At 47.8% G+C, this 461,373-nt stretch carries 383 protein-coding genes, 2 tRNA genes, 3 rRNA genes and 3 pseudogenes (1 of these 391 only partly in view); 193 read left to right on the top strand and 198 right to left on the bottom strand.

Annotation, left to right across the window (positions count from 1 at the left end; all coding sequences use genetic code 11):
* Positions 1 to 219: 219 nt before the first annotated feature.
* Positions 220 to 1,122 (bottom strand): LysR substrate-binding domain-containing protein, encoded by a 903-nt coding sequence (locus ACOMG9_RS24605; protein WP_448215074.1) that lies wholly within the window; start codon positions 1,120 to 1,122, stop codon positions 220 to 222.
* 451 nt (positions 1,123 to 1,573) lie between these two features.
* On the opposite strand from ACOMG9_RS24605, the gene ACOMG9_RS24600 reads away from it, so the two are divergent.
* Positions 1,574 to 1,843, top strand: coding sequence for a hypothetical protein (locus tag ACOMG9_RS24600; protein ID WP_448215075.1), 270 nt, complete (start codon positions 1,574 to 1,576; stop codon positions 1,841 to 1,843).
* A 383-nt stretch (positions 1,844 to 2,226) separates the two neighbouring features.
* Here ACOMG9_RS24600 and ACOMG9_RS24595 read toward each other — a convergent pair whose 3' ends face one another.
* The 5 genes from ACOMG9_RS24595 to mnmG all read right to left on the bottom strand — a co-directional run bounded on the left by ACOMG9_RS24595 (position 2,227) and on the right by mnmG (position 7,510).
* On the bottom strand, positions 2,227 to 2,415 hold the full coding sequence (locus ACOMG9_RS24595) for a hypothetical protein (protein ID WP_448215076.1): 189 nt from the start codon (positions 2,413 to 2,415) through the stop codon (positions 2,227 to 2,229).
* A gap of 136 nt (positions 2,416 to 2,551) precedes the next feature.
* Positions 2,552 to 3,454, bottom strand: coding sequence for a ParB/RepB/Spo0J family partition protein (locus tag ACOMG9_RS24590; protein WP_448215077.1), 903 nt, complete (start codon positions 3,452 to 3,454; stop codon positions 2,552 to 2,554).
* Positions 3,454 to 4,260: a ParA family protein gene (locus tag ACOMG9_RS24585; RefSeq protein ID WP_448215078.1), complete on the bottom strand. Its 807-nt coding sequence runs from the start codon at positions 4,258 to 4,260 to the stop codon at positions 3,454 to 3,456. Before ACOMG9_RS24585 ends, ACOMG9_RS24590 begins: the two co-directional genes overlap by 1 nt.
* A gap of 52 nt (positions 4,261 to 4,312) precedes the next feature.
* The gene (rsmG, locus tag ACOMG9_RS24580) at positions 4,313 to 4,957 is read right to left on the bottom strand and encodes a 16S rRNA (guanine(527)-N(7))-methyltransferase RsmG (protein ID WP_422136043.1); all 645 of its coding nucleotides are present in this window, start codon (positions 4,955 to 4,957) and stop codon (positions 4,313 to 4,315) included.
* Positions 4,958 to 5,635: 678 nt separating this feature from the next.
* Complete coding sequence (gene mnmG / locus ACOMG9_RS24575; RefSeq protein WP_448218585.1) at positions 5,636 to 7,510, bottom strand: tRNA uridine-5-carboxymethylaminomethyl(34) synthesis enzyme MnmG; 1,875 nt, start codon at positions 7,508 to 7,510, stop codon at positions 5,636 to 5,638.
* 1,037 nt (positions 7,511 to 8,547) lie between these two features.
* Here mnmG and ACOMG9_RS24570 point away from each other — a divergent pair.
* A complete protein-coding gene (locus ACOMG9_RS24570; RefSeq protein ID WP_422136044.1) occupies positions 8,548 to 9,519 on the top strand; it encodes a Fe(3+) ABC transporter substrate-binding protein in 972 nt (323 codons plus the stop codon).
* Between the two features lie 275 nt (positions 9,520 to 9,794).
* Here the strand turns inward: ACOMG9_RS24570 and ACOMG9_RS24565 are convergent, their stop codons facing one another.
* The 4 genes from ACOMG9_RS24565 to ACOMG9_RS24550 form a co-directional block, all read right to left on the bottom strand.
* Entirely contained in the window at positions 9,795 to 12,311 is a 2,517-nt protein-coding gene (locus ACOMG9_RS24565; protein WP_494529561.1) for an ATP-binding protein, read from the bottom strand.
* 310 nt (positions 12,312 to 12,621) lie between these two features.
* Positions 12,622 to 15,201, bottom strand: coding sequence for an ATP-binding protein (locus tag ACOMG9_RS24560; RefSeq protein WP_494529560.1), 2,580 nt, complete (start codon positions 15,199 to 15,201; stop codon positions 12,622 to 12,624).
* A 557-nt stretch (positions 15,202 to 15,758) separates the two neighbouring features.
* Positions 15,759 to 18,275, bottom strand: coding sequence for an ATP-binding protein (locus tag ACOMG9_RS24555; protein WP_448215080.1), 2,517 nt, complete (start codon positions 18,273 to 18,275; stop codon positions 15,759 to 15,761).
* A 412-nt stretch (positions 18,276 to 18,687) separates the two neighbouring features.
* On the bottom strand, positions 18,688 to 18,960 hold the full coding sequence (locus tag ACOMG9_RS24550) for a type II toxin-antitoxin system Phd/YefM family antitoxin (protein WP_448215081.1): 273 nt from the start codon (positions 18,958 to 18,960) through the stop codon (positions 18,688 to 18,690).
* 184 nt (positions 18,961 to 19,144) lie between these two features.
* On the opposite strand from ACOMG9_RS24550, the gene ACOMG9_RS24545 reads away from it, so the two are divergent.
* The 8 genes from ACOMG9_RS24545 to ACOMG9_RS24510 all read left to right on the top strand — a co-directional run bounded on the left by ACOMG9_RS24545 (position 19,145) and on the right by ACOMG9_RS24510 (position 28,241).
* The gene (locus ACOMG9_RS24545) at positions 19,145 to 20,863 is read left to right on the top strand and encodes an ABC transporter permease (protein ID WP_494529559.1); all 1,719 of its coding nucleotides are present in this window, start codon (positions 19,145 to 19,147) and stop codon (positions 20,861 to 20,863) included.
* Positions 20,860 to 21,918: an ABC transporter ATP-binding protein gene (locus ACOMG9_RS24540; RefSeq protein ID WP_448215083.1), complete on the top strand. Its 1,059-nt coding sequence runs from the start codon at positions 20,860 to 20,862 to the stop codon at positions 21,916 to 21,918. The genes ACOMG9_RS24545 and ACOMG9_RS24540 overlap by 4 nt, the downstream gene beginning before the upstream one ends.
* Before the next feature lie 350 nt (positions 21,919 to 22,268).
* On the top strand, positions 22,269 to 22,808 hold the full coding sequence (locus tag ACOMG9_RS24535; RefSeq protein WP_448215084.1) for a (2Fe-2S)-binding protein: 540 nt from the start codon (positions 22,269 to 22,271) through the stop codon (positions 22,806 to 22,808).
* Positions 22,805 to 25,066, top strand: a complete 2,262-nt coding sequence (locus ACOMG9_RS24530) for a xanthine dehydrogenase family protein molybdopterin-binding subunit (RefSeq protein WP_448215085.1) — start codon at positions 22,805 to 22,807, stop codon at positions 25,064 to 25,066. The genes ACOMG9_RS24535 and ACOMG9_RS24530 overlap by 4 nt, the downstream gene beginning before the upstream one ends.
* Before the next feature lie 71 nt (positions 25,067 to 25,137).
* Positions 25,138 to 26,139: an XdhC family protein gene (locus tag ACOMG9_RS24525; RefSeq protein ID WP_448215086.1), complete on the top strand. Its 1,002-nt coding sequence runs from the start codon at positions 25,138 to 25,140 to the stop codon at positions 26,137 to 26,139.
* Positions 26,126 to 26,725: a nucleotidyltransferase family protein gene (locus ACOMG9_RS24520; RefSeq protein WP_448215087.1), complete on the top strand. Its 600-nt coding sequence runs from the start codon at positions 26,126 to 26,128 to the stop codon at positions 26,723 to 26,725. The genes ACOMG9_RS24525 and ACOMG9_RS24520 overlap by 14 nt, the downstream gene beginning before the upstream one ends.
* Before the next feature lie 104 nt (positions 26,726 to 26,829).
* Entirely contained in the window at positions 26,830 to 27,270 is a 441-nt protein-coding gene (locus ACOMG9_RS24515; RefSeq protein WP_448215088.1) for a DUF1499 domain-containing protein, read from the top strand.
* An 86-nt stretch (positions 27,271 to 27,356) separates the two neighbouring features.
* Positions 27,357 to 28,241, top strand: a complete 885-nt coding sequence (locus ACOMG9_RS24510; RefSeq protein ID WP_448215089.1) for a sterol desaturase family protein — start codon at positions 27,357 to 27,359, stop codon at positions 28,239 to 28,241.
* Positions 28,242 to 28,260: 19 nt separating this feature from the next.
* Here ACOMG9_RS24510 and mnmE read toward each other — a convergent pair whose 3' ends face one another.
* The 5 genes from mnmE to rpmH form a co-directional block, all read right to left on the bottom strand.
* A complete protein-coding gene (gene mnmE, locus ACOMG9_RS24505) occupies positions 28,261 to 29,637 on the bottom strand; it encodes a tRNA uridine-5-carboxymethylaminomethyl(34) synthesis GTPase MnmE (protein ID WP_448215090.1) in 1,377 nt (458 codons plus the stop codon).
* Between the two features lie 124 nt (positions 29,638 to 29,761).
* Positions 29,762 to 31,441, bottom strand: a complete 1,680-nt coding sequence (yidC, locus tag ACOMG9_RS24500) for a membrane protein insertase YidC (protein WP_494529558.1) — start codon at positions 31,439 to 31,441, stop codon at positions 29,762 to 29,764.
* Complete coding sequence (gene yidD / locus ACOMG9_RS24495; protein ID WP_494530404.1) at positions 31,417 to 31,662, bottom strand: membrane protein insertion efficiency factor YidD; 246 nt, start codon at positions 31,660 to 31,662, stop codon at positions 31,417 to 31,419. Before yidD ends, yidC begins: the two co-directional genes overlap by 25 nt.
* Positions 31,663 to 31,912: 250 nt before the next feature.
* Entirely contained in the window at positions 31,913 to 32,281 is a 369-nt protein-coding gene (gene rnpA, locus ACOMG9_RS24490) for a ribonuclease P protein component (protein ID WP_448215092.1), read from the bottom strand.
* A 13-nt stretch (positions 32,282 to 32,294) separates the two neighbouring features.
* Positions 32,295 to 32,429: a 50S ribosomal protein L34 gene (rpmH, locus tag ACOMG9_RS24485; RefSeq protein WP_252177766.1), complete on the bottom strand. Its 135-nt coding sequence runs from the start codon at positions 32,427 to 32,429 to the stop codon at positions 32,295 to 32,297.
* 842 nt (positions 32,430 to 33,271) lie between these two features.
* Here rpmH and dnaA point away from each other — a divergent pair.
* From dnaA to lpcA, 5 genes are all read left to right on the top strand, one after another.
* Positions 33,272 to 34,834, top strand: a complete 1,563-nt coding sequence (gene dnaA / locus ACOMG9_RS24480; RefSeq protein ID WP_494529557.1) for a chromosomal replication initiator protein DnaA — start codon at positions 33,272 to 33,274, stop codon at positions 34,832 to 34,834.
* An 85-nt stretch (positions 34,835 to 34,919) separates the two neighbouring features.
* A complete protein-coding gene (gene dnaN, locus ACOMG9_RS24475; RefSeq protein ID WP_422136074.1) occupies positions 34,920 to 36,023 on the top strand; it encodes a DNA polymerase III subunit beta in 1,104 nt (367 codons plus the stop codon).
* Between the two features lie 121 nt (positions 36,024 to 36,144).
* Entirely contained in the window at positions 36,145 to 37,299 is a 1,155-nt protein-coding gene (gene recF / locus ACOMG9_RS24470) for a DNA replication/repair protein RecF (protein ID WP_422473146.1), read from the top strand.
* A complete protein-coding gene (gyrB, locus tag ACOMG9_RS24465; protein WP_448215094.1) occupies positions 37,292 to 39,706 on the top strand; it encodes a DNA topoisomerase (ATP-hydrolyzing) subunit B in 2,415 nt (804 codons plus the stop codon). The genes recF and gyrB overlap by 8 nt, the downstream gene beginning before the upstream one ends.
* A 143-nt stretch (positions 39,707 to 39,849) precedes the next feature.
* Entirely contained in the window at positions 39,850 to 40,428 is a 579-nt protein-coding gene (gene lpcA, locus ACOMG9_RS24460; RefSeq protein WP_422136077.1) for a D-sedoheptulose 7-phosphate isomerase, read from the top strand.
* A gap of 71 nt (positions 40,429 to 40,499) precedes the next feature.
* On the opposite strand, the gene ACOMG9_RS24455 is transcribed toward lpcA, so the two are convergent.
* The 10 genes from ACOMG9_RS24455 to ACOMG9_RS24410 form a co-directional block, all read right to left on the bottom strand.
* Entirely contained in the window at positions 40,500 to 41,240 is a 741-nt protein-coding gene (locus ACOMG9_RS24455; RefSeq protein WP_494529556.1) for a lysophospholipid acyltransferase family protein, read from the bottom strand.
* A gap of 16 nt (positions 41,241 to 41,256) precedes the next feature.
* Complete coding sequence (gene gmhB / locus ACOMG9_RS24450) at positions 41,257 to 41,817, bottom strand: D-glycero-beta-D-manno-heptose 1,7-bisphosphate 7-phosphatase (protein WP_422136079.1); 561 nt, start codon at positions 41,815 to 41,817, stop codon at positions 41,257 to 41,259.
* 130 nt (positions 41,818 to 41,947) lie between these two features.
* Positions 41,948 to 44,065, bottom strand: a complete 2,118-nt coding sequence (glyS, locus tag ACOMG9_RS24445; RefSeq protein WP_494529555.1) for a glycine--tRNA ligase subunit beta — start codon at positions 44,063 to 44,065, stop codon at positions 41,948 to 41,950.
* On the bottom strand, positions 44,065 to 45,030 hold the full coding sequence (gene glyQ, locus ACOMG9_RS24440) for a glycine--tRNA ligase subunit alpha (RefSeq protein WP_422136081.1): 966 nt from the start codon (positions 45,028 to 45,030) through the stop codon (positions 44,065 to 44,067). The genes glyS and glyQ overlap by 1 nt, the downstream gene beginning before the upstream one ends.
* Positions 45,031 to 45,250: 220 nt before the next feature.
* Positions 45,251 to 46,699 (bottom strand): TrkH family potassium uptake protein, encoded by a 1,449-nt coding sequence (locus tag ACOMG9_RS24435; protein ID WP_422136082.1) that lies wholly within the window; start codon positions 46,697 to 46,699, stop codon positions 45,251 to 45,253.
* Between the two features lie 183 nt (positions 46,700 to 46,882).
* Positions 46,883 to 48,256 carry a Trk system potassium transporter TrkA gene (trkA, locus tag ACOMG9_RS24430; protein ID WP_448215097.1) on the bottom strand — a complete coding sequence of 458 codons (1,374 nt, stop codon included), beginning with the start codon at positions 48,254 to 48,256 and terminating at the stop codon, positions 46,883 to 46,885.
* Entirely contained in the window at positions 48,253 to 49,629 is a 1,377-nt protein-coding gene (gene rsmB / locus ACOMG9_RS24425) for a 16S rRNA (cytosine(967)-C(5))-methyltransferase RsmB (RefSeq protein ID WP_448215098.1), read from the bottom strand. The genes trkA and rsmB overlap by 4 nt, the downstream gene beginning before the upstream one ends.
* Positions 49,629 to 50,576 carry a methionyl-tRNA formyltransferase gene (gene fmt / locus ACOMG9_RS24420; RefSeq protein ID WP_422136085.1) on the bottom strand — a complete coding sequence of 316 codons (948 nt, stop codon included), beginning with the start codon at positions 50,574 to 50,576 and terminating at the stop codon, positions 49,629 to 49,631. Before fmt ends, rsmB begins: the two co-directional genes overlap by 1 nt.
* 126 nt (positions 50,577 to 50,702) lie before the next feature.
* Complete coding sequence (gene def / locus ACOMG9_RS24415; RefSeq protein WP_422136086.1) at positions 50,703 to 51,212, bottom strand: peptide deformylase; 510 nt, start codon at positions 51,210 to 51,212, stop codon at positions 50,703 to 50,705.
* A 280-nt stretch (positions 51,213 to 51,492) separates the two neighbouring features.
* Positions 51,493 to 53,331 (bottom strand): extracellular solute-binding protein, encoded by a 1,839-nt coding sequence (locus ACOMG9_RS24410; RefSeq protein ID WP_448215100.1) that lies wholly within the window; start codon positions 53,329 to 53,331, stop codon positions 51,493 to 51,495.
* Between the two features lie 254 nt (positions 53,332 to 53,585).
* Between ACOMG9_RS24410 and ACOMG9_RS24405 the strand changes: the two genes are divergently transcribed.
* Entirely contained in the window at positions 53,586 to 54,494 is a 909-nt protein-coding gene (locus tag ACOMG9_RS24405) for an SPRY domain-containing protein (RefSeq protein WP_448215101.1), read from the top strand.
* Positions 54,495 to 54,581: 87 nt separating this feature from the next.
* Here the strand turns inward: ACOMG9_RS24405 and ACOMG9_RS24400 are convergent, their stop codons facing one another.
* Positions 54,582 to 55,016 carry a DUF29 domain-containing protein gene (locus ACOMG9_RS24400; protein WP_494529554.1) on the bottom strand — a complete coding sequence of 145 codons (435 nt, stop codon included), beginning with the start codon at positions 55,014 to 55,016 and terminating at the stop codon, positions 54,582 to 54,584.
* A gap of 297 nt (positions 55,017 to 55,313) precedes the next feature.
* Between ACOMG9_RS24400 and ACOMG9_RS24395 the strand changes: the two genes are divergently transcribed.
* From ACOMG9_RS24395 to ACOMG9_RS24385, 3 genes are all read left to right on the top strand, one after another.
* Positions 55,314 to 56,342, top strand: a complete 1,029-nt coding sequence (locus ACOMG9_RS24395; protein WP_448215103.1) for a LysM peptidoglycan-binding domain-containing protein — start codon at positions 55,314 to 55,316, stop codon at positions 56,340 to 56,342.
* 6 nt (positions 56,343 to 56,348) lie between these two features.
* Positions 56,349 to 57,479 carry a DNA-processing protein DprA gene (dprA, locus tag ACOMG9_RS24390; RefSeq protein ID WP_494529553.1) on the top strand — a complete coding sequence of 377 codons (1,131 nt, stop codon included), beginning with the start codon at positions 56,349 to 56,351 and terminating at the stop codon, positions 57,477 to 57,479.
* Positions 57,480 to 57,726: 247 nt separating this feature from the next.
* Entirely contained in the window at positions 57,727 to 58,413 is a 687-nt protein-coding gene (locus ACOMG9_RS24385) for an HNH endonuclease (RefSeq protein ID WP_448215105.1), read from the top strand.
* A 36-nt stretch (positions 58,414 to 58,449) separates the two neighbouring features.
* Here the strand turns inward: ACOMG9_RS24385 and ACOMG9_RS24380 are convergent, their stop codons facing one another.
* The 4 genes from ACOMG9_RS24380 to ACOMG9_RS24365 all read right to left on the bottom strand — a co-directional run bounded on the left by ACOMG9_RS24380 (position 58,450) and on the right by ACOMG9_RS24365 (position 62,075).
* A complete protein-coding gene (locus ACOMG9_RS24380; RefSeq protein WP_448215106.1) occupies positions 58,450 to 59,541 on the bottom strand; it encodes a DNA cytosine methyltransferase in 1,092 nt (363 codons plus the stop codon).
* 59 nt (positions 59,542 to 59,600) lie between these two features.
* Positions 59,601 to 60,641 carry a DUF262 domain-containing protein gene (locus ACOMG9_RS24375; protein ID WP_448215107.1) on the bottom strand — a complete coding sequence of 347 codons (1,041 nt, stop codon included), beginning with the start codon at positions 60,639 to 60,641 and terminating at the stop codon, positions 59,601 to 59,603.
* Positions 60,626 to 61,474, bottom strand: a complete 849-nt coding sequence (locus ACOMG9_RS24370; protein ID WP_448215108.1) for an SIR2 family protein — start codon at positions 61,472 to 61,474, stop codon at positions 60,626 to 60,628. The genes ACOMG9_RS24375 and ACOMG9_RS24370 overlap by 16 nt, the downstream gene beginning before the upstream one ends.
* 271 nt (positions 61,475 to 61,745) lie before the next feature.
* The gene (locus ACOMG9_RS24365; protein WP_448215109.1) at positions 61,746 to 62,075 is read right to left on the bottom strand and encodes a hypothetical protein; all 330 of its coding nucleotides are present in this window, start codon (positions 62,073 to 62,075) and stop codon (positions 61,746 to 61,748) included.
* A gap of 484 nt (positions 62,076 to 62,559) precedes the next feature.
* Here ACOMG9_RS24365 and purE point away from each other — a divergent pair, with 484 nt between their 5' ends.
* The 7 genes from purE to ACOMG9_RS24330 all read left to right on the top strand — a co-directional run bounded on the left by purE (position 62,560) and on the right by ACOMG9_RS24330 (position 67,604).
* Positions 62,560 to 63,045 carry a 5-(carboxyamino)imidazole ribonucleotide mutase gene (purE, locus tag ACOMG9_RS24360; RefSeq protein WP_317144230.1) on the top strand — a complete coding sequence of 162 codons (486 nt, stop codon included), beginning with the start codon at positions 62,560 to 62,562 and terminating at the stop codon, positions 63,043 to 63,045.
* 4 nt (positions 63,046 to 63,049) lie between these two features.
* Positions 63,050 to 64,189: a 5-(carboxyamino)imidazole ribonucleotide synthase gene (locus ACOMG9_RS24355; RefSeq protein WP_448215110.1), complete on the top strand. Its 1,140-nt coding sequence runs from the start codon at positions 63,050 to 63,052 to the stop codon at positions 64,187 to 64,189.
* Between the two features lie 77 nt (positions 64,190 to 64,266).
* Positions 64,267 to 64,812, top strand: a complete 546-nt coding sequence (gene tsaC, locus ACOMG9_RS24350; RefSeq protein WP_422139404.1) for an L-threonylcarbamoyladenylate synthase type 1 TsaC — start codon at positions 64,267 to 64,269, stop codon at positions 64,810 to 64,812.
* A 54-nt stretch (positions 64,813 to 64,866) separates the two neighbouring features.
* Positions 64,867 to 65,835, top strand: a complete 969-nt coding sequence (hemF, locus tag ACOMG9_RS24345) for an oxygen-dependent coproporphyrinogen oxidase (protein WP_494529552.1) — start codon at positions 64,867 to 64,869, stop codon at positions 65,833 to 65,835.
* Between the two features lie 31 nt (positions 65,836 to 65,866).
* Positions 65,867 to 66,703, top strand: a complete 837-nt coding sequence (aroE, locus tag ACOMG9_RS24340; RefSeq protein ID WP_448215113.1) for a shikimate dehydrogenase — start codon at positions 65,867 to 65,869, stop codon at positions 66,701 to 66,703.
* 71 nt (positions 66,704 to 66,774) lie between these two features.
* The gene (locus ACOMG9_RS24335) at positions 66,775 to 66,957 is read left to right on the top strand and encodes a hypothetical protein (protein ID WP_494529551.1); all 183 of its coding nucleotides are present in this window, start codon (positions 66,775 to 66,777) and stop codon (positions 66,955 to 66,957) included.
* 263 nt (positions 66,958 to 67,220) lie between these two features.
* The gene (locus ACOMG9_RS24330) at positions 67,221 to 67,604 is read left to right on the top strand and encodes an RING finger domain-containing protein (RefSeq protein WP_448215114.1); all 384 of its coding nucleotides are present in this window, start codon (positions 67,221 to 67,223) and stop codon (positions 67,602 to 67,604) included.
* Positions 67,605 to 67,710: 106 nt separating this feature from the next.
* Here the strand turns inward: ACOMG9_RS24330 and ACOMG9_RS24325 are convergent, their stop codons facing one another.
* A complete protein-coding gene (locus ACOMG9_RS24325; protein ID WP_494529550.1) occupies positions 67,711 to 67,923 on the bottom strand; it encodes a hypothetical protein in 213 nt (70 codons plus the stop codon).
* A gap of 118 nt (positions 67,924 to 68,041) precedes the next feature.
* Between ACOMG9_RS24325 and ACOMG9_RS24320 the strand changes: the two genes are divergently transcribed.
* Positions 68,042 to 68,383, top strand: coding sequence for a type II toxin-antitoxin system ChpB family toxin (locus ACOMG9_RS24320; protein WP_448215116.1), 342 nt, complete (start codon positions 68,042 to 68,044; stop codon positions 68,381 to 68,383).
* A 159-nt stretch (positions 68,384 to 68,542) separates the two neighbouring features.
* On the top strand, positions 68,543 to 69,208 hold the full coding sequence (locus ACOMG9_RS24315) for a YiiX/YebB-like N1pC/P60 family cysteine hydrolase (protein WP_448215117.1): 666 nt from the start codon (positions 68,543 to 68,545) through the stop codon (positions 69,206 to 69,208).
* Between the two features lie 12 nt (positions 69,209 to 69,220).
* On the opposite strand, the gene speB is transcribed toward ACOMG9_RS24315, so the two are convergent.
* The 4 genes from speB to speE are packed head-to-tail and all read right to left on the bottom strand — an operon-like array spanning position 69,221 to position 73,934.
* Positions 69,221 to 70,147 carry an agmatinase gene (gene speB, locus ACOMG9_RS24310; protein WP_494529549.1) on the bottom strand — a complete coding sequence of 309 codons (927 nt, stop codon included), beginning with the start codon at positions 70,145 to 70,147 and terminating at the stop codon, positions 69,221 to 69,223.
* A 4-nt stretch (positions 70,148 to 70,151) separates the two neighbouring features.
* Positions 70,152 to 71,081, bottom strand: coding sequence for an adenosylmethionine decarboxylase (locus ACOMG9_RS24305; RefSeq protein ID WP_422136102.1), 930 nt, complete (start codon positions 71,079 to 71,081; stop codon positions 70,152 to 70,154).
* On the bottom strand, positions 71,081 to 73,063 hold the full coding sequence (speA, locus tag ACOMG9_RS24300) for a biosynthetic arginine decarboxylase (protein WP_448215119.1): 1,983 nt from the start codon (positions 73,061 to 73,063) through the stop codon (positions 71,081 to 71,083). Before speA ends, ACOMG9_RS24305 begins: the two co-directional genes overlap by 1 nt.
* Positions 73,056 to 73,934 (bottom strand): polyamine aminopropyltransferase, encoded by an 879-nt coding sequence (gene speE, locus ACOMG9_RS24295; RefSeq protein WP_422139410.1) that lies wholly within the window; start codon positions 73,932 to 73,934, stop codon positions 73,056 to 73,058. The genes speA and speE overlap by 8 nt, the downstream gene beginning before the upstream one ends.
* A gap of 466 nt (positions 73,935 to 74,400) precedes the next feature.
* Between speE and ACOMG9_RS24290 the strand changes: the two genes are divergently transcribed.
* Positions 74,401 to 75,666: an ATP-binding protein gene (locus tag ACOMG9_RS24290; RefSeq protein WP_448215120.1), complete on the top strand. Its 1,266-nt coding sequence runs from the start codon at positions 74,401 to 74,403 to the stop codon at positions 75,664 to 75,666.
* 72 nt (positions 75,667 to 75,738) lie between these two features.
* Here the strand turns inward: ACOMG9_RS24290 and ACOMG9_RS24285 are convergent, their stop codons facing one another.
* Positions 75,739 to 75,894: a hypothetical protein gene (locus ACOMG9_RS24285; protein WP_422136106.1), complete on the bottom strand. Its 156-nt coding sequence runs from the start codon at positions 75,892 to 75,894 to the stop codon at positions 75,739 to 75,741.
* Between the two features lie 78 nt (positions 75,895 to 75,972).
* Here ACOMG9_RS24285 and ACOMG9_RS24280 point away from each other — a divergent pair, with 78 nt between their 5' ends.
* Positions 75,973 to 76,455 (top strand): DUF29 domain-containing protein, encoded by a 483-nt coding sequence (locus ACOMG9_RS24280; protein WP_422136107.1) that lies wholly within the window; start codon positions 75,973 to 75,975, stop codon positions 76,453 to 76,455.
* Positions 76,456 to 76,502: 47 nt separating this feature from the next.
* Here the strand turns inward: ACOMG9_RS24280 and oppF are convergent, their stop codons facing one another.
* The 10 genes from oppF to ACOMG9_RS24230 all read right to left on the bottom strand — a co-directional run bounded on the left by oppF (position 76,503) and on the right by ACOMG9_RS24230 (position 85,321).
* Positions 76,503 to 77,528 (bottom strand): murein tripeptide/oligopeptide ABC transporter ATP binding protein OppF, encoded by a 1,026-nt coding sequence (oppF, locus tag ACOMG9_RS24275; protein WP_448215121.1) that lies wholly within the window; start codon positions 77,526 to 77,528, stop codon positions 76,503 to 76,505.
* Positions 77,525 to 78,520, bottom strand: a complete 996-nt coding sequence (locus tag ACOMG9_RS24270) for an ABC transporter ATP-binding protein (protein ID WP_448215122.1) — start codon at positions 78,518 to 78,520, stop codon at positions 77,525 to 77,527. The genes oppF and ACOMG9_RS24270 overlap by 4 nt, the downstream gene beginning before the upstream one ends.
* Position 78,521: 1 nt before the next feature.
* Positions 78,522 to 79,442, bottom strand: a complete 921-nt coding sequence (oppC, locus tag ACOMG9_RS24265; RefSeq protein WP_448218587.1) for an oligopeptide ABC transporter permease OppC — start codon at positions 79,440 to 79,442, stop codon at positions 78,522 to 78,524.
* Positions 79,443 to 79,484: 42 nt separating this feature from the next.
* Complete coding sequence (oppB, locus tag ACOMG9_RS24260; RefSeq protein WP_494529548.1) at positions 79,485 to 80,411, bottom strand: oligopeptide ABC transporter permease OppB; 927 nt, start codon at positions 80,409 to 80,411, stop codon at positions 79,485 to 79,487.
* A gap of 176 nt (positions 80,412 to 80,587) precedes the next feature.
* Positions 80,588 to 82,225 (bottom strand): ABC transporter substrate-binding protein, encoded by a 1,638-nt coding sequence (locus tag ACOMG9_RS24255; RefSeq protein WP_448215124.1) that lies wholly within the window; start codon positions 82,223 to 82,225, stop codon positions 80,588 to 80,590.
* A 662-nt stretch (positions 82,226 to 82,887) separates the two neighbouring features.
* Complete coding sequence (locus tag ACOMG9_RS24250; RefSeq protein ID WP_317144210.1) at positions 82,888 to 83,478, bottom strand: YhgN family NAAT transporter; 591 nt, start codon at positions 83,476 to 83,478, stop codon at positions 82,888 to 82,890.
* A gap of 157 nt (positions 83,479 to 83,635) precedes the next feature.
* Positions 83,636 to 84,088, bottom strand: a complete 453-nt coding sequence (locus ACOMG9_RS24245; protein WP_494529547.1) for a hypothetical protein — start codon at positions 84,086 to 84,088, stop codon at positions 83,636 to 83,638.
* Positions 84,089 to 84,154: 66 nt separating this feature from the next.
* Positions 84,155 to 84,376 carry a hypothetical protein gene (locus ACOMG9_RS24240; protein ID WP_494529546.1) on the bottom strand — a complete coding sequence of 74 codons (222 nt, stop codon included), beginning with the start codon at positions 84,374 to 84,376 and terminating at the stop codon, positions 84,155 to 84,157.
* Positions 84,377 to 84,494: 118 nt separating this feature from the next.
* Positions 84,495 to 85,034 carry a gamma carbonic anhydrase family protein gene (locus ACOMG9_RS24235; RefSeq protein WP_448215127.1) on the bottom strand — a complete coding sequence of 180 codons (540 nt, stop codon included), beginning with the start codon at positions 85,032 to 85,034 and terminating at the stop codon, positions 84,495 to 84,497.
* Entirely contained in the window at positions 85,031 to 85,321 is a 291-nt protein-coding gene (locus ACOMG9_RS24230; protein ID WP_448215128.1) for a DUF2442 domain-containing protein, read from the bottom strand. The genes ACOMG9_RS24235 and ACOMG9_RS24230 overlap by 4 nt, the downstream gene beginning before the upstream one ends.
* A 277-nt stretch (positions 85,322 to 85,598) precedes the next feature.
* On the opposite strand from ACOMG9_RS24230, the gene prlC reads away from it, so the two are divergent.
* Positions 85,599 to 87,647: an oligopeptidase A gene (gene prlC, locus ACOMG9_RS24225; protein WP_448215129.1), complete on the top strand. Its 2,049-nt coding sequence runs from the start codon at positions 85,599 to 85,601 to the stop codon at positions 87,645 to 87,647.
* 116 nt (positions 87,648 to 87,763) lie between these two features.
* Positions 87,764 to 88,021, top strand: coding sequence for a YheV family putative zinc ribbon protein (locus ACOMG9_RS24220; RefSeq protein WP_422136118.1), 258 nt, complete (start codon positions 87,764 to 87,766; stop codon positions 88,019 to 88,021).
* A 135-nt stretch (positions 88,022 to 88,156) separates the two neighbouring features.
* Here ACOMG9_RS24220 and ACOMG9_RS24215 read toward each other — a convergent pair whose 3' ends face one another.
* A complete protein-coding gene (locus ACOMG9_RS24215; protein WP_448215130.1) occupies positions 88,157 to 88,807 on the bottom strand; it encodes a hypothetical protein in 651 nt (216 codons plus the stop codon).
* A gap of 1,263 nt (positions 88,808 to 90,070) precedes the next feature.
* On the opposite strand from ACOMG9_RS24215, the gene coxB reads away from it, so the two are divergent.
* Genes coxB through ACOMG9_RS24195 form a run of 4 tightly spaced genes read left to right on the top strand, consistent with a single transcriptional unit; the run spans position 90,071 to position 94,344 of the window.
* A complete protein-coding gene (gene coxB / locus ACOMG9_RS24210; protein WP_448218588.1) occupies positions 90,071 to 91,255 on the top strand; it encodes a cytochrome c oxidase subunit II in 1,185 nt (394 codons plus the stop codon).
* Between the two features lie 11 nt (positions 91,256 to 91,266).
* Positions 91,267 to 92,868: a cytochrome c oxidase subunit I gene (gene ctaD, locus ACOMG9_RS24205; protein WP_448215131.1), complete on the top strand. Its 1,602-nt coding sequence runs from the start codon at positions 91,267 to 91,269 to the stop codon at positions 92,866 to 92,868.
* Positions 92,868 to 93,437, top strand: coding sequence for a cytochrome c oxidase assembly protein (locus ACOMG9_RS24200; protein WP_448215132.1), 570 nt, complete (start codon positions 92,868 to 92,870; stop codon positions 93,435 to 93,437). Before ctaD ends, ACOMG9_RS24200 begins: the two co-directional genes overlap by 1 nt.
* A gap of 10 nt (positions 93,438 to 93,447) precedes the next feature.
* On the top strand, positions 93,448 to 94,344 hold the full coding sequence (locus ACOMG9_RS24195; RefSeq protein WP_448215133.1) for a cytochrome c oxidase subunit 3: 897 nt from the start codon (positions 93,448 to 93,450) through the stop codon (positions 94,342 to 94,344).
* Between the two features lie 50 nt (positions 94,345 to 94,394).
* Here the strand turns inward: ACOMG9_RS24195 and ACOMG9_RS24190 are convergent, their stop codons facing one another.
* Complete coding sequence (locus ACOMG9_RS24190; protein WP_422136123.1) at positions 94,395 to 94,610, bottom strand: twin transmembrane helix small protein; 216 nt, start codon at positions 94,608 to 94,610, stop codon at positions 94,395 to 94,397.
* A gap of 139 nt (positions 94,611 to 94,749) precedes the next feature.
* Between ACOMG9_RS24190 and ACOMG9_RS24185 the strand changes: the two genes are divergently transcribed.
* From ACOMG9_RS24185 to ACOMG9_RS24145, 9 genes are all read left to right on the top strand, one after another.
* Positions 94,750 to 95,532 carry an SURF1 family protein gene (locus ACOMG9_RS24185; RefSeq protein ID WP_422136124.1) on the top strand — a complete coding sequence of 261 codons (783 nt, stop codon included), beginning with the start codon at positions 94,750 to 94,752 and terminating at the stop codon, positions 95,530 to 95,532.
* A complete protein-coding gene (locus ACOMG9_RS24180) occupies positions 95,529 to 96,689 on the top strand; it encodes a diacylglycerol/lipid kinase family protein (protein ID WP_448215134.1) in 1,161 nt (386 codons plus the stop codon). The genes ACOMG9_RS24185 and ACOMG9_RS24180 overlap by 4 nt, the downstream gene beginning before the upstream one ends.
* A 155-nt stretch (positions 96,690 to 96,844) precedes the next feature.
* Complete coding sequence (locus ACOMG9_RS24175) at positions 96,845 to 98,182, top strand: diacylglycerol/lipid kinase family protein (protein ID WP_494529545.1); 1,338 nt, start codon at positions 96,845 to 96,847, stop codon at positions 98,180 to 98,182.
* A gap of 152 nt (positions 98,183 to 98,334) precedes the next feature.
* Positions 98,335 to 99,513 carry a diacylglycerol/lipid kinase family protein gene (locus tag ACOMG9_RS24170; protein WP_448215136.1) on the top strand — a complete coding sequence of 393 codons (1,179 nt, stop codon included), beginning with the start codon at positions 98,335 to 98,337 and terminating at the stop codon, positions 99,511 to 99,513.
* A 194-nt stretch (positions 99,514 to 99,707) separates the two neighbouring features.
* On the top strand, positions 99,708 to 100,916 hold the full coding sequence (locus ACOMG9_RS24165) for a diacylglycerol/lipid kinase family protein (RefSeq protein WP_494529544.1): 1,209 nt from the start codon (positions 99,708 to 99,710) through the stop codon (positions 100,914 to 100,916).
* A gap of 27 nt (positions 100,917 to 100,943) precedes the next feature.
* Positions 100,944 to 101,549 carry an SCO family protein gene (locus ACOMG9_RS24160; protein ID WP_448215138.1) on the top strand — a complete coding sequence of 202 codons (606 nt, stop codon included), beginning with the start codon at positions 100,944 to 100,946 and terminating at the stop codon, positions 101,547 to 101,549.
* A 16-nt stretch (positions 101,550 to 101,565) separates the two neighbouring features.
* Positions 101,566 to 102,651, top strand: coding sequence for a COX15/CtaA family protein (locus ACOMG9_RS24155; RefSeq protein WP_448215139.1), 1,086 nt, complete (start codon positions 101,566 to 101,568; stop codon positions 102,649 to 102,651).
* Entirely contained in the window at positions 102,648 to 103,565 is a 918-nt protein-coding gene (gene cyoE / locus ACOMG9_RS24150) for a heme o synthase (protein WP_422136131.1), read from the top strand. Before ACOMG9_RS24155 ends, cyoE begins: the two co-directional genes overlap by 4 nt.
* A gap of 92 nt (positions 103,566 to 103,657) precedes the next feature.
* Entirely contained in the window at positions 103,658 to 104,320 is a 663-nt protein-coding gene (locus ACOMG9_RS24145) for an SCO family protein (protein ID WP_422136132.1), read from the top strand.
* A 49-nt stretch (positions 104,321 to 104,369) separates the two neighbouring features.
* Here ACOMG9_RS24145 and znuB read toward each other — a convergent pair whose 3' ends face one another.
* The 5 genes from znuB to ACOMG9_RS24120 all read right to left on the bottom strand — a co-directional run bounded on the left by znuB (position 104,370) and on the right by ACOMG9_RS24120 (position 108,777).
* A complete protein-coding gene (znuB, locus tag ACOMG9_RS24140) occupies positions 104,370 to 105,152 on the bottom strand; it encodes a zinc ABC transporter permease subunit ZnuB (RefSeq protein ID WP_422136133.1) in 783 nt (260 codons plus the stop codon).
* On the bottom strand, positions 105,145 to 106,002 hold the full coding sequence (gene znuC / locus ACOMG9_RS24135) for a zinc ABC transporter ATP-binding protein ZnuC (protein ID WP_448215140.1): 858 nt from the start codon (positions 106,000 to 106,002) through the stop codon (positions 105,145 to 105,147). Before znuC ends, znuB begins: the two co-directional genes overlap by 8 nt.
* A complete protein-coding gene (locus ACOMG9_RS24130) occupies positions 105,999 to 106,484 on the bottom strand; it encodes a Fur family transcriptional regulator (RefSeq protein WP_422136134.1) in 486 nt (161 codons plus the stop codon). Before ACOMG9_RS24130 ends, znuC begins: the two co-directional genes overlap by 4 nt.
* 69 nt (positions 106,485 to 106,553) lie before the next feature.
* The gene (locus ACOMG9_RS24125; RefSeq protein ID WP_494529543.1) at positions 106,554 to 108,098 is read right to left on the bottom strand and encodes a C2H2-type zinc finger protein; all 1,545 of its coding nucleotides are present in this window, start codon (positions 108,096 to 108,098) and stop codon (positions 106,554 to 106,556) included.
* Positions 108,099 to 108,366: 268 nt separating this feature from the next.
* Positions 108,367 to 108,777, bottom strand: coding sequence for a DUF2782 domain-containing protein (locus tag ACOMG9_RS24120; protein WP_422136136.1), 411 nt, complete (start codon positions 108,775 to 108,777; stop codon positions 108,367 to 108,369).
* 158 nt (positions 108,778 to 108,935) lie between these two features.
* Between ACOMG9_RS24120 and polA the strand changes: the two genes are divergently transcribed.
* Entirely contained in the window at positions 108,936 to 111,674 is a 2,739-nt protein-coding gene (polA, locus tag ACOMG9_RS24115) for a DNA polymerase I (protein WP_448215142.1), read from the top strand.
* Between the two features lie 743 nt (positions 111,675 to 112,417).
* Here the strand turns inward: polA and yihA are convergent.
* Positions 112,418 to 113,041 carry a ribosome biogenesis GTP-binding protein YihA/YsxC gene (gene yihA / locus ACOMG9_RS24110; protein ID WP_422136138.1) on the bottom strand — a complete coding sequence of 208 codons (624 nt, stop codon included), beginning with the start codon at positions 113,039 to 113,041 and terminating at the stop codon, positions 112,418 to 112,420.
* A gap of 600 nt (positions 113,042 to 113,641) precedes the next feature.
* Between yihA and ACOMG9_RS24105 the strand changes: the two genes are divergently transcribed.
* From ACOMG9_RS24105 to ACOMG9_RS24075, 7 genes are all read left to right on the top strand, one after another.
* Positions 113,642 to 114,250: a c-type cytochrome gene (locus ACOMG9_RS24105; RefSeq protein ID WP_422136139.1), complete on the top strand. Its 609-nt coding sequence runs from the start codon at positions 113,642 to 113,644 to the stop codon at positions 114,248 to 114,250.
* A 318-nt stretch (positions 114,251 to 114,568) separates the two neighbouring features.
* On the top strand, positions 114,569 to 115,264 hold the full coding sequence (locus ACOMG9_RS24100) for a thiol:disulfide interchange protein DsbA/DsbL (protein WP_448215143.1): 696 nt from the start codon (positions 114,569 to 114,571) through the stop codon (positions 115,262 to 115,264).
* A 65-nt stretch (positions 115,265 to 115,329) separates the two neighbouring features.
* Positions 115,330 to 116,202: an endonuclease/exonuclease/phosphatase family protein gene (locus ACOMG9_RS24095; RefSeq protein ID WP_448215144.1), complete on the top strand. Its 873-nt coding sequence runs from the start codon at positions 115,330 to 115,332 to the stop codon at positions 116,200 to 116,202.
* Complete coding sequence (locus ACOMG9_RS24090) at positions 116,199 to 116,762, top strand: adenylyltransferase/cytidyltransferase family protein (protein ID WP_448215145.1); 564 nt, start codon at positions 116,199 to 116,201, stop codon at positions 116,760 to 116,762. Before ACOMG9_RS24095 ends, ACOMG9_RS24090 begins: the two co-directional genes overlap by 4 nt.
* A gap of 8 nt (positions 116,763 to 116,770) precedes the next feature.
* Positions 116,771 to 117,385 carry an NUDIX domain-containing protein gene (locus tag ACOMG9_RS24085; protein WP_448215146.1) on the top strand — a complete coding sequence of 205 codons (615 nt, stop codon included), beginning with the start codon at positions 116,771 to 116,773 and terminating at the stop codon, positions 117,383 to 117,385.
* Positions 117,357 to 117,956, top strand: coding sequence for a hypothetical protein (locus ACOMG9_RS24080; RefSeq protein ID WP_448215147.1), 600 nt, complete (start codon positions 117,357 to 117,359; stop codon positions 117,954 to 117,956). Before ACOMG9_RS24085 ends, ACOMG9_RS24080 begins: the two co-directional genes overlap by 29 nt.
* Positions 117,957 to 117,966: 10 nt before the next feature.
* On the top strand, positions 117,967 to 118,308 hold the full coding sequence (locus ACOMG9_RS24075; protein WP_448215148.1) for a hypothetical protein: 342 nt from the start codon (positions 117,967 to 117,969) through the stop codon (positions 118,306 to 118,308).
* Between the two features lie 5 nt (positions 118,309 to 118,313).
* Here ACOMG9_RS24075 and def (ACOMG9_RS24070) read toward each other — a convergent pair whose 3' ends face one another.
* Positions 118,314 to 118,922: a peptide deformylase gene (gene def / locus ACOMG9_RS24070; RefSeq protein ID WP_448215149.1), complete on the bottom strand. Its 609-nt coding sequence runs from the start codon at positions 118,920 to 118,922 to the stop codon at positions 118,314 to 118,316.
* Positions 118,923 to 119,082: 160 nt separating this feature from the next.
* Here def (ACOMG9_RS24070) and ACOMG9_RS24065 point away from each other — a divergent pair, with 160 nt between their 5' ends.
* The 3 genes from ACOMG9_RS24065 to ACOMG9_RS24055 all read left to right on the top strand — a co-directional run bounded on the left by ACOMG9_RS24065 (position 119,083) and on the right by ACOMG9_RS24055 (position 122,760).
* Positions 119,083 to 120,672 carry an FGGY-family carbohydrate kinase gene (locus ACOMG9_RS24065; RefSeq protein ID WP_448215150.1) on the top strand — a complete coding sequence of 530 codons (1,590 nt, stop codon included), beginning with the start codon at positions 119,083 to 119,085 and terminating at the stop codon, positions 120,670 to 120,672.
* Positions 120,673 to 120,704: 32 nt separating this feature from the next.
* Positions 120,705 to 122,354 carry a hypothetical protein gene (locus ACOMG9_RS24060; protein WP_494529542.1) on the top strand — a complete coding sequence of 550 codons (1,650 nt, stop codon included), beginning with the start codon at positions 120,705 to 120,707 and terminating at the stop codon, positions 122,352 to 122,354.
* A gap of 136 nt (positions 122,355 to 122,490) precedes the next feature.
* Positions 122,491 to 122,760 (top strand): hypothetical protein, encoded by a 270-nt coding sequence (locus tag ACOMG9_RS24055; RefSeq protein ID WP_422136151.1) that lies wholly within the window; start codon positions 122,491 to 122,493, stop codon positions 122,758 to 122,760.
* A gap of 68 nt (positions 122,761 to 122,828) precedes the next feature.
* On the opposite strand, the gene znuA is transcribed toward ACOMG9_RS24055, so the two are convergent.
* Together znuA and ACOMG9_RS24045 are read right to left on the bottom strand one after the other, a co-directional pair.
* Positions 122,829 to 123,821 (bottom strand): zinc ABC transporter substrate-binding protein ZnuA, encoded by a 993-nt coding sequence (gene znuA, locus ACOMG9_RS24050; protein WP_422139433.1) that lies wholly within the window; start codon positions 123,819 to 123,821, stop codon positions 122,829 to 122,831.
* A 257-nt stretch (positions 123,822 to 124,078) separates the two neighbouring features.
* The gene (locus ACOMG9_RS24045; RefSeq protein ID WP_317144168.1) at positions 124,079 to 124,258 is read right to left on the bottom strand and encodes a hypothetical protein; all 180 of its coding nucleotides are present in this window, start codon (positions 124,256 to 124,258) and stop codon (positions 124,079 to 124,081) included.
* Positions 124,259 to 124,538: 280 nt separating this feature from the next.
* On the opposite strand from ACOMG9_RS24045, the gene uvrD reads away from it, so the two are divergent.
* Positions 124,539 to 126,692, top strand: a complete 2,154-nt coding sequence (gene uvrD, locus ACOMG9_RS24040) for a DNA helicase II (RefSeq protein ID WP_448215152.1) — start codon at positions 124,539 to 124,541, stop codon at positions 126,690 to 126,692.
* A gap of 165 nt (positions 126,693 to 126,857) precedes the next feature.
* Here the strand turns inward: uvrD and ACOMG9_RS24035 are convergent, their stop codons facing one another.
* The 4 genes from ACOMG9_RS24035 to ACOMG9_RS24020 form a co-directional block, all read right to left on the bottom strand.
* Positions 126,858 to 127,289, bottom strand: coding sequence for a hypothetical protein (locus tag ACOMG9_RS24035; protein ID WP_494529541.1), 432 nt, complete (start codon positions 127,287 to 127,289; stop codon positions 126,858 to 126,860).
* A gap of 25 nt (positions 127,290 to 127,314) precedes the next feature.
* On the bottom strand, positions 127,315 to 128,715 hold the full coding sequence (locus ACOMG9_RS24030) for a hypothetical protein (RefSeq protein WP_448215154.1): 1,401 nt from the start codon (positions 128,713 to 128,715) through the stop codon (positions 127,315 to 127,317).
* A 177-nt stretch (positions 128,716 to 128,892) separates the two neighbouring features.
* Entirely contained in the window at positions 128,893 to 129,714 is an 822-nt protein-coding gene (gene murI / locus ACOMG9_RS24025) for a glutamate racemase (protein ID WP_448215155.1), read from the bottom strand.
* A gap of 20 nt (positions 129,715 to 129,734) precedes the next feature.
* Positions 129,735 to 129,923, bottom strand: a complete 189-nt coding sequence (locus ACOMG9_RS24020) for a hypothetical protein (RefSeq protein ID WP_448215156.1) — start codon at positions 129,921 to 129,923, stop codon at positions 129,735 to 129,737.
* A gap of 52 nt (positions 129,924 to 129,975) precedes the next feature.
* Between ACOMG9_RS24020 and ACOMG9_RS24015 the strand changes: the two genes are divergently transcribed.
* Positions 129,976 to 130,473 (top strand): DUF29 domain-containing protein, encoded by a 498-nt coding sequence (locus tag ACOMG9_RS24015; protein WP_448215157.1) that lies wholly within the window; start codon positions 129,976 to 129,978, stop codon positions 130,471 to 130,473.
* Positions 130,466 to 130,954, top strand: coding sequence for a DUF29 domain-containing protein (locus tag ACOMG9_RS24010; RefSeq protein WP_448215158.1), 489 nt, complete (start codon positions 130,466 to 130,468; stop codon positions 130,952 to 130,954). Before ACOMG9_RS24015 ends, ACOMG9_RS24010 begins: the two co-directional genes overlap by 8 nt.
* A 148-nt stretch (positions 130,955 to 131,102) precedes the next feature.
* Here the strand turns inward: ACOMG9_RS24010 and ACOMG9_RS24005 are convergent, their stop codons facing one another.
* Positions 131,103 to 133,094 (bottom strand): hypothetical protein, encoded by a 1,992-nt coding sequence (locus tag ACOMG9_RS24005; protein ID WP_448215159.1) that lies wholly within the window; start codon positions 133,092 to 133,094, stop codon positions 131,103 to 131,105.
* Between the two features lie 369 nt (positions 133,095 to 133,463).
* Between ACOMG9_RS24005 and ACOMG9_RS24000 the strand changes: the two genes are divergently transcribed.
* A complete protein-coding gene (locus tag ACOMG9_RS24000; RefSeq protein WP_448215160.1) occupies positions 133,464 to 133,742 on the top strand; it encodes a hypothetical protein in 279 nt (92 codons plus the stop codon).
* On the opposite strand, the gene ACOMG9_RS23995 is transcribed toward ACOMG9_RS24000, so the two are convergent.
* On the bottom strand, positions 133,739 to 134,998 hold the full coding sequence (locus tag ACOMG9_RS23995) for a hypothetical protein (protein ID WP_448215161.1): 1,260 nt from the start codon (positions 134,996 to 134,998) through the stop codon (positions 133,739 to 133,741). The two genes, ACOMG9_RS24000 and ACOMG9_RS23995, sit on opposite strands and share 4 nt — an antisense overlap.
* Before the next feature lie 433 nt (positions 134,999 to 135,431).
* Between ACOMG9_RS23995 and ACOMG9_RS23990 the strand changes: the two genes are divergently transcribed.
* Complete coding sequence (locus tag ACOMG9_RS23990) at positions 135,432 to 136,691, top strand: FAD-dependent monooxygenase (protein ID WP_448215162.1); 1,260 nt, start codon at positions 135,432 to 135,434, stop codon at positions 136,689 to 136,691.
* Positions 136,692 to 136,772: 81 nt separating this feature from the next.
* Here the strand turns inward: ACOMG9_RS23990 and ACOMG9_RS23985 are convergent, their stop codons facing one another.
* Positions 136,773 to 136,967, bottom strand: coding sequence for a hypothetical protein (locus ACOMG9_RS23985; protein WP_422136167.1), 195 nt, complete (start codon positions 136,965 to 136,967; stop codon positions 136,773 to 136,775).
* A 265-nt stretch (positions 136,968 to 137,232) separates the two neighbouring features.
* On the opposite strand from ACOMG9_RS23985, the gene ACOMG9_RS23980 reads away from it, so the two are divergent.
* Positions 137,233 to 139,077: a Na/Pi cotransporter family protein gene (locus ACOMG9_RS23980; protein ID WP_448215163.1), complete on the top strand. Its 1,845-nt coding sequence runs from the start codon at positions 137,233 to 137,235 to the stop codon at positions 139,075 to 139,077.
* Here the strand turns inward: ACOMG9_RS23980 and ppx are convergent.
* On the bottom strand, positions 139,063 to 140,559 hold the full coding sequence (ppx, locus tag ACOMG9_RS23975) for an exopolyphosphatase (RefSeq protein ID WP_448215164.1): 1,497 nt from the start codon (positions 140,557 to 140,559) through the stop codon (positions 139,063 to 139,065). The genes ACOMG9_RS23980 and ppx overlap by 15 nt on opposite strands.
* Positions 140,560 to 141,049: 490 nt before the next feature.
* On the opposite strand from ppx, the gene trxA reads away from it, so the two are divergent.
* The 5 genes from trxA to ACOMG9_RS23950 all read left to right on the top strand — a co-directional run bounded on the left by trxA (position 141,050) and on the right by ACOMG9_RS23950 (position 146,793).
* Positions 141,050 to 141,373, top strand: coding sequence for a thioredoxin TrxA (gene trxA / locus ACOMG9_RS23970; RefSeq protein ID WP_317144147.1), 324 nt, complete (start codon positions 141,050 to 141,052; stop codon positions 141,371 to 141,373).
* Positions 141,374 to 141,964: 591 nt separating this feature from the next.
* On the top strand, positions 141,965 to 143,224 hold the full coding sequence (gene rho, locus ACOMG9_RS23965) for a transcription termination factor Rho (RefSeq protein WP_257276489.1): 1,260 nt from the start codon (positions 141,965 to 141,967) through the stop codon (positions 143,222 to 143,224).
* A gap of 65 nt (positions 143,225 to 143,289) precedes the next feature.
* Positions 143,290 to 144,756 carry a 4-hydroxy-3-polyprenylbenzoate decarboxylase gene (gene ubiD, locus ACOMG9_RS23960; protein ID WP_448215165.1) on the top strand — a complete coding sequence of 489 codons (1,467 nt, stop codon included), beginning with the start codon at positions 143,290 to 143,292 and terminating at the stop codon, positions 144,754 to 144,756.
* 329 nt (positions 144,757 to 145,085) lie between these two features.
* Positions 145,086 to 145,973, top strand: a complete 888-nt coding sequence (locus tag ACOMG9_RS23955; RefSeq protein ID WP_448215166.1) for an NAD(P)H-flavin reductase — start codon at positions 145,086 to 145,088, stop codon at positions 145,971 to 145,973.
* A 169-nt stretch (positions 145,974 to 146,142) separates the two neighbouring features.
* Positions 146,143 to 146,793, top strand: a complete 651-nt coding sequence (locus ACOMG9_RS23950; RefSeq protein ID WP_448215167.1) for a TetR/AcrR family transcriptional regulator — start codon at positions 146,143 to 146,145, stop codon at positions 146,791 to 146,793.
* Positions 146,794 to 146,886: 93 nt separating this feature from the next.
* Here the strand turns inward: ACOMG9_RS23950 and parC are convergent, their stop codons facing one another.
* Both parC and ACOMG9_RS23940 read right to left on the bottom strand, forming a co-directional pair.
* On the bottom strand, positions 146,887 to 149,160 hold the full coding sequence (gene parC / locus ACOMG9_RS23945; RefSeq protein ID WP_448215168.1) for a DNA topoisomerase IV subunit A: 2,274 nt from the start codon (positions 149,158 to 149,160) through the stop codon (positions 146,887 to 146,889).
* Between the two features lie 87 nt (positions 149,161 to 149,247).
* Positions 149,248 to 149,943, bottom strand: coding sequence for an endonuclease (locus ACOMG9_RS23940; RefSeq protein WP_448215169.1), 696 nt, complete (start codon positions 149,941 to 149,943; stop codon positions 149,248 to 149,250).
* Positions 149,944 to 150,249: 306 nt separating this feature from the next.
* Here ACOMG9_RS23940 and ACOMG9_RS23935 point away from each other — a divergent pair, with 306 nt between their 5' ends.
* On the top strand, positions 150,250 to 151,383 hold the full coding sequence (locus tag ACOMG9_RS23935; protein ID WP_448215170.1) for a glycerate kinase: 1,134 nt from the start codon (positions 150,250 to 150,252) through the stop codon (positions 151,381 to 151,383).
* Between the two features lie 458 nt (positions 151,384 to 151,841).
* On the opposite strand, the gene tnpC (ACOMG9_RS23930) is transcribed toward ACOMG9_RS23935, so the two are convergent.
* Genes tnpC (ACOMG9_RS23930) through tnpA (ACOMG9_RS23920) form a run of 3 tightly spaced genes read right to left on the bottom strand, consistent with a single transcriptional unit; the run spans position 151,842 to position 154,285 of the window.
* Positions 151,842 to 153,557: an IS66 family transposase gene (gene tnpC / locus ACOMG9_RS23930; RefSeq protein ID WP_448215655.1), complete on the bottom strand. Its 1,716-nt coding sequence runs from the start codon at positions 153,555 to 153,557 to the stop codon at positions 151,842 to 151,844.
* A gap of 36 nt (positions 153,558 to 153,593) precedes the next feature.
* The gene (tnpB, locus tag ACOMG9_RS23925) at positions 153,594 to 153,962 is read right to left on the bottom strand and encodes an IS66 family insertion sequence element accessory protein TnpB (protein WP_448215654.1); all 369 of its coding nucleotides are present in this window, start codon (positions 153,960 to 153,962) and stop codon (positions 153,594 to 153,596) included.
* Complete coding sequence (gene tnpA, locus ACOMG9_RS23920) at positions 153,959 to 154,285, bottom strand: IS66 family insertion sequence element accessory protein TnpA (protein WP_448215653.1); 327 nt, start codon at positions 154,283 to 154,285, stop codon at positions 153,959 to 153,961. The genes tnpB (ACOMG9_RS23925) and tnpA (ACOMG9_RS23920) overlap by 4 nt, the downstream gene beginning before the upstream one ends.
* 334 nt (positions 154,286 to 154,619) lie before the next feature.
* On the opposite strand from tnpA (ACOMG9_RS23920), the gene ACOMG9_RS23915 reads away from it, so the two are divergent.
* The 5 genes from ACOMG9_RS23915 to ACOMG9_RS23895 all read left to right on the top strand — a co-directional run bounded on the left by ACOMG9_RS23915 (position 154,620) and on the right by ACOMG9_RS23895 (position 164,479).
* Positions 154,620 to 156,182, top strand: coding sequence for an FAD-dependent oxidoreductase (locus tag ACOMG9_RS23915; protein ID WP_448215171.1), 1,563 nt, complete (start codon positions 154,620 to 154,622; stop codon positions 156,180 to 156,182).
* Between the two features lie 191 nt (positions 156,183 to 156,373).
* Positions 156,374 to 158,224 (top strand): F-box/WD repeat-containing protein, encoded by a 1,851-nt coding sequence (locus ACOMG9_RS23910; RefSeq protein ID WP_494529540.1) that lies wholly within the window; start codon positions 156,374 to 156,376, stop codon positions 158,222 to 158,224.
* A 234-nt stretch (positions 158,225 to 158,458) separates the two neighbouring features.
* Positions 158,459 to 160,291 (top strand): WD40 repeat domain-containing protein, encoded by a 1,833-nt coding sequence (locus tag ACOMG9_RS23905; protein WP_494529539.1) that lies wholly within the window; start codon positions 158,459 to 158,461, stop codon positions 160,289 to 160,291.
* Between the two features lie 272 nt (positions 160,292 to 160,563).
* Positions 160,564 to 162,411: an F-box/WD repeat-containing protein gene (locus tag ACOMG9_RS23900; protein WP_494529538.1), complete on the top strand. Its 1,848-nt coding sequence runs from the start codon at positions 160,564 to 160,566 to the stop codon at positions 162,409 to 162,411.
* A 220-nt stretch (positions 162,412 to 162,631) separates the two neighbouring features.
* Positions 162,632 to 164,479, top strand: a complete 1,848-nt coding sequence (locus tag ACOMG9_RS23895; protein ID WP_494529537.1) for an F-box/WD repeat-containing protein — start codon at positions 162,632 to 162,634, stop codon at positions 164,477 to 164,479.
* A gap of 179 nt (positions 164,480 to 164,658) precedes the next feature.
* Here the strand turns inward: ACOMG9_RS23895 and ACOMG9_RS23890 are convergent, their stop codons facing one another.
* Complete coding sequence (locus ACOMG9_RS23890) at positions 164,659 to 165,936, bottom strand: IS4 family transposase (RefSeq protein ID WP_448218607.1); 1,278 nt, start codon at positions 165,934 to 165,936, stop codon at positions 164,659 to 164,661.
* 256 nt (positions 165,937 to 166,192) lie between these two features.
* Here ACOMG9_RS23890 and ACOMG9_RS23885 point away from each other — a divergent pair, with 256 nt between their 5' ends.
* From ACOMG9_RS23885 to ACOMG9_RS23870, 4 genes are all read left to right on the top strand, one after another.
* Complete coding sequence (locus ACOMG9_RS23885; protein ID WP_494529536.1) at positions 166,193 to 168,040, top strand: F-box/WD repeat-containing protein; 1,848 nt, start codon at positions 166,193 to 166,195, stop codon at positions 168,038 to 168,040.
* Positions 168,041 to 168,277: 237 nt separating this feature from the next.
* Complete coding sequence (locus ACOMG9_RS23880) at positions 168,278 to 170,125, top strand: WD40 repeat domain-containing protein (protein ID WP_494529535.1); 1,848 nt, start codon at positions 168,278 to 168,280, stop codon at positions 170,123 to 170,125.
* Between the two features lie 505 nt (positions 170,126 to 170,630).
* Positions 170,631 to 171,299, top strand: a complete 669-nt coding sequence (locus ACOMG9_RS23875) for an epoxyqueuosine reductase QueH (protein ID WP_448215179.1) — start codon at positions 170,631 to 170,633, stop codon at positions 171,297 to 171,299.
* 48 nt (positions 171,300 to 171,347) lie between these two features.
* Entirely contained in the window at positions 171,348 to 171,779 is a 432-nt protein-coding gene (locus tag ACOMG9_RS23870) for an H-NS family histone-like protein (protein WP_448215180.1), read from the top strand.
* A 38-nt stretch (positions 171,780 to 171,817) separates the two neighbouring features.
* Here the strand turns inward: ACOMG9_RS23870 and ACOMG9_RS23865 are convergent, their stop codons facing one another.
* The 7 genes from ACOMG9_RS23865 to ACOMG9_RS23835 all read right to left on the bottom strand — a co-directional run bounded on the left by ACOMG9_RS23865 (position 171,818) and on the right by ACOMG9_RS23835 (position 178,006).
* The gene (locus tag ACOMG9_RS23865) at positions 171,818 to 172,480 is read right to left on the bottom strand and encodes a hypothetical protein (RefSeq protein ID WP_494529534.1); all 663 of its coding nucleotides are present in this window, start codon (positions 172,478 to 172,480) and stop codon (positions 171,818 to 171,820) included.
* A gap of 283 nt (positions 172,481 to 172,763) precedes the next feature.
* A complete protein-coding gene (locus ACOMG9_RS23860; RefSeq protein WP_494529533.1) occupies positions 172,764 to 173,915 on the bottom strand; it encodes an AAA family ATPase in 1,152 nt (383 codons plus the stop codon).
* 193 nt (positions 173,916 to 174,108) lie between these two features.
* Positions 174,109 to 174,276 carry a 50S ribosomal protein L33 gene (rpmG, locus tag ACOMG9_RS23855; RefSeq protein WP_034834535.1) on the bottom strand — a complete coding sequence of 56 codons (168 nt, stop codon included), beginning with the start codon at positions 174,274 to 174,276 and terminating at the stop codon, positions 174,109 to 174,111.
* A 20-nt stretch (positions 174,277 to 174,296) separates the two neighbouring features.
* Entirely contained in the window at positions 174,297 to 174,533 is a 237-nt protein-coding gene (rpmB, locus tag ACOMG9_RS23850) for a 50S ribosomal protein L28 (RefSeq protein WP_422136193.1), read from the bottom strand.
* A gap of 405 nt (positions 174,534 to 174,938) precedes the next feature.
* A complete protein-coding gene (radC, locus tag ACOMG9_RS23845) occupies positions 174,939 to 175,634 on the bottom strand; it encodes a RadC family protein (RefSeq protein WP_422136194.1) in 696 nt (231 codons plus the stop codon).
* A gap of 377 nt (positions 175,635 to 176,011) precedes the next feature.
* Positions 176,012 to 177,016 (bottom strand): hypothetical protein, encoded by a 1,005-nt coding sequence (locus tag ACOMG9_RS23840; protein WP_448215183.1) that lies wholly within the window; start codon positions 177,014 to 177,016, stop codon positions 176,012 to 176,014.
* A 423-nt stretch (positions 177,017 to 177,439) separates the two neighbouring features.
* Complete coding sequence (locus ACOMG9_RS23835) at positions 177,440 to 178,006, bottom strand: RING finger protein (protein ID WP_448215184.1); 567 nt, start codon at positions 178,004 to 178,006, stop codon at positions 177,440 to 177,442.
* Positions 178,007 to 178,180: 174 nt separating this feature from the next.
* Here ACOMG9_RS23835 and ACOMG9_RS23830 point away from each other — a divergent pair, with 174 nt between their 5' ends.
* The 5 genes from ACOMG9_RS23830 to slmA all read left to right on the top strand — a co-directional run bounded on the left by ACOMG9_RS23830 (position 178,181) and on the right by slmA (position 182,094).
* Positions 178,181 to 178,393 (top strand): hypothetical protein, encoded by a 213-nt coding sequence (locus ACOMG9_RS23830; RefSeq protein ID WP_448215185.1) that lies wholly within the window; start codon positions 178,181 to 178,183, stop codon positions 178,391 to 178,393.
* Between the two features lie 282 nt (positions 178,394 to 178,675).
* Positions 178,676 to 179,920, top strand: a complete 1,245-nt coding sequence (coaBC, locus tag ACOMG9_RS23825; protein WP_448215186.1) for a bifunctional phosphopantothenoylcysteine decarboxylase/phosphopantothenate--cysteine ligase CoaBC — start codon at positions 178,676 to 178,678, stop codon at positions 179,918 to 179,920.
* On the top strand, positions 179,917 to 180,372 hold the full coding sequence (dut, locus tag ACOMG9_RS23820; protein ID WP_317144117.1) for a dUTP diphosphatase: 456 nt from the start codon (positions 179,917 to 179,919) through the stop codon (positions 180,370 to 180,372). Before coaBC ends, dut begins: the two co-directional genes overlap by 4 nt.
* 105 nt (positions 180,373 to 180,477) lie before the next feature.
* On the top strand, positions 180,478 to 181,383 hold the full coding sequence (argB, locus tag ACOMG9_RS23815; RefSeq protein ID WP_448215187.1) for an acetylglutamate kinase: 906 nt from the start codon (positions 180,478 to 180,480) through the stop codon (positions 181,381 to 181,383).
* Between the two features lie 120 nt (positions 181,384 to 181,503).
* Positions 181,504 to 182,094: a nucleoid occlusion factor SlmA gene (gene slmA / locus ACOMG9_RS23810; RefSeq protein ID WP_422136201.1), complete on the top strand. Its 591-nt coding sequence runs from the start codon at positions 181,504 to 181,506 to the stop codon at positions 182,092 to 182,094.
* A gap of 144 nt (positions 182,095 to 182,238) precedes the next feature.
* Here the strand turns inward: slmA and pyrE are convergent, their stop codons facing one another.
* Positions 182,239 to 182,883 (bottom strand): orotate phosphoribosyltransferase, encoded by a 645-nt coding sequence (gene pyrE / locus ACOMG9_RS23805; protein ID WP_494529532.1) that lies wholly within the window; start codon positions 182,881 to 182,883, stop codon positions 182,239 to 182,241.
* A gap of 913 nt (positions 182,884 to 183,796) precedes the next feature.
* On the opposite strand from pyrE, the gene ACOMG9_RS23800 reads away from it, so the two are divergent.
* Positions 183,797 to 184,573: an exodeoxyribonuclease III gene (locus tag ACOMG9_RS23800; RefSeq protein ID WP_448215189.1), complete on the top strand. Its 777-nt coding sequence runs from the start codon at positions 183,797 to 183,799 to the stop codon at positions 184,571 to 184,573.
* A 302-nt stretch (positions 184,574 to 184,875) separates the two neighbouring features.
* Here the strand turns inward: ACOMG9_RS23800 and ACOMG9_RS23795 are convergent, their stop codons facing one another.
* Together ACOMG9_RS23795 and rph are read right to left on the bottom strand one after the other, a co-directional pair.
* A complete protein-coding gene (locus ACOMG9_RS23795) occupies positions 184,876 to 186,828 on the bottom strand; it encodes a hypothetical protein (protein WP_448215190.1) in 1,953 nt (650 codons plus the stop codon).
* A gap of 359 nt (positions 186,829 to 187,187) precedes the next feature.
* A complete protein-coding gene (rph, locus tag ACOMG9_RS23790; RefSeq protein ID WP_448215191.1) occupies positions 187,188 to 187,907 on the bottom strand; it encodes a ribonuclease PH in 720 nt (239 codons plus the stop codon).
* A 318-nt stretch (positions 187,908 to 188,225) separates the two neighbouring features.
* Between rph and ACOMG9_RS23785 the strand changes: the two genes are divergently transcribed.
* Complete coding sequence (locus ACOMG9_RS23785; RefSeq protein WP_494529531.1) at positions 188,226 to 189,089, top strand: YicC/YloC family endoribonuclease; 864 nt, start codon at positions 188,226 to 188,228, stop codon at positions 189,087 to 189,089.
* Between the two features lie 76 nt (positions 189,090 to 189,165).
* Here ACOMG9_RS23785 and ACOMG9_RS23780 read toward each other — a convergent pair whose 3' ends face one another.
* The 3 genes from ACOMG9_RS23780 to epmB all read right to left on the bottom strand — a co-directional run bounded on the left by ACOMG9_RS23780 (position 189,166) and on the right by epmB (position 192,378).
* Positions 189,166 to 189,420: a hypothetical protein gene (locus tag ACOMG9_RS23780; RefSeq protein WP_317144109.1), complete on the bottom strand. Its 255-nt coding sequence runs from the start codon at positions 189,418 to 189,420 to the stop codon at positions 189,166 to 189,168.
* Between the two features lie 132 nt (positions 189,421 to 189,552).
* On the bottom strand, positions 189,553 to 191,229 hold the full coding sequence (locus ACOMG9_RS23775) for a cyclic-di-GMP receptor FimW-related protein (RefSeq protein WP_494529530.1): 1,677 nt from the start codon (positions 191,227 to 191,229) through the stop codon (positions 189,553 to 189,555).
* A gap of 93 nt (positions 191,230 to 191,322) precedes the next feature.
* Entirely contained in the window at positions 191,323 to 192,378 is a 1,056-nt protein-coding gene (gene epmB / locus ACOMG9_RS23770; protein ID WP_448215194.1) for an EF-P beta-lysylation protein EpmB, read from the bottom strand.
* Positions 192,379 to 192,407: 29 nt separating this feature from the next.
* Here epmB and efp point away from each other — a divergent pair, with 29 nt between their 5' ends.
* The 8 genes from efp to ACOMG9_RS23730 all read left to right on the top strand — a co-directional run bounded on the left by efp (position 192,408) and on the right by ACOMG9_RS23730 (position 201,374).
* Complete coding sequence (efp, locus tag ACOMG9_RS23765) at positions 192,408 to 192,977, top strand: elongation factor P (RefSeq protein WP_448215195.1); 570 nt, start codon at positions 192,408 to 192,410, stop codon at positions 192,975 to 192,977.
* A 117-nt stretch (positions 192,978 to 193,094) separates the two neighbouring features.
* Positions 193,095 to 194,084: an EF-P lysine aminoacylase EpmA gene (gene epmA, locus ACOMG9_RS23760; RefSeq protein ID WP_448215196.1), complete on the top strand. Its 990-nt coding sequence runs from the start codon at positions 193,095 to 193,097 to the stop codon at positions 194,082 to 194,084.
* A 591-nt stretch (positions 194,085 to 194,675) separates the two neighbouring features.
* Positions 194,676 to 196,230 (top strand): 16S ribosomal RNA (locus ACOMG9_RS23755).
* A gap of 141 nt (positions 196,231 to 196,371) precedes the next feature.
* A tRNA-Ile gene (locus ACOMG9_RS23750) sits at positions 196,372 to 196,448 on the top strand.
* Positions 196,449 to 196,465: 17 nt separating this feature from the next.
* Positions 196,466 to 196,541 (top strand) — tRNA-Ala (locus ACOMG9_RS23745).
* A gap of 331 nt (positions 196,542 to 196,872) precedes the next feature.
* Positions 196,873 to 199,965, top strand: a 23S ribosomal RNA gene (locus ACOMG9_RS23740).
* 209 nt (positions 199,966 to 200,174) lie between these two features.
* Positions 200,175 to 200,290 (top strand): 5S ribosomal RNA (gene rrf, locus ACOMG9_RS23735).
* Together the 16S, 23S and 5S rRNA genes with 2 tRNA genes alongside form the textbook arrangement of a ribosomal RNA operon.
* Positions 200,291 to 200,561: 271 nt before the next feature.
* Positions 200,562 to 201,374, top strand: a complete 813-nt coding sequence (locus tag ACOMG9_RS23730) for a formate/nitrite transporter family protein (protein ID WP_317144287.1) — start codon at positions 200,562 to 200,564, stop codon at positions 201,372 to 201,374.
* Between the two features lie 100 nt (positions 201,375 to 201,474).
* Here ACOMG9_RS23730 and ACOMG9_RS23725 read toward each other — a convergent pair whose 3' ends face one another.
* The gene (locus tag ACOMG9_RS23725) at positions 201,475 to 201,912 is read right to left on the bottom strand and encodes a hypothetical protein (RefSeq protein ID WP_494529529.1); all 438 of its coding nucleotides are present in this window, start codon (positions 201,910 to 201,912) and stop codon (positions 201,475 to 201,477) included.
* A gap of 387 nt (positions 201,913 to 202,299) precedes the next feature.
* A complete protein-coding gene (locus ACOMG9_RS23720) occupies positions 202,300 to 203,379 on the bottom strand; it encodes an IS4 family transposase (protein WP_494529528.1) in 1,080 nt (359 codons plus the stop codon).
* A gap of 55 nt (positions 203,380 to 203,434) precedes the next feature.
* Here ACOMG9_RS23720 and ACOMG9_RS23715 point away from each other — a divergent pair, with 55 nt between their 5' ends.
* On the top strand, positions 203,435 to 203,644 hold the full coding sequence (locus tag ACOMG9_RS23715; RefSeq protein WP_494529527.1) for a hypothetical protein: 210 nt from the start codon (positions 203,435 to 203,437) through the stop codon (positions 203,642 to 203,644).
* A 43-nt stretch (positions 203,645 to 203,687) separates the two neighbouring features.
* On the opposite strand, the gene tnpC (ACOMG9_RS23710) is transcribed toward ACOMG9_RS23715, so the two are convergent.
* Genes tnpC (ACOMG9_RS23710) through tnpA (ACOMG9_RS23700) form a run of 3 tightly spaced genes read right to left on the bottom strand, consistent with a single transcriptional unit; the run spans position 203,688 to position 206,131 of the window.
* Positions 203,688 to 205,403, bottom strand: coding sequence for an IS66 family transposase (gene tnpC / locus ACOMG9_RS23710; protein WP_448215655.1), 1,716 nt, complete (start codon positions 205,401 to 205,403; stop codon positions 203,688 to 203,690).
* A gap of 36 nt (positions 205,404 to 205,439) precedes the next feature.
* Positions 205,440 to 205,808 carry an IS66 family insertion sequence element accessory protein TnpB gene (gene tnpB, locus ACOMG9_RS23705; protein WP_448215654.1) on the bottom strand — a complete coding sequence of 123 codons (369 nt, stop codon included), beginning with the start codon at positions 205,806 to 205,808 and terminating at the stop codon, positions 205,440 to 205,442.
* Entirely contained in the window at positions 205,805 to 206,131 is a 327-nt protein-coding gene (gene tnpA, locus ACOMG9_RS23700) for an IS66 family insertion sequence element accessory protein TnpA (protein WP_448215653.1), read from the bottom strand. The genes tnpB (ACOMG9_RS23705) and tnpA (ACOMG9_RS23700) overlap by 4 nt, the downstream gene beginning before the upstream one ends.
* 83 nt (positions 206,132 to 206,214) lie before the next feature.
* On the opposite strand from tnpA (ACOMG9_RS23700), the gene ACOMG9_RS23695 reads away from it, so the two are divergent.
* On the top strand, positions 206,215 to 206,997 hold the full coding sequence (locus ACOMG9_RS23695; RefSeq protein WP_494529526.1) for a transposase: 783 nt from the start codon (positions 206,215 to 206,217) through the stop codon (positions 206,995 to 206,997).
* 315 nt (positions 206,998 to 207,312) lie between these two features.
* On the opposite strand, the gene cueR is transcribed toward ACOMG9_RS23695, so the two are convergent.
* From cueR to ACOMG9_RS23680, 3 genes are all read right to left on the bottom strand, one after another.
* The gene (gene cueR, locus ACOMG9_RS23690) at positions 207,313 to 207,726 is read right to left on the bottom strand and encodes a Cu(I)-responsive transcriptional regulator (protein ID WP_422135896.1); all 414 of its coding nucleotides are present in this window, start codon (positions 207,724 to 207,726) and stop codon (positions 207,313 to 207,315) included.
* Complete coding sequence (locus ACOMG9_RS23685) at positions 207,723 to 210,182, bottom strand: heavy metal translocating P-type ATPase (RefSeq protein ID WP_494529525.1); 2,460 nt, start codon at positions 210,180 to 210,182, stop codon at positions 207,723 to 207,725. The genes cueR and ACOMG9_RS23685 overlap by 4 nt, the downstream gene beginning before the upstream one ends.
* Positions 210,183 to 210,528: 346 nt before the next feature.
* The gene (locus ACOMG9_RS23680; protein WP_422135893.1) at positions 210,529 to 211,116 is read right to left on the bottom strand and encodes an acyloxyacyl hydrolase; all 588 of its coding nucleotides are present in this window, start codon (positions 211,114 to 211,116) and stop codon (positions 210,529 to 210,531) included.
* A 557-nt stretch (positions 211,117 to 211,673) separates the two neighbouring features.
* Between ACOMG9_RS23680 and gspC the strand changes: the two genes are divergently transcribed.
* From gspC to ACOMG9_RS23620, 12 genes are all read left to right on the top strand, one after another.
* On the top strand, positions 211,674 to 212,570 hold the full coding sequence (gspC, locus tag ACOMG9_RS23675) for a type II secretion system protein GspC (RefSeq protein WP_494529524.1): 897 nt from the start codon (positions 211,674 to 211,676) through the stop codon (positions 212,568 to 212,570).
* On the top strand, positions 212,567 to 214,768 hold the full coding sequence (gspD, locus tag ACOMG9_RS23670; RefSeq protein WP_422412749.1) for a type II secretion system secretin GspD: 2,202 nt from the start codon (positions 212,567 to 212,569) through the stop codon (positions 214,766 to 214,768). The genes gspC and gspD overlap by 4 nt, the downstream gene beginning before the upstream one ends.
* Positions 214,743 to 216,281, top strand: coding sequence for a type II secretion system ATPase GspE (gene gspE / locus ACOMG9_RS23665; protein ID WP_422135890.1), 1,539 nt, complete (start codon positions 214,743 to 214,745; stop codon positions 216,279 to 216,281). Before gspD ends, gspE begins: the two co-directional genes overlap by 26 nt.
* Entirely contained in the window at positions 216,281 to 217,504 is a 1,224-nt protein-coding gene (gspF, locus tag ACOMG9_RS23660; protein ID WP_448218708.1) for a type II secretion system inner membrane protein GspF, read from the top strand. Before gspE ends, gspF begins: the two co-directional genes overlap by 1 nt.
* 92 nt (positions 217,505 to 217,596) lie before the next feature.
* Positions 217,597 to 218,037 (top strand): type II secretion system major pseudopilin GspG, encoded by a 441-nt coding sequence (gene gspG, locus ACOMG9_RS23655; RefSeq protein ID WP_448218709.1) that lies wholly within the window; start codon positions 217,597 to 217,599, stop codon positions 218,035 to 218,037.
* A complete protein-coding gene (gene gspH / locus ACOMG9_RS23650; protein ID WP_448218710.1) occupies positions 218,037 to 218,621 on the top strand; it encodes a type II secretion system minor pseudopilin GspH in 585 nt (194 codons plus the stop codon). The genes gspG and gspH overlap by 1 nt, the downstream gene beginning before the upstream one ends.
* Before the next feature lie 3 nt (positions 218,622 to 218,624).
* Entirely contained in the window at positions 218,625 to 219,026 is a 402-nt protein-coding gene (gene gspI / locus ACOMG9_RS23645) for a type II secretion system minor pseudopilin GspI (RefSeq protein ID WP_422135886.1), read from the top strand.
* Positions 219,023 to 219,661 (top strand): type II secretion system minor pseudopilin GspJ, encoded by a 639-nt coding sequence (gspJ, locus tag ACOMG9_RS23640; RefSeq protein ID WP_448218711.1) that lies wholly within the window; start codon positions 219,023 to 219,025, stop codon positions 219,659 to 219,661. Before gspI ends, gspJ begins: the two co-directional genes overlap by 4 nt.
* Complete coding sequence (gene gspK, locus ACOMG9_RS23635) at positions 219,658 to 220,665, top strand: type II secretion system minor pseudopilin GspK (protein ID WP_448218712.1); 1,008 nt, start codon at positions 219,658 to 219,660, stop codon at positions 220,663 to 220,665. The genes gspJ and gspK overlap by 4 nt, the downstream gene beginning before the upstream one ends.
* Positions 220,662 to 221,897: a type II secretion system protein GspL gene (gspL, locus tag ACOMG9_RS23630; RefSeq protein WP_494529523.1), complete on the top strand. Its 1,236-nt coding sequence runs from the start codon at positions 220,662 to 220,664 to the stop codon at positions 221,895 to 221,897. The genes gspK and gspL overlap by 4 nt, the downstream gene beginning before the upstream one ends.
* The gene (locus ACOMG9_RS23625; protein ID WP_494529522.1) at positions 221,894 to 222,460 is read left to right on the top strand and encodes a type II secretion system protein M; all 567 of its coding nucleotides are present in this window, start codon (positions 221,894 to 221,896) and stop codon (positions 222,458 to 222,460) included. Before gspL ends, ACOMG9_RS23625 begins: the two co-directional genes overlap by 4 nt.
* Before the next feature lie 5 nt (positions 222,461 to 222,465).
* Positions 222,466 to 223,266 (top strand): type II secretion system protein N, encoded by an 801-nt coding sequence (locus tag ACOMG9_RS23620; protein WP_494529521.1) that lies wholly within the window; start codon positions 222,466 to 222,468, stop codon positions 223,264 to 223,266.
* A gap of 4 nt (positions 223,267 to 223,270) precedes the next feature.
* Here ACOMG9_RS23620 and ACOMG9_RS23615 read toward each other — a convergent pair whose 3' ends face one another.
* On the bottom strand, positions 223,271 to 224,122 hold the full coding sequence (locus ACOMG9_RS23615; RefSeq protein ID WP_494529520.1) for an ankyrin repeat domain-containing protein: 852 nt from the start codon (positions 224,120 to 224,122) through the stop codon (positions 223,271 to 223,273).
* Positions 224,123 to 224,258: 136 nt separating this feature from the next.
* The gene (locus ACOMG9_RS23610; protein WP_494529519.1) at positions 224,259 to 225,857 is read right to left on the bottom strand and encodes an ankyrin repeat domain-containing protein; all 1,599 of its coding nucleotides are present in this window, start codon (positions 225,855 to 225,857) and stop codon (positions 224,259 to 224,261) included.
* A 497-nt stretch (positions 225,858 to 226,354) separates the two neighbouring features.
* On the opposite strand from ACOMG9_RS23610, the gene ACOMG9_RS23605 reads away from it, so the two are divergent.
* Positions 226,355 to 226,651 carry a HigA family addiction module antitoxin gene (locus ACOMG9_RS23605; protein WP_422451616.1) on the top strand — a complete coding sequence of 99 codons (297 nt, stop codon included), beginning with the start codon at positions 226,355 to 226,357 and terminating at the stop codon, positions 226,649 to 226,651.
* Between the two features lie 33 nt (positions 226,652 to 226,684).
* Here the strand turns inward: ACOMG9_RS23605 and ACOMG9_RS23600 are convergent, their stop codons facing one another.
* Positions 226,685 to 227,170, bottom strand: coding sequence for a DUF29 domain-containing protein (locus ACOMG9_RS23600; protein ID WP_448218719.1), 486 nt, complete (start codon positions 227,168 to 227,170; stop codon positions 226,685 to 226,687).
* Positions 227,171 to 227,421: 251 nt separating this feature from the next.
* Between ACOMG9_RS23600 and ACOMG9_RS23595 the strand changes: the two genes are divergently transcribed.
* Entirely contained in the window at positions 227,422 to 228,555 is a 1,134-nt protein-coding gene (locus ACOMG9_RS23595; RefSeq protein WP_448218720.1) for an RNA-guided endonuclease InsQ/TnpB family protein, read from the top strand.
* A gap of 211 nt (positions 228,556 to 228,766) precedes the next feature.
* Positions 228,767 to 229,192 (top strand): hypothetical protein, encoded by a 426-nt coding sequence (locus tag ACOMG9_RS23590; RefSeq protein WP_448218721.1) that lies wholly within the window; start codon positions 228,767 to 228,769, stop codon positions 229,190 to 229,192.
* Positions 229,193 to 229,263: 71 nt separating this feature from the next.
* Here ACOMG9_RS23590 and ACOMG9_RS23585 read toward each other — a convergent pair whose 3' ends face one another.
* The gene (locus ACOMG9_RS23585; protein ID WP_494529518.1) at positions 229,264 to 232,929 is read right to left on the bottom strand and encodes an SbcC/MukB-like Walker B domain-containing protein; all 3,666 of its coding nucleotides are present in this window, start codon (positions 232,927 to 232,929) and stop codon (positions 229,264 to 229,266) included.
* A complete protein-coding gene (sbcD, locus tag ACOMG9_RS23580) occupies positions 232,926 to 234,170 on the bottom strand; it encodes an exonuclease subunit SbcD (RefSeq protein ID WP_448218723.1) in 1,245 nt (414 codons plus the stop codon). The genes ACOMG9_RS23585 and sbcD overlap by 4 nt, the downstream gene beginning before the upstream one ends.
* Before the next feature lie 290 nt (positions 234,171 to 234,460).
* Here sbcD and nagB point away from each other — a divergent pair, with 290 nt between their 5' ends.
* Both nagB and ACOMG9_RS23570 read left to right on the top strand, forming a co-directional pair.
* Positions 234,461 to 235,261, top strand: a complete 801-nt coding sequence (gene nagB, locus ACOMG9_RS23575; protein WP_422135875.1) for a glucosamine-6-phosphate deaminase — start codon at positions 234,461 to 234,463, stop codon at positions 235,259 to 235,261.
* 432 nt (positions 235,262 to 235,693) lie between these two features.
* On the top strand, positions 235,694 to 236,539 hold the full coding sequence (locus ACOMG9_RS23570) for a hypothetical protein (protein ID WP_494529517.1): 846 nt from the start codon (positions 235,694 to 235,696) through the stop codon (positions 236,537 to 236,539).
* A 97-nt stretch (positions 236,540 to 236,636) separates the two neighbouring features.
* Here the strand turns inward: ACOMG9_RS23570 and pntB are convergent, their stop codons facing one another.
* The 3 genes from pntB to ACOMG9_RS23555 form a co-directional block, all read right to left on the bottom strand.
* On the bottom strand, positions 236,637 to 238,037 hold the full coding sequence (gene pntB / locus ACOMG9_RS23565) for a Re/Si-specific NAD(P)(+) transhydrogenase subunit beta (protein WP_448218725.1): 1,401 nt from the start codon (positions 238,035 to 238,037) through the stop codon (positions 236,637 to 236,639).
* A 21-nt stretch (positions 238,038 to 238,058) separates the two neighbouring features.
* Positions 238,059 to 239,591, bottom strand: coding sequence for a Re/Si-specific NAD(P)(+) transhydrogenase subunit alpha (locus ACOMG9_RS23560; protein ID WP_422135872.1), 1,533 nt, complete (start codon positions 239,589 to 239,591; stop codon positions 238,059 to 238,061).
* 669 nt (positions 239,592 to 240,260) lie between these two features.
* Positions 240,261 to 241,856: an isocitrate lyase gene (locus ACOMG9_RS23555; RefSeq protein WP_422135871.1), complete on the bottom strand. Its 1,596-nt coding sequence runs from the start codon at positions 241,854 to 241,856 to the stop codon at positions 240,261 to 240,263.
* 727 nt (positions 241,857 to 242,583) lie between these two features.
* On the opposite strand from ACOMG9_RS23555, the gene ACOMG9_RS23550 reads away from it, so the two are divergent.
* Positions 242,584 to 243,024 (top strand): hypothetical protein, encoded by a 441-nt coding sequence (locus tag ACOMG9_RS23550; RefSeq protein WP_448218726.1) that lies wholly within the window; start codon positions 242,584 to 242,586, stop codon positions 243,022 to 243,024.
* Positions 243,025 to 243,035: 11 nt separating this feature from the next.
* Positions 243,036 to 243,617: a homeobox domain-containing protein gene (locus ACOMG9_RS23545; protein ID WP_448218727.1), complete on the top strand. Its 582-nt coding sequence runs from the start codon at positions 243,036 to 243,038 to the stop codon at positions 243,615 to 243,617.
* 346 nt (positions 243,618 to 243,963) lie between these two features.
* Here ACOMG9_RS23545 and gorA read toward each other — a convergent pair whose 3' ends face one another.
* The 3 genes from gorA to ACOMG9_RS23530 form a co-directional block, all read right to left on the bottom strand.
* Entirely contained in the window at positions 243,964 to 245,331 is a 1,368-nt protein-coding gene (gene gorA, locus ACOMG9_RS23540) for a glutathione-disulfide reductase (RefSeq protein ID WP_448218728.1), read from the bottom strand.
* Between the two features lie 761 nt (positions 245,332 to 246,092).
* Complete coding sequence (locus tag ACOMG9_RS23535; protein WP_448218729.1) at positions 246,093 to 247,412, bottom strand: dicarboxylate/amino acid:cation symporter; 1,320 nt, start codon at positions 247,410 to 247,412, stop codon at positions 246,093 to 246,095.
* Between the two features lie 548 nt (positions 247,413 to 247,960).
* Positions 247,961 to 249,646, bottom strand: coding sequence for an NAD-dependent malic enzyme (locus ACOMG9_RS23530; protein WP_448218730.1), 1,686 nt, complete (start codon positions 249,644 to 249,646; stop codon positions 247,961 to 247,963).
* Positions 249,647 to 249,891: 245 nt separating this feature from the next.
* Between ACOMG9_RS23530 and ACOMG9_RS23525 the strand changes: the two genes are divergently transcribed.
* Together ACOMG9_RS23525 and ACOMG9_RS23520 are read left to right on the top strand one after the other, a co-directional pair.
* Positions 249,892 to 250,314: an ArsR/SmtB family transcription factor gene (locus ACOMG9_RS23525; RefSeq protein WP_448218731.1), complete on the top strand. Its 423-nt coding sequence runs from the start codon at positions 249,892 to 249,894 to the stop codon at positions 250,312 to 250,314.
* A 175-nt stretch (positions 250,315 to 250,489) separates the two neighbouring features.
* Positions 250,490 to 251,635, top strand: a complete 1,146-nt coding sequence (locus tag ACOMG9_RS23520; RefSeq protein WP_422135860.1) for a pentapeptide repeat-containing protein — start codon at positions 250,490 to 250,492, stop codon at positions 251,633 to 251,635.
* Positions 251,636 to 251,643: 8 nt separating this feature from the next.
* Here ACOMG9_RS23520 and ACOMG9_RS23515 read toward each other — a convergent pair whose 3' ends face one another.
* Genes ACOMG9_RS23515 through ACOMG9_RS23505 form a run of 3 tightly spaced genes read right to left on the bottom strand, consistent with a single transcriptional unit; the run spans position 251,644 to position 265,215 of the window.
* Positions 251,644 to 261,423 (bottom strand): VCBS domain-containing protein, encoded by a 9,780-nt coding sequence (locus tag ACOMG9_RS23515; RefSeq protein ID WP_494529516.1) that lies wholly within the window; start codon positions 261,421 to 261,423, stop codon positions 251,644 to 251,646.
* Positions 261,424 to 261,441: 18 nt separating this feature from the next.
* Entirely contained in the window at positions 261,442 to 262,980 is a 1,539-nt protein-coding gene (locus ACOMG9_RS23510) for an HlyD family type I secretion periplasmic adaptor subunit (protein ID WP_448218734.1), read from the bottom strand.
* A gap of 57 nt (positions 262,981 to 263,037) precedes the next feature.
* Positions 263,038 to 265,215 carry a type I secretion system permease/ATPase gene (locus ACOMG9_RS23505; protein WP_448218735.1) on the bottom strand — a complete coding sequence of 726 codons (2,178 nt, stop codon included), beginning with the start codon at positions 265,213 to 265,215 and terminating at the stop codon, positions 263,038 to 263,040.
* Positions 265,216 to 265,418: 203 nt separating this feature from the next.
* On the opposite strand from ACOMG9_RS23505, the gene ACOMG9_RS23500 reads away from it, so the two are divergent.
* Positions 265,419 to 266,237 carry a hypothetical protein gene (locus ACOMG9_RS23500; protein ID WP_494529515.1) on the top strand — a complete coding sequence of 273 codons (819 nt, stop codon included), beginning with the start codon at positions 265,419 to 265,421 and terminating at the stop codon, positions 266,235 to 266,237.
* 95 nt (positions 266,238 to 266,332) lie between these two features.
* On the opposite strand, the pseudogene ACOMG9_RS23495 reads toward ACOMG9_RS23500, so the two are convergent.
* Positions 266,333 to 266,485 (bottom strand): annotated as a pseudogene (locus tag ACOMG9_RS23495) (PhoU domain-containing protein); the annotation flags it as partial.
* A 95-nt stretch (positions 266,486 to 266,580) separates the two neighbouring features.
* Here ACOMG9_RS23495 and ACOMG9_RS23490 point away from each other — a divergent pair.
* Positions 266,581 to 267,777 carry a hypothetical protein gene (locus tag ACOMG9_RS23490; protein ID WP_494529514.1) on the top strand — a complete coding sequence of 399 codons (1,197 nt, stop codon included), beginning with the start codon at positions 266,581 to 266,583 and terminating at the stop codon, positions 267,775 to 267,777.
* Positions 267,778 to 267,935: 158 nt separating this feature from the next.
* Here the strand turns inward: ACOMG9_RS23490 and phoU are convergent, their stop codons facing one another.
* The 4 genes from phoU to ACOMG9_RS23470 form a co-directional block, all read right to left on the bottom strand.
* A complete protein-coding gene (gene phoU, locus ACOMG9_RS23485) occupies positions 267,936 to 268,661 on the bottom strand; it encodes a phosphate signaling complex protein PhoU (RefSeq protein ID WP_422472933.1) in 726 nt (241 codons plus the stop codon).
* 38 nt (positions 268,662 to 268,699) lie between these two features.
* Positions 268,700 to 269,599: a phosphate ABC transporter ATP-binding protein PstB gene (gene pstB, locus ACOMG9_RS23480; protein ID WP_422135854.1), complete on the bottom strand. Its 900-nt coding sequence runs from the start codon at positions 269,597 to 269,599 to the stop codon at positions 268,700 to 268,702.
* Positions 269,600 to 269,662: 63 nt separating this feature from the next.
* Positions 269,663 to 271,327, bottom strand: a complete 1,665-nt coding sequence (pstA, locus tag ACOMG9_RS23475; protein WP_422472929.1) for a phosphate ABC transporter permease PstA — start codon at positions 271,325 to 271,327, stop codon at positions 269,663 to 269,665.
* Positions 271,328 to 271,342: 15 nt separating this feature from the next.
* Positions 271,343 to 273,616, bottom strand: a complete 2,274-nt coding sequence (locus tag ACOMG9_RS23470) for an ABC transporter permease subunit (RefSeq protein ID WP_448218739.1) — start codon at positions 273,614 to 273,616, stop codon at positions 271,343 to 271,345.
* A gap of 453 nt (positions 273,617 to 274,069) precedes the next feature.
* Here ACOMG9_RS23470 and ACOMG9_RS23465 point away from each other — a divergent pair, with 453 nt between their 5' ends.
* A complete protein-coding gene (locus ACOMG9_RS23465) occupies positions 274,070 to 276,115 on the top strand; it encodes an RING finger protein (RefSeq protein ID WP_448218740.1) in 2,046 nt (681 codons plus the stop codon).
* 190 nt (positions 276,116 to 276,305) lie between these two features.
* On the opposite strand, the gene ACOMG9_RS23460 is transcribed toward ACOMG9_RS23465, so the two are convergent.
* Complete coding sequence (locus ACOMG9_RS23460; protein WP_448218741.1) at positions 276,306 to 277,346, bottom strand: hypothetical protein; 1,041 nt, start codon at positions 277,344 to 277,346, stop codon at positions 276,306 to 276,308.
* A gap of 419 nt (positions 277,347 to 277,765) precedes the next feature.
* Between ACOMG9_RS23460 and ACOMG9_RS23455 the strand changes: the two genes are divergently transcribed.
* The 4 genes from ACOMG9_RS23455 (at position 277,766) to ACOMG9_RS23440 (ending at position 285,825) form a co-directional block, all read left to right on the top strand.
* Entirely contained in the window at positions 277,766 to 279,853 is a 2,088-nt protein-coding gene (locus ACOMG9_RS23455) for an RING finger protein (RefSeq protein WP_448218742.1), read from the top strand.
* A gap of 368 nt (positions 279,854 to 280,221) precedes the next feature.
* Positions 280,222 to 282,321: an RING finger protein gene (locus ACOMG9_RS23450; RefSeq protein WP_448218743.1), complete on the top strand. Its 2,100-nt coding sequence runs from the start codon at positions 280,222 to 280,224 to the stop codon at positions 282,319 to 282,321.
* A gap of 62 nt (positions 282,322 to 282,383) precedes the next feature.
* Positions 282,384 to 284,327: an RING finger protein gene (locus ACOMG9_RS23445; protein WP_448218744.1), complete on the top strand. Its 1,944-nt coding sequence runs from the start codon at positions 282,384 to 282,386 to the stop codon at positions 284,325 to 284,327.
* A 175-nt stretch (positions 284,328 to 284,502) separates the two neighbouring features.
* A complete protein-coding gene (locus ACOMG9_RS23440; protein WP_448218745.1) occupies positions 284,503 to 285,825 on the top strand; it encodes a Na+/H+ antiporter family protein in 1,323 nt (440 codons plus the stop codon).
* Positions 285,826 to 285,883: 58 nt separating this feature from the next.
* Here ACOMG9_RS23440 and ACOMG9_RS23435 read toward each other — a convergent pair whose 3' ends face one another.
* Complete coding sequence (locus ACOMG9_RS23435; protein WP_448218746.1) at positions 285,884 to 286,849, bottom strand: PstS family phosphate ABC transporter substrate-binding protein; 966 nt, start codon at positions 286,847 to 286,849, stop codon at positions 285,884 to 285,886.
* Positions 286,850 to 287,262: 413 nt separating this feature from the next.
* On the opposite strand from ACOMG9_RS23435, the gene ACOMG9_RS23430 reads away from it, so the two are divergent.
* On the top strand, positions 287,263 to 287,664 hold the full coding sequence (locus ACOMG9_RS23430) for an acyl-CoA thioesterase (RefSeq protein WP_448218747.1): 402 nt from the start codon (positions 287,263 to 287,265) through the stop codon (positions 287,662 to 287,664).
* Positions 287,665 to 287,678: 14 nt separating this feature from the next.
* On the opposite strand, the gene ACOMG9_RS23425 is transcribed toward ACOMG9_RS23430, so the two are convergent.
* Together ACOMG9_RS23425 and ACOMG9_RS23420 are read right to left on the bottom strand one after the other, a co-directional pair.
* Positions 287,679 to 288,071, bottom strand: a complete 393-nt coding sequence (locus ACOMG9_RS23425; RefSeq protein ID WP_448218748.1) for a response regulator — start codon at positions 288,069 to 288,071, stop codon at positions 287,679 to 287,681.
* A gap of 69 nt (positions 288,072 to 288,140) precedes the next feature.
* Complete coding sequence (locus ACOMG9_RS23420; protein WP_448218749.1) at positions 288,141 to 288,803, bottom strand: fumarylacetoacetate hydrolase family protein; 663 nt, start codon at positions 288,801 to 288,803, stop codon at positions 288,141 to 288,143.
* A 153-nt stretch (positions 288,804 to 288,956) separates the two neighbouring features.
* Between ACOMG9_RS23420 and ACOMG9_RS23415 the strand changes: the two genes are divergently transcribed.
* The gene (locus ACOMG9_RS23415) at positions 288,957 to 289,217 is read left to right on the top strand and encodes a DUF4404 family protein (protein WP_317144543.1); all 261 of its coding nucleotides are present in this window, start codon (positions 288,957 to 288,959) and stop codon (positions 289,215 to 289,217) included.
* A 242-nt stretch (positions 289,218 to 289,459) separates the two neighbouring features.
* The gene (gene serA / locus ACOMG9_RS23410; protein WP_422135841.1) at positions 289,460 to 290,689 is read left to right on the top strand and encodes a phosphoglycerate dehydrogenase; all 1,230 of its coding nucleotides are present in this window, start codon (positions 289,460 to 289,462) and stop codon (positions 290,687 to 290,689) included.
* A gap of 37 nt (positions 290,690 to 290,726) precedes the next feature.
* Here the strand turns inward: serA and ACOMG9_RS23405 are convergent, their stop codons facing one another.
* On the bottom strand, positions 290,727 to 290,924 hold the full coding sequence (locus tag ACOMG9_RS23405; RefSeq protein WP_422139244.1) for a type II toxin-antitoxin system VapB family antitoxin: 198 nt from the start codon (positions 290,922 to 290,924) through the stop codon (positions 290,727 to 290,729).
* A gap of 266 nt (positions 290,925 to 291,190) precedes the next feature.
* On the opposite strand from ACOMG9_RS23405, the gene dsbB reads away from it, so the two are divergent.
* Positions 291,191 to 291,745: a disulfide bond formation protein DsbB gene (gene dsbB / locus ACOMG9_RS23400; protein ID WP_448218750.1), complete on the top strand. Its 555-nt coding sequence runs from the start codon at positions 291,191 to 291,193 to the stop codon at positions 291,743 to 291,745.
* A 420-nt stretch (positions 291,746 to 292,165) separates the two neighbouring features.
* Here the strand turns inward: dsbB and vapB are convergent, their stop codons facing one another.
* From vapB to modA, 4 genes are all read right to left on the bottom strand, one after another.
* Positions 292,166 to 292,405, bottom strand: a complete 240-nt coding sequence (vapB, locus tag ACOMG9_RS23395; protein WP_494529513.1) for a type II toxin-antitoxin system VapB family antitoxin — start codon at positions 292,403 to 292,405, stop codon at positions 292,166 to 292,168.
* A 95-nt stretch (positions 292,406 to 292,500) separates the two neighbouring features.
* Entirely contained in the window at positions 292,501 to 293,472 is a 972-nt protein-coding gene (locus ACOMG9_RS23390) for an alpha/beta hydrolase (RefSeq protein ID WP_494529512.1), read from the bottom strand.
* 64 nt (positions 293,473 to 293,536) lie between these two features.
* Entirely contained in the window at positions 293,537 to 294,181 is a 645-nt protein-coding gene (locus ACOMG9_RS23385; protein WP_448218756.1) for a transcription termination/antitermination NusG family protein, read from the bottom strand.
* Between the two features lie 196 nt (positions 294,182 to 294,377).
* The gene (modA, locus tag ACOMG9_RS23380; RefSeq protein WP_448218757.1) at positions 294,378 to 295,352 is read right to left on the bottom strand and encodes a molybdate ABC transporter substrate-binding protein; all 975 of its coding nucleotides are present in this window, start codon (positions 295,350 to 295,352) and stop codon (positions 294,378 to 294,380) included.
* A 422-nt stretch (positions 295,353 to 295,774) separates the two neighbouring features.
* Between modA and ACOMG9_RS23375 the strand changes: the two genes are divergently transcribed.
* Both ACOMG9_RS23375 and ACOMG9_RS23370 read left to right on the top strand, forming a co-directional pair.
* The gene (locus ACOMG9_RS23375; protein WP_448218880.1) at positions 295,775 to 296,866 is read left to right on the top strand and encodes an AAA family ATPase; all 1,092 of its coding nucleotides are present in this window, start codon (positions 295,775 to 295,777) and stop codon (positions 296,864 to 296,866) included.
* Positions 296,863 to 297,552, top strand: a pseudogene (locus ACOMG9_RS23370) (DUF4276 family protein). The gene ACOMG9_RS23375 and the pseudogene ACOMG9_RS23370 overlap by 4 nt, the downstream one beginning before the upstream one ends.
* Positions 297,553 to 297,753: 201 nt before the next feature.
* Here ACOMG9_RS23370 and ACOMG9_RS23365 read toward each other — a convergent pair.
* The 3 genes from ACOMG9_RS23365 to ACOMG9_RS23355 form a co-directional block, all read right to left on the bottom strand.
* Positions 297,754 to 298,917, bottom strand: coding sequence for a phosphoglycerate kinase (locus ACOMG9_RS23365; RefSeq protein WP_448218758.1), 1,164 nt, complete (start codon positions 298,915 to 298,917; stop codon positions 297,754 to 297,756).
* A 320-nt stretch (positions 298,918 to 299,237) separates the two neighbouring features.
* Positions 299,238 to 300,401, bottom strand: coding sequence for a methionine adenosyltransferase (metK, locus tag ACOMG9_RS23360; protein ID WP_448218759.1), 1,164 nt, complete (start codon positions 300,399 to 300,401; stop codon positions 299,238 to 299,240).
* 22 nt (positions 300,402 to 300,423) lie between these two features.
* Positions 300,424 to 301,395, bottom strand: a complete 972-nt coding sequence (locus tag ACOMG9_RS23355) for an ArsR/SmtB family transcription factor (protein WP_422135829.1) — start codon at positions 301,393 to 301,395, stop codon at positions 300,424 to 300,426.
* A gap of 316 nt (positions 301,396 to 301,711) precedes the next feature.
* Between ACOMG9_RS23355 and ACOMG9_RS23350 the strand changes: the two genes are divergently transcribed.
* Together ACOMG9_RS23350 and tkt are read left to right on the top strand one after the other, a co-directional pair.
* Positions 301,712 to 302,236: a MerR family transcriptional regulator gene (locus ACOMG9_RS23350; RefSeq protein ID WP_448218760.1), complete on the top strand. Its 525-nt coding sequence runs from the start codon at positions 301,712 to 301,714 to the stop codon at positions 302,234 to 302,236.
* Between the two features lie 147 nt (positions 302,237 to 302,383).
* Complete coding sequence (gene tkt / locus ACOMG9_RS23345; RefSeq protein WP_448218761.1) at positions 302,384 to 304,381, top strand: transketolase; 1,998 nt, start codon at positions 302,384 to 302,386, stop codon at positions 304,379 to 304,381.
* 92 nt (positions 304,382 to 304,473) lie between these two features.
* Here tkt and ACOMG9_RS23340 read toward each other — a convergent pair whose 3' ends face one another.
* The 5 genes from ACOMG9_RS23340 to ACOMG9_RS23320 form a co-directional block, all read right to left on the bottom strand.
* Positions 304,474 to 305,832: an SET domain-containing protein gene (locus ACOMG9_RS23340; protein ID WP_448218762.1), complete on the bottom strand. Its 1,359-nt coding sequence runs from the start codon at positions 305,830 to 305,832 to the stop codon at positions 304,474 to 304,476.
* Between the two features lie 578 nt (positions 305,833 to 306,410).
* Entirely contained in the window at positions 306,411 to 306,647 is a 237-nt protein-coding gene (locus tag ACOMG9_RS23335; RefSeq protein ID WP_448218763.1) for a hypothetical protein, read from the bottom strand.
* A 225-nt stretch (positions 306,648 to 306,872) separates the two neighbouring features.
* Complete coding sequence (locus tag ACOMG9_RS23330; RefSeq protein WP_494529511.1) at positions 306,873 to 307,808, bottom strand: ankyrin repeat domain-containing protein; 936 nt, start codon at positions 307,806 to 307,808, stop codon at positions 306,873 to 306,875.
* Between the two features lie 462 nt (positions 307,809 to 308,270).
* On the bottom strand, positions 308,271 to 309,449 hold the full coding sequence (locus ACOMG9_RS23325; RefSeq protein ID WP_448218766.1) for an ankyrin repeat domain-containing protein: 1,179 nt from the start codon (positions 309,447 to 309,449) through the stop codon (positions 308,271 to 308,273).
* A gap of 284 nt (positions 309,450 to 309,733) precedes the next feature.
* A complete protein-coding gene (locus tag ACOMG9_RS23320) occupies positions 309,734 to 310,405 on the bottom strand; it encodes a thiopurine S-methyltransferase (RefSeq protein ID WP_494529510.1) in 672 nt (223 codons plus the stop codon).
* 330 nt (positions 310,406 to 310,735) lie between these two features.
* Between ACOMG9_RS23320 and ACOMG9_RS23315 the strand changes: the two genes are divergently transcribed.
* From ACOMG9_RS23315 to ACOMG9_RS23295, 5 genes are all read left to right on the top strand, one after another.
* Positions 310,736 to 312,052 carry a Bcr/CflA family multidrug efflux MFS transporter gene (locus ACOMG9_RS23315; protein ID WP_448218768.1) on the top strand — a complete coding sequence of 439 codons (1,317 nt, stop codon included), beginning with the start codon at positions 310,736 to 310,738 and terminating at the stop codon, positions 312,050 to 312,052.
* A 118-nt stretch (positions 312,053 to 312,170) separates the two neighbouring features.
* Complete coding sequence (locus ACOMG9_RS23310) at positions 312,171 to 313,181, top strand: type I glyceraldehyde-3-phosphate dehydrogenase (RefSeq protein ID WP_448218769.1); 1,011 nt, start codon at positions 312,171 to 312,173, stop codon at positions 313,179 to 313,181.
* A gap of 135 nt (positions 313,182 to 313,316) precedes the next feature.
* Complete coding sequence (gene ahcY, locus ACOMG9_RS23305) at positions 313,317 to 314,714, top strand: adenosylhomocysteinase (protein ID WP_448218770.1); 1,398 nt, start codon at positions 313,317 to 313,319, stop codon at positions 314,712 to 314,714.
* An 88-nt stretch (positions 314,715 to 314,802) separates the two neighbouring features.
* On the top strand, positions 314,803 to 315,654 hold the full coding sequence (gene metF / locus ACOMG9_RS23300) for a methylenetetrahydrofolate reductase [NAD(P)H] (protein ID WP_448218771.1): 852 nt from the start codon (positions 314,803 to 314,805) through the stop codon (positions 315,652 to 315,654).
* Positions 315,655 to 315,736: 82 nt separating this feature from the next.
* Positions 315,737 to 316,462 carry a 16S rRNA (uracil(1498)-N(3))-methyltransferase gene (locus ACOMG9_RS23295; RefSeq protein WP_448218772.1) on the top strand — a complete coding sequence of 242 codons (726 nt, stop codon included), beginning with the start codon at positions 315,737 to 315,739 and terminating at the stop codon, positions 316,460 to 316,462.
* On the opposite strand, the gene ACOMG9_RS23290 is transcribed toward ACOMG9_RS23295, so the two are convergent.
* The 6 genes from ACOMG9_RS23290 to ACOMG9_RS23265 form a co-directional block, all read right to left on the bottom strand.
* Positions 316,428 to 316,928, bottom strand: coding sequence for a chemotaxis protein CheW (locus ACOMG9_RS23290; RefSeq protein ID WP_448218773.1), 501 nt, complete (start codon positions 316,926 to 316,928; stop codon positions 316,428 to 316,430). The genes ACOMG9_RS23295 and ACOMG9_RS23290 overlap by 35 nt on opposite strands.
* A gap of 12 nt (positions 316,929 to 316,940) precedes the next feature.
* Positions 316,941 to 323,099 (bottom strand): FimL-related protein, encoded by a 6,159-nt coding sequence (locus tag ACOMG9_RS23285; protein ID WP_494529509.1) that lies wholly within the window; start codon positions 323,097 to 323,099, stop codon positions 316,941 to 316,943.
* Positions 323,100 to 323,155: 56 nt separating this feature from the next.
* On the bottom strand, positions 323,156 to 325,243 hold the full coding sequence (locus ACOMG9_RS23280) for a methyl-accepting chemotaxis protein (protein ID WP_494529508.1): 2,088 nt from the start codon (positions 325,241 to 325,243) through the stop codon (positions 323,156 to 323,158).
* 137 nt (positions 325,244 to 325,380) lie between these two features.
* Positions 325,381 to 325,926 carry a chemotaxis protein CheW gene (locus ACOMG9_RS23275; protein WP_494529507.1) on the bottom strand — a complete coding sequence of 182 codons (546 nt, stop codon included), beginning with the start codon at positions 325,924 to 325,926 and terminating at the stop codon, positions 325,381 to 325,383.
* Positions 325,923 to 326,297: a twitching motility response regulator PilH gene (pilH, locus tag ACOMG9_RS23270; protein ID WP_422135812.1), complete on the bottom strand. Its 375-nt coding sequence runs from the start codon at positions 326,295 to 326,297 to the stop codon at positions 325,923 to 325,925. Before pilH ends, ACOMG9_RS23275 begins: the two co-directional genes overlap by 4 nt.
* Before the next feature lie 310 nt (positions 326,298 to 326,607).
* Positions 326,608 to 327,045: a response regulator gene (locus ACOMG9_RS23265; protein ID WP_448218777.1), complete on the bottom strand. Its 438-nt coding sequence runs from the start codon at positions 327,043 to 327,045 to the stop codon at positions 326,608 to 326,610.
* Positions 327,046 to 327,530: 485 nt separating this feature from the next.
* Here ACOMG9_RS23265 and ACOMG9_RS23260 point away from each other — a divergent pair, with 485 nt between their 5' ends.
* On the top strand, positions 327,531 to 328,787 hold the full coding sequence (locus ACOMG9_RS23260) for a TolC family outer membrane protein (RefSeq protein WP_494529506.1): 1,257 nt from the start codon (positions 327,531 to 327,533) through the stop codon (positions 328,785 to 328,787).
* 176 nt (positions 328,788 to 328,963) lie between these two features.
* Entirely contained in the window at positions 328,964 to 329,266 is a 303-nt protein-coding gene (locus ACOMG9_RS23255) for a PTS fructose transporter subunit IIB (RefSeq protein ID WP_422135810.1), read from the top strand.
* A gap of 7 nt (positions 329,267 to 329,273) precedes the next feature.
* On the opposite strand, the gene ACOMG9_RS23250 is transcribed toward ACOMG9_RS23255, so the two are convergent.
* Positions 329,274 to 330,986 carry a hypothetical protein gene (locus tag ACOMG9_RS23250; RefSeq protein ID WP_494529505.1) on the bottom strand — a complete coding sequence of 571 codons (1,713 nt, stop codon included), beginning with the start codon at positions 330,984 to 330,986 and terminating at the stop codon, positions 329,274 to 329,276.
* Positions 330,987 to 331,009: 23 nt separating this feature from the next.
* Positions 331,010 to 332,656 (bottom strand): hypothetical protein, encoded by a 1,647-nt coding sequence (locus tag ACOMG9_RS23245; RefSeq protein WP_494529504.1) that lies wholly within the window; start codon positions 332,654 to 332,656, stop codon positions 331,010 to 331,012.
* Between the two features lie 143 nt (positions 332,657 to 332,799).
* Between ACOMG9_RS23245 and hslO the strand changes: the two genes are divergently transcribed.
* The 6 genes from hslO (at position 332,800) to rsd (ending at position 343,388) form a co-directional block, all read left to right on the top strand.
* Positions 332,800 to 333,837 carry an Hsp33 family molecular chaperone HslO gene (gene hslO, locus ACOMG9_RS23240; protein ID WP_494529503.1) on the top strand — a complete coding sequence of 346 codons (1,038 nt, stop codon included), beginning with the start codon at positions 332,800 to 332,802 and terminating at the stop codon, positions 333,835 to 333,837.
* 219 nt (positions 333,838 to 334,056) lie between these two features.
* A complete protein-coding gene (pckA, locus tag ACOMG9_RS23235) occupies positions 334,057 to 335,685 on the top strand; it encodes a phosphoenolpyruvate carboxykinase (ATP) (protein WP_448218782.1) in 1,629 nt (542 codons plus the stop codon).
* A gap of 584 nt (positions 335,686 to 336,269) precedes the next feature.
* A complete protein-coding gene (locus ACOMG9_RS23230) occupies positions 336,270 to 337,769 on the top strand; it encodes a hypothetical protein (protein ID WP_448218783.1) in 1,500 nt (499 codons plus the stop codon).
* A 313-nt stretch (positions 337,770 to 338,082) separates the two neighbouring features.
* Positions 338,083 to 340,419 carry a Tex family protein gene (locus ACOMG9_RS23225; RefSeq protein ID WP_448218784.1) on the top strand — a complete coding sequence of 779 codons (2,337 nt, stop codon included), beginning with the start codon at positions 338,083 to 338,085 and terminating at the stop codon, positions 340,417 to 340,419.
* 210 nt (positions 340,420 to 340,629) lie between these two features.
* A complete protein-coding gene (gene gshA, locus ACOMG9_RS23220; RefSeq protein WP_422135804.1) occupies positions 340,630 to 342,204 on the top strand; it encodes a glutamate--cysteine ligase in 1,575 nt (524 codons plus the stop codon).
* A gap of 713 nt (positions 342,205 to 342,917) precedes the next feature.
* Positions 342,918 to 343,388 carry a sigma D regulator gene (gene rsd / locus ACOMG9_RS23215; protein ID WP_422135803.1) on the top strand — a complete coding sequence of 157 codons (471 nt, stop codon included), beginning with the start codon at positions 342,918 to 342,920 and terminating at the stop codon, positions 343,386 to 343,388.
* A gap of 69 nt (positions 343,389 to 343,457) precedes the next feature.
* Here the strand turns inward: rsd and bamJ are convergent, their stop codons facing one another.
* Positions 343,458 to 344,165, bottom strand: coding sequence for a BamJ family beta-barrel-assembly machinery protein (bamJ, locus tag ACOMG9_RS23210; protein WP_448218785.1), 708 nt, complete (start codon positions 344,163 to 344,165; stop codon positions 343,458 to 343,460).
* 422 nt (positions 344,166 to 344,587) lie between these two features.
* On the opposite strand from bamJ, the gene ACOMG9_RS23205 reads away from it, so the two are divergent.
* Together ACOMG9_RS23205 and ACOMG9_RS23200 are read left to right on the top strand one after the other, a co-directional pair.
* Complete coding sequence (locus tag ACOMG9_RS23205; RefSeq protein WP_422135801.1) at positions 344,588 to 345,058, top strand: hypothetical protein; 471 nt, start codon at positions 344,588 to 344,590, stop codon at positions 345,056 to 345,058.
* 266 nt (positions 345,059 to 345,324) lie between these two features.
* Positions 345,325 to 347,226 carry an ATP-binding cassette domain-containing protein gene (locus ACOMG9_RS23200; protein WP_494529502.1) on the top strand — a complete coding sequence of 634 codons (1,902 nt, stop codon included), beginning with the start codon at positions 345,325 to 345,327 and terminating at the stop codon, positions 347,224 to 347,226.
* A 173-nt stretch (positions 347,227 to 347,399) separates the two neighbouring features.
* On the opposite strand, the gene ACOMG9_RS23195 is transcribed toward ACOMG9_RS23200, so the two are convergent.
* Complete coding sequence (locus ACOMG9_RS23195) at positions 347,400 to 347,633, bottom strand: cell division protein ZapB (RefSeq protein ID WP_317144590.1); 234 nt, start codon at positions 347,631 to 347,633, stop codon at positions 347,400 to 347,402.
* 533 nt (positions 347,634 to 348,166) lie between these two features.
* On the opposite strand from ACOMG9_RS23195, the gene ACOMG9_RS23190 reads away from it, so the two are divergent.
* The 7 genes from ACOMG9_RS23190 to ACOMG9_RS23160 all read left to right on the top strand — a co-directional run bounded on the left by ACOMG9_RS23190 (position 348,167) and on the right by ACOMG9_RS23160 (position 353,124).
* Positions 348,167 to 348,394: a hypothetical protein gene (locus ACOMG9_RS23190; protein WP_317144591.1), complete on the top strand. Its 228-nt coding sequence runs from the start codon at positions 348,167 to 348,169 to the stop codon at positions 348,392 to 348,394.
* A gap of 253 nt (positions 348,395 to 348,647) precedes the next feature.
* Positions 348,648 to 349,805: a homoserine O-succinyltransferase MetX gene (gene metX, locus ACOMG9_RS23185; protein WP_422135799.1), complete on the top strand. Its 1,158-nt coding sequence runs from the start codon at positions 348,648 to 348,650 to the stop codon at positions 349,803 to 349,805.
* Positions 349,802 to 350,404: a methionine biosynthesis protein MetW gene (gene metW / locus ACOMG9_RS23180; RefSeq protein WP_422135798.1), complete on the top strand. Its 603-nt coding sequence runs from the start codon at positions 349,802 to 349,804 to the stop codon at positions 350,402 to 350,404. Before metX ends, metW begins: the two co-directional genes overlap by 4 nt.
* 4 nt (positions 350,405 to 350,408) lie before the next feature.
* Entirely contained in the window at positions 350,409 to 350,885 is a 477-nt protein-coding gene (locus ACOMG9_RS23175; protein ID WP_448218788.1) for a DUF4426 domain-containing protein, read from the top strand.
* Positions 350,882 to 351,502, top strand: a complete 621-nt coding sequence (locus tag ACOMG9_RS23170; protein ID WP_448218789.1) for an XTP/dITP diphosphatase — start codon at positions 350,882 to 350,884, stop codon at positions 351,500 to 351,502. The genes ACOMG9_RS23175 and ACOMG9_RS23170 overlap by 4 nt, the downstream gene beginning before the upstream one ends.
* A gap of 71 nt (positions 351,503 to 351,573) precedes the next feature.
* Positions 351,574 to 352,713, top strand: coding sequence for a radical SAM family heme chaperone HemW (hemW, locus tag ACOMG9_RS23165; RefSeq protein WP_448218790.1), 1,140 nt, complete (start codon positions 351,574 to 351,576; stop codon positions 352,711 to 352,713).
* 81 nt (positions 352,714 to 352,794) lie between these two features.
* The gene (locus ACOMG9_RS23160; protein WP_422135794.1) at positions 352,795 to 353,124 is read left to right on the top strand and encodes a DUF3392 family protein; all 330 of its coding nucleotides are present in this window, start codon (positions 352,795 to 352,797) and stop codon (positions 353,122 to 353,124) included.
* Positions 353,125 to 353,172: 48 nt separating this feature from the next.
* On the opposite strand, the gene trmB is transcribed toward ACOMG9_RS23160, so the two are convergent.
* The 9 genes from trmB to hemC all read right to left on the bottom strand — a co-directional run bounded on the left by trmB (position 353,173) and on the right by hemC (position 360,228).
* Positions 353,173 to 353,889, bottom strand: coding sequence for a tRNA (guanosine(46)-N7)-methyltransferase TrmB (trmB, locus tag ACOMG9_RS23155; RefSeq protein WP_422409920.1), 717 nt, complete (start codon positions 353,887 to 353,889; stop codon positions 353,173 to 353,175).
* 81 nt (positions 353,890 to 353,970) lie between these two features.
* On the bottom strand, positions 353,971 to 354,483 hold the full coding sequence (locus ACOMG9_RS23150) for a hypothetical protein (protein ID WP_422139219.1): 513 nt from the start codon (positions 354,481 to 354,483) through the stop codon (positions 353,971 to 353,973).
* 6 nt (positions 354,484 to 354,489) lie between these two features.
* Entirely contained in the window at positions 354,490 to 354,948 is a 459-nt protein-coding gene (locus tag ACOMG9_RS23145; protein ID WP_448218791.1) for a hypothetical protein, read from the bottom strand.
* Positions 354,949 to 355,014: 66 nt separating this feature from the next.
* A complete protein-coding gene (locus ACOMG9_RS23140; protein ID WP_448218792.1) occupies positions 355,015 to 355,497 on the bottom strand; it encodes a DUF29 domain-containing protein in 483 nt (160 codons plus the stop codon).
* Positions 355,498 to 355,553: 56 nt separating this feature from the next.
* Positions 355,554 to 355,934 (bottom strand): DUF423 domain-containing protein, encoded by a 381-nt coding sequence (locus ACOMG9_RS23135; protein WP_422135791.1) that lies wholly within the window; start codon positions 355,932 to 355,934, stop codon positions 355,554 to 355,556.
* Positions 355,931 to 357,178: a heme biosynthesis HemY N-terminal domain-containing protein gene (locus ACOMG9_RS23130; RefSeq protein WP_448218793.1), complete on the bottom strand. Its 1,248-nt coding sequence runs from the start codon at positions 357,176 to 357,178 to the stop codon at positions 355,931 to 355,933. The genes ACOMG9_RS23135 and ACOMG9_RS23130 overlap by 4 nt, the downstream gene beginning before the upstream one ends.
* Complete coding sequence (locus ACOMG9_RS23125; protein WP_448218794.1) at positions 357,175 to 358,521, bottom strand: uroporphyrinogen-III C-methyltransferase; 1,347 nt, start codon at positions 358,519 to 358,521, stop codon at positions 357,175 to 357,177. Before ACOMG9_RS23125 ends, ACOMG9_RS23130 begins: the two co-directional genes overlap by 4 nt.
* A complete protein-coding gene (locus ACOMG9_RS23120) occupies positions 358,518 to 359,294 on the bottom strand; it encodes a uroporphyrinogen-III synthase (protein WP_422135788.1) in 777 nt (258 codons plus the stop codon). The genes ACOMG9_RS23125 and ACOMG9_RS23120 overlap by 4 nt, the downstream gene beginning before the upstream one ends.
* Before the next feature lie 13 nt (positions 359,295 to 359,307).
* A complete protein-coding gene (gene hemC / locus ACOMG9_RS23115; protein ID WP_448218795.1) occupies positions 359,308 to 360,228 on the bottom strand; it encodes a hydroxymethylbilane synthase in 921 nt (306 codons plus the stop codon).
* A gap of 176 nt (positions 360,229 to 360,404) precedes the next feature.
* On the opposite strand from hemC, the gene ACOMG9_RS23110 reads away from it, so the two are divergent.
* Positions 360,405 to 360,896: a DUF29 domain-containing protein gene (locus ACOMG9_RS23110; protein WP_448218796.1), complete on the top strand. Its 492-nt coding sequence runs from the start codon at positions 360,405 to 360,407 to the stop codon at positions 360,894 to 360,896.
* Between the two features lie 18 nt (positions 360,897 to 360,914).
* On the opposite strand, the gene ACOMG9_RS23105 is transcribed toward ACOMG9_RS23110, so the two are convergent.
* Positions 360,915 to 361,649 (bottom strand): LytR/AlgR family response regulator transcription factor, encoded by a 735-nt coding sequence (locus ACOMG9_RS23105; protein ID WP_422135785.1) that lies wholly within the window; start codon positions 361,647 to 361,649, stop codon positions 360,915 to 360,917.
* The gene (locus ACOMG9_RS23100) at positions 361,627 to 362,727 is read right to left on the bottom strand and encodes a sensor histidine kinase (protein WP_448218797.1); all 1,101 of its coding nucleotides are present in this window, start codon (positions 362,725 to 362,727) and stop codon (positions 361,627 to 361,629) included. Before ACOMG9_RS23100 ends, ACOMG9_RS23105 begins: the two co-directional genes overlap by 23 nt.
* Before the next feature lie 77 nt (positions 362,728 to 362,804).
* On the opposite strand from ACOMG9_RS23100, the gene ACOMG9_RS23095 reads away from it, so the two are divergent.
* From ACOMG9_RS23095 to ACOMG9_RS23085, 3 genes are all read left to right on the top strand, one after another.
* A complete protein-coding gene (locus ACOMG9_RS23095; RefSeq protein ID WP_494529501.1) occupies positions 362,805 to 362,990 on the top strand; it encodes a hypothetical protein in 186 nt (61 codons plus the stop codon).
* On the top strand, positions 362,983 to 364,362 hold the full coding sequence (argH, locus tag ACOMG9_RS23090; RefSeq protein ID WP_448218798.1) for an argininosuccinate lyase: 1,380 nt from the start codon (positions 362,983 to 362,985) through the stop codon (positions 364,360 to 364,362). Before ACOMG9_RS23095 ends, argH begins: the two co-directional genes overlap by 8 nt.
* A gap of 152 nt (positions 364,363 to 364,514) precedes the next feature.
* Positions 364,515 to 365,600, top strand: coding sequence for a Fic family protein (locus ACOMG9_RS23085; protein ID WP_494529500.1), 1,086 nt, complete (start codon positions 364,515 to 364,517; stop codon positions 365,598 to 365,600).
* Between the two features lie 335 nt (positions 365,601 to 365,935).
* Here ACOMG9_RS23085 and ACOMG9_RS23080 read toward each other — a convergent pair whose 3' ends face one another.
* The 5 genes from ACOMG9_RS23080 to ACOMG9_RS23060 form a co-directional block, all read right to left on the bottom strand.
* Positions 365,936 to 366,979, bottom strand: a complete 1,044-nt coding sequence (locus ACOMG9_RS23080; protein ID WP_494529499.1) for a polysialyltransferase family glycosyltransferase — start codon at positions 366,977 to 366,979, stop codon at positions 365,936 to 365,938.
* Between the two features lie 390 nt (positions 366,980 to 367,369).
* Entirely contained in the window at positions 367,370 to 368,071 is a 702-nt protein-coding gene (locus tag ACOMG9_RS23075; RefSeq protein ID WP_494529498.1) for an acylneuraminate cytidylyltransferase family protein, read from the bottom strand.
* Positions 368,064 to 369,233 carry a UDP-N-acetylglucosamine 2-epimerase gene (gene neuC, locus ACOMG9_RS23070; RefSeq protein WP_494529497.1) on the bottom strand — a complete coding sequence of 390 codons (1,170 nt, stop codon included), beginning with the start codon at positions 369,231 to 369,233 and terminating at the stop codon, positions 368,064 to 368,066. The genes ACOMG9_RS23075 and neuC overlap by 8 nt, the downstream gene beginning before the upstream one ends.
* Before the next feature lie 75 nt (positions 369,234 to 369,308).
* Complete coding sequence (gene neuB, locus ACOMG9_RS23065) at positions 369,309 to 370,346, bottom strand: N-acetylneuraminate synthase (RefSeq protein WP_494529496.1); 1,038 nt, start codon at positions 370,344 to 370,346, stop codon at positions 369,309 to 369,311.
* 484 nt (positions 370,347 to 370,830) lie between these two features.
* Positions 370,831 to 371,562 carry a lipopolysaccharide kinase InaA family protein gene (locus ACOMG9_RS23060; protein WP_494529495.1) on the bottom strand — a complete coding sequence of 244 codons (732 nt, stop codon included), beginning with the start codon at positions 371,560 to 371,562 and terminating at the stop codon, positions 370,831 to 370,833.
* Between the two features lie 312 nt (positions 371,563 to 371,874).
* On the opposite strand from ACOMG9_RS23060, the gene ACOMG9_RS23055 reads away from it, so the two are divergent.
* From ACOMG9_RS23055 to ACOMG9_RS23030, 6 genes are all read left to right on the top strand, one after another.
* A complete protein-coding gene (locus ACOMG9_RS23055) occupies positions 371,875 to 373,554 on the top strand; it encodes an endonuclease/exonuclease/phosphatase family protein (protein WP_448218801.1) in 1,680 nt (559 codons plus the stop codon).
* Positions 373,555 to 373,650: 96 nt separating this feature from the next.
* A complete protein-coding gene (locus ACOMG9_RS23050; RefSeq protein ID WP_448218802.1) occupies positions 373,651 to 375,237 on the top strand; it encodes an acyl-CoA ligase (AMP-forming), exosortase A system-associated in 1,587 nt (528 codons plus the stop codon).
* On the top strand, positions 375,234 to 376,460 hold the full coding sequence (locus tag ACOMG9_RS23045) for a pyridoxal-dependent decarboxylase, exosortase A system-associated (protein WP_494529494.1): 1,227 nt from the start codon (positions 375,234 to 375,236) through the stop codon (positions 376,458 to 376,460). Before ACOMG9_RS23050 ends, ACOMG9_RS23045 begins: the two co-directional genes overlap by 4 nt.
* A 50-nt stretch (positions 376,461 to 376,510) precedes the next feature.
* A complete protein-coding gene (locus ACOMG9_RS23040) occupies positions 376,511 to 376,747 on the top strand; it encodes a type II toxin-antitoxin system Phd/YefM family antitoxin (RefSeq protein ID WP_494529493.1) in 237 nt (78 codons plus the stop codon).
* Entirely contained in the window at positions 376,744 to 376,932 is a 189-nt protein-coding gene (locus tag ACOMG9_RS23035) for a PIN domain-containing protein (protein ID WP_494529492.1), read from the top strand. The genes ACOMG9_RS23040 and ACOMG9_RS23035 overlap by 4 nt, the downstream gene beginning before the upstream one ends.
* Before the next feature lie 219 nt (positions 376,933 to 377,151).
* Positions 377,152 to 377,358, top strand: a complete 207-nt coding sequence (locus tag ACOMG9_RS23030; protein WP_494529491.1) for a type II toxin-antitoxin system RelB/DinJ family antitoxin — start codon at positions 377,152 to 377,154, stop codon at positions 377,356 to 377,358.
* A gap of 169 nt (positions 377,359 to 377,527) precedes the next feature.
* On the opposite strand, the gene ACOMG9_RS23025 is transcribed toward ACOMG9_RS23030, so the two are convergent.
* The 19 genes from ACOMG9_RS23025 to ACOMG9_RS22935 all read right to left on the bottom strand — a co-directional run bounded on the left by ACOMG9_RS23025 (position 377,528) and on the right by ACOMG9_RS22935 (position 395,407).
* Positions 377,528 to 377,731, bottom strand: coding sequence for a BrnA antitoxin family protein (locus ACOMG9_RS23025; protein ID WP_494529490.1), 204 nt, complete (start codon positions 377,729 to 377,731; stop codon positions 377,528 to 377,530).
* On the bottom strand, positions 377,728 to 377,874 hold the full coding sequence (locus tag ACOMG9_RS23020) for a hypothetical protein (protein ID WP_494529489.1): 147 nt from the start codon (positions 377,872 to 377,874) through the stop codon (positions 377,728 to 377,730). The genes ACOMG9_RS23025 and ACOMG9_RS23020 overlap by 4 nt, the downstream gene beginning before the upstream one ends.
* 160 nt (positions 377,875 to 378,034) lie before the next feature.
* Entirely contained in the window at positions 378,035 to 378,274 is a 240-nt protein-coding gene (locus ACOMG9_RS23015) for an acyl carrier protein (protein ID WP_422409947.1), read from the bottom strand.
* Positions 378,275 to 378,367: 93 nt separating this feature from the next.
* A complete protein-coding gene (locus ACOMG9_RS23010; protein WP_494529488.1) occupies positions 378,368 to 379,135 on the bottom strand; it encodes a glycosyltransferase in 768 nt (255 codons plus the stop codon).
* A 15-nt stretch (positions 379,136 to 379,150) separates the two neighbouring features.
* Positions 379,151 to 380,347, bottom strand: coding sequence for a hypothetical protein (locus tag ACOMG9_RS23005; protein ID WP_494529487.1), 1,197 nt, complete (start codon positions 380,345 to 380,347; stop codon positions 379,151 to 379,153).
* A gap of 318 nt (positions 380,348 to 380,665) precedes the next feature.
* Positions 380,666 to 381,631 (bottom strand): glycosyltransferase family protein, encoded by a 966-nt coding sequence (locus tag ACOMG9_RS23000; protein WP_494529486.1) that lies wholly within the window; start codon positions 381,629 to 381,631, stop codon positions 380,666 to 380,668.
* Positions 381,632 to 382,063, bottom strand: a complete 432-nt coding sequence (locus ACOMG9_RS22995) for a hypothetical protein (RefSeq protein ID WP_494529485.1) — start codon at positions 382,061 to 382,063, stop codon at positions 381,632 to 381,634.
* A 346-nt stretch (positions 382,064 to 382,409) separates the two neighbouring features.
* A complete protein-coding gene (locus ACOMG9_RS22990) occupies positions 382,410 to 383,063 on the bottom strand; it encodes a WaaZ-like lipopolysaccharide core biosynthesis protein (protein WP_494530403.1) in 654 nt (217 codons plus the stop codon).
* A 6-nt stretch (positions 383,064 to 383,069) separates the two neighbouring features.
* Entirely contained in the window at positions 383,070 to 384,323 is a 1,254-nt protein-coding gene (locus ACOMG9_RS22985; protein ID WP_448216754.1) for an ISL3 family transposase, read from the bottom strand.
* Between the two features lie 462 nt (positions 384,324 to 384,785).
* Positions 384,786 to 385,880 (bottom strand): glycosyltransferase, encoded by a 1,095-nt coding sequence (locus tag ACOMG9_RS22980; RefSeq protein ID WP_494529484.1) that lies wholly within the window; start codon positions 385,878 to 385,880, stop codon positions 384,786 to 384,788.
* Between the two features lie 12 nt (positions 385,881 to 385,892).
* Entirely contained in the window at positions 385,893 to 387,305 is a 1,413-nt protein-coding gene (locus tag ACOMG9_RS22975; protein WP_494529483.1) for a lipopolysaccharide kinase InaA family protein, read from the bottom strand.
* A complete protein-coding gene (locus tag ACOMG9_RS22970; RefSeq protein ID WP_494529482.1) occupies positions 387,302 to 388,057 on the bottom strand; it encodes a lipopolysaccharide kinase InaA family protein in 756 nt (251 codons plus the stop codon). Before ACOMG9_RS22970 ends, ACOMG9_RS22975 begins: the two co-directional genes overlap by 4 nt.
* A 358-nt stretch (positions 388,058 to 388,415) precedes the next feature.
* Positions 388,416 to 389,504 carry a HigA family addiction module antitoxin gene (locus tag ACOMG9_RS22965; RefSeq protein WP_448218815.1) on the bottom strand — a complete coding sequence of 363 codons (1,089 nt, stop codon included), beginning with the start codon at positions 389,502 to 389,504 and terminating at the stop codon, positions 388,416 to 388,418.
* The gene (locus tag ACOMG9_RS22960) at positions 389,494 to 389,652 is read right to left on the bottom strand and encodes a hypothetical protein (RefSeq protein ID WP_448218816.1); all 159 of its coding nucleotides are present in this window, start codon (positions 389,650 to 389,652) and stop codon (positions 389,494 to 389,496) included. The genes ACOMG9_RS22965 and ACOMG9_RS22960 overlap by 11 nt, the downstream gene beginning before the upstream one ends.
* A 381-nt stretch (positions 389,653 to 390,033) precedes the next feature.
* Positions 390,034 to 390,843, bottom strand: a complete 810-nt coding sequence (rfaP, locus tag ACOMG9_RS22955) for a lipopolysaccharide core heptose(I) kinase RfaP (protein WP_448218817.1) — start codon at positions 390,841 to 390,843, stop codon at positions 390,034 to 390,036.
* Positions 390,843 to 391,985 carry a glycosyltransferase family 4 protein gene (locus tag ACOMG9_RS22950; protein WP_494529481.1) on the bottom strand — a complete coding sequence of 381 codons (1,143 nt, stop codon included), beginning with the start codon at positions 391,983 to 391,985 and terminating at the stop codon, positions 390,843 to 390,845. Before ACOMG9_RS22950 ends, rfaP begins: the two co-directional genes overlap by 1 nt.
* Positions 391,982 to 392,989: a lipopolysaccharide heptosyltransferase I gene (gene waaC, locus ACOMG9_RS22945; RefSeq protein ID WP_494529480.1), complete on the bottom strand. Its 1,008-nt coding sequence runs from the start codon at positions 392,987 to 392,989 to the stop codon at positions 391,982 to 391,984. The genes ACOMG9_RS22950 and waaC overlap by 4 nt, the downstream gene beginning before the upstream one ends.
* The gene (gene waaF / locus ACOMG9_RS22940; protein WP_448218820.1) at positions 392,986 to 394,029 is read right to left on the bottom strand and encodes a lipopolysaccharide heptosyltransferase II; all 1,044 of its coding nucleotides are present in this window, start codon (positions 394,027 to 394,029) and stop codon (positions 392,986 to 392,988) included. Before waaF ends, waaC begins: the two co-directional genes overlap by 4 nt.
* A 451-nt stretch (positions 394,030 to 394,480) precedes the next feature.
* Positions 394,481 to 395,407 (bottom strand): branched-chain amino acid transaminase, encoded by a 927-nt coding sequence (locus ACOMG9_RS22935; protein ID WP_448218821.1) that lies wholly within the window; start codon positions 395,405 to 395,407, stop codon positions 394,481 to 394,483.
* A gap of 13 nt (positions 395,408 to 395,420) precedes the next feature.
* On the opposite strand from ACOMG9_RS22935, the gene ACOMG9_RS22930 reads away from it, so the two are divergent.
* Positions 395,421 to 395,768 (top strand): hypothetical protein, encoded by a 348-nt coding sequence (locus ACOMG9_RS22930; RefSeq protein ID WP_422135756.1) that lies wholly within the window; start codon positions 395,421 to 395,423, stop codon positions 395,766 to 395,768.
* Here the strand turns inward: ACOMG9_RS22930 and glnE are convergent.
* A complete protein-coding gene (glnE, locus tag ACOMG9_RS22925) occupies positions 395,732 to 398,677 on the bottom strand; it encodes a bifunctional [glutamate--ammonia ligase]-adenylyl-L-tyrosine phosphorylase/[glutamate--ammonia-ligase] adenylyltransferase (RefSeq protein WP_494529479.1) in 2,946 nt (981 codons plus the stop codon). The genes ACOMG9_RS22930 and glnE overlap by 37 nt on opposite strands.
* On the bottom strand, positions 398,677 to 399,555 hold the full coding sequence (locus tag ACOMG9_RS22920) for a LysR family transcriptional regulator (RefSeq protein WP_494529478.1): 879 nt from the start codon (positions 399,553 to 399,555) through the stop codon (positions 398,677 to 398,679). Before ACOMG9_RS22920 ends, glnE begins: the two co-directional genes overlap by 1 nt.
* Positions 399,556 to 399,659: 104 nt before the next feature.
* Here ACOMG9_RS22920 and ACOMG9_RS22915 point away from each other — a divergent pair, with 104 nt between their 5' ends.
* On the top strand, positions 399,660 to 400,343 hold the full coding sequence (locus tag ACOMG9_RS22915; RefSeq protein ID WP_494529477.1) for a pirin family protein: 684 nt from the start codon (positions 399,660 to 399,662) through the stop codon (positions 400,341 to 400,343).
* Between the two features lie 26 nt (positions 400,344 to 400,369).
* Entirely contained in the window at positions 400,370 to 400,990 is a 621-nt protein-coding gene (locus ACOMG9_RS22910; protein ID WP_494529476.1) for an isochorismatase family protein, read from the top strand.
* 37 nt (positions 400,991 to 401,027) lie between these two features.
* On the opposite strand, the gene ACOMG9_RS22905 is transcribed toward ACOMG9_RS22910, so the two are convergent.
* From ACOMG9_RS22905 to ACOMG9_RS22860, 10 genes and pseudogenes are all read right to left on the bottom strand, one after another.
* Complete coding sequence (locus ACOMG9_RS22905) at positions 401,028 to 402,644, bottom strand: hypothetical protein (RefSeq protein ID WP_494529475.1); 1,617 nt, start codon at positions 402,642 to 402,644, stop codon at positions 401,028 to 401,030.
* A 154-nt stretch (positions 402,645 to 402,798) separates the two neighbouring features.
* On the bottom strand, positions 402,799 to 404,493 hold the full coding sequence (locus ACOMG9_RS22900; protein WP_494529474.1) for a hypothetical protein: 1,695 nt from the start codon (positions 404,491 to 404,493) through the stop codon (positions 402,799 to 402,801).
* 159 nt (positions 404,494 to 404,652) lie between these two features.
* Positions 404,653 to 406,347, bottom strand: coding sequence for an IS66 family transposase (gene tnpC, locus ACOMG9_RS22895; RefSeq protein WP_494529122.1), 1,695 nt, complete (start codon positions 406,345 to 406,347; stop codon positions 404,653 to 404,655).
* Between the two features lie 36 nt (positions 406,348 to 406,383).
* Complete coding sequence (tnpB, locus tag ACOMG9_RS22890; RefSeq protein ID WP_448215654.1) at positions 406,384 to 406,752, bottom strand: IS66 family insertion sequence element accessory protein TnpB; 369 nt, start codon at positions 406,750 to 406,752, stop codon at positions 406,384 to 406,386.
* Positions 406,749 to 407,075 carry an IS66 family insertion sequence element accessory protein TnpA gene (gene tnpA / locus ACOMG9_RS22885; protein WP_448215653.1) on the bottom strand — a complete coding sequence of 109 codons (327 nt, stop codon included), beginning with the start codon at positions 407,073 to 407,075 and terminating at the stop codon, positions 406,749 to 406,751. Before tnpA (ACOMG9_RS22885) ends, tnpB (ACOMG9_RS22890) begins: the two co-directional genes overlap by 4 nt.
* A 431-nt stretch (positions 407,076 to 407,506) precedes the next feature.
* Entirely contained in the window at positions 407,507 to 409,222 is a 1,716-nt protein-coding gene (locus tag ACOMG9_RS22880) for a DUF2326 domain-containing protein (RefSeq protein WP_494529473.1), read from the bottom strand.
* The gene (locus ACOMG9_RS22875) at positions 409,213 to 409,437 is read right to left on the bottom strand and encodes an ABC-three component system middle component 6 (protein WP_448218829.1); all 225 of its coding nucleotides are present in this window, start codon (positions 409,435 to 409,437) and stop codon (positions 409,213 to 409,215) included. The genes ACOMG9_RS22880 and ACOMG9_RS22875 overlap by 10 nt, the downstream gene beginning before the upstream one ends.
* Positions 409,421 to 410,392, bottom strand: coding sequence for an ABC-three component system protein (locus tag ACOMG9_RS22870; RefSeq protein ID WP_448218830.1), 972 nt, complete (start codon positions 410,390 to 410,392; stop codon positions 409,421 to 409,423). The genes ACOMG9_RS22875 and ACOMG9_RS22870 overlap by 17 nt, the downstream gene beginning before the upstream one ends.
* A 191-nt stretch (positions 410,393 to 410,583) precedes the next feature.
* A pseudogene (locus ACOMG9_RS22865) lies at positions 410,584 to 410,837 on the bottom strand (transposase); the annotation flags it as partial.
* Positions 410,838 to 411,006: 169 nt separating this feature from the next.
* Positions 411,007 to 412,677: a hypothetical protein gene (locus tag ACOMG9_RS22860; RefSeq protein WP_448218831.1), complete on the bottom strand. Its 1,671-nt coding sequence runs from the start codon at positions 412,675 to 412,677 to the stop codon at positions 411,007 to 411,009.
* A 99-nt stretch (positions 412,678 to 412,776) separates the two neighbouring features.
* On the opposite strand from ACOMG9_RS22860, the gene ACOMG9_RS22855 reads away from it, so the two are divergent.
* The 15 genes from ACOMG9_RS22855 (at position 412,777) to ACOMG9_RS22785 (ending at position 435,269) form a co-directional block, all read left to right on the top strand.
* The gene (locus tag ACOMG9_RS22855) at positions 412,777 to 413,166 is read left to right on the top strand and encodes a hypothetical protein (protein ID WP_448218832.1); all 390 of its coding nucleotides are present in this window, start codon (positions 412,777 to 412,779) and stop codon (positions 413,164 to 413,166) included.
* A gap of 792 nt (positions 413,167 to 413,958) precedes the next feature.
* Positions 413,959 to 416,616: a pyruvate dehydrogenase (acetyl-transferring), homodimeric type gene (gene aceE / locus ACOMG9_RS22850; protein ID WP_422139195.1), complete on the top strand. Its 2,658-nt coding sequence runs from the start codon at positions 413,959 to 413,961 to the stop codon at positions 416,614 to 416,616.
* Between the two features lie 19 nt (positions 416,617 to 416,635).
* Complete coding sequence (gene aceF, locus ACOMG9_RS22845) at positions 416,636 to 418,564, top strand: pyruvate dehydrogenase complex dihydrolipoyllysine-residue acetyltransferase (protein ID WP_448218833.1); 1,929 nt, start codon at positions 416,636 to 416,638, stop codon at positions 418,562 to 418,564.
* A 322-nt stretch (positions 418,565 to 418,886) separates the two neighbouring features.
* The gene (locus ACOMG9_RS22840) at positions 418,887 to 419,903 is read left to right on the top strand and encodes a hypothetical protein (protein WP_448218834.1); all 1,017 of its coding nucleotides are present in this window, start codon (positions 418,887 to 418,889) and stop codon (positions 419,901 to 419,903) included.
* A gap of 309 nt (positions 419,904 to 420,212) precedes the next feature.
* On the top strand, positions 420,213 to 421,589 hold the full coding sequence (locus tag ACOMG9_RS22835) for a C2H2-type zinc finger protein (RefSeq protein ID WP_448218835.1): 1,377 nt from the start codon (positions 420,213 to 420,215) through the stop codon (positions 421,587 to 421,589).
* Positions 421,590 to 421,680: 91 nt separating this feature from the next.
* Entirely contained in the window at positions 421,681 to 421,905 is a 225-nt protein-coding gene (locus ACOMG9_RS22830; protein WP_494529472.1) for a hypothetical protein, read from the top strand.
* Positions 421,906 to 422,051: 146 nt separating this feature from the next.
* Positions 422,052 to 423,299, top strand: a complete 1,248-nt coding sequence (locus tag ACOMG9_RS22825) for a hypothetical protein (RefSeq protein WP_448218837.1) — start codon at positions 422,052 to 422,054, stop codon at positions 423,297 to 423,299.
* A gap of 300 nt (positions 423,300 to 423,599) precedes the next feature.
* Positions 423,600 to 424,787: a hypothetical protein gene (locus ACOMG9_RS22820; RefSeq protein WP_448218838.1), complete on the top strand. Its 1,188-nt coding sequence runs from the start codon at positions 423,600 to 423,602 to the stop codon at positions 424,785 to 424,787.
* A 240-nt stretch (positions 424,788 to 425,027) separates the two neighbouring features.
* Positions 425,028 to 425,621, top strand: a complete 594-nt coding sequence (locus ACOMG9_RS22815; protein ID WP_448218839.1) for a hypothetical protein — start codon at positions 425,028 to 425,030, stop codon at positions 425,619 to 425,621.
* 291 nt (positions 425,622 to 425,912) lie between these two features.
* Positions 425,913 to 426,491, top strand: a complete 579-nt coding sequence (locus ACOMG9_RS22810; RefSeq protein ID WP_422135739.1) for a chorismate mutase — start codon at positions 425,913 to 425,915, stop codon at positions 426,489 to 426,491.
* Positions 426,492 to 426,774: 283 nt separating this feature from the next.
* Positions 426,775 to 428,277: a hypothetical protein gene (locus ACOMG9_RS22805; RefSeq protein WP_494529471.1), complete on the top strand. Its 1,503-nt coding sequence runs from the start codon at positions 426,775 to 426,777 to the stop codon at positions 428,275 to 428,277.
* Between the two features lie 231 nt (positions 428,278 to 428,508).
* A complete protein-coding gene (locus ACOMG9_RS22800) occupies positions 428,509 to 430,245 on the top strand; it encodes an ankyrin repeat domain-containing protein (RefSeq protein ID WP_494529470.1) in 1,737 nt (578 codons plus the stop codon).
* Positions 430,246 to 430,562: 317 nt separating this feature from the next.
* Positions 430,563 to 431,780 (top strand): hypothetical protein, encoded by a 1,218-nt coding sequence (locus ACOMG9_RS22795; RefSeq protein WP_494529469.1) that lies wholly within the window; start codon positions 430,563 to 430,565, stop codon positions 431,778 to 431,780.
* 232 nt (positions 431,781 to 432,012) lie between these two features.
* The gene (locus tag ACOMG9_RS22790; protein WP_448218844.1) at positions 432,013 to 432,990 is read left to right on the top strand and encodes a hypothetical protein; all 978 of its coding nucleotides are present in this window, start codon (positions 432,013 to 432,015) and stop codon (positions 432,988 to 432,990) included.
* A 350-nt stretch (positions 432,991 to 433,340) separates the two neighbouring features.
* A complete protein-coding gene (locus tag ACOMG9_RS22785; RefSeq protein WP_448218845.1) occupies positions 433,341 to 435,269 on the top strand; it encodes a hypothetical protein in 1,929 nt (642 codons plus the stop codon).
* A gap of 160 nt (positions 435,270 to 435,429) precedes the next feature.
* On the opposite strand, the gene ACOMG9_RS22780 is transcribed toward ACOMG9_RS22785, so the two are convergent.
* The 3 genes from ACOMG9_RS22780 to ACOMG9_RS22770 form a co-directional block, all read right to left on the bottom strand.
* Positions 435,430 to 435,981 carry a YggT family protein gene (locus ACOMG9_RS22780; RefSeq protein ID WP_422139181.1) on the bottom strand — a complete coding sequence of 184 codons (552 nt, stop codon included), beginning with the start codon at positions 435,979 to 435,981 and terminating at the stop codon, positions 435,430 to 435,432.
* Positions 435,982 to 436,115: 134 nt separating this feature from the next.
* Positions 436,116 to 436,940 (bottom strand): pyrroline-5-carboxylate reductase, encoded by an 825-nt coding sequence (gene proC, locus ACOMG9_RS22775; RefSeq protein ID WP_448218846.1) that lies wholly within the window; start codon positions 436,938 to 436,940, stop codon positions 436,116 to 436,118.
* The gene (locus ACOMG9_RS22770; RefSeq protein ID WP_422135729.1) at positions 436,930 to 437,646 is read right to left on the bottom strand and encodes a YggS family pyridoxal phosphate-dependent enzyme; all 717 of its coding nucleotides are present in this window, start codon (positions 437,644 to 437,646) and stop codon (positions 436,930 to 436,932) included. Before ACOMG9_RS22770 ends, proC begins: the two co-directional genes overlap by 11 nt.
* 105 nt (positions 437,647 to 437,751) lie before the next feature.
* Between ACOMG9_RS22770 and ACOMG9_RS22765 the strand changes: the two genes are divergently transcribed.
* Both ACOMG9_RS22765 and ACOMG9_RS22760 read left to right on the top strand, forming a co-directional pair.
* Positions 437,752 to 438,786, top strand: a complete 1,035-nt coding sequence (locus ACOMG9_RS22765; protein WP_494529468.1) for a type IV pilus twitching motility protein PilT — start codon at positions 437,752 to 437,754, stop codon at positions 438,784 to 438,786.
* Positions 438,787 to 438,788: 2 nt separating this feature from the next.
* Entirely contained in the window at positions 438,789 to 439,916 is a 1,128-nt protein-coding gene (locus ACOMG9_RS22760) for a PilT/PilU family type 4a pilus ATPase (protein WP_448218847.1), read from the top strand.
* A 20-nt stretch (positions 439,917 to 439,936) separates the two neighbouring features.
* Here ACOMG9_RS22760 and ACOMG9_RS22755 read toward each other — a convergent pair whose 3' ends face one another.
* The 4 genes from ACOMG9_RS22755 to ACOMG9_RS22740 are packed head-to-tail and all read right to left on the bottom strand — an operon-like array spanning position 439,937 to position 442,766.
* A complete protein-coding gene (locus tag ACOMG9_RS22755; protein WP_448218848.1) occupies positions 439,937 to 440,797 on the bottom strand; it encodes a hypothetical protein in 861 nt (286 codons plus the stop codon).
* Complete coding sequence (ruvX, locus tag ACOMG9_RS22750) at positions 440,775 to 441,215, bottom strand: Holliday junction resolvase RuvX (protein WP_422135725.1); 441 nt, start codon at positions 441,213 to 441,215, stop codon at positions 440,775 to 440,777. The genes ACOMG9_RS22755 and ruvX overlap by 23 nt, the downstream gene beginning before the upstream one ends.
* Before the next feature lie 43 nt (positions 441,216 to 441,258).
* On the bottom strand, positions 441,259 to 441,879 hold the full coding sequence (locus tag ACOMG9_RS22745) for a YqgE/AlgH family protein (protein WP_448218849.1): 621 nt from the start codon (positions 441,877 to 441,879) through the stop codon (positions 441,259 to 441,261).
* Positions 441,880 to 441,899: 20 nt separating this feature from the next.
* Positions 441,900 to 442,766 carry an energy transducer TonB gene (locus ACOMG9_RS22740; RefSeq protein ID WP_448218850.1) on the bottom strand — a complete coding sequence of 289 codons (867 nt, stop codon included), beginning with the start codon at positions 442,764 to 442,766 and terminating at the stop codon, positions 441,900 to 441,902.
* Positions 442,767 to 443,016: 250 nt separating this feature from the next.
* Between ACOMG9_RS22740 and ACOMG9_RS22735 the strand changes: the two genes are divergently transcribed.
* The 5 genes from ACOMG9_RS22735 to ACOMG9_RS22715 all read left to right on the top strand — a co-directional run bounded on the left by ACOMG9_RS22735 (position 443,017) and on the right by ACOMG9_RS22715 (position 449,639).
* The gene (locus ACOMG9_RS22735; RefSeq protein WP_448218851.1) at positions 443,017 to 444,378 is read left to right on the top strand and encodes an AAA family ATPase; all 1,362 of its coding nucleotides are present in this window, start codon (positions 443,017 to 443,019) and stop codon (positions 444,376 to 444,378) included.
* 18 nt (positions 444,379 to 444,396) lie between these two features.
* On the top strand, positions 444,397 to 444,975 hold the full coding sequence (locus ACOMG9_RS22730) for a hypothetical protein (protein ID WP_448218852.1): 579 nt from the start codon (positions 444,397 to 444,399) through the stop codon (positions 444,973 to 444,975).
* Positions 444,976 to 445,557: 582 nt separating this feature from the next.
* Positions 445,558 to 446,262 (top strand): hypothetical protein, encoded by a 705-nt coding sequence (locus ACOMG9_RS22725; RefSeq protein WP_494529467.1) that lies wholly within the window; start codon positions 445,558 to 445,560, stop codon positions 446,260 to 446,262.
* Positions 446,263 to 446,472: 210 nt separating this feature from the next.
* Positions 446,473 to 447,993: a C2H2-type zinc finger protein gene (locus ACOMG9_RS22720; RefSeq protein ID WP_494529466.1), complete on the top strand. Its 1,521-nt coding sequence runs from the start codon at positions 446,473 to 446,475 to the stop codon at positions 447,991 to 447,993.
* Between the two features lie 170 nt (positions 447,994 to 448,163).
* Positions 448,164 to 449,639, top strand: coding sequence for an RING finger protein (locus tag ACOMG9_RS22715; RefSeq protein ID WP_494529465.1), 1,476 nt, complete (start codon positions 448,164 to 448,166; stop codon positions 449,637 to 449,639).
* Positions 449,640 to 449,679: 40 nt separating this feature from the next.
* On the opposite strand, the gene gshB is transcribed toward ACOMG9_RS22715, so the two are convergent.
* The 4 genes from gshB to rsgA form a co-directional block, all read right to left on the bottom strand.
* On the bottom strand, positions 449,680 to 450,678 hold the full coding sequence (gene gshB / locus ACOMG9_RS22710; RefSeq protein ID WP_448218858.1) for a glutathione synthase: 999 nt from the start codon (positions 450,676 to 450,678) through the stop codon (positions 449,680 to 449,682).
* 53 nt (positions 450,679 to 450,731) lie between these two features.
* On the bottom strand, positions 450,732 to 451,592 hold the full coding sequence (gene asd / locus ACOMG9_RS22705; protein ID WP_448218859.1) for an archaetidylserine decarboxylase: 861 nt from the start codon (positions 451,590 to 451,592) through the stop codon (positions 450,732 to 450,734).
* A gap of 119 nt (positions 451,593 to 451,711) precedes the next feature.
* A complete protein-coding gene (locus tag ACOMG9_RS22700) occupies positions 451,712 to 452,524 on the bottom strand; it encodes a sulfurtransferase (RefSeq protein ID WP_448218860.1) in 813 nt (270 codons plus the stop codon).
* A 60-nt stretch (positions 452,525 to 452,584) separates the two neighbouring features.
* A complete protein-coding gene (gene rsgA / locus ACOMG9_RS22695; RefSeq protein ID WP_448218861.1) occupies positions 452,585 to 453,604 on the bottom strand; it encodes a small ribosomal subunit biogenesis GTPase RsgA in 1,020 nt (339 codons plus the stop codon).
* A 339-nt stretch (positions 453,605 to 453,943) separates the two neighbouring features.
* Here rsgA and orn point away from each other — a divergent pair, with 339 nt between their 5' ends.
* Positions 453,944 to 454,486, top strand: a complete 543-nt coding sequence (gene orn, locus ACOMG9_RS22690) for an oligoribonuclease (protein ID WP_422135713.1) — start codon at positions 453,944 to 453,946, stop codon at positions 454,484 to 454,486.
* A 170-nt stretch (positions 454,487 to 454,656) separates the two neighbouring features.
* Entirely contained in the window at positions 454,657 to 455,976 is a 1,320-nt protein-coding gene (locus ACOMG9_RS22685) for a DEAD/DEAH box helicase (protein WP_422135712.1), read from the top strand.
* Between the two features lie 44 nt (positions 455,977 to 456,020).
* Here the strand turns inward: ACOMG9_RS22685 and ACOMG9_RS22680 are convergent, their stop codons facing one another.
* Together ACOMG9_RS22680 and queG are read right to left on the bottom strand one after the other, a co-directional pair.
* Positions 456,021 to 456,410: a nuclear transport factor 2 family protein gene (locus ACOMG9_RS22680; protein WP_422472844.1), complete on the bottom strand. Its 390-nt coding sequence runs from the start codon at positions 456,408 to 456,410 to the stop codon at positions 456,021 to 456,023.
* A 59-nt stretch (positions 456,411 to 456,469) separates the two neighbouring features.
* Positions 456,470 to 457,561: a tRNA epoxyqueuosine(34) reductase QueG gene (gene queG, locus ACOMG9_RS22675; RefSeq protein WP_448218862.1), complete on the bottom strand. Its 1,092-nt coding sequence runs from the start codon at positions 457,559 to 457,561 to the stop codon at positions 456,470 to 456,472.
* A 176-nt stretch (positions 457,562 to 457,737) separates the two neighbouring features.
* Between queG and ACOMG9_RS22670 the strand changes: the two genes are divergently transcribed.
* The 4 genes from ACOMG9_RS22670 to ACOMG9_RS22655 form a co-directional block, all read left to right on the top strand.
* Positions 457,738 to 459,267: an NAD(P)H-hydrate dehydratase gene (locus tag ACOMG9_RS22670; protein WP_494529464.1), complete on the top strand. Its 1,530-nt coding sequence runs from the start codon at positions 457,738 to 457,740 to the stop codon at positions 459,265 to 459,267.
* Positions 459,268 to 459,351: 84 nt separating this feature from the next.
* Positions 459,352 to 459,843, top strand: coding sequence for a tRNA (adenosine(37)-N6)-threonylcarbamoyltransferase complex ATPase subunit type 1 TsaE (gene tsaE / locus ACOMG9_RS22665; RefSeq protein WP_422135708.1), 492 nt, complete (start codon positions 459,352 to 459,354; stop codon positions 459,841 to 459,843).
* Complete coding sequence (locus tag ACOMG9_RS22660) at positions 459,828 to 461,159, top strand: N-acetylmuramoyl-L-alanine amidase (protein WP_448218864.1); 1,332 nt, start codon at positions 459,828 to 459,830, stop codon at positions 461,157 to 461,159. Before tsaE ends, ACOMG9_RS22660 begins: the two co-directional genes overlap by 16 nt.
* Positions 461,160 to 461,265: 106 nt before the next feature.
* Positions 461,266 to 461,373, top strand: partial view of a hypothetical protein gene (locus ACOMG9_RS22655; RefSeq protein WP_494529463.1) — the 5' end (the start) only. The gene runs 864 nt beyond the window's last position; 108 of the gene's 972 nt are visible here — the first part of the coding sequence; it begins with the start codon at positions 461,266 to 461,268; its stop codon lies off the right edge, out of view.

Raw genomic sequence — 461,373 nt, 5'->3', positions numbered from 1 at the left:
AAATACCAGGGGTTTCAGCCTTTGCGATGTGTGAATACAGTTAAACATCAGATGGCAAAACTTCACACAACTGAAAATCTTAGAACTTTTTTTCACCCCTACGGCGCGCGAAAGTATACTAGTGACATGCACCTGCGTTCAACTAATATCTTAAAGGTTGACACTATACGACTTCGGAAGAATATTATCCCGTGAGTCCCAATGAATGACGTTCAATAGCTAATGGACCAAAAGCTCGTCATCCCATTGCAAAATAAACTCAGAGACTTTCTTGATCACGCCACTTCGATATTTTTTCCTGTTAAGTAACAGATAAAAATGACGATTCAGAGTCAGGTCAGACACGTTGATGGTCGATAGCAGACCGGCATTCCTGGCCCGCCATATAGCCAGGTTGGAAATACAACCAATACCCAACCCTTCCATAACAGCCTGCTTGACGGCTTCGGCCCGGTTAAGACTCATTATAACGTTAGGTGTACATAAACGTGTTGCCAAGACTTCATCAAACAGTTCCCGGGTTCCTGAGCCTGGCTCCCTGAGTATCCACTCTTCGTGTTTCAGGGACTGAAGATCCACGGTCTTCCCGGCCATGGGGTGGTCAGGATGACAAATAATAACAAGCTCATCTTCGCGCCAGGGGATCACTTCTATTTCCGGGTGCAGACAGCTGCCTTCAACGACGCCCAGATCAATCTCCATAGCCAATATTCTCTGCTGAATACTGCGGGTATTTTCAACCGCCAGTTCGGCCCTGATATGGGGAAATTCCTTGAAAAACCTCCCAAGAATACGAGGCATCAGGTTATTACCAATGGTAGAACTTGCATGTATCTTCAGCGTTCCCTCTTTATAGCAGCTGTCCTCTATAAACTGGGTTTCAATCTCGTTGGCCCGATCGATCAGCTCTGCTGCCATGGGTAATAATGATCGACCAGAGTCGTTTAATGCCATGGACGCACCAGCATGTCGGTCAAATAAGGGGCCTAAATGCTTTTCCAGTTCTGACAGTGCCATACTGGCAGCGGGCTGCGAAATAAACAGGGATTCTGCTGCTGCTGTAACTCTGCCGGACTGGGCGACCGCCTTAAAAATTTCAAGCTGCCTCAATGTGATACGCATTTACTGCTCCGATATCCATTGCCAGCTCAAAAAGGACGGTGAAATCCCGGGTGGCATAGATAAAATTAACACCTTAAATTTTAGGAGTTGTTATTAGTGAACAGGACACCAAAACCTGGGTTGGCCTAAAAAAATGACACCCGCAATGAAAGAGGTCCTTCGTTACACGCACATTATAAAATAGAGTACGTCATCCCTCGATAACCTTAACGACTTTTGTAATAAAACCGTCAAGATTTTTAAGTAGATTTAGGTTTTCCTCATTTGTCTATCAATTACTCACTCATAAGTGCTCATTATAAGACTCTCTTGATTTATTGATTATTCAGGGAATAAGCCTACTCCTTATAATGCAGCCACCCTCGCAGATCAATAATAACACTCATCTTAGAGTTGTTTTGAAACCGTACTCAGAAAGATTTTTATGATAATTGTCCAACAAGGAGTGGCTATGTACCAAGTATATAATGATCGAAATGTAAAGCATTGGGTTGATCTTAAAAAACAAACATCCGTTCTTGAAAAGATTGTGTACTGCAAAAAAAAGAGAAAGTATTCATCAACACTTGATAATCCTGGTGCTTTTTTCCGTGAAGCAGATAAACATTTGAAATGTTCAGGTCTTCGAAAAAGTTACCCGGTTTTGTCTGCTCCTGCGACTTATTGCAGGACAAAATTCGAACACTTTTTCAAGGCTAAATCTTGTCTGACCATGCATTGAGCTACTTTTTAATAACCGACAAACTTGCCAGTTTTCAGGAGCCCGGTAACAATAACACACAACCCATAAGTTTGACTTATATGCGCCTGTAATTTTATTGATTATCCAGAAAGACTTTCAGAACTCTATAATTCGTTCACCATCATCAAGCGCTATAAATAGCCGCTACCTTCAACCTCCGACATTGAAAGATAAGCAGCTATAAGAGGGATCAGAATAAAACACAACAAGATAAAATAAATGTACAAAATATCTATTATCAGCAGCTGGTAATGTATTAATCGATGCTGTGAAAATGGTGTCGGATTTTGTTTCTTTAAACCCGTGATCATCAGGACAAAATCCGATAGCTTTTTCCAAGCTGACCAGTGTACGACAAGGTATTAGGCTGCTTTATGCAGCCGTTTTTTTACCTGTAATAACTTCTCTTTTTTGCCGGGAGCCGTTTCAACTGTCACATTCAGGTCTATCTTGCTAGTGATGGGAGCAATGCCCCAATTATTGTTGGCACCGGGAACAGCCTGACCTTTTCCTTCGGCTAATACAATCTGCCAAAATCTGACGGTTTTCATCCGGGGAAGCGAAAGCAACAAACGCCTCTCCGGTACCTGCAATATTATCGCCACAAAACGGGCAGGTTAATTGACAATCACGCTGGTATCAGGGTTTTGCGAACAACCTGCCTAGTGTTTATTGGGTATCGGACACTTATTGAATATGCGCCAGAACCCCGTCCAGTTCATCCAGGCTATTGTAGGAAATCACCAGCTTTCCCTTGCCTTTGGCGTTATGAGTAATGGCAACCCTGGCTCCGACACGATCCGATAAGTCATCTTCCAGACGCTTGATGTCAGGATCTATTTTCATCGAGGTTTTTTTCTTGCCCTGTTCTTTTTCCTGCACCATGCGACGCACCAGAGCTTCTGTCTGGCGAACTGAGAGTCCTTTGGCCACAACCGTTCTTGCGGCTTCCAGCTGCTCCATATCAGACAGGGGCAACAGAGCCCGGGCGTGACCCATCTCCAGGTCACCGTATTCCAGCATTTTCTTCACGTCAGAACTCAAAGACATCAGACGTAAGATGTTGGCTACTGCTGCTCTGGATTTACCCACGGCCTCAGCCACTTCCTGCTGCGTCAGTTCAAACTCTTTCTGCAAGCGGGACAGCGCAATGGCTTCTTCAATGGGATTAAGATCTTCCCGCTGAATGTTCTCAATCAGAGACATCGCTATGGCTGCTTCGTCAGGAACATCCCGAACCAAGGCTGGTACCTCCGCCAGACCAGCCAGCTGTGCGGCTCTCCAGCGACGTTCTCCGGCAATGATTTCATAACGATTCCGGGACAGAGGACGAACCACAATAGGCTGCATGATGCCCTGGGCTTTGATACTTTCAGCCAGTTCTTCCAGCGCATCCGGATGCATATCCCGACGCGGCTGATATTTGCCACGCACCATAAACTCGACAGGAATCTCTTTAAGTTCCTTATTCTGAAGTGTTTCGCCTTCAGGCGTTTCTGTCGGGTTGGTTAGTTCATCGGAAACCGATGATGAGAGGTTAGCGCCTCCCATCAATGCACTTAAATTGGTGCCAAGACGTTTTTTAGCCATCAGGTCCCTGTCTTCCTTTCAGTCTTGAGCCCCTTGTTAAGAGCCTCTTGTCTGCGAACCAGCTCACCCGCCAGCGCCAGGTAAGCTACCGCCCCCCTGGAGGTTCGGTCATAAGCCAGCACTGGTTTGCCATGGCTCGGGGCCTCAGCCAGACGCACATTCCGTGGAATAACGGTACGATAAACCTGATCACCAAAATGACCAATCAGCTGTCTGGATACTTCGTTGGTCAAACCCATTCGGGGGTCGTACATAGTCCTGAGTAGCCCCTCAATATGGAGCTTCGGATTAATGGTCTGTCTGATACCGGTAATGGTTTCCATCAGGGCAGTTAAACCCTCCAGCGCATAATATTCGCACTGCATCGGGATAATAACGCCTTCTGCAGCCACCAGAGCATTCAGCGTCAGCATATTAAGCGACGGAGGGCAATCAATCAGAATATAGTCATAGCGTTCACTGACAGAAGCCAGAGCACTTCTCAGTCGGGTTTCTCTGGCTTCCATCGACATAAGCTCTACTTCAGCGGCAGTGAGGTCAGCGTTAGTGGGAACCACGTCGTAGCCCGCATCTTCAGCGTTCTCAATAGCCTGATCGATGGCGCATCGCCCGGTCAGAACCTGATAGGAGGAATACTCCAGGTCATGTTTATTGATACCACTTCCCGTCGTGGCATTTCCCTGAGGGTCCATATCAACCAGTAACACCTTTCGCTTGGTCGCTACCAGAGAGGCGGACAGGTTGATGCAGGAAGTGGTCTTTCCTACCCCACCTTTTTGGTTCGTTACCGCAAGAATTTTTCCCACTGCCAATTGCTACCGTATCGTCTTTATGTTTGTGAAAAGCTGTCTGTTTAAATTACACGTCAGCCTTCAGGATAACCAGATGCCTCTGTGCTTCACAACCCGGGACGTCAAGGGCATGGCTTTCCAGCAGGGAAATTTCTGGTCTTAGCTGCTTCAGATCGACCAGTTCCTGTTCCGGGAACAGGCCTTTCATTGCCAGAAACTTACCACCTGCCTTGATCAGATGGTGGCTGCCATTCACCATATCAGCCAGAGAACTGAATGCTCTGGACATAATAACGTCAAATGGCTGGATTGCCTCAAAGGATTCTACCCGGCAATTCGCCACTGTGATATTTTCAAGACCCAGCTCTGTTTTGGCCTGAGTCATAAAACGGGTTTTCTTACCATTACTGTCCAACAGGGTGTAGTGCTTTTCTGGATTAAGGATCGCCATAGGTATGCCTGGCAGACCGGGCCCGGAACCTACGTCCATCAGATGATCCCCTTCCATAAAGGGCGCAATACTCAGGCTGTCGTGTATGTGTCGTGACACCATTTCCAGCGGATCCCTGACGGCGGTCAGATTATAAGCTTTGTTCCATTTGGCAAGCAGCTCTACATAACCTGTCAGCAAGTCTGCCTGGCTGTCCGCCAGTATCAGAGATTGCGCAACTGCTCCCTCGCAGATGCGTTCACGTAAGGACAGAAAAGACATCAAGAAACAGTCCAGATAGGGTACATGGATTCACAGCCTCACGGCTTGATGGATAGTGTATTGCAAATAGCAGATTCAGTCGAATTCATAACCTTCTGATTGCACGTTAATTTTCATAGTCTTATTGATAAAAAAACAGTATCGAACCCGATTTGCGACTTTGCAGGCTGAAATTAAACCTTCTCGATGGTGAACAACCGGTTTGGCGGATAGGTTTAAAGAAAAGGTCGGAGTACAAATCGTCGATCAGACAAGAGATGGTGATGATAAACTCTTGGCTGTGCCTCTACTAATTTCTCTGCGAAGTCACACAATGCGTTATCAACAAACTTATGAAAAAAATAATCAAACGACTCTCACAGACTATTCTGAGCAGGCTTAAGTCAGCGGTTGATCTTTTCTCAGGTGATCCGTCAGAAACCAGATTGACTGTTAGAGAGCAGACTCAGTTAATCACTGACTTTTCACCATCGACTCTGAATATCAGGAAACCCACTCTGATCACTCAACCCGTCACGCCCTATTCGGTAAAAAAAGGACGAGTGGCTCCGCGTAATCCTCTAAAAACAAAGCGCCAGTCATACCGTGACTTGGCTCTGAAAAGAAGTAACCGATTCCCGAATCGAAGCAGGCTTGATTTCTCGACCAGAAAGTCAAGCCTGCGTCAGCGGGTCAAAATCAGGCAACCATCGAGCGTTTTTTAAGATGAATCAGTAGCAAGGAAACCGCTGCGGGCGTCATCCCCTGAATTCGGGAAGCCCGTCCCAGAGTTTCAGGCCTGTTATCATTAAGCTTCTGCTTCAGCTCATTAGACAACCCCTCGATCACACTGTAATCCAGAGCCTCAGGAATCTTTGTGCCCTCATAACGGCGCAGACGATCAATCTCTTCCGTCTGGCGATGGATATAACCTTCGTATTTGGTAGCAATTTCAACCTGCTCACAGACTTGGGGATTAGCTTCCGGTTCACCGGAGAGTGCGGCAACATCCGCATAAGTCAGCTCGGGACGACGCAGTAGTTCCTGCAGGCTGTATTCACGACTGATGGGCTTGGAGAGCTTATTGTCGATTTTTGCAGAAGCTTCGGTCTCTGGATGAATGAATGTGGTCCGAAGGCGTTCATGTTCCTTCTCAATTCGCTCTTTTTTGTCGCAGAATGCCGACCAGCGCTCATCGTCCACCAGACCCAGCTCACGACCTTTTTCTGTCAGACGCAAATCGGCATTATCTTCACGCAGAATCAGACGATATTCGGCACGGCTGGTAAACATTCTATAGGGTTCACTGGTGCCATTGGTAATCAGATCGTCCACCAGAACGCCAATGTAGGCTTCGTCCCTGCGAGGACACCAGCTCTCTTTACCCTGCGCTCTCAGTCCAGCATTTAAACCAGCCAACAGTCCCTGGGCCGCAGCTTCTTCATAGCCAGTAGTGCCATTAATTTGCCCGGCAAAGAACAAACCACCGATCGCTTTTGTTTCAAGAGAATATTTCAAACCTCTCGGGTCAAAATAATCGTATTCAATGGCATAACCCGGACGGGTAATATGCGCATTTTCCAGACCAGGGATGGAACGCACCAGATCGACCTGAACGTCGAAGGGAAGACTGGTAGAAATCCCATTGGGGTAGAGCTCATTGGTATTCAGACCTTCTGGCTCAAGGAATACCTGGTGTGAAGACTTGTCGGCAAAGCGGGTGATCTTGTCTTCAATAGAAGGACAGTATCTTGGGCCAATACCTTCAATCACCCCGGTAAACATAGGTGAACGGTCAAGACCACCACGAATGATCTCATGGGTCCGTTCGTTGGTGTGGGTAATATAACAAGACACCTGACGGGGATGCTGTTCGACAGAGCCCAGATAGGACATGACCGGAACCGGAGTATCACCCGGTTGCTCTGCCATCATCGAAAAATCAACAGAACGGGCGTCAATACGGGCAGGCGTCCCTGTTTTCAGACGCTCAACGGCCAGATCAAGATCTCTCAATCGATTGGCCAAGGCTATAGAGGGAGGGTCTCCAGCTCTGCCACCGCTGTGATTTTCCAGACCAATATGAATTCGTCCACCCAGAAAAGTTCCTGCAGTCAGGACCACACTGGTTGCAAGGAAACGAACCCCCATGTTGGTTACCACACCGGTAACCTGACTCTGTTCAACCATCAGGTCATCAGCGGATTGCTGGAATATCCACAGGTTGTCCTGGTTTTCCAGAATGTTTCGGATCGCTTCTTTATAAAGTGCCCGATCAGCCTGGGCACGGGTGGCTCTGACAGCTGGCCCCTTTCGTGCATTCAAAACCCGAAACTGAATACCCGCCAAATCCGTAGCCCGACCCATGGCACCACCCAGGGCATCCACTTCTTTCACCAGGTGACTTTTGCCAATACCACCGATGGCAGGATTGCAGGACATCATCCCCAGAGTTTCGATGTTATGGGTCAACAAGAGTGTTTTAACACCCATACGTGCAGAAGCAAGAGCAGCCTCTGTGCCCGCCTGGCCACCACCAATCACTATCACATCAAACCGGGTTGGAAAGTCCACTGCCAAGGTCACATCACCTTTGTTCGTTTATGGGTCTGGTAAAAAGGAGGCGGATTATACCTCAGCTCTTTTGTCCACAACATGCATCTTTCATGACAAATGCCTTTCCGCCTGTTTTTCCCGCTGAGGACTCGTTCAGTTAAAGGCTCTGTTCCTATTGGCGTAAAGCATAGTGCCTTATCAGCCAGGGGTTCAGTCGTAAAGCCCGAAATCTTGTATGTCGTCTTCCTACTGCTTTTAGAGGTCCTTACCTGTGAGTAACATCAAATACAATAGCCGTCTTTAACGTAGTGTTATTAGATATTTTTATTATAAATAGTGTGAGTATTTTCTGTGGATAAGCAAAAAAAGTATATATATATCAATATTTTAAAAAATGAATAAGTGTGTCAGTCTACTGTTGGAACCTTTCGGTTAAGGTGTAGTTTTCTTGTGGATAAAAGAGCCTTTTTCCACAATCGAAATTTATCAATATCTTATCCCGGTATCTATAAATAGTTTCTCTATGTAGCTTTCCACAAGGCATTTCTAACAGAACCACGCCAATGAAAGGTTGATAAAACCTGCGTTTGAAGCGTATTTAGACTTATAAAGCGGTATTTTTTATCCACAACAGGGTATGAGCGACTTCGAATAGTCGGAAGGTTTTTCGCAGACTGATAATTTCTGAAGGGATGGAGAAAAAGAAGATCAGATAAGACGCAGAGTGTTATGGAAGCTCAAGGACACCTCAACCATAAGGAAGGGCATTCGCTCAACCCAGAACCTGGTCCTGCTCTTTAGTTGGGTGGATTGACAACAATGTTTTGAACTTTCATTCCAAAAACTATTCCAAATCAATGAATGCTATTTGTGAAATATGGTATGCGAATAGAACAAAAAAGTTAGTACTTATGTTCATAAAAACTGGCGATAAGACGAAATTTCTGTAGAATGCGCGAATGATAATGTTTCCTATTTAGATTGATATTATAAAAATACGGTTGTCGTCCATGTTGAAAAATAAAGTCTCTTCAGCACTCTTAGCAGCAGGTCTTATGGCTGCATCTGCTATCTCCCTGGCCGCAGAAGTGGTTAATGTTTACTCCTATCGTCAGCCTTTTCTGGTTGAACCTCTGTTCGCAGAGTTCACCAAAGACACCGGTATTGAAGTCAACATGGTGTTTGCCAAAAAAGGTTTGAGTGAGCGCCTCGAACGTGAAGGCAAACTGAGCCCCGCTGACCTGGTATTGACGACAGACATCAGCCGACTGATGAATCTGGTTGAAAAGGATCTCAGCCAGCCCGTTGACAGCCAATCAATCAATAACGACATTCCTGCCCAGTATAGAGACCCTGAGGGTGAATGGTTTGCCCTGACCAAGCGTGTCAGAAATATCTACAGCACCAAACGTTCAGAGAAGCCGGAAGGCATCACTTACGACGATCTGGCCGATCCAAAGTACAAAGGCAAAATCTGCACACGCAGTGGTAAAAACGCCTATAACGTAGGTCTCGTTGCTGCTTATGTCGCTCACAATGGTGAGGAAGCGACTAAAGAATGGCTTGAAGGTTTCAAGGAAAACCTGGCCCGTCGCCCTCAGGGTAATGACCGTGCCCAGGTAAAAGCTATCACGGAAGGCGTTTGCGACCTCTCTATCGGTAACAGCTATTACTTCGGCAAGATGATGACCAATGAAGAACAGCGTCCATGGGCTGAGTCCGTTTACATCAACTTCCCTGATCAGAAAGGCAATGGCTCTCACGTCAACGTCAGTGGTATGGTTCTGACCAAATACGCTCCCAACAAAGACAATGCCGTTAAGTTAATGGAATTCCTGGCCAGTCAAAAAGCTCAGGCCACCTTCGCTGAAGTCAACATGGAATACCCTGTAAATCCTGATGTACCGGTTTCCAAAATGGTTGCTTCCTGGGGTGAGTTCAAATCCGACGATCTGCCTGTTTACAAGCTGGCAGAGAACTATGCGACCGCTCAGAAACTGTTAGACGAAGTCCGTTTTGATCTGTAATTAAAAGGCCTTTCGACCTTCCGGAGAGTCGGCGGCTGCTTGCTGGCTCTCTGCTTCTGACTCTGGTCTATGAGGCCTTGACGCCTTATCTTTCGATGTAAAAGCAATTCTGCTAGCAGCCTGTCGGACTTAAGCGTCCGTAGCGAGGATTGCAAGAAATTGAGGATAAAAATCTCTGTTTCTGAGGAGAATAGCGAGCTATTTGACGAAGAAACAGAGATTTTTAGACCAATTTATTGCAACCGCAGTAGGACAGTCTTAAGTCCGACAGGCTGCTAGAGTCCGGATTCCGAAAAGTCCCGGAACATATGCTTGAGTCGGTCATCAATACGGAGCCTGTAATTTTTAATATAGGAGTCACCCTCTAAATAATTCAGTACACTTTTTAACAATAATGAGCGGTCTTTGGTTTTAACCACCAGCTTTAAGCCTTCATCGTGTACTCTCTGAACAATATTTGTGAACTGCTCAATTTCAATTTTACCACCAGCAGCATCACACTCCATAAAAACAGCCTGATGCTGTGTTTTGGATAAATCGCTGAGAAAGTAATCTGAACTAAATTTTTGTGGGAGTCCGGGCAAAAGAGGGGAACCCACCTGGCGGATCTGATCTGCCGGAATACTGAGTATTCCGGCCACTTCGTCTATTGATACAGCGCGCTCAGTGATCACTGCTGCCGCCTTGCCACCGTGATACTGAGCCAGTTGCGATATTGCATCAGCAGCATGAACTTCAGTACTGCGCCACCATTGGGAACGGCGACTGGCATTCTGCAAATTGCTCAGGTAAAGAAAGTTATGAGCTTTCCTGGTTAAGGGATCAATAATGCCAGGGGTTGCATCTTTGGCAGGAATATGAACATTTGAACTGACCATGATGGCTTTGTTATGAGTCATCACATGTCTCATTGTTTTTGCCAGAAGTTTTTTGCTAAGTAAGCCGTTGGCATCATCGATGACCACCAATTCCTTTCCGGCAAGCTTTTCGTTGATCTTTTCAGCCCATAGCGTTTCATTACCCTCTGAGTCATTATACAGATTACCTGCTGTTAAATCGTCTATATAAAGGGTGTCAACACCATATTCGGCTGCTTTTTTGGCAACCGCTGTACATAGATGTGTTTTTCCTATTCCCGCTGATCCGCTCAGGAATAGTCCCATGGGTTTTTTATGCGAGGCTTCATACTGATTATTTATCACAGCGTGTGCGAACTTCAGGGCTGTATCTTTCATCAGTTTCTGCTGTTTTGAGTCGGCTTTGAATTGATCAAAATCAGAATCAAGATTTTCAATGGTGAACGGTGAAACCTGATGCACCGGCTTTGGTTCCATAGTCGGTGTGACAGGCAACACTGGTTGACAATGCCAGACTTGATCGCACTGCGACAAAAAATATTTCCAGTAATTATTACTGAAGCGAAGTGCACAAGTGATGCCAACAATGGGGTGGTCATGGGGTACTGTATGGTCTTTCAGCTGGGCATAATGCCTTTCTCCCTTTTCGATTGCACGGATTGTTTCAGGACCCTGTTGTTTATTGTAACCATCAATCAGTATTTTTTTGACTTGGTCGTAGGTTTTCGGTTCATCAAATTTATCCGGACCAAACCCCAGATAGAGATTCTGTCCGCTGCTGTTTTGCCCTGTGCATATCAGATTAAAACCTGTAGCATTACCCAATTTATGTTTCTTCGTGTAGTCACTTACGCCCGAAATGTAGATGATATCACCCTTTTTGAAATCCCGTTTTGACAGTTCCTTGTCACTTGAAGTAATGCCGGTTTCGTCAAGGTGCGAAAGATCGTAAAACAGATTATAGATAGGGTTGCTGATTTCGATCGGTGTTAAATTTTCAGCACCATTCACGAAGTCAGAAGAGCTTTGGCTAATCGTGCAGGAAATTCTAAATTTTGCCACCGGTGAACCAAAGATCCGGTTGAATTCGTCGGTGCCAATGATGGATTCAATGGCTCGATACTGACAGGCCAGCATGGTTGTCGCACAGTCTGCAATGGTAGGGCCATGAAAAAAAGCATTCAGACATTCACTGGGGGTATGCCCGTTATCCATTCCTACAAAGCTGTTTATGTAAGTCCTATCAAAATATTCTGGTAGAGTGTGTTTCACAAGGTTAATACCGATTGACAGCCCGGGAAGTTCATAGTCCATATAATCCTCATCATAAAAAACACCCAGACGTTTAGTTACTTCCAGGACTTTTGGCGAACTGGAAGCATTGTTGGTTGCCGTGACAAAGCTATTGTCCCATTGGGTAGAACTTGCGTCCATAAACGGAACTGGATCATAAAAACTTGTCATGACTGAGCTCCGCTCTTCGTATGATGTGTTAAGTTGCTGGAGCCAATGAATCGTTTTATTGGCAAATTGTTCATCCATGGGCTTATTACTGTGACTTACCGGGAAGGGTTTGTAAGAGGGAGTTATCACGTCTAAAGATTTGAAATGAATTGCCATAATAGCATCATCAGCTTTTGAGACAGAGGCATTAGAGGAGGGACAATATTGTTTTGCAGATATAACAGTACCGCTTGCGGCAGTTTTAGACTCTTCAATGATTCTTTTCCTCAGACTCTGCGTCTGCCCGCTTGAATCCACCCTTTCTTTCGGGTTGTCAGTGACGCTCATCTCACCACCATTTTTTACTGGCGAGGGCTTTACACATCTTGAGGTGGAACCTGAAGAGGTGGAAGTGGGGCTATTTTCTGTTTTTGCGTACTGGAGAGGTACACCTGACTGATGGCCGGTAGTAAAAACATTTACATTATCCATAATTAATCGTCCTTTATTAAGTTGTATCTGCTGTTAATACAGTCCTTAGCTCATTTGCCTGACCAATTTAATTCTTTATGACAGTTCTTCAGGCAATCTAAAAAGAAGGATTAAATTATCCGAATCTTGTGCTATCGCTCTATTTATTTAGACAGAAATGAAATGATTTAGTTCATTGCTAAAGGGGGGCTCAAATCAGGAATTTGAACCCTAATCTACTAAATTTCGTATTTGAAGCCGATTGGTCGAGGCCTCGGCGCCTTAGCTTCCAATCTAAAAGCAATTCTGTGGGCCGAGCCCCGAGTCAACTCTAGAGTCCGGATTCCGAAAAGTCCCGGAACATATGCTTGAGTCGGTCACCAATACGGAGCCTTTTGTTTTCAATACAGGGGTCTTCCTCTAAATAATTCAGTACATTTTTTAACAATAATGAGCGGTCTTCGGTTTTAACCACCAGCTTTAAACCTTCATCGTGTACTCTCTGAACAATATTTATGAGCTGCTCAATATCAGGTGTATCACCAGCAACATCAAACTCCATAAAAACAGCCTGATGCTGTGTTTTGGATAAATCGCTGAGAAAGAAATCGTGGCTTATTTTTTGTGGGAGTCCGGGCAAAAGAGGTGAGTCCACCTGGCGGATCTGTTCTGCCGGAATACTGAGTATTTTGGCCATTTCGTTTATTGACAGCGCGCGCTCAGTAATCACTGCTGCCGCCTTGCAACCTTGATACTGACCCAGTTGCGATATTGCATCAGCAGCCTGAACTTCTGGGCTGCGCCACCATTGGGAACGGCGACTGTCTCCTTGCAAATCGCTCAGATAAAGAAAATTATGGGCTTTGCTGGTTAAGGGATCAATAACGTCAGGGGTTGCATCTTTGACAGGAATATGAGGATTTGAACTGACCATGATGGCTTTGTTATGAGTCATCACATGTTTCATTGTTTTTGCCAGAAGTTGTTTACTAAGATATCCGCCGCTGGCATCATCGATGACCACCAAATCCTTACCGACAAGCATTTCGTCGATCTTTTCAGCCCACAGCGCTTCATTACCCTCTGAGTCATTATAAAGACTAGCTGCCGTAAGTTCGTCTATATATAGGGTGTCGACACCATATTCGGCTGCTTTTTTGGTAACCGCTGCACATAGATATGTTTTTCCTAATCCCGCTGATCCGGTCAGGAAAAGTCCCATGGGCTTTTTATGCGAGGCTTCACACTGATTATTTATCACAGCGTGTGCGAACTTCCGGGCCGCATCTTTCATCCGTTCCTGCTGTTCTGAGTCGGGTTTGAATTGATCTAAATCAGCATCAAGATTTTCAATGGTGAACGATGAAGCCTGATGCACCGGCTTTGATTCCATAGTCGGTGTAACAGACGACAGTGGTTGACGATGCCAGACTTGATCGCACTGCGACAAAAAATATTCCCATCGCTCATTACTGAAGCGAAGCGCACAAGTGATACCAGCAATAGGGTAGTCATGGGGCACGGTATGGTCTTTCAGCTGGGCATACTGCGTTTCCCCCTTTTCGATTGCACGGATTGTTTCAGGACCCTGTTGTTTATTGTAACCATCAATCAGTATTTTTTTGACTTGGTCGTAGGTTTTCGGTTCAACAAATTCATTCGGACCAAACCCCAGATAGAGATTCTGTCCGCTGCTGTTTTGCCCGGTGCATACCAGATTAAAACCTGTAGCATTACCGATTTTATGTTTCTTCGAGTAGCTTATAACACCCATAATGTAGATCAGATCGCCCTTTTTGATATCCCGTTCTAACAGTTCCCTGTCAGCTGAATAAGTGCCGGTTTCGTTAATGTGCATAAGATTGTCAAACAGATCATAGATAGGGTTGCTGACATCGATCGGTTTTAAATATCCGGCACTACTCGTGAAGTTAAAAGGGTTTTTGCTGGTGTGCGACATAATTGTGCGGGAAATTCTGAACTTTGCCACCGGTGCACCAAAGATCCGGTTGAATTCGTCGGTGCCAATGATGGATTCAATGGCTCGATACTGGCAGGCCAGCATGGTTGTCGCACAGTCTGCAATAGTGGGGCCATGAAAAAAAGCATTCAGACACTCACTGGGTGTATGCCCGTTATCCCTTGCTACAAAACTGGATCTATAACTCCTATCAAAATATTCTGGTAGTGAGTGCGGTACGAGGTTAATACCGTTTGACAGCCTGGGAAGTTCATAGTCCATATAATCCTCATCATAAAAAACACCCAGACGTTTTCTTGCTTCCTGCACTTCTGGCGAAGGAGAAGCAACGTGGGTTATCTTGACAAGGCCATTGCTCGAAAAAAGTGTGCTCATAAACGCAGCTCGATCATAAAAATTTGTCCTGACAAAGTTATTGCTCAATTGGGTAAAATCTGCGTTCATTGGCGGAACTGGATCATAAAAACTTGTCATGACTGAGCTCCGCTCTTCGTATGATGTGTTAAGTTGCTGGAGCCAATGAATCGTTTTATTGGCAAATTGTTCATCCATGGGCTTATTACTGTGACTTACCGGGAAGGGTTTGTAAGAGGGAGTTATCACGTCTAAAGATTTGAAATGAATTGCCATAAAAGCATCATCAGCTTTTGAGACAGAGGCATTAGAGGAGGGACGATATTGTTTTGCAGATATAACAGTACCGCTTGCGGCAGTTTTAGACTCTTCAATGATTCTTTTCCTCAGACTCTGCGTCTGCCCGCTTGAATCCACCCTTTCTTTCGGGTTGTCAGTGACGCTCATCTCACCACCATTTTTTACTGGCGAGGGCTTTACACTTCTTGAGGTGGAAGTGGGGCTATTTTCTGTTTTTCCTAATTGGAAAGGTACAGCGGGCTGATCGCCGGTAGAAGTAAAAGTTACACTATCCATAATTAATCGTCCTTTTAAGTTGTATCTACTGTTAATACCGTCCTTGTGGTTAGCTCATTTGCCTGGCAAGTTTAATTCTTTATGACAGTACTTCAGGCAATCTAAAAAGAAGGGGTAAATTATCCGAATCTTGTACTATCGCTCTATCTATTTAGACAGAAAGGAAATGATTTAGTTCACTGCTAAAGGGGGCTCAAATGAATTTGAACCCTAATATACTAAATTGTGTAATTAAAGCTGACTGGTCGTTTCATGGTGTGAGTTCAAATCCGACGATCTGCCTGGCTTCTTAATCTGCTAATGACTGACTTTGGTCGAGGCCTCGGCGTCTTAGCTTCCAATCTAAAAGCAATTCTGCGGGCCGAGCCCCGAGTCAACTCTAGCAGCCTGTCGGACTTAAGACTGTCCTACTGCGGTTGCAATAAATTGGTCTAAAAATCTCTGTTTCTTCGTCAAATAGCTCGCTATTCTCCTCAGAAACAGAGATTTTTATCCTCAATTTCTTGCAATCCTCGCTACGGACGCTTAAGTCCGACAGGCTGCTAGAGTCCGGATTCCTAAAAGTCCTGGAACATATGCTTGAGTCGGTCAGCAATACGGATCCTGTACTTTCGAATACTGAAATCTTTCTCTAAATAATTCAGTACATTTTTTAACAATAATGAGCGGTCTTCAGTTTTAACCACCAGCTTTAAGCCTTCATCGTGTACTCTCTGAACAATATTTATGAACTGCTCATTTTCAATTAAGCCACCAGCAGCATCACACTCCATAAAAACAGCCTGATGCTGTGTTTTGGATAAATCGCTTAGATCGTAATCAGGGCTTGTTTTTTGTGGGAGTCCGGGCAAGAGAGGGGGACCCACCTGGCGGATCTGTTCTGCCGGAATACTGAGTATTCTGGCCATTTCGTCTATCGATATAGCTTTCTCAGTGATGACTGCTGCCGCCCTGGGGCCTTGATACTGACCCAGTTGCGATATTGCATCAGCCGCCTGAACTTCAGGGCTGTGCCACCATTGGGAACGGTGACTGTCTCCCTGCAAATCGCTCAGGTAAAGAAAGTTATGAGCTTTCCTGGTTAAGGGATCAATAATGCCAGGGGTTGCATCTTTGGCAGGAATATGAACATTTGAACTGACCATGATGGCTTTGTTATGAGTCATCACATGTCTCATTGTTTTTGCCAGAAGTTTTTTGCTAATTATGCCGTTGGCATCATCGATGACCACCAATTCCTTTCCGGCAAGCTTTTCGTCGATCTTTTCAGCCCATAGCGTTTCATTACCCTCTAAGTCCTCGTACAGAGTAACTGCTGCAAAATCGTCTATATAAAGGGTGTCAACACCATATTCGGCTGCTTTTTTGGCAACCGCTGTACATAGATGTGTTTTTCCTATACCCGCTGATCCACTCAGGAATAGTCCCATGGGCTTTTTATGCGAGGCTTCACACTGATTATTTATCACAGTGTGTGCGAACTTCAGGGCCGTACCTTTCATCAGTTTCTGCTGTATTGAGTCGGCTTTGAATTGATCAAAATCAGAATCAAGATTTTCAGTGGTGAACGGTGAAACCTGATGCACCGGCTTTGGTTCCATAGTCGATGTGACAGGCAACAGTGGTTGGCAATGCCAGACTTGATCGCACTGCGACAAAAAATCTTCCCATCGCTCATTACTGAAGCGAAGCCCACGAGTGATACCAACAATAGGGAAGTCATAGGGCAGAATACTGTCTTTCAGATCTGCATAATGCGTTTTCCCCCTTTTAATTGCATGGATTGTTTCAGGACTCTGTGGTTTGTTGTAACCATCAATCAGTATTTTTTTGACTTGGTCGTAGGTTTTCGGTTCATCAAATTTATCCGGACCAAACCCCAGATAGAGATTCTGTCCACTGCTGTTTTGCCCGGTGCATATCAGATTAAAACCTATAGCAGTACCGCTTTTATGTTTCTCCGTATAGATCGCTACGCCCTGAATGTAGATGAGATCACCCTTTTTGATATCCAGTTCTGACAGTTCCCTGACAGTTGAATCAGGGCTGGTTTCGTCAATGCGGTTAAGATCGTGAAACAGATTATAGATAGGGTTGCTGAAGTCGATCGGTTCTAATTTTTCAGCAATATTCGCGAGGTTAGAAGAGTTTTTGCTGGTATGCGACATAATCGTGCGGGAAATTCTGAACTTTGAGACCGGTGCACCAAAGATTCGGTTGAATTCGTCGGTGCCAATGATCGATTCAATGGCTCGATACTGACAGGCCAGAATAGTTGTCGCACAGTCTGCAATGGTAGGACCATGAAAAAAAGCATTCAGACACTCACTGGGTGTACGCCCGTTATCCTTTGCTACAAAGCTGGATCTGCAAGTATGATCAAAATATTTTGGTAGTGAGAGCAATCCCAGGCCGCTGGCTTTTGACAGCTCGGGAAGTTCGTAGGCCTTATAATCCTCACCATAATAAACACCCAGACGTTTTCTTTCTTCCAGCAATTCTGGCACACGAGAAGAATCGTACGTAAAGGTTGCACTGGGTATACCACTGCTCGAATAGGTGTAAGTTATGACCAATGTATTAGGTATTTCACGAAATCTTGTCATGACTGAGCTCCGCTCTTCGTATGATGTGTTAAGTTGCTGGAGCCAATGAATCGTTTTATTGGCAAATTGTTCATCCATGGGCTTACTACTGTCACCTACCGGGAAGCGTTCGTAAGAGGGAGTTATCGGACGTAAAGATGCTAAATGATTTGCCACAATATTATCATCAGATCGGAAGTCAGGGTTATCAGAGCAGGGACGATTTTGTTCTGAGCCTGGTGCAGATATGACTGCACCGTCTGCAGCAGTTTTAGAATTTTCAATTTTCCTTTTCATCAGGCTCTGCGTCTGCCCGCTTGAATCCGTCATTTCTTTGGGGTGGTCAGCGACGCTCATCTCACCACCATTTTTTACTGGCGAGGGCTTTACAGCTCTTGAGGTGGGGGAGCTATTTTCAGCAGCTATTACACCGGGCAGATCCCTATAGCTATAGCCGTAGCCGGTAGCAAAAGTTTTTACATTATCCATAATTAATCGTCCTTTATTAAGTTGTAGCTGTTGTTAATACCGTCCTTGTGGTTAGCTCATTTGCCTTGCAAATTTAATGCTTCATGACAGTTCTAAAGGCAATCTCAAGAGAAGGGGTAAATTATCCGTAACTTGTACTATCGCCCTAGTATTTAGACAGAAAGGAAATGATTTAGTTCACTACTTTTATGCGAGAACCAAGCCAGGGCGGCTCCGCTTGTTCCCTGAGCAACGAACTGTGAAACAGGAACCTGCAGCGAAGGCGGGAATCCATCGCCAACGGTGGATCTCTGCCTTCTCGGGGATGACAAGGCCAGGGGGACACCGGGCAGTATGGTTCTGGTGGAGAGTCAGTGTGGATTCCCGCCTTCGCGGGAATGACGAGAATGAAGCCGGGAATGACGGATTACCCTCAAAGACCAATGATCTCACTGATATCCTCCTCACTTGGCTGATAGCCCTCACCCTGGCTATGTGTACTCTGTGAGTCTGCAATCTGCCGCATCAAGCTACTATTCTGCAGCACATAAAGGGTCTCTTGTTCCCGCTCCCAGTCATCAGCACTGAGCACTACAAAGTCTTCTCCACCGCGCCGAGTGACCTTAAGCTGAGTGCTGTTGCCCACAACCTTCTCTACAAAACTTTTCAGGTTATCCCTGAACTGATTAACGCTGACACTTTTCATAAATTACCTCTACCTTTGGTGTGCGGTATTAACGTACACAATTGAGAGCAGGCATTTAAAAGGCAAGTCTACGCCTAATTGCGTTGCTGTTTGAAAGAGAGATGCAAATTTTACTGATATTCATTCCGTTTTCTGTAAAATTGACCGCTTGGCAGAGCTCGGACAGATATTTAAACAGACTTTCATGAAACAGGTGCTTACCGCCTTAGAAACACAGGAAAATGACTTATCACCACTCTCTTTGCAGCGTGGTATTGATAAGTCATATTCAAGACAAGGCCTTTCGATCTTCTGGAGAGCTGGCAGCTGGTTGCTGGCTCTTCTGCTTTTTACTCCGTTTTTGGCTCTGGTCTATGAAGCCTCGGCGCCTAGCGGTGAGATTTTTGCTCATCTGCGAAATACGGTGCTGGGCACTTATATCCTCAACACCGTACTGTTGATCCTGGGTGTCGGTATTCTGGGTTTGATCCTTGCCCTTCCTGCAGCCTGGATCATGGCAAACTGTGAAATTCCCGGTAAACGTTATCTGCAATGGCTTCTGGTACTGCCTCTGGCCATGCCCTCTTACGTGGTCGCCTATATCTATACAGACCTGCTGGAATACGCAGGCCCTGTGCAAAGACTGCTGAGGGATTTAACGGGTTGGCAGAGTGCTGCGGATTATTTTTTCCCGGATATTCGCAGTCTGGGTGGCGCAGTCATCATTCTGGCGCTAGTGCTTTATCCTTACCTTTATCTACTGGCCAGAACCGCATTTCTTGAACATTCCCAGAGTCAGATGCTTGCCAGCCGGTTGCTCGGATGCTCTCCTGTTTCCAGTTTTCTGAGGGTCTCAATCCCCATGGCCAGACCGGCTATCGTCACCGGCCTTGCCCTCATGGGTATCGAAACACTGGGTGATTTTGCCACGGTTGATTACTTTGCTGTACCGACTCTCACGACAGCTGTCTATGATACCTGGCTGGGTTATGGCAGTTTGAATGCCGCTGCCAAACTTTCAGCTATCATGCTGGTTGCAGTGATGCTGCTGATCTCACTGGAAAGCTTCAGTCGCAGGAGACAACAGCTGTACCAGAAAAGCACCGGGCAGGACCACAGGAAAGCCTCCGTTTTGAGGGGTTGGAAAAAGGTCCTGGCCCTGCTCTGGTGCTGGATGCTGGTCATATTGGGCTTCCTTCTGCCTGCTGCTATTTTGCTGGATTACGTTTTCCGATATTTCAGTGATTCCTGGAACCAGGAATGGCTGACTTACAGCCTCAACAGTTTGAAGGTTTCATTAACCGCAGCCACATCTGCAACACTGGTCGCCTTATTTCTGGGACTGTATCAGCGCCTTCAGGGCAGTCGCTTTGCCAATATTCCTTCCCGGTTGGTTTCTAGCGGATATGCCTTTCCCGGAAATGTTCTGGCGATTGCGGTGTTAACCCCATTAACCCTGTCTGACCACGTTTTGAATGATTTGATTATGGCCTTTGAGTTACCGCCCGTTGGCCTTATTTTCAGTGGCTCGATATTTGCGCTTGTTTTCGCCTATACCGTTCGTTTCTCTGCCGTGGCCGTTGGCAGTGTTGAATCCAGCCTGGGAAGAGTTTCCCCGTCTCTGGATATGGCCAGCCGAACACTGGGATGCAAGCCTTCAGAAATGGTGAGACGCGTTCATATTCCCATGATTCGCAAAGGCTTGTTGACCGGATTTCTGCTGGTTTTTATCGAATCCATGAAAGAGCTGCCGGCGACTCTCCTTTTAAGACCTTTTGGCTTTGAGTCACTGGCTACCCGGGTTTTCCAGTTTGTTTCCGATGAAAGACTGGAAGAGGCTGCTCTGGCAGCATTGATAATGGTACTGGCCGGGCTGATACCACTGATACTTCTGAACCGTTCGCTGGAGGCAGAACAAAAATGACCGCCCTGACTATTGCTGGCCTGAGCTGCCGTTATGAACAGACAGAAGTACTCTCTAACCTGAGCCTTGAGGTAGAACAGGGAGAAATTGTTTGCCTGCTGGGTCGAAGCGGCTGCGGTAAAACCACACTTTTAAAAGCCATTTCAGGTCTTCTTCAGCCTTTTTCAGGGACCATTTCCCTGCACGGTCAGGTCGTCACTTCAGTCCATGGAACACTGCCCCCGGAACAGCGTGGAATGGGGATGATCTTTCAGGACTACGCTCTGTTCCCTCATCTGAACGTGTTTCAAAATATTGCTTTTGGTTTGAAAAACCTTTCCCGCAGAGATGCCCGTAAGCGTGTGGAAGCCATGCTGGAGCTGGTCAACCTTTCTGGCCTGGACAAGCGCTATCCACATGAACTTTCTGGCGGCCAGCAGCAACGTGTTGCCATTGCCAGAGCCCTGGCTAACAACCCTTCCTTGTTGTTGCTGGATGAACCTTTTTCCAATATTGACAGTCAGGTAAGACAGAAACTGGTGAGGGAGGTCAGGGATATTCTCAAGCAACAGAAAGTCACTGGACTGTTTGTCACCCATAATCGTGATGAAGGTTTTGCCTTTGCCGATTCCGTTGCCATTATGCACAACGGCAATATTCTGCAACGAGGTCACTCTTTCGACGTCTATAATCGCCCGGCATCTCGTTTTGTGGCAGAGTTTATGGGGTCTGGCAATCTCCTGCCCTGTGAAGTAATAAACAGTCGTACTGTTTCAACACCAGTCGGTGTCGTTGAGTCATCCACTGATATTTCAGCAGACCCCGGTCAGACTGCGGAGCTGTTTATCCGCCCACAAATGTTTTCGATTGAAAGGTGTCGGTGCGAAAAACCGGTGAATCCTGCCCAGATCAAAAGCCAGCAGTTTATGGGAACCCGATTAAGGACCGAGGTTAAGCTGAAAGAAAATGTTCTGGTTGTGGAAAACTCAACCCCGTTCCCGGAAAGCACACCTGTGGATATTTCGGTAAGACCTCACGACCTGCTTCTGTTTGATAAGAAAGGGGATTCAATCTGATGCTTCAGAGTTTATGTTTTACCCGCTGCAGCCAAGCCTGAGTATCCTGAAAACAAAATCAGGTTGTCAGGCTGATCCGAACTGCTTCTATGAACCATTCATGCCCGCTCTCTCTGTCAGGCCATTGTCGTCTTTGAAAATGTGACCAGATTTCCCACTATGTTTGTGGGTAGAGTTCCGTATAATGACCCACAACTGATACCACTTTCGCCGGGCTGCCGAGACAATTGTTTAAGCAGTATAAACGACGGATATAAATTGGTTTCTGTAAACCACAAAGATAATAAATGGCTCAAAGTCTATCAAAACTTATGAGCCAGATAAGAAACTGGCACAGCCGGGTGGGACAAGTGATTAGCTTTAAACTCAATGGACAAACAGTCAATGTAGACGCACCGGGCGATACACCCTTGCTTTGGGTGGTTCGCGAACATTTAAAAATGAAAGGTACAAAATTCGGTTGCGGTATGGGCTTATGTGGTGCCTGCAGCATGTTAATCGATGGTGTGAGTTCCCGAACCTGCATTATGCCCGTTCAGGCCGTGGCCAATAGAAATATAACCACCATTGAAGGCATTGGTAATCCAGAAATGATGTCCACTTTACAGAACGCCTGGGTAGAAGCCGGTGTTCCACAATGTGGCTATTGTCAGAGTGGGCAAATCATCAGTGCTACCGCATTACTAAGCCAGAATAAAAACCCCAGTGACAGTGACATCGACAACGCCATGAGCGGCAACCTATGCCGCTGCGGTACTTATCCTAATGTGAAAAAAGCCATCAAAAATGCAGCAGCAGATTTAAGAAATGGCAAAGGCCGTTTGCACGCCGTGCAACTGTTTGATCCAAGGGCAACTTCTTCACTGGAAACACAGGAAGTGCAATCATGAGTGTCACTGAACAAAACAAATTGCTAACGACAAACGATCAGACATTAGAAAACAGCTCCCGCCGTAGCTTTCTTAAAAAACTGGGCATTATTGGTGGCGGTCTGGTCGTTGGAATTCCCCTGGCTGCCTGTGCCAGCAATAAATCCCCGAATACTATGAACGGTGATCTGCAACCCAATGCTTTGCTGCAAATTACCGGCAATAATGAAATCTATTTTTATCTTCCCCGCTCGGAAATGGGACAGGGCGTATTCACAGGCCTGACCACAGTGCTGGCAGAAGAACTCGACGTTCATCCAGATAAAATCAAGGTTAAACAGGTTGGCGCCTGCGAAGAATATGCAAACCCGGAATATGGGCTGCAACTAACAGGTGGCAGCAACAGTATTCGTACTCATTTCATTCCGCTTCGCCAAATGGCGGCAAATGTTCGTATGGTTATTCGACAAGCTGCAGCAAAGGTACTTCATTTGTCAGTTGATCAAATTCAAACTGATAATGGAATGATTGTAGCCAAAGGTAAAAAGCTACCTTACGGTGCATTCAGCGAAGCGGCTTCTCAATTGAGCCTTCCTGAAGAAACACCCATCAAGAAAAGAGCAGACTTCAAATATATTGGTAAATACTCAAAACGTCTTGATGCTGTAGCAAAAAGCACAGGCTTGGCGGAATTTGGTTTGGATGTAGAATTTGAGGGCCTGCACCGGGCTGTGTTAAAGCGTTGCCCGGTATTTGGTGGCACTGTGAAAAGCTTTGATGACAGCAAAGTGAAAAGCATGCCCGGCGTAAAAGCTGTTGTCAGAATCTTCAACGGTGTAGCAGTGGTTGCTGATCATTACTATCAGGCAAAAGCGGCCTTACCTCTGTTAGACGTGCAGTGGGAATTACCTGAAACCCTTTCAAACTTTTCCAGCGCTGCCACTGAAGCAGGTAACGGTAAACAACTCTTTAAAGAAGCTTTGGATAGCGATGAAGCGGATAATGCACACGAAGAAGGAGAGGGTCGCAATGCCTTAAAAACTTCCGACACCGTTGTATCTGGAGAATACTGGGCCCCTTTCCTGGCTCATGCCACCATGGAACCCATGAATTGCACTGCGAAATTCACGGGTGACAAATTAGACATTTGGACAGGAAGCCAAAACCCCGGAATTGCCGCCAAACTGGGTGCTTTTTATGGTGATGTAGCAAAAGATGATGTCACGATTCATAGTACATTCCTCGGGGGAGGATTCGGACGTCGTATATCAAGCGACTTTGTTGCCGAAGCCGTTTCCATAGCCAAGGCATCAGGCCTGCCAGTGCAACTGATCTGGAGTCGCGAAGATGATACAAAACACGACTATTATCGCCCTGCGACTCTGGCTAAGTTTCAAGTTGGCTTAGATAAAGACGGTAATATTGACAGCTGGAACGTTAAGCGCTCTGGTGCAAACGTCATACCTTATACCATGGATGAACTGGCCGATGCCATGATGCCAGCATTCCTGCCTGACGGTATGGTCGACTGGATCAGTAAAGCCGGTTATGGCCTGTTTGATGGCTGGACGGTAGATCCTACTTCAGTAGAAGGCTTATTCGAAGACTATGATGCCGACCATAAATCCGTTGACCATGTCACGGTTGATCCGGGACTACCCATAGGTTTCTGGCGAAGTGTTGGTCACTCATTCAGTGGTTTCTTTAAAGAAAGCATGATGGATGAAATCGCCATTTTGCAAAAACAGGATCCTGTCGCCTATCGCCTTAAACACCTGAAAAATAATCCTCGATTGGCGAACACTCTAAAAATTGCTGCCGACAAAGCGGGCTGGGGAAAACCTTTACCAGAAGGTCATTATCATGGCGTAGCAGCTCATACTTCGTTCCTGTCATATGTGACAGAAATCGCACAGGTATCTGTGAACAACGGCCAGATCAAAGTTCACAAAGTGACTTGTGTGGTAGATTGCGGTCTGGCGGTTAACCCCGAAATAGTTATCCAACAAATGGAAAGTGGCATCTTATTTGGCTTAACCGCTGCTCTTTACGGAGAGATCACACTCAAAGACGGTGCAGTGGTTCAAAGTAACTTCCATGATTACCCGATACTGCGAATGCATGAATCACCAGAAATTGATGTGGTCATCGTTGACAGTGATGAAGCACCAAGCGGTGTAGGTGAACCAGGCCTGCCGCCAATTGCAGCGGCTGTAGGCAATGCCATCTTTGCAGCAACAGGTAATCGTTTAAGAAGCTTGCCTCTTAAACTCAGTTAATTTGTCGAGCTTGGTCCCTCAACATCACGAGGGACGGAATCCTGCCCGGAATGAATAAGCAAAGGTTCAATATGCAAGGTTCACAATTAGAGGTTCTGAAAGGTTGTTTATCTTGTCTTGAACAGGGTGATGAAATCTCCCTGGTCAGTGTCGCTAAAACCTGGGGCACCTCCCCCCGACCGGTAGGTTCCCTTTTAGCGGTAAGTTCTTCTGGTCGCTTTTTTGGAAGCGTCAGTGGCGGATGTGTTGAAGAAGATTTAATTGCACAGCTAGCCCAAAACCCTGTCAGATTCGTGCAAAAAATCATGTACGGAGAAACTGCTGAAGAACGTCACCGATTCGGATTACCTTGCGGAGGGACCCTGGAACTCATGGCAGAGCCTCTCAATGAAATGGCAGACGTTAAATTGCTTGTTGATCACATTGAAGCGAGAAAAACCTGCTTAAGAAAAGTGAGCCTTGAAACGGGTCAAGTCATTTATACGCCCTGGAAGCAACAGGAACCAGAGTTGTCACAAACCCACTGGCAAAACGTCTTTGGACCAACCTGGCGATTAATGGTGATTGGTGCCGGTGAAACCGGCCGATATCTGGCTGAATTTGCACAAGGCCTTGGATTTGAAGTTTTGGTTAGCGATCCAAGACCTGATTACCGAAGCAACTGGCCCTTAAAAGACTTGCCGTTATTAAAAGGCTTTCCCGATGATGTCATTCAGGATTTAAATGTCGATGTCCGCACTGCCATTGTCGCAGTAACCCACGACCCGAAAGTAGATGACATGGCCTTACTAACGGCATTAAAAAGCGATGCATTCTATGTTGGTGCTCTTGGCTCAAGACTCAACAATCAGGAGCGTCGCAGACGACTCAGGGAGCACTTTGATTTCAGTGATGCTGAGGTTAACCAGCTCCATGGCCCGGTTGGATTAAATATCGGTAGTAAATCCCCCGCAGAAATTGCACTTTCTATTCTTGCTGAAATCACTGCCATTAAAAATGGCATACAGCCTGGTAAGGCGCTGGAAAAGAAAGAAGATCAAATAAGTCAGACGACCGCCTGTGACATCAGCTAACATCGAAAAATTCAACCCTTGCGAGAAAATAACAGCGGTTATCTTAGCTGCAGGCAAAGGCTCGCGATTTAATGGCCATAAAATGATGCATGAGATTAACGGCATCCCAATGGCCATTCTTAGTGCGTTGAATGTCCAGCCCCATGTTAATCAGGTTTTAGTGATCGTCAGGCCTCAGGATGACATTCTTAAACATTCATTAGACAAATACGGTCTTGCTTACACTGAAAACCCTGACTTTGAAAGAGGTATGAGCTCATCCATTGTTATAGCTATTAACAATATTCCTGAAGATCAAAACATCCTTCTCTGCCTGGGAGATATGCCTTACATTGAATTTGACACCTACAGGCAGCTCATAAAAAGCTTTAAAAACAATGAGTACAAGAAAATCATCAGGCCAATCTATCAATCTGAAGATTCAGATCCCGTCCCTGCTCATCCCGTTTTATTTCCGGCTTTTCTGCAATCTGATTTAACATTGCTCAGTGGTGATGAAGGTGCTAAATCTATTCTCAAAATCCACAAACCGATTTTGCTGGAAACTTCTGACGAAGGTGTGATCAGGGATATTGATTATGCTTGAGGCCCTGAAATGAGCTTAGGGAGATTTAACACATACAGGGGCCTTTCAGGCTCCACTCAGATCCGTCATACTGACGCCCTGAAAACTGATTCGGAGAAAATCTGATGTTGGACTTCCTTTTCACAGCGATTGATGACCGGGTCATTGATTTTGAAACATTAAAACTGCACGAAAAGCCTAATCAATATCTGGTTTTGCCAGAAGGCAATTTTTTAGCAGAGCCCCATCAGATCAGCCCTGTTCTGAACGTCAGTGTCACAGAGCTGCAAGAGCGGTTTTCAGACCTTGCCCAAAGTCAGGATAAGTTAGAAGTGTTGCGCACCAGTGATGATGGTCAGCAAGTCGACTATGTCCAGAGAACCCCTTTCATGGGCTATCCGGATACCATTACCGTACGTTTTTATAGTCAGGGGGAAGATACCAGCACACTGGCCATTTACTCTCGCTCACATTATGGTTACTCCGATCTTGGCGCGAACAAGAAAAGAATTACGCTCTGGCTCGACAACCTGAAAGCCTCTCTTAAAGCGCCAAAAGAGCATTAATTTATTTGGCAACGTACCCAGACTAACCAAAGATCATTTTGCCAGATGTTAACCATTATTGACGAAAACAGGAGATGGGATTTCAAATGATTATTGACCATCCCGAATGGTTGCTGATGCTGCTGGCTCCGCTGTTTATCGGTTTAATGTTGGCAGAATATTTCATCGGCCAAAGGGGCGGAATACTACCGGAAAACTCCGCCTATAAACTGCCAGAAGTACTGTGTAATTTCTCATTAGCAGGTATGCATCAGCTGGCAGATATCGTTACAGGTCTGGTGATCGTCAAACTCTATTTCTGGCTTTTTGGCTGGAAGTTACTAGAGATTGAAATGAACGCTGCTACCTTTGTCGCTTTGCTGATCTTACAGGATTTCTGCTACTACTGGTTTCATCGCGCCAGCCACAGGATACGCTGGATGTGGGCAGCCCATGTCGCACATCATAGTTCGCAGAGAATGAATTTCAGCACCGCGTTTCGTCAAAGCCTGATGTACCCAATTGCCGGTATGTGGCTGTTTTGGGTTCCTTTGGTCATCATTGGTTTTGAGCCTAAATGGGTTATCTTTGCAGTGTTGCTTAACTTAGGGCTTCAGTTCTTTGTCCATACCCAGTGGGTTCGCAGTCTTGGCAAGTTCGAGCTTATTTTTAACACACCGTCCCATCATCGGGTTCACCACGGTATCAACTCTCATTACATTGATAAAAACTATGCCGGTGTTCTGATCGTCTGGGATAAGCTATTCGGTACCTTTGAACCAGAAGTAGAAACTGTGCGCTACGGGGTCAGTAAGCCTGTCAACAGCTATAACCCTCTGACTGTTACCTTTTCTGAATGGCGGGATATGTTCAGAGAAGCAAAAGGCAAACACCTGACACCAACACAGCGTCTGAAGATCTTTCTTGCTCCACCAGGTGATAAACCCGCAGAGGCAAAGCCTGAAACTTCAGAGCAAAGGTTAAAAAAGTAAACTGAACCTCTGCATTCACTTACTTGCCAATACAGAACGAGGAGAAAATCCTGCCCAGCAAGTCATCGCTGGAGAACTCGCCGGTGATCTCGCCCAAGGCCTTCTGGGCATGTCGCAAGTCTTCAGCCAGAAGTTCACCTGCCCCCATGTATACAAGCTGCTTCTGACCGTTATCCAGAAACTCCTCTGCTCTTCGCAGCGCATCCAGATGTCTGCGCCGGGCAGAAAAACCACCCTCCATGGCGCCCTCATAGCCCATACAGGCTTTCAGATGCTCTCTGAGAGCGTCCAGGCCGTGTTCTCTCATGGCACAGGCCCTGATCAGGGGGACCCCTTCAACGTCCTCTATGCCTGCCTGTTCGCCTGTCAGGTCAATCTTGTTACGGATCACAGTGAGCTTTTCTCTGGAAGGCAGTCGATCAACAAACTCAGGCCATATGTCGTGAGGATCGGTTGCGTCAGTGGTTGATCCGTCCACCATCAGGAGTACTCTATCAGCGTCTTCTATTTCCCTGAAGGCACGTTCTACACCAATCTGTTCGACTTTATCATCTGTCTCTCGCAGACCGGCGGTATCAATGACATGCAAGGGCATACCATCGATATTGATGTGTTCCCTGAGGACATCACGGGTGGTACCGGCAATGTCCGTTACAATAGCTGACTCCCGTCCTGATAACGCATTCAAAAGGCTGGATTTACCGGCATTGGGACGTCCGGCAATCACTACGGTCATACCTTCACGCTGAATGGCCCCCTGATCCGCTTCTCTCATGACCAGGGCAAGATGGCTGATGATGGTTTTGAGATCGCCTGCCACTTTGCCGTCGGCCAGGAAATCAATCTCTTCTTCTGGAAAGTCGATGGCGGCTTCAACGTAAATTCTCAGTTCAATCAGGGACTCGACCAGTTCGTTGACTCTCCTGGAGAAAGCGCCTTGCAGCGATCTTAATGCCGATCTGGCTGCCTGTTCTGAAGTACTGTCGATCAGATCTGCGATGGCCTCAGCCTGCGCCAGATCCATCTTGTCATTCAGAAAGGCTCTTTCGGAAAACTCTCCGGGATTGGCCAGCCTGACCCCAAGGGCATTAATTCTTTTCAACAGTAAGTCCAAAATGACAGGACCACCATGTCCCTGGAACTCTATGACATCCTCTCCAGTAAATGAATTTGGATTAGGAAAGTAAAGAGCCAGTCCTTCGTCCAGAACCTCATCCTGCTCATCGTAAAAAGGACCGTAATGAGCGTAACGAGGCTTGGGCTCCATTTTCAGAACCTCTCTGGCAACCCACAAAGCTTCAGGGCCTGAGACCCTGATAATCCCCACCCCACCTCTTCCGGGAGCGGTTGCCTGAGCGGCAATAGTGTCTTTATGGAGTGCACTGAGATCGGACATAGCAATTACTGGCTGAGAAATGAGAAAAATGATTAGTCTAATCTAAGGTGGCTGCTGGTGCCATGGCCGTCATGGATCTAAAAAAACGGACCATTGCGGTCCGTTTTTTTTGAGATTTTCAGACTCAGGAGCCTTCTTTCTCGATCTTTTTGGTAATGATGTATTGCTGAATAATCGACAGAATGTTGTTGGTTACCCAGTACAGTACCAGACCTGCCGGGAACCACAGGAAGAATATGGTAAAAATCAGCGGCATCAACTTCATCACTTTAGCCTGAACAGGGTCAGGAGGTGTCGGGTTCAGCATCTGCTGCGCGAACATGGAAGCCCCCATGATCAACGGCAGGATGAAGTAAGGGTCCATCTGGGACAGATCCTGAATCCAGCCAAGCCAGGGTGCCTGACGCAGCTCTACAGCCTCCTGCAACACCCAGTAGAGGGCAATGAATACTGGCATCTGGACAAGAATCGGCAGGCAGCCACCCATTGGATTGACCTTCTCTTTCTTGTACATCTCCATCATGGCCTGAGACATCTTCTGGCGATCGTCGCCGTATCTTTCTTTCAGCTCCTGCATTTTTGGCCCCAGCTTGCGCATTTTAGCCATAGAACGGAAGCTGGCCTGATTCAGTGGATAGAATACCGCTTTCACACAAACTGTCAGCAGGATAATTGCCCAACCCCAGTTGCCTACCAGAGAATGGATAAACTGCAGCAACATGAACAGTGGCTGAGCCAGGAACCACAGTATGCCGAAGTCCATGGTCAGCTGCAGACCATCCGCCAGATTCTTCAGGGCAGGCTGATCTTTAGGACCAGCATAAAGCGTTGCACCGGTGACGACTTTCTCACCAGGATTGACTACCAGAGGGTCGTTGTAGAAACCCACCCTATAGTATTCATTGTTACGGGATTCCTGAGTGTAATAATTGTGAGGCTTGTCCTGAGCGGGTACCCAGGCACTGACAAAGTAGTGCTGAAGAATGGCTGCATAACCACCCTCGACTCTTTCCTTGAAAGGCTCTTTTCGGAAATCATCGAAAGGCAGCTTTCTGTATGGCTCATCAATAGAACGAACAGCCGCCCCCAGGTAGGTATTCATGGGGGCGCTGGAGTTTACTGAGCTTGGGTCTTCTGAACCATCCCGCTTCAGCTGAGCATAGAAAGTGTCACGCCATTCCTTGTCGCTGTTGTTGGCGATTTCGTAAGCCAATACGACTTCATAGGAGCCGGGCTTAAAAGTATAACTTTTGGTTACCTGAACTTCGCCAGTGCTGCGAGTCAGTTTAACCGTCAGCTGGTCCTGACCGGCTGGCAAGGTGTAACTGGTCTGTGCAGTGCTGTAGAGGGGTCTCTGATTCTGATCGTTGGTGGGACCATCAGTAGCAATCAGGCCGCTTTGGGCAGTGTAGACACAGGTCACTTCACCCGGTGTGCAGTTGGGCCTGTTAACCAGTAGCTGGAAAGGCGTAGCTTTCTCGCCTTCTTCAGGCAGCCAGGCTGGGTATTTGGGCAGGCTGAGTCCGACAATGTCACCACCGGCGGGGTCAATCTGAAGGTTCAGTGTGTCTGTTTTAACGTTGATCAGTTGAGCAGAAGTCTGAACCTCGTCATCCAGAATTTCCGGAGAGGAAGATGATGGTGAGATAGTGGGTAAATCAGAACCACTTTGAGAAGTGGAGACATTAGCCACAACAGCATCGCTGGCCGGCCGGGTCTGATTGTAATCTTCATTCCATTGCTGAAGTGTAAACACACCAACAACGGCTATAGCACCTATCAAGAGTGTTCTTTGCAGATCCATGATGTCCGAGCCAAAGAGTCTTGGTGATGAATATGATCGTCTGATGACCGGTGTTGCTTGTCCAAGGGAGCAGGCACCGGATCATAACCTCCTGGATGCCAGGGATGGCAACGCAGCAGTCGTTTCAAGGTCAGAAAACTGCCTTTCAGAAAACCATGATGTTGGAGAGCTTCCTGTGAATAGCTGGAACAGCTGGGGTAAAAGCGACAATGCCTGCCCATGATAGGGCTCAGGCAGAAACGGTACACCTTGATCAATCCCATGGCAGAGCGTCTGGGCAACAACACGAGAAAATTAATCACAGGTCTGGTCATGTCGACTTTACTCTGTCTGTGCCGAATAGACAGGAAACGCATCGGCTGATTTGAGTGGAGACAGTATGACTGGCTTTCTGAAGAGTGACTGGAGGTAGTTTCTACCCCCACTGTCACGCAGCCCCATAGAGTGCCTGTTTCAGGCAATGGTCTCCATTCAGGAAACCTTCTGCTCGTTCCGACGTCTGGCCAGTTTAAACCATTGGTGGGTGAGCAGTTTATTGATATCGCAGCTTTCCAGCTCACCCAGACCTCTTCTGGCCAGAACAACAATGTCCAGATTTCCCAGTTCCCCCTTATGGAGGCGAAAGGTTTCCCGAATGTGTCGTTTGACTCGATTGCGGCCGGTAGCTTTACGGATATTTTTTTTGGCGATCACCAACCCCAGGCGGGGGTGGTCAAGCTCATTCTGGCAAGCCAGTATCAGTAAATGGCGACTACTGACCTTGATATCCGTACGGTCGAAAACCTGCTTAAAATCAGCTGCTGAGCAAAGTCGCAGATCGCGACCAAAAGCGAAGCTCACCTGTCAGTCCAAATCAGGCAGCCAGACGCTTGCGACCTTTGGCACGGCGACGGTTGATTACCGCACGACCGTTCTTGGTAGCCATGCGAGCACGGAAACCGTGAGTGCGCTTGCGCTTAAGATTACTGGGCTGAAATGTTCTTTTCATGACGTTACTCGTTTTATCAATTTACAAAAAGACGGGCATTCTAAGTAATTGAGGGATAAGCGTCAATTTGCATTTGTCAAGAGTTTGCCACCCGGGCTCAGGGCTCAATCCTTAGAGGGCAGCCAGCTCTTTGCGGATATTAAGTAGGGTTATCGTAAAAGTGCATTTTTATAGGGGAAATTACGTCCTTTATATATAGGGAAAAATAACACACCACTAATTTCAAATGATATTTATGAATTAAAAATCTTTTGAGAGTCATTCTGGAAAATTAAGTACATATAATTCATATGTACTTGAGTGATGGTGTTTTGTTTTTTTAATAAATATTAGGCAACACTTTTTATGTGGATAAGTCCTGTAAAGCCTTTTGTACACTGGGTTTGTTCGTGTGTGTGAATGTGTAGAAAATAAGCGACTATACTGTTCTCTGCCTGCTCACAGCCTGTGTATAATTTGGTACCTTATACACAGTACGTCGATGCATCATACTTATTCACAGCTCACTCATCCTTCATCAGCCTTTGTGAACACAGCCTTTTCCACATTATTTTTTCATCACTGATTGCCTCTTTTTTCGTCTCTTTTTGCTTATAGAGTGTTGATAATTAAGTAAAAAGATTATTTTCTGGCCATGCTTTCAACAAATTTAAGGTGTGGATAACTTTTCCCTGAAAGGATACAATTGAAGCTGTTTTTTGGCCTGTTCTTCTTGCGTATCTGCACTGTTCTGCTGTGGAGGAATAGGTGTTTCTGGACAGATTCTGTTTCCTGCCATTAGCGAAGTCTTCCAGCAGGCAGGCTGACCGGCTTCCATTTCACCCATTTTCAGGAGAGCGCCCGTGCCCTTAGAGCTCTGGCAAAAGTGTGTGGACTTGCTTCAAGATGAACTGTCCTCACAGCAGTTCAATACCTGGATTCGCCCATTGAAAGTCATGGGTGATGAACACGATCTTTGCCTGCTGGCTCCTAATCGTTTTGTCGCAGACTGGGTGAAAGAGAAGTTTCTGCCGCGCATCGAAGAGATACTTGATGAACTGACTGATGGACAGGCTCCGGCGGTGGCACTGGCCGTCTCGAACCGTCGCCCCCAGTCTCTCAGCCGAAGGAGTGCTTCGCCTGCCAGCAGTCCTGTACGCCCTGAACAACCCAAGCCTGTCGTAGAAGAAAAGAAGGCGGTGACCCGGGAGCTGGTGTCCAGCCTCAGTGAAGCATCGGGCCTTTCTACTAGTAAACCTGTGTCGTCTGAAAGTGTTGAGCCCCATGCCATACCCAAGAAAGTCAATCCTCTGAAAGCAAAAGAGAACACTGCCAGCAGTCATTCTGCCAGGAAAGAAGAACCTTCTTCCGGACGACAAATAGAAGTCGAGGGTTCAATAAAACATAACAGTTCCCTGAATGCCCACTTCACCTTTGATACCTTTGTTGAAGGTAAATCGAATCAGCTGGCACTTGCAGCAGCCCGTCAGGTGTCTGAAAACCCGGGAGCTGCATACAATCCACTGTTTTTATACGGCGGTGTAGGCCTGGGTAAAACTCACCTTATGCATGCCGTGGGTAATTCTCTGGTTCGTCAAAACCGTAATGCCAGAGTCGTATATTTACATTCCGAACGATTTGTTGCCGACATGGTCAAGGCGCTGCAATTAAATGCCATCAATGACTTTAAACGCTACTATCGCTCCGTTGATGCCCTGCTGATTGATGACATCCAGTTCTTTGCCGGTAAAGAGCGCTCACAGGAAGAATTTTTTCATACCTTCAATGCCCTGCTTGAGGGGGGGCAGCAAATGATTCTGACCTGTGATCGTTACCCCAAGGAAATCAGTGGTGTGGAGGAACGATTAAAGTCCCGATTTGGCTGGGGCCTGACGGTCGCAGTGGAGCCTCCCGAGCTTGAAACCCGAGTAGCCATATTAATGAAGAAGGCAGAGCAGCAAAAAGTTGATTTACCCCATGAAGCGGCTTTCTTTATTGCCCAGCGAATTCGATCCAATGTTCGTGAGCTGGAAGGCGCTCTGAAACGGGTGATTGCCAGTGCTCATTTTATGGGGCGCAAGATTGATATTGATCTCATCAGGGAGTCCCTGAAGGATCTGCTTGCCTTGCAGGATAAGCAGGTCAGTATCGATAATATTCAAAGAACGGTGGCTGAGTATTACAAGATCAAGGTAGCTGATATTCTATCTAAACGTCGTAGTCGTTCTGTGGCCCGGCCCAGACAGATTGCAATGGCTCTTTCCAAGGAGCTGACCAGTCACAGTCTGCCTGAAATTGGTGACGCCTACGGCGGACGAGATCATACCACTGTGCTTCATGCCTGCCGTAAAGTGAAAGAGCTGGTGGATGAAGACGGTGAAATCCGTGATGATTACAAAAATCTTTTGAGATCTCTGACTAGCTGATTTTGATTCAGCCAGCAGATATTTAATGAATTCAGGAAGAAGGTCATTGTGACTTACTTCCAGATAGCCAAGAGAAAGGAAAGCGATGAAATTTACCATTAATCGGGAAGCATTGCTCAAGCCACTTCAACTGGTGGCGGGTGTTGTTGAGCGCAGACAGACTCTACCTGTATTGTCCAACGTCCTGATGGTGGTGGACGGTGATCAACTCTCTCTGACAGGTACTGACCTGGAAGTAGAACTGGTCGGTAGAGTGACACTGGATGAGGTCTCTGAGGGCGGAGAAATTACCGTTCCAGCCAGGAAGCTGATGGATATCTGTAAGTCTCTTCCGGAAAACGCTTTGATTGAGTTTTCTCAGGATGATCAACGAGTCAAACTGAAAGCAGGCCGTTCTCGTTTTACTTTGTCGACTTTGCCCGCCAATGAATTCCCAAGTATTGACGAAGAACCGGGTTCAATGACCTTTACCATTGGTCAGAGCCGTTTGCGCCGATTGATTGATCGTTCTGGCTTTGCCATGGCGCAACAGGACGTTCGTTACTATCTGAATGGTATGCTGATAGAAGTCAGCCAGAATACACTGCGTTTTGTTGCTACTGATGGCCATCGTCTGGCTATGTGTACCGTTGATGCTGATATTAATCAGCAAGACCGTCACCAGGTTATCGTCCCGCGTAAGGGGATTATGGAGATGGCCCGTCTTCTGACAGAAGGAGACGAGATGGTTCATATTACTTTGGGTGCCAACCATATCAGAGCGAAAACCGGAGACTTTATGTTCACCTCCAAGCTGGTGGATGGGAAGTTCCCGGATTATGACCGTGTTATTCCCCGTGGTGGTGACAAGATTATTATTGGAGATCGTCAGGAGCTTCGTCAGGCTTTCCAACGTGCTTCCATTCTTTCCAATGAAAAGTATCGTGGTATTCGCCTGATACTTTCCGATGGCTTGCTAAAGGTGATAGCAAATAACCCTGAGCAGGAAGAAGCGGAAGAAGAAATCAGTCTGGCATACCACGGTGAAACTCTGGAGATGGGCTTCAACGTCAGTTACTTGCTGGATGTGTTGTCTGTTATCTCAGGTGAATCCGTGAAGATTACCCTTTCTGATCCTAATAGCAGTGCCCTGCTGGAAGAGTCTGACGCCAGTGATTCCAGTTATGTTGTTATGCCTATGAGACTTTAATGAAGGTGTTTTTACCATCATTGAAGGCCTTTTTAGTGTTCTGGGTCTTTTCAGAAAAAAAGGTCCTCTTATCATTGAAAGCCGTTGTGAAAAGTCTCATCTCTGAGGTTTGTTCAAGCCGATGACGATTCACAAGCTGATGATTAAGGATGTCAGGAATCTGGCATCCGCTACCTTCTCCCCTTCCCCGGATATCAATATTCTCTACGGTCTTAATGGCAGTGGAAAAACCAGTATTCTCGAGTCTATCCATCTCTTGGGTTTGGCTCGATCTTTTCGAAGTGCCAGACTTAAGCCGGTCATTCGTCATAAAAAGGGTAAGTGCACGGTATTTGCGCAAATTCAATCCAATAATGACCGACTGATACCGGTTGGCGTTTCCCGAGATATGGAAGAAGAGAATTTTCAAATTCGGGTCGCGGGTGAAACGCTTAAGTCAACGTCCGAGTTGGCCAGACTTCTACCTTTACAAATTATTAATCCCGATACTTTCAAACTTTTGGAAGGTTCACCCAAGCAAAGAAGACAGTTTCTTGATTGGGGAGTGTTTCACGTGAAACACCATGAATTCTTACCTCTTTGGAAGCGAACTCAAAAAGTGCTTAAACAGCGGAACAGTTTGCTTCGGCATGGTAAAATAACAGGTTCATCCTACTCATCTCAGCTGTCTGTCTGGGATGAGGAACTGGTAAAAGCGGCTGAGGCTGTGGATCAACTCAGACAGCAATACTTTGATCAACTGACACCCGTTTTTCAGGATGTTCTAAACCAGCTGACCTCGCTGGGTGATATCAAGATAAGTTATTACCGGGGTTGGGACAGAGAACGACGTCTAGCTGAGGTGTTAAAAGAAAATACAGTTCGTGATTTTCAGACCGGATACACACAATCAGGGCCACAACGAGCAGATATAAGGGTGCGTCTGGAAGGAAGTAATGCTGTTGATATTCTTTCTCGTGGTCAGCTGAAATTAGTCGTTTGTGCGTTAAAGCTGGCACAAGGTTATCTCTTTTCAAAAATGACCCGTAGCCAGTGTGTTTTTCTTGTGGATGATTTACCTTCAGAGTTAGACGCTCCCCACAGAAAAGCTATGTGCAAGATATTACAGAATATGCAGAGTCAGGTATTTATTACCTGCGTAGAGCCGGGCGCACTGGTGGATTGCTGGGAGCCTGAAATCAATCTGAAAGTGTTTCACGTGAAACAGGGATCTGTGAACTTGGAATCTGGGCGTGAGATTCGCCAGACTGAATCGCTGGAGAAAGAGTATGAGTGAACAAAATTACGATGCGTCCAATATTAAAGTGCTGAAAGGTCTGGATGCAGTTCGTAAGCGCCCGGGCATGTACATTGGTGATACCGATGATGGTACCGGCCTTCACCACATGGTTTTTGAGGTGGTAGACAACTCGATCGATGAGGCCTTGGCAGGCTTCTGTGATGAAATTGCCGTCATTATCCATCCGGATGAATCCATTACCGTTCGTGATAACGGTCGGGGAATCCCTGTAGATATCCACGAAGAAGAAGGTGTCTCCGCCGCAGAAGTGATCATGACGGTACTCCATGCCGGCGGTAAGTTTGATGACAACACCTATAAGGTCTCTGGTGGTCTGCACGGTGTTGGTGTTTCAGTGGTAAACGCCCTTTCCAAAGAGCTCAAGTTAACCATTCGCAGGAATGGTCAGGTTCATCAGCAGGTCTATTCTCACGGTGTTCCACAGGAATCTATGAAGGTGATAGGAGAGACTGAAAAGAGCGGTACAGAGGTTCATTTTGTACCTTCTGAGGAGACTTTCTCCAATATTCAGTTCAGCTATGACATTCTGGCAAAAAGACTGAGAGAGCTCTCTTTCCTGAACTCTGGTGTTTTTATCCGCTTGATTGATGAGCGTACAGGTAAAGAAGATCAGTTCCGTTATGACGGTGGTCTGAGTGCATTCGTTGAATATCTGAATACCAATAAGACCAATATCAACAAGGTCTTCCACTTCACAAAAACAAGGGAAGATGGCATTGGTGTAGAGGTGGCATTGCAGTGGAATGATGGCTTTCAGGAAAACATTTTTTGCTTCACCAATAACATTCCTCAGCGTGATGGTGGTACCCACCTTGCCGGCTTCAGAGCCGCCCTGACCCGAAACCTGAACAGCTACATTGAGCGCGAAGGTTTTGCTAAAAACCAGAAAGTTTCCACTTCCGGTGATGATGCTCGTGAAGGTCTCACAGCGATTATTTCGGTCAAGGTTCCAGACCCCAAATTCTCATCCCAGACCAAGGACAAGCTGGTTTCTTCTGAAGTGAAAACAGCTGTTGAGCAGGAGATGAGCAGTTATCTTGCGGACTATCTGATGGAAAACCCACAAGAAGCCCGAGCGGTTGTAAACAAGATGCTGGATGCAGCCAGAGCCCGTGAAGCGGCCCGTAAGGCCCGTGAAATGACCCGCAGGAAAGGCGCTCTGGACATAGCTGGACTGCCCGGAAAGTTGGCTGACTGTCAGGAAAAAGACCCTGCTCTCTCCGAACTTTACATAGTGGAGGGTGACTCTGCGGGGGGCTCTGCCAAACAAGGTCGAAACCGGAAAACACAAGCCATCCTGCCACTGAAAGGTAAGATCCTGAACGTTGAAAAAGCACGCTTTGACAAAATGCTTTCCTCCCAGGAGGTTGGTACCCTGATTACCGCAATGGGGTGTGGCATTGGTCGTACAGAGTTCAATATTGAGAAACTGCGCTACCACAACATCATCATCATGACCGATGCTGATGTTGACGGCTCTCACATTCGAACCCTGCTATTGACATTCTTCTTCCGTCAGATGCCAGAATTGATTGAAAATGGCTATGTCTATATTGCTCAGCCGCCTCTCTATAAAGTGAAGAAAGGCAAACAGGAGCAATACCTGAAAGACGATATTGCACTGGATGACTATTTAACCCAGTCTGCACTGGAAAATGCCACACTGCATGTCAATGAAAATGCACCGGGTATTGGTGATGAAGCTCTGGAATCTCTGGTAAAAGAATACAGAAAAGTCATTGCAACCATTGAGCGTCTGTCTCGCATTTACCCTTCTGAAATCATGAAAGAGATGATTTATCTGGATGCAGTTTCCCAGGAAGACTTGAAAGACCAGACAAAAATGCAGTCCTTGCTGGATACCCTGAATACTCGCATTCAGGAGCTGAAGCTGGCTGGTCGTGAGATGAGCTTTGAGCTGTTTGAAGACCGTGAGCATCAGGTGTGGTTGCCCAAGGTCACTATCATTTCTCACGGTGTGCCAACTGAATATATCTGGAATGTCGACTTCTTTGGTTCCGGAGACTACGGCTCTATCAAAGCCCTGGGAGCCAAGCTACAAGGCTTGCTGGAAGAGACCGCATTCATCCAGAAAGGTGAGCGCAAAAAAGCGATAGAAAGCTTTGAGGAAGGTCTGGAATGGCTGATGACTGAATCGACCAAACGCCACAACATTCAGCGCTATAAGGGTCTGGGTGAGATGAATCCCGAACAGCTTTGGGAAACCACCATGGATCCGGAAGTAAGAAGAATGCTGAAGGTGACCATTGAAGATGCTATTGCAGCTGACCAGATCTTCAATACATTGATGGGTGATCAGGTTGAGCCTCGAAGAGACTTTATTGAGTCTAATGCGTTGAACGTGGCTAATCTCGACATTTAATACCTCATCCTCACAGGCTCAGGGGGCCATGAAAAGTGGCTCTGAGCCCAATCTATTAATCCTCTTCCGGGCAAATAAAGTTATGCTGCGCCGTTAATGTATCAGCAGTATACTTTAGGCCTCTGATTCGACAGTTGATAGCCATGAACCATTCAGTAATTCGTGCAGAACTCGAAGAAGCCCAGCAGGTTCTGGAGCGTTTTCTCAATGATGAAACCTGTATTGATGCCATAGACCGCGCAGCGAGCCTGTTGGCGGAATCCTTTAAGCAGGGTGGAAAGGTTATCTCCTGTGGTAACGGAGGCTCCCATTGCGATGCCATGCACTTTGCTGAAGAGTTGACTGGTCGCTATCGTGATAACCGCCCTGCCTACCCGGCCATTGCTATCTCTGATGTCAGTCACTTGTCCTGTGTCTCCAACGATTACGGTTATGACTATGTATTCTCACGTTATCTTGAAGGTGTAGGCTTTGAAGGTGATGTACTGTTCGGGCTCAGTACCAGTGGTAACTCTGGCAATATTTTAAAAGCGATTGAAGCAGCCCGAAAAAAAGGGATGAAAGTGATTCTTCTGACGGGTAAGGATGGTGGGAAAATGGACGGTCTGGCGGATATAGAAATCCGGGTGCCCCACTTTGGTTATGCAGACCGGATTCAGGAAATTCACATCAAAGTCATTCATATCATAATTCAATTGATTGAAAAACACATGGCTGCCTGATACTCATTTGATAAGGCTCTAAATCATTCATCACCTGTTACCCTATACCCGGTGATGAATGATGTTTTTGCTTAAACCTGTTTCGATTTCCCGTTCATGATGTCGAGTGTATTGGCAATCCAGTTCCGAGCCTCATTATTAATCTCCAGCGCCGTCCTGTCTGTGGTTTCTATGACCGTTCCTATATGAAGCTGAATGGTACCGGGCTTTTTCAGAAAGCTGTTCATAGGCCAGCAAGCAGCAGCATTATGGGCAATGGGTAGTACATTAACCCCGGCCTTTCTTGCCAGATTGACACCACCTCTTGAAAATTTGCCTAACTGACCATTAGGGTTACGGGTTCCTTCCGGAAAAATAAGAACCCAACGACCGTTGTGTAAGGCATCAGTACCCTGCTCTACTACATCATTTAATGCGGCCCTGGGGTCATCGCGATTAATAGCGATCGGTTTAATGAGTCTGATTGCCCAGCCAAAGAATGGAATCTTAAATAACTCTTTTTTAAGAACCGGAGCCTGAGGACTGAAAAGCATCTGCAGGAAAAAGGTTTCCCAGGTGCTCTGGTGATTACTGATCATGACACAGGGTGTATCAGGAATATTTTCCTTCCCGTGCACTTCATACTTTATCCCACAGATAAATCTGGCCAGTCCCATAGCCATCATCGCCCAGTACTTCACCAATAATTTGTGGCGTCTATTAACAGGAACAAAAGGAATAGCAAAAAACAGTAAAATGGACCAGAAAACGGTGAAGGTGGCCAGCAGAAAATAAAATAACGCTGTTCTTATATATTGAACGACGAATGTCATTTAAAACCTATCTTGTTTATCCTTGAATACTGACCTGTGACGGTTCGAGAATAAAGCGGGTAAATGCAGCCAGGTCTTCAAATACTGGTACATTATGGAGGCCTTCCCCTTTATTCATCGTTCTGACACCCTTGCCGGTTTTCACCAGAGCTACATTGCACCCCATTGCCTGCCCTGCCTGAAGGTCTCTGAGAGAATCCCCGACCACCCAGGCAGATGATGCGGGTATGTTCAGGGCTTCTTCGATCTGTTCAATCATGCCAGGCAAAGGCTTTCTGCAGCGACATTGATCGTCAGGGCCATGGGGGCAGTATCGAATACAATCTATCTTGCCTCCTTCCAAGGCTAACAGATCCAGCATTTTCTGATGCATGGCCTCAAGGGTTTCTTGAGTAAAGTAACCTCTGGCAAGGCCTGACTGGTTGGTTGCAATGGCAATGGAATACCCTGCCCTGCTCAGTCTGGCGATGGCTTCAATACTGCCTGGTAGAGGAATCCACTCAGCCACCGAACGAATGTAGTGATCGGAGTCTTTATTGATGACTCCGTCGCGGTCAAGAATGATCAGTTTACTCATAATTTCAGTCAGCAGGCTTCATACCTGAAAAACTTTTCCAAAAGATAGAAAAAGTGCGGCATAAATGCCGCACTCCACTTTATCAAGCTTTAGTCAGAATTTCTGCAACAAAGGCAGTCCCGAGTGCAACCTACAGTAATGAAATATCCGCAACGTGTAAGAAAAGGCTGCGTAATTGTTTCAAAAGAGCATAGCGGTTCAAACGAACCTGCTGATCTTCAGCATTGACCAATACTTCATCAAAGAAGCGGTCTACAGAGTCCTTCAGTGGCGCCAGACTTTCCATAGCGACTGTGTATTGTCTCTGTTCCAGAATCGGTGCAGCTTTTTCTTTACTGTCGGCGAGCGCTGTGGCCAGAGCCTTTTCTGCGGCTTCTGTCATCAGTGCAGGGTCAACGGAGTCAGGAATGACCAGATCTCCGGCTTTTGCCAGAATGTTGGAAACACGCTTGTTGGCTGCAGAAAGGGTTTCGGCTTCGACCATCTGACTAAAGCGATGCACTGCCTTGACACGTTGATCAAAGTCGAAGGGGCGTGATGGTTTCAGGGCCTTAACAGAAAGGAAGACTTCAACAGGAATCTGTTCGTCCTGATACCAGGAGCGGAAACGCTCCAGCATGAAATCCAGAACAGTTTCTGCCAGCTCTTCATTATTTGCTAAAGCTTTTCCGCTGGCTGCTGGCAGCTCAACCCCTTGTGATTGATAACCTTCGACAGACTGATTAATGAGATCACGCAGGTCCAGATCCAGCTTCTTCTCAACAATAATTCGCAGGACACCCAGGGTGGCCCTTCTCAGAGCAAACGGATCTTTATTGCCTGAAGGTGGCTGATTGATGCCAAAGATGCCGGTGATGGTATCGATTTTGTCAGCAATCGCTACGGCACAACCTGTCAGGCTAGAGGGTAGCTCATCACCTGCAAAGCGTGGCATGTACTGTTCGTTCAGAGAGAGGCATACCTCTTGTGGTTCACCATCGTTTGCACCGTAGTATTGCCCCATGATGCCCTGCAGCTCCGGGAATTCCAAAACCATTTCTGAAGTCAGATCTGATTTGCAGAGTTCTCCGGCTCGGACAGCCAGCTGTTCCTGCCCACCTTCCTGTTTAGCGATAAAACCCGCCAGTTTTGCAATGCGGTCGCTCTTATCGAACAGCGATCCCAGCTGTGCCTGGAAAACGATGGGTTTCAGGGTCTCCCTGCGTGCTTCAAGCGTGTTTTTTTTGTCTGTATCAAAGAAAAATTTGGCATCTGCGAGGCGAGGTCTTATTACCCGTTCGTTACCGGATACTACGTGTTCAGGCTTCAGGCTCTCGATATTTGCAATGGTTATAAAACGGGGAAGCAATGTTCCTTCCCGAGATGGCTCTTTTGACAGGACGTGGAAATACTTCTGATGCTCCTTCATGGAAGAAATCAGGGCTTCAGCAGGGACTTCCAGAAATTCTTCATCAAAACGACCGGACAGAGCAACAGGCCACTCATTCAAAGCGGTCACTTCATCCAGAAGGTCTTCATCGATAACCGCTTCGCCACCTAATCCGGCAGCCAGCTCCGTTACCTGTGTTTTAATGAGACTGCGTCTTTCTTCAAAGAGAGCCATCACCTTACCCTGCTCTTTCAGAAGGTTCTGATAATCGGCAGGCTGGTTAATGGTCAGAGGCTGGTTCCCATAGAATCGGTGGCCTCGAGTCTGGTTACCTGATTTCAGGCCCAGAATTTCGCAATTGACTACCTCTCCACCCATCAGCATGACTAACCAGTGGACAGGGCGAACAAATTCGGTGCGCTGCGCACCCCAGCGCATTCGCTTGGGAATAGGCAGTTCATTGAGAGACTGACTGACCATGTCTGGCAGCAGTTGAGTGGTGTCGGAACCTTGCTGAACCCCACGATAGACAAGCCAGGCACCTTTATCGGTTTCCAGCCTCTCCAGCTGGTCGACAGACACTCCATTAGAACGGGCAAAACCCTCGGCTGCTTTAGTGGCCTTGCCTTCTGCGTTGAAGGCGGCTTTTATAGCAGGGCCGCGGCGCTCAAGCTGCTGATCAGGCTGAGCCGTTTCCAGCCCTTTTATCAGCAAAGCCAGACGACGAGGTGCGGCAAAGGCTTCATAACTGTCAAAAGACAGCTGAGCACTCTTCAGGCGATCAACAATGCCGCGAGTGAAAGCATTGGAAAGGCTTTTAAGCGCTTTTGGAGGCAGCTCTTCTGTTCCCAGCTCGACCAGGAAATCTTTCTGACTCATTACTTCTTCTCCTGTGTCTTGCTGTCTTTCAGACTGGCCAGAACTTCTGAACGGATATCCTCACTGGCCAGCGGGAAGCCGAGGTTATGGCGAGCGTCAAAGTAGGCTTTGGCTACAGCTCTGGCGAGCGTTCTGACTCGCAGAATAAAGCGTTGACGCTCTGTCACCGAGATGGCGTGGCGGGCGTCCAGAAGGTTGAATGTATGGGAAGCTTTCAAGACGTACTCATAGGCAGGCAGAGGCAGGCCAGCTTCGACCAGACGTCTTGATTCACCTTCATAAAAATCGAACTGATGGAACAGTTCCTGAGTGTCAGCATGTTCAAAGTTGAAAGTAGACATCTCTACTTCCTGCTGATGGAAGACGTCGCCATAAGATACTGTGCCCTGTGGGCCTTCAGTCCAAACCAGATCGTAGACGTTATCAACACCCTGAATGTACATGGCCAGACGCTCAAGACCGTAGGTGATCTCACCAGTCACCGGATAGCACTCAATACCACCCACTTGCTGGAAGTAGGTGAACTGTGTGACTTCCATGCCATTCATCCAAACCTCCCAGCCCAGACCCCAGGCGCCCAGTGTGGGGGATTCCCAGTTGTCCTCTACAAAGCGAAGGTCATGCACCAGTGGATCAATGCCCAGCTCTCTCAGGGAGTCCAGGTAAAGTTCCTGAATGTTATCCGGAGAAGGTTTCATTACCACCTGAAACTGATAGTAGTGCTGAAGACGGTTTGGGTTCTCACCATAACGACCATCTGTTGGACGACGGCTGGGCTGCACATAGGCAGAATTCCAGTTTTCCGGACCGATAGCGCGAAGGAACGTCGCTGGATGGAAGGTGCCTGCACCCACTTCCATGTCCAGCGGCTGCATAATGACACAGCCCTGGCGAGCCCAGAACTGCTGAAGGGCCAAAATAAGGCCCTGGAATGTCTTGATATCAGGCGTGCTTTGAGAAGTCACAGTACTACCTCATGGAGGCTCAAATTAGGCTTTAATTTTCTGGAAACAGCAGCGGATTATAACGTTTTGGCTCTGGAGCGGATACCGTTGTATCCCTCTGGAAATGAGGTCGTTGTGAATAAGAGGGCAATAATATCCGGAAAACTCCACGGGACAGGATCATGGAGTTCTGAAGAAAATGTGGATAAGCTGTTAGCTGTTGTGAATAACTTTTCCCGTCTCAGTATTTCCAGAATGTGGGTGTGAATAGTACCAGCAGTGTGAAGATTTCCAGACGACCCAGCAGCATGGCAAAACAGAGAATCCATTTCGCGGTATCAGGAAGCGTGCTGTAGTTTTCGGCGGCTTCTCCCAGGGCAGGGCCCAGGTTATTCATGCTGGAAGCGACGGTAGAAAAAGCGGTAGTCAAATCAACACCCGTTGCCATCACAGCCAGTATCATAACGGCAAACAGGAATACATAGGCGGCAAAGAACCCCCAGACCGCCTCACCGACTCGGCTGTGAACAGCCTTGCCACCGAGTTTGATGGAGTAAACGGCGTTAGGATGAACCAGACGACGAAGTTCTCTTACACCCTGTTTGAAGATCAGCAGTACACGAATCACCTTAATCCCTCCTGCCGTCGAGCCTGCACATCCCCCGATAAAACTGGTCATAAAGAGAAGAAGTGGCAGGAATGTTGGCCAGGCTGAGAAACCGCTGGTGGCATAACCGGTCGTCGTGGCAGCAGAAACCACCTCAAAAATACCGTAATCGAGGGAGTCTGCCAGATCATAAGTGGCAGAGAAGTAGAGGCCTGCCACTGTAATCAATGAAACCACCAGAAGGATCAGCAGGTAAGTGCGAAACTCAGGGTCTTTCCAGTAATGGTAAGTAGATTTATTGCGCCAGGCGAAAAAGTGGAGGGCAAAGTTAATACCGGCTACCAGCATAAAGAAAGTAGCCGTGGCATTAATCAGTGGTGATTCAAAATAGCCAATACTGGCATCGTGGGTTGAGAATCCACCAATGGCTATGGTCGAAAAGCTATGGCTCACAGCATCAAAAAGGTTCATACCTGCCAGCCAGTAACCCAGGGCACACACTGCCGTTAATGTCACGTAGAGCAGCCAGAGTGCTTTCGCGGTTTCTTTAATTCGGGGCGTCAGCTTGTTGTCCTTTATAGGTCCCGGCGTTTCTGTCCGATAAAGCTGCATCCCTCCGACGCCCAGCATAGGCATGATAGCGACAGCCAGAACAATGATCCCCATGCCTCCCAGCCACTGCAGTTGCTGGCGATAAAAGAGGATCGATTTGGGCAGGTGATCGATGCCCGTCAGTATCGTAGCGCCAGTGGTGGTCAGGCCCGACATGGACTCGAATAGGGCATCAGTGACGCTGAGTCCCGGGTCTGTCATTAATAAAAGTGGCAGGGAACCCATGCCTCCCAGGACCACCCAGAAAAGAACAGTGATAATAAAGCCGTCACGGGGGCGAAGGTCCGATTTAATTTTTCTGAAGGGAAACCAAAATAAGAAACCGATAAGAAAAGTCAGAAAAAAAGTATATAAAAACAGTGAAATTTCAGATTCCCCATAGATCATCGCCACTGCCAGAGGTGGAAGACTGGAGAAGCTGAATAGCATCAAGAGAATACCCAAGACGGGCAAAACGACAGAAAACTGCATAAGACCCTGTTTTTCTAGTTATACAGACAACGGCCATGCCGTCTGATTCAATTATCAATAAGTACACAAGACTGGTACCACCCCATCGGACCCCCCAGATGCGGTAATACCTCCTAGTCATGGGTGTCATTTTTCAAGTCTGGTAAAAAATAAACCGCTGACTCTAATGTCGAAATGTATCGTTTAAAAGAACCCCAGTCCAACCTGAAAGAGTTGTTCTACTTCGTGAATACGTTTCTTGTTGGTCAGGAACAGAATGATATGATCCCCGGACTCTATACGAGTAGTGTCGTGTGCAATCAACACTTCATCGTTTCTGACTATGGCTCCGATGGTTGTTCCGGGGGGCAGCACGACCTGTTGAACCGTTTTACCGACGACTCTGGATGAATTTTCATCGCCATGGGCAATGGCTTCAATGGCTTCTGCTGCACCACGACGAAGTGAGTGAACATTGACAACGTCCCCTCTTCGTACGTGTTTAAGAAGACTGCCGATGGTGGCCTGCTGTGGAGAAATCGCAATATCTATCTCGCCGCCCTGGACCAGATCAACGTAGGCAGGGTTATTGATCAGGGCCATGACTTTTCGGGCGCCCAGTCGTTTAGCCAGCATAGCGGCCATGACGTTGGCTTCATCATCGTTGGTCAGGGCACAAAAGACATCCGTCTCTTCGATGTTTTCAGAAATCAGCAGCTCTTTATCGGATGCATTGCCATTGAAAACCATGGCTTTGATCAGCGTCTCAGACAGGAACTGACAGCGCTCCATATTCTGCTCAATGATTTTTACCTTGAAATCATTTTCAGCCGACTGAGCAAGGCGCAAACCAATGTTACCGCCACCGGCAATGATGATGCGTTTGTAATCATCATCCAGCCTCTGCAGTTCACTCATGACAGCCCGGATATGACAGCGGTCGGCGATGAAGAATACTTCATCGTCGGCCTCGATCACTGTGGTCCCCTTGGGCATGATGGCCTTGCCACGGCGGAAAATTGCAGCCACACGGGTGTCAACGTTGGGCATATGTTCACGCAGGTAGCGCAACTCCTGCCCGACCAATGGACCGCCATAATAGGCTCTCATGGCCACCAGCTGGGCACGGCCATCGGCAAAGTCGAGAACCTGAAGGGCACCGGGACGTTCAAGAAGGCGTCGAATGTAGTTGGTCACCACCTGCTCGGGGCTGATCAATACGTCGATGGGCATAGCATCATCGCCAAACAGATTATCCCTGTTCAGATAAGCCGCCTGACGAATACGGGCAATCTTGGAAGGTGTGTGAAACAGGGTATAGGCAATCTGACAGGCCACCATGTTCACTTCATCGCTATTGGTTACCGCCACCAGCATGTCAGCATCATCAGCACCGGCCTGTTTGAGTACAGAGGGGAAGGAGGCCATACCCTGAATAGTCCGGATATCAATACGATCCTGCAACTCCCTGAGAAGCTCCCCGTTGGCATCCACTACCGTGATGTCGTTCTCTTCACTGGCCAGGTTTTCAGCCAGGGTTCCGCCTACTTGTCCGGCACCGAGAATGATGATTTTCATAGACTTTCCTGATGGCTTTTTATTGGCTGAAGGCTGTTTGTCTGCTCAGAGTGCTCAATGGTTTCGTCAGAATCATGGTCCACTTTTTTCAGCAGGCTGTAGAAAAAACCGTCACCTGAACCGGGCAGAATCTGTCGGCCAAAGCCGGTATCCAGTCCCCATTCTCCTGGAAAGGGTTGCAGTTCGGCGTCTTCCTGATGTTCGAGGAAGGCGGCAATCTGTTTGCTGTTTTCAGCAGGCATGATGGAACAGGTTGCGTAGAGCAGTGTGCCACCGGGCTTGAGCAACGACCACATGGTATTAAGAATCTTGCCTTGAAGCTCAGCCAATGCATCAATGTCTTCGGGTTTGCGAAGCAGTTTAATATCCGGATGGCGGCGGATGACACCGGTTGCCGAGCAGGGGGCGTCCAGCAGAATATGATCGTAACTCTGTCCATCCCACCACTGCTCGGGCTGAGTACCATCACCGGTCATGAGTCGGGCCTTCAGGCCAATACGATCAAGATTTTCCTGCACACGAGCCAGTCGCTTCTCATCTATATCCAGAGCATCGAGTTCAATGCCCGGGAACATTTCCAGCAGCTGGCAGGTTTTGCCTCCCGGAGCACAGCAGGCATCGAGAACCTTGTCACCTTTTTTAACAGGCAACAGGTTTCCGGAAAGCTGAGCAGATTCATCCTGAACACTGACCACACCGTCCGAAAAGCCGGGCAGCTGATCCACCGGGAGAGCCCGCGTCAGGGTTATTGCCTGGGGAGACACCCGAGAAGACGAAGCCTGAATGCAGTCATCCAGTAATTTTTTCAGGTATCGATCACGCTTTAAATGCCGCTCATTGACCCGCAAGGTCATAGGTGGAGACTGATTATTGGCCCGGGTGATATCCTGCCAGTGCCCGGGCCAGGCATTGCGGATTTTGCCGACCAGCCATTGGGGGTGAGCTGTAAGACAAATGTCGTTGGATTCAGCCAGTGCATTGAGCGCTTCTTCCTGACGCTGTGCAGAACGCAGAACACCATTCACAAGACCTCGGGCCCAGGCTTTACCCATCATGCGGGTGACCTGAACGGTCTCCCCAATAGCGGCGTGTGCCGGAATGCGGGTGTAGAACAACTGGTAGAGCCCCACCAGAATCAGACTGTGAATCGTCTGCTCTTTTGCTTTCAGCGGTTTGTCCATCAGGGTGCTGAGCCAGCTATCCAGTCGAAAATAGTAACGCAGTGTGCCGTAAGAGAGCTCTGCCAGAAGCGGTTGGTCTTTCTTGCGCAGGGCTTGCTGATATTCAGGTAATACCTGGCTCAGGGATTCACCGGAAACAACGCGGCTGATTACTTTGGCTGCTGCCAGTCGAACGGAAGATTGCTTGGCCATCAGTTGAATTTTTTCCCGGGTACAAACATATCCCTGCGGCTGTTGAGCAGGTCCTGCACTGGCATGGCACGGCTGCCAGATAACTGCACGTTAGTGAGACGCAGTATGCCTTCTTCAGTGGCAATATCCAGGCCAGATTTGTCAGCCTTGATCAGGGTGCCGGGTGCCAAATCATGGTTTCCTGTAACAGGCTTTGCCTCCCAGACCCGAATGGCATTACCTTCCAGCTCTGTTGTCGCCACTGGCCAGGGGTTGAATGCCCGTATCATACAATCAAGATCAGTTGCTGATCTGTTCCATTGAATACGGGCTTCCTCCTTGCTCATTTTATGGGCGTAACAAGCATTACCATCATCCTGCTTTTCTGCACGGATAGTGCCTTGAGCAATAGCATTGACGGCTTCAATCAGAGCCGGCTGCCCTACTTCGATCAGACGGTCATGCAAATCGGAAGATGTGTCTGTTGTGTGAATCGGACAGCGGGCTTTAACCAGCATATCGCCAGTATCCAGACCTTCATCCATCTGCATGATGGTGACACCGGACTCTTCATCACCCGCAGCAATAGCCCGTTGAATAGGAGCTGCTCCACGCCAGCGTGGCAGAATTGATCCATGCACATTGATGCAACCAAAGGTTGGAATCTCCAGAACACTTTTCGGAAGTATCAAACCATAGGCCACTACAATCATCAGATCAGGTTTGAGCGCAGCGAGTTGTTCCCGGGCGGCGTCATCTTTTTTCAGAGATTGTGGCTGAAACACCGGGATGTCATGTTGCAACGCCAGCGCTTTCACCGGGCTGGGCTTGAGTTTTCTGCCTCGTCCCGCCGGTCTGTCGGGCTGGGTGTATACGGCAATGACTTCATGCTGACTGTCCAGAACCGCCTGAAGGTGGGCGCTGGCAAAATCCGGAGTACCGGCAAAGACAATACGAAGACTTTTCATTAGGTTTTCTAAAGGCTCGACAGAACGATTGGGATGGCGGCGATGATAGATAAAGTAAGGGCCTGAGTAAAATCTGAGTCTCCCGGAGCGGCTTTTCCTGCATTATCCGGGAGATCATCAGAGTCATTAAGCTGTGGCAAGGCGCTTGTTCTTCACCAGCTTTTTGCGAATACGTTCTTGCTTCAGTCGGGACAGATAGTCCACAAACAGTTTGCCATTCAGGTGATCCAGCTCATGCTGTACGCAGACAGCAGCCAGACCATCCAGGTCTTTTGAGTACTCGTTTCCGTCTCTGTCCAGTGCGGTCAGACGAATCTCAGCCGGACGATCCAGCAGCTCGAAAAATCCCGGGATGGACAGACAGCCTTCAGACAGATCCGTCAACTCTTCAGTTAGAGGTTCGAATGTTGGATTGATCAGAACCATTGGTTCGTTGCCATCATCGGAAAAGTCCATCACCACTATGCGCAGATGAATATCGACCTGAGTGGCTGCCAGACCAACGCCTTTGGATTGGTACATAGTTTCCAGCATGTCATCGACGATTTTACGAATATCGTCGTTTACCTCGGCCACGGGCTCAGCAATAGTGCGAAGTCTTTCGTCAGGGTATTGAAGGATTTCCAGAAGCGCCATGGGGATTCTCAAGCTGTTTCATTAAATTAAAAAGTAATTTTAAATTTCTTTTAGGTATATAGGTAGTTTTAAGTGCGAATGTTCCATTTTTTAAGTGCTTATTGACGGATAGGCGATGAACTTAAGGAGGAGCTATCTGTGTTTTGAGCGCCGTTATCAGGAGAAATGATTAGATGACTGCGGGCTTAGCAGGAGTGTGGCATCGGAGTGTGATTTCCATGACCGTGCCAGGAGGCTTGTAATCAGTCAGATATCGGCAAGCAAAGTTAAATTCCGGTGCTCAGGGCTTTTGCCACCAGGTGCTGAAGCTGGTGGTGTATTCCGGCAGTTGCTCAGGCCAGCCAAATTTGTCCCAGTGAGCCACCCTCATGTAAGTGGAGTGCCACTTAGGGATGCCGTAATAGTTCCATAGCAGCACCCGGTCCAGTGAGCGTGTCAGGGTTTGGAGTTCCTGTTGTGAATTCACTTCAGTCAGTTTCTGAAGGAGTTGATCTACGACCGGATGGTCAATGCCGGCAAAATTTCTGGAGCTGTTGTCATGGGCCCGGCTTGAATGGAAATAATCGAACAGTTCCAGGCCCGGCGAGAGTGTCTGCGGCAGTAATTGTGCAATCATATCAAAATCCCGGGATCGCATTCTGGCGTAATACTGGCTGGAGTCCATGACCGTGTATTTCATGGTGATTCCTATGGACTCGAGGTTTTTCTTGAAAGGCAAGAGATAGCGGTCAGTAGCGTGAGTGGTTTCAATAAACTCAAAAACAAAAGGTTGTTGAGTGATGTTGTTGATCAGCTGATTGTTTTTCAAGGTCCAGCCTGCCTCTTTCAATAAGGAAAGGGCTTTCCTCTTTTGTGTTCTTAGCTGTCCATCTCCTGACGTTATGGGAAGGAGAAATGCCTGACTGACAATCGGGTTCGGTAATGAGGGAGTTAATGACGCTAGTAGCTTCTGCTCTGCGGGGGTTGGCTTATCAATAGCTCCCAGAGAACTGTTGGGAAAGTAGCTGTGAGAACGACGGTAGGCATTATGAAAGATCACCCGGTTCGTCCATTCATAATCAAACATCAGGGTAATGGCCTGGCGAACCCGGACATCCCTGAATAATGGACGACGGGTATTGAAAAAGAAAAAGCTGCTGCCATAAGCCATCTGATGGGGAATGGTTCGTTTTTTTATACGTCCGTCGATGACAGCGGGGAAGTCGTAGGCGAATTGCCAGTTCTTGGCGACGACTTCAAGATGCAGATCGTGGCCACCGGATTTGAAAGCTTCCATGGCTACCTGAAAATCGCGGTAGAAGTGAATGGTCACCGTGTCGAAATTATATTTCCCCTTGTTAACGGGTAAGTCCCTGCCCCAGTAATCCTCGACCCTTGAAAACACAATCAGCTTGCCGGGTTCCACATGACTGACTCTGTAGGGGCCGCTGTTTAAAGGTGGAGTGAGGGTTGATTTATCGATGGCCCTGTTCTTCCAGAAGTGGGCTGGCAGAACGGGAAGCTCCGCTGCATGGAATAACTGTTGGCGGGAACCCGGCTGTTTAAAGTTAAAGCGGACTTTTCTCTGACCTAGTGCCTCCACAGAAGCAATGGAGTCCAGTTGCATTTTGTATTGGGGGCTTCCTTTTTCACTGAGGGCTTTGAATGAAAAAATTACATCTTCCGAAGTGATCTCATGCCCATCATGGAAACGAGCTTCGGAGCGAAGGTTGAAGATAATCCATTGATTATCATCAGGGTATTCAACGCTTTCAGCGATCAATCCGTAGGCCGATCTGGGTTCATCTCCCGAAGGCGCATACTGTCCTGATCCCACCATCAATGGCTCGTTCAACTCGGTAAAGCCATAACGCATGTAGGCAAATGAAGGCAGGCCGGAAAGTGTATTGCCCTGGGGAGCGTAAGGGTTCAATGAGTCAAAGGTACCATGGGCAAACAGGCTAACATTTCCTCCCTTGGGCGCTTGGGGATTCACATAGTCAAAGTGTTTGAAACTGGCCGGGTATTTAAGGTCGTGAAAACGCGACAGGCCATGGGACTTGTGAATGGTCACTTCCCCAAAGAGCAGTGAGCTAATCAGTAATAGCCAGCCTGTCAGAAACAGTCCTGTTGTGTTCATTTTTTTATTGAAAAACCTATGAAAGTCTAATCCCACCGCTCCATTATTAAAGGGTACCAAGCACCACCAACTCCACCAATAAGATGCAATCATGTGATTTTCAAATATATATCACATTCGAATTAATGGTTGGCACGACTTATTAACTTTTTGAAATCGGAATGTTATCGATGGAGTGGTGAAAATTGGGGCAAAAAAGGAACTTTTTCAATTTAAAGCTATCTAAATAAATATTAATTAAAGGGAATGTAATTATGGATCCATCAAGCCGTATTTCACAATATTTGTCGTGTTTGCCAATATCGTGTCTAAGTTCCAACTCCCTGACCAGTCGGGCAACCACAGCTGGACATCGCAATACTTTTTGGAAAGGAAGGAAAGTCGATAAAATGGTCCCATTGCCGGAGTGTGGTCATACATCCCTGTCTTTGAAAGCTATGGAACGTCAAAATGGTAGCAATTTCTTCATTCACACCATTTGGGATATAGCCAAAAGCGGCGACTATATTCGCATCTTCGAGGATGAGCCAACAAAATTAGAGCTCCTTGACTCTACTGAGAATAGAACAGAAATTGCCATGTCGGATACCGGCTTTTCAAAAGGCATTCATATTCTGGACATTGAATGGTTGAAATTATGGCGAGGCTCTCATTCGGTAATTGGGGTCGCACTGGCGGGTACCCCTGACCATGGAGAGGGATACACAAACCTTCTAGGTAGCACAGAGTCCTCATGGGGCTGGAATATAAAAAACAACAAACTGCTTCATAATGGCCAAACTATAGGCAATTACCCCAAAGACGAATCAAACAGTACATTTGCAGCGCCGAAAACGATAAGCTGCATAATAGATATGAATGCAGGGACCGTCGGCTTCAGAATCAACGGGAAGTATTTGGGAGATGCGTTTTCGGGGCTAAAGCATAAAACCGTTTTTCTGGCTGTGAGCGTTACTTGTATTGGCGCAAGGATCGCTATCAAATATATCAAAGGCTCAAATACCCCCCTTTCGCTACAAGAACTGTCAAAGTTGTCAGTCAGAAGTCGGGTTCAATTTGAAGAGCAGATTGCCCACCTTCCTACCGCTCCACCATTAAAGAGATTCATTGCTGATAAAGAAATGACAGACGACGTTGAAGGTTACGATAGCAATAGTAGCTAGCAAAGCATATAACCTTTGTTGGCTGTTTTAACAGGTATTTTCTTCACTTTATTCTTGATAGTTACCTGCCGACAGTTTCAAGCCCTGCTATTCCTCAGGCAACCAGCCATCTTTCATCACCTGCTCATAGGTCCATGAGCATTCTTTTGGAAAAGTCCTGGTGGGGAGGCCGGTTTGCTTAACCGCCAGTACAACCGCCCTTTTATAGGCCTTGCTGAAAAGTTCAGGTACTTTCGGCCCCAGACTTGGATTCTCCTCGAGCAGTTCTTCAACATCCTCCCTGTGGAGAATAATGGAGTCCTGCCAGTTTCTTGATCGACGCTCTGGTTGAAACTGCCATTTGAGGAGATGCATAAGTAGTTGCTTCAGGTGGCTGGTGAGTGACCGGGGCTCATGCCTACCCATATCGTCAACTTCCTCAATGAGATGTTCCAGATCAAGCTGGTCAAACTGACGGTTTATCAAAAGTTCTTTTTGTTGTTTGACCCATTGGTAATAATCAGTTTTATAAAGGTTTTCCATATATCACCTCCCTAGCTGCCTTCCAGCCTTCCTAATGTAGGCAAAAATCACTGCTTTGGATAGTTTCCTGATTTGCTCTGAAGTACAGAAAGGCCGTTGCCGGTCGAGAACAATAGTGACTCAGATTTGTCCCTGAGCTTTTGTTTTATCGGCTATGGGTGCAGTGGAATAAAAAAGATAAGTCACAATTTTGTGGGCAGATTTTCTTCATATTGAAGGGTTTGATTGCCCGATGACAGGACCCGTTGATAAACTGCTGGAATAAAACCAACAACAAGTGCAAGGGATCGGTAACCAATGAGAAGCATAGTACTGGGCGTTCTTCTGCTCTGCCTGTCGTCATCAGGGATAGCTTACGAGAGTCCGATCAAGTCAGATTCTCCCCGGGATTACATGGTAAAAAAAGGGGATACGCTGTGGGAAATTTCCAACCGCTTTCTGAAAAGTCCCTGGCTATGGCCTGAAATCTGGCACGCAAACCCCCAGATTCATAACCCTCATCTTATCTTCCCCGGTGATCTGGTGAGCCTGGTTTACATCGATGGTCGTCCAAGGCTGACGATTGTCCGTCGTGGCGAGAGTGGCAGAACCATCAAGCTCAGCCCGAAAGTAAGAACACTGCCTGCTGAATCCGCAATTCCTGCTATCCCGCTCAGCGCAATCGATGCCTTTCTCAAGAGCAGCCGGGTATTTACCTCTAAACGGGCGTTAGAAAGTGCTCCTTATATATTTGCTTCCAGACAGGAACGAATTATAACCGGCGCGGGAGACAAGGTTTATGTCCGGGGACAAATAGGCTCTCTGGACAAGAGTCTCGACATTCTCCGAGCCGGAGACGTTCTGAAAGATCCTGACAGCGGTGAAGTACTGGGTATTATTGGCCATCAAGTGGCCGATGCTTCCCTGCAAAAAGTCGACAATGGCATTGCCAGTCTGAAGATCCAGACAAGCCAGCAGGAGGTTAGGCCTGGTGATAAAGTGTTGCCAGCAGACACCTTCAGCCTTCAAACTACCTTCTTCCCCAGAGCACCTGATGCACCGGTGGAAGGTAAAATTGTTTCTGTGGTTGATGGGGTGAAAAAAGTCGGTCAGTTCAACAGCGTTATTATCAATCGGGGTATCCGGGAAGGTTTGCGTCAGGGCGATATACTCAATGCCTACAAGAATCTGAAGGTTAAGGATCAGATCAGTGGAGAAATGGTCAATCTGCCTCCTGAAAGAGCCGGTATGATCATGATTTATCGTACTTTTGAAAAAGTGAGCTATGGTATTGTGCTGACTGCCTATGAAGAAATAGGTGTAGGAGACACTCTGAAAAGCCCCTGAGGTGCAATGACTCAGCAAATCCATGATTCCATCTGGCAGCCTTTACGCAAATGGCTGCTGCTTTCCTTTCAGCCCGGATTAGGTGCGGTTCGCTTCAATGGTCTGATCCGGGAGTTTGGTTCTGCAGACGCTATTCTGTCAGCCTCTTATCAGACATTGAGAATGGGGCTGCCGGAAAAACTGGCGGCGCAATTATCAGGGAATCCTGAGACCCCCGATATTCTTGAGCGTCTGAACCATTGTCGACTCTGGCTGGAATCCAGCCAGGCTCATCACATAATTACCCTGCAATCGCCTCAATACCCTGTTGCTCTCAAAGAGTTAAGTGACCCGCCTCCCCTGCTTTACGTGATCGGTAATATCGATCTCTTGAATGAGCCTCAGCTCGCCATTGTCGGCAGCCGCAGACCGACTCCCCAGGGGCGTCGACTCGCTCAGGAGCTGGCTAAGGAACTGTCTCGAAAAGGACTGGTTATTACCAGTGGTATGGCATTGGGGATAGATGCAGCTGCGCATCAGGGAGTGCTGGGCAGTTATGGCAGTACCATAGCGGTTCTGGGAACCGGGGTGGATGTGGTTTATCCAAGAAGCCATGGCGACCTGTATCAGGCTATAGCAATCCAGGGCGCTCTCGTGAGCGAATTTCCCCTGGGGACGACACCAAACCCCGGACATTTTCCAAGAAGAAACCGCATCATCAGTGGCTTGTCATCGGGTGTATTGGTGGTTGAGGCAGCACTGAACAGCGGATCCCTGATTTCAGCCAGACTGGCTGCCGAGCAGGGGCGCGAAGTCTTTGCTGTACCGGGTTCTGTGTTAAATCCTCTCAGCCGTGGCTGTCATAAGCTCATAAAGGAAGGGGCTGTTCTGGTTGAATCGGCTGAGGATATCCTGATTGAGTTGCAGAGCTATCTCCGGGCTTTTGTTGAACCCTCTCATAAACCTGAATCCGCCAGCTCTGACTTGTCAGGGTTACAAAGAGTCATTCTGGAAAGCATGAACGGTGAAGCCGTCAGTGTGGATCTGATCTGCCAGATATCAGGGCTCTCGTTTGACCAAATCTCTGTCATTCTGACTGAAATGGAGCTGGAAGGTTTTATTGAGTCGGTGCCTGGTGGTTATATCCGGACGGGGTAGCCACCTCACTTCCTCACTGGCTCTTGCCTCATACCGGTCAATAAGAGCCTCAACCTACATGGCCTCTGCGATATATCGTAAGTGCGTCAGGTCGCAAAGCGGAGTCATCCCCATGCGGGAAGCCCGCAAGCCATCGGGTTATAACTCGCCAGTCCAAGTCGCAAAAACGCTGATATTCACTGATAATTTAAATCTTTCACTTCTGGTACGATATATCACAAACATTAGTACCAGAAATGAAATATCTATGACTTTTGAAGATTATTATCAAAAGCTTCCCATCAAGAAGAAGTTAAGTAACGTAAAACAGATCATCCTGAAGCGTGTATGGGGAAAAAACAGTGCTCCTTTTCCTAAGCCTTGGGTATCTTCTGCTGAACTGCTTGAACTGACAAGACAGAAGTACTTTGATCGTCGAACCAGAGAGTTAAGAGATGCATTGGGTTGTGACCTAGAATCTGCTTATCAGGAAGAATTTGAAGGCCATGCCTGGCGTTTAAGATCAGACATTCTGACTGCTCCACAAGTGAGGGAATATCTTACGAAAGCGCAAAAAGATCTTCTTTTTTTTGAAGCTGAAAATACCTGTGCAACCTGTGGTACTCAGACCGAAGCGGGGGTTAGAGGTTTGCAAGCGGACCACAAAATACCTCTCTCCCGTGGAGGAACTAATGACTTAGAAAACTGGCAGCCTATATGTAACAACTGCAATGTCGAGAAAAGGAGGGCTTGCGAAGGATGCAATTTGAATTGTCAGACCTGCTCATGGGCTTTCCCTGATAAACATGGCGTACCTTCCATGTTGTATCTCAGTGAGCCTGTACTTAAGGTTATTGAGAGTATCAGCAAGACTGAATCCATCAGTCGGGAAGAAGCTATCAGAAAAGCTGTAGAAGCTTATCGAGAAGATATTCTGACCAGAAAGCATGCATAATTGGGAATTACCGCTCATGCAAATGCTTGTTAGTAATTAGCCTACTTGTGCAGCGAGATCTTGATCCTTAAACATATCCATTGTTTCAAAGGCTCGATGTGATGACACCAACTTACGAACCGGTGCTTTCTGAAGAAGCGCCTTCCTGATTTGTCTACCTAAAGCCGCAGCAACAGGAGCAGGAAATGCATTTCCGACTTGTCGATAAGCATGAGTCTTTCCACCAAAAAACTCCCAATAGTCAGGGAAACCCTGAATCCTTGCAGCCATTCGAATATTCAACAACGGCATTCCTTCGCAACCAGGCTGGATCGTTCCATCTCTTTTGAGAACGCCTATGAAACCTTCTCCCGGAATTTCATCGTCATTGGCAACTCGGTGAGCATTTACACCAAGCTCTTGCCACTGTCGTTTGGCTCTCGTAGGCCCCAGATCAGGTCCTCCATGTTTTTTGGATCCACCTACGAGTGTCGGAGCTATTTTATCAGCCTTCTTTTTCCATTTATCAGCGCCTTCCCAACCATTGGATGACATGAGATCACAAAGAGCTTCACCTACAGTTTTAGGTCGCTTATTTAGAGGTTGAGGCCAGTGAAAATGCTTAAAGTAATCCGGCTTCATTGCCACCAGTATAACTCTGGGCCTTAACTGAGGTACACCAAAGTCACTGGCTTGATGCAGCTTCCAATCAGAGAGATAACCCATCTCAAAAAGCTTACTAGATATTTCATCCCGGTAATCTTTGAACTTATCTTCCAGAAGACCCGGAACATTTTCCAGCATCACGGCCTTTGGTTGAACCTTCTGAATAATCTCTAGTGCTGTAGGGAAAAGATCACGTTCATCATTACTACCAAGCTGCATGCCGGCTTTACTGAATGGAGGGCATGGCACTCCCCCTGCAACCAGATCAATTTGCCCCCGGTAATCTTCAGCTTCATGTTTTGCAAAGTGCTTTAGGTCACCCTCAACGATATTGTCCCACCCCAAGCCGTGAGTCTGATTATTGAGGTGCAAGGTCTGACTGGCATGATGATCGATTTCAATGAGCGCCGCATGGGAAAAGCCTGCCTCATGCAAACCTATGGCTTGGCCGCCGGCACCGGCGCACATTTCAATCGTTTTCATCAAAAAGCCTGTCTTGTGCTCAAAATGATAATTATACCAACTTCGCCTGTATGAAAAAATCACTCCAACTCGAGATAATTTATCAGTGCCCTCATTCTACGCTTCCGCTGTCTTTCATCCTTGGTTCTGGACGACATACTTTTGCTGTAGGCTTCGACATTTTCATTATCAGAGTCTCGGGTGCGAAGTTTTGTATAGAATTCAGCAAGCTTTCCCTTAATATCGTCTGGCTTTATACCTTTTCTTTCACAAAAATCGGACAGGCACCAGATACCATAAAGATGTGAAACGCCGCCAACATTGAACTTTTTATACTCAATATCTAAAGATTTCATAAGGTGAGTAACTTGGGAAAATCTAGCTTCAATACCACTCCAGTCCAGGGTTGCTTTATTGTACTTTTCATAAAGCTCATCCAATATATCCTGGTTAGCGTGCAAAGGTCTTCCCTCAATTTGCTGGAACATTATTTCCGAGATAAATTCATAATGCTCCATCCTGGCAACGTCTGTTCCTTTCAGCCGATCTTTCCAAAATGGCATTTCAGACACCCTTTCAATAAGGTTAAGAAGCAGACTTCCATGGTACTTTGATCTTCTCAGCTCCTGCCCCTTCAATGGCTCTCCGTTACGGTTTAGTCTGTCAAATATATTGTCTATTACCTCTTTGTCTGAAGTATCTATGTACTCAATAGGAACAACATATCTCCAAAACCGTTTTTTATACTCAGTCAAATCCTTTTCATCTAAATCCCTGAAGTACACTCCGGCTATTTTTTCATCATAAAAAGGGGTGTTTTCAAACTCATCTGACGCCGGTATTTCATTTTTTAAAAACCGAACTATAGATGTCAAACGCTGTTTTCCGTCAATGACATCATATTTTGTTTTACCGGTATCATCGTCTATCTTTTGATGTAAAAAGATAGGCGGAATAGGGAAGTTTTTAAGTAAACTATCAATAAAAAATGACTGTTTTTCATCGCTCCAGACACTATCTCTTTGATAAGCAGGGTCGAAATTGTATTTCTTCAGCAGATAGCTCTCCCAGAAGTTAGCCACCGTGATCGTGTTAGTTTCTCGCATCAGGCTGACTGACATTTCATTTTCTCCTTGAGAGTTTCAGAACTGGAATATGTAACAAAATTGCTGAATATGCTTGTTAGTACTGCATTGATTGTTCTTTGAGGAGCAGGGTTTACCATAGTCACGTCGAGCAAGGGATCACACCCCATAAACAGTTCGTCAAGCTCAGACCTGTCTACATGCCAGTAGGATAAGCCACAAATAATCATTTCATCATCCTTGCCCAGCCGATCAGCCTTAAGCTTTGCTTCAGCTCTAATGGGGAAAGACCATGTGCGACGAAAACGCTCTGAGTCACCTGCTGGGGGAATCAGGGCTGTGATAAGGTGATTATCATCCAGGTCATCATAACCTACCGAAAATTCCTCAGTAGAACCATCCTGAAGCTCACGGTCGTACTTTATTCCATAAGAGTCCCTGGAAGACTTGCTCTCATGAAGAAAACTAATTGAGCCATGGGGCTTGAGTATTTTTATCCTCGCATTCTCTACTCTGTCGCCTATAAGCCCAACTTTATAGGGTATCTTGAAACGGTCCAGAAGGCGCTCTAGCCAAACATCGTAATTGTATGTAACAACCACTATTTCGCTATAGCTATCTGACTCACTGGCATGCCTTATAAACTCAAGCCAAGGCCAGCTCTGAGCTGAGTCCGGTATTACTGGCACTTGTTTGTTATAAAAAACAAACAAGTGCTTAATGTATTGGATCAATTCCTTGTAGGCGTGGATATAGATATCATTTGGTCGGCCACTCAGGCCAAACTCATCAGGCTTCTTCTTTGATGCATAGACATTTACGCAGGTGATGATATCCTCGATCAGATCCATCGCATCCTTGGCACTCATGTTTGGTCTTGCACCTAGGTTCCATAAGTTCGGACAGTGTTTAAACGACAGAAAACCGGGCATTCCTGTCGCAGGCCAAGGGACCTCGGTACCTCTTCGAAACAAATTGATTACGTCTATGTCATCAAACCGACCAATATGTTTCAGGAAATCTATGGTGAACCCGTTACCCAGAATCAAGAACAAATTCTTACTCAAAAAAAATCCTTGTATTCCTGTTGAATGAATTATGTTTGCAGGCAAAGACGATCTTGTTTGCGAGCATTTACATCTAAACTTCTAACCACTGCTTCAGTTTTGGCTCATCGAAAATGACCTGCTCAAACTCTTCTGGCGACTCTGCCTCAGACCGCACGTCCACAAACTCCTGATAATCATCATCTTGTGACGTTTTCATTTCCATAAGGCAGTAACGCAGGCTGTCGTCAATTTCCCGGTGTCGAGGATCTTCTGGAAGCACGCAGATTTTCAGAATTTTGTGACCCTGAACGTACACGAAGGAAGGGCCGGTATCGTTACGGTAAGACTGGTCTTTAAAGTAGACCGGGATACGGATGCCCAATGGGTAATCCTTGCCAAACTCCTGCTTGTACGTTTCCATTACTACCCCTGAATTAAATAGTCTTAAAGGCGCTTATTTTAAACCTTGCAGCGCACTGTGTTAAAAATATTTTTGTGTTCCAATTTTGCATTACAGACCAAACTTCAAAACAGACACAAAGATCAGAATCTTCACGGTCATTAACCAGAAAAGTGGAGTCTGTAAGTCGATCATTACCGACTAGACTGTGGACTGGCGAAGTCCGGAAACGCATCAAGGGCAGTTTTCCTGCAGCACAGCGAAATGAAACCATGAACAGGTTTCATGCCCATGGTATTAGTTTGTAGAACCCGATTCACATTGGGGGGGCTTATTCTCAATTAGTGTGGGCCTGGGTTTCAATCTGAACAAAAAACAATCATTTTCCCGACCATTGAGATTTTATTGCAAGATTTTCTAATGCTTATTCGCTCAAACGTACAAGTCTTCTTATAATCTACCCCGAATCATCCACCGACCATTACACGGCTTACAGGAGTTTGAGATGGAAGTCGGCATTATCATGGGGTCCAGGTCAGACTGGCCAACGATGAAACTGGCAGCAGAAATGCTGGATCGGTTTGGAGTCCGCTATGAAACCAGAGTGGTTTCAGCACACAGGACTCCCCAGCTGTTGGCTGATTACGCCACTGGTGCCAAAGAGCGCGGCCTCAAAGTCATCATCGCAGGCGCAGGCGGTGCGGCTCACCTGCCCGGTATGGCTGCAGCTTTCACCAGCCTGCCTGTTCTGGGTGTGCCAGTTCAGTCCAAAGCACTGAAGGGTATGGACTCATTACTGTCCATCGCCCAGATGCCCAAAGGGATTGCCGTAGGAACTCTGGCCATTGGCGAGGCAGGTGCAGCCAATGCCGGTATTCTGGCCGCTCAAATCATTGGTACCCACAACGAAGCGGTCATGGCTAAAGTAGAAGCTTTCCGTAAAGAACAAACGGACACGGTTCTGGCTAATCCCAATCCGGCTGAGGATTAATCTGATGCAGGTTTTAGTGCTGGGGGCCGGTCAGCTGGCGCGAATGATGTCATTGGCTGGCGCACCGCTGAACATTCAAATCAGTGCTTATGATGTAAGCAGCGAAACAGTGGTTCACCCACTGACTCAAATGACCACCGGTGATGACCTGGAATCGGCAATCAGGCAGGCTGATGTCGTTACCGCAGAATTTGAGCACATTCCCCTCGATATTCTGGCTATCTGCGAGAAAAGCGGTAAATTCCTGCCATCTACAGAAGCTATTGAGGCCGGTGGCGACCGCCGAATCGAGAAAAAACGGCTGGACGATGCAGGCGTTCAAAATGCCCGATACTTTGTCATTCAGTCATACGAAGACTTCCGGAAAGCCATTGAGCACGTGGGGCTGCCCATGGTGCTCAAGAGTGCTCTGGGCGGCTATGACGGTAAAGGGCAGTGGCGGTTAAAAGAGGCGGATCAGGCTGATGCCATCTGGACAGAAATGGCCGAATGTATTGCAGCTACAGAGCATCAGGCTATTGTTGCCGAAGAGTTTGTCCCTTTTGATCGTGAAGTCTCACTGGTCGGTGCCCGAAGCGCAGATGGAGCGGTTGCGGTCTACCCTCTGGCCGAGAATGTACATACCAACGGGGTGTTGAGTCTTTCTACTGCGATCACTGATCAGGCTTTGCAGGGACAGGCAAAGCAGATGTTCATTGCAGTAGCAGAGAGTCTGGACTACGTCGGAGTGCTGGCTTTGGAGTTCTTTGATGTCAATGGCTCCCTGCTGGTCAATGAAATAGCGCCAAGGGTTCACAACTCCGGGCACTGGACTCAGCAGGGAGCTGAAACCTGTCAGTTTGAAAATCATCTGCGCGCTATTTGTGCAATGCCCTTGGGCAGTACCCGTCTTATCCGTGAAACCACTATGATCAACATTTTGGGTGAAGACACGCTTCCCGATGCTGTGATAGCAATGGAGGGGGCTCATATTCACTGGTACGGCAAAGGAAAACGGCCTGGTCGCAAAATGGGCCACATCAATGTTTGTGGTGGGAGTACCGTCAGTGTGCAAAACAAGCTCTGTGAGCTGACGCAATGGCTCGATCAGGCAGCCTACCCTGCGCTGCATGAACGTGTCGGAAAGTCATTAACAGAAGCCTGAGTCAGTCCTGATCAGCTAGCGGCGTTTTTACAGCCTTGCTAAACTCCGCTACTCGCTGATCAAGTTGATGAAACGCTATGTCTAAAGTTCAGGCTGTTATCGAACAGGGGGGGGTCATAGCCTACCCTACGGAAGCGGTCTGGGGGCTCGGATGCGACCCCTGGAATCGGGAAGCTGTTTACAAGGTGCTGGCTATTAAGCATCGCCCTGTTGAAAAAGGGTTGATACTGGTTGCCTCATCTCAACAACAGATTGCTCCCCTGCTTTCCAACCTGACCGAAGCACAGCTTGAAACCTTATCAGCCAGTTGGCCGGGGCCTTATACCTGGCTACTGCCTGATACTGAGCGATGGACACCGGACTGGGTTCGTGGAAAGTTCGATACGGTCGCTGTCAGGGTCAGTGCTCACCCGGTGGTTAAAAAGCTCTGTGAACAGGCCGGGCAGCCACTGGTATCCACTTCTGCCAACCGGGCAGGAGAATCTCCTCTAATGACTGAGCAGCAGGTTCAGGAACAGATGGGAAACCTGGTATCTCTGATTGTTTCCGGTGAAACGGGCCCACAGACCGAACCTTCTGAAATTCGTGATCTTCAGACAGGACAACTGATTCGGGCCGGTTGATTCCGGCTCTGTTAAACTGCGTCTCTTTTTTATCCAGCCAGCCCAGGGAGTATTATGGTGACCGATGCCCAAACCGGAAAAGCCACAAGTCCGGAAAACAGCAGCGAGCCTCTAGACAGCCATGAACAGGTAGAGAGGGTCAGGCGATACCTGCTGTCATTGCAGGACGCTATCAGTAACGCCCTGGAAAAAGAAGACACTGGTACTGTTTTTCGTGAAGAAACCTGGGATTACCACGGTGGTGGTGGTGGCCGTGCCCGGGTTATTGAAGATGGTTCTCTGTTTGAAAAAGGTGGAGTGAACTTCTCCCACGTAAAAGGCGATAAACTGCCCCCTTCCGCCACCGCAAAAAGACCCGAGCTGGAAGGCCGGAGTTTTCAGGCCATGGGGGTCTCTCTGGTGATTCATCCCAGGAATCCGTTTGTGCCAACGTCTCATGCCAATGTTCGTCTGTTGATTGCCGAAAAAGAGGGGGCTGATCCGGTCTGGTGGTTCGGCGGTGGCTATGACCTGACACCCTATTACGGTTTCGAAGAAGACTGCATACACTGGCATCAGGTGGCCAGATCCGCATGCGAACCTTTTGGCGGAGAGGTCTATCCCCGCTTCAAAAAATGGTGTGACGAATACTTCTTCCTGAAGCATCGGGACGAGCCCCGTGGTGTCGGCGGTCTGTTCTACGATGATCTTAACGAGTGGCCATTTGAACGCTGCTTCGAGTTTATGCAGGCGGTAGGCAACAGTTATATCGACGCTTATCTGCCCATCGTTCAGAGGCGTAAGGACACTGAATACACAGAACAGAACCGTTATTTTCAAGAGTACCGGCGCGGGCGTTATGTTGAGTTTAATCTTGTATACGACCGTGGCACACTGTTTGGTCTGCAATCCGGTGGCCGCACCGAGTCTATCCTGATGTCTCTACCGCCTGTTGTGCGCTGGGATTACAACTGGCACCCTGAAGACGGGACAGAAGAGGCCCGTTTGTACAATGAATTTCTGAAACCCAGAGACTGGGTCTGATATTTAAAGTGACACTCCCCGAGAAAAAACAATGGCCATACCTGTTGATCATTACGCTGTGATGGGAAACCCCATTGAGCACAGCAAGTCGCCCAGAATTCATGCCATGTTTGCAGAGTCTGTGGGGCACAGGCTGAGTTACAACGCCCAACTGGTTCCGGTTGATGGCTTTGAACAGGCCGTTAAACGCTTTTTTGATAACGGTGGTTACCTGGGGCTGAGTGTAACGGTTCCTTTCAAGGAGCAGGCCTGGCAGCTATCAACTGTGCGAACGGCGAGGGCTCAGAAAGCCGGGGCAGTTAATACCCTCTGGCTGGATGAACAAGGTGCTCTCAACGGAGACAATACCGATGGACTCGGTCTGGTTCAGGACCTGACGGTCAACAATGGTGTTTCAATCAAAGGAGCGCGGGTGCTGGTTCTTGGGGCTGGTGGTGCGGTAAGAGGTATCCTTGAGCCGATCCTTGCACAGGAGCTGTCCGAAGTGGTGATTGCCAACCGCACTGTCAGCAAGGCCGAGGCTCTGGCAGACCTGTTTCCGGAGCAACCCGTAAAAGCTTCCGGTTTTTCAGAACTGGAAGGTCATTTTGATATTATCATCAATGGAACCTCTGCCAGTTTGCATGGCGATCTGCCTCCGGTTCCACCATCAGTCATTGCTGCTTCGACCTGTTGTTATGACATGATGTATTCAGCTTCTTATACAGTATTCAACCGTTGGGCATTGGATCAGGGGGCGGGAACCGTGATTGATGGTCTGGGTATGTTGGTAGAACAGGCCGCAGAGCAGTTTGCTATCTGGAGAGGTGTCCGTCCGGAGGCCATTCCTGTTCTGGAAATGCTCAGAAATGAGCTCTCTGGGGGTTAAACGACTGAGCAGCCAAACTCCGAGGCTGGCGAGATCATGAAGGTTACAGGCGATCCGTAAGCTCGAAAGAAATGACCCCCGACGATTTTGCTAACCGTTCTATGGAGCAAGAAGTAAGGGAATTACTGGAAACCCATTACCCGAAAAAGCTGGATACCCTTGAACGCATCAAAAAACCGCTGGAACCAGCTGCCGGAAACTCATCACGAAGAAACGAGCGAGTGGCGAAACGAAGGGCGTCCCTTAAAAACTAATTCACGATAAAAAGCTGCTAAAAAAATACCCTGCTATCGCCATAAAGCCAGAGATGAACATTCGTAGTGCCTGATTATAAGAACCTGCAAAGCATTGCAATTTTTAAGGCAGAATCCTGTGTAGGTTCTTCCACAAGGGGCTTTCAGCCCATAAGTTCATGTCCATGCCGGGCGTACCAAAAAAATAAGCACAGGGAACTAAATGGATAGAAAATGATCTAAGGCTACAGGTTATTTGAAAAACAGAGATAGGAGTAAGAGATATGAACGGAATCACACCACCCAACAGCCCAAATGATCAGTCAGCACGTTATCAAGAGCTGAGCGAAGATTGCCCTATTTGTTATGCACCTTTTGCCGGAAGTGAAGTCAAGGTTTTCGAACCATGCACCCATATGTTTCATGAAAGATGCCTGGCGACCTGGCTAGTGAATAATAGAACCTGTCCTATGTGCAGAAGTCTCGGGGAAAGGGAAGCACAACCAGTGCCCGCCACGCCATTCTCTCAATTTGGGGGCAATAACAATTTGTATGGGGATAGTGTACATGTGGTTACGCATTCAGTTGATGAACGGCAAAGGTTTCGCTTTTATGGTGGGCTTGAGACGTCTCATTTCTCTCCAGATGAGGGAGTTCTCCCCAGATAGGTCTGGCAGTATGTGGCTTGAAGTGCAATCTGGTCAAACATTGTGGATTAACAATGACTAAAAGAAGTCAGTTAGGTATTTCTATGGGGGCACCTGGCCAGGGTTGCTACTTTCTGGTGGATTGAGGTTTCACTGAAATAACATCACCACCCGACCAGTGCTGCTTATATTCAAGTTGCCACCTGAACTCATACCGTCCTTGATCAAGAATGGTATTGTTCAGACCCGATTTGGCCTTGACCTTGACACCAGGGTTTTCAGTCGTACCTTTCGCTGGCCTGGACATATAGGATACCTTTAAATCCTCAATGACAATCATTGCTTGATTCTTGCTGTGAATCCGGTTGATACCTGCTGGATATTTCCGGTTTTTTCGCCGAACAGCTGTTGTTTAAAAGAGGCCAGCTTTTTATCCCGCCTGTTGGGGATGAAGCACTTTGAGCATTTACGATCGTGGCGATATCGTCCGGGTGAATCTAAACCCAGTGTCGGGATCTGAAGTGCAGGGAGAGAGCCGACCTTGTCTTGTACTCTCCGTAAACGCATTTAATCGCTTGGGCTCTATGCTGGTTGCCCCAATTACCCAGGAAGGTAATTATTCCCGTGTGCAGGGTTTTACTGTTCCATTGATGGGAACGGGAACAGAGACTCAGGGAGTGGTGCTCATTAATGGTGTGAGGATGATTGATCTTGGGGCAAGGCAATCAAGGAAGGTTGAGAGCGCCCCTGAAACACTGGTTAATGAAGTCCTGGCAAAGCTTCAAACTGTTATTGAGTAGCGTCCTGTGACAAAACGAATCAGAAATAGAAGGACGGATCATCCAGGGAAATTGTAAGGTTCTGTGTTCTGGAGCTTATGAATCTTTCGGCGGCTGAGGCTGCAGAAAACCTGAATATTTCCAGAAATCTCTCATCAGGTTTCATGAGGATTTTGATAAATGACTGAGCAGCCAAACGCAATTTCCATTCCAGAACTGCAAAAAGGCGACCTTCTGTTTCAACTGCGCAAGGGAGGAGAGCTGGAGTGGGTTATCAGCAGACTGTTTGCCGGTTACAACGGCATGGCTCTGAATCATGTCGCCATTGCTATGGAAGGCGGGGAGCTGGTTGAAGCGGTCATGCCAAAGGTTCAGACAGTAAGTCTGAATCAGTTTATCGACAAATCCGTATGTGATGGACTGGGGCGGCCTTGCATTCTGATGGCTCGTCTCAAGTCTCCATGGCTTGCTTTAGTTGATGAAGCGTTGGCCTTTGCTGATGAGCAATTGCACTCGCCCTATAACAGAAACTTCTCTCCGGAGGGTCATGCTCAATCCGATATCAGTGACCGAGCCTGGTACTGCAGTGCTCTTGTTTTGGAAGCGTTCAGGTCTGCCAACAAGGGAGAGCCGGTATTTCCGGAAACCCCCATGGGGTTCCGTGATCTGGAAACCGGAGAAATATTCCCCTACTGGATAGACTTCTATCAGAAGATGGGACAGCCGATACCTGAAGGAGAGCCAGGCTCACACCCTGCCCTGCTGTCATGTTCCGATAAGCTTGAAGTGGTCAGAGTGGTAGGACAACTCCCTGCCAGGCAGAGCACCAACGGGCAGCTTGCCTGAGCCGGATGGTTGTCAGGTGGCTTTTGATTGGGCTGCCTGAAGATAAAGCATCTCGAGAGCAATCGTAGCACCAGCCAGAGCGGTAATATCGGCGAGATCGTAAGCCGGCGCGACTTCAACCACATCCATGCCCACAATATCCAGACCTTCAAGACCTCTGAGCAGCTGTAAAGCCCGGTCCGAGGTCAGGCCGCCACAAACCGGGGTTCCGGTTCCCGGAGCAAAAGCCGGGTCCAGGCAGTCGATATCAAAGGTCAGGTAAACACGGCGATTACCTGTTCTTTTACGTATATTGTCAATTATCTCTGCCACTGAGGTAATGTTGACGTAACTGGCATCCAGAATATTGAAGGGGGTGTTCTTGTGATCGTAATTGGTTCGAATACCCACCTGGGTCGAAGCCGAGGTATCAATCAACCCTTCAACCTGGGCATGATAAAACATGGTTCCGTGGTCGAACTTACCACCCTGGTCATAGTCGTCGGTATGAGCATCAAAGTGAATCAGTGCCAGAGGTCCATAATGTTTGGCGTGGGCTCTGAGCAAAGGCAGGGTAATAAAGTGATCGCCGCCAAACGTCAGCATACGTTTGCCAACAGACAATAACCGGTCGGCATGTTGGAACAGGGTATCGCTCATATCCTGTGCGTTGCCGCATTCAAAGACCAGATCACCGCAGTCAGCCACAGAAAGATGATCTTTCAGGCTGAAGAACCAGGGCCAGCGTTTGCCCTCCCAGGTCAGGTTGACTGAAGCCTTGCGAATAGCCTCAGGACCAAAGCGAGCGCCGCTGCGCCCTGTAGTCGCCAGATCAAACGGAACACCGGTAATGATCAGGTCTGTACCAGACTGAACAGGGTTGAAATCCATTGGCAGCCGCAGAAAGCCAAAGGCATTAGCGTAAAGGGAGTGGTCTTCCTTCTTTGTCAGCGTAGTCATGATCTTATCCCGTCAGCTCCACGGCCTGCAGTGAGCGCTGCTCTGTGTGCTGGTAATGATTAAAACTCATTTCATAGCCACAGGCCAAAGGCAGAAGGCATTCTGTCAGGCAGCTGAACTCGCCATTTTCCCGCAGGGGAGCTGGTGCATTAAAGCCAATCAGGTCCCAACTGCCCGGGCGCAGGGCTTCCAGCAGACTTTCCAGAATAGCAGCGTCTTCCATATTCAGGTTGGTCTCAAAACTGACATAGGAGCTGTCTTCCTGAGGTGTGATATGGAAAGTGGCGTAACGATCACCTCTGATGGCGTTGAGAGAATAACCAAAAGGTTCAAAAAGCCAGTCACTCAGATCAAAACCGGGCAATATTTCTTCCAGTCTGAGTAGTTTTCGGATACCTTCAATCGTTTGCCCTTCACCGCGCAGATATTGAGCGCTCTCACCTTTGATGTGATACATCAGTAACTCACTGGTCTGGTCATCGGCCCTGGGCTGGTAGGGACGATTCAGATGGAAGATATAGTTGTGATGACTGTCCAGACTGCCAATACGAAAAGCACTACCTTTCAAATCAGATTGAATCCGGTGAATATCCTCTTCAAAAGAGGTTTTCTGCAGATGTGAAAGGTACTCATTTTTGCGCTGAAAGCTGGCAAACAGAATGTGTTCGTCAGCCACATGTTCCAGAAAAAACAGGAAGGCATCGACCAGAGTTGTGGTTCCACAAGTCAGCATCAGGAAGCGGTCTTCCCAGACAAAGAGGCTGGATTCAGACAGCAGGTAAGCGTCGCAGTAGTCATTGCTCAGGGTCGTCAGAATGTCCGCCTGAGCCTTGGCTACCATATCGGACCAGAAGTTTTTGCCCAGCCCACGCAGCGAACCGGCTTCAGTCGCTATAATGACTTCTACTTTTTTTTCAGAGCCTTCGAAGAACATCACAGCTCAATTCCTCCCAGGTGTTCAAGGTAGGTGTAACCCTTCAAGCCCGCTTCCAGCTCTGCCAGCACAGAGGCCCGGCTGGATTCCGGCAGATACTCTTCCACCAGTTTCTTGTAGGTATGCAGGAAGCTTTCCGGCTTCAGATTGACGTACTTAAGAACATCTTCCACTGTGTCTCCGGTCTGGAAATCAAACATCTCGACTAATCCCAGTTCCGTGACACGAACAGATACCGTGTCGGTGTCGCCAAATAAGTTGTGCATATCACCCAGAATTTCCTGATAGGCGCCAATCAGGAAAATACCAATCATATAAGGCTTATCCGGGTGCCACTCAGGTACCGGCAGAGTGGTTTCAATGCCCTGACCATCAACGTACTGGTCGATGGTGCCATCGGAGTCACAGGTAATATCCAGCATAACGGCCCGCTTTTCCGGCGGACGGTTCAAGCCGGAAAGTGGCAGCACCGGGAAAACCTGATCAATCCCCCAGGCATCGGGTAGAGATTGAAACAGTGAAAAGTTGACATAGAATTTGTCAGCCAGTTTTTCACTCAGCTCATCAATCAGAGGTCTGTGAGAGCGGTTTTTATGAGACAGACGTCTGGACAGCTCATAACAAATTCTCAAATTAATACTTTCTGCCCAGGCTCTTTGCTCAAGATCCAGCAGACCGATTCCGAACTGTGTATGAACCTCTGAAAGGTCACTCTGAGTGTCGTGGAACAGCTCAACCAGTGCCCGTTGCTCAACACCTTTCACCAGATCTTGCCAGGAGCGCCACATGTTATGGAGAAGTTGTGGGGCCTCTTTGCCCGGTGCATCAGGTTCTTCCGGCTCGTAGCTTTCAACACCCACTACGTCGGTGATCAGGACGGCATGGTGAGCCGTCAGGTTTCTACCCGACTCGGATATAATCCTGGGTACAGGAATGGCCTGTTCGGCGCAAAGGTCTCCCAGGGTATAAACGATATTGTTCGCATATTCCTGGAGGCTGTAGTTCATGGAGCAGTTACTCTGGCTTCGGGTTCCTTCGTAGTCCACAGCCAGACCGCCACCCACGTCCAGACAATGGATCGGTGCACCCAGGCGATACAGTTCTGCATAAACTCTCGCGCATTCGCTGATGCCCTTGCGTATATCACGAATATTCGACATCTGGGAGCCCAGATGGAAATGCAGCAGCTGCAAAGAGTCCATGTTGCCACTGTCTTTTAGTCGCTTGATGACATTCAGTACCTGGCTGGCAGACAGACCAAACTTGGATTTCTCGCCACCACTGGCCTGCCATTTTCCCTTACCCTGGGAAGCAAGGCGAACACGAAGCCCCAGTCTTGGGGTGACACCGAGTTCTTTGGCTTCTTTCAGAACCATTTCCAGTTCGGTGATTTTTTCCAGAACGATATAGACCTGATGCCCCAGTTTTTCACCAATCAGTGCCAGACGAATGTATTCCCTGTCTTTGTAGCCATTGCAGACAATGACAGAGCTGGCACGCTTGGCCATGGCCAATACCGCCAGCAACTCAGGTTTACTGCCAGACTCAAGACCCAGTTGGCGATCCTGCCTGGCGGCCTGGCTTTCCAGAATCTCTTCAACCACGGCTCGCTGCTGATTCACCTTGATGGGGTAAACCGCAAGGTAATCATTGCGATAGCCATATTCTCCAATGGCCTGGTTAAAGGCGTCACACAGTGTGTTAACCCGATCGTGGAGAATCTCCGGGAAACGTACCAGGATCGGTAATGATGCACCTTTGCGGACCAGTTGGGCGGCAATATTATTGAGACTGACTGCCGGTCTGCCCCTGGGCAGATAAACGACTTCACCATCGTCGTTAATATCGAAGTATCCCTGGCTCCAATAGCGGGCGTTGTACGTGGAGCGTGAGGCTTCAACGCTCCATCCGCTTTCTCTGATCACCGCGTCAGGGTTGTTTATCGGGCCTTCCGGAAAGCCGGGCATCACTGGGTTAGTCATTGACCTTCTGTATCGCCTTTTCTACGTATCCGGGCAGAGCAAAAGCTGCCTTGTGGATAGCGGGAGTGTAATAATGTGTTTCGACACCGCAGGCTTCAAAACGTTCAGTCACCGTTGCCAGAGAAACGTGACGGGCTTCGGGATTGTCGGAGCCCCAGGCAAAGGTCATGATACCACCTACATAAGTGGGTACAGCGGCACTGTAGAAGTAGCAGTCCTTCATATAATGGCCCAGACGACGGCTGGTGGTCTCTACTTCATCCAGTTGCATAAAGCAGACGCCGTTCTGAGCGACAAAGATGCCACCTTCTTTTAGCAGACGTTTGCAGCCAGCATAAAACTCTGTAGAGAACAGCACTTCACCGGGACCGATGGGGTCTGTACAGTCAGAAATGATGACGTCAAAGCTGCCGTCAGGTGTTTTTTCACAGTCACTGACAAAGTTGATGCCATCGTCAATCACCAGTTGGGCCCGTGGGTCTTCGTAAGCGCCAGCGGAGTGATCAGGCAGCCATTTTTTACACATATCGACCACTGCGCCATCAATCTCAACCATAGTGACGTGTTCAATGCTTTTGTGCTTGAGCACTTCACGCAGGATACCACCGTCACCACCACCGATGATCAGAACACGACGGACGTTACCGTGAGTCAGGATCGGCACATGGGTCATCATTTCGTGATAGATAAACTCATCTTTTTCTGTAGTCTGGATAACACCGTCCAGTGCCATCATGCGACCAAACATCTTATTGTTGAATATGACCAGATGCTGGTGTTCGGTTTTTTGTTCGAACAACATCTCATCGACGGAAAAGCTCTGGCCGTAGCCATTATAGAGGGTCTCAAGGTATGTGTTGTCTTTTAGCATGATGCCTTTCCTTTTAAAACCAACCTTCAATAACGGGAAGGTCCAACCAGCCAGTCAGGACAGGGATAGAGAAACTGGAAATTAAGAACCAACAGTGAATGGGAAGCACTTATTAAGCGTTTCACTCTGCCGGAAGGCTCGATCGTTGATCAAGCTCAGGGCTGTTTAGAATGCGCGAATTAAACCCTTGAAATGCCCAGATGACAACCCCTGAAACATAATTAATCAGTACGCTTCAGGGGTGATGTCGGGTTTTCAACCATTCAGTCTGACCGGCTTGCGGAGCCATGGGCTTCGTCCCAAACCAGCTGACAGGCAATATGACTGAGTGATTTAAATTCATTATATCTTTATTGGAAATCCATTTTAGTCTTAACTAAAATCCATAATAGTCTTAAATGAAATCCATTTTAGTCTTAACTAAAATCCATAATAGTCGGGTTTAAAATCCATTTTGGTCGAAAATATGCCCTACATTACCAGAGCTCTTGAACGGTACCTTCAGGAATGTCTGACTGATACACCCGTAGTGGTGATAACCGGCCCAAGACAGTCTGGAAAGACTACTCTGAGCAAGCATCTTCTGGAGCTGCCCGAGCTAATAGAAAAGGGTAGTTATCTAACTTTGGATGACGAGAATATTCTATCCATTGCCCGTGATGATCCTATTGGCTTGCTGCGTCATCAATTACGCCCTGTCATTATTGATGAAGTTCAGAGGGCTCCTGAACTGGTACGTACTATCAAATTGTTAGTAGATGAAGATCGTCAGCCTGGTTCTTTTATTCTGACCGGCTCTGCTGATCTTATGACGCTGCCCACACTGGCAGATTCTCTGGCTGGTCGAGTTGAGTTCGTGACCCTGTATCCGTTCAGTCAACCTGAGCTGCAACAGTCTTTATTCAGCAGTGATGAAAACGATATTATTAAACAACTCTTGTCTCCAGATTTTGTTCCAAAGCCCTTGATTTCTTTTGGATACGATGACGTTATCCCGGCGATTGTCTGCGGCGGTTATCCTGAAGTTCAGCAACGTTCACCAGGACGGAGGGCTCGTTGGCATCTTTCCTATAGCGATGCCATTGTTCGGCGAGATATCAAAGAAGTGTTCCAGCTGCAAAAGCTGGATGAAATGGCTCAACTACTGAAACGGTTAGCCTCTATTTCATCAAATGCTTTGAACTATGCCAGTCTTGGAAAGGCTGTGCAGATGGATATTAAATCGGTACAGAAGTATGTTTCGGCATTGGAAAATCTTTATCTGGTGAAGCGAATTCCCGGTTGGCATCGCAATGAGCTGAAACGAAGTGTCAAGCAGGCCAAAATACATTTTGTGGACACTGGACTGCTTTGTGCGCTGAGAGGTATCAATGAAGATTCGCTTCAGGCTGATAAAAACCTGATGGGTCCAATGATGGAAACCTGGGTTTGCTCAGAATTGCTGAAAGCTATCGTTGTCAGTGATGAGGACTGTCAATTGTTCCATTACCGTGACAAAAACAAGCGAGAGGTGGATTTTATTTTGTCCGGACGTAGCGGACGAGCGACAGGTATTGAAGTGAAAGCAGGCTTAACGATTAAGAAGGAAATGTTTGCGGCTCAGGAAATGCTGATAAAAACAGGATGTATTCAACGAGGTGTTATCGTCTATAACGGAGACAGGGTACTACCCTTCTCGGATCAGCTAGTGGCTGTGCCAGTCAGTTACCTGTTTTGTTCTGCAGGTTTATGAGAAAGGGAGCCATATCTGCGTCAGCAGATATGGCAAGAAGTAAAGATTCAGGCCTTGGGACAGGCACCGCAGTCAGCAGCGCTTTAGTGTAAGGATGACGGGGGCGACATATATCGGCTCGGCTTTGGCGGTCTCTACTTCATTACCCAGGTACATCACCAGTACCCGGTCACTGATGTGCTTGACTACGCCCAGGTCATGGGCAATAAAGATCAGTGACAGCCCCATCTGTAGGAATCTTTCTTCAGTTCGCCTTTGCTCCCCTTTTTGTTTTTGCCTAAAGTGGAAGAGCAATGGAGGTAGCTTATGGAAAACCTGTACGAAACTGACTTTTATCGCTGGAAAGAGCAACAGAAAGATCACTTGATCAACCGGCGCTTTGATCAACTTGATCTGGAGAGAGTCATTGAGGAGTTTGATGATATGGGCAATGATCGAAACACCCTTCGATCCAGGCTAACGACTCTCTTGCTGCACTTGCTCAAATACCAGTACCAGACTCAAGTCATTAATCCGGTGCTTCCAGAGCCTTATAACTGCCGTAGCTGGAAAGGCACTATCCGGGAACAGAGGGAACAGCTGGTCATTCTGCTTCAGGACCGTTCCCACTTGAATCATAAAGTCTGTGAGGTATTTGACGACGCTTACGCCAGTGGTAAGAAACTGGCTATTCAGGCCATGAATGATTACGTCCAGCCCCATCAGAGACTGGATGAGAGCAGTTTTCCAGAGAGCTGTCCCTGGGATTTTGAGCAAATCATGACAGAGAATTGGTTGCCGGAAGGCTAACTGCTCACCTGTCTAATGGCAGGTGAGTCGTCTTGCCGTTCAGTTAATCAGGCTTTGGGACAGGCCGCAAAATGCTGGTTGCCAACATCCATCAGTTTTGGACGATGCTCGGCGCAGCTGGCTTCTGCTATCGGGCAGCGGGTCCTGAAGACACAGCCGCTGGGTGGGTTGATAGGCGATGGCAGTTCACCTTCCAACAGTTCAATCTCCTTCTCTTTTTCCATTTTCGGATCAGGGACAGGCACCGCCGACAACAAAGCTTTGGTGTAAGGATGACGGGGGGCATCATACATCGGCTCGGCCTTGGCGGTCTCTACCTCATTACCCAGGTACATCACCAGTACCCGATCACTGATGTGCTTGACTACGCTCAGGTCGTGGGCAATAAAGATCAGTGACAGTCCCATCTGTTGCTGAAGCTCTTTCAGCAGGTTAACCACCTGTGCCTGGATGGACACGTCCAAAGCACTTACCGGCTCATCACAAATCACCAGTTTCGGCTTGAGAATCAGTGCCCGGGCAATACCAATACGCTGACACTGACCACCAGAGAACTCGTGGGGATAACGGTTAATAACATTAGGCAGCAGGCCCACCCTGGTCATCATTTCACGAACCCGGGAAAGAATCTCATCTTTCGAGAGATCCGGGTAATAGTTGTGAAGAGGCTCGGCAATGATATCGCCTACGGTCATTCTCGGGTTCAGTGACGCCAGAGGGTCCTGAAAAATCATCTGGATATCCTTGCGGATACTTTTCATGGCTTTTTCCGGTAGCCCGGCAATATTGTCGTCCTGCCAGAGAATTTTACCCTCCGTAGCCTTCACCAGACCAATGATCGAGCGGGCCAGTGTTGATTTGCCGCAACCGGACTCACCTACGACACCGAGGGTTTCTCCTTCGAAGAGATCAAAACTGACACCATCAACGGCTTTGAGGACCGGGGATTTCTCCCAGGGCCAGTTTTTGGCTTTATGAATCGGGAAATGAACCTTAACATCCCGAACTTTCAAAATAGGCTGAGGGCTCTCTATAGCTTGCTGAGGGCTTTTTATAGCTGGCTGAAGGCTCATGCTGCCACCCCCCTGCCGGAAGTATTTACGGGGTTGTCGGGTGTCCAGAAACAGGCTTTTTGACGACCTTCGCCAAAGCTCTCCAGTGGCGGCGCTTCCTGCTGGCAACGTGGTATGACGTGGGGGCAACGCTCCTGGAAAGGACAGCCCTGTGGAAGGCTCAACAGGTTCGGAGGATTGCCCGGAATAGTGGGCAGAGTTTCACCCTCTGTATCCAGTCGTGGAATCGCACCCAGCAGGCCTCGGGAGTAAGGATGACGAGGATCATAGAAGACCTCGTTGGTGGTGCCATATTCCATGGTACGGCCGGCGTACATCACCAGTACCTTGTCACAGATGCCGGCCACAACCCCCAGGTCGTGAGTGATCATAATGATGGCGGTGTTAAACTCGGTCTTCAGCTCATTCAACAGCTCCATGATCTGGGCCTGAACGGTGACGTCCAGTGCGGTGGTCGGTTCGTCAGCAATCAACAGTTTGGGACGACACAGCAACGCCATGGCAATCATAACCCGCTGACGCATGCCGCCTGAAAATTCATGGGGATACATATTCATTCGCTTGCGAGCCTCAGGAATTTTTACCGCATCCAGCACTTTTACGGATTCTTCAAAGGCTTCTTTTTTGCTTATGCCTTCGTGAAGTTGTAAAACTTCCATTAATTGAGGCCCTACTTTCATGTAGGGATTCAGTGAGGTCATGGGGTCCTGGAAGATCATGGAGATCTTTTGGGCACGAATACGGTTCAGCTCTGTTTCACTCAGACCGAGAATGTTCTGGCCCTCAAATTTGGCAGAACCCTCAATAATGCCGTTTTTGGCGAGCAGTCCCATGAGGGCAAAAGCGGTCTGACTTTTACCTGACCCGGACTCTCCTACCAGACCCAGTGTTTCGCCGGCGTTCAGAGAAAAGGTCATATTGTTTACGGCTGTGACATCCCCGTCGGGTGTCGTAAATCGAACCCGCAGGTTATCGACATCTAATAGTTGCATATCAACGATCCTTCGGGTCCAGGGCATCACGGAGCCCGTCGCCAATAAAGTTGAAACAGAACAGGGTAATCACCAGAAAAGTGGTCGGGAAGGCCAGCTGCCAGACCGCCACTTCCATAGAGATGGCGCCTTCGTTGACCAGTGCGCCCCAGCTGGTCATGGGTTCCTGTACACCCAGTCCCAGGAAGCTCAGGAAGGATTCAAACAGAATCATTCCGGGCACCAGCAGGGAGGCGTAAACCACCACAATACCGAGCAGGTTAGGAATCAGGTGACGGAAAATAATCTGGCTGGAATTGGCGCCACTGATGATGGCTGCTTCGACAAACTCCTTGCTCTTCAGGCTCAGGGTCTGACCCCTGACGATACGCGCCATATCCAGCCAGGAGACGGCCCCTATGGCAATAAAGATGAGCAGTATGGAGCGTCCGAAGAAGGTGATCATCAGGATAACCAGAAACATAAACGGAAAAGACTGAAGAATTTCCAGGGCCCGCATCATCAGGTTATCAACACGGCCACCCAGGAAGCCCGCCATGGCACCGTAAATGGTTCCGATAATAACGGCCACCAGAGCCCCCAGTGCACCCACCATGAAGGAGATTCGTCCGCCTTCAAGGGTCCGTACGAAAAGGTCCCGGCCGAGGTGGTCGGTACCAAAGAAATGTCCGGTTTCCATAGAGGGTGGTGCAGCCATATTGGCCCAGTCAATTTCTTCATAAGTGAACTGACTGGCCGCAGGGCCAAAGATAATGAGCAAGGTGACCGCTGCCAGAACAATCATACTGGCGACAGCGGCCTTGTTACTCAGAAAGCGTCGGCGGGCATCGGCCCAGAGGCTGCGCCCTTCAATCTCCAACCGCTCGTTGACAAGCTGTTCGGAGAAGTTTTCCACAGCCTTGTGGCTCTCTTTTTTCACCATGTTATTCACAGTGCCGGTTTTCATGGAAATAGACGCCATGGTTTAACCCCCCACCCTGATTTTTGGATCGATCAGCCCATAGAGAATATCGACGATAGCGGTGAACAGGATGGTCAGTGAACCAATGATGATCGTCAGTCCCAATACCAGTGAGTAATCCCGATTCAGTGCTCCGTTGACAAAGTGCTGGCCCATGCCCGGCAGGCCAAACACGGTTTCAATCACCACTGAGCCGGTGATAATGCCGACGAAAGCCGGACCCAGATAAGAAACAACAGGCAGCAATGAGGGTTTCAGGGCATGTTTGAGAATAATGTGATGCTTTGGCAAACCCTTGGCCCTGGCAGTACGAATAAAGTTGCTGTTCAGGGTTTCAATCATGCTGGAACGCATGATTCGGGCTATTGCCGCTACATAAAGAATACCCACGGCGGCGACAGGAAGAATCATGTTCTGCCAGCTACCATCGTTCCAGCCACCCGCAGGCAACCACTTCAGGCTGATGGAGAAGATCAGTACCATCAGTGGCGCAATCACAAAAGAAGGAAGTACGACGCCCACCATGGAGAACGTCATAATGGTGTAGTCGATCCAGGAATTTTGCTTCAGGGATGCCAGAGTTCCCAGTCCAACCCCGACAATAACGGTGAATAAAAACGCCAGTGAGCCAATGGTCAGGGAAACCGGAAAGCTCTGGGCCACCAGTTCGTTAACAGTGTAATCCTTGTACTTGAAAGACGGTCCCAGGTCGCCCTGCAGAAGGTCTTTCAGGTAATAGGCAAACTGTTGCCAGAGCGGCTTGTCGAGGTGGTACTTGGCTTCAAGGTTGGCCAGGATCTCCGGTGGCATATTGAAATCGCCCGTGAAAGGGCTGCCCGGAGCCATCTGCATCAGAAGGAACGACAAAAGAACGAGAATGAACAGTGTCGGAATCGCAACGCCGATGCGTTTCAGAATAAATATAAACATAGGTACACTCTTTGTTAGTCTTAGACGACTATGTGTCCCTGACTGTATGTAAAACTTGTTTCCATGCAGGAGAGGCTGTTACCAAGCCTCCGGTTGACCGGCTTCAGTCCGGCAACCGGAGGTTTTGCGACATCCCTCAAGAGCGTGGGAACCAGGGGTTTTCCACGCCAGAGAGATTAATGCTTCTTGATATACAAATCTCTGGTGTAAACGTTGTCCTCAACATTGCTCATTGGGTAACCACCGACGTATGGCTTAACCAGTCGGCTGGTTACGTATTGGTAGATAGGAGCGACAGGCATCTCATCAGCCAGAACTTTCTCGGCTTCAGTGTAGAGATGGGAGCGCTCTTCGTCGCTGGTCACAACTCTGGATTCCGCCATCAGCTTGTCATACATCTCGTTAACAAACCTGGAGTCATTCTGACCGTGGGTGGAGGTATTCAGATCCAGCATGGTAGAGGCTTCATTGTAGTCGCCGATCCAGCCGCCACGGGCTACTTCGAACTTGCCGTCGTTTCGGGAGTCGAGGAATGTTTTCCACTCCTGATTAACCAATGTTGTTTTCACACCCAGTGGCTTCCACATCTGGGAAATGGCGATAGCGATTTTTTTGTGAGCTTCGTCAGTGTTGTACAGGATTTCCAGTTCCAGCGGCTTGTTTGGGCCGTATCCAGCTTCAGTCATCAGGCGTTTGGCTTCTGCATTACGCTCTGCCTGGGCCATTTTGCTGTATTCAGTGGTTGGTGGTACAAAGCCGCTGATGGTATCAGGGGTGAAGGTGTAAGCAGACTTCTCACCCTGACCTTTCACGTATTGGGTGATCGCATCACGATCGATGGCGTAGGACAGAGCCTTACGAACACGGGCATCGTCAAAAGGTTTACGTTCCGTGTTAAAGCTGTAGTAGTAGGTACCCAGGTATGGAGTTACCTTCACTTCACTGGGTGCCTGCTTTTTCAGGGACTTGAAGTGTTCAATAGGAATCACGTAAGTCATGTCCATTTCGCCGGCCTTGTAGCGGTTCAGCTCTGGAGTGTTCTGGAGAGGCAGGTATGTCACCTTGTTGATAACGGTTTCATTATTGTTCCAGTAGTTATTGTTACGCTCCAGAACGATTTTTTCGTTTACACGCCAGTCAGCCAGTTTGTATGCACCGTTGGATACCATGTTGCCCGGGCGGGTCCAGCTGTCTCCCAGCTTTTCAACAACTTTCTGGGGAACAGGGAAAGTGGTCTGGTGAGCCAACATTTTGATGAAGTAAGGAACAGGCTGTTCCAGAGTGACCTGAAAGGTTTTGTCGTCAATAGCTTTAACGCCCAGACTGTCTGCTGGCTTCTCGCCTTTGACAATAGCAGAAGCGTTAACGATGGTTGGGATTTCCATGAACCAGGCATAACGGGAGGCTGTTTCAGGATCAACCGCGCGCTGGAAAGCAAAGACAAAATCGCCCGCTGTTACCGGGTCACCATTGGACCATTTAGCGGTGTCACGAATTTTAAATGTAAATACTTTATTGTCTTTGGAAACAGTCCAGCTTTCAGCCTGTCCCGGGATAGTGTTGCCTTCAGCATCCTGAGTTACCAGGCCTTCAAACAGATCTTTGGTGATGTTAGAACCTGGAACACCTTCTACTTTCTGAGGATCGATAGAAGCAGGTTCTGAGCCGTTACCGCGGACCAGTTCCTGGGCCTGTGCCAGCTGTGTGCCTGCTGGAACGATAGCGGCGTTGGCACTGGTGACGGCCATGAGGCTGGCGGTCAGAGTCAAAGCCGGAATACCGGCAAGTGTCAGAGCCTTGAACGGCTTCTTCATATTGTTGTCCCCTTCATTCGATGACCGGTCTGATAACGGTCAACGCATAATTCTGATTGGAGTTATGGTAATGGGCGGGTGTTGTTGCTGCTGACGGATGTGTCAGAGCAAGACGAGTAACACACGATCCTGTGTATTGCCGTTTTATAACACCTTGTTCAATGTTCTCAACCTGAGTAAAGAGTCATCTACTGGTGGTTGTTTTTATTTGATGGACTACTGTCGTCAATTCCGCCGGGTGTAGCATTGATCCCGAAAAACAGATCACGGAAATCTTCCCCAGCCCTGGTCATCGTCTCTTCGGATTATGTGTTTTTAATACAGAAAAACCGAATCACAGTGGTCGGGTAACCGAATATAACTAAAAGTTGTAAAAAGGATCAAGAAGGTTTTTGAACGTAAGTGCGTAAAAATTGAATCGTTCAAAAAAGTTAGACTTGTTGAAATTTACAAAAATACAGATGAATAAACTTACTTTTCTTTGATCTATGGTTATAAGTTTTTTTCATAAAGGTAATGAAGTTTTTTTATGCTGGCGAAGTTACACTTTTTTTACAGCGCAGCAGGCGATAAGTATTTTGTATGGAAGATATAAATTAAGAATAATTTCACGGGTTCTGACGTTGGAGGCTGACATGTGACAGCCTCCAAGCGGTTGGGAATCATCCCAGATATTTGGCAATACCATCCATAAACATTTGCACAGAAAGCATCACCAGAATCATCCCCATCAATCGCTCAATAGCGAATACACCACGGTTGCCCAATACTCTCATAAATTGATTTGAGCACATCAGGATGGCTGCGGATGCAGCCCAGGCGATCAGCAATGCCGTCACCAGTTTAGCCTGTTCTCCCGGGTGCTGATTACCCAGCAGAATCAGGGTGGCCAGTATGGAAGGACCGGCAATCAAAGGGATGGCCAGAGGTACGATGAAAGGCTCGCCATCGGGGGTGTCACCCATGATGCCACCCCCTCGGCTGGGAGGGAAAATCATCTTGATGGCGATAATAAAGAGGATAATCGCCCCTGCAATACTGACCGCTTCCTGCCTGAGATGGAGTACCTGCAGCATGGCATCACCGACAAACAGGAAAATCACCAGAATCAACAGGGCGATCAGCATTTCCCGCATCAGAATTTTGACCCGGCGCCTGGGGGGCACAGCTTTTAGAACAGAGATAAAGATTGGCATATTGCCGAGCGGATCCATAATCAGGAACAGCAATATGGCTGTGGAGTAGATTTCCATCGGTTCAGCTTAAACTCAGAATTAGAATAAAAAAATTGAGCGGGCTTATAACATCTGGCCTTTAAAAAAACCAATCCTGATTTGTCGGTTTTACACGACAAAGCCCGGCCATTAAAATCTGGCGGGCTTTTTGTGGAGGGTAAGTTTTCGGAAGTGATTAGTTTTGTGTATTGGGAATTCTCTGACGAATGAGTAACTCGAGCCGATCAAAACGCTCATCGACCTTGTCGAAACGCTCATCGACCTTGTCAAAACGGCGATCGACTTCGTCAAAGCGCTTGTCATGTTCGTCAAAGCGCTTGTCATGTTCGTCAAAGCGCTTGTCATGTTCATCAAAGCGTTGGCGGGTTTCCCTGACGAACTCGTTGTGTTGTTCATCCGCCCTTTTGAACCCTGCGTGGGTAGCTTCTGTCAATGCGGCTATGCAGGCTTTCACACCAGCGAGATCCGTCTTCACCCCGGAAACATCTAACTTCAATCCGGCAATATCATGCTGATTAGTGAGTTCGATGTTTTTTATATCTGCACACACCCTGGCCAGACTGTGCACATCTGCGTCAAGGCTTCTATGCTGGATTTCAAGCTTTTCAAGTCTTACTTCTAGGGACATGAATTATGGAACCTGTTTACGTGAATGGAGCTGACAGCATAGCAGCCCCAGTCAATCTGCATAGGCTCAAATAACAAAATTCTTTTGGCTCAGCAACAATGCCAGTCTGGCCTGTTTATCTTTCATATATCCAGAATGCTGTTCAGCGGTTTGGGCGCTGAGGTTTTCATGAAATTTCTCAGCCTGCTTTTCAGCGTTGTAGATTTCCTGCTTGTCCAGTTGGCTGTCTGCGATCCAGTGGGACTGTTGAGTGGCTGCTGTGTTGATGGGCTTGATGGCTTCGCTCATGGTGAATCTCCCCAAATCATGTATTGATATGGGAAGATTAGGTCTGGATAGTTCAAGCGTCTGTAATACTTTGGGCGAAAATAAATTTTAATTATATTAAATTTATTTTTAATAACCTTTAAAGGCCCAGGTATTCGTTTTTCAACTTCACATAGTTGTCCGCACCGTAAGAGAATAAGGCCTTCTCTTTTTCAGTGATCGGGCGAGCCTTCTGGGCTGGATTGCCTTTGTATACAAACCCGCTTTCCAGTCGCTTTCTCGGTGGCACCAGGCTGCCCGCAGCGACAATCACTTCCTCCTCGACCACAACGCCATCCATCACCACGGCCCCAATGCCAATCAGGCAACGATTGTGGATCGTACAGCCATGCAGGGTGACCTTGTGACCGACCGTCACTTCATCACCAATAATCAACGGATAACCATCAGGGTTAAAAGCGCTGGCATGGGTGATATGCAACACCGAACCGTCCTGAATACTGGTGCGTGAGCCGATGCGGATGCGATGCATATCTCCGCGCACCACCGCCATGGGCCAGACGGAGCTGTCTTCACCAATTTCTACGTCGCCCAGGATCAGAGCGGTTTCGTCAATAAATACCCGGTCACCCAGTGTTGGGGTATGACCTCTGAAGGTTCTGATGGATTGGCTTGTCATAGTGTTTGGCTTCTTTGCTTGCTCTTGGTCTGGGCTTTAAGAGGAAAACGGTCAGGAGATTCAATCATTGTTTCAGTAAGATCAACATCAATATCTGGCCAATAGAAGTGACCTTTTCTGAGTTCTTCAACGTTGATGATTGCGCTAACTGGCTGGTCCTTGAACCATGGAAAATCTTCGTAAGACATGAACAGCTCTTTGCCACTGGTCAATAGCCAGATGCCATGAGATGAGATATTTGTCACTTCAGTTCCGGAAGTGCATATTCCATGCGTTGATGATGGCATAGTGCTTCTCCTTGATCAGTTTCTCAATCTCTCAGAAAAAACGATACCCCTTCTTCTTGAATACAGTTGGACTCATCTCATGCCTCAATAGTTTCTCAGACAGGGAAAGTTAGAACAACAATTGCTCAAACTGAAAGAAAGTTATGCCTTTTAGACAACTATTGTCGCGAAGCAGAACGCTTTCAAGTATTGCATTGTCCTTGAAAACCGATAATCCTGCACCCATAGACATAAAAAGAACGATCAGTTTGGACAATAAACAGCGAGCATCTGAATTATGAGCAACCCACTGCTGGAAAACTGCGAACTGCCTCCTTTTGCCAAGATTAAACCAGAGCATATAAAACCGGCTGTAGAGACCATTATTGCCGAAAGTGAGCAAGCGGTAGACGCACTTCTGGCAGATAAAAATCAAACCTTCAGCTGGAAGACGCTTCAGGAACCCATGGACAGTCTGGGAGACAGGCTTAATCAGACCTGGTCACCGGTGGGTCATATGAATGCTGTCGTCAATACCGATGAGCTAAGAGATGCTTACAATGCCTGTCTTCCCCTGCTTTCCGAATATTCAACATGGCTGGGTCAGAATCAGGATCTCTATCAGGCCTATCTGACGCTGTCTGAGTCAGAGGGGTTCGAGAATCTGGATAAGGCTCAGAAAAAAGTCATTACCGATAATCTGCGGGATTTCAAACTGGCGGGTGTTGCCCTGCCGCAAGAGAAAAAAGCTCGTTATGGCGACATTCAAAAACGTCTTTCTGAACTGACCAGTAAGTTTTCTGACAATGTTCTGGATGCCACCATGGCCTGGTCCAAACTGATTACCGATGAATCAGAGCTGGCCGGCCTGCCTGAATCCGCATTGGCAGGCGCCAGACAGTTGGCTGAGTCCAAAGGTCACAGCGAAGGCTGGATGCTGAATCTGGATTTTCCGAGCTATTTTCCGGTGATCACCTACGCAGACAATCGTGAGTTGCGGGAAGAGGTTTATACAGCGTTCAGTACCCGGGCATCGGACCAGGGTCCGAATGCGGGTGAATTTGATAATTCAGGCAATATTAATGAAATCCTCAAGCTACGTCAGGAGCTGGCCGAACTGCTGGGGTTCAACAACTATGCGGAATACTCACTGGCGACCAAAATGGCTGACTCCACTGACAAGGTCGTTGCGTTTCTGGAAGATCTGGCCAGTAAGAGCAAGCCTCAGGCAGAAAAAGAACTGAATGAACTGAAAGCCTTTGCCAAAGCAGAACACGGTGCTGAAGATTTGCAGGCCTGGGACATTGGCTACTATGGCGAGAAGCTCAGACAGCAGCGCTACGCTATTTCTCAGGAAGAGTTGCGTCCCTGGTTTCCGTCAGAAAAAGTAGTGAATGGCATGTTCTCTGTCGTGGAACGCCTATTTGGAATTACCTTTGACAAGGTCACCGACGTTGAAACCTGGCACAAAGATGTTGGCTTTTTCAATGTTATTCGCGATGGCGAAGTGATTGGTCGTTTCTACCTCGACATCTATGCCCGTGAACACAAGCGCGGTGGTGCCTGGATGGGTGAGTGCCGGGTGCGTCGCAGGATTGGCGACAAAGTTCAGCTGCCAGTGGCTTACCTGACTTGTAACTTCACGCCACCCGTTGGTAATCAGCCAGCCCTGCTGACCCATGATGAAGTTGTGACCCTGTTCCATGAGTTTGGTCACGGTTTGCATCACATGCTGACCCGGGTCGATTATTCTACCGTATCCGGAATCAATGGCGTAGCCTGGGATGCAGTCGAGCTGCCCAGCCAGTTTCTTGAGAATTGGTGCTGGGAAGAAGATGGTCTGGCTTTGATCTCCGGCCATTTTGAAACGGGCGAGCCTCTGCCTGAAGATAAACTGGATAAATTACTGGCCGCTAAAAACTTCCAGTCCGCCATGATGATGGTGCGTCAGCTGGAGTTCTCATTGTTTGATTTCAAACTGCATAAAGACTTTTCAAAAAGCGTGAGTGAAGGGAAAACGGTTCAGGCGGTATTGGATGAAGTTCGCGGTCAGGTCTCTGTGGTTATGCCTCCGGCCTTCAATCGTTTCCAGCATGGCTTCAGCCATATCTTTGCTGGAGGATATGCGGCGGGCTACTACAGCTACAAATGGGCTGAGGTATTGTCTGCGGATGCTTTCTCCCGATTTGAAGAAGAGGGTATATTCAACCGCCAGACCGGTGAGTCTTTCCTGCATGAAATTCTGGAAAAAGGCGGTTCTGCGGAGCCCATGGAGCTGTTTGTAAATTTCCGGGGCCGGGAGCCAGAAGTGGATGCTCTGTTGCGCCATTCGGGTATCTCTGCCTGAAAAGAGAATTTTGAATGAAAGGCTCTGAGATCATGGGATCTCGGGGTCTTGGTATTTCTTTATGTGCTATAGGCATTTATGCGCTGTGGCACCTGTTTGCTGTAGGCCTCAGAGCTATGACAACGAAAAGATTTATTGCCGGAGCCGTCTGTCCATCCTGTGGTCAGCAGGATTCGGTGAGGATGTACACCGAGAACGGTGAAAACTATCGCGAGTGCGTGGAATGCCATTATTCGGATGTGATGGAAAAAGATCCTTCTCTTGCGGGGAAACCACCAGTGACGAGGGTCTCCCCAGAAGACAGGAAGTCGGATGATGATGCTAAAAAGGAAAGCGCTGTTCAGATCGTAAGAATACTGGATCAACAACCCTGAGTTCGAAATCAGATGTTATGATAAACCCTCACAGCTGTGCTGCTTTGCAAATGCGCCATGGCTATTGGAGTTTAACAAGCGATGTTCAAATACAGTCCTCTGCATTAACCTCTACTTCATCGTCAGTGCCCCGGATCAGGCTGCTGACGTAAACTTCAGTTCAATACCCATACGGCTGGACAGGCAATTCCATTTTGACCAGGCCGTTACCCACTGCTCCGGATTGCGGTTGTTGACGAAATCCTTGAACATGCGATCGTTATAAAGCTCCTGCGAACGAATCATGTGCCTGACCGTCTGCTCAACGATTTTGTCCAGCTCATTGCCAAACTCTTCACCCAGAATGGCATGAATGATCAGGTTGGCCCAGGTCATGTTCATCGGGATCAGGGGAGAGCCGATTCGAGATAGGTAACTGTCGTTTACTTCCTCAATCAGTCGATGCGTAAAGTAGGCTTTATCCAGCAGATCAAACAGCCCCACATTATTTTGGGACTGCAAAACCGGTGCCAGAAAGTTCTCTTCGGCAATGCTTAGAAAAGGGGAAATGAAAGCCTCAATGTCCAGTTCCTTTGAAGCCTGATCCAGCGCTTCAAGAAAGTCAGGTACATGATCAATGTATTCAACTGCAAACTTCAGCAGTGTCTCACTGGCCATGTCGTCGGGAAGTTCGATTGTGTGGTGCAACTGCTCCACCTGTTGACAGACAAGCGACTGAAGGTGGCTTGAGCCCTCTTCATGCTTTCGGGCACAATCGATCAGATTATTAATTGCCTCTACGTCCATGATTGTCTCCGTTGCGGTTGCTATTAATTTGGGTACTGCAACGTCACCGTGAAGGTGTTAAAAAGACCATAGTACCAATAAGAACTCAAGCTTTTTTAAATACCTCTTTTTCATAATACAAAGATCTTTTATTCATTAAATTAGAATTTAAAAAAGACTGTAAATTACGACAAAAATGAAAAAGTGCAAGCACTTGTGCAGTCAAAAAAATGACACACTACATATGCTTAAACAGGCTTTAAAAATGGGTTCTGACCTGCCCACTTCGAGGTGTAAAAAAATATATCGTTAAGAAGCTGAATGGATGTTTGTATCCGTAATAGGTGTCACAAAGTTGTGTCGACCCAGTAAGAGTGATCGAAGAAAGTCTAAATAGGTATTTTTTCCATTGAATTCACGTTACCTTATTTTAAACGACAAGTGGCAATTTTTTATTAAAGGTATTTTTTGACAAGACTCTTTTCATTTTGTGCAATCATGTTGTTTAATGAGGTTCTGGGACTATACTTGATGAGCGATCATTGTCAGGTTGAATGAATCACTCAATGCGTCTCACGGGTATTGTTATTTGCAGGGTGTTCCTGTGCAGTAGGTTTTGCAGGTCGGGTCCGAAGTAGTATGACGTTGTCGGTTACTTAGCGCTCTCTTGCGATTGAATATTGGCACTTTGACTTTCCGCAGATAGCCTGAACCGGGTTGTTTTTTTCTCCACAGCGAAAAAGAAATAACAGGTAGACGGTTGGCTGAAATCTCTGTAAATCAGCAGCTCTGGTAGTTAGCTCTGATAGTTAAAGTGTATTGCAGTTTTTCTGGCAAGATGCTGTGTGGCTCCTGTCCGGTAACGACAACTAGTCAAGTCAGTAAGCATTGCTCGGGGATGTCCGGATGCTTGCTGCCCCGTCGCCTCTGAAAGCAAGACTTGGGTCTGCTGAACAATAATAATAAGTCACCGCCTTGTCTGGGCGGACAGTCAGGGGATGTAAGGGAATGATGCAGCACGCACTAGCTCTCTTTCTTTTGATAAAAACTGCCATGAACGGGACGAAAAGCATGAGCGGTAAATATCGCCCATCCCGGATGGTGCCAGTGGCGGGGTTCCGGTATGGTGCCATTTTTCGAATAGTCCGGTCGTTATTGTCGCTCGGATTAGGAAAAGTTCTGGTTTCTTCCACTTGTTTAACTTCCAGAAAACGACCCTCTTCTATTGTTTCCGGGGGAGACGGTCAATACTTTCTGGTTTTTCTGACCACACTATCAGGTTTTATGATGCCCAGCCATCTGTTGGCTGATTGGAAAGTCAATATGACCGAGGGGGTTACGGCAGTCAGTCGTTCGGTTTACGACTTGCACATGACCATATTTATTATCTGTGTGGTCATTGGCATTGTGGTATTCGGTGTTATGTTTTACTCCATTTTCATGCACCGTAAATCAAGAGGCGTTAAGCCCCATCCCTTCCATGAAAGTACGATTGTAGAAATACTGTGGACGACCATCCCACTATTAATTCTGGTGGGCATGGCGATTCCGGCAACAAAGACACTGATTGATATTTACGATACGGATGAAGCTGAAATTGATATCAAAATTACCGGGTATCAATGGAAGTGGCAGTATGAGTATCTGGGAGAAGGAGTGTCCTTCTTCAGTAATCTCAAAACTACACCGGAACAGATTTATAACGTTCGCAGCAAAGACCCCAACTATCTTCTGGAGGTTGACGAACCACTGGTATTACCTGCGGGTAAAAAGATCCGTTTCCTGGTTACTGCCGCAGATGTTATTCATTCATGGTGGGTACCTTCATTCGCCGTTAAACGGGATGCTATTCCGGGTTTTATTAACGAAGCTTGGACCAACGTCGAACGTCCCGGAATTTATCGTGGTCAATGTGCAGAACTGTGTGGGAAGGATCATGGCTTTATGCCCATTGTAGTGGATGTCAGGTCACCGGATGACTATGAAGACTGGTTGTCAGAGAAGAAAACACTGGCCGCTAAAGAGCGTGAGTTAACCAGTAAAAACTGGACTATGGCCGAGCTGATGGAGCGCGGAAAAAACACCTACGAAAGAGTCTGTGCGGCCTGTCACCAGGTCAATGGTGAGGGTATGCCGCCCCTGTTTCCTGCTCTCAAAGGATCAAAAATGGCTGTTGAGAAAGATCAGGTCAAAGCGCATATCGATATTGTCGTGAACGGCAAGAAGGGTACCGCCATGCAGGCCTTTGCTGCCCAGTTGAGCGAAGTCGATCTGGCGGCAGTCATTACCTACGAAAGAAATGCCTGGGGTAATAATACCGGTGATCTGGTCACGCCGAAGCAGATTCTGGAATACAAAAATACCGGGGAGTACAAAGCGACGGATGCTGAAGCTTCAGGCGGGTCTGCTGCCGTCAGTAAGCCAGCGGTGAATGAGCCGAATACTAATACACATCAGGCTGGACTGTGAGGAATGCAACCATGACTGCTGTGACAGACACATGCGCAAATGACAAGCCAAGCGAGCATCATGACCAACACGGTCCTGCCAGGGGATTGATGCGCTGGGTGCTAACCACGAACCATAAAGATATTGGCACCATGTATCTCTGGTTCAGTTTTATTATGTTCCTGACCGGCGGTGCTATGGCGATGGTGATCCGGGCGGAACTGTTTCAACCAGGGATGCAGATCGTAGATCCCGGCTTCTTTAACCAGATGACCACCATGCACGGTCTCATCATGGTATTCGGTGCGGTCATGCCTGCCTTTGTCGGCCTGGCTAACTGGATGATTCCATTGATGATCGGTGCGCCAGACATGGCGCTGCCAAGAATGAATAACTGGAGCTTCTGGATTCTGCCTTTTGCAGCCGTGATGCTGATCAGCACACTGTTTATGGAAGGCGGCGGTCCAAACTTTGGCTGGACATTCTACGCACCGCTGTCAACCACCTATGGACCGCCGTCAACCACCTTCTTTATCTTTGCCATCCACATGCTGGGTATCTCGTCCATCATGGGGGCGATCAATATCATCGCCACCATTCTGAACCTGCGGGCACCCGGCATGACCATGATGAAGATGCCGCTGTTTGTATGGACCTGGTTGATTACTGCGTATCTGCTGATTGCTGTTATGCCGGTACTGGCCGGTGCTGTGACTATGATGCTGATGGACATCCACTTTGGCACCAGTTTCTTTAACGCCGGCGGTGGTGGCGACCCTGTTCTGTTCCAGCATATTTTCTGGTTCTTCGGACATCCGGAGGTGTACATCATGATCCTGCCTTCCTTCGGGATTGTGTCAGCCATTCTGCCAGCATTCGCCAGAAAACCCCTCTTTGGCTATACGTCAATGGTCTATGCCACCGCAAGTATTGCTTTTCTGTCGTTTATTGTCTGGGCGCACCATATGTTTACCGTAGGTATTCCGCTGGTGGGTGAACTGTTCTTTATGTACGCCACCATGTTGATTGCTGTGCCTACCGGAGTGAAGGTCTTTAACTGGGTTACCACTATGTTCAGGGGCGCCATGACCTTTGAAACCCCCATGCTGTTCAGTATTGCTTTTGTGGTGTTGTTTACCATTGGTGGTTTCTCTGGGCTGATGCTGTCTATTGCCCCTGCTGACTTCCAGTATCACGACACCTATTTTGTCGTGGCTCACTTCCACTACGTACTGGTACCCGGTGCAATTTTTGCCATCTTTGCTGCGGTCTATTACTGGTTGCCCAAATGGACAGGTCATATGTATGACGAGACGCTGGGCAAGACGCATTTCTGGCTGTCCTTTATCGGTATGAACCTGACCTTCTTTCCGATGCACTTTATCGGGCTGGCGGGTATGCCTCGCCGTATTCCGGATTATGCCCTGCAATTTGCCGACTTCAACATGATTGCCAGTATCGGTGGCTTTATGTTTGGAACCACGCAGCTGCTGTTCCTGTTTATCGTGATCAAATGCATCAGGGGCGGCGAGAAAGCCAAGGCTCAAAGCTGGGAAGGTGCAGAAGGTCTGGAATGGAGCCTGCCTTCGCCAGCACCTTACCATACCTTCACCACACCACCGGACGTGAAGTAATGAGTGAGAAGGATGATACCCCGGCCGACCTGTCGCGGAGAACTGTCATCAAGACTGGCTTGGTGGCTGGCGGTATGTTTGGTTTCGGCTTTGCCATGGTTCCCATATACGACGTGTTTTGTAAGGTAACGGGACTCAACGGCAAAACCGATCCGAATCCATACCGCTACAATGCCGAAACGGCTGAGGTGGATACCAGCCGGAAGGTGAAAGTGCAGTTTGTGGCAACCAACAATGCTGAGATGAGCTGGGACTTCAAACCCAGCGTCACAGAGGTGGTGGTTCACCCCGGGCAGGTTGGCGAGCTGGAGTTCTTTGCCCGCAACCCGACCAGCGAACGAATGATCGGTCAGGCCATTCCCAGTGTTTCACCGTTTCAGGCTACCAACTATCTGCACAAGGTAGAGTGTTTCTGCTTCACCACCCAGACATTGGAAGCAGGCGAAGAAAAAATCATGCCGCTTAGAATTATTGTGGATCAGGCATTACCCCGGCATATCACCAAACTAACGTTGTCGTACACCTTGTTTGATGTGACGACAATGGGAGAGAGGACACTGCCGTCCTGAGGAGATTCTGATGGCTCAAGAAGGTGAAGGTACCTATTATGTTCCGGCCCAGAGCAAGTGGCCGATCATTGCCTCGATAGGTCTTTTTACCATGCTGTTGGGTGCAGGCATGATGATGAACGACATGTCTGCCGGGGTAAAAGATTCGTTTGCACATTATGTGTTTTTCGGCGGCTCCCTGATCATGGCCTACATGATCTTTGGCTGGTTCAGTAATGTCATCGAAGAGTCCCGCAAAGGTCTTTACAGTGACCAGATGAACCGCAGCTTCCGCTGGAGTATGGGCTGGTTTATCTTCTCCGAAGTCATGTTCTTTGCGGCTTTCTTCGGAACGCTCTTTTATATCCGTTACTTTGCCGTTCCCTGGCTGGCCGGCGAGGGAGACGGTGCTTCCACTCATGAACACCTCTGGCCAGAGTTTGAAGCGGACTGGCCGCTGATGACCAACCCGGATAATGAAACATTCCCGGGAGCCCGTGGGGTCATCGATCCATTCCATCTTCCTCTGCTGAACACCCTGTTACTGGTCGCTTCCAGTATTACCCTGACGATTGCACACCATGCCCTCAGAAAGGCGGAGAGAACCAAGGTGAAGGTATGGATGATTCTCACCCTGATTCTGGGTTTTACTTTCCTTTACTTTCAGGCTGAAGAATACGCTGAAGCCTACAATGAGCTTGGGTTGACCCTGAGCGCGGGTATCTATGGCTCAACGTTCTTTATTTTGACGGGTTTTCACGGGGCACACGTCACCCTGGGTGCCATAATGTTGCTGATCATGCTGATTCGTATCTATAAAGGGCATTTTGAGCCGGATAACCATTTTGCTTTTGAGGCATCCAGCTGGTATTGGCACTTTGTTGATGTGGTCTGGCTCGGCCTGTTTATCTTTGTTTATCTGATATGAGGAGAGCCCGACATTTCCGGGAAGAGGTGGAAACTAACGACTTTCGTCGTTTAGCGGTACAGCCAGGGAGCGTTACTGTGAACATCTCCAAACAGCCAGGCCACCACAATGATCAACATGATCAGGGCGGTCAGGCCAACCCGGGCGGTGAGTGAATTTACCAGTTTGGCGGAACCGCCATCACCTTTAAGTAGAAAGTACATGCCTCTGCCCAGGCAGAAGAGTACGGCAAGAAAAAGAACAACAATAATAATTTTTAACCACATATTACGCTCCCTGCTGATGCCTGAGTTGATGAAAAACGGTTTGCTTAACCGATTGTTAAATCAATCTGTGTCGCACATGTTTTTTCTTACGTTAAAGGCATTCAGATCAGAATAACAGCGGAGTTTGGTAGAGCACCCGATGTTGAAGTATAGCTATCGATCCCTTAAGAGCTATCGCGTTAAGTTGTCGCTATTGGTGTTGCTGCTTTTGCCCCTGCTGATCAAACTGGGGTTCTGGCAGATGTCCCGATACCAGGAGAAGCTTGAGCTTGAGCAGACCCTGGCAGAACGACAGACCATGCCCGCTCTCAGCCTGTCTGATATCAGCCGCTACTCTGATGCCATGTATCTGCCAATAAACGTCCGTGGTCGCTTTATTTTCGGTCGGGCTTTTTTTCTCGATAACCAGATTCACGAAGGTCGTGCCGGTTACGACCTGATCATGCCTTTTCTGGCCAATGATGGTCAGTACTTGTTGGTCAACAGAGGCTGGATACCTGCTCAATCCAGAGACAGTTTGCCGGAAATCAAGACACCTGATGGAGAACTTGAGTTAACGGGCAAACTCTATCGGTTATTGGGGAATCCGTTCACGCTGGGTGAAGATATCTGGCATGAAGAGTGGCCCAAACGTATTCAGGCCATCCACTTTGACCGAATGGGGGAAGCATTGGGGCAGACGCTACCTCTATATATTCTGAAGCTGGAACAGAATCAGCCCGGCGCTTATCTGATACGCCCCCTGACAATGAAAACTACCTCTCAGAAACATCTCGGCTACGCTATTCAATGGTTCCTGATGGCTCTGGTCCTGCTCTTTCTCTATCTCTGGCAGATGCTATGTTCAGGCTTGGGTCAAAGCCAACAAAAGCACCATAAAGAGGTGTCCGCAGCTGATGCAAAAGAGGATGATTCACTGTGATTAGCAGAATTTTTTGTTTATGTGGCCTGCTGTTTTTTATATTCCTTATTCCGGAAAATGGATTTGCAGAAATTCGCCACGCCTGTTTTATTGTTAATCCCACCAGTAATAATGGCCAGGGGGAAAAAGTCTGGGACAGTATTAAGGAAGCCCTCGACCATTACCAATACTATAAAGCAAGCGGCTCTATGGACCAGGCTGCTTCTCTGGTAGGGCCGACATATGAAGTGTCTTTTACGGAGCACCCTGGTCATGCAACGGAACTGGCACTTCGGGCATACCAGAACTGGCAGCAAGGGCAGCACGCTTATGGAGATCAGTTATTGATCGTTGCTGTTGGCGGGGATGGCACTGTCCATGAGGTGGTTCAAGGTTTAGAAAATCGTCAACAGCAAGTCGTTATAGGGGTTATACCGGCGGGTACGGGGAACGATATAGCAAGAACACTTCGTTTGGGTAATCCCATGCATGCCCTTCGGAGTCTGGTTTATGGAAGACCTACACCTTTTGGTGCCTACAAAATTGAAGGTTGTCAAAGAGGAACTTGCGAGAAGAAAACGGTTTTGGCAGTGGATGAGTTTGATCTGGGTGTGACGGCTCAGGCGACAAAAAAGAAAAACGAACACGACAGTGGCGAGCGACCAAGCCGACTGCTGAGATGCTCTCCCAGAAGAATGGTCTATACAATGTCAGCCCTCAGTTCAGCAATGAGATGGCATGCACCTACAGTCGATTGCAGTATTGATGGCGGTAGCAGCTTCAATATCCCCCTGAATCTGCTGGCAGCGGGAACTGGGCCAACGATTGGAGGTGGAGTGAGACTTTTTAATGGTATGCGTCCGAACAGTGACCAGGGACAGATGCTCTACAATCAGCGGAGGGCTCACCCGATTTCGACACTTTTTCAGATGACCATGCAGAGATTATTCAATCGGTCAGCTCTGCAACAGACTTGGTTTACTCAAATGGACATTGGGCACGGTCAGGCACCTCAGAATATTCAGGTTGACGGTGATATTTTGCTGCAAACCCCGGCACAAGTAACCTGGGTGCCAGAAGTATTCCAGTTTATGAGACCCCCTGAACCCGGTGATTTCGGTTATGAGGCAATGCGTCGTGAAGAAGAGCTGACTTTACTTGAATTTTTTAAACGTTAAGCAGGGCTTGAACATTACACGGAAAAACTTCGTCTAAGCTGTCTAATGGTTTTTAATGCTGGGTTCTATGGCAGATGGAGACATCAGTCTTCTGGAAGCTGGCAAAAACCACATAAAAAAAGTCCCGATACTTACAGAAAATAGGATGGCTCAACGTGACTGGCAGAATTTTTTATTTATATGGACTGCTGCTTTTTGTATTTCTTGTTCCGAAAAACGGATTTGCGGTGATTCCGGGAAACCCATATCCAGAGATTCCGAAAAGCATATTGGCAGATATCCGCCACGTCTGCTTTATCGTTAATCCAGCCAGTAATAATGGACAGGGTGCGAGAGTCTGGGAAAGTATTGAACAGGCTGTCAATCATTATTTCACAGCAGTAGGCTCACAGGACGAGGCTGCTGCTCAGGATCGAGCGACATTTGAAGTGTTTTTTACGGAATATGCAGGTCATGCAACGGATCTGGCAACGCAAGCTCATCAGAACTGGCAGCAGGAGCATCAGGAGCAGCGGGAGCAACAGGAGCAGGAGCTGCAGGGGGACGAGCATAAATTATTAAAGAAGAAGTTATTATATTATAAAGAAGCCGGGAGGAAGGCGTTGAAGTCCGCCTCGGCCAGGCAGTTATTAGAGAATCAGTTGTTAATTGTTGCAGTGGGTGGGGACGGCACTGTGCATGAGGTGGTTCAGGGTTTAGAAGCTCATCGACAACAAGTTATTATTGGGGTTATACCGGCGGGTACGGGAAACAATATAGCAAGATCACTTCAATTGCGTGACCCGATGCATGCCCTTCGAACACTGGTTTATGGAGCCGTTCAACCTTTAGGTGCGTATAAAATTGAAGCTTGTGAAAGAGGAAGTTGCCAGAAGAAAACGGTTCTGGCAGTCAATGAGTTTGATCTGGGAGTGACGAATCAGTTAACAAAAAGGAAAAATGATTACGGGAGCGGTGAACGATCGGGTCGACTGATGAGTTACTCACCCGGAAATATGATCTATCCACTCTCAGATCTCGCATCAGCAATGAGATGGAATACACCTATGGTCAAGTGCAGCATTAATGGGGGTAGCAGATTCCATATCCCTCTGAATATACTGGCCGGAGGGGTCACGGGGCCTATAATCGGAGGCGAATTTGGCCTTCAGGATGGTGTCAGAGCAGACAGTTCGCAGGGGGAGCTGCTTTATGGTGAGAAGTGGGATCCCCCCTTTTGGGCACTTGTTCAGGTGGCTATGCAGAGATTATTCAATTGGTCAGGCCTCAAACGGGCTCAGTTTAATCAACTGGACATTGAGCACGTGAAGGAACCACCTCCGGATATTCAGGTTGATGGTGATATTTTACTGCAAACACCGGCACGAATAACCTGGTTGCCGGGAGTGTTCCATTTTATGAGACCTCCCGTATATGGTGATTACGATTATTTTGACATGTACTTTGAAGAAGCCGAGGACGAAAGAGCGAAGAAAAAGCAGGATTCCATGTAAATTTTGAGTATTGCAGTGGGACTATTTCTCAGAAACACCTCGGCTACGTTATTCAATGGCTGGGTCTGTGTCTCCGGTAAATGCCTCTGTCGGGCCCGGACAGAGCCAACAAAAACAGTTACCCGTGACTGACAGAAAGGGGATGGTTTACTGTGAATAGTCGAGTTTATTATTCATATGTTCTGCTGCTTTTTGTATTTCTTATTCCTGTAAACGGATTTGCAGCGATTCGCCATGCCTGCTTTATCGTCAATCCTGCCAGTAATAATGGTAAAGGTTGGAGGGTTTGGGACAGAATTGAAGAAGCGGTCGACCAGCACTACACAGCAGTTGGCTCACAAGACCAGGCTGCAGCTGCGCTACAAGCGACATATAACGTTTTTTTTACAGAACATGCGGGTCATGCAACGGAACTGGCAATGCAGGCATATCTGGACTGGCAGCAGGGGCAACATGATCAGGAAGATCAGTTACTGATTGTTGCTGTTGGTGGCGATGGCACTGTCCATGAGGTGGTTCAGGGTCTTGAAGGTCAACCACAAGTTGTTATTGGTGTTATACCGGCGGGTAAGGGAAACGACATTGCGAAAACACTTCGTTTGGGTAAACCGATGCATGCCCTTCGGACATTGGTTTATGGCACTCCTATGCCTTTTGGTGCCTACAAAATTGAAGGTTGTGAAAGAGGCAGTTGCGAGAAGAAAACGGTTCTGGCAGTGAATGAGTTTGAGCTGGGTGTGATGACCCAGACGAAAAAAAAGAAAGATGAACACGACAGTGGTGAGCGACCAAGCCGACTGCTTAGATATTCACCAAGAAGTATGGCCTATCCAATGTTAGCCTTCAGTTCAGCAATGAGATGGAATACACCCAATGTCAGGTGTCGTTTTGATCGTGGAAGCTATCATGATATCCCCTTGAATTTTCTGGCAGCGGGGACAGGGCCGACGGTAGGAGGCGGACTTACCCTTTGTAACGATATGGGTCCGTCCAGATTCTTTGGAGAGCTGCTTTATAATCAGCACAGGACTCATCCTGTTTGGACACTTATTCAGATTAACATGGAGACAAGCACGCACCTCATTTGGAGACTTATCAAGATGACCATTGGGAGATTATTCCACTGGCCAGGTATGCAGCGGCTTTGCTTTACTCAACTGAATATTGAAAACGAGGTTGAGACACCTCTGTCTATTCAGGTCGATGGTGATATTTTACTGCAAACACCCGCACAAGTGACCTGGCTGAGGGGGTTGTTTCAGTTTATGAGACCTCCCGAACATGGAGAACTCGGTCATGCCCTGATGTATCTTGATGAAGTGGAGGATTAAAGAGCCAGGAAAAAGCAGGGTTCCATTTAAATTTTCAGTGTGGCTATCAGACTATTTCTCAGAAAAACCTCAGCTAAGCTATCCAATGGTTTTTAATGGCTGGGTTTGTATCTATGGCAATTGCCACCGCCAGGCCCGGATCAATGCCAACAAAAACAGGTATCCGTGACTGACAGAAAAGGGGATGGTTTACTGTGAGTAGTCGAGTTTTTTATTTATATGTCCTGCTGCTTTTTGTGTTTCTTATTCCTGTATATGGATTTGCAACGATTCGTCACGCCTGCTTTATCGTCAATCCTGCCAGTAATAATGGTAAAGGTTGGAGGGTCTGGGACAGAATTGAAGAAGCGGTCGACCAGCACTATACAGCAGTTGGCTCACAAGACCAGGCTGCAGCTGCGGTACAAGCGACATATAACGTTTTTTTTACAGAACATGCGGGTCATGCAACGGAACTGGCAATGCAGGCATATCTGGACTGGCAACAGGTGCAACACGATCAGGAAGATCAGTTATTGATTGTTGCTGTTGGTGGCGATGGCACTGTCCATGAGGTGGTTCAGGGTCTTGAAGGTAAACCACAAGTTGTTATCGGTGTTATACCGGCGGGTAAGGGAAACGACATTGCGAATACACTCCGATTGCGTGACCCGATGCATGCCCTTCGGACATTGGTATATGGCGCTCCTATGCCCTTTGGTGCCTATAAAATTGAAGGTTGTGAAGGAGGCAGCTGCGAGAAGAAAACGGTTCTGGCAGTGAGCGAGTTTGATCTGGGTATGGCGACCCAGATGAAAAAAAAGAAAGACGATCACAACAGTGGTAAACGACCAAGCCGACTGCTCAGATACTCACCCGGAAGTATGGCCTCTGCAATGTTAGCCATCAGTTCAGCGATGAGATGGAATACACCCATAGTCAGGTGCACTACTGATAATGGCAGGTTCAATATTCCATTGAATTTTCTGGCCGCGAGTACAGGGCCAACGTTCGGAGGTGGAATTGCTCTTTTTAACTATATGCTCCCGATCTGTACGCGGGGAAAGCTGCTTTACAGTCATCAGAAGACGCATCCCATTTGGACACTTATTCAGATGACTATGGAGAGATTACTCAATTGGTCAGGTCTGACTCGGACGACTATGCAGAGATTACGCAATTGGTCAGGTCAACGGGAGCTTGTTTTTACTCAATTGGGCATTCAACATCAGGATGAGACACCGCTGTCTATTCAGGTCGATGGTGATATTTCACTGCAAACACCGGCACAAATAACCTGGTTGTCGTCAGCGTTCCGGTTTATGAGACCTCCCGAATATGGAGAACTCGGTTATGCCCTCATGGACCTTGACGGAGCCGGGGATGATCCGGATTCCTTTTATATTTTGAGTGCAGAAATGTGACTATCTAATCAACTGGGTATTATAAGAATGAAAAGAGTAAAGAAAGCAAAAAGTCGCTGGCAACTGGCTCTGGTTATTCTCATGCCTTCTCTGGCAATGGGTTTGGCTTGGTACTTTTATTTCTTTGGAACACAGTTTGTGCCGGATGGTCGTACGAACAAAGGTGAACTGTTGTTACCCCCTGCCAGCTTCCAGAGTATGACGCTTGAGAAAAATAATGAAATGTTTGATCTGCAGGGGCTGGAGGGACGTTGGGGGGTTCTGGTGTTTGGTGACGATGCCTGTTCTGATCAGGCCTGTCAGGAAGCGCTCTATCAAACCCGTCAGGCGCATCTGGCGCTGGGTAGAGACAGTGACCGGGTCGTTCGGGTGTTCATTTCTTCCTCATCGAATCCTGAATTAAACAAGCGTTTACTCAGCGAACACCCTGATCTGATCTGGTTAGGCAGTCGTAAAGAATCGGTGTTGAAGGCTCTGGGTAAAAACCCGGGTGAAAAAAGAGAATGGCCAACCAATGGCTTTTACATCGTTGACCCCCTGGGGAATATCATGATGAAGTATCAGCCAGGGCAGTACGGTGGAGATTTATTAAAAGACTTAAGGAAGTTGCTTAAAGCATCAAACATCGGCTGACATTGAAAGGTGTTCTATGACGACAGCGTCTATTAAAAAAACAAGAAGCCAGACAAAACGACAGAGAACGGGTTTTTATCTCTCCCTGTTTGCAACCTTGCTGGCCGCTGTGGTTGTCGGGTTAGGGGCTTATACACGACTGGTTCACGCAGGACTGGGTTGTCCTGACTGGCCAGGTTGTTATGGCTTCCTGACAGTACCTGAAACAGCGCAGGAAATAGCCATAGCGGAAACACTCTTTCCCCATGCCCCGGTAGAGGTCGACAAAGGCTGGGCTGAAATGGTGCATCGGTATGTCGCAGGCTCCCTGCTGCTGCTGGTTTTGATGATCGCCATTCAGGCCGTCCGGAACAGGAAAGAGCCGGGACAGCCATTAAAACTGCCTTTATTGATTCTGGGGCTGATTATTCTGCAGGCGGCTTTCGGCATGTGGACTGTGACATTAAAGCTCTGGCCCCAGGTGGTGACCGCTCATCTTCTGGGTGGCTTTGCTACCTTTAGTTTGTTGTTTTTACTGACCCTTCGTTTATCCGGATTGGTTTGGCCAAAACTCCCCTCCTCTGGCCAGAGAGATCGGCTGCGAGGCTTAGCCGCTGTCGGACTGCTGGTGTTGATTTTACAGATCACACTGGGAGGCTGGACCAGCTCCAACTACGCCGCCCTGGCCTGTCCTGATTTTCCTATGTGTCAGGGGCAATGGCTGCCTGAGGCTGATTTTGCCGACGGTTTGAATGTCAGCCAGTCTATTGGTCCGAATTATCTGGGTGGAAAAATGGACTCTGAAGCCCGGACTGCTATACATCTTTTACACCGATTAGGGGCACTGGTGACTACGGTGTTTCTGCTGTTCCTTTTTGTACAGGTACTTCGATATAGTAATACACAGTTGTCTAATAACCGAAACAGCCTGAGAGTGCTGGCCACTTTGATGCTTCTGGCTCTGCTGCTACAGGTCATTTTGGGGGTCAGTAACATCCTGGGCAGCCTGCCACTTTCAGTGGCAGTGGCCCATAATCTGGGAGGTGCTGTTTTGCTGTTGACACTGGTGGCTCTCAACTTCCGTATGAACATATCTGAAGGATTCAGTGAGGTTCAATCATGAGTAAGGTCATTCAAAAGAGCAGTAGTGCATCCCTGCAGGAATCCGCTCACTGGCGTGATTATCTTGAGCTGACCAAACCCAGGGTGGTCGCCCTGATGGTTCTGACGGTAGTGATTGGTATGTGCCTGGCAACGCCGGGCATGGTGCCCCTGGATATTCTGCTGTTTGGTAATCTGGGCATTGCTCTCTCGGCCGCTTCCGCTGCGGTGATCAATCATGTGGTCGATCGACAGATTGATGCGGTTATGGCCAGAACCCACAAGAGACCGGTAGCCACAGGGCGTGTTGAGCCACTTCAGGCTTTGTTGTTTGCCTTTACTCTGGGTGTGCTGGGCATAGGGATTCTGGTGTTTCTTGTCAACCCTTTGACCGCCTGGCTGACACTGGCCTCACTGATGGGTTATGCCGTGATTTACACTCTGATTTTAAAGCGTGCTACTCCACAGAATATTGTCATTGGCGGGATTGCCGGTGCCTCCCCTCCCCTGCTGGGATGGACGGCAGTGACCGGACACTTTGAAGGACACGCCCTGCTGCTGGTCTTGATTATTTTCGCCTGGACGCCTCCTCACTTCTGGGCTTTGGCTATTCATCGCAAAGCTGAATATGCCAGGGCGGACATTCCCATGTTGCCGGTGACTCATGGAGAGGCATACACCAAACTGCATATTTTGCTGTATACAGTGATCATGATTCTGGTCAGTGTTCTGCCTTTCCTGACCGGCATGAGTGGTACTGTTTATCTGGCGGGTGCATTGATTCTCGGGGGGCGCTTTCTTTACTGGGCTATTGCTCTGTTGCGAGAAAGCAGGCCCCATGCCGCCATCAAGACGTTCAAGTATTCCATTACCTATTTGATGTTGCTCTTCGTGGTATTGCTGGTGGATCATTACACGTTCTATTTGTGGCTTTAACAGGCATAGGCTTGAAAGCAGCCACAGTTTTTTTCGAGCTGTATACGAGCCGAGGGCTTTTTTTATGAGCTTAGGGCTCCAGAGGATTGTCCATGGAATCTGGGATCAGAAACAACGTGAATAAAACAGTATTGATTCTGGTGGCCATTGTTGCGGTCATTATGGGTCTGACGTTCTACAAGTACACAAACAAGCCATCGTTGACACTGGAAGAGTTACAGCGAATGGGTACAGTGGTTTTCGACAAGCCACGCACCTTTGAAATGAAGGGTATGGTGGATAACAAGGGGCAACCTTTTACCCAAGCCAATCTCGAAGGCAAATGGTCCCTGGTGTACTTTGGTTACACCTTCTGTCCGGACATCTGCCCTACTACGCTGGGTCAGTTGAACCAGATGGATAAGCTGTTGAAGAACGATAACCCTGAAATGGCAAAGAAAATGCATTATTTCATGGTGACAGTAGATCCACGCAGGGACACAGTAGAGAAGCTTAATGGCTATGTCCCACATTTTAACCCTGATTTTGTGGGTGTGACGGGCTCCCAGAAAGCTATCCATAACCTGGCCGTGCAAATGAACATCCCCTACACACCGGTCATCGATCCGGAAGATGAATACTATCTGGTGGATCATGGCGCTAACCTGGTCATCATCAATCCAAAGGGGGACTACCACGGCTTTATCCGCCCGCCTCTGGATTCAGAAAAACTGACACGGGTAATGGTGGGTGTTGATGAGCTGTACCAGGAATAACTCTGTTATCGGTTATCAAGCTTCCGGGCCAGGAGGACTGGCCCATCGGTCAGCTGCGTTTGAAACTCAGACCCAAAACAAAAATCAGGAAGCTACAGACGACAACGGAAGGTCCTGACGGTGTATCCAGTTGCCAGGATGCAGTCAGTCCTCCTGCCACGCTCAGCAAGCCTATGATGCCAGCAATAATAGCCATCTGTTCCGGTGTTCGGGAAAACCTCTGGGCTGTTGCGGCCGGGATAATCATCAGTGAAGTGATCAAAAGCACACCAACAATTTTCATGGCCACAGCAATCACAAGGGCCATCAGTAAGGTCAGAATCAGTTTGGTTCTTCGCACCGGAAAACCTTCAACCTGGGCCAACTCTGCATGAATAGTCATGGCCAGAAGAGGTCGCCACAGCAGGGCCAGAGTGATGAGAACCAGTGCGCCGCCGCCGTATATCCAGAACAGGTCTGTGGGCGAGGTCGCCAGAATGTCTCCAAACAGGTAGGACATCATGTCGATCCGGACGTTCTCGGAAAAACTGATCGCAACAAGACCCAGAGAAAGGCTGCTATGGGCAAGAATCCCCAGGAGTGTATCGGACGCCATTTTTTGTTGTTCCTGCAGCGAGACCAGGAGAACCGCAAGAAACAGCGAGCACACTACAATGGCCAGATTAAGATCAACATCGAGCAGCAGCCCCAGGGCTACGCCCAGAAGTGCCGAATGAGAGAGGGTATCGCCAAAGTAGGCCATCTTTCTCCAGACGACAAAACAACCCAGAGGCCCTGCCACTATAGCAACCCCTGATCCTGCCAGCAGTGCGGTAAGGAGCAGTTCAGACATGAGTGCTCCCGGTGTTTTTCTTGTGAATGATATGACCATCAACAGTATGTTCGTGGTCATGGTGGTGGGCGTAAACAGCCAGTTCCTCGGACTCTCCACCAAAAAGTTTCAGATAGGCCGGGTGTTGACGAACCTGATGAGGGTGACCTGAGCAACAGAGGTGCTGGTTAAGGCAAATGACCCGATCTGTTGAGGCCATCACAAGATGAAGGTCATGGGAGACCATTAAGACAGAGCAGCCGTCTTTCAGCTCAGGGTTATTGCCATTTCTGAGTTCGGTGATCAGGTGATAAAGCTCTTTCTGACCATTGACGTCTACTCCCTGAACCGGCTCATCGAGCACCAGAAGATGAGGTTTGTTGAGCAGTGCCCGGGCTAACAATGTTCTCTGAAGCTCTCCGCCTGAAAGCGAATGAACCGGTGAGTTGATGACGTGGGTTACTCCGGTTCTTGCCAGTGCCGAACGAATCTGTTTTCCTGATTGTCCGGTCAGAGAAAGAAAGCGTTTAACGCTCAGGGGCATGCTTTCGTCAACATGTAATTTTTGTGGCATATAGCCGATACGCAGGCCTTCTTTCATGGTCCGGCTACCGGAATCAGGTGTCTGCAGGCCCAGAACAACTCTGACCAGTGTCGTTTTACCGGCCCCGTTCGGTCCTATCAGGGTCACGATTTCACCCGCTTTTACGTCCAGAGAAATATCGGAAACGACTTCTCGTTCCCGAAACGCAACATGGATGTTGTTCAATCTGATTAACGTCTCTTCAGACATAGGTGTATTCAGATCCTTTGTGGTTACTGTTTTATGGCCAGACGTTTTTTTACAGGCAGAGGCTTGGTCTGAACTCATAATGACTCTTGGAATTTCTGGCAGCTTGAGCACAAACCTGTGAGTTCAATCGCAGTGTCAACGATCTTGAATCCCTGATCAGAGGCACAGGAGCTAATCGACTGGTTAATGGCCTGATGATCGATTTCCTGTGTCACGCGGCACTTCTCGCAGATAAGAAAACAGCTGTTATGTTTTATGCCGGGATGCGGGCAGCCAATAAAAGCGTTAAGAGAGGAGAGACGGTGAACCAGGCCCTGCTCCAACAAGAAGTCCAGGGCGCGATAAACCGTGGGGGGTTGAGCTACCCGCTCTTCCTGCTTCGTCAGTTGGGCAAGAATCTCATAGGCTCCAACGGGTTGATGGCTCTGCCAGACCAGTTCCAGTACTTTCTCACGGAGATGGGTCAGCCTGACTCCCCTCTGTTGACAGAGTATACGAGCCTCCTGCAAGGCTTCTGATATACACACATGATGGTCGTGATGCTGGTGGACACTGATCATGATAATGAAAGGTAGCTGGTGAACGATGTTATATTATAACCAAACTTCTATCCATAATCGAAAGAGTATTCATTTCGAACCGGGCGGGAGGTCAATTTCGTCAGAGCTGACGGGCTGATTCTGATTTTCAATTCTCTGGCGTTTGCGTTTTGGCTCCTCGCTATGCATCCTGCGACCGTGGGCATTAAGGCTGGCAGAAGAAGCAAACCGGCGATTACAGTCTGGTTTGTCACAGGCATAGGGCTTTTCCATAGTATGTTTACTGCGAGTGTGGGTATCACGCTCGGTTGCAGTAACGAACTGGCGATCACAGTCTTGCTCGCTACAGGCATAAGGCTTTTCACTGGCATGCACCCTGAAAATGTGGGCATCACGGTCGCAAATAAAAGCGAATCGACGATCACAGCCTGGATCGATGCAGGCATGGGGCTTTTCCCTATTATGCATTCTGCGAAAGTGCATGTTGCAGTCGGAATTGGAAATGAACCGGCGATCACAGTTTGGATTGCTGCAGGCATAGGGTTTTTCCATAGTATGCATCCTGCGAATATGTCTATCACGCTCCGTTGCAGAAGCGAACCGGTGATTACAGTCTGGATAGGTGCAGAGATGAGGCTTTTCCCTGGCATGTATCCTACGAATGTGGGCATTGCGGTCGGAAATAACAGCGAACCGGCGATTACAGTAAGGATCGGTGCAGGCATGAGGCTTTTCCCTGCCATGTATCCTGCGAGCGTGGGCATTTCGGTTGGAAACAGAAGTGAACCGGCGATTGCAGTCTGGAGCGATGCAGGTATGGGGCTTTGCTGTTTCTGAGGCGGCTTCGGGGAAATTGGCTTTTGTAGGGGTATCAAAGTAGAATTCGGGGTGCTCACAAAATGATTCACCACAAGTACGGCAAGGCTCGATATTTTCATGATGGTTTTCTTCTGTCTCCGCGTTTTCTGATGTGTCTTCGCTCGTGCCTTCATCCTCATTTTCCTGATTCTTGGTATTCTCAGGACTTGATTGGCCTTCATTGCCTGTCGCTCCTTCACTGTTTCCATCACCGGGCGAGGCTCTGCTTATTTGGCTTTGATCATCGGAACAGCGCGGCAGGCAGTAGCGGGTATCAGGCTTTAAGGGTGTCTCCTCGTGAGCTGGCTCTTCATATCGAATATTTGCATCATTGGAGTCATCAGGCTCATTCCCACTCTCTTCAAAGACATACCACTCGATAGTTTCATCCTCTCCGTCCTGTTTACCCTCACGTACCTGCCCATCTGTGCATTCCCAATAGCTGCGAAATAACTTCGGCCATCTGCCCTGTTTGTAAGCTTCAGTCCCCGAGTCAAACTCAGGGAATACACTCTGCCCGGCAAGGGACACTGAAGTTGATGATGGGAGTGATGCGTTGAATTTCAGTTGTGAAATACTCTGGGGAGATAGTCCGAGCTTGATGCTTTTGGTGGGCTGGGGCCGGACACGGGCTGGATCCTTGTTCCCGAAACACAGCTGTTCTCCCTGGATTTTCGTAGTTATGCAATGTGTGTCAGGGAATGGAAGGACATTCGCTTCTTTGAGGTATATTGCTTGCGTGGATGTGACCTCAACAAAAAGTTGTTGGGTGGTCAAAAGTGTTCTCCCGTGCGCCATAAAAAAGGCAAGATATTCGTCCATGCTGTAGCAATTTGAGCTGACTTTGCTGAAGGCCGCGATCCAAATCAGCAAGAATTTTTTTACAGCTTGCAATGTTCGAGTTTTCCTTTGAATGTAAGTTGAAAACTCAGGTTAGACAATCTTGGTGATAGTGAGGCGTTTTAAGCAGAAATCATTGCAAAATCGTGAACAGGTAGCAGCCTGACGGGAATCCCGCACCCACTGAGAGTAAAGGCTTAGCCATCTACTCCCATTTAAAAATAGTCCAGGATGGAATCAGCATTTCGGGTTTGGTGGGATCTATAAAGTTACCCATATGATCCGCTGCGACCAGATAGTAAGGTTCGCCAAACTCGGGGGTGACATGGATCCCGTAAAGAAAGCCATTAATTCGGTATTCCTTTATGATTCCTTGGCTGCCGGGACGAATGACTACGGTAGTGTCATCCCTTTGCTCAAGATCTTCCGGACGCAGGTTTTTAGGAATTTTTTCAAAATCTTCCTTGCTGATCGTTGTCGATTCAGGTTGAACGACTTTGGGAGGCTTTTCCAGAGCAGCTTCTGTCGGGTTGGATGACGGTGGAGAGTTGGCGCAGCCGAGAAGAAATAAAGACATGATTGCAGCAAAAGCCATTGAACCTGTTACTGATTTCATAGCATGCCCCAAGTAATAACCATGTGTCCGTTTGCAAAAAGAGATTAAAATAGCAGTCTACTCCAATATTTGGGAGGCTGTAGCCGATGGTGTTCAGTTATATAAATGTCTGAATGCTACTTTTGCGACAGTCTCTTTAACCAGAGATCAATTCAGCAATGTCAGACCAAGCCAATCCGCCCCTTGTGCTCGTAGATGGATCTTCTTACCTCTATCGGGCTTTCCATGCTTCAGAACGAGCGAACCTGAGAACATCAGACGGTCGTCCAACAGGTGCTATCCGTGTGATGACGAACATGCTGAAGAGTCTGCTTAAGGAGTATCCGGGCAGTCCTGTAGCGGTCGTCTTTGATGCCAAGGGGAAAAACTTCCGGCATGATCTGTACGAGGAGTACAAGGCAACCCGCAAGCCTATGCCGGACGATCTGCGCTCACAGGTCCAACCGATTCACGAAATGGTTCGAGCCCTGGGTATGCCGTTGTTGATGATTGAGGGTGTGGAAGCAGACGATGTCATTGGCACTCTGGCAAGAGAAGCCACTGAGAAAAAAATTGCTACCGTCATCTCAACCGGTGACAAGGATATTGCGCAATTGGTTTCTGAGCATGTCACTTTGATCGACACCATGAACGATACCCGTACTGATCTGGATGGCGTTGTGGACAAGTTTGGTATTCCAGCGCACCTGATTATTGATTATCTCGCCCTGATGGGAGACTCCAGTGACAATATTCCCGGCATGCCAGGGGTTGGTCAGAAAACCGCTTTGGCTCTGTTACAGGGGATTGGCAGTATTGACGAGATTGCCAAACGTCTGGATGAAGTCCCTGCCCTGGGCTTCAGGGGCAGCAAAAATTTTGCTCCCAAGTTTGAAGAGCACCAGGATATTGTGCGGCTTTCCCGGGATCTGGCCACTATCAAAACCGATGTCCAGCTGCCTGTTGCAATTGAGGACCTGAAAGCGGAACCGGTAGATAAAAATGCTTTGCTGACTCTCTATAAAGAGTATGAATTCCGTTCCATGATCGCTGAACTGGAAAAAGACATGGACGGAGGCGTAGAAACTGGGTCGGCCAAGCCAGCTGTACACGCTGAATATGAGACGGTTCTCGATCAAGAGACTTTTGGCCGCTGGCAGAAAATATTGAATGACTCGGAGCTGTTTTCTTTTGATACCGAAACCACCAGTCTGAATTATATGGAAGCAGAACTGGTTGGACTCTCTTTTGCTGTAGAAGCGGGTAAGGCCGCCTACGTTCCGGTGGCCCACGACTATGTTGGCGCACCCGGTCAGCTGGATAGAAACTGGGTGCTGGAGCAGCTAAAACCGCTACTGGAGAATCCTGAAAAGAAAAAAGTAGGCCAGAACCTGAAATACGATAAAAGTGTGCTGGCTAACTATGATATCAGTCTGGAAGGTATCCATTGGGATACCATGCTTGAGTCCTATGTGCTGAACTCAACCGCTACCCGCCATGATATGGATAGCCTGGCTCAGAAGTACCTCGACCATCAATGCATCTCTTTTGAAGAGATTGCAGGCAAAGGTAAAAAGCAGCTCACTTTCAACCAGATTGATCTTGAAATAGCGGCGCCCTACGCGGCGGAAGATGCCGACATTACCCTGAGACTGCATGAAACGATTGCCCCTCAACTGGAGCATGAGCCGTCTCTGTACTCTGTATTTCGTGATATAGAAATGCCCCTGGTAGCTGTTATGTCGCGGATGGAAAGGCAGGGAGCCCGAGTTAATGGCCACCTGCTGGCGCAGCAGAGTATGGAGATTGGCGAGCGTCTACATGAGCTTGAAAAGCAGGCTCATGATGCAGCGGGAGAGCCTTTCAACCTGGCGTCTCCCAAACAATTGCAGGCGATTCTGTTTGAGAAGCTGGGTCTGCCGGTCATCAAGAAAACACCGAAGGGGCAAGCTTCCACCGCTGAAGAAGTGCTTCAGGAGCTGGCACTGGATTATCCCCTGCCAAAACTTCTGATTGAACATCGTGGCCTTAGCAAGTTGAAGTCGACTTACACCGACAAGCTGCCCCAGATGATCAATCCGGCCACTGGGCGAATTCATACTTCTTATCATCAGGCGGTGACAGCAACCGGTCGTTTGTCCTCCTCTGATCCTAACCTTCAGAACATTCCTATTCGTACCGAGGAAGGACGCAAGGTTCGCCAGGCCTTTGTCGCTCCTGAAGGCTATCAATTGATTGCTGCTGACTACTCACAGATAGAGCTGAGAATCATGGCTCATCTTTCTGATGACGCCGGTTTGTTGGAAGCCTTTGCGCAGGGTCTGGATATTCACAAAGCCACAGCTGCGGAAGTCTTCGGCGTTGCGCTGGATGAGGTCACTTCAGAGCAGCGCAGAAGTGCCAAGGCGATTAATTTTGGTCTAATCTACGGAATGTCTTCTTTCGGACTGGCCAAACAGTTGGGTATTTCCAGAAAGTCAGCACAAGAGTACATCAACCTTTATTTCGATCGTTACCCTGGTGTGCTTCATTACATGGACCGAACCAGAGAGTCTGCCAAAGAAAAAGGGTATGTTGAGACCTTGTTTGGACGCAGGCTCTACCTTCCCGAAATCAATGCTCGCAATGGTATGCGTCGTCAGGCAGCGGAGCGGACTGCGATCAACGCCCCCATGCAGGGAACAGCGGCAGATATCATAAAAAGAGCGATGGCTCATGTGGATCAGTGGCTTTCAGAGAGTGAATTGGATGCCAGAATGGTTATGCAAGTCCACGATGAGCTGGTGCTGGAAGTAGCAGAGGATCAGCTGGAGATCGTAAAAGCCGGTGTTGTGGAAAAAATGTCCCAGGCTGCAGACCTGAAGGTTCCCCTGGTGGTAGAAGCGGGCTCCGGATACAACTGGGATGAAGCTCACTGATGCATCAATGAGGGTAATGTTTCCACGAAAGATTTGAAGATGTGAAAAAAATATTATTTTTTTTCACATCTTCGGGAACTTTTTTGAATTTTGATTGTCTCAGTATATGTAGGGAGGCGAAAAGCCTTTCTGCAAACTCCTTGTGTGTTTAGTGTTGGCAATAAAAGCAACGCTGTGTTTCCCGACACAGTCTGCGAGGAACCGGTTACCTCCCCCCTTGGTAGCCGGTTTTTTTTTCCTGATGACCTGTCAGAAAAAAAATCAAAAATATTTTCATCTATCGGGAACTTTTTAAAAATTCAGTTGTCAAAAGTTGTATAGCGAGGCAAAACCTTGTTACCAAGTCCTTGTGTGTATGTTGTGTGTGTGTTGTGTGTGTTTTGTGTGTTGTGTGTGTTTTGTGTGTTTTGTGTGTTTTGTGTGTGTTGTGTGTATGTTGTGTATGTTGTGTGTGTTTAGTGTTGGTATTTAAAGCAGTGCTGTGTTCCCCGACTAAGCCTGCAATGAACCAGTTACCGCCCCCCCCTTTGGTAACTGGTTTTTTTTTGCCTCGAAGAGCGTCAGGCATTGGACGAGTCTCGTTTGGAAGCTGGATTTACAACTGTAAGGTTTCTGTTCGGGTCGATAGTCCGATGTGAGAGAAATTCCCCTCCCTTTTCTCTCACTGCAATCTGTGTGTTTGATCTCTCCTTGTCAAGGAGCTTGGCGCTCCAGCCATCTTCCCCCGTTGGCTGGAGCTTTTTTTATTCCAGCGCTTCGTCATCCAACAGCAACCAGGTATCCAGACGTTGTGCCAGTTGATCAACACCGGTTTTCTTAAGGGCAGAAAAAAGTTGTATCGAAATTTGCGGATATTCCGAGAGTTCTCTTTTCAGGTTGTTCAGGGCCTGTTTTGCGACACCGGACTTCAATTTGTCACTTTTGGTTAAAAGAATATGCAGTGGCATTCTGGATTCAATGCTCCACTGGAGCATCATTCGGTCAAATTCCTTCAGAGAGTGGCGGATATCAACCAACAGTACGAGACCCACCAGAGATTCCCGGTTGGTTAAATAATCATCAAGATGTTTTTGCCATTCGATTTTCACAGCTTCCGGTACTTTGGCGTAGCCGTAACCGGGAAGATCAACCAGATGGATGCTCTCTTCGATATTGAAGTAGTTGATCAGTTGGGTGCGCCCGGGAGTTTTACTGGTACGGGCAATTTTTGAGCCCGTCAGGGTATTCAGCGCACTGGATTTACCTGCATTGGAGCGACCAGCAAAGGCAACTTCCCTGCCATTGTCGGGCGGGCACAGTTTCAGCTTGGGAGCGCTGGTCAGAAATTTGGCCTTGCGATAATTTAAACCGGTTCTGGTTTCACTCATGTGTCAGACCTGTCAGGTAGCTCCCCAGGAGCCTGACCGAGAATAGACTGCCCTACTGCGGCGGCAGCAAATTGGTCTGAAAATCCGCTTTTGTTCGTCAAATAGCTCGCTATTCTCCTCACAAAACCGAATTTTCATCCTCAATTTTCTGCCGTCCTCGCTACGGGCGCTAGTCTCGGTCAGGCTCCTGGTCCGGGAGTTTCGCTATAGAAATGAAAAGTTGGCGCAATTTTGCTTGACTTGTGGGGCAAATGGAATAGCCGCGAAGTATTTGCCGACAATTGGCAACCGCTGGTCGCAGGCTAAATGCCCCCAAAAAAAACAGTTTGTCTGAACACTGGCGAATTTACTGGGCTCAACGACCTATCGGAAAATAGCATTAAGGTATATAATGGCCATCGTTTTGAGGCATATGCAGCCATTTTAATCCAGCTTTTTCAGAATAGAGGCCGAGCACAGGTCGAAAAAAGTAGCTGAATAAAGAGGATGTTTGTAAAGACAGAGGGGTCTCCGCCTTTACAATCAGACGCTGAGCAGCTGACTGGAAGGGTTGGGATAATAACAGTCACTCATGGCAAGTGCCGTAGCTGGGTCAGGTTAATGAAAAAAGTTATTTTCGGTCTGGTAGTGTCCTTGGGGGTATCAGGTGTGGCATTTGCGAAGGGGGATGCAAATGCTGGAAAAGCCAAAGTGGCAACCTGTACCGCCTGCCATGGAGCAACAGGTGTAAGCCTGGCGCCCAATTTCCCCAATCTGGCAGGACAGGGCGAACGCTATCTGGTTAAACAGATTTCAGACATTAAAGCCGGTAACCGGAATGTTCCGGAAATGGCGCCTTTTGTAGGGCAGCTTACAGAACAGGATATCGAAGATATTGCTGCTTTCTATGCGAGCCAGCCTGCGCCAAAGGGGATAGCCGATCCTCAACAGGTGGGGCTGGGTGAACAGCTGTACCGCTTTGGTGATCAGAAGAAAGGCATTCCTGCTTGTGCAGCCTGTCATTCTCCAACGGGTCAGGGTAATTCCCTGGCAGGCTTCCCGAAAATCAGTGGTCAACACGCTCAATACACCGCCAAGCAGTTGCGTGATTTCCGAGAAGGTGAGCGTGTTAATGACGGTGATACCAAAGTGATGAGAAGCATCGCTGAAAAACTGAGCAACAAAGAAGTAGACGCTCTGTCGAGTTACATCAGTGGTCTGCGGCAATAGCGGCGGCTGGTTGAGCAGAACTGATGTCTGGCGATTCAGCCGTAAGCACAAAAAACGGTTTGCAATGATAAGTTGTAAACCGTTTTTTTATGATTGGAAGAAAGGTAGAAAAATTTTTCTTTGTATGGGCTTTTTAACGTAAAAAATTTTTTATCAATAGTCCGACATTCAACAAGAATTTGCCTTGAAAATACCTTATCTTTCCTGATCGATACGATAGGATAACAGAGAGGGTTACCTCTGCTTGGACTCACTGCCCAGACTTCTGTTAACTTGTCACTCTGATAGATCATTATAAAAGCCTTGGAGTGTTTTTAGATGCCAAAACAACTGAAATTTTTATGGTTGGCTCTGGTTTTGCCATTAATGGCGCAGGCTGCTGTGCAAGACAAATATAAGGAAGGTCAGGACTATCGGGTACTGCCTGATCCGGTTCAGACTTCAGTGAAGAAAGGCCAGATCGAAGTGGCTGAAGTCTTCTGGTATGGCTGCCCACACTGCTACACTCTGGAACCCATTGTTGAGCGTTGGAAGCCTTCTCTGGAAAAAGACACCCGCGTTCTTCGTACGCCCGGTTTCTTTGGTCCAAACATCTGGAAAACCCATGCCCAGCTTTACTACACCTTGGAAACCATGATACCTGAAGAGAAAAAACTGAACGAGATACACAAAAGTATTTTTGTTGAAATCCAGAATAGAAATAATCGTCTTGGCGACGTAAAAACTATGGGTAATTTTCTTCAGGAGCGCTACGGCATTAATTCCAAGCAGTTTGCAAGCTTCTATAATTCCTTCGGAGTTCTGAACCTGATGAATCAGGGGGGGGCAAAAATCAGAGGTTATCATCTCAATGGTGTTCCAGCTTTGGTAGTCGATGGCCGATATGTAATTGAGCCCAGAGTTGGGTTGGAAAACATGCCCGTTATTGCTGACTTCCTGATCAAGAAAGTGCGTGATGAGCGTGCAGCCCAGCTGAAGCCTAAGGTTAAGGAAGAGTCAAAGGCAAAAAGCTGAACATTTTGACCTCTTCGACAAAATGGATGCCGGGCTGACCAGCATCCAGAATTCAGGTTTAACTGATGCCGATTAGAGCTTTCAAGGGGGCCTTGTCTTCTCGCTTGAAGAGGGACAGAGCTCCGGGATCTGTTCACTGCAGTGAGCTGGTCTATAACCCCCGATCACAAAAGCCCGGACACATTCGTCTACTGAGTTTTAATATCCAGGTAGGCATCAACACCCAGCAATTTCGTCACTATCTGACTCGCAGCTGGCAACATCTGTTGCCTCATTCCAGACGCGCAAGAACACTGGATCAGATTGCTGCCGCCCTCCCTGATTTTGATCTGGTAGCTCTTCAGGAAGCCGATGGTGGCAGCCTCAGAAGTGGCTTTATCAATCAAACCGAATACCTTGCCCTGAAATGCCAGTTTCCCTATTGGTATCACCAGTTGAATCGGAATCTCGGAAAACTGGCGCAGCACAGTAACGGATTGCTGAGCCGATACAAACCCATCATTCTTGAGGATCATAAACTGCCAGGATTGATTCCCGGACGGGGAGCTATCGTTGCCCAGTTTGGTGACCAGGGGGATCCTTTAGTTGTGGCGATGATGCATCTGGCTCTCAGCCAGAGGGCCAGAAATAATCAGCTTTCTTATATCAGGGATCTGGTCAGAACTTACAATCATGTGATCCTGATGGGCGATATGAATACCCACGCTGAACAACTGCTAAACAACTCACCCCTGAAAGATACTGACTTGCAGGCTGTTCACTCAGAACTGAACACTTTTCCCAGCTGGCGTCCCAGTCGTTCACTGGATCATATTCTGGTCAGTCCTTCCCTGACAGTGCATCAGGTCGGTGTACTGAATCTGCCAATTTCAGATCATCTGCCCATCGCAGTCGAAGTGGAAGTACCGAAGAGTGTCATTTTGGAAACAACATCATGACCGCCAGGAAAATAGGAGTTTTGGGTTCTGCTTTTAATCCGCCGACGTTGGGGCATCTGGATGTATTGGAACAGGCCCGACAGCAGTTTGACCTGATATTGCTGGTGCCCAATGCTGCCCACGCTTTTTCCAAGTCGATGTTACCGTTTCATCATCGGGTGGCCATGTGCCAGCAGCTGGTGAATGCGGTACAACTGCCTCAATGTCAGATAGAAGTCTCAGACATTGAGCAGAAAATGCTGGCAGATAATCCCGAAAAACCGGTATATACCTTTGATTTGTTGGAACTCCTGGAGCAGAAATACCCCGGGGATCAGCTGGGTTTTATCAGAGGGCCCGATAATGCCGATCCCCGGATCTGGAAACGCTTCTATCGGTCTGAAGAGATTGAACAACGCTGGCAGGTCTTTACTGCACTGGAACGACAGAATATTCGAAGCACTCAGGTAAGAGAGCTGTTAGTTTCAGGAAGTTCTGACGATAACAACAAGGAAGCCGTGGCTGCTTTGCTCTTGCCTTCGGTTCATGATTACATTCTTCAGCATCATTTATATCAATAAGGTGTGCCATGAAATTATCTGGTCTGGGAGTCGAAGACGCTCATGTTGAAAGTGAAGAGCGAGTCTGGTCTGGATTTCTGAAGCTATGCCGATATAAAGTCAGGCATGCCCTTTTTCAGGGGGGGTGGAGTAAGACTCTGGTTCGGGAAGCGGTTTTGCGAGTGCCATCTGTGGGTGTACTTCTCTATGACCCTTTTCTGGAAAAAGTCGTACTGGTCGAACAGTTTCGCATAGGCCCTCTGATGAGCGATGATGACCCCTGGTTGCTGGAAATTGTTGCGGGCATATCCGAGCCGGGTGAATCTCTGGAATCGGTTGCCATTCGTGAAGTGAAAGAAGAAGCCGATTGTGAAGTGAAGCATCTTTTACCGGTATCCAATTTTTACGTCAGCCCCGGCGCAACCAATGAACGTTTCATGCTCTATTGCGGCATTGTTGATGCCTCATCGGCAGGTGGGGTTTACGGACTGCCGGAAGAAGGCGAAGATATCAGAGTGCATGTGTTGGCAGTAGAAGAAGCCTGGCAGATGGTTGAAGATGGTCGTATTTCCAACGCTCCGGCTATCGTTGCCCTGCAATGGTTAAGGTTGAACCATGGAGAACTTAAAGATTATGTTCAATGAAGCCAGGCCCGGATTTTTAATACTGATTCTAACTGCAGTGCTGGCCCTGACAGGCTGTCAGTATGCAGGTTTTAATGACTCAGGTGGTCTGGGTGGTACGGCCGCTTCTTCAGGTCTGTATCGTGAAGGTCTGCCAGGTACCGCTAATTGGGCCGTCCTGCCTTTTATCAATCACAGCGAAGCCTCCAGTATCACTACTCAGGTAGAAAGAATACTGATGGTTAATTTGCCTTCACGGGGTATTGAAGAAGCCCGCTTGTATCCTGAGTCAGAAGTGACGACTGCCTCAAAATCGCTGGAAGCGGCTCATCGCTATCAGAATGGCAAACAGTGGGCTATGCAAAATGATATCAGCTTTGCAATTGCCGGTGAGATTTTCGAGTGGTACTACGATGACAGTGGCAGGCCCAATGTTTCTATGGGACTGACGGTTATTGATATCCGCAGTGGTGAAGTGATCTGGGATATAAACGGTGCCAGTGAAGGCTTGCAGGGTGACGATCTGTTTGATATCAGCCGGGGTTTGATATCCGATTTGCTAGAGTCTTTACCTATCAACCGGCGTATTTAGGAGCAGCAGGATGCTATACGCACTCAAAGATGAGAAAGGTGAAATTCAGGCGGTTGCTGACCAGCCGCTGACTGACGATTGGGAAATCGTCAATCTTGAAGATGAAGCCGTCCATAACTTCCTGCAACGAAACCCGACCATCGGTGGCAAGGTCATGCAGGCGGCGGATGCCGACTTTATCCGGGTACTTGAAGATTTGATTGACCTGCTCATTGATAAGCAGATCATTCAGTTTACCGAGCTGCCAGATCCGGTTCAGAAGAAGTTATTGAACCGTCGCCGGTATCGTGAAGAGTTACGTGATCAGGATGATACGACCCATCTGATTGATGGCGGCGATGAGATCTTCTAGTTTTATCAGCACCTATTAGAAATCTGGCCGCGCGTCGTCTTGCGGGCATTTTCTGTTGGCCAGCCTTCTGCCCATTCTTCCTGATACTCAATCGACTGATTGGGAATTATCAGACTTTTATCTTCCACCCTCACAGGGAAAAGCTTCCCGTTAAGGTGATCCAGTTCATGCTGCATTATCCGGGCAGTAAAGCCTGAAAGGTTGCTTTCCTGCCGCTCTCCGTGTTCGTTATATCCAACCACTGTGATGCTTTCAGGGCGCTCAATCCAGGCTCTCATGCCCGGAACTGAAAGGCAGCCTTCCCAGGTCCAGCAGGTATTTTTACTGAAATCGGTGATTTGTGGATTGATCCAGAATGCAAAAGGGATGTCCGGAGCCTGTGGATATCTGAACCGGTTAAGTTCTGAAATACCAACACTGAGAACACGGGCGGGCCAACCTATCTGGGGGGCGGCAAGTCCTACTCCAAGGGTACTTAATTGCTTCAGCTTGAGAATCTCAAGGTTGTGCTGAAAGTCATCTGAAGTTATTTCTCTGACGTCGACCTGGGGTTGTTCCTGAAACAGCAGAGGGTGGCCCATGAGTAATACATTTGGATCTTGATTCAGTCTCATCACAATAGATTCCGTAATAAAAATACGCTGTCTGTTTTATAGCCTAATATTGATTCAGCAAAATAGCCCGAGGAGCTGTGTGTCTATGTCAGGAACCTATATACGCGCCAAACATTCATCATCCCCGAAGTCATCTGCGAGGGTTCTCTGACAACAACTTATGCAACATTTCTACATAGGCGTCGATGTCGGCTCCGGCAGTGCCCGGGCGGGATTGTTCAATGCAAAGGGAGAGAAAATTGCCCTGGCCGTCAGTCCAATCAGGCAGTTTCGCCCTGCCGCAGACTTTGTTGAACAATCGTCGTCTGATATCTGGGAACAGGTCTGCAAGGTTGTAAGCACCGTTTTGAAGGATTCAGCTATCAATCCGGAACAGGTAAAGGGCATCGGGTTTGACGCAACCTGTTCCCTGGTCTCTGTTGATGCAAATAATAACCCTGTGACCGTTTCGCCCACAGAACGGGATGATCAGAATATCATCATGTGGATGGATCACCGGGCATTAACCGAGGCAGCCGAAATCAATGCCACCAACAGTGAGGTTCTGAAGTTTGTCGGTGGCGAAGTCAGCCCCGAAATGGGACTGCCTAAACTGAAATGGTTAAAACGTCACCTGCCGAAGCATTATGAACGCACTGCACGTTTTTTCGACCTGTCGGATTACCTGGTTTACCGCTCCAGTGGCAAGGACCTTCGGAGCACTTGTACCAAGGTGTGCAAATGGACTTATCTTGCCCACGACCAACGTTGGGATACCTCTCTGTTTCAGCAGCTGGATCTGGAAGACCTGATTGTCGATGAAAAAATCGGTCAGACAATCATTGATCCCGGTTCGCCTGCTGGACAGCTGACTGATGAAGCAGCAAAAGAGCTGGGGCTGACAACCAGTACCATCGTTTCAGTTGGCATGATTGATGCCCATGCAGGAGGGCTTGGCATTATTGGCGACCAGCCTGAATCAACACTGGCCATTATTGGCGGAACTTCTTCCTGTCATATGGCCGTTAGCAGCAAACCTGTCTTTGTTGATGGTGTCTGGGGACCATATTGGGGTGCTATGGTGCCGGGCCTGTGGCTGAATGAAGGAGGACAGTCGGCCGTCGGCTCTCTGATCGACCACGTTATCCGCGACCATGCTTTTTATCCTGAACTCATGAAACTGGCTGAGCAGCAAAAGCGCAGTACATATGAGATTCTGAACCAAGAGGTGGCCCGCCTTGAGTCTGAAAATCCCCATTTTACCGCCCATTTCCATCTGCTGGGCTACCATCATGGCAACCGTTCACCTCGGGCTAACCCTTATTTAAAAGGCATGGTTTCAGGCTTGTCATTAAATGAGGACCTGACCGAACTGGCTAAAATTTACATGGCTGCTATCCAATCAGTGTCCTACGGCACACGTCATATCATTGAGACAATGAACAATGCCGGGCATCAAATAAATCGCATACATATGTGTGGCGGAGTTACAAAAAATCCCTTGTGGCTTCGTGAACACGCTAATGCGACGGGTTGCGAAATCATCCTGAGTAAAGAGGACGAAGCGGTGATCCTTGGTTCTGCCATGCTGGCGGCAACGGCCTGCGGTGATTTTGCCGGGTTAAAGGATGCCATGTCCGCTATGTCATCCACAGGCAAGGTTATCAAACCCCAAACATCAACCCGGGCTTTTCATGATGCCAAGTACAAGGTTTTTCAAGAAATGTTCGAAGACCAGATGAAGTACAAAAACATTATGAGTGAATTTTAATCAGACAAAGACGGCCTAAGGAGGTTTAAATTGTGACTGCTTTAACCCTGACCCTGCCTGAGAAAAGACAACCTGTTGCCCTGCAAAATAAAGAAGTCTTTGTTATTGCAAATGGCGATCTCAGGGATACTGCGAATCAGACATGCTGGGATGTTCAGCAGTCTTTTGAGAGAAAACTGGAGGCGGTCTTGAAAGAGAAGTTTGATTTCAGTGCCCGCCGCGCCCATCCCGTAAAAGAGGAACAGGGACACGGATTCATCAGCAACCAGCGTGAAGGCTCTGATGTTCTGGCCTCGATTAACCCTGAGGCTCCGGTTATTGTGCTGATGACCGCGTGGCAATACTCGCATCACATAGCACCCTCTCTGGTTCATCACAGGGGCCCTATCCTGTTGCTGGCTAACTTCGATGGCACATGGCCCGGTCTGGTGGGGGCATTGTGTATGGCTGGCACCCTGACCAGTCTTGGCAAAGATTACAGCCGCCTGTGGTCCGAAAACTTTGATGATGATTTCTTTTACATGGGTCTGCAAGCCTGGCTGGAAAGCGGACAGATTGAACACGATACCTCCTACCTGAAAGAGATCACCAAAGAACACCCTGTGACTGGCACTGAAGCCGGTAAAATAGGTCAGCAGGTGGGAGAATACATTCTCGAAAACAAGGAGATTATGGGACTTTACGACATGTTCTGCATGGGCATGATGAACGGCGTATTCCCACATGAATGCCTGGTCAGGATTGGTATGCCCATTGAGGCATTATCCCAGTCCGCGCTTTTGCACGACATGAGTCTTGTTTCAGAAGAGCTGCGTGAGGAGTGTTTGCAATGGTATGTCGATCGCGGTATGGCCTTCAAATTTGGTAGCGATGCTGCCACCGAGCTGACCCGCGAGCAGGTAAAAGAGCAGTGCGCCATGATGATTGCCATGGCTCGTGCGACCAAACGTTTTGGCCTGACAAGCGTTGGGGTTCAGTATCAACAGGGTTTGAAAGACAGTTGTGCTGCCTCGGACTTTGCAGAAGGTGCCATCGGCTCAACCGCCCGCTTTCCGATTAAAGACGACAATGGAGACGTGATTTCCGAAGGCAAGCCCATTCCCTGCATTAACGAGGTAGACATGGGGACCGCTATTCCACAAACCATGCTGTTTCGCCTGCTCGACAGTCTGGGTCTGCCATCGGAGACAACGCTGCACGATATTCGCTGGGGCAGTGAGTTTGAAGGTACATTTTATTGGGATTTCGAAATTTCCGGCTCTGTACCTTTCGAACACATCAAGGGGGGAATCGGCGGTGCTATCGGTCACCGACAGCCTGCCATGTACTTCCCCTTAGGCGGCTCTACGGTGAGCGGCCAGAGTAAAGCAGGCAGGTTTGTGTGGGCTCGAGCGCACTATGAGGGTACAGACGTTCACATGCATATCGGTACCGGTACGGCCTTCGAACTGCCTCAGGAAGAGTTTCAGCGTCGTCTTAATGCAACCTGCAAAGAGTGGCCTTTGATGAACTGTGTACTGGACGGAGTGGGTCGTGACGACCTGATGGCGGGTCACCAGAGCAACCATATTTCTATTGCCTATGTGCCGCAAGAAAATCTGAAACAAGTGATTCAGGCATTTGCCACACAAGCCCTGACTCAAAACATACGTGTTCATTTAGCTGGCGATATTGCCATTTGAAACTCTGGCAGAGGTGTGACATTAGGGCCAGCTAATGAATAAGATAATCCTTGAGTAAAGGTTTTATCTGTGGATAACCTGTTAAAAGATGTGGAAAAAACTGTCATTGATGTGTGCATAAATGCAAGGAGGCGTTATGAAACTGGAAAAGTGTCCCTGTTGTCTGGGCGAAGCAGAGTTGGCCAGCATGATGGTTGGGGACACTGAAATGTGGCAGGTGACCTGTTCAAGCTGCGGGTTATCCACAGAGCTGGATGATGACCAGACCTTTTCGGAAGAACGATGGAATCTGCGTCTGGAGCGTTCAAAGTTGAAAATGTGGGTAACCCTGCTGGCTTCCCTGCTGCCTTTTCTGGCAGTAGCCGCGTTTCTTGGTGGCAGTTTTATGGGGCTCAGGCTTCAGTAAATACCCCGATCACCTGTCAATTGCAGGTTCACGGGGCTCTTTTTAACGGGGCTCTTGTTAAATTGTAATTACTGCTTCAGGCAGCTGACGATGGTGTTGGTCAAACTGTCCATAAACTCGATATAACCATCAGGGCCGACAGCGACATCTGTGGCCAGAGGGTCGAGCACAGCAACATGGGCGTTGGTGTCTTCAATGATCCTGTCAATATAAGCAGGCTGGAACTGCGGTTCACGGAAAACGCAGCTATTACCGGCTTTTTTAAGCTTCTCTTGCAGATGAGTCAGATGTTTCGCACCCGGCTGCTGTTCCGGGTTTGCAGTGAAATGATCGACAATATTCAGCTCGTAATGCTTCTGAAGGTAACCATAAGCATCATGGAAAACGAACATGGGCTGATTATGGTAGTCAGTCAGTTTGCTGATGTTGCGCTTATCTGCTGCCTGTACCGCTTTTTTGAATGCGTTGTAATTATCTGTGTATTGCTTTTTATGCCCAGGGTCCAGCTCACTCAGCTTCTCTGACAGGGTTTTGGCTATCGCTATGGCGTTATCGGGGCTTAGCCAGATGTGGACGTCATACTCGCCGTGGTGATGATGGCTTTCCCCGGCATGGTCATCATGGTTCTCATGATCATCATGATCTTCTCCGGCATGATCATCGTGGTTTTCTCCACCATGATTATCATGGTTCTCTTCTTCGCCTTCATTAATTTTCAGAAGCTTTAACTCACTTTCCTGCATTAAAGGCACGGAGGTCGCTTTTATTGAACCTGACAGGGTTTTATCCAGAAAGACTTCCATATCGGGTCCGACCCAGAAAACAAAATCGGCTTCATAAAGCTTTCTGGCGTCTGAAGGCTTCAGGCTGTAACTGTGGGGAGAAGCACCAGCAGGAAGTAACACGTCAGCAGAAGTAACACCTTCGGTGATGGAAGCCGCAATCAGTTGTAAAGGTTTAATAGAGGTCAGTACTTTGGGCGGTTCATTGCTCCAGACCGACAAAGAGAGAAAAAGGCCAGCCAGCCAGAGTATTATCTTTGGTTTTCTTGAGGAAATCATAGGGAGGCAACTGTATTAGTATCTAAAAAAAACGTTATACTATAACACTTCTGGTAGTAAATGCCCGTGTTTTTCTAACAAATCGATTTGTTGTTTGTTTTCTAGCTCGCAAATAAGATGGTTAATGGCTGCTAAACAGACAACGGCAAGAGAGTCAGATTATATCAGGATTGCGATAGAGAAAGCGGTGGGAAAGTAAAATCTGGAATGGTCAGCAAAATCTCAGCCCCTTGATAAGGGGCTGAAAAAATGAATGGTCAAACATCACCCCAGTAGCTGTCGCCGAAGAACGAGCTGAGTTTTTTGGTTTCTTTTCTGTCTTCCAGGGCCCTTCGAATCTGCAGTGCGCGCTTTGAACCTTTATTAGGTAAATCGTCTCGAACAATTTCTTCTTCCTGAAGATAATCTTTCTTAAGCTGTATATCTTTGTTAGCCATGGCGGCACCTCTTTGTTCTTTTTGATTTTTATTGTTTTTATGATGCTTTCTGACAGTTACGAAATTATGAAAAATGTTTGAGAAGAACAAGAGAAAAATACGACAAAGTGTGTGAGATATGTCTCACGGTAGTGATTTTTAGCAGAATTGTCTTAAACCTTCGTCCAAACGAGAGTTTACGACGATGTTGCTAAAACCTTGTACAATTCCTTAACGGCTCTGGTTGCGCATTGAGCAGCCGGACTGCATGGTTTTTATCTAGCTGGAAAGAATGCTGTCTATGGACGTAACCCCTATCATTGACTCCCTGAACGATGCCCAGCGACAGGCGGTCACAAGTCCTCCGGGTTCACTGCTGGTTCTGGCAGGAGCTGGCAGTGGTAAAACCCGGGTACTGGTGCATCGTATTGCCTGGCTGATTCAGGCTGAAGGCATGTCGCCCTACTCCATTATGGCAGTGACTTTTACCAACAAGGCAGCGGCAGAGATGCGAAGCCGTATCGAAGAACTGCTCGGGATTCCACCTCGTGGCATGTGGGTTGGAACTTTCCACGGGCTGGCTCACCGGTTGTTGAGGGCTCACTTTAAGGATGCAGGCTTGCCTGAGAACTTTCAGATACTCGACAGCGATGATCAGCTGAGGGTGATCAAACGTCTGATGAAGGCCATGAACCTTGATGAACAGAAGTGGCCTCCCCGTCAGGCCCAATGGTACATTAACAGCAAGAAAGATGAAGGGCTCAGACCTGACTATATCGATCCGGGTTATGATCCTTTTGAAAGAACCATGCTGGATGTTTACCGGGCTTATCATGACTATTGCAACCAAACAGGTGTTGTTGATTTTGGTGAGCTGCTGCTACGTTCACATGAGCTCTGGCTGAAAAGACCGGATATTCTTCAGCACTATCAAGAGCGATTCCGTTACCTGCTGGTGGACGAATTTCAAGATACTAACGCCATTCAGTATGCCTGGTTGAGGATCTTGACCGGTGATCAGGACAAAATGATGATCGTCGGTGATGACGATCAGTCGATCTATGGCTGGCGTGGTGCCCGTATTGAAAACATACGACAATTCTCAAAAGACTTTCCGAAAGCCCAAACCATTCGTCTTGAGCAAAATTATCGCTCTACCAGTAACATCCTGCGTGCAGCCAATGCAGTGATTGCCAATAACCCGGACAGGCTGGGTAAAGAGCTCTGGACCAGCGGTTATGAAGGAGAGCCCATCCAGCTTTATGCCGGTTTTAACGAAATGGATGAAGCCCGATTTATCACCGATCGTATTCGTGAGGCTTCTGAACAGGGCATGGCTCGCAGTGGTATAGCGATACTTTATCGCTCCAATGCCCAGTCCCGTATTCTCGAAGAAGCCATGCTCAGGGCTTCCATTCCCTACCGAATTTATGGTGGTCAGCGGTTTTTTGAACGGGCGGAAATCAAGAATGCTCTGGCCTATCTGAGACTGGTCAGCTCACCTGATGACGACACTTCCCTCGAAAGGGTTATCAATATTCCTACTCGTGGCATTGGTGAAAAAACCGTTGAAAAACTCCGTGAAACAGCCCGTTCACAGGGCCTGAGTTTATGGGGTGCCGTCAAAACTGTTGTTGCCGCCAGTGCCATTGGTGGCAAAGCCGGTCGTTCTCTGGGTGAATTTGTTGACTTGATAGAAAGCCTGAGTGCTTCAGGTGATGAGCTGAATCTGGGGGAGTTGGCCGACCATGTAATATCCGTCTCTGGTTTGATTGATCATCATGAGAAAGAGAAAGGGGAAAAAGGTCGTGCCAGGGTAGAAAACCTGGAGGAACTGGTCACCGCCTGCAGCGAATTTGATATTGAAGACTTCGATCAGGATGAAGAGACAGAGCCCATGTCTCCGCTGGCAGCATTTCTGGCCCACGCGGCTCTGGAAGCCGGAGACAATCAAGCTGACCCATTTACAGACAGCGTTCAGATGATGACCCTTCATTCAGCTAAGGGTTTGGAGTTTCCGCTGGTTTTTCTTGCCGGTCTGGAAGAAGGTCTGTTCCCCCATAAGATGTCTCTGGAAGAAGGTAACCTGGAAGAAGAAAGACGACTCTGTTACGTCGGGATTACCCGGGCTATGGAAAAGCTCTATCTTACCTATGCAGAGAATCGCAGACTCTACGGGAGTGACACCATGAATCGCCCTTCCCGCTTTATTCGGGAAATTCCCGGCGAGCTGATGCAGGAAGTGCGTCTGGGTGGATCAATTACTCGTCCGGTTTCTGTTCAAACATCTGACCATGGATTGGCTTTAGGCCAGCGTGTTCATCATGATGTCTTTGGTGAAGGGGTGGTCCTGAATTATGAGGGTGAAGGCGGCCAGGCCCGGGTTCAGGTCAACTTTGATTCGGAAGGTTCAAAATGGTTGATGATGGCTTACGCTAACCTGAGTCCGTTGTAGGTATAAGCATCTGGTCAGCGACCTGGATCTTCCCCCGTCTAAAGAGGGTGTCGCAAAACCCTGGTTCCCAAGTTTTCAGACCCTGTGGGTCCCTGCATGGAAACGAGAGCTTTGCGACAGCCTTAATTCAGGTGAGGAGTGCCGCAATTGATTTTGTAGCGTGATTCACAGTGCGTCGTAGTAATCCCCCCACTTTTGTCTGAAAAACACGTTACAGTACTGTAACTCCAATTCTAATGGCGATTCGTTGGTGACATTGACATAAGGGTTAAGTTCCAATGTGACTACTACTGACTCTCCCGCCAGCAGCTTATCGTACAGTGCTCGTTTTCGCCCTTCATTCTCTGAAGCTGGCATTCGTATAATGATATTTTTTTTGCAGTTTGGTGCAGGTATAGGAAAGTATTTTTTGGGCACCAATATTTCAAATTGACCACCCTGGTTAAAACCATAGTGCTCGTTAACCCTGTACTCGCCAGACTTCAGTTCATATTGCATATGATAATAGTCAGAGTATTTGCCCGGGTTTACTTTTATCCATTCTGCATAAGTTATTGCAGTGAATAGCAGCATGAATAGGGTTAAAATTCTGTTCATAAGTATCTGGCCAGTTACTTAATGATCATTTGGTGTCAAGCATAATTACATCATAACCAGGAATAAACTCGCCCTCAATAAGATGATGGTGATGGTTTTTTCGCAAATTGCGAACATAATAGATAATACCAGCAGCTATAGTAGTTAAAACGAACCCCACGGGGATTCCAACGGCGATTCCTGTCTCTATTCCCTTACTGTAATCTCGTGATAATTTTTTCCAGTCGGGGTTGGGATAAAGACACTCCTGTTGAGGCGGTTCTTGAGATATTGGCTGATGTATAGCGATGGGTGAGTTGAGTCTATTGGCAAGATCTGCTTTTTGGGTTCTGGTATCTCCGGGATAGAAAGTATGCGTTTGCGAAAATGGGCTTTGGGTGGATGCTTCTACCACCTCAGGGTCGGAGAGATTTGCTTTGACAACCAGGTCTGTGGTTAGCGTGTGGAAAGTTTTTAGAGAGCGTGTCACTTCTATATCACAAAGATAACGACCAGCATCAGTTAAATTGACTCCGTGCATAGTCACAGCGAAGGTGTAGTTTCCAAGATTGGAAAGATCCAGTGAAATATTTTTCAGATTGGAAAAACTCAGCGATGTGTTTCCCGGACTGGAAAAATTCATCGGTACTTGTCTTTCGGCATTTTCATAGGAAATACTTTCTGCCTTGTCTTTCTGCCAATAAAGGTAGGTTTCGATACTGCCATTTTTTTGCTGGGGGCCAAAGCGAACCGAATCCAGTGATGGTATCTCATTATCAACAGTGGGGTTGAACCTATACTGGAATCTGGCTTCATTGCCCTCAAGAACAGCAATGTTTGGATTCACTGGCCCATGATGAATGTGTCTTAGTTCAAGATCGCAGCTGAACATAACTGGTGGGAAGGAGTCATAACGGATGCGTGCGCCATAAAATCCGGCCTCTTCTGGCTGTACATCCTTAAAAAAGATTTTCAGATTAGCGCCTGCCGCATCTCCTTTGTAAGAATAAGAAAACCGTCCTTCGTAACCTTTTCTTGTATCCAATGTATGATTTTCTAACTTCATCATAAAAAAATCGACCCACTTATATTGACGATTCCAGAGCCCAAACCAAATCTCCTCTTTTTCATCAAAATTCCCTGTCGGGCAAGGGCCATGATCAATCCTGACAAAAAGAACAACTGTGCCTTTAAAATATTCATGCAACTGTGGCTCAAACTGACAGCTACCTTCGCAAGTTTTAAGATTTTTGGCATCTGCAAAGCCGCTATTTTGATTGTCAGGACGGTTAATAGCGGAGTGGAGAACAAACATGGTTGCCAGAGATTGTAGCCAGGAATTAGAGTTTAAATATGGAGAAGAACGGGCATAAGGTGAAACAAGTGGCAGCATGATGAGCATCAACACCAGACTGTAATTTGAATATCTTAATTTTTGAATAAACATAACATCGCCTTTCAGGTATCAAATGGATTGAAAACTGCTGATTGGTTTTTGACAGATAATGAACTCATGGCATTGAGCGTAGACGAGAATCCGGATCACAGCAGGCAGGCAAAACAGACCCATGTATCCTTTGATGCATGCCACTGAGTATTACAACATTTCTGAGAACTTTGATTGTCAGCCTGACGGGGTAATCCCGGTCAGGCAGTCCAGACAGGTTATTTCCGAAAAATTCATGGCTTCCAGGGCAGGCAGCAATGATGTGACTGATTTGTTTGAGCCCGTATAAAGGAAGCGATGTTCAACAGGCCCTTCATGATGGGAATAATGCACCTCCAGCAAAGAGGCCACTCTGCGGGCGATAGCTTCACCGGAATCAATCCAGGTAACGGGGGCGGGTACGACAGAATCCAGAAGTTCCTGAACCAATGGAAAATGGGTGCAACCCAAAACGATACAGTCTGGCCAGTTAGTGCCATTGAACAGCGGTTCAATAATCTTTTTCAGATCATCAGGGTTTATTTTTTCACCGCGCAGATGTTGTTCAGCAAGGTGCACCAGTTCACTACTGCCTACCCGAATCACCTCACAGTCTCCTGCGAATTCATGGATCAGCTGACTGGTATATTCTCTTCCAACGGTTCCCGGCGTGGCCAGAAGGCCAATGCAGCGTTTTTTTGAAGTCTGGCTGGCAGGTTTGATGGCTGGCACAACGCCAACAACAGGAATTTCGAGCAGCTGGCGGGCCCTGGGCAGAGAAACTGTGCTGGCTGTATTGCAGGCGATGATGGCCAGGGAGGGGTGAAAGTTATTAACCAGCCGTGACAGGCAATGAAGAGTTCGGTCAACCACATCATTTTCAGACTTTGGGCCATAGGGAAAACCTTCACTGTCAGAGCAGTAAATCACGGACAGAGACGGCAGTTTCTCCCTGACTTTCTGGTAGATGCTGAGACCTCCGACTCCGGAGTCAAAAATGACGATAGGCTTCTGTTGCATAAGATGACAGAGGTACCGGTTCAATGAAAATAAACAGCATAGACTAGAGCCTTTGTTTCTCTTTGAAAATAGTTGCTTAAACTTAGTTTCTGCATCCCCATCATTTGTTTTCGATACTGACGGTTCTCCTTGGCATCAATGGCCGAATTGACCAGTCCAAAACCACGGGCAAAGCCCCCGGCAAAGGCATCTGTGCTTTGGTAATTCATTTTGATTCCCTTCTGCTATTTGCCTACAGTGGAAGGGCAATGGAGGTGATTTATGGAAAACCTATACAAAACCGATTACACCCAATGGCTCAGCAAGCAACGGGAGTTACTGGCTCAGCGGCAATTTGACCAGCTCGACATAGACAATCTTCTGGAGGCGATGGAGTACGAGATGGGCAACAGTATCAAGGCTTTTGAGTCTCATTTAACTATCTTGTTGCTGCATCTACTCAAATACGATTATCAGAAACGAGTGTTAAAAGACCCTTGGGTGGAAAGTATGGTAGCCCATTTATGGGTCACTAGTATTGGGCAATCAAGAGTTCAGATCAATCGCCATTTAAAGGGTGACCGCTGTCTGGAATCCAAGGCTGATGAGCTGATAACCGACGTTTATCAAGATAGCAAAAAGCTTGCAGTTAAGGAGATGAATCAACACGCCCGTAGTGAAAGCCAGAAACTTGATAGAAGCAGCTTCCCAGACCAATGCCCGTGGACCTTTGAACAGATCATGACAGAAGACTGGCTACCGGAGACAGACAATGACTGATTTATACAGAACTGACTACCACAAGTGGCTAGGACAGCAACGGGATTTGCTAGCCCAGCGACAATTTGACCAGCTTGACATCGACAATTTGTTGGAGGCTATGGAGCTACGAATGGGGGATTATGCCGATAATCTGGAATCTCATCTTGTTACTCTGGTATTGCACTTACTCAAGTATCATTACCAAACCTTTGTTATTAACCCAAACCTGTATGAACCCAAGACTTTTAGAAGCTGGTTTATCAGTATTTCCAATGCACGTAACGACATTAGTGATTTAATTAAAAAACACCCACACCTACAACCCCGGCAGGACGAGTCTTTATCAAACAGTTACCCTAAAGCTAAAAAAAGAGCTATCGAGCAGATGAACCTATTCATAACCAACAAACGTTATCTTGTGAACAACAACAGCTTTCCAGACCAATGCCCATGGACGTTTGACCAGATTATGACAGAAGACTGGCTCCCCGACGACTAAAACAGCGCAGCAGCCCCAATCCCCGCCACCGTCCCAATGGTGCCAAAGAACCCACCCTGGTTCAGGGCACTTTGCTGATCCGCCACCACCTCCAAAACACATAATCAGTTCTCCTTGCCAAAGTATCCGTCACAAGTGATGCAAGTCACTAATGCTGATCAACTAAGTCCAATTCTTTGTCTGGACTATCTTCCTGGAGCGTTCCTATGTTTGAAGAATCTGGATCGACGTCGGACTGTTCTTGATCGTTCGTCAGCAAGGAGGCCGTGTCAACATCTGTGACAGTTGTTTCTGTTTCAGAAGATCCCTGAGCAGAAGGGACAGGTGCTTCTGTCAAAGCTTTCCCTGAGCCATCTGACATGCTGGTATGGGAATCATCTGGCTGCATCTTTACGTCTTCTAAAATATAACCGCGACCGTACAGCTCGCCATAAGATTTCAGGAACATCCAGTGACGGTAGCCACCACCTGCATCACTTGTAGCCCCGGAGTCCGTGTCAGGAGTGGTGACGGTTGTTTCTGTTTCAGAAGATCCCTGAGCAGAAGGGACAGGTGCTTCTGGCGAAGCTTTCCCTGAGCCATCTGACATGCTGGTGTGGGAATCATCTGGCTGCATCTTTACGTCTTCAAAAATATAACCACAGCCGTACAGCGTGCCATAAGATTTCAGGAACATCCAGTGACGGTAGCCACCACTTGCATCATTTGTAGCCCCGGCGTCCGTGTCAGGAGTGGTGACGGTTGTTTCTGTTTCAGAAGATCCCTGAGCAGAAGTAACAGGTGCTTCTGTCGAAGCTTCTCTTGAATCATCGGATTTGCCAATGAGGTTTTTCAGCTTCTGTATAAGATGTCTTATGCCTATAACTTTAAATTTATCACCAATAGCATCCTGGGCGAGCACTAAAGCGTATCGCAGCTTCTCGAGTTCTTCCTGTGGCATATCTTTCGGAATCTCTGCTCCAGAGTATGCCTCAAAAGAAAATGCATTAAATCTTACGCCTTCAGGTGCATAAATTACTGTAGCTTTTTCCCTGTCAGAGAAGGTCCAGCCTTGTCGCTCGTAGACTTCACTAACCTTGTCTAAAAGCAAAGAGATGTCATTCATTAAAGAGATATAAACATAATCAGACTCGTTTCTGTCTTCTGGAGGAGTACGGGAATAATCGGTTGCTCTTTCCGGTGGATCATTGTCTTCACCGCCTGAGCCAGCCCCAATACCTCCACCACTGCCGATATTACCTGTTCGAAAGTCAGTGAACCCGCCAAGAAGAGGTGCATAGGCAGGCTTTTTCACTTCACCTCCCTCACCTTCTTTTCCAGTATCTGCGTCCATAGGCTCTTCGGAGGAATAAGGATCGCTGATAATGGTTGCTTTACCATGCCCTGAATAGACCAGCCAGGCATATTGGCTCAGGGGAACACAGTAACTGCTGCCCCTGCAGAAGCTTGTGTTGGGATAAGTGGGAAAAAGAGTCATGTCGGGAAAAATAAAATACTCATTTACTTCAGCCTGTTTCAGCACTCCCCCAGGGAAAGCTTCTTTTCCTTCCAAGCCGTCAGGATGTTCATTCAGGTGCTGGATCAGGTTGACAATCAGTTGAAGAACTTCCGGCATTAATAAGATAGCCGGGACCAGGAATGAGTGATAGGGTTCGGAAATCTCAGAATTGCTGAATTCAGAAATAATGAACGTTTTTCCATGAAAAGAAAATCTCATGGTGTTGAACTGAGAATCAAACACCAGCCTTATCTTGTTCAGTCTGAGAATATCCAAATGATTCAGATAGACCTGCTCTAATGCAGATGTTGTTTTGGAAGTTCTATCTGCGACTTTAAATGCAGTGACGAAAACACCTTCATCGGCTTCAGATATCTCAATAGAGGAGGAGCCGAAAGTGGCAACATTTAATGGAAGAAATGTTTTTGTTTTACTCAGAGGGGACGCTTCAGGTTGATAAAAAAAAGTATCAGTCCATTGTGCTTCAGGAAGCTTCAATACTTCTATAGGTGATAGGTATAAGTCCGTTGTTTTGGGTTGGTAGTTATAAGAAATCGAATGATGGACCAGGTCAGACCATTGTCCTGCTTCACTGTAAAATGACACAAGGAGAGGGACTATCGGAAGCAACCGATACTGCATTTGTATACTCCACTTTAGTACCTAACCAGTTGGTTTCGCATATTCTGGACGGCGGCTTTTTCCATCCTTCTGCGTTCCAACTCTGGTTGCGTAGCTATGGCTACGCGCCCGTCGTTGCGCTTTGAAGGATGAAAAAATCCACTCGCCAGAATATGCGAAACCAACTGGCCAGGTACTTAATCAACATTATTTATGCAAAGGTTATTTTTAGCAGTAGTTGATCGATATGCAAAAAAATTGTTTTTTATTTGTCTTCCAGCCATTTGGCAGAACTGCTTTCAAGGTTTGTGACGATTTAGCTGATTACGCTTGGAGGTAAAGATTTTTCAGGATACACTCATTCAATAGGTCAGCAAGGAAGCGCAACTGATGAAAATCAATCCGTCTTCTACTTCCACTGCACTGGACTATGGTGAAAACCCAGACAAAAGCTCAGGCGATCAGGGTGAAGGTTCTCATCAGGCGGGCGATGAGTATCAGCCAAAAGTCCCTCAAAAGGAGCGGGGGCTCAACTCTGCCCGAAATCTGCGATCCCGAAAAGCTTCAAAAAAACGCAATAAGAAGCGTGGGGCCCGAAAACTTTCTGAGCGTCGGGCCCGTCAAAAAGACAAAGACGAGTATCAAAATGACAGCGAGTCTGATGTCTAAATCTCATCAATGTTGATGAGTAACCTCCTTTCTTTGGATGACATACCTTTGCGCAGCTCTCTGTTTTTTGAAGGGCCAGAACTGACTACGGACTCTTCTTCATCCTTCGCTACCAGCAATGGAGCTGTGTCAGGAGGCATGACTGTTGTCTCTGTTTCAGCTGATTCCTGATCAGAAGTTGCAGGTGCTTCAGGTGGTGGTGTGGATGGTTTCTGCGACGCTTCCTTTGATTCATCGAATTGAACGCTTTGGTCATCCGTCAGCTTCTTCCAGCTTCTTTTACCATGATTTATACGATAAAAACGGCCTCTGAAATTTGCGAATTTTTCTATCTGGACAGTTTCGATGCGTCTGCCTTTTTCTGCATTACGATTCAGTCTGGCAATTGTAGATCTTTCCAGATCAGACCTTGATTGAGCATCTCGCTCGTCAGCTTCATCATCTTCAGGTAGCAGGAAAGAAGTTTCGTCATCTTCAAATTCGTTTCTGTCTTCTGGAGGTGTTCTGGAATAATCTGTTGCTCTTTCAGGTGGATCATTTTCTTCACCGCCTGAGCCAAGCCCGACGTATCCATTTCGGACATTACCGACCCGGAAGTTAGTCAATCCGGCAGGTGCTGGTCTATAGACCGTTTTTTTCCCTCTATCGCCATTACCTCTTTTTCCTTTTTTTCCATCCATAGGCTCATCGGAGGAATAAGGATCACTGATAATCGCTGCTTTCCCATGCCCTGAATAGACCAGCCAGGCATATTGACTCAGGGGAACACAGTGACTGCTGCCCCTGCAGAAGCCTGTGTTGGGCTGAGTGGGAAACAGAGTCATGTCGGGAAAAATGAAATACTCATTCTCGTCAGCCTGTTCGAGCATTCCCCCGGGGAAAGCTTCTTCTCCCTCTATACCATAAGGGTGTTCATTCAGGTGCTGGACCAGATTGACAACCAGTTGCAGGACTTCGGGCATTAACAAGATAGCCGGGACCAGGTATGAGTGATAGGGTTCGAAAATTTCAGAATCGCTGAATTCGGAAATAATGAAGGTTTTTCCATGAAAAGAAAATTTCATGGTGTTGACCTGAGAGTCAAAAATAAGACTGATTCTGTTCAGTCTGAGAATATCCAGTTGATTCAGATAGACCTGCTCTAATGCAGGTGTTGTTTTGGAAGTTCCTTCTGCGTCTTTAAATGCACTGACGAAAACACCGCCATCGGCTTCAGAAATCTCAACACAGGAAGCACCAGCTGTAGCAATGTTCAATTGAAAAAGTGTTTTTGTTCCACTCAGGGGGGGGGGTTCGGGATGATAAAATAATTCATCGGTCCATGGTACTTTGGGAGCTTCCGACAATTGAAGTAAATGTGGAAGATTCCGGTCCATTATTATTTTGGGTTGGTTGTAATAATAAGAAGTTGAATACTGGGCTAAGTTAGGCCATTGTCCTGCTTCACTGTAAAATGACACAAGGAGTGGGACTATCGGAAGAAACCGATACTGCATTTGAATACTCACTTAATAAATTTTATTTATGATGACAATGTATTTAGCAGCAGTTGATTGATATGCAAGAAAATTGGTTTTTATTTGTTAGATGCTGCGACATCCTTCCTGATTCGGGTAGTTGAGCATTCAGCGGCCCTGTGGTCATATGGGCCGGTTATCTGCACAGTTTGGGTTAATGGGAAGTGAGGCTATGGTGAAATCAGAAAACTACGATGTACTGGTGGTTGGCGCAGGTATGGTGGGTGCCGCAATTGCTTGTGCTCTGGGTCTCAAAGGTATTCGTATTGCAGTTTTTGACCGGGCCTTACCGTCAGCATTCAAACCTGATCAGTTGCCGGACCTGAGAGTGTCGGCACTGAGCTATGCATCAGAGCAGATTCTGAAAAACCTGGGAGTCTGGCCATACCTGCAAACCATGAGAATGTGCCCATACCGACGCATGGCTGTATGGGAGAAATTGCACTTTCCGCCCGGCAGTGAAACGGATAAGCGTCCTAATCAAACCGTATTCAACGCAGCAGATATCAGGCACGACCAGCTGGGTTTTATTGTCGAGAATCGCATCACTCAGCTGGGTCTTTTAAAAAGGCTCAAAGATATAGAGTCGGTATCCTTGTTCGCCCCGGCAACTATTGAAAGTATGAATCTAAAGGGTGAAAAGCCTGAAATCATGCTGCAGGATGGAAGTGTATTTAAAGCGGATCTGCTTATCGGGGCTGACGGTGCCCAGTCCAGAGTCAGGGAGCAAGCCAATATTCGTCTTGACACTCGTGAATATGAGCAACAGTGTCTGGTGGCTACTGTAGAGATTGAAGGCGGCTTGCAGGACATTACCTGGCAGGCTTTCACGCCTACCGGACCGGAAGCCTTTCTGCCACTGCCCGATATCGACAGCAAAAGTTATGCGTCTATTGTCTGGTATAACTTGCCTGAGAATGTCCAGAAACTCATGAAACTTTCGGACACTGACTTTCTGGAAGAGCTGTCATCGACTTTTCCCAAAGAGTTACCACCGTTGCTTAAGCTGCATGGGAGAGGCTCGTTCCCGCTGGCCCGTCGTCATGCCATGAACTATTTCACTAATGGAGTGGTGTTGGCAGGCGATGCCGCACACACCATCAACCCTCTTGCGGGTCAGGGGGTCAATCTGGGCTTTCAGGATGTTGCCTGGCTGGCAGAAGTACTGACTGATGCCTTTCAAGCGGGTGAGTCGCTGGGTAGCCAGAAAGTACTGTCGCGATACGAAAAAGCTCGTCGCAGAGACAATCAATTGATGATGAGTACTATGGATGCTTTCTACCTTGCTTTCAGCAACAACAGTTTGCCCCTGAAGGTTTTGAGAAACGTTGCATTGAGTCTTGCCGCTAAATCAAAGCCTGCCGTGAAGGAAGTCATGAAATACGCCATGGGCATTTCCGGGCGACAGGCTGAATTAGCAAAATCGTCGTAAATTTTTGACAGGGTAGGAAGTGTCAGAAAAAAGGCCTGAAAAAACAGGCCTTCATTTATTAGTGCACTTCAGTCCATTATGTCACTGCTTCAGACAACGTCTTTTGGAGAGCTCTGCCGCCGGACTGGAGGCCAGTGTAGCCACCAGATCTTTGGCAAAGTACTCTCTGACCTCACCAGTGTCCATCAGTACCTTGATCCGACCATTTCGCAGGCATTGATATAATCGCCCCTGCTCGCAGGTGATTCGATCTTTAACTATCAGATTTCCGGCCATCTTCCTAACCTTGTTACTCAACCATCTGAACGAAGTTCCCTGTTATGAAACTTGCCGTCACAGCTCTTTGAATGTTTCTCATCTCTGTCATCTTTACCCGCGAGGCTATTCCATACTGCTGATCAGGCATTAGAATCTCGGGAACCCATATTATCGGGCCTCAGTCCTGACTCTTTAGTGACAGTTTTGCTACAGATAAATTAATTGAAAAGTCCGAACCAACGCGCCGATAAGGACGGTAATGAAGTCAGCGTTCGGAATGTTTATGAGCTTTCAATCAGGCATGTTAAGCCGACTTTTTTTACCTTCTATCATTGTAATGCTGATCTATGGTTTCTGGGTCAGCCCCGAATTTCGCGAGATAGCGGCTGGTGTTGCTATTTTTTTGTTTGGCATGGTTTATCTGGAGCAGGGCTTCAAGGTCTATACCGGAGGGCTTCTTGAAGCTCTGCTCAAGAAAACTACCGATAAGGTCTGGAAAAGCCTGTCCTTTGGTGTGATTTCCACCGCTTTTTTGCAATCCAGCTCTTTGGTTTCGGTTATCGTCATTTCCTTTCTCAGTGCCGGACTGATAGGCCTGACGGCAGGAATCGGGATTATTTTTGGTGCAAATCTTGGCAGTACAGCCGGTGCCTGGCTGGTGGCTGTTTTTGGCTTGAAGGTTAAATTGTCAACCTATGCCATGCCCCTTTTAGTGATAGGAGTGCTCCTGAAATCCAACAAGTACAAGAATATTAATGGATTAGGTTACATCCTTCTTGGTATAGGCTTTCTGTTCCTCGGTATCCACTACATGAAGGTGGGCTTTGATGCCTTCAAAAGCTCCATTGACCTGGCTGAATTTGCCATGCAGGGCTTTTCGGGGGTGCTGGTGTATACCGGGTTAGGTATGCTGGCCACCATCATTATGCAGTCAACCAACGCAACAATGGTTTTGACATTCTCGGCTCTTGCTGCAGGTCAGCTCAGCTATGAGAATGCCCTGGCCCTGGCCATCGGCTCAAATATTGGCACCACGATTACGGCCATCCTTGGAGCCATCAGTGCCAACGCAGAAGGTAAAAGGCTGGCTGTTGCCCACCTTGCTTTTAATGTCGTCACGGCCACCATTGCTATTGCTGCTCTCAAACCTCTGATGGGGGCAGTGGACTATCTGGCTTCTGTTTATGGTATTGCCGCGAATAATTACACCTTGAAGCTGGCCATCTTTCATAGCCTGTTCAACATCATTGGTATCGTGACCCTTTTGCCCTTCCTCAATAAAATGGTGCATTGGCTACAGATGCTCTTTACCGAGAGCACTCCGCAGGTTCCATTAAATCTTGCGGGGGATGAATCTTTGAAGGTTGAAAGAGCTATTTACCTGAACCCGGTCACTCTCAGTTATCCCGATACCGCATTGAGAGCCATTACCAAGGAGTGTGGACATCTCTATCGCAATACTCTTGAGTTGATCTGTTATGGCATTTATCTCAGCGGTGAAAAGCTTCGTGAGTCTGACAACCTCGAAGAGTTGGTTCAGAGCTGGCGCAGGGATGACCAGCCCTGGACGATCAAGGAACTTTATATTCGCCACATAAAGGGTATCTATGCGGATATTGTCCAGTATTCTGGTGCCCTGGAAGGTAAACTCCCCAGGCAGCAAGCTCAGGAGCTGTTTGCCCTGAAGGTGGCCTGTCGTGATTTTGTTCAGGCCATCAAGCACGTCAAGCATATTTACAAGAACATGGGCAAATACACCCAGTCGGAAAATGAGCAGATTCGGGAACAGTACAATCAATTGAGGCTCTGTCTGGCTTCCGTTCTAAAGCTGGTTGACATTTTGGGCGTTCGTCGCAGTTACAGCCATATCCGTGAACATGCGGAACAACTGAAGAAAGAACTCAGGGAAAGAGACGGGCAAACCAACGAGACTCTGAACGAACTGATTCGCTCCGGACAGGTCGACCCATTTATTGCAAGCTCACTATTGAACGACAGCGCTCATGTTCACGATGCCTGCACAAACCTGATTGACGGTGCCGTCATCATGCTCACAAGGGACAGGGAAGAGTATCAGGAATTTGATATGTCTTCCGAACAGCCCCCCGATCCATCAGTTCACAGTTAATTTGAAGCCGACCTTATTCAGATACATTTTTTCTCGTTCAAAGTCGGCTGCTGTCAGGGGGTGATCTCCTAACCAACCTGATTCAAAGCTAACATTCAGAGTACGGTGACCCGCTTTTAAATCATAATGGGAGAAAGCCCCGTCCCGTATATGATTGAGCACAATCCCCAGACGCAGGAGCACAGTCAGCTTTAACAGCAGGTTGCTGTCTGAATGTTCAAGCAAGCCTTTCGGAATGGCTCTGCGATGCCCATGCACCAGCAGAGCCAGCTTTCTCTGCTGCTCTTTATTGAACCCCATCAGATCCGAGTGCTGGATCAGATAAGCGCCATGACGGTTGTATTGTGCATGTGAAATATCCAGGCCTACCTCGCACACCAGTGAAGCCCAGTTCAATAACTCCCGATCAGAAGCCACCAGTCCCCAGCTCTTTCTGACCTGATCAAAACAGGCCTGTGAGTAACGGTTAATCCCTTCTGCATTGGTCAGGTCAACATGATAGCGTTTCATCAATGCCGACAGGGTCCGGCCCCTGACATCCTCATGACGGTCCCGACCCAGCATGTCGTAAAGAACGCCCTCCCGAAGAGCACCCTCTGAGTATTGCATCCTTTCTATCTCGAAAGCGTCAAAACAGGCCATCAAAATGGCCAGCCCGGCAGGGAAGATAGCCTGCCGATCCGGTTTCAGGCCAGGGAAACGGACTCTGCCAGTGTGACTGAATTCCAGAACCTGACTTTTGAGCATGTCCATTTTTTCATGGGTAATAATTTCACCATGGCCCATGGCTGAGAGAATCGAACTCACTGCCCGAATAGAGCCAGAGGAGCCCACCGCATCCACCCAACCAAGATTTTTGTAGGCTTGTTCAATATTCAGGAGTTCCAGGCGCGCCGCATAATAAGCCGACTGAAAGCGCTCGGGGGACAGCTCTGCGCCGGGAAAAAACCGGTCGGTATAGGCCACACAACCCATATGAAGACTCTCGAGCAGTCTGGGTTCGAAGCGCTCACCTACAATCAGCTCGGTGCTGCCACCACCAATATCGACCACAACTCGACGATCATTGTCGTCTGATTGAGTCTGGGCTACGCCCAAATAGATCAGACGGGCCTCTTCCCGACCGGCAATAATTTCAATAGGATGATTGAGGATTTTTTCAGCTTTTTCGACAAAATCGCTGCTGTTCTTCGCTTTTCTAAGGGCATTGGTGCCAACGACCCTAAGTGCCTGAAAGTGCCTTCCGGACATATACTGGGCAAACTGTGCCAGGCAATTCAGTCCTCTTTTCATGGCCTGCTCAGAAAGACAATCATCCTCACTCAGACCGGCAGCCAACTGTACTTTTTCTCCAAGTCGTTCAATCGGCCTGATTTCCCCCTGTTCCACTCTGGCGACAATCATGTGAAAACTGTTGGAACCCAGATCAATAGCTGCCACGAGAGGCTGGCTGTTGGACTCAATACGACCCTGGTCTGTCATAATGTTCTTCTTCGACACTCCCGCAGCAATCAGTCCGGTTTTTTTCACCCGGGGCCCGTTGAGCTGACGGTTGGTTGAATAATCAGGCCATGACCAGACAATCAGTTTTTGTCATGCAAATCATGGTGCTGGCTAACATAAACCAGCAATATAACAGAAGGCTCTGGTTACAGCACATTTACTGTCAGCCGCACATTGTTGTATACCGGGCTGCTTGCGCTTAAAGCTTCTGTTTACAGGTTTTGGCAGAGATTTCGTGAAAGGAAAAAAGCCATACTTTCAAGTTTCTGATGATGAAAAATAAACATCCCATGAGTCATCAATTACAGGCTGCAAAATCTGATTCATGCTGACAGCCGTATACAAATAATCATAACTCTGTAAACTACCACCCACAATAAAATCAGAGTGATCGAATTTGTTTCCGGGATCATCCCTTTGCTATGATTCGGGCTCTGACATTAAGCAAAATGGCTAGGAGATCCATTCCATGAGCGAAATTGTCAATGTGACAGACGCTACCTTCGAAGAGGACGTGCTGAAGGCAGAATGTCCTGTACTGGTCGACTATTGGGCTGAATGGTGTGGTCCCTGCAAAATGATCGCGCCCGTACTGGACGAAATCGCACTGGACTACGACGGCAAACTGAAAATCTGTAAACTGAACATTGATGACAACGAAGCCACACCTCCAAAGTATGGCGTTCGAGGCATTCCAACACTGATGCTGTTCAAGGGTGGCAATGTTGAAGCGACCAAGGTTGGAGCCCTGTCCAAGTCTCAGCTGACAGCATTTCTTGATAGCAACCTGTAACAGAATCAATCTTACGGCTTTAGAGATTTCAGAAGCTTTCTGATACTCCCGGCCAAGAGATTTCTGGAAAAAATCAGCCGGATGAAGTCGAATCATCCAGCTGGTTTCACAGCATTGTGTGATATCACAAAGCAATGAGTCAGGATAGTCCGGCGCCCATCCATCATCGTCAGAATGAGGCTGATGAAAATCAAAAACACAGATACGAAATAGCTGTTTTCATGCTTGCTCCGAAGGGAAATATTTCTCAACAAAAAGTTTCTGAAAAGTTGACGTAGCAGGAGTTCTTGATTATTTTCCAGAAAAGGATATAGACTGTTAATTCGGGAGTTATTAGATCTGCTTGTTTCAGGTAAGCCTGTTGAATGCTTTTCTGGAGCTTTGAAGGTCCTTCTGAACAGCAGTAGTGGATACTCCGGCCACGTTTGTTTCGAGCTAGCCTTTACGATGTGGTTACAGCTTGAAAGCCGTTTTTATGAGCTTAGGCAGGCATCGATATTAAACGATGCTGAAAATAATAATCTCAATAATATCTGATCTTCCTGCAACTACGACGGCCATTACCTTTCAATTTAACGTTCGCGAACTCTTATGCATCTTACCGAACTGAAAAAAAAATCTGTTCCTGAACTTCTGGCGATCGCTAATGAAATGGGCCTTGAAAATCTGGCCCGTTCCCGGAAGCAGGACGTAATTTTCTCAATCCTGAAGCGCCACGCCCGCAGCGGGGAAGACATCTATGGCGATGGTGTTCTTGAGATCCTGCAGGATGGCTTCGGCTTCCTGCGCTCTTCCGACAGTTCTTATCTGGCGGGTCCTGATGATATTTATGTTTCACCCAGTCAGATTCGTCGATTCAATCTGAGAACCGGTGATAGCATTGCGGGTAAAATTCGACCACCTAAAGAGGGTGAACGCTATTTCGCACTGCTAAAAGTCAATGAAATTAACTTTGACCAGCCAGAAAACGCCCGTAATAAAATTCTATTTGAAAACCTGACCCCGTTGTTTCCACAGGATCGTCTGGTCATGGAGATGGGTAACGGCTCCACCGAGGATTTAACAGGCCGAATTATCGACCTGGTGGCTCCAATCGGTAAAGGTCAGCGTGGTCTGATCGTGTCCCCCCCTAAGGCTGGTAAGACCCTGATGCTGCAGAATATTGCAGCTAATATCACCCGTAACAACCCCGAATGCCACCTGATCGTTCTGTTGATTGATGAGCGTCCGGAGGAAGTGACCGAAATGGCCCGTTCCGTGCGTGGTGAAGTGGTGGCCTCGACCTTTGACGAGCCTCCATCGCGACACGTGCAAGTGGCTGAAATGGTTTTGGAAAAAGCCAAGCGACTGGTTGAGCATAAGAAAGACGTGGTGATCCTGCTGGACTCCATTACCCGCCTGGCTCGTGCCTACAACACAGTTATTCCTTCTTCCGGTAAAGTTCTGACCGGTGGTGTTGATGCCCACGCTCTGGAGCGTCCCAAACGTTTCTTTGGTGCTGCCCGTAACATTGAGGAAGGTGGCAGTCTGACCATTATGGCTACCGCCCTGGTGGACACTGGCTCGAAAATGGACGAAGTGATCTTCGAGGAATTCAAAGGTACTGGTAACATGGAACTGAACCTCGACCGTCGCATCGCTGAAAAGCGTGTTTTCCCTGCCATTAACTTCAACAAGTCCGGTACTCGTCGTGAAGACTACCTGACCACAGAAGAAGAATTGCAGCGCATGTGGATTCTGCGCAAGATCCTGCACCCAATGGACGAAATCGGCGCCATTGAATTCCTGCTGGACCGCATGAAGCACACCAAGACCAATGAAGAATTCTTCCAGTCTATGAAGCGGAAGTAATCCATCATTATCCGGGGACAGGTCAGCCTGTCCCCATCTTCTCTCAGCCTCAGCTTTAACTTCCAATGAAATACAGGGACCTACGGGACTTCATCAAGCTGCTGGAAAAGCAGGGTGAACTCGTCAGAATCAAGACCGAAGTCGATCCGTATCTGGAAATGACCGAAATCAGCGACCGAACGCTTCGCAAGAAAGGGCCGGCACTGCTGTTCGAAAATCCAAAAGGTTATGACATGCCGGTACTGGCCAATCTGTTTGGCACAGAGCGCCGGGTGGCTCTGGGTATGGGGCAGGATAATGTCAGTGCGCTGAAGGAGATAGGTCAGCTCCTGGCATATCTTAAGGAACCCGATCCACCCAAGGGCTTCCGTGATGCTTTGACAAAGCTGCCTGTCTTCAGACAAGTGTTGAACATGGGGCCCAAAGTGGTCAGTAAAGCCCTCTGTCAGGAAGTCGTGCTCAAAGGTGATGAGATAGATCTGAACCGGATTCCTGTTCAAACCTGCTGGCCCGGCGATGCGGGCCCTCTGGTCACCTGGCCTCTGGTCATCACCAAAGGCCCTGGAAAGGATCGACAGAACCTCGGAATTTATCGGCAACAGCTGATTGGTAAAAACAAACTGATCATGCGCTGGCTCTCTCATCGTGGCGGTGCTCTGGACTTCAGGGATTGGCATCAGCAATACCCTGACAAGCCTTTCCCCGTAACGGTAGCTCTGGGTGCTGATCCAGCTACTATCCTGGGGGCAGTAACCCCAGTGCCTGACAGTCTTTCAGAGTATGCCTTTGCAGGCCTGTTAAGAGGCAGTAAAACCGAACTGGTTAAAAGCATCACCAACGATCTTCAGGTACCTGCCAGTGCCGAGATTGTTCTGGAAGGGCATATCTATCCGGGAGAGATGGCAGACGAAGGCCCGTTCGGTGATCACACCGGTTACTACAACGAAGTGGAACGTTTTCCGGTCTTTACCGTAGAGTGTATTACTCACAGAAGAGATCCCATCTATCACAGCACCTACACAGGCAGGCCTCCCGATGAGCCCGCTATCCTGGGAGTGGCCCTGAATGAGGTATTTGTCCCCATTCTGAAAAAGCAGTTTCCGGAAATCGTGGACTTTTATCTGCCTCCGGAAGGCTGTTCTTACCGAATGGCGGTGGTGACCCTGCGTAAGGAATACCCGGGTCATGCCAAGCGAGTCATGCTCGGTGTATGGTCATTCCTCAGACAATTTATGTATACCAAGTTCGTTGTTGTCACCGACGATGATGTCAATGCCAGAGACTGGAACGATGTCATCTGGGCCATGACGACTCGAATGGATCCCAAGCGGGACTGCGTCTTTGTTGAAAACACTCCCATTGATTATCTGGATTTCGCTTCACCCGTTGCAGGTCTTGGTTCCAAGGTGGGTTTTGATGCTACGAATAAATGGCCCGGAGAAACCGATCGGGAATGGGGGCAAACCATAACCATGACGCAGGAAGTCAAGGAACGGGTTGATGCACTCTGGGGTGATTTGGGTATAGACTGAAACAATTACAGCTCTTGATTATCACTCGGTTACCCGAGCTAGCAGCCTGTCGGACTCAAGCGCCCGTAGCGAGGATTGCGAGAAATTGGTCTAAAAATTTCTGCTTCTGAGGAGAACAGGGGGCTATTTGACGAAGAGGCAGGAATTTTTAGACCAATTTATCGCAACCGCACGGATGCAGGAGCTAGAGCAACGCAGGAGCAGTTGCCGAGTAGGGCAGACTTAAGTCCGACAGGCTGCTAGGAGGCTGACCGAGAATAGCGCCCGTAGCGAGGACGGCAGAAAATTGAGGATGAAAATTCGGTTTTGTGAGGAGAATAGCCAGCTATTTGACGAACAAAAGCGGATTTTCAGACCAATTTGCTGCCGCCACAGTAGGGCAGACTATTCTCGGTCAGCCTCCTAGAGAGTTACTTCTTAATACGGTCATCAGGGAAACCCCGGGCATTCCTGCTGGCTGTGATATTCGGGAGGGAGGTATTGTGCAGATAAGCGAGTCTTCCAGGCTGCGGTGCTCAGTTGCCGATACTCAGCTTCTCAGTTCCGACATTTACCGTATCAAACTGACTGCTGAGTCAGACTGCTTTCCTGGCTATTATCCGGGTCAGTATCTTGTTGTTCACCTTCAGAATAATGAAAACAATTGTTTTTCTATTGCTTCAGCGCCGCAAAAAAACCAGCAGCATCTGGAGCTGCATATTCAACAGCTGAAAGGCAGTCCAAACTCTCAACAGCTCTTTCGGGAAATAAAAGAAGGTGTGCTGAACGTCAGTTTGCCTCTAGGGAATTGCCATCTCCCTGACTCAATCGACAAACAGCAGCCCCTGCTTTTCGTTGCCGCCGGCACCGGCTTCTCCCAAATGAAAAGCATGATTGAGTATTGCCTGCGTCACCATCATCACGGTGAGATGCATCTTTACTGGGGAGCCAGAACACCTGCAGACTTCTATCTGCCCAACCTCCCTGTGCAATGGTCTGGCCAGGGCGTTCATTATCATCCGGTAGTTAGTGAAACCCATCATGAAGATGACTGGTGTGGGCGCCATGGGCTGCTGTATGAAGCGATTCTGGTCGATCGCGAAAAGCTGCTCGATTGTCAGACCTATATCAGTGGCTCACCACAAATGGTTTATGCGACATATGACGTAATGATTGGAGACGGATTCCCGGAAAAAAACCTGCACTCTGACGTTTTTGACTACGCACCAAGAAAATAATATCGTCACAAATCTTGCTACCCTTCTGAATTGCAAATATAAACCCTGACCCATTAGCACAGTAATAAAAAACACTGCCGTAATTTATTTGCAACGAATGGTAATTGCGCAACTCTTGTCTATATTCATAGTCGATCGTCATAACACCCAATCAATATACGGAGATTTTATGCAATCTTCCGCTGCCAAAGTTCAGCAGACGGCTGTGAGAAGCAGTCGTGTGCGCCAGAAAAATATTAAGGTCATATTGCAAGCTGCAGAGGACGAATTCGTTCTTAGTGGCTTCAAAGGAGCTTCAATCAGGGATATTGCAACCAGAGCCGGGTTGCCAAAAGCCAATATTCATTATTACTTCAACAGCAAGGTCGATCTGTATGGTGCTGTTCTTGGCCATATTATGGAACTCTGGGAAGCGGTTTTTTCCGGCTTGAACATAGAGGATGATCCGGCTTCAGCCTTTCGTCAGTACATACAGGCAAAAATGCAATACTGTCTGGCTCACGCCAACGCTTCCCGTATATTCAGCAGTGAGATCATTCATGGTGGGCAACATCTTAAAGAACATTTTGAGTACTTCAAGTCATGGATCAAAGAGAAATCACGAGTTATTGAATCTTGGATAGAGCGAGGCAAAATGGACCCTGTCGACCCTTTGCACCTGTTATTTACCATCTGGGCTACCACCCAATATTATGTGGATTACAGCCCACAGGTAGCCTGTGTTATTGGTAAGGAGGCTCTGTCCGATGAGGATTTAGAGGCTGCGACAGAGCATCTTTGCAACCTCATCATCAAGGGGTGTGGGATCAGAAGTTGCTGATCGCAGTCACTGGGTGCAAAGACCGTCATGGGTTTTTAACGGTCGTCAGCGACGGCTGTAAAAACCTGTGACCGGATGACTCAGGCATCGAGCTTAACAATCCTCCTCCTCCTTCTTGTTCGCCCGAATAACCTCAACACTGTCCACTTTCTGGAAGCCTCGGGGCAGCTTATTGCCTCTGCGACCTCTCTCTCCGTGGTAATGCTCAATATCTGCCGGTTTCAGAGTCACATGCCGTTTGCCGGCGTAGAGAACCAGAGCATCGCTCGAGTTCATCACCGCCAGATGAACCATCAATTCGATTCGATCCGATGCCCGTGCCGCAGGAATATTAATGATCTTGTTACCTTTGCCTCTTGCCAGCTTGGGTAATTCAGATAGCGGGAAGATCAGCATACGCCCTTCGTTGGTAATGGCAGCCAGCACCTGGTCTTCGCCCGTTACCGGTATAGGTGACATGACCCGGGAATACTTGGGCAAAGTCAGCAGAGCCTTACCGGCTTTGTTCTTGCTGACCATATCAAAATGCTGAACGACAAAGCCATAACCAGCATCGCTCGCCAGCAAATAACAGTCATCATTGTCACCGACACACAGCCCTTCAAAGGTCGCCCCGGAAGGTGGATTGACACGCCCGGACAGCGGCTCACCCTGGCCTCGCGCAGAGGGAAGAGTATGAGTTAGAATAGAATATGCACGACCAGTAGAGTCTATAAATACCGAAGACTGGTTACTCTTGCCCTTGGCAGACAGTCGATATCTATCCCCTGCCTTGTAGTTGAGACTGGCGGGGTCAACCTCATGTCCTTTGGCACACCGCACCCAGCCTTTTTCAGACAGCACGACAGTCACTGGATCAGATGTCATCAGGTCAGTTTCCGAGAGAGCCTGGGCTTCCTGTCGAACCTTCAAGGGTGAACGACGATCATCACCAAACTCTTCGGCATCGGCCTTGATCTCTTTTTTGACCAGGGTTTTCAGTCGACGCTCGGAACTGAGGGTCAGCTCAAGATTTTTGCGTTCGTTTTCCAGCTCTTCCTGTTCAGCACGAATCTTGATCTCTTCCAGTTTGGCTAACTGGCGCAGCTTGATTTCCAGAATGGCATCCGCCTGAAGCTCAGAGAGGCCAAATCGAGTCATTATGACTTCCCTGGGTTTGTCCTCATTGCGGATAATTTCGATGACTTCATCAATATTCAGGAAGGCTGCCAGTAAACCTTCAAGAATATGAAGTCTGGCCAGTACTTTATCCAGACGGTGCTGCAGGCGACGTCTGACGGTATCGGTTCTCCAGACCAGCCACTCCTTCAGCAGGGTATCCAGAGCCTTGACCTGAGGCTTGCCATCGACACCGATCATGTTCATATTGACCCGGTAGGTCTTCTCAAGATCGGTTGTGGCAAACAGATGGTTCATCAAACCATCGACATCAATACGGTTGGAGCGGGGAACAATCACCAGCCGAGTAGGATTCTCATGGTCTGATTCGTCCCTCAGGTCTGCGACCATTGGCAACTTCTTGGCCTGCATCTGAGCGGCTACCTGCTCCAGAATTTTGGCTCCGGAAGCTTGATAGGGCAGCGCTGTAACAATGATTTCTCCGCCTTCCTGCTGATAGACGGCTCTCATTCTCAGAGAACCTCGTCCCTGCCCGTAAATCTTCAGAATTTCTTCGCGGGGTGTGATGATTTCAGCTTCGGTGGGGAAGTCCGGTCCCTGAACATGCTCAACAAGCTCGGCAGTGGTTGCCCCCGGATGATCCAGCAGATGAATACAGGCGTTTGCCACTTCTCTCAGGTTGTGAGGAGGAATGTCGGTCGCCATACCCACTGCGATACCGGTGGTACCGTTCAACAGCAGATTGGGCAATCTGGCAGGCAAGATGGATGGCTCTTCCAGTGTTCCGTCAAAGTTAGGCACCCAGTCTACCGTGCCCTGTGCCAGCTCACCGAGCAGTACGTCAGAATAACGAGTCAGTCTGGACTCGGTATATCGCATGGCAGCAAAAGACTTGGGGTCATCCGGCGACCCCCAGTTACCCTGACCATCTACCAGCGGATAGCGGTATGAGAAGGGCTGCGCCATCAATACCATGGCTTCGTAACAGGCAGAGTCGCCATGAGGATGAAATTTACCCAGAACATCACCCACAGTACGGGCTGACTTTTTAAACTTGGCGGTATTTTTCAGTCCCAGCTCACTCATCGCATAAACAATACGACGTTGTACTGGCTTCAGGCCGTCGCCAATGTGGGGCAGAGCGCGATCCAGAATGACATACATGGAGTAATTCAGGTATGCGCTTTCTGTATAGGCCCTCAGTGACTGACGTTCTATTCCATCGTCACCTATGAAGGTCTGTTCCATTCTCTATAAACCTTGGGAGCTTTAAAAATGTGCTAATCGGAATATGATAATACCCTGATCGCAGATAGGACAGTGGAATGGGCTCATTCATCCCTCTGAATATCTTGAAACGTATGGATTCTCCCAGCCCTGAACCTCGGCAATACGAGCATTACGCTCAATTTCCCAGTCGGCTGCCGGATAGAGCCGGTCCCAGGCCTCATAGAGCTTTTTCTGACTTTTACTGATTCTGAAGGCGTAACGGCCTGCCATATACAGATAGATACGGGCAATCTGGCCCCGTTGTGTTATCGGTGGTTGTGCTTTTCGCTGCTTGAAATTGACTTTAAAGTCACACTGGCCATACATGTTGGGCGTATCTTGCAGAAAGCCGAAGCGGTAGTTGGATCGATCGCCATTCACCTCTCCTACGGCGGGCACCATATTGTGGAGATCCGATTCCATTTTGCGAAAATCGGGATTCTCGCCACAGCGCTTACGACCCCCTTCCTGCCAGCACTGGAGCTGATGACCAAATTCCCAGGCCGGTACAACATGTTCCCACTCAATCCTTGAAGCACGGTTTGGTTGTTTTCGTACCTCGTAGCCGCAGGATTGCAGGTCAGGCACCAGTTTCTTGCCGCGGACGGTTATATCACAACCGCAATAAAAACTGGTGAGGTGATCGGAATAGATTTTCACCGCTTCCCGCTTGGCCTGAGAAAAACTGGAGGGTGCAGACCAGGCAGAAAAAGGAAGCTGAGCAACGGAAAATACAATCAATAAACGAGAAGCAATGGACACGAATCAGACTCGGACATAAAAGACACAGGTCTTATTTTATTAAAAATTAGCCCTATGATTCCATATATGTTTCAGAATAGCCCTGACGTCTACTAAGTACCTGGCCAGTTGGTTTCGCATATTCTGGCGAGTGGATTTTTTCATCCTTCAAGGCGCAACGACGGGCGCGTAGCCATAGCTACGCAACCAGAGTTGGAACGCAGAAGGATGGAAAAAGCCGCCGTCCAGAATATGCGAAACCAACTGGTTAGGTACTTACGTATTGCGGCATCATAAAGACTGGTTGACACGGAAGAGTAGAAACCGATGAAAATTGTCATTGCCCCCGATTCCTTTAAAGAGTGTCTAACGGCTGCCCAGGTAGCCTCTGCGATCGAAACCGGCTTTAAGGAAATTCTTCCTGATGCGCAGTACGTCAAAGTACCTGTTGCTGACGGTGGCGAAGGAACACTTCAGTCACTGGTTGATGCCACGGGTGGACATTTTATAGAAGTGCCCGTCACAGGCCCTCTGGGTCATCAGATTCAGGCTGAGTTTGGCATACTGGGTGATGGCACAACCGCTGTCATTGAAATGGCCAGGGCGTCCGGACTGGAGTTGGTAAGTCCTGATCAGCGTGACCCGATGATTGCGACCACACAGGGTACCGGTGAGCTGATCCTCAGTGCGCTGGACAGGGGCGTCGACAAAATAATTGTCGGGATCGGTGGCAGTGCAACCAATGATGGTGGTGCCGGTATGGTGCAAGCTCTGGGGGTTCGTTTATTGAACGACCAGGGCAAGGAGTTGCAACGCGGTGGTGGTCAGTTATCAAGCCTGAGCAAGATCGATGCCTCTAACCTGGATCAGCGCCTGCAATCAGTAGAGATTATTGCTGCCTGCGATGTTGATAATCCGCTGACCGGTGACAATGGAGCTTCCGCTATTTTTGGTCCGCAAAAGGGAGCAACACCCGATATGGTCAAAGTTCTGGATCAGTCCCTTGGTCATTATGGCCTGATTATGGAACGCGACCTGGGTGTCTCTGTCTGTGACAGGCCGGGTGCCGGAGCAGCGGGTGGCATGGGGACGGCATTACTGGGTTTTCTCAATGCCCGGCTGGAGCCGGGTATTGAAATCGTCATGGCTGCTGTTGACCTGGCTGAAAAAGTCAAAGGGGCCAATCTGGTCATTACAGGTGAAGGCCGCATTGATGGTCAGACTGCTCAGGGAAAAACCCCAGTGGGTGTGGCCCGTGTTGCCAAATCATTGGATCTTCCGGTAGTGGCATTGGCCGGTTCAGTTGGGCAAGGGGCAGAGGCCGTTTATGCTCAGGGGATCGATGCCTTGTTTCCTGTAGTTCACGGAGCGGTGACTCTTGAGCAGGCACTGATGAAAGGAGAAGAAAACCTGATCAGGGCTGCCAGAAATCTGGCTGTAGCTTTGACAATGAAGCTCTAGAACGCTCAAGAGTGTGGGAGCGAATTGTTAGAGTTTTTTGACAGTCTCATAGTTTAAAACTGTGATTTACAAGACTAGCAGCCTGTCGGACTTGAGCGTCCGTAGCGAGGATTGCGAGAAATTGAGGATAAAAATTTCTGATTCCGAGGAGAATAGCGAGCTATTTGACGAGGGAGCAGGAATTTTTAGACCAATTTATCGCAACCGCAGTAGGACAGTCTTAAGTCCGACAGGCTGCTAGCGCGAGAGTTGCAATCAGGCATCAGGGTTTAACGCGGTCTTTGATTTTTTAATCCTTCAGTCCCTGGCAATAGCGGTAGAAAAATCTGAAATTTTGGAAATTGAATTCACAAACAAATAATTTGATCTATTTTTACCAATTGGCCTGAGTAAGTCGTAAGCTGATCTATTGTAAGCGCCAAATAAACCAGCGTACTGGCTGCCGCCCCCAAGATTTCTTATTCTTTGCCTGTCTTAACATTCCAGGGGAGAAGCTGTTCCAGTTTCTCAACGGTATCGGCGTAAGGCAGCTCTTTTAAAATATGGTTCAGGTAATTGAAAGGCTCCAGACCATTCACCTTTGCGCTTTCAATCAGGCTGTATAAAAGGGCACTGGCTTGCGCCCCTTTTGGCGTGTCTGCAAACATCCAGTTCTTGCGGCCAATAGCGAAGGGGCGGATGGTGTTTTCCGCTGCGGCATTACTGATATCCAGGTGGCCGTTGTCACAGTAAACGACCAGTTTTGGCCATTGGTTCAATGCATAGCTCATGGCTTGGTGCGACAGGCTGCCCGGGTCTAGCCTGGTTATGTTTTTCTCCAGCCATACATGAAAGTCGTCCAGTAGTGGCTTACTCTTTTGCTGACGCAGGATGGCTTTTTCTGATGGAGGAAGATCTCCTATTTCTTTCTCAATGGCGTAAAGCTTACCGATTTTGCCTAAAGCGACATTCGCCTTGCTAACGCGGGTGTTTTTCACCTTTTTGCCCGGTTTGGCTTCGCCCTTCCTGGCATCCAGAAATTTCCTGCGAACGTGGTCGAAGCAACCCGCCTGGGTGATGCCTTCTTGTTTGCATACAGCGTCGTAACTGGCATACCCGTCAGTTTGCAGGTAACCGCTGAACCCTTCGAACAGACGCAGGGGAACCTCCTTGCCTCTTGAGGGATCGTATTCAAACACCACCGATGTTTGTCCGGGTGGCCCACCAAGGCTGACCCACATATATTTGTCAGAGTTGATGGACTTGCTGGTTTCCTTGATCACCTGAATTCGGGTTTCGTCAGCATGGATCACCGAACCGGTCTTTTGATGATCTCTCATCAAATTGATGAGTGGCCGCAGTTCTGTAGACAGCCGAATCAAAGAGTTGGCCATCGTCGTCCGGGTGACAGAGCCACCGTATCGCTTGAGGATATTCTCTTGCCTGTACAAAGGCAGTGCGTCGCAGTACTTGGAGACAATGATCCAGGCCAGTGTGCAAACAGAGAGTGAAGATTTGGGCAGTGGGTGTTTTGGCAGCTCTGCAACTTTAATGACCCGCTTCTCCTGTCCATGCTCATCGACTTCTGGAAAGACTGCTTTCTCTTGCAGAATTTCTTTCACCTGAACCTTGGTCGGAACGATATCAAGCTCTTCACGGACTTTGACAAAGAAGGTATCAATGGCTCCGGCTTTTTCTTCTTCACTGAGTTCAGAGCGTTCCTGCACTCTGGGCAGAGACTCTGAAAATGACTTGCGCCCTGTTTTCTTTTTGCGTGGTTTTGGAGGCTCTTGCTCTGGCTGACCTTCAGCTTCGTCTTGCTCTCCGGTGCAGCCTTCCAGCTCCACCTCGTTGAAAATGTCGACCTGGCTGTTGTTTTTTTCAGTGCTTCTTCCGTACAGGCGGGATCGGGAGAGCCTCAGGTACTCTTCCAGTTGCGCAATGCGTTTTTTTTGAGAATCGATGACCTCTGACTTCTTTTGAATAATGTCGTCTTTTTCAAGAAGGGCATTTTCTTTTTCAAGAAGGGCATTTTCTTTTTCAAGAAGGGCATTTTCTTTTTCAAGAATGACACTTTCCTGCGAATGGATCGCCTCAAACAAGGCGACCATTTCAGGGTTAGTCTCAGCCTGATGAAAGGGCAAATCCAGTGCGGATTTCGGCTGAAAAATCAGAGTGTCGGCGGTCGATTTCATGGTCGCTATTTTACCATAAAACCCTGAAAAACAGGACTAAAAACAGCTCTCATAATGCCTTTTTTTATGGGGTTGCATGGCATTGAGATTGTAGCCGTCCAGCAGCCAGTTTAATTGTTTCCCGGTTAATGTAACCAGCTCTTCGTCCGGTTTGGGCCAGTGGAATTTGTCCTCAGACAGGCTCTTGTAATAAAGCACAAAACCATTATCTTCCCAGAACAGGCACTTGATTTTATTACGCTGCCGGTTGGTAAACGCATATAAATAGCCGTCAAAGGGGTTGTGCCCCAGCTCTTGTTCAACCAACACAGCAAGCCCACGAAATGACTTGCGAAAGTCAATCGGCTCCCGGTAGAGAAACACCTTTGGTAATACCTCTGACGGTCGCATAACCGGGGTGTTCATAGCATATCCCTCACCAGTTGCTCACAAAGCGACAGGTTACTTTCATCAATACCGGACACTGTTACACCACTGGGTAGGGTGATGGAGAGTGGTGTTATCCGAGAAGGCGCACCAGGTTCTGGTTGGGGTGTTACCTGGACAAAGCCAGAGTTGTTCGGGGTCGGTTTTACGCTGGGGGTTGTGTCGAGTTTACGCTTCCAGTATCCGAATTTGGATACCCTTATACCATGCTGTTGGCACCACGCACTCTGAGTCAAACCTGAATCCCGCCACGACTGAACACGCTCTAGCCATTCACTGTCTGCGGGTAATTTCTTTGACATATTGGCCTCCTTATATCGGGAGGCTAATCATTTCAAATGGGGTTTTGATTCTGAAGGGCGTGGGTTTATTTGGCGTTTACGATCTATTTCTCAGGCGTTCCGGAAATCCGACAGCTTGATCGGAATCAGGCCGGTAAAGAACAATAAGAGTTATACCAATCGTATTTTCTAACTCCCGTGATGAGCGTGGAGATTTTAGCCTTAAGACAAGGCGACGATCGCCAACGCAGGATTAAGGCTAAAATCTTCAGCGCAATAGGGAGTTAGACAGTTCGATTGGTATTAAAAGAAAAATACTCTGCAACGAATTGCCTATTGCTGAACACTTTTAAGAATGAAGTCTAAAAATATCATTAAGGTAGGTCTGCTGCTCACCTTATTCCTGAGTCCGACACTCCGGGCATTGACGCCTTCAGTTGTGATCGTAGGTGGTGGGCCTGCAGCCATGACGGCCGCCCAGACGATTGCCAGATACAACCCAATGGTCAGGATACGGGTGATAAAAAGTCATAAGAGTCAGGGGCAGCTTGAAGGGGCGGGTACTATTGAGAACTGGCCAGGTAGCCTGACAATCACGGGGAGAGGCCTGCAACAGTTGATGGAAAACAAGGCAAGGAGCAGTCCTAATGTCCAAATCATTGAAGATCATATCGTTGCCACTCAACTGAAGGGAAAAATGAAGATTTTACAGGGGGAGCGCTCCGTCTATTATGCGCCCCTTGTTATATTGGCATCGGGGGCAAAACCGAACCTGCCGACGATTCTGGAGCCCTACAAAGGCAACGGAGTATTTACCTGTACCGATTGTGATGGTCCCAGGTTTGCGGAAAAAGATGTTCTGGTGGTGGGTGGAGGAGCCTCAGCCATTGAACAGGCCATCAGCCTGCTCAGCCTCAATGCCAAAAAGGTGCATCTGGCCGTTCAAGGCAGTAGCTTCAAGGCAGAAAGCATCTTGATTGATCTTCTCTACAATGCACTGGAGAGAAGGAAGAAGGCTCTTTTTCTCTATTTCGAACATAATCTGGAGTCTGTTTACATCAATCAGGATGGCTTGTTAAATGCCACTACATTGAGTTTTGAGGGTGGCAGGCGCAAGCTGAGTCTTCCCATTTCTGGCGTGTTCTCAGCCATCGGACAGAAACCTCAATCCAGTATGTATCCTGATATTTGTCTGAATAACAAGGACTATATCCAACGCTATGATCTCAACCAAACCCCATGGTCCCAGCCCTTGATGAAGAGCAGCATACTGACACTGGGTTCTGTTGATAGCCCCTTTGTTACTCTCCTGATGGCTGCTGCCAGGGGAACCACCACTGCCCAGTGGCTGAATAAAACGGTGACAAAAAGTATCTGGCCGAAAAGGAGGGTCGCTATTCTTGGCGCAGGAATTGGCGGAAAAACCGCTGCTTTATATGCCAGTCGATCGGGATTTGATGTTGTTCTCATTGATACCCGAAACAGAAAGCCATTGAAAGGCTTCTGGCCAGTCCCCGACAATGAATCCAGCCTGCTCACAAGTCTGGATAAGCAGCTTCTCAAGTTATCCGTTTCTGCAACAACCGTAGATACCATTACCTTGACGCCTTTAGAAAATCTCTACCATGTTCAGGCTGACAGCCGTTCCATCGTGGTGGATGGCATCATTGCAAACACACTGGAATACGCGCCGGAGAGCCTGGGAATTGGCTCAACAGCGCCCGAGAGTCTGGATAACGAATACCGTTGGAGCCATACCTGTCAGAGCGGCGTGCTGACTGCCGGGGATGTTGCTGTCCAGCACGACCTGCCCAGACAAGCAATAACGGCCTCTTATTCTGGCTACCTTGTCGGCTTGCGGGCACTGGAAGAAATCCTGATGATGGAAGCGCAAGAAGCACTTCTCGATAGACCCTGAGCAACAACCGTCCAGCCTGTTCATTATTTGTTGTGGGGAAAGACAAAGAAAATGCATGGGCCGGTGGCATTTTTGTTAGTTGTTCTTAACAAGAAGTTCTTAACTTTTACTCTAAAGCCGACTTTACTTCACAGCGTTAATTTTGAATATTTTCTAATCGAGGACAAATACTCACTTCGAAGACTCCGAGTATGAATAGAACAGATAATAACAACACCGTTGGCGGTTCAGTTCCCCAGAGACCTTTTCAATCTACATTGGCGCAAGCACCAACTGGGGTCAGTGAGGGCAGAAATGTCACTCTATCTGACGAGAGTAAATCTTCACTGCTCAATTTGTCCGTCGACACACATTTGCAAATTATTGGCTGTTTGAGGCTTAGGGATATTGCTCGTTTAAAACAGGTATCTACCTACTTTCGAGAAGTGATTCAAGAAGATAATTCGCTGGCAAAGGCGTGGTATCGGCGTTTTTCTTCAAGGCACCAGTTTCTACTTAGCACGATCGTCACTTCAAAAGACGATGATCAGCTCCGTTGTTGGATGGAGCGGTTTATAAACGATAAAGATTTAATCGAATCACTCATACAACGCCGAAGCAGTCCTCATTTACCTGCTCTGCTTCATTTCACTAATGCTGAACGAAAATCTCAATTTAGAACCTTTAAGTTAGCGACAAAAACCACTATTTCAGATGATGGCCTTGTCAACTCGGCCTGTTTCAGCGCTGATGTTCGCCATATGGTGACTGCCAGTTATAACGGCACGGCGAGAATCTTTGGCCTGGAGTCCGATGGATCATGGAAACCAAAAGTCCTCATTCTTAACTTCCATTCATCATGTTCAGCCAGCTTCAGCGCCCATGGCCGCCATGTAGTAGTCTCCAGTGACAACGGCACAGCACGTATCTATAGTCAAGAGGTCGATGGTTCATGGGAACGAAAAGCCGTTATTGTTCATGAGGACGCTGTCTATTCAGCCACCTTCAGTCCCGATGGTCGCTATTTGGTAACCATCAGTGCAGATGGTGAGGCGAGAATCTACGGTCTGGAAGCTGATGGTGCATGGGTAAAAAAAACCGTCATTTTTCATCAGGATCACTTTGTATCAGCAACCTTTAGCGCCGACGGTCGCTATGTGACGACCGTCGGTAGAGATCACACAGCGCAAATTTTCGGCCTGGAGGACGATGAATCATGGCAACCAAAAGCCATCATTCGGCATAATACTTCAGTCAGGTCAGCCAGCTTTAGCGCCGATAGCCGTCTTGTGGTGACTGTCAGTCGCGATCGCAATGCCAAAGTCCATTGTCGGGAGATAGACGGATTATGGCAAGAACAAGCCACTTTACCCAATGATCTCTCGGTCGCATCAGCCCGCTTCAGCCCCGATAGCCGCCACGTGGTGACTGTCGGTGACGATAACCTTGCGAAAATCTATAGCCAGAAGGATGGTGGATTGTGGGAAGAAAAAAGCATCATTTCCCATAATGGTTCGATTCAATCACTTAACTTCAGTGCTGATAGCTGCCATGTGGTGACTGCCAGTGCTGATGAAACGGCGAAAATCTATAGCCTGAAAGCCGATGGGTCATGGGAGGAAAAACAGACCGTTTTCCATGAAGATTGGGTTAGATTGGCGACCTTTAGCCCTGATAGCTGCCATCTGGTGACTGCCAGTGACGATGGTATGGCGAAGATCTACGGCCTGAAGGACGATGGGTCATGGGAGGAGAAAGCGACCATTCCTCATAGTGGGTGGGTCTATTCAGCGGCCTTCAGTACTGATGGCCGACATGTGGTAACTGCCGGTGACGACGGCGCGGCAAAAATCTGCGGTCAGATGCTCGATGGAACCTGGTTAGTGAAAGCGACCATTTCCCATGATGGTTATGTCCGATCAGCCACCTTCAGCGGCGATGGCGGCTATGTAGTGACCGTCGCTGACAATAATTGGGACCATGATGGTCGTCGAACCATGAAAATTACCGAACTTTGGGTGGAAGATGAACCCCTGTGTGAGGATATATGTCGCCTCTTTTGATTCATGACACTCCTCAATAGACCCTGAGCAACATCCATCCGTTCTGTTTAAGTAACTGTTAGGTACTTATCATTGGTTGCGGAGAAAAACACTGAAAATGCATGGCAGCATTTTTGTTAGTTGTTCTTACCAACATGTTGTGAACTTTTATCCTTAGACCGACTCTACATTGCCTCATTAATTTTGAATTTTCTTTCTAATCGAGAACAAATACTCACTTCGAAGATTCCGAGCATGAATAGAGTAAATAATAACGGCACCCTTGGCAGTCCAGTTCCCCTGAGACCTCATGAATCTATATCGGCGCGAGCATCGAAGGGAGTCAGTAAGGGCAGAAACATCAATGTATCTGACGAGAGTAAACCTTCACTACTCAATTTGTCGGTCGACACGCATTTGAAAATTATTGGCTGTCTGAGGCTTAGAGATATTGCCCGTTTAAAACAGGTATCCAGCTACTTTCGGGAAGTGATTCAAGAAGATAATGCGCTGGCAAAGGCATGGTATCGCCGTTTTCCTTCATCACACCAGCTTCTGCTTAACACAATCGTCACTTCAAAAGATGATAATCAGCTCCGTTGTTGGATGGAGCGGTTTATAAACGATAAAGATTTAATCGAATCACTCATACAACGCCGAAGCAGTCCTCATTTACCTGCTCTGCTTCATTTCACTAACACCGAACGAAAGACAAAATTTAGAATATTTAACTTATCTACAAAAGCCACTATTTCACACGATAGGCCTGTCAACTCAGCAAGTTTCAGCGCGGATGCCAGCCACATGGTGACAGCCGGTCGAGACGGCGCGGCGAGAATCTTTGGCCTGGAGGCCGATGGATCGTGGATACCAAAGGTCCTCACTCTTCAACGCTATTCAGTATGTTCATCCAATTTCAGCGCCAATGGCCGCCATGTGATAATCTTCAGTTTCAACGACGGCACAGCGCGTATATACGCACAAGAGGCCGATGGTTCATGGGAACGAAAAGCCGTTATTGTTGAAGCTGTCCATTCAGTCACCTTCAGTCCTGATGGTTGTTATTTGGTAACAGGCTCTTGGTGTGGCAGGGCGGTAATCTATGGTCTGGAGGCCGATGGTACATGGAAAATAAAAGCCAGTATTTCCGATTGGGAATGCTTACCGACCTTTAGCTCCGACGGTCGCTATCTGGCGATCGTCGGTAACGATCAGACAGCGCGAATCTTCGGCTTGGAAGACGATGGATCATGGCAACCAAAAGTCATCATTCGGCATAATAGTCCAGTCATCTTAGCTTGCTTCAGTCCCGATGGCCGCCTTGTGGTGACTGTCAGTGGCGATCGTAATGTGAAAGTCCATGGCCAGGAGATAGACGGATCATGGCAAGAACAGGCCACCTTACACCATAATCTCCCCGTTGCATCAGCCCGCTTCAGCCCCGATAGTCAGCACGTGGTGATCAGTGGCTATAGGTTTGCGAAAATCTATTGTCAAAAGGACGATGGATTATGGGAAGAAAAAAGCACCATTCCCCATAATGGTTCGCAATCACTTACCTTCAGTGCTGATAGCCGTCATGTGGTGGCTGCCTGCGCTGATAAGACGGCGAAAATCTATGGATTGAAAGCCGATGGGTTATGGAAAAAAAAAGAGACCGTTTTCCATGGATGTTGGGTTAGTTTGGCGACCTTCAGCCCTGATGGCTGCCACTTGGTGACTGCCAGTGACGATGGCAAGGCGAAGATCTACGGCCTGAAGGACGATGGCTCATGGAAGGAGAAAGTGACCATTTCTCATAGTGGCAGGGTCAATTCAGCGACCTTCAGCACTGATGGCCGACATGTGGTGACTGCCAGTGATGACGGCACGGCGAAAATCTGTGGTCAGATGCTCAATGGATCCTGGTTAGTGAAAGCGACCATTTCCCATAATGGTCGCGTCAGATCAGCCACCTTCAGCGCCGATGGCGAGTATGTGATGACCGTCGCTGAAAATGATTGGGACGAAAATGGTAGTCAAACCGTGAAAATCACCGAACTTTCGGTGAAAGATGACATCCTTGAGGATATATGTCGTCTCCTTTGATCTATGACTCTTCAGTTTCCGTGCCGTGCACGGTTATCCATAACTCTGTTCAGGGTAATTGAACAAAAAAATGTCTTCAGTATCTATCATCCGGTCTGTTCATTATTTGTTGCGGAGAAAGGCAAAGAAAATGCATGGGCTGGCGGTATTTTTGTTAGTTGTTCTTACCAACATGTTATGAACTTTTATCCATAAACCGACTCCACATAACCGCATTAATTTTGAATTTTCTTTCTCATCGAGAACAAATACTCACTTCGAAGATTCCGAACATGAATAGACTGGAAAATAACGGCACCGTCGGCGGTTCACCTCCACCAGAATCCTATCAGACTATATTGGCGCAAGCTCCAAAGGGAGTCAGTAAGGGCAGAAACATCAATGTATCTGACGAGAGTAAACCTTCACTACTCAATTTGTCCGTCGACACGCATTTGAAAATTATTGGCTGTCTGAGGCTTAGAGATATTGCCCGTTTAAAACAGGCATGTAGCTACTTTCGAGAAGTCATTCAAGAAGATAATGCGCTGGCAAAGGCGTGGTATCGCCGTTTTCCTTCATCACATCAGTTGCTACTCAGGACAATCGTCACTTCAAAAGATGATGATCAGCTCCGTTGTTGGATGGAGCGGTTTATAAATGATAAGGATTTAATCGATTCACTCATAGGACGCCGAGGCAGTCCTCATTTACCTGCTGTGCTTCATTTCACTAATACCGAACGAAAGTCTAAATTTTGGACATTTGAATTAGCTACAAAAGCCACTATTTCACATAATAGGCCTGTCAACTCAGCCAGTTTCAGTGCTGATGCCAGCCACGTGGTGACTGCCGGTCAAGGCGGCGTGGCGAGAGTCTTTGGCCAGGAGGCCGATGGATCGTGGATACCAAAAGTCCTCACTCATCAAAGCGATTTTGGCTGTTCAGCCAGTTTCAGCGCCAATGGCCGCCATCTGGTAATCTTCGGCTACGACGGCACTGCGCATATCTATGGTCAAGAGGCCGATGGTTCATGGGAACGAAAAGTCATTATCGTTCATGAGGGCGTTGTCTTTTCAGCTACCTTCAGTCCCAATGGTTGTTATTTGGTAACCAGTAGTTTGGATGGAACGGCGATAATCTCCGGTCTGGAGAGTAATGGTTTATGGGTAAAAAAACTCATTATTCTCCGTCATGATCCAGATGCTTTGGTGAATTTCAGTGCCGATGGTCGCTATTTGGCGATCATCGGTGAAGATAACACGGCGCACATCTTCGGTCTGGAGGACGATGGATCATGGCAATGGAAAGCAATTATTTGCCATAATAGTGCAGTCAGGTCAGCCTGCTTTAGCGCCGATTGCCGTCATGTCGTGACTGTCAGTAGAGAGCACAATGCGCAAGTCCATGGCCAGGAGATAGGTGGGCCATGGCAAGGAGAAGCTATTCTACCCCATGCTCCCCCAGTCAAATCAGCCCGCTTCAGCCCCGATAGCCGCCACGTAGTGACTGTCGGTGACGATAATTTTGTGAAAATATTTAGTCTGAAGGAGGGTGGATTATGGGAAGAAAAAGGCATCATTTCCCACAATGGTTCGATTCGATCACTTAACTTCAGCGCTGATAGTTGCCATGTGGTGACTGCCAGTGCTGATAAAACGGCGAAAATCTGTGGCCTGAATGACGATGGGTCATGGGAGGAGGAAGTAACCATTTCTCATAGGAATTGGGTCATTTCAGCGATTTTCAGCCCCGATGGCTGCCATGTGGTGACTGCCAGTGTTGATGGTATGGCGAAGATCTATGGCCTGGACGCCGAAGGGTCATGGGAGGAGAAAGTGACCATTTCTCATAGGATGTGGCTCAGTTCAGCGACCTTCAGCACTGATGGCCGACATGTGGTGACTGCTAGTCGTGACGGTACGGCGAAAATTTGTGGTCAGGTGCTTGATGGAACCTGGTTAGAAAAAGCGACCATTTACCATGCTGGTTGCGTCAGATCAGCCACTTTCAGCGCCGATGGCGACTATGTGATGACCGTCGCTGACAATGATTGGGACGATACTCGTGGTCAAACCGTGAAAATCACCGAACTTTGGGTGGAAGATGATCCCTTTGAGGATATATGTCGACTCTTATGATCCATGACACTTCTCAATAGACCCTGAGTAACATCCATTCGTTCTGTTTATCATTGGTTGCGGAGAAAAACACTGAAAATGCATGGGCTGGCGGTATTTTTGTTAGTTGCTCTTAACAGCATGTTATGAACTTTCATCCTTAAACCGACTCTACATAACCGCATTAATTTTGAATTTTCTTTCTCATCAAGAACAAATACTCACTTCGAAGATACCCAGCATGAATAGTGTAAATAATAACGGCACCGTTGGCAGTCCAGCTCCCCTGAGACCTCATCAATCTATATCGGAGCGAGCACCAGAGGGGGTCAGTGAGGGCAGAAATATCACTGTATCTGACGAGAGTAAACCTTCACTACTCAATTTATCCGTAGACACACATTTGAAAATTATTGGCTGTTTGAGGCTTAGAGATATTGTCCGTTTAAAACAGGTATCTACCTACTTTCGAGAAGTGATTCAAGAAGATAATGCGCTGGCAAAAGCGTGGTACCGCCGTTTTCCTTCATCACACCAGTTTCTGCTTAACACAATCGTCACTTCAAAAAATGATAATCAGCTCCGTTGTTGGATGAAGCGGTTTATAAACGATAAAGATTTAATCGAATCACTCATACAACGCCGAAGCAGTCCTCATTTACCTGCTCTGCTTCATTTCACTAATACCGAACGAAAGTCAAAATTTTGGAGATTTAACTTAGCTACAAAAACCACTATTTCACACGATAGGCCTGTCAACTCAGCCAGTTTCAGTGCTGATGCCAGCCACATGTTGACTGCCGGTCAAGACGGCGTGGCGAGAGTCTTTGGCCTGGAGGCCGATGGATCGTGGATAGCAAAGGTCTTAAATCATAGCCATGAAACATGTTCAGCCAGATTCAGCGCCAATGGCCGCCGTGTGGCAGTCTTCGGTGACGACCGCACAGCGCGTATCTATGATCAAGAGGCCGATGGTTCATGGGAACGAAAAGCCGTTATTGTTCATGAGGCCCCTGTCTATTCAGCTACCTTCAGTCCCGATGGTTGTTATTTGGTAACCAGCTCTTATAGTGGGGCGGGAATCTATGGCCTGGAGGCCGATGGTAAATGGAAAATAAAAGCCAGCATTCCCGATCAGCAAGGTTTGTATTCACCGATCATTAGCTCCGACGGTCGCAATGTGGCGATCATTAGCAACGATCAGACAGCGCGAATCTACGGTCTGGAGGACGATGGATCGTGGGAACCAAAAGCCATCATTCGGCACAATAGTTTAGTCGTGTCAACTAGCTTTAGCCCCAATGGCCGCCTTGTGTTGACTGTCAGTGGCGATCGCAATGCGAAAGTCCATGGCCAGGAGATAGACGGATCATGGCAAGAACAAGCCACCCTATACCATGATCTTTCGTATTCATCAATCCACTTCAGCCCCTTTGGCCGCTTCAGCCCCGATAGCCGCCACCTGGTCACTGCCAGACATAATTTTGCAAAAATCTATAGTCTGAAGGACGATGGATGGGAAGAAAAAGCCACCATTCCTCGTAAAAGTTTTCTATCAGTTATCTTCAGCGCTGATAGCCGCCATCTGGTGAGTGCCAGTGACGATGGTGTGGCGAAAATCTATGGCCTGAAGGCCGATGGGTCATGGGAGAAAAAGGATACTATTTTCCATGAAGATACGATCATATCGGCTACCTTCAGTTCTGATAGCTGCTATTTGATGACTTTCGGTGGCGATAAGGCGAAGATCTATGGCCTGAAGGGCGATGGATCGTGGCAGGAGAAAGTGACCATTTCTCATAAGGGGAGGGTCAATTCAGCGTCCATCAGCACTGATGGCCGACATGTGGTGACTGCCAGTAAAGACGGCACGGCAAAAATCTGTGGTCAGATGCTCGATGGATCCTGGTTCGTAAAAGCGACCATTTCCCATGCTGGTCGCGTCAGATCAGCCACCTTCAGCGCCGATGGCGAGTATGTGATGACCGTCGCTGACAATGATTGGGACAATCGTAATAGTCAAACCGTGAAAATCACCAAACTTTCTATGGAAGATGACATTCTTGAGGATATATGTCGCCTCTTTTGATCTATGACTCTGCGTTTCCCGCGCTGTGCACGGTTATCCCATACCTCTGTTCAGGGTAATTGAACAAAAAATGTCTTCAGTATGTGTCATCCAGTCTGTTAATCATTTGTTGTGGAGAAAGACAAGGAAAATCCATGGGTTGGTAGCATTTTTGTTAGTTGTTCTTCTTAAGGTAGACATTAAGCCCCACCCACAGCACAAAGACCTAATCTTGTACGCCCTGAACAACCATCTCGTGCAGGGTGTTCACGTTTCGCATTATCTGCCCAGAAGTTGAGCAGCTTCCTTGTATGTGAGAGCAGAGACTTTCCTGCATTCATAAGGGATAAAATGACATTACCAAACAGTCGGGTTCCACTTTTCATCGCCTTATGCGTCGAGATTTCTTCAATGGCTCCACTTTCATAGAGGTTCGCCTGTGCAGCATGGGCAAGATACCTTTTCAACGTCACAACCACGAAGGACATCAGAATCAGGCTAAACACCAGTGTCGCTGATTTAGTGTTAAAACGATGCCACCCTGAATAGGACTTGATCTCTTTGAAGATAAGCTCTATTTGCCATCGTAGACGATAGGCCTGAAGTACTTCATTCAGGGTGAACTCAACCCGGTTAAGGTTGCTTACAACGAATACCCATTTCAGTTTCCTGTCATTCCAGCGGACAACCAAACGATATGGCCAGGCTTTGAATCCTGGCCATTCTACATCCAGGTCGAGGCATTGATCTTTAGGGAAGCCAGACAACACTTCCTTAAGTTTTTTCCCTTTGTAGCGATTCAGATTTTTGCCATCCTCCCGTACTGCGCTGAGTATCGTCGGGTTGATACTCTGAGGTGCCTTGCAGATAAAAGAACCTTCCCGATCATCAATGGCAGCAAAGCGTTCCAACTCAAAATAACCGGCATCGATCAGCATCAGGATATTAGCCATGGAGGTTGGCAGTGGTGGCAGACAGTCTCTTTCTGAACGGGTATCTTCAGTGAGCTGCACGCGCACCAGATTGTTGGTAAGAAGATCCATTGTCGTATGAAGTTCTACAGCAGCAGGACTGACCGTTGAGAACCTGCCGGGAAATGTTTCCTTTAGGGCATTGTAGACAGCCTGCGATGAGCCGTCATGAATCAGAATGTGCTCGAACTCTGAAAATGGACTGTCCTCATCAAACGCCATGACTTTGCGGGTAAAGACTTCCAGACACTGCACCCATAGCCAGAGGACAAGAGCAGGCATCGCGTCTTTTTTAGCTTGATTTGCCCAGGAACGATAGGAGACATTCAGCCCCGTCAACTCATTAAATTTACGGTGGAGATCGGCTTGAGTATCGCAGTTTCCATCACCAGCAAGGGCATCAATCAGTGAAAGGATAAAGTCCAAGGGGCGGATATCTCGCTGTCGTATAGTAAAACCAAGCTGTTCCGCCATACTGAGAAGTTCAGACCGGTCGAAACACGTCAGCAGTTTTTTTGAACTAGTCTACTATTTGCGATACTCATCTTGTTCAGCCTTGATACTTTTCGCGAAGCTTTATTTTGGCTGTTCAAGGTGAGTTCTGCCGCTGGAAATGAAGCTTTTTTGAGCTTAATGTCTACCCTAAGAGTTGTTCTTACCAACATGTTATGAACTTTCATCCTTAAACCGACTCTACATTCCTTCATTAATTTTGAATTTTCTTTCTAATCGAGAACAAATACTCACTCTGAAGATTCCAAGCATGAATAGAGTAGATAATAACAGCACCGTTGGCGGCTCAGTTCCCCAGAGACCACATCAATCTATATCGGCGCGAGCACCAGAGGGGGTCAGTGAGGGCAGAAATATCAATGTATCTGACGAGAGTGAACCTTCACTACTCAATTTGTCCGTTGACACACATTTGAAAATTATTGGCTGTTTGAGGCTTAGAGATATTGCCCGTTTAAAACAGGTATCCAGCTACTTTCGAGAAGTCATTCAAGAAGATAATGCGCTGGCAAAGGCATGGTATCGCAGTTTTCCTTCATCACACCAGCTTCTACTTAACACAATCATCACTTCAAAAGATGACGATCAGCTCCGTTGTTGGATGGAGCGGTTTATAAACGATAAAGATTTAATCGAATCACTGATACAACACCGGAGCGATCCTCATTTACCTCCTCTGCTTCATTTCACTAATACCGAACGAAAGTCTCAAACTAGAACCTTCAAATTAGCTACAAAAGCCACTATTTCACATGATAGCCGCGTCAACTCGGCCAGTTTCACCGCTGATGCCAGCCACGCGGTGACTGCCAGTCAGGATGGCACGGCGAGAATCTTTGGCCTGGAGGCCGATGGATCATGGAAACCAAAAGTCGTCATTAATCAGGAGGATACATCATTTGATGCCAGCTTGAGCGCCGATGGCCGCCGTGTGGTTATTTTCGATTACGACGGCAGAGCGCAAATCTATGGTCAAAAGGCCGATGGTTCATGGGAACGAGAAGTCATTACTGTTCATGAGGACGCTGTCCATTCAGCCGCCTTCAGTCCTGATGGTTGCTATTTGGTAACCAACAGTCAAGATGGCATGGCGATAGTCAGCGGTCTGGAAGCCGATGGTACATGGGTAAAAAAAACCATGATTCCCAATCAGAATTTCTTTCATCCAGCGACCTTTAGCGCCCAGGGTCGCCATATGGTGACCATCGGTGGCGATCGTAATCAGACAGCGCAAATCTCCGGCCTGGAGGACGATGGCTCATGGCAACCAAAAGCCATCATTCGGCACAATTATTCAATCAGGTCGGCCAGCTTCAGCGCCGATAGCCGCCTTCTAGTGACTGTCAGTAACGATCCCAATGCGAAAGTCCATGGTCTGGAGATTGACGGATCATGGCAACCACAAGCCTGCATCCGCCACAGGAGGTCAGTCAAGTTAGCCAGCTTCAGCCCCGATGGCCGCCACCTGGTCACTGCTGACGATTTATTTGCGAAAATCTCTAGTCAGAATGACGATGGATTATGGGAAGAAAAAGGCAACATTTCCTATCATGGGATTCAATCACTCATCATCAGCACTGATAGCCGCCATGTGTTGACTGCCAGTCAAGATGGTATGGTGAAGATCTATGGCCTGAAGGACGATGGATCATGGCAGGAGAAAGTGACTATTTCTCATAAGAGTAAGGTCTATTCAGCGACTTTCAGCACTGATGGCCGACATGTGGCGACTGCCAGTGATGACGGCACGGCGAAAATCTATGGCCAGAAGGACGATGGAACATGGCAGGAGAAAATGACCATCTCTCATAAGAGCAGGGTCTATTCAGCGACCTTCAGCACTGATGGCCGACATGTGGTGACTGCCAGTGATGACGGCACGGCGAAAATCTGTGGTCAGATGCTCGATGGATCCTGGTTAGTAAAAGCGATCATTTCCCATCACGGTCAAGTCTTGTCAGCCAGCTTCAGCGCTGATGGCGACTATGTGATTACCGTCTCTGATAATGATCAGGATGTTGGTGGTCAAACCGTGAAAATCACCGAACTTTGGGTGGAAGATGAACCCCTGCGTGAGAATATATGTCGCCTCTTTTGATCCATGACACTCTGGCCTCCACACTGTGCACGGTGGTCCTACGACCCTGAGCAACATCCATCCGTTCTGTTTGTCATTTGTTGTGGAGAAAACACTGAAAATGCATGGCGGCATTTTTGTTAGTTGTTCTTAACAAGATGTTATGAACTTTCATCCTTAAACCGACTCTACGTTACCACATTAATTTTGAGTTTTATTTCTCATCAAGAATAAATACTGACTTTGAGGATTCCGAACATGAATGGACTAGAAAATAACGGCACCACCAGTGGTTCACCTCCACCAGAACTCTATCAGTCTATATTGGCGCAAGCTCCAACGGGTGTCAGTGAGGGCAGAAATATCAGTGTATCTGACGAGAGTAAGCCTTCACTACTCGATTTGTCCGTCGACAAGCATTTGAAAATTATTGGCTGTTTGAGGCTTAGAGATATTGCCCGTTTAAAACAGGTATCTAGCTACTTTCGAGAAGTCATTCAAGAAGATAATGCGCTGGCAAAGGCATGGTATCGCAGTTTTCCTTCATCACACCAGCTTCTACTTAACACAATCATCACTTCAAAAGATGACGATCAGCTCCGTTGTTGGATGGAGCGGTTTATAAACGATAAAGATTTAATCGAATCACTGATACAACACCGGAGCGATCCTCATTTACCTCCTCTGCTTCATTTCACTAATACCGAACGAAAGTCTCAAACTAGAACCTTCAAATTAGCTACAAAAGCCACTATTTCACATGATAGCCGCGTCAACTCGGCCAGTTTCACCGCTGATGCCAGCCACGCGGTGACTGCCAGTCAGGATGGCACGGCGAGAATCTTTGGCCTGGAGGCCGATGGATCATGGAAACCAAAAGTCGTCATTAATCAGGAGGATACATCATTTGATGCCAGCTTGAGCGCCGATGGCCGCCGTGTGGTTATTTTCGATTACGACGGCAGAGCGCAAATCTATGGTCAAAAGGCCGATGGTTCATGGGAACGAGAAGTCATTACTGTTCATGAGGACGCTGTCCATTCAGCCGCCTTCAGTCCTGATGGTTGCTATTTGGTAACCAACAGTCAAGATGGCATGGCGATAGTCAGCGGTCTGGAAGCCGATGGTACATGGGTAAAAAAAACCATGATTCCCAATCAGAATTTCTTTCATTCAGCGACCTTTAGCGCCCAGGGTCGCCATATGGTGACCATCGGTGGCGATCGTAATCAGACAGCGCAAATCTCCGGCCTGGAGGACGATGGCTCATGGCAACCAAAAGCCATCATTCGGCACAATTATTCAATCAGTTCGGCCAGCTTCAGCGCCGATAGCCGCCTTGTGGTGACTGCCAGTAAAGATCAAAATGTGAAAGTCCATGGCCTGGAGATTGACGGATCATGGCAACCAAAAGCCAGCATCCGCCACAGGAGGTCAGACAAGTTAGCCAGCTTCAGCCCCGATAGCCGCCACCTGGTCACTGCTGTCGATAATTTTGCGAAAATCTCTAGTCAGAATGACGATGGGTTATGGGAAGAAAAAGGCACCATTTCCCATGTTCACTCGATTCTATCACTTATCATCAGCACTGATAGCGGCCATGTGTTGACTGCCGGTTATGATGGTATGGCGAAGATCTATGGCCTGAAGGACGATGGAGCATGGCAGGAGAAAATGACCATTTCTCATAAGAGCAGGGTCTATTCAGCGACCTTCAGCGCTGATGGTCGGCATGTGGCGACTGCCAGTGGTGATGGCACGGCGAAAATCTATGGCTTGAAGGACGACGGAACATGGCAGGAGAAATTGACCGTTTCTCATAAGAGCAGGGTCTATTCAGCGACCTTCAGCACTGATGGTCGACATGTGGTGACTGCCAGTGATGACGGCACGGCGAAAATCTGTGGTCAGATGCCCGATGGAACCTGGTTAGTAAAAGCGATCATTTCCCATCACGGTCAAGTCTTGTCAGCCAGCTTCAGCGCTGATGGCGACTATGTGATGACCGTCTCTGATAATGAACAGGATGATGTTGTAGATGTGAAAATCACCGAACTTAGGGTGGAAGATGAACCCCTGCGTGAGGGTATATCCCGCCTCTTTTGATCCGTGGTTCTGGCCCCCACGTTGTGCATGGGTATCCATTCTCCTGTTCAGGCCATTTGAATAAAAATGTCTTTTATTGGACTCCTCAACAAGGCCTGCTGCAGGTCTTCGATCGATGATTGGCCTTGAATCAATAAATGACAAACCTGTTGGTAATGCCTGAACTCCCGAAAGGCACCCTGATGGAAATAGATGATGATGGTCATTATTTCAGTGAGCGACAGTTTTGATATATCACTTTTGCTCTATTGGCGTCGCAGACGAGTTGCTTATGCTGCCCGGTTGCAAAACTCAGGCAGAAATCATCGACATTACAGAATACATTGGCCATAGACACGAAGCCTTTGGTAGTTGTCTATGGTTTGGTATCTTGACGTTAGCTAAGATGTCTGGAGGTTTTCTGCGTTGAACTCATCTTAACTCATGGATATAAGAAAAAAGCATTTCTCAATTGACGCGTTTGCTATTTAACTGATGATTACGACTGGATTCAGGTATCCACATTATGAATTCACCTTACTCTGTAGATAACTATCAAAGGCCTGTCCTGAAGTCTCCCAACGGCTCAAGGAGAATTTTATTGCATTCTTGTTGTGCACCTTGCGCCTGCGAAATCATTAGTGCCATTAAAGCCTCTGGTTTTGAGCAGACGGTATATTTTTATAATCCTAACATTCATCCTCTGGAAGAATATGAGTTAAGGAAAAAAGAGAACAAGCGTTACTGTGAAAAAAATGACATCAACTTTATTGATGCCGACTATGATACTGAAAACTGGTTTGATCGTGTCAAGGGTTACGAGGACGAGCCGGAGCGTGGAGAAAGATGTTCAATATGCTTTTCGATGCGTTTTGAGAGAACAGCGTTGTATGCTTTTGAACATGGGTTTAATCTCATCTCCAGTACATTGGGTATTTCTCGCTGGAAGAACCTTGAGCAAATCAATCGCTGCGGCGTTGAAGCTGCCGGTCGGTATCCGGACCTGACGTACTGGACTGTTAATTGGCGCAAACAGGGTGGCGCTTCAAGAATGATTGAAATTTCCAAAGATGAGCATTTCTATCAACAGGAGTATTGTGGCTGTGTGTATAGCCTGAGAGATACTAATCGTTGGCGAATGAGTCGGGGTCGCCCTAGAATTAAACGACTTATCACGTTTTATGGTGAACGCTGAATGGTGCCTTCACAAGCTGACGGCATTTGTTTGATACACTGAGGTCTGATGATGAATATATTTGATGAACTTCTGCATCGTCTGGGTAGTAAAACCAGAATCCGTTCTCTCTTCAAGGATATGGGTATGGATGAGATGGAGCGCATCATTAACCGGTTGAATGAGGTGCTGGAAGAAAAAAATCAGGAAAAAGAAGCCGCTGATATAAAAAGAAAACAAAAGCTTCAGAGCGTAGAAGAGATCAAGAAAGTCATGGAGGCCAAAGGTCTTTCGATGTCTGATCTGAATCTTTTGCAAGAGGTAGGCAAGGAAGGCAAGCGTAAGAGAAACGTCTCCAAACATAACTTTGAGTTTCAGACAAACTCCGGAGACACGGTGCGTTGGTTCGGTTCAACAACAGGGCGCCTGCCCAAAGATTTTCAGGACTATCTGGATCGTACCGGTAAAAAGCGGATTGAATGTGTTATTGAAAGTGAGTAGTTGTTGATGATGGTAATAGTATCTGCCAGTGGGTTTTATCAGGCTTGCAGATGAGTTATCAGAGAACGCATCCATAAAGACAGATCACTGATGTCGTCCAGAATCAGAAACAGCAGGGCGACATCCACAGGATCTATTTCGCTTTCCGTCAGACAGGTTTGTTCACGAATTTCGTGACAGGCCTTTCTGAGCTCATCGACATCACAGGCCAGACTTTTCCTGTAGCAACCTTGAGATTTGTTGTGCTGCTTTCTGAATCCGCCCTTGCTGAGTTCATTTGATTTGATGGCGGCCTGCTTTAATTGATTCGCCGTCTTACCAAAGTGCCCGGTCAGGTTATTCAGCGGAATAATCATTTCGGCTGGCAATCGAAGGGGGCGGTAGCTTAGTCGTTCTGAAAGTCGAAAGATCTGATGGGCGAGCTGGCTCTGTGCCTGCAGTGTATCTGCGATTACTTCCCTGGGTTGAGCCGTCAGCGATGGTTTTTGCAACCGGGACAGCACCTCTTGCTCCATGGCTTTAAGCTGATGTGGGAGTTCTTTGATCCAGGGCTTGCTGGAAGGGATCGGCGTGTTTTCATACACAAAACCTTGAAGTTCTCGGTTGAGGTGCAAAAGTGCATTCAACACGGCATTACGATGTCGTAACAAGGGTTTGAACGGTGAGCCTGAGAAGAGGCTGGCAAAGGTTTCAAGATCCATAAGGCCGTTATCGGCCAAGAGTCTGACGAACTTAAGTGTCCCCGTTGCGGGCGCTATTCCCGGTTTGGCTCGATTACCGAAGTACATTGAGTTGATATGGCGGTTAGCACCGCCGTCGGGGCAGTGCTCTCTGACATCAGGACAGGTAACGAACCAGCAAAGACATCAAGCTTTCCCTGGCTTGAAAGAGTGCCAACAGGACCTATAGCAAGCAGTTTGGGGAGCTTCGATAAATTTTCCAGAAGAGTCAGACGACTGTGCCCTGTCTCACTATCACGATGACTTATCGTGATAAAAGGCGTCTATCCAATAGTGCTGGATTGTGTGTGGTCACCAGGATATCGATATGACGTTGTTCCCCAATAGACCTCAAAACGCTCAAAAGGACATTGGATCTTGAAGGATGAAGACCATTATCAATTTCTTCTACTACCAGAAGGCTGTGCTCGGGGCGGGTGAGTAAGGCAACCAGTATGGCCAAAAACCTCAATGTACCATCTGACATACCTCTGGCATCAACGGAAACCTTCTTGTCGCCCCAGAACTCATCACAATATAACATGGCATCGGATTTGAAACGGCCAACAGTTTCAGAGTATATCCGACCAATGTCCTTTTCTGGCAATAAACTGACATGCTTCGTCAATGTCTCTTCAATGTGCTGTTTTTGTTGCACATCAAGAGCCGCAATGATTCCGGCCATGTTGGCTGCATCGCTATCCAGATCTTTTGACAAGGGGGCATAATTCCTCATGTGAGATGGGATAGGGTCAAGAATAAAAATACTTGTTAGTGCCCCGATAACGGCTTCAACCCCATCGGTAATATCTTTACTCAGATTTTGAGAGAATGCTTCCGGGTGTAGCTGACTCAAAATAGTGGATTGTCGTGTCGAGGGTCTGGGTTTACCTTGTTTTCTGTTGTAGAGACGGGCTGTAATAGCAGGTGCATCAAGTCCGCAATCATCAGTTCTGAATAAAAATATATCTGAGGAGATGGCTTGGGCTCGTGGTCTGTACTTCACTCGTCTCAAGCTTTCTGAGGCAATTTGTGGTAAGCCCTCAATATTGACTTCGAGCCTGTAAATATAATCAATGAGTTCATTGCTTCCAGAGGCTTTTACTTCCAAGGCAAACTGTTTTGTACCCGAACGACATACCCAGTCTACGCTGCCACGCAATCCCGGGAAATTACTGTCTCCCTGAAGAATAACATTCAAAGGCACACTTGATGCACTGAGGTTCAGAAATAGTAAGGCGTCCAGTACATTGGACTTACCACTGGCATTGGTGCCGATGAGAACTGTGAGAGGGTCTATGTAAAGGGTCGAGCTTTCGAAGCTTTTCCAGTCTTCTACTCGGATTTCTTTTATCATAAAGCTACCGTTTGCTTGATCTGCTGGGAGAAAGGCTTTCTTGTCTTTTTCTTTTGACACTACTCCAGATAGTAAGTATTGGAACGTTTGGAATGTATGGTGGATTGAGGTTTGACCAAACTGGTCCAAAATAGACAACTCGGTTACAGAGTAGTTGCAGGTTATATTAAATCGTAATGTATTTGAACGTAAGAAGAAGCTGTGGAGGAAAAATGGGCCCGACAGAGCATCGGGCCGGAAAGAGCTCAGGATCTTACTTGATCTTGTACTCTTTATATTCAACGTGCTTGCGTACAACAGGGTCGTACTTTTTGAACACCAGCTTGTCTGGAGTGTTACGCTTGTTTTTGGTCGTGGTGTAGTAGTGACCTGTGCCAGCTGATGAAACCAGCTTGATTTTTTCACGAATACCTTTAGCCATGACTTATTGCTCCCGCTATCTTAAACTTTTTGACCGTTAGCACGCATTTCGGACAGAACGGTGTCGATACCTTTCTTGTCGATGATGCGCATGCCTTTAGCGGATATACGCAGGCGAACGAAACGCTTCTCGCTCTCTACCCAGAAACGCTTGTGGTGCAGGTTTGGCACGAAACGACGCTTGGTCTTGTTGTGCGCGTGGGAAACGTTGTTTCCGGTAACCGGGCGCTTGCCGGTAACCTGACAAACTTTGGACATAGTAGTGGCCTCTCAAACCAAAAAAACCCAGCCATGAGGCCGGAGGATTCCGTTATTCTTTTTCGGGCAGGTCTGCCCAATGTTAAGAGTCAGAACTCTCAGCAGCTACCCATATACAAAGACCGCGCTTTATACCAAAGTCAAGGCTTTGGTGCAAGTTGGGCGCTATAGGCGTTTTCCGCCTGTTGGCTCGAAAGCCTTCTCCTTACTGGCTCCTGAAAAACTGAAAGAGTCAGTTCTTCAAGGGGCGCGGTCTGAATTATCCACAGATTTGAACAGAATCTGTAGTGGTAAAAATCGATATTTGCGGTGTCAGGGTATCTGATTATCACGTATCTGTGTTGCAGGAAGTCTATTGGATCTCTTCAGCATTATACCCATCATTATACCCATCGCTTGCCAGATTCACATAAGGCCTTGCTCGGCCAGAGAAGCCGACACACCTTTGCCAATAATAATGTGGTCCAGTAGCCTGATATCCACCAGGGCCAGTGCTTTCTTGAGGGCTTCGGTAATTCTTATATCAGCCTGGCTGGGCTGCGGATCACCTGATGGGTGATTGTGGCTGGCTATAACCGCCGCCGCGTTGAGTTCAAGGGCTCTTTTTACCACCTCTCTGGGGTAGACAGGCGCTGCATCGAGTGTGCCCTGAAAGAGGGTTTCCAAAGCCAGAACCCGGTGACGGGTGTCCAGAAACAGGCAGGCAAACTCTTCTCTCTGACAGCCCCTGAAATGGAGCTGAAGGTATTGACGGGTGGCATCCGGGCAGTTGATCGTGCTCTGCTCAGACATTTTTTCTGAGAGTACTCTCTGGCAGATTTCGAGAATGGCACTGAGTTCAGTCGCCTTCGCTTTCCCAAGTCCTTTTAAAGCTTGTAATTGCGCAGGTGTTGCACAAAGCAAACCATCTAACGACTGAAAGCGCTGAATCAGCTGGTTAGCAAGAGTCAGCACATGAGTGCCTTTGTAGCCGGTACGTAGCAGAATGGCCAGTAGCTCGGCATCACTCAATACGGCAGGCCCCCGGGAGATCAACTTTTCCCTGGGGCGTTCCTCTACCGGAAGTGCTTTAATGGCTGTGTCCTGAGGTTGATGAGTCATAAGGTCAGAAGTATCGACTGTTAAGTTGGTGTTATTTCAGACACAATAAAATCCGAAAAATTCCCTGATTTATCCCGTGATAGCCTCTATCGTTAGCTAAGTGAAGAAGGTAATCCAAATCTAAAAACCCTTTTGGCTGTGTTTAAGGCTCTGGGAGTTTCTATGAATATCGGAAAGCCTTTGCAGATGTAAGCTTATCTCGTTCCCACACTTGGACCCACAGGGCCTAAAAGTATGGGAACGAGCCATTTCCGTTACCGTATCTCTGAAACCAGAGGGCTTTGTGGTCATTGGCTCACTCGCCCGCAAGATCCCACTTGACGGGGACAGCCGCTGCCGGTCAGTTCTGCGGTTATGCATTCAGCGCCATAAAATAATTATTTTTCCAGCTTTAAAGTTCCGTCACCTAATAAAATTCTACCGTTGTAGTACGGAAGAGCATGGTTTGCCCAAGAATAATTTTTTATGAAACTTTCACCTATGACCATATTCATTGAGTTCACATAATGTGCATGTACTTGACTAATTGCGCTTGCAAGATGAGACCTTGCTGAAACAGCCAACACTCTACTATATGGGGAAAAAAGAAATGCAGATGCAATATTGTTCTTATCTGGAAATCCGCCGTGGCAAGAATAAAGATCAATAAAGCTGCTTTTTGAATGGGAATTGTAAAGGATATCTAGAGCTTTAATATGCTGATTATTTACAGAAATTAAATCCCTATTACCATGAACGTTAATTTCAGTTATGGTTGCGTTAGATGCATTCACAGCTTTCCAAAAATCATCCGTACTATAAACAACATTGGGTAAATAACTTCCCAAGGAATATAAAGCATGTGCATAGTAATCAAGTGTATCAAGGTAAGACTCAATTGATGATATTACATTGATATGGTTATTCCAATAATAGTTGCTTTTTCGATATTCATGGTTCCGCTTAAAGTAATTCTTAAGCAGCGCTACGTTATCTAGATTTGTTACCAGGCTAGGATCGATACGGCTCACCCAAAAATCTGGTTTTATCGAGAAAAAAAATGAATTAGCAAAAGTGCACTCACTACAACTGATTAAATGATCATCTTCATATGGGAAATTGCCAATTAAGACTACACCTTTCATTTTTTGCATTGAATGTTGTAAGACTAATTCTTTATGGAATTCGCTATATGAATAATATCTTTTATCTTTAAAAAGAAAATTAACATTCCAACCTTCTGATTCAAGGTCATTTTTGTAAACCTCTAGCTCTTTTTCAAGTGAAGATGCATAACTAGTATCAGTAATAACTAAAACCATATCATTTTGGGCTAATGCAGAGTTCATCGTAATAAAAGTGATGAACAAAAAAAACAAACTTTTCATAATCAAACTATCCATAGTAATTTCCATATAAATACTTAGAGCTTCTTATGTGGAATAAGTTTCTATGATTTGTTAGTCAAGAAAACAGTATTGAAAGAATGCATAACAAAAAATTCCAGCAGATGTCTTCGGTGCTGCTGAATCGAGTCTGGTCAGTCTTCCGTGCAAGTGAGCAGGGTTATTAAATTTCTGTCCCCAAAAAGATCTGGGCTCATCCTTCATCCTGCCCAATTTCATGTAAAAAAACGGGTTCCCATTTATATGTTTATCTAAGAATTCCAGTAACACTCTGCCAGTGTACGTCTCTATGCACATCGCTTTTAACTCAGTGCGAATGCAACATAATAACAGCATTGTCTGGGACTCGCTGACGCTCACCCGACACCACCTTTGACGGCTCGACTTAATCAGGCAGCATACTCTCAATAAAACCAGCTGTTATTGTGTTTCCGTCTTTGGCTCTATCTGAGTCTCTGTTGGCTCATTTAGAAAATCCGTGAGCTCTTCAAGACCTTTTTCAAATTTCGAATGATCGTCTTCGCTTAACTCAGATAAACGCTGAAAAAACAAAGTAGATAATTTTTGGTATAATACTCTGCTGATATCGTCTCTTGCTGGGTAATGTTCTTGTGATTTTACGAATGGAGCTGCAAAAACTAAAAATTTTGGACTTGCCGGACCCCTTTGTAGTGCAACAATCATTGATGCCTGAGACTCTGGTCTGGTAAGTGCCTGTGACAGAGGTTCTTGCTCAATACAAGTTTTATGATCTGCTGAACTTGCACCATGATGTACTCGTGCTCGCCGCCTACAAACCGGGCATAATAGATCCTGATGAGTTGATCGTAATGTATCTATACAATCCTTATGAAAATCATGTCCGCAGCAAAGGCTGGTACTTTGCTGACTACTGTTAATTTCATGCAGACAAATTGGACATACGTCAGCGTATCCTGTGCTGATTGTCAAACTTAAGTTGAAAACTAAAAAAATAAACAAGCGCATAAAGAGCTACACCATTTTGATTTGAATCAAGAGAACAAGCATTAAAAAATTTCTTAAGGAATGCATCTACTTCACAGTCTCTGAAATTATTAAGTGCTACTTTCAGATTTGTGCACTACTTATAGTGGCCAGTGTCATGTTCGTCCAGATCAAGTTTCATAAATGCTGAATCTTATGCTACTTCGGATAGGGCATACCTTTAATGTTCTGGAATTGATTCTGTTGTCGCCCAGAGCTTCAGCTCCCAAACGTTTTTTTCCACTGGCAGCAAAGCATAAGCGGGTCATGGTTCTCATGGGCCCACTTGAGAAACTGACTGGTGCTGTCTACCTGGTCGTCGTTAGGCGACAGAGGGAAGATGGTCAGCTTGATCGCATAGTTCGATAACCAGGGAGTCACTTCCGGTAAAAAAGCATGCCTACTTCAAACAGGCTTGAAAGCTACCGCTGGCGACTCAGCTTGGCCACAAGAACACAAAAATGATCAATGAAGTTTACGCAAAATGGACGCCTTCAAAGTCTAAAGATGAGTCCAGAAGAATCTGGCAGACAATGACTGATCAAGGTCATCTATCTAATGCCTGCCTTATAAATTAAAATAGCCCGAAAATAGACCCAAAGGTTTAAAGGAATTGAGAAATCCCCTTTATTTATCGAACATAGGCCTACTATGCAACGTTTAAGAAATAAACGGATCTTGCTCGGTGTAACAGGTGGCATTGCTGCCTATAAGAGTGCCGAGCTGATTCGCATGCTTCGCAAATGGGATGCGGATGTCCGGGTGGTCATGACCAAAGCTGCCTGTGAATTCATCACGCCTCTGACGCTTCAGGCCCTTTCCCTCAATCCGGTCCACCTGGATCTGCTGGATGCCAGAGCTGAAGCCGGAATGGGCCATATTGAACTGGCCCGCTGGGCTGACGTGGTGCTGGTGGCTCCGGCCACAGCCGACTTCATTGCCCGACTCACAAGCGGTCAGGCCGATGACCTGTTGACCACACTCTGTCTGGCGACCAGCGCTCCTATTTGTCTGGCCCCTGCCATGAATCAGGGCATGTGGCGTGACCAGAGCACACAGCAGAATATAGAACTGTTAAAAGAGCGCAGCGTTAGCATCTTCGGGCCTGACGATGGCAGTCAGGCCTGTGGTGATATTGGTCCGGGCCGAATGCTGGACCCTGAACTGATTGCCCGGCATACCGCTGAAATGTTTCAACATGATGTATTGAGTGGCCTGAATGTTCTGATTACCGCCGGACCTACCCGGGAAGCTCTGGACCCGGTGCGGTTTATTTCCAACTACAGCTCTGGAAAAATGGCATACTCTCTGGCGGTCGCGGCCGTGGAAGCCGGTGCATCGGTCAAACTGGTCAGTGGCCCGGTTGCCCTGGAAACACCCGACCGGGTTGAGCGCATTGATGTCATCAGTGCCAGAGATATGCAACAGGTTGTTCTGGATAACATCGAAGGGGTTGATATCTTTATTGGCTGTGCAGCGGTCTGTGATTATCGTCCAGTTGAAATCGAGAAAGACAAGATCAAGAAGAACCCTGACGATCCTTCTGAAACGCTGGAGATCAGGTTAGTCAAGAATCCGGATATCGTTGCATCGGTGGCCGATCTGGAAGAACCTCCTTTCGTTATCGGGTTTGCGGCAGAAACCCGAAATGTTCTGGGTTATGCAATAGACAAACTGCGTCGCAAGAAACTGAACCTGATTGTTGCCAACGACGTGTCAGATGATGAAATAGGTTTCAGTAGTGACAATAATGAAGTGACTATTCTGGGTGAAGATTTTGAAGAGCCCATACCAAGAGCTTCCAAGACCGTTCTGTCCAGAAAGATTCTGAAAATTGTCGCGCGTCGTTTTGGCAAATGGGAAAGAGAATACAAAAACACGTCAGGTGACCAATGAAAGCACTGAAAACCCGAATTCTTGATACACGACTGGGTTCTGAATTCCCTTTGCCAGCCTATGCAACGGATGGCTCTGCAGGGATTGATCTCAGAGCTATGCTGGAAAAGCCGTTAACACTGGAGCCGGGGCAGACCGAGCTGCTGCCTACCGGTATGGCCATTCATATTGAAGACGCTGCTCTGGCTGCCATGATCCTGCCTCGTTCCGGGCTGGGACATAAGCACGGTATTGTCCTGGGTAATCTGGTGGGCTTGATTGACTCTGATTATCAGGGGCAGCTGATGGTTTCCTGTTGGAACCGGAGTCGTTCGACTTTCACCATCGAGCCCGGTGAGCGCATTGCTCAGCTGGTGCTGGTGCCGGTGGTTCAGGCCAAACTGGATATTGTTGACAGCTTTGATGAAACTGATCGCGGTGTCGGTGGCTTTGGTCATTCTGGAACTCGATAAATCAGTATCGGCAATGCGAGCCAGTGCCTGAGCCGAAAGTGTCATAAAGAGTCGAACTTTTGCTCTGGTATTTTTTCGGCTGATTGTGTTTTGTGAGGAGTATTGATGGATAAAGCAACCCAACTGCCATTGCATGATCGGGCCCGGGTGCTCACAGAGGCTCTGCCTTATTTACAGCGTTTTGCAGGTAAAACCATAGTCATCAAGTACGGTGGCAATGCTATGGAGAGTGAAGAGCTTAAAAATGCCTTCGCCCAGGGTGTCGTCATGCTGAAAGCTGTGGGCATCAATCCTGTTGTTGTTCATGGGGGCGGCCCTCAGATCGGGTCCATGCTGAAACGCCTGAATCTGGAAACCCGCTTCGTGCAGGGAATGAGGGTGACAGACTCCAGTACCATGGATGTTGTCCAGATGGTGCTCGGTGGTTTGGTCAACAAGGAAATAGTCACGCTGATAAATAACAACGGTGGTCGTGCAGTGGGTGTCACCGGTAAGGATGGTCGCTTCATCCGGGCACGTCGTCTGCAAGTGACTCATAAGACACCGGAAATGTCTGCACCGGAAATCATAGATATTGGCCATGTGGGTGAAGTGGAGTCCATCGATACCGGTATTGTTGAGATGCTACAGAACTCGGACTTCATTCCTGTAGTTGCACCTATCGGTGGTGATGATTCGGGTCTGTCTTATAATATCAATGCCGATCTGGTAGCGGGTCATCTTGCAGAAGCTCTGAATGCGGAAAAGCTGTTACTGCTGACTAACACTCCGGGGCTACTCAGTAAAGACGGTGAATTGTTGACCGGACTGGATTCCGTGCAAGTTGAGAAGCTGATTGCTGATGGCACGATTTATGGCGGTATGCTACCAAAAATCCAGTGTGCCCTGAGTGCAGTCAGTAATGGGGTAAACCGGGCTCATATCATTGATGGAAGAGTTCCCCATGCCCTGCTACTGGAACTTCTGACCGATCAGGGTGTGGGTACCCTGATTACTGGCGGTCATGCGTGAACAGCCTCTGAGAAAAGAGACAGTGATCTTTACAGTCAGAGGTCAGCGGCATTTTCGGCTCAAGGCTGTTTGGAGGCTGAAAATTTTTTCACGGACTTAGTAAGAGTGTGTCGAGAAGTAATGGATAAAACCAGAAAGTTTTCCCGAAAGGATCAAATTCTGCAGGCACTGGCTCATATGCTGGAAAATGCCCCCGGGGAGAGGATTACTACCTCGTCTCTGGCCAGAGAAGTGGGGGTGTCTGAAGCAGCGCTTTACCGCCACTTTCCCAGCAAGGCCAAGATGTTTGAAGGACTGATAGAGTTCATAGAAGATACTCTGTTCTCAAGGGTTAATTTGATAATGGAAGAAGAGCAACAGGCTTTGCGACGCTGCGGCATGATGCTGCAACTTCTGCTGGGTTTCTGTGAGAAAAACCCTGGTTTGACTCGTATTCTCACAGGTGATGCTCTGGCTGGAGAGCCTGATCGCCTGAGACAGAGAGTCTTCAAACTGTTTGACCGGTTGGAAACCCAGATCAAGCAGGTCCTGAGAGGTGCTGAATTAAGTGAGGGGCTGAGACCTCAAGCTACTCCGGGTGCTATGGCTAATATGTTGCTCTCCATTGCTGAAGGACGTATTTGCCAGTACGTGCGCAGTGAGTTCAAACGGAAGCCAACTGAGCAGTGGCTCGCACAATGGGAAGTGCTTGCAACTGTCGTCTTCAGATAAGCACGATGTGTCAGTGGGCGACTCAGTGATCGCCCTTGCTGCTTTGACAGCCGTCTGCGTTTAGACTGGCGCAAGAGACTGTCAAAGCAGCGAAACAGGCCGGCATGATCGAAGAGAGCCGCTTATTTCTGATGCCAGAGATTGTTATGAGACTCCGTAACGTCCCCTGTATTCCCTGATGGCAGGGGCATACATCTTTATATCTTTATTCTCTTCGGCATACGACAAAAGGTCATTCAGTGTGACAATGCTGACCACAGGGATGGAAAAATCTCTCTCAACTTCCTGGATGGCTGACAGTTCGCCCTTGCCTTTTTCCTGACGGTCCAGAGCAACCATGACTCCCGCCGGACTGGCAGGGCTCTGATCAATAATTTCCATAACTTCACGAACAGCAGTACCCGCTGTGATCACGTCATCCACAATAATGACACGACCTTCAAGGGGGGCTCCGACGATATTGCCTCCCTCGCCGTGTTCTTTAACTTCCTTGCGGTTGAAACACAGGGGCGTATTGAGGTTGTGATGCTCAGATAATGCTACTGCAGTGGTAGTGGCCAGAGGGATGCCCTTGTAGGCCGGACCAAAAAGAATATCGTACTCAATACCAGAATTGACCAGGGCGTGAGCATAGAACTGCCCCATTTTACTGATGGCTTCGCCAGTGTTGAAAAGGCCGGCATTAAAGAAGTAGGGCGATTTTCTGCCAGATTTGAGGGTAAACTCACCGAAGCGAATCACCTGTTCTTGCAGGGCGAAGTCTAGAAATTCTCTCTGATAATCGAGCATGATCTATCAAGTGCTTATTCGAAAAAAGGTAGCTTTATTTTACCGCGAAAATTCTTCTCATGCAGGCTCTGAAGCGATTTACATGATTCCGGTCAAATAAAGTTTGGGTCACTGGCGCCGCTTGCAGCAGGACGAACCGTCAACCTGTAGGAGGCTTTTATAAAACCCCATAAAATGGATCGGAAATGCTGAACGCTATTCTTACGACAGTGAGTTTGTAATTCTGTGTTTAGCCTTAAGTAAGAAGGTCAGTAAACTGTATGGGAACCCTCAATTTTGAAAATACCTTTGCCAACTATCCATGGGTGCAGCTATTCTCGAAAGTAGTGTCTTTAAATGAAAAAAAGCCAAAGTGATGTTTTGATGCCTGACGACAGTGCACTGCTCTGATATTTTGAGAAGCTGTTGCAGCATTTATGCGGATAAACATATCGGCGACAACCCTGTATCATTCTTCAGTTAAAATTCCCTCTTTTCCTGTACTCTGTGTAGTTGAACTTTTACCTTGGAAATGCAGCACTTTTAACTATTAAGTCATTTCCAGGGTTTAATCAGGGCTGTATAAGGCTGGTCCCGGATCCGGGAAGCAATGCTCTGGTTATGGAGAGAGACCTGTGACTATTCAGGTTATGAGTCGATTCCCAAGTCATTGGAGGCCGTCGCAAAAGTGCTGTGCCTGGCTGATACTGCGTTAAAAGGTGATTCAAAATGCTCATTTACTCCTTGTAAACTTCGCTTTTTGCCACTTTTTTTCCCTGTCTCGGCTTTGTCGCTACTTTTGCAACACCCTCATTGGCGTGAGGCAGATGCAGGATTAAGCCTGTTTTAATGACTGTTGACTCAGGTCGACAGTTCAATCAGGTAGTTTGCTTTATGCCGGGCCAGGTCTGGTTCAGGTAAGGTGTAGTCAATAATGAGAGTTATCAGCTTTAATTGCGAAGGCATAAAAAACGCGCGTGAAAAAGGTCTGTTTGGCTGGTTGATGGACCAGGATGCCGATGTCATCTGTTTGCAGGACATTCGTGAGGATGAGTTTGCAATGGAAGAAGACCAGTATCAGCTCAAAGGACATTTCTGTTATGCATACGGTGGTTATGACAGGAAAGATTGTGGCGGTGTAGCCATTTATACACGTCAGGCGCCCAAAGCTATTATCAGCGGGCTTGGTTTTTCCGAGGCGGACGAAACAGGGCGTTATATTCAGGCTGACTTTGACAAGATCAGTATTGCCAGCATGCATGTGCCTGAAGGTCATGATGCTGCCAGCCAGAACTTCAAGTATCGCTTTCTGGACAATTACTCCCATCATCTGAACAAACAGCGTCGCAAGCGCCGTGAATTCATTATGGCGGGTACCTGGAACATTGCTCATCGCAAGATTGATGTGGCCAACTGGCGCGATTCTGAAGAAGTTTCCGGTTTTCAGCCTGCTGAACGTGGCTGGATGGAAGGTCTGCTGGGTGATATGGGCTTCTTTGATGCTTATCGTGAAGTGGATCGTGAGTCTGGCAAATACAGCTGGTGGCAGGATGAGTTTCTGCGTCATGATAATCTGGGCATGCGTATTGATTATCAGATCATCACGGCCGGGATGCGTCACAGTGTCTTGAATGGTGGTATCTACAAAAACCAGATTTTCTCCAGTCACGCGCCGGTCATCATCGATTTTGACTGGGAGCTGGAGAGCTGATCTGCACCTTCTTTGTAGCTGTTTGTGTCGATAATGTCAGACGGGTTGCCTGACAATGTTTGTCGGCCAGGCTTTATCAAAAAGTTCTGATTTGAAAAATCTGCATTCTGTTCAAGCTCGATAACGAAACGTCTTGTCAAAGGTTTAGACTGGCAGACGACAGACAACGACAGTAACAGCAGTGTCGCAAAGAGTGAGTGTTTAATAATTCTATCCTTGCCTCCTGATCTACAGAGAGGAAGGATAGATCAAGAAAATAAGTGTGTTTTTTTTGTCTTTCCCATTAAAGGGCGGGTATCAGTTCAAGGGATGAGGTCATTATCCTGGTTCACATCAACAGGCTTGCGTTTTCGATGAATTCTTTTGTGATTCGAAAGGGCTTTAGCATTCTGACTGACCCACCCGCATGGCCGTGGCTGGCGATCCATCCCGAATACTGTCAGGTTACAGGTTTTTTGTCCGGTGTGGATTCTTTTGTGATTCCACAGAGCTTGTGCATTCGGAAAGACCATTCCGCACGGTCTTGACGGCCCATCCTCGCTGACTAACATTATGTCACAGGTTTTTTGCCCGGTGTGGTATTTGGTTTTGTGATTCGACAGGGCTAGCGCATGCTTGTTGATCTTCCCGCACAGTCGCTGCTGGCCATCTTCCCCGGTAACGGTTGCATCGCAGATTTGTTGACTGCTGTGGACGCAACTTTTGTGATTCGACAGAGCTTTAGCATTCTTGCAGATCATTCCACATGGCAGCGGCTGGTCATCCTCCCCGACGACTATTACGTCACAGGTTTTTTGCCCGCTGTGATACCGGTTTTTGTGATTCGCCATGGATGGAGCATTCTTGCACACCTTCCCGCATGGGTACAGTTGGCCATTCTCTCCGGCCACGGTCGTGTAACAGGTCTGTTGCCCGCTGTGAACTCTGAATTTGTGAGATGCCAATTTTTTGGCATTATTGCAGACCATTTTGCATGGCCGCAGCTGACCATCTTCCCCGATGACTCTTACGTCACAGGTTTTTTGCCCGGTGTGATATTGGTTTTTGTGATTCGCCATGGCTTGAGCATTTTTGCACACCTTCCCGCATGGGTAAAGCTGGCCATCCTCTCCAACCAGGTTGACATAACAGGTTTGTTGCCCAGTGTGGACGTACCTTTTGTGATTCGACAGGACTTGTGCATTCTGGCAGACCATTCCGCATGGCCGCAGCTGGCCAGCTTCCCCGACGACTCTTACGTCACAGGTTTTTTGCCCGGTGTGATATTGGTTTTTGTGATTCGACAGGACTTGAGCATTCTTGCACACCTTCCCGCATGGGTAAGGCCGACCATCCTCTCCAAACACGTTGACATAACAGGTTTGTTGCCTGGTGTGGACGTACCTTTTGTGACTCGACAGGGCTTTAGCATTCTGGCAGACCATTCCGCATGGCTCAAGCTGACCATCCTCCCCGACTAAAGTTAAGTCGCAGGTTTTTTGCCCGGTGTGGTATTTGCTTTTGTGAGAAAGAAGTGATTTTTTATTCTTGGAAACCCTCCCGCATTGTCGCAGCTGGCCGTCATCTCCTATCAGAATCACGTTGCAGGTTGCTTGTCCGACAGGGGGAGTTGTATCGGCTGCCTCTGAAACCATTGAGTTTGAGGCAACCCCATCTGAGGCGACCCCGTTTACGCTATTGGATGGGTCGGAAGATTGTCGGAATCGACAAACATCGTCACAGGGATAGACAAAACAATTTAAACCCAAGGTATGGAAGGATTGTCCAGGGTCTTCATTACCGCCGCCAGTGTCAGAATACAGTAGGCCGCTGTAATAGCCTGTAATATGAGTAGTGGCCTGTGAGGTATTCTGGCCCGGTGATTGTGATGACTGATATTGTGGTTGGTCCTGTTCAGTGCCAGGCATCATAGTGGTGATCGCAAACGGGGGATTTTGACCCGTCTCCTGTCCTTCAATTGGGTTAAACAGCGATGAGTCGGGGTTCCAATAGTTTTTTAAAAGCCAGCCGACAGTGATAACCGCTTCTAGAAGCAGCCATGAATAAGGGGTTGGGCACTGAGAGGTTTTTTTTATCCAGTAACTGTCAGGTTTGTGTCGTTTTTTATCAGTCTGTGAATCGGGTTCTGTATAGCCGTTTGTGTCGGCAATCTCAGACGGGTTGCCTGACAATGTTCGTCGGTCAAGCTTTATCAAAAAGTTCTGGTTTGAAAAATCTGCATTCCGTTCAAGCTCGATAACAAAATGTTTTGTCAAGGGTTTAGCCTGGCAGATGACAGACAACGTCAGTAACAGCAGTGCCAAAAAGAGTAAGTGTTTAATAATTCTATCCTTACCTTCTGGTTAACAGAGAGGAAGGATAGATCAAGAAAATAAGTGTGTTTTTTGTGTCTTCACTCATGAAAGGGCAGATGTCAGTCGCAGGGCTTGGGAAATCATCCCGGTTCACATCAAAAGGTCTTGCCCTTTCGATGTGCTCTTTTGTGATTCGACAGGATTTTTGCATTCTCGCAGACTGTCTCGCATTTAACAGATAGCTGCCAGGCTGTCGGTTATCAATATCCTTTCGTCCCATCGGGTTGTGCCAGACCGGCAGGCGGTCTGGATCAAGCGGTTTATTCTGCCAGAGCCTCTTTCTGCAGGTTAACCAGGTCATTAATGCCTGCTTTAGCCAGAGCTAACATGGCTGTCATCTCGTTTTGACTGAACGGTGCTGCTTCAGCGGTACCCTGAATTTCAATGAAACCACCCTCTTCTGTCATGACAACGTTCATATCGGTTTCAGCGTTGGAGTCTTCCGGATAATCCAGATCAAGAACCGGGCTGCCTTTGTAAATACCTACAGAAACAGAAGCAATCAACTGAAGGAATGGATCATTCTTGATGATCTTTTTCCTTTGCATATGGCGGATCGCATCAACAAGAGCCACGCAGGCACCGGTAATAGAGGCTGTACGGGTACCACCGTCTGCCTGGATAACATCACAGTCGATGGTGATGGAATTCTCGCCCAGTTTTTTCAGGTCAACAGCAGCACGCAGTGAGCGGCCAATGAGACGCTGAATTTCCAGAGTGCGGCCACCCTGCTTGCCTCTGGCGGCTTCGCGGCCCATGCGATCTGTGGTTGATCGGGGCAGCATACCGTATTCGGCGGTCACCCAGCCTTGTCCGGAACCTTTAAGAAATCGGGGGACTGACCTGTCGACAGACGCTGTGCAGATCACTTTGGTGTTGCCAAACTCAACCAGCACTGATCCTTCAGCGTGCATGGTGTACTCACGAGTGATTTTGATGTTGCGTAACTGATCCGCAGTTCTTCCACTAGGACGCCGCATTGTCTTACCTTCTACCGCCGGGAATATTAAAAGCGGAATTATAACCAACGCCGACGTTGGGCTCTATGTTTGCCATAAAATAACCATTAATGGCCGGAAGTTGATCGAGGCTTGATACTGCTTGCTGTTGATGTATCCTGCAACACCGGACCACAAACTTTCGCTCTGAAAAAATACCGGGTGGTTCCCGTTCTGCTTCCTGATCCGGGTTGATCAGGATTCCGACATCTTCAAAGGCGGCACTCGGGGCGGTTGCTTTTCAGTGCAGTAATTTATGCTCAGCCGATGTGGCTGACGGTTCTTTTTACAGGGATACTTATGACTTCCAGTATGACGGCATTTGCCCGCACTCAGGTCCAGGAGGGCTGGGGCAGTCTGGTGTGGGAAATTCGTTCAGTCAATCATCGCTACCTGGAGCCTCATTTTCGTCTGCCAGAAGCTGTCAGGGAACTAGAACCTGCATTGCGAGAAGCATTGAGAAAGCATCTGCACAGGGGTAAGGTCGAATGTTCATTAAAGCTGCAACTGGCAGAAGGTCAGCAGCAGATGAACGTCAATGAATCGGCCCTGGAAGCTCTGCAGTCAGTGGTCAACAAAGTTGAAACCTACTTCATCAATGCTTCCGGCGTAAATCCTCTGGAGGTCTTGCAATGGCCCGGCATTATGGACAATGAAGAGACCAATATGGCTCCGGTTCATGCGGCGGTTATCAAAGCCTTTGAAGAGGCTCTGATACAGCTGTCGGATTTCCGTCGCAGAGAAGGGGGCGAGTTGGAGAAGTTCATCCGTTTAAGGCTGCAAGGCGTGACCGAAGAAGTAGAGAGCGTGCGTTCTGTTCTCCCTGATTTGTTGGAGTCCCAAAGACAAAAAATCATGGATCGTCTGAAAGAAGCCAAGGCTGAACTGGACCCGGATCGACTGGAACAGGAATTAGTGTTTCTGGCTCAGAAAATGGATGTCGATGAAGAGCTGGATCGTTTGTCGACCCATGTTTCTGAAGTTAAACACACCCTGGGCAAGAAAGGAGCTATCGGGCGCCGACTTGACTTCCTGATGCAGGAACTCAACCGGGAAGCCAATACGCTGTCCTCAAAATCCATCAACGCAGGTCTGACACAAAGTGCCGTTAATCTTAAGGTGTTGATTGAGCAGATGCGGGAACAGGTTCAGAATATCGAGTGAATTGTTCTGGTATCAGTTTTGAACATCGTTAAGTGCTAACCATGGCGCCTCCTGCGTTCTGGCGACGGTGGAAGTGTCACTCAGACGACATCTTTTTAATTTTATCCATCGATATCGATTGCCAGTACGGGCAACCGGTGTATCGCCAGTTTTGAATGACGCCTTTGGAAGAAGTAGTAAACGACTGTCGACAAGTGCTCATCAGGTAGGCTGAGCCCCAGTTAGAGACCCAGCTATAAACTTTATTACCATTCTTCAGTTCCAGCATGGAACTGGGGGCTCCCCAATTACTGATGGCTTCTTCTACGTGGTGGCCGTGCCAGGAATCCATGACCTCCTGAGTGGTGCTACAGCCTGTCAGAAGGAAGATGAATGGTAGTACATATTGCAAAGAATGGTTGCTGAACACTTTATTGCCCCTGCTTCGATCTTCAGGGTTGAATCGAAAAAAGTATAGAAGCGATCAGTACTGATCTTCCAGCAGCCGAAATTTGAACTGTCTATAGCCTGGTGAACTGGAGATGCATTCCAGCAGTTGTCCTTTTCGGATTTTGTCTCCCTGAAGCAGAGTGAATTTCAGTCCACTTTTGAATGAGACCCTGGGCGTTATCAGGGTGGGCATATCATTCACGGCTGGCATGACCGGTAGAAGGAAAGCTCTCTGATAGTGACTGGTGTCCATGTTTTTTTTCAGAGGCGTAAGCGCACAGGGTTTTGTTGAGGCAGACAGAAGTTCCAAACCTATGAGCAGATCTTTTTGATTATTCACCTGAACCCAACGGACTGCGGCCAGTAACCAGTTTTGCTGGCCGGTTTCCCTGACGGCCAGAAGCTCCCCGGTTCGCAGTTGGCGTTCAAGATCACCACTGGTGCTCAGGCAGTAACCCCCTGCGCAGGTATTGATGATCGAGCAATCATAGACGGGATAGAGAGAGCCCTGATTGCCTGAGCGGGTAAATTGAATGGGTGAAGTGCTCGTGGACATCTTTGTATCTTCATCCGTATGGGTGTCATGGGCTTCGGACCAGGCATCACTACTGTCATTGGAAGAGAAGCTACTCATACCGGATTGGTTATGGGCGATATGTCCGGAAACCATTTCATCAAACGACTGCTGGCCGTGCAGGAAATAATGAACAGCGCTGAAGCCAAAGCAGATTTCACAGCTGTCTGAGCTTGTCTGACGTTGGTGTTTTCGTTGCCCGGGAAGGCTCCATGCAGCTGCCAGATGATCAATGACCCGTTTTGTCAGAGCTCCGGGTTTTTCTTCCGAGACCGATTCGCTCAGCTTTTTGAGGTGCGCGGTCAGCAGCCTGGAATCCAGAGCCATAAGGTGATCATTTTTTTCTCCTTCCAATAGAGAGCTGTAGAGCAGCCCTTCATCGGAATCCAGATTGACCACAAAGTGCGACCGGCTATTTTCAACCGGCTCGAGTTTGCTGTGCGGTGCCCAGAGACAGAGGGCCTTGAAAATCTGTCGGATTTCCTGAGGTCTCAGCTGGTTGGATCGGGAGCGACTGAGTAGCAATGCACGCTTATACAGATCTGAAAGAGACAGTTTTCTGGCCTTGGTAGTGATGGCATCCTCTAGGCTGAAAGTGTCCAGATTTTGTGTGCGGGCAGTAAAGTACAGGGTGTGCATTTCCAGCCACACCCGCTCGGGAGCAGGTCGATAATACTCACAGGTAAAGAGCAGAATGGAGGCACTTTCAGTCAGTGAGCGGTGCAATGCGGCGCCCAGAGGGCTGGAAGCATCCTCCTGGTTCTGGCTGCTGCGCACAATCACTTTGTAGACTCTCAGCAGTCTGAGCAGCAGTTTCAGACAATTATCGTATTCTACCTGCTGAGCATCGTTAAAAGTGATGATATCTTTCAGAACCTGATTCTGACTCTGATGAACCAGAAAATAAACGACGGGTCTGAATTGCTCAACCAGAGACCACTGAAGAGAAGGCTGTACTTTGAGGCGAGCCAGCTCTTCCAGTGCCTGCCCTATTGATTTAAACGACAAAGATCTATCAATTTTAGGCAGCTCACTGAGCCATTGATGAACTCCGTGCACATCGGTCTGGCTGAACGATAAAGTGTTCAGGCTCTGAGACGGGAGCTGCAGCGGAATCCTTTCGTTCTGCGCGTCCATGAAATCATCCTGATTGTCTGCCTGTTAAAAATCCTTTAGGACCATTTCTTATATTAAGATCACGGGCTTAAAGAATCCAGCGTGACAGACAGGCTAATTAACCGGTATGGGGGTTTTGCTGGCTTCTCCTGCTACTTCTTTGACCAGCCTGGGGACCAGGTAACCCGGACATTTCTGCATCAGCTCGTTAACGAGCACTTTGGCTCTTTCTTCCGTTACGTCAAAGTGGGCGGCACCCTGAACCCGGTCCAGAAGATGCAGGTAATAGGGTAGAACTCCGGCATTGAACAGGGTGTGACTCAGATCGGCCAGTGATCCGGAGTCATCATTGATGCCTTTAAGCAGCACCGTCTGGTTCAATACTGTTGCACCCGCTTGTCTCAGCTTTTGCAGCGCTCGTTCAACCTGTTCATCGATCTCATTGGCGTGGTTGCAGTGAATCACCATAACGGGTTTCAGCCTTCCGCCACAAAACCAATGAAGCATTTCTTTGGTGACTCTCTGGGGAATAACAATAGGCAGTCGGGTATGAATTCGAAGCGTTTTCACATGGGGTATATCGGACAGTGTCTCTACCATACGAGCAAGGCGACTATCCGTGGTAGCCAGTGGATCTCCGCCACTTAATATGACCTCATGAATACTGTTCTGAGTGCGAATGTATTCTATCGCCTGCATCCAGTTGTCTCCGCCCAGCCGGTTGTCCTCATAAGGGAAATGTCGCCGAAAGCAGAAGCGGCAGTTTATGGCACAGGCTCCGCTGATAATCAGAAGCAGTCTTCCCTGATATTTATGAATAATGCCCTCGGTCGGGTTCTGAGACTGTTCTGCGAGAGGGTCGAGACTGAACCCACTGACTTCCTCACACTCTTCACCCAGAGGCAGAACCTGTCTGAGCAAAGGATCGTACTGGTCACCCCGGGTCATCCGATCTATAAAAGGACGTGGAATCCGCATACGAAAAGACTTGTCGCTTTTGATGGCCCCCGGCAACAAAGTGTCTGGAAGATTCAGAATGTTGAGCAATACTTCAGGGTCGGTGACTGAATCAGCCAGCACTTTTTTCCAGTTGTCTGGTTGCTCTTCAGGAAGCATAAAACGGGTTGATAGCTTGTCAGTATGCACACCGTCCTCGTAACGGGTTATCATAGGGGTTTTCATTTTGCTGGTAGTGTCCGATGGCTAGTTATAGTACCAACGAATTTCGTTCAGGTCTCAAAGTGATGCTGGAAGGTGATCCCTGCGTCATCATTGAAAACGAGTTTGTAAAACCGGGTAAAGGTCAGGCCTTTAACCGCGTCAAGTTCCGCAACCTGATGAGCAACCGTGTCTGGGAGCGTACCTTCAAGTCTGGTGAAAGCATCGAAGCGGCAGACGTGATGGACTATGACATGGAGTACCTCTACACCGACGGTGAATTCTGGCACTTCATGATGACTGACGGTTCTTTCGAGCAGCACGCTGCCAGCAAGGAAGCCGTGGGGGATACTCTCGATTGGCTCAAGGAGCAGGAAGTATACACCGTAACCCTTTACAACGGATCTCCTCTTTCTGTGAGCGCACCTAATTTCGTAGAACTGGAAGTCATTGAAACCGATCCGGGCCTGAAAGGTGATACTGCCCAGGGCGGCTCCAAGCCAGCCAAGCTAAGTACTGGCGCTTCCGTGAAGGTGCCTTTGTTTATCACTGAAGGTGAAGTTCTGAAAATCGATACCCGAACTGGTGAGTATGTGGGTCGTGTGAAGTAATTGACCGTTACCTCCAGCCTTTGGCTGGAGGGCTTCTGCATCGTGCGCCGCTGTAATTGTTTGTGTCCCTCTGACAGCTAGCATGTGACTCATTTCGACCAATGGAGTATGACTTGCATGTCATCCGATAACTGGAAGCCCTCTGCCTCAATCTCGACACTGCAAGAAAGAGCCCGGCTGTTCACCAGAATTCGGCAATACTTCGACGAGCAGCAAGTCATGGAAGTGGATACGCCCATGCTTTCTGCCAGCGCGACTGTGGATCTTCATATCGACAGTTTTGTCACTACCTTTTTACCTATCGGTGAGGGGGGGGAGCAAACCTGCTACCTGCATACATCACCCGAGTTTCCAATGAAAAGGCTTTTGGCTGCGGGAAGTGGTGATATTTATTCTCTGGGTCGAGTGTTTCGTAATGGAGAGGCAGGCGGGCGCCATAATCCTGAATTCACGATGCTTGAATATTACCGACTCGGAATGGATTCGCACCAGTTAATGGATGATATGACCTCACTCCTGTCTTCAGTGACAGCTTTTAAAGAGATAGAGAGAGTCAGTTATGGGGGCATTTTTCACGAAAAACTGGGACTGAATCCTCATGGGGCAACAGATGAGGCGCTTTCTGATCTGGTTAAAAAGCATGTCGATGAGGCACTCTCAGGCCTGGAAAGAAATGATTGTCTTGATCTGTTGTTTTCAAAGAAGATTGAACCGGAGCTCGGTGTCGGTGAGGCCGGTGAGCTTAATGGCGTTTACGTCTACGACTACCCAGCCAGTATGGCTGCTCTGGCGAAGCTTCATACAAATGATCAAGGGGACCGGGTGGCAGCACGATTCGAGCTTTTTGTTAACGGTGTTGAACTGGCCAATGGTTACCACGAACTGACCCATGCTGAAGAGCAGCAGATGCGTTTCAAAACGGAGCAGGCTAATCGTAGAGAACTGCGCAGACCAGTTTACCCTTACGATCATCATCTTGTTGAAGGCTTGAGGTCAGGTATGCCCGATTGCGCTGGTGTCGCTATGGGGCTTGATCGCCTCCTGATGTTAATGCTGAACAAAAAGAAAATTGCAGATGTCGTTGCGTTCGATTTCTTCAGGGCCTGAGCAAACAGATCGTCAAGCCGGTTTTCAAGCGACATTTGTCGTTGGAATGATTGGGTGCCTGAATAGCACTATTGAGTATTAGGTATTAATCCTCTGTTGCCATAGTCGGTTTCAGACGTATAATTCATTCTACTTATCAGGCGCAATATTCCATTACTGGCAGACGGCATTGCAATCAATAAAATATTGGTTGACAGTCTGGTTTGGCGGTGTAGAATGCGCCGCCGCTGAACAGGAAAAACAACACTGATTAATCATAAGTGTTTGTCAGTTTAGCGGTTTGGAAAGCCACTTTGACTCCTTGGCAAAGACAAGGCTTGACAACAAAAACGGTCGCGGTAAGATAGCGGCCTCGCTGAACAGCGCTGACCGCTGAATCAGCCGGTTAAAACCTTCTTGTTTTAATCCAGTTCTTTAACAAATTATCAGACAATTCGTGTGGGCGCTTGTGCGAATGGCATCGGTCAGCAGAGCTTTGCTCTGAAATGATTTAAATGCTGATCAAGCAAGCGAACATACCTGTAATTCATGTACGTTTAATTGCAAATGATTGAGCAGCGGACTGTTTTCGGACAGGAAGCAAAACGATTTAAACTGAAGAGTTTGATCATGGCTCAGATTGAACGCTGGCGGCAGGCCTAACACATGCAAGTCGAGCGGTAACAGAACTAGCTTGCTAGTTGCTGACGAGCGGCGGACGGGTGCGTAACACGTAGGAATCTGCCCGGTAGTGGGGGATAGCCCGGAGAAATCCGGATTAATACCGCATACGCCCTAAGGGGGAAAGCAGGGGCCCCGTTCTTTTTTAAAGAGCGGACCTTGCGCTATCGGATGAGCCTGCGTCGGATTAGCTGGTTGGTGGGGTAAAGGCCTACCAAGGCGACGATCCGTAGCTGGTCTGAGAGGATGATCAGCCACACTGGGACTGAGACACGGCCCAGACTCCTACGGGAGGCAGCAGTGGGGAATATTGCACAATGGGCGCAAGCCTGATGCAGCCATGCCGCGTGTGTGAAGAAGGCCCTAGGGTTGTAAAGCACTTTCAGCGAGGAGGAAAGGTTCAAGGTTAATACCCTTGAGCTGTGACGTTACTCGCAGAAGAAGCACCGGCTAACTCCGTGCCAGCAGCCGCGGTAATACGGAGGGTGCGAGCGTTAATCGGAATTACTGGGCGTAAAGCGTGCGTAGGCGGCTTGTTAAGTTGGATGTGAAAGCCCCGGGCTCAACCTGGGAACGGCACCCAAAACTGGCAAGCTAGAGTGCGGAAGAGGAGTGTGGAATTTCCTGTGTAGCGGTGAAATGCGTAGATATAGGAAGGAACACCAGTGGCGAAGGCGACACTCTGGTCTGACACTGACGCTGAGGTACGAAAGCGTGGGGAGCAAACAGGATTAGATACCCTGGTAGTCCACGCCGTAAACGATGTCTACTAGTCGTCGGGGATCTTGCATTTCTGGTGACGCAGCTAACGCGATAAGTAGACCGCCTGGGGAGTACGGCCGCAAGGTTAAAACTCAAATGAATTGACGGGGGCCCGCACAAGCGGTGGAGCATGTGGTTTAATTCGAAGCAACGCGAAGAACCTTACCTGGCCTTGACATCCTGCGAACCTTTTAGAGATAGAGGGGTGCCTTCGGGAACGCAGTGACAGGTGCTGCATGGCTGTCGTCAGCTCGTGTCGTGAGATGTTGGGTTAAGTCCCGCAACGAGCGCAACCCTTATCCTCAGTTACCAGCACTTCGGGTGGGCACTCTGGGGAGACTGCCGGTGACAAACCGGAGGAAGGTGGGGACGACGTCAAGTCATCATGGCCCTTACGGCCAGGGCTACACACGTGCTACAATGGTGCATACAGACGGTTGCCAAGCCGCGAGGTGGAGCTAATCTGAGAAAGTGCATCGTAGTCCGGATTGGAGTCTGCAACTCGACTCCATGAAGTCGGAATCGCTAGTAATCGTGAATCAGAATGTCACGGTGAATACGTTCCCGGGCCTTGTACACACCGCCCGTCACACCATGGGAGTGGGTTGCTCCAGAAGTAGCTAGCTTAACCTTCGGGAGAGCGGTTACCACGGAGTGATTCATGACTGGGGTGAAGTCGTAACAAGGTAGCCCTAGGGGAACCTGGGGCTGGATCACCTCCTTAAACGACGACCGACCTTCCATAAGCGTTCACACGAATTGTTTGATAACACCAACGACGAAAGTCGTCTGGTGTTGTTTTGTTCTTTAAAAAAGTGTGTTTAATGAATCGGTTGTTTTAGCATTGCGCTGAACCAGCAGGATTGGGTCTGTAGCTCAGTTGGTTAGAGCGCACCCCTGATAAGGGTGAGGTCGGCAGTTCGAGTCTGCCCAGACCCACCAATCATGATTCGGAATATGGGGCTATAGCTCAGCTGGGAGAGCGCCTGCTTTGCACGCAGGAGGTCAGCGGTTCGATCCCGCTTAGCTCCACCATTAATCCGAACGACTCATTCATTAAGCGTATTTTGCTTCATTGTCCCCTTCTTTAACAGAAAGCGGACAATGCGATCTTTAACAATGTGGAATCCAAACTTAAATTAAGCTGAGTTGATTTAAAAGACGTGAGTCTTTTAATGAAATTCTTGCTGAGACACTCTCAAGTGTAGGGCGTTCAGTTGTCAGTGGTCAGTTAACAGTGGCCAGTGATGAACTGAAGATCGTTAAGGTAGTTATTGCCTATAACCATCAGTTGCCACGAATCGACTGACCACTGGTCACCGACAACTGACAACTGAGATCTCGAAGAGATCGCTTTGGGTTATATGGTCAAGTGACTAAGCGTACACGGTGGATGCCTTGGCAGTCAGAGGCGATGAAGGACGTGGTAATCTGCGAAAAGTCTTGGGGAGCCGATAAACAGGCGTTGATCCAGGAATGTCCGAATGGGGAAACCCACTCACACAAGTGAGTATCCTTTACCTGAATACATAGGGTTTAGGAGGCGAACCCGGGGAACTGAAACATCTAAGTACCCGGAGGAAAAGAAATCAACCGAGATTCCCCCAGTAGCGGCGAGCGAACGGGGAGCAGCCCTTAAGCAATTTTTGGTCTAGTGGAAGGCTCTGGAAAGTGCCGCCATAGTGGGTGATAGCCCCGTACGCGAAAAGCCAGTGATTGTGAAATCGAGTAGGACGGCACACGTGAAATGTTGTCTGAACATGGGGGGACCATCCTCCAAGGCTAAATACTCCTGACTGACCGATAGTGAACCAGTACCGTGAGGGAAAGGCGAAAAGAACCCCGTTGAGGGGAGTGAAACAGAACCTGAAACCGTGTACGTACAAGCAGTGGGAGTCAGTGGTCAGTTGTCAGTTGTCAGTTGCCAGTAGGCAAGCGACAGCAGATGACTGATTACCAGGTCGTCAAGTTGGAAAATACGGGCAGATTTGCAGAGGTGTTGAAATTGACGCTGAACAAAACTGACCACCGACAACTGACAACTGGCCACTGATGACTGCGTACCTTTTGTATAATGGGTCAGCGACTTATTTTCTGTGGCAAGGTTAACCGTATAGGGAAGCCGTAGCGAAAGCGAGTCTTAACAGGGCGTCCAGTCGCAGTGAATAGACCCGAAACCGGGCGATCTATCCATGAGCAGGTTGAAGATCAGGTAACACTGATTGGAGGACCGAACCCACTGTCGTTGAAAAGCCAGGGGATGACTTGTGGATAGGAGTGAAAGGCTAATCAAGCCCGGAGATAGCTGGTTCTCCTCGAAAGCTATTTAGGTAGCGCCTCGTGTCTCACCATCGGGGGTAGAGCACTGTTTGGGCTAGGGGGCCATCCCGGCTTACCAACCCCATGCAAACTCCGAATACCGATGAGTGCAATCACGGGAGACACACGGCGGGTGCTAACGTCCGTCGTGGAAAGGGAAACAACCCAGACCGTCAGCTAAGGTCCCAAAGTAATAGTTAAGTGGGAAACGATGTGAGAAGGCCCAGACAGCCAGGAGGTTGGCTTAGAAGCAGCCACCCTTTAAAGAAAGCGTAATAGCTCACTGGTCGAGTCGGCTCGCGCGGAAGATGTAACGGGGCTCAAACTATTCACCGAAGCTACGGGGTTCAGTGGTCAGTTTTCAGTGGTCAGTTGTCAGTATGAGTAGACTGACAACCGACCACTGAAAACTGACCACTGCAACCGGTAGAGGAGCGTTCTGTAAGCCGTAGAAGGTCAACCGGGAGGTGGGCTGGAGGTATCAGAAGTGCGAATGCTGACATGAGTAACGATAAAGGGAGTGAGAGGCTCCCTCGCCGGAAGACCAAGGGTTCCTGCGCAACGCTAATCGGCGCAGGGTGAGTCGGCCCCTAAGGTGAGGTCGAAAGACGTAATCGATGGGAAACAGGTTAATATTCCTGTACCCCTTTTGACTGCGATGGAGTGACGGAGAAGGCTAGGCCAGCAGGGCGATGGTTGTCCCTGTTTAAGGTCGTAGGCTGTGGACTCAGGAAAATCCGGGTCCACAAAGCCGAGAACTGATGACGAACCCACCAAGGTGGGGAAGTGGTTGATGCCAGGCTTCCAGGAAAACCTTCTAAGCATCAGGTCAAAAGGGACCGTACCCGAAACCGACACAGGTGGTCAGGTAGAGAATACCAAGGCGCTTGAGAGAACCTGGGTGAAGGAACTAGGCAAAATGGCACCGTAACTTCGGGAGAAGGTGCGCCCCTTTTGGTGACCGGACTTGCTCCGTAAGCTGAAGGGGGTCGAAGATACCAGGTGGCTGCGACTGTTTATTAAAAACACAGCACTGTGCTAACACGTAAGTGGACGTATACGGTGTGACGCCTGCCCGGTGCCGGAAGGTTAATTGATGCTGTTATCGCAAGAGAAGCGGTTGATCGAAGCCCCGGTAAACGGCGGCCGTAACTATAACGGTCCTAAGGTAGCGAAATTCCTTGTCGGGTAAGTTCCGACCTGCACGAATGGCGTAACGATGGCCACGCTGTCTCCACCCAGGACTCAGTGAAATTGAAATCGCTGTTAAGATGCAGTGTATCCGCGGCTAGACGGAAAGACCCCGTGAACCTTTACTACAGCTTCACAGTGGATCTTGATGTTGCTTGTGTAGGATAGGTGGGAGGCTTTGAAGTGTGGACGCCAGTCTGCATGGAGCCAACCTTGAAATACCACCCTGGCAATATTGAGGTTCTAACCCAGGTCCTTTACCAGGATCGGGGACATTGTGTGGTGGGTAGTTTGACTGGGGCGGTCTCCTCCCAAAGAGTAACGGAGGAGCACGAAGGTTGGCTAAGCACGGTCGGACATCGTGCGGTTAGTGTAATGGTACAAGCCAGCTTGACTGCGAGAGGTACATCTCGAGCAGGTACGAAAGTAGGTCATAGTGATCCGGTGGTTCTGAATGGAAGGGCCATCGCTCAACGGATAAAAGGTACTCCGGGGATAACAGGCTGATACCGCCCAAGAGTTCACATCGACGGCGGTGTTTGGCACCTCGATGTCGGCTCATCACATCCTGGGGCTGAAGCCGGTCCCAAGGGTATGGCTGTTCGCCATTTAAAGTGGTACGCGAGCTGGGTTTAGAACGTCGTGAGACAGTTCGGTCCCTATCTGCCGTGGACGTTGGAAGTTTGAGGAGAGCTGCTCCTAGTACGAGAGGACCGGAGTGGACGAACCACTGGTGTTCGGGTTGTGTCGCCAGACGCATTGCCCGGTAGCTAAGTTCGGACGGGATAACCGCTGAAAGCATCTAAGCGGGAAGCCCCCTTCAAGATGAGACTTCCCTGGCCGCAAGGCCCATAAGAGACGTTGAAGACTACGACGTTGATAGGCGGGATGTGTAAGCGTTGTGAGGCGTTGAGCTAACCCGTACTAATGACTCGAGAGGCTTGACCATATAACGCCAAAGCGATTTGCGCAGTGAAGCTGCCAGCAAAAGCTGGAAGCCTGAAGCTGGAAGCCGTACACAGTGAACGAGAGTGTTGAGCAAGAATAGAGAGATAGCTTAAAAGAGATTTGGATTCCAGAGCCTTAGTTTTCGAGAAACAGCTTCAAGCCTCCAGCTTAAAGCTTCCAGCTCGAGAGCCAACGGCTCGACCAGTTTTGCCTGGTGACCATAGAGTGTTGGAACCACCCGATCCCATCCCGAACTCGGAAGTGAAACGACACATCGCCGATGGTAGTGTGGGGCTTCCCCATGTGAGAGTAGGTCATCGCCAGGCATTGAATAAAGCAGAACCCCGGTTGAGAGATTGACCGGGGTTTTTGTTTAATCGTATCCCATTACTCTCAAAACTTTTTCCTTCTTTGGTGCATGTTCACACAAAATGCACCGATTCACTTCTTTCCCATCAACTATTTTCTTCAGGTACTTGCCATCCTGTAAATAGTTAACTTATTAAAAATCAAATTGTTAAGTGATAAATCAAAAGACAGGCATCTTTTTTGCTGTGCAGGACTCGACGAATAATAAAATTAGCGAGATGGAATTATATGGCTTATATCGAACCCGATCAGTTTGTCAAAAAAATGGTGGACTCCGGTGAGTCAAAGATCTTTATGTCAACCAAAGATACTTTTATTCGAGCCTTCATGGCAGGAGCTATTCTGGGATTGGCGGCTATCTTTGCCATTACAGTGACTATCAATACTGGCTCACCGCTGATCGGAGCTCTGTTGTTCCCGATTGGTTTTATCATGTTGTATCTCATGAAATTTGACTTGTTGACCGGCGTCTTCACCCTGGTTCCTCTGGCGTTAATTGATAAACGACCCGGTGTGGATATGCGAGGGCTTCTCAGGAATTGGGGTCTGGTATTTCTAGGGAATTTTGCCGGAGCACTGACTACTGCTTTCTTTGTGTCGTTTATTTTGACCTATGGCTACAGCATTGATGGTGGAGCCATAGCTGCGAAAGTCTCCGCCATTGGTGAGTCGAGAACATTGGGCTATCAGGAGCATGGTCTTGCAGGTTGGTTAACGATTTTTGTTCGGGGAATGCTCTGTAACTGGATGGTATCAATGGGGGTTGTCGGCGCCATGATCTCAACGTCTGCAGGTGCAAAGATGGTGGCCATGTGGATGCCTATTATGCTGTTTTTCTTCATGGGCTTCGAGCACTCTATTGTCAATATGTTCCTTTTTCCCTTCTCAATGATCATGGGTGGTGAGTTTACTGTGATGGATTACCTGATCTGGAATGAACTGCCTACCGCTCTGGGGAATCTGGTAGGAGGTTTCCTTTTGGTTGGCCTGCCACTTTATTTGACCCATGTAAGAACCAGCCCGGAGCGAGGACTGGCTTAACGTATCAGAGTGACTGCCTCTCTTACATAAAGAGGTAGTCACAAAAGTTGTCTTGAGAAAAAAGAAAAGAACGGAAGGAATTTTACGTGGTGGCTCAGGTTTATTGCCGGGGCTCTGTAACCGCAACGCTCTCAAGAAAATCCATGATAGTCTGAACATCCTCCAGTTCACCCTCCTCATTCCAGAGCACTGCGATGGAACCTGCCCGGAAGCTCACCCTGACAGCGGAAGCAGGTAATTTGGAGAGCTTTTCAGAGTCGACTCTGGTGTTTTCAGACCAGCGTCCATCGGCTTTTTCCAGAACGATAAGGGGATCATTATCTTCAGTCAAAGACACAGTGGAATACTCAAGCCATGGGCTCTGCTCGATAATGGCAGATTTAGGTAAAAGGTCTTTGTCTTTGATTTCCCGACAGGTAAAGCCAGACAAGATGGCTTTGTTTCTAAGCTTCATACGACGCCTGTCTGACTTAGAAGGCAGGAGCCACATGAAGTTACCAATAATAACCAGAGCAATGAGTGCGATTATCCAGATCATGTCATTATTCTACTGTAGCGTTTTTCTTCTAGTTGCCATGAAAAGCATTTGGATTTTTCGGTTACAGGTTTGATAACCCAATACTAATGCCCATAGCAAATGTCTATGGGCAGGGATAGTACCATAAGGAATTAAAATAAGTTACTGACCAGCAGCAGGACTGATTTGCACCTATGATCAGTAAGTCCTAACTGTGTTCTGTATCACTGACTGAGGCGATTAAAGCAGATTCAGGAGCTTGATAATAGATTGATGTCTCTAAAATTACTCCAGCTGTGAGCCCTATCAGCGGATCTGATTCATTATCCGGATTAAAGTAAAAAAAGTAAGGATATCGTTGAACTTTATAAAAAAATAATAATCTAAGGGTTATACTTAAGGTAGACATTAAGCCCCACCCACAGCACAAAGACCTAATCTTGTACGCCCTGAACAACCATCTCGTGCAGGGTGTTCACGTTTCGCATTATCTGCCCAGAAGTTGAGCAGCTTCCTTGTATGTGAGAGCAGAGACTTTCCTGCATTCATAAGGGATAAAATGACATTACCAAACAGTCGGGTTCCACTTTTCATCGCCTTATGCGTCGAGATTTCTTCAATGGCTCCACTTTCATAGAGGTTCGCCTGTGCAGCATGGGCAAGATACCTTTTCAACGTCACAACCACGAAGGACATCAGAATCAGGCTAAACACCAGTGTCGCTGATTTAGTGTTAAAACGATGCCACCCTGAATAGGACTTGATCTCTTTGAAGATAAGCTCTATTTGCCATCGTAGACGATAGGCCTGAAGTACTTCATTCAGGGTGAACTCAACCCGGTTAAGGTTGCTTACAACGAATACCCATTTCAGTTTCCTGTCATTCCAGCGGACAACCAAACGATATGGCCAGGCTTTGAATCCTGGCCATTCTACATCCAGGTCGAGGCATTGATCTTTAGGGAAGCCAGACAACACTTCCTTAAGTTTTTTCCCTTTGTAGCGATTCAGATTTTTGCCATCCTCCCGTACTGCGCTGAGTATCGTCGGGTTGATACTCTGAGGTGCCTTGCAGATAAAAGAACCTTCCCGATCATCAATGGCAGCAAAGCGTTCCAACTCAAAATAACCGGCATCGATCAGCATCAGGATATTAGCCATGGAGGTTGGCAGTGGTGGCAGACAGTCTCTTTCTGAACGGGTATCTTCAGTGAGCTGCACGCGCACCAGATTGTTGGTAAGAAGATCCATTGTCGTATGAAGTTCTACAGCAGCAGGACTGACCGTTGAGAACCTGCCGGGAAATGTTTCCTTTAGGGCATTGTAGACAGCCTGCGATGAGCCGTCATGAATCAGAATGTGCTCGAACTCTGAAAATGGACTGTCCTCATCAAACGCCATGACTTTGCGGGTAAAGACTTCCAGACACTGCACCCATAGCCAGAGGACAAGGCAAAAAAAAAGACACCCATAAATTTGCTTTACCATCCACCTAGTCTACTTTTTCACCCATCACTGATTTTTTACCCAGACAGGTGAGTCCATGGCACAGGCCCGTAATACTCTAGTTGATCCCAGCTCAACGCCTTATTACCACTGCACGGCAAGATGTGTTCGTCAGGCTTACCTCTGTGGAGAGAACCACCTGACTGGCAAGAACTATGAGCATCGCCGCCAATGGGTGGTGGATAAACTCCGGGAACTGGTTTCAGTCTTTGCTATCGAAGTCTGCGCTTACGCTGTCATGTCGTAAGCGCCAAATAAACCAGCGTACTGGCTGCCGCCCCCAAGATTTCTTATTCTTTGCCTGTCTTAACATTCCAGGGGAGAAGCTGTTCCAGTTTCTCAACGGTATCGGCGTAAGGCAGCTCTTTTAAAATATGGTTCAGGTAATTGAAAGGCTCCAGACCATTCACCTTTGCGCTTTCAATCAGGCTGTATAAAAGGGCACTGGCTTGCGCCCCTTTTGGCGTGTCTGCAAACATCCAGTTCTTGCGGCCAATAGCGAAGGGGCGGATGGTGTTTTCCGCTGCGGCATTACTGATATCCAGGTGGCCGTTGTCACAGTAAACGACCAGTTTTGGCCATTGGTTCAATGCATAGCTCATGGCTTGGTGCGACAGGCTGCCCGGGTCTAGCCTGGTTATGTTTTTCTCCAGCCATACATGAAAGTCGTCCAGTAGTGGCTTACTCTTTTGCTGACGCAGGATGGCTTTTTCTGATGGAGGAAGATCTCCTATTTCTTTCTCAATGGCGTAAAGCTTACCGATTTTGCCTAAAGCGACATTCGCCTTGCTAACGCGGGTGTTTTTCACCTTTTTGCCCGGTTTGGCTTCGCCCTTCCTGGCATCCAGAAATTTCCTGCGAACGTGGTCGAAGCAACCCGCCTGGGTGATGCCTTCTTGTTTGCATACAGCGTCGTAACTGGCATACCCGTCAGTTTGCAGGTAACCGCTGAACCCTTCGAACAGACGCAGGGGAACCTCCTTGCCTCTTGAGGGATCGTATTCAAACACCACCGATGTTTGTCCGGGTGGCCCACCAAGGCTGACCCACATATATTTGTCAGAGTTGATGGACTTGCTGGTTTCCTTGATCACCTGAATTCGGGTTTCGTCAGCATGGATCACCGAACCGGTCTTTTGATGATCTCTCATCAAATTGATGAGTGGCCGCAGTTCTGTAGACAGCCGAATCAAAGAGTTGGCCATCGTCGTCCGGGTGACAGAGCCACCGTATCGCTTGAGGATATTCTCTTGCCTGTACAAAGGCAGTGCGTCGCAGTACTTGGAGACAATGATCCAGGCCAGTGTGCAAACAGAGAGTGAAGATTTGGGCAGTGGGTGTTTTGGCAGCTCTGCAACTTTAATGACCCGCTTCTCCTGTCCATGCTCATCGACTTCTGGAAAGACTGCTTTCTCTTGCAGAATTTCTTTCACCTGAACCTTGGTCGGAACGATATCAAGCTCTTCACGGACTTTGACAAAGAAGGTATCAATGGCTCCGGCTTTTTCTTCTTCACTGAGTTCAGAGCGTTCCTGCACTCTGGGCAGAGACTCTGAAAATGACTTGCGCCCTGTTTTCTTTTTGCGTGGTTTTGGAGGCTCTTGCTCTGGCTGACCTTCAGCTTCGTCTTGCTCTCCGGTGCAGCCTTCCAGCTCCACCTCGTTGAAAATGTCGACCTGGCTGTTGTTTTTTTCAGTGCTTCTTCCGTACAGGCGGGATCGGGAGAGCCTCAGGTACTCTTCCAGTTGCGCAATGCGTTTTTTTTGAGAATCGATGACCTCTGACTTCTTTTGAATAATGTCGTCTTTTTCAAGAAGGGCATTTTCTTTTTCAAGAAGGGCATTTTCTTTTTCAAGAAGGGCATTTTCTTTTTCAAGAATGACACTTTCCTGCGAATGGATCGCCTCAAACAAGGCGACCATTTCAGGGTTAGTCTCAGCCTGATGAAAGGGCAAATCCAGTGCGGATTTCGGCTGAAAAATCAGAGTGTCGGCGGTCGATTTCATGGTCGCTATTTTACCATAAAACCCTGAAAAACAGGACTAAAAACAGCTCTCATAATGCCTTTTTTTATGGGGTTGCATGGCATTGAGATTGTAGCCGTCCAGCAGCCAGTTTAATTGTTTCCCGGTTAATGTAACCAGCTCTTCGTCCGGTTTGGGCCAGTGGAATTTGTCCTCAGACAGGCTCTTGTAATAAAGCACAAAACCATTATCTTCCCAGAACAGGCACTTGATTTTATTACGCTGCCGGTTGGTAAACGCATATAAATAGCCGTCAAAGGGGTTGTGCCCCAGCTCTTGTTCAACCAACACAGCAAGCCCACGAAATGACTTGCGAAAGTCAATCGGCTCCCGGTAGAGAAACACCTTTGGTAATACCTCTGACGGTCGCATAACCGGGGTGTTCATAGCATATCCCTCACCAGTTGCTCACAAAGCGACAGGTTACTTTCATCAATACCGGACACTGTTACACCACTGGGTAGGGTGATGGAGAGTGGTGTTATCCGAGAAGGCGCACCAGGTTCTGGTTGGGGTGTTACCTGGACAAAGCCAGAGTTGTTCGGGGTCGGTTTTACGCTGGGGGTTGTGTCGAGTTTACGCTTCCAGTATCCGAATTTGGATACCCTTATACCATGCTGTTGGCACCACGCACTCTGAGTCAAACCTGAATCCCGCCACGACTGAACACGCTCTAGCCATTCACTGTCTGCGGGTAATTTCTTTGACATATTGGCCTCCTTATATCGGGAGGCTAATCATTTCAAATGGGGTTTTGATTCTGAAGGGCGTGGGTTTATTTGGCGTTTACGTCATGTCAAATCATTATCACGTGGTTTTGCACATCAATCAGTCATCTGCCAGAGGCTGGTCACGGGACGAAGTGCTTCACCGTTGGACGACCTTGTTTACAGGCCCACTTCTGGTGCAAAGGCATTTGGCTGCTGACAAACTGGGCAGCGCTGAATTGGCCCGTATTGATGAATATGCTGAGGAATACCGGCGTCGTTTAACGGATATCAGCTGGTTTATGCGTTGTCTGAATGAATACCTTGCTCGTGAGGCCAATAAAGAAGACGAGTGTAAAGGACGCTTTTGGGAAGGTCGCTTTAAAAGCCAGGCACTGCTGGACGAAGCAGCGTTACTGACCTGCATGACCTACGTTGACTTGAATCCGATTCGGGCTGGAAAGGTAGAAACACCGGAAGAATCAGACTACACGTCGATTCAGGAACGCGTAGAGCAGGTTACAGATTCTGAGACTAAAAATCAGCCGCTGACCCTGAAACCTTTTTGTTTGCAGGGCCAGAATACGGACGTTGCCCTTCCCTACCTTCTTCATGACTATCTGGAACTGGTTGACTGGAGCGGTCGCATTGTCAGAACAGACAAGAAAGGTTCCATCCCGTCATGCACCCCTCCTATTCTTGAAAGATTGGAAATTGATCCGGATGAGTGGCTGAAAACCATGCAATGGAATAATCGTTTTTATCGGGCAGTTGGCCGTCTGAAGGCGATGAAGGCTTATGCACTTGAAGCCGGACAGAAGTGGCTTCGAGGTTTAAACGCCTGCAGTCGTTTGTATCTGACAAGTTAGCTTAGAAGTCAGTTAAGAAATTAAACACTTTCTCTTTATCCCTCCTCGACTTTAAGTCGGAATAAGTTTGTGTCGTCTGAATCATGGACTGAGCAGCCTCTGTTCGTCGAACGCTCATGTGTGGCTCGCTGATAGGCTATTCGAAGATAGGTTTTCAGATCCTTTTTTGGGAATGCAGTTTTTAAATGTCTTATTTATTTAATGGGTGCCCTATTTTTTTTTCTATTTTTTTTATGGGTGTCTTATTTTTTTTCTATTTTTTTTTCTATTTTTTTTATGGGTGTCTTATTTTTTTTTTTTTTTTATTTTTTTATCTTATTTTTTATCAGGATCCGATTCCATTCCCCTAGCCAGCCGTTCAATGATAGGGCAGTCCGGCATATTGTCTCCATGACAGCATTGGGCGAGCTGTTGCAGGCTGTCACGAATCACCTGCAGTTGACTGATCTTAGCCTCGACATCGACTAATTTTTTCAGGGCCAGTGATTTTACATCAGCACTTTTACGATGTTTGTCGTTATACAGATCCAGAAGGTCCGAGCACTCTTTCAGAGTAAAGCCCAGCTCTCTGGCGCGGCTAATAAAAGACAGTTCTCGTATGTGTGATTCATTATAATCACGGTAACCGTTATTGAGACGATGGGCAGGTGAAATCAGGTTCAGACTTTCATAGTAACGAATGGTTTTGGCGGTCAGTCCAGTGGCCTGCGCTGCTTTGGAAATATTCATGATTCAGGCTCCCTAGCAGTTGGCTTGAAGCGTCTCAGACGATTGGCGTTGCTGACCACTGTGACCGATGACAGAGCCATGGCTGCTCCTGCAACAACAGGATTAAGCAGCATTCCTGTGAAAGGGTATAGCACTCCGGCAGCAATCGGGATACCGAGAGAATTGTAAACAAAGGCGCCAAACAGATTCTGTTTAATGTTTCCCAGAGTTGCCCTGGACAGCTCGACGGCGTCGGCCAGTCCATGGAGTGAAGAGCGAATCAGGGTGATATCTGCCGATTCAATGGCAACATCAGTCCCTGTGCCTATGGCAAAGCCAACGTCAGCACGGGCAAGGGCCGGGGCGTCGTTTATACCGTCACCTGTCATACCGACCTTGTGCCCTTTTTCCTGCAACTGCCTGACATAGCGCTCCTTGTCTTCAGGCAGAGTTTCGGCTCTAAAGTCATCAATGCCCACCTGTTGAGCAACAGCGGCGGCAGTCAGCTTGTTATCACCGGTCACCATCAAGACCCTGATGCCCAGTTTATGGAGTCTTTCGATAGCTGCTTTGGAGTCTTTTCTTATCGGGTCGGCGACCGCTATCAGTCCCGCCAGTTGATGATCCACAGCCAGATACATGGGGGTTTTACCCTGATTGGCCAGTGACTCTGATGTGGATGCCAGAAGCGTGACATCAATGCCATTGGCAGCCATAAGCTTTTCATTACCCAGCAGCACAGACTTTTCTTGAACACACCCGCTCACTCCTTGCCCTGTGACTGCATGAAAATCGGATACGGGTGAAAGTGACAACGATTGCTGTCTGACAGAATTGACAATAGCGTCAGCCAGGGGATGCTCCGATGCACTCTCAATGCTGGCGGCAATCTGCAGAATTCTGTTTTTTTCTTCCTCAGTGTCTGCCGTGATGCTGATTCGTTCGGTCACTCTGGGATCGCCTTCGGTGATAGTGCCTGTTTTATCCAGCACTATGGTGGTCAATTGACTGGCCTGCTGCAAAGAGTCTCCCTTGCGAATCAGCATTCCCAGCTCAGCGGCCTTGCCAACACCGGCCATGACAGACATAGGAGTAGCCAGACCCAAAGCGCAGGGGCAGGCAATAATCAGAACCGTGGTGACTACCACCAGTGCGTGCGCTAATACCGGCGCAGGCCCGAAAAAGAGCCAGACAGTGGCTGCCAGAACAGCAATGACTATCACAACGGGTACAAATACAGATGAGATCTGATCTGCCATCCGGGCAATGGGGATTTTTGAACTCTGGGCTTTTTTCACCAGGGCAATGATATGGGCCAGAGCGGTTTCACTGCCCACCTTTTCTGCCCTGAACAGCAAGCTGCCATTTTTATTCAGGGTGCCTGCTGAAACTGCGTCGTCTGGTGTTTTTTTCACAGCCAGTGGTTCGCCTGTGAGCATAGACTCGTCCACGAGACTGCTGCCTTCAACGACAATGCCGTCTACCGCGATATTCTCGCCGGGTCTGACTCTGACGATGTCGCCTTTTAAAACCTGGTCTGTGGGGATATCTATTTCCTGTCCATTGCGTACGACTCTGGCCGTTTTGGCCTGAAGCCCCAGCAGACGCTTAATCGCCTGACTGGTTTTGCCTTTGGCTCTTAACTCCAGAGCATGGCCCAGATTGATAAGACCAATGATCATGGCACTGGCTTCAAAGTAAACATGGCGAGCGGCAGACGGTAGAAGGTGAGGAAACAATACGACGACCATAGAGTAAAGCCAGGCTATGCCTGTGCCTATGGCAATCAGGGTATCCATATTGGTGTTGCCATGCTTCAGAGCTTTCCACATGCCGGTAAAGTAGTGTTTACCTGAGAACACCAGAACAAAAAGAGTGGCAAGGCCAACAATCCCCCAGGCGAGTTGCTGAAAGGGCGTGTTTATGCTCATTTCGCCGGTGACGACACCCCAGATCATCAGGGGAATGCCCAGACTCAGAGCAATGGCGGTATGTTTTAGCAGGTGGCGATACTGTTTTTTGTCTTCCTCTTCCTGTTTCAGCTGAAGATCACTGTCAGGTGTCAGCACGGTGCCGGGATAACCGGCATGTTCCAATGCCTGCAGAATGACGCCAATTTCAGATTGCCCCTGAACAGAGCAGGTTTTATCGGCCAGATTGACCGATGCACTCTCAACACCCGGAATCTTTAGAAGAGCCGACTCGATTTTGCTGACGCAGGAGGCACAGTGAATAGTCGGTATAGAAAATTGTCGTTCAGAGTCGCAGGGTATCACTCGCGCTTCAAATCCGGCTTTTTTCAGGGCTGAAATCAGAGAGGACGCTTCAGCACTGCCTTTGACCATAGCCGTTTTGTCTGCAAAGTTAACACTGGCTTCATTCACGCCAGTCACTCCTTTCAGGGCCTTTTCAATTTTGCCGACACAACCGGCACAGTTGACTCCGGAGAGGGCCAGCTGAATCTGTAGAGATTTCATGGTGTTTCTCCACGAGATTGATTTAGAGGGAAACTGTGTACAGGATAACCCTTACCCTGACTGGAAGGTAAAGAGGTGGTAGAGAAGATATGCCATAATCCGCAGCTAACATCTACACAACCGCTTACCGCTACGCCGAGCTCAAAGAGCTGACTGCCCGGGAACTGGATTCATCCTAAATTCTGGTGCTTCTCGAAGTTTTGCAATGATGCTCGCTGGCTCTGCTATGCTGATCAGCGCAACGACAACATGGGGTAAGATTATGTCGGTTGAGTCGAGACTGGAAAAACTGGAAGAGCAACACAGACGGTCAGCAAAACGCCCGACAACTGCCGGGCATTTAATTTCAAAAATGATAAGCAAGCGAAAACTGGACAACATTCAAATCCATATTGGGCCGTTTGATATAGGCATTGGAGTAGTGAAGCAACTTGGCGCCCAGGTCAAAACTTTTTTCGGAACCCAGAAGAACCCCGGCACCCAGCATGGTTTCAAACTGTAAATGAGTGCTTTTTTCTAAAGGCTGGTCGCCTTTGTAACGGATCTGGGTGTCGCTGATCCAGCCAACGCCCAGACCTGCATCGAAGTAATACCGTCCTCTGGGACTCTTGAATTGCCATACCGGAGTCACGAAAATGCCATGGATATCATCGTCACCTTTCGAGCTGTGGGAGGGTCTGGCATCGAGTTTATTGTCCCAATAAGAAACCGAGGTATCGAGAAGAAAGCGATCATTCCATTCTGAATGTTCGAGAAGTCCTTCGTCACTTAAATGCCATCTGAGTGCCAGACGAGTGTCCTTAACCTCTATTTTACTGGAAAGATCCGGCCCGTAGCTGAAATGAATACTTTCGGGTTGTGCGACTACCGACGTTGAAAAAACAGATAGCACCAAAGGTACTGCCGACAGAAAGGCTGTGTTATTGAATTTCATGATCCTTATGCTCTTGTTTTATTTATTGAGCCCGCTACCAGAGTTTGCTGCGCAATATTCTTGACGCCAAGTGGGAGGGGGCTTCCTACTAACTTACACTAAGGAGTCAGCCAATAAGACCAGATTTTTGCAACCTTGTTCTTTTTCAGCAAAGCCAGGTTGATATGCAGGCTGTTATCTCACACAGTTCTGGGCTTTTTATGACTCAAAAAATGAAGGGACCGATGAAGTATCAGATGATGAAGCTGAGTTTGGTTATTACCATTCGAACTAAAAGAGGCGATCTGTTGGCTTCACGAGAGTGTAACAGTGAACCATTACCATCAAATCGGTCGATTTGATCTGGATCAAGATCAGGGCCGTTTTGCTGTAGCCTCTATGCACTGAAGGATGAAGAATAATTCGTTGTTTTTATAAGTATTTACACGTATGGTGAATTTTTTGTACCTATGTACCACTATATGTACCACTGTTAGTGGCAATTGGGAAAACAAGAATTTTAATGCCGACTTAATCTGCATTGGACTGATAAACGAATTAGATGAATAAGTTGTACCATGTCACCAAGCCTGCTCAACAGACTGAAAGCCTTTGGCCCTCTGTCCTCGCCTGACTTGAACATTGCCAGTGTGTTATCACAGACTGGGGTGCGGCGACTGATTATTGGCTGTGAAGTGCTGCTGGTGATTCTTCTGACTCAACAGCTGGCTCGTCTTACCTGGCAACTCATGGAGGGTTCTGGCAGCGCCAGGATTCAGTCGTGGCAACCTCAATCGACAGTGGTAAATCGTCGCCAATCGGAACAGGATGCCTACCCCGCACTGAATGATTTCCATCTGTTTGGTCAGGAGCCTGTCAAGCTGACACAAACGGATAACCCTGGTATTGACCCCAACGCTGTTCCCAAATCCCGCCTCTCTGCAAAAGTCACCGGTATTGTTGCCAGTTCAGTTCCTGCTGATTCCGTTGCGGTGATTCGTTCCAGTGGCCGTGATCGCACTTATCGAATCGGTGAAAAGCTTCAGGGCTCCAATGCGGAAGTGAAAGATATTTATGAGGATCGGGTGATTGTATCGAACCGGGGCAAGCTCGAAGCACTTTTGCTTTACCCCGATGAAGCGGATCGAAAAGTAGAAAAAAGAGACAGTGGTCGTCTGATAGAAATTCGTCAGCAACTGATCTCTGATCCGGACTCTTTTACGGATTTTTTTCATATCACCGAGGCTCAGAAGGATGGTCAGCTGGTCGGGTATCAGATAACCCCTGGCAAGTTTACTGACGTTTTTCGTGAGTCAGGCCTGAAGCCTGATGATATAGCCCTGTCCATTAACGGATATGACCTGAGTGACAGCAACGATACCATGAAGCTGCTGCAGGAAATCAAGCAGCTCACCCAGCTATCGATGACCATTGAACGGGGTGGTCGTCTCTATGAAATAGAAGTCAAACTATGAGTGTTAGAGGAAAGACAGGGTTATTAGTATTACTCCCTGAATTGCTTAGCGGGGCCATTGCCCGGAAATGTGTGAACCAGAATGCCGTGAGACGGCTGCGCAGACAGATCTGCTCAATGATGGCAGGACTCATACTGGTTTCAGCGTCTGCTTTTGCCAGTCAGGCTTCAGCTGACTATCAGCGTTATTCTGCCAGTTTTGAAAAGGCCGATATTGCTGAATTTGCCAGTACGGTCAGTGCCACTCTGAACAAAACCATTATTCTGGACCCCGCTGTTCGTGGCTCTGTAACGGTGCGTTCCTATGACAAGCTCAATGCTGAACAGTACTATCAGCTCTTTTTGAACGTTCTGGAAGTTCATGGTTTTGCCGTTATTGAACAAGAGAATAATGTTCTGAAAATTGTTCAGGACAAGAACGCAAAAATGTCGTCTATTGCGCTGGCCGACCGGCAAAACACGGGTCAGGGTGATGAGTTCGTTACCTGGGTGCTTCCGGTTCAGAATGTGCCGGTGAGAGAACTGTCTCCGTTATTGCGCCAGCTCAATGATACTGCAGGCAATGTGGTTCATTACGATCCCTCCAATATTCTTCTGCTGACTGGCCGTGCAGCTAATGTGAAGCGTCTGGTTGAAATTGTCAGACGAGTAGATATGGCCGGCAACCGAAACTTCTCTGTTATCCAGCTCGAGTACGCTTCTGCTTCAGAAATGCAGCGAATTCTCACTTCCCTGCTGCAGGAAAAAGGTGGTAAGGGCGGCGCGTCCCAGGTGACCGTGGTTGCTGATGATCGTAGCAACCGCCTGATTGTTGCCGGTCAGGCAAGACAACTGCAAAAAGTGAATCGTATTGTCTACCAGCTGGATGCCGAACAGGAATCCTCCGGTAATACCCGTGTCTTCTATTTGAGGTATGCCAAGGCGGAAGAACTGAAAGAAGTCATGGAAGGTGTCGGGCAAACGGTTCAGGCAGAAAAAGACAGCGGTAAAACAGTTGTTCGTAATAACCAGAAATTCAGCATCAACGTTCATGAGCAAACCAACGCTCTGGTGGTCACCGCTCAGCCAGACATTATGAAAAGTCTGGAAAGTGTCATCAAGCAGCTTGATATCCGTCGTGCCCAGGTTCTGGTCGAAGCCATTATCGTTGAGGTAGCCGATGGTGATGGCATTAACCTCTCCTTCCAGCTGGCCAATGCTAACAACGGCAGCATGATGCAGTTTAATGATGGCCGAACGGTACCGATTGGCGAGATCATGGCCGGTTTGAAAGAGGCAGAGGACGTGCCGGGCTCAACGGTCATCGGTGAAAATGGCACCACTATTAACCCTGATCAGCCGGGCGATTACACCAGATTATATGATGCTTTGGCCGGTGTTTCCGGTGCTGCATTCAGTATCACATCCGGCGACTGGACAGCCCTTTTGCAGGCTGTTACCAGCTCAACAAAATCCAATGTTCTGGCGACTCCCAGCCTGATGACGCTGGATAACGAAGAATCTTCTTTCATAGTGGGTGACGAAGTTCCTGTTATCACCGGTTCCGCCTCCAGTTCAAACAACGATAATCCTTTCCAGACTGTAGAGCGTAAGGAAGTAGGTGTGAAGATGACCGTCAAGCCCCAGATCAATGAAGGGGATTCGGTGATGCTGGATATTACTCAGGAAGTGTCTGGTGTTAATGGTACGACTTCCGTCGATGTCACTTTCTCCAAGCGTGAAGTGAAAACATCCATCATGGCCCGCAGTGGTGACACCATTGTTATTGGCGGACTGCTGGACGAAGACGTGCAGGAAAGTGTTTCCAAAGTGCCACTGCTGGGTGACATTCCCTACCTGGGGGCGCTCTTCCGCTCCACCTCCAGCGAGGTGAAAAAGCGTAACCTGATGGTCTTCCTGAGACCTACCATCATTCGTGACGATAACATCCTGACCAGTATCAGCGGTAAGAAATACAGCTATATGCGTGCCCGCCAGCTAGATCGTCGTGATCAGGGCGTTGAGTTGATGCCTGATGCGAGAACTCCGGTCCTGCCTGAATACCCTTCTAACTCCGATCTGATGAACAGAGCGCGCCAGAAACTGGATGAAGCCGATCGGAAAGAAAAAGAGAAAGAAAAAAACGACAGGGAAGACGATGACAAGGTAGCCAGTAAACAGTCGGAGAAGAACGATGCTGAGTCCGGCGATAACAGTTGATCAGGAAACCGAAGTCCTTGCTCAAGGTACTCCTGCGGGTGTTCTTGAACTGCCCTTTGCCTTTGCCCGTAACTTCGGTGTTCTGCTGGAACAAGAGCCGCAGGGCAGCCCCTGCCTGTACGTCAATGGCCAACCATCCAGAGCAGCCATTGCCGAAGTTCGTCGATTTGTTGCGGGTCCGATAGATATTAAATCACTGTCCGAGGGTGAGTTTGAAGCACGACTGTCGGCTTATTATCAAAAAGACTCATCGGCTGCCCGACAGCTGATGAACGATATCGGCAATGATGAAGGTCTTCACTCTCTGGCAGAGGAATTACCCGACAGCGAAGATCTTTTAGATGCCGATGATGGTGCCCCGATCATTCGCATGATCAACGCCATGTTAGGTGAGGCGATCAAGGAAGGGGCTTCCGATATTCATATCGAAACCTTCGAAAACTGCCTGGTCATTCGCTTCCGCGTCGATGGTGTATTGAGAGAAATCCTTCGACCCCAGCGTAAGCTGGCGGCATTGCTGGTATCCCGTATCAAGGTTATGGCCAAACTGGATATTGCTGAGAAGCGGGTGCCTCAGGACGGTCGTATTTCTCTGCGACTGGGTGGCCGTGCCGTTGATGTCCGGGTATCGACACTGCCTTCCCGTCATGGCGAGCGAATCGTATTGCGTTTGCTGGATCGCAACAGTGTCCGTATGGATATGTCCAGCTTAGGCATGACGCCTGATATTCATCAGCACATCCGTGAGGCTTTGCATAAACCTCACGGCATTCTTCTGGTCACAGGTCCGACCGGTTCTGGTAAGAGTACGACACTGTACGCTGGTCTCACAGAAATCAATGACACAGAGCGCAATATTCTCACCGTTGAAGATCCTGTGGAATACGATCTCGAAGGTGTGGGTCAGACACAGGTCAACCCCAAGGTCGATATGACCTTTGCCCGGGGTCTGCGTGCCATCCTGCGTCAGGACCCTGATGTGGTGATGGTGGGTGAGATTCGTGATCTCGAAACCGCAGAAATTTCTATTCAGGCCTCCCTTACCGGTCACCTGGTATTGAGTACCCTGCACACCAATACGGCTATCGGTGCTGTCACACGCCTGAGAGATATGGGCATTGAGCCTTTCCTGCTGTCATCCAGTTTGCTGGGCGTTCTGGCCCAGCGTCTGGTTCGTACCCTCTGTCCTTCCTGCAAAGTAGCCAGAGAGCCAACGCCTCATGAGCGAAAGCTGATAGGAATGGACGACTCTGACAGCAGACCCGTTCACGAAGCCAGCCCTGAAGGTTGTTCCGAGTGTCATGGCGGTGGCTATAAAGGTCGAACCGGCATTCATGAGCTGTTTCTGGTCAGCGATGAAGTTCGTAGAATGATTCATGAGGGTGCCGGTGAACAGGCTCTGGAAGACGTGATTCGCAGGACCAGCCCCAGTATCCAGAAAGATGGCTTCCGTAAAGTTCTTGCGGGTATGACTTCCATTGAAGAAGTACTGCGGGTGACCAGGGAGGAATAATGGGCGTATTTGCTTACGAAGCCCTGGATAAAAAGGGTAAAAAACGCAAAGGGGTACTTGAGGCTGATTCTGCCCGCCAGCTCCGTCAGCAGTTGCGCTCCGAAGGTCTGGCTCCGGTGACCATTAATGAATCTGAGCAAAAGAGCAGTGGTGAACGTGCGTCGTTTACTCTGTTCGAGAAAAAAGCCAGCCCGGCTGAAGTCGCCATGCTGACTCGTCAGCTGGCCACTCTGGTTGCGGCTGCCATTCCTCTGGAAGAGTGTCTTCAGGCCTTGTCTCGTCAGGTTCAGAAATCCCATCTGAAAGCTATGATCACCACCGTCAGAGCCAAGGTACTGGAAGGCCGGACGCTGGCTGAAAGTCTGGCGATTTACCCGAAAACCTTCGACACACTGTATTGCTCAATGGTGGCGGCCGGTGAAAAGTCCGGTCATCTGGATACGGTTCTGGAGCGGCTGGCAGATTATACCGAACAGCGTCAGCTGATCCGGGGTAAGCTGATTCAGGCCATGATCTATCCCGCTATTCTCACCATAGTAGCGGTCTCGGTCATCGCCATTTTGCTGGCAACCGTGGTACCCACCGTGGTGGAACAGTTTGCGGATCTCGGGCAGGACCTGCCAGCCATGACTCGTGCCTTGATTGCCATGAGTGACTTTGTTCGGGATTACGGCTTCGGTGTACTGGCTGGCCTTGTCGTTCTGTTATTCATGCGGCAACGTCTGCTGGTTAATCCCGAGCGGAGACTGACCCACGACCGATGGCTGTTGAAAATGCCCGTTATGGGTGAAGTGGGTGCCGGTGTTGATACTTCCCGTTTTGCCCGGACATTGAGTATTCTCAGCAGCAGTTCAGTGCCCCTTCTGGAGGGTATGAGAATCTCGGCAGAAGTCATGTCCAACTCTTTTATCCGGAAATCACTTGAACAGGCTTCGGAGCGGGTGAGGGAAGGTTCCAGCCTCTGGATGGCGCTGGATCAGACACAACTGTTTCCACCCATGATGCTTCATATCATTGCCAGTGGTGAAAAATCGGGTGCGCTGGAACAGATGCTGGTTCGAGCAGCGGACAGTCAGGATCGACAGTTTGAAAACCAGGTGAATATTGCCTTGGGTGTTTTTGGCCCTTTGCTGATTGTCTCCATGGCGGGCATGGTTCTGTTTATTGTGATGGCGATTCTGACCCCGATGCTGGATCTTAACTCACTGGTATCAGGTGGTTAACAGTCAGTATGGGGTTTTCAGTAAAGAGCTTTTCAGAAGAGAATATGAGCCTGACACAGATCGGGCCATGTGACATTAGGAGTGAATGACCAATGACTACGAAAAAGGCACATCGACAACAACAGCGGGGTTTTACCCTGATCGAGATCATGGTGGTGATCGTGATTCTCGGTGTCCTGGCCAGCATGGTGGCCCCGAATGTTCTGGGTAACAAAGAAAAGGCAGACCAGCAGAAAGCTGTCAGTGACTTAGTGACGCTGGAAAACGCACTGGATATGTACAAGCTGGACAATAATCACTTCCCATCGACTCAGCAGGGTTTGAATGCTCTGGTAGAACAGCCTTCCGGCAGCCCTCAACCCAGGAATTACCGTGACAACGGCTACATCCGTCGTCTACCCCAAGACCCATGGGGTAATGACTATCTGATGCAGTCTCCCGGTGAATTTGGTGATATCGATATCTTCTCTGCCGGTCCTGATGGCCAGGCGGGCTCTGAGGATGACATCGGCAACTGGAACATGAATTCCTGATGAAAAGTGCCGGTTTCACCTTGCTTGAAATCATGCTGGTTCTGGTACTGCTGGGCATTGCTACCGCTGTCGTATTGCCCACTCTGGAACCGGCTGACAGTTCCGCACGTTTAAAAACGGCTGCGGATCGATTTGCTGCTCTGGTGAAAACTGGCCACGAAAAGTCATTGCTCAAAGGTAAAGACCTTGGGGTCAGGTTTACCGACAACGGCTATCAGTTTATGGAGTGGCACGGAGACAAATGGCAGTTAATGCAAAATGACCGATTGCTCACAGAGAAAGAGCTTTCAGAAGCCATCAATCTGGATTTTATGCCGGGTGAGCTGATCTGGCAGGCTGCTCTGGATGCTGAAGAGCAGCAGGATAGTGACTCGTTTTTTACTGACTCAGGGCTGTTTGAAAACGAAGCCAGCAAGAAAAAGCCTGAACTCTATATCTGGTCCAGCGGTGACCTGACCCCGGCGGAAGTGCGGTTCCAGTCAGCCAGCGACATTCGTCGTTTTTTTAGTGTCATAATCACGGAAACCGGAGAAGTAACCGTGGTCAGTGCAGATGAGTACGACAAGACAGGTGGCCGGGGCTGATAAATGAAACGTTATTCAGGTTGTTCCCGATGTTCCCGACAGGTCAGGGGCTTCACTTTGTTAGAAGTGTTGATGGCCATGACTATTCTGGCCATCGCCGGTATCACGGTGCTCAGAACCAGCAGTGAAAGCCTGGATAACAGCCAGTACCTGAAGAACAAAACCATGGCTCGCTGGGTAGCCGACAATGAACTGGTCGATCTCTACCTGAAGGATCAATGGCCATCCCAGACCTGGAAAAAAGAAACCCGTGAGCTGGCTGATCAAACCTGGCATGTTCGATACCGAAGTGTGCGTACGGCGGATGACAATTTTCGGGCCATCCAGGTCGAAGTCCGACTCGACCGTGATGAGAAGAAAGCCGCTCTGGCCAGTCTGCAAACTTACACGGTGAAGCGGTCTTGAAGTCATTGAATGTCATGCAACACTCGACCCAACGCGGTTTTACATTGCTCGAAATGTTGGTGGCCCTGACCATTTTTGCACTGGTCAGTATGAGTGCCTGGCAGATTCTGCAGGGGATTATGGGTGCTCGGGATGTTGCCAGCGATCACCAGAGTCGTATTCGGGAAATTGACTACGCCATGATGGTCATGGAGCAGGACTTTCGGCAAATGATTGATCGGGGTGTGCGGGTCGATGGTGAACTGACGGATCAGAGTCTGTTTGCCGGTAGAGACATGCTGGAATCCGATGACGAGGCGGCGGCCTTTATTCGTCTGGGCTGGCGCAATCCGCAACAGAAACTCCCCCGCTCCGAGTTGCAGAAAGTCAGCTATCGGCTCAAAGCCGGAGTGCTCGAACGTCAGCACTTTTATGTGCTGGACCCGGAGGAGAATGCAGAACCTGTGGTCAGGGATCTGTTAACCGATGTCCGCTCACTTAAATTTCAGTACTTTATTAATGGCCAATGGCTAGAAATGCTCGGCAATACCCTGCCCCAAGGTATGAAGATTACGTTTGAGCTGAATGATCTGGGGGTCATCGAGCGGCGCTACGTGCTTTCCGGGAACTGGGAAGTTCAGGAGCAAGATTCATGACGAGCCTGATTTCAGATAAAAAGAATACAACGTCTTTTCAGCGTCGTCAGTCGGGTGTCGCATTGCTAATTGTTATGTTCGTATTGACGTTGATGGTGCTGATAGCGGCAGAGATGACTTTTGGATTTTCCCTGCAAATGCGCCGGACAGCCTCCCTGCAACAAATGGAACAGGCACGCTGGTATGCATTGTCTGGCGAAGAACTGGCAGTCAAAGTACTTCAGGACGGGTTTGATGAAAGCGAAGAAACCGTGAATCTTGGTCAAACCTGGGCCACGGGGGAAGTGACTTTTCCGATGGATGGCGGAACAATCAGGGGCGAAATTTTCGACGCTCAGGCCTGTTTAAACCTGAATGCTTTGCAGGCTCCGGATAAAGAAGGGCAGACCTCGGTTGAAGTCAAAGTGTTTCAATCCCTGATGGAAGCTTTGGGAATTGAGTCCTATCAGGCCGAGATCATTGCACAATCAACCAGAGACTGGGTAGATAATGACAACACCCAGGGGTCAGGCATGGGCGCGGAAGACAGTTATTACCAGTCTCTGCCAGTGCCCTATCTGGCCAGTAATACCAGTATGAGATCGGTTTCGGAGTTGAGAGCGGTAAAAGGCGTCAATGCCAGAATAATGAGAAGGGTCAAACCTTTTGTCTGTGCATTGCCGGCCACTGAAATGAAGATCAATATCAATACCCTGTCGCCGGACCATGCGCCGGTGCTCAGCGCCCTGTATTGGGGTGAGCTTCCCTTAGAGCAGGCAAAAGAGGTATTGGAACAGAGGCCGGAGAATGGCTGGAGGAGTGTCGATGAATTTATTCAACAACCCTCTCTCTCCAACTTCAGTGCCGAAAACACCCATGAATTGATGTCGGTGGACAGTCAGTATTTTGCAATGACTGCAACCGCTTCTTATGCGGACACCAAAGTCCGAATAAAGAGCCTGTTGCGGCGGGAAGAAGAGAATAAGTTCAGCGTCATTCGCCGAGAGTTTGGAGGGCTTGAGTGAGCCAGTATCTTATCATCAGGCTGCCCGGAGATCCCGGCCAGCCCGTTCACTGGCAATGCTATCCAGTAGAGCAGGAGCCAGTGATTCAGGTAACCGAAGGGGAAAACGCTACCTCTGGTATTCTGCCGTCTGTTGAAGACCTGGGAACACTGATGGAGTCATTCCCGGATACCAAAACCATTGCCCTGGTTCCCACGGAGCTGGTCAGTGTTCACTGCCTTCAGGTTGAAGGCAGACTAAGCAAGGCGGTATTAAAGTCACTGCCTTTTCGTCTGGAAGATGATCTGGCTGAGGATGTGGATGATCTTCATATTTCGGTTATTGCCAGAGAAGGAGCTCAGGTTTATCTGTCAGTGGTCGCTCATTCGAAAATGGCTTTCTGGTACGAAGCACTGAATCAGTCCGGCCTTAAAGTCAAAACCCTGATTCCTGAAGCCCTGGCTCTGCCCTGGACCGAGGGAGAGTGCTCGGCGCTGGCCATGGATGGACGCTGGATACTCCGGGATGGCCGCTGGCACTGGGCTGCCTGTGATCCATCCTGGCTGAGCTTCTGTCTGGCAGAGGACGACTCAGAAGAAACGCCCCTGAAAGTGAACTGTTTCAGCGAACTACCAGAGGACAGGCCGGGTGAATGGCGTCAGGAAGCTTCGGGCTCTGCTCTGGAAGTATTGGCAGCGGGTGCGGTGAGCGCCACCTCACAGAAAAACAGTGCCAACCTCTTGCAGGGCGTCTGGCAGGTAGAGTCATCCGTCATCAAAAGCCTGAAACCCTGGGGGCTGGCTGCCGGACTTCTGGCTTTTACCGTCATTCTGTTTATGGCTCAGGCGGTAGTGAAGTCGGTACAGTTGGAACAACAGGCTGAACAGCTTAATGCACAGGCGCATAAGATCTACAGTGACATGTTCCCCGGTGAGCGGATTGTGCGTCTGCAGTCGCAGATGCGGCAGAAGCTTATGGCCTTGAAAAGTAGCAACAGCGATGACTCGGGTCTGCTGAAACTGCTCGATCAGACTGCCCCGCTGTTTAAACAATATCCGCAACTCAAGCCGGTTACTTTGTCGTACAACCAGTCTCAGCAATCACTGCGGGTGGAAGCTACTGCGAAGGATTTTGATACTTTTACGGCATTTCGGGAAGAGTCGGGTGAGCAACTGGTGATCACGGTTGAAACACTGGAGAAGCGTGGTGATATTGCCAATGGTACGCTGATCATCAAGGCGAGTGATTCATGAATAACATTGCGGAAAGCTTCAATGAGCGTTGGCAACAGGCTCAAAGCTACTGGCGTGGTCTGAGTCGACGCGAGCAGCAACTCTGTATGGTAGCAGGGGCGTTTATTATTGTCTGGAGCATTTGGCAGGGTATTTTAAACCCTTTGTCAGAACGTCAGTTAGCTGCCGAGCGAAAGCTGGTGGCCAGTCAGAAGTTACTGGCTTCTGTAGAGAAACAGGCCAACGAGATCGTCAGTCTGCGTCAGGGTCGGCCTGACAAGAGCCGCTATCTGGTGTTACCTCTGGACCAGTTGGTGAACAGAACCGCAAAAGATTTTGATCTGCGCATCACCGGGGTTCGAACCGTTCGAGATTCATTGCAGGTCGATCTTGATACAGTGGGCTTTGATCGTTTATTGGCATGGCTGGTCAATCTTCAACAGCAGGGTGGGGTTGAGATCAGGGAGCTGGAGGTAGAAGCCGCCGAAAAGCGCGGTCATGTGATCGTTAAGGCTCTGAGATTGGAAAGAGCCTTCAGCGCAGAGACAGCCTTCAGCGCAGAGACAGCCTTCAGCGAGAGTTAAGACATATGAAGAAAATCATTTCTCTGGCTGCACTGGCCGTTGTTTCTTACTCAGTTTTTTTGCTGGCAGGGTTGCCAGCCGCTTTTGTCTGGCGTCACGCACCCAACATGTTGGGGATTGAGCTGGAAGGTCTGTCAGGTTCAGTCTGGTCGGGTTCAGCGCAGGAATTAACCATCAATGGTATCGAGCTTCAGGAAGTCAGTTGGGATTTCCAGCCTTCTGCACTGCTCACCGGAAAGGTCAGCGCGGACCTCGAGGTCGGCGATAACTTGTCTGCTGTTGTGGGTCAGGCGACAGTGACCTACAGTCCTCAGGGTGTGATGGTTGAAGACCTTGAAGCAGACGCCTCGGCAGGCTGGTTACAGCAGCTTGCAGCCATGCCAGTTCCGGCAACAGCCAAAGGTAATATCAATCTGGTGGTAGACTCCCTGGTTTATGAACAGGGTCGGTGTGTCGAGCTGGATGGTCGTATGGAATGGGAAAGAGGGCGAATCAGCAGTCCTCTGGGTAACGTGGAACTGGGTAAAGCAGATGCTGATCTCACCTGTAAGGGAAATACTCTGGAAGGTAAAATTAGCCAGTCATCCGAGTTTCTGACAACAGATGCCGTTTTCAGCTTTAATCTTAACGGCAGTTATTCATTGAACGGGAAAGTGTCTGAAGGTGAAGCTCTGCCGGAAACCATGAAAGATGGAATGAAGTTTCTGGGAAGGCCGGATTCTCAGGGGCGCTTCCCTTTAACATTCAGAGGGGGCATCCAGGGGGTATTCTTATCCAACCGACCGAACAGATCAAAACATCAGTAACTTGCTAGTATTCCCCAGCGTTGATCAGGAGATTCACACAGTCGGTATTGCCCATCTCGATTGCTATGGACAGTGGGGTGGCGCCGTCCGAAGTCCTGGCGGCATTGAGATCCGTCTCGGCGTTGATGAGGATTTCCACGCAGTCGGTATTGCCTTTCGCAGCAGCAACGAACAGCGGGGTGGTGCAATCCTCAATTTGCGCATTGATATCTGCCTTGGCTTCGATCAGGATTTTCAGGCTGTCGTTGTTGTTTTGCTGAGCAGCCATGAACAGCGGGGTGGCGCCATCCGAATTCCTTGCGTTGAGAGCCGCCCCTGCGTTGATCAGGAGTTTCACGGAGTCGGTATTGCCTTTCGCAGCAGCCATGAACAGTGCGGTGGCACCATCCGAACGGGCAGCGTCAAGCTTCGCCCCAGCGTTGATCAGGCGTTCCACGACATCAGTGCGCACGCTGATGGATGCCAACATCAAGGCGGTGAAATCAGCAGTCATAACGGCATTGACATTGACTCCTTCTGCCAGTGTCCTCTCCACCTGATCCAGATGCCCGTTTAAACAGGCATCAAAAAACGTTTGATCGGGGAAAAATGTATCCGGGTGAGATTCACTGGTGTTCTGATTCACCATAGGCATCGGGTTTTGCCGACACATCGCGCACTGGCGTGAGCCGATGGGCTGATCAGCAAAACACTTTGAAACACAGTCCAGATCGAAGCGGTGACCACAACATTGGGTTTTGACGACCACAGGCGCTTGACTTCTGCCGTGGAAGGGAGCCAAACAAATAGGACAGTGATCGGCCTTCAGTGTCCATGGGGAGAGGATAGCGAAAAGTGCCACACATAAGTAGAACATCTGTGTTGGTCAATAAGCCGTGTGGGTTAGATACAGAAAAGCATATTAGTTCATTTATACGGCTATCAAAGTTCGCTGTGGCCAAACAATCACCTGTTTCAAAAACTCAGAAGATGGGAACAGCCGAGAGCCCTGTTTACTGGACAGCATGACACTTTTCTTTTGTTTCCTTCACTGCCATTGTTCCCATCTCTGCCTCAGCGTTGATGAGGAGTTTCACGCAGTCGGTATTGCCCTTCTTGGTTGCGATGGACAGCGGAGTGGCGCCAGTCTTGGTGCGGGCGTTGATATCCGCCTCGGCGTTGATCAGGAGTTTCACGCAGTCGGTATTGCCCTTCAGGGCTGCGGTGAACAGCGGAGTGGCGCCATTCGGCAGGGCAGCGTTGAGATCTGCCCCGGCTTCGATCAGGATTATCAGGCAGTCGGTATTGCCTTTCTGGGCTGCGATGAACGTTGGGCTGGCACCACCCTTAATCCGGGTGTTGAGATCTGCCCCGGCGTTGATCAGAAGTTGCACGCATTCGATGTTATTTTCCTGGGCAGCGACGAATAGCGGGGTGGCACCATTCAGCAGGGCAGCGTTGAGATCCGCCCCGGCGTTGATCAGGAGTTTCACGCAGTTAGTATTGCCTTTCGCAGCAGCAACGAACAGCGGGGTGGCGCCATCCTCAATTTGCGCATTGATATCTGCCTTGGCTTCGATCAGGATTTTCAGGCTGTCGATGTTATCTTGCTGAGCAGCCATGAATAGCGGGGTGGCGCCATCCGAATTCCCTGCGTTGAGAGCCGCCCCGGCGTTGATCAGGAGTTCCACGCAGTCGGTATTGCCTTTCGCAGCAGCAACGAACAGCGGGGTGGTGCCACTCTTAGCCCTGGCGGGGCTGAGTTCCGCCCCGGCCTTGATCAGGAGTTTCACGCAGCCAGTATTGCCTCTCGCAGCAGCAACATACAGCGGGGTGGCGCTAGCCTTAGTCCGGGCGTTGAGATCCGCCCCGGCATTGATCAGGAGTTCCACGCAGTCGGTATTGCCCTTCTCAGCAGCAACGTACAGCGGAGTGACGCCATCCAAAGTCCGGGCGTTGAGATCCGCCCCGGCGTTGATCAGGAGTTTCACGCAGTCGGTATAGCCCTTCAGGGCAGCGATGAACAACGGAGTGGCGCCATCCGAAGTCCGGCAGATGTTGAGATCCGCCCCGGCTTCGATCAGGATTATCAGGCAGTCGGCATTACCGTACACAGCAGCCATGAACAGTGCGGTGGCACCATTTGAGCGGGCAGCGTCAAGGTTCGCCCCAGCGTTGATCAGGCGTTCGACGACATCCGTGTGCCCTCTGCTGGATGCCAACATCAAGGCTGTGGAATCAGCAGTCATAACGGCATTGACATTGACTCCTTCTGCCAGTGTCCTCTCCACCTGATCCAGATCCCCGTTTAAACAGGCAAAATAAAACGTATGATCGGGGAAAAATGTATCTGGGTGAGATTCAGTGGTGTTCTGATTCACCATAGGCATCGGGTCTTGTCGACACATCGCGCACCGGCGTGAGCCCATGGGCTGTTTAACAAAAGACTGCGAAATACATTCCAGATCGAAGCGGTAGCCACAACATTGGGCTTTGACGACCACAGGCACTTCACTTCGGCCATGGAAGGGAGCCAAACAAATAGGACAGTGATCTGCCTTTAGTGTCAAAGGTGAGAGGGTAGCGAACAATGCCGCAAATAAGTGGAACATCTGTGTTGGTCAATAAGCCGTGTGGGTTAGATACAGAAAAGCATATTAGTTTATTTAAACGGCTATCAAAGTTCACTGTGGCGAAACAATCACCTGTTTCAAAAACTCTGAAGATGGGAAGTCTGAAAGCCATGTTCACTGAACAACACAACACTTTTTTTGTTCCCTTCTTTAACCTCTGTTCACTACCTCGCCCCAACGTTGATCAGGCGTTTGACGACGTCTATGTGAGCCTCGATGGATGCCAACATCATACTTCATGCATCAAATGTGTGATCAAGAGCCGTATGACGGGAGACTGTCAGGTATGGTTCCGTAAGAAGCCTGGAGATGAAATTTCCCCTTGCTTACTCGACTCAACCAGCGGCTTGAGCGGCTTCTGTTTTGATTGTTTGACGTTTTAACCCACGATCAAGTCATTCAACGGTAAGCAGACAAAGTCGTTGTTTGAAGGTGGATCGTATTCGCAATAACAAAGAATGGCGCGTCTGCTTTAAATGGCATCTAACCAACTGCGCCCTATACACCCTGGTGAAATCCTCAGGGAAGATTACCTTAATCCTCTGGGTATGAGTGCCAACGCACTCGCTATAGCGCTGAGAATACCAGCCTCGAGGATTAATGATATTGTTTTGGAAAGACGCGCAATAACGCCTGATACTGCCCTGAGGCTGGCAAGATACTTTGGTGGCGACGCACAGAGCTGGCTTAACCTGCAAACGGCCCATGACCTCAAAGTCACCGCAGCTGAACTGGGCAATAGTCTTGAAGCTATTGAGCCGAGAGTTGCCTGACATGACGTAGGAAGGAATACCTCTAAACCTGCCCTAATCTTCTGGTAGCCAGTCTTCCTCGATAATCTGATCGTATGTCCAGGGACACTCTGCCGGAAAGCTGCCATCATCAAGCTGCTGATGCTTCTGGACGTAGCGGTTCATTTGTTTTATGGCCAGACGTTTGGCGTGGGGGTAGACACTGGACAGTGCTTCATCGGTCAAACGTTGCAGGGATGGATTTTTACGAATAAGTATCCATATATCACTTCTGGCCCGATCAATGCTGCCGAACCATTCCCGACAGTTGTAGGGCTTCGGCAATACGGGATTAATTACCTGAGTTTGGTAACGGTATTTCAGCAAGTGCAGAAGCAGGGTTTTCAGGTGTGATTCAAGGGTACTGGATATATCGCCCATTTGCAGAGTCATTGCCTCCAGTAGATTAGGGATGTCCAGATCGTCAAATTGCCTGTTTTTAAGCAGTTCCCGTTGCTGGCTGATCCAACTGTGGTAATCAGTTGTATATTGGTTTTCCATCGTCAACTCTGCACCAGTCAATCCATAATCATCCAATGTAGACCAGAAACCGGAGGTAATGCAAAGCCACTCCGTCAGATGCCATTGACAGAGGCAGGAAGTTGGTTTTTTGATCGTAGGAAAGGTTACCTGAACCTGCGTAAAGCATCGCCCAATCGGGCGGTGATATAAGCAACAAGCCCGTGTAGGGCTTGCAGAACCGGAAGCTTTAATTATTTACAGGCGCTTATCGTTTCTGTAATATTCCTGCCATGAAAACTAAACGCGCCTACAAAGAACGATTCTACCCAACGCCGGAACAGGAAATACTTCTTGCCCAGTCGTTTGGTTGCGCCCGTTTTGTCTATAACAACACCCTCCGTTTTCGCACTGATGCCTACTACAAAGACGGGCAATCTATCTCCCATTCCGAGGCAGAAAAGCGGCTTGTGTCGCTCAAGACAGAGTTCCCATTTCTGGCAGATGTATCCAGTGTCATCCTGCAACAAACACTCAGGGATCAGCAGGAAGCCTTCAAGAACTTTTGGGCTGGCAGGGCGAAATACCCTAAGTTCAAAAAAAGACATTCAAGACAAAGTATGCGGCTGACAAAGGCTGCTTTCAGCGTTAAAAACGGTCACCTGTTTATAGCCAAAAGCAAAGAGCCTCTGAACATCCGCTGGAGCAGAGAACTGTCTTCTGAGCCTTCCAGTGTCACTATCAGCAAAGATCGGGCAGGCCGGTACTTTGTTTCTATGTTGTGCGAATTTGAAGCTAAAGCAATGCCTATTAGAAATAAGACAGTGGGCATTGATTTAGGTTTGAATGATCTGTTCATCACTTCAGACGGTGAAAAATCCGGTAATCCAAGGCACACCAAACGCTACGAGCGAAAGCTCGCCTACCTTCAGCGTCAGTTGTCGAAAAAGCAGAAAGGCAGCAGCAACAGAGCTAAAGCAAAGCTCAAGGTTGCTCGTATCCATGCAAAAATTGCCGATTGCCGGATGGATGCTACTCACAAGGCATCCCGCGAATTTATAGACGAGAACCAAGTTGTTTGCGTAGAGTCTCTGAACGTGAAGGGTATGATTCAAAATCCAAAGCTGGCCAAGCACATAGCCGATGCAAACTGGGGAGAATTTGTCCGACAGTTGCAATACAAGGCGGAGTGGGCAGAAAGAAAGGTTGTTCAGATTGACCGGTTCTTTCCAAGCTCCAAGCGTTGCTCCGGCTGTGGGTTTGTCCATGAAAGCTTGCCGTTGTCTATTCGTGAATGGGAGTGTCCAGAGTGCCGCACTCATCACGACCGGGACATTAACGCAGCAAAGAATATCAAAACCGCCGGGCTGGCGGAGTTAGCCTGTGGAGCGACTGGAACGGGGATGGCTGCGAAAGCAACCATCTAGGGAAGGCGTGACGAAGCAGGAAGGTTCTTGGAGCGATCTAAGAACCCTCGCCCGATAGGGCGGGGAGTGTCAGCATTGTATTCATCGCGCATTGTGTGATGAATATAGCCGAGCATAATTGCGCTCAGTTCAGAGCAACGGTTCTGAGTATGTTCTGTCGTATCAGCCATTCAAACTGACTGTTTTTTTTCTTCCCGTTAATGGAAGCTCCGTGAATAAAATCTTCATAAAAATTCTATTGTTTGTTCTGGTTCTGGCCGGAGCCACTGTCCTGTACCTGAAGTTTAAACCGGTTGAAAAACCGGTCACTCCGGCACCGGAGCTGACTCAACTGTTGGAAAGAGCTCAGCTTCAGGCGGAAGAACTGACCATGCCAAAGGCAGAACCCATTAATCTGGCAGACTGGCAGCTGCTGATGCAGCAGGTGGCTGACCAGAGCGGTTTACAGATTGGTGTCAGAGAGGGCAATGCCCAGCAGGCTGAAATCTATATCAGGGAGGGATCGGTAGCGTCCTTTGTGAACGGGTTTGCGGATATGTATGCCAGAGGGCTCAGAGTTCAGAGCATACGATTGCTGGAAACCGGTGAGCCAGCGCAGGTTAAGGCTGAAACAGTGAAGCTGTTGGTGAGCCCTTAGGAATAATGGCAATACCTCCCACGACTTTTCTCAGGCTAATGTTCTGACTCTTGGCCGAAGGCTAATGCCGTCTATCCGACCACGGCATAATGTTTGTCCAGAGTACTGTATCCCAGCCCTGTCTCTTTCCTCACTTCAATACGTGTGGGAATCCTTTCTTTCAACGATTCAATATGCGAGATGACCCCTACCATCTTTCCTGAAGCGTTCAGGTTATCCAGGGCATCCAGCGCTATTTCCAGTGTCTCCTGGTCCAGTGTGCCGAAGCCCTCGTCCAGAAACAGGGAATCAATGCTGGTTTTGTGACTGACCAGATCGGACAAGGCCAGTGCCAGTGCCAGACTGACCAGAAAGCTCTCTCCTCCCGAAAGAGTTTTGATGTCCCGGGCGGTATCCCCCTGCCAGGTATCAATGACTTCGATGCTGAGGGCTTCGACCGCTTTTCTATGCAGCTGGTAACGACCATGCAGCCTTTGTAAATGCTGGTTGGCCAGATAAATCAGATGATCGAGTGTCAGTCCCTGGGCAAATTTACGAAACTTGTCGCCTTTTGCCGAGCCGATCAGACTATTGAGATGTTCCCATACCGCAAACTGCTCTCTCTGTTTGCTGATTTCATCTACCCAGTCAGACAACTGCTGACGCTTTTTCTGGTCTTCGGTGAGCGCCTGTCGAATTTCACCCAGTCGTTGATTGTTGAGGCTCAGTTCTGCTGTCTGTTGTTTCAGGCAGGTCAGGATTTCTTCAGCGGCTTGTTTAGTCAGGGCCTCTTTCAATAGTTTTTCCAGAGAGGTTTCTGCCAGTTTGAAACGTTCGGTACTGCTGGCAATGGCTCTGTCCAGAGTGCTTTTCAATGCTTCCAGTTCGCTACGTTGTTCAGGAGCAAGCAGAGCCTGCTGAAACTGTTCGCTGGAATCAAAGGGGCTGTCTTCCAGAGTGGTCTGCCAGTGTGCTTCTTTTTGCTCCAGTTCGGACTGGTGAGTTTTCTGGTCATTGAGATGTTGCCCGATAGAGCCGGACAGCTCGCTCTCAGCGCGCATTGTCGTTTGCAACTGCGTTTCTGCGTTTTTAAGGTTTTGTTCGGCGGTGACTATGGCCTGCTCGATCCTGCTGCGTTCCTCTGTCACCTTCAGTTCTCCAAACAACGTGAACCGCACGTCTTTGCGATCAGCCTGCTCTCTGTCGATCTGATCCAGTTGCCGGTTTAATTGATCGGCCTGCTGTCGGGACTGAAGCAGATTCTGCTCAAGCATTTGCATCTCATGATTGAGCGTTTGCAATGCCTGCTGTTGTTCAAGACTCTGCTGATGGCATGTTTGCCAGCGATCTTTCAACGCTTTCTGGCTCATAAGCCAAGTGTCCTGCGTTTCCAGTGCCGGAAGCGCCGTTGCCATTGACTGATTGAGGGCTGCTTCCAGCTGGCCCAGTTCCTGTTCGTGTCGGGATAGCTGCTGCCTTAGTGTTTCGATCTGTTCTGACGCTTGACTCAGCTGTTGATGCAAAAGAGCCAGTTGCGACTGTTTCTGATCAAGCTGCTGCTGTTCCCGGGTAGCCACCTTCTCGGCACTTTGCAGTTGCTGGTTGATTGCGTCCAACTGCTTGACCTGTTCATTAATGGCTATCAGCTGCTCTCTGGTGCTGTCCAGCCAGCTATGAACCGATTCAGAGTCAGAGATATTGAGTTGAATCTGCAGTGACTGACAAAGCTGCTGCCATTCTGTCTGCGTCGATGCCTGTCGGTCCTGTAATTCGAGAATGCGTTTTTCTGAAGTGTTGCACAGCGTTTTCAGTTCTGTTTCCAGCTGCTTTTTCCGGGTTCCCTGTTGTTCCAGTTCTGTCACAAGCCGCTTCTTTTCTTCCTGCCGATGTTGAGTGGAGTCGACGTCTACCTGTTGATAACGCTGCACAGCAGGGTGTGCTGTTGAGCCACAGAGTGGGCAGGGGTCGCCTTCTTTCAGGTGATGACGATGTTCACTGAGACTGGCAATTTTTTGCTCTTGAAGTAGCAGGGTTTCCAGATCTTTCAGATGCTGAGCTTCTTTTCTGTAAAGGTCCCTTTGTTGAGTCAATTCTGTCTGAACAGTGGTGAGTTGCCGTTTGTTTTCGTCCAATGTCGTTTTTTCTGCACGCAGGCTGACCTGGCTTTCCAGATGTTGCTTAAGCAGAGTTTTCAACTGCTGGCATAAGGGTACTTTCTCCATCAGGGCGTGTTGTTGTTGCCTGAGTAAAGGCTCTTCCTGACCCTGAAGCCAGTGTTGACGCTGAGCCTGCTTTTGCTCAAGCAGGTCACGGGACTGGGCTAATTGTTCCTGACTGACTTTTTGCTGTTCCAGCAACTGCTCGTGCCGGGTGCTGTCCTGCTTATTCCGGGTATGGTGTTCTTGCAGCCTGTGTTTAAGCTGATTAATCTGCTCTATCAGAGACTTTCTCTGATCAAACTGCGAATGCCAGAGAGGCAGCTTCTCTGCCAGTTTCTCATGATGAGTATGTTGAGCCAGATATTCAGAAGCCTGTTTCAGAGAATGCTGAAGCTCTTGTCGACTCTGTTGCAGTGTTGAGTGCTTTTCTTGCTGGCTCTGAAGCGCTTTACCGAGTTCTTTCTGTGCTTCATACAGCTCGGCCTGAATGCGTTGGGCCTCGGCTATTTTAAGATCCAGAGGAATGATCTGATCTGCGATCAGTTGCTCGGTTTCCACTTTTTGTTGTTTGACCTGTCTGAGGTTTTCCTGCGCACTTTTGCTGGCCTGTTCTTTTTCTGTCAGGGTTTGCTTGAGTGTTTGCTCTTTCTCCAGCAATTCATCCACCTGTTTCTGACGCTGAGCTGCCGCTGCCTTCAGAGTCGATAACTGATCATAGACAGGCTTTATTTCCAGGGCAGGAATCGATTCGTCCAGCTTTTTCAGCGTTTCACGGTTGGCTTCCTGCTGTTCCAGATTTTGCTGGAGTAACTGCCGGGATGTTTGCTTTTCTTGCTCAAGCTCTGCTTTCTTTTCCAGCCAGATATGTTGTTTGTTCAGTTCATCCGTCTGGCTCTGTATCCTGCGGTTGGATTCCGTCAGGTCGGTCTGTTCTTCAGTGAGCTTTTCCAGAACACTGACGTCCAGTAGTTCAACGCCTTCGGTTCTGGCCTGAAGCAGGTTGAGTGTTTCCTGTTCTGCCCGTGCCCGCTCAAACACCCGGCGGGAAATTTCTCCGTAGATATCCGTGCCTGTCAGCTCTTCCAGAAGCTCGGCCCGGTCATTGGCGCTGGCCTGAAGAAAAGCAGCAAATCCCCCCTGGGCCAGCATCATGGACTTGGTGAAACGACCAAAATCAAGGCCGGTAATGTTACTGACGATCTTTAGTTTGTCCTGGATGCGGCTGGTAATGATGGTGCCATCCAGTTTCGCCAACTCTACCTGTGGGCTTTGTAATTTACCGTCTGCCTTGCCTCTGGCCCGCCGCTGGGACCAGAAAGAACGATAACCCTGTCCCTGAACTTCAAACTCCACTTCCGCCAGTGATTCTGACGTATGACGTGTCATCAATTCGTTATCGCTGGCAGAAACTGTGCTAAGTCGGGGAGTCTGGTGATAAAGAGCCAGGCAGATGGCATCCAGTAGCGTGGTTTTTCCCGCACCTGTAGGACCGGTGATGGCAAAAAGACCGTTGTTGCGGAAGTTGTCTTCCGTGAAATCAATTTTCCACTCACCTTTGAGCGAGTTGATGTTTTTCAAACGTAAACTGAGGATTTTCAAGCTATCAATTCCTTCTCGTCCTCAAATTCAGAGGTTTTGCTGTCATCATCCGTTTCATCCAGAGTGGCAAGGATTTCATTAAACGCCCGGTTGAGACTGGCTGTGCGTTGTTCATCAAGATCTTCGTCGTTCAGTCGCCGGGCAAACACTTCAGCGACATCAAGTTCGTCGAGTGTTTCTTTGCATTCGCTATGTAAAGCCGTGCTGTTGATTTCACGCTTTCGACGGACTCTTAAGACTTCCAGATTTCTGCCCTCCAGCATGATCTGAATAGGCTTTTGCAGATCGGTGAGGTAGTCGTCAGTGCTGACTTCCAATTCCAGCCAGGTGGTGAGTGGAGAGTCGTCATTGATCTTCTCCAGCGACTGTTGAATGGTCTTCAGGCTGCCTTTCAGGCTTTTCAGGGAACGAAAGGTGGGCACTGCCAGTTCATTGATTTCTGGCGCAGTGCCAGGCTCAAGGTCAACCAGCACCACCTGTTTAGGGCAGGACGTTTCATCAAAGCTGAGCGGAATAGGGGAGCCTGAGTAACGGATATGTGCCTGATCCGAAACCTTCTGGGCGCGGTGCAGGTGCCCCAGGGCTATGTAGTCTGCCGGAGGGAAGGCACTGGCCGGAAAAGCCGACAGGGTGCCAATATAAATATCCCGCACCGACTCAGACATTTGTCCACCGACCGTGGTCAGGTGTCCTGTAGCCACGGTTGGCAGGTTTTTGTCAGAGGCCAATTCAAATACTTTTTGGTAGTGCCTGGCAATTGCGTTCTGCAGAGCCTGTTGTTTATCGGTGTCACTGTCACCAGCCTGACTTTCCAGAACATCTCTGGGTCGGATAAACGGTATAGCGCATACCACTGCCCCGGGTTCTCCCTGGTGGTTCTTCAAAACTACTATCTGGTCATCCGGGTTATCTGTAACGCCACCCACCACGTAGGTATTCAGGCAGGCCAACAAATCTCTGGACTCATTCAGGGTTGAGACCGAGTCATGGTTGCCACCGACAATAATCAGCTGCTGACAGCAAGTTTTCTGCAGGTCGACAATGAAACGGTTGTAGAGTGTTCTGGCATAGCTGGGCGGCGTTCCGGTATCAAAAATATCACCGGCAATGATGATGGCATCCACAGAATTCTCTTCAACGGTTGTCAGCAGCCAGCAAATAAATGCCTGATGTTCAGGCTCACGGCTCTTGCCTGTAAAGTGCTGGCCAAGGTGCCAGTCAGACGTGTGGAGAATGCGCATGTATTGAAGACTAACCAGAAAGAGAGGTGGACTGTAAAGAATATACTTTTTGAGTCAGGACTGTCAGTTTTATTAAAGAGGCCGCTGGTGGGTTCGGAAAGTAAAGTATCCAGCTGCTCGAACTGTTTCAGAGAAATTCGTATCTTTTGCACGAAACATTGATCTGTGAGATAGGCCGTTATCTGTAGAAATGATAGTGTAACCGCTTACATCATGCCGAAAACAGGGTGACAAATGTCCATCGTCCGGCTAAACAGAATTCAGAAGGTCCACAACCGGAAGATTAAACCATGCGCTTAATTCCTCTATCCGCAAAATCCGACGTGGGCAAATGGGCCGCCAGGCACATTGTCAGACGGATCAACAAGTTCAAGCCAACGGCAGACAGACCCTTTGTTCTGGGGCTGCCCACAGGCAGTACGCCTCTGGCTACCTACAAGAACCTGATTGAGATGAACCATGCCGACGAGGTGAGCTTTGAGCATGTAGTGACTTTCAATATGGACGAATACGTGGGCATTCCCGCCGATCATCCGGAATCCTACCGTACCTTCATGTTTAAGAATTTCTTTGAACATATTGATATCCGACACGAAAACATCAATCTGCTCAATGGAAATCCGAAAGACCTGGAAGCCGAATGCCAGCGTTATGAAGACAAGATCAAATCCTGTGGCGGCATTGATCTGTTTATGGGTGGAGTTGGTCACGATGGCCATATTGCCTTTAACGAGCCAGGCTCTTCCCTGTCTTCACGTACCCGTATCAAGACCCTGACTGACAAGACCCGTCAGGCCAATTCCCGTTTCTTCGAAAACGATATCAATCAGGTACCCAATCTGGCTCTGACCATTGGTGTAGGCACACTGATGGATGCCCGTGAAGTCATGATTCTGGTCACTGGTGCGGATAAGGCTTATGCCCTCCATGCTGCGGTAGAAGGCTCTGTGAACCATTTGTGGACCATTTCTGCCATGCAGATGCACCCGAAAGCCATGATCGTCTGTGATGAAGATGCCACCATGGAACTGCGAGTCAAGACCCTGAAATACTTTGCCGAGCTGGAAGCTGAAAATATTCGCGGCCTCTGATTTTCGGGCGGGTTCTGTGCCAGTGCAGCGGATTAACAGACTCACTGGATCAGGGCAGAAATGCCGGTATTTGGAAAGTCATTCAGGACGGCCATTTCCAGAATTGATTCTCTTGATCTGTAATGGTGGGGTGGCTTAACAAAATATTTTTTACGGTAAAAAAAGCAGTTATAGAAATGAGTATCTATAATTGAGCGGTGGTCTAATCCGGAAATATCATAAAGTGTCTAGCTTCTCATTCTACCGCTTTGCAAGTGATACATTTTGTTGTTAGACGAAAGTGGGCTGGCAAGAAGTAGGCATGTGACGTTCGTTTATTTTTGTACAGTTCAATAAACGATGGCGCCAGTATCATTGATGCGAAATTGATTCTGGTGAAAGCGACTTAATGATATTTCAGGGTTATCACATCAGAAGAGGCTTTTTTTAATCATGAAAGTTTTACTGGTTGTACCCGTTAGTATACTTCTTTCCGGTTTTGCGTCTGCGGCAGATGTGGTTTTCAGAGATGAAACGGTGGGGCTCGGTTACGGTTTCAGTGCCAAAGCTGATGGCTTTGCGTACAGTGGACTGACACACTTCAGGAAGGTGAATGGCTTGTCGGTCAAACTGGATTTTGTCGAAAAGTCTGGTGTTTACATTCCCGTCAATACCAATATCGGTTTCCAGAATGTAAATGATGATGCTCATCCCACTGATGCCAGGTATCCTCAGGGTAGTGTCGGTTGGTCCTTAGACAGTTCCGATGTGTATAAACCTACTTACACTTTTAGTGTGTTTGCAGGAGGTAGATTTTATTATCCTGATGAACAGCCATACCAGGTTACACTGTCTGTAGATGGTAAAGAATACGGTCCTGTGAAAACAGACAGTCAAAGTAACTGGTCACCCACTTATTTTCATAACGTGCCCTTCGCGGAGAGTAGCAGACTGACTATAGTTCTGTCCCCGCTGCCTTTAATCCAGCTACCTGAAGGTGCAGTACCCGAAGGTTCAGTAGCTGAAGGTGCAGTACCTGAAGGTGCAGTACCCGAAGGCGCAGTACCCGAAGGTGCAGTACCCGGAGCTTCAGTACCCGAAGGCTCAGTAGCTGAAGGTTCATTACCTGAAGGTTCAGTACCCGAAGCCTCAATACCCGAAGCCTCAATACCCGAAGCTTCACCTGAAGCCGTGGTTTCTGAAGCCTCAGCCTCTGAAGCCCCGGTGCCTGAAGCATCAACGCCTGATATCTCATTATCTGAAGCTCCAGTGCAAGGGAGGCAATATGATGAGCATTAAGTGTTGCGGGTCATAATTTCAGGCAGGGTCCCTGTTCTGTCGACATCTGTTTGTTTCTACCCGGATAGAAGAATAGCTTTCTATCCGGGGGGGCAGATCAGAACTGCTTAAGAATACCTTCGACGGTACTGTGGGCATCTCCGAAAAGCATACGAGAATTGTCTTTAAAGAACAGGGGATTCTGGACACCTGCATAGCCTGTAGCCATAGAGCGTTTGAATACCACGACTCTTTCTGCTTCCCAGACACGAAGTACAGGCATGCCTGCAATCGGGCTGCCCGGATCTTCAGACGCCGCCGGGTTTACAGTGTCGTTGGCACCAATCACCAGGACAACATCCGTTTCGGTAAAGTCGTCGTTAATCTCATCCATCTCTTCAACGATATCGTAAGGCACTTTTGCCTCGGCCAGCAAAACGTTCATATGACCTGGCAGACGACCAGCCACCGGATGAATACCAAAGCGTACCTTAATATTCTGGGCCAGCAACTTATTGACCAGTTCTCTCAGGGGGTGCTGAGCCTGGGCGACAGCCATTCCGTATCCGGGAGTGATGATCACGCTGGAAGCGCTTTTGAGCATTTCAGCGACTTCTTCTACATTGACCTCGGTGTATTCACCCTGTTCCTCACCTTCCGCTACAGTACCAGCTTCGGTGCCAAAACCACCGAGAATTACCGATATAAAGGATCTGTTCATGGCTGAACACATCAGGTAGGAGAGAATTGCGCCTGAAGAGCCCACCATGGCACCTGTTATAATCAGCAGGTTGTTGCCCAGCATAAAACCAGTAGCAGCAGCGGCCAGGCCGGAGTATGCATTGAGCATGGAAACCACAACCGGCATGTCAGCACCACCGATGCCCATAACCAGAGTGATACCAAAAATAAAGGCCAGACCTGTCATGATGATCAAAGCCAGAATGCTGTCCTGCTGTACGTAGATAATCCCCATCACAATGGCCAGAACAATCAAAGCCAGGTTGGTCCAGTGGCCACCAGGCAGTGATACGGGACGGCTGTTGATGTTTCCATTCAGTTTCAGGCAGGCAACAACCGAACCACTGAAAGTGATTGCACCGATGATGATGCCAATGAATATTTCAATGCTGTGAATCAGTTGATCAGTAGACGACACCAGCTCGGAAGCCGCCTTGACCAGTGATTCTGAAGATTCAATCGCACTTGAAAAGCCGATCAACACCGCTGCCAGCCCGCCAAAACCATTCAGGATGGCGACCAGCTGGGGCATTTCGGTCATTTCCACTTTCCTGGCCAGGAAGAGGCCTGTGGCTGTTCCGACAATCATCATAATGGTGACAAAGGTAAAGCCTTCGAGGTGTGCATAACCCAGTGTGGCCAGAACGGCGATGACCATACCGACCATGCCATAGAGACTGCCGCTCTTGGCAGACTCCTGACGGCTCAGGCCTGCCAGACTCATGACAAACAGCAGCGCTGCTATCAGGTAGGCGGACGATAATAATCCTTGTGACATTCCTGTTTACTCCCGCTGCGATTAATTATCTCTGATGAACATCTTGAGCATCCGCTGGGTCACAGCGAAACCACCGACAATATTAATCATGGCCACTAACAGGGCGATGCCCGACATAGCCAGAATAATATTGTTGTCACTCCCCATTTGCATCAGGGCACCGATCACAATAATGCCGCTGATGGCGTTGGTCACACTCATCAGAGGTGTGTGCAGGGCAGAAGTAACATTCCAGATGACGTAGTAGCCGATAATGGACGACAGAACGAATACAGTGAAGTGTTCCAGAAAGCTTGCCGGAGCTGAATGGGCAACCCATCCGAAGATGGCGGCACCTGCGGCGATCAGGGCAGGTTTCAGCCAGGGACTTGAAGGCTTCTCTTTCTTGACTTCATCAACCTTTGGCGTCGGTTTAGCTACCGGAGCTGCACTGACTTTAACAGGCGGTGGAGGCCAGGTAATGTTGCCCTCTTTCACGACAGTGAGACCACGGACTACTTCGTCCTCAAAGTCGATGACCAGGTTGCCGTCTTTCTCAGGTGTCATCAGTTTCAGCATATTCACCAGGTTGGTGCCGTATAACTGCGATGACTGGGTTGGCAGTCGGCTGGGCAGGTCGGTGTAGCCGATGACGGTAACACCATGCTTGACCACAACCTTGTCTTTTTCTGTGCATTCACAGTTGCCACCGGTCTGGGCAGCCAGATCGACGATAACACTGCCTGGTTTCATGGCTTTAACCATGTCTTCCAGAATCAGCTTGGGTGCCGGTCGACCGGGAATCAGGGCGGTGGTGATAATGATGTCGACCTCTTTGGCCTGTTCCATGAACAGGGCCATCTCGGCATCAATAAAGGCCTGGCTCATTTCCTTGGCATAGCCGTCGGAAGAGTCTTGCTCTTCCTCGTAATCCAGCTCAAGGAATTCAGCGCCCATGCTTTCTACCTGTTCCTTAACTTCAGGACGAGTGTCGAAAGCCCGAACAATAGCACCCATGCTGCCAGCCGCACCCAGGGCAGCGAGACCTGCAACACCGGCACCAATGACCATGACCTTGGCAGGTGGTATTTTGCCAGCAGCGGTAATCTGACCATTAAAAAAGCGGCCAAAGTGATGGGAAGCCTCAACAACAGCCCGGTAACCGCCAATATTAGCCATGGAGCTCAGTGCATCCAGTGACTGGGAGCGGGACAGACGGGGTACACTGTCCAAAGCCAGCACGTTGATGTTGCGCTGGCTGAGTTTGTTCATAAGCTCTTCATTCTGGCCGGGCCAGATAAAGCTGGCGAGGGTAGCGCCGTCTTTTAATAGAGCTATTTCGTCGTCTGTTGGTGCGTTCACTTTCAGAACGATATCGGAACCCCAGACTTCTGAGCGTTCTGCGATTTGAGCGCCAGCTTCTCTAAAAGCCGCATCATCAAAGCTGGCTTTGATACCAGCTCCACTCTCAACGATGACGTCATAACCGAGCTTTTGCAGCTTGCCTATTGTATCAGGCGTAGCGGCTACCCGGTTTTCGTTTTCCTGAATCTCTCCAGGGATCCCTATCCGCATATCGGTCACCTAGTGTAGCTATAAAAATGTTCTGGCAGACGTGGGCTGCCGATCAGTAGTTGTGCCTTCACCGTCGTTTTTCATCGTACCCGTACTGAGCACGACAATGGATCAAAGCTGTCTGTCTATACGGGAGTCGACGCTTGTCAGAACACTGTGTTTCTTCTGACCCTTCTTTCATAACCTGGGCCTCTGTGATCCGGCTCAATCCGGACTTCATCCATGAGAGGTACTCGGGCATGAGTACTGATCACGTATAGTATGTGATTTTAAGTTAAAAGGGTAATTAACTATATAGGTGGTATGTTTTGTGTGTGGAAATCTTTCGGGTTTTCGGTTTTTACGTGCAGTCATGTTCGAGTCTCTGTGGGTGTGTGGAGGTTGTTATGGATAATTTTGAAATGAGAATTTTTGATAATTTATTCGTAAATAGTGAATAAATTTTCTTGTTAAAAGGGGTGTCGTACGTAATAGTTTGGTAGGTTGTGTTAAGGTTTGATCCCAGTGTCCGGCGTCTACGGACACCGTCCGGGGTGAGCTGATCCTAAGTCTACTCAATGAATCAGGGCTTTGCTCAGTCAAAATAAATCAGGGCAGCGAGAAGCTGCCCTGAATGGTTGCGTGATATTTCACGCGGGGGAGGCGAACTATTTAGCCTGACTGTTCAGCTTAGCCGAACTGGTTCATGGTATTGTCTTCACCGGCCGCTTTCAGTGCAGCATCACCAGAGAAGTATTCTTTGTGATCATCACCCATGTCTGAGCCAGCCATATTTTGGTGTTTAACACAGGCAATACCCTGACGGATTTCTTTGCGCTGAACGTTTGCAACATATCCCAGCATGCCCTGATCACCAAAGTACTCTTTAGCCAGGTTGTCGGTGGACAGCGCGGCAGTGTGGTAAGTTGGCAGAGTGATCAGGTGGTGGAAGATGCCTGCTTCACGGGCAGCGTCTGCCTGGAAGGTACGGATCTTCTCATCAGCCGCCTGGGCCAGTTCTGTTGCGTCGTACTCTGCACTCATCAGTTGAGCACGGTCGTAAGCAGAAACGTCTTTACCTTCTTCGCTCCAGGCATCGAATACCTGCTGGCGGAAATTCAGAGTCCAGTTGAAGGACGGTGAATTGTTGTAAACCAGCTTAGCGTTCGGGCAGGTTTCACGAATCTTGTTAACCATCTCGGCGATCTGGCCAACGTGAGGTTTTTCGGTCTCAATCCACAGCAGGTCAGCGCCGTTCTGCAGAGAAGTGATGCAGTCCAGAACGACACGGTCAACACCGGTACCCTGACGGAATTGGAACAGGTTGCTGGGCAGACGCTTGGGACGAACCAGCTTGCCGTTACGGTTAATGATCACATCACCGTTTTTCATGTTTTCTGGAGTGACTTCTTCAACATCCAGGAAGCTGTTGTACTGGTCACCCAGATCACCAGGCTGGTTAGTTACTGCCAGCTGCTTGGTCAGGCCAGCACCCAGGGAGTCGGTTCGGGCAACGATCACCCCGTCGTCTACACCCAGTTCCAGGAACGCGTAGCGAACAGCGCGAATCTTGGCCAGGAAATCTTCGTGAGGAACGGTTACCTTGCCGTCCTGGTGACCACACTGCTTCTCGTCGGAAACCTGGTTTTCGATCTGGATACAGCAGGCGCCGGCTTCAATCATTTTCTTAGCCAGCAGGTAAGTGGCTTCTTCGTTACCGAAACCAGCGTCGATGTCGGCAATGATGGGCACAACGTGTGTCTGGTGATTATCGATCTGGCTCTGGAGATCTGCTTCTTTAGCGGTATCGCCAGCCTTGCGAGCAGAGTCGAGTTCGCGGAACAGACCGCCCAGTTCACGGGCATCAGCCTGGCGCAGGAAGGTGTAGAGTTCTTCAATCAGGCCAGCTACTGACGTTTTCTCGTGCATGGACTGGTCTGGCAGAGGACCAAACTCGGAGCGCAGTGCAGCAACCATCCAGCCAGACAGGTAAAGGTAGCGACGGTCAGTGTTGTTGAAATGTTTCTTGATAGAAATCATCTTCTGCTGACCAATGAATCCATGCCAGCAGCCCAGGGACTGGGTGTACTTTGCAGTGTCTGCGTCGTAAGCCGCCATGTCTTCGCGCATGATTTTGGCGGTATAGCGGGCAATATCCAGACCGGTTTTGAAACGGTTCTGCGCTTTCATGCGAGCAGCGTATTCGGGATTGATCGCTTCCCAGGAAGAGCCCTGAGTAGCTTTCAGTGAAGCAATTGCGTCAATATCATTCAGGTAGTTTGACATAATCAGTCCTTCCGTTTTCACGACGTTATCAGCGTGTTTTGATGATCGGCGTTTTTAGTCAGAGACATGCCGATCCGGTGACTGCATTCTGTGATTTGTGAACATTTGTGACAATCCTGTTGTTTTTATCTTTGCTATTTATTTTGTGAATAGTGGTGTTTTTTTATACGGCATCAGAGAAGTGTTGACACTGAATAGCATTATTTTTCTGTTTAATTATTACAATAAAAACAGGTGCTTATGTTTTTTTCTTTGGAAAGATGGCGGAATATGCGACCATGGAATTGTATACATTGTGTGTTTGATTATCTTGCAAGGGTTTCTTGATAAAATTCCTTTTTCTGGTTTCGTTTGTGATTTTTTGATAATTGATATTTCAGGCGGGGGGATACTCCTTGAGCAGATATCACAAAGTCACTCAATACCTGCTCTATAAAGCGACGCGGCAAAAGTCTTCTATGGCTGGTGCTTTTATGCACTAATCACAGCCTCGCGAAAGGCTGCGCGAGGAATCGGGGAGTCAAAGCTGCAAGCCGATGGCAGAAATCCCATAAAAGGCTGAGTCCCGAGGGCAATCCTGTCACCTTCCTGCATGGTTTAGCTCGGATGTCTGGAACTTCTCCGGCAAGAGGATCATTCCAGCTATCCATCTGCCCAATCCTGGGGCAAATACCTTGTTAAAGAGGTTTCGCAGGGGCGCGAACAAGACGGCTTAGCCGTCAGAAATATGCCTCATCCTTCTGCCATTAGCGAACATCCTTTGGAATGGTCTTCTGTGCAAGCCTGCCCAGCTTCCACACCTGACTTACCACAAGGCAATCTTGATCATGAATTAAAAGAGTTTCTGAAAAGGTTTGCCGAGTGTATGAGCAATGGGCAACCATTGCCGGTCAGTGACTATAAACCATTCATCAAGTACTTCGGGAAGTTGCCGCCTAATGCTGACCCTGATCAGCTTGATTCTGAAGATTACCTCCTGAAAATTAAAGAAGATCCTTGTTATATAGAGCAGGTACCCCAGGAAAAGTTAACACCAGATTTGTGTGTGCAGGCATGCACGAGACTTAATTATGGGAATTTGCAGTATGTTCCTGAAAGGATTAAGACCGATGAATTCTATCGGGCTCTGGCACTTGAAGAATGTAATGCGCTTAACTGGAGAACCTGAAAAAAGATTGGGTGCCATTGTGGGTCAAGCCGACTGAAGACAAAGCTCCTGGGAATGCAGACATTGTTAACCAGGGAGCTCACTGGTGTAACAACAATATTGATGAGGTGGTTGTAGCAGATCTGTTTATTAAACAGCAATCACAGCCGTCACCGGCACTGACTCTCGACTTGTGGGGAACTAAAGAGCCTTCAGCTTCAAAAGATAAGAGACCAGAGACATATTCTTCTGTCTCTGCCGTAAGCAGTGGAGTCAGGGAAAATCAGGCGAGTCTTCTCGAACAGGAGATAATGCAGGAAGGTATTCAGAAAATCCTTGAAAGTAGTGTCGAAGTTTCACCAAACTCTCAGGATGAAGTCGTTGCAGAGATAGTTCGGACAGAACTTAAAGAGCAACATTTGGAGTCTCTTTATGATTATTTCCTGAAGCACCTGTACCCTTTGTACAGCAACCCCATCGCATCTGATGAAATATCCCAATATCTTGGGTTGCACAAGAGCCAGGTTAAAGAATGGCTGATTCGTGCAGTAGAGGGCGGCGTTTTAGTCAGGAAAACACGACCTGTTCGTTATCAATGGAATAAACCGGTGTAGCTTGTTCCGATGATTCTGAGTTGCGGTACAAATGACCTGTAAACGTCAGTTCTTTATTACCACAGCTTAGTTATCATTCTGCAAATTCGCTGTCATGAGAAGTTGCTTTTGAGCTGAATGTTTGTTGATTTATGAAACCTGTATAGGACCCTGACTCGCTTTCTGCAAGCTACTTTTCGTAAATCAACTTGAGATCAGCAGTTATTGAGACACACCGTACCCTCACAGTAGGAAATTTACACGACTGTGAGGGTATGGATCAGGATAGGCAAAGTTGCCAAATTATTACGATTTGTCGAAATTATTATAAGTTGTCAAAACTTTTGTGGTTCTCCAAGAAAAAGGATCACCTCATAGTGACGAATTCTTCCGCAGAGGTCGGATGGATAGCCACTGTATTATCAAAGTCTGCTTTGGTTGCACCCATTTTCAGTGCCACTGCAAAACCCTGCAGCATTTCGTCGGAGCCATGACCGATGGTGTGAATGCCAACAATTTTCTCTTCTTTACCCAGGGTAACCAGCTTCATGCGGCTTGGCTGACGGTGACTGGTCAGCGCACTATACATGGCGGTAAAGCCGCTGGTGTAAACCTTAACGTTTTCCTCACCATGACGTTCAATGGCTTCGCTTTCGCTCAGACCCACGGTGCCAATCGTAGGGTGACTGAAGACGACAGTCGCAATATTGTCGTAGTTCAGGTGTTCTTCGGGTTTGTTGTTGAAGAGTCTTTCTGACAGACGACGTCCGGCTGCCACTGCAACCGGTGTCAGTTCGATCTTGCCAATGTTGTCACCTACCGCATAAATACCAGGCACATTGGTGTTCTGGAACTTGTCGACAGGAATGTAGCCACGCTCATCGGTTTCGACACCCGCTGCTTCCAGATTGATGGAGTGGGTGTGTGGCTTACGACCTGCAGCCCAGATAACCGTATCAACTGTCAGGCTGTTGCCATTTTCAAGATGGATGGTCAGGCTGCCATCACTTTCTTTGGTGATCTCCTTGGGTACAGAATGTGTGTGCAGGGTCGGGCCTTCCGCTTCCATGATCTCAACCAGAGTATCGGACAGCATGTCGTCGAAGTTGCGCAAGGGTTTGTGCTTGCGAACCAGAAGGTGGGTTTCACTGCCCAGGGCATGGAGGACCCCCGCCAGTTCGACGGCAATGTACCCAGCCCCCAGCACTGCAACACGCTCAGGACGTTCTGTCAGTTCAAAGAAGCCGTCAGAGTCAATGCCGTATTCAGCGCCTGGAATGGATGGGACAGCAGGCTCACCACCGGTGGCGATGGTAATGTGATCAGCCGTGTATTGAACACCGTTCACTTCAACGGTTTTGGCATCCACAAAACGACCGTAACCTTTTATGACGGTTACTTTGTTGTTACCCAGTACCCGGTCATAGGACTGATGAATACGACTGATGTAGGCCTCACGGCTTTCAACCAGCTTGCTCCAGCTAAAGTTTTTCAGGATTTCTTCACGGTTCAGATCAAAACCGTAATCCGGACCATAGTGGATGGCATCGGAAATCTGTCCTGCAAACCACATGGCTTTTTTGGGAACACAGCCAACGTTTACACAGGTGCCGCCGAGGTATTTGGCTTCAATAAGACCAACTTTTTTGCCGTACATGGCAGCCCGATTAGCAGTACCTATGCCGCCGCTACCACCACCAATGACCAGGTAGTCAAAATGAGTATCTGTAGTCATGATTATTTCCGATAAATTCCAAGTGCGATTATAAAGACACTATATGGGCAATCTCTCGAATTTAAATCTCTCAGGGTCAAAATCCCCGTTGCCCGGGGTATTCTCAGTTTATGAAATTCTGTAAGCGTTACGTCAATATCTCACTGTTACGGGACTACTTCCCACAGGTAACACATTCAGGCTGGATAAAAATACCTATTGGGGTAGGGTCTCGCGTCGGATTGTACGTATGCCAAGGGGTGTGGCCAGTTTCCAAAAAATTGGCACGTCGATTGTATACATAGGGTCGAAAGCAAGAAAAACTGCCGAAAATAAAAACAATAATGAGGCAGATGAATCGACTGACAAAAACAATAATAAAAGTCGATGACCGTACAAGCGGATTGGTTTATAGGGTGTTTTTTTGTGGTGTAGCAACCAACAGGGAAACCGGAGCTGAGAAGAATTGCAGAAGCAACGCGAGCATCCGGACATACATGGAAGGATAATAAAGCCATTATCCACACAGCCTGTAAACCAATCCGCTTATTTTTATGTTCAATTACCTTCCGTTAAAACTCTCTATTCCTTCATCTCCTTGTTTCTGACTGACGACTGTCAACGCTCGTTTAACGTTCTGAATTTATGTTGCCGAACAGTGGTTCTGATGAGTCAGGCTTACAGGAGGCTGAATTGCTGAACTGTGCAGCAGGGATGGGTGAGTTTGAGGAGGTGGGAGGAGCGTAGCCTTGGGGCTACGCTCTGCTGTGGTCAGTGATCAATCAGGCAGTCCGGACCTGCTGCTCACCGATGTGGTGGAAGTCGATGTTCTCATCGCTTTCACCGGCTTCAAGATCGTTATAAACCTTCAGATCCATCTCGCCTTCGCTCTTGGCAACGATACAGGTTACAACACTGTCGCCTGTTATATTGACAGCGGTACGTACCATATCCAGCAGGCGATCTACACCCATGATCAGGGCAATACCTTCCAGAGGCAGGCCTACCTGCTGTAGAACCATCGCCAACATAACCAGACCCACTCCGGGTACACCCGCAGTACCGACAGAAGCCAGAGTGGCTGTGACGATCACCATAAGATAGTCACCCATGCTCAGATCTACACCAAAGGCCTGGGCGATAAAGACCGTCGCAGCACCCTGCATGATGGCGGTACCGTCCATGTTGATGGTACTGCCCAGGGGGATGGTGAAAGAGGCCACCTTATTGCTAACACCCATACGACGAGTTACGCCTTCCATAGTGACCGGGATAGTGGCGTTACTGGAGGCTGTGGTAAAGGCAAACATGAAGGCATCCTGCATTTTCTTCAGGAAGATGCGCGGACTCAGACCTGTAGTGATTTTTAACAGACCGCAGTATGTGATGAACAGCTGCAGAGCCAGAGCCCCCAGAACGACCAGGAAATACTGAATCAGGTTACCGATAGCACCCAGGTCAATTGAGTAGAACAGCTTGGCCAGCAGCCCCATCACACCGTAAGGTGCCAGGTTCATGATCAAAGTAGTCAGCTTCATCATGACTTCGTTCAGAGCCACAAAAATCTTGACGATAGGCTCAGCAGGTTTACCCGCAGCAGCAATGGCAATACCGAACAGCAAGGCAAATACGATGATTTGCAGTGTGTTACCGGAGGCCATGGCTTCGATAGGGTTAGCCGGGAACATGCCGATGATGACTTCAGACAGCGAAGGTGCGGTGGAGGCGGCATAAGAAGAAGCGCTTTCCAGGTTGGCACCTTCACCCGGGCTGACAAGCAGAGCCAGACCCATAGCCAGACTGATGGCAATACAGGTCGTAAGCAGGTAAAAAGCGACTGTTTTTCCGCCCAGACGACCCAATACTGTTACGTCTTTGAGGGAGCAGGTGCCGCATACGATGGAGGTGAATACCAGAGGTACTACTATCATTTTCAGAGCGGTCAGAAATATTTGACCTATGACGTTGAATACGCCATTTACCAGGTAATGCTCAATAAAAGTATTACCTGTAAACTGACGCATTATCAGGCCAATAGTCAGGCCTGCCACCATGCCGATCAGCACTTTGGTTGTGAGTGAAAGTCGAATCCACTGCTTCATATTTATTTCCTATGTTACCAAACACGTATCTCTCATTGTTCGCTTGTCTTTGTGTTGCGAGAGAGAATTATGCCGGAGGCATGTCAGATCAGACTTTCTTGGAGGTCTTATTGCTGAGTAACCCAAGCGATTTCTTTGAACGCTTATGGAATTAAACTGACCCGCCGGTTTTTTCGGCAGGGTTGTACCGATCAAAAAATTGAACCGGAGTCCCCGATTTCTCTTACAGCTTAAGTTTGTTTGGTACGAAGCAGGTTTGATATAGATCAATAAAGGGATAAATAGTGATAATAACCCGCTATTTATGACACTATTTCTCGATTTATATTGAATATCTGGTGGATATAACTACTTCTTGGCGGCTTTTTTTAAAATGTTATTCAGTCTGGTCTGATTGGGCCTTGAAATGAGCGCCCAAGCTTTCAGGGGTTCATGATAGCGATAAAAAAGGCAGAGTAATGGGATAAAGAGAGACCAATTACACGTCTTGCGACGTGCAATTGGAGAGTGATGCTGTTATCAGAAGGGCAATCTGGCAGAAGTGCAAGCTAGCAGAAAGACATGCGAATGCGACGATACTCGGGGCTCCAGCGTTTTGTTCTGATCTTTTGTTCCAGATCAGTCAACTCAGTGATCGGGGCCAGACCGTCCTTCTGGGCCTGAAGAGCAACAGCGAGAGCAATATCGTTGGTGACATGCTGAATGCGATTCAACAAAGGCAGAAGAGGTGCTTCTCTGCTCACCAGAGCAGGAGAAGCGAGTGCCAGTGTTTCTACAGCAACGTCGAGCATCTTGTCAGTAATGCGACAGGCGCCGGAAGCCAGCACACCCAGACCCAGACCGGGGAAAATATAGATATTGTTGCACTGGGCAATCGGGTAAGCGCGGTCATCGAGCTGAACCGGCTCAAACGGGCTGCCAGTAGCAATCAGAGCCTTGCCGTTAGTCCATTTGATAATGTTTTCGGGCAGAGCTTCTACCTGACTGATCGGGTTCGAGAGTGGGAAGATAATGGGCTGCTCATGGTTGATCGACATGTTCTCAATAATGTCCTGAGTGAACAGGCCGGTTTGACCGGAAACACCAATGATGGCGTCTGGCTTGGCAATGCGAACGACATCCGCCAGAGACACTGCGCCCTCGGCTGACCAGCCTTCAATATCGGCAAAACGCTGAGTCAGCTTCTGCTGGAATGGACGGAGGCCTTTCATCTGGTCGTGCACCAGGCCGTCACGATCAACCATGTAGATGCGCTTGCGAGCTTCCTCGTCAGACAGTCCGCGGCCCACCATCAGACGGATAATTTGTTCAGCGATCCCACAGCCTGCAGAGCCTCCACCCAGGAAAGCAACGCTCAGATCTTCAATGGATTTGCCAGCAGCCTTGGCTGCAGCCATCAGGGTAGCAGCAGTAACAGCGGCCGTGCCCTGAATATCATCGTTAAAGGTGCAGAGCTGATCACGGTACTTTTCTAGCAGAGGCGTAGCGTGGTTGATCGCGAAGTCTTCAAATTGCAGCAGGGCGTTTGGCCAGCGACGTTTAAGTGTCTGGATAAACATATCGACAAATTCGAAATAATCGTCCTCACCGATGCGCTCATGTCGCCATCCCAGGTAATTGGGGTCTTTCAGCAGCTTTTTGTTGTTAGTGCCACAATCCAGAGTAATGGGCATTGTCAGGTTGGGCGTAATGCCACCCACGGCAGAGTAAAGAGATAGTTTACCGATGCAGATACCCATACCACCAATACCCTGGTCGCCCAGACCCAGGATACGCTCACCATCAGTCACTACGATGACTTCAATGTTGCGCTTGAAGTTTGCCAGCATGGCATCAATCTGAGCGCGCTCAGGGAAAGAGATGTAGAGGCCGCGAGGACGACGATAAAGATCGCTGTATCGCTGACAGGCCTGACCTACCACAGGGGTGTAGATGATAGGCAACATTTCCTGAAGATGACGCTGAACCAGAGCGTAGAAAAGCGTTTCGTTGGTATCTTGCAGTGAGCGCAGGTAAATATGTTTGAGAATAGGAGTGGGCTTGATTGCAAAAGATTTATAGGCGCGGCGACACTGCTCTTCCAGTGTTTCTACACGGGGTGGCAACAGACCATGGAGGTCCAGTTCGCTGCGTTCTTCAAAAGTAAAGGCAGTGCCCTTGTTCAGCAAAGGATTTTCAAGAAGCATACGACCTGAAAGGCCAGTATGAATGCTGTTGGAATCTAGGTCGGTCATTATTCAGTTCCAGTGGTGGTTCTGGAGAGTGCATCAGATGTTAAACCCACAATGAAATTAGCTGCACTTCGTGCAATGTGTGGGCTATGACGGACAAACCCCTGGATTCTGGACTTTATACCAGCTTGCAAGGGTGTCTATCACTGTCAATAACGGCCGCTTAGGATAAATCCTGATCTAAATCTTAAATAGACAGGAAAAGCCGAAGCACCCATGCGTGTTTGTTACAGGATTCGCCTCTGTCGATGGCACTAATTGTATTAATCCGGCATGAGCTGATATTTTTAGCCCATGGCGGCTTGAACTCAATCTACTTTTTACAATGTAACTCTTATATGACTGAACTCCATCAGCCCTGTTGTACTGAATTACCAGAAATGTCTTCAGAGCAGTTGGCCAGGCTGGCCTCACTTTTCAGGCTGCTGGGGGATGAAGGGCGCCTCAAACTGGTTATGGCCTGTATTGATGAACCACAACCGGTCTGCTGCCTGTCAGAAATATCAGGTATGTCTCAACCACTGACCAGCCATCACCTCAAAGGGCTCAGAGAAGCCAGAATTCTCAAATCTTCCCGCCGTGGTAAACAGGTATTCTATGAGCTTGATGACCATCATATACGGCATGTTGTGTTGGATCTTGCCAATCATGTTATGGAGCCCTCCGACTGAGAGTCTAGAGTTTTACTGCACTTGGCGAACAGTATCTTTGGATGGCCGCATTCTAAACTTTACCGTTCATCGGACGACTCTAATAAACAGCCGCAAGCTAAGACAATCATCCCCGCATTCATGGCGATGATGTCCAAATTTGATCGCAAAAAGTATCAGCCAGGGAGGCGCAGTGGTGTCCGATTCAGGGAAAAATAAAGATACCCGTCAGAATGCACGACAAGGATTGGGCAGGTTTGATGTACTGGAAACAGAGGAAATCAGAACCTCAGGTCTTGATGGAAAAAGTACCATTCTGCTGAAAGGCTTGGGTGAATACAGTATTGCTATCGACCCGGCCAGAGAAGCTCGAGTCGTGACCAATACTCCGGCATCTGATGATTTTGCGAGTGAACTTCTCGATCTTTTACATCCCGGTATGAACTTTCCTCCCAGACAGGTACTCAAAGGTGCAGTGCTGGAGGGCAGAGATCTTGAAAGGGTCTGTTTTAATCAAACGGACTTGAAGGGCAGTAACTTCAGAAAGGCACAGTTGCGGGGAGCCCGATTTAAAGGCTGTAATTTGTCCGGGGCTGATTTCAGAGGTGCCGATCTGAGGGGTGCCATCTTCGAAGATTCTTCCCTGGAAGGTGCTGATCTGAGGCATTGCCGGCTGGATGAGGCGCGTTTGGTGGATTGCAATCTGTTTGCTGTTAATTTTGACCAAAGTTGTCTGGATAATGCTGTCATTGATAGCTGCAATATGGGGGCTCAAAGTTTTCATAACAGCTCATGCATGGGTTTAAAGATGCACAACAGCCAGATTATTCACGGATTTCTGGATGATGCGAACTTTACCGGCTCCCAGCTCAGGAATATAGAGTTCAGGGATTGCACACTGACAAGTACTCACTTCAATAACGTTTTAATGGAAGACTGTCAGTTCAGAGGCTGTGACAGTTTTCAGGAAGGGCCGGTGTTTTCGGGTGGCAATTTGAACAAGGTGATTATGACCGACTGCGAATTCAATGTTCCCAAGCTGGTCAGGACCCGGATTTCGAACAGTTATTTTACCCGGGTCGATATGGATTCAGCTTTAATGGAAGGCACCCAGTTTAACGAAGTGATTTTTGAGCAGGGTCAGTTCAGGGAGTGTTACAGTTTGGAAGAAAGCCCATCATTTGTCCACTGTCGTTTGGATCATGTTACTATTGATCAGGCAGAGTTCAATCATGCAAGGTTTGATCGCAGCTCTTTTATTGGTGCCATGATTCGGGATTCTGATTTTGGAGCCTGGACCATGAACCACACAGGTCTGGATGGAGAAACTTTAATCGAATGACTGTCGAATCAATCGATTTGAAGGTTGCCGTCACTAATCAGGTTGTTAAGGATTTGTGCGTCGGTACTGCCTCCCCCGTAGCCTGAGAGATCAACACCTTCCAGCTTAATCTTCTGGGTAATATCACCGTCAGCGTCTGGCATCACCTCGATGGTGGTGTCGCCGTTATCAAAGTTCAGGCTCAGGTACTGGTCCAGGGGCGTTGAATTATCCACCAGGACATCACTTAGATCTATAATGTCCCCGCCGGAGCCTGTGTTAAAGTCCTTGATGACATCCTCGGCAGGAGCAGCGGCTGACCCCAGGTCAGAAGAGAGCCAGACGAAGGTGTCGCTGTCATCGCCCCCCGTGAGAATGTCATCGCCTGCTCCGCCTGTGATGATGTCCTCACCCGCACCACCAAAGATCAGGTCGTCCCCGGCACCACCGAGCAGAGTGTCTGCGCCTCCCTCACCTTTGAGAGTGTCAGACTGCGCTGTACCATCAATAATTTCTCCGGAATCAGTACCCACCAGATCAACATCGCCAATCTTTAACACCACTTCAGAGTCATCAATACTCGCCCCGTGATGACCACTCAGGTTTTCCTGGTCTTTAGCGCCGTGTTCAAAATAAACATAGCGGACACCGGCACCATAATTACTGAAGGTATTAGCAGCCTTCTGCCAGTTGTCAGTTGCGGTTAATGTTCCAGTGTCGTAGGAGGTAATGACGTTATTGCTAGCGTCCCGCAGTTCAACTTTCAGGTAATAATCATCGTTGGCACCGTTATCTTTAAACCAGTCGCTGACACTGATGTCAGGAGCAGAATCCAGATATTGTTCGGTAAAGCCTTTGGCCAGAAGGTCAACTGTTTGTGACTTCTTAGCCCAGGCATTGGATGTAACCCAGCTCTGACCGTCGCCGTCATGACTGCTGTTGTTTGAACCCCAGCCATCTCCACCGTTGGCAATAATATTCCAGCCAGAGGTGCCATTCTCGGCACTGCCATTAGTCAGAAGGTTTTGAGAGTAAGTGCCTCTCACATTAAGGCTGAATGTCTGTGGATCACTGGAAAGGCTGCCGTCACTCAACGTAAAACCAAAGCTGGTGCCAAGATCCGGATCAGTGGCTGGCGCGGTATAGGTCAGATTGCCAAGGTCTGCTGCGGTAATAACCTGATTGGCTGTCACGGCAGCACCATTCAATGTTAGAGCGCCGGAAGCCGGCAGAGAGGTGATGGTAATGGATTGCAGGGTGTCACCGGCATCACCATCGGTGAAGCTGAAATCTTCGGTACTGAATGTGTAACTGTCCGTCTGTTTTAATAAAAGGCTGTTGTCTGATGATACCGGCTTGTCGTCTACCGAGTTGACCCTGATGGACAGGGTTTCACTGACAGACGAACTCTCACCGTTACTTTCTGTCGTGGTGGCAGTGATCGTCAGGTTCATGGTGTCCGTGCTGTTTGGCGGCGGTGTTATCTGCAGATTAGCGAAGTCCCAGCCGGAAATATCGACAGCGGTTCCATCTGCTGTTATCGAGTGGCTGCCATCAGTGAGCACTGCTCCGGCAGGTACGCCATCGGCAGAAACGGTTAGCGTTTCAGAACCATCGGTGTCGACCAGGGTAATGCCGAGATCGGGCAGATTGAAAGCGGTATCCTCATCCGTAGCATGCACTTTGGTGATCCTGACATCGTCCAGACGGAAGAAGCTCATGTCCTGGTCGAATCGGAGTTCTGTGCTGGAATTACCCGAAGCGTGTAACAGGATGGTTTTGGTTGATGTCTGGGTGTGTAAACCAGGGCCTTCTACGTAGTGTCCAACATTATGTCCATTCCATTTTACCCAGATATTTGTGTTTCTAGAGTTGTCTACATGATGATGCAGAGTAAAGGTTAATTCGTAGAACTGAATTGAACTGTCACTGGTATCAATGATTCTGTAGGCATCAGTATTATGCCAGTTGTACAGTTGATTGTTCTGAACCAGTGCGCTGTTGATACCCCAAGGGTTGTAGCGTTGCCAACCATCGGCGTTGTTGCCATCAAAGTTACTATTCAATACTTCAGCGCTGAGATCATTCATGGTGACGCTGTCCGCCACCGCTGCCACATCAAATGTCCGGGTATACTCGCCAGAATAGCTATTACCATCGTGTACTTTAAATCCAATAGATGTGTAGTTATCACCGGCTTCGTTACTGTCTGGCTCAAATACCAGATGACCTGCTTCAATATCCGCTTTGCTGATGACCTGATCTTGCGTCACAGCAACACCATTCAGCTTCAGGGTTCCCTCATCAGGTAAGGTTGATACCTTGATCTGGGTAATGGCAGCCGCTTCCTGATCGCTGTAACTCAGATCGGTCAGAGTGAGGGTATAGCTGGTATCCTCATTGGTAGACAGCGTGCTGCTGTTGACATAAACCGTATAGTCGCGAGTACTGCTGAGCTGGCCATCGCTTACCTGCACCCTGATGGTATGAGATGCGTTGCTGTCATGATTCAACAGTGTGCTGTCAGCCACTGAAATTTCACCGGTTGAACTGTTAATGGTGAAACGGCCACCGGCATCGTTGGTCAATGAGTAAGTCAGCTGATTACTGGCACTATCAACATCCGTTGCCGCTACTGAGCCCAAGACAGTGCTGTTGGGAGTTTGTTCGATGACGTAAAAGGCATCACTAACGAGATTTTCTACGGAATCAGCTTGATAGACGGCTTTGACCTGGTGAGCGCTCAGGTCAGAATTGAAAATAGCAAGATCGCCTATTGAACCGTCCAGATCGCCATCATTCCAGTGACTTTTACCGATATAGTTGCCTGATCTGACAATCTCCGGAGGCGCAGCCCCGTTGAGATTCTCCCCGGCCAGCTCACCGTTTTTATAGACCCGCATTACCCCGTTATCATCAACAGTAGCGGTCACGTGAACCCACTCACCTGCGGTAAAGAAGTTGTTGATATGGAGCTGACCGTCTGCGGGGTAGCCTGCCCCGTCATAGATTTCAAACGCCAGTGTATTACTGGTGCCGACATGGGCAAGGAGAATATTGTTGTTGGCAGAACCATCAGCGAAGTCCACTATCCTCGACCAGTTCTGGCTCAGGCTGTCGTATTTTACCCAGGCAGAAATGGTCATGGCGCCACCCACTTCAAGCCCGGAGATTTCGCCACTGCCGGAAGTACCATCCATTTCAAAGGCCTGACTGCCGTTACGTCCACTGCTCAATGTGGCACTGCCACTGAGGGTCAGGTCGTTACCGTTACCTGATTGGTCCTTGTTATCTGAGAAACTGTAGGCTGCTTCAATTCCGTCGATGAGAGGACTACCCGATAATTCAGGGGCATCGTTGACAGCTGTAACATCGATTGACCAGAAAACATCCGTTGTATCGGAACCATCCGAAACGGAGATTTTGACAGACAGGCTGCCAACATCAGGATCGTCAGGTGTTCCGCTGAAGGTTCGGGTTGCGGCATCGAAAGTCAGCCAGGCAGGCAGAGGATTGCCATTGGCCAGGCTGGCACTGTAAGTCAGTATGTCGCTATCATCATCGGAAAAGGCATTGGCCGGTATGGTGTAACTGAAAGCAGATGCTTCCGCCACAGTCTGATTATTAAGGCTTCCAACCAGTTCCGGAGCATCATTTGTATCGCTGAGCTGTATGGCGTAGTTCTGTTGTGATGTTAGTTGACCGTCACTGACCTGAACGGTAATGGCGTGGCTGCTGGATGTTTCATAATCCAGCAGACTGCCGTCGGCAACAGTAATCTGTCCGGTAGCGCTATTGATAGCAAATCGGCCACCTGCATCATCAGTCAGACTGTAAACCAGGTTGTCACCTTCTACGTCGGTTGCTGTGACAGAGCCTACTACGGTTCCATTTGAGCTGTTTTCAACGGAAGAGAAAGGATCAAGGTTTTTACCCGTAACAGTATCCAGGAATCCGGAGACAGCACTACCACTGTTCACGGCTATATCACTGATGCCATAGCCAGTATCGCTGTTGGACGTCGCTACGGATGTCGCTGTACCGGCTGTTTCAAAGTAGGTGGCTTGCTGTGCGCTACTGAGGCTGTTCCAGGTGGCCAGATCGGTGTATTTGGCTTCAATGGTTTTGAAGTTGAGAGTACCATCCTGATTCTCTGAGATCTGGACTTTGACCCCTTTGCCGTGACTTCCGTCTGTTTTGGTCAACCAGACAGAGTCACCCAGCTCGAAGCCATTCGGCAAATTAAGAGAATCAGCAGACTTGTTGGTAATGGACGCTCCACCCCAGACAAAATCTATTTTTTCGACTTCGGCTACAGGTGCAATGGGTGCATCATTAACCGCCGCAACATTAATCTTGAATTGGTCTGAAACACTGAGGACCCCGTCACTGGCAGTCACTTTAACGATGATTTGTCCAAGATCCGGATCATCGGGTGTTCCGGAAAAAGTGCCACTGGCTGGATCGAATGACAGCCAAACGGGTAACGGACTGCCATCACTCAGTGTGGCGGAATAAGTCAGGTTGTCACCGTCTATGTCGGCAAAAGCGTTTGAAGGGACCTGGTAGCTGAATGCCTGTTCTTCGGTTGCAGACTGATCGGCCATACTCGCATCAATAGCCGGACCGTCATTGGTGCCGTTAATGGTAATAACGATATTGTGGGTGGTGCCGTCCAGAGACCGAACCGTCACAGTCTCGGTCAGGGTGTCACCATCGCCCAGGGCCTGAATGTCGGCATGGCTGTTACTGGCCGAATAGCTCCAGCTACCACTGGCATTAATGTTCAGTGAACCGTAGGTGCCGGTGATGGTCTCTGCAGTGAAACTGGCTTCACCACTGTCCCCATCGGTGACACTCAGGCTGCCTGAGGTGGTCAGGGTGTTGCCGTCGTCCTCAGTGACGCTGCCGCTGTCATCGCCAGTGATTACTGCCGCATCGTTGGTGCCAGTGATGGTGATTGTCACCTGTTGATCGACCGTGCCGCCCTCGCCATCGTCGACGGTGACGGTGTAGGTCTGAGTCAGGGTTTCACCCGCCTTCAGGTAATCAGTGTCGGCATCGGCAACACTGAAGGTCCAGTCGATGCGGCCACTGCCGTCGCCCTGGGTATCATCCGCTACGGTAGCTGTCAGGCTGCCCAGATAACCATTAGCCCCGGCGCTGACGCTGACAGTTTGCTGGTCTGAAAGATCGACATCGGCAATGGTGAAGGAGCCAGTGTCGGTCAGGCTATTGCTGTTCTCACCGGCGCCGCCATCGACGATCTCAGTGACTGCCCCGGCAACATCGGTGGCACTGCTGATAGTCGGTGCGTCGTTGGTACCAGTAATGGTGATCGTTACCTGCTGATCGACCGTGCCGCCCTCGCCATCGTCGACGGTGACGGTGTAGGTCTGGGTCAGGGTTTCTCCCGCCTTCAGGTAATCAATGTCGGCATCGGCAACACTGAAGGTCCAGTCGATGCGACCACTGCCGTCGCCCTGGGTATCATCCGCTACGGTAGCCGTCAGACTGCCCAGATAACCATTAGCTCCGGCACTGACACTGACGTTCTGCTGGTCTGAAAGATCCACATCAGCGATGGTGAAAGAACCTGTATCGGTCAGAGTGTTGCTGTTCTCGCCTGCCCCGCCGTCGACAATCTCGGTGGCGGCACCGGCAACATCGGTGGCACTGCTGATGGTGGGGGCATCGTTTGTGCCGGCGACAGTAATAGCTACATTGTGGTTGTCACCGCCTGCTGTAGTGACTGTGAAGGTTTCACTTAAGGTATCGCCGTCACCCAGTCCCTGGATTGCCAGAAGTGTGTTATTAGCCGTATAAGTCCATTGTCCGCTGGCATTAATGACAAGATCACCATAAATTCCGGTTAGGGTTTCAGCTTGAAACAGGGCTTCACCCTGGTCAGCATCAGTGATGGTGAGAAAGCCTGAGGTTGTCAGGGTGCTGGCATGATTGTCTTCAGTGACGGTTGCCGTATCAAGACCTGTTATCTGTGCGTTGTCGTTTGTACCGGTGATGACCAAAGTGGCTGTTTGGGAAACTGAGCCACCATTGCCGTCCTCGATGTCATAGCTGAAGACAATGGTTTCAGTCACTCCGTCGGGAAGATAGTCGTAGGCGCCGGGGTCAACGGTAAGGGTGTTGCCATTGATGGTGATGCCAGAGTCATCACCGGATGACAGGGTGATCTGGGTCACGGAGAGATTATCACCAGTGTCAACATCTGCAGCAGTCTCAAGCAGGTCTATGTTGAATGAAGCCGAGTCTTCAACAAAATTTTTCGCAATGGCAGAGCTGACTGTTGGGTCATCATTGATCGGTGTAATGCTGAAGTCGAAAGTCGCTGAAGATGAGAAGAGGTGACCATCACTGACTTGAAATTCGAATGAGGCGTACAGGTTGCCATGTGCGTTTTGAGCTGGCTCAAATTTCAATCGGCCTGCTAAAAGTTCGTTCCTTGTCACTTCTTTGCCTGCACTGACAGCCGATCCGTTAAAGAGCAGCTCACCTGCCAGGGGCAGCTGTGTGATTTTGATACTTTGCAGTGTCATTCCGGCATCCGGGTCAGAGAAGGCGAAGTCGGATGTGCTGAAGATATAAGGTGTATCTTCGTCGGAAGTCACCAGTGTACCTGCCGTAACAGGAGCATCATTGACGGCAGTTATCGTGATGGTACTGGTGGCTACATGGCTGCTGTCATGGCCGTCATTAACGCTGAAGTTGATGGTGCGATCAGCAGTAATGGGTGAGTCAGAACTGTTTGAGTAGGTCACCGTTCTCAGTGCTGCCTGATACTGCGCGACCGTTTTGGTTCCAGAGAGCGTCATGGTACCGGTTGATGAGTCCCAGCTTCCGGAAATCCCGTTGTGATCGATGAAAGCCAGACTGTCTTCAGCTGAACTGAAATTGCTGCTGATCGTGATTGTGGCGCTCTCTATTGTGGCAGAGTCAATATCTGTCAGAGTGATATGACTGTCTATTACTTGATCGCCGTCGTTTTCAGTGTAAGCAAGAGTGCCACCTGCAGTGACAACTGGCGCATCGTTAGTACCATGAATAGTGGCAGTGACAATATGCTGTGTACCATCTGCAGTCTGTACCGTGAAACTGTCTGTTATTGAGTTTCCGTCGTCCAATGTCTGAATGGCGCTCTGACTGTTATCAGCACTGTAAGTCCAGCTGCCATCAGCGTTAATGGCTAATTGTCCATGGCTTCCTGAAAGTATTTCAGCCTGAAAAACAGCTTCGTTGGCATCAACATCCGTAACGGTTAGGTTGCCGCTGGTGGTTAAAGTGGCGTTATCGTCTTCCGTGACGGTGCCGGTATCAACTCCGGCAACCACTGCTGCGTCATTGACAGAAATGACGTCAAGAGTCGCTGATGCTGTGGCTTCATCGCCTGAGGTTCCATCAAAAACAGTGAAGTTAAAAGTAACATCGTCAGCGAAGTAATGGGCAGTGGGTGTGTAGCTCCAGGTGCCGTCATGATTGTTCGCCAGACTGCCTGTGGCATGGTCTGCCAGGGTGACGGATTGAATACTAAGGCTATCCCCATCAATATCACTGGCTGAAGCCAGAAGATCAGCAGCAGTGATGACAAAAGAGGTATCTTCCGGAGTTGATCCCAGATCAAGATTCCCCGCAACGGGAGCATCGTCTACCGGATTGACAGTGATCGTGAAAGTCTGGATATCAGAAGACAGGGCACCGTCGTTCACTCGGAAATTAAAGTGGGTGTAGTTGTCTGCACTTTGATTGGCTACAGGAAGGAACGTCAGTAAGCCCGCCGAAATGTCAGCCTGACTGATGGCGTCGCCAACAGATACCAGACTGCCGTTGAGTTCCAGTGAGCCACTGGCTGGAATAGTCTCAATGACGATCGCTTTCAGCGTGTCACCGTCGTCCTGGTCAGTGTAGGGAAAGTCATTCAGGGTGAAACGATAGAGGCTGTCTTCATCGATAGTGGTCGAACTGTCTGTGGCCACAGGTGCTTCGTTGATGTCATTGACTTCAAGGGTAAAATTCTCTGAATAGGCGGCACCATCAACATCGGTGGTTGTTACCTTAACATCAACGGAGTCATCGGTTTCGTGGTCAAGGGCTATGCCTTCTTTCAGCTTGAGATCGCCGTCTACCACTTCAAAGCGATGGTCATCGACGGTGTAGGTGTGAGTATCAGAAAGGTCTTTGTCTGTGGTAGACAAAGTACCCACAACCGCACCATCCTGATTTTCATCAATGCGGGTACCGGAGAGTTCAATATCTTCCGGATTATCATTGATGCCCTCAATGGTAATGGACGCACTCTGACCGACAACACCACCCTGCCCATCCTCTATTTCATAGCTGTACTTGATGGTTTCAGATTCGCCTCCAGCGAGATGCTCATAAGAAGACGCATCCACATCAAGACTATTACCATCGTCGGCGATAGTAATACCTGAAGGATCCCCCGCTGTTATCCTGAGAGAGACGGCATTGAGGTTGTCTGATGAATCCAGATCGAACGCACCTGCCAAGAGGTCAACGTTAAAGTCATCGCTGTTCTTATCGAAAGTCTGAATGACGGCTTCCCTGATCTGTGGCTGATCATTGTCGCCAGAGAGTGTAATAGTGACAGACTCTAAAACGGACTCGCCCTGGGAATTCGTGACCAGGTATTCGTAGGTCAGGGTTTCTGTTTCGCCAGCAGCCAAATATTTATAGGCTTCGGGGTCAATACTGAGACTGTTACCATCCAGGCCAATACTGACACCGGCCTCGTTGCCCTCAGTCAGGCGTAATTGAGTCACCGAGAGGGTGTCTGAAGGGTCCTTGTCAAAAGCCTGAGAGAGCAGATCGATGGTCGTTTCTTCATCACTCTGGACAATCTCGGCCAATACCGGCTTTGCAGTTTCCGAGGTATCCTTGATACTTTCGTTGTTGTCACCTGTGATGGTGATATCGACAGAAGCCTTTGAACTGGCACCGCTGCTGTCTATGGCTTCAAAGATAAAAGTAACAACCGTTTGCTCACCTGCTGCAAGGTAATCGAAGTCACTCCCGGGCAGGAATCGAAAGCTGCCATCGTCATTGAGTATCAACTGTCCAGAGTCAGGAGTTGTGACCAGACCGAACTTTAGAGCTTCTCCGGTGTTGGCGTCGTAGGCCTGAAGCTTGCCTTCAAGCTCTGTCGCGCTCTCACTGCTTCCCATAATCATGTTTTGAGCGGTGGGCGCGTAATTGACAGGAGAGGAGCTGGCTAATTCTTCATTGTTCTTTTCGGCTGCAAGCAGTGGTTGAATGGATTCAGACGGTTGTCTAATTTCTTCTGATGATTCCGATAGCGGCTCAATCTCTCTTTGTTCTTCTAATTCTGTGGCATCTCTCTCCAGAACAACGACTTCACCGGATAAGCCATAGCTTGCTGTCGGGCCGGGGTCTTGAGAGGACCTGTCAGGTTCTTCTGATGAAGAGGGTTTAGACACTTCAACAGGGGCAATTGCGGCAGAATCTGCCCTTTCTGCAATAGCATCCAGTATCTCTTCCGCTTCTGATGAGTCATCAGGATCAGATGATGCAGGCAGAAGCATACTCTGCTGCATAATCAGCTGAGACTGCCCCTCCAGCTCAATGACTTCGCTATTAACAAGAAGAATAGAGACAGGGCTGCCGGACTCAGAGACTACCTTGTCATTGAGATAGAGGGGATCCCCTTCCTGAAGAATACGTTTGCTGCCATCAGGGGCGATGGCGAATACATCACCATCGGTTTTCTGAACGTGGCCGATGACAGGCATGGAACCATCAGAGTTGGGAGGCATATTCCTTTCCTGAAGCGTCTATCGCTCAGTCAGAGCATTCTGTCTGGCCCTGAGAATTGGTTTCATCAAATATTCCATCAGGGTTTTCTCTCCGGTGATAATATCGATGTTAGCCTTCATACCCGGGATGATTTCCAGTGGCTTTTCAGGGTTGCCAAGCTGATTTTCATGGGTTCTGACGCGAACGATGTAGAAACTTTCTCCTTTATCATCCTTTATCGTGTCAGCGCTTATATGCTCTACCAAGCCTTCAAGTCCACCATAGACGGCAAAGTCGTAGGCGGTCAGCTTAACGACAGACTTCATGCCTTCCCTGAGAAAACCTATATCTTTTGGAGCGATCTGGGCTTCAACCAGCAGGGATTCCTCTACCGGGACAATTTCCATGACATCCATTCCGGGCTGTATAACTCCGCCTACGGTTTTAACATTGATCCTTTTAACAATGCCTTCGACCGGCGAGCGAAGCAGTGTCCTGACTACCTGATCTTCCAGACTGGTTTGTGTTTCAGACATCTGGTCCAGTTTGACTTCAACGTCTTTCAGCTCCTGAACCACTTCTTCCCGGAATTTGACAGTCAGTTCTCGCTTACGTGCCAGGGCCTCCTGATAGGCTGCATTCAGCTTGGGAATGGAGAGTTCTGTCATCTTCTTCTCAGAGGCCAGATCGTTGACTCTCTGCCTGAGCTGAATCATTTCTACGTGAGAAATAACGCCTTGATCAGCCAGAGGTTCGGTCAATTCCAGCTCCTCTTCTCCCAGCTCCAGACTGGTGGTTAAAAACTCCAGTTGTGACTCGGAAGCGGTCAGTTCGTGCTTGGCCTGAGAAGCTTGTTTGTTGACAATATCAAGCTCGGCTTTAAGACCGGCATCTCGTCTCTGGTAAATCTGTCTCTCTCGATCCACATAATCCTGGTAATGACTTAATTCGGGAGGAAATTTCAGTGGCTTGCCGGACAGTTCAGCACTGAGCCTGGCGGCTTTGGCCAGCTCACTGTAATACTCAACGGCACCTTCCCTGAAGGTGGACTTGAAGCGGGTGTCGTCCAGTTGCAGCAGCGGCTGCCCTTCCTTGACCAGCTCACCCTCCTGGACAAAAAGCTCTTCCAGTATGCCGCCTTCAAAGTTTTGAATGACCTGCAGATGAGAAGAGGGAACGACCTCTCCCATGCCCCGGGTGATTTCATCCAGTGGTGCCAGACTGGCCCAGGTGATGGCAGAGCCAATAGCCAGCAGCATGGTGTAAATAAGCAGCCTGCCGCCTCTTGGGGCTTTCATTAACATGGCAGCGCTGGTATCAGACATGTACTCCAGATCTTCTGCACTGACATTGTCTTCCAGTGAAGAAGTATTCTTCAGGTTTTCATCTTCTTCACTCTGCCTGTTCCGTTCTTCCAGCTCTTCGAGCACGGCTTCTTCGGTCAGAACTTCATGATCATCAGAACTCACTTCATACTCTGCCTCCCGGGACGGAGTTGTTGATTGAGTATTCGAAGTCTCATGAGGCTGATCTTCTGGTATTTCAGAAGTGTTTTTATCGTCCTTGTACTCGCTCATTGCACGATCCTGTTCAATCCATTCAAGGTCATTGGCAGCTCATTGCTGGCTGCAGGGTTACTCGATTTTGAGTTTGCCTTGCTTAAGGGCTGCGTGAACCTGATCCTTGGGTCCGTCCGCAACAATCTTTCCGTTATCCACCAGGATCAGGCGATCAACCAGCTCCAGCATGGAAGCCTTATGAGTGACCAGAACAATGGTTTTATCCTTGCATTGCTTTTTTAGTTGTTCTTTGACTCGCAATTCGGTGGTGTTATCCATGGAGCTGGACGGTTCATCAAGAACCAGGATTGGTGGGTCCATCAACAGAGCTCTGGCTAATGCGATACTCTGTCGCTGCCCGCCTGAGAGATTTTGTCCTCTTTCGCCCACGATCATATCCATGCCGTTTGGATGTTTGTTGGCGAATTCGGTAACACCGGATATTTCAGCCGCTTTCAGCAGAGCAGCGTCGTCAACGAAGCTGGCGCCGAGGGTGATGTTTTCCTTGATACTGCCATAGAACAGGGTGATGTCCTGAGAGACACAACCAATGCTGCTACGAAGGTCTGAAGGGTTGATCTGCCTCAGGTCAATACCATCGACCCGGATGGCGCCTTCATTGGGCTCATAAAGGCCAAGAATCAGCTTCTCTATCGTGGTTTTGCCAGAACCGATGCGACCGATAATAGCTACTTTTTCACCGGGCTTGATGTGCAGATTGATGTTTCTGAGGGCCTGGATCTCCTGACCCGGGTATGTGAAATCAACACCATCAAATTCAATGCTTCCGGCCAGCTCAGGACGATTGACATAGTCACGGTCTGCCGGACGTTCTACCGGCATGTCCATGATATCGTTAAGTCCATCCAGGGCTGATTTAGCCTGATTGTAACGAGTGGCAAGGCCTGCTACCTGAGCCATGGGGGCGAGGCATCGGCCTGACAACATAACGGTTGCAATCAGGCCACCCATACTGAGGTCACCCTCAGAAATCAGGAAAACACCGTAGCACACCAGCGCAATGTTACACATCTGTTGAACATAAGCGCTGACAGTGGATGCGGAAGAGCTCAATAACTTGGTTTTGATACTCCAAGTGGCTATGTGGCCGACCGCTTTTTCCCACTTGTACTGAATCTCGCTCTCTGCCTGGGCAATTTTCAGGGCTTCCATGCCTGAGAGGCTTTCAATCAAGGTAGCGTTTTTCTGGGAGTTGGAGCGCAGGGTTTTCTCAACGGAACGCTTGAGAGGAGCTTGAATAGCAAAACTGTAAATGGCAATCAGGGCCATACAGAGCAGGGGAATGTAAGCCAGTGGTCCACCCAGAATTAAAATCACCATCAATATGATCAGGGTGAAAGGGAGATCCACCAGGGCAATCACTGTTGATGAGGTGATAAACTCCCGAATGCTCTCAAATTCCTGAAGGCTCTTGGCAAAGGAGCCGACCGAAACCGGTTTGGCCGACATGCTCAAACCCAATACTCTCTCCATAACCCGGGATGAGAGCAATATGTCCGATTTTTTCCCGGCCAGGTCAATAAAATAACTTCGAATCATTTTCAGTACGAAGTCGAAGCTGAAGATAATAATGGCACCCACTGCCAGCACCCAGAGAGTATCAAAAGCCTGGTTAGGTACCACTCTGTCGTAAACATTCATGACAAACAGCGGGCTGGCCACCACAAAAATATTGATCAGTAGGGAAGCCAGCAGGACATCACGATAAATTCTCCAGGAGCCAAGAATCGTCCCCCAAAACCAATGTCGGGAGCGAATATTCAGCGTGGTGGGAGTACGCTTGTCATATCGGTGCTTTTCGCGAACATAGATGGTGTAGCCGGTATAGTACTCTTCCAGATCCGGGAGGTCGATGTTCCTGACACCTTCTCCGGCTTCAGGAATAATCACTCGGGCATTACCTTCTTCATGATCAATATCAATCAGAATGCAGGCTTTACGTTCCTTCAGAAAAAGAACAGCAGGCGTGACCAAAGGAGAGATATCTTTCAATGCTCTTTTGTGAGTTTTCGACGCAAGGCCCGCTCTTTGGGCTGCTCGGGAAAACAGCTCTGCGGTCAGTTTGCCATTTTCCAGAGGTAGTCCGGCACGAAGAGAGTCGTGAGAAAAGGGCTTTCCATAATGCTTGGTTAGAATACTGAGGCATTCCAGTAAAGGATCAAACTCCTTTTGGCCGCTCTCGGGTATGCCCCACTCTTCGTTTGCATCTTCTGCAGCTGCACTGTAATTCATAGTTCATTGCCAATGAAATAAAAAATAAATAACAGAGGTACTGCTTATATCTGTTAAAAGGTTTCTGAATTAATACTAGCGTAGTTTATTGGTCTTAAATGATTAATAAGAAAGTAATTAAAGAGTGTCTTATATCTGACGTTTAATTGTTGTTAATGACATAAAATACTAAATATGATGCTTTTTCGGCATGGAGGCGAGTTGTGAGTCTTGAAGGAATTAAATCTTTTGCTGCAAGTCATTTAAGCCTTTCCGGTTTTAAAAATGATTGTAAAAAATTATATGGGAAAATTTTTGGAAAACTGGTTCACGTTCTTGAAGCGTTAACGACGGCTTTGGATAAAGTCAGAAAATCCTCAAGGACCGGATTGTCATTTAATAAGTCTATTTATAAACGCAAAACCAATCCCCGGAGTTTGGGGGGCAAGCCTCAATACCTCAGCCTTGAAGGAAATGAGCAGAAAGCAAGATGGTTGATGGTTGACTTTCTGGAAAAACTGGTTGAAACAGGTGCTGGGATCGAAGACCTTTCCTCCGATAAGGCTAAAGCATTGACAAGTGAGTTATTGGAGATCCTTCTTGAGCTGGACGCTACTGTTTTTAAAGCAATTTCCATTGCTAAAGGTCGTAAAGTCGGATCAGATGCTATGGGCCGGGCAATGGGCGCTCTTTTTAACGAGGTTGAAGGTTCAATAGTTGGTAACGAAAAATTAAAAGCGCAATTAGGTGAAAAAGGCTTTTTATATCAATTTGTTCGTGCCTGTGCACAGCTGAATGTTATTGAGGTGGATGTGAAATCAGACGATGATGAACTATTCAAGGCTCCTGCAATCAATTGTATGAGCATAAAAGCTTGCAACTTTCTGCATAATACTTTGCTGCTTTACTACGAGATGACGGGCATCGATCTTCATGATGAAAAAGAATCATTACAAAAACAAGTTGATAAAGTGTCTGTCGACGATAAAGATCTTTGGGGCATGAGTGAGGTCATTTTTAACAGACTTCGTTTGGAAGATTGAGTCGGTTTCGATGGGTGCGGTGTTACCTTAAAAAAACCGAGTTCGTAACGCCTCGGTTTTTTTTCAATGGGATTCAGAGATTTTAGCGATGAATTCTTATCAAACACCTCTTCCTGAATTCTTTTAATACCAATATGTCGTACATCTCTGCCTTTCACGAGATAGATAACGTATTCCGCCAGGTTGCGGGCATGATCGCCAATCCGTTCCAGTGATCTTAATACCCACATAATATTCAGAACCCAGGTACTGTTAGAGCTTAAAAAATTGTCATATAAACTGATTGAGCTACTCTTAACTGCCATTCTTTAATATTTGATGAATGTTAAATAGGGAATTGACAATGGAAAAAAACGTCAGATTGATTATTTTATGCCTTCTCTGCTTGCTATCATCTTATTCAAATTCAAAAGATTTACGCTTTACTTGGAAGCTGGAACATAACGGTAATTCACTACTAAGTGGTACAACTGTAACCTCCACCAGAACCATTCATAGCGATTCGCACACAGCAGGCGATCATTCACCGGTGTTAGATGATTACAACCAATCCTGTAATGTTTGTGCAGTGGATGAATATGTCATTTATGACATCATCTCTTCCACTCTGATGGTTATTGATCAGAACAACCTTGGTCATATTATGCCGCCACCTTTTGATACTTTATTGGGGAATGTGCAAACTGGCAGTTATTCTATTCAACATAGCTTTCATACTCAATACACACTGAGAAGTCAAACGGCATCAGCAGCACATGTGGCTGCTAAAGCATTCTGTTGCGCGTTCTGTTTTCCTATATATTTGAAGATCTGGACAAAAAATGCGCCTACTAGATCATACGATGAGTTGGACAGAATCAGAGTAATGAGAGCAGTAATACCAAAAGATTTGCCGGAAGATGTCTCTATCCAAAAATGCTCTTTATCTCATAAGGCTGTTAGCAGTGATAACCAAATATTTTCATCGCCAAACACACTGGTTACAGACAGCAAGACTAAAATATTTGACCTTTTCCTGGATACTCCAGAAACACAAAAATGGATAATAGAGCATCTAAACCCATCGACCAACAAGAGGTTAGAATTGATAATACCTCAGATATCCCGTACAGCTGTACCGGCTGTAATTCTTGTACGAGAGCAAAACACCGCAAATAACAGACGAAACAGACGAAGCCGGAAACCATCACATTTTATAACAGTAAATTTAACGAATGGAATCAAAATAGAATACCACTTTAATCGAGTATCCGACAATGGCATTCCGGTATTGGCGATTGTGATTAGCGCTCATGGTTATACGCTGACACTTGCGGTTGATAATTACGATGTTATCGCTAACCAACCCCCTCCACATTATGAAGAAATAGATGTTGTAGCTAACCAACCCCCTCCACAATATTCAGAGTTAGCAGAATCCTGTCATTGTAACGGCGCATGTAATTGTGCTGGTTCAAGGGAAAATGATACCGAAGATTCAGATGATCAGATTCATATTAGTATTCTGAATCAAGATCTTTTTTTCTCAAACAGCCAATAATGAGCCTGTAAATAAGTATCTGCCGACGATAAAGATCTTCGGTTCATTACTGACCTCATTTACGAGAGATTTCGTTTGCAAGATTGAGTAATACCTTAAAAAACCCGAGTTCGTAAAGCCTCGGGTTTTTATTCAATGGTATTCACAGAGTTCAATGATCAACTCTTATCAAACACCTCTTCCTGAATTCTTTTAATACCAATGTGTCGTACATCTCTGCCTTTCACGAGATAGATAACGTATTCCGCCAGGTTGCGGGCATGATCGCCAATCCGTTCCAGTGATCTTAATACCCACATAATATTCAGCACCCGGGTAATGGATCTTGGGTCTTCCATCATGTAGGTGACCAGTTCCCGTGTGGCACTCTTGTATTCCCGGTCGACGGTTTTATCTTCCTTGGCAACCGCCAGAGCAAGATCGGCATCGAAACGGGCAAAAGCATTCAGTGCATCCTGTACCATCTGTCGTACATGGTTACCAATATGGCGGGTCTCGATATAACCTTTGGGCGCTTCGCCCTGTTCAGTGAGACTGATGGCAAAGCGGGCAATTTTTGCCGCCTCGTCACCAATTCTTTCCAGATCGGTCGCGGCCTTGGAGCAGGCAATCACCAGACGGAGGTCACTGGCTGCTGGCTGGCGTCTGGCCAGAATGCGGGAACATTCTTCATCAATGGCCAGTTCCATGAAGTTAATGTCGGTGTCTTTCTCGCAGACCTCAACAGCCCCTTCGCTGTCAGCATTGATCAGGGCATTGATCGCGTCGGATACTTGCTTTTCAACCTGCCCGCCCATGGACAGGAGGTTGTTTCGTAACTCCTCCAGTTCATGATTGAATTGCTGGGAAATATGATGGCTAAGAAGTTCGCTTTTGGTATCCATGAGTTTTCCAGGTGCTTTCTTGGCAATAGCTATGGCATTTAGCCGTAACGACCGGTTATATAGTCTTCAGTTTGTTTCTTTTGTGGGTTTGTGAACAGCGTGTCCGTATCATCGAATTCAATGAGCTTACCCATATACATAAATGCTGTGTAATCAGAGACGCGAGCAGCCTGTTGCATATTGTGGGTAACGATGGCAATGGTGAATTTGGACTTGAGCTTGTTAATCAGCTCTTCAATTTTTAATGTTGAAATGGGGTCCAGGGCTGAAGCCGGTTCGTCCAGCAGCAGAACCTCAGGCTCCACAGCAATGGTTCGGGCGATCACCAGACGCTGTTGCTGACCACCGGACATGCCCAGGGCGCTTTCATGGAGGCGATCCTTAACTTCATCCCAAAGTGCTGCACTGCGCAGGGCCCACTCTACGACTTCATCCAGAACACGCTTTTTGTTGATGCCCTGAATGCGAAGACCGTAGGCGACATTTTCATAAATACTCTTCGGGAAGGGGTTTGGCTTCTGGAATACCATGCCAACACGACGGCGGAGGTCCGCGACATTGACGCCCTTCTGATAGATATTCTGGTTATCCAGCTGAATTTCACCTTTGACGCGGCAGCCTTCCACCAGATCATTCATTCTGTTCATACTGCGCAACAGCGTGGATTTACCACAGCCTGATGGACCAATAAACGCGGTTACCCTGCGTTTCGGAATGGTCAGGGAAATATCGTGCAGTGCCTGCTTCTCACCGTAAAACAGGTTCAAATTTCTGATATCCAGACATTTTTCTTCCTGCTGCAGGCTGAGCTTGCGACGGCTACGTCCCAGGCTGTCGAGATTAAACGCCGGAGTTGAGCTGGTCTCCTCGGGAGTGGCTCTACTCTTTTGGTTCTCTGTCCGGGTGGGTGTATTCAAGTCCAGTGCCTCATCCAGCATGATGTTACCTTTAATTAAACCTTCCTGGCTCAGTCAGGGAAACTTTTTTGTAGCAAATTAATCTCACGCTTCCAGACTCTTGTATTTTTCACGCAAATGGTTGCGAATAGCTACTGCTGAAAGGTTAAGAACCGCGATGACAATAACCAGCAGCAGAGCGGTGGCGTAAACCAGTGGTCTGGCCGCTTCTACGTTAGGACTCTGGAAGCCGACATCGTAAATATGGAAGCCCAGGTGCATGAATTTCTGATCCAGATGCAGGAAAGGATAATTAGTATCCAGAGGCAAGCTGGGAGCCAGTTTCACCACGCCAACCAGCATCAGAGGTGCAACTTCCCCAGCGGCACGGGCAACAGCCAGGATCAATCCTGTCATCATGGCAGGGCTGGCCATGGGCAGAACGACTCGCCAGAGTGTTTCTGCTTTGGTCGCCCCCAGCGCCAGACTGCCCTCACGGACAGAGCTTGGAATGCGTGATAGCCCCTCCTCGGTGGCAACAATAACAACAGGTAATGTTAATAAGGCCAGAGTAATCGATGCCCAGAGTAATCCCGGTGTACCAAAGGTCGGTGCTGGCAGTGCTTCCTGGAAAAATAACTGGTCAATCTGGCTTCCGGCAAAATAGATGAAGAAACCAAGACCAAATACACCGTACACAATGGAAGGGACGCCCGCCAGATTGTTTACGGCCACGCGAATAGTTCGGGTCAGCCAACCCTGATTGGCGTATTCACGGAGGTAGACCGCCGCTATTACACCAAAAGGGGTCACGATGATCGACATCAGAATCACCATCATGACCGTACCGAAAATGGCCGGGAAAACCCCTCCTTCCGTGTTTGCTTCTCTGGGGTCGTCAGTGATAAATTCGCCGACTTTGTCGAGATAGAAAAGTATCTTCCCGGTCAGGGTCATGGCATTGGGTTTATAGGCCCGGACGATTTTGCCAAAAGATTGCTCAATCTCTGTACCATCAATGGTTGTAACCACCAGACTATCACGATTGAAAGCCACATAAAGATCACCCAGCCTGGCTTCCATCACCTTATATTCAGCCTGAAATACCCTGCGTTGTGCTTCGATATCGGCGAGGGCCTGAGGGGTATCTGTACCATTAAGTTCGAGGGCTCGCTGTTCCAAACGGAGACGCTCCAGCTTGCTGTTGACTGAACCTATTTCGTGCTTTTCGATGGCGTAGATTTCGTCGTAGATAGACAGGGCTCTGTTCAGTCTCTTCTGGAACTCTGGCCAGGCTGCTTCACCTTCTACAACAACTTTGCCATCCTGTTTGATGTTGTTCAGATAACCGTAGAAGTTACCCCACTCCCTGCGTTCCAGAGCAATGATATTTTCAGGGTAACGGCGATTCTCAAGCCAAAGATCAATGACCCAGGCAAAGTCTGAGCCTGAAACATCTCTGTTACCGACTTTCAGCAGATCACGGGTCAGTGTTTCCATTCCCTTTGGTACCGGCAGACCTGCCGCCTCAAGGCGGGTTGCAGAAACAGTTTCAGTGTCTGCTATTTCTCCAGCAATCAAGCGGGCTTCCTGGCCGGGAGGGGCATAGTCTGCCACCAGAATTTGTGCTGGCCAGAAGTGACCCAGACCCCGGATCGCTATCAAACCCAGAAGGCCGACAACAAGAATCACACTGATGGCCACCGCTCCGGCATTAAGCCAAACCCAGGGGGAGCCAGTCTGGTACCACTTGGTTATTTTATTACTCATGTTCCGGCTCCTTCCTTAAAGCGAACTGTACTTCTTGCGCAGTCGATGACGAACCATCTCGGCAGCGGTATTAACGACAAAGGTGAACAGGAAAAGCACCAGTGCAGCAAGGAATAGAATTCGATAGTGGCTGCTGCCGACTTCGGATTCAGGCATTTCAACAGCAATGTTGGCAGCCAGGGTTCTCATGCCTTCGAAGATATTGGCGTCCATGATGGGCGTGTTGCCGGTAGCCATCAGTACGATCATCGTTTCACCCACGGCGCGGCCCATACCAATCATCACGGCAGAGAATATGCCCGGGCTGGCGGTCAGCAATACCACCCGCATCAAGGTCTGCCAAGGCGTCGCACCCAGTGCCAGGGAGCCATAACTCAGATGTTTGGGAACACTGAAAATGGCATCCTCTGCGATAGAAAAAATGGTGGGGATCACTGCAAAGCCCATTGCCAGTCCCACTACCAGAGCATTGCGCTGATCGTAAGGAATGCCCAGATCAGAGGTCAGCCAGGTTCTCAGGTCACCATCAAAGAAGGTTGCTTCAATGGTACCGTTCAGGTTCATGGCAATAGCACCACTGATCAGTACCACAGGGATGAGCAGGGCTGCTTGCCAACCGTCCGGGATGGCGTGGCGGATTTTACCGGGCATGGAGTCCCAGGCAAAAGCAAAGAGCAATATGCCGATTGGAACAATCAACAAGAGTGCAAATATTCCTGCCAGACTGTTTTCGATCAGGGGGGCCAGCCAGAGACCGGCCAGAAAACCCAGAATGACCGTAGGCAGTGCTTCCATCAACTCAATGACAGGCTTTACTTTACGACGCATGGCTGGCGCCATGAAGTAAGCCGTATAGATGGCTCCGGCTATTGCCAGAGGTGTAGCCAGTAACATGGCGTAAAAGGCGGCCTTGAGAGTGCCGAAGGCCAGAGGGGTCAGGCTCAGCTTTGGCTCAAAGTCATTATTCGATGCAGACGACTGCCAGATATATTCAGGTTTCTCATAACCCTCATACCAGACTCTACCCCAGAGAGCCGACAAGGATACTTCCGGATGTTCATTTTCAACACGCCAGAATTCGGTAGAGCCATTGCTACTCACCAGCATATAGTTGCTACGGGGGGCAATAACCAGTTGCTCAACAGGACCGTCGGTCAGCTTCTCAGTCAGCAGGGTTCTGTTGGCTGTGGTGTAGAAGATGCCAACATTACCCTTGTCATCGGCTGCCAGAAAGCCCTTGCGGCGATGCTCAGGCACTATCTGCATAATAGGTTCACCGGCCAGCTCGAACTCGCGAATTCTTTGCAGGTGCCACTGGTTTTGTTCATCTCTGACCATGAACCACTGGCTGACCATGCCGGTGTCATCGCCTATCAGCAGAGAAACTCCACCCAACAGGAATGTCATGGTTGTTACTCTGGCCGAGTCGTTAGTCAGGTCAGTCTCTGACACGACGTGAGGCTGATTGATGTTGCTGATATCGATCAGTGTCAGGCCATCAGCACCGGATTGAACAAAAAGCCAGTGCTGATCCGGAGCAATCAGTACATCGTGAACAGGTCCATCCACTTCGGGCAGAGTGACACTCATTTCTTCAAGCGTGACTTCTTCCGTCAGGAAGTTTTCTTCCTTGCTAAAAGCGGTCATATAGAGGCGCTTGTCACCATAACCGGTGAGTAGCAGCTGATCTTCACTATCACTGATACTCAGGTGTGAAACAGCCTCATTATCCGTTATCAGATCAATCGCTTCCTCACCATATGGGTAGGTGACCCTTGGCGTGATCAGCCTCTTGTCATCAGGCCAGGTAATTTGATAGCCGTGCTTGAAAATGATGACCTGACCATTACTCAGACCCGCAGCCAGGAGGTTGCTATCGGATGGATCATTGTTAATTGTGGTGACTGAGGTCCCGGCAGGAAGGGGCAGGGAATAGCGATATTTCTGCCCTCCGGTTCGGGTGGATGAAAAAGTCAGGGCACCGTCGGCAGTGATGGAAAAAGCCAGTTCAGCCTGTTCTTCCATACTCTGATAGAGAGGGCGCTGCTCCCCTGTGATCGTCTGTGTCCAGGTACTGCTTTGTTCAATTTCTGCACTTTTGAATAAAGGCCCAACTTCGTACAGAAGATAGATGAAGATCAGCAGAATGGCGGCAATAACACCGAGGCCACCGACGGCTACACCCCACCGGGTCAGGTGATCTTTGAGAAAGCGAAGTGACTGATGACGTTTATGAGCCGGGGTGTTGTAATCGACACCAGGGCTGTCTTCTATTATTGGTTGGTACATGGCACTGGTCGCAGAGATTATTGAGCGTACCTTAAAAGGTCTGTGTTACAGAAATATGACAGAATTGAAAAAAATGGGAGTTGAGTACTCAAGCCGCCACTCTGAGTATCTTGGAACAGTATACCTGGTATTGAGCGATAGATAGCCGTGACCGGACACGCTGTCTGAAAAATACCGCAGCCAAACCGCACTCTATTCAGTATCAGCTACACTGAGGCTCCAGCTGAAGAAAAGCGAAAATTTGTGTGCAACTTAAAACCGTTTTCTTTCATATTTACATTCTTGATCTCTCTGGCAGCCAGTGGATTTGCTGCTGACAACTCTCAAGGACTTCTTATTGGTATTCCCGCAACGCAAGAAGGAAAGGCAAAGCAATGGTTTGATGCGCCCTCACAAGCAAGGTCAACTGATGACGTTAAAGTTTCCCTCCTGTCATCTCTGTGGCAGTGGCTAATGTCTTCGGAGAATGTTAGTGAGAAAAGAGAGAAAAATAGCACAGGTTTTACACTGCCGGAATGGCCCACATCAACACCTGAATCCGCCTTGCGATTATCAGGAGGCAGATTTCCACCCGACCCACCACCTCCACCATTTATGCCGGGTATTCCTGGCAAGGGATTGTTTAATAGGCCTGACTGGCAGTTTGACTACCTGTCAGCTCTGTTCAAGATCGGGCAGTGGTTGAAACAATGGTTTTATGATGGATATCGCAGCACTCCCGGTCAATCCGGACAATTCGTCAGTGACAAAGATTTATCTGCGGCTTTGGCAGGGATTACACAGAAGAGGGCGTTCAACAGGTCGTTATTCAGTCAGGTGCCGTTAGATATCTCGGAACTGCTTGCTCAACTATCGGGGAAAGGTTTGTCTGGTCACAGGCAGATGCACCAGCCAGAAACAGTTATGTTATATCCCGTATTTATGCTGCCTCAATCTGATTTGGATGACTTTGAAGAAGCGCAGGGGGTTGAATATGTTGGAGAAACTTGCAAAGTATGCCGGAATAACTTTGAAGAATCTGACGACCTGGTGAAAACGTCGTGTTTGCATTTGTTCCATATGGACTGCCTGAAACGGTGGCTAGCAAAAGAAATTAACCTGAAAGGCAACCATTTATGTCCATATTGTCGGCAGGATCAGAGTGCTCTGGGTGACTTTCTGATCCAGAAAGAAATGCAAGAGGTGGCTCATATTGTGACGGAAATGCTTTTAGAAAGAGGGACCTGGCCTGAAAATGACAGGTATATCTATGAAAGGCTGATCCGTGCGGGAGCCAGCAATGATCCGGCCATCGCTGAGCAGATACAGGCACTTTGGCCATTAGTTAATTTTTACTCAGTGCAACATATGGTGTCCCAAATGCAGTCAGGGAGTGCGACCTGGCCTGACAATGATGGGCATATCTTTTTAGAGTTGAGAATGGCAAAGAGTATCGATGATCCGGAAATTGCTGAGCAGGTGCGGTCACTTTGGCCTTCAGTTTGTTTGTACTCCCTGCAAAATCTGATCTCACAAATAGAAGCAGGGAGAAGGACCTGGCCTGACGATGAGCGTGATATCGCTCTGAGGTTGAAGATGGCACAAGATAGCAAAGATCCGGCCATTGTTGAGCAGGCACGGGCACTTAAGCCGGCAGCTTATTTGTACTCCGTGCAGCATCTGGTGTCACAGGTGCAGGCAGGGACAAGAACCTGGCCAGACGATGACGGTGGTATCTTCAGAATCCTGCATGTGGCGTTATTTGGTACTGATGCAACCAGTATTGAGGCATGGAGGGTATTAAATCCCGATAGTATACCCACTGCCGCGCCAGCAAAGGCACTTTATCCATTTGTGAATTTTTACTCTGCACAGCGTCTGTTGTCACAAGTACAGGCAGGGAGAAGGAGCTGGACTAAAGAAGATTACATCCATGCGGGGGCGTTGAAAAGACTGATAGAAGATAGCCCTGATCCAGCCATTGCTGAGCAGGCACGGGCCTTGTATCCATTAGCCAATTTGTACGCTCTACGGTATCAGGTGTCAGAAATGCAGGCAGGGAGAGATACCTGGCCTGTTTATGACAGGTATTTCCATACCATGTTAAGTATTGCAAGAGATAGCAATGATCCGGCCATTGCTGAGCAGGCACGGGCACTTGAGCCAGCCGTTAATTTTTACTCCGTGCAGAACCTGGTGTCACAAGTGCAGGTGGGGCGAGAGATCTGGCCACTTGAGGACAGTTATATCTATACAAGGTTGAGAAGTGCACAAGGAAGCGATGATCCGGCCATTGCTGAGCAGGCGCGGGCACTTGAGCCTGCCGTTAATTTTTGCTCCGTGCAGGACCTGGTGTCACTAATGCAGAAAGGATTAAGGACCAGCTGGCCTGAAGATGATAATGATGTCTATTTAAGGCTGAGTAGTGCAGGAAAATGCACTGATCCGGCCATTGCTCAGCAAGCGCGGGCACTTAAACCATTAGTTGATCATTATAAGAGTAAGTCGTCAGGGAATTGATTCCAGGCTGCTTTTTCAGCGAGACCTCTCTGCTTCAATCTGGTTATCAGTGGGTAACGATTCTCTACGAGTGTACACAGATTGTACCCATGAGGAAAAGTCGTTGTAACCGAAAGCTTTGAACCTCAGCCTTCTGGCAAGTTCAGTCTGTCTGCTCAGGTCTTAGAGTTTTGTGACGACCAATGTCGTACTACTCTTCATAGGGATCGACATCCATATCGGAATCAACATCCCACCCTGCTCCATAGGTGTCGCTGGAACATTCCAGGGTGCCCGCAGGCTCCGTTGAATGATTATTTATTGGCGAAGATTGCGAAATTGGGAATAACCCGGCTAATAGGGCGTCAAAAAACGAATGTCCACCAGCTTGTGGCTGAAAGGTTTGTGATTCTGTCATCCCGTGATGAGTTTGGTTCGCCGAACTTACTTCGGATTTCAGCGACTCTTCAGTTGATCCACCACCGTCGTATTGTCCGAGTCTGCAAAAGCCATTGCAGGAATCGAAGGAACAATTAAAACTCATAGTATGGTTCCCAAGCTCCCTAAGATAACCATCAATGTCGCTTACCATAACGCCGTATGGCCGAAATCGCTCAAGGGGGAACTTTGTGGCAAGTGAACGTGTCCAGACAATTTTCACCATAGGTTCAGGCCAAGTCGCGGGGTCAGGACCAGCCAAAAGATGGCTGATTGATGCTGAGTTTTCTGGTTCGCGAAATGCAATTCTTGGAATGTGAATACCCAAAGAACGACCGGTTCCCAGCTTATCTCTTTGCGTTTCTGTCGTGTCATGATGAGTGTGGCCCGTCGAACTTCTTTCAAAACCCTGTGACAGGAATCGACAAACACCATGACAGGAATCGACGAAACAATTTAAACCCAAAGTATGTTGGGATTGTTTGGGGTCCTGGTGACCGCCCCCAGAGTCGGAAGACATGAGGCTGGAGAAAGCAGCTGTATGATGGGGAGTTATTCCTGAGGCTTGCGATTGAGATGGCTGGCTTTGTGGCTGACTTTGTGGTTGGTTTTGTTGCCCGTAGTGTCCTCGGCCATACATAAGCAAGCCGAAAGCAGCCATTGCCTCTACTACGGGTATCCATGAATAAGGTTTGGCGCCCAGAGGGGTGTTGCCGAACTCGACAATAAAATGTCTTTCTGATGATTCGGCGTGACAGGTAACAGTCAGCCACGCCAGCAATAACAGCAATGACGAAGAGAGTGTTTTTTTCAAAACTTAATCCTTACGTCTGTTTTGTGTTTTTCCTGAAGGGGGAATTTAGAACAAGAGATTGATAGATCAAGAAAAAAAGCATTTTTCAATATCTCAGGCAGGTGTGCCCGCACTATGAGCTACACTCAGGCTCCGACTGAAGAAAAGCGAAAGTTTGTGTGCGACTTAAAACCATTTTCTTTTGTAAGTTCTTGATCTCTCTGGCAGTCATTGGATTTGCTGCTGACAACTCTCAAGGACTTCTGCTCGTCGTCGTAAATGGGACGTCTGATCAAGAGGCTTATCTGATATCCGATTTTGTCTACTTTGTGCCTGAAGGCGCTCTGCTCTTGCCCTCACCAGTAAGGTCAACTGATGACGTTAAAGGCTCATTTCTCCAGCAGCCCGTTTTACTCTTGTCATCTCTGTGGCAGTGGCTAATGTCTTCGGAGAATGTTAGTGAGAAAAGAGAGAAAAATAGCACAGGTTTTACACTGCCGGAATGGCCCACATCAACACCTGAATCCGCCTTGCGATTATCAGGAGGCAGATTTCCACCCGACCCACCACCTCCACCATTTATGCCGGGTATTCCTGGCAAGGGATTGTTTAATAGGCCTGACTGGCAGTTTGACTACCTGTCAGCTCTGTTCAGGATCGGGCAGTGGTTGAAACAATGGTTTTATGATGGATATCGCAGCACTCCCGGACAATTCGTCACTGACACAGATTTATCTGCGGCTTTGGCAGAGATTTCACAGAAGAGGGTGTTCAGCAGTTCGTTATTCCGTCAGGCGCCGTTAGATGCTTCGGAACTGCTTGCTCAACTATCGGGGAAAGATTTGTCTGGTCACAGGCAGTTGCATCAGCCAGAAACAGTTTTGTTGTATCCCGTTTTTATGCTGCCTCAATCTGATTTGGATGACTTTGAAGAAGCGCAGGGGGTTGAATATGTTGGGGAAACTTGCAGAGCATGCCGGAATAACCTTGAAGAATCTGATGACGCGGTGAAGACGTCATGCTTGCATTTGTTCCATATGGACTGCCTGAAACGGTGTCTAACAGAAGAAATTAACATGAAAGGCTACCGTTTCTGTCCATATTGTCGGCAGGATCAGAGTGCTCTGGGTGACTTTCTGATCCAGAAAGAAATGCAAGAGGTGGCTCATATTGTGAAGGAAATGCTATTAGAGAGAGGAACCTGGCCTGAGAATGACAGGTATATCTATGAAAGGCTGATTCGTGCAGGAGCTAGCAGTGACCCGGCCATCACTGAGCAGATACAGGCACTTTGGCCATTAGTTAACTTTTACTCTGTGCAGCACCTGGTGTCACAAGTGCAGTCAGGAAGAGCGACCTGGCCTGACAATGATGGGCATATCTTTTTAGAATTGAGAATGGCAAAAGGTATCGATGATCCGGAAATTGCTGAGCAGGTGCGGGTACTTTGGCCTTCAGTTTGTTTGTACTCCCTGCAAAATCTGATCTCACAAATAGAAGCAGGGAGAAAGACCTGGCCTGACGATGAGCGTGATATCGCTCTGAGGTTGAGAATGGCACTGGGCAGTAATGTTCCGGCCATTGTTAAGCAGGCACGGGCACTTAAGCCGACCATTTTTCTTTACTCTGTGCAGCAACTGGTTTCACAAATGCAGGCAGGAAAAGGGGTCTGGCCAGACGATGACCGTGGTGTCTTCCAAATGCTGAATGTTGCCTTTTTTGGTACTGATGACCATTTCTTAGCACGCCTGAGTGTTGGGTTAAATCTTGGGTCATATGGTACTGATGGAACCATTAGTAAGGCATGGAGGGAATATGGCGATAATGTTGCCACTTCTGAGCAGGCAAGTGCACTTTATCCATTAGTGAATTTGTACTCTGCGCAGCATCTGATATCACAAATACAGGCTGGGAAAAGAAGCTGGGCTGGAGATGAGAGTCATCTCATGGGGTCGTTGTGGAGATTAGTAAATAACCCTGATCCAGCCATTGCTGAGCAGGCATGGGCTATTTATCCATTAGCTAATTTGTACGCTTTACAATATCAGGTGTCACAAATGCGGGCAGGGAGAGAGACCTGGCCCGATAATGACTGGCATATCCATGAAGAGTTGAGGATTGCAAAAGCTAGCAATGATCTGGCTGTTGCTGAGCAGGCAGAAGCACTTGAGCCATTGGTTAATTTTTACTCTGTCAGGAATCTGTTGTCGCTGAGGCAGGTTTGGGGTGATATCTGGCCTGATGACGACAGTGATATCTATACAAGGTTGAGAAGTGCACAAGGAAGCGATGATCCGGCCATTGCTGAGCAGGCACGGGCACTTGAGCCAGCCGTTAATTTTTACTCCGTGCAGAACCTGGTGTCACGAATGCAGAGAGGATTAAGGATTAGCTGGCCTGAAGATGATAATAGTGTCTATTTAAAGTTGAGTAGTGCAGGAAAATGCACTGATCCGGCCATTGCTCAGCAGGCGAGGGCACTTAAACCATTAGTTGATCAATATAAGAGTAAGTCGTCAGGGAATTGATTCCAGGCTGCTTTTTCAGCGGGACCTCTCTGCTTCAATATCTCAGGCAGGTGTGCCCGCACTATGAGCTACACTCAGGCTCCGACTGAAGAAAAGCGAAAGTTTGTGTGCGACTTAAAACCATTTTCTTTTGTAAGTTCTTGATCTCTCTGGCAGTCATTGGATTTGCTGCTGACAACTCTCAAGGACTTCTGCTCGTCGTCGTAAATGGGACGTCTGATCAAGAGGCTTATCTGATATCCGATTTTGTCTACTTTGTGCCTGAAGGCGCTCTGCTCTTGCCCTCACCAGTAAGGTCAACTGATGACGTTAAAGGCTCATTTCTCCAGCAGCCCGTTTTACTCTTGTCATCTCTGTGGCAGTGGCTAATGTCTTCGGAGATTGTTCCTGAGATAAGAGAGAAAAATAGCACAGGCTTTGCACTGCCAGAATGGCCCACATCAACCCTTGAACCCACCTTGCGATTATCAGGAGGTGGATTTCCACCCGACCCACCACCTCCACCATTTATGCCGGGCCTTCCTGGCAAGGGATTGTTTAATAGGCCTGACTGGCAGCTTGACTACCTGTCAGCTGTGTTGATGATCGGGCAGTGGTTGAAACAATGGTTTTATGATGGATATCGCAGCACTACCGGTCAATCCGGACAATTCGTCAGTGACAAAGATTTATCTGCGGCTTTGGCAGGGATTACACAGAAGAGGGCGTTCAACAGGTCGTTATTCAGTCAGGTGCCGTTAGATGTCTCGGAACTGCTTGCTCAACAATCGGGGAAAGGTTTGTCTGGTCACAGGCAGGTGCATCAGCCAGAAACAGTTATGTTGTATCCCGTTTTTATGCTGCCTCAATCTGATTCGAATGACTTTGAAGAAGCGCAGGGGGTTGAATATGTTGGGGAAACTTGCGGAGCATGCCGGAATAACTTTGAAGAATCTGACGACCTGGTGAAAACGTCATGTTTGCATTTGTTCCATATGGACTGCCTGAAACGGTCGCTAACAAAAGAAATTAACATGAAAGGCTACCATTTCTGTCCATATTGTCTCCAGGATCAGAGTGCTCTGGGTGACTTTCTGATCCAAAAAGGAATGCAAGAGGTGGCTCATATTGTGACGGAAATGCTTTTAGAAAGAGGGGCCTGGCCTGAAAATGACAGGTATATCTATGAAAGGCTGATCCGTGCAGGAGCCAGCAATGATCCGGCCATCGCTGAGCAGATAAGGGCACTTTGGCCATTAGTTAATTTTTACTCTGTGCGGCATCTGGTGTCACAGGTGCAGGCAGAGAGAGCGACCTGGCCTGAAAATGATGGGCATATCTTTTTAGAGATGAGAATTGCAGAAGGTATCGATGATCCAGACATTGCTGAGCAGGCGCGGGTACTTTGGCCGTTAGTTTGTTTGTTCTCCCTGCAACATCTGACGACACAAATACAAGCGGGGAGAAGGGCCTGGCCTGACGATGACCGTCCTATCTATCTACGGTTGAGAATGGCACTGGACAGCAATGATCCGGCCATTGTTGAGCGGGCCCGGGCACTTAAGCCAACAATTTTTTTGTACACCGTGCAGCATCTGGTGTCACAAATGCAGGCAGGAACAGGGGTCTGGCCAGACGAAGAGGATGAGCATGCTGTCTTCGAAATGCTGAATGTTGCCTTATTTGGTACTGATGACCATTTCTTGGCAGGCCTGAGTGTTGGGTTAAATCTTGGGTTATATGGTACTGATGGAACCATCGCTGAAGCATGGAGGGATGGTGATAACCTGGCCACTTTTGAGCAGGCAAGTGCACTTTATCCATTGGTGAATTTGTACTCTGCGCAGCATCTGATGTCACAAGTGCAGGCTGGGAAAAGGAGTTGGCCTGGAGACCGGAGTGAGTTCATGGGGTCGTTGAGTAGATTAGTAAATAGCCCTGATCCGGCCATTGCTGAGCAGGCACGGGCTATTTATTCATTAGCTAATTTGTACGCTTTACAATATCAGGTGTCACAAATGCGGGCAGGGAGAGAGACCTGGCCCGATAATGACTGGCGTATCCATGAAAATTTGAGGATTGCAAAAGCTAGCAATGATCTGGCTGTTGCTGAGCAGGCAGAAGCACTTGAGCCATTGGTTAATTTTTACTCTGTCAGGAATCTGTTGTCACTGAATCAGGCATGGGGAGATATCTGGCCTAATGACGACATTGATATCTATACAAAGTTGAGAAGTGCACAAGGAAGCGATGATCCGGCCATTGCTGAGCAGGCACGGGCACTTGAGCCAGCCGTTAATTTTTACTCCGTGCAGAACCTGGTGTCACGAATGCAGAAAGGATTGAGGGTTAGTTGGCCTGAAGATGATAATAATGTCTATTTAAGGTTGAGTAGCGCAGAAAAATGCACTGATCCGAACATCGCTCAGCAGGCACGGGCACTTAAACCATTAGTTGATCAATATAAGAGTAAGTCGTCAGGGAATTGATTCCAGGCTGCTTTTTCAGCGGGACCTCTCTGCTTCAATATTCAGGCAGGTGTGTCCGCACAATGAGCTACAATCAGGCTTCCACTGAACAAATGCGGAAGTTTGTGTGTGACTTAAAGCCGTTTTCATTCATATGTACACTCTTGATCTTTCTGGCGACCATTGCAGTCGCTTTTGGGGTGCCGATAGCTGAGGCTTCGTTTAACTGTTATTTTCTGAATCGCGATATTTATATTCCCGCAACGGAACAGGGAAGCTTTGTATGTATCAGCCCTGAATGGCAAGTAGACAGAACCGCCAGTAAGGAGAGTGACCGGGCAACAGATAGCAACCAAGTAAAGCAGGCAGAAGGGCAATGGTTTGATCAGCCCTCACCGGTCTGGTCAATTGATGACGGTAAAGGTTCATTTCTCCAGCAGCCTGGTTCTCTCCTGTCAGCTCTGTGGCAGTGGCTGATGTCTTTAGAGAATGTTTTTGAGAAGAGAGAGAAAAATAGCACGGGTTTTGCTCTGCCTGAATGGCCCACATCAACACCTGAATCCGCCTTGCGATTATCAGGAGGCGGATTTCCACCTGACCCACCACCCCCTCCTCTATTTATACCGGGCATTTCCGGCAGGGGATTGTTTAAAATGCCCGACTGGCAGTTTGACTACCTGTCAGTGCTGCTCGGGATCGGCCAGCGGCTGAAACAATGGCTTTATAATGGATATCCGACCACTTCCGGTCAATCCAGACCATTCGTCAGTGACAAAGATTTATCTGCGGCTTTGGCAGGTATTACACAGAAGATGGCATTCAACAGGTCGTTATTCAGACGGGTGCCGTTAGATGCCTCGGAACTGCTTGCTGAACTATCGGGGAAAGATTTGTCTGGTCATGGGCAGATGCATCAGCCAGAAACAGTTATGTTGTATCCGGTATTTATGCTGCCTCAATCTGATTCGAATGATTTTGAAGAAGCGCAGGGGGTTGAATATGTTGGGGAAACTTGCAGCGTATGCCTTCTTAATTTAGAACAATCTGACGACGTGATGAAAACGTCATGTTTGCATTTGTTCCATCTGGAATGCCTGAAACGGTGGCTGACAGGAGAAGTTAACATGGAAGGGAATCGTTTCTGCCCATATTGTCGGCATGATCAGAGCGCTTTGGGTAATTTTCTGATACTGAAAGAGATACAGAAAGAACTGCAAGAGGTGATTCATATTGTGATGGGTATGCTACTAGGGAGAGGGACCTGGCCTAAAAATGACCATAGTATCTTCGTAACGTTGAATGCTGCGCTACTTTGTAATGATTCAGCCATTGTAGAGCAGGCGCGGGCAATTTTTCCATTAGCAAAATTGTACTCTGCGCAGCATCTGGTTTTGCAAGTGCGGGCAGGGAAAAGAACCTGGCCCGCAGATGAGGGTTTTATCCATCTAGGGTCGTTGAGAATGCTGGTAAATATCCCTGATCCGGCCATTGCAAAGCAGGCGCGGGCAATTTATCCATTAGCTAATTTGTACGCTGTACAGCATCAGGTATCTCAAGTGCAGGCAGGGGATGATACCTGGCCTGATAATGACAGTTATATCCGTACACGGTTGGGTATTGCGAGGGATTGTAATGATCTGGTCATTGCTGAGCAGGCAGAAGCACTTGAGCCATTGGTTAATTTTTACTCTGTGCGGCATCTGTTGGCACAAGTGCAGGCGGGGAGAGAGACCTGGCCTGATAATGACAGATATATCTATACAAGGTTGAGTAGTGCACAGCGAAGCAATGATCGGGACCTTGCTGAGCGGGCACGAGCCATTGAGCCAACCGTTCATTTGTTCTCTGTGCAGCATCTGGTATTACAAATGCAGACAGGAAGAAGAACCTGCTGGCCTGAAGATGACAATAATGTCTATGTAAGGTTGAGCAATGCAGAAGATAGCGGTGATCCGACCATTGCTCAGCAGGCACGGGCACTCAGGCCATTAGTTGATCAATATAAGAGCAACTCGCCAGAGAATTGATTCCAGCCTGCGTTTTCAGGGATATTTCTTCACTTTATAGTTATTTGGCCTGCTAATTCTCTATTTGCGCGAAAAATAAACCAATTAACTACAATCTGGTAATGCCGCTATTGTCCATGCTTCACTATAGATAGCCGCTGGCCGTTATAACGATAAAATACAATTTGGAATTAATATGAACGCAGTGATTCTGGCGGTTGCTTTCATGCTCGCGTTGAGCTTGTTGCGCGTTAATGTGGTTCTGGCACTGTTTGTGGGGGCTCTGGCCGGGGGAGTGATCGGTGGTCTGGATATCTTCCAGACTCTGGAGGCATTCTCCAGAGGTTTGGGCGGTGGCGTAGGCATTGCTATCAGTTACGCCATGCTGGGTGCTTTTGCTGTGGCCATCGCCCGCTCCGGCATACCTGAGTGGATGGCTGGAAAGATCATCCGCAAAGTAAAGAACAGCAACAACTCGCACAATAATGTGAAGCTAAAGTACAGCCTGTTTCTGGCGCTTGTGTTGATGGCTTTTTCTTCCCAGAACCTGATACCTATCCACATAGCCTTTATTCCCATACTGATTCCTCCCTTGTTATCGGTATTCAGTGCTATGGCGATTGATCGTCGTCAGGTGGTCTGTCTTCTTACCTTTGGCCTTACCGCGACCTATATGATTTTTCCTGTAGGCTTTGGCAATGTCTATCTGAATCAGATTCTTGGTGGCAATCTTCAGGAGAATGGGCTGGATATTGAACTGAGCCAGATGCCGCTGGCGATGGCGATTCCCGTTTTGGGTATGTTCCTGGGGTTGTTGCTGGCTGTTTTTTTCAGTTACCGAAAGTCCAGAACCTATCGTGTAGAAGAGACCATTTTGATTCATGAACAAGATATTCAGTTAAGCAAGCCTGCCATTATTACCTCTGTCATAGCCATTGTTCTGGTGCTGGTGAGTCAATTGACAACCGGGTCCATGGTTCTCGCTGCTGCACTGGGCTTTATTACCATGGTCATTGGGCGAGTCGTCTGCTGGCGGGAAGCAGATGAGGTATTCAATGAGGGTCTGCGCATGATGGCAGCTTTTGGCTTCATCATGATCTCGGCCGCAGGTTTTGCGGAAGTGCTCCGCTCAACAGGTGATATTCCAGAGCTGGTGAGTCAGGTACAGATGTTTGTGGGAGGCAGTCAGGCTCTTGCGGCCATTCTTATGCTTCTGGTCGGGTTACTGATCACTATGGGTATTGGCTCTTCGTTCTCTACGGTTCCGATTATTGCCACCCTTTATGTGCCACTGGGCATGGAACTTGGATTTACGCCACTGGCGATAGCCTGTCTTGTGGGAGTCGCAGGAGCATTAGGTGATGCAGGCTCCCCGGTTTCAGAATCTACCATTGGTCCCACTGCCGGCTTGAACGTGGATGGTCAGCACGACCACATCCGGGATTCGGTGATTCCCACCTTTTTACACTTCAATATTCCGATGATTATTTTTGGCTGGATTGCCGCCATGATTCTTTGAGTACCCGCCATAAAAACGGGGCCAGATGGCCCCGTGTGGATCACTCATGAATCTGTGATTACAGATCGAGTTCAGACAGATACTTTTCAACCACCTTGGCAGGCAGAGGGATGTAACCGTCTTTAACGACGACTTCCTGACCCTGCTGAGACAGTACCATCTTCAGGAATTCGCCTTCCAGAGGGGACAACTTCTTGTTGGGCTGCTTGTTAACGTACACGTACAGGAAACGAGACAGTGGATAAGAGTTGTTGACAGCGTTAGCGGGCGTTGCCTCAACGAATGGCTGACCGGCTTTCTTGGCCAGAGGTACAGTACGTACGCTGGAAGTCTGGTAACCGATGCCGGAGTAGCCGATGCCGTTTACAGAAGCACTGACAGACTGAACCACAGAAGCAGAACCAGGCTGTTCATTTACGTTGTTACGGAAATCACCTTTGCAGAGGGCTTTCTTCTTGAAGTAACCGTAGGTGCCGGATACAGAGTTACGGCCGTACAGCTGGATTGAGCGGTTTTTCCAGGCTCCGTCCAGACCGGCAGCACCCCAGGTACTGATGTCTTTGTCGTCACCACACTTGCGGGTGGAGGAGAAAATAGCGTCCACTTGAGCCATGGTCAGACCCTTGATTGGGTTGTCCTTGTTGACGAAAACAGCCAGAGCGTCAATGGCAACCGGAACAGCAGTGGGCTTGTAGCCATGCTTCTTCTCAAAAGCTTCCAGTTCCTTGTCTTTCATCTTGCGGCTCATGGGGCCGATGTTGGACGTTCCTTCCGTCAGAGCGGGTGGTGCAGTAGAAGAACCGGCAGCCTGAATCTGTACGTTCACATTAGGATATTCACGCTTGAAATCTTCTGCCCACAGAGTCATCAGGTTAGCCAGAGTGTCAGAGCCGACACTGGACAGATTGCCTGATACACCACTGGCTTTCTTATAAGTGGGGATCTCAGCGTCAATCTGACTGGCAGAGGCAGCCTGGATTCCGGTCGCAAGGGCAATTGTTGTTATTAGAGCTTTAAGCTTCATTCGTATCTCTCCTAAAGGGATTTTTTAGCCTCTCTTATACAGCTACAGGCATTTGTTTACTGGCAAGAACTATAAGATGAAAATGTGACAGTTATATGAACGACAGTGAAGCTTTATATTCGCAATAGTCATAATGTAAAATCACTGACTTTAATTCCAACTTGATTGTAGATTACTGATGAAATGCCAAGACAGGTACGAGCCCGGCTTGCAAAGCATGCCTCCTGTGCCAGTTTCTATTCGCTGAGTGTTTTAGCTACAACGCTAACTGAGAAGAGAAGTAAAATACCTTTAGCTGGAAAAGCTTCACGATCAGGAAGATCCCGGGCGCAAGAAACAACTGACATTATATATAAGGATTTTCAGAGTCGGTTGCGCCAAAAAAATAAAAACATCAAGTGCTAGAGAACAATATGGAACTGAACAATGATCTTGCTCCCGGACCTCAGGGAGAACTGACGCTGAAAGTGCTGGCAGACTACCAATCTGTTAATACGACAGGCGATGTCTTTGGTGGCTGGGTGGCCATGCAGATTGATCAGGCTGGCGCAATCATGGCCAGAAAGATTGCCACAGGACGTGTTGTCACCGTTAGTATCGGCAGTATGAGTTTTATGCGCTCAGTTAAAATGGGTGATATTCTTGCGCTGTTCACCCGGGTGACAGAGGTCGGCAAAACGTCAATTCGGGTGGTCGTTGAAGCCTGGGTGGAAGATAAACGCGGTCGCGCCAAGCTGACTGAAGCCAATATGGTTTTTGTAGCCATTGATACACAGGGCAGAACGTCTCGAATCCAGAGCGCCAAAAGCCCTTAGGATTTGAGGCAGTTTCAGTCTTGGTTCCAAAGAACCAGCTTTTCTGATAAAGATGCAAGTGAAACAGGTTTGTCCAGAAAATCGTCCATACCGGCAGACTTACAGGCAATCTTATCCGATTCCGAGGTGTTGGCTGTGAAAGCGATAACCGGTATTCCGGCATAGTGTTGCCCGGAGGCTCTGATTTTTTCAGTGGCTTCCAGACCACCCATGATGGGCATCATGCAATCCATGAGAATCAGGTTGAAGGCCTCTGAAGTCTCAAGAATGTCCAGTGCTTCCTGACCATTCTGGGCCACTTTGCAGCTGCAGCCCAATTTTTCAAGCAGCTTTTTGACCACCATCTGGTTTACCTGGCTATCTTCCACCACCAGAATATGGAGGCTGTAGGTTTCCCTGACTGACACTGGCTTTCCTTTGCCTGTGGCCTGATTTCTCTACAGTCAATATCTGAAGAAGTGCCGGGTTCTTTAGGATCAGATGCAGGATGTTGCCAGACTAAAGCGGTCAGTAATAGCTAATTCAAGCCGATCTCCCTGCTTCAGAGGACCAACGCCGGCCGGAGTGCCAGTGAGGACAATATCGCCGGGTTCCAGTGTGAAGTGACGGCTTATGTAGCTGATCAGCCCCGGAATTGAGGTCAGCATATGGGCTGAAGTGTCTTCCTGACGTGTCTGCCCATTAATTTTAAGGCTGAAGTGAATGTTATTGAGATCGGGCAGGTGCTCTTTGGCAATAAACCCTGAAACGGGGCAGCTGCCATCAAAGGCTTTGGCCACTTCCCATGGCAGTCCTTTTTCTTTTAGCCGGGACTGAACATCCCGGAGTGTCAGATCCAATGCCAGCCCTATTGCCTTGATGGCATCAATGCTCTCATTCTCGCTGGCATTCTGGAGTCGGGTGTCCATCAGAATTGCTATTTCTGTTTCGTGGTGAACTTCACCGCGATCGACGGGAATGGCAAAGGGTATTTCCAGAGCTGTCAGTGATGTTGAAGGTTTGATAAACAACACGGGATCCTCGGGCAGCGGATTGTTCAACTCCCGAATGTGCTCGGCATAATTTCGGCCGACACACACCACTTTGCCGGCCGGCAGATCAATGCGGTCGCCACTTAGCCAGTGATGCCTGTACTTCATAGGGCGTCCTTCTTGCTTGTTTGTTCTTGTGTTTTTATTTTGCTCATGGCCTGGCACATCGCTAGTATTTATCAGCCGGGTACGACTGCTGAAGCTATCATTCACAGTACAAATATTGTGTTTTCCAGATTAACCTGATCACAGGAGCACGTCATGTCTGAAGAACTCCACCTGAATATCCAGAATCTGCATGACCTGCTTGAAGGACAGCCTGTGGACGAATGTACTGCAGGGGCTCTCAAGCAAATTACCGATGAACTGCAGCTGGCTCTGGCTCAGGCAGAGGGCGATATTCCTCTGCAGGACTACAACGAACAGCTCGAGCAGGAAGCGATCAAGTTTTCCGAACAACATCCTGCATTGTCTCAGGCTATCAGACAGATTCTGACTACGCTATCAAGCATAGGTGTCTGAAACAGAAAACACATAATAACTGCTCTGCACGCGAGGTTTAAGTCCTGTAGTGGTGATTGGACAAGGAACATCTGATTCATACACTCAAGGTAAGGGCTTTTCTCTTTTTTATGCTATTATCCACACCCCGGTCGGTTCTGAAACCAGATGACTCGGGTTGTATTCAGCCATTGACAGTATTTCCCACTCGATTTGGCTGAAGTACTTTTCAAGGTAGATTAAAAGACATCCGAGCTATTGTTATGCCCTCTATTTCCCTGGACAAGAGTAAGATTCGATTCCTTCTTCTGGAGGGGGTTCATCAGTCTGCTGTGGAAGTGCTTGAAGCTTCCGGCTACACCAATATTGATTATGTTTCCAAGTCCTTACCAGACGATGAGCTGAAGCAGCGGATTTCCGAAGCGCACTTTGTAGGCATTCGATCCCGAACCCAGCTGAGTGAAGACGTCTTTGCTGCAGCCCAGAAGCTGATCGCTGTTGGTTGTTTCTGCATCGGTACCAACCAGGTAGAGCTGGATGCTGCTACGTCACGGGGAATCCCGGTCTTTAATGCACCTTATTCCAACACTCGCTCTGTTGCTGAGCTGGTTCTGGCTGAGGCCATTCTTCTGTTGCGGGGTGTGCCTGAAAAGAATGCCGTTGCTCACCGGGGTGGCTGGCAGAAGAGTGCCGCCAATTCCTATGAAATTCGCGGTAAAAAGCTGGGTATTATTGGCTACGGCAGTATCGGAAGCCAACTAAGTGTTTTGGCTGAATCTATGGGCATGGACGTTTATTACTACGATGTGGTGACCAAGCTCTCCATCGGTAATGCCAGTCAGGTCGGCAGTCTCAATGATCTGCTGTCCATGTCTGATGTTGTCAGCCTGCACGTTCCTGAAACACCCGCCACTCAATGGATGTTTGGCGAAGAGCAGTTTGCGGCTATGAAGGAAGGCAGTATTCTGATCAATGCTTCTCGCGGAACTGTTGTCGACATTCAGTCCCTGGCTTCGGCGATTGAAACGGGCAAGTTGCTGGGGGCTGCAATCGATGTTTTCCCGGAAGAACCACGTTCTAACAGTGATGAGTTTGTCAGCCCTCTGCGTGGACTGGATAACGTCATTTTGACACCTCACGTGGGTGGCAGTACTCAGGAAGCGCAGGAAAATATTGGTCGTGAAGTCTCCGAGAAGTTTGTTATGTACAGTGATAATGGTACAACATTGTCGTCTGTTAACTTCCCTGAAGTCTCATTGCCTGGGCATCCGGACAAGCATCGTATCCTGCATATTCACAAGAATATCCCCGGAGTTCTGGTAGCCATCAACAAGGTTTTCTCCCTGAACAATATCAATATCAGCGGTCAGTTCCTGCAAACCAATGAATCCGTGGGTTATGTGGTCATTGACGTAGATGCCGATCACAGTGACATTGCGCTGGAGAAGCTGAAAGAAATCGACGGCACCATTCGTTGCCGGGTTCTTTACTGAGTTTGATTTAGCCGGGCCGCAGGCCCGGTTTCAAGGGTTAGTCATCGTCAACTCTCAGGCAATCCAGATCGCCTTCCCAGTTAAGCTTTCCACGATATTGTCTGATCAATTCTTGCCTGCTCAGCTTGATCAAAAGCCTGAGTCCTTTTTCAATAGCCTCACGCTTCGTTTTTAACCCGGTTATTTCAAGGGCATCACGCATGAGCGTTTCATCAATGACTGTATGGATTCTCATAAAAGCGTCTCGTATAGAGCATATGTTGAGTTGATTCTCTGGATATGTTTTAGACTGTAAATCAGAAGTCGGGAGAGAATTTCTTAATTGCTTTGAAGTCTTCTGAAAATGTCGATAAACAGCTCCTATGGAAACAATTGATCCCGTCAGTTTCTTGTAATGTGTCTTACACTCAACAGGGACATGCAGTATCTTTAGCTGTCGGACTCCAAGTTGAGTCTCCAACCTACTCAGAACAATATACAGGCTTTTGGAGAAGCGCTGTTTTGACGAAACTCTCTCATCTCTGGACTGATTTCAGAACGGATCCTCTTGGGGCTATCCGTGACTGGCAGAATGCCAGAACCACCTGGCTGATCATGCTGCTGACGGCTGTTTTTCTGGAGTCTGTAGCCCTTTATTTTCAGTACGTCATGTATTTGGACCCTTGTGAACTTTGTGTTTATCAGCGTCTGGCTGTATTGCTCATTGGCCTTGCAGCCCTGATCCTGCTGGTGGCGCCACGAAACAAACTGGCAAGAGGTCTCGGATACATCATCTGGATTGCCGGTGCTGCCTATGGGTTGGATGCTTCGATCAAAATGCTGGGCTACTACACGTCTGCAGACTTGTTCATGACCTGCAAGGCTCTGCCTAGCTTCCCATTCGATCTGCCGCTTTATGATTGGTGGCCTCAAATGTTCCTGCCGTCCGGTTTCTGCGGGCAGGATGGCTGGCTATTCCTGGGAATGAATATGGCTCACTGGATGACGTTTATCTTTGGCGTTTATATTGCAGCTTATATGCTTTGTCTGATCAGTCTGTTCAGGAAATCAAAGTAATCGAGTAAGCACACCTTCGGGCGCCCCGGAGTATATGTTCCAGGCGCTCAACCCTTGCCATCCCCTCAAAAAGTTCTGCAAACACTTTTAATTCTGACTGGCAGATTTGAACATTTTCTATTGTTTACTTTGCCGCCGCCGCACGAGTGCACGGATATTCCAGTTCCGTTGACCTGCGTTTTATCACGTAAATCGAGAGTAAGTACTCAACCATACGAAATCATATTTTCTGACTTATTGTTCAGGCACTCGCGGCAACTGCTCCTGCGTTGCTCTAGCTCCTGCATCCATGCAGTCGTGATGCGTTGCAACTCTGGTCACATAGCTTGCTATGTTCCCGTCGTTGCGCCTTGCAGAGCACCTGTCCAATAAGCCAGAAATATTCGATTCCGTATGGCTGAGTACTTAAGAACTTCAACATCAGAATTCCTCTCGATCTCTCTGATCCTGAGAGGCTCGTTCAGCCATAAACTCATCGGTGACGCCTTCTGCAGGGTCTGCATTAAAGAATGAGTCCCAGGTCTTTCCCAAAGGAGAGAGAATTCGATCATTGCCACGAACCCTGACGCTGACTTTTTTGACGCCATCAGGAAATTGGGTTTCTGCGGGGAGTCGAATAGCCTGTGTCCGGTTGTTAACAAAGACAGTACCCTGAGCCATCGTTGCCACCTTTAGGTTGATGATATATGCAAAATTTTTATCTCAATGACTATATGGCAAGTTTTAAAACTTTGGGACTGACAGAAAAACTGACCTCAGGCTGATTGGGCATTCAGTTTGCTGGTCAACCAGTTCAGGTAATCATCAATGGTTTCGTCCAGCTCATTGGGCAAGTGGTGTCGGGCATCTTCTAAATAGTAGACACTGGGCTGGGTATAGAGCTTCTCAAGTACAGGAATATTGTGTTTGGCATCGACCGTACGGTCGAATGTACCCTGCAGAATAAGTGGGCTGACCGATGATTTTATCTTGCTGGACTCAATGCGCCTGATCCAGCGATCCATCGCCAGTACCCATTGTATGGGCAGAATGGTGGCGGACAGAGGATCGTTGTGGGACAGCTCCAGAAACGATTTTTTTCTGGAATTCCGGGTGTAAGTTCGGGGCAACTGGGTAATAAACAGTTTCGCCAGTTGCAGCTGTAATCGTCCCAGTGTCCACTTCCAGGGCCTGACCAGGGGAGCGGATAAAATGACCTGTTGGAAGGGACTGGCCTTATTATCGGCCTCCCGGTTGATCAGGCAGTCTGTCAGGATCGCGCACCCTGTACTCTGGCCAAAAGCGTGCCAGGGTTTGGGCAGGTTGCCTTCACAATACATCAGTATGTCTTCAAGAATCAGAGTGTAAACAGAAAAATCCGGGATAGTGGCGGGCTTGCCGCTGGAGAGCCCATGACCGGGCAGGTCATAGGCCAGAACATTGAAGCCCTGCTCCAGCAGGAAGCGGATGATTCGGGCGAAGAGTCCAACATGGTCGTAGTAACCATGAAGAAGAAAAAAAGTGCCTTTGGCATCGGACTTCTCAAACAGATGGCAGGCCACCTTGTAGTTGCAGCTGTCGATCGAGCCCATCGAGTGGCGAATATCCGCTGATCCGGCTTCAAAATTGATACCATAGAAATCAAGGTATGCTTTGATGTCCGGATTCTGGCCAGCGATTGAATCCCGGGCTCCCGGAGGAAAAACCAGAGGTTTGATCTGTTCCTTAAGGTTTTCAGGATTCAGCATAGGGTGCTTTGTTCCTATGTTGGGCTCAGGGCTATCGTTAATCCTGAACGGGTTGCACCTTTCATCAGGCTTTTTCCAGATCCTCGAGCCTGACTTCTATTTGCTTCTCGGAAACGACTTCACAGACGGTATCGCCTTGTGTATTTCGCTGCATTTTGATGTATTGCACCAGAATCATACCCCGAGCAGAACCGACGTTATTTATAAACGTCATCTCCAGTTTTTGATAGAGAGGATGATTCATAATGACTTTGTCACCTTTTTTAAAGCTGACCCCTCTGCCTGAGCCCGTGCCTTCACTTTCTGCCTGACTATTAAGCGTTTCGACAATTAACCGGATATCCTTGATCACTTCATGGCCATTAGGGATAGGTTTTGGCAGCAGGACTTGCACATCCTGCTCCTGACTTTTGCTCAGGCGACCATCTTTATGGAGCTGGCGGGTAATCCGGTTAAAAGAGACGATCTCGCTGACGCCACGGGTGGAGCGTATCTTATGGAAACGATCCAGATCCTTGAGGTCCAGGTAAAGAAATACATAACCGGGAAAGAGAATCTCTTCCTTCAAAAGGCCCCTGACTCGAACCTTTACTATCGGGCCGTATGCATCAAATCCCTGGGTTTCGAGGTTTTCCTGAGCTCTCTGCTCCTGGCGAGGTCTGGTTTTAAGCAGGTACCATCCCTCTTGCAAGCACTCTTGATTCTGCATACATATTCCCTGAATGCTTTCTGCTATATAAAACGAAAGTGCAAATAACCTGATGCGGAACCATCTGACAGTGACTTTTAACGGTCACGCGCTAACTGTCACATCAGTAACGGCTATTGAACTGATTGCACTTCGATCTGAGCAGCCACATCTCGATGTCTATTAAAAGTGCCTCATTATAATTCCCATGGTCGAACTATGCACCGCTTAACATCCACATTGCTGTATTTAACCAGACGATAACCAGCGCGGCCTTGGGGTAGCGTGAATGGCGTTTGTGGAGAGACACTGCGGGACTGAGTGCACGGCTTGAACCTTCTATTTCGACAGGTGCTCTCTGATAACCATTGGCGGCAATAAACTCTTGAATTTCATCGGACAGCAGGAAATCCACCAGAGTTCTGGCGGCAGCTTCATGCTCTGTGGCCTTGAGAATGACCAGTTCCTGAAGCAATGGCGTATATAGTTTTTGCGGGACCATTGTTATACCTACAGGTAAGTCAATTTTATTGCCATTGCTGTCGGTTTTTGTTACCAGGGAAGCAGCCACGAAACCTGCACGGGTAGTATCTTTTATAAGCTTCCATATCGTTTTGACAAAGCGGCGGATAACCAATTTATTCTGGTCTCTGAGCGTTTGATAAAGACCATATTTCTCAAGGACTGATTTAGCTGCATGCCCGTACGGGGCATAAACCGGCTCTGCAATGTAGATGGCTGGTGGGTCGGTTTCTCTGATGTAGGTTTTTATATCGTCAGGTTCTACCACGACATTCTGGCCGTGCCAGAATGCCAACAACCCCTGTGCATAAATCTTTCTGGAATTTTGTAAAACCTTACCCTGTTGCTCCAGTTCTGCCGTATTTATGTTGTCAGCAGATAGAAACAGATCAATCTTCTCAGAGTCATCACTGACCAGCGTCTTCAGGCCCCCTGAAGATCCATAAAAAGTCAGCTCCAGGGTATGCCCGAACCGTGACTGGAACTGATCTTTCAAGATCTCCAGAACATGATAAAAATTCGATGCGACAGCCACCCTGATGGTATCAGCGTTTGATGGGGGGCTGATGGAAAGCAGGCACCCAACAATGAAAGCGTGAATAGGTAAGCCAGAAATAGCTTTGTATTCAAAGGAAGTTTTAAGGTATTTAACAAAGCAGATATAAAACAAGATTTTTCTCCAGAACTCAGTGAGCGAGCTATAGAGCCTAGTTCAGATTGAGGGAAAGGACAGTCAGAAGATATCTGACTGTTCAAAGACTGTTATTGACAGACTCACTCTGCAAGGTTTTGCGGTACCCTGAATCGGGCGGGTATATGTGAGGTCTCCAAAAAATATTGATATTTCAGTACTAACAGAGGGCGTCCCCATGGCTTTCTGAGCCTCGAGCTCAGTTTAGATAAAGAGATGGGGCTTGCCGAAAAGATACGCCACTGCCAATCTCAAATGGACCAACGACGGTGGTAACGATCTGGCCTTCGCCCCGTGGTATGAGCTGGGCTTGGAGTACGGCGAAAAAGAAGGTGACCGGATAAACGATCATCATGTAAGCTTGGCGGATAAGCGGAACGCGAGGGAGAGTGCGGGTGAGTATGATAGATACGCTGACCATCCGGGGTTTCCAATCTATCCGTCAGCTGGACGATCTCCGACTGACCCGCCTGAATGTGCTTATCGGTGCCAATGGTGTGGGCAAGAGTAACTTTGTCAGTTACTTTCGGATGCTGCATGAACTGGTGGAAGAGCGGTTGCAGGTTTGGGTGAGTAAGCAAGGTGGGGCTGATCGGGTGTTGAGTTATGGGGTGAAGGAGACGGCTCGCCTTCAGACAGCAATTCACTTCAGTCTGAATCGCTATACAGCCGAATTGGAACCCACATCAGACGATGGCCTTACCTTTTGCCGGGAAGAACTCTATTTTAACGGACCACTGTATGGAGTGGCTCGTCCAAATTTAGGTTCTGGTCACAAAGAGTCCAACTTAAAAAAAGAGACTCAAGCGAAATCAACCGTTGCTTCATTTTGTTATGCGGCGATATCCGGCTGGAAAGTTTTTCATTTTCACGACACCAGCGAAACTGCAGCGATTAAACGCCTGGGTGCCGTGCATGACAATGACTATCTGCGTCCAGATGCAGCCAACCTGGCGGCTTATCTATTTAGACTCAAAACGGAAATCCCAGACGTCTACAACCAAATTTGTAAAACAGTCCGCTTGGCTGTGCCGTTCTTTGACGACTTTGTGCTGAAACCAACCCAGTTATCTTCTGGCGAAGAGCAGATTCGCCTGCTTTGGCGGCAAACCGGTAGCGATTACCCGCTGTGGCCTAGCCAACTTTCTGATGGTTCTATTCGCTTTATTTGTCTGGTGACAGCATTACTGCAACCCAATCCGCCCTCCACCATTATTATTGATGAGCCGGAGTTGGGTCTGCACCCTTACGCCATTAATCTGCTGGGCGCCTTATTGCGCTCTGCTTCGAAACGGATGCAGGTGATTATTTCTACCCAATCCGTACCCTTGCTTAATGAGTTTAAGCTGGATGAACTGATTGTGGTGGAACGGGAAAATGGTGCCTCTATCTTTAAGCGTCTGGATGCGGATAAGTTTGAGAGTTGGCTGGAAGATTACTCCGTAGGTGAACTGTGGGAGAAAAACATTCTCGGTGGTAGACCATCAAAATGAGTTCTCAATCTCCAATCAATGTTCATATCATTTGCGAAGGGCAAACCGAAGAAGCGTTTGTTAACGATCTTCTGGTGGAGCCTTTTGCATGCAAGGGTATCTATCTCAGACCCGCTCTGATTGGTAGGCCCGGGCATAAAGGCGGAAATTTCAAGTTTGACCGCCTTTATCCTGATGTACAAAAACGGCTCTCTAGTGACAGGGCCTGCTATTGCACCACGTTCTTCGATTTTTACGGTTTGCCGGAGTTTTTTCCCGGTAAAAACAGCCTTAACGCGCAATCATCGATAGAAGGTAAAGCCCAAAGTTTGCAAACGGAACTCATGGAAAGGCTCACCGAAAAACTGGGAGCTGATGCTATGCGCCGGTTTATTCCTTATGTGCAGATGTATGAGTTTGAGGCACTGCTGTTCAGTGATCCGACAAAAATGGCAGAAGGGATGGATAAACCTGATCTGGCAAACTCTTTCGCTGAAATTGCCCGAGACTTTGCGACACCCTAAGCCATCAATAACAGCCCACAAACCGCCCCCAGTAAGCACATCGAACGCCTTGTACCCGGTTATGAAAAACCATTAATGGGGGTACTGGCTGCATTGGAGATCGGTTTGGGCATAATGCGGGAGCGATGCCAGCTGTTTAATGGCTGGCTCTGCCAAATCGAAGCATTAGCAAAATCGCCGTAAACCCTCGCCCAATCGAGGGTGGGGATATAAGGCGATTTTGCTAAAATCCTATCCTGTTGTTCCAGTTCTGCCGTCTTTACATTATCAGCAGATAGAAACAGATCAAACTTCAGAGCGTCATCACTGACCAGTTGCATCACTTCAGATTCTGGAAAAGCAGTCAGAAGGTGTCTGACTGCCTAAAATTCAGAGAGCATTATTTTACTGACAGGCTTCTTCCAGCATCGCCACTGCCGGGAGCTTCTTGCCTTCTACAAACTCCAGGAAGGCACCGCCGCCCGTAGATATGTAGGATACCCGGTCTTTAATTCCATACTTGTCGATTGCGGCCAGAGTATCACCTCCACCGGCGATAGAGAAAGCGTCAGACTCGGCTATGGCCAGAGACATGGAGCGAGTGCCTTCACCAAACTGGTCAAATTCAAAGACACCCACAGGGCCATTCCAAAGAATGGTTTTAGAGGACTTCAGAACTTCATTGAACAGTTTCTGGGTTTGGGGGCCTACGTCAAAGATCATGTCGTCGTCTTCTACTTCTGATACCTGTTTAACGACAGCGGTTTCATTTTCATCAAATTTCTTACCGCAAATTACATCTACAGGCATAGGTACGTTAACCTTTTCCATCAGTGCCCTGGCATTAGGGATCAGATCTTCTTCGTAAAGGGATTTACCGACATTGTGACCGGCAGCAGCGAGAAAGGTGTTGGCGATACCGCCGCCCACGATCAGCTGGTCGCAGACGTCAGACAGGGATTCCAGTACCGTCAGTTTGGTGGAAACTTTGGAGCCACCCACGATGGCACACATTGGACGCTCAGGGTTTCCCAAGGCTTTACCCAGGGCATCCAGTTCACCCGCCAGCAGGGGGCCTGCACAAGCAATTTCAGCAAATTTACCCACGCCGTGAGTGGATGCCTGAGCACGGTGTGCGGTACCGAATGCATCCATTACATAGACATCGCACAGGGCTGCCATTTTTTTAGACAGTGCTTCATCATCGTTCTTTTCACCCCTGTTGAAACGCACGTTCTCAAGAATGACCAGTTCACCCTCGGCAACGTCAAAACCACCGTCGACCCAGTCTTTGATCAGGCGAACCTCTTTGCCTAGCAGGTTGCCAATGTAGTCTGCAACAGGCTTCAGGGAGAACTGTTTGTCGTACTCACCTTCTGTCGGACGACCCAGATGAGAGGTTGCCATGACTTTGGCACCGGATTCCAGAGCGCGCTTAATGGTGGGCAGAGAAGCAAGGATTCGTGCATCGCTGGTGACTTTGCCATCTTTGACCGGAACGTTGAGGTCTTCACGGATCAGGACTCGTTTGCCAGCCAGATCCAGGTCGGTCATTTTCAATAGGTTCATCAGGGTCTCTCCCTATGCACGGGGTCAATGAAGATTGACTGCTGTCTGGATGAGACAACAGTACTGAAGGGTAGAATTGGCATGGACAATAGCACAAAAATATGGCGCCCGGTACGTACCTTTAGCCTGATATGAACCAAATCAACAGGCTTTCAGGAGTTAACGCGGGACAACAAAAATTCCATTGTAAAATCGTCGGTCAACAGACTCGGAAGGAAGGTTTAACAGAATTGGACAGAATGTGTGATCAGTTGCTGAACCGGCATTTATACAAAAGCTGAAAGGGCTGCACAAAGCAGCCCTTTTATTAAATGTATCGATTACAGACCTGCTGCAGTTCTCAATGCGTCAGCCTTGTCGGTGCGCTCCCAGGAAAATTCTTCCTCTTCACGACCAAAGTGACCGTATGCCGCAGTAGCCTGATAAATTGGACGCTTCAGGTCCAGCATATCGATCAGACCTTTAGGACGCAGATCGAAATGCTCACGAACCAGCTCTTCAATTTTGGTATCAACAATCTTGCCAGTACCGAAAGTATCAATAGAGATAGACGTGGGCTCGGCAACGCCAATCGCATAAGATACCTGGATCTCGCACTTGTCAGCCAGGCCAGCAGCCACAACGTTCTTGGCCACGTAACGACCTGCGTAAGCAGCAGAACGGTCAACCTTTGACGGGTCCTTGCCAGAGAAGGCACCGCCACCGTGACGAGCCATACCACCGTAGGTGTCTACAATGATTTTGCGCCCTGTCAGACCACAATCACCTACCGGGCCTCCAATCACGAAAATACCGGTTGGATTAATGTGGTAACGGGTCTCTTCATGGAGCCATTGCGCAGGCAGAACCGGCTTGATGACTTTTTCCAGAATTTCTTTCTGCAGTTCTTCCTGGGAGATGTCAGGGTGGTGCTGTGTCGACAGCACCACGGCGTCCACACTTTGTATTTTGCCTTCGCTGTCGTAACGCATGGTGACCTGGCTTTTGGCATCCGGGCGCAACCAGGGCAGGGTACCGTTTTTACGCAGCTCGGCCTGACGCTTAACCAACGCGTGAGAATAGTAGATAGGGGCAGGCATCAGTACCGGTGTTTCATTGGTCGCGTAACCAAACATCAGACCCTGGTCACCCGCGCCCTGTTCATGCCCATCTGTTTCATCAACACCGACAGCGATGTCCGGAGACTGTTTGCCAATAGCATTCAGAACGGCCACACAATCACCGTCAAAGCCGAGGTCACCATGGTTGTAACCAATGTCAGTGACCACTTTACGAACCAGTTCTTCGATATCAACGTAAGTGTCGGTACGCACTTCACCCGCTACAATCACCATGCCGGTTTTTACCATGGTTTCAACCGCGACACGGGCTTCCGGATCATCCTTGAGGATGGCGTCCAGAATAGCGTCGGAAATCTGGTCGGCAATCTTGTCCGGATGACCTTCGGAAACCGACTCGGAAGTGAATAGCGTGTAATCTGCCATAGTCGTCTTTCGCCTCTTGAAACTATTCAGCCCAGGGTTTAAAAAACCGCCTGACCTGAATCTGAAAACCATTACGCAGCCCCAGATACTGGGACTCACCTATTGCCAGACCTGCATCCAGTGCCCAACCGTCAAGGTCTTCAACACTGAATCCAAGCCACAAATCGCCACAGGATTCCCGCACCCAATCCTGATTGTGACTGCTGAGTTCACTGACCAGCATACTGCCACCGGGCTTCAACAGTTCTGAAACGCGGGTGAAAATACCAGAAGGGCTGGCTACATGGTGTAACACCATGTTAGCCACTATGCAGTCAAACTGACCTTCCAGCGCATTCAGGGTATCTATTTCCCCATGAATGCACTCAACGTTTTTCAGACCCCGCTCTTTTACCCTCTGTTGACTGATGGCCAGCATTTCTGCGGAATTGTCCACAGCATAGACCCGCTGAAAATTCTCACTCAGCGTTGCCAGGAAATCGCCCTCACCCGGTCCCAGCTCCAACACCCGCTGATGGTCAGGCAGTTCAGTTTTTTCCAGAACGTCGGCCACACATCGGGCGTAGAGATCATGATCAGCAATGAGTTCCTGATGCTGACGAAACTGATCCACATTACGGGCAAAGAACGCCATGGATTGCTCCGCCCTTTGGCCTCTGACTTTTAATAGACGACCGGTCAGGGAAGGCGACAACGACAAAGTGTCGACCGCTGAAAAAAGGGAACGCATGACATCACTACTGATTCCTTCCGGAGGGGGCAGCGCCCGGCGGTAAAAAATGGTATTACCTTCCTTGCGGGTACTCACAAGTCCGGCCTGAGAGAGAACCTTGAGATGGTGGCTCATGGCAGGCTGACGCATATCGAAGAGGCTGCTGAGTTCAAGCACCCCGAAAGAGTCTGTGCTCAGAACTCTCAGGATTTCAAGCCTCAGTACGTCGCCATAGGCTTTTCCCAGAGCGGCAAGCTGTTCGACTGATCCTGATTCCGACACGCAAGGCTCCTCACCGCTGCACCGTTGACTTCTCGCAGACGGCCAGAAGATCCTATTCCGTCTATCCAGGGCGGAAGTCTAGCAAGCAGTACATGGTATATCAAAACTTTTTGATATAGATATTCATACGGGACGGGGTGATTTAACCTATGTCGACCTGCCGAGTGGGTTTATCACCGCGACAATGCAAATTGAGTGTGCAAATTGGATGCAAGCAATAACCTTAGTTGACCCGGATGAATTTGCTTTGATTTTCCGTTGACTCGTCTATTAGTGTAGGGCTGAGAATTGACCGCGAATTCACCGGAGAGGCCAGATGCTTACGGTTACCCAATTGGCCAGAATGTTCGATATATCACGTACTACCATTCTCTACTATGAGCGTGAAGGTCTGTTAATGCCTCACACTCGATCCGGGAATGGCTACCGATGGTATGGGCAATATGAAATCAAGCGCCTTGAAGCGATTATGGCTTATCGTGCTTTCGGAATACCGATCAGCAATATTGTACGGCTTCTCGACGGTGAAGACGAAATGGAGCAGGAACGCATTTTGCGTGGCCAGCTGATGGCTCTTGAGCACGAGATCCAGAAGTTGCGTCAACAGCAAAAGGCTATCGTGTTGCTTCTTAAACAACCTTCATTACTGGAGCAAAATATGGTCAACAAAGATCGTTGGGTAGAGATTATGAAAGCGGCCGGGTTCAGCGAGGAGGATATGAAAAGCTGGCATCAGCAGTTTGAAAAAATGGAGCCGCAGGCACATCAGGAATTCCTGGAGTCCCTGAGCATTGATAAAGAGGAAATCGATAAAATCCGCGTCTGGTCCAGACAGCCTTGAAGACACCCGATATTTTCAGAGTCGAGGGTATCAGTAAAATGTTCAGGTGATTCAGGATAGTCATATATAGCGATTTCAGTTTCCGACTGAAGGCATTAGAATAGCGCCAATTTTAAAACAGACTGGATCTTCGGAGCCCTGATTCCTATGTCCTCACGTCGTGAGCTAGCCAATGCCATCCGCGCCCTGAGTATGGACGCTGTACAGAAAGCCAAGTCCGGACACCCCGGTGCCCCAATGGGTATGGCTGATATTGCTGAAGTATTATGGCGTGATTATCTGAATCACAACCCGGCTAACCCCCAATGGGCTGACCGTGACCGTTTTGTTCTGTCCAACGGTCATGGTTCCATGCTGCTTTACTCTCTGCTGCACCTGAGCGGTTACGATGTGTCTGTTGAAGACCTCAAGAGCTTCCGCCAGTTGCACTCCAAAACCGCAGGCCACCCTGAGTATGGTTACGCTCCGGGCATCGAGACCACTACCGGTCCTCTGGGGCAGGGTATTGCCAATGCTGTGGGTATGGCTGTTGCTGAAAAGACCCTGGCTGCACAGTTCAACCGTGAAGGTCACGAAATTGTTGACCACAACACCTATGTCTTCATGGGCGACGGCTGCATGATGGAAGGTATCTCCCACGAGGTGTGCTCGCTGGCAGGGACTCTGGAACTGGGCAAACTGATCGTTTTCTACGACGACAACGGCATCTCTATTGATGGCGAAGTAGAAGGCTGGTTCACCGACAACACCGTTCAGCGTTTCGAATCCTACAACTGGCACGTTGTTCCAAATGTTGACGGTCACGATCCGGAAGCGATTCGTGCTGCTATTGAGGCCGGTCGTGCTGAAAAAACCAAACCTACCCTGATCTGCTGCAAGACTGTCATCGGTTTTGGTTCTCCCAACAAGGAAGGCAAGGAAGATTGCCATGGTGCACCTCTGGGTGACGAAGAGATCAAACTGACCCGCGAGCGTCTGGGTTGGGAACACCCTGCTTTTGAAATCCCGTCCGACATCTACAGCCAATGGGATGCCAAAGAAGCCGGTGCTGCCAAAGAAAGCGCATGGAACGAAAAGTTTGCTACCTACCAGGCTGCTCACCCGGAACTGGCTGCTGAATACCTTCGTCGTCAAAAAGGCGAACTGCCTGCTGACTTCTCTGCAAAGGCCGATGATTTCATCAAATCCTGTCAGGTAGAAGGTGAGAAAGTGGCCAGTCGTAAAGCTTCCCAGAATACTCTGAATGCTTTTGGTCCTTTGTTGCCTGAACTGCTGGGTGGTTCTGCTGACCTGGCGGGCTCAAACCTGACCTTGTGGAGCGGTTCCAAAGGCGTTAAACCTGCTGACGCCAGCGGCAACTATGTCTTCTACGGTGTGCGTGAATTCGGCATGACCGCGATGATGAATGGTATTGCCCTGCACGGCGGTTTTATCCCTTACGGTGCCACCTTCCTGGTCTTTATGGAATACGCCTGCAATGCTGTGCGTATGGCCGCTCTGATGAAGCAGCGCGCTATTCTGGTTTACACTCACGACTCGATTGGTCTGGGTGAAGACGGCCCTACTCACCAGCCGGTAGAACAGATTGCCAGCCTGCGCATGACACCAGACGTGAATGCCTGGCGACCCTGTGACACCGTTGAGTCGGCGGTGGCCTGGAAACATGCGATCGAGCGTGAAGATGGCCCTACTGCACTGATCTTCTCCCGTCAGGGGCTGCCCTGTATGCACCGTGAAGCTGATCAGGTGGCCGACATTGCCCGTGGTGGTTATGTACTGAAGGATTGCGAAGGCACTCCCGAACTGATCCTGATCGCTACCGGTTCTGAAGTGGAACTGGCCATGAACGCTGAAGCTGCCCTGACTGCCGAGGGTCGCAAGGTTCGCGTGGTATCCATGCCATCTACTGACGTCTTCGATGCTCAGGATGCGCAATACAAGCAGAGTGTTCTGCCTCTGGAAGTCCCTGCCCGTATCGCGATTGAAGCCGCAGCAGCTGATTTCTGGTACAAGTACGTTGGTCTGGACGGACGGATAATCGGCATGACCACTTATGGTGAGTCTGCGCCGGCCGGTGACCTTTTCCCATACTTCGGGTTTACTGTAGAAAATATTGTTGCTGCGGCTGAAGAAATTCTGGACTGATAAGTACTTGGAAATCATTGCTCTGAATGGCTTTTAAAAGTCTTTGAAAAAACGGCAGATGATTGATATCAACTGCCGTTTTTTTTGTTCTGCTATAAGAAGAAGTTTCTCGATTTTAATTGTGAAACGGTAACCCAGGTTTGTTTTCCATTAAAAATTGTATTCGTTAAATGCTTTTTCAATTCTTCAATACTTTTAGGCGTTAATTTATCTATAAAAGTTTTTTTTCGTGGTCCGGTTTTCCCCGAAAATAGATGTGAAGCCAGATCATTTAAAATTGAAGATTTATCAGAAAAAATGATTTTGAGAAGGATCTTCTGAGAGAGAGCTAATTCTGTATCAATGTCAGCAAGAGTTGCGGGTGCATCATTTGCTCTGTGAATCTCATGTAGTGTTTCTATGATCTCATCAATTTCATCAGCAAGTTCTTCTGGCAGTATAATCTCTTTGTTCATCGTTCTTGCTGATCTTTTTTCCCCAGCGTGTAAATCTTTTAGATTCAGCTTTTTAACCCTGTCGATTATCTTGTTTCTTTGTTCTTCGGTTGTTTTTTCCACATCTGACTTGCTGAAGTCTATTTCAGAGTCTTCCTTATTTTTATCGTAATCGAATAAAAGTTCTTCTCCTGGTTTAATATCTTTTGTAGTGACAACTCTCAGTTGAAGACTGTCCTGATCCCCCCATTTTACAGTCATACTGCCTGAATAGCGTATAACGATATTGGGATCCTTGGAGTGATTAAGGAATCGGATATCCTTATTACCGTCACGACCAATTTCAATGGCCGGTCTGCCAGATTTTGCAATAGACGCGCCCGACCATACGACAAAGGAGTCATTTTCCGGGAATTCGACCTTACTGTTCACAGTGTTCATCGTAAAGACATGATATTTGCGGGTACAAGAATTACGGATTCTGTACACCAATGGTCCTTCGTAGTCACATACTTCCTCATCCTTTTTGAAGCTCCGGGTAGCAATGACACCGGTACCGTGAACCACGCCTGCTGTTGAGGTTTTGATACCGGGAGTGGATTCAGTGCCTGGAGATGATGGTGTTGTTGCTCTTTCTGAATCCGGAGATTCAGGGGAATACATCGCTTCTTGTCCATTAGTAAAAGGGTTCCCATTATTCTGAGTAAAACGGAGAAGTTCAGAAGATATCAAGTCGCTGAAAGATGACAGGCTTTTTATGATGTTTGAATAATTTTCTCCGGGCACTACCCTGGTCTTTCTGGCTTTTAAAAGAACCATTGTATGGTTAAATATCGTCTCCGTATCATCAAAACAACCACTATTGCAACTGGATGGCAGAGATTTCCCGGCTGCTGCGTTTCCTTCAACTTGCCGCAAGCATGATTTCTTTGCCGGTGGAGCAGCCGTGTCTTTTTCGTCAAATCGACGTAAGGTTGGCATTTGGCGAAGATCTGATCCAGATCCAGTGGGTTGCATTGATATATCCTCAATGGTTTTCTTGATATTTCACTGTTATTGACCGTAATAATCGTTTTAAGTTCAAAAGCGTCTCAGGTGCTACCTCAAAAATAGTGATCTACCCAATTCATAATTATTTGTATCGCTGTTTCTTTACAAAAGTGGTCAGCCACGTATTCAGCCATCAACCCGTGGTTATGTGCTGCGTCTACCCATGTTCGGATGAGCACAACGGTAGATTGGTCTGAAAAAAACAGCCATCCCAAAAGTGCTTCTAACGCTGGAAACTCTGTTCCCATACAACTATTTCCCATCTGTTGGAAGGGGTATAAGTACTCATCCGTACGGAATCGAATATTTCTGGCTTATTGGGCAGATGCTCTGCAAGGCACAACGACGGGAACATAGGAAGCTATGTGACCAGAGTCGCAACGCAGCAGGACTGCATGGATGCAGGAGTTAGAGCAATCCAGGATCAGTTGCCGCGAGTGCCTGAACAATGAGTCAGTAAATATGATTTCGTATGGTTGAGTACCTAACCGCAGAGCTGACTGGCAGCATAGCTGTCCCCGTCAGGTGATTCGTTAGGTGGCGTGTTACTTTTTGGCCAGGTGGTTTACGATTGTTATGAGCAGTTCTTCAGACTTGTCGAAGCGCTTGTTGACATCTTGTTTGAAGATATATAAATCTCTTTTGTAACCCATCTGTTCTTCAAGTATTAGCGACATTGTGCCTTCCATACCAAGCAAAAGCTTGTCGTATTGCCCAATGCGGTCTTGGAGGGAATGAACTTCATCTTTTAACTCGGCTATCTCTGCCTTTTCTACGGTCATCGGTCAAACCTCATTATTATTGACTGCAGAGCAATCATAGCAGAGATTAACGAGAAGACACCTAAAAAACTAAAACCTGACTGTAATTTGAGGCTCTCTTGATTTGGCAGATCAATGGATTTGACTTAAGGTGTTAATCATTTCATAGCAAGAGCTGTTAGATTCAAGCATTTAAGAAGTTAACTGGAGTAGATGCAAGAAAAGTCATGGGTTATACACCCATGATTATCTCTCTAACATAGCTCTGATAATAAACTGGGCATGAGAAGGAGGTATATTATTATTTATCTCAATATTTGTTACTCCAGAGTCAGGAAGGAAGGCAATTGCAACATCGGGTTCTCTAAAAGGTGGTAAATTCCTTTCATTACGATAGTCTGTGAGTAATTTTTTGATTGCAGAGAATGAAGCGCCATTATCTTTGTGACTAAACGCACTATTAAGAAAGTCAACACAATGGCCCGCTCCATCAACAATTTCAGTGTTGGCTTCCCACCTTAATAATTGCTCCACAACATTTGCATGTCTGCCAATCACTGCAAGCATGAGTGCTGTTCGCCCACTAGTTCCATTGACTACATCAAACGTCTGATCTAATTGTTCCTGATTCACATACAGAGCCTTCACTAAATCCAGTTTTCCGAATCTGCAGGCAAGAGCAAAAGGAGTAATGGCAAAGTAGTAAAGATTATTAACAACAGGAAATGATCTTGTGCACTTGGAAATTTCATCGGCCCCATACTCGGATATCAACCTTTTAGCTTCTGCAATATCAGCGTCGGTACTATCAGCGTTTGTAATGACCGATACGAGTCTATCTACAAACTCTTCGAGCTTGTCACGGCCTGTAGAGGTAGCCATGGCACCACTTTTCATCGTTTTGCACGGTTGAGATTCGGTATCCGGGTCATCAGGGGATGTACTTTTCTGTGCATTGAAATTATTCCCACAGTCGCTTCGATCAGCGTCATATGCCTGAGAAGACAGATCAATGTTTCGATCCGCTAAGGGAGTAGCAGATGCCTGATTATATCCTTGTGAAATCATTTGTGACTGTGGTTCAGTGATTTTGACACCGACACCTAAAAAAATCGCACCATTCTCATCCAGTGTAATTGAAACCTTCACATCAATATGTAGTGGTTGCTGAATGCTAGTCATTGGGATATCCATATCTAAACAACTCCGTAAGTAATTGTGTTTGAAAACGACTGTGAGTTTTGATATCACAATAAGTTAGACAATACTAATTAACTGAAGTTCCTTCTTATATTTCGAAAACGCAAATTTCTCAAAAAGGACGAGTCATTCAGGATAACACACCATGTCTTGGTGCTAAGATATTCCTCGCAGCGTTAATGTTAAAATTCTCCGTATGATCACAAACAAGGCATTTAAAACCTGCCTGTAATTTGAGGCTCTCCTGATTTGGCAGATCAATGGATTTGACTTAAGGTGTTAATCATTTCATAGCAAGGACTGTTATATCCAAGCACCTAAGAAATTGACCGGAACAGATGCAAGGTAAGTCATGGGTTACACACCCATGACTATTCCTTGGATAAAGATTCATCTGTCTTCCGTCGTCTGTCTTCTGTCATCTGAAACTTACACCCCCCACGACTATTCACTGGATAAAGATTCGAGAAGGTTCGGGTTTTCAGAAAAGAGGTGTTCCAGTAGCTCCGGGGCTTCACGACGGAGACGACTGACAAAACCCGGATTTTCAGAAAAGAATTTTTCAAGTGCTTTCGGCTGTGTAGTAAGGAGATATATCAGAAACTCCGGGCTTTCACGACCGATCTGCATGAGACAACCCGGGTTTTCAGAAAGGTATTGTTCAAAAATTTCCGGATGTTCAGAAAGGGCTGCTGGAAAGTTAATAGTAATACCCATTTCCCCAGTATCTTCAATGTAATAACCATCCGCAGCGGGTTCTTTATAAGGTGGTAGATTCTTTTCTTTGCGATAGTCTACTAATAATTCTCTGATTTTAATGTATGTATCTTGCCTGCTTCTGTTAAAAACTGAATTAAGCTCATCAGCACAACGGTTATTTTCATCAAGAATTTGAGGATCAGCCCCCAAGTCTAATAATTGCTTCACTACATCTGCATGGCCATGATTAACTGCAAGCATGAGTGCCGTCCTTCCATTAACCCCATTTTCCATATCAAATGCCTGGTTTAATTGTTGCTGATTCACGTACAGAGCCTTCACTAAATCCAGCTTACCGAATCTGCATGCAAGAGCAAAAAGAGTAATAGCAGGGTAATGTCTAGTGATATTTGTATGATAAGAAAACGGGACTGTTAACTTGGCAAGTTCATCGGCACCGTACTCGGATATCAACCTTGCGGCTTCCGAAGTATCAGCGTCAGTGCTTTCAGGGTCTGTAATCACTTTAACAAGGCTCTCTGCAAAAGGCTCCAGATTGTCGCGCCCGGTAGAGATAGCCATAGCCTCACCTTTCATTGATTTGCAAAGTTGAGATATGGTGCCCGAGTCATCAGTGAATGGCCTTTTTTGTGCTTTGAAACTATCACTACAATCACTTTGAGCCGCTTCATTTGAAGTTGAAGCTTGTGCATACGCTTCAATATCACGATCCACGATGGATCTAGCAGAGTTTTGGGTATCACTTTTTGGTAAATTTACTTGTGTTGGTAGCTCCAAAGTTGAGAAAACGTAAATCGAAGAAACCTTATCATTCTTATCCCGTGTAACTTTAGTAGTCACTTCTTTAGTAGTCGCACCATCATAATTTAATGGACCAATGCCAGCTTTTGATGATATATCCATATTCAAACATCTCCGTAAGTAATTTTATGTAAATAAGTACCTGGCCAGTTGGTTTCGCGTATTCTGGCGAGTGGATTTTTTCATCCTTCAAGGCGCAACGACGGGCGCGTAGCCATAGCTACGCAACCAGAGTTGGAACGCAGAAGGATGGAAAAAGCCGCCGTCCAGAATATGCGAAACCAACTGGTTAGGTACTTAATCTTGGGAATTTCATCCCGTTGTCACGTATAGACAGCGATAATCAACCAAGGTTCCCTCTTAGTTTTGAAAAAAACGCAAATTGCTCAAAAAAGACCGGGAGGCTGAGAACTTAATGTGAGTTTGTAGACCACTTCAATCAGCTCGTTGACGCCCTTCTCTCTCAGGTTGGTTGATGCCGGTGCGCTGTGTGTGTCCAGCTTAATTACTTCAAACTGCGGTGAATAAAGTGCTCTGACTTCATGCTCCTCTACTGAGAAAGGCGGGCCGGGCACCAGGTCCTGATCGTACTCAACAGTGATTAATAGGCCTTCTTGTAAATGGGGCGCAGCGTTTGCCAGATGGTTGACGTACTGCTGTCTCATCTCCTGGGGTAATGCAACCAGAGCAGCACGGTCGTAAAAAACGGTGCTTTGGATGGAACCTTCCGGCAAAGCAAAAAAATCACCTTCGAGGATATGGATATCATCGGCTTGCCAATGTCGGTAACCCTGAGCCTCTTTCACTGCCGGTTGCAGTGCCTGTTCCTGATAGAAGGACTCAACCGCTGTTTTTACCAACTCGGTGCCGATCACTTCCAGCCCCTGCTGCCTGAGCCAGACCATATCCAGGCTTTTGCCACACAATGGCACCAGCACTGACCGGGCTTCTGACAGGTTCAGTTGTGGCCAGTATTTCAATAATGTCGAGTTGAACTCAGATCTGTGGAAACCAATCCGTCCTTCTTTCCAGCGATTAACCCAGTCAGGATTGCTCATTGTGTCCTCTCATGCATTTAAGTCGTGTTTGGTTTGATTTTGGCGATCAGCACCGACGAAACACTGACAACGGCGAAGCTCAAGAGCCTATACCAGAGTGCAACCCTGATATTATAAATTTACCTATCAAATATATTTTTTTATGTCGATAAGATTTAAGATAGCGGTGTAAAATCGCCATCTCTTCTGTATACGACAGCGAACTTATTTTTATTCCTCAATCCTGCGACGGCAGTGTCGCAACCTTTCACTTGTGCAGCTCAAACAGAAGGAATACAGCACAAACATTTAATGATTTCAGCGCCTCATCCGCTTGATCGAAGGAAGTACATGACCATCAATATCGAAAGCAGTCCTGAGCCAAAAGCAACCAGGCAAGAAGATAAAAAGCAGGGCATTTCAATGAGCCATAGCCGTGACAGGCTACTTTTCATATTGACCCTGGGCGCTTTAACCGCACTTGGCCCTATGGCAGTGGATCTCTATCTCCCGGCAATCCCCGCGATAGCAGAAGATATGGGAGAACCCCTGAGCATTATCCAGTATACACTCAGTGCCTACACCGTAGGCTTTGCCCTGGGACAGCTGTTGTACGGACCTCTCTCAGACCGCTTTGGTCGCAGAAAAATCATGTTTCCGGGTCTGGTTGCTTTTCTTGTTACCAGTGTCTTGGCTTCGCTCTGTGAAAACGGCTTGCAACTGATTATTGTCCGGGTTCTGCAAGCTATGGCCGCCTCTGCGGTTATGGTCACTATTCCTGCCATGGTTCGGGATCTGTTCTCAAGGCAGCAAAGCGCAAAGATTATGTCGTCTATTTTAATGGTCATGACAATAGCTCCTCTGATTGCCCCCCTGCTGGGAGGTCAGATGCTTAAATTCATGGGTTGGGAAAGTCTGTTTATTTTTCTGGCTGTCATGTCCGCACTTGCCATGGTGCTGGCCGCTTCAAAAGTTCCGGAAACCCTCCCGGAGGAGAAAAGACTGGTGATTCCTGCCAGTCAGCTGTTCCTGATCTATTTGTCCGTCCTGAAAAACCGGGAAGCTATGGGCTGTATCCTCTGCCATGGGTTTTTCTTTGGCGGTATGTTTGCCTTTATTGCCGGCTCACCCTACGTGTATATCGAGCTGTATGGGGTCAAGCCAGAGCATTACGGCCTGCTGTTTGCTGTCAATATTATGGCCATGATGGTCATGAATATGATCAATATCCGTCTGATAGATCGCCTGCCACTGTTCACTATCCTGAAAACAGGGAGCATTCTAGCCAGCATCAGCGCAGTAGTGATGTTGGTTAATGCAAAGTTTGAGATCGGCGGGCTGGTTGGGTTGATGATTCCTGTCGTGATTTACGTCAGCTGTATTGGTCTGACAGGCCCTAACTCCAACGCTCTGGCCCTGTCTCACTTTCCAAGGTCTGCGGGCACAGCCAATGCTATGTCCGGTGCACTTCGCTTTACCATTGGCGGTGTTTCTTCTGCGGTGGTTGGTCTTTTGCATAATGGAACTGATGTACCTATGACAGCGGTAGTAGCCGTTTGTGGTTTGCTCTCTTTCGTATCCTTGCTAATAGTCAGGAATAAGGGTGTGCCATTGGATGAAGTGATGCCGGAAGACACATCCGATTCTGAAGTCCGGACTTCCGCCTGATCGTCAGGAACAAGCGCCCTGCCCTGGCAACAAGGTAGGGCAAATATTTTTTATCCCTTCACAAGTTGCGCTTATAATACCGCCTCAATTCAGCAGTAATGAGCCTGACAGCAAGACTATGTTTCGAATAGCCATCAACGGGTACGGCCGTGTCGGCCAGTGTGTTCTTCGTGCTCTTTACGAGAATGGTTATCGCAAAGACTTGCAGGTTGTCGCCATTAACGAGTTGTCCGATGAGGACACCCTGACCTATCTGACTCGCTATGACACCACTCACGGTCGCTTTCCAGCCAAGGTAGAATCGGAGGAAAATCAGCTCATAGTGGCAGGCGACCGGATTCAGCTTATTCACGAAGCCCGGCCTGAAAATATTGACTGGAAAAGTCTTGATATTGATCTGTTGCTGGAGTGTTCAGGGTCTTTCAATGACAGGGCAATGGCAGAGCAACACATAGAGAGTGGAGCCAGAAAGCTGCTTTTTTCACAGCCCGCTCAACCGGATGTAGACGCCACTATTGTTTATGGTATCAATGAGCAGGATCTCAGTCGTGATCAGCGCATTGTCTCCAGCGCTTCGTGCACCACCAATTGCATTGTTCCTGTTATCAAGACACTGAATGACGCCCTTGGTATTGAGTACGGTAGTATCACAACTATTCATTCAGCGATGAATGATCAACCGGTGATTGATGCTTATCATCACAGTGATCTCAGGCTGACCCGCAGTGCGTTGCAGTCCATCATCCCTGTAGATACCGGCCTGGCAAAGGGCATCGACAGATTGCTTCCTGACCTTGGGGGGTGCTTCGAAGCCAATTCAATCAGGGTGCCCACCATTAATGTTTCCTGCATGGATCTCTGCGTTCATGTCAATCAGGAGACAACCGGAGAGGAAGTTAACCGGATTCTGGAACAGGCTACCCATGGACATCTGGAGGGGATTCTGGGTTTCTCTAATGAACCCCACGCATCCGTAGACTTCAACCATGATGCCCGCTCATGCGTGGTCGATGGTACCCAGACCAAGGTGACTTCAGGCAAGCTGATCAAGCTGCTTTGCTGGTTTGATAACGAGTGGGGGTTCTCCAACCGTATGCTGGATGTGGCCAACCACTGGCTGAGGCAATAGGAAAAAGCTGGCCGGTTGATTGAATTCCCGACCTGTTGCTTATTTGAAATCTATATCAAAAAAAATTGATATAGGTTGGTGCGACTGTTAGACTTCAACCTGTTTTCGGTAATTACGCATAACAGGATCATACCCATGAGCGCTACTCCTGCAGTTGTTCAGAGCTTTACTGACTATCGAGTTGCCGACATTTCCCTGGCCGAGTGGGGTCGCCGCGAAATTCAGATCGCAGAAGGTGAAATGCCTGCACTGATGACTATCCGCCAGAAGTACCATGATCAGCAGCCTCTGAAAGGCGCGAAGATCATGGGCTGCATTCACATGACCATTCAGACCGCTGTACTGATTGAAACCCTCGTCGATCTGGGGGCTGAGGTCCGCTGGTCTTCCTGCAACATTTTTTCCACCCAGGATCACGCTGCTGCAGCAATAGCTGCTGTGGGTATTCCTGTATTCGCCTGGAAGGGGGAGACGGAAGAAGAATTCTGGTGGTGTATCGAGCAGACCATTCTGACAGAAGAAGGCCAGCCCTGGGATGCCAATATGATTCTGGACGACGGTGGCGACCTGACTCTGATGCTGCACGACAAGTACCCTGAAATTCTGGATAACATCCACGGTATCTCCGAAGAGACCACCACCGGGGTTCATCGTCTGCTGGAAATGCTGGAAAAAGGCACTCTGAAAGTACCAGCGATTAACGTTAACGACGCGGTTACCAAGAGCAAGAACGACAATAAATACGGCTGTCGTCACTCACTGAATGATGCAATCAAGCGGGGTACAGATCACCTGCTGGCGGGCAAAAAAGCCCTGGTTATCGGTTACGGTGATGTTGGTAAAGGTTCTGCGGCTTCCCTGCGCCAGGAAGGCATGATCGTTAAGGTCACCGAGATTGATCCTATCTGTGCCATGCAGGCTTGCATGGACGGCTTTGAAGTGGTTTCTCCTTACATCAACGGTGTCAACGATGGCACTGCTGCCAGCATTAACAAAGACTTGCTGGGTACTACCGACATGCTGGTAACCACCACCGGTAACTTGCATGTTTGTGATCGTGAAATGCTGAAAGCGCTGAAGAGTAGCTGTGTCGTCTGCAACATTGGTCACTTTGATACCGAAATTGATACGGCTTTCATGAGAGAAACATGGGAGTGGGAAGAAGTTAAGCCCCAGGTCCACAAGATTTGGCGTGACAAGGGCAGCAATGATCATCTGATTCTGCTCTCGGAAGGTCGCCTGGTCAATCTGGGTAACGCCACAGGTCATCCATCGCGTATCATGGACGGTTCATTTGCCAACCAGGTCCTGGCCCAGATTCATCTGTATGAAGAAGGCTTTGCCAATCTGCCCGCTGCCGAGAAGGCTGATAACCTGTATGTGAAGGTTCTGCCCAAGAAACTGGACGAAGAGGTGGCAAGCTACATGGTTCAGGGCTTTGGCGGGGTAATTACCCAGCTGACCCAACAGCAGGCAGACTACATTAATGTCGCTGTTGAAGGTCCATTCAAAGCGGATGAGTACAAGTACTGATCTGCACTGAGCCTGCGTCTCTGCGCAGGCTCCTGACGCTTATAGAGAACCGTAAGCGACAGAACAGTGATAAAGGTTTTAATTAACGATGACAACTAACGATAAAAAGCTGACAATCAGCTTTGAATTTTTTCCGACCAAAACGGAAGAGGGTGCTAAAAAGCTCGATCAGACAGCGATTGAGCTCTCCAAATGTCAGCCAGAATTCTTCTCTGTGACCTATGGTGCTGGCGGTTCCACCCGAGACAGAACCCTTGATACCGTCATAAGCGTTCGCAACTGCACTGATATTCCTGCTGCGCCTCACCTCTCTTGTGTGGGCGATAGCAAAGCGCAATTGAAAAGTTTGCTTGAGCAATACCAGAGTCTGGGAATTAATCGTATTGTTGCTTTACGCGGCGATCTGCCATCGGGTATGGGGCGCTCAAACGGTGAGCTGCAGTATGCCAATGAACTGGTGGAATTTATCCGGGCCGAAACCGGTGATCATTTTCATCTGGAGGTTGCTGCTTATCCGGAAGCCCACCCCCAGGCGCAAAACTTTGAAGTGGATCTGATGCACTTCAAACGCAAGGTTGATGCCGGTGCCAGTTCAGCTATTACCCAGTACTTCTTTAACGCTGACAGCTATTTTAACTTTGTTGATCGTGCCACAGGTCTGGGGATTGATCTGCCGATTATCCCGGGTATTATGCCTATCACCAACTACACCCGTCTGGCTCGTTTCTCCGATGCCTGCGGTGCAGAAATTCCACGCTGGATTCGCAAGCAGCTGGAAGCCTACGGTGATGATATCGGCAGCATCAAGCAGTTTGGTGAAGAGGTAGTTACCCGGATGTGTGAAAGGCTCATTGAGCAAGGGGTTCCGGGGTTGCATTTCTACGCCCTGAATCAGGCTGCACCCTCCAGAGTCATCTGTCAGAACCTCAGGCTGGTTTGATCCTGCGGCCAACGCTTCTGGCCGCACGCAGTCCATAGCCTTTCTGTACTCCTGAGAATTACGGCCTCGCCATGAGAACGTCATGAGAAACCCTCGAATCTATACCGATCAGCCTCTGGCAAAAGATCAGGTCGTTGAGCTGAGTGACAGTGCTGCCAATCATGTCGGTAAAGTCCTGCGCATGAGGCCTGAAGAGTCTCTTATCCTGTTTAATGGGCAGGGCGCTTCATGGCAGGGTAGAATCAAGTCTGTGGCAAAAAAAAACGTTGCAGTTGTCCTGGAAGCAGAAATAAGCCTGGTCACGGAATCCCCCTTGAAAGTCCACGTCGGGCAGAGTCTTAGCAGGGGTGAACGAATGGATTACGCTATCCAGAAGGCTACCGAGATGGGCGTGACCGAAATAACGCCGCTCTTTTCCGAGCGCTGTGAAGTCAGGTTGAATGCCGAGCGCCAGGAAAAGCGAGCCAGACACTGGCAACAAATAGCCATCAGTGCCTGTGAGCAGTGTGGCTTGAACAGAGTTCCGGTGATTCACTCGCCAGAGCCTGTTGCGGATTGGATGGCAAAGCAAAACGCTGACCTGAAATTTGTGCTTCACCATCGAACCGATAAAAAACTGGAGGGATTCGTTCCTCCAGAAACGGTTTCTCTTTTGATCGGTCCCGAAGGTGGCTTGACTCAGGAAGAAATTACCAGCGCCGAGTCGTCAGGCTTTCATGCCCTTGCACTGGGCCCGAGAGTCCTGAGAACGGAAACCGCCCCGGTCACTGCAATCAGTGTGATGCAGTATCTCTGGGGCGATCTGTAAACATTGCCGAGAGCTGTTGTTCCACTTTTTCAAGATCAGGAATGGCAGCAGGAATTTCCTTGATAATGACCCTGAATGTTTCTGCTGAACCTGTATCTGCCTCGATAGCGGGTTGAACGTCACCCGCTGTCAGATCTAATGTCCTGGGGATACCCTGTATCACCATGCCATAAAAAGGCAGCTGCTCATTTCCGGTACTGCTGTGCATTACTGCAATCCGTGCCGTTGCAGAGAACTCTGCAAAACGACCACCGTTGATTCGTTCAAAGGAAATCAGGGGTAGTGTTTGTCCCCGCCAGTCAATTTCACCGAGAAACCATGAGTTTTTCTCTCTGTTACCCGATGGACGACTGTAGTCTACAACATCGGCAATACAGGAGGCAGGCAGCAGAAGTGGCTTCTGCTGCATCGGGATCAAACGGGACTTCAGGCTTCTGCTTTCCATAGGTTCAGGACTGCCCGTCATGACGCTACTCCTTTATTCATTGTTGTGAGCTTTGGCACTGATCAATTGCTCGATGGAGGCCAGCATTTCATGTTCCTGGAAAGGTTTACCCAGATATTCATTAACCCCCAGGCTGAAGGCTCTGGCTTTATGTTTCTCACCAGTTCTTGAGGTGATCATGATGATCGGCAAAGACTTCAGGCTGTCATCATTACGCACGGCACTGGCCACCTCATAGCCGTCCATCTTCGGCATTTCGATATCCAGAAGCATGATGTCGTAGCGGTTTTCAGCCAGTTTGGCCAGGGCTTCGATACCATCCCTCGCACTTTCAACCAAATAGCCATTACGTTCTAACAGACGGGTGGTCACTTTACGTACAGTAACCGAGTCGTCTACTACCAGAACACTTTGGATGGTTTCTGCTTCTTCATCCATCTGGCTGGCCAGTTCTACAGAGTGCTGTTCAATCCGATGTCTGCGAAGCAGTGTGACAGGGTCGATAATGATGGCAACACGACCATCACCAAGAATGGTGGCACCGTTGACACCGACCAGACCTGCGAACTGCGGGCCCAGACTTTTGGCAAAGATTTCAGTACCGCCAATGATTTCATCCACATGCAGGGCCAGATTCTTGCCGCCCCGCTCGATGATCACAACCGGGCACTGCCCGGACTGAATTCTGGGGGTTGCATCGCCCAGAATTTCACCCAGGAACATGAGCTGGTGTTCGATACCCCCATAATGCAGAGGGGTGTTGTTCTGGTAGCAGTCGATCAGGACACTGGGGTCCACTACCGTAATACCATCAATGGACTGCATGGGCAGGGCGTAAAGGTTGTCTGCAACCTGGACCATCAGAGCACGGTTTACCGACAGCGTGAAGGGTAGACGGAGCTTGAAAGAGGTTCCCTTGCCAGGCTCGCTGTCAATCTGAATACTACCACCCATCTGACGTATTTCTGTATTGACCACATCCAGACCTACACCCCGACCGGAAATCTGGGTGACAGATTCCGCAGTACTGAAGCCTGGTTCCAGGATCAGCTGAGCAATTTCCTGGTCGGTCAGCTCATCTTCCGGAGTGATCAGATGTTTTTCCAGTGCCTTGGCGTGAACAGCCCGAAGATTGATGCCCCGGCCATCATCGGCCAGTTCAATAACAATATCGGCACCATCCCGGGCAATGGCAAGCGTTAGATTGCCGGTTTCCGGTTTGCCCAGTGTCAGGCGGTCCTTAACGGAGGCTTCAATACCATGATCAATGGCATTTCGCAGCAGGTGTTCCAGTGGTGCGAGGGTCCGCTCCAGCATGGTACGGTCCATCTCACCTTCAGCATTGCTGACATTCAGGTGAATCGGCTTGTCGAGCTCAGTCGACAACTGACGGGTAATTTTTCGCAGGCGTGGCAGTAGACGACTGAATGAAACCATTCGGGCCTGCATCAACTTTTCCTGAAGCTCTATCAGCGTTCTGGACTGTTGAAGCAGCAGGGTTTCTGCATCACGATTTTTTTCCTGGATGTCTTCCTTCAGGTCCTGGAGGTCAGTCGCGGACTCAACCAGAGAGCGGGACAGCTGGGTCAGTTCTGAATACTGGTCCATTTCCAGGGGATCAAACTCAGGATTACTGCCGTACTCTTCTTCAAAGGTGGAAATAATCTGGGCCTGGGTTTCGGTATCCAGACGACGAAGCTGTTCTTTTACCCGGTCGATGGTACTGTTCATCTCCTCAAGAATGTTCCCCATGTCCTGAATCTGCTGCTCGATTCGGCCACGATGAATACTCGACTCACCGGAAAGGTTGATCAGCGATTCCACAAGCTGCGCAGGGACACGAATCATCTCAACACCTTTGAAGGTATTGGCTGCGCTGCTGGTAACCGGTGTGTTTATTCGTGTTGATGCAGGGGCAGTCTCTTGTGCGATCATTTCAGGCGCACTGGTACTACTCTCTATGGATTCAGACACTCTGGTGACGCCTGTGTTCCGATTTTCTTCATCAATAACCAGAGCATCGTCTATTACTATTTCTTCGGGCTGCTCGCAGGTCGTGTCAGACTCTTTTTTGACCTGACCCAGGTAGTCAGGGAGAGCTTCTACGTGCGCTTCAGCCGTTGCAAGAGAGGGTAGTTCTGCTTCATAGTCATGATTGAGAGTCCATTGCTCCAGCTGTTCTACCATCGGGATGACAGTATCGGGTGACTGCTGATTTTTCAGGGCAAGCAACATCTGGTCAACCTGATCATGAGCAGCCTGTAGCAGGTGTATCGGTGCTTTATCTGCAGAACTTCTGCCCGTGGCAATAGCACTGTAGATAGCTTCGATGGCATGACTGAGGTCACCCAGTTCCGGCTGGTCTGCCATTCGGGCACTGCCCTTGAGGGTATGCAGAGAGCGCTGCAGATCGGTCAGAGATGTCAGGTTTTGACGATTATTCAGCCAGTCTTCCAGAGCATGATGGCAATCTTCTGCCAGATCAGAGGCTTCTTCCAGGAACAGTTCCAGCAGTTCAAGGTCATGCTCTTCCACTTCTTCTTCTGTTTCAATGGTGAGAGCAGGTGACATCCCTGAAACTGAGGGCTTCAGAAGCAATTCTTCAACATCTTTGGCATCTTCAGCATCTTCAGCATCTTCAACAACGACAGCAACTTCAGCCTCTGGCTTAACAGCAGGTTGCTCTTCAATGGCAGGTTTTTCTGTCAGCGACTCCAGGATGATTTCTTCAACTTCAGGGTTCTCAACCACTGGCTCTGGAGACGGTGCCTCCTGAACAATCTTGTCAATTTCAATATTTTCAGGGACGGCTCCTGCCTGAATCGGTTCAGCGATGAGCAGAGCTTCCAGAGACTCCCTGAGTTCTGTGAATACTGATTGCGGTGGAACCGGGGTTTGCTGGGCCGCAATCATATTCATCATATCGACCATGGCTTCGAAGCCGTTGGACAGAGGTGCCGCAAGAACCCCGGGTAGATTGTCTTCGTACTTATCCAGATAGTTCATAACATCCAGAAGCACGTCACATAGCTCAGTCAGAGCGGTGAGTCGTGCTTCGGTTGCCCGTTCGGCCAGTGCTGTCAGTTCTTTCTGGAACATTACCAGCTCATCTCTGGGCAGAGCGATGCGCCAGGTAGAGAGGTACTCATCGGCATCCAGCAGTAAACCCAGGTCGCTGTGAGCAAACAGCCGGGTGTCCTGACCGCCAGTGTATTTTCTGTTGGTAGACTGTGCTTTATGCTGTTCGGTGATGAGCTGGGCATGAAGCGCTTCCAGCCAGGACAGGTAATTTTCAGAATCCAGTACCGGTTGTCTGGGTGACAGGGCCAGCTGTTCGAGGCCATCCTGAATGAGCTCAAGACCCTTTTCCAGCATACTGATCACCCGGTCATTGGCCGGAATCAGGTGGGCTCTGAAATCCTTGATGTTCTTTTCAAGGGCAACAATGATGCTGGCCAGCGGCGCTATTTCTGCCATCAGGGCTATGCCCTTCATGGTGTGGAGAGAGCGTTGTACCTGATCACTGATCTGGCGCTTTCCACCCTGGACTTTCACCTGCTCAACAAAGGATTGAACGACTTCCAGATGAGCTCTGGACTCGCCGAGGAATACGTTGAGCAGCTGGATGTCGTAAGCTTCCTGTCCGACAGATTGCGAAACGTCTTTCTCAACATCTACATTTATTTCTGGCTCAGATGATGGCTTGGATAGCGCATCAATAATGGCCCGCTCTGCTGCCTGTGGGACAGGTTCTTCCGCTCGTTCAAAATCGATATCCGGGTCATTGGCGATGGCGTCATCAATGGACTCTTCCTCGTCCTCAATGGTGTATGCTTCACCTCGGGACAAAGCGTCAGCCTGTTCCATGCAAACCAGAACTTCATGGGTCAGAACCTGGCTCTGCTCAGCAAAGTCGGAAATCAATCCTGGCAGCATATGGGTAACGCGGCTAACCAGATTGCTCAATTCAGGGCTGTTGTGAACGCTTCTCTCGATCAGGCGGTTTAACATGTTCTCGATGGACCAGGCCAGTTCACCCACAACGCTCGCACCCACCATACGACCACTGCCTTTCAGAGTATGAAAAGCCCTGCGGATATCTTTCAGGGTGTTCAGATCATCCTGATGATTGATCCAGGTAGTTACGTCTTCGGTCAGCTGCTTCTGAACTTCGCCAGCCTCTTCAATGAAGATGATCAGCAATTCATCGTCGATGATGTTCTCTTGTTGGTCCTCTTTGACTTCGACTTGCGGAGTGAGGGCTTGCGCCTGCTGCGGTCCAGCCAACCGTGAAGCTTCACCCGGAGCCTCTGCCTCAACGCTGCTGTTGCTAGTGAACTTGAACTGAACTACATCGTATGGACTGACTTCGACGGGTCTGTTTCTGTTGGTCAGGGTCAAAGAAGTCTTAACTTTCAGATCAGTGGTTTTTGCAGAACTTTGTTTTTCTTCCGTTGAGGGCTCTTGTACTTTATTTTCGTCCAGAGTGATGGGCATCGAGCCGTCGAGAAAGCTCTGCTCATCAATCAGCAGTTCAAGATCTGTCTCACGCAGGGCAGACAGGCTTTTGTCTGCAACATCCAGAATGGCGTCATGTTCTTTCTGATCTCTGTCACCCAACCTTTCAAGGTAGTATTCAATACTGGTCAATGCATCAGCCAGGTGTTCCAGTTCCATCTTTTCAGGTGTTTTACCGTTTTCTATCCACTCTTTCCTGATGTGATCTGAACAGGCTCCGACCAGAGCAGCGGCCCGGGTCAGAGGTGTCATGGACAAACCGCCTTGCACTTTACGGAGCAGTTCGGGTATCGGGCTCAGGAGATCCGGGTGATGATGACTGTCCACAAAATCGACGATGGCATCTTTGCCCTGCTCAAGATAGTGGCGAGCCTCTTTGACAACCGCCTGATAGACCTCTTCCAGCAGGGGTGCGCCTTCGCCTGCCTCCAGACTTTCACCTGCAGCATACCTGGATAGCGCAGTTTCAAGGTCAAGAATGGTGCCAGCAACGTCCATCAGATGCTCTTCAGCGTTCTGACCGGTATTGATCACACTCTGGATCAGTGCTTTTTTCTGCTTCAGGCGATTTTTCAGATCTTCCATGCCCAGGATGGTCAGGGTATCTGCCACCTGCTGCATGACCGGCAGCTGGTTTTCCAGAACCAGTGGATCAGGATCGGTTGAGAGAAGGTAAAGGTCCAGTGCTTCCTTGATACCTGTCAGCTCGTAGTTCAAAGCTTCAACAACAGGTTTTGTAGCATTCACGCCCGTCAGAACATCGGAAATACCTGCCTGAGCTCGTTTCAGCTCATCTTTCAGGTTATAGCGTGATTTCAGTACTCCAGTGAAACCCCCACGGCCTTCGGAAGTGGCAATGTTGTACAGCAACCCCCGGAACAGTGCATCATTTGGATGACTATTGACAAAGGGAGCGCCCTGTCTGATGAACAGACGGATCTGGCCATCCAGTTCCCTGAGCAGGTTAGCAACATGGATGTTCTGTTCGATCGACTCATTATCCAGCCCTTCAGTCAGCGCAATACTGGCTTCCCAGAGAGGAGAAAGAGGGGTGCCCCAGGAAAGGTCCTGAAGTTTGGCAAACAATTTGGCCAGAATTTTAATCTGCTGAGGTCTGTTCTGATCTCGAAGATAGCCTGCCAGTGTTAGCTGATACTTCTGTCTTATTTTTCTCAGTAACGGTGTCAGTCCGCTCCGTTCAAGGCTTTCCAGTTGTGGTGACGCAATAGGATCGATCAGCGAGCGGGTATCCGGAAAGAAAAAAGTAGCTTCCGGGAGAGGATCTTCACCTCGCAGACGTCTTAGTTCATTGATCAGTGGCAGAAGTGTCAAGGGACGATCAACGCCACTGTTCAGAGTTTGTTGAATGTAACCTGTCAGCTGCAGAGTGGCCTGCATCAGGACTTCCAGAGCCATTCTGACATCAGGCACTCGCTCACTGATCAGGGCCTCGGACAGTTTGCTCATTTCCAGACTCAAGTGGGTTGCGCCTACATGCTGCAACATTTTGAGTGTGCCATGAACCTGACTGAATGCGCTCTGCCCGGCATTGATGTGGGCTGGGTTACCTGGCTCTTGCTGGTAATTTTCCAATGCCTGGCCAGCTTCAATGAGCGTCTGCTCAATCTCTTCCTTAACCCAGTCCAGGCCTGCATAATCCTGTTGTTCAGCCATTGCCGGCCCCCGCTATTCCGTGCCAGCAACCTGGGCTGCTGGAATAAAAATACTCATCAAACGGTGATTTCGTCTTCTTGCGCTCTAGTCACTGCTTCATTTTCTGCTACCGAAGGCAGGCGGAAGCCGGATACAGACTGACGCATTTCCAGAGCCATTTCTGCCAGGTTGCCTACTGAACCGGCTGTTGCTGTGGTACTGGAAGCTGTATGGGTGGTGATGTCCCGGATGGTGGTCATACGCAGGGCTATCTGTTCTGCTGAGCCTGTCTGCTTCTTCGCTGTGTCGGAAATGTTCCGGATCAGGTCGGCGAGGTTACTGGATACTCTCTCAATTTCTTCCAGGGCAACACCCGCATCCTGTGCCAGTCTGGCACCGTTTACCACCTCGGAAGTGGTTTGTTCCATGGAAATAACGGCTTCGTTGGTATCGGTCTGGATGGCCGATACCAGTGCTTCAATCTGCCTGGTCGCGCCGGATACTCGTTCCGCAAGACGCTGTACTTCATCCGCTACCACCGCGAAGCCCCGACCGGCTTCTCCCGCCATGGAGGCCTGGATGGCGGCGTTCAGGGACAGAATGTTGGTCTGGTCTGCGATATCGTTGATCAGGGCAATGATGTCACCGATTTCCTGGGAAGACTCACCCAGCCGCTTGATACGCTTGGAGGTGTCCTGAATCTGTTCGCGGATAGTATCCATGCCCTCGATGGTATTACGAACCACCTGACCACCGCTGGTGGCAATTTCTACTGATTTTTCCGCTACATTGGCTGACTCGGAAGCGTTCTCGGATACCATGGTCATTGATTTGGTCATGTCATTGACCGCCTGACTGGCATAGTTTATTTCCTCTGCCTGATGCCCTGCTGCTTCAGCCAGTTGTTTCGCGGTACTCTGTGTTTCCTGAGCTGAGGTATCTACTTCCACCGCCGTTTCGTTGATGGTTTTAACCAATGCCCGTAGCTGTTCAATAGAGAGGTTAATGGAGTCAGCGATGATACCGGTAAAGTCTTCGGTTACTGTCGCCTGTACTGTCAGGTCACCGTCCGCAAGGCCATCCATTTCATCGAGCAGTCGCTGGATTGCAGCCTGGTTGGCTTCGTTCCGGGCTGCAGTTTCAGCCAGACGCCTGCGGGTGTCTCTTACGATGGCCATGGCGATTATCAGCACAGAGAGCAGGGCAACGACACCGGCAATACTGATGACCGTGTTGTTGATCAGGCGCTGGTCAGTCAGACTCTCGAAAGTGTCCACGAGAATAGAAGTCTGTTGCAGCAGTTGCTGGGAGTCTGTGAAAATCTGGTCAGAAGCGGCACGCACCTGGAACAGTTCCGGGGAGGTCTCCAGAATCTCGTCAACACTGCCTTCTACAAATCCGAACAGGTCGGAGATTTCGGCCAGACGATCAGTGGCTTCTTCATCGGTGACCTGACTGATACGCATGGCCAGGTTACCTTCCAGCATACCGTTCAGTACCCGACCAAACAGCTTGGCGTCACGACCAAAGCTGTCTGCAGCCATGATGGAGTCTTCACCCCCTTCCAGTACTTTTGAGACACTTCGAATAATACGTTCTGCGAGCCATGGCTGACGCTGTGCCAGTGCGATCTGCTCATTGGGAGCATTGCTCTCGAGGAGAATCTCTACCACCTCATCATACTCAACCTGCAGCTGGGGAATAGTTTCACCCAGTGTTTTTGCCACTTCGTGCAAAGCTAACACGGTTTCTTCTGCAGCCAGAATGTTATCTGCCTCTATTTTCAGTTCAGACCAGGCAGCGTCCAGTGTTTCGATCCGTGCTTTAGCGATACTGTCACCGGGGCTGAGAAATGGAGCAACAGAAAGCCTGGTGTCTTTCAGGGAGCTAAAACGTGCATCGAACTCATTGCGTGCTTCACGCAACAGGACGAAAGCTTCTTCTTTACCGGCCGATGCCTCGGTGGCACTGGTCGCAATACGCTGAGAGAGTACCCGGAGCTCACCGGCGTCAGTCAGGTGCTGTTGATCAAGTTCACTTTGCTGGCTGAGATAAATAAATGAGCCGGTGATTACGGAAAGAGAGACTATTAACAGGATAATCGAGGCCAGAATGGCTCGGCTTGCCCCTGCTCCCTGGGCTTTGGTTGCGGTATTGCCTTTCATTATTGTGGTCCCCGGTGACTTCTTCGGAATGCTCGCTTTTTGGATTGTTTTTATTCGAATACTTTTTATCGTTTGACCCCTTTCGTCACCTGTGGTGAAGAAAGACGGTTCCTGTCACTTATCCAGCATGAAGCTGATTACGCTATGGCTGCTTTCAGAAAGCGGGGATCATTCACCAACCGCTGTGTGTTGAATACCATGTAATCTTTTTCTTGCTGGTAATGACCAACGGTAAACGGTTTAACTTCGTCAAACAGATAGTCAGGTACTGCATCAGTGAACTGGCTGGTGGAAAAATGCACCATACCCTGCACCTCATCAACGATGAGACCAACTGATACTTCCCCCTGCTCGACAATCATAATCCGGTTGGCCGATTTACCGCTGTCTCTGGCCTGACCCAGAAACTCTCCCAGATCTATGATCGGAATTAAACGTCCACGTACGTTTGAAATGCCCTTTGCCCAAGGTTGAACTCCCGGCAGGGGTGTAGTGGATGGAACGGGCAGAATGGCCGTTACCTCACCAACCTGCAGTGCAAATTGCTGGTTATTCAGTGTGAAGCCAAGACCACTCCAGGACTCAACCTGTGTTTGCTTTTCAGGAAGCTCAAAAGCATGTTTGCTGATCCTGGCATCCAGCTCTACCAGTGCCTCAAAGGGGCTTGTTTGGGAGGTATTCATGCAAGTTTGGTTTCCAGAACATTACCCAGTGTTTTGAGCAGTGTTGCTTCACGGATAGGCTTGGTCAGATAATCCTTTGCGCCTTGCCTGATTCCCCAGACCCTGTCGGTTTCCTGATCTTTGGTGGTGACAATCACGACCGGAATATGGGAAGTATTGTTATCTTTAGACAGTTGACGTGTAGCCTGAAAACCATTCAGACCAGGCATGACAATATCCATTAACACAGCATCGGGATGTTCGGCCCGGCACAGTGCTACACCGTCGGCACCGTTTTCTGCAGTCAGCACACTGTGTCCGTGTTTTTCGAGCATGGCTTTCAATTGGAACAACTCAGTGGGTGAGTCATCAACAATGAGAATGTTTGCCATTATTTTCCCCTGTTACTGTTTTTGCCCAAATCCTCAGGGCCAAGCTTTTTTCATTGTTATTAGCCGTTCTTTTTTACCATGGAAATACCGAATGTTCTTCGTTGCAATCTGGGTATTTCCCTGTGCTGGCTGCAGACTGTTTCTGTTTCGAAATAATCAGGTTCCTGCCAGAACCAGTGGTTAGAAGGCACAGTACATGTTTATAACAGATTTTTTTAACATTTTTTACTACGAAAATGCAGCTCACGAGGACTTTGTTGCCTTATTAATTCTCTGCACGGAGCCGCATCAAGGCTCAGGGCTGTTTTTATCAATCATTGACTGGACAGAAATGTCTGATAGTACCCAGTAGTTCATCTTTGCTGAAAGGTTTGGTCAGGTAATGATCGGACCCGGCCACACGGCCTTTCGCCCGGTCAAATAGTCCGTCCTTACTCGATAGCATGATGACAGGGGTTTCCCGGTATGAATGATTGTTCTTGATCAGTGTGCAAGTCTGGTAGCCATCCAGGCGTGGCATCATGATATCAACGAAAATAATGTTGGGCTGGTTTTCAGCAATTTTTGCCAGGGCATCAAAACCATCAGTGGCTGTTACCACTTTACAGCCTTCTTTTGTCAACAACGTTTCTGCGGTTCTGCGAATGGTTTTACTGTCGTCTATCACCATGACTTTCAGTTGCTCAAGACTGACATCCCGCTTCTTATGACTTGCCGGTGATGCAGCGTTTGACTCATAGCTGTTCATGCTTCTGTCCATATACACTCTGATCACCCGAACCCTGATCCTTTGGCTTCAGATGCTTTTATTTTTATTTACCATGAAAATGCTGATCGGATGTCAGTCTTTCCGCTCATGGCAGTTTTTTTGCACCCTTCTCAATCCTGATTGAGAAGAAGAGTATTGATGACTCAAAATTTTTGAACTTTTTTATGTCCATTCTGAAAGGAATTTATTTCATTCAGACTTTCCCATCTTTTAACACAATTTGCCGGTGAATAGCCAGACGGCGAGTGGCTTAATAGCCTGACAAACGGGGGGGAATTCACTAAAGCCAACTCCTTACAAGCCGATGTATTGGGACATCGTTCAACTGAACTGTCTGGCGGAGGGGGATGCTTATGAAATTCAGTCCGATATCGTCTTTGAGGCAGGTGCACCTGCTTCGCCTACCCCGTTTATGCCTGTTGGGCATGTCTCTGGCCGGTAGTGTTTTATTCAGCAGTCTTTCAATGGCAGAGACCCTGAGTGAGGTGATCAATAAGGCTCTGGTCAGCCACCCTCAGGCTCAGGCTGGCTTGAGTCGGTACCGGGCCGCTATTGAAAATATTGATGTAGCCTGGGGAGGCTGGTGGCCTTCTGTCGATGTCACCACAGGGATTGGTAAGCAGAAAAAAGATTATCCAAAAGAAATCACTAGCGACCAGGATGGTGTTACCTTCAACAGGCGAGAGGCCTCTTTTTCTATTAGCCAGAATCTGTTTTCCGGATTTAATACCAGCCGCAGTGTTGACCGGGCTCGACATAGTGCTGCTGCAGAATACCTGCGTCTGAGGAATACTCTGCAGGATCTGACTCTGGACATCACCGATGTCTACCTGAAGGTTCTGGAAAGAAGGGATATGGTGCAGCTGGCCGAAGAGAATCTGGAACTCCACAATTCCATTCTCAAGCAGATCGCCCAGCGCAGCCGTCAGGGTGTTGCCAGAAGTTCAGACCTGAACCAGGTTGAGGGAAGGGTAGCAAGAGCGACTGTGAATGTGATAAATGCCCGCAATAATCTCATGGATGCCGAGAGCGAATATTACAGTCTGGTAGGCGCCATGCCAGGCGATCTGAAGCAGCCAGACACCTACGAGCTGGCTGTTTATGAAAGTTTTGATGAGGCTCTTCAGGCCAGCGTCAAAAGGCATCCGGGCATCCTGGCGACGGAGAAGGACATCAAGGCTTCCGAGTCAGAGGAATCTGCGACTGACAGCAGCTTTTTTCCATCATTGGATATCAATATTGATAAGAGCTGGAAACATAATGCAGATGGTCAGCTGGGCACTCACGCAGATACAACGGCTGTACTGAAGCTCAGTTATAACCTTTTTCGTGGCGGTTCTGACAGGGCCCGTTCCAAAGAAAGCGCCTACAGGACCCAAGAGAGCAGGGCCCAACGGGACAGGATGCTGAGGAATGCCGAAGAAACCTTGAGGTTGGCCTGGTCTGCCCGTGAGTTTATTGGCGAGCAGATGGAGCACCTTCGTCTCCATGAAGCATCCAGCAAAAAAACCGTTAAGGCTTACCAGGAGCAGTTCAATATCGGTAAACGAACTCTTTTAGATTTATTGGACAGCGAAAATGAACTTTTCCAGTCCAGCCGCAGTTTGACCAGCGCAGTCTATCAGGAGCTTTTCGCACGATTCCGGATTGTTGCTGCTACCGGTGAGCTTCTCGATAATCTGGAGATTATCCTCCCCGCAGACTGGCAAGAGCAGGATTAACCCTTTCAGTTTGCTGCACCGGAGCGAGCCATTGCTCTGGTGCTGATTTGATCTAATCTCTCCAAGTCGTGATTATACTAATCAAACTTTCCCACTCGTGAAATCTTCTACTAGCCTTACTGGGGAAAATAAACAGGTCTGCTCAACTGGTAAAAGCGGTTCCAGAGGATCATTCAATGAAAATACTTGCTGTAACGGCCTGCCCAACCGGTATTGCTCATACCTATATGGCTGCCGAAAAACTCACCGAAGCTGCACTCAATCAGGGACATGAGATCAAGGTAGAAACCCAGGGGGCTATGGGCATTGAGAACGAAATCACGCCTCAGGATGTAGAAGAGGCTGACGTCGCACTTCTGGCAGTGGATATTACGGTGGATGGTGAGGATCGTTTCAGGGATCTCAGGATCATCAAGGTGCCTGTATCAGAAGCGATCAGGAACCCGGAAGCGGTGATGGCACAATTGGGTCAGGGGTAAAGCGCGGTCAGTACTCGTCCTCAAGGTCATCCTGATTGTCCCAATCATAGAAGTTCTTCAGATGCTCATAATTGAGCATCCACTCCCTCTGTTGCGAGTACTCACCGGCAGCAGTGGGAGCGGCGGGGGGGATGACTTTACCAATAAATTCCAGAGGTTCTCCCTCTTGATAGACCTGAAAATCAGTGACTTCCCCTTGGTCTTTGAGGCCTTGTAACCAGTAATGACAGAGGTCAGCCAGGTCGATTGAGATATCAGTTGCCTGATCCAGCCGATTTTTTTCGAATATCAACTGTTTGAGCATCTGATAAATCTCAAGATCCTCTACTGCTATCTGTTTATTAAACCGGCTCATTTCAAGCCTCTCAATATCCCGGACTATTGAGGCTGGAAGACTGTTGGTGAGCCCTGCTTCGGACTGTTCGAAGCCGATATGAAGACGGGGCTGATGGCTGCCAGTGACGTCCATGGCAACTACTTCGGCAACTTTCGGGTGCACATCTTCAAAATCAGTCAGCAGCTTTTGACAACGTTCTCTCTCTGTATCACTGCCGTTGCCTTTGAGGAGCTTAGTGGTATTTGGCGAGGTAGCAGCGAGTCCCACCTGATAGGCATAGATGGCTTCTGTGGGAAACTCCTGGGCTGCAGGATGCTCATACTTTCGCATCAAATTCATGAGTATGGGGAACAACATCGCTTTTCTTGCTGAATGTGCCAAGCTCTGGCGGTTGTCGTTTTGTCCCGGTAATAAAGCCGGAGTCCCGACAGAAGCTTCTTCCATGAGCGGGTCGTCCACCCTTAACAGAACGGCCATATCTCCCTTTGCGTCAAAATCTCTGGCGGGAGTGCCCTCTTGATAAAGTTCTTCTTGATAGTACTTAAGCGTTGCGATCACCGGGTCATTGATCGGAGTCGCCAGATCCGGCTGTGGGTCTTCTTTCAAAGACGCAAGTTTCAGTTTAGAGGTCAACGGGTCAAACAGAAGTTTCTCACTATGGTCATCTGTCTCCGAAAGATGTTGTGGCACTGCATACATACCAGGCCTGTGGCTATCAGGTCTGGAAAACTCTGGTGATTTCTCCAGCAAGGTTGGTTCAATGCGAATACCTCTTCCTTTCAAATTTGGTTGAGGTAAGGGAAGCCCCATGTCCAGCAAAGTTTGCCCGCTGCTTTCCAGTTCCCTTTTTGCTTCGGCGAGGTCCTTTTGCAGAGCGGCTTTTTTTTCTGAGGTGTAATACTGGCTGACTTCCGTAAACGTCTTTGCCAGTGATTCCCTGATTACTCTTGCAGTCTGAGGATCTCCCATGTTCTCGTCGGCAGGGATAATATTGGTCATCTTGCCATTACTGCCAACGTGAATGATCAGAAGAGGAGTCTCGCTACCGTCAGGGATGCCTGAAGCAATCTGTTGGCTCAAGCTGGCTGCAGATCTGGCCAGCGTTGCGCGGGTTTCAAGAGCTTCTACCCTGAAACTTTGCTGAATGAAATGCTTTTCGGCTTCTTCCGGGGTTGTCGGAGAAGGAGTGGCAGGCCCGGGCCTGGTGTTGGGAACAGGTGCGGTTTTTGCTGTTTTTCGCTGTCCCAGAGACGTTTGCGGCAGATGACTCTCTCCCCTGGGAAGCACAGGCCTGGTTTCATCACCTGGTTGACTGCCCGGCCCATTGGGTGGCTCTGAGCCATGAACGGGAGGCTTATGGGGATGGGAAGGAGGTATGCTCATAGTATGTTTCCGTTGAAAACCGGTCAGAGGCCATATTCGTATTGGACTTCCCTGATCGTATTGCGATCAGGACTGATTACATCAAAGTAATCTCTAATACCCTCTCGAATGGCATCTGCTACTTCCTCCTCACTGGCTTCAGGGTGACGATAAATATCGTCAACAAATACGCCGGTGCGAAGAACAGGTAGGGTGGGGTGACCTTCCCGGGCTGCCCAGTGGTTGTATTTGTCCTGTGTAGTAACAAGATTTTTAGCGGTTAGCCGGACACTTTGGAGAAAGTGATCTTTGTTATCAAAATGGACACTAGAACCGTTCGGAGGCACCACATAAATCATGGCGCGGTTCTTCCTGATACCGACCGGACAGTGCTCATCCTTGAAAACGTTGACAAGGACAGTCCCCTGATTTTCCCGTTCGTCGGTGACGAAACCATACATGGCTGCCAGAGGCGTACCATCAGTGAACTCTTTGTTAGAAAAGACAATTTCCGAGAGTCTTTCGCCGTCTTCAATTTCTGAGCGTCCTTCGCCCTCTTCAATTTCTGGGTGTCCTTTATTCACTTCTCCTTTATTCACTTCACCCTCCGGTTTTGCCAAAAAGCCCTGCTGAGCCTTTCTTATGGCTTTTTGCTGGGCAGAGGTGAAAAATTCTCGAAACCGGGCATTTATTCCGTCGGCTTCTTCTCCAAATAGTGAGTCGATAGAACCTGCGTTCACAGAGGCGATATTCCCTGTTTGCCCGTGATCAGCCTCAGTCTCCCTCGTCAGGTAGATATCTGAAAAGTCACCTCCCAGGTTCACGGGTAGCTGGCGCTCTAAGGGCCTGACAAAAATGCTAAGCGGTTCGTTAGGTCCAGTTGGCCTGATGCGGGTGTCTTCATCAGGAATGTCAAAAGGCATAAACGGTCTGGTTGTGGAAGGGGGCATGCGTTTGGAATCATCTTTTGGAATCAAAAGAAACTGACCTTCAGCCGATTGTTTGCCGTCGGGTTCGCCGGGGTTAATTGGTCTTGTCGGAGCTCGCGCGGTGAACTGGTTTTCGTCAATGACCAGTGTGATTTTTGGGATTGGGGGAGTAGGTGCAGTGCCACCGTTCTCTTCGATGTCTCTGCTGATATGAATCAGTTTTTCTTCGGTGTTTTCTATCTGTTTTCTGAGTGCAAGTTTCTCTTCGGGACCATTCTTCTGGTCAATCACTGTGAGTTTTTTCTGCAGTGACTCCCTGAGTTTGATGGCTTTTTCCGAGTCGGGTGGCAGCTCAGGGTCTGGCGGTAAAACGGAGGTCATTTTGCCATCTTTTACGTAAACAATTTCAAAAGGCAGGTTATCCTGAAACCGTGATGGATCATGAAGGTGATTTTTCAGGTCAGAGATGTAGTCCAGAAAATCGCGCTGGGCCTGAAAGCAAAGAATCTGATTGAACTGTTCATGGTATTCACTCTCCAGCCCGTTTAACAGACTGAGCCGGGGCGTGGCGAACATCGGTAGCATTTTGCGTCTGCTGATCGGGGTATCAGGTGCTTCACTGTGACCACCGGGGAGTGCATTGGGTTTTGTGTGCGGTGTGATCTCTCCTGTGCCTGACGAGGAGGGAATTTGAGACTCGGGCACAAACGGGATAGATCCCGGACGCTGCGAAGGAGGTATATTTCCGCTACCAGTTGACATAGCTTATTCCCGAATTAGTTGACCTTAAAATGCTTTTCTGTACTCACGAGTGTTTAACTTATTGCTTTGTTATCGGTCGGTAGAAGCAACAAATGAGATAGGGAGATGAAATCGCTATAATGTCGGGCTAAATGAACCCGGCAATGCTCGCAGTCTCCTATATCAGAGGCTGGCAGCACAGGCTGGAAAGGCGGTCAGTTATTCCCGATCGGGCACCGGAGCTGACCAGTCAGGAGCGAAAGCAACCGATAGAGCCGTTGATGAGTAAACAAGATACAGCCTTGAACCAGAAAGAAGCCGTGAGCCAAAAAGACTGTGCTCAGCGATTTATATTTGAGAATGCCGACCTTCGCGGAGAGATTGTCTCTCTTGACAGCAGTCTGACAGAGTCTCTGGCAGCCCATGACTACCCGGTAAATGTCAAGGCGTTGCTGGGAGAGCTGGTGGCTGCTGCCGTCCTGCTCAGCTCGACCCTCAAGTTTGAAGGTATTCTGAGCCTGCAGGCCAAGGGTGATGGTCCCCTGTCGTTGTTGATGGTTGAGTGTACCGATCAGAAAACTTTCCGTGCTCTGGCGCGCTGGGACGAAGAGAATACCGACAAGCTGACCGCAAAAGGCCTGTCAGGTCTTCTGGGGAATGGTCAGCTGGTAATGACCATTGATCCTCACAAAGGTAATCGTTATCAGGGCATTGTGCCTCTGCATCATGAAACCCTTGCAGAAGGTCTGAATGCCTATTTCAAACAATCCGAACAACTGCCAACCCGTTTCTGGTTGGCCAGTAATGGTGATCAGGGAGCAGGTATTCTGTTGCAGGCTTTGCCAGCCAGTATTGAGCAGGAAGAAGATGAGCGTCAGGAATCCTGGCGTCGTATGGTCATGCTGGTGGATACGGCAACCGAAGCAGAGATGCTCGAGCTGGAACACGAGACTCTTTTGCTCAGACTGTTTCATGAAGAAGAAGTACGGGTTTTCGATCGTCAAGCGGTGACCTTCAGCTGCAACTGTTCACGTCCTCGCAGTGCAAAAATACTGGCCAGTCTGGGTCAGGAAGAAGCTGAGTCCATGGTAGCGGATCTCGGAAAGATCGAGATGGGTTGCCAGTTCTGTAGTCAGACTTATACTTTTACGGTACAGGATGTGGCTGAGATCTTCCGGGGTAATGAACCCAAGACGCACTGAATGGCCTCGCAGCTTTTGCGAATCCTCGCTTTGGCCGGAGAACTTCCGGCCAAATCCTCACTCCATTGAACTCAGACAATCAAACTTTAACAGAGAAACAGGCTATTTAAGCGTTTATCTGAACCAATATATCCCCTATCATAGGTGCCCCTTCATCGGTTATCATAGAATCACAAATGCAAACATAACAACTTTTTTTGAAGCTTGGGAGAGCTCTTAATGGCAGAAGTTAGCGCAAATGTTGAGCTGAACAAAGAAGCTCTGGCCAGTCTTGGTATCAGAGACGTGGCGGACATTGTTTACAACCCGTCCTACGAGCTTCTATTTGAAGAGGAGACACGTCCTGAGCTGGAAGGTTATGAGAAAGGCGTGGTAACCGAATTGGGGGCTGTTTCTGTGGACACGGGCATTTTTACCGGCCGTTCCCCTAAAGATAAGTACATAGTAAAAGATGATACGACCCGCGATACTCTGTGGTGGTCTGACCAGGGTAAAAATGACAACAAGGCGATCACCCAGAGCGTCTGGACTGATCTGAAAGGCCTTGTGACCCAGCAGTTATCCGGCAAGCGTCTGTTCGTGATCGACGGTTTCTGTGGTGCCAACGAAGAAACCCGCCTGAGTGTCCGTTTCATCACTGAAGTAGCCTGGCAGGCACACTTCGTTAAGAACATGTTTATTCGTCCTTCGCAAGGAGAGCTGGAAGGTTTCGAACCTGACTTCGTGGTCATGAATGGTGCCAGGTGCACCAATCCAAACTGGCAGGAGCAGGGCCTGAACTCTGAGAACTTCGTAGCCTTTAACCTGACTGAGCGGGTTCAGATTATCGGTGGTACCTGGTACGGTGGCGAGATGAAAAAAGGTATGTTCTCCATTATGAACTACCTGCTGCCACTTAAAGGTATGGCTTCCATGCACTGCTCAGCAAATGTTGGTAAAGACGGCGATGTTGCAATATTCTTCGGCCTGTCCGGCACCGGTAAAACCACCCTGTCTGCTGATCCAAAGCGAGCGTTGGTAGGTGATGATGAGCATGGCTGGGATGACGATGGAGTCTTCAATTTTGAAGGTGGTTGCTACGCCAAGACCATCAATCTGAGTAAGGAAAACGAGCCGGACATCTTCAACGCTATTCGTCGTGATGCGCTGCTTGAGAATGTGACGGTCCTTGAAGACGGTACGATTGATTTTGCCGATGGCTCCAAGACGGAAAACACCCGTGTCTCCTATCCGATTGAACACATTGAAAACATTGTTAAACCTGTCTCAAAAGCAGGTCATGCGAGCAAAGTGATCTTCCTGACGGCTGATGCGTTCGGTGTGCTGCCTCCGGTATCCAGACTGACACCAGAGCAGACCAAGTATCATTTCCTGTCTGGTTTTACAGCCAAGCTGGCCGGTACTGAGCGTGGCATTACTGAGCCAACGCCAACCTTTTCTGCGTGCTTTGGGGCAGCTTTTCTAACCCTGCATCCGACCCGATACGCTCAAGAGCTGGTTAAAAAGATGGAAGCTAATGGTGCCAAGGCTTATCTGGTTAACACCGGTTGGAATGGCACTGGCAAACGTATCTCCATCAAGGCTACCCGTGCCATCATCGATGCCATCATTGATGGCAGCATTGATGAAGCAGAAACAGTGACAGTTCCTTACTTTGGTCTGCAAGTTCCAACTCAGGTTGAAGGGGTGGAAGATGGCATCCTGAATCCTCAGGATACCTATGAAAACAAGGCGGATTGGGATAATAAGGCCCGTGATCTTGCTGATCGCTTTATCACCAACTTCAACAAGTTTACTGATACCGACGAGGGCAAGGCTCTGATCGCCGCTGGCCCGTCACTGGACTGATGCAAATAAAAACTGTCGTTCAATAGGTGTTGTAAATGCTATTGTCCGGCAGTTTTTTTATGCGCGCAGTTTTTCCATAAAAAGGAAAACAGCCCGATGCTATCCGTTATTTTACCTTTCGGAATCATCAATTGGCTGACTATTGGTGAAAGACAGTGATAGGGTAGTTAACCTTTCTCAGGCTAATGAGTCTGGCGATAAAGCCATAATAAAAAAACAAGATTCACCCCGATCTTGTAATAATTCCATCCATTTACTGGAAATTTGATGATTTAGTGCCATCCTGTTGATCTGCTTTTAGTGCAATCTGAGAGAAGCGATTTTTTAACATCACTGGTATGAATACATGCTCTTGATGTAGTTTCTCGATGTCTATTGCATGTTGTTTACACAAGTCAGGCTGCAAGTAATATTTGCATTGCTTAGCGAGTTTTACTGAGCTTGTAAAAATTTAATATGGTCATTAACTGATAGAGTTTTGTTTTATGTTAAAAAAAAGAACTTTGTCTAACGTAGTCCATTTTCTTATATTGCTTCTTGTTTTTTTAATATCGGCAGCAGGCCACTGTGATGAGACTTATCACATGTTTTCCCAGCCTTATGCCCCCCCGTTGATCAATGAGCTGAGGCCACTCCCACCCAATGTTTTGAGCATGATGCTTAATTTTCATGGAATACAGGGCAAGAGTGTAGTGTCGGTGGATTTATCTGGCCATGAGCCTTCAATAAGCTATGAAAAGTTCATGCGCTGGGTAGATACATTTTTCTTATCCGGCCGCTTCAAGGATTATTCCTGGATAGTCAGGCCAGTGACTGATGGGGCTGGCACATCAAAAGAGTCATCAGAGACTGTGCCCAGCAATAGTAATGAGGTGGAAAATGGTGGCCATTCAGAAACACAGCAGTCAGCAGCAGATCCAGACACTCAGCAGTCAGCAGCAGATCCAGACACTCAGCAGTCAGCAGCGGATCCAGACACTCAGCAGTCAGCAGCGGATTCGGGCACTCAGCAGATAGCAGCAGATTCAGACACTCAACAGCCAACGACGGAAAATGAGTCTGTTGTAGACGAAGCTCCTGTTGCTAAGAGAAAAAACGTCAGCAAGCGACGTAACAAAAAAGCGGTTAAAAATTCAGCTAACACTCCCGAGGTTGAGTTGAGGCTACAGGCACTCAAAGTTGAGGCAGCTTTTCAGGGAATAACATGGGAAGAGGTTACCACAGATCATATACCTGAAAATTGTCCTTTGATCGTATGGATGATAATGCATGAAGTTGATGATGCACTAAGGTCTATCCCGAGCTCTGACGAAGCCAATGAGGACTTCTCCGAAATGCTGGCAAAGTTCGACCCGGCATTAGAGCTGGTATTGAGAGCAATGTTGGAGGTAACTGAAGGCAGCAGAATAGCAAAACTCGCCAAGCTCTGGATCAAACATGGGCTCATAAAAAACAACAATCATTTGGATGTTGAAAGTTGGCTGCTCAAGGAAAAGGATTTGTCTTATTTTAACTTTGAAATTGAGGATGTATCTCTGTTTTACGAAAATCGTTTAAGATCATGGGGAAAGGACTACATGATTCACAACGGGGTAACATCTAAACAATTGTATGCTAATAAGTTGAACAAAAAAGATTTCCGTTCGCAGGTATTATGGAACCTTCTTTTTCACTTTAGCGAAATAGAAGGATACATAGAGAATAAATCCCTAGCTGAATTTAAAGTGTTCGAGAACACTATCCTGTCTGTTTTAGATGATTTGTTCCGAGAGACCAACAATATGAAGCACACTGAATTGGCTCTGATGGTATTATGGCTCGACATGGAAATTGACAGATGCAATATCGATTTTAATTGGAGGGATAAACTCTGTGAACTCAGGATAGACAGAAGTAGTGCTGCAGGCTTGAAGCGTCGGCAAAAAAAATCACTATCCAGCCATGCTGCCAAAAAGCGTAAATCAGAGGATGATGATAAAGATAAAGGAGAGGTAAAACGCAAGCGTTCTAAAGACACGGATGAAAACCCTGTTTCAACCAAGTCAGGGCGTAAAGTCGTTGTTCCAGTGCGATTCAAGGAATAGATTTGCACAGAAGTTAAGGCTGCCTCTTTCACAAACAGACAAAGAAGGATTAAGATAACGCTGGTCGTTTTATCACTAACTTCAGCAAGTCTACTGATACCAAAGAAGGCAAGGTCCTGTACGCTGAAGACCTGCCGCTGGACTGATGTAAAAAACTGTCGTTCAATAGGTGCTTTGGTGAGCAGTTGTCCGGCAGTTTTTTGCCGGGAGCTTTTGTACAGCAAGGAAGGTCCACAGAAAGGAAGACAACTCGCTGCCATCCGTTATAATTCGCCTTTTCGATAAATTCAAAGCTAACAATTGAGTGGGTTTTATGGAGATCATCTTTCAGCGTATTGCTGAAGAGCTGAACGTTCGTCCTGCGCAGGTCACCAGTGCTGTTGCGCTGCTGGATGATGGCGCTACAGTCCCTTTTATTGCCCGTTACCGTAAAGAGGCTACTGGTGCTCTTGATGATACCCAACTGCGTACGCTGGAAGAGCGTCTGAGGTATCTTCGTGAGCTGGAGGAGCGTCGTGAAACGGTTCTGAACAGTATTCGGGATCAGGAAAAACTGACGCCTGAACTGGAAAAGGATATTCGTGCTGCGGACACTAAAACCCGCCTTGAAGATCTTTATCTTCCTTACAAGCCGAAGCGCCGTACTAAAGGTCAGATCGCCATTGAAGCCGGTCTGGAGCCACTGGCTGATCGATTGTTCAACGAGCCGGATACTGATCCGGAAGCAGCCGCCGCTGATTTCGTAGATGCTGATAAAGGCGTTGCTGACAGCAAGGCGGCACTGGAAGGCGCACGCTACATTCTAATGGAAAGGTTCAGTGAAGACGCCGAGCTGCTGGGTAAACTCAGGGATATGCTATGGAGCCAGGGTGTTCTTTCCAGCCGTGGTGTTGAGGGTAAGGAAGAAGAGGGAGCGAAATTCCGGGATTACTTTGAGCACGATGAGCCGATCAAACAGGTTCCTTCTCATCGCGCCCTAGCTATTTTTCGTGGCCGCAATGAAGGTGTGCTCCAGTCTGGCATTCGTCTCGAGAATGAACCTGAGTCGCGCCTGGAAACACATCCCTGCGAAAAAGTCATTGCTGATCACTGGGATATTTCAGATCAGGGCAGAGCGGCTGACAAGTGGCTTAAAGATGTCGTGCGCTGGACCTGGAGAGTTAAGCTCCTTACTCAGCTTGAAACCGATTTGATGACCCGTGTCCGTGAAAGTGCAGAGGAAGAAGCGATCAAGGTGTTTGCCAAGAACCTTAAAGATCTGCTTTTGGCAGCCCCTGCAGGTCTGCGCCCAACCCTGGGTCTTGATCCGGGTTTGCGTACGGGTGTCAAAGTGGCTGTCGTCGACGCTACGGGCAAACTGGTAGAACACACCACCATCTTCCCTCATGCTCCTCAGCGCCAATGGAAAGAAGCTCTGGGAACTCTGGCCACTCTCTGTCTGACACACGGTGTTGAGCTGGTCAGTATTGGCAACGGCACAGCATCCCGTGAAACGGATCGTCTCGTTGCTGAGCTGATGAGAGCTTATCCAAAACTGGGGTTGACGAAAATTGTCGTCAGTGAAGCCGGGGCGTCGGTTTATTCTGCTTCTGAACTGGCAGCTCGTGAATTTCCTGACCTGGATGTTTCTATCCGTGGTGCAGTATCTATTGCCCGTCGTCTGCAAGACCCACTGGCTGAGCTGGTTAAGATTGAACCTAAAGCGATTGGTGTGGGCCAGTATCAGCACGATGTCAGTCAGACTCAGCTGTCACGCTCTCTGGAAGCAGTCGTTGAAGACTGTGTAAACGCTGTCGGCGTTGATGTAAATACAGCTTCCAGTGCCTTGCTGACTCGTGTGTCCGGTTTGAACAGAACACTGGCAGATAACATCGTTGCTTTCCGTGACCAGAACGGTGTGTTTTCTGATCGTGAAGCGCTCAAGAAAGTGGGTCGTTTTGGTCCCAAAGCCTTTGAACAGGCAGCAGGTTTCCTGCGCGTCATGAAGGGGGAAAACCCACTGGATGCTTCAGCGGTTCACCCTGAGTCTTATCCTGTTGTGGAGAAGATTGCCCGTCAGTCTGAGCGTGCAGTGCATGGCCTGATTGGCGATTCCCTGTTCCTGAGGTCTCTGGATCCCAAAACATTTACGGATGAAAGCTTTGGTCTGCCCACCGTGACCGACATTATTTCTGAACTGGATAAGCCGGGACGTGACCCCCGTCCGGAATTCAAGGCGCCAGAATTCCAGGAAGGCGTTGAAAAAATCAGTGACCTGAAGCTGAACATGGAGCTGGAAGGCGTTGTCACCAATGTAACCAACTTTGGTGCTTTTGTTGATGTCGGTGTTCATCAGGACGGTCTGGTTCATATTTCTGCGCTGTCCAATAAGTTTGTAAAAGATCCCGCTGAAGTGGTTAAGGCCGGTGATATCGTCAAGGTGAAAGTCATGGAAGTAGACGTCCAGCGCAAGCGCATTGGACTCTCTATGCGCATGAATGACAAAGCGGAAGAAGTGACTCAGGCCAGTCGGCAACCTCGTGGTGAACGTTCCGGTGGCACAAAGCCTCAGAGTCGTGGTAGCAAAAGAAACAACCATCAGGCTAAAAAAGAGCAGTCCGCCGGGTCTTTTGCTGACCTTTTTGCCAATGCTAAAAAGCTGAGAAAGTAAATAGGCAACAGGAGCAGCCCCCAGGAGGCTGCTCAAGGTCTCGAAGGTTTCGCGGTCATTCGATGGGTGCAAGGCCGATTCTAACGTTATATAGTCCGCCCTAAGAAATGATTACCGCCTTCTGCAATGCTCGCAGGCTCCTAGGCGACCCCTTAGCGAGGACGGCAGAGTGTTGATCTCGAAAAAACGCATCTGGATTGGAATTGTATTTTGACTAGCCAGTATGAGTGTCGTCTGCAACTACTACAGCAGTCGTCCAACCAAAACCTGCTCAGTGGTATACAACACGGAATCGAACGTGAAGGCTTGCGGGTATCGGCTGATGCACGTTTGTCGCAGTTTTCTCATCCGGAAGTGCTGGGTAAGACCCTGACGCACCCCTATATTACGACTGACTACTCTGAAGCTTTGCTGGAGTTCATCACTCCGGTCTACTGCAAGGTGGAAGATGTTATGAAATTTCTGGAAGAGCTGCATAGCTACACCTGCAAAAACCTTGATGGTGAATTGCTCTGGGCGGGCAGTATGCCAGCTCTGCTGGAAGGTGAGCAGAGCATTCCTATTGCCCGTTATGGTGACTCCAATTCAGGCAAAATGAAGACGATCTACCGTGAAGGGCTGGCGCATCGATATGGCAAGGCGATGCAGACTATTGCCGGCATTCACTATAACTTTTCCTTGCCAGAATCATTCTGGCAGTTGTTGTCTGATGCTGAATCTTCAGATCGTTCTCTGGAAGATTTCCAGTCAGAATCCTATTTGGCAATGATCAGAAACTTTCGTCGTTATTCCTGGCTGCTGATGTATCTTTTCGGCGCTTCGCCCGCTGTCAGCAAGAGTTTTTTTACTCAGGAAAAAGCCTTCGAGTCGTTGGCACAGCTGGATGAAGACACCTTGTATTTACCCTGGGCAACTTCTTTGAGAATGAGTGATCTTGGCTATACCAATAATGCCCAGTCATCCTTGAGTATTTGTTACAACACTCTGGGAGAGTATGTTTCCAGTCTTGCTAAAGCCATTAAAACGCCCTATCAGCCTTATGAAGAAATCGGACTCAAAAATGGCGATCGTTATCTACAGCTGAATACTAACCTGCTCCAGATTGAGAACGAATATTACAGCAACATTCGACCCAAGCGAATTGCCAAACGGGGTGAGAAGCCTCTGACCGCATTGTCGAACTATGGTGTTGAATACATTGAAGTGCGCTGCATGGACATCAATCCCATGGAGCCACTGGGTTTGTCTTCGGCTGATGCTGCTTTTCTGGACGTGTTCCTGGTGTTTGTCGCATTGATAGACAGTCCTGAAATTGATCATGCAGAGTGTCAGAGAGTGACTGAGAACTTTGCCCTGACGGTTTCAGAAGGAAGACGTCCCGGACTGAAGTTAAATGATGAGCAGGGTCCGGTCCCTCTGACTGACTGGGGATTGTGTTTAATCGACATGATGGTGCCCGTTGCCCAGATGCTGGATAAGGCAAATGAGTCTCATCTCTTCTCGGAATCTCTGGCTCAACAGAGAGCGAAGCTGCTGAATGCTGAGAATACACCTTCAGCCAGAATCCTGCAGGCACTGAAAAACAGCGGAGACAGTTATATTGATTGGATGCTCAAGCAGTCTGAAGCACACGCCCGCTATTTCAGTCAGCAAAATATTCAGCCTGAAAGGTTGGAGTATTTTGGGCGCATAGCCGCCGAATCAAGGGAGCATCAGGAGCGATTGAAAGCTTCTGATACGACGCATTTTGATGAGTTTCTGAAACGTTATTTTGAATCTGAATGATTCGTAATTTTTTGAAAAACCGGATCTGGTGAGTAAGCAAATGACCATCAGATCCCATCATATTCTCTCACGAACGGGGCTTTTTTCTGACCAGAAAAAGCTTTCTTACCTAGGTAAAAGTTGTTTTTTACTGGTTACTTCTATTTTGTTTTACCGTGAAAAAATTTTCACCCGTGAGGGAGACAAAAAACTGTTTCAGCTGCTCATGGCTGATTTACGCGATCGATCAAGCTCTGTTTTTTGAATCGCTCTGGAACTCACCGAACGGGAGTCAGAATCCCATTTTTTTGACTGCTTTATTAAATAATTTTTTTGAATCAAGGCAGGCCCTTTTATCTTTTATAGAATTAAAAAACCCTAAAAACCCTGAAAAAAACGACTTTTGGTGCGATCGTACAAATATAATCAAGATCGAAATTGACTGTAAATTGAAATTACCTCTTGCCGCAAAAAATCCACTGTCATAACCTAGCAACTGAGTCGCCGTTTCCAAGCAGCCTGTCGGACTTAAGACTGTCCTACTGCGGTTGCAATAAATTGGTCTAAAAATCTCTGTTTCTTCGTCAAATAGCTCGCTATTCTCCTCAGAAACAGAGATTTTTATCCTCAATTTCTTGCAATCCTCGCTACGGACGCTTAAGTCCGACAGGCTGCAAGGGGCGAGAAAGTGATCCCGTTTCAAGTAGATGAGATCCAAACGAAGAGGAATAGTCATGCTGGAGGGGTGCAAAACGGCCAGAGAACGTTGGGGTGGCGTATCGGAAATCATTGACCGCTGGCTAAACGAGCGGCAAGCGCTGATCGTTCTCTACTGCTCAATCAATGGAGTGAATCAATTTCACGATGATAAAAGACCTGTTGCAAACAAACTGAAAGAAATGTGCCAGATTCTGGTTGATTATGTTTCAGCGGGTCATTTCGAAGTTTACGAACAACTGATTCAGGAAGGTATAGATTTTGACGATGGGGGAGTAGAAATGGCACAGTCCATTTTGCCGAAACTGGAAAAAAATACGCAGGCTTGTCTGGATTTTAATGACGGTTGTGAGTCCCTCAGCAGTGTCATTATGCTGCAGACCCACCTGTCCGAACTGGGTGAAGCTTTAGAAGAACGGTTTTCTCTGGAAGACCAGATGATTGAAGTGCTTCACGAATCCCACAGAGAATTGCTTGCCTCGCAATAATACCGCTGGCAGATAGTCCGAATATCTGCCAGCAGTATTAAGGAAACTGCTCAACCTGCGGTGGTCTGATTACTTCTTTTTCCCTTCTTTTCCCTGCGAGTCTTTTTTCACACTCAGCAACTCAACTTTAAAAATCAGCACCTCATTAGGCCCAATCCTTCCGGGAATACCTCCGGGACCATAAGCAAGCTCTGATGGAATATAAAGCTCCCAAACGGAACCTTCCTGCATCTGTTTCAGACCTTCAGTCCAGCCTTTGATGACCTGATTCAGTTTGAACGTTGCCGGTTGGTTTCTGCTGTAAGAACTATCAAAGACTTTGCCATCCAGAAGGTGTCCTTCGTAATGGACAGTCACTTCACTGTTCTCTGTTGGTTTGATGCCTCGACCGCTCTTAATCACTTTGTACTGAAGGCCACTTGCCAGTGTTTTGATACCCGACTTTTTGGCGTTATCTTTCAGGAAAGCCTGACCCTTTTCAAGGTTCTTTTTTGCCTCCTCTGCCAGTTGAGCCTGATGCTTTTTCTCCTGATCCTTACGAGCCTTTTCGATCAGCCTGAACATTTCCTGCTTGTCAAAAGCCAGTGGTTTGTTCTCCAGAGTATCCTCAACTCCCCGGGACAATGCGTCCGCGTTAATACCCTCAAACTGCTTAAGTTGCTCGGCTAAAATTGCACCCAGACTGTAGCTTAGTTTGTCTGCTTCTGTTTCCAGAGCAGCAATTGACTGCAGGGAAAAGGACATCAGAACGATGCCAGTAAGCACTTTTAGTGTCATGAAGTTTCTCTTTTTATTTTGAAAGTGCAGCTCTTTCTGACGTTGCAGTTATTGGTGTCATGTTCCGACCAAGCTGCACTTCCGGCTCATGGCTATTTGTGTTAGCTCGACTCACGAAGGGTCAGATTTTTTTTTGGTACAAGTGTTTCTCTATCTTTCTGCAAACACAGAGAGATAGCAAGTGTTATGGAACATTACTTTTACAAAAAGGCCTTAAATTAAAGGGTTAAATGACTTTCGCCGATGATAAAACGAAAGACGACAAGTTTTTTTTGAAGGAAAAAAAATAATTTTATATAAAAAAATGCATAAAAAAATTTGCAGTCGTGTGATAAGCACTCTATTTTCTAATTAAAACTGGATATAAATTATTCAGCTTTTATATAGAAGTACTTCTAAAGGCAATGACGAGGGATGACCAAATGCCTGTAGCTAAAAGGAAACCAGCCGCTAAGAAGGCTGTAAAAAAACCAGCCGCTAAAAAAACTGTGGCAAAAAAGCCAGCAGCTAAAAAACCAGTCGTTAAAAAAACTGCAGCGAAAAAAACCACTCGCAAGGTAGATCCGGTTAAGAAACTGGAAAAAGAAATTGAAGCACTCAAGAAGAAATTGGATAAGGCTAAGGAGTCTTTGAAGAAAGCAAAGACAAAAGCCAAAGCTGACGCCAAGAAAAAAGCTCCGGCTAAAAAGGCTGCTGCTAAAAAGAAAACGGTAGCGAAAAAAACCACTGCCAAGAAAAAGGCCCCAGCTCGTAAAGCAGCTGCCAAAAAAACGGTTGCTAAGAAAAAGGCACCGGCTCGTAAAGCAGCAGCCAAGAAGGCTGTAGTTAAGAAAAAAGCCCCAGCTCGCAAGACCGCTGTTAAGGCTCCAGCCAAGAAAAAAGCCAAGAGCTAATCGCTACAGCTGTATATGCAGGAGAGGGAGCCTCTCCTGCAATAATTCTAAATATCTCTCTCCCTCTCGCCATCTGTCTGCGAGTACTTTTTTGTGGCAATGATTCCGTTGCCACTTTTTTGGAAATAACCTGACCCGAATTTTGACCTCGAATTGCCTGATCACTCTGCATGATATTAACGTCTCGTTGTATAGAAATCCCTGTATCCGCAGTGGTTTGATATTCCCGTAGGAATGCCAGTGAAACAGTGTTTATAATGCGCGCCATGATTAATTTGAACTCAGTCAGTTTATTGCGCTCTGGCAAGGTTTTGCTGGAAGAAACCAGTGCAATAATTCATCACGGCCAGCATGTTGGGCTGGTAGGAGCCAATGGGTGTGGCAAGTCGAGTCTGCTGGCCCTGATTATGGGAAACCTGCAAGCGGACAAGGGCGATGTCAGTATCGACACCGGTCGCGGGATTGCTCACATGGCTCAGGAGGTTCTGGCTCTGGACCAGAGAGCCGTCGATTATGTGTTGGATGGAGATGAGACACTTCGGAAAATAGAAAAAGCCATTGAGCGTGCCGAACGAGACGAAGAGCACGGCAATCTTGCTGAACTTCACGAAAAGCTGCTTCAGGCAGATGGCTATACGGCGCGTTCTCGCGCTGAACAATTGCTCCATGGTCTTGGATTTTCCCATGAACAAATTGAGCGTAGCGTAAAAGATTTCTCTGGTGGTTGGAGAATGAGATTGAATCTGGCTCGTACCCTCATGTGTCCTTCAGACTTACTGTTCCTTGATGAGCCAACCAACCACCTTGACCTGGATGCCATTGTCTGGCTGGAAAGTTTCCTTAAACGTTATCAGGGCACACTGATTATTATCTCTCACGACCGTGATTTTCTGGATGCAGTGATTGATATCACCCTTCATATCGAGCATCAGAAACTGAATACCTATCGTGGCAATTATTCTGCTTTTGAACGCATGCGTTCTGAACGTCTTCAGCAACAGCAGGCTGCTTTTGAAAAGCAACAAAAGCAGCGTGCTCACATGGAGAAGTTTGTTGAACGGTTTCGTGCTAAAGCGACCAAGGCCAAACAGGCACAGAGTCGCTTGAAAGCGCTGGCCAGGCTGGAAGAAATAGCACCGGCTCATGTCGATTCGCCTTTCAGCTTCAGCTTTCCTGATCCTGAAAAAATATCTTCACCGCTGTTGACCCTGGAAAAAGCCGAACTGGGTTATGAAGGCAGCACACTTATCAAACTGAAAATGAATATCCTGCCTGGCAGTCGCATCGGTTTGTTGGGGGCTAATGGCGCGGGTAAGTCAACCCTGATCAGGACACTGGCAGGAGAGTTACCCCTGGTAGCTGGCCAGAGGCATGATGGAGAGCACCTGAGAGTGGGATACTTCGCCCAGCATCAATTGGAAAAGCTGGATGCCGATGCCAGCCCATTGCTTCATTTACAACGAATGTCGCCTGAGGCGCGGGAACAAGAGTTGAGAAACTTTCTGGGTGGCTTTGGTTTTCATGGTGACAAGGCCCTGGAAACGATTGCAGGCTTTTCTGGCGGTGAACAGGCGAGGCTGGCATTGGCAATAGTAGCCTGGCAAAAGCCTAACCTGTTATTGCTTGATGAACCGACCAACCATCTTGATCTTGAGATGCGTCATGCCCTGACTATGGCTCTACAGACGTTCGAAGGAGCCGTGATACTGGTGTCGCACGATCGTAGTCTCCTGCGCAGTACTACAGATGATCTTTTTCTGGTTCATGATGGCCGGGTTGAAGCTTTTCAAGGTGATCTGGAAGATTACAGCCTCTGGTTGACTCAGCAGCGCCAAGAAGATAAATCAGAAACCCTTTCTGAAACGGTTCAATTGGCGCACTCTGCACAAGCCCGCAAAGAGCAGAAGCGTCTTGAGGCAGAGCGTCGCAAACAACTCAGGCCGATGAAAAAGAAAGTGGAGTTTCTGGAGCAAAAACTGGAGAAGCAACAATCTTTGCTGGCGGATTTGGAGTCTGAGCTGGCCAGTCCGGAACTCTATGAAAGTTCAGAAAAAGAGCGTTTGAAATCTTTGTTGGATCAGCAGGCTCAATACAAAAAAACGATTGCACAAATCGAAGAAGATTGGATGGAAATGCTGGAGCAACTGGAAGCAATGGAAAGTGAGTAGGCATCTTTTGCCGCCTGATAATCATCAGGCGGCATAATCAGGGAATGTCATACAGAGGAGCAGGAGTTTTCAGAGATCGATCGTAGTCTTTCTCGCAACCCTTTTTGCCTGGCGCAAAATGGGCAGGGACTCCATTCCGGAAAAGCGGGTCATGAATCTGAAGTATGACCTTATTATGCTTGCTCGTATGCCACTTCTTCAGCTTCGTCGGATACACTGTCCAGTTTGCCCAGCAAACTACCCACCCTTTCGCTCCAGGAGCTCAGTTCCTGTTTGAGATGAGTGTTTTCATCTTCCAGACGGGTATTGGTTGAACGCAATTCCTCTAGCTCCATTCGAGTGAGTTCAAGTTTGTCGATCAGGTTCTGAAGTTTGTTTTCAAGTTGGCCTAAGGATTCAATGGACATAATTGTTACTTTTTCACCAGGAATAGTTCGGACGAAATCAGCTTGTCTGTAACCAACAGCCGCCAGCCTGTTTTGTAAGCAGCAGTCCGGCAGGCACCTGTGCAAGTTAAGGGTGGTTTTTGCACTGGCTCTACGATAGCACATACTTCTGGCTAAGTTCAGATAAGTTACTTATATGCAGGCTATACTTGCGAAGTAATTACAAAAGATTGCGAGTGATAGGGGAATGTTTATGACTCTGTTCTGAATTGAATCTATCGCTACTGAAATGCTTTAAAAACGACGATCATTTTATAATGCCCGGGCAGTCTGCTACCGACATACCGATCGTCTCTTCAAATTCTTTTCCAAAGAGGCTTTTGCGACAGCCTCCAAAGTCGGGACAGCAGGGACGTGTTCGCGGTAATTGAGACCTTGGCGTGGTCTAGCGGAGTTTTAATGACGCCAGTTAGAAATTTTGATGCTTTTCAGAGTTGCACAGGACAGCCAAGTGGGTCCTGTGCGATGAGGTGAGATGCCTCAAGGAGTTTTGCATGAGCGAAACTGCACTACCTGACGCAACCATTGTCTCTGTTCTCAATGTCGAAGACGAGGCCATGAGGGCCTTTTACATCTCCCTGACCTGTAATCAGAGTGTTGACGAATACATTCATGATCAGCATCTTTACTTTTCTTCACGTCAGGTAGAAGGTGTTTTTCTGAGTCATCTGCTGGCTTTGACGGAATTGGCCCTGGATCGCTGCTTTCTGCTCACTCGATGACGGCAATGAGTATTTTCAGGTTGAACTGACTCTTGTGATACCGGGCTTGCGTACTGACAACTACCCACCAAATAGATACACTTCCCAGCTGCGAATGTAAATGCAGATCGTGCTTTCGGGCTGACTGAGGTCAGTCTGATGTTCGTGCGTACCTGAGGACAATTTGCAAAAAGCACCATGAGCAAAAGAACCGTTTTTCATCACTTGATGTGCTGGAAAGTGTTTCACGGTAACAAGTGATAGATAAGTAACTATGCCAGAAACTATTCCCCCTGACTCGGTGGGCCTGGTCGAACCCGAAACGGTTCATTTTGATCAGCCCCTTCAGTTAAGTTGTGGCCAGACCCTGAACGAATATGACCTGGTAATTGAAACCTACGGTGAGCTGAATACCGAAAAGAGTAATGGTATTTTGATCTGCCATGCGCTCAGTGGCCATCATCATGCAGCCGGTTACCACAGCATGGAAGATCGCAAGCCTGGCTGGTGGGATAACTTTGTTGGACCGGGTAAACCTCTGGATACCCGGCATTTCTTTGTTGTCAGTCTGAACAATCTCGGGGGCTGTCATGGCAGTACAGGCCCAACCAGTATCAACCCGCAAACCGGCAAACTTTACGGCTCTGATTTTCCCATAGTAACCGTAGAAGACTGGGTCGAGAGTCAGGCCAGACTGGCAGATCATCTGGGTATTCGACAATGGGCTGCCGTTGTGGGTGGCAGCCTTGGCGGTATGCAAACGCTTTACTGGTCTACGGCTTATCCTGAACGACTGCGTCATGCTGTTGTTATTGCTTCTGCACCGAAACTGTCGGCACAGAATATTGCTTTTAATGAAGTGGCTCGTCAGGCCATTCGCTCCGATGAAAACTTTCGGGATGGCCAATATCTTGAAGAAGGAACCCTGCCCAAGAACGGACTGGGACTGGCCAGGATGGTAGGCCACATTACCTACCTGTCGGATGACGCCATGGGACAAAAGTTTGGGCGTGAACTCAAGAATGAAGAGTACAGTTTCGACTATGGTGTTCAGTTCCAGGTAGAGAGTTATCTTCGCTATCAGGGAGAAAATTTCTCTGGCAGCTTTGATGCCAACACCTATCTGTTGATGACCCGGGCTCTGGATTATTTTGATCCGGCCCGGAAGTTTAATGATGATCTTGCACAGGCTTTGTCTCCGGCTAAAGCACGCTTTTTGCTGGTTTCATTCACTACCGACTGGCGATTCTCCCCGGAGCGTTCCAGAGAGATCACCGATGCGCTTCTCAAGGCGGGCAAGCAGGTTTCTTACCTGGAAGTGGATGCCCCCCAGGGCCATGATGCTTTCCTGATGAACATTCCCCGATACGTGAATGCCGTTTCAGGCTATATGAAACGAGTCGCTGACGAATGCAAGGAGACTGCCGTATGAGTACCCGTGTTGATTTTGCCATCATCAGTGACTGGATTGGCCAGGGCAGTCGGATTCTTGATCTGGCCTGTGGTGAGGGGGCTCTGCTGGCGGATCTGGGGAGAAACAAGCAGGTCAGGGGTTATGGACTGGAGATTAATCCACAGAATATCCAGAATTGTATTCAAAACGGCGTCAATGTTCTTGAGCAAAACATTGACCAGGGTTTGGGCAATTTTGGCGATCAAAGCTTTGATACCGTGGTGATGACTCAAGCTTTGCAGGCTCTGCAGTTTCCTCATCTGGCACTGGATGAAATGCTTAGAGTGGGTCGGGAATGCATTGTCACCTTCCCGAACTTTGGTCACTGGCGTTGCCGCTGGCATCTGGCTACCAAGGGCAGAATGCCGGTATCCAAATTTATGCCTTATACCTGGTATGACACGCCTAATATACACTTTTGCACGTTTAAGGATTTTGAAGATCTTTGTCGTCAGAAAAAGCTGAAGATCATCAATCGTATGGTAACCGATAGCGCCAACAGGGGAGGCTGGAGAACCCGCCTGCTGCCCAATCTGATGGGGGAAGTGGCTATCTATCATTTGACTCGAGGAGAGTGAAGTCATGGCTTGTGTAAGGCTGCTTAGTTTACTGTTGGCGCTTGCCGTTTTTTCAGGAGCCCATGCTGCCGGGGTGCCTGAAGCCCGTGTCATGAATGACAAACCGGCTCGGTTTGGCGATTATGAAGTCTATTACAGTGCCTTCCCCAGCACCTTTATTCAGCCGGGCATAGCCAAAACGTATGATCTGGAGCGCGGCCCAAAAAATGGTCTGGTCAATATGGTTATCAGAAACGTCAGGGACAGCGACGAAGGCAAGGCGGTAAAAGCCTCTTTTGATGGTAATGCCGTCAACCTTCTGGGTCAGCAGTCGGCTCTGAATTTCAAGGAAATAAAAGAAGGTGATGCCATCTATTACCTGGCAGGTTTCCGGTTCAGTAATGAAGAAATGCTAAAATTCACCATCAAAGTACACCCTGAAGGCTCCAGTCAGAGTCATACCATTCAGTTCAGCCAGAAATTTTACGAGGGCGGCCAGTGAGTTCGTTGGTAAAAAAAGAGCCAAAAAAAGTGGTATTGGCCAGTGGTAATCAGGGCAAGCTGAGGGAGCTTCAGCAGATGCTCTCGGGGCTCGACTTTGAAGTCTTGGCTCAAAGTGAATTCAGCGTAGATTCTGTTGAGGAAACGGGGCTGACCTTTGTGGAGAATGCTTTGATCAAGGCCAGAAATGCAGCAAAAATTTCTGGCCTTGCAGCCATTGCTGATGACTCCGGGATTGAAGTGGATGCCCTGAATGGCCAGCCAGGCATTTACTCGGCACGATTTGCCGGTGAAGATGCCACTGATAAAGCCAACAACCAGAAGCTCTTGCAGAGCCTGGACGGATTACCCAAAGAGCAGAGAACCGCTCGTTTTCACAGTGTGCTGGTTTACCTGCGTCATGCAGAAGACCCAACCCCTCTGATTTGTCACGGCAGCTGGGAAGGCTACATTCTGGGGGCGCCTGCAGGTAATCAGGGCTTTGGTTATGATCCGCTTTTTTATGTACCTGACCACAAGTGTGCAGCGGCTGAACTCAGTCGGGAACAGAAAAACAGTATCAGCCATCGGGCAAAAGCCATGGCGCAGCTTCTGGCGCAGTTAAAAGAACGCTGCTGACTGACGACTTTTTTCTTTATGCGGCCGGTGATGTCATCTGGCTGCTTTAATCATCTGACCTGATTTTCAATATGCTCGAACTCCCTCCATTGAGCCTTTATGTACACATTCCCTGGTGTGTCAAAAAATGCCCCTATTGTGACTTCAACTCCCATGCACTCAGTGATGGTATTCCTGAAGAAGCTTATGTCAACGCCCTGTTGGAAGACTTTGACAGCGAAGTGAGTTCTCTCCAGGGGAGAGCCCTGCATACGATTTTCTTTGGTGGCGGTACTCCCAGTTTGATGTCTGCCAAAGGCTTTGATCGTTTTCTCTCTGAGCTGGAAAAGCGAATCCGTTTCTCGCCGGGTATTGAAATCACCATGGAAGCCAACCCCGGCACCTATGAGCATGATCGGTTCAAAGATTATCGAAAAGCCGGTATCAACCGATTGTCATTAGGGGTTCAGAGTTTTCAGGATGAAAAGCTCAAGGCGCTGGGCCGTATTCACAGTTCGGAAGAAGCACGCAAAGCGATTGAGTCCCTCAGGGGGATGGGCTTTGATAACTTCAATATTGATCTGATGCACGGACTGCCCGGGCAAAGCATTCAGGATGGCCTGTCAGATCTGGAAAAAGCGGTTGCACTGGAGCCGACTCATATTTCCTGGTACCAGCTCACCATTGAACCCAATACGGTTTTCTATTCAAAAACGCCCATCCTGCCAGAGGATGATACCCTCTGGTCGATCCAGGAAGAAGGGTGGGATCTACTGGCAGAGGCGGGCTATCAGCAGTATGAAATTTCGGCCTACAGCCGACCCGGCAAGCAGGCAAAACATAATCTGAACTATTGGCAGTTTGGTGACTATATCGGTATTGGTGCAGGGGCCCATGGTAAGATCACCCAGCGGGAGACGGGCAGGATTTATCGAAACTGGAAAACCAGAATGCCCTCCGATTATCTGGCAATGGATAAGCCCTTTGAAGCGGGCAGCAGGATATTGGGTAGGGATGATCTGCCGATTGAGTTTATGATGAATGTTCTGCGCCTTAACCAGGGGGTTGATCACTCATTGTTTGTGCAGAGAACCGGAATGGCACTTTCTGACATAGACGTTCAATGTCAGCTGGCGATTGAAAAAGGTTTGCTGGAGCAGGATCGACTACAGCCAACAAAGCAGGGGCGACTCTTTCTGAATGATCTGTTGGCTTTGTTTACGGATGGGTGATTTTCCCGCTCGAATAACGCTGGGCGCGATTTTTTGGAATCTGTTGCGAATTGTTTACGCACTCAAAACGGAGGGTGAACTATGGAATGGATAACAGACGGCATTATTTTTCTGTCAAAGTTGGCTCGTGAACATCTTGGTGTCATCGCTATGGCCCTGACAGCGGTAGCCGTGGCATTTGTGGGGCGTTTTATTGCCTCATGGAGCAGTGGCTGGATGAATCGGCTGCATGCTGCAGTGAGAATCCCTGCAAGAGCTGTTTTGAATCTTGCCCTGTTTGGCGCCATCTTCTATTTTGTGCCTCAGTGGCTCGGCAATTTACTGGGCTACTTCAATCATTACACTCTCGCTCCGGTATTGCTGGTAATCGCAGTCTGTGTCGGGATATTGTCGGAGAAGCTGGGGCATTGAGAAGAGGAGCAGCGATTGAAACTCTGCCCCTTCTGCATGGGGTAAAGTTTATTCTGATCTCTCGAACAACAGATCCCAGACTCCGTGACCCAGCCTGTGACCGCGCTTTTCAAACTTGGTCAGCGGTCTGAAATCTGGCCTTGGTGCGTATTGACCTTCACTTTCCTGATTTTTAAACCCTTCAGCGGCCGTCATGACGTCCATCATTTGTTCGGCGTAGTTTTCCCAGTCTGTGGCCAGATGAATAACGCCACCCAACGCCAGTTTCGGTCTGATGGCTGCAATAAATTTGGGTTGAATCAGGCGACGCTTGTGATGACGCTTTTTGTGCCAGGGATCAGGGAAATAAATCTGAACTCTGGACAGGCTGCCGTCGGCAATGCAGTCGCGAAGCACTTCAACGGCATCATCGCAATAGCTGCGAACATTGGTGACGCCTGCCAGCTGGGATTCATTCAACAGACTGCCAACTCCCGGGCGGTGAACCTCAATACCGATAAAGTTTTTGTCGCTTTCGGCTTTTGCCATAGCCACCAGTGACAGTCCCATGCCGTAACCGATTTCCAATACGACAGGTGCCTCCCGGCCAAAGGCTTCACTGATGTTTAATGGCCCGTCTTCTTTCTGAAGACCCCACTTGTCCCAGCATTCATCCCAGCCACGACGCTGCCCTGTGGTCATACGACCTGCGCGCAGGACAAAACTTTTGATTTCCCGACGTTTAGTCGGATCAGGAGTGTGATCAGGATCAACTGAGCTGGTCATGAGAGGTACATAATCTGCAAATGAAAAAGTCGGCGTAAGATACCTAAACTGTGTTGACTTGGAAACCTTTGGCTACCGGATTCAGGTTTGCTCTTTATTGTCATCTGAATGGTCAGGCAGTAAGCCGTAATGGTGTTCAAGGTTCTCTGTGCCTTTGTTCGAAATATATAGCACAGTTTTTCCAACTTCTTCATAGGCAGTTTTGATTTCTTCAAGATCAGATTTGGCTTTATTTGACAGTCCTGATCCTCCCATGAGTACATGACCATTACAGTCAGGATTTCGCTTTATATCCCCAGCAAACTTCACTATGGTGTCAGGGGACAGTTTTCTATCCGTTGTTTTTACATCAATTCTTGTTTTTTCTCTTGGGGCTCTGGACAAGTCTGGCGATTGCAAATTTTCATCCCCGGCTGCAACTCTATGCAGATATGAGAGTAAGCCTTCAGGGTGCTCCAGGACTAAATCCGCACCACCATCGGCGGTATTCGTATTTGTGTGTCGGGTGACATCGCAGTCTTCTTCAGTTTTAACAATATTGGCGAGCGTTATAAGGACTCTCATTTCACCGTCCTTACCTTTATTTTTACTCATGAACCTTTATCCAACCTTGAGTACAGCGGAGTCATCCTTTCTGAACTGGTCGTGCTTTAACTTGAACACGTTTATCAAGTTGGTGAGTGTTCTAAAACGGCTAATTGAGTCTTCAATATCCTCTGAGCTAATGGGGTCAGAGTACTTGGAAGGGAGGTTTTCAGGAGCATCAGGCTCCATCTTGCCATGTAACTTTTTTCCATCTGATTTTAAAATGGATAAAAAAATTTCTTCCAGCTTTCTGATAGCGGCTTCAACATCTGAGTCATTAAAGCAGTCTATTGAATAGTGATCTTCAGAGCCCAAAGCTTCAAAGATATTCTTTTCTGTGAAGGAAAATTGATTCTTTAATTCCTCGAGTAAGGATGAAGTGACAAAAGCTGTTTCAATGAGGTCAGCATTGGTTTCGTAGAGCTTTCCATCATTGGCTGCCTCGTATTTAACGAGATTAATACTCAGTGACATGGTTGACCTCCTGTGGAGTCTGGATCAATCAAAAAGCAATGCTCACGTCTCCCTTCAACAACCGGATCAAGGCAGCCAGTCGTCTCCCATTATTTGCTCAAAAGTCCAGGGGCAATCATCCGGGAAGCTGCTGGCATTGAGTTTTCTGCTTTTTTGCTTGATGTACCTGTTCATTTGTTTGATGGCATCGATTCTGGCTTCTGCGTAAGCATCATGCATCAACTGGCTGGTTTTGGTCTGAAGAGACGGACTTTGTTTGAGTAATTTTCGGATTTCACGCCTGGGATTATCCATGCCGGGGTACCAGGTATGGACGACCATTTCAGCTATCCATCTATCCTCCAGTTGATAGGTTTGGTATTGATATTTCAATAAGTGAAGGAGAAGGGTAGTCAAGTGAGACTCTATCGATCTTGGCTCACTCTTACCCATATCCCCTACTTCCTCAATGAGGTTTTCCAAATCAAGCTGGTCAAACTGGCGGTTAATCAAGAGCTGTTTTTGCTTCTGAACCCATTGGTAAAAGTCTGTCTCGTAAAGATTATCCATAAATCACCTCCATGAACTTCCTAATGTAGGCAAAAAGTACGAGAGCATCAAAAACATTAATCATAAAGTTCGGTGACAGCAAAGATGGCCAGAAAAAGCCAACCCAGCATCAACGAGATGCCACCCAGTGGGGTGATCGCACCCAGCCAGCCAATTCCGGTGATGGCAAGAATATACAGGCTACCGGAAAAGAGGATGATACCCGCGAGAAACAGCCTGGCGCTCCATCTCAGCTTTCTGGAGTCTTTGAAGTGGAGGGCAAGAACGGCAACAAGAACCAGAGCCAGACTGTGGTAGAACTGGTAATCCGTCGCTGTTGCCCAAACGTCTATGTAGCGTTCGGACAGCTGATCTTTCAGAGCATGGGCCCCGAACGCGCCCAGAGCTACAGACAAAAAACCACAAAGGGCACCGGGTAACAGGTAGAGTCGGGTCATTTTTTATCCGTAACTTTTGTCGGCAACAGATCAACAACACTCCCCGCTGCAAGTCTCAATCCTTCCTGAAAGTACAGAGAGCTTTTTTCATGATCTTCCATATGAGCCATAAGGCGGCCCAACTCGTTATAGGTATCAATCCGTTTGCTGAGTCTCAGGCTGGCTTCAAAGTATTCCCTGGCTTTACCCCAGAGTTCATTACGGAGAGACAGACGACCCAGGGTCAGTAGCAGGTCGGCGTCGTTAGGTCTTTCATTGAGCATGGCTTCGGCAAAATGCAGCTGCTTCTTCACATCCCTGCCCTTAATCTTGCCGTAGAGCAGAGCCATGTCGCTGCAGTAGTGTTTCTTCAGGTTTTCTCTGAGCAGAGCTTCTGCTTTCTCTTCTGCTCCCAGATCTGTCAGGCACTTCGCATATCGATAGATCATGGCAGAGTTGTGTTTTTGACTGGACGACAAACTGTTCCAGATTTGAGTTGCAGGTTTTATTTTCTGCTCCAGAGAGGTAAAACTGCGGCCATTGTTAAAGGCTTGATTGAAAAGGGCCTCAAAGCACTGAAGCTCAGTGGTGCGATACTCTTTATCGGAAACGATTTTTTGCTTTTTCAGCTTGGGTAACAGGGCTGCAAGTGATTGCCAGTCATTCAGACGGGTATAAACCTGCTTCAGCATCTTCAGGACGTAGGCATGTCGTGGAACCTGCTTGTGCAGCTTGGTCAGAGTGGCCAGTGCCTGCTCCAGTTGACCCGATGACAGTTGCAGCTGAGCCTGGGTAATACCAATAGCCAACTCTGCACCGGGCTCCTTGTGATCGGCTCGGCGAAGGTATTCGGCAGAGGCTTCAGGGTCATCATTTTCATGAGCCGCTCGGGCGGCAGCAAGATAATTCAGTAAGGGTGACGAGCCGTAGTCCGCTGCCTGCGAAAGCAGTCGCTCAGCTTTTTTCCAGTGTCCCTGAGTGAACTCGACAAAGCCGCGGGTTGTTAATTTACGGGCTCGCCTTTCTTTGGCGCCCGAAGTCATTGGATAGATAAAACCAGTGACGTCGAAAATCAGTTTCAGGATAATCCAGACAAGCCATAACGCACCTATGGCAAGACCTATCAGTAGAAACAGTCCCCACAGTGTGCTTTCGAACGTAGTCGTGTTGTAAGAGATAAGCACATAGCCGCTGTCACTGATCATGGTATTTGCCAGACCAAAAGTAATGCCCAGAATCGCCAGGAAGATGATAAAACTCTTCATTTCCGGGGCTCCTCTGAAGAATTAGCAGGTGCTTCTGAGGGCTGAGAATGTTCTGTCCGGTTTTCTGTGGTTGTCTGGTCAGTCACTTCAGGTGCTTTTTCGGCTGGACTGATCTGGACAGTCTGAGCACTCTTTGCAGATTCAGTTTGTCCTGTCGTATTTTTTTTATTCTCCGGGGTATCGTTCAACTGGCTGGATTTCAGCAAGCTCAAAGCACGGCTGATATTGATGGTTACAGGTTTTACGGTGATTTTGTCTAAAACCTTCAGCTCGTCCAGCATTGCGGTCGCCTGAGACCCTGAAAGGGGAAAGTATTTTTCTATCCAGTTTGAAGCCTGATGCAGGCTACTGTTGTAGATAGCCTGGTCTCTGGAGAGGACTGACAACTTGGCCTGTTCCAGCATCAACTGAAGGTTTTGGCGAATAATAATATTCTCTTGGGGTGTCAGTAGTGAGGTGATTTTCTGATCGCGATCCGGAGTGAACCTGAACAGGCTGACAAAGCTCTCCCAGGTATTATTCAGCATTGAGAGGGCGACAGTCTGCCACTTGGCAGTTTCTGTAGATGGAGTGCCTGCGGATGGCATGTCAGAAGATTTTGATACGGTTGCTAAAGGTTGTTGCAGGGTCTTTTTTTCCATCAGGGGCAATTGGTCAATCTGCCGGGTGAGCGCTTCGAGCTTCAGGTAGAGCCCTTCCTGATCGAGATCCGGGAGACTGTTGAGAGAAGCTATATCTTCTGCCAGTGCTTCCCGAACGGGATACAAATTATAGTTGTCCAACTCAAGCAGCATCTTGTCAGCACTGTTAAGGAGAGCTTTGGCTGATTGGATATCAGATGACATGAGCAGACGCTGGTTAGCGAGACTGAGCAGGTATTCTACTTCTGCCAGCTTCCAGCCATCCAGACTGCTACCGGTGAGTTCCTGAAGGTTTTTGGTCAGGCTGTCGGTGCGACTGAGCAAACGTTCACTTCGACTTTCCTGTTCGCTCAGTTCGGTTTTGATAGGCGTGAGATCACTGTTTATTTCAGCGAGCCTGGCCTGAAGTCGCGCAATCTGGGTTTGCTGCTGTTCCTGCCCCTCAATAAGGGAGGGTTGTTTCTGCTCCCAATGAATGAGCCGCCAACCTAAACCGCCGCTCAATCCCAGTGCAATGATTGCAAGCAACACGGCCAGGACAGACAGCTTTCGTCCTGGCTTTGATGCTGATTTTTGAGGCTGTTTTCTGGAGCCTGCTGAAGTTGGCTTGCTTTCCTGTTTTTTGGAAGGCCCTGCTGACCTGGCCAGTTCTTTCGGTTCGGTCTGCTCGAGTTTACTGGCGTTCTGATCTTTCTTGCTCACGTTAACCCTTCGCTGTTAATCAGGTTCAGTACCGAGATCATGGCGTGATTGTCGGCGCCGCGAGCGGTATAAACCCGTTTGAATGCTTGAGCCTCTGGCATTCTGGCAATTCTATCGCTGGGAACCACCAGACAGCACTCTTGGCTTAAAGCCGGAGAAAGGTAGTCTGCGGTATTGGCCAGAATCTCACCACTACTGGTCAGTATGACATTAATAGCATGATCTTTGATCAGCCTGTTCAGATAATCTTCCGGGTAATCGGGCTTCTGGCGTTCATAAAGTTCCAGGCAATCCACCTGGGCTCCCCGATTTCTGAGGGTGTTCTCCAGCAGTTCTCTACCACCTTTTCCTTTCAGAATCAGTATTTTTTCTCCGCTGACCTGCTGAAGGCTCTCCAGTCGCAACAGTGCTTCACTGTCACCGGGCTTTTGTCTTATCTCCGGGTAAGTCGCATCAATGCCATTACTCTTAAGCCATCGTCGTGTTTTTGGGCCGACGGCATACCAGTGGATCTTCAAAGGCATTTGTGGCCAGTAGTTCTCTATATGTTCCAGACCCAGCCTGGCGGCATTCTGACTGATCACAACGACTTTACTGTACTGATCGAGCTGTAAAATCCGGTCTCGCAGTGTCTGGCTCTCTGCCAGCGGTTGGATTTGGATCATTGGTAAAGACCATGCCATGGCCCCCTGGTTCTGAATCATGGCAACCAGTGGCTCTGCCTGCTCCCTGGGGCGGGTAACCAAAGCCCTTATCTCACGGCTGTTTATCATGACACGGCTCACATTAATGCAGCAACTCTGCGAGAATTCGGTCTGCACCCTGTGCCAGCAAGGATTCTGCCAGCCGGACCCCGCCTTTCTCACCATCGGAAGGTGCACAATAGACTTCTGCGCTCAGTATGACTTTGCCATCCGGTTGACCCACAAGGCCCCGGATGTAGAGCTGGTCGTCGATGAGTTCAGAGTAGCAACCAATGGGTACCTGACAGCCGCCATTTAATTTTCGATTCATGGCTCTTTCTGCAAGGACTCGTGTTGCAGTTTCTTCATGATGCAATGGAGCCAGAAACTGTTTGATCGATTCATCGTCAGAACGAATCTCAATACCCACTGCACCCTGACCCGCCGCTGGCAGACTGAGTTCAGGGGGCAGGGCCGATTTGATCCGACTTTTCATCCCCAGCCTGATCAATCCTGCCGCTGCAAGAATGATGGCGTCGTATTGGCCATCGTCCAGCTTGGCCAGACGTGTGTTGACGTTGCCCCGCAGGAATTCAATCTTTAGATCCGGTCTTTTTGCAAGGATCTGACATTGGCGGCGCAGGCTGGATGTACCCACGATGGCGCCCTCAGGCAGATCGCTCAGCTGGTTGTAGGTGTTGGAAACAAATGCATCCAGTGGGTTTTCGCGAGGGCAGATAACACCCAGCTCGAGCCCTTTTGGAAACTCCATAGGTACGTCTTTCATGGAGTGAACGGCGATATCAGCCCTGCTCTCCAGCATAGCCGTTTCCAATTCTTTTACAAACAGGCCTTTGCCACCGATTTTGGCCAGAGGTGAATCCAGAATCCGATCACCCTTGCTGGTCATCTTTACCAGCTCCACCCGGATACCCGGATGAAAGTACTCCAGACGCTCTTTTACGTATTCAGCCTGCCAGAGGGCCAGGGCACTTTTTCTTGTCGCGATGCGGATGGTTTTCATGGGGAGGTTTTCAATCAATAAACTTTCAATCTACAAAAAAGGGCAACGATGGCTGAGTGGTCCTATGAAGACTGGGATAATACGATAGTCTGTAGTTGTGACCAACCGTTACTTTTCCTGAAGGCAGTTGCGGGAGGTTAAAATAGCACTAGCTTGTTATTCCAGTGGAGGCGCTTATGACAGACCTTTATAAAACCGATTACATGCTCTGGATTGAAGAACAGAAAAAGCTGCTGACTGCCAGGCGTTTTGATGAGCTTGATCTTGAAAATTTGCTGGAAGAGTTAGCTGATATGGGAAAGAGTGAGCCAAGAGCTTTCAAGAGACACCTTATTCAGCTACTTAGCCATTTGTTAAAATGGGACTTTCAGCAGAATCAGGTCAACGACCTCAGGGATATGGATCATTGGTTTCGCAGCTGGGTAGATACAATTCAAATTCAGAGGTATGCCGCAGCAGCGGTCCTGGCAGATAATCCCAACCTGCAGTCAAAGCAAGAGGCTATCTACCTTGAGGCTTACCAGCAGGCCCGAATATTGGCTGCCAAGGGGTTAAACAGTTATGTGGATTCAAGACATTTTACCGCAAAAGACTTCCCCGAAGACTGCCCATGGACACTTGAGCAGGTTATGGGCGAAGACTTTTTACCACAAGCCAGGCTCAGTTAAGCCTGGCACCCGTAGGCCTCACAGTGATTGCATAAACTTCTTCATCAGTGGCACATGCCGACGGCTTACTGAAAGAAGCTTTTCGACACCACTGAGCTGGATAGAGTAGTGACCCTGCTCGTCACGAATCATCCTCTCTATGGCTTTTCTGGCCACCAGAGCGTTCCTGTGGATTCGAACAAATCTGGAACTAAACTCGGACTCCAAGTCTTTCAGTGGGTCATCAATGAGTACTTCACCGTTCTTGTGATAAACCGTGATGTATTTGCTGTCTGCCATAAAGTAGTAGATATCATCCAGAGGAACCAGCTCTATCCCTCTGAGCGTCTTGGCTGCGATATGGCTGCGGGCGTTATCATTCAGATCATCTTTGAGGCTGGCCAGCTGCAATCGATTAACTTTAGCGGCTCCGGTCAGCGCTTGTTGCAGATCTTCAAGCTTGACAGGCTTCAGCAGATAGCCAACCGCCTGAACCTGAAAAGCTTCAATGGCGTGAGTGTCATAAGCGGTACAGAAAATGATAGCAGGTGGACGCTCCAGCTTGCTGATATGAGCGGCCGCCTCCAGGCCTCCCATAACAGGCATACGAATATCCATCAAGACAATGTCTGGCTGGTATTTACGACACAGCTCAAGGGCTTCAATGCCATTACCTGCATCGTACTCCAGAGCCTGAAAGCCCTCTAAACGTCCCAACAAATGTCGCAGACGGTCTCTTGCCAGCGGTTCATCATCGGTGATCAGTATGTTCATGGTTATCGCCACCGTAAGGGTAAGTGATCAATGTTTCAAACTCCTGGGTATTTCCACTCTCACCCTCAAACAGCTGAGCTTCTACACTGGCTTTGTTACCAAAAAGCATATTCAGTCTGGAGCGGATATTTGCCAGAGCCAACTGATTACCCTGAGCCCCTTTGGCAAAACTGGAAGGGCTACTCTGGACCGGGTTTCGGACTCTGATAGTGATGTTATCGTTGCTCCTGCGAATATCTACACTCACAGTGCCACCTTTTTCCAGTGGCTGGATGCCATGATAAACCGCATTTTCAACAATGGGCTGCAGAGTAAGGGGCGGAATGTCAACCTCTTCAGGGGTTAACTCAATATTCCACCGGGTTTGCAGGCGGTCTCCCAGCCGGTGCTGCTCAATTCTTAAATAGCGCTGACAGAGCTCGATTTCCCGACTCAGGGTAATATTCTTGCCATGATCCTGAAGGCTGGAGCGAAAGAGGTCCGATAAATCTTCAACGGCCTGCTCGGCCTTGTCCTGGTCAATATGAATCAGACTGGCAATGATATTCATCGAATTAAAAAGAAAGTGAGGGCGGATTCGAGCCTGCAAAGCCTCAAAGCGAGCGGTGTGGCTGGCTTTCTGCTCTTTTCTGGCTTCCTGTTGAACATAGAAATAGCGCAGCAGCATGGCTGTGATGATGAGGGCAACAGTGACATGTCTGATCAGCTGGGTCCATTCCGGGTAGGTGTCAATAAAAGCATCCCGCCACAGAAACCATTGGGCTGCGAGCGTGAATATCAGCGTGGTGGTAGCCACGACGCCAAGACAGCTGCTGATGATAACTGTAAGCTTCTGACGCTTCAGAATGGGCCTGAGTCGGCAAAGAACAGCACCTGAGACCAGAGAGATCCACTGGACAAACATGGAAGTCATGGCCAGACGGTTCCAGTCAAGATCACCCGGGCCGGGTAAAGTGAGTACCTGAATAAGGACAAAAAGCTCGGAGACCAGAACCAACAAAAAGACGGCACCGGGAGAGCATAAATCCGGCAGGAAAAAGTCGTCTTCATCCTGGTTCCTGGTGGTTTTAAATGGCAAGAGGGAGCATCCTGTCTCTGGTATTTGAAAATTTATAAAAATTCACAAAAATAGAATAATTATTCTTATTTGGTTGGGTGCGCTATGTAAAATCACCCGGTTACCCTTATAATGCCGCAGCCAGCTTCAGTCATCCACAGGCTGGCTATAAAAATCAGAACAATGATGCTGCTGGCATCAAGAAATCAGCCTGCAGAACGCAAAACAGCCATGAGCTAACCAACAGCCATGAGCCAACAAAGAAAGAGGTAGAACATGTCTGATAGCAGCAATCAGCAGTGGGGCGGAAGGTTCAGCGAGGGTGTGGATGCATTTGTTGCTCGATTCACCGCCTCCATTGATTTTGATCGTCGCCTTTATCGTCACGATATAGAAGGCTCGATGGCTCATGCTCGAATGCTGCAAAAATCAGGCATTCTGAGCCAGGATGAGTTGTCAGCCATTCTGGATGGGCTCGAAAGCATTCTGAAAGATATAGAAAACAACAACATCGACTGGTCTATCGAGCTGGAAGATATTCATATGAATATTGAAGCCAGACTGACAGACAGAATTGGTGATGCGGGTAAGAAACTGCACACCGGCCGTTCCAGAAACGATCAGGTGGCGACCGATATTCGTCTGTGGCTCAGGGAAGAAATTGACCATATAGGTGATGAGTTAAAACGTTTGCAGACAGGTCTGGTCAATCTGGCAGAGCAGGAAGCGGACACCATAATGCCGGGCTTCACTCATCTGCAAACCGCACAACCCGTGACATTTGGACATCACCTGATGGCCTGGTATGAAATGCTGGTAAGAGACAGTGAGCGTTTACAGGACTGTAGAAAGCGGGTCAACGTATCGCCTCTGGGAGCAGCTGCACTGGCAGGCACAACCTATCCGATTGATCGTGAATTCACTGCCAAGGCTTTAGGTTTTGATCGCCCATCCAGAAACTCACTGGACTCTGTCAGCGACAGGGACTTCGCCATAGAATTTTGTTCGGTGGGTGCACTGCTGATGACGCACCTGTCGCGTATGTCCGAAGAGCTGGTACTTTGGACATCAGCCCAGTTTAATTTTATTGATCTGCCCGATCGTTTCTGTACCGGTTCATCCATCATGCCCCAAAAGAAAAACCCGGATGTCCCCGAACTGGTAAGAGGTAAGACAGGAAGGGTGAATGGCCACCTGATCAGCCTGCTGACGCTGATGAAATCTCAGCCACTGGCCTACAACAAAGACAATCAGGAAGATAAGGAACCACTGTTTGATACCGTAGATACCCTAAAAGACTGCCTGCGAGCCTTTGCCGATATGGTTCCACATATCCAGTCCAGGAAAGAAAACATGAAAGAGGCGGCTCGCCGCGGATTCAGCACCGCGACCGATCTGGCAGACTACCTGGTCAGACAGGGCATGCCATTTCGCAACGCCCACGAAGTGGTTGGCAAAGCAGTGGCCTTCGGCATTGAGAAGAACAAGGACTTGTCGGAGATGACTCTGGAAGAACTCACGGTCTTCTCAGACTCTATTAAGGAAGATGTGTTTGATGTGTTGACGCTGGAAGGGTCTGTTGCTGCGAGGGATCATATAGGCGGGACTGCGCCGCAGCAGGTGAGGTTGGCTGTGAAGCAGGCTTTAAGTCAGTAATTTCCTTCATTTGCCTGAGCGCTGAACATGTATAAGAAGTCCTGTTTTTCTATACAGATCCAACAAATATGTATAGAGAATTTCGGTTTTCTATACATGTTCTGATAACCTGCATAGAAAATGGCACTTTCCTATACATATTGGGAGTAACTGTGGCCCCCCCTTACCAACCGACAGATCTGCCCCTGCCCCGGGAAAATGAACTGGAAACACGGCAGGTATTAAAAAAACTGGCTTTGGCCCACCGGCATCTGGCAGAACTGAAAGGTGTAGTACGCTCCATCCCCAATGAAACCATTTTGGTCAGCACCCTGACGCTTCAGGAAGCCAAAGACAGCTCAGAGGTGGAGAATATTGTCACAACTCATGATGAACTGTTTAAAAACGACCTGACAGCGTCACCCTACAACCCTGCAACCAAAGAAGTTAAAAATTACGCCAGAGCATTGAGTCGTGGCTTCGACACCGTCAGGAAAACAGGGATGCTTCGCTTTCAGGATATTCTCGATATCCAGCAAACACTGGAAGAAAACCGGGCAGGCTTACGCAAATTGCCTGGAACCGAATTAAAAAACACCTCTACGGGTGAAGTTGTCTACACCCCTCCTCAAAACCCGGAAAGGGTTGAGTCACTGATGACAAACCTGGTGGCTTATCTAAACGACCATGGGCTTTCGGACAATGATCCACTGGTAAAAATGGCGGTTATTCACTTCCAGTTTGAGAGTATTCATCCATTTTACGACGGGAATGGCCGAACAGGTCGAATTATCAATATCCTTTACCTGATCACTCAACAGTTACTGGACCTGCCAGTGCTCTACTTAAGCCGTTATATTATTCGCAACAAGGCTGAGTACTACTCACGATTACAGGCAGTGAGAGATCATGAGGAGTGGGAAGGCTGGTTACTGTTCATGCTTGAAGCCGTATCAGAAACATCGAAAGAAACCACAACTCTGATTGATGAAATAAAAAACCGGATGCAGGCTGTAAAGCATAGAATGCGTGAAGAACTCCCCAAAATTTACAGCCAGGATCTGCTCAACCATCTGTTCAGCCACCCTTACACAAAAATAGAGTTTATTGAGAAAGAACTGAATGTCAGCCGACTGACTGCCACCAAATACCTGAATCAGCTGTGTGACATGGGGTTTTTGAACAAGCAAAAAATGGGGCGAAGTAATTATTATGTTAATGAGCCCCTGGTTACACTGTTCCTGAATATTGGTCAGTGATTGGAGGGCGATTCTCTGGCGAGGTTTGTTAAAATGTCCTGTTAGTAAAGGTATTACAGATTTCTGCATGTAAGAAGTGGTCGGCAAAGCAGTGACCTATGGCCTTGAGCAGGAAAAGGATTTGTCAGAGGTGAGCCTGGCAGAGATCACCGTTTCTCAGACTTTATTAAAGAAGATCTGATGTGTTGACGTTGGGGGGCTGTTGCTGCAATGGGTCATATTGGGGTAGCTGTGTTTGGGCAGAGGTTGGCTGAGAAGTCGGCTAGGCAGGGTGACGATTCTTTATTTATCGTCATTGAGAGGAGTAAACTTTATGATTTATTCCTCTCTCCAGATTAATAATTTGTTGGCATACAGGTGATACCCATCTCTTTGTAGTGAGATATTATATTTTTGAGGATGGGCAACTTAGTGTAGTTAAACAGGTCCTCACCCATAGAAATGACTTCAGATTCATCCCCATAAATCAACTTTGCTGAAACTAATGCTGTACTAGCAAAGCCAATAATGTAGTCGTACTTTTTTTTGACCATTTCTAGCTCAATGGGCAGTGAATTAGTATATAAATTAAATCTTTCAGAATAAAATTCAATATCTTGATCATTTCGATTGCCTGGATGTGGGATGAACAGGACATCTTTTATATTTTTACTTTGTACAAAGTCTAATAGGTTTTTTTTTAATATTTTTGATGACTCCTTACTAATGGCTCCCCAGCTAGAAAGAGACTGTCCAATAATAAGTGCTGATTTTGAAGAAGTATTTTTCTTTTCTAAAAAAAACTGCGTTTTAAAAGGTGGTAGTTTCTTACCTTTTTGCTTAGGTATGCTTTTTTCCATTCTGGGTAAAGTATATACAGTGCTGACTTGATCACTTAGTATACCGTGTCGATCTGTAGTAAACGGAGTGTATTTTAATCCCATAGCTTTATCAAAAACCGATTTCCCTCTTTTAATAACGCGATCTTTTTTATTCTTTGATAAAGGAGGTATTACTAGATTTGCAGTACCATCAGGTATGATATTGAAAGTGACTTCTTTTCCTGGGAGTTTTTTTTGTGAGGCTGCTATCAGATAGTTATACCTTGTGCTCGATATTGATTTTACATGAAAATTAACTTTATTAGGGTTTCTCTTTTTAATCTCAGAAAAAATGGTTTTAATGTTGCTTAGGACTGATAGTCTTCGTGAAAAACTTGAATTCTCTTTGAAAATCAGATGGTGTACGTTATTTAGCCCATACTCTATGGCTGCATCATGGTGCTGCTTTTTAAAGCAAAAAAATAATGACTCAGTGTTCTGAGATATAAGTATTGAGCTTATTAGCTGGAAAGATGAGTTTACGATAAACACATTAAGTGATTTGGACTCTGATCTCATGTTATATAACCATATTTTTTAATGTTATAAAAATATTGTCGCTTAGTTATAAGCTTGACGTAAAAATCTGGTGTTGAAAGGTCGACAAGCTACGATAGATAAGGCGGAATTTCAATTTGATCTTAGTGTTAAATAAAGTATTTTTTATCGCTAGATGTTAGTAATACGTGATTTTTCTGTTTGTGTAAATAGGTGATTTCCGTATACTTGTGGGTTTACATATATTTAGTGGTTTCGCCCAGTGACTCCTCTTAGATCTACCTTTCTTGGTTGAAAGGTAGATCTGGTAGGTAAACATTAATAGATGATTTTCTTTTATATATTTAATACTATTGGTTTTAATCATAAAGGGAAGAGTGGGTTGTCTTTCATTTTTTGATAGAACGTTTTCTAGTTTTTAGGTTCAAAGAGAGATAATAAAAATTCAGCCTGAACTAAATCATCGATATGATCAATGTCAATAGAGTGCTTACGTGTCATTTTTAATGGGACTACAGGCTCCTCGAATAAATTTAGTGTTTTGAGGAACTTTGAGCAGTTGGATATGTAAATTGCACCGTTTATTAGGTAAGTTTTTTCTAGCTTCTGTCTGGAGCTTGTTAATTGAGACCAGTCAAAAACTGGAGTCATAAAACCATTACGAAAATATAAATGTTTTTGTATTGGGTGTTCCGATTCAGTAACGCTTACTAAGCTTTCTGCTACAGAGTTTTCGTATAGATCTACAGCTTCTCGTATATGGCTTGAATTACGAAGGGGTGAAGTGGGTTGCAGTAGAATAAAGTTATTGGTTTTTATTAATTCTTTTGAAAGCTCCATTAGTGAATGCCTTATAACGTCTATACTGCTTGCATCATCTGTTGATAACTCTTTTGGGCGGTCAATGACTTGAGCACCCCACTGAAGGCTTATTGTTTTAATTTCTGGACAGTCTGTAGTTACAATAATGTGCTCAAAGCATTTACTATCGATAGCTGCAATTATGGTATGAGCGATCAGGGGTTTGCCCGCTAGTTCAAGCACATTTTTTCGAGGTAATCCTTTTGAGCCCCCTCTTGCAGTTATAATTGCAGTGTACGTTTCCTTAAGCATCAAAAGAATCCTCAATAGTTTTTTCAAAAGAAAAATCAACATCATTGAATAGTTTCTGACCAGAATTACTCCATAATTTCTCTCTGGTTATTACTTCCATGAATTTCTCGGTACTTTTTCCTTCACCGAAATAATCATCTTTATTGAGTTTTTCTGAATGAATTGCTTTTTGGATTGCAGAATAAATTTTATCACTGTTATAGTCTACATTTATAATGCTTTTGGCAAAGTATCTTGCATTCTGTCGATTACCTATATTGACTGAAGGTAAACCATAGAATGGAGTTTCTCGAATACCTGCACTGGAGTTGCCAATCATACAGTCAGCATTTTTTAAAAGCGTAAGGAAGAACTCGAAGCGAATAGAAGGGTAAATTTTGAAATTTTCTTTTTTTCTCAATTGTTCATATGCGTCGAGAATATAATTTGAGCCTTCATCATTGTTTGGGTAAATAACTACGAAGTTTTGTTTGCATTGTAAAAGAGCATTGATAAAAGCATTCACATTTTTGGGCATGTTATTTATATCTGTTGTGACAGGATGAAATAATACCAAGCTATAATTTTTAAAAGTTATATCGTAATGCTCTTTTACATAATCAAGATCCGGAAGGTTCGTTGCTAACATAGCATCTATATCTGCTGATCCAATATTGTAAATAAACTCACGTTGTTCTCCCATCTGAATTAGTCTTTTTACTGCTTCATCGTTACTAACCATATGTAAATGTGAGAGTTTGGATACAGAGTGACGAATCGATTCATCGATTGTTCCTGATCGCTCTCCTCCTTCAATATGACAAACCAGAGTATTGGTTAATGCTCCTACAATCGCTCCCGCCAAAGCTTCAACACGATCACCGTGAATAACCAGCATGTCAGGCTTATTTTCGTGGATATACCTCGAAAGGCCTTTGATGGTAGTTGCAAGAATCATTTCCATTCTATCACCAATATGCTGGTTCATGAATGTAAAGGTTCGCTTAATACCGGCCTCATATACTTCATTAGCTGTATATCCATACTTTTGTAAAGTGTGCATTCCTGTAATAAAAACTTGACACTCAAAGTTCTCGTGATTATCAACCGCAATCATTAGTGACTTCATTTTTCCAAAGTCTGCCCGGGTTCCGGTGAGAAATAAAACTTTACGTTGTTTCATTGAATCGTACATTATGAATAGTTGATAATAAAAAACTGCCGATCCAAAAGTCGGCAAGTGACGAAAAATAAGGAGTTACTTTACATCAGATCTTTTAATATGTTCATCTGCTTTGATGTTGCGAGTAGCTGTTTTTCCCAGTAATGACTCATAATCTTCAGCAAGAATTTCACCAGTCCCAGGTCGTTTTACCCAGATATTTTCTTTATTGTAAGTCTCACCCTCTTTGATTTCCTTGATCGACACAACTGTTGAAAATGCGAAATCAATTGTTGGCTGTTCTTCTTTAACAGGATGCTTACTTCCACCTAATGTCTTATGGATGATTTTTGTACCTCGAATGAGTTCAGCCATAGTTCTTGTGTCATTTGAGCATACAATATCAGGCCCTGGTCGATTCATATTATCGGTAAAGTGCCTTTCCAGGATGCTTGCACCAAGTGCGACGGCGGCAAAACATGCATAATTATCAGTAGTATGATCTGACAAACCAACTATCGCATCTGGAAACGCTTCCATCATTTCGCTCATTGCACCCAGACGAACAAGCTCTGGGGGAGTTGGGTATACATTTGTACAGTGAAGTAAGGCGTAGGGAACAGCGTGCTTTTCGAAAATAGCCACTGCTTTTCGAATACTATCGATCGTATTCATACCAGTGCTTAGGATAATTGGTTTGCCGAATGAGGACACATGATCAATCAGAGGGTAGTTGTTGCACTCTCCAGAACCAATTTTGTAGGCAGAAACATCCATTCGGTGTAGTCTGTCCGCAGCAGCGCGTGAAAAAGGTGTACTTATAAAAATCATCCCCTTGCTTTCAACGTACTCTTTTAGCTTGATTTCATCTTCTTCACTAAGTGCGCATCGGTCCATGATTTCATAGATTGATACATCGGCGTTTCCTGGGATTACTTTTTTTGCCTCTGCACTCATTTCATCATCAACGACATGTGTCTGATGCTTGACAACTTCCACGTTTGCTTCTGCAGCGGCATCAACCATTTCAAATGCTGTTTTAAGTGAGCCCTCATGATTAATGCCTATTTCAGCAATAACCAGCGGTGTGACACTTCGGCTGATACGTCGATTTTCAATATAGAATTCTTTCATTTTTAACCTTTAACAGCTCTAAATCTTGGAAGGAATGCCCGTGTTATGCATAAAAAAATGGTGTTTTCCGATATTCTGGGAGAGCTACCGCACATGGGTGAGACTATATGAGTATGGTTATGCAGTGGTCAAGTAAATCAGACACCCGATTGAACCACTTTTTGCAGTATCTGTTTCTTGACATCGACTGGACTCATGGCATCAAGATGCGAATACAATCTGTTGTTGTAGAGTAACCGGTCATTCCAGTGCATCTTTATTTTCACGTCATTCTCAACCAGCCGTCACCCACCGGCTGAAGCCCTCAAACAGCCTTTCAATGAACTCTAAACACAGCAGGCTTTGAATAGGGTCGCATGCCGCTACACTACGCACACTTAGCTTTAGCAGAGATTATTCCGTGTTGGGGAGCTTATTCGCAGGCCCCAAGGTAGCAGGTAGAATGATCAGCTACTGATTTCCCACCAGCAAAAGGCCTATCTTTCTATATGTTTTTATTGCCACCCCAAAGATTTTGTTTTTTCACAAGCCTGATCACATCAAGGGCGAGTGCTTTCTGGGCCTTTTTATCAAATCGCTTATAAACGAAGTTGTAGTGCCTGAAAAAAAGGATCCTATCCTTAGCGGTGAAATGTTTGAAGGATATTCTCTTAGTCAACTGAACCAGGTTCTTTTTCACCAATGTAAGAGGCACTACAGAGTGGTAGCTGTTGCGCTCAATATCAATCATGACAAAACGTGGAGGAAGGTCCGGTTCCATCAAAATATTGCCTGCGCACAGGTTTCCATGAACAACAACGGACTTGTGCATCTGACCAATGTAGCGGCCATAAGCTTTGATCCATTCTTGACGCATTGGCTCATCATTTCCAGTTTTTTTCACCGGATACTCAGCGACAGAGCCAGATGTATCTGAAGCTTTTATTAGATAATGACGATGGTTTTTGAACACACCTGTTGCAATAACTTCAGGAACTACAAAACCTGCGCTAATAGCTATACGAGCTTGTTTAACCCAAGCTTCACAGCGAGTGCCACGAAACTTCATCTTAAGCTTTTCCAGAAAACTTTTAGGAATAAACTTTTTGAAGTAGCAAGCAGGACTGCCGTTATAGCGTGCCATTTTGGCCTGTTTGGAACAGCTGACCCACTCCCAATTCTTAGGAAGAATATTGTTCTCAAGTTGGGAAACATCGTGTTCAAAGTTAGGCTGCATAGAACGGCTTTTTTGCTTATTGGCTCAGACAATCTGCTGGAGCGAGAGTATACCAGATCATTGGTTTGAGGAACGATCTATCCCGAAGCCTCTACCAGTCTGGATCAGAGTCTACGCACATCCCAGTTGCAAAACCAGTTCTGATCGTCATGTAATCGCCGTCTCACTGTTTCTGGCTTTAAAAAATACCCGGGAATGACATTTTCCAGTTGGCGCAGGCAGTTCCGAGGAAAAAACGGTACGAAAGCCATTAAGTGGCAAGAGTAATTGTCGATGGCGGATATAAGCAGCAGACAAACCAGAGGAAACTGTATGCCTGCAGTTCAGCCATCTAAAGCACAGACCCATTATCTACCCAAAGATAATGACTATGTTTATTCTCACAACCGCTTTGGTCGTGGTTGCCATTATATTGGCCGGTTTCTGTCCCGACCGGTTTCGCTGGTCGCCGATTCGGCAACAAAGCTGTTTGCCCATGAACGGCCGGGCAAAAGCAACACGACTTCCGAGAGTGAAAAACAGAAGCAAAATGTACCACTGTGGGCCAGGAAAGTAGCCCGGGCGACTGCTGTCACGCTATTTCTGGTGCCCTCGCTGGCATTGGGAATGATGGGGTTCTCCCTGCGCATGATCGGCAATCTGTTCAGGAACGAAATTTCCCTGATTCAGTCTGCAGTTCCACCCGCCGTTTATGATCCTGAGCGGGGCCTGCATTTGATGACCTATAACATTGGCCTCATGCCCTCGTTTATCCGTAATCTGAACGACCTGCGCTCATCGCAGCAGCGCAGTCAGGAGATTGCCGAAGCATTAACCCGCAATCCTGACGTTACTCCTGATGTTGTCTGCTTCCAGGAGGCATTTGACCAGCAGGCGACGAAGCAGCTCTGTAAGGATCTCAGTGGCCACTACCATCATATTGTTCACAGTGTTGCCCCCCGTGAAACCGGATTGAGTAGTGGTCTGGCCATTGCCAGCAAATATCCCGTAAAGGAGGCAACATTCCGGCCATTCTCTGATCTGGCTGCAGAAGACCAGCTGGCCAATAAAGGATTGCTGCGGATCGTGCTGGATCTCGGTAACGACAAAACGGCCGTGGTTTATAATACGCACCTTCAGGCCAAAGACGGAAAAACCTATGAGACGATTCGCTATGAGGAGTTGCTTCAGGTAAGAGACTGGGTTGAGGAGGATAGCAATAACGACAGGCGTAATGACGTACATCATCATGGCACCTTCCTGATGGGAGACCTGAACAGTGCACGGTCAGACGAGCAGGGGGTGATGAGTAAAAAGTCGGAGTATGAAAACGCCATGCAGGCGCTGGGGGAAAAGTTTTCCAACAGTTATTACGATACCCATGATAAAGAAAATGATACCCGGTTGGCTGAGCGCAGCGAGTCATTTTTTGTCAATAGCGACCAGGATACCATCAAGCCGGAAGATCGTCAGGAGCCGAATGGCTCATGGTATCTTGGAGCCGGAAACAGAATAGATAAACCTTGGGGCAGCAGGCGCTGGAAAGAACATCCCAAGGTGGCAGGGCAGTGTATTTATGACTACCAGATGGTGTATGGGGACTCCGAAGAAAAATGGGCAACCCATGCAGAAATACGGCAAATGGGACTTGATATTGATAACAACCTGGAAAGCGGGTTATCTGACCATTTGCCAGTTTCGGTTATCTACCGGGAAACGAAAGGATTTTCTGCTGCCATTGCCGGTTTGAAGCCGGAGGATTTTAACGCCCCGGAGGTCAGGGAACTGGTTAATAAACTGAAGCATGCCTATGGTCATCAGCCCAGTGATCAGATTAGTGAGAATATACGTGATCCAGAGTTCGCAGGCGTCAATCCCTTGCGTAAAATTGCTAGACTCAGGGATCAGTACAAAAGGGAATCTTTGATTGTGAACGAGCTTAACCAGCTCGAAAAAATAGTCAGGCAAAGTATGAATCCTGTTTCCGGAACGCCTGGGTCGAACACCGGGTAAACCTCAATTTCTGAAATGCGGTTTTTTACAAGTCGTGCTTTCCAAAATCCATGTTTGTTACAATAGTTGGTCTGCAAAGGTATAACGGATTCATGCATGAGCCAGCTGTTACATCAATTACTGTTTGATCAGGCCGAAAAAACACCTCTGTCTCGGGCTTTGGGGGTGAAATCTCAGTGGTATGATTATGCTTCGGCTGCCCTGCATGTAAAAAGTGTGGCTTCAGGCTTGCAGAGTCTGGGCTTATCGAGGCACGAAAGAGTCGCTGTTTATCTGCCAAAAACCGCTGAAGCAGTATTCAGTTATTTTGGAACAACGGCGGCCGGTGGCGTCATGGTTCCTGTCAATCCGGTGTTAAAAGCACCTCAGGTGTTGCATATTCTGACGGATTGCAAGGCCAGTGTTCTGATTACTAATAAGGCTCGCTTCAAGCAGATTGAGGCCAGCCTGACCGATTGCCACGATTTGAGTCATATTGTTTTGGTGGATGGGCACTCTGAAGAGGAAAGTCGTGTTCAGGTTATTGCCTGGTCAGATTTCCTGAAGGAAGAGAATACCTGGTTTCAACCCCTCTCTATTGATATGGATATGGCCGCGATTCTCTACACCTCAGGGAGTACCGGCAAGCCCAAGGGGGTCGTGCTTTCTCATCGTAATATGGTGACCGGAGCTTATAGTGTCTCAGAATACCTCGAAAATACTCATCATGACCGACTTTTGTGTGTACTGCCGTTTAGCTTTGACTATGGTTTCAGTCAATTAACCACCGCCTTTGCCTCCGGTGCCAGCTGTTATCTGCTGGAATATCTGCTGCCCGGAGATATCATCAAACAAGTGGCTCAGCAGAACATTACCGGCCTGGCTCTGGTGCCACCCCTTTGGGTTCAGCTTTCTGAAATGAGCTGGCCTGAAGAAGCAGCAGAGAGTCTGAGGTATTTCACGAATTCTGGTGGAGCCATGCCATCGTCAACCCTGGATGCGCTTAGAAATAAATTGCCACAGGCTTCACCTTATTTAATGTATGGCCTGACAGAAGCCTTTCGATCGAGTTATCTGCCACCCGAAGACGTAGACCGTCGCCCAGGCTCCATGGGCAGAGCCATTCCCAATGCTGAATTACTGGTTATCAATGAGCGTGGACAACCCTGTAAACCCCATGAGCCGGGAGAACTGGTGCATCGGGGTAGTCTGGTGGCACTGGGCTATTGGAATGATCCTGAGCGAACCAAAGAGCGTTTCAAACCCGTGCCTTTGTCGATTCAGGAAATTCCAACCCCTGAGCTGGCTGTCTGGTCGGGTGATACTGTTACTCAGGATGAAGACGGTTATTTGTATTTCGTCGGTCGCAAAGATGACATGATCAAGACATCAGGCTATCGGGTGAGTCCCGGTGAGCTTGAAGAGCTAATGTACGCATCTGAAATGGTATTGGAAGTGGCTGCTATTGGTGTTTCCCATGACCAGCTGGGTCAGGCCATCGTACTTATCGTGGTATCTGCGACAGGTGAGCCTGTTGAAGAGAAAGCAGTTATCAAGTATTTCCAAAAACACATGCCAACCTATATGGTGCCTTTGCGGGTTATTACTCAAAGTGCCTTAGACAGAAATCCTAACGGCAAAATAGATCGAAAAGCCTTGGCTGCAGAGTATGAAAATCTGTTTGTATCCGGAGAAAATAAATGAGCAAGCAGCATGATCGTCTGCAGAGAATTTCAGTCAGGAATAATCATCTTCAGGTCGCTGGCCGTCCTGCTCAGCAGCTGGTGGCCATGGCCGACGGAACACCTTGTTACATATACGACAGAAAGTCTCTCACTGAGCGGGTACAGTCCCTGCGTTCGGTGATGCCATCTGACTTAAAGTTGCACTATGCGATCAAAGCCAATCCAATGCCCGCTGTTGTTTATCATCTGGCAGGTCTTGTGGATGGCCTGGATGTGGCTTCCCAGAGGGAAATGATGGTCGCTATAAGTTCGGGTATCGATCCTGAATCCATTAGCTTTGCCGGGCCAGCGAAGAGAGTAGAAGAACTCAGGGCTGCTGTGGCCGCCAATATCGTGATTAATGTTGAATCCAGTTTGGAACTGGAGAGGCTTTACCAGCTTTCCTCTGAGTTGCAGATAAAGCCCAAGATCGCTTTTCGCGTCAATCCTGATTTTGAACTCAAGTCTTCTGGCATGAAAATGGCCGGAGGCCCGAAGCAGTTTGGTATAGATGCAGAATTAATGCCTGACGTGTTATCCGGGTTGGATACCGAAAAAGTAGACTTTTATGGTTTTCATATTTATTCCGGGTCACAGAATCTGAATCCGGATGCGTTGATTGATGCTCACGGGAAAACATTTGAGCTGGCTGCACGACTTTGTGAGTTGGCTCCAGTCCCGGTTCCGCATGTCAACATAGGTGGCGGCTTGGGGATTCCCTATTTTCCGGGTGAGCAGGCGCTGGATGTTGTCCCTGTTGCTGATCATCTGAAAAAGCTGATGGAGGCTCGCTCGGGCCGATTAAAAAACGCCGAGATAGTCATGGAGTTAGGCCGATATCTGGTCGGTGAAGCGGGCTACTACTTCTGCCAGATTACGGATAAAAAAAAATCCAGGGGGCAAACCTACCTGATGACCGATGGCGGACTGCATCATCACCTGTCGAACTCTGGCAATTTTGGTCAGGTTATCCGTAAAAACTACCCCGTGCTGATTGCAAATCGCATCGAATCGGAAGGGAAAGAAATCGTTGAGATCGTTGGACCTTTATGCACGCCTCTGGATATTGTTGGGGCTAAGCTGGAGCTGCCTATAGCTGAAGTGGGTGATCTGGTTGTTGTACTTCAGTCGGGCGCCTACGGAGCCACGGCCAGTCCGCAGAAGTTCTTGAGTCATCCTGAAGTGAAAGAGATTTTGATTTGAGATGGGTCAGTCGATAGCAACGGGTTTGTGAATAAAACAGGTGAGGAAGTATGAAAACTGTTCAGGTAGAGGTATCGGAATTTCGAGAAAACTTGCAAGTTTGGCTTTCCCGGGTCATTAGCGGAGATAGTCTTGCCTTGTTCAGGCATGGCAAAACTGTTGCCCGTATTATCCCTGAGCCAGATGGGCGGAGTGAGGCCAGGAGCAGACTAAACAACATGGCTTCCCGGTGTCAGATGGATGATGTTATTTCCCCAATTGGGGAAAGCTGGGATGCAGAGAAGTGATCATACTTGATAAGCATGTGTTGATATTTGACGCTATTGCTCCAGAAAGGCTGTCAGTTAAAGCGAACAAAACCCTTGAAGCAGGAAGAGAAAAAGGTGAACTCGCATGCTGTGATATTTCTCTGTGGGAAATTTTTATGCTATCAGCAAAAAAAACGTCTGACCCTGCCATTGGATATTGGTGACTTTCTAAAAGATGTTATTAGTGCTAACAGGCTTCCTATATCACCAGAGATTGCAAAACTCACTTTCGGCTCTTGTTTTAGCCATAAGGATCCTGCTGATCGTCTCATTGGTGCCACCGGGGAGACCTCCGGCTAACCGATTTATGTTGTATTTGCACTGTATCCCAAATGATCTACATTACGCTGTGCGAAGCAATCTGATACGTAGAGGTACTTACAATGAGCAAGAGCCCAATGATCCGTGCCAGAATAGAACCTGATGTAAAAGAACACGCTGAGGCGATATTCAGGAAACTTGGACTGAACGCAACTGACGCAATCACTTTGTTTTATAAGCAGGTGAGTTTGTGTAATGGATTGCCTTTAGATGTTCGTATACCTAATGAAGAAACCCTGAAACTTTCGAAGATACAGACAAGGGTGTAGGTTTGACTCGATATAATTCTATGGCAGAAGTGTTTGATGATCTGGACAAAGAATGATGCTTACTCCAGTAAGGTCAAAGAAATTCAAAAAGGATTATAAAAAAGTCGAGCGCCAGGGTAGGGATATACAGAAACTTAAAAAGATTGTTCAATGACTGTTAAGGCATATCTCATTTGTTGGCCTCTTGTTTAATGCCGTCCAGAAAGCTTTCCGGCAGCCGTAAGGATATGGTCTTGGTTGAAGGCTTCAGGTTCGGCAAGGTAACAGCTTCAGCCTTGCTCCAGTCCACATAATCACTTGAGTCGTGGTGTTCCCAGAATGCCCGCTCTTGTTCCTCGGTTTTGAAATCAGGTTGTTTTCGTGTATCGCTCATAGGTCATCCTCTCTTTTCGGTGCATGTCCCTGGCCAGAGAGGCGTTTATCATTGATGCTTACGAGACTGGAGAAGCTTCTTATATTGCCAAGGCTCCAGGGGCTGTTGCCCGGGCTGAGGGCATGGGCAACGTTGCCAGGCAAGCCGAACTTTCCAGGGAGCAAAACTGTATAGCTCATTCAGCGAAGACGGAAACTCAACACTGAAAACTATCCTGAGCATTATGCAGGCTCTGGGTTTCAGTATTACTCCAAAATCTCAAAAAGCTTGTCACAGCGGGGCTGTTTCGGATCAAAAACGGACTCAGGAAGCCTGATTAATATAGCCCAACAAACTACCAACCGTTTCGAAGATTGTCGCATCGATATCATCATCTGCTACGTTGATGCCAAAAGACTCTTCCATGGCAGTGATCACACCCACTACAGCCATGGAGTCAAATGCCGGCAAAGCGCCCAGTAACTCAGTAGATTCGTCAAAGTCGCTGGTATCGACCTCAAGAATATCTGATAAAAGGGACTTAAGTTCTTGAATTTTTTCCATATGATTTACTCAATGCTGTCAACTTTCTTGGCTAAAGGATAATAAAAAATGGTCGTAAATTTAAAAAGTTTTTTTGGAGAGAGAAAGGAAAAATCAATGCAGGATGTAGCCTAGTCCAAAAAAAACTATAGACAATAATATGTATGAAAGCTGCCTTCGTAATTTCTTTTTTGTTTTTTTTGTTTTTTCTCTGGGGTCTTCTACATGCTGTCCAAAGCCAGTATGCAGGACTGCATCATTCTCAAGAATAACAGCGTAATATCCTTTGGCTGCATAATGTATTGATAGAGCCTTCTCGCTAGGAAAGTTATCATAAGCGGTTATTGCTCTGTAATCCGAAACCCTTCGTAGCCCTGGATTAAACGAAAAACCTTGCCACTCTTTTTTATCTGAATTTATCCTGTAAAAGTGGTTTTGACCAATAGACTCTCTCTCGCCTAGAGAATGGTAAGGACTATGTATACTAATATCGTGATAGAAGCTCCTTAACCACACCTGCAAAACATGTGAATTACTTTCTAGGATTTGAAGTGAATCTTCAATATAACCTGGACGATAAAAACTCCAATCATCTTCGCAATGAAAGATATATTTAGTATCTACTTTTAAATAAGCCTTATCAATAGACTTTATTTGACCTAGTTTTTTTTTGTTTATTATGATGTCAGTGTATGGTTTTATTTCTTCTGGTATATAGTTAGTTATTTTATCGGAGCCGGAGTCTTCTATAACAATTAGTCTTTTTATAGGATAAGTATTGGTGTCAAGAAAAGATTTTATTGTCTCTTTGAGGTGAGAAAAACGACCACAACTAGTAATAACAACGGTCACATTACTATCATCAGAAAATGAAAATTTCATAAAAATCCTGATAGGTTAACTGTATTTTTTGGAAGTGGGAAAGGTCTTTGCTGTAAGGCCATCGAGTATTGCCAAAGGAAACCAAAAAAGCAGCCATTCAATACCTGGGTTTGTGTATAGTTTACTTCCATCAAATAAAAAACAGACTGATGCAGCCACAAAGCCATAAAGCCATGGGTTAGGTTTACTAATAAATAAAAGAAGGGCCTTCGTTTGTAAAGCTAATATACAAATTAAGCTGAGTATACCGAAGTAAATAAGTTGAGAACTATAAATGCTGTGAGGGTGATTGATAGCTACACCATTATTTAAAACTGAGGAAAGCTCGTAATTTATTCCACACCCAAATAGAAAATTACAGTTTTTTAAATATTCAGAGATTGTAATAATATAGAGCTCAATTCTATGGCTAGAACCTCTTTCAATTAATCTGTCAAAGATTCCTAGTCTTAATGCCAAAAATAATAAAGAGATAATTGCTGCAAAAGCTATAGCTATTCTTATTTTTTCTTTTATGTTTTGAGACGAAAATAAAATAAAAATAGACAAAGCTAAAAAAGCACCGAGATAACCGGCAAGCCCAGTTCTAGTTTGAAGTAAGACCTGCATACTTATCGATAATATAAGAATAATAACTGAAATCAGGTATTTTTTCTTATCGATTAGTATGGCTATACCAGTCGTTGTAAAAAATGTTAAAAGCATAGATGCCATTATGGGATTACCAAGACGAAATATCATATGTAAATTCGGTCTGGAAGATAACGGATATCCTTTGATGAATAGATGAACAAAGAAAAGAGCTAAAGAAAACAGTAGTGAAGCAAACATCATTAAAATAGCCAGTTTCTCTATGTCTATAACATTCTCTCTAACTAATGTGCTGGCTACAACCCAAAATGATACAAGATAGATAAAATACTTTATCGCTTTCACTGGGTTGTGAGGGGTTGTAACGAATAACATTATCGTTAATGAAATTAAAGCAATAGGGAATAGTGATCCTGTCGAATAAAAGGTTCGACCTTTTGTTAAAAGAGATAATAAAAAGGGCAGCAAGACCATAGAATAAAAAAAATTGTTGCCAGTTTTATTTGATATAGGGAATAGAAAGCTGATCAGAAAAAAAATGAGTCCAAAAGTTATGAACTTTATTATTTTTAACGACCATTTGTTTTGCTCGGGAAATTTTATTTTTGATGTGTAAACCATAATATGGAAATACCATAGGCCAGCTAGTTATTAGTTTGTTCAATCCTGTGGGAAATGACATAATTCTATATAAAAGAGTAAATACTATTGAATGATCTTTAAATATAATTGAACTGCTAGTGAATGATGTGTATCAGAAGCTCTGGCACAATGAAGTGAAAAAAGAATGAATAAAGGCCATACGATGTAGATAGACAAATCTGCGCTGGTTACAATATTTTTTGCCCCAGAAAAATTTTAAATTCTAGTCAAAGAGTGATCATAATCGTGCCATTTTTGTTAAAGGGTAAATCGAATAAGTGGTATGAATAATCGATTTCATGTGGCAGGAAGTTCATAGCTAAATCGCTTGATGCCAAAAATTGCTTTAGTTACTTTTTTTCTTAGGGGTGGAGCTAAGGCTTCGGCAATTTTCTTACCTATTTTATCGAAAGAATATTCCCTTTCAGCTAATATCTGACCGTTTACGGATATAGACAAAGCTTTTTCTGGTTTTTTTCTTAGTATATTAAGCTTATGTTTCAGCTCATCCAAAGAACTGTAGAGAACTATATTTTCCATATCAACAAACCCAAGAGCCTGATTTTCATCCTCACCTTGGTTATATGAAAAAAGAACACATCCACATGCCATGGCTTCGAAGTTTTTAATCATGTACTCTCCAAAACCAATATCGGCACTGATAAAGAATTTAATTCTATTTAGGGCTTTACAGTAATCTTCTCCTGAAGCTGTACGTACGATCTGAAGGTTTTCTTCCTCTTTTAGTTGGAGTAACCATTTTTTGCGTAGCCTATAAGTTTTATGTTCAATGCTTCCAAGAAATGCCAATTCAATATCACGTTCGAGTTTTTTATTTGAAAGAAGTTTTTGATCATACCCCTTTGGTACGAAAACAGCATCAAAGTTTTCAGATTGAAGTTTTTTTGTCACAGAATAGCCTGAGCTTATAATTCTTGACCAAGGTAATGCCCGATAGTGTTTGCTAAATTTCCCTTTGTATTTGCAGTCTATGTAATTTTGATAAGCATCATGCTCGAGAATAACCAAATTAGGAATAGTCCTAATAAATGAAACTTGTTGTATTTCTTTTTTGAAACGAAGAAAAAATACTATCCGATCATACTCTTGATAAGAGATCCTTGAGAAGAAATCTTTTAAGCTGCTCTGCTCTGTGGCGGTCATTTTGTAGATGGTTAAATCGCTAACCTCTCTTTCTATAGCCTCATATAGAGTATCTAAAATAACCCTCTGTTCTTTTTGAACTAGTAATAGTGTCTTCATTTAGATGTTTTCTCTATTGTAAAACTTACATAAAGATCTAGCGATATGAAGGTCTCTTTCAGTATTAATGTCAAAGAATTCATTCTCTGGAAGTGAAAATAAATATGGTGTTTTTCCGAAAAAGTATTTATTTCTGAGCATATCATCTCTTTGTTGAATGAAAATTCCACCATCTTGCATATAATATGGTTCTATATCTTTAGCCAGAGTATGTTTTTCCTGATATGGGTTATAATTAAGTGGTTTTTTTTCAGTGCTCCATAGATGCTCTTGTAGTGAAATAACTGATAATAGTGAATTATAACCATGTTTTTTTGATTTAATAAAATCTTCTATGGCCAAGTCATAGGTACTTGGGGTAATTGATGGATTGGTGCAGTGTGCCCATATAATTAAGTCAGTCTCAATAAGTGAAAACATGTTTTCAATCATTTCGTTTTCACTGCTTTTTTTTTCATCACAGTAATAATTTTCTCTTTTTATTGTTTCTGCTCCGCAATAAACTGAATGACGAAGAATTTTTTCATAATCTGATCCTATCGATATTTTGACACTTGCTTAACTGGAGTATTTTTCTTGCAAGTCAGCTATGATCTCTTAAAATTGCAAAGCCTTATTTTTACCCTTAAAATTCCTTAGTGGGCTTCTGTAACTACTGTTTTTTTCATTGGTATGCCTTGTTAAAAATCAAATGAATTTTGAGAAATTTACTTTTTCTAGAATTTTATTACTAAGCTTGCTGTTCTCAGAGAAGTTATAAAATCGTACACCTGTCTTTTTAGTCACTGTGTTCTGTGTTTAGGAACTTAAATGAAGGTTCTATGAAACGACTAAAACTATCATCTAGCGTCGAAGGGAGTGCTTTTTCACTCTTTTCATAGAAACGTTCTGTACCCTGTAAATCTAAACCTGAAAAGAATATCTTTTTACCTCCCATATAATGGGCTATTTGTGCAGCAGCATAAGGTATGGTTCTTGCGGAAAAGTAGCCTTTCGTAATATCAGTAGAAAACCCCAGAGTTCTTTTTTTAGCACTAAATATTGCTGTTCTACTCTGGTATATATTGTCGTCAAAAAAACCTTTTATATAGTTAATTAGTGGGCTTTCTTTAGTTTCCGGTTTTTTTGATCGTTTAAAGATAACTATAAACTTATTGGACTTAGTAAACCTGGGGTGGTTTTTATATAGAAAAGTTAAAATGTCGGGTGAAACAAAACTTACTTTAGAATTGCTGATGCCTTCTAATACTAGCTCAGTTCTTTTTTGTGCGACGTTCAGGTCATCTATCACGAAGTAATCAGGTTTAATATCAGATTTAAGTAATAACTGAGCTGATCCGTTGACTGCAAAAAATGTAAAGTTATGGAGCTTTGTGGGATCTATATCAGTAGCAGAAGGTCCTGACGCCAATATAAGGACATTATTATTTATGCCTCGTCAGCAAAATCTGTGGGGCATTTCTGGTTCGGGCAGGTTGCCCAGTGCATGATATAAAGCGATTTCTGCACATCTATAGGTTCTGAAACCATACGATTTTCTCGTAGTGAGTTTTATCTTGGTGTTCAGACCTTCCACAATTCCGCTGGAAAATGCTTTTTTTGCCCTGAACCAATTCAGGATCAGTGGCCTGTGCCGCCGAACAGTTTTAGCTACTTTCTTCATCGGCTCTATCTTTGACCGCATGACTCTTGTACACCACCGGTCCAGATACTTTCCTGCCCAGTGTGGTGATATGTAACCCCAGAACACTTGAAACTCCTCTCTGAGCAGATAGCCCCTGACACTTTTGAGATTATACTGAAGCACTGTATTTAACTTGATCTCTTCTTTCTCGGTCAGGTTTTCCTTCCGTTTCAGCAGACACCAACGGGTCTTTTTCAAAACAGGCTCATAGCCATCAGCCTGAAGCTGTTTGTGTTCTGATGCCCTGACCTCATCGATGGCCTTGTTCAGCATGGCCACAATGTGAAATCGATCCAGAATATGCAGCGCCTGATTGGCAAACTCGGCGATCGCCTTTACATAGGGCTTCCACATGTCAGAGCAGACATACCTCAGTTGTTGACTACGCTCAGGGCCAAAAAAGAAGAAAAAGTTTCTAATTGTGGCTTCAGTACGATCCTGACCAACCCATAATAGCCGGGTGCAACTGCGATCAATCTGATAAACCACTGTCAGGTATTTATGTCCGACCTGGTAAGCCACTTCATCAACGCCAATGGCCTTGATATTGTCGAGTGAACGATGCGCTTTGCCCCACTCAACCATGTACTCCACAGCATGAAATACTTTCTCCCATGAGGTATTGAAAGTACTGGCAACCTCTTTCCAAGACAGCTTTCTGGCCCAGTTTGCCAGAAATTGCATATAGGCTTTGGTCAGCTCCTTCTTACCTTCAGCCCATGGGACTTGCTCAACCTTTACGCCGCACGTCTTACATTCCACCCGGCGCATTCTATAGAGCAAGAAAACTCTGATTCCCCAGAGAGGAACAAACTCGAAACGACGCTCAGAAAGATGATCGTAGCCCGGAGCAGGTTTCTGGCATCCTGAGCAGATAGCGTGACTGTTCTTTCGTGGAACAACGGCTACATTGAATACTTCAGAGCCTTGGTAGAAGCCAAGTTTCACATCCTGATAAACAAATGACTTGAGTTTATGAACTTTATTGAGGATAGTTTTTATTAGCATCAGCGGTGTCTCTTGTGGTTATTTTGTCTGCTAACAAAAAAACTATCAAAAATCAGCCGCTGGTGCTTCTACCTATCAAATTGACTCATTTTTACCCACAGATATCCCTGAAGAGCCTTATTTATAGAGTCTTTAAGGTAAATTGGATTATCAAGACTAATCTTGTTTTTTTTGTTGTTAGAAATGAAATAAGGTTTTCCATTCTTGGAATAGTCTAGGTTGAATTGTATGCTCATGCTGATCACTATTACTTCTAACTATTTTTATATTATCTTCTTAGGGTTGTTGAATTTTTATCTTGAGATCTTTCAAACTTTTCACGTGACTCTCAGTAATTATGAAAAACAATGATGTTATTCATTTATCCTAAAAAGATGCTAGAAAAAATAAATGAGAAAAGGTGTTTTCAAAAGTATAGAGAGATTATTGCTGTTTTTAGCATGTTATTAGCCCTGTAAGCATTTAGTTTATTTTCCAATGGTTGACAGAGCCCATAAAATCTTCTGCAGTAATCTCTAAACTGAATCTTTGTAGCGCTAGCTGATATATTCCATTGTTTTCACTTTGGTAAAGCTCCAGAAGTGTGTTCGCTATGCTCTCAGTGTCTCCTGTTGGGAATAGATTACTTTTAAGAATTTCACCAGGCCCTCCACAGTTTGATGAAGCCACAGGTATACCTGCTGCCATAGCCTCAAGAACTACCATGCCAAAGGGTTCATGATCTGAAGTAAGGATAAAACTATTGAATGCTTTGAAATATTTATAAGCATCTGGGACAACTCCAGTAAAGATAACCTTTTTCTGAATGTTTTCTTTTTTAGCTAACTTTTTCAGATCACTCTCCAGTTTTCCTTTACCAATAATAACCAGAGATGCATCTGGCATTGATTTTACGGCTCTGGCAAAAGCTTTGATTAAAGAGGCCTGGTCCTTATCAGGGTGCAAGCGACCAACATTACCAAAAATGTAGCCGTCTGCTGGCAACCCAAGTAGTTTTCTGGATTCTTCTCTTGACAACTGTTTGTCTTGGATTGCTTTTATATCAATATGATTATATTGATATCTGATTTGTCCCGAAGGAAAAAATGGCAGGGCTTGCTTGATATTATTGCAAACAGCGTTTGATACCCCAAGAAGAAAGAGTCGTTTCCTGTTGAGATAAGCGAAGGCGCGTCGCCTCCAGCGATTGAATACACCAAAGGCATGACAAACGCCAATAACAGGTATTTCGGGAAGATGGCAGGCAATGTAAATAGCTTTATAACGTTGAGCTACAACAAATTCTGGAGTGGTCTCATTATATATTTCCTTTACCTGAGCGATCTGTTTTCTTTTAGCGCCTCTTAAGTCTTCTGAACTATTTTCCAGAAAAATCACTTTATCAGAGTCTGTATAGCGGGCTATTTTGCTGTCTTTTTTGCCGGTAAGAAAGACAGTTAGTACTTTGTAGTTGAGTTTTTTCAGGAGTCGGGTGTACTGTCTGGCAATATCATGGAAGGGCATGTCATATCCATGACAGAGCTGAAGCACCCATCGTTCTTTCGTTTTACTGGTCATTAATGAAAAAACTCATGCATCTGTAATAAATAATTGTTTTGCGACAGGATAATTCACCCAATTACGGGCAAACCTTTCAATATCTTTTTTATGCAGGCGTTGGAAGCATTTTTCTGTTTTGCAAATAATGGCTTGATCAAGATCTATTGTCATCATTCGTTCTGGCGTCAACATAAAGTTGGTAGCTTTCATATCACCATGAAAAACTCTGCCACTCTTTAGTGCTTCAATAATATCCAGAAGCTTCTGGGCCTGCTTCTGGACAAAAGGCGTAGCTTCTTCCTGTTGCGTAAAAAATGAAAGTGCATCCCGGGCTTCGACGTATTCTGTTATCAGGTAGCTGCAGGTAATAAACCGACCTATTCTGTACTCGAGCAATGCAATAGGCTTGGGTGTGTCAACTCCCAGAAGGCGCAGCAGGTAGTGAGCAATGTACCAGGCATTGCGCGCACGAGACTGTCTGAATCCACGTACGTATTTATGAATGAGACCTTTCTTGCTTTTGTAGCGTTTAACAAAAACCTTTCTGCCGTTGTCCAGCAATACAACGGCAACGGTATTAGTTCGACCTCGCTTGAGTACCTGGCCTGAGTTGATAAAAGCATCAGGGCTGTTAAGAAAAGTATTGAGAGCGTCGCTGTACTCGGTTCGATCAATTACCTGGAACCGTCTGAAGCTGGATTTGGCTATGAAGTCTGTACAAGTCCTGAATACTTTTTCAAGATAACGCTCTCGCCATCTTCTCTTCTCGCGTATTGCGGTTTCAAAATCATAACGATCAACTTTAATCGGATTGATGGCCAGATAATCAGGCAGGCACTGCAGCGACAGCCTGTCATACTTTGGAAAAAGTACGGAGAGAAAAAGCGCCAGGTTATCCAGAGCTTTTCGAGGGTGTGCTGTCATTGACAGATGCTGTGTACCACCACCATCAATCAGGTAGAGTTGATGGCCTGCCACCAGAAAGTTATCAAGATGAGGGTCATTATGGATTATTTTCTGACGGTGCAGCCTGGCAATCGCTGTTACCACTTGTTTCAGATAGCTGAAGCGCTGAGCTTCAGATAAATTGCTTCGCCAGAGTTCATCCAGTGACTGGCTCTTATCCAGAAACTTAGTCGTAATAAAGGCAAAACCATCTGCCTGACACTGATTCAGTATGCTCGGCGTGGACACTCCTGCTTGCTGAAAACCTTCAATACCTGCAAGCTCTCTACGAAAGTGTCGTTTTGCTGAAGAACCAATAAAACATTTCAACAATACCGTTTGATCATCCAATAAAGCCTTGGCTACAAGTCGTTTACCGGGTAACCAGCGAAAGTTGGTAAGTATATTGATTGGTCCATGGCCAGGCAGCTCAAGTGAGAAGGGTATTGAAGGAGGGGCCGCCCTGCTGACAAGTTCATTAAAATGAATTGGGCTCATTCCCTGCCCTCAAAGAAGCCCAGTATCTTTGTAATGAGCTTTTTGTCACTCTTATTCAGTTGGTTGACTCCGGCATATTGCTTATAAAAAGAGAGCCGCTGGCTTTGACTGAGCACTTCTTTTGCTACCTTATCAAGGCAAGCCAAGTCTTTTACGATATTTCTCCTCAGCAACCAGCCGGACATCTGTGCACCGGCAGGGCAATCGATCAGAGCTATTACAGGGTTTTCTGTTTTCGTAACAAGAATATTTCGCCACTTTAAGTCAGTGTGAATAAAATTATTATCGTGCAGCTTTTTGGTGACAGCGGCAACTTGACTGATAACAATACCCATCCATTGACGGCTATAAAGTTGTGGTAGATCCTGATCTACCAGCATTTTCAAATTCCAGGTGTTTTCAACTTCCCGGGTAATCAAAGCACCTCTGGTCATTACTCCATGCTTCTTTTCTTCTCCATAAGCGACTACAGGAGCTGCCGGTACACCAATTTCATGAAAAAACAGCATATTTTCCCACTCTGCCTTAATACGGCTGCGCCCGATGTAGCGTCTGAGTCCTTTGCCAGCCCTGGTATAGCGTTTCACATAATAGCCGGTGTTATCTATCTCAACTCTTCGGACATTGCTAAGGGTGTCCTGTGTGACGTGCTGACCAGAAAGGGCAAAAACTTTGTCGAGATTTGAAAAGGCCGCAGCAGCTGAAGAGTTTTGATACTCCTGACTTACTGTCCAATCGGATTTTGTCAGCATTTATGTCCCATTTCTTTTTGGCGCATTCGCTTGTACAGTTTTGTCGTTTTCATTTCTGCTGTTTTTCACCGGTTCAGATATTGTGCCAGAGCTTCTCTCAAAGGCATGCTGTTTCACGCCTCTGGTATATCGTTTCAGGTAGTAGCCTTTATCACCAATCTCAATACGGCACATTGAGCTGATAATATCCCGGGTGGTTTCGCACCAATCACGGTATGAGTGCTCTCGAGCGAAGCGACTGCATTGCCAACCGGTGTGTTATTACAGGATTTCGTCAGTGTTCAACTGGATGACTTTGGCTCCTGTTGCCAAGGGGCAGTTATTTGCCTTTGACAGAGAGAGTTATGGCTCTTATATGTTAGGGGTTTTGCCACTTGAAGCGAACTCTGTGGAAATTAGAAGTGTGAGGTAGCTTTTTGTTGTATTGAAGGCGTCCAGAGATAATACCGGGAAAAATGCCTATTGCTTGAGAGAATTGGCTGATAGCAGCTTTAGTGAAAACCCCTTCTTTCAAGAAAGCAGAGTATTCACTTTCAGGAATTAATATTGTCTGTGCAAATTTATCTGCTTCAGACTCTTGTCTGATATATTGTTGATCTTTAGAATCATTTTCCAAGAATGTAATTCTTTTATCATGTAGCAAAATGTGTCCAATTTCATGCAATAAACTAAACCAAAATATATCAGACCAACTACCTCTCATAGACATCATTATTACCGCCTTGCTTTTGCCTATCCAGTAAGTTGCACCTGTAGTATAAGTTTTTGAGAAATGCGGGATGACAACTAATGCTATGCCACAATCGGCAAGTAAATTACTCAGCTTTTCTAACAGAGTATTCGGCTCTGTTTCAAAAGTAAGCTCTCTCAAAACTGGGAGAGATTGCTGAAGTTTTACTTTATCAAACTGCCTGACTTCTGTTTTGGATGCAAGAACATGGCCAGCTCTAAGCCAAGCTGCCAGAGCTTCATGAGAAGTACTTTCTTTCTTATTCTGCCTGAATGCAGGAGCGTATTCCTTCACAGAAGTAATATGGAAGAGCGAGGAAACACCAAAAAATTTTCGGAGTTCTTTGACTTTCTCCAAAGGTTTTCTTGTTTTTTCAACAAGGCCTAATTTTGCTATCTCTGTATATGGGTAGGCAGAAGCTAATTGTAGCTCGTCTTCTGCCTTCTTTTCATCTGCATCCCTTGCCATTACCAAGCGATATTCGGACTCAAGATTGCTCCAGAAATACGCAGGCACACCGACAACTTGCTCAAGCTGAAGAGCGGTTTCTGGTGTGATAGCCTTTTCTCCTTTGAGAATCTCATTGATGGCTTGAGGAGGTCGACCCATTCTACGAGCTAGCTCTGCTTGGGTAATATCCATCTCTTCAAGCACTTCCTCCAAATACTCACCTGGGGGAATGGCCAAATCGGACACGTAAGTCTGTTCAGTCATCATAGTGCTTGCTCACTTCTTCAATCATTGCGATATTCAGCGTGTCACCTTCGACGGTGAATATCAGTCTATAAAAACCCGTCAGATTAATAGCATACTGCCCTTTTCTGTCCCCCTTGAGAGGGTGACATTTTAAGACTGACAATCTCATTAGATCATCAAGACTACCTGCTGCTTTGATCGTGTTGATACGAAGAATGTACTTCCGCGCAACCTGATCACCAAACTCTCTAACTGCCTGATTACTCTTCAAAAAGCACTTTTTAAGCTTGTTGCTTCGGAACTTGACTACCAAACCGAGACACCGTAAGTATAGACACAACTTAACCAATATAGTTCACCTTTAGGGTGAAGACTATACATCGCAGTATTGGGGGCCTCGGGAAAATACTCAGGGCCATGAGTTTGGAGAGAAGCCTAACGCCTGGGAGCCCTTCAGTCACCAGAGCACCGCACGTCATGACCCCCCTTTAGCTCGCCTGCCCATAAGCGATCACTTTGGCTGCAGGAAATGAAGGCTTAGGGCAAAGTTTTAAGCGTCATTTTTTCCCGCTTTTCGTTCCATGCGCTGATACAGTTTTACGGCTTTCTTCTCAATGCGATTGAGCAAAGCGCTGTATTTTTTTAATGTGTCTCTGAGAGACAGCCCTGTATAGGCTTTCAAAAAACGAAAAACATCATTTCGGGTGATGCCATAATCCATCGCAGAGAAGTAGAGTCCAGATAAGTCTTTCAGTCGCCAGCGCTCGGGAATTTTATCCCGAATCTGGGCCCGGTGAAGGTCAATCAGATAAAACTTCAAGTGTTTCGGATCGGGGGTCTGGGTTTCAGGCATCATGAAATGGCAAAGATAGTAATCACGATGATTGACGCCATTATCATGGAGTTTTTTGCTGATTTCTGCCAGCTTCAACGTTATAGCTTGCTTCAATCGAAAGGAAGGAGGAGCGGTTTTCCAATGCTCGCAAAAATCCTCCAGAGTGACCATATTCGCCAGCTCTTCTGTCACCAGAAAAGAGCGACGTGTGGCAGGGTTATTCCCGGTTTCTCCATAGGCGACAGGTGTCATAGTATCAATGCTAATCTCATGGAGTTTGTTCAGAGCTTCCCACTCGTTTCTGGCGCCAAGAACGGGTTTACGCAAATGCACAAAGTTTTCAAGAATTTCAAACCAGCCCACACCCCCATGTACTTTGGCAAAATAGCCTTTGCCATTCAGTTCAAATCGAAAGGTACGGCGAGCTTCAAGTGCTCTGTAGACCTCTCCATCCATTGTTTCCAACAGGGATTGGGGGTCCTTGCCTTGCCAAGCTTTTTTAAAATCGTCTCTAAGATATAGCATTAAGAAATCGAGAAGTGGCCAGACTTTCGATCAGCCTGTTCAATAATGATATCAGCGGCCCGCTCAGGCAGGCTATACAGGTCCTCAGAGCGACTGAATGCAATGGCATTGTTTTGCCATTCCAGCCAATGCTCTGAATCAAGCATTGTGCTGACAGCCTCATTCAGAGAAACCTGATTAAACGGACTTGGTAATACAGTGCCTGCTTTGGCGTCTTCGATATAGTGCGCATAGCCACAGACATCGGTGGTCAGCACAGGCAGCCCGGCAACCAATGCTTCTAGCAGAACGGTGCCGGTATTCTCGTTGTAAGCTGGATGGATCAGCAGGTCGGCACTCAGCAGAAATCGGGGGACATCATCTCGGCCAGCAAAAAAGCGAAGCTGTTGCTCAATGCCCAATTGTTTGGCCAGTGACTCAAAGGGTTTTTGTTTGTCTTGACCTATCACAAAGAAACGAGTGCTCTGTTTTTGACAAGCGGGCAATGAAGCAATAGCCCTGATGGCTCGATCCAAACCTTTGGTTTTGAAGCCTGAACCCACCATCAGAACGAGCTTGTCCCCATCAGTGAGTGAAAACTCTTTTCTGAATTCTGCCCTTACGGCCTCGGCATTTTCAGGTCGACATCGATCCTTTGAAATACCCGGAGGCAGCAAATGAATGCGCTCTTCAGGGGTATGGTAATACCGCTGAAAGACAGGCTTTTGCAGTGCAGATATCAGCAGGGAAACGGTTTTGCTTTCCTGAGAGAAAACCGCTTCCTCAAAGGCTTGGTAATATCGAAAGCGTGGTGTGAGTCGATACCACCAGCCTTTTGATTGGGCTTTGTCCAGATAACAGGTGTCAGCGGCATAATAAACATCCAGCCCCGGCATTTTATTAAACCCTGTCAAAATGACTTCTGGCTGGTCGGCTAATGTTTTGCCGATCTGTTGTTGGAAGCTCTTCATCCTGACATGGTTTGAATGACCGTTGACTTTAAGAACCCGGATATCAAAACCGTCAGGCTTTTCGCCCTGCCAGCAGGTGGTAAAAACAAGAACTCTATGGCCTCTTTTCTGGCATTCAAGCGCAATCCTCAGAAAATCTCTCTGTAATCCCCCAAAAGGAAAATACTTATAAAGCGCAAAAGCCAATATCATGAAGACGCCTCTTGCAGAAGCTTCTCCAGGTAGGGCCAGACATAATCCGGGGTCATAGGGGTGAAAATGTCCGGGTCGGCTTTTGGAAGCTGGCATTCAGGGCACTGGTCAACGGTCAGATGAATCTGTGTGCTTCCGTAGGCTCCCACCCGGTCAGGACGGGTCGGGCCGTATAGAGATACAGCGGGTGTTTCCAGAGCTGCCGTCAAATGGCCCAGTCCTGTATCCACAGCAACCGCCGCTTTAGCATTTGCTATGACCCCGGCAATTCCACTCAGGCTAAGGCGTGGCAGTACTTCAATATTATCGGAACATTTTGCAATGCAGTTGGCTCGTTCTTGTTCTTTTTCGTTGCCCCAGGGAATGACGATATGCATTCCCGCTGCCTGAACTTTATGGGCCAGTTGGCACCAGTAAGTTTCTGGCCAGTGTTTGCTGGGCCATGTGGTGCCATGAATAAAAACGACATAGGGTTTATTTTGAATCAGGTCGCCATCGAATCGGGATTGGTCGAGCAAAAACTGTCCGGGTTCTGTTGGCAATTCGTAGTCCAGTGATTTGGCAAACAGCTGTCGTACACGCTCGACGGCGTGTTGCCCCCAGTTAACCGTTTTTGGGAAGTCATAAAACTTGGCTGAAACAGGCTCCCGTGCTGAGTTTTTATCCAGTCCGAACTTGGGTCCTCGTGCCATTCGCGTAATAAGAGCGCTCTTCAATAATCCCTGGGCATCGATAACTGCATCGTATTCTCTGAATTTAAGATCTTTGCGAAAACGACGCCACTCGCCTGAGTGGACTGTGTTCAGGATCGATTTTCGCCATCTTCTCACCGCGACAGGTATGACTTTATCGACAGCAGGGTGCCAGCGCGGGATTTCTGCAAATCCTTCTTCTACGACCCAGTCAAACCGGATGCCCGGAATCGCTTTGGCAGCATCGGTGAGGGCTGGAAGTGTGTGAATCACATCGCCCATGGAGGTGGTTTTTACAATAAGAACTTTCAACCCTGAATCTCCAGAGTCTGTTCACCAGACAGTCGTTCCAGGGCGTCCAGAACCATTTCGGGTCCCAGCTTTTTCATGCAGTCCATGTGTTCCAGAGGACATTCACGTTTAAAGCAGGGGCTGCATTCCAGTCCCAACCAGAGTGTTTCACTGTTGTCGTTCATTGGCGGGGTATGAGCAGCAGTGGTCGAGCCATAAACAGCCACCAGAGGCCGAGAAAGTGCAGCGGCAATGTGCATAAGGCCAGAGTCATTGGAAACCACAGCATGGGCCAGAGACATCAGGTCAACGGCATCCGCCAAAGTGGTTTGTCCTGCCAGGTTAAAACAACGTTTATGCAGATTTCTGGGCAGGTAGCCCATGATTTCCTGGGTGACGGCATGGTCTTTTTCAGAGCCGAACAACCATATTTGCCAGCCTTTCTGAGCCATCGTCAAGGCCACTTCGCCATAGTAACCGGCAGGCCATTGTTTCGAGGGGCCAAACTCAGCGCCAGGACAAAGCGCCAGAATGGGCAAGTCATCAGACAGTTGATAGCGATGCAACGCTTTGGCAACACTCTGGCTGTCAACACTCAAGGCAGGTTTGGGTAGAGGGGAGGGCAGTGGCGACTTATCCGGATAGGCCAGAGCAACAAAGCGTTCAACCATAAGAGGGTATTGCTCTTTGTCCAGAACTCTCAGGTCGTTAAGCAGGCCATACCTCATTTCTCCCCGCCAGCCAATTCTGACAGGAATGCCGGCAAGGAATGGAATCAGGGCAGACTTTAGTGAATTGGGCAGAAGAATGGTCCGGTCATACCCTTGTGCTTTCAAGTCTCTGGCTATTCTTCTAAGCGCGGCCAGATTCAGGCTGCCATGGCCTAAGGGCATATCAATCCCGTTCCGGACTTCAGGCATGCGCTCAATGATGGGGCGGCTCCAGCCTGGTGCCAGTACGTCGATGACAGCCTCTGGATGTTGTCGTTTCAGGGCAATGAACAAAGTTTGAGCCATTACCATATCCCCCACCCAGGAGGGACCGACAATCAAGTACTTCACGTTGCTGCAGTTCCTGTTTCTGGGAGGCTCCCGTAGCCTCCTGGGGATCGATCCGGAATCGATCTCTTGTAATTGGGCACGCTACCGCCCTCAGTGAGAGCACGCTGTCACCGATGGCAGAATAAGCACACTGGACAGTGTCCAGTTTCAAATATGCAGGGTACCCCGTCTGAAGATAGGCCGGGGATACATTATACCAATCGAACTTTCTAACTCCCTATTGCGCTGAAGATTTGAGCCTTAATCCTGCGTTGGCGATCGTCGCCATAGCTAAGGCTATGACTCCTCACGCCGCCTTGTCTTAAGGCTCAAATCTCCATGCTCATCACGGGAGTTAGAAAGCACGATTGGTATTACATCCATGTAAATAAAAAGCGGCGTAGATTATACGCCACTTTTTCTGATCAATAACTCAGTAATTCTTACAGCTTATGGAATGAAAGCCAGTGATTCAGATCACATGAGCCAGCCACTCAGCGTATGCTTCCCGCTGGCCCTGAACCTGATCAAAGTACATAGTTTGCAGCTGTTCGGTGATGGGGCCACGTTGACCACTGCCGATGATGCGGCCATCGTGCTCGCGAATAGGCAGTACTTCAGCGGCTGTTCCGGTGAAGAAAGCCTCTTTGGCAATATAAACTTCGTCACGGGTAATGCGCTTTTCCCTGACTTCCAGACCCAGTTCCCCGGCAAACCGGATAATGGTGTCACGGGTAATTCCTTCCAGACAGGAAGTCAGCTCAGGTGTGTAGAGAATACCATCTTCTTTGACAATGAAGATGTTTTCACCACTGCCTTCCGCCACGTAACCTTCGTTGTCCAGCAGCAGAGCTTCTTCGCAGCCGCTGTCCAGTGCTTCACGCAGTGCCAGCATGGAGTTCATGTAGTTACCATTGGCCTTGGCCTTGCACATGGTGATGTTAACGTGGTGACGGGTGTAGGAAGAAGTACGGATTTTGATACCTTTCTCTTTAGCGTCAGGGTCCATGTAAGAAGGCCAGTTCCATGCAGCAACGATGCAGTGAACAGTTAGCCCTTCTGCACGAAGGCCCATACCTTCAGAGCCCAGGAAGCACATGGGGCGGAGATAGGCACTGTCAAGACCGTTCTCACGAACCACCAGCTTTTGAGCTTCGATCAGCTCTTCACGGGAGTAAGGGATCTTCATACCCAGGATATGAGCACTTCTGAACAGTCGATCCGTATGTTCTTCCAGACGGAAAATAGCAGGACCTTTGTCGGTGTTGTAGGCTCGAACACCCTCAAAGACGCCCATGCCATAGTGCAGGGTATGGGTCAGAACGTGGGTTTGTGCTTCTCGCCATGGAACCAGCTTGCCATCAAACCAAATAACGCCATCTCTATCGGCGAAGGACATGCGAAAACTCCCGATGCAATCCAGTAATTTTAACCATGAGAATGTAGCTAAGTTCATCGCCAAATGGGCAGCTTTGTTTTCTCACGGTGGTATTGTGATTTTATTGAAGACCCTTAGTGAAAGTCTTGTCATCACTTTGGGTGACAAAAGTCTTTCTGTGCTCATGGTTGTTTCGTGTTCATGGCTACTCAGCCCGGTGGGTCTCAAGCCAGGCTTGCAGGCCGCTGTGGGTAAGGCGGCCATGATTCTGTCTGTGCTTCGGTTATCTGCAGGCAGACGAGTATTGGATCATACTTTGCTACTGATTCCAAACCGCCGGGACATTCATTCCAGCCATAGCTGCCAAAGCGCTTCAACCTGACGGGTGAAGGGCTCCACCAAGGGGATTTCCACAAAGGATGGCTCGTTTTGCAAAGCTTTCAAGTGAGCCGCTTTTCTCAAGACTTTATAAGCTTCTCTAAGCCCTTTGCCTTCACTGGCTGTCAGGTAGCCGACTTTTTCCAGTGACTCCGAGATTCGAATGTTATCCGGAAATTGCGCAATTTCCGGGTGGGCGTGAGCATGGGCTAATACGGCGTATTGCATAAGAAACTCAATATCGACAATGCCGCCGCGATCGTGCTTTAGATTAAAGAGGGGTTGCCCCTGTTCATCCCGTCGGGACTTTGTCAGATGCTCTTGCATTTTATGGCGCATCCTGATGACCTCTGCCTTCAAGGTGGCAGGGTCCCTGCCAATGGCCAGAATACTTTTGCGAAGTGATTCAAACTTTGCTGTCAGCTGTTTATCGCCAGCTACTGCCCTGGCCCGGACCAGAGCCTGATGCTCCCAGGTCCAGGCGTCATTGCGCTGGTACTTTTCGAAAGATGTGAGTGAACTGACCAGCATTCCTGAAGCGCCTGAAGGGCGCAGACGCATGTCGACTTCATAGAGTCTTCCGGAAGGGGTTTGAGCGGTGAGAATGTGTATGATTCTCTGTCCCAGTCGTGTATAGAAGGTAGAACTTTCTATGGAGCGCGAGCCGTCTGTTTCTTTATTGAGAGCGCCGTTATGCACGAACACCAAATCCAGGTCCGATCCCGGACTGAGTTCAATGCCACCCAGTTTGCCGTAGCCAATGATGATAAAGCCAGGATCGCAGATGGAACCGTCTTCACCCACAGGGTGCCCATGTCGCTCAACCATGGTTTTCCATGCGAGGCCGACCACTTGATCCAGCAAGGCTTCGGCAATCCAGGTCAGGTAATCGCTTTCCTTCATTAAGGGTAATGTACCAGCAACCTGTGCTGCCGCTACTTTCAAAAGATGTGACATCTTGAAGTAGCGCAGCGCTTCCATCTGGGCCTCCAGATCATCTTCCGGAATATGAGTCAGTTGTTGTCTGAGGTCGTGCTCAAGTTCCGCTTTTTTGGGTGGGTTATAGAGATCACCAATATCCAGGAACTCATCCAGCAAGGCCGGATGTCGGGCAATCTGGTCTGCTATCCAGGGGCTGGCGGTACAGAGGCTGATCAGGTGCTCCAGAGCTTTGGGGTTTTCCATCAGCAAAACCAGGTAAGCCGTTCGGCGTAAAACACTTTCAATAAGCGGAAGAATTCGGGTCAGTGCCAGATCAGGCTGTTCGCTACGACCGATATGTTCCAGCAGCGAAGGCATGAAGTGGTCAAGTCGCTCACGGCTTTGGCGGCGGATTCTGGTGATGGCTCTGCCATCCCTGAGCGCTGACAGACGTTGCCTCGATGCTTGTGGCTCTGAAAAGTGGTTCTCCTGAAATTGTTTTAATTCCTCGTCTTCGTTGAGATTGCCCTGCCAGAGTAGCTTCCAGTGCTCCTGAACCGTCTGTTCCTGATCGTTGGATGTATCCGGTAAGGACACAACCTCATCAAAGTGTCCCAAGACCTGCTCTCTGTGATGATCCAGCTTACTCATCAGGGAAGACCAGTCCTGGTGCCCTGCAATAAAAGCAATTCTTTCCTGTTGCAGGGTATCGACCGGCAGTTCCTGAGTCTGTCTGTCTTGCAGCGCCTGAATAGCATGCTCTAGATTTCGAAGGTATATGTAGGCTTCAGTTAACGCCTGTGTAACGAACTCTGGCAGGTAATGCGGCGAGAGTCGGTTGAGAATGTTGAGCAGTCCCTTTTCCTGAAGGCTTCGATCCCGGCCACCGTGGATCAGCTGAAATGATTGGGCAATAAATTCAATTTCTCTGATGCCGCCGGGACCTAATTTGATGTTGCCCTGCATGCCTTTGCGCTTTACTTCTCTTTGAATCAGGGCCTTCATATCCCTGAGTGCAGAAATAGCACTGAAATCAATGTACTTTCTAAAAGTGAATGGCTTCAGAATGTTGAGCAGATTCTGACCTTCCGGGATATCTCCGGCAATGGCCCTGGCCTTGATCATGGCATAGCGTTCCCAGTCTCTGCCCTGATCCTGATAATACTGCTCCATAGCGGAAAAACTCATGGCCAGTGCACCGCTGGTACCATAAGGCCTCAGTCGCATATCAACCCGGAATACAAAGCCGTCCACCGTTTGATTGTCCAGGACTTTGATCAGACGTTGCCCAAGCCGGATAAAGAACTCCTGATTATCCAGAGAGCGAGCTCCACCCAACGTTTCACCCTTATGGGGATAGGTGAACATCAGGTCGATGTCGGAAGAAAGATTCAGTTCCTGCCCACCCAGCTTGCCCATGCCGAGTACGATCATCTTTTGTGGTTGAGGTGTTTCTCCATAGGAAGCCCCCATCGGGGTACCCCAGGTTTTGCAGGCTTCTTCATACAGCCAGTCCATTGACTGATCGACGCAGGCATCCGCCATGGCAGAAAGATCCAGTGTGGTTTCCTGCATGGAGCACAGACGGTTGAGGTCACGCCAGATGATTTTGACCATCTCACGGTTTCTGTAGACCCGGAGTTGCTGCATCAGGTCATTTTCGTTGAGGACTTCCTGAGTCAGCAGGCGGAGGGCATTCTGATGCCTCTCGGGTTTGGGGTTTTTTAATAAATCCGGATTCTGATGGAGTTGGAAAACAAGATCCGGATGCTTCAGGCATTGTTCAAAAGCAAAGTCGCTGCCCGCCCAGGTTTTATAAAGTTGGCAGAGAAAATCGGGAGATAATGAGTCAGATCTGTCAGCCAGATCTTTTGCCCGACAGGTTTCCAGAAACTCGTCCCATTGCTTGTTCAGGATGCTTTTTACCGATGCAGGGCAGTTCATTCGCTCAAGGCTTTTGATTGACTCAAGGCTGTAATCTGGCGACGCCATTAGTGGAAGCCCTCTTTAGCAAGGTGGGTGAGCAGTGCTCGAACTTTGGGGGTTGAGCCACGGTGACTGGGATACAACGCATATAAGTCCACAGGCTCGAACTGCCAATCGGGCAGAATATTGATGAGCGTACCTGCTGCCAGGGCATGCTTTGCCATGTACTCTGGCAGTTCGGTGATACCCAACCCCCTGATGGACATTCTCATCAGCATGGAAAAGTCATCGCAGCGTAGACTCGGCTCAAACTTCAGGGTTCTATTTTCTTGTCCGCAAAAGAGATGCCAATCGGGATTGCGCTCCTTTGCACTCATCAACATTAGCGGGTGCTCTAATAAGTCGCCCGGCGTTTTGATTTTATGTTTTGCAAAACCCGGAGCCGCATAAAGACGCAGATGGATGGAGCAGAGTTTCCTGGCAATCAGTCCAGAGTCTGGCAAGTCTCCAATTCTAAACGCCAGATCGTACCCCTCTTCAATCAAATCAACACGTCGATTAGTCAAACTAAGATCAAGTTCAACCTCAGGATAGAGTTGGCAGTATTCGGCAAGGTGGTCACCAAGCAGTGACTGTCCAACCCCGAGAGAGGTACACACTCGCAAACGGCCCTGAGGTTTTTCCAGCATGGATTCCACTGCACTGCCTGCGGCTTCATATTCCTCTTTGATTCTTTTGCAGTACTGATAGTAGCGCAGACCGATTTCAGTCAGATGCAAGGTTCTGGTTGAACGCTCCAACAGCCGCACACCCAACCGGGACTCCAGCCGGGTGATCTTGCGGCTGATGTTGGATTTCGGCGTATTCAGTACTTCTGCTGCCTGAGTAAAGCTGCCTCTCTCGACTACCGTTGCAAACACCATCAGATCATTAAGGTCAGTCATTTGTTATCAAATATTGAACAGTGTTTTGTATGAATGAATATATATCAACTTTGGATAACAAACTAATCTGGTTTCATCACTGACCGGAAAACAGGGATTGAGCGATGGAAATTTTGACCTTAGAGCAACTACCACAGGGCGGTTTTGCCGGACTGGAAGAAAAACAGGTCGTCACAGATCAGCGAGTATTTGGTGCTCGAAAGCGACCTGAGACGGCCAACGGCATAGGTAACTTCATTTATCTTGCTGATGCCAGCTTCTTGCCCCACGGCGAGACAGGTATGCACCCCCACCAAGAGATCGACGTCATCAGTGTGATGGCAAAAGGCCGGATAAGCCACGCTGGATCTTTGCAACACGGCAAAGGTTTAGTGGCCCCGGAGGCGCAGGTACAACGAGCGGGAGGTGAAGGGTTTGCACATAACGAAGTGAATCCGGATGAAACCCCCAATCAATTGATTCAACTGTGGGTTCTGCCAGAAACAAAGGGCGAGCCAGCGGGTTACAAGGCTTATACCCCGGAAACCAATGTCAGAACACGTATCTATGGAGGTAGTAAAAAACAGACGAAAACGTTTGATAGCCACACCGTGGTAGAAATGGTTCAGGCCACCGAAGGATACCAGACAGAGCATAGCGGTGAGGTTTTGGCTTATCTCAGCACTGGCAAGGCAAGCATTAATGGCGAAACCATTCAGGCTGGCACTTTGGTAAGAGCGACGGAATTGAGCTTTGTTGCCCAACAAGAGAGCCAGCTGATCCTGATTTTTACCGAATCTTTTGAATGAAACAGAGCACTGATAAGGACATGACCATGACAACAAAATACTCTGAATTTTTAACGCCGGACAACGCTGTATTGACAATGATCGACCATCAGACGGGTTTGATGGTCGGGCTGGGTGATGAACACCCGACGGTGCTGAAAAACAACATTGTTGGCCTGACCAGAACGGCAAAAGCCATTGGCTTGCCATCGGTGGTGACTGCCAGCTTGCCTGAGGGGCCAAATGGTCCGGTGATGCCTGAAATTACCGACGTACTGGGTGGGGAAGTGATTGAGCGTGAAGGGCAGATCAATGCCTGGGATAGTCTGGCGTTCAGGCAAGCCATTGAGAAAACAGGCCGCAAAAAAATCATCATGGCCGGTGTCGTAACGGACGTATGTTTATTATTTCCGGCATTGTCCGCCATTGAAGAAGGCTACGATGTGTACGCCGTGATCGATGCCTCGGGCACCTGGAATAAAACGGTTCAGGAAGTCACGATACAGCGTTTGACCCAGGCGGGTGTGAAAGTGACGGCCTGGGCTTCGGTTCTGGCAGAGCTGATGAACGACTGGCGCAGTGAATATGGTGAAGCGTTGGGGCAGGTATTGGCTGAGCATACGACCAAATACGGTTATGTGATGAACAGTTATTTCGCAAGAGGATAGTCATGGGTGGCGAGCTCAACAGCTCGCCAGTTAACCGTCATTGGGTAGCACTATTTTCACGACTTGTTGAGGCAGTGTCCTTATCCGGAATTAAAGAGTTCTTAAGCTGGTTAACCAGTCTTTGTAAATGCGTAATATCTTTTATATTTCTTACTGAATAATAAACATATTTATAAGTGTCTGTGGGTTCAGTTGTGAACAATCTGGAGTATTCAGGGGAGGGATTGTCCTGAGTTATCCTGTTGCCATCTGCATCTTTAAAACAAGCCTCCCAGAAAAGATCAATGGCTTGATCTCGTTTGTTGGCGGAAAGGGCAAAGAAAATTAATGCAAAATTACCAACCGCCTCATACTTGTCTTCCAAGGATGAGCCTTGTTGAAGAATAATGTTTACACGCTCTGTCTCTTGACGGGCAATCTTCTCTACCAGAGCCTGTCGATCTGTATTCAAGCCTTTGATGACATTTTCTTTGAACTGATGCAAGTTAAAGCTTTTACGTGCATGAAATTTTCTTGACATCCTGGCTATACGGACAAGGGAGTGGCAGAAGCCAAAGCGGAAGGTGTGGGTACAACTGGCACAATAATCAACAATATATTCATAGTCTTCCCCAAGGGCGTTGCACATTGCAGCAGCAAGATGTACATATACGTCGCCGATTGCCTGTTTTTCCGTGAGCCTTTTGCAATTCAGCACAAACATAATTGGATTGACGAAAGACTTTTCTAAAACTTTGAAAGGTATTTCTTCATCATCCTCTGAAAGATCAAGATTGGGTTGATGAGTATTCGGGGACGGGTCATAACCTACATGACCAAACGACGGACGAGGTATCGGATGTTCAGTCTCTCTTTGAGCACGGGAAGGAGAGTTTCGCTGGCCCCCTCCAGCCAGCTTGCTACTACCGGATGGCGGTTGGACTTGACAAACGCCATGACAGGAACCGACGTAACAATTGAAACCGTAAGTGTGCCGCTGTTGTTCAGGGCCCCGGTTACCGCCGCCAGAGCCGGAAAAACTAAACCAGAAAGGAGGGCCTCTAAGTTGGGTGGTTGATCCAGAGGCCTGCTGACCGGATGATGCTGATGTTGGGTTTTGTTGGCCACTATTTTGTGGACCACTTTGTTGTTGACCCTGCCCGGGTAGCATCATAGTGGTGATGTCAAATGGGTGATCCTGACCTGACTCCGATTGATCCACTGGGCTGAACTGCGGCGAATCGTAGTTCCAATATCTTTCCAATAGCCAGCCAACGGTGACAAACACTTCTAATGGTATTCTTGAATAGGGTTTCACGTTCAGAGCGGCGTCACTGTTGGTCATCATCAGTTCATTAGCAACCAGAAAATGAGCGGCGTGAATCAATGGCCAGGAGACCGACTCAAAAAAGGCAGTTTCTACCCCATAACCACCTGGTCCAAGTGGTTTGTCATCAGGCAGAAAAGTTGACTCTGCGCAGCCGTTAGTGTCGGCAAGGTGTAACGGGGTACCCGGCAATTTATGTTGGTCTGGCTTTATAGACAAGCTCTCTTTTGAAAAGGCTCCATCCTGTTTAAACCCGAGAACAAAACGTCTTGTCAATGGTTCGGCCTGACAGACGACAGACAACCATGTAGACAGTAACAGCAGTGCCATAGACAACGAGTTTTTCATTAATCCCACTTTGATAGTCTGTTGCTTGTAGTAGTGCTTAGGCATTCATTTTCTACAGGGCAAAGTTAGACCAAGAAAGTGATAGATCAAAAAATAAGCGTGTTTTTTTCAAAAACAGACAGTGTCATCCCTGACCTATGCTGGAATAAATCTATCATTCACCATCGGTTTTCTGGTTGGGCTTATTTTCACAACTTGCTGAAGCAGTGCCCTTATCCGGAATTAAATAGTCTGCAAGCTGATTAACCAGTCTTTGTAATTGAGTAATATCTTTCATATTTCTTACTGAATAATAAACATATTTATAAGTGTCTGTGGGTTCAGTTGTGAACAATCTGGAGTATTCAGGAGGGGGATTGTCCTGTGTTATCTTGTTGCCATCTGCATCTCTGTAACAAAGCTTCCAGAAAAAATCACCCGCTTCTTTTAGATGATTGGCGGAAAGAGCAAAGAAAATTAATACAAAATTACCAACCGGCTCATATTTATCTTCCATCGATGAGCCTTGTTGAAGAATAATGTTTACACGCTCTATCTCTCGACGAGCAATCTTCTCTACAAGAGTCTGGCGATCTGTGTTCAAGCCTTTGATGACATCTTGTCTGAACTGGTGCAAGTTCAAGCTTTTATTTGTATAAAAGTCTTTTACCACATTGGCCATACAGCTAAGGGAGTGGCTGAATCCAAAGTTGTAGTTATGGGTAATATTGGCACAACAATGAACAATGTATTGATATTCTTCGCCCAGGGCATTGCACATTGCAGCAGCAAGATGTACGTATTCGTCGTCAGTGTCGTGTTTATTCACAAGGACTCTGTAATTCAGAAAATTTAAAATTGGACTAACGAAAAATTCAGATACAAGTCTGGATATTTTTTTGTCAATTCCTGAAGGATCAAGTTGTTCAGAATCTGATAAAGCCCGGGTTTCTCGAAGAGCCATTCTGGCAGTACACTCTTCAAGGCTGGGTAAATGAGGATTTCGGGACGGATCACTACCTATGTTACCAAACAACAGACGAGCTATCGAAGGTTCAATCTCTCGTCGCGCAGGGGAAGAAGAGGCTTGCTGGCCCTCTTTATCTGAATCACTGCTATCGGGTTCTGAATCCCTGCTATCGGGAGATGATCGTAGTTTACAAATGCCATGACAGGATTCGACATGACAATTTAAACCGTATGTATGTTGGGGTTGTTCAGGGCTTTCGCCACCATCGCCAGAGTCGGAAGGCGTAAGCTTGAGAGAAGAGCCTCCAGCTTGGGTGGTTGATCCAGAGGCCTGCTGACCGGATGATGCTGATGTTGGGTTTTGTTGGCTACTTTGTTGTTGACCCTGACCCGGGAGCATCATAGTGGTGATTGCAAATGGGTGATCCTGACCTGACTTCGGTTCACCTATTGGGTTGAGCTGCGATGAATTGTTGTTCCAATATCTTTCCAAAAGCCAGCCAACAGTGGCAAATACTTCTAATGGTATCCTCGAATAGGGTTTGGGGTTCAGGGCGTCACTGGTGGTCATAATCAGTTCATTAGCAACCAGAAAATGAGCGGCGTAAATCAATGGCCAGGAGATCGACTCAAAAAAGGCGGTTTTTACCCCGTAACCGCCAAGTCTGAGTGGTCTGTCATCACGCGGAAAAATTGACTCTGCATAGCCGTTTGTGTCGGCAAGGTAGGTCGGGTTGCCCGGCAATGTCTGACGGTCTGGCTTAATAGAAAAACTCCCATCTGGCAAGCTTCCATCCTGTTGAAACCTGACAACATAACGTTCTGTCAATGGTTTGGCCTGGCAGACGACATATAACCACGAAAGCAGTAACATTAGGGCGACATAGAACGAATTTTTCATTAGATCCCACTTTGATCGACTGCTGTTTGTATTGCATAGGTATTCATTTCCCAGAGAGAAAAGTTAGACCAAGAAAGTGATAGACAAAAAAAGAAGCGTGTTTTTTTTAGTCGTAAGCGCCAAATAAACCAGCGTACTGGCTGCCGCCCCCAAGATTTCTTATTCTTTGCCTGTCTTAACATTCCAGGGGAGAAGCTGTTCCAGTTTCTCAACGGTATCGGCGTAAGGCAGCTCTTTTAAAATATGGTTCAGGTAATTGAAAGGCTCCAGACCATTCACCTTTGCGCTTTCAATCAGGCTGTATAAAAGGGCACTGGCTTGCGCCCCTTTTGGCGTGTCTGCAAACATCCAGTTCTTGCGGCCAATAGCGAAGGGGCGGATGGTGTTTTCCGCTGCGGCATTACTGATATCCAGGTGGCCGTTGTCACAGTAAACGACCAGTTTTGGCCATTGGTTCAATGCATAGCTCATGGCTTGGTGCGACAGGCTGCCCGGGTCTAGCCTGGTTATGTTTTTCTCCAGCCATACATGAAAGTCGTCCAGTAGTGGCTTACTCTTTTGCTGACGCAGGATGGCTTTTTCTGATGGAGGAAGATCTCCTATTTCTTTCTCAATGGCGTAAAGCTTACCGATTTTGCCTAAAGCGACATTCGCCTTGCTAACGCGGGTGTTTTTCACCTTTTTGCCCGGTTTGGCTTCGCCCTTCCTGGCATCCAGAAATTTCCTGCGAACGTGGTCGAAGCAACCCGCCTGGGTGATGCCTTCTTGTTTGCATACAGCGTCGTAACTGGCATACCCGTCAGTTTGCAGGTAACCGCTGAACCCTTCGAACAGACGCAGGGGAACCTCCTTGCCTCTTGAGGGATCGTATTCAAACACCACCGATGTTTGTCCGGGTGGCCCACCAAGGCTGACCCACATATATTTGTCAGAGTTGATGGACTTGCTGGTTTCCTTGATCACCTGAATTCGGGTTTCGTCAGCATGGATCACCGAACCGGTCTTTTGATGATCTCTCATCAAATTGATGAGTGGCCGCAGTTCTGTAGACAGCCGAATCAAAGAGTTGGCCATCGTCGTCCGGGTGACAGAGCCACCGTATCGCTTGAGGATATTCTCTTGCCTGTACAAAGGCAGTGCGTCGCAGTACTTGGAGACAATGATCCAGGCCAGTGTGCAAACAGAGAGTGAAGATTTGGGCAGTGGGTGTTTTGGCAGCTCTGCAACTTTAATGACCCGCTTCTCCTGTCCATGCTCATCGACTTCTGGAAAGACTGCTTTCTCTTGCAGAATTTCTTTCACCTGAACCTTGGTCGGAACGATATCAAGCTCTTCACGGACTTTGACAAAGAAGGTATCAATGGCTCCGGCTTTTTCTTCTTCACTGAGTTCAGAGCGTTCCTGCACTCTGGGCAGAGACTCTGAAAATGACTTGCGCCCTGTTTTCTTTTTGCGTGGTTTTGGAGGCTCTTGCTCTGGCTGACCTTCAGCTTCGTCTTGCTCTCCGGTGCAGCCTTCCAGCTCCACCTCGTTGAAAATGTCGACCTGGCTGTTGTTTTTTTCAGTGCTTCTTCCGTACAGGCGGGATCGGGAGAGCCTCAGGTACTCTTCCAGTTGCGCAATGCGTTTTTTTTGAGAATCGATGACCTCTGACTTCTTTTGAATAATGTCGTCTTTTTCAAGAAGGGCATTTTCTTTTTCAAGAAGGGCATTTTCTTTTTCAAGAATGACACTTTCCTGCGAATGGATCGCCTCAAACAAGGCGACCATTTCAGGGTTAGTCTCAGCCTGATGAAAGGGCAAATCCAGTGCGGATTTCGGCTGAAAAATCAGAGTGTCGGCGGTCGATTTCATGGTCGCTATTTTACCATAAAACCCTGAAAAACAGGACTAAAAACAGCTCTCATAATGCCTTTTTTTATGGGGTTGCATGGCATTGAGATTGTAGCCGTCCAGCAGCCAGTTTAATTGTTTCCCGGTTAATGTAACCAGCTCTTCGTCCGGTTTGGGCCAGTGGAATTTGTCCTCAGACAGGCTCTTGTAATAAAGCACAAAACCATTATCTTCCCAGAACAGGCACTTGATTTTATTACGCTGCCGGTTGGTAAACGCATATAAATAGCCGTCAAAGGGGTTGTGCCCCAGCTCTTGTTCAACCAACACAGCAAGCCCACGAAATGACTTGCGAAAGTCAATCGGCTCCCGGTAGAGAAACACCTTTGGTAATACCTCTGACGGTCGCATAACCGGGGTGTTCATAGCATATCCCTCACCAGTTGCTCACAAAGCGACAGGTTACTTTCATCAATACCGGACACTGTTACACCACTGGGTAGGGTGATGGAGAGTGGTGTTATCCGAGAAGGCGCACCAGGTTCTGGTTGGGGTGTTACCTGGACAAAGCCAGAGTTGTTCGGGGTCGGTTTTACGCTGGGGGTTGTGTCGAGTTTACGCTTCCAGTATCCGAATTTGGATACCCTTATACCATGCTGTTGGCACCACGCACTCTGAGTCAAACCTGAATCCCGCCACGACTGAACACGCTCTAGCCATTCACTGTCTGCGGGTAATTTCTTTGACATATTGGCCTCCTTATATCGGGAGGCTAATCATTTCAAATGGGGTTTTGATTCTGAAGGGCGTGGGTTTATTTGGCGTTTACTTTTAGTCTGCCCTGCGCGGCAACTGCTCCAGCGTTGCTCTAGCTCCTGTATCCGTGCAGTCGTTTGGCGGCAGCAAATTGGTCTGAAAATCTGCTTTTGTCCCTCAAATAGCTCACTATTCTCCTCACAAAACCGAATTTTTGTCCTCAGTTTTATGCCATCCTCAATAGGGTTACGGTGTTGTCTGGAAGGTCGCTATTCTCGGTCAGACCAAGTTAAGTGCCAAGCTTGGCACACATGCCTGCTTCAGCTAAGCCACCGAAGGTGCCGTTGGTAGGGTCAAAGCCCCTACACGAACTGGAAGCATTTGCTATACGAAACTTACATCCGATATTAAGACCTGTGAGGAGTTACTGATTATTCTCAATCCTGAATAATTTGTCGCTTTGAGAGAGCTTAATAATAAAATAATCTTCATTATTGAGTTCTGGCGGTAATTTATCCTTCAAAATTGAAGCAACAAATTGTATACCATTTTTATTTACAACCTCTGCGATTTTAACGAGCTGGTTATCATGCATGAGTTCCTTTTTATCGTTTAGCAAGAAGTGCATACAAGGTATGTTTTCATTATCAGCAAAAAGTGTATAGGCTATATCAAAGCAAGAGATTTCGCCCTGTTTTTTACCTGAACTAAAGTTAGTATTAAAGGCACTAAATTTGTAAAGCTTTTGCCCCTTTTTGTTAACTACTTTATCGTATTTAAGTGCGTATTTTTCTCCGTATAGAAACTCTGAAGTCGTGGAGAAATATTCGTTAAACCTGTTGATTTTTTGCTTGACAATCGATTCAAAATCATCAGAAAACAGCAATTTGTCTATGTTATTTAGTTTTAGTTCATATTTACTGATGTTATCTTCGACTTCATTAAGCTGGCTTATGATACTTTCATATTCGCCCTTATCTCTGAACTTATTATTAAGTTCAGCAATAATTTTTTCCATTTCCTCAAATGAATCAGTTTTTGAAATAATGTCAGTAAGCTCTATTTCTTGTTGTAAAAGCTTTCGTAAATCTGAGTCTTTATTGATTATTTTTTTTTCAAGTTCAGGGAGTTCTTTTGAAATGTACAATGCTCGCTCATTAACCATTTGGTTATGATATAAAACCAAATCTTCAAATGTCTTTTGAATCGGTGCGATGTTACTAGAAGCTTGTCTGTATATATGCTCAAGCTGTGACAAATCTATATTTGAAACAGTTGACTCAAGTTCACTCTTAGTTTCTTCTATAAGATTCTTTCTTATATTAAGATTCCCAATCTCACTACTAATCTGATTTATCTTATATCTAAGTTCATTTAAATTTTTAAGGTCATTTTCAAAATTTTCATTTATGTTAAGTGAAGATTTCTCTTTCTCTAAAGATTTTATTTCTAGTTCAATAAGTGCAAGTGCAGTTTCGTATGCAGATTTTGTCTGTACTTTTTCAAGACGGTTTTTGAAAGTGCTTTCCTGTTGTATTTTGTAAAGAATCTCCTGTTTACTGTTCCCTTCTGAGAAATTACAACCTAAAAGGAATAAATAAAGAGATTCGTATTCAGCATCACTAGTATATTTATTAAGTGTTTTTAGAGTATTTGAAACACTCAGGTCACTATAACGAATGTTATGTGAAATAATCTGGCGGAATGTGGGTTTTTTATTGACTTGCTCTGGAAAAAAAAGCTCCGTAAGTTTGTCTTCAAAATCTTTCTCTGTGTATGGTATTCCGTCAATTTTCCTAACAGTTTTCTTTCTTGAATGGAAGTTTCGTTCAATAACTACTGATCTGGCTTTTTCATCATCAAGATTTTCGGTTAAATGCAGAGATGCAGATATATTGTTCTCTACTAGATAGTCCCTGACAAGGGCGTAAATTTGCTTGGTGTTTTCAGGGTCTTCGTAAATGGTCTTGGACTTTGCTCCCAAGCAAAAATCTATCAGTTTTAAAACAGTAGTTTTTCCGACGCTATTTCCGGTTATTTGGCCATTGCTCTCATCAACTATGAGATTTATACCTTTATGGAAAGGTATTTCACGGATAACCTCTAAAGGACTGGAGATCACGATCTTTTTTATGAACATAGCTCAACTTCACCATAGTTCAGTACAGCAGCGTCAATTAGATATAACCAATCTAAGCACAAGATAAACAACGGAAACGACATCTCGCTAAAGTTCTTTGCTTTTTCATATAACTCAAGCAAATCCATTTTTCCGCTCTCCTGGAGAGTTTTGAGCACGACCGCACCATTATAGTAAATGCTATTTTCTGGGTGAATATCATTGGGTAGTAGCATACTTATAGCCTTCTGGATTTTCCATTATTTTACACCGAATGAATGCATCGACCACTAATATATCGATACATAATTCAAGTTCATCTATAGGAATTTCTGAATAATTTGAACTTTCAAGCACTATATTTTTCAGTACGTCAACGACATTAAAGAATATAGTGTCAGGTGCTCCTGCTCCTTTAGCCTGTATATATTCACGTTTAATTTTTGCTAAAACCGAAGTGCTTTTATTACTTCCAAATTTATCGAATTCCGAATATTTTGAATCAACTTTCCCGTGATAGAGACTGTATTCTTCAATCAAGTATTTAGCCTTGACTAATTGGTTGTGTTTAATCTTTCGATCTATTTCAAACTTGTGTGTCGGAGTGCTTTGGTTTTCATCACTCCATCTTTCTTTTGCCAGTATATTGATAATCAAAGCTAAGTTTGAATCAAGCTTCACTATATCTAGATCATTACCAAGTTCAGTTTTGATGAAAGCATAAATTTTTTTTTGTTCCGTTACACCTTTTTGTAGAACCTCATTTAATATAGATTTTACATCTAGGATTCCCGAGGCCTGATCAAATAAGATTCCGTTTGGATTTTTAATAGATGCTTTCCTTAACATGGAAGCATCCTTTGAAATTGAAAGAAATAAGAATGTATATGACGAAAATTTTTTAACGATATCTTTGTCTAAGGCAGACTCTAACTTTCGGTTTGTACAACTTGCTGATACTTGAACAACTATCTTGTTCTTGTGGTCGATAAGATCGATTGCTTCAACATTTTGTGATGATTTGTTAAGGTTTTCTAGAGCATAACCATAAACTAGATTTAACAGATGTGAGTAAAAGCTCTCGGAATGCATATGAAGATACAGCATGTTCAACTTGCCGTTAGTATCGATTCTAAGTGCAAGTGTATGAAGTTTTTCATCAATATAATCGTAATACGCGGTCCTATTCATTACCAACTCTATTCAATTAAAATCATAAAAAAACTTAATTAGAAGGAGCAAATCTTACATCACTCTCTTCCAGTAATGATACTGTTATTTATAACATATTAGAGCTTAATAATGTATTGATAATTTCCACCACCTTAATTTATTTGTTAATAAATCTATATTTAAATCATCACGTCTAATCTAAGAATCGCTTCTATTGTAGTGCTAAACACACCACGGCGTAACTGCTCACTCTTGAGATCCCGAAAAAATCTCTCAACCATGTTTAGCCATGATACTGAAGTTGGCGAAAAATGCATATGAAGCGAGGCTGTTTTTCCAGCCGCTCTAGCACCTTTGGGTGTTTGTGTGTCACATAGTTGTCGTAAATCAGGTGCAGCTCTTTGTCTTTTGCCGTTTCCTTGTCAATCTGCTTAAGAAACTTCAGCCATTCCACAGTGTTGTGATCCTACTGGCTAAGTATCTGAAGAATTAATCTTTCTGAGTCGTGTTTCTTTAGAAGCGTTAAGTGTTATCTCTTTGGCAACTTGCATAGTAAAAACAGGTAGTGGTTGGAATGACATTCATAATGGCTACTACAAACATTTATGTAACGTTAATTCAGTCACATTACATTAGTTAGGCTTATTTTCACGACTTGCTGAAGCAGTGCCCTTACTCGGAATTAAATAATCTGCAAGCTGGTTAACCAGTCTTTGTAAATGAGTAATATCTTTTATATTTCTTACTGAAGAATAAACATATTTATAAGTGTCTGTGGGTTCAGTTGTGAACTCTTCGGAGTATTCAGGGGAGGGACTATCCCGAGTTATCTTGTTGCCATTTGCATCTGTAAAACAAACCTTCCGGAAAAAATCACCCGCTTCTTTTAGATTGTTGGCGGAAAGGGCAAAGAAAATTAATACAAAATTACCAACCGGCTGATACTTATCTTCCATCGATGAGCCTTGTTGAAGAATAATGTTTACACGCTCTACCTCTTGACGGGTAATCTTCTCTACAAGAGTCTGGCGATCTGTATTCAAGCCTTCGATGATATCTTCTCTGAACTTATCCAGGTTCAAGCTTCTATTTGCATAAAAGTCTTTTACCACATCAGCCATACGACTAAGGGTGTGACAGAAGCCAAAGTTGACGGTGTGGGTAAAACTGGCGCAACAGTCAACAATATATGCATATTCTTCACCCAGTGCATTGCACATTGCAGCAGCAAGATGTACATATTCGTCGTCAGTGTTGTGTTTATTCACGAGGACTCTGTAATTCAGAAAATTTACAATTGGACGAACGAAAAATTCAGTTAAAAGTTCGGATACTTTTTCGTCAACCCTTGAAGAAAGATCAAGTTCTTCAGAATCTGATGAAGCCCCGGTTTCTCGATGAGATACTCTAACAAGACTCTCTCCAAAGCTGGGTAAATGAGGATTTTTGGACGGGTCACTACCTATGTTACCAAACAACAGACGAGCTATCGAAGGTTCAATCTCTCTTCGGGCAGGGGAAGAAGAGTATTGCTGGCCCCTTTCAGCTGACTCACTACTTCTTGATGGCGGTTGGACTTGACAAACGCCATGACAGGAACCGACATAACAATTGAAACCGTACGTGTGCCGTTGTTGTCCAGGGCCCTGGTTACCGCCGCCAGAGCCGGTAAGCTTGAGCCCGAAAAAAGCTCTGCGAGAGGCCTGCTGACCGGAAGATGCTGATGTTGGGTTTTGTTGGCCACTATTTTGTTGGCCACTTTGTTGTTGACCACTTTGTTGTTGACCCTGCCCGGGAAGCATCATAGTGGTGATCTCAAATGGGTGATCCTGAACTGACCCTGGTTGATCTATTGGGTTGAGCTGCGGCGAATTGTTGTTCCAATATCTTTCCAATAGCCAGCCAACGGTGGCAAACACTTCTAATGGCATCCTCGAATAGGGTTTGGGGTTCAGGACGTCACTGGTGGTCATCATCAGTTTATTAGTAACCAGAAAATGAGCGGCGTAAATCAATGGCCAGGAGATCGACTTAAAAAAGGCGGTTTTTACCCCGTAACCGCCAAGTCTGAGTGGTCTGTCATCAGGCGGAAAAATTGACTCTGCATAGCCGTTTGTGTCGGCAAGGTAGGTCGGGTTGCCCGGCAATGTCTGACGGTCTGGCTTAATAGAAAAACTCCCATCTGGCAAGCTTCCATCCTGTTGAAACCTGACAATATAATCTCTTGTCAACGATTCGGCCTGACAAACGGCAGACAACCACGAAAGCAGCAACAGCAGTGTCGCAGAGAACGAATTTTTCATTAGAACCCACTTTTAAAGCCCGTTGTTCGCAGTGCTTGGTTATTCATTTATCGGTAGAGGAAAGTTAGACCAGAAAAGTGACAGATCAAAAAAATAAGCGTGTTTTTTCAACGACACCATAGGTACAGCAGGGGCCAGATTCTGTTCCCGGTACAGGTTTCGCAGACCTTCTTTTTCGGCATCGATGATGAGCTGGCCAGCAAGGTCAGTGCTTCCCTTGATCCTGAATACAATGCCAGTAAAAAAGATACGCCTCTCTGGCAAGCTATAGCTGCCACTGCAATGAATCATGGTCGATTTAATGATGTTCTGGACATGGAAGAAAGAGAACAGGTTGCCAGTGAGATTGATCCTGCTCAGCAGCTGAGCATCAGCTTTAAAACAAGCTCCAGCTGGAAGCAGAAAATTGCTTTTCCATTAGCTGGCATCAAAGCGGATCAAAGTCGGCTCCGGGGTATCAGCTCATGGCAGGAAGATACGCCAATATAGTGAGAGGTTTACACTAATTCGATGAATCGTCAGCATTTTTCTTTTTCCAGTAGGGAATTTCGACTTTTCTCTGCGTAAATTCAGAGTAAAGTCCAGCGCGGAAATTGCTATTGGGGTATGCGCTGATAGAGTTTTTTCTTGTTTGATAATAATTATGTCATGGGAATTTCATGGATAAATGTAATGATGTAGCGGCTTTTGATATATTTCTGTAACTTTACTGTGCCTAAGTACTGGTACTCATTGCGGATTTTGCTTATCTTGTAGTTCAATTACAAAATTGATCGAAATCAATTTTCTGAAGTTTTAAGCTCTGTCTTCTTTGCACCCGGTTAAATCTCCATCCAGGGCCAATCGTCGGGCTGGAAGCCTGATGGCACGGTGGTCGAACCTTACGCTCAAGCAGACAGGACAGATTTTTCATAGATAACAGTTTGGCGCTGGGAGCCGCGACAGGGGTAGCCCTCGAGCAATCTTTTCTTGTTCGGACTCTTCGGGCTTACGCCTTTTGATGATTCGTTTTCACTGGTGGTATGGGCTGAAAAAAACGGCCCCTTAGAGCCTCGACTATCCTGACAGACAGAATTTCACTGGCTCATTGATGAATAACCGCCTTATGAAAATGTGGTTGTCCATCTCAGATTGAGGCGATTTATTTGCTCAAGGCTGAGTTGCTAAAGTGTACTCCTGTCCGGGTAATCGTAATGGAAAGATGCATCAGTGGCTGATGATCCCTTCACAGATGCTTTTTTTTAGAACTGGTTACAGCGCTCAATTCTCGGAGCAAACTATATGCACGACATTGATCCCATCGAAACCCGGGAGTGGCTGGAAGCCCTGGATTCCGTTCTGGAAAAAGAAGGGGAAGACCGGGCTCATTACCTGATGACCCGACTTTCCCAGCATGCCAGAGCGAAAGGCACCCAGCTGCCCTACGCGATTACTACCCCTTATCGCAACACCATTCCGCCTGAGAAAGAGGCGAGAATGCCGGGCGACTTGTTTATGGAACGCAGAATCCGTTCCCTGGTTCGTTGGAATGCGTTGGCAATGGTCATGCGTGCTAACCAGAAAGACAGTTCACTGGGTGGCCACATCTCTTCCTTCGCTTCCAGTGCAACCCTGTACGATATCGGCTACAACTACTTCTTCCACGGTTACAACAATAACCGTGAAGGCGATTTGGTTTACTATCAGGGGCACACGGCTCCGGGTATTTATTCCCGTGCTTACCTCGAAGGTCGTCTGAGTGAAGATCAGCTGGACGGTTTCCGTCAGGAAGTAGAAGGCAAGGGTCTTTCATCCTATCCTCACCCGCACCTGATGCCTGACTTCTGGCAGTTCCCTACCGTATCCATGGGTCTGGGCCCATTGCAGGCCATCTATCAGGCACGCTTTATGAAGTACCTGATCAACCGTGGTATGGCCCCGGAGCAGAACCGTAAAGTCTGGGCTTTCCTGGGTGACGGTGAAATGGATGAGCCGGAATCCACAGGTGCAATCTCTCTGGCGGGCCGTGAAAAGCTCGACAACCTGATCTTCGTGGTGAACTGTAACCTGCAGCGTCTGGACGGGCCGGTTCGTGGTAATGGCAAGATCATGCAGGAGCTTGAAGGCGTATTCCGTGGCGCTGGCTGGAACGTGATCAAGGTGACCTGGGGTCGTCACTGGGATCAGCTGTTTGCCCAGGACAAAGACGGTGTGCTGCAGAAGCTGATGGACGAAGCCGTCGATGGTGACTATCAGAACTGTAAGGCCAAGGGCGGTGCCTGGACACGCGAACATTTCTTCGGTCGTTACCCTGAAACCAAAAAGATGGTGGAACACCTTTCTGACGATGATATCTGGCGTCTGAACCGGGGCGGTCACGATCCATACAAGGTTTACGCAGCCTACCATGCTGCGGTAAACACCACCGACAGGCCAACGGTTATTCTGGCCAAGACTGTAAAGGGTTACGGTACCGGTACCACGGGTGAAGCCTCCAACGTCAGCCACAACGTCAAGAAACTGCCTATCGATGACCTGAAACAGTTCCGTGACCGTTTCGACCTGCCGATCAAAGATGAAGATCTGGCCAGCCTGCCTTACTTCAAGCCCGCAGAAGACAGCCCTGAGATGGTTTACATGCGCAAGCATCGTGAAAAACTGGGTGGTTTCATTCCTCAGCGTCGCGAGCAGTCGGATGTGCAGTTGGAAATTCCTGACCTGAGTGCCTTCGACGCTGTTCTCAAAGGCAGTGGTGAACGAGAAATCTCAACCACCATGGCCTACGTACGTGTTCTGGCGGCTCTGGCGAAAGACAAGAATGTCGGTAAGCACATCGTACCGATTATTCCTGATGAAGCCCGGACTTTCGGTATGGAAGGCATGTTCCGTCAGCTGGGCATCTACTCTGCTGAAGGTCAGATGTATGAGCCGGTCGACTCTGATCAGGTGATGTTCTACAAGGAGTCCAAACAGGGTCAGATTCTGGAAGAAGGTATTAACGAAGCCGGTGCCCACGCTGCCTGGATCGCGGCGGCGACTTCGTACAGTAACAACAATGTACCCATGATTCCTTTCTATGCCTTCTACTCCATGTTCGGTTTCCAGCGAACCGGCGACCTGGCCTGGGCTTCAGGCGACATGCAGGCTCGTGGTTTCCTGATCGGCGCGACTTCCGGTCGAACCTCTCTGAACGGCGAAGGTCTGCAACACCAGGATGGTCACAGCCACATTCTCGCTTCCACTGTTCCTAACTGCATCAGCTACGACCCAACTTACGGCTACGAGCTGGCAGTGATTGTTCAGGACGGTCTGCGTCGTATGTATAGCGACAACGAAAACGTGTGGTATTACATTACCACTATGAACGACAGCTATAGGATGCCAGCCATGCCAGAAGGCGATGGCATTATCGAAGGTATTGTGAAAGGTCTGTACTGCTTCGAGGAAAACGCCGGAAACGACGGCCTGAAAGTACAGCTGATGGGCTGTGGCACTATTCTTGAGGAAGTGCGTGCTGCTGCTGACATCCTGCGTAACGACTTCGGTATCGAGTCTGATATCTGGAGTGCCACAAGCTTCAACGAACTGCGTCGAGATGGTATGGCGGCAGCTCGTCACAACATGTTGAACCCTGATTCCGGGAAGCGTGCAGGCTGGGTCGAACAGCAGCTGACTGGTCGCAAGGGTCCGGTTATTGCCGCCTCTGACTACATGAAGATCTACGCCGACCAGATTCGTGAATTCGTACCAGGTACTTTCATTGCCCTGGGCACCGATGGCTTTGGTCGTTCCGATACCCGTGAGAAATTGCGTGAGTTCTTCGAAGTGGATCGTTACTTCGTTGTTATTGCTGCCCTGTACGGTCTGGTAAAAGACGGTGAATTGGAAGTGTCTGTTATGAAAGACGCTATGAAAAAGTTCAACATCGACGGCGACAAAGCTAACCCACTGTACTGCTGATTTCATAAGGTTATCCCGAATGAGCGATGAAATAATCAAGATCCCCGACATCGGCAGTGGCAGTGCAGAAGTTATTGAAATCTGCGTTGCACCCGGTGATTCAGTTTCTGCCGATGACTCCCTGATTGTTCTGGAGTCAGACAAGGCATCCATGGAAGTGCCTGCACCCCGTGACGGCAAAATCTCCGAGATCATGGTCAAGGTAGGTGACAGTGTGTCTGAAGGTGATGACATGCTGAAAATGACGACAATTGTCGTAGATAAGGAAGGTTCCGTAACTACCAGCGAAGCAGCTCCAGCTCCGGCTGCACAGCCAGAGCCTGCTCCAGCTGCTCCACCAGTCGGCAGCAGCATTCAGGACGTTCTGATTCCAGACATCGGGGCAGAAAACGTCCCTGTTATCGAAATCTGTGTTGCTATAGGTGACGAGATTTCTGAAGAAGATTCTCTGGTCGTTCTGGAGTCTGACAAGGCGACCATGGAAGTTCCTTCACCTTTCTCTGGCATAGTAAAAGAGATCTGCGTGAAAGAAGGCGACGAGATGAGTCAGGGCGATCTGGTGGTGAAAGTGGAAACCACAGGTGCTGCTCCTGTTCCGGCTCCTCAGACGGAAGCCCCTCAGCCTGCCGCACCAGCTCCAGTCGCAGCGCCTGTTGCGGGTGGCGTTCAGGAAGTGACGGTGCCCGATATTGGTGCCGAAGACGTCCCTGTTATCGAAATCTGCGTAGCCGTGGGTGATGAAATCGCTGAAGAAGATTCCCTGATTGTGCTGGAATCTGACAAAGCGAGTATGGACGTACCTTCTCCTTTTGCCGGTGTTGTCAAAGAGATCTGCATTAAAGAAGGTGACAAGCTCAGCCAGGGCAACCTGATTGCCAGGATTGAGACCCAGGGCAGTGTTGCTGCTGCGCCTCCGGCTGCTCCCGCGCCACAGGCTTCTGCTCCGGCAGCATTGGCTCCTGCGGCTGCCAAAGCACCAGCACCTGCTGCTCCGGCTTCTGCTCAGAAACTGGTTGAACTGGAAAAAGCCAATCGCAATGTCCATGCCGGTCCAGCGGTTCGCAGGCTTGCCCGTGAGTTTGGCGTTGCCCTGGAACGAGTAAAAGGCACAGGCCCACGCAGCCGTATCCTGAAAGAAGATGTTCAGGCTTACGTTAAGGCCATGCTGTCTGAAGCTGACAAGCCTCAGACAGCTGCCGTCACAGGGGGGATGGGTATTCCTCCGGTGCCTGCCCAGGATTACGCCAAGTGGGGTGAAATCGAAGAAGTGGCCCTGAATCGTCTGCGTAAAGTAGCAGCTCAGAACTTCCAGCGCTCCTGGCTGAATGTGCCCCACGTCACACAGTTTGATGAAGCGGATATTACCGAACTGGAAGCTTTTCGTAAGGCCAACAAGGCAATGGCAGAAGCCCGGGGCACCAAGCTGACTCCGTTACCTTTCTTCCTGAAGGCTGTGGCTTACGTACTGAAAGAGATGCCGGTATTCTGCTCTTCCCTCAGTGAAGACAGTGAGTCGGTTATCTACAAGAAGTACATCAACATTGGTGTTGCTGTAGATACTCCTGACGGCCTGCTGGTACCGGTCATCAAAAATGTTGACCAGAAAGGTATCTGGGATCTGTCCAGAGAGTGTATCGAACTGGCTGGCAAGGCCCGTGACAAGAAGTTGAAACCGGCTGAAATGCAAGGTGGCTGCTTCACCATCTCCAGCCTGGGTTCAGTCGGTGGTACCGCCTTTACCCCCATCGTGAATTCGCCTGAAGTCGCTATTCTGGGTATCTCCAAGGCATCCATGAAGCCTGTCTGGAACGGCAAGGACTTTGATGCACGCCTGATGTGCCCGCTGTCACTGTCGTACGATCACCGTGTGGTTAATGGTGCTGATGCCGCCCGCTTCACCACCCTGCTAAGTAATCTGTTGTCAGACATTCGTCGTTTGCTGCTGTAATCCCGGGATTCCGGTGAGTAAAAGAGCCCCAACTGTTTTGCAGTGCGGGCTTTTTTTACCCGGTACAATTTTTTTGGGAGAAAAGCACGCTTGCTTTCCTGATGTAACACTTTTTTGGTCTAAACCAGGCTTAAAGCCCGCATCCAGAGGGAATAGTCATCTGACCCATTGAATAAAAAGTCCGCAGCTGTTTTCATTAGTGGGCTCTTTCTTGTCTGATGCAACCTTTGGTTTTTTGAGAGAAAATGAGGCTTGTTTTCTTGATCTATCACTTTCTTGATCTACCTTTCATGCCAACAAATTCGAGTGCATTGTTACGACAATGAAGCAACTGTCTGTTGCAGCACTGCTGCTGATGCTCTTGTCGTTGTCTGTTATCTGCCAGGCCGAACTGTTGGCAACTCGTTTTATTGTCGAGCATACACAGACATCTCGGAGCTTTTCTCTTAAGCACGTCCTGAATTCGTTGTCGGGCACCCCATCGGACGTTGCTGACACAAACGGCTTCGCAGAGTCAATTTTTCTGCCTGATGACAAACCACCGAGATTTGTCGGTTACGGAGCAAAAACGACCTTTATTGAATCGATTTCATGGCAATTGTTTTACGCCACAAATCTGTTGGTTGCTTACGAACTGATTCTGACCACCAATGACGCCACTCCGGGCGGCAAACCTTATTCATGGATACCAGTAGAGGCGTTTTTAGCTGTCGGCTGGCTTTTGAAAAGCTATTGGAACTTCGATTCATTGCTGTTTAACCCGATGAAACAACAGGTGGCAAGTCAGAACGACCCGTTTGCGATCACCATTATGATGCTCCCCGGGCGGGGTCAACAACAAAATGGTCAACAACAAAGCCGGTCATCATCCTCATCCGGTCAGCAGGTATCAGGGTCAACCACACATGCTACGGGCTTTTTCAACCCATCGTCTTCTGATTCTGGCGGCGGTAGTGGAGGCTCTGAACAACAACGGCATACCTTGGGTTTAAATTGTTACGTCGATTCCTGTCATGGCGTTTGTAAACTCTCACAATCATCTGATAACTCAGCAGAAGGGCCGCTGATTTCTGTAGTGAATTCTTTAGAGAATTCGACCGCCCATATGGAAGCCACACCCGGACAGGTCTCATCCCCGGATATCACTAGTCGATCCTTCACATCGCCACTGGTTTATTTCGATAGAAACACATTTATTCCAGTTACTGATGCCCCCCCAGATGAGCTCTATAATCAATTCTTTGTTGATTTCTCTGACATTCACCGCATTGATATCAACCTGACAAATGGTTGTATGAGTCCGAGGTCGCTATTATGGGTATCTCCAAGGCATCCATGAAGTCTGTCCGCAATGGCAAGGGCTTTGATGCAGGTCTGATCTTCTGTCATTGTCCCCGGATTTTAGTTTCGTGCCTTCCGTCCTCTCGTCTATCCTCACTGCTCCTATCCCCGGAAAATAAAGGATAGAACCATTAACAGCTTACTCTCGCACGTATTGGTCTTTTTGTCTTTCGTCTGCCCGGCTGAGCCGCAGACTCATCGTTTTATCGTTGAGGTTGATCAAAATGAGGCTTCGACAAGCCAGAGTTTTTCTATAAAAACTGAGCCGGACCTATTAACTGCAATGCCAATGACTGATTGGAGGCTGATGCAAAACGAAGTATCACACACGATCAGCACAAATGAATATTCGGGGTCAGGCATGCTGTCCGATGACCAACCCTCCAGGCGAAACAAACTTCAGATCATCACTTTGATGTACGGAACGGGCGGCGGTAACTATTCCCGGACAACAGGGTCAGAGGATCATGGTCAGTCATTCAATAGACATTCAGAAAAATCACATTATTTATACGACAATGACCATAATGATGAAAATTCGGGCCAGCCCACCCACTCTCGACATAGCCTTGACAAAAATTGCCATGAACAGCCCTGTTGTAATCAACAGGGAGTCTGTATCTTCGCTCCTTCCGCAAGTACCCGGTGTCGTTCAATCTCAGATGACTCTTTCGCTTGCACAACAGATGTCTATTGGCAAGCAGGCGATCAGGAATCTGGCTCGGTAAGCCATCCTGCTGAAGCACCGACAGTTGTCTCAGAAGCTGACAGCACAACCGGTGGGTCATTAAAATTAAATCCACCTCCTGCGGAAAAACAGAAAAAGGCAGTCACCAAAAAATACCAATGTCATCACCCCGGCTGTAAAAAATTATTTAGCTCTCAAGCCTCATTGCACACTCACAAAAGTCAGTATCATTGCGGAGAGCGGACCTGCCTTGAGTGCCAGAAGTCCTTGCCAAACGCTCAAGCCCTGGCGGTTCACAAAAGAAAAGATCACACCGGAGAGCAAACCTGCTCTGAGTGCAAGACGACCCTGCCAAACGCTCAAGCCCTGTTGCTTCACAAAAGAAGAGACCACACCGGAGAGCAAACCTGTCCTGATTGCCAGAAGCTCATGCCAAACGCTCAAGTCCTGTCGACTCACAAAAGTCTATATCACACCGGAGAGCGAATCTGCCCTGAGTGCCTGAAGACCCTTCCAAACACTCAAGCCCTGTCGGTTCACAAAAGAAAAGATCACACCGAAAAGCAAACCTGCCCTGAGTGCCAGAGGACCCTGGCAAACGCTCATGCCCTGTCGGCTCACAAAAGTCAATATCACACAGGAAAGCGAACCTGCCCTGAGTGCCAGAAGACCTTGGCAAACGCTCATTCCCTGTCGGCTCACAAAAGTCAATATCACACAGGAAAGCGAACCTGCCCTGAGTGCCAGACTACGCTGCCAAACGTGAAAGCCCTGTCGGCTCACAAAAGTCAATATCACACAGGAAAGCGAACCTGCCCTGAGTGCCAGACTACGCTGCCAAACGTGAAAGCCCTGGCGGCTCATAGAAGAAAGGATCACACCGGAGAGCAAACCTGCTCTGAGTGCCATAAGTCCCTGCCAAACAGTCAAGCCCTGTCGAATCACAGAAGGCAACACCGGAAACGAAAACTTGATGATGCAAAGTCAAGTGATTGATTTCTGATTGTCATTTCGCGCTGCAAGCTTTTTTTTGACCGAAAAGATGCCTGTTTTCTTGATCAATCACTCTCTCGGTCAGGCTGCAACATTGAAAAGAAGTTTTGTTGTCGAATTTGAACAGGGTGGAGATTCTCCAATCCGGAGATTTGCCATAAAGCCTGAGCAGCTTATATTGTCAGGCAATCCGTCATACATCTCAGACACATACGCCTGTCGGGGACCGGCTTTGCCGCCTGATGACAAACCAAAAAGAATTGGCGGTTACCGAACCTGCCCCGGTTCTGGTGATGAGGATGATTTTAAGGCTAATTAAAATCGGTCGGGACATAACGACCAAAAGTAGACAGGGCAGCAGCAACATCGAAAAATACGCTTATTTCCTTGAACTACCGATTTCTTGATCTATCTTTCCTCTTAAAAAATAAGAACTGAATATTATAAGCTACAGACTGGAATGTAATGAAAAACTCTCTGTCTGCGGCACTGCTGTTGCTGCTTTATTCGTTATCTGTCATCTGTCAGGCCAAACCGTTGACAAAGAGTTTTGTTGTAGTGTTTGAACGGAATTCAGGTTCTCCAGACGGGAACTTTCCTACAAAGCTTGGCCAGCATGGACTAGCGGGCAACCCGTCATACACTGCCCAGACAAATAGCCATTCTGGTTCAAATAGGCTACTTGATGACGAACCACACAGACTTGGCGGTGATGGGTCAAAAACGACCCTTAGTGAGTCGATTTCATGGCAGCTGTTTTACGCCACTCATCTGCTGGTTGCTTACGAACTGATCCTGACCAATAACATTCCTTCAGGCGCCAAACCTTGTTTAAGGATACCAGTAGATGCATTTGTCGCTGTCGGCTGGCTCCTGAAAGGCTGTTGGAACGCCAATTCAGCGCTGTTCAACACAATGGATCAACTGGGTGCGGCTTCTATGATATTACAGGAGGATGACCCATATGCGACCATCACAATGACGTACCTCGAACATGGTCAACAAAAAAACCAGAAACGAAATCAGCCAACAGTATTATCAACTGATCAGCAGGCCCCCGGGGCAAACAGCCAAATTAAAGGTTCTTTCAACAGCCCTCAGCATTCCGGCTCCGGTGGCGGTAACGAAGGCTCTGAACAAAGCCGACATACGTTGAGTTTAAATTGTTTCGTCGATTCTTGTATTGGTGTTTGTAAACTTCGATCACCACTCCGAAACAGAGAGTCAGCTGAACGCTCGCTGAATTTCCCAGATAGTTCGGTATGCGACACTCTTCATGCTGATCCAGCCGATTTTCACTGTGAACAGCCCCCCAATCGAGAGAACTCTACATCGACTGATCCTGCCACATTGAATGAACCCCCCGTTTATATCATTTCTGAGTTTGGTACATTACTTGACCCTCCTGTATATATTATTTCTGATTTTGGCACATCGATTGATCGCTCTGTTTACCTCCCTGATGATGTCGACAGAGAGATGGATCCTTCTATTTATCTCCCTGATGATGCCGACACTTTGATGGATACTTCCAATTATCTTCCCGATGATTTTGAGATACTGGTTGACCTCTCTGTCGATCCTCCTGATGATTTTCCTGTCACTCAAAGCATTTATCTCAACTCAACAAATAGCCAGTCACTTATAAACTCAATGAATGCAGTTGCAGCCTCTATAAAGAATAATGAAAGGGAAGATATCTCTGACAAATAATGTTCATCGAGAATGGCCAGCAGCAGAAATGCCGTGATAACTTCAACTGATGCTGACGGGGCACGTCTTGCCAGGCACTTAACCCCTGCCGAGACAGTGGCTGACGCGGATGCTCAGAGGTTGCCACGCGGGGTAACCGAAAACGCCACCCTATTGACCAAGAGCAGAATGATTTTTTATATACGATGTACCTTTCATCCGGTGTAATTTTTGGTTTTTGACAGACAACATACTTATTTTCTTGATCTATCACTTTCCCGATCTATCTTTCTCTTCTACAAAATAGAATGCACGAATGGAATGATGAAAAACTCACTCTTTACGGCATTCCTGTCCGTGCTGTTGCTGTCGTCCATGGTCTGTCAGGCTAAAACACTGACAAGACGCTGTGTTGTCGAGCTTCAACAGGATGCAGGTTCTCTAATTGGTAACTTTTCCATAAAACGTGACCTTAATACGCTGTCGTTTACTCCGTCAGACATTGTTGGCACAAACGGCTATTCAGGATCAATTTTTCGGCCTGATAACAAACCACACAGACTTGGCAGTTACGGACTAAAAACGTCTTTTATTGAGTCGATTTCGTGGCAATTGATTTACGGCACGAATTTGCTGGTAGCATACGAACTGGTTCTGAGTACCCGTGCCGCTGCCATGAGCACAAAACCTTATTCATGGACACCTGTAGAAGCGTTGGTCGTTGTTGGTTGGCTTTTGAAAAGCTGTTGGAACTCCGATTCACCGCTGTCTGACCCGATAGAACAGCTAAAGGCAAGTCAGGATGACCCGTTTGCGATTAGCGCTATGATGCTACCCGGACAAAACCCACACCCTCGCTCGGAAATCCAAAATAACGCACATATCCAAAATAATTTTCGCGGCCAAATTAACCAGCAAGAACACGGACCAGCTAGTCCCACTTTATACCAGACAGATTCAAGGGCACCCGATATAACTCGTAGCAGGAGAATCGAATGTGACGTGATAATGGTCGCAGAGGATGGTCAACGGCAGAGATGCGGGAAGGTCTTCAGGACTGTTCAGGGGCGGTCGCTTCATGTAAGAAGATCCCACTGCGTGCCAAAATTCTGTTACGCGCTAATCATCCTCAATGATGGCAGGCGGCGGCCATGCGAGATGTCCTTCAGGAATCAAGAAATGCTGTCGCGTCACAGAACACAATGCCACATTGAGCCAGCATTTTGTGACCTGATAGTGGTCGGGGAGGATAGCGAGCAGAGAGTATGCGGGAAGGTCTACAGGAATATCGCGGAGCAGCAGGGTCACAGCTTGTTGAACCACGAAGGTGAATGGGATATTAGATGGTCGCATCCCGGTAGAAGGGACCACATTATTGGGTCACACTTCTGTGACATGGCAGGGCTCGTCGACGATGGCGAGGGGAGGCAGGTGTGGCAACTATGTGGAAGGATCTTCAGTACTCTTGAAGAGCTGTATTGTCACAGAAGTGGATATCACCAGAATTGATGTCGTGCTGGGTAGAATTATTAAACACGCTTCAATTTCACCTATCTTTCTATTTTTAACCGAACAACAGTAGACGTCATTTACACTCTGGTCAGGAATAGCTTGTATTCTGGCATCTTATTCCCGGCAAACTTTCACCTGCTGCAACCTTTGGTTTTTGACAGAAAAACAGGTTTATTTTCTTGATTTGACACTTTCTCTATCTATCTTTCTCTTCTATAAGTCAGATGCGGGAATGGAATGATGAAAAAGTCACTCTGCGTGGCACAGCTGTTGCTGATTGCTTCGTTATCTGCAATCTGTCAGGGTGCATCGTTGAAAAGTCGATTTGTTGTGGGCTTTCAAAAGGATAATGCAGGTTCTTCAGTCCAGAATATTTCTATAAAGAATGGCTCTTATACACTGTCGTGCAATCAGTCTGCCAACAATGGCGACTATGCAGGCTCAGCTGCTCTGCCTGATGACAAACAACGCGGACTTGGCGGTTATTGGTTAACGACCCTTATTGAGTCCGTTCCGTGGCAAGTGATATACGTTGGCAATATGCTGGTTTTTTGTGAACTGTTCGTTACCAACAATTTTGCTCCTCACCAGAGAGATAATCTACGCCGGGAAGCGTTTATCGCCGTCATCTTGTTTGTTAAGTACTATAGCAATCCTGATTCACCGCAGATGGGTCAACCGGAGGCGGGTCAGGATGAACCATTTGCAAACACCAGCATGATGCTCCGCAGAAATGGCCAACAGCAAGGCCAACAACAAAGCGACCAATCAGAATCATCCAGTCAGCAGGCCTCAGGGGCAAACACCTCCCCTCTGTCACCGGCTCCCTGACTTCTGACTCTGGTGATGGTAGCGGGGATCCTGAACAACACGAGCAGTAAACTTTGCTTTTAAATTGTTTCGTCGATTCCTGCCAGTGCAGGTTTGGGGAAGAGGTTTGGGGACATCCAATCAGCGACATGAATTATGTTGTTTTATCGAATGAGCGTAAAACCCCGTACTTCTAGAGGCTGTCAATGGAGTTAAGTATGAGCTTATTTTTCATCTCAAGCACTGGTGACTTTGGCAGATATTTGAAGGTATTGGGAAAATATGAACTGTGTCACTAGCGGAATCGACAGAATGAAACTGGTTCTAAGCTCTGAGGATTGTTGGGGAAGTACAAAGCTTGTAGTCATTGGTTTGCTCTGTTTGACACTATCCACCTTGACGGTTGCCGATACAATGTCGAATGGAATCTTTCAGTTAATCAACCAACGGTTGAATTATATGCAGGATGTCGCCTTATCCAAGGCCAAAAGCCACAGTGCGATTGAAGACTTGGCCAGAGAAAAGCAGGTGCTTGAGAAAGCATTGGTCGATGCGCAGCAGGCAGGTTTACAACCGGACTCTATTGTTGGTTTCTTTCAGGCACAGATGGATGCTGCCAAGGCGATTCAATATCGCTATAGGGCTGACTGGTTATCTACCCATCCTGAAAATAGTGAATATCGGGATTTAGCTTCTGAGGTCAGGCCAAAGCTTTTGGAGCTTGGTGATGAAATTGTGGTTAGAATCAGCGAATACCTGAAAGGTGGAGGGTCTTTTGATAATAATCTGCAGAAAGACTTTGTCAGAACGGTGAATACAAAGCATTTATCTGAAAACGATAAAAAGAAGATGTTTGAAAGTCTTCAGAGGATACGTTTGATCAAGAGCTAGTGCAGTGCGTTGAAACCTGTAGTGCATAGCATTTTCAAACCAGTCATGAGTCCGCTTGGCTCGTTGCTCAAAAAGCGTACTCCCGGCTGCACAAGGCGAAATAGTCTCAAGTTTCTTTCGGTTTTTGACTGAGCAACCCAGGAGCAGTTGCCGCGTAGGGCAGTCTATTCTCGGTCAGCTTCCTGGTGCAACCTTTCGTTTTTGACAAAAAACACGTTTATTTTCTTGATCTGACACTTACTCCTTCTATCTTTCATGTCTATAAATCGTATGCACAAATAGAATGATGAGAAACTCACTCTATATGGCACTTCTGTTACTACTTGTTTCATTATCTGTCATCTGTCACGGCGAATCGTTGAAAAGACGGTTTGTTGTCGAGTTTCAGCGGGGTGGTGCAAGTTCTCCAATCCAGTATTTTAGTATAAAGAGCGACTCTAACACACTGTCGTGCAACCAGTCAGACATTGCCGACAAACCACAGGGAATTGGCGGTTGTGGGCTAAAAACGACCCTTATTGAATCTCTTTCGTGGCAATGGGTTTACGCTATCAGTCCGCTGGTTGCTGACGAGTTCCTGATCACTAATACAGCTCCTCAATTCAGAGCTAATCTATGGTTAAGCGTTGGAAGCTTTATCGCTGTCGGCTGGATTATTAAAAGCTATTGGAGCCCCGATTCATCGTTGTTTAAACCGATGGGGCAACTGGAGGCAAGTCAGGATGACTCATTAGCGAACACTGCCATGATGCTCTCCGGAAATGGTCAACAGCAAGGCCAACAACAAAGCCAGCAACAAAGCGAGCAATCAGAATCTTCCAGTGGGCAGGCCTCAGCGTACAGCCCCCAAATTCAAGGCTCTGTCACCGGCTCCCTGTCTTCTGACTCTGGTGGCGGCAACGAAGACCCTGAACAACACCAGCAGCATACTTTGGGTTTAAATTGCTTCGTCGATTCCTGTCATGGCGCTTGTATATTCAGACCGTCACCCGAGAACAGTGAGTCAGCTGAATTGCCACTGAATGTTGAGGAAAGTTCGACAGGACAAACAGGAACAACACCAGAGCAAAGCCCATATCCTTGCCCGGAATTCCCAAATAACGTTGAGTCCCAAAATAATTCTCACGAGCCAATGAGCCAACAAGACCCCATTCCGGTTAACCCAACTGTAAGCCCGGCAAATGCAGGAGCTGCCAATACAGCCCGTGACAGGGGATACGAATGTGACGTGATACTGGTCGGGCAGGATGGCGAACAGCGACCATGCGGGAAGATCTTCTGGAGTGCCAAAAGGCTGTCGTGTCACAAAATCAGATTCCACACCGGACTAGGTGCAGGGACAGCCAATGCAAATCGTCTCAAAACAGTTGTCTGTGACAGACCAGTGATTTTGAGGAATGGCAGGCGAATGCCATGCGGTAAGCACTTAAGGAATAAAAAATTGCTGTCGAGTCACAAAATGAGATACCACGTTGAGCCAGCATTCTGTGACCTGATAGTGTGCGGGGAGGATGGTGATCAGCGATTATGCGGGACGGTCTTCAGAGATAGTGTACAGCAGCAGAGTCACAGCCAGTTATATCACGAAGGTGAATGGGATATCAGATGGTCGCATCCCGTAAGAAGTGACCACATTATCGGTTCACATTTTTGTGATCTGGCTGTGTTAATGGATGATGGCGTGGGGGGGTTGCTGCGGCGACTATGCGGAGTGATCTTCAATACTACTGAAGAGCTGCTTCTTCACAGGAGAACATTCCACCAGAAGCAATACCCGTCTGAATGAAATAATCGAAGGGTTTGAAAACGTTCCAATCTCACATATCTTTTGATTTTTAACCGAACGACGGTAGACGTCATTTATAATCAGGTCACGGATGAATTGTATTCCGGCATTTTCTTCCCGGCAAATTTTACCTGATGCAAGCTTTGATTTTTGACAAAAAACCGTTTTTTTTGATTTGTCACTTTTTCGATCTATTTTTTTCTTTACAAATTAGAATGTAGAGATGGAACAATGAAAAACTCGCTCTTTGCAACACTGCTGGCGATAATACCTGTCTTCTGCCAAGCCGAACTGTTGACAAGGGGTTTTGTTGTCGAATTTCAACCGGTTGCAGGCTCTTCAACCCAGAGTTTTTCTATAAAGAGTGACCCCAATACACAGCCGCACATCCCGTCAGACATCGCTGACACAAATGGCGATCCAGATTCAGATTTTCTACCTGTTAATAAGCGACATGGGCTTAGCGGTTATGGGTTAAACACAGCCTTTATCAGGTCCATTCCATGGCAATGGCTTTACGCCACAAATCTGCTGGTTGCTTACGAAATGGTCCATAACGATGCTCTGGGCGCCAAGCCAATATCATGGCTACCTTCAGAAGCTTTTGTCCTTGTTGGTTGGCTTTTGAAAAGTTATTGGAACCCCGACTCACTAGTGTTTAATCCACTGGAAAAACCGGGGGTGGCCTCTATGATGTCGCAGGGGGATGAGCCTTTTACTATCACCAGGATGATGCTTCCCGGAAATAACCAACAACAAAACGGCCAACGAAACCAGCAGCCATCATCATCCGGTCAACAAGCCTCAGGGACCACCTCCAACCAACCTGGCAGTTATTCTACCAGTCCTCTGTCTTCTGGCTCTGGTGGTGGTAACGAAGGCTCTGAACAACACCAGCATACTTTGGGTTTAGATTGTTACGTGGATTCCTGTCATGGCGTTTGTAAACTCCGATCATCAACCGATAGCAAAGCGTCCGCCGAAGGGCCGCTGAATACTGGTGTTTTTCCAGCTCAATTCTTCACTCAACGCACTGATATCAATCAGACAATCGACCTTGCTAGCGTGACTATTTCATCCATAAATCCAGAAATGGTGTGCATCCTGCTCAATCAAGGGGTTAATGCAAATGCCTTGGGCCACGACGATCCACTACTGCATTATGCATTGCGGGCTGGTCAGAGTAATACTGTCAAAATTCTGTTGGCTCGTGGTGCTGACCCCGATGCCCCGGACCACAAAGGCCACTGTCCGCTATGGTTTGCGATAAGGGATGGACATGCTGAAATCGTTGAATTACTGCTTCATAGCGGTGCCAGTCTGTACCATTCCGGTTACTTTGACCGTGCGCTGCTGTTGTGCTGGGCGATACGCAGTGGTCCGCAAATGACAGCCACCCTTCTGGCCAACGGCGTGGAACCAAATGATCCCAATGGCTTTCTCTTTCCATTGTCTCTTGCGGTAAGCTCACGTGATCTGAAGGTGATCAAGCTCCTGCTGGCCAATGGTGCCAATCCAAATGTTCGTGATTCTGAGGGCGTTAAAGTTATCCATCAAGATCTGCATGATAGGCTAGTTTATGGGCATGGGGATGGGTATGGGTATGGGTATGAGTATGAGTATTATTCAGAAGGAGTAGAAATCGTCACCATTTTGCTGGCCGGGCACTTTGTTCCATTTGACCAGCTATGGGTTCCCCCGAATGTCAGTAATAAGCACAATAAGCCCGATTTGAGCTTACTCCATCTGGCTGAGAAGAACGGGCATATCAAAGTTGCTAACATCCTGAAGAATTATACACCTGTACCTTATCAACCGGCATCGCTACAGTGTTGGGCCCGTGCCTCTATCCGCAAGCGGCTGGTGCAGAACCGGGCTAATTTTTGGCAGACCCTGTGCGCCGATTCCAATTGCCTGCAGCTGCCCAAGCACCTGAGAGCTTTTGTTTACCGACCGCTGTCCTTCTAGCAAAAACATCATAAACCCTTGCCCAAACGAGGGTGGGGATATAAGAGCGGACAATACAGGTCGCGGTAAAAGGCTTTGTGATTTCCCAGTGTGGACTGAAACTCAAAACACGCATCCAATCTCACATATCTTTCGATTTTTAACCGAACGACAGTGGACGATAATTAGACTCGGGTCGGGGATGGTTTGTGTTCTGGCATCTTCTTCCTGAAAAATTTTTACCTCATGCAATCTTTGGTTTTTGACAAAAAACGCTTTTTTGATTTGTCACTTTCTCTAACTATCTTTCTTGTCTGTATACCATATGCACGAGTGCAATGATGAAAAACTCACTCTATGTGGCCATGCTTTTACTGCTTGCCTCATTATCTGTTATCTGTCAGCCCTACCCGTTGACAGAAAGTTTTGTTGTTGAGTTTCAAAAGGATGATGCAGGTTCTTCAATCCAGACTTTTTCTATAAAGCATGACCTCGCTACTCTGTCACGCAACTCGTCAGATATTGCCGACACAAAGGGCTATGCAGAGCCCGATTTATCGCCTCATGATGAACCACATGGACTTAACGTTTACAGGTTAAAAGCCATCCTTATTGAGTCCATTTCATGGCAATTGATTTACGCCACTCATCTGCTGGTGGCTTACGAATGGGTTCTGACCAGCAATGCCCCCCCTTTGAGTGGCAAACCTTATCCATGGCTATTTGTAGAAACGTTTTTAGCTGTCGGCTGGCTTTTGAAAAACTATTGGAAGCCCGATTCATCGCTGTCTGATCTGATAGATCAGCTGAAGGCAAGTCAGGATGACCCGCTTGCAACCATTAATATGATGGTACTTCCTGTCCATGAAAACGGCCAACAAAGTCGGCCATCAGAGTCACCCGGTCAGGAAGCCTCAGGGGCAAGCAGTACCGGACTCTCAGGCTCTCTCACCCGGCTCCTGTCTTCTGACTCTGGCGGCGGTAACGAAAATCCTGAACAACACCAGCAGCATACCCTGGCTTTAAATTGTTACGCTGATTCCTGCAATGGCGTCTGTATATTCCGACTATCATCTGATAGCAGAGAGTCAGCTGAAGGACCGCTGAATTCCGAAAAAAGTACGACAGGAGATACAGGCTCAACACCCGGACAAAGTTCCTGTCCCCGCCCGGAAATCTCTTACAATCTTCAGATCCAAAATGATTTCGACGGGCAAATTAACCAGCAAGAGCCCATTCCAGCTAACCCAAATTTGCGTCCAATAATTGCAGGGGTAGCCAACAGAACTCGTAAAAGGAGAAACGAATGTCACGCGATAGTGATCGGACAGAATGGAGAGCAGCGGCCATGCGGGATGATCCTCAGGAGTGTCAGAATGTTGTGGCTTCACAGAGGCAAACACCACGTCAGGCCACATTTCTGTGACGTGAGAGTGCCTGAAGAGAATGGCGGACGGCGGCTTTGTGGGAAGATCTTCGGGAATACTGCAGAGCTGCTCCGTCATAAATTAAGGCATGCAATAATGCAGAATAGAAGACTTCATGGAAGGCGTTGAGAGTACAAGCCCGGAACGCGCCATGATCTCACATAACTTTCGTTTTTTTAACAGGACAGAGGAGTTTTTGTCTACCCTGAACAGGGGGATATCCTGCCCTCTTCCTTGTCGGCGAATTCTTACCCGGTGAGACCTGTGGTTTTTGAAAAAATGCTTTTTTTCTTGCTCTATCAATTTTCTGATCTAACTTTTCCGTTTAGAAAAAACACAAAACAGATGTAAGGATTGAATTTTGAAAAAAACACTCTCTTCCTCATTGCTGTTATTGCTGATGTCAGTGGCTGTTGTCTGTCACGCTGAACCGTTGAAAAGACATTTTATTGTCGAGTTTGAACAGGGTGAAAGTGTCCCAAAAGGGAGCTTCTCTATAAAGTGTGATATTAATTCATTGTCGTGCAATCCGTCACACTTTGCCGACATAAATGATGACGCAGAATCAATTTTACCGCCTGGCGACAAATCAGGCAGTGTTGGCGGCTTCGGCGCAACAAAGTCCCTTGTTGAATCGATCTCGTGGGAGTTGATTTTTGCCACTCATCTGCTGGTTGCTTACAAACTGGTTCTTACCACCAGCGACAACCCTGTGAGTACCAAGGCTGATTCATGGATACCTGTAGAAGCATTTGCTGCTGTCGGCCTGCTTTTGAAAAGCTATTGGAACCCCGATTCACTGCTGTTTAACCCGATGGATCATCGGGAGGCGACCTCTGTGATGACACAGGGGGATGACCCATTTGTGATCAGCACTATGATGCTCTCCGGAAATGGCCAGCAAAAAAGCCAACCACAAAATGAGCAAACCAGTTCATCCGGTCAGCAAGCCTCAGGGACAACAACCAGCACCGGGGTTTCAGGCTCTATCACCGGCTTACTGACGTCGGGCTCGGGCGATGGTGGCGAAAGCCCTGAACAACCCCAACATACTTATGGTTTAAGTTGTTACGCCGGTTCCTGTCATGGCGTTTGTCAACTCCGATCATCACCCCGTAGAACGGCGAATAATGAACAAAGTTTGTTTAGCCAGGTTGTAGAGGGGCTTCTCACTCCCGTCCTGTATTTGGCTGGCATCTATTTTACCCCCTGCGCAGCGCGGACTGGCCAAACGAAACGTTCAGAGGGCCATAGACAACCCCAACATACTTACGGTTTCAATTGTCACATCGATTCCTGTCATGGTGAGTGTAAATTCCGAGCACCATCCGATGGCTGAGACCCGGCGGATACACTTCGTACCGGGCCAATGTTCTACAAAATCTGTGATGTGTGCGGGGCACCCTGCTTGGATGCTCACGCCCATAGAATTAAACTTCATCGCGAGTGCTGATAATGATGCAGTTACTCAAGCGACATTTTCTTACCCGGTGCGACCTTTGGTTTCCAGAATCGTTCCTATGTTGGGACCCACAGAGCCTAAGAGCGTGAAGACCAGAGTTTTACGACACTGTTTGAGCATTGGAACAAGTGGTTGTTTTTGAAAAAATACTTGTTTTCTTGATTTATTAATCTCTTGGTCTAACTTTCCTGTTCAGAAAAAGCACAAAACGCATCTAAGGATTAAGTTTGAAAAAAACACTCTCTTCGTCATTGCTCTTATTGCTGGCGTGGCTGGCTGTTACCTGTCACGCCGAATCGTTGAAAACACATTTTATTGTCGAGTTTGAACACGACGGAGTCGTTTCGGAAGGAAGCTTTTTTGTACAGCGTGATCTTGATGCGTTATCGTATAATCCATCATCCGTCGCAGGCATAAGTGATGACGCAGGACTAATTTTGCCGCCTGATGACAATTCACACAGAGTTGGCGGTTATGGTGCAACAAAGTCCCTTATTGAATCGATCTCGTGGGAATTAATTTACGTTAGTCATCTGCTGGTTGCTTACAAATTGATTCTGACCACCGGCGACACCCCTCTGAGCGCCAAATCTTATTCATGGATGCCCGCAGAGGCGTTTGCCACTCTTGGCTTGCTTTTGAAAAGCTATTGGAACCCCGATTCGCCGCTGTTTAACCCTATGGATCAACTGGACCCGGTACCTATGCTGGCACAGGGGGATCACCCGGTTTTGATCACCACCAAAACAAAACCCGAAAATGGCGAAGGACAAAACGGGCAACAAAACCAACCACAAAGCCAGCCATCTCAATCGCAAGCCTCAGGAACAACTCCCCATCTTACAATTGCTTTGTCCAGCCTCATTTCTTCTGGCTCTGGGGGCGGTAATCAGGGCCCTGAGCAATCCCGGCATACTCTGAGTTTCAATTGTTATGTCGATTCCTGCAATGGCTTTTGCAGACTCCGACAATTCGGTAGCAGTGAATCAGTTGCAGGGGCGCGGAGTTCCGAAAGAAGTTCGACGGGGCACACTAATCGTGACATGACAGGAACGCCAACCTATCAGCTGGGAGTCGGTAGTTCTATACTTATTGTCATTCCATCAATCGCATTTCGCGACCGACAAAACTCAGTAGCAATCGGCCATCTTGCGGCTGGTTTCGACCCCTCGACTACCAGTGAACCTTGGGTTCGTACCGTCATGTCACGCTCAGAAGTCGGCAGGTTCCCATTTGATCGATTTCGGCCATATGGCGTTATGGTAAGCGACGTTCATGGTCATCTTAGGGAGCTTGGGAACCACACTATGGGTTCTAATTGTTCCTTCGATTCCTGCAATGGTTTTTGCAGACTCCGACAATCCGGCGATAGTGGATCAGCTGAAGGGTCGCTGAGATCCGAAGGAAGTTCGGCGGGCCACACTAATCGTGGCATGACGGGAATGCGAAACAATCAACTAGGAGTCGGTGGTTCTTTGCTTATTGTCATTCCATCAATTGCATTTCGCGAACGACAAAACTCAGCAGCAATCGGCCATCTTGTGGCTGGTTTCGACCCCTCGACTACCAGTGAACCTTGGGTTCGTATCTGCATAGGACGTTCAGAAGCTGCCAGGTTCCCACTTGATCGATTTCGGCCATATGGCGTTATGGTAAGCGACACTCATGGTCATCTTAGGGAGCTTGGGAACCATACTATGAGTTCTAATTGTTTCTTCGATTCCTGCAATGGCTTTTGCAGACTCGGAGAATCCGGTGGATCAACTGAAGTGTCGCTGAGATCCGAAGGAAGTTCGGCGGGCCGAACACAAACCTTTCAGCCACAAGCTGGTGGATCTTCGGTTAGTGTCATGCCATCAAGTTCAAGTGGTGAAGGACAAAACTGGCGACAAAGCCAGCCATCTCAATCGCAAGCCTCAGGAGCAAGCTTACATTTTCTGCCTGGTTTCAACCTCACGTCTTGCGGCTTTGGCCGTGGATCTTCGTTTCTTAACGCCCTATCAGCCGTGTCATTATCAATTTCGCGACTTCCGCCAATAAGCGACGCTCATAATCATTCAACGGAGCTTGCGGGCATTGCGGAAGATTCCAGCGATACCCATGGAGCAGGGTGGGATGTTGATTACGATATGGATGTCGATCCCTATGAAGAGTAGTCCACAGTGTTCAATAAACCTGTGAATTGTTCCCGGGCTCCAGAGGTTGTCACAAAGCTCTGGTTCCCACGCTGGGACCCACAGGGCCCGGGCGTAGGAATGCGTTGCGAGAGTTATGCGATACCGGCAAAAGCCAGAGGTTTGGGGGTCTCAAACTTTATTACAATGCAGCAATGAAGTTTTTCAGGGTAATAATAATCAAAACCAGTACCATCAGGGAAAAGTCCAATCCTCCCAAAGGCGGAATTACCCGTCTGATCCTGCTGCTCAGAGGCTCGGTCAGTTGATGCAGCAGCATCAGGCCCGGGTTGTAACTGCCGGGTGCTACCCAGCTGGCAATAGCGATGACGATCAGGCTGAACATATAAATGTTCAAAACTTCACCTGCCAGCTCCTTAAGGCTGACAATCAGCACCTGGGGAAAAGGAATCGCATTAGCGGCAATACCCTGAACCATAAAGAGTACGTAAACCAGCAGTATCTGCAAGATCAGGGCAAGGACCAGAGCAGCCAGATCCAGACCACCCATTCCCGGAATTACTTTCCTGAGAGGATTCAGTAGCGGCGAAGTGACTTTGACAATGGCCTGGGAGATGGGGTTATAAAAGTCTGCTTTAACCAATTGCAGCAGAAAGCGCAGCAGTACAGCCATGATATACAGACCTCCCAGGGTCTGTATCAGAAAGACGAGGCTGGAGGAGAGTGCTGACATAAAAATCCTTCGTGTTTAAACAGCCATGGTTAAATAAAAGTGAGCAAGCCGGGGAAGCAAGGTGGCTTATGTGGCTGAGCCCAGTGTCCTGACCAGTTTACTATGAAACTTCCGGGTGCGGGAAATAGAGGCTCCTAGTCAGCCAGTTGTTCTGCCAGTTCCGCACCCCTTTCTTTTGCGGCCTTAACCGCCTTGTAAACCACCGCTTCAAAGCCTTCCTGTCGGAAGGTTTTCAAAGCCCGTTCAGTGGTTCCGCCGGGAGAGGTGACTCTTCTGCGAAGCTCGGCAGCATCAACACCACTCTGAACGGCCATGTTTGCAGCTCCCAGAGCGGTTTGCAATGAAAAACGTTCAGCGGTTTCATGATCCAGCCCCAGCCTGACCCCGGCTTCTGCCATGGCTTCCATCATCAGGAAAAAGTAAGCCGGACCCGAACCTGATAAGGCGGTGATGGTATCGACCTGTTCTTCTTTGTCCAGCCAGTGAAGAATGCCAATGGGTGAAAAAATCTCATTGGCAATGGCTTTCAGTTCATCCGTTACCCGGGGATTGGCGAACAGGCCTGTCGCACCACAATGCAGAAGTGATGGCGTATTGGGCATACTGCGGACAATGGGCAGGCCGCCGCCAGTCCAGACATCCAGACTATCCAGGCGGATACCGGCAGCTACAGAAATAATGAAGGGCTTATGCGCCTGAAGCACGGAGGCCAGTTCAATCAGAACCGCTCTCATCATCTGAGGTTTAACAGCAAGCACCACAATTTCAGCCTTTTCTGCTGCTTCCAGATTGCTGGTAGAGGTATGAATACCGAGTTGGTCAGAACATTTTCTGGCACTTTCCTGCGTTTGGCAGGAAGCGAATATTCTCTCTTTCGGCCAGCCGTGTTCAATCAATCCACCCATGATGCTGCTGGCCATATTGCCAGCACCGATGAATGCGATGGTCTTATTGGTCATTCCTGACTCCTTGATGGTTCTGACTTCTGGCCCCGAAAAGAGCCGTACCAATGCGAACCATGGTTGCCCCTTCAGCAATGGCTGCCTCCAGGTCACTGGTCATTCCCATGGACAATGTGTCCATAGTTAGATGGTGCTCACGGTTAAGAGATTCAAGGGCATTTGCCAGCTTTTTAAAGGGAGCCCGCTGTTTAACTTCATCTTCTTCCGGTGCGGGTATTGCCATCAGTCCGCGCAGCTGAAGCCTGGGGAGTTGGGATATGGCTGCTGCCAGTTCAGGAAGTTCTGTCAGAGTGACCCCGGATTTACTTTCTTCTTCGCTGATATTGACCTGAAGACAGATATTCAGGGGCGGAAGTTGTTCCGGGCGCTGATCATTGAGTCGTTGGGCAATTTTAAAACGATCGACACTGTGTACCCATTGGAAGTGACTGGCAATATCGCGGGTTTTGTTCGATTGGATCGGTCCGATAAAATGCCAGACCAACCCTTCCAGATCGCTGAGTTGGGTTATTTTATCCACAGCCTCCTGCAAATAGTTTTCGCCAAAATCCCTCTGACCCAGCTGCCAGGCCTCGGCAATCATCCCGGCAGGTTTGGTTTTACTGACTGCCAGAAGTTTTACCTGACTTTCCCGGCCGCTGGCTTGCTCAGCTTTGTGAATTCTTTCAAAAACCTGGTCGAATTGACTTTTTAATAAGGTCATCAGCCTGTACAGTAGTTGGTTAATAGGTAGAAACCGATATTTCGGTTGAACATAAGAAGGAGTCCCGGTCTATTTTACCTGCGTCCGGGTTTCAGGGGGAAATTCATGGACATAACCGAACTGCTGGCCTTCAGTCACAAGCAAGGCGCTTCGGATCTTCACATCTCAGCCGGCCTGCCACCCATGATTCGTATAGACGGGGATATTCGCCGGATTAACCTGCCTCCCATGGATCACAAGCACGTTCACAGCCTGATCTATGACGTCATGAACGACAAGCAGCGAAAAGACTACGAAGAGAAGCTGGAAACTGACTTTTCGTTTGAAGTCCCCGGCGTCGCCCGCTTTCGTGTCAACGCCTTTAACCAGAGCCGCGGAGCCGGTGCTGTATTTCGTACTATCCCCAGTAAAGTGCTTTCGATGGATGAACTGGGCATGGGTCAGGTGTTCAAGGATATTGCTCTGAAGCCCCGGGGGCTGGTACTGGTGACGGGCCCTACAGGTTCCGGTAAGAGTACCAGTCTGGCGGCCATGATGGATTACATCAATGACAACAAGTATGAGCATATACTAACCATCGAAGACCCCATTGAATTTGTTCACACCTCCAAAAAATGTCTGGTCAACCAGCGGGAAGTTCACAGGGATACCCACAGTTTCAGCGACGCACTGCGCTCGGCACTTCGTGAAGACCCCGATATTATCCTGGTGGGTGAGATGCGCGATCTTGAAACCATTCGTCTTGCGCTGACGGCTGCAGAAACCGGTCACCTGGTTTTTGGAACTCTGCATACCACCTCCGCAGCCAAGACGATAGACCGTGTGGTGGACGTATTCCCGGGAGCTGAAAAAGCCATGGTGCGCTCCATGCTTTCAGAATCCCTGCAGGCAGTTATCTCCCAGACCCTGCTCAAGAAAAACGGCGGCGGACGTATGGCAGCCCACGAGATTATGATCGGTACTCCTGCTATTCGTAACCTGATTCGCGAAGACAAGATTGCCCAGATGTACTCTTCCATCCAGACCGGAGGTGCCCTGGGTATGCAGACACTTGACCAGTGTCTCCACGAGCTGGTGAGAAAAGGCTTGATTGCCAAAGATGTGGCTCAGGAAAAAGCCCGGGACCCGGAAAACTTTTAACCATGGATATCAATCGTTTACTAAAAGTGATGGCCGAAAAGAAGGCCTCTGACTTATTTATCACGGCTGGCTTTCCACCCAGTTTTAAACTCAATGGCAGGATTGTTCCTGTCACCAGGGAACCTCTGGCACCTGCCATGACCCGGGACATGGTCTACGGTGTGATGGATGAGGATCAAAAAGCCGAATTTAATCGCGAGCATGAATGCAACTTTGCAATATCAGCCTCTGGAATAGGCCGCTTTCGTGTCAGTGCTTTCTACCAGCGAAATTTGGCTGGCATGGTATTGAGAAGGATTGAGACCCAGATCCCGACACTGGATCAGCTGAAGTTGCCGAAGGTGATTAAAGACCTTTCTATGACCAGAAGAGGCCTTGTGCTTTTTGTTGGGGCGACCGGTGTTGGTAAATCGACTTCCCTTGCGGCGATGCTCGGGCATCGGAATGAACATGCCTGCGGGCACATCATCAGTATTGAAGACCCGATCGAATTTATCCATCAGCATCGCAAATCCATTGTCACCCAGCGTGAAGTAGGCATTGATACAGAGTCGTATGCCGTGGCTCTGAAAAACACCCTGCGACAGGCACCGGATGTCATCATGATTGGTGAAATAAGGACCCGTGAAACTATGGAATATGCCCTGGCATTCGCAGAGACAGGGCATCTCTGTCTGGCGACACTGCACGCAAATAATGCTAATCAGGCACTGGAAAGGATCATCCATTTCTTCCCGGCGGATCGTCATAGTCAGATATGGATGGATTTATCCCTGAACCTGAAAGGCCTGGTTGCCCAGCAGCTGGTGAGAACCCGGGATGGCAAAGATCGCCGGGCAGCCGTTGAAGTCCTTCTCAATACACCCTTGATTCAGGATACTATCCTTCACGGCAATGTTCATGAACTCAAGACCATTATGAAGAAGTCCCGCGAGCTGGGTATGCAAACCTTTGATCAGGCGTTGTTTGAGCTTTATAACAATCGAGAAATCACCTACGAAGAAGCTCTGGCGCATGCGGATTCACCCAACGATCTGCGTCTCATGATCAAGCTGGGGCCAGAGGCTGATGGGGAGCATCTGACCAAAATGGCAGACAAGCTTAGTTTGCAGCATGAGGAGATCTATTAGAGCCCGATTGAAGCCCGGTATCAGAGCCCCTTGAGGGAGGGAGTATCGTAGTCCGGGCACTCTTTAATGTAATTCTGTTGAAGGGTTACAAAATCCTCTTTGGTGAAAATATCGGTATGGATGTCTGCTTTGGTGAGACGGTTCAGGCAGCGTTCCTGCTTTGTCGCCGTTTCACGCAATTCTCTTGGCAGCAGAATGACGTTCACCAGCTCTCTGTTGCCTTTCATATCCACCTGCTCCACTAAACTGCCTATGCAACATAGCGCACAATCTGGCAGGCCTTTCGTCATTCGCTGTGCGTAGTCTGCCTTCATCCCGTAACCAACGAGCGCACTGGGTGTTACTTTGCGCCGGATCTCAAATTTCTGAGGCGAAATAATAGACAGGTGTTCAATACTTCCGAAGCAGCGATCACCGCCTTCAACGAGCAAAGTCTGGGTCAGTGTCGTGTTATTGGGGACCTGCTTTTGCAGTGAGATACCCTCAACCAGAAAAGCATGGCTAAATGTGCCGCTGCCTCCGTAACTGACAGAATAACTCATCAACACCTGCTGGTTTTCCATCTGCCCAATCAATGTATAGCTGGAATAAGTGGGTAAACCGGTTTCACTGTTGTATTCGGGTTGATCATTTTTTTCAAAAACAGCCTGCCATGGGGTAGGCTGCTTGAAAGGGTAACTGAGGTATTTGTTCATGCAGTCATTCAGGTCGATGGTCTTCTTGCCTGACGACTGGCTGCCTGCTTCCAGATTGGCGAAAGGTTCAAAGCAGAGAGGGTGAATAATGTCCCTCTCACCGGCCTGGGATTTCAGGCACAGGGTAGCCAGAAACAGAATAAACAGAGTTGAAAGAGCGTAGCTAGAGTACCGGGTTGTTCTCATCGTTCATCCAGCCTTCCAGTATGATTTGTGCTGCCATACCATCGACGGGACTAGAGCCATAGTGCCCACTGTGGCCCAGTTTGTTTGCCCAGTCTTTGGCTTCAAAAGAGCTTAGACGCTCATCCGCTTCGAAGAAAGGCAGGTTGTAACGACCATGGAGACGTTTGCCGAACTTTCTGGCTCGCATCGACATCGGGGACTCGGTGCCGTCCATATTCAGAGGGATACCCACCACGACGGCATCCGGCTGCCATTCTTCAATCAGCGCAGCAACATCGGTCCAGTTTGGAATACCATCTTTTGCTTTGATAGAAGGTAATGCTGTCGCCGTTCGAGTCACAGCCTGACCGACAGCCACACCAATATTACGTGTACCAAAGTCAAAGCCCATCAGGGTATTCAGTTTTTTTTCAGTCATGTTTTCTTTAACGTTGCCAGAGTGAGCCTTTTGCTGAGGGGGGCTATGAGTGGCCAACCTGATCAGAGAGCAGCCGAAGATCGACGCCCAATGAGTTGGCGGCAGCATCCAGACGTCGCTGGAAAGGCGTTTCGAAAATAATCTGTTGATTGGCCTTGCAGGTGAGCCAGGCATTATCAGACAACTCTTTTTCAAGTTGACCGCCACCCCAGCCGGCATAGCCCAGGGCCACCAGTGAAGCATCAGGGCCTTCATCCCGGGCCATGGCGAACAGAATGTCCCTGGAAGTGGTTAGCGCAAGCCCATGACTGATTTCAAGACTGGAATCCCATCGATCGCTGCCAGAGTGGAGAACAAAGCCCCTTTCAATCGCCACCGGGCCGCCGGCATAAATGGTGTCGGGACTGAGAAAGCATTCGTCCGCATCGCTGATGCCTACCTGACTGAACACTTCACCCAGCGTCAGATCGGTCGGGCGATTAACGATGATTCCCAATGCGCCGCCGGGATTGTGTTCACAAACCAGAGTCAGAGTACCCGCAAAAGAAGTATCTGCCATGCGAGGCATAGCAATCAGGAAGTGGTTTTTGAGGCTTTGAAAGGTTTCACTACTCATGGTGGGAGTATCAGGGCAAACGGTCCCGATGGCAAATAAAGTGCTCAATGAATATTCGCTCAGAAACCTTACTGGCTAAATAGTCTGTCACCTTTTTCAAAGCGCCAGGTACGAATGATCTCGACAATGTCGTAATCCCGTAAATCGTCAGTGAAGGGTGCGTAGGGAGAAGCTAACCTGACAATTCGGAGAGCCGCATCATCTAAAACGCTGTAACCCGAAGATTTTAAGATTTCGACACTGGACAGAGTGCCATCACGGTTAATTGCCACCATCATACGGAGCTCGCCGTACAGTTGTTGTTGGCGGGCTTTGGCAGGGTAGTTCAGGTTACCGATACGTTCGACCTTCTGTTTCCAGGCATTTTTGTAAGCGGCACCGGGCTCAAGCATGGTTGAGGCTGAGGTCAGTCGTTTCACATTAGGGCGCCTGGCATAGGCCTGGCGCTGGTCACTGAGTTGAGCTTCGAGGCTGGCAATCTCCTGACGCAGATCGATCTGTTTGCTGAACTCAGCCTTTTTGGGCTGTTCATCTGTGGGCTGGTCAATAACGTCAGTGTCCTGAACTTTTTTTTCACTCTCAGCCCGGGTAACGACCTGAGATGTTTTCTTTGCTTGCGTTTCAGGCGCAGCAGCTTCCTGTGGCTGAAGCTCAACCTCGTTGATTTTGTTGTCCTGTATGTCGGCTTTTCGGTCGGTAGTGGGTGTGGCTTTTTTTTCAAGTGTGCCACTGCCCTGCTGATTCAGCTGGGCCAGGAAGTCGGCATCTTCCGGCTTTTTCTGGCTCTTGTAGGTCGCAAGGGTGACTTCAAGCGTTTTCGGAGGTGGAGCTTTGTCTTCAAGTCCAAAAGACAGACCGAGCACAATCACGGCATGAATAGCGGCTGCCATAAAAACGGTAAAGCCTAGGCGGTCGGCAGAAGAAACGGTCGTCATTGACGGAGTGGGCCTCTTGGGTAGTGCATCCTGAATCTTATAGTTGATCTCCCTGGGGCCTGGAAGGTTATCACAATACCTCACCAGCTACATAAGCATTGTCATCAATGAGCATAGGGTACGCAAGTACTGCTTGCGGGGTTTGGGGACATATTTCCAATGGGTATAGGTGTCAGGCCTACTCACTTGCCGTATGGTAACGAAAATTGTGTATTATTGAGGTCTGAGAAAGTTCGGTACACCCATCATTATGAAATTTACATTTAAAAATCTGGGGTATGTGGATCAGGGATCAATAGAGTTGGGAGATATGACTCTGATCTGTGGTCCAAATAATGTCGGCAAAACCTGGCTCAACTACGCTATGTATGGCTTGTTGAAAGATTACCCTTTTATAGCCTCGTTTAATCTTGAACCTGAGATTTTTAAGAATTTGAAGGAGCATGGAACTGCAAAGCTCTCGTTGACAGACTATGCGGGAAAGCTCGATCAGATTCTCAAGAACATGTCTGATCGTTTTAGCCACAATCTTGGGAAGTACTTCAACACGGATTCCGACCTGATGTCGAAAGCCAGGGTGGGTCTGAAGCTTGAAAACTATACGCTGGATTTGAGTGAAAATATCCATCGAGTAGTGAGATTGGGTAGAAAGGATGTGCTACTTGTCTCTAAAGAGGCAGGGGATAATACTCTTATTGTCACGCTTCAGGATACTGATTCAGATCTACCTGAGCCTGCCATTATTGATATTGTAGAGCGGGAGCTGGCCAGGACGCTTCTTGGTGCTTGCATATTGACACCTTTTGTACTGACTTCTGAAAGGACTGGTATTTCTCTTTTCTATAAAGAGCTGGATCTTAGTAAGAATATTCTGGTTGAGCATTTGTCCGATAGCAGCAAAAAGGGGATTAACCCATTCAAGTTGTTGAATAGTATGCGTTCCAGATACGCAGAACCTATTAAGGATAATATCGATATTATTCGTGATACTGATAATATTGCAAAGAAAAAAAGTTTTCTTAAAGAAGATAAAGCAGGTGAATACAAGCCTGTTTTTGATGCGTTAAGAGAGATTATTGGTGGCGGTTTTAAAACTGTAAATGACCAGGTCCTTTATCAACCTGTTAAAGAGCGAAACAGGGATAAAACTGCTCTACCCATCTATCTGGCTTCTTCTTCGATTAAGTCACTGTTTTTGTTGGATCTGTATATCAATTCTATAGCTGAAAAAAACAGTGTTCTGATTATTGATGAGCCAGAGTTAAATCTTCACCCAGATAAGCAAAGGCAAATGGCCAAGTTACTGACCAGGTTAGTTAATGCTGGTATTAAAGTTGTTATGACTACTCACAGCGATTTTCTGGTGCGTGAAATAAATAACAGAATCATGCTTAATGTTGATTTCAAAGGGCGATCCCACCTCATGAAAGAACATAAGATGGTCAAAGAAGATATATTACGGCCAGAACAGGTTAAGGCGTACACAGTACACTCTGATCATAAAGTTCATCAGTTGGAGGTCACTGAAGAGGGTATTGATACCGATGTTTTTGATCAAAAAATAGAGGATGCCAATACATTGCAAGATGACATTTATTATCAGATGTATTGAATTCAGGGGCTTGGTTTTATGAGATCTGAATTTCTTGCTTTGCTTGCACCAGAGGTTATATTGCCCATAGTGGAAAGGTCAGGCATGCTTACAGTTACTGTTAAAGAAACTGGAGCAGATGCAAAACTCAGGAGTCTGGAAATAACAGGCCTTACTAATGGAGATATTGCTTTTACTCTGGATTATCGGTCATCTGGTCGTTTGAAAGCATGTTTTAAACAGCTTTCATGCTATCTAAATGTTCAGCATGACAAAGTTAATAAAAGCTGTGATTTTGTTATTTTGACAAGAAACAAAGGGAGTTTAATTGCTGTTGTTGGCGATATGAAATCAAATAAACCAAGAGAAAGTGAGTTAAGGCTACAGCTTCAGAACTCTGAGCTTTTTGTTGAGTATCTATTTTCTCTTGCTAAAACATGGCACTCGGTTAAAGAAGAATTATCCTTCAAGAGGGTTTGTGTTCATACCGGAAAGTCAATGATTAAGAAAAGATTAACAAGGGTAAAAAGATCATCCAATAAAGAGGATGGTAAAGTACACTTCCATTCAGTTCGAGGCAGGATAGCAAGAATACGGCTGAACGAATTAATAGAATGAATTGATACAAGCCGGGCTTATGTCTCCATCCTCACAGTACGGGGTTTTATACTCATTAGATAGTTTTACTTGAGTAAAACCCTGTCGTGGTTGTACTTGAGTAAAACATCAGGAGAAAAGTACCATGACATCTATAGCTGTCAGAAAGTCCGGTGGAGCAAGTATCGTCAGTATACCCAAAGCTGTACTGAAAACCTTGGGGATAAGAGTAGAGAAATCGCCGGAATCAATCATCGATCAAGTAGACAAGATAGCGAAGTTAATTATCTCCTGAAAGCTTATTAATCGCTATCGATTGTTAGTCTTGCCAACAGAGTTGTCATTATAGTCAGGATGACTTTTCTATATCTTTTTAAAACATATTTAAGTACCTGGCCAGTTGGTTTCGCATATTCTGGCGAGTGGATTTTTTCATCCTTCAAGGCGCAACGACGGGCGCGTAGCCTTAGCTACGCAACCAGAGTTGGAACGCAGAAGGGTGGAAAAAGCCGCCGTCCAGAATATGCGAAACCAACTGGTTAGGTACTTACTGCTTATCCAAAGTGATAGGTATCTTGATTAACTTCCACGGAGGTAATTGATATGAATACTCAAGGATATTCAGCTGCCACTTATATTCATAGATTGGATAATATGATGATCGACCGAACACTCATTGATGGAATTAGTGGGTTCGAAGGTGGTGAGAAAAAAGCAATATTTTACTCGGAGCAAGCAAATAGAAATTACCATGTTTCTGTCCGCCCCAGTAATCATACATATAGATTTGTTGATGTCGATGTCACCGCTGAAACAGGCAGGAAAAATATTTTTAGCCGTATTATTGGTGCAGTTTTTGACGCATTTAAAAGGTTTGATGAAAATAAGATGAAAGTTTTTGGAACTCGTGCGCACCAGATGAAGAATAAACTTGAAAATGATATTCTGAATAAGGCTATAGATACTGCTATTGGTCGAGCTAAAGATATTTGCAATAAACCTGACGACGATAAAAAGATTATCGAAGATGGATTTAAAGCCGCAACTCAGTTTAATAAAAAATTTGGTATTATAGAGGTTGAAAATGAAACTCGTTTTACCCTGGCAAAATCTCTTTTTAAAAAATATGGTGATGATTCTTTGCTTCTTGAATTGTATCTGGAAATTAAAAGCCATGTCTTGTGGTTTGAAGAAAACCCTATGCGCCTTTTAGGCAACGAAGCCTGGTTGTATTACAACAAAATGGAATCCAGGCTTCTTAAAATCGAAGAAATATTGAATCGAGAAATTTATGTCAGGTTCAAATGAATTGGACTGGTTTAGATTGAAATGATTTTCGATGAACATGGGGGGGGTAAAAAAATCCCCCTCCTTTTTTTAACTCGTTTCCACGCTGGAGCATGAGAACGAGAAACCTTCTTCCCGGTGAATTTTACCCGTTGCAACCTTTGGTTTTTGACAGAAATATGCACTTATCCTGTTATTGGTCTACTTTGCGTGAACAGAAATAAAAAGTGTATGGACATAATGTTGAAAAAAATACTTCCTGCGGTGCTTCTTTTGCTGCTCCCGATGTCCGTCGTTTGCGGGGCCGAGGAGCTGGTAAGACATTTTGTTGTCGAGCTTGCAGAGGATCAGGATACAGACCGGTTTTTTTCTATAAAGCCTAACCTGAATTCATTGTCGGGCAGCTCATCAGGCATTGATGACACAAACGGCCTCACAGACTCGGGTTTACTGGCTGATTTCACACCCGGTGGGCTTAACGGTTACGGGTTAGCAGACACCTTTACCGAGTCAATTTCATGGCAATTGTTTTACGCCACTCAACTGCTGGTCGCCTGCGGACTGGCTCTGACCAACCATGAAGCCCCCTTGGGCTCCAAACCTGATTCGTGGCTACCTGAAGAAGCACTTATCACCGTCGGCTGGCTTTTGAAAAGCTTTTGGGACCCTGATTCATTGTTGTTCAAGCCAACAGATCAACCGGAGGCAATTTCTATTTCGACACAGAGAGATCATCCGTTTGCGATCACCACCATGGTGCTGCCCGGGCAGTGTGAACAAAAAAATGACCCGGCAAACCAGCCATCAGCATCATCCGGTCAGCAGGTCTCAGGAACAACTAACCAACCTGGAGCTTCTTTCATCAGCCCTCTGGATTTCGGCTCTGGCGACGGTAACGGAGACCCTGAACATCAACACCAACATACTTACGGTTTAGATTGTTACGCGGGTTCCTGTCATGGTGTTTGTCAGTTACGACCGCCATCCGATGGCAGTGAGCTGGCTGAATCAGGCGATGATGAGTGCCCTATATGCCTTCAAAAGTTCACTGATTTGTATGTTGTTTCCTGTTGTTCGAAGAAAATTGACAAACACTGTTTGCGAAGGATATTTCAGACCACTCGGCGATCATTAATAAAAGCCTGCCCATTTTGCAGAGCAGACATGAGTTCTACAGCACAATTACCGGATTTTGCAGTAAGCGGAGAGGCGCAGCAGGACTTACCAGGTTCTTATAACGAGCCCCAGCCCCCTTTTACCATTTCCACACAGGCGGCTTATTTCGCTGCCACATCAATAGCAGGGGGGCACCTGACCTGTGGCTTGGCCACAATCAACGAAGATGGCATGGTGCGGCCATGCAGGGCGGTCTTCACGAATGCCTCAGCCCTGTTGGCTCACGCAAGACTAGATCACACCCAAGTGCAAACCTGCCCCGAGTGCCATATTACCCTGCCAAGTGCTCAAGCCCTGAGGGACCACAGGAGAAGAGATCACACCGTTGAGCAAACCTGCCCTGAGTGCCAGATGACCCTGCCAAGCGCTCAAGCCCTGAGGGACCACAGGAGAAGGGATCACACCGGTGAGCAAACCTGCCCTGAGTGCCAGAAGATCCTGCTAAACGCTCAAGCCCTGAGGGACCACAGGAGAAGAGATCACACCGGAGAGCTAATCTGCTGCCCTGATTGCCGGAAGATCCTACCAAACGCTCAAGCCCTGTCGCTCCACAAAAGAAGAAATCACAGGAGGTAACCAATGGTCGGAGAGGGTGGCCGGACGCGGTCATGCGAATATTTAACCGTTGCAACCTTTGCTTTTTGACAGAAATATGCACTTATTCTGTCGCTGGTCTACTTTGCGCGTACAGAAATAAAAAGTGTAGGGACGTAATGGTGAAAAAAACACTTCCTACGGTGCTTCTTTTGCTGCTCCCGTTGTCCGTCGTTTGCGGGGCCGAGGAGTTGGTAAGACCTTTTGTTGTCGAGCTTGCACAGGATCAGGTTACAGACCAGGTCTTTTCTATGAAGCCCAACCTGAATACGTTATTGGACAGCTCGTTAGACATTGACGACGCAAACAGCTACACAGACCCGAGTTTACTGGCTGATGCCACATCAGGTGAACTTAACGGTTACGGGTTAGCAACAACCTGTATTGAGACGATTTCCTGGCAGTTACTATACGCCACTCAACTGCTGGTTGCCTACGGACTGGCTCTGATCACCCATGAAGCCCCACCGGGCTCCAAACCTGACTCGCGGCTACCTGAAGAAGCACTCATCACCGTCGGCATGCTTTTAAAAAGCTATTGGAACCCTGAATCATCACTGTTCAACCCGGCAGATGAACCGGAGGCGGCATCTATTTCGACACAAGAGGATTATCCGTTTGCAATCACGACAATGGTACTTCCCGGAAAGAGTCAAAAAGAAAATGGCCAACAAAGCCAGGCGTCAGCATCCTCCGGTCAGAAGGCCTCAGGAAAAATCACCCGCCTTAGACGCTTTTTCGCCAAGCGCCTGTCTCGACGTCGCGACGGTAAAGAAGACCCTGAACAACCCCAACATACTTATGGTTTAGATTGTTACGTCGATTCCTGTAATGGCGTTTGTCGATTCCGGCCACCACCCTCTGGCGGAGAGATGGCGCAAGCCGTTGAGAATTGTCCCGTATGCCTGGACAAGCTTACTGATGTGATTGCAACTCCCTGTTGTTCGCAGAAAATTGACAAACACTGTTTACAAAAGGTAATTCTGAGCACTTCACAATGTTCCTGCCCACTTTGCAGAGGGAACCTGTCTTCATTAGCGCAATTACCGGATTTCAGATCATGCTCAGAGGTACAAAGGGACTACAACGAGCTCACGACTGTCAGCTCCTCACAAACGGACTCTTCCGTTAACACTACCCAGCATAATAGGCACAATTTGGGGCCTGCCTGTTTCGTCGATTCCTGTAATGGCGGCATTTGTCGACGCCTGCCACCATACCATCGTAGAAGGGTGGCTGAAGCAGAAGCTCGTCCCATTGCCCCAGCGTTCTTTTTCGTTGGCACTACGCAGCATAATTTGCATACTTTGGGTTCTAACTGTCCCGTCTATCCCTGTTATGGCATTTGTCGACTCCTGCCACCATACCGTTTTGAAACAGAAGGTCGGGCCAGTTCCTCACAGAGGGCCTCTTTCGCTGCCATAACAAGAACTTCCGGGCGACTAATCTGTCGTGTGACCAGAATCGACGAAGATGGCCAGCGGCAGGTATGCGGGCGGCTCTTCAGGAATGTCGTGGTCCTGGTGGCTCATAGAGAAGATCACGCTGGAGAGCGAACCTGCTCTGAGTGCGAGAAGCTAAGCAGGAGAGCTCTTTGGGATCACTTAAGAAAAGATCACAGCAGGTAACGAGTGGTGGGAGAGGGTGGCCAGCCGTGGGAACGGATTTTCAGACCAATTTGCTGCCGCCGCAGTAGGGCAGACTATTCTCGGTCAGCCTCCTGGACAGCTTTTCCTCAATCTTGTCCATCAACCTGTCACCAATGCTAATACCAAACTGGTCATCCAACTGTCGTATACAGGTGGGTGAAGTGACATTGATTTCGGTCAGATATTCTCCGATAACATCCAACCCCACGAACAGCAGACCCTTCTCTTTCAATACTGGCGCCACCTGCTCTGCGATCCAGTAATCTTTTTCGGTCAGCTTCTGGCCCACACCACTGCCGCCCGCGGCAAGGTTGCCACGCAGTTCACCTTCAGCCGGGATACGTGCCAGAGCGTAAGGTACCGGTTCACCGTCGATCAATAGAATGCGTTTGTCGCCTGCCTTGATCTCGGGAATGTATTTTTGGATCATGGCCTGTTGTTGCCCGTGTTGGGTCAGGGTTTCAACAATCACACTGAAGTTCTGATCATTCGGGTGAGTTCTGAAAATAGACGACCCTCCCATACCATCCAGCGGTTTGAGAACCACATCGCCGTGTTTTTCGGCAAAAGCTTTCAGGTGTCGTGCACTGCGGGCCACCATGACCGGGGGTGTACACTGGGGGAACAGAGTGGCAAACATTTTTTCGTTGCAGTCACGAATACTCTGGGGTTTGTTGACCACCAGTGTGCCAGCGGCCTCAGCCTGTTCAAGCAGATAGGTGCTGTAAATAAACTCCATGTCAAAAGGAGGATCTTTACGCATCAGAATCACGTTCAGAGTGCTCAGCGGCTGCTCTTCCCGATCTCCCAGAGAATAAAAGTCATGCGGATTGTAGCGGGCCTGCAAGGGACGCATACTGCCATAGGCGACACCCTCTGACTGATACAGGTCTTCCTGCTGCATATAGAACAGCTCCCAGCCTTTTTTTCGGGCTGCGACCAGCATCGCCAGAGTACTGTCCTTTTTGTATTCGATGGACTCAATAGGGTCCATCACGACGCCGAGTTTAATTGTCATTGCAAGTCCGGGGCGATCAAAAACCGCAGTGTATCCTTAATTGAGTCCTTCATCTATTTTGCAGATGCAGCCAGGGCCTCTCCCATCCTGATCTTCGATCCGGCTTCGAAGGATTCAAGCCAGTCAACCTGATCTTTGCCAAAGAGCACAATGGCAGTAGAGCCCATCTTGAATCGGCCCATTTCATCACCCCGTTTCAGGGAGACCTGTTCTGCCGAGTCTTCGCCGTACTCAAAGGTACGAACTTTTTTTCTGATGGGGGTCACCAGTCCGGCCCAGACGGTTTCAATACTGGCAACAATCATGGCACCGACCATGATAACAGCCATCGGTCCGCGCTCAGTATCAAAAATAGCCACGACACGTTCATTTCGGGCAAACAGGTTTGGAATGTTTTCAACAGTGCCCTGATTCACCGAAAACAAACGACCCGGAACGTGGATCATTTTTCGCAGAGTGCCACCGAAAGGTGAATGAACACGGTGGTAATCACGGGGAGAAAGGTAGATCGTGGCGAACTTTCCACCCATGAATTCCTGGCCCAGATCACTGTCTCCGCCCAGCAGTTCAATCAGGCTGTAGTCGTGCCCTTTGGCCTGGAAAATCCTGCCATTCTCGATGTCGCCGAGCTGGCTGACTTCGCCGTCAGCAGGGCTGACGATCAGGCTTTCGTCTTCAGGCAGGGGTCGCACCCCTGATTTCAGGGAACGGGTGAAGAAATCGTTAAAGTGAAGATACTCTTCGGGGGTTTCGCGATCAGCCTCGCTCATATCAACATCATATTGTTTGATGATGCGGCGGATCAGCGCATTCTTGAACCTGGGGCAGGTGCTCTCAACAAAGCAATATACCGCCCGTGAAATAAGGTGGTGCGGCAGAAAATATTGGATAAAGGCAAAAAATTGTTCTTTCACAGTCAGGACTCATCCTGTTTTTAAGAGTATTGGATTGTAATGGTGAGAGCAGGGGCTCACAAGTAGACGCTGAGTAGACAGAAACGGCACTGCTTAAGATTAAACAGTGCCATTATTCCTCAGGTTTCGACGGGGGTATCGGGCAGATTGCCCCACTCTGACCAGGAGCCGTCGTAAGCTTTGATAGAGAGACCCAGAGACTTGCCCACCAGATAGGTAAAGCCCGAGCGATGATGGCTCTGACAATGGGTAATGACGTTTTTGTCCCGGGTAATGCCCAGCTGTTCAAGAATATCGGCGATGTCGTTGCGAATTCTGAGGTTACGGTCATGATCCATGGCCAGTGTCCATTCAAGGTTTACGGCACCCGGAATGTGCCCCCCTTTTTGTGAGAAGCGTTTTTCACCGCGATATTCATCAACTGATCGGGCATCCCAGATCACAGTGTTTGAGTCTTCCAGTGAATTCATGATGAGCTCTTTGTTGGCAATCACAGAGTCATCAATCTTCAGATCAACTTGTGTCGGTTCAGGGCGGTTAATGGTGCTTTCGGTGGGATGACCTTCTTTCAGCCAGACGTGTGCACCACCGTTCAGGTAGCTGTATTTCTTGTGTCCGATCACATCCAGCGTCCAGATGAAACGGCCTGCCCAACCACCGCCTTCGTCATCATAAACAACAATGTGTTTGTTTTTGCTGTAGCCAATGTTGGAGAGCATCTGGTTCAGCTGTTCAACGGCAGGAAGTTTGCCCGCTGCCGGTTTTACACCGGAAACCATGTTCTGTGGAGAAATGCTCAGGGCACCGGGAATGTGGGAGTGGCTGTATAGTTGCGGGTTGCAAAGGTCTACTATCAGCAGGTCTTCGTGCCCCAGCAGAGGTTCCAGCTGATCAGCTTCAAGGATCAGTGGCAGATCGTCTATTGAGTTCATTGTACTTCTTCATTCATGGCTGATGAGAAAAAGGCGATAGCCTATGCTAACACGGACCCGTCAGAGGTCCAGAGAGTCGACAATCTGTTTATAGCTGAACATTCGTTCTTCCAGAATTTCGCCATCTTCCAGAGCCTGCTTCAAGGCACAACCCGGTTCCTTCTCATGTTGACAGTCTCGGAATCGGCAATGACCAAGGTAGGGTCTGAATTCCCTGAAACCTTCAAGAACCGACTGGGCATCAATATGCCAGAGGCCAAATTCCCGAATGCCGGGTGAGTCAATCAACATGCCACCTGCGGGGAAATGGAAGAGCTTTGCGGCAGTGGTGGTATGCATGCCTTTGCCGGTGGCTTCGGAAAGGTCACCGACACGGATATCAACACCGGGTAAGAGTGCATTAACCAGGGAGGACTTTCCCACACCACTCTGTCCAACAAAGACACTGACATGCTCATCCAGCAGAGCCTTGAGAGGCACCAGTCCATCTTCTGAGCGGGTAGAAGCCCGCAGGACCTGATAACCAATGTCTTCATAAACCGCCAGCATATCGTCCATCAGTTCCATGCCTTCTTCATCCAGCAGGTCGATTTTGTTCAGCAAAAGAACCGGTTCAATGCCAACCGTCTCGGCAGCAACCAGATAGCGGTCAATCAGATTGGTATGAGGAATGGGCACAGGCGCTATGACCAGCACGATATAGTCAATATTGGCGGCAACGGGTTTGATTCGACCATGGTTGTCAGGCCGGGTGAGCAGGCTGGTGCGACCTTCGAGGGCGACCACCACCCCGGTTTCGTCTTTCAGGGACGGACGCCACACCACCTGGTCTCCGGTGACCAGGGGTGGGAGGTTGGTCCGCAGGTGGCATCGACGAACAGCACCGGTTTGGCCCCATGGCTCGATATCCAGGGTTGCACCATAGTGGGCGATGATCAGACCTTGTTGTTCAGGTCCCAGGTTATCATCCTGTATTTTTTGCTCAATAAGCTCTTCCCGCTTCCTGGCGCGGGCAATGCGTTCCTGCTGGACTTTCTCTATGCGCCATTTCTGTTTGCGCGTTAGTTTGCGCTTACTCATGGTTTACTCAAGGTTTTACCTGGTCTGCTGGATAGATTCTGGCTTTTCATGGCAATGGCCAGAAATAGCCTTTGTCTCGCTGATGCCCACATCTTTAAGTGGATAGACAGAAGGTGCCAATCGATACTGAGCTACGGAGCGGTCAGAAGGAAGCGAGTGTAGGTTTCACGGAGAGATTATGATCGGTTAGACTAAATAAGTCAGCCATGGCTTTCTTCATTTGCCGATATTTTTTGTGAAAATGTTACAGAATCGGTTTCAGGGCTATTTCAAACCTTTGAATTCAAGCCGTATTCATTGTTGGGCTGGCACATCTTTCTAAAGGAAATCGGGTGCTTGATGGCTAAAGCAGATAATCTTGTCTGGATCGACCTGGAAATGACGGGACTTGATCCCGAACACGACCAAATTCTGGAAATTGCGACCATTGTTACAGATGATCAGCTGAATTTTATTGCTGAAGGCCCCGTGATAGCGGTGCATCAAAGTGATGCAGTCCTTGCGAATATGAATGAGTGGTGTATCAAAACCCACGGTGAAACGGGGTTGACCCAAAGAGTCCGTGAAAGCCAGATCAGTCTGACTGAGGCCGAGCAAATGACTCTGGCCTTTCTCAGACAGTACTCCAAGGTCGGTGCATCACCCATGTGCGGGAACAGCATTGGTCAGGATCGCCGCTTTCTGAACTGCTACATGAAAGAGCTTCATGAGTTTTTCCATTACCGTAATATTGATGTCAGTACGTTAAAAGAGCTGGCAAGAAGGTGGCAGCCTGAGCTGCTTGATCAATTTAGCAAAAAAGGCACTCATCTGGCGCTGGAAGATATTCGTGAATCCATAGAAGAACTCCGTTTCTACCGCCAACACTTTATTCAATCCTGATCAGTTAATCAGAACAGTGGCTCTTAACAGTGGCTCTCAAAAAGAGCGGCTGTTCTTTTTCGTTATTGCAGCAAAGACCTGATAGCTTCAGTCAGACATATTGGTTAAACTGCCCACCTCGCCAAGTCTTCAGCCCGGTTCTGCTGAATGACGCCAACCGGGAATGTTTCATGAGTTTTGACTCGCTGGGGTTATCAGCTCCCATCCTCCAAGCTGTCACAGAGCAAGGTTATGATGCCCCTTCGCCTATTCAGTCTCAGGCTATCCCTGCCGTACTTGAAGGCCATGACGTCATGGCAGCGGCCCAGACAGGTACCGGTAAAACAGCAGGCTTTACGTTGCCCATACTGGAGAAGCTGGCAAAAGGACCTCGTGTCCAGGCCAATCAGGTGCGGGCGTTAATTCTGACGCCGACCCGTGAGCTGGCCGCTCAGGTAGCTGAAAGTGTGGAAACCTATAGTCGCCACCTTCCTCTTCGCTCAACCGTGGTATTTGGGGGCGTCAAGATCAATCCCCAGATGATGAAATTGAGAAGAGGCGTGGATGTGTTGGTGGCAACGCCAGGCAGGCTACTGGACCTGTTCAACCAGAATGCTGTGAAGTTCAAACAGCTGGAGGTGCTGGTGTTGGACGAAGCCGACCGTATGCTGGACATGGGCTTTATTCGTGATATTCGCAAGATTCTGGCAATCCTTCCCAAAAGCAGGCAGAGCTTACTGTTTTCAGCGACTTTCTCCGATGAGATTCGAAATCTGGCAAAAGGTCTGGTGCGTTCGCCGGTAGAGATTTCGGTCACACCGGGAAATGCCGCCGCTAAAACCGTAGACCAGTGTGTTTACCCTGTGGACAAAAACAAGAAAGCCGCACTGCTGACTCAGTTGATCACAGAGAATGACTGGCGTCAGGTGCTGGTATTTACCCGAACAAAACACGGTGCCAACCGGCTGACACGGCATCTTGAGGGCAAGGGGGTCCAGGCCGCAGCTATTCACGGCAACAAAAGCCAGAATGTCCGGACAAAAGCACTGGCTGAGTTCAAAAGCGGTGAAATTCGGGTTCTGGTAGCCACTGATATTGCTGCACGTGGGCTGGATATTGATCAGTTGCCGCAGGTTGTTAACTTTGATCTTCCCAACGTTGCCGAAGACTATGTTCATCGGATCGGCAGAACAGGCAGGGCCGGTGCGACCGGACAGGCAGTTTCTCTGGTGTGTGCTGACGAATTCAAACAACTGGTGGCAATTGAGAGGTTAACCCGTCAGCTGATTGATCGACAGGAAATTCCGGGGTTCAAGCCTGTGAATGCACTGCCAGAATCCAGACTGGATACCCGCCCTCCCAGGCGCAAGAAACCCAAAAAGCCAAAGAAACCCAGAGTAGAGCATCAGGATGGGCAGCGCTCAGGGGAGGTTTCCAGGGGCCATAAACCCAATACATCTGTCAGACGTAAGCAAAGGGACACCAAAGAGGCACCCGGAAAGCCAAGGTGAAGAACACCAGGTTCCAGGGCCGTTTAAATCTTTGGTGAATCCCTTCAAACAGGTGACTGGGAAATATGCTGGTGACGTATCAGCCACTGTCCGGAATGATTTTCCAGAAAAATAGTGACCCTGATATGAGCACCTTCGGAACCTTTCACGGGTAGCATCATGCAGAGACAGGCTGCTTCGCCATAGTGATAGACAACCGGTTCTGCTTTAAATTCTGCTGAGAAGGATTCTCCGGCATTAAAGTAGTCTGTCAACCGTTGTCTCAATGCTTCCCGTTCATTCAAATTGACATGCAGTCCGAAGCTGTGGGGCTCGTCGTCTGTGACAAACAGCGACATGATGCCACGGACGTCTTTAGTCTGAATGTAATGGTCGTATTGTTTGACAATATGAAGAAAGGGCGTGAGTGAATCACCCGATAACTTGACAGACATGATCAATAACCTCTGGAATCTGCGTCTCAGTAGCTCCTAAGGGTAGTCCATGCACAGATTTAATCTTGAGCATTTGGGTTGTGTTGTTTAAGTGCCCATTGCACATGTTCTTTTACCAGTTCCGAGGGGTAGTTCTGGCGCTGATGAAGTGCTGACATGACTTTATCCGTTGTGGGGGCGTTGCCTAAACCTACTGCCAGATTCCGTAACCAGCATTCAAAGCCCGCACGTCGGATCGGTGAGCCTGCGGTGCGCTCCAGAAATTCTTCTTCTGTCCACAGAAAAAGATCCGCCAGATCACTGTTATCCAGATGGTGACGAGGCTGAAAGTCAGTTTCCTGTGTGTGTCTGGCAAATCGATTCCAGGGGCAGGTAAGCTGACAGTCATCACAGCCAAAAATTCGGTTACCCATTTTGCTGCGAAGCTCTTCGGGTATGGGGCCACTGTTTTCAATAGTCAGATAGGAAATGCACTTTCTGGCATCCACTTTGTAGGGCTCGACAATCGCCTGGGTAGGGCAAACATTCATGCAGGCGGTGCAGCGGCCGCAATGGTTCTTCTCATAAGGTTCGTCCGTGGGCAGAGGTAAATTAGTAAAGAGTTCTCCCAGGAAAAAGAAAGAACCTGCCTTACGGTTGATAATCAGTGAGTGTTTGCCCATCCAGCCCAGACCCGCCTGCTGGGCGAGAGGTCTTTCCATCACGGGAGCACTGTCAACAAATGCCCTATAACCGTGGTTCGGGGCCACTGCTTCTATTTTCTTTCCGAGTTGGGTTAAGCGTTTGCGAATCAGCTTGTGGTAATCACGTCCCAGGGCATAACGGGAAACATAGGCTTTTTCCGGTTCATTAAGAATCTTGATGGTTTCGGTTTCTGCGGGCAGATAATCCATTCTGGCGGAGATAACCCGGATGACACCTTCATGAAGCTTTTCAGGATGGCACCTGAGCTCCTTGTGTCGCTCCATGTACGCCAGATCACCGTGGAGTCCCTGATCCAGCCACTGCTGAAACTGTTTTTTGTCCCGCTCCGGGATTCGGGCTTCTGTAATACCCACATGCTGGAAGCCTAAATGTCTGGCCCAAAGACGAATATCGTCAGCCAGCTTTTGATAATCAGGGCTTTCAGAAGAGTCGTTGGAGATAGACACGTTGATCAGTTGCTGCCGGGAAAAAATCTGAGATTATAGACGAGCATTCTAACACACCCCTTGTCGAGAATAATGGTAAACCCGCAAAAGCGTAATCCTGAGCTACTTCTTAGACGGAATCGAAGCTGTTTAGCTGTCGATATTAAGGTAATCTATCAAGGTAGGAGTGAGTGCTTATGTACGATAGCGATCGAGTTGGCATCTTTGACCGGCTTTATACTGCAGAACAAGTTCGCCGGCTTGATGATGTAGCAATCAATGATTTTCAGATCAATGGCTTTGAGCTGATGAACCGGGCTGCCCGTGCGGCTTTTCGCTCTCTGATGAACCATTGGCCAGACCTTCTTCTTGGCAATCGGCTTCAGGTCTTCTGCGGTGGCGGGAATAATGGTGGAGATGGTTATCTGGTGGCCATGCTGGCGGCTAAGCGGGGGATTTCGGTTTCAGTGAATTTCCTCTCTTCTCCGGAAAAACTGTCAGGAGATGCCCTGTCAGCCTATAAAGCCTGTATCGCAGAGGGTGTTGATGTTGATCCTTATACACCGGAGACGCCGCTGTCCGGTGACGTATTCGTCGATGCCCTGCTGGGAACGGGGCTGGGAAGAGACGTTGAGGGTCGCTATCGAGACGTTGTCATTCGCATCAATGAATCGGGTCGACCTGTTCTTGCTGTTGATATTCCATCCGGTCTTTGTGCTGACAAAGGCATCGCTATGGGCGTTGCCATAAGGGCAGATGTGACGGTGACATTCATAGGTATGAAGCTGGGGTTGCTTTCAGGCAGGGGAAAAGAGCTGTCCGGGCAGGTTGAGTTTGCTGATCTGGGTGTGCCGGGGGAGGTTTATGAAGCCGTGCCGAATGAAGCTCTGAGGTTGTCAGAAAACAGACTAAGTCGCTGGCTTCAGCCCAGAGCCAGAGATTTACATAAAGGCGACAATGGCCATGTTATGGTGGTGGCCGGGAACCATGGTATGCCCGGTGCTGCCATTATGTCGGCAGAAGCTGCATTATATTGTGGTGCTGGTCGGGTCACAGTGGCTACCCGTCAGGAGCATCTTTTGGCTCTGGCAGCCCGACGTCCCGAGTTAATGGCCTCGGCCGTTTCGGGTGCAGAAGATCTTCGCGTGCTCCTGGAAGGGAAAAATCTGCTGGTTGTGGGACCCGGTCTGGGAAAAGATTCATGGGCCCGCGAACTCCTTGCTGAAGTGCTGAAAGTTGAGTGCCCTGTGGTAATTGATGCCGATGGTCTCAATATCATTTCGGAAGATCCGGCGTTGCTTAAACGTCGAAAGTACCCGATGATTCTCACACCCCATTCCGGCGAAGCGGCGAGACTGCTGGAAACTCAAACTTCAACCATTAATGGCGACCGGGTTAAAGCTGCAAAAGAACTCTTTAACCGTTTCGGTGCAGTGGTCGTGTTAAAGGGGGCCGGCACGCTTATATACGACGGAAAAATCCTGAATCTGTGCCCGGATGGTAATCCGGGTATGGCTGTGGCGGGTATGGGGGATGTACTCAGCGGTGTGATTGCCGCACTGGCAGCTCAGGGCTTAGAGACCCATAATGCAGCAGCTTTGGGGGTCTGGCTGCATGCGACAGCTGCAGACCATCTGGCGGGGCTGCAAGGCGAACGAGGGATGCTGGCACTGGAAACTCTCCCTCACATAAGAAGTCAGCTGAATAAAATTGCAAAACAGCCTTGAGCTATTGAGACAGCCTTGAGCTATGGACACAACAAATAATGAACGGGTGCCCATACCCGTTCCCGTAAAGATAATAGTGAGTGTATGGAAGGCAGGATTGAGCTGCTGATTGATAATGAGCAGGAAATGGTTCAGCTTGGCAACAAGCTGGCTGAAGTAAGCAGTGGTCATGCCGTCATTTATCTGGTTGGAAACCTGGGAGCCGGAAAAACCACTTTATGCCGGGGTATTCTGCATAGCCTTGGTCATCAGGGGGCGGTGAAAAGCCCGACTTATACCCTGGTGGAGCCCTACTCAGTTGACGGTCAGCAGGTCTATCATTTTGACCTTTATCGACTGGCTGATCCTGAAGAGCTTGAGTTCATCGGGGGGCGGGATTATTTTGAAGAAGACTGTCTGTGTCTGATCGAGTGGCCCTGCAAAGGTGAGGGAGCTCTGCCGGATGCCGATCTGGAAGTACAACTGGATTACAACCTGCCCGGACGCAAGGCTCTCATCAAAGCGGGAACCGAACGTGGGCTGGGTATGTTGAGAAAACTGCAGGGACGGCAGGAGGGAGAATGTCGTCGAGGATAAGGAAGTTCTTTTTTGCTGCTCTGTTGCTATTGCCTCTGCCATTGTTTGCAGCCCAGGTTGACGATGTCCGTGTCTGGCGATCGCCTGATAAGACCCGTCTGGTATTTGATGTCTCCAGTGAAGTCGCTCACTCGCAATTTTTTCTGGACAACCCCCGAAGACTGGTGGTGGATATTCGTGGCACCCGGAAGCCCAAAAGTTCAGTCAATCCCCGTCTCGGCTCGACTCCTATCAGCAAGATTCGTTATGGGGTTCGAAACAAGAAAGATTTGCGGATTGTTCTGGATCTGAGAAATAAGGTCACCAGTAAAAGCTTCCTGCTTAAACCCAATGCCACATACGGCTATCGTCTGGTGGTAGATCTCTTTGATGATCGGACAAAAGCAGCAGATCCGGTAAAAGAGCCCATTAAAACATCTTCCAAAAGAGATATTGTTGTGGCGATTGATGCCGGCCACGGTGGCGAAGATCCGGGGGCACTGGCCTATGGAGGGGGGCATGAAAAGGTCGTCACGCTGAACATTTCCAAAGACCTCGCCGCTCTGTTGAACAAAGAGCCCGGCTTCAAGCCTGTTCTGGTAAGAACCGGAGACTACTATATCCCCCTGCGTGAACGTGCCGCTATTGCTCGTAAAGCAGGAGCCGATCTGTTTATTTCCATCCATGCTGACGCTTTTACAGATCCTCGTGCGAATGGTGCCTCGGTGTATGCCCTGTCCAGGGGGGGAGCAACATCAGAGACTGCCCGCTGGCTGGCTCACAGAGCAAACTCGTCAGATCTGATTGGTGGTGAAGGGGGCATATCCCTGAGTGACAAAGACGATATTCTGGCGGGTGTTTTGTTGGATTTGTCCATGACCTCAACACTGTCTTCGAGTCTGGAAGTCGGTGACAAGGTGCTGAAGAATATCGGTACGATCAACAGGCTGCATAAAGAACAGGTGGAGCAAGCTGCTTTTGCTGTTCTGAAGTCTCCCGACATTCCCTCTATTCTGGTGGAAACAGGCTTTATCTCCAATCCCAAAGAAGGGCGTAAACTGAAAACCCGAAGCCATCAACGTGCTATGGCCCGACAGATATTCAAAGGCGTGAAAGGCTACTTTGTGAAGAAGCCTCCGCCCGGTACGCTGATCTCCGGGCTCAAGGCTGAGGGTAAAATAGATACTCGTCCAGACCAGTATGTGATCCAGGCCGGTGATACCCTGTCAGAGATAGCCAATCGCTTTGATATCAGTCTGAGCTCATTGAAAACAGCCAATAATATCAGTCGATCAGATCGGATCAGAACCGGGCAGATGTTGGTGATTCCCAACTGAAAGACGCCTGAAGATACCGTCAGTAATGCTGACAGGCTGGTCAGTCTCTTCCCGGATTTTTTCCTGTAAAGTGCCATTGTATGGAAAATTCAGGGAGGATTCGGCTATGCATCTGAGGGCTTCAGTTAACTTATTACCCACCCATCTGAATCAGGCATCAACCGATGAGCTGTCGGCTTATGGTTCTCAGGACAACCTTCTCAATGAGAATAAC

Source organism: Endozoicomonas sp. PH6C, from assembly GCF_059322965.1.
Note: the sequence above shows the minus strand (reverse complement) of the source record. Positions and strands in the feature narration are given on the sequence as shown.

Excerpts from the sequence above, each read along its gene's own strand:
- ACOMG9_RS24605 (WP_448215074.1), bottom strand. The coding sequence starts at position 1,122 with ATGCGTATCACATTGAGGCAGCTTGAAATTTTTAAGGCGGTCGCCCAG.
- ACOMG9_RS24600 (WP_448215075.1), top strand. The coding sequence starts at position 1,574 with ATGTACCAAGTATATAATGATCGAAATGTAAAGCATTGGGTTGATCTT.
- ACOMG9_RS24595 (WP_448215076.1), bottom strand. The coding sequence starts at position 2,415 with ATGAAAACCGTCAGATTTTGGCAGATTGTATTAGCCGAAGGAAAAGGT.
- ACOMG9_RS24590 (WP_448215077.1), bottom strand. The coding sequence starts at position 3,454 with ATGGCTAAAAAACGTCTTGGCACCAATTTAAGTGCATTGATGGGAGGC.
- rsmG (WP_422136043.1), bottom strand. The coding sequence starts at position 4,957 with ATGTCTTTTCTGTCCTTACGTGAACGCATCTGCGAGGGAGCAGTTGCG.
- ACOMG9_RS24570 (WP_422136044.1), top strand. The coding sequence starts at position 8,548 with ATGGCTGCATCTGCTATCTCCCTGGCCGCAGAAGTGGTTAATGTTTAC.
- ACOMG9_RS24565 (WP_494529561.1), bottom strand. The coding sequence starts at position 12,311 with ATGGATAATGTAAATGTTTTTACTACCGGCCATCAGTCAGGTGTACCT.
- ACOMG9_RS24560 (WP_494529560.1), bottom strand. The coding sequence starts at position 15,201 with ATGGATAGTGTAACTTTTACTTCTACCGGCGATCAGCCCGCTGTACCT.
- ACOMG9_RS24555 (WP_448215080.1), bottom strand. The coding sequence starts at position 18,275 with ATGGATAATGTAAAAACTTTTGCTACCGGCTACGGCTATAGCTATAGG.
- ACOMG9_RS24550 (WP_448215081.1), bottom strand. The coding sequence starts at position 18,960 with ATGAAAAGTGTCAGCGTTAATCAGTTCAGGGATAACCTGAAAAGTTTT.
- ACOMG9_RS24545 (WP_494529559.1), top strand. The coding sequence starts at position 19,145 with ATGAAACAGGTGCTTACCGCCTTAGAAACACAGGAAAATGACTTATCA.
- ACOMG9_RS24540 (WP_448215083.1), top strand. The coding sequence starts at position 20,860 with ATGACCGCCCTGACTATTGCTGGCCTGAGCTGCCGTTATGAACAGACA.
- ACOMG9_RS24530 (WP_448215085.1), top strand. The coding sequence starts at position 22,805 with ATGAGTGTCACTGAACAAAACAAATTGCTAACGACAAACGATCAGACA.
- ACOMG9_RS24525 (WP_448215086.1), top strand. The coding sequence starts at position 25,138 with ATGCAAGGTTCACAATTAGAGGTTCTGAAAGGTTGTTTATCTTGTCTT.
- ACOMG9_RS24515 (WP_448215088.1), top strand. The coding sequence starts at position 26,830 with ATGTTGGACTTCCTTTTCACAGCGATTGATGACCGGGTCATTGATTTT.
- ACOMG9_RS24510 (WP_448215089.1), top strand. The coding sequence starts at position 27,357 with ATGATTATTGACCATCCCGAATGGTTGCTGATGCTGCTGGCTCCGCTG.
- mnmE (WP_448215090.1), bottom strand. The coding sequence starts at position 29,637 with ATGTCCGATCTCAGTGCACTCCATAAAGACACTATTGCCGCTCAGGCA.
- yidC (WP_494529558.1), bottom strand. The coding sequence starts at position 31,441 with ATGGATCTGCAAAGAACACTCTTGATAGGTGCTATAGCCGTTGTTGGT.
- yidD (WP_494530404.1), bottom strand. The coding sequence starts at position 31,662 with ATGGGCAGGCATTGTCGCTTTTACCCCAGCTGTTCCAGCTATTCACAG.
- rpmH (WP_252177766.1), bottom strand. The coding sequence starts at position 32,429 with ATGAAAAGAACATTTCAGCCCAGTAATCTTAAGCGCAAGCGCACTCAC.
- dnaN (WP_422136074.1), top strand. The coding sequence starts at position 34,920 with ATGAAATTTACCATTAATCGGGAAGCATTGCTCAAGCCACTTCAACTG.
- recF (WP_422473146.1), top strand. The coding sequence starts at position 36,145 with ATGACGATTCACAAGCTGATGATTAAGGATGTCAGGAATCTGGCATCC.
- gyrB (WP_448215094.1), top strand. The coding sequence starts at position 37,292 with ATGAGTGAACAAAATTACGATGCGTCCAATATTAAAGTGCTGAAAGGT.
- lpcA (WP_422136077.1), top strand. The coding sequence starts at position 39,850 with ATGAACCATTCAGTAATTCGTGCAGAACTCGAAGAAGCCCAGCAGGTT.
- ACOMG9_RS24455 (WP_494529556.1), bottom strand. The coding sequence starts at position 41,240 with ATGACATTCGTCGTTCAATATATAAGAACAGCGTTATTTTATTTTCTG.
- gmhB (WP_422136079.1), bottom strand. The coding sequence starts at position 41,817 with ATGAGTAAACTGATCATTCTTGACCGCGACGGAGTCATCAATAAAGAC.
- glyS (WP_494529555.1), bottom strand. The coding sequence starts at position 44,065 with ATGAGTCAGAAAGATTTCCTGGTCGAGCTGGGAACAGAAGAGCTGCCT.
- ACOMG9_RS24435 (WP_422136082.1), bottom strand. The coding sequence starts at position 46,699 with ATGCAGTTTTCTGTCGTTTTGCCCGTCTTGGGTATTCTCTTGATGCTA.
- trkA (WP_448215097.1), bottom strand. The coding sequence starts at position 48,256 with ATGAAAATCATCATTCTCGGTGCCGGACAAGTAGGCGGAACCCTGGCT.
- rsmB (WP_448215098.1), bottom strand. The coding sequence starts at position 49,629 with ATGGCCAAGCAATCTTCCGTTCGACTGGCAGCAGCCAAAGTAATCAGC.
- fmt (WP_422136085.1), bottom strand. The coding sequence starts at position 50,576 with ATGAAAAGTCTTCGTATTGTCTTTGCCGGTACTCCGGATTTTGCCAGC.
- def (WP_422136086.1), bottom strand. The coding sequence starts at position 51,212 with ATGGCGCTTCTGGAAATCCTTCAATACCCTGACGAAAGACTTCGCACT.
- ACOMG9_RS24410 (WP_448215100.1), bottom strand. The coding sequence starts at position 53,331 with ATGAACACAACAGGACTGTTTCTGACAGGCTGGCTATTACTGATTAGC.
- ACOMG9_RS24405 (WP_448215101.1), top strand. The coding sequence starts at position 53,586 with ATGGATCCATCAAGCCGTATTTCACAATATTTGTCGTGTTTGCCAATA.
- ACOMG9_RS24400 (WP_494529554.1), bottom strand. The coding sequence starts at position 55,016 with ATGGAAAACCTTTATAAAACTGATTATTACCAATGGGTCAAACAACAA.
- ACOMG9_RS24395 (WP_448215103.1), top strand. The coding sequence starts at position 55,314 with ATGAGAAGCATAGTACTGGGCGTTCTTCTGCTCTGCCTGTCGTCATCA.
- dprA (WP_494529553.1), top strand. The coding sequence starts at position 56,349 with ATGACTCAGCAAATCCATGATTCCATCTGGCAGCCTTTACGCAAATGG.
- ACOMG9_RS24385 (WP_448215105.1), top strand. The coding sequence starts at position 57,727 with ATGACTTTTGAAGATTATTATCAAAAGCTTCCCATCAAGAAGAAGTTA.
- ACOMG9_RS24380 (WP_448215106.1), bottom strand. The coding sequence starts at position 59,541 with ATGAAAACGATTGAAATGTGCGCCGGTGCCGGCGGCCAAGCCATAGGT.
- ACOMG9_RS24375 (WP_448215107.1), bottom strand. The coding sequence starts at position 60,641 with ATGTCAGTCAGCCTGATGCGAGAAACTAACACGATCACGGTGGCTAAC.
- ACOMG9_RS24370 (WP_448215108.1), bottom strand. The coding sequence starts at position 61,474 with ATGAGTGCCAAGGATGCGATGGATCTGATCGAGGATATCATCACCTGC.
- ACOMG9_RS24365 (WP_448215109.1), bottom strand. The coding sequence starts at position 62,075 with ATGGAAACGTACAAGCAGGAGTTTGGCAAGGATTACCCATTGGGCATC.
- purE (WP_317144230.1), top strand. The coding sequence starts at position 62,560 with ATGGAAGTCGGCATTATCATGGGGTCCAGGTCAGACTGGCCAACGATG.
- ACOMG9_RS24355 (WP_448215110.1), top strand. The coding sequence starts at position 63,050 with ATGCAGGTTTTAGTGCTGGGGGCCGGTCAGCTGGCGCGAATGATGTCA.
- tsaC (WP_422139404.1), top strand. The coding sequence starts at position 64,267 with ATGTCTAAAGTTCAGGCTGTTATCGAACAGGGGGGGGTCATAGCCTAC.
- hemF (WP_494529552.1), top strand. The coding sequence starts at position 64,867 with ATGGTGACCGATGCCCAAACCGGAAAAGCCACAAGTCCGGAAAACAGC.
- aroE (WP_448215113.1), top strand. The coding sequence starts at position 65,867 with ATGGCCATACCTGTTGATCATTACGCTGTGATGGGAAACCCCATTGAG.
- ACOMG9_RS24335 (WP_494529551.1), top strand. The coding sequence starts at position 66,775 with ATGACCCCCGACGATTTTGCTAACCGTTCTATGGAGCAAGAAGTAAGG.
- ACOMG9_RS24330 (WP_448215114.1), top strand. The coding sequence starts at position 67,221 with ATGAACGGAATCACACCACCCAACAGCCCAAATGATCAGTCAGCACGT.
- ACOMG9_RS24325 (WP_494529550.1), bottom strand. The coding sequence starts at position 67,923 with ATGATTGTCATTGAGGATTTAAAGGTATCCTATATGTCCAGGCCAGCG.
- ACOMG9_RS24315 (WP_448215117.1), top strand. The coding sequence starts at position 68,543 with ATGACTGAGCAGCCAAACGCAATTTCCATTCCAGAACTGCAAAAAGGC.
- speB (WP_494529549.1), bottom strand. The coding sequence starts at position 70,147 with ATGACTACGCTGACAAAGAAGGAAGACCACTCCCTTTACGCTAATGCC.
- ACOMG9_RS24305 (WP_422136102.1), bottom strand. The coding sequence starts at position 71,081 with ATGTTCTTCGAAGGCTCTGAAAAAAAAGTAGAAGTCATTATAGCGACT.
- speA (WP_448215119.1), bottom strand. The coding sequence starts at position 73,063 with ATGACTAACCCAGTGATGCCCGGCTTTCCGGAAGGCCCGATAAACAAC.
- speE (WP_422139410.1), bottom strand. The coding sequence starts at position 73,934 with ATGCTAAAAGACAACACATACCTTGAGACCCTCTATAATGGCTACGGC.
- ACOMG9_RS24290 (WP_448215120.1), top strand. The coding sequence starts at position 74,401 with ATGCCCTACATTACCAGAGCTCTTGAACGGTACCTTCAGGAATGTCTG.
- ACOMG9_RS24285 (WP_422136106.1), bottom strand. The coding sequence starts at position 75,894 with ATGGGGCTGTCACTGATCTTTATTGCCCATGACCTGGGCGTAGTCAAG.
- ACOMG9_RS24280 (WP_422136107.1), top strand. The coding sequence starts at position 75,973 with ATGGAAAACCTGTACGAAACTGACTTTTATCGCTGGAAAGAGCAACAG.
- oppF (WP_448215121.1), bottom strand. The coding sequence starts at position 77,528 with ATGAGCCTTCAGCCAGCTATAAAAAGCCCTCAGCAAGCTATAGAGAGC.
- ACOMG9_RS24270 (WP_448215122.1), bottom strand. The coding sequence starts at position 78,520 with ATGCAACTATTAGATGTCGATAACCTGCGGGTTCGATTTACGACACCC.
- oppC (WP_448218587.1), bottom strand. The coding sequence starts at position 79,442 with ATGGTGAAAAAAGAGAGCCACAAGGCTGTGGAAAACTTCTCCGAACAG.
- oppB (WP_494529548.1), bottom strand. The coding sequence starts at position 80,411 with ATGTTTATATTTATTCTGAAACGCATCGGCGTTGCGATTCCGACACTG.
- ACOMG9_RS24255 (WP_448215124.1), bottom strand. The coding sequence starts at position 82,225 with ATGAAGAAGCCGTTCAAGGCTCTGACACTTGCCGGTATTCCGGCTTTG.
- ACOMG9_RS24250 (WP_317144210.1), bottom strand. The coding sequence starts at position 83,478 with ATGGAAATCTACTCCACAGCCATATTGCTGTTCCTGATTATGGATCCG.
- ACOMG9_RS24245 (WP_494529547.1), bottom strand. The coding sequence starts at position 84,088 with ATGTCCCTAGAAGTAAGACTTGAAAAGCTTGAAATCCAGCATAGAAGC.
- ACOMG9_RS24240 (WP_494529546.1), bottom strand. The coding sequence starts at position 84,376 with ATGAGCGAAGCCATCAAGCCCATCAACACAGCAGCCACTCAACAGTCC.
- ACOMG9_RS24235 (WP_448215127.1), bottom strand. The coding sequence starts at position 85,034 with ATGACAAGCCAATCCATCAGAACCTTCAGAGGTCATACCCCAACACTG.
- ACOMG9_RS24230 (WP_448215128.1), bottom strand. The coding sequence starts at position 85,321 with ATGCCATCATCAACGCATGGAATATGCACTTCCGGAACTGAAGTGACA.
- prlC (WP_448215129.1), top strand. The coding sequence starts at position 85,599 with ATGAGCAACCCACTGCTGGAAAACTGCGAACTGCCTCCTTTTGCCAAG.
- ACOMG9_RS24220 (WP_422136118.1), top strand. The coding sequence starts at position 87,764 with ATGACAACGAAAAGATTTATTGCCGGAGCCGTCTGTCCATCCTGTGGT.
- ACOMG9_RS24215 (WP_448215130.1), bottom strand. The coding sequence starts at position 88,807 with ATGGACGTAGAGGCAATTAATAATCTGATCGATTGTGCCCGAAAGCAT.
- coxB (WP_448218588.1), top strand. The coding sequence starts at position 90,071 with ATGATGCCCAGCCATCTGTTGGCTGATTGGAAAGTCAATATGACCGAG.
- ctaD (WP_448215131.1), top strand. The coding sequence starts at position 91,267 with ATGACTGCTGTGACAGACACATGCGCAAATGACAAGCCAAGCGAGCAT.
- ACOMG9_RS24200 (WP_448215132.1), top strand. The coding sequence starts at position 92,868 with ATGAGTGAGAAGGATGATACCCCGGCCGACCTGTCGCGGAGAACTGTC.
- ACOMG9_RS24195 (WP_448215133.1), top strand. The coding sequence starts at position 93,448 with ATGGCTCAAGAAGGTGAAGGTACCTATTATGTTCCGGCCCAGAGCAAG.
- ACOMG9_RS24190 (WP_422136123.1), bottom strand. The coding sequence starts at position 94,610 with ATGTGGTTAAAAATTATTATTGTTGTTCTTTTTCTTGCCGTACTCTTC.
- ACOMG9_RS24185 (WP_422136124.1), top strand. The coding sequence starts at position 94,750 with ATGTTGAAGTATAGCTATCGATCCCTTAAGAGCTATCGCGTTAAGTTG.
- ACOMG9_RS24160 (WP_448215138.1), top strand. The coding sequence starts at position 100,944 with ATGAAAAGAGTAAAGAAAGCAAAAAGTCGCTGGCAACTGGCTCTGGTT.
- ACOMG9_RS24155 (WP_448215139.1), top strand. The coding sequence starts at position 101,566 with ATGACGACAGCGTCTATTAAAAAAACAAGAAGCCAGACAAAACGACAG.
- cyoE (WP_422136131.1), top strand. The coding sequence starts at position 102,648 with ATGAGTAAGGTCATTCAAAAGAGCAGTAGTGCATCCCTGCAGGAATCC.
- ACOMG9_RS24145 (WP_422136132.1), top strand. The coding sequence starts at position 103,658 with ATGGAATCTGGGATCAGAAACAACGTGAATAAAACAGTATTGATTCTG.
- znuB (WP_422136133.1), bottom strand. The coding sequence starts at position 105,152 with ATGTCTGAACTGCTCCTTACCGCACTGCTGGCAGGATCAGGGGTTGCT.
- znuC (WP_448215140.1), bottom strand. The coding sequence starts at position 106,002 with ATGAGTTCAGACCAAGCCTCTGCCTGTAAAAAAACGTCTGGCCATAAA.
- ACOMG9_RS24130 (WP_422136134.1), bottom strand. The coding sequence starts at position 106,484 with ATGATCAGTGTCCACCAGCATCACGACCATCATGTGTGTATATCAGAA.
- ACOMG9_RS24120 (WP_422136136.1), bottom strand. The coding sequence starts at position 108,777 with ATGAAATCAGTAACAGGTTCAATGGCTTTTGCTGCAATCATGTCTTTA.
- polA (WP_448215142.1), top strand. The coding sequence starts at position 108,936 with ATGTCAGACCAAGCCAATCCGCCCCTTGTGCTCGTAGATGGATCTTCT.
- yihA (WP_422136138.1), bottom strand. The coding sequence starts at position 113,041 with ATGAGTGAAACCAGAACCGGTTTAAATTATCGCAAGGCCAAATTTCTG.
- ACOMG9_RS24105 (WP_422136139.1), top strand. The coding sequence starts at position 113,642 with ATGAAAAAAGTTATTTTCGGTCTGGTAGTGTCCTTGGGGGTATCAGGT.
- ACOMG9_RS24100 (WP_448215143.1), top strand. The coding sequence starts at position 114,569 with ATGCCAAAACAACTGAAATTTTTATGGTTGGCTCTGGTTTTGCCATTA.
- ACOMG9_RS24095 (WP_448215144.1), top strand. The coding sequence starts at position 115,330 with ATGCCGATTAGAGCTTTCAAGGGGGCCTTGTCTTCTCGCTTGAAGAGG.
- ACOMG9_RS24090 (WP_448215145.1), top strand. The coding sequence starts at position 116,199 with ATGACCGCCAGGAAAATAGGAGTTTTGGGTTCTGCTTTTAATCCGCCG.
- ACOMG9_RS24085 (WP_448215146.1), top strand. The coding sequence starts at position 116,771 with ATGAAATTATCTGGTCTGGGAGTCGAAGACGCTCATGTTGAAAGTGAA.
- ACOMG9_RS24080 (WP_448215147.1), top strand. The coding sequence starts at position 117,357 with ATGGAGAACTTAAAGATTATGTTCAATGAAGCCAGGCCCGGATTTTTA.
- ACOMG9_RS24075 (WP_448215148.1), top strand. The coding sequence starts at position 117,967 with ATGCTATACGCACTCAAAGATGAGAAAGGTGAAATTCAGGCGGTTGCT.
- def (WP_448215149.1), bottom strand. The coding sequence starts at position 118,922 with ATGAGACTGAATCAAGATCCAAATGTATTACTCATGGGCCACCCTCTG.
- ACOMG9_RS24065 (WP_448215150.1), top strand. The coding sequence starts at position 119,083 with ATGCAACATTTCTACATAGGCGTCGATGTCGGCTCCGGCAGTGCCCGG.
- ACOMG9_RS24055 (WP_422136151.1), top strand. The coding sequence starts at position 122,491 with ATGAAACTGGAAAAGTGTCCCTGTTGTCTGGGCGAAGCAGAGTTGGCC.
- znuA (WP_422139433.1), bottom strand. The coding sequence starts at position 123,821 with ATGATTTCCTCAAGAAAACCAAAGATAATACTCTGGCTGGCTGGCCTT.
- ACOMG9_RS24045 (WP_317144168.1), bottom strand. The coding sequence starts at position 124,258 with ATGGCTAACAAAGATATACAGCTTAAGAAAGATTATCTTCAGGAAGAA.
- uvrD (WP_448215152.1), top strand. The coding sequence starts at position 124,539 with ATGGACGTAACCCCTATCATTGACTCCCTGAACGATGCCCAGCGACAG.
- ACOMG9_RS24035 (WP_494529541.1), bottom strand. The coding sequence starts at position 127,289 with ATGAACAGAATTTTAACCCTATTCATGCTGCTATTCACTGCAATAACT.
- ACOMG9_RS24030 (WP_448215154.1), bottom strand. The coding sequence starts at position 128,715 with ATGTTTATTCAAAAATTAAGATATTCAAATTACAGTCTGGTGTTGATG.
- murI (WP_448215155.1), bottom strand. The coding sequence starts at position 129,714 with ATGCAACAGAAGCCTATCGTCATTTTTGACTCCGGAGTCGGAGGTCTC.
- ACOMG9_RS24020 (WP_448215156.1), bottom strand. The coding sequence starts at position 129,923 with ATGAATTACCAAAGCACAGATGCCTTTGCCGGGGGCTTTGCCCGTGGT.
- ACOMG9_RS24015 (WP_448215157.1), top strand. The coding sequence starts at position 129,976 with ATGGAAAACCTATACAAAACCGATTACACCCAATGGCTCAGCAAGCAA.
- ACOMG9_RS24010 (WP_448215158.1), top strand. The coding sequence starts at position 130,466 with ATGACTGATTTATACAGAACTGACTACCACAAGTGGCTAGGACAGCAA.
- ACOMG9_RS24005 (WP_448215159.1), bottom strand. The coding sequence starts at position 133,094 with ATGCAGTATCGGTTGCTTCCGATAGTCCCTCTCCTTGTGTCATTTTAC.
- ACOMG9_RS24000 (WP_448215160.1), top strand. The coding sequence starts at position 133,464 with ATGAAAATCAATCCGTCTTCTACTTCCACTGCACTGGACTATGGTGAA.
- ACOMG9_RS23990 (WP_448215162.1), top strand. The coding sequence starts at position 135,432 with ATGGTGAAATCAGAAAACTACGATGTACTGGTGGTTGGCGCAGGTATG.
- ACOMG9_RS23985 (WP_422136167.1), bottom strand. The coding sequence starts at position 136,967 with ATGGCCGGAAATCTGATAGTTAAAGATCGAATCACCTGCGAGCAGGGG.
- ACOMG9_RS23980 (WP_448215163.1), top strand. The coding sequence starts at position 137,233 with ATGAGCTTTCAATCAGGCATGTTAAGCCGACTTTTTTTACCTTCTATC.
- ppx (WP_448215164.1), bottom strand. The coding sequence starts at position 140,559 with ATGACAGACCAGGGTCGTATTGAGTCCAACAGCCAGCCTCTCGTGGCA.
- trxA (WP_317144147.1), top strand. The coding sequence starts at position 141,050 with ATGAGCGAAATTGTCAATGTGACAGACGCTACCTTCGAAGAGGACGTG.
- rho (WP_257276489.1), top strand. The coding sequence starts at position 141,965 with ATGCATCTTACCGAACTGAAAAAAAAATCTGTTCCTGAACTTCTGGCG.
- ubiD (WP_448215165.1), top strand. The coding sequence starts at position 143,290 with ATGAAATACAGGGACCTACGGGACTTCATCAAGCTGCTGGAAAAGCAG.
- ACOMG9_RS23950 (WP_448215167.1), top strand. The coding sequence starts at position 146,143 with ATGCAATCTTCCGCTGCCAAAGTTCAGCAGACGGCTGTGAGAAGCAGT.
- parC (WP_448215168.1), bottom strand. The coding sequence starts at position 149,160 with ATGGAACAGACCTTCATAGGTGACGATGGAATAGAACGTCAGTCACTG.
- ACOMG9_RS23935 (WP_448215170.1), top strand. The coding sequence starts at position 150,250 with ATGAAAATTGTCATTGCCCCCGATTCCTTTAAAGAGTGTCTAACGGCT.
- tnpC (WP_448215655.1), bottom strand. The coding sequence starts at position 153,557 with ATGAAATCGACCGCCGACACTCTGATTTTTCAGCCGAAATCCGCACTG.
- tnpB (WP_448215654.1), bottom strand. The coding sequence starts at position 153,962 with ATGAACACCCCGGTTATGCGACCGTCAGAGGTATTACCAAAGGTGTTT.
- tnpA (WP_448215653.1), bottom strand. The coding sequence starts at position 154,285 with ATGTCAAAGAAATTACCCGCAGACAGTGAATGGCTAGAGCGTGTTCAG.
- ACOMG9_RS23915 (WP_448215171.1), top strand. The coding sequence starts at position 154,620 with ATGAAGTCTAAAAATATCATTAAGGTAGGTCTGCTGCTCACCTTATTC.
- ACOMG9_RS23910 (WP_494529540.1), top strand. The coding sequence starts at position 156,374 with ATGAATAGAACAGATAATAACAACACCGTTGGCGGTTCAGTTCCCCAG.
- ACOMG9_RS23905 (WP_494529539.1), top strand. The coding sequence starts at position 158,459 with ATGAATAGAGTAAATAATAACGGCACCCTTGGCAGTCCAGTTCCCCTG.
- ACOMG9_RS23900 (WP_494529538.1), top strand. The coding sequence starts at position 160,564 with ATGAATAGACTGGAAAATAACGGCACCGTCGGCGGTTCACCTCCACCA.
- ACOMG9_RS23895 (WP_494529537.1), top strand. The coding sequence starts at position 162,632 with ATGAATAGTGTAAATAATAACGGCACCGTTGGCAGTCCAGCTCCCCTG.
- ACOMG9_RS23885 (WP_494529536.1), top strand. The coding sequence starts at position 166,193 with ATGAATAGAGTAGATAATAACAGCACCGTTGGCGGCTCAGTTCCCCAG.
- ACOMG9_RS23880 (WP_494529535.1), top strand. The coding sequence starts at position 168,278 with ATGAATGGACTAGAAAATAACGGCACCACCAGTGGTTCACCTCCACCA.
- ACOMG9_RS23875 (WP_448215179.1), top strand. The coding sequence starts at position 170,631 with ATGAATTCACCTTACTCTGTAGATAACTATCAAAGGCCTGTCCTGAAG.
- ACOMG9_RS23870 (WP_448215180.1), top strand. The coding sequence starts at position 171,348 with ATGATGAATATATTTGATGAACTTCTGCATCGTCTGGGTAGTAAAACC.
- ACOMG9_RS23865 (WP_494529534.1), bottom strand. The coding sequence starts at position 172,480 with ATGGATCTTGAAACCTTTGCCAGCCTCTTCTCAGGCTCACCGTTCAAA.
- rpmG (WP_034834535.1), bottom strand. The coding sequence starts at position 174,276 with ATGGCTAAAGGTATTCGTGAAAAAATCAAGCTGGTTTCATCAGCTGGC.
- rpmB (WP_422136193.1), bottom strand. The coding sequence starts at position 174,533 with ATGTCCAAAGTTTGTCAGGTTACCGGCAAGCGCCCGGTTACCGGAAAC.
- radC (WP_422136194.1), bottom strand. The coding sequence starts at position 175,634 with ATGACTCATCAACCTCAGGACACAGCCATTAAAGCACTTCCGGTAGAG.
- ACOMG9_RS23840 (WP_448215183.1), bottom strand. The coding sequence starts at position 177,016 with ATGGATAGTTTGATTATGAAAAGTTTGTTTTTTTTGTTCATCACTTTT.
- ACOMG9_RS23835 (WP_448215184.1), bottom strand. The coding sequence starts at position 178,006 with ATGCGCTTGTTTATTTTTTTAGTTTTCAACTTAAGTTTGACAATCAGC.
- ACOMG9_RS23830 (WP_448215185.1), top strand. The coding sequence starts at position 178,181 with ATGCTACTTCGGATAGGGCATACCTTTAATGTTCTGGAATTGATTCTG.
- coaBC (WP_448215186.1), top strand. The coding sequence starts at position 178,676 with ATGCAACGTTTAAGAAATAAACGGATCTTGCTCGGTGTAACAGGTGGC.
- dut (WP_317144117.1), top strand. The coding sequence starts at position 179,917 with ATGAAAGCACTGAAAACCCGAATTCTTGATACACGACTGGGTTCTGAA.
- argB (WP_448215187.1), top strand. The coding sequence starts at position 180,478 with ATGGATAAAGCAACCCAACTGCCATTGCATGATCGGGCCCGGGTGCTC.
- slmA (WP_422136201.1), top strand. The coding sequence starts at position 181,504 with ATGGATAAAACCAGAAAGTTTTCCCGAAAGGATCAAATTCTGCAGGCA.
- pyrE (WP_494529532.1), bottom strand. The coding sequence starts at position 182,883 with ATGCTCGATTATCAGAGAGAATTTCTAGACTTCGCCCTGCAAGAACAG.
- ACOMG9_RS23800 (WP_448215189.1), top strand. The coding sequence starts at position 183,797 with ATGAGAGTTATCAGCTTTAATTGCGAAGGCATAAAAAACGCGCGTGAA.
- rph (WP_448215191.1), bottom strand. The coding sequence starts at position 187,907 with ATGCGGCGTCCTAGTGGAAGAACTGCGGATCAGTTACGCAACATCAAA.
- ACOMG9_RS23785 (WP_494529531.1), top strand. The coding sequence starts at position 188,226 with ATGACTTCCAGTATGACGGCATTTGCCCGCACTCAGGTCCAGGAGGGC.
- ACOMG9_RS23780 (WP_317144109.1), bottom strand. The coding sequence starts at position 189,420 with ATGGATTCCTGGCACGGCCACCACGTAGAAGAAGCCATCAGTAATTGG.
- ACOMG9_RS23775 (WP_494529530.1), bottom strand. The coding sequence starts at position 191,229 with ATGGACGCGCAGAACGAAAGGATTCCGCTGCAGCTCCCGTCTCAGAGC.
- epmB (WP_448215194.1), bottom strand. The coding sequence starts at position 192,378 with ATGATAACCCGTTACGAGGACGGTGTGCATACTGACAAGCTATCAACC.
- efp (WP_448215195.1), top strand. The coding sequence starts at position 192,408 with ATGGCTAGTTATAGTACCAACGAATTTCGTTCAGGTCTCAAAGTGATG.
- epmA (WP_448215196.1), top strand. The coding sequence starts at position 193,095 with ATGTCATCCGATAACTGGAAGCCCTCTGCCTCAATCTCGACACTGCAA.
- ACOMG9_RS23730 (WP_317144287.1), top strand. The coding sequence starts at position 200,562 with ATGGCTTATATCGAACCCGATCAGTTTGTCAAAAAAATGGTGGACTCC.
- ACOMG9_RS23725 (WP_494529529.1), bottom strand. The coding sequence starts at position 201,912 with ATGATCTGGATAATCGCACTCATTGCTCTGGTTATTATTGGTAACTTC.
- ACOMG9_RS23720 (WP_494529528.1), bottom strand. The coding sequence starts at position 203,379 with ATGGTAAAGCAAATTTATGGGTGTCTTTTTTTTTGCCTTGTCCTCTGG.
- ACOMG9_RS23715 (WP_494529527.1), top strand. The coding sequence starts at position 203,435 with ATGGCACAGGCCCGTAATACTCTAGTTGATCCCAGCTCAACGCCTTAT.
- tnpC (WP_448215655.1), bottom strand. The coding sequence starts at position 205,403 with ATGAAATCGACCGCCGACACTCTGATTTTTCAGCCGAAATCCGCACTG.
- tnpB (WP_448215654.1), bottom strand. The coding sequence starts at position 205,808 with ATGAACACCCCGGTTATGCGACCGTCAGAGGTATTACCAAAGGTGTTT.
- tnpA (WP_448215653.1), bottom strand. The coding sequence starts at position 206,131 with ATGTCAAAGAAATTACCCGCAGACAGTGAATGGCTAGAGCGTGTTCAG.
- ACOMG9_RS23695 (WP_494529526.1), top strand. The coding sequence starts at position 206,215 with ATGTCAAATCATTATCACGTGGTTTTGCACATCAATCAGTCATCTGCC.
- cueR (WP_422135896.1), bottom strand. The coding sequence starts at position 207,726 with ATGAATATTTCCAAAGCAGCGCAGGCCACTGGACTGACCGCCAAAACC.
- ACOMG9_RS23685 (WP_494529525.1), bottom strand. The coding sequence starts at position 210,182 with ATGAAATCTCTACAGATTCAGCTGGCCCTCTCCGGAGTCAACTGTGCC.
- ACOMG9_RS23680 (WP_422135893.1), bottom strand. The coding sequence starts at position 211,116 with ATGAAATTCAATAACACAGCCTTTCTGTCGGCAGTACCTTTGGTGCTA.
- gspC (WP_494529524.1), top strand. The coding sequence starts at position 211,674 with ATGTCACCAAGCCTGCTCAACAGACTGAAAGCCTTTGGCCCTCTGTCC.
- gspD (WP_422412749.1), top strand. The coding sequence starts at position 212,567 with ATGAGTGTTAGAGGAAAGACAGGGTTATTAGTATTACTCCCTGAATTG.
- gspE (WP_422135890.1), top strand. The coding sequence starts at position 214,743 with ATGCTGAGTCCGGCGATAACAGTTGATCAGGAAACCGAAGTCCTTGCT.
- gspF (WP_448218708.1), top strand. The coding sequence starts at position 216,281 with ATGGGCGTATTTGCTTACGAAGCCCTGGATAAAAAGGGTAAAAAACGC.
- gspG (WP_448218709.1), top strand. The coding sequence starts at position 217,597 with ATGACTACGAAAAAGGCACATCGACAACAACAGCGGGGTTTTACCCTG.
- gspH (WP_448218710.1), top strand. The coding sequence starts at position 218,037 with ATGAAAAGTGCCGGTTTCACCTTGCTTGAAATCATGCTGGTTCTGGTA.
- gspI (WP_422135886.1), top strand. The coding sequence starts at position 218,625 with ATGAAACGTTATTCAGGTTGTTCCCGATGTTCCCGACAGGTCAGGGGC.
- gspK (WP_448218712.1), top strand. The coding sequence starts at position 219,658 with ATGACGAGCCTGATTTCAGATAAAAAGAATACAACGTCTTTTCAGCGT.
- ACOMG9_RS23625 (WP_494529522.1), top strand. The coding sequence starts at position 221,894 with ATGAATAACATTGCGGAAAGCTTCAATGAGCGTTGGCAACAGGCTCAA.
- ACOMG9_RS23620 (WP_494529521.1), top strand. The coding sequence starts at position 222,466 with ATGAAGAAAATCATTTCTCTGGCTGCACTGGCCGTTGTTTCTTACTCA.
- ACOMG9_RS23615 (WP_494529520.1), bottom strand. The coding sequence starts at position 224,122 with ATGTTCTACTTATGTGTGGCACTTTTCGCTATCCTCTCCCCATGGACA.
- ACOMG9_RS23610 (WP_494529519.1), bottom strand. The coding sequence starts at position 225,857 with ATGTTCCACTTATTTGCGGCATTGTTCGCTACCCTCTCACCTTTGACA.
- ACOMG9_RS23605 (WP_422451616.1), top strand. The coding sequence starts at position 226,355 with ATGGCATCTAACCAACTGCGCCCTATACACCCTGGTGAAATCCTCAGG.
- ACOMG9_RS23600 (WP_448218719.1), bottom strand. The coding sequence starts at position 227,170 with ATGGAAAACCAATATACAACTGATTACCACAGTTGGATCAGCCAGCAA.
- ACOMG9_RS23595 (WP_448218720.1), top strand. The coding sequence starts at position 227,422 with ATGAAAACTAAACGCGCCTACAAAGAACGATTCTACCCAACGCCGGAA.
- sbcD (WP_448218723.1), bottom strand. The coding sequence starts at position 234,170 with ATGCGCATTCTCCACACGTCTGACTGGCACCTTGGCCAGCACTTTACA.
- nagB (WP_422135875.1), top strand. The coding sequence starts at position 234,461 with ATGCGCTTAATTCCTCTATCCGCAAAATCCGACGTGGGCAAATGGGCC.
- ACOMG9_RS23570 (WP_494529517.1), top strand. The coding sequence starts at position 235,694 with ATGAAAGTTTTACTGGTTGTACCCGTTAGTATACTTCTTTCCGGTTTT.
- pntB (WP_448218725.1), bottom strand. The coding sequence starts at position 238,037 with ATGTCACAAGGATTATTATCGTCCGCCTACCTGATAGCAGCGCTGCTG.
- ACOMG9_RS23560 (WP_422135872.1), bottom strand. The coding sequence starts at position 239,591 with ATGCGGATAGGGATCCCTGGAGAGATTCAGGAAAACGAAAACCGGGTA.
- ACOMG9_RS23555 (WP_422135871.1), bottom strand. The coding sequence starts at position 241,856 with ATGTCAAACTACCTGAATGATATTGACGCAATTGCTTCACTGAAAGCT.
- ACOMG9_RS23550 (WP_448218726.1), top strand. The coding sequence starts at position 242,584 with ATGCCTCATCCTTCTGCCATTAGCGAACATCCTTTGGAATGGTCTTCT.
- gorA (WP_448218728.1), bottom strand. The coding sequence starts at position 245,331 with ATGACTACAGATACTCATTTTGACTACCTGGTCATTGGTGGTGGTAGC.
- ACOMG9_RS23535 (WP_448218729.1), bottom strand. The coding sequence starts at position 247,412 with ATGAAGCAGTGGATTCGACTTTCACTCACAACCAAAGTGCTGATCGGC.
- ACOMG9_RS23530 (WP_448218730.1), bottom strand. The coding sequence starts at position 249,646 with ATGACCGACCTAGATTCCAACAGCATTCATACTGGCCTTTCAGGTCGT.
- ACOMG9_RS23525 (WP_448218731.1), top strand. The coding sequence starts at position 249,892 with ATGGCACTAATTGTATTAATCCGGCATGAGCTGATATTTTTAGCCCAT.
- ACOMG9_RS23515 (WP_494529516.1), bottom strand. The coding sequence starts at position 261,423 with ATGCCTCCCAACTCTGATGGTTCCATGCCTGTCATCGGCCACGTTCAG.
- ACOMG9_RS23510 (WP_448218734.1), bottom strand. The coding sequence starts at position 262,980 with ATGAGCGAGTACAAGGACGATAAAAACACTTCTGAAATACCAGAAGAT.
- ACOMG9_RS23505 (WP_448218735.1), bottom strand. The coding sequence starts at position 265,215 with ATGAATTACAGTGCAGCTGCAGAAGATGCAAACGAAGAGTGGGGCATA.
- ACOMG9_RS23490 (WP_494529514.1), top strand. The coding sequence starts at position 266,581 with ATGGAAAAAAACGTCAGATTGATTATTTTATGCCTTCTCTGCTTGCTA.
- phoU (WP_422472933.1), bottom strand. The coding sequence starts at position 268,661 with ATGGATACCAAAAGCGAACTTCTTAGCCATCATATTTCCCAGCAATTC.
- pstB (WP_422135854.1), bottom strand. The coding sequence starts at position 269,599 with ATGCTGGATGAGGCACTGGACTTGAATACACCCACCCGGACAGAGAAC.
- pstA (WP_422472929.1), bottom strand. The coding sequence starts at position 271,327 with ATGAGTAATAAAATAACCAAGTGGTACCAGACTGGCTCCCCCTGGGTT.
- ACOMG9_RS23470 (WP_448218739.1), bottom strand. The coding sequence starts at position 273,616 with ATGTACCAACCAATAATAGAAGACAGCCCTGGTGTCGATTACAACACC.
- ACOMG9_RS23465 (WP_448218740.1), top strand. The coding sequence starts at position 274,070 with ATGTCTTCGGAGAATGTTAGTGAGAAAAGAGAGAAAAATAGCACAGGT.
- ACOMG9_RS23455 (WP_448218742.1), top strand. The coding sequence starts at position 277,766 with ATGTCTTCGGAGAATGTTAGTGAGAAAAGAGAGAAAAATAGCACAGGT.
- ACOMG9_RS23450 (WP_448218743.1), top strand. The coding sequence starts at position 280,222 with ATGTCTTCGGAGATTGTTCCTGAGATAAGAGAGAAAAATAGCACAGGC.
- ACOMG9_RS23445 (WP_448218744.1), top strand. The coding sequence starts at position 282,384 with ATGAGCTACAATCAGGCTTCCACTGAACAAATGCGGAAGTTTGTGTGT.
- ACOMG9_RS23440 (WP_448218745.1), top strand. The coding sequence starts at position 284,503 with ATGAACGCAGTGATTCTGGCGGTTGCTTTCATGCTCGCGTTGAGCTTG.
- ACOMG9_RS23435 (WP_448218746.1), bottom strand. The coding sequence starts at position 286,849 with ATGAAGCTTAAAGCTCTAATAACAACAATTGCCCTTGCGACCGGAATC.
- ACOMG9_RS23430 (WP_448218747.1), top strand. The coding sequence starts at position 287,263 with ATGGAACTGAACAATGATCTTGCTCCCGGACCTCAGGGAGAACTGACG.
- ACOMG9_RS23420 (WP_448218749.1), bottom strand. The coding sequence starts at position 288,803 with ATGAAGTACAGGCATCACTGGCTAAGTGGCGACCGCATTGATCTGCCG.
- ACOMG9_RS23415 (WP_317144543.1), top strand. The coding sequence starts at position 288,957 with ATGTCTGAAGAACTCCACCTGAATATCCAGAATCTGCATGACCTGCTT.
- serA (WP_422135841.1), top strand. The coding sequence starts at position 289,460 with ATGCCCTCTATTTCCCTGGACAAGAGTAAGATTCGATTCCTTCTTCTG.
- ACOMG9_RS23405 (WP_422139244.1), bottom strand. The coding sequence starts at position 290,924 with ATGAGAATCCATACAGTCATTGATGAAACGCTCATGCGTGATGCCCTT.
- vapB (WP_494529513.1), bottom strand. The coding sequence starts at position 292,405 with ATGGCTCAGGGTACTGTCTTTGTTAACAACCGGACACAGGCTATTCGA.
- ACOMG9_RS23390 (WP_494529512.1), bottom strand. The coding sequence starts at position 293,472 with ATGCTGAATCCTGAAAACCTTAAGGAACAGATCAAACCTCTGGTTTTT.
- ACOMG9_RS23385 (WP_448218756.1), bottom strand. The coding sequence starts at position 294,181 with ATGCAGAATCAAGAGTGCTTGCAAGAGGGATGGTACCTGCTTAAAACC.
- ACOMG9_RS23375 (WP_448218880.1), top strand. The coding sequence starts at position 295,775 with ATGATAGATACGCTGACCATCCGGGGTTTCCAATCTATCCGTCAGCTG.
- ACOMG9_RS23365 (WP_448218758.1), bottom strand. The coding sequence starts at position 298,917 with ATGAACCTATTGAAAATGACCGACCTGGATCTGGCTGGCAAACGAGTC.
- metK (WP_448218759.1), bottom strand. The coding sequence starts at position 300,401 with ATGGCAGATTACACGCTATTCACTTCCGAGTCGGTTTCCGAAGGTCAT.
- ACOMG9_RS23350 (WP_448218760.1), top strand. The coding sequence starts at position 301,712 with ATGCTTACGGTTACCCAATTGGCCAGAATGTTCGATATATCACGTACT.
- tkt (WP_448218761.1), top strand. The coding sequence starts at position 302,384 with ATGTCCTCACGTCGTGAGCTAGCCAATGCCATCCGCGCCCTGAGTATG.
- ACOMG9_RS23340 (WP_448218762.1), bottom strand. The coding sequence starts at position 305,832 with ATGCAACCCACTGGATCTGGATCAGATCTTCGCCAAATGCCAACCTTA.
- ACOMG9_RS23335 (WP_448218763.1), bottom strand. The coding sequence starts at position 306,647 with ATGACCGTAGAAAAGGCAGAGATAGCCGAGTTAAAAGATGAAGTTCAT.
- ACOMG9_RS23330 (WP_494529511.1), bottom strand. The coding sequence starts at position 307,808 with ATGACTAGCATTCAGCAACCACTACATATTGATGTGAAGGTTTCAATT.
- ACOMG9_RS23325 (WP_448218766.1), bottom strand. The coding sequence starts at position 309,449 with ATGGATATATCATCAAAAGCTGGCATTGGTCCATTAAATTATGATGGT.
- ACOMG9_RS23320 (WP_494529510.1), bottom strand. The coding sequence starts at position 310,405 with ATGAGCAATCCTGACTGGGTTAATCGCTGGAAAGAAGGACGGATTGGT.
- ACOMG9_RS23315 (WP_448218768.1), top strand. The coding sequence starts at position 310,736 with ATGACCATCAATATCGAAAGCAGTCCTGAGCCAAAAGCAACCAGGCAA.
- ACOMG9_RS23310 (WP_448218769.1), top strand. The coding sequence starts at position 312,171 with ATGTTTCGAATAGCCATCAACGGGTACGGCCGTGTCGGCCAGTGTGTT.
- ahcY (WP_448218770.1), top strand. The coding sequence starts at position 313,317 with ATGAGCGCTACTCCTGCAGTTGTTCAGAGCTTTACTGACTATCGAGTT.
- metF (WP_448218771.1), top strand. The coding sequence starts at position 314,803 with ATGACAACTAACGATAAAAAGCTGACAATCAGCTTTGAATTTTTTCCG.
- ACOMG9_RS23295 (WP_448218772.1), top strand. The coding sequence starts at position 315,737 with ATGAGAAACCCTCGAATCTATACCGATCAGCCTCTGGCAAAAGATCAG.
- ACOMG9_RS23290 (WP_448218773.1), bottom strand. The coding sequence starts at position 316,928 with ATGACGGGCAGTCCTGAACCTATGGAAAGCAGAAGCCTGAAGTCCCGT.
- ACOMG9_RS23285 (WP_494529509.1), bottom strand. The coding sequence starts at position 323,099 with ATGGCTGAACAACAGGATTATGCAGGCCTGGACTGGGTTAAGGAAGAG.
- ACOMG9_RS23280 (WP_494529508.1), bottom strand. The coding sequence starts at position 325,243 with ATGAAAGGCAATACCGCAACCAAAGCCCAGGGAGCAGGGGCAAGCCGA.
- ACOMG9_RS23275 (WP_494529507.1), bottom strand. The coding sequence starts at position 325,926 with ATGAATACCTCCCAAACAAGCCCCTTTGAGGCACTGGTAGAGCTGGAT.
- pilH (WP_422135812.1), bottom strand. The coding sequence starts at position 326,297 with ATGGCAAACATTCTCATTGTTGATGACTCACCCACTGAGTTGTTCCAA.
- ACOMG9_RS23265 (WP_448218777.1), bottom strand. The coding sequence starts at position 327,045 with ATGAACAGCTATGAGTCAAACGCTGCATCACCGGCAAGTCATAAGAAG.
- ACOMG9_RS23260 (WP_494529506.1), top strand. The coding sequence starts at position 327,531 with ATGGCAGAGACCCTGAGTGAGGTGATCAATAAGGCTCTGGTCAGCCAC.
- ACOMG9_RS23255 (WP_422135810.1), top strand. The coding sequence starts at position 328,964 with ATGAAAATACTTGCTGTAACGGCCTGCCCAACCGGTATTGCTCATACC.
- ACOMG9_RS23250 (WP_494529505.1), bottom strand. The coding sequence starts at position 330,986 with ATGAGCATACCTCCTTCCCATCCCCATAAGCCTCCCGTTCATGGCTCA.
- ACOMG9_RS23245 (WP_494529504.1), bottom strand. The coding sequence starts at position 332,656 with ATGTCAACTGGTAGCGGAAATATACCTCCTTCGCAGCGTCCGGGATCT.
- hslO (WP_494529503.1), top strand. The coding sequence starts at position 332,800 with ATGCTCGCAGTCTCCTATATCAGAGGCTGGCAGCACAGGCTGGAAAGG.
- pckA (WP_448218782.1), top strand. The coding sequence starts at position 334,057 with ATGGCAGAAGTTAGCGCAAATGTTGAGCTGAACAAAGAAGCTCTGGCC.
- ACOMG9_RS23230 (WP_448218783.1), top strand. The coding sequence starts at position 336,270 with ATGTTTTCCCAGCCTTATGCCCCCCCGTTGATCAATGAGCTGAGGCCA.
- ACOMG9_RS23225 (WP_448218784.1), top strand. The coding sequence starts at position 338,083 with ATGGAGATCATCTTTCAGCGTATTGCTGAAGAGCTGAACGTTCGTCCT.
- rsd (WP_422135803.1), top strand. The coding sequence starts at position 342,918 with ATGCTGGAGGGGTGCAAAACGGCCAGAGAACGTTGGGGTGGCGTATCG.
- bamJ (WP_448218785.1), bottom strand. The coding sequence starts at position 344,165 with ATGACACTAAAAGTGCTTACTGGCATCGTTCTGATGTCCTTTTCCCTG.
- ACOMG9_RS23205 (WP_422135801.1), top strand. The coding sequence starts at position 344,588 with ATGCCTGTAGCTAAAAGGAAACCAGCCGCTAAGAAGGCTGTAAAAAAA.
- ACOMG9_RS23200 (WP_494529502.1), top strand. The coding sequence starts at position 345,325 with ATGATTAATTTGAACTCAGTCAGTTTATTGCGCTCTGGCAAGGTTTTG.
- ACOMG9_RS23195 (WP_317144590.1), bottom strand. The coding sequence starts at position 347,633 with ATGTCCATTGAATCCTTAGGCCAACTTGAAAACAAACTTCAGAACCTG.
- ACOMG9_RS23190 (WP_317144591.1), top strand. The coding sequence starts at position 348,167 with ATGAGCGAAACTGCACTACCTGACGCAACCATTGTCTCTGTTCTCAAT.
- metX (WP_422135799.1), top strand. The coding sequence starts at position 348,648 with ATGCCAGAAACTATTCCCCCTGACTCGGTGGGCCTGGTCGAACCCGAA.
- metW (WP_422135798.1), top strand. The coding sequence starts at position 349,802 with ATGAGTACCCGTGTTGATTTTGCCATCATCAGTGACTGGATTGGCCAG.
- ACOMG9_RS23175 (WP_448218788.1), top strand. The coding sequence starts at position 350,409 with ATGGCTTGTGTAAGGCTGCTTAGTTTACTGTTGGCGCTTGCCGTTTTT.
- hemW (WP_448218790.1), top strand. The coding sequence starts at position 351,574 with ATGCTCGAACTCCCTCCATTGAGCCTTTATGTACACATTCCCTGGTGT.
- ACOMG9_RS23160 (WP_422135794.1), top strand. The coding sequence starts at position 352,795 with ATGGAATGGATAACAGACGGCATTATTTTTCTGTCAAAGTTGGCTCGT.
- trmB (WP_422409920.1), bottom strand. The coding sequence starts at position 353,889 with ATGACCAGCTCAGTTGATCCTGATCACACTCCTGATCCGACTAAACGT.
- ACOMG9_RS23150 (WP_422139219.1), bottom strand. The coding sequence starts at position 354,483 with ATGAGTAAAAATAAAGGTAAGGACGGTGAAATGAGAGTCCTTATAACG.
- ACOMG9_RS23145 (WP_448218791.1), bottom strand. The coding sequence starts at position 354,948 with ATGTCACTGAGTATTAATCTCGTTAAATACGAGGCAGCCAATGATGGA.
- ACOMG9_RS23140 (WP_448218792.1), bottom strand. The coding sequence starts at position 355,497 with ATGGATAATCTTTACGAGACAGACTTTTACCAATGGGTTCAGAAGCAA.
- ACOMG9_RS23135 (WP_422135791.1), bottom strand. The coding sequence starts at position 355,934 with ATGACCCGACTCTACCTGTTACCCGGTGCCCTTTGTGGTTTTTTGTCT.
- ACOMG9_RS23130 (WP_448218793.1), bottom strand. The coding sequence starts at position 357,178 with ATGAAGAGTTTTATCATCTTCCTGGCGATTCTGGGCATTACTTTTGGT.
- ACOMG9_RS23120 (WP_422135788.1), bottom strand. The coding sequence starts at position 359,294 with ATGATAAACAGCCGTGAGATAAGGGCTTTGGTTACCCGCCCCAGGGAG.
- hemC (WP_448218795.1), bottom strand. The coding sequence starts at position 360,228 with ATGAAAACCATCCGCATCGCGACAAGAAAAAGTGCCCTGGCCCTCTGG.
- ACOMG9_RS23110 (WP_448218796.1), top strand. The coding sequence starts at position 360,405 with ATGACAGACCTTTATAAAACCGATTACATGCTCTGGATTGAAGAACAG.
- ACOMG9_RS23105 (WP_422135785.1), bottom strand. The coding sequence starts at position 361,649 with ATGAACATACTGATCACCGATGATGAACCGCTGGCAAGAGACCGTCTG.
- argH (WP_448218798.1), top strand. The coding sequence starts at position 362,983 with ATGTCTGATAGCAGCAATCAGCAGTGGGGCGGAAGGTTCAGCGAGGGT.
- ACOMG9_RS23080 (WP_494529499.1), bottom strand. The coding sequence starts at position 366,979 with ATGAGATCAGAGTCCAAATCACTTAATGTGTTTATCGTAAACTCATCT.
- ACOMG9_RS23075 (WP_494529498.1), bottom strand. The coding sequence starts at position 368,071 with ATGCTTAAGGAAACGTACACTGCAATTATAACTGCAAGAGGGGGCTCA.
- neuC (WP_494529497.1), bottom strand. The coding sequence starts at position 369,233 with ATGAAACAACGTAAAGTTTTATTTCTCACCGGAACCCGGGCAGACTTT.
- neuB (WP_494529496.1), bottom strand. The coding sequence starts at position 370,346 with ATGAAAGAATTCTATATTGAAAATCGACGTATCAGCCGAAGTGTCACA.
- ACOMG9_RS23060 (WP_494529495.1), bottom strand. The coding sequence starts at position 371,562 with ATGCAGCCTAACTTTGAACACGATGTTTCCCAACTTGAGAACAATATT.
- ACOMG9_RS23055 (WP_448218801.1), top strand. The coding sequence starts at position 371,875 with ATGCCTGCAGTTCAGCCATCTAAAGCACAGACCCATTATCTACCCAAA.
- ACOMG9_RS23050 (WP_448218802.1), top strand. The coding sequence starts at position 373,651 with ATGAGCCAGCTGTTACATCAATTACTGTTTGATCAGGCCGAAAAAACA.
- ACOMG9_RS23045 (WP_494529494.1), top strand. The coding sequence starts at position 375,234 with ATGAGCAAGCAGCATGATCGTCTGCAGAGAATTTCAGTCAGGAATAAT.
- ACOMG9_RS23040 (WP_494529493.1), top strand. The coding sequence starts at position 376,511 with ATGAAAACTGTTCAGGTAGAGGTATCGGAATTTCGAGAAAACTTGCAA.
- ACOMG9_RS23030 (WP_494529491.1), top strand. The coding sequence starts at position 377,152 with ATGAGCAAGAGCCCAATGATCCGTGCCAGAATAGAACCTGATGTAAAA.
- ACOMG9_RS23025 (WP_494529490.1), bottom strand. The coding sequence starts at position 377,731 with ATGAGCGATACACGAAAACAACCTGATTTCAAAACCGAGGAACAAGAG.
- ACOMG9_RS23015 (WP_422409947.1), bottom strand. The coding sequence starts at position 378,274 with ATGGAAAAAATTCAAGAACTTAAGTCCCTTTTATCAGATATTCTTGAG.
- ACOMG9_RS23010 (WP_494529488.1), bottom strand. The coding sequence starts at position 379,135 with ATGAAATTTTCATTTTCTGATGATAGTAATGTGACCGTTGTTATTACT.
- ACOMG9_RS23005 (WP_494529487.1), bottom strand. The coding sequence starts at position 380,347 with ATGGTTTACACATCAAAAATAAAATTTCCCGAGCAAAACAAATGGTCG.
- ACOMG9_RS23000 (WP_494529486.1), bottom strand. The coding sequence starts at position 381,631 with ATGAAGACACTATTACTAGTTCAAAAAGAACAGAGGGTTATTTTAGAT.
- ACOMG9_RS22995 (WP_494529485.1), bottom strand. The coding sequence starts at position 382,063 with ATGATTGAAAACATGTTTTCACTTATTGAGACTGACTTAATTATATGG.
- ACOMG9_RS22985 (WP_448216754.1), bottom strand. The coding sequence starts at position 384,323 with ATGCTAATAAAAACTATCCTCAATAAAGTTCATAAACTCAAGTCATTT.
- ACOMG9_RS22980 (WP_494529484.1), bottom strand. The coding sequence starts at position 385,880 with ATGACCAGTAAAACGAAAGAACGATGGGTGCTTCAGCTCTGTCATGGA.
- ACOMG9_RS22975 (WP_494529483.1), bottom strand. The coding sequence starts at position 387,305 with ATGAGCCCAATTCATTTTAATGAACTTGTCAGCAGGGCGGCCCCTCCT.
- ACOMG9_RS22970 (WP_494529482.1), bottom strand. The coding sequence starts at position 388,057 with ATGCTGACAAAATCCGATTGGACAGTAAGTCAGGAGTATCAAAACTCT.
- ACOMG9_RS22965 (WP_448218815.1), bottom strand. The coding sequence starts at position 389,504 with ATGATGACTGAACAGACTTACGTGTCCGATTTGGCCATTCCCCCAGGT.
- ACOMG9_RS22960 (WP_448218816.1), bottom strand. The coding sequence starts at position 389,652 with ATGAGATTGTCAGTCTTAAAATGTCACCCTCTCAAGGGGGACAGAAAA.
- rfaP (WP_448218817.1), bottom strand. The coding sequence starts at position 390,843 with ATGCTATATCTTAGAGACGATTTTAAAAAAGCTTGGCAAGGCAAGGAC.
- ACOMG9_RS22950 (WP_494529481.1), bottom strand. The coding sequence starts at position 391,985 with ATGATATTGGCTTTTGCGCTTTATAAGTATTTTCCTTTTGGGGGATTA.
- ACOMG9_RS22935 (WP_448218821.1), bottom strand. The coding sequence starts at position 395,407 with ATGTCCTTCGCCGATAGAGATGGCGTTATTTGGTTTGATGGCAAGCTG.
- ACOMG9_RS22930 (WP_422135756.1), top strand. The coding sequence starts at position 395,421 with ATGCAATCCAGTAATTTTAACCATGAGAATGTAGCTAAGTTCATCGCC.
- glnE (WP_494529479.1), bottom strand. The coding sequence starts at position 398,677 with ATGGCGTCGCCAGATTACAGCCTTGAGTCAATCAAAAGCCTTGAGCGA.
- ACOMG9_RS22920 (WP_494529478.1), bottom strand. The coding sequence starts at position 399,555 with ATGACTGACCTTAATGATCTGATGGTGTTTGCAACGGTAGTCGAGAGA.
- ACOMG9_RS22915 (WP_494529477.1), top strand. The coding sequence starts at position 399,660 with ATGGAAATTTTGACCTTAGAGCAACTACCACAGGGCGGTTTTGCCGGA.
- ACOMG9_RS22910 (WP_494529476.1), top strand. The coding sequence starts at position 400,370 with ATGACAACAAAATACTCTGAATTTTTAACGCCGGACAACGCTGTATTG.
- ACOMG9_RS22905 (WP_494529475.1), bottom strand. The coding sequence starts at position 402,644 with ATGAAAAACTCGTTGTCTATGGCACTGCTGTTACTGTCTACATGGTTG.
- ACOMG9_RS22900 (WP_494529474.1), bottom strand. The coding sequence starts at position 404,493 with ATGAAAAATTCGTTCTATGTCGCCCTAATGTTACTGCTTTCGTGGTTA.
- tnpC (WP_494529122.1), bottom strand. The coding sequence starts at position 406,347 with ATGAAATCGACCGCCGACACTCTGATTTTTCAGCCGAAATCCGCACTG.
- tnpB (WP_448215654.1), bottom strand. The coding sequence starts at position 406,752 with ATGAACACCCCGGTTATGCGACCGTCAGAGGTATTACCAAAGGTGTTT.
- tnpA (WP_448215653.1), bottom strand. The coding sequence starts at position 407,075 with ATGTCAAAGAAATTACCCGCAGACAGTGAATGGCTAGAGCGTGTTCAG.
- ACOMG9_RS22880 (WP_494529473.1), bottom strand. The coding sequence starts at position 409,222 with ATGTTCATAAAAAAGATCGTGATCTCCAGTCCTTTAGAGGTTATCCGT.
- ACOMG9_RS22875 (WP_448218829.1), bottom strand. The coding sequence starts at position 409,437 with ATGCTACTACCCAATGATATTCACCCAGAAAATAGCATTTACTATAAT.
- ACOMG9_RS22870 (WP_448218830.1), bottom strand. The coding sequence starts at position 410,392 with ATGAATAGGACCGCGTATTACGATTATATTGATGAAAAACTTCATACA.
- ACOMG9_RS22860 (WP_448218831.1), bottom strand. The coding sequence starts at position 412,677 with ATGAAAAATTCGTTCTCTGCGACACTGCTGTTGCTGCTTTCGTGGTTG.
- aceE (WP_422139195.1), top strand. The coding sequence starts at position 413,959 with ATGCACGACATTGATCCCATCGAAACCCGGGAGTGGCTGGAAGCCCTG.
- aceF (WP_448218833.1), top strand. The coding sequence starts at position 416,636 with ATGAGCGATGAAATAATCAAGATCCCCGACATCGGCAGTGGCAGTGCA.
- ACOMG9_RS22840 (WP_448218834.1), top strand. The coding sequence starts at position 418,887 with ATGAAGCAACTGTCTGTTGCAGCACTGCTGCTGATGCTCTTGTCGTTG.
- ACOMG9_RS22835 (WP_448218835.1), top strand. The coding sequence starts at position 420,213 with ATGCAAAACGAAGTATCACACACGATCAGCACAAATGAATATTCGGGG.
- ACOMG9_RS22825 (WP_448218837.1), top strand. The coding sequence starts at position 422,052 with ATGAAAAACTCTCTGTCTGCGGCACTGCTGTTGCTGCTTTATTCGTTA.
- ACOMG9_RS22820 (WP_448218838.1), top strand. The coding sequence starts at position 423,600 with ATGATGAAAAACTCACTCTTTACGGCATTCCTGTCCGTGCTGTTGCTG.
- ACOMG9_RS22815 (WP_448218839.1), top strand. The coding sequence starts at position 425,028 with ATGATGAAAAAGTCACTCTGCGTGGCACAGCTGTTGCTGATTGCTTCG.
- ACOMG9_RS22810 (WP_422135739.1), top strand. The coding sequence starts at position 425,913 with ATGAAACTGGTTCTAAGCTCTGAGGATTGTTGGGGAAGTACAAAGCTT.
- ACOMG9_RS22805 (WP_494529471.1), top strand. The coding sequence starts at position 426,775 with ATGATGAGAAACTCACTCTATATGGCACTTCTGTTACTACTTGTTTCA.
- ACOMG9_RS22800 (WP_494529470.1), top strand. The coding sequence starts at position 428,509 with ATGAAAAACTCGCTCTTTGCAACACTGCTGGCGATAATACCTGTCTTC.
- ACOMG9_RS22795 (WP_494529469.1), top strand. The coding sequence starts at position 430,563 with ATGATGAAAAACTCACTCTATGTGGCCATGCTTTTACTGCTTGCCTCA.
- ACOMG9_RS22780 (WP_422139181.1), bottom strand. The coding sequence starts at position 435,981 with ATGTCAGCACTCTCCTCCAGCCTCGTCTTTCTGATACAGACCCTGGGA.
- proC (WP_448218846.1), bottom strand. The coding sequence starts at position 436,940 with ATGACCAATAAGACCATCGCATTCATCGGTGCTGGCAATATGGCCAGC.
- ACOMG9_RS22770 (WP_422135729.1), bottom strand. The coding sequence starts at position 437,646 with ATGACCTTATTAAAAAGTCAATTCGACCAGGTTTTTGAAAGAATTCAC.
- ACOMG9_RS22765 (WP_494529468.1), top strand. The coding sequence starts at position 437,752 with ATGGACATAACCGAACTGCTGGCCTTCAGTCACAAGCAAGGCGCTTCG.
- ACOMG9_RS22760 (WP_448218847.1), top strand. The coding sequence starts at position 438,789 with ATGGATATCAATCGTTTACTAAAAGTGATGGCCGAAAAGAAGGCCTCT.
- ACOMG9_RS22755 (WP_448218848.1), bottom strand. The coding sequence starts at position 440,797 with ATGAGAACAACCCGGTACTCTAGCTACGCTCTTTCAACTCTGTTTATT.
- ruvX (WP_422135725.1), bottom strand. The coding sequence starts at position 441,215 with ATGACTGAAAAAAAACTGAATACCCTGATGGGCTTTGACTTTGGTACA.
- ACOMG9_RS22740 (WP_448218850.1), bottom strand. The coding sequence starts at position 442,766 with ATGACGACCGTTTCTTCTGCCGACCGCCTAGGCTTTACCGTTTTTATG.
- ACOMG9_RS22735 (WP_448218851.1), top strand. The coding sequence starts at position 443,017 with ATGAAATTTACATTTAAAAATCTGGGGTATGTGGATCAGGGATCAATA.
- ACOMG9_RS22730 (WP_448218852.1), top strand. The coding sequence starts at position 444,397 with ATGAGATCTGAATTTCTTGCTTTGCTTGCACCAGAGGTTATATTGCCC.
- ACOMG9_RS22725 (WP_494529467.1), top strand. The coding sequence starts at position 445,558 with ATGAATACTCAAGGATATTCAGCTGCCACTTATATTCATAGATTGGAT.
- ACOMG9_RS22720 (WP_494529466.1), top strand. The coding sequence starts at position 446,473 with ATGGACATAATGTTGAAAAAAATACTTCCTGCGGTGCTTCTTTTGCTG.
- gshB (WP_448218858.1), bottom strand. The coding sequence starts at position 450,678 with ATGACAATTAAACTCGGCGTCGTGATGGACCCTATTGAGTCCATCGAA.
- ACOMG9_RS22700 (WP_448218860.1), bottom strand. The coding sequence starts at position 452,524 with ATGAACTCAATAGACGATCTGCCACTGATCCTTGAAGCTGATCAGCTG.
- rsgA (WP_448218861.1), bottom strand. The coding sequence starts at position 453,604 with ATGAGTAAGCGCAAACTAACGCGCAAACAGAAATGGCGCATAGAGAAA.
- orn (WP_422135713.1), top strand. The coding sequence starts at position 453,944 with ATGGCTAAAGCAGATAATCTTGTCTGGATCGACCTGGAAATGACGGGA.
- ACOMG9_RS22685 (WP_422135712.1), top strand. The coding sequence starts at position 454,657 with ATGAGTTTTGACTCGCTGGGGTTATCAGCTCCCATCCTCCAAGCTGTC.
- ACOMG9_RS22680 (WP_422472844.1), bottom strand. The coding sequence starts at position 456,410 with ATGTCTGTCAAGTTATCGGGTGATTCACTCACGCCCTTTCTTCATATT.
- ACOMG9_RS22670 (WP_494529464.1), top strand. The coding sequence starts at position 457,738 with ATGTACGATAGCGATCGAGTTGGCATCTTTGACCGGCTTTATACTGCA.
- tsaE (WP_422135708.1), top strand. The coding sequence starts at position 459,352 with ATGGAAGGCAGGATTGAGCTGCTGATTGATAATGAGCAGGAAATGGTT.
- ACOMG9_RS22660 (WP_448218864.1), top strand. The coding sequence starts at position 459,828 with ATGTCGTCGAGGATAAGGAAGTTCTTTTTTGCTGCTCTGTTGCTATTG.